Annotated in this window: 423 protein-coding genes, 11 tRNA genes, 1 other RNA gene and 1 riboswitch (2 of these 436 cut by a window edge); of the genes, 201 read left to right on the top strand and 234 right to left on the bottom strand. The window is 54.6% G+C overall.

Annotated elements, in window-relative coordinates:
* A protein-coding gene (locus tag IT893_RS09450; protein ID WP_252724129.1) for a hypothetical protein crosses the window boundary here: on the bottom strand, nucleotides 1–20 show its 5' end (the start). The gene continues 466 nt to the left of window position 1, outside the view; 20 of the gene's 486 nt are visible here — the first part of the coding sequence; its start codon is at nucleotides 18–20; its stop codon lies off the left edge, out of view.
* A 338-nt stretch (nucleotides 21–358) separates the two neighbouring features.
* On the opposite strand from IT893_RS09450, the gene IT893_RS09455 reads away from it, so the two are divergent.
* Entirely contained in the window at nucleotides 359–1,138 is a 780-nt protein-coding gene (locus IT893_RS09455) for a GNAT family N-acetyltransferase (protein ID WP_197147560.1), read from the top strand.
* A 65-nt stretch (nucleotides 1,139–1,203) separates the two neighbouring features.
* Nucleotides 1,204–2,016, top strand: a complete 813-nt coding sequence (locus tag IT893_RS09460; protein ID WP_197147561.1) for a 1-acyl-sn-glycerol-3-phosphate acyltransferase — start codon at nucleotides 1,204–1,206, stop codon at nucleotides 2,014–2,016.
* Between the two features lie 8 nt (nucleotides 2,017–2,024).
* On the opposite strand, the gene IT893_RS09465 is transcribed toward IT893_RS09460, so the two are convergent.
* Nucleotides 2,025–2,885, bottom strand: a complete 861-nt coding sequence (locus tag IT893_RS09465) for a cupin-like domain-containing protein (RefSeq protein WP_040823827.1) — start codon at nucleotides 2,883–2,885, stop codon at nucleotides 2,025–2,027.
* A gap of 286 nt (nucleotides 2,886–3,171) precedes the next feature.
* Nucleotides 3,172–3,264, bottom strand: a tRNA-Ser gene (locus tag IT893_RS09470).
* A 282-nt stretch (nucleotides 3,265–3,546) separates the two neighbouring features.
* Here IT893_RS09470 and IT893_RS09475 point away from each other — a divergent pair.
* The gene (locus IT893_RS09475; protein WP_008890757.1) at nucleotides 3,547–3,768 is read left to right on the top strand and encodes a hypothetical protein; all 222 of its coding nucleotides are present in this window, start codon (nucleotides 3,547–3,549) and stop codon (nucleotides 3,766–3,768) included.
* A gap of 157 nt (nucleotides 3,769–3,925) precedes the next feature.
* On the opposite strand, the gene IT893_RS09480 is transcribed toward IT893_RS09475, so the two are convergent.
* The 7 genes from IT893_RS09480 to IT893_RS09510 form a co-directional block, all read right to left on the bottom strand.
* Entirely contained in the window at nucleotides 3,926–5,104 is a 1,179-nt protein-coding gene (locus tag IT893_RS09480) for an MFS transporter (protein WP_197147562.1), read from the bottom strand.
* Between the two features lie 49 nt (nucleotides 5,105–5,153).
* Nucleotides 5,154–6,188: a GlxA family transcriptional regulator gene (locus IT893_RS09485; RefSeq protein ID WP_252724130.1), complete on the bottom strand. Its 1,035-nt coding sequence runs from the start codon at nucleotides 6,186–6,188 to the stop codon at nucleotides 5,154–5,156.
* A gap of 130 nt (nucleotides 6,189–6,318) precedes the next feature.
* On the bottom strand, nucleotides 6,319–8,007 hold the full coding sequence (locus IT893_RS09490; RefSeq protein ID WP_008890760.1) for a hypothetical protein: 1,689 nt from the start codon (nucleotides 8,005–8,007) through the stop codon (nucleotides 6,319–6,321).
* A 254-nt stretch (nucleotides 8,008–8,261) separates the two neighbouring features.
* Nucleotides 8,262–8,858 carry a membrane integrity-associated transporter subunit PqiC gene (locus IT893_RS09495; protein ID WP_197147563.1) on the bottom strand — a complete coding sequence of 199 codons (597 nt, stop codon included), beginning with the start codon at nucleotides 8,856–8,858 and terminating at the stop codon, nucleotides 8,262–8,264.
* A complete protein-coding gene (locus tag IT893_RS09500) occupies nucleotides 8,855–10,534 on the bottom strand; it encodes an intermembrane transport protein PqiB (protein WP_197147564.1) in 1,680 nt (559 codons plus the stop codon). Before IT893_RS09500 ends, IT893_RS09495 begins: the two co-directional genes overlap by 4 nt.
* Complete coding sequence (locus IT893_RS09505) at nucleotides 10,531–11,856, bottom strand: paraquat-inducible protein A (protein ID WP_197147565.1); 1,326 nt, start codon at nucleotides 11,854–11,856, stop codon at nucleotides 10,531–10,533. Before IT893_RS09505 ends, IT893_RS09500 begins: the two co-directional genes overlap by 4 nt.
* A 146-nt stretch (nucleotides 11,857–12,002) precedes the next feature.
* Entirely contained in the window at nucleotides 12,003–12,902 is a 900-nt protein-coding gene (locus IT893_RS09510; protein ID WP_197147566.1) for a LysR family transcriptional regulator ArgP, read from the bottom strand.
* A gap of 102 nt (nucleotides 12,903–13,004) precedes the next feature.
* Between IT893_RS09510 and IT893_RS09515 the strand changes: the two genes are divergently transcribed.
* A complete protein-coding gene (locus IT893_RS09515; RefSeq protein WP_197147567.1) occupies nucleotides 13,005–13,631 on the top strand; it encodes a LysE/ArgO family amino acid transporter in 627 nt (208 codons plus the stop codon).
* A gap of 20 nt (nucleotides 13,632–13,651) precedes the next feature.
* On the opposite strand, the gene IT893_RS09520 is transcribed toward IT893_RS09515, so the two are convergent.
* The gene (locus IT893_RS09520) at nucleotides 13,652–14,230 is read right to left on the bottom strand and encodes a thymidine kinase (RefSeq protein WP_197147568.1); all 579 of its coding nucleotides are present in this window, start codon (nucleotides 14,228–14,230) and stop codon (nucleotides 13,652–13,654) included.
* Nucleotides 14,231–14,272: 42 nt separating this feature from the next.
* A complete protein-coding gene (locus IT893_RS09525; protein ID WP_197147569.1) occupies nucleotides 14,273–15,214 on the bottom strand; it encodes a LysR family transcriptional regulator in 942 nt (313 codons plus the stop codon).
* Nucleotides 15,215–15,320: 106 nt separating this feature from the next.
* Here IT893_RS09525 and IT893_RS09530 point away from each other — a divergent pair, with 106 nt between their 5' ends.
* The 3 genes from IT893_RS09530 to IT893_RS09540 all read left to right on the top strand — a co-directional run bounded on the left by IT893_RS09530 (nucleotide 15,321) and on the right by IT893_RS09540 (nucleotide 16,955).
* Nucleotides 15,321–16,001, top strand: a complete 681-nt coding sequence (locus IT893_RS09530; protein WP_197147570.1) for a type 1 glutamine amidotransferase domain-containing protein — start codon at nucleotides 15,321–15,323, stop codon at nucleotides 15,999–16,001.
* 71 nt (nucleotides 16,002–16,072) lie between these two features.
* Nucleotides 16,073–16,273 (top strand): heavy-metal-associated domain-containing protein, encoded by a 201-nt coding sequence (locus IT893_RS09535; RefSeq protein ID WP_008890769.1) that lies wholly within the window; start codon nucleotides 16,073–16,075, stop codon nucleotides 16,271–16,273.
* Between the two features lie 130 nt (nucleotides 16,274–16,403).
* Complete coding sequence (locus IT893_RS09540) at nucleotides 16,404–16,955, top strand: NADPH-dependent FMN reductase (RefSeq protein WP_197147571.1); 552 nt, start codon at nucleotides 16,404–16,406, stop codon at nucleotides 16,953–16,955.
* Between the two features lie 56 nt (nucleotides 16,956–17,011).
* On the opposite strand, the gene gatB is transcribed toward IT893_RS09540, so the two are convergent.
* The 7 genes from gatB to IT893_RS09575 all read right to left on the bottom strand — a co-directional run bounded on the left by gatB (nucleotide 17,012) and on the right by IT893_RS09575 (nucleotide 25,835).
* Nucleotides 17,012–18,466, bottom strand: coding sequence for an Asp-tRNA(Asn)/Glu-tRNA(Gln) amidotransferase subunit GatB (gene gatB / locus IT893_RS09545; protein ID WP_197147572.1), 1,455 nt, complete (start codon nucleotides 18,464–18,466; stop codon nucleotides 17,012–17,014).
* Between the two features lie 3 nt (nucleotides 18,467–18,469).
* Nucleotides 18,470–19,948: an Asp-tRNA(Asn)/Glu-tRNA(Gln) amidotransferase subunit GatA gene (gene gatA, locus IT893_RS09550; RefSeq protein ID WP_197147573.1), complete on the bottom strand. Its 1,479-nt coding sequence runs from the start codon at nucleotides 19,946–19,948 to the stop codon at nucleotides 18,470–18,472.
* Nucleotides 19,948–20,238, bottom strand: coding sequence for an Asp-tRNA(Asn)/Glu-tRNA(Gln) amidotransferase subunit GatC (gatC, locus tag IT893_RS09555; RefSeq protein ID WP_008890773.1), 291 nt, complete (start codon nucleotides 20,236–20,238; stop codon nucleotides 19,948–19,950). Before gatC ends, gatA begins: the two co-directional genes overlap by 1 nt.
* 290 nt (nucleotides 20,239–20,528) lie before the next feature.
* Nucleotides 20,529–21,749: an ABC transporter permease gene (locus IT893_RS09560; RefSeq protein ID WP_040823753.1), complete on the bottom strand. Its 1,221-nt coding sequence runs from the start codon at nucleotides 21,747–21,749 to the stop codon at nucleotides 20,529–20,531.
* Nucleotides 21,750–21,753: 4 nt separating this feature from the next.
* Entirely contained in the window at nucleotides 21,754–23,343 is a 1,590-nt protein-coding gene (locus IT893_RS09565) for an ABC transporter permease (RefSeq protein ID WP_197147574.1), read from the bottom strand.
* A gap of 188 nt (nucleotides 23,344–23,531) precedes the next feature.
* The gene (locus IT893_RS09570; protein WP_063089778.1) at nucleotides 23,532–24,647 is read right to left on the bottom strand and encodes an extracellular solute-binding protein; all 1,116 of its coding nucleotides are present in this window, start codon (nucleotides 24,645–24,647) and stop codon (nucleotides 23,532–23,534) included.
* 84 nt (nucleotides 24,648–24,731) lie between these two features.
* Nucleotides 24,732–25,835: an ABC transporter ATP-binding protein gene (locus tag IT893_RS09575; RefSeq protein ID WP_008890777.1), complete on the bottom strand. Its 1,104-nt coding sequence runs from the start codon at nucleotides 25,833–25,835 to the stop codon at nucleotides 24,732–24,734.
* A gap of 446 nt (nucleotides 25,836–26,281) precedes the next feature.
* Here IT893_RS09575 and ruvX point away from each other — a divergent pair, with 446 nt between their 5' ends.
* Nucleotides 26,282–26,806, top strand: coding sequence for a Holliday junction resolvase RuvX (ruvX, locus tag IT893_RS09580; RefSeq protein ID WP_008890778.1), 525 nt, complete (start codon nucleotides 26,282–26,284; stop codon nucleotides 26,804–26,806).
* 59 nt (nucleotides 26,807–26,865) lie between these two features.
* Here the strand turns inward: ruvX and IT893_RS09585 are convergent, their stop codons facing one another.
* Complete coding sequence (locus IT893_RS09585; RefSeq protein ID WP_371810697.1) at nucleotides 26,866–27,702, bottom strand: VOC family protein; 837 nt, start codon at nucleotides 27,700–27,702, stop codon at nucleotides 26,866–26,868.
* Between the two features lie 228 nt (nucleotides 27,703–27,930).
* Between IT893_RS09585 and IT893_RS09590 the strand changes: the two genes are divergently transcribed.
* The 7 genes from IT893_RS09590 (at nucleotide 27,931) to rnr (ending at nucleotide 38,589) form a co-directional block, all read left to right on the top strand.
* Complete coding sequence (locus IT893_RS09590; RefSeq protein WP_197147576.1) at nucleotides 27,931–28,854, top strand: AEC family transporter; 924 nt, start codon at nucleotides 27,931–27,933, stop codon at nucleotides 28,852–28,854.
* Between the two features lie 175 nt (nucleotides 28,855–29,029).
* The gene (locus tag IT893_RS09595) at nucleotides 29,030–29,989 is read left to right on the top strand and encodes an aspartate carbamoyltransferase catalytic subunit (protein ID WP_086013196.1); all 960 of its coding nucleotides are present in this window, start codon (nucleotides 29,030–29,032) and stop codon (nucleotides 29,987–29,989) included.
* Nucleotides 29,986–31,308, top strand: a complete 1,323-nt coding sequence (locus tag IT893_RS09600; protein WP_197147577.1) for a dihydroorotase family protein — start codon at nucleotides 29,986–29,988, stop codon at nucleotides 31,306–31,308. Before IT893_RS09595 ends, IT893_RS09600 begins: the two co-directional genes overlap by 4 nt.
* A 1-nt stretch (nucleotide 31,309) precedes the next feature.
* Complete coding sequence (gene plsY / locus IT893_RS09605) at nucleotides 31,310–31,960, top strand: glycerol-3-phosphate 1-O-acyltransferase PlsY (RefSeq protein WP_197147578.1); 651 nt, start codon at nucleotides 31,310–31,312, stop codon at nucleotides 31,958–31,960.
* A 63-nt stretch (nucleotides 31,961–32,023) separates the two neighbouring features.
* On the top strand, nucleotides 32,024–33,301 hold the full coding sequence (dprA, locus tag IT893_RS09610) for a DNA-processing protein DprA (RefSeq protein ID WP_286792229.1): 1,278 nt from the start codon (nucleotides 32,024–32,026) through the stop codon (nucleotides 33,299–33,301).
* Nucleotides 33,302–33,471: 170 nt separating this feature from the next.
* Entirely contained in the window at nucleotides 33,472–36,120 is a 2,649-nt protein-coding gene (gene topA, locus IT893_RS09615) for a type I DNA topoisomerase (RefSeq protein ID WP_197147580.1), read from the top strand.
* A gap of 48 nt (nucleotides 36,121–36,168) precedes the next feature.
* Complete coding sequence (rnr, locus tag IT893_RS09620; RefSeq protein WP_197147581.1) at nucleotides 36,169–38,589, top strand: ribonuclease R; 2,421 nt, start codon at nucleotides 36,169–36,171, stop codon at nucleotides 38,587–38,589.
* Nucleotides 38,590–38,643: 54 nt separating this feature from the next.
* On the opposite strand, the gene IT893_RS09625 is transcribed toward rnr, so the two are convergent.
* Together IT893_RS09625 and IT893_RS09630 are read right to left on the bottom strand one after the other, a co-directional pair.
* On the bottom strand, nucleotides 38,644–39,063 hold the full coding sequence (locus tag IT893_RS09625; protein ID WP_197147582.1) for a hypothetical protein: 420 nt from the start codon (nucleotides 39,061–39,063) through the stop codon (nucleotides 38,644–38,646).
* 36 nt (nucleotides 39,064–39,099) lie between these two features.
* Nucleotides 39,100–39,882 (bottom strand): Hpt domain-containing protein, encoded by a 783-nt coding sequence (locus IT893_RS09630; RefSeq protein WP_197147583.1) that lies wholly within the window; start codon nucleotides 39,880–39,882, stop codon nucleotides 39,100–39,102.
* 188 nt (nucleotides 39,883–40,070) lie between these two features.
* On the opposite strand from IT893_RS09630, the gene IT893_RS09635 reads away from it, so the two are divergent.
* The 3 genes from IT893_RS09635 to rpmG all read left to right on the top strand — a co-directional run bounded on the left by IT893_RS09635 (nucleotide 40,071) and on the right by rpmG (nucleotide 42,439).
* Nucleotides 40,071–40,475: a DUF983 domain-containing protein gene (locus IT893_RS09635; protein WP_197147584.1), complete on the top strand. Its 405-nt coding sequence runs from the start codon at nucleotides 40,071–40,073 to the stop codon at nucleotides 40,473–40,475.
* A 197-nt stretch (nucleotides 40,476–40,672) separates the two neighbouring features.
* Entirely contained in the window at nucleotides 40,673–42,178 is a 1,506-nt protein-coding gene (locus IT893_RS09640; protein ID WP_197147585.1) for a S41 family peptidase, read from the top strand.
* 93 nt (nucleotides 42,179–42,271) lie between these two features.
* Nucleotides 42,272–42,439: a 50S ribosomal protein L33 gene (gene rpmG, locus IT893_RS09645; protein WP_008890790.1), complete on the top strand. Its 168-nt coding sequence runs from the start codon at nucleotides 42,272–42,274 to the stop codon at nucleotides 42,437–42,439.
* Between the two features lie 110 nt (nucleotides 42,440–42,549).
* Here rpmG and IT893_RS09650 read toward each other — a convergent pair whose 3' ends face one another.
* Both IT893_RS09650 and IT893_RS09655 read right to left on the bottom strand, forming a co-directional pair.
* Entirely contained in the window at nucleotides 42,550–42,924 is a 375-nt protein-coding gene (locus tag IT893_RS09650; RefSeq protein ID WP_197147586.1) for a DUF423 domain-containing protein, read from the bottom strand.
* Nucleotides 42,925–43,161: 237 nt separating this feature from the next.
* Entirely contained in the window at nucleotides 43,162–43,842 is a 681-nt protein-coding gene (locus IT893_RS09655) for a Crp/Fnr family transcriptional regulator (protein WP_008890792.1), read from the bottom strand.
* 245 nt (nucleotides 43,843–44,087) lie between these two features.
* On the opposite strand from IT893_RS09655, the gene IT893_RS09660 reads away from it, so the two are divergent.
* Together IT893_RS09660 and ggt are read left to right on the top strand one after the other, a co-directional pair.
* Nucleotides 44,088–44,924, top strand: a complete 837-nt coding sequence (locus IT893_RS09660; RefSeq protein WP_064789621.1) for an alpha/beta hydrolase — start codon at nucleotides 44,088–44,090, stop codon at nucleotides 44,922–44,924.
* A 118-nt stretch (nucleotides 44,925–45,042) separates the two neighbouring features.
* Nucleotides 45,043–46,848, top strand: a complete 1,806-nt coding sequence (ggt, locus tag IT893_RS09665; protein ID WP_336232626.1) for a gamma-glutamyltransferase — start codon at nucleotides 45,043–45,045, stop codon at nucleotides 46,846–46,848.
* An 81-nt stretch (nucleotides 46,849–46,929) separates the two neighbouring features.
* Here the strand turns inward: ggt and IT893_RS09670 are convergent, their stop codons facing one another.
* Nucleotides 46,930–47,604, bottom strand: coding sequence for an HAD family phosphatase (locus IT893_RS09670; protein WP_197147587.1), 675 nt, complete (start codon nucleotides 47,602–47,604; stop codon nucleotides 46,930–46,932).
* Nucleotides 47,605–47,614: 10 nt separating this feature from the next.
* The gene (locus tag IT893_RS09675; protein ID WP_197147588.1) at nucleotides 47,615–47,968 is read right to left on the bottom strand and encodes an ArsC/Spx/MgsR family protein; all 354 of its coding nucleotides are present in this window, start codon (nucleotides 47,966–47,968) and stop codon (nucleotides 47,615–47,617) included.
* Nucleotides 47,969–48,111: 143 nt separating this feature from the next.
* Between IT893_RS09675 and dusA the strand changes: the two genes are divergently transcribed.
* From dusA to IT893_RS09695, 4 genes are read left to right on the top strand one after another with little or no spacing between them, the layout of a single operon-like run.
* Nucleotides 48,112–49,107, top strand: a complete 996-nt coding sequence (dusA, locus tag IT893_RS09680) for a tRNA dihydrouridine(20/20a) synthase DusA (RefSeq protein WP_197147589.1) — start codon at nucleotides 48,112–48,114, stop codon at nucleotides 49,105–49,107.
* Nucleotides 49,104–51,152 (top strand): bifunctional tRNA (5-methylaminomethyl-2-thiouridine)(34)-methyltransferase MnmD/FAD-dependent 5-carboxymethylaminomethyl-2-thiouridine(34) oxidoreductase MnmC, encoded by a 2,049-nt coding sequence (gene mnmC / locus IT893_RS09685; RefSeq protein WP_197147590.1) that lies wholly within the window; start codon nucleotides 49,104–49,106, stop codon nucleotides 51,150–51,152. The genes dusA and mnmC overlap by 4 nt, the downstream gene beginning before the upstream one ends.
* Nucleotides 51,149–52,363 (top strand): 3-phenylpropionate MFS transporter, encoded by a 1,215-nt coding sequence (locus IT893_RS09690; RefSeq protein WP_008890799.1) that lies wholly within the window; start codon nucleotides 51,149–51,151, stop codon nucleotides 52,361–52,363. The genes mnmC and IT893_RS09690 overlap by 4 nt, the downstream gene beginning before the upstream one ends.
* 58 nt (nucleotides 52,364–52,421) lie before the next feature.
* On the top strand, nucleotides 52,422–53,279 hold the full coding sequence (locus IT893_RS09695; RefSeq protein WP_197147591.1) for a class I SAM-dependent methyltransferase: 858 nt from the start codon (nucleotides 52,422–52,424) through the stop codon (nucleotides 53,277–53,279).
* A 3-nt stretch (nucleotides 53,280–53,282) separates the two neighbouring features.
* Here the strand turns inward: IT893_RS09695 and IT893_RS09700 are convergent, their stop codons facing one another.
* From IT893_RS09700 to IT893_RS09785, 18 genes are all read right to left on the bottom strand, one after another.
* Nucleotides 53,283–53,600: a GNAT family N-acetyltransferase gene (locus IT893_RS09700; protein ID WP_252724131.1), complete on the bottom strand. Its 318-nt coding sequence runs from the start codon at nucleotides 53,598–53,600 to the stop codon at nucleotides 53,283–53,285.
* A 7-nt stretch (nucleotides 53,601–53,607) separates the two neighbouring features.
* Nucleotides 53,608–54,777, bottom strand: coding sequence for an ABC transporter permease (locus IT893_RS09705; RefSeq protein WP_197147593.1), 1,170 nt, complete (start codon nucleotides 54,775–54,777; stop codon nucleotides 53,608–53,610).
* The gene (locus IT893_RS09710) at nucleotides 54,774–55,772 is read right to left on the bottom strand and encodes an ABC transporter permease (RefSeq protein WP_064780909.1); all 999 of its coding nucleotides are present in this window, start codon (nucleotides 55,770–55,772) and stop codon (nucleotides 54,774–54,776) included. Before IT893_RS09710 ends, IT893_RS09705 begins: the two co-directional genes overlap by 4 nt.
* Nucleotides 55,773–55,848: 76 nt before the next feature.
* Nucleotides 55,849–57,780, bottom strand: a complete 1,932-nt coding sequence (locus IT893_RS09715) for an ABC transporter substrate-binding protein (RefSeq protein ID WP_197147594.1) — start codon at nucleotides 57,778–57,780, stop codon at nucleotides 55,849–55,851.
* Entirely contained in the window at nucleotides 57,777–59,705 is a 1,929-nt protein-coding gene (locus IT893_RS09720; protein WP_197147595.1) for an ABC transporter ATP-binding protein, read from the bottom strand. Before IT893_RS09720 ends, IT893_RS09715 begins: the two co-directional genes overlap by 4 nt.
* A 1-nt stretch (nucleotide 59,706) precedes the next feature.
* Nucleotides 59,707–60,336, bottom strand: coding sequence for a hypothetical protein (locus tag IT893_RS09725; protein ID WP_252724132.1), 630 nt, complete (start codon nucleotides 60,334–60,336; stop codon nucleotides 59,707–59,709).
* Nucleotides 60,337–60,350: 14 nt separating this feature from the next.
* Entirely contained in the window at nucleotides 60,351–61,109 is a 759-nt protein-coding gene (locus IT893_RS09730; RefSeq protein WP_197147597.1) for a polysaccharide deacetylase family protein, read from the bottom strand.
* Nucleotides 61,106–62,248 carry a glycosyltransferase family protein gene (locus IT893_RS09735; protein WP_197147598.1) on the bottom strand — a complete coding sequence of 381 codons (1,143 nt, stop codon included), beginning with the start codon at nucleotides 62,246–62,248 and terminating at the stop codon, nucleotides 61,106–61,108. Before IT893_RS09735 ends, IT893_RS09730 begins: the two co-directional genes overlap by 4 nt.
* On the bottom strand, nucleotides 62,248–62,850 hold the full coding sequence (locus IT893_RS09740; RefSeq protein ID WP_197147599.1) for a histidine phosphatase family protein: 603 nt from the start codon (nucleotides 62,848–62,850) through the stop codon (nucleotides 62,248–62,250). The genes IT893_RS09735 and IT893_RS09740 overlap by 1 nt, the downstream gene beginning before the upstream one ends.
* The gene (locus IT893_RS09745) at nucleotides 62,847–64,001 is read right to left on the bottom strand and encodes a glycosyltransferase family 4 protein (protein ID WP_197147600.1); all 1,155 of its coding nucleotides are present in this window, start codon (nucleotides 63,999–64,001) and stop codon (nucleotides 62,847–62,849) included. Before IT893_RS09745 ends, IT893_RS09740 begins: the two co-directional genes overlap by 4 nt.
* Nucleotides 64,002–64,012: 11 nt before the next feature.
* The gene (locus tag IT893_RS09750) at nucleotides 64,013–65,290 is read right to left on the bottom strand and encodes a glycosyltransferase family 4 protein (RefSeq protein ID WP_197147601.1); all 1,278 of its coding nucleotides are present in this window, start codon (nucleotides 65,288–65,290) and stop codon (nucleotides 64,013–64,015) included.
* A gap of 19 nt (nucleotides 65,291–65,309) precedes the next feature.
* Complete coding sequence (locus tag IT893_RS09755; protein WP_063089861.1) at nucleotides 65,310–66,512, bottom strand: glycosyltransferase family protein; 1,203 nt, start codon at nucleotides 66,510–66,512, stop codon at nucleotides 65,310–65,312.
* 133 nt (nucleotides 66,513–66,645) lie between these two features.
* Entirely contained in the window at nucleotides 66,646–68,220 is a 1,575-nt protein-coding gene (locus IT893_RS09760; protein WP_197147602.1) for an MBL fold metallo-hydrolase, read from the bottom strand.
* An 85-nt stretch (nucleotides 68,221–68,305) separates the two neighbouring features.
* Entirely contained in the window at nucleotides 68,306–69,559 is a 1,254-nt protein-coding gene (gene glp, locus IT893_RS09765; protein ID WP_197147603.1) for a gephyrin-like molybdotransferase Glp, read from the bottom strand.
* Nucleotides 69,560–69,639: 80 nt separating this feature from the next.
* On the bottom strand, nucleotides 69,640–71,328 hold the full coding sequence (locus IT893_RS09770) for an ABC transporter permease (RefSeq protein ID WP_371810700.1): 1,689 nt from the start codon (nucleotides 71,326–71,328) through the stop codon (nucleotides 69,640–69,642).
* A gap of 154 nt (nucleotides 71,329–71,482) precedes the next feature.
* The gene (locus IT893_RS09775) at nucleotides 71,483–72,508 is read right to left on the bottom strand and encodes a Fe(3+) ABC transporter substrate-binding protein (protein WP_197147604.1); all 1,026 of its coding nucleotides are present in this window, start codon (nucleotides 72,506–72,508) and stop codon (nucleotides 71,483–71,485) included.
* 236 nt (nucleotides 72,509–72,744) lie between these two features.
* Nucleotides 72,745–73,761, bottom strand: coding sequence for a Fe(3+) ABC transporter substrate-binding protein (locus IT893_RS09780; protein ID WP_197147605.1), 1,017 nt, complete (start codon nucleotides 73,759–73,761; stop codon nucleotides 72,745–72,747).
* Between the two features lie 195 nt (nucleotides 73,762–73,956).
* Entirely contained in the window at nucleotides 73,957–74,790 is an 834-nt protein-coding gene (locus tag IT893_RS09785) for a 3'-5' exonuclease (protein ID WP_197147606.1), read from the bottom strand.
* A 341-nt stretch (nucleotides 74,791–75,131) separates the two neighbouring features.
* Here IT893_RS09785 and IT893_RS09790 point away from each other — a divergent pair, with 341 nt between their 5' ends.
* Nucleotides 75,132–76,163 (top strand): ABC transporter substrate-binding protein, encoded by a 1,032-nt coding sequence (locus IT893_RS09790; protein WP_197147607.1) that lies wholly within the window; start codon nucleotides 75,132–75,134, stop codon nucleotides 76,161–76,163.
* Nucleotides 76,164–76,256: 93 nt separating this feature from the next.
* Here the strand turns inward: IT893_RS09790 and IT893_RS09795 are convergent, their stop codons facing one another.
* Nucleotides 76,257–76,640: a thiol-disulfide oxidoreductase DCC family protein gene (locus IT893_RS09795; RefSeq protein WP_197147608.1), complete on the bottom strand. Its 384-nt coding sequence runs from the start codon at nucleotides 76,638–76,640 to the stop codon at nucleotides 76,257–76,259.
* Nucleotides 76,641–76,835: 195 nt separating this feature from the next.
* Here IT893_RS09795 and IT893_RS09800 point away from each other — a divergent pair, with 195 nt between their 5' ends.
* Nucleotides 76,836–77,699, top strand: a complete 864-nt coding sequence (locus IT893_RS09800; RefSeq protein WP_064780883.1) for a proline/glycine betaine ABC transporter permease — start codon at nucleotides 76,836–76,838, stop codon at nucleotides 77,697–77,699.
* A complete protein-coding gene (locus IT893_RS09805) occupies nucleotides 77,699–78,724 on the top strand; it encodes a glycine betaine/L-proline ABC transporter ATP-binding protein (RefSeq protein ID WP_197147609.1) in 1,026 nt (341 codons plus the stop codon). The genes IT893_RS09800 and IT893_RS09805 overlap by 1 nt, the downstream gene beginning before the upstream one ends.
* 21 nt (nucleotides 78,725–78,745) lie before the next feature.
* Here the strand turns inward: IT893_RS09805 and IT893_RS09810 are convergent, their stop codons facing one another.
* Entirely contained in the window at nucleotides 78,746–79,249 is a 504-nt protein-coding gene (locus IT893_RS09810) for a Mov34/MPN/PAD-1 family protein (RefSeq protein ID WP_197147610.1), read from the bottom strand.
* A gap of 27 nt (nucleotides 79,250–79,276) precedes the next feature.
* Nucleotides 79,277–79,648 (bottom strand): hypothetical protein, encoded by a 372-nt coding sequence (locus IT893_RS09815; protein WP_197147611.1) that lies wholly within the window; start codon nucleotides 79,646–79,648, stop codon nucleotides 79,277–79,279.
* 224 nt (nucleotides 79,649–79,872) lie between these two features.
* On the opposite strand from IT893_RS09815, the gene IT893_RS09820 reads away from it, so the two are divergent.
* Both IT893_RS09820 and rpoH read left to right on the top strand, forming a co-directional pair.
* Complete coding sequence (locus IT893_RS09820) at nucleotides 79,873–80,844, top strand: RluA family pseudouridine synthase (RefSeq protein ID WP_197147612.1); 972 nt, start codon at nucleotides 79,873–79,875, stop codon at nucleotides 80,842–80,844.
* A 119-nt stretch (nucleotides 80,845–80,963) separates the two neighbouring features.
* Nucleotides 80,964–81,830, top strand: coding sequence for an RNA polymerase sigma factor RpoH (gene rpoH / locus IT893_RS09825; protein ID WP_197147613.1), 867 nt, complete (start codon nucleotides 80,964–80,966; stop codon nucleotides 81,828–81,830).
* A gap of 96 nt (nucleotides 81,831–81,926) precedes the next feature.
* Here the strand turns inward: rpoH and IT893_RS09830 are convergent, their stop codons facing one another.
* From IT893_RS09830 to IT893_RS09875, 10 genes are all read right to left on the bottom strand, one after another.
* Nucleotides 81,927–82,412 (bottom strand): hypothetical protein, encoded by a 486-nt coding sequence (locus IT893_RS09830; protein ID WP_197147614.1) that lies wholly within the window; start codon nucleotides 82,410–82,412, stop codon nucleotides 81,927–81,929.
* 9 nt (nucleotides 82,413–82,421) lie between these two features.
* Entirely contained in the window at nucleotides 82,422–84,557 is a 2,136-nt protein-coding gene (locus IT893_RS09835) for a protein kinase family protein (protein WP_197147615.1), read from the bottom strand.
* A gap of 246 nt (nucleotides 84,558–84,803) precedes the next feature.
* Complete coding sequence (locus tag IT893_RS09840; RefSeq protein WP_063089905.1) at nucleotides 84,804–86,099, bottom strand: adenylosuccinate synthase; 1,296 nt, start codon at nucleotides 86,097–86,099, stop codon at nucleotides 84,804–84,806.
* A gap of 35 nt (nucleotides 86,100–86,134) precedes the next feature.
* Nucleotides 86,135–87,301, bottom strand: coding sequence for an ATP phosphoribosyltransferase regulatory subunit (locus IT893_RS09845; RefSeq protein ID WP_197147616.1), 1,167 nt, complete (start codon nucleotides 87,299–87,301; stop codon nucleotides 86,135–86,137).
* A 156-nt stretch (nucleotides 87,302–87,457) separates the two neighbouring features.
* Nucleotides 87,458–88,639, bottom strand: a complete 1,182-nt coding sequence (locus tag IT893_RS09850; protein ID WP_197147617.1) for a phosphoserine transaminase — start codon at nucleotides 88,637–88,639, stop codon at nucleotides 87,458–87,460.
* 173 nt (nucleotides 88,640–88,812) lie between these two features.
* Complete coding sequence (locus IT893_RS09855) at nucleotides 88,813–90,684, bottom strand: SLC13 family permease (protein WP_008890832.1); 1,872 nt, start codon at nucleotides 90,682–90,684, stop codon at nucleotides 88,813–88,815.
* Between the two features lie 266 nt (nucleotides 90,685–90,950).
* Entirely contained in the window at nucleotides 90,951–91,775 is an 825-nt protein-coding gene (locus IT893_RS09860; protein WP_197145050.1) for a PhzF family phenazine biosynthesis protein, read from the bottom strand.
* Nucleotides 91,776–91,853: 78 nt separating this feature from the next.
* Nucleotides 91,854–93,284: a pyridoxal-dependent decarboxylase gene (locus IT893_RS09865; RefSeq protein ID WP_197145051.1), complete on the bottom strand. Its 1,431-nt coding sequence runs from the start codon at nucleotides 93,282–93,284 to the stop codon at nucleotides 91,854–91,856.
* A complete protein-coding gene (locus tag IT893_RS09870; RefSeq protein ID WP_197145052.1) occupies nucleotides 93,281–94,243 on the bottom strand; it encodes a threonine dehydratase in 963 nt (320 codons plus the stop codon). Before IT893_RS09870 ends, IT893_RS09865 begins: the two co-directional genes overlap by 4 nt.
* Nucleotides 94,244–94,373: 130 nt before the next feature.
* The gene (locus IT893_RS09875) at nucleotides 94,374–94,637 is read right to left on the bottom strand and encodes a DUF1127 domain-containing protein (protein WP_197145053.1); all 264 of its coding nucleotides are present in this window, start codon (nucleotides 94,635–94,637) and stop codon (nucleotides 94,374–94,376) included.
* A gap of 79 nt (nucleotides 94,638–94,716) precedes the next feature.
* On the opposite strand from IT893_RS09875, the gene IT893_RS09880 reads away from it, so the two are divergent.
* The 3 genes from IT893_RS09880 to IT893_RS09890 all read left to right on the top strand — a co-directional run bounded on the left by IT893_RS09880 (nucleotide 94,717) and on the right by IT893_RS09890 (nucleotide 99,532).
* A complete protein-coding gene (locus tag IT893_RS09880; RefSeq protein ID WP_197145054.1) occupies nucleotides 94,717–96,183 on the top strand; it encodes a PLP-dependent aminotransferase family protein in 1,467 nt (488 codons plus the stop codon).
* 182 nt (nucleotides 96,184–96,365) lie between these two features.
* Complete coding sequence (locus IT893_RS09885) at nucleotides 96,366–98,750, top strand: ATP-binding protein (RefSeq protein ID WP_120224866.1); 2,385 nt, start codon at nucleotides 96,366–96,368, stop codon at nucleotides 98,748–98,750.
* 2 nt (nucleotides 98,751–98,752) lie between these two features.
* Nucleotides 98,753–99,532, top strand: a complete 780-nt coding sequence (locus IT893_RS09890) for an SPOR domain-containing protein (protein WP_197145055.1) — start codon at nucleotides 98,753–98,755, stop codon at nucleotides 99,530–99,532.
* An 8-nt stretch (nucleotides 99,533–99,540) separates the two neighbouring features.
* Here IT893_RS09890 and IT893_RS09895 read toward each other — a convergent pair whose 3' ends face one another.
* Nucleotides 99,541–99,849, bottom strand: a complete 309-nt coding sequence (locus tag IT893_RS09895; protein WP_008890840.1) for a DUF5818 domain-containing protein — start codon at nucleotides 99,847–99,849, stop codon at nucleotides 99,541–99,543.
* Between the two features lie 146 nt (nucleotides 99,850–99,995).
* Here IT893_RS09895 and IT893_RS09900 point away from each other — a divergent pair, with 146 nt between their 5' ends.
* Nucleotides 99,996–100,700: a GGDEF domain-containing protein gene (locus IT893_RS09900; RefSeq protein ID WP_197145056.1), complete on the top strand. Its 705-nt coding sequence runs from the start codon at nucleotides 99,996–99,998 to the stop codon at nucleotides 100,698–100,700.
* Nucleotides 100,701–100,738: 38 nt separating this feature from the next.
* Here the strand turns inward: IT893_RS09900 and IT893_RS09905 are convergent, their stop codons facing one another.
* Nucleotides 100,739–102,085 (bottom strand): FAD-dependent oxidoreductase, encoded by a 1,347-nt coding sequence (locus IT893_RS09905; RefSeq protein WP_252723914.1) that lies wholly within the window; start codon nucleotides 102,083–102,085, stop codon nucleotides 100,739–100,741.
* A gap of 371 nt (nucleotides 102,086–102,456) precedes the next feature.
* Between IT893_RS09905 and IT893_RS09910 the strand changes: the two genes are divergently transcribed.
* The 3 genes from IT893_RS09910 to IT893_RS09920 are packed head-to-tail and all read left to right on the top strand — an operon-like array spanning nucleotide 102,457 to nucleotide 107,465.
* Entirely contained in the window at nucleotides 102,457–104,325 is a 1,869-nt protein-coding gene (locus tag IT893_RS09910; RefSeq protein WP_197145057.1) for an EAL domain-containing protein, read from the top strand.
* Nucleotides 104,322–106,058, top strand: coding sequence for a diguanylate cyclase domain-containing protein (locus IT893_RS09915; protein ID WP_197145058.1), 1,737 nt, complete (start codon nucleotides 104,322–104,324; stop codon nucleotides 106,056–106,058). Before IT893_RS09910 ends, IT893_RS09915 begins: the two co-directional genes overlap by 4 nt.
* Nucleotides 106,059–106,070: 12 nt before the next feature.
* Nucleotides 106,071–107,465: a DUF2336 domain-containing protein gene (locus IT893_RS09920; protein ID WP_063089931.1), complete on the top strand. Its 1,395-nt coding sequence runs from the start codon at nucleotides 106,071–106,073 to the stop codon at nucleotides 107,463–107,465.
* 31 nt (nucleotides 107,466–107,496) lie between these two features.
* Here the strand turns inward: IT893_RS09920 and IT893_RS09925 are convergent, their stop codons facing one another.
* Together IT893_RS09925 and IT893_RS09930 are read right to left on the bottom strand one after the other, a co-directional pair.
* Nucleotides 107,497–107,988: a GNAT family N-acetyltransferase gene (locus IT893_RS09925; RefSeq protein WP_197145059.1), complete on the bottom strand. Its 492-nt coding sequence runs from the start codon at nucleotides 107,986–107,988 to the stop codon at nucleotides 107,497–107,499.
* A 41-nt stretch (nucleotides 107,989–108,029) separates the two neighbouring features.
* Nucleotides 108,030–108,281: a sulfurtransferase TusA family protein gene (locus tag IT893_RS09930; protein WP_063089936.1), complete on the bottom strand. Its 252-nt coding sequence runs from the start codon at nucleotides 108,279–108,281 to the stop codon at nucleotides 108,030–108,032.
* Nucleotides 108,282–108,401: 120 nt separating this feature from the next.
* On the opposite strand from IT893_RS09930, the gene IT893_RS09935 reads away from it, so the two are divergent.
* From IT893_RS09935 to IT893_RS09945, 3 genes are all read left to right on the top strand, one after another.
* The gene (locus IT893_RS09935; protein WP_008890848.1) at nucleotides 108,402–109,325 is read left to right on the top strand and encodes a sulfite exporter TauE/SafE family protein; all 924 of its coding nucleotides are present in this window, start codon (nucleotides 108,402–108,404) and stop codon (nucleotides 109,323–109,325) included.
* Complete coding sequence (locus IT893_RS09940) at nucleotides 109,325–110,092, top strand: TIGR02186 family protein (RefSeq protein WP_197145060.1); 768 nt, start codon at nucleotides 109,325–109,327, stop codon at nucleotides 110,090–110,092. The genes IT893_RS09935 and IT893_RS09940 overlap by 1 nt, the downstream gene beginning before the upstream one ends.
* Before the next feature lie 229 nt (nucleotides 110,093–110,321).
* Complete coding sequence (locus IT893_RS09945; RefSeq protein ID WP_008890850.1) at nucleotides 110,322–110,825, top strand: universal stress protein; 504 nt, start codon at nucleotides 110,322–110,324, stop codon at nucleotides 110,823–110,825.
* Between the two features lie 21 nt (nucleotides 110,826–110,846).
* Here the strand turns inward: IT893_RS09945 and IT893_RS09950 are convergent, their stop codons facing one another.
* From IT893_RS09950 to IT893_RS09965, 4 genes are all read right to left on the bottom strand, one after another.
* Complete coding sequence (locus IT893_RS09950) at nucleotides 110,847–112,850, bottom strand: glycosyltransferase (RefSeq protein WP_197145061.1); 2,004 nt, start codon at nucleotides 112,848–112,850, stop codon at nucleotides 110,847–110,849.
* Nucleotides 112,850–114,073 carry an HlyD family secretion protein gene (locus IT893_RS09955; RefSeq protein WP_197145062.1) on the bottom strand — a complete coding sequence of 408 codons (1,224 nt, stop codon included), beginning with the start codon at nucleotides 114,071–114,073 and terminating at the stop codon, nucleotides 112,850–112,852. The genes IT893_RS09950 and IT893_RS09955 overlap by 1 nt, the downstream gene beginning before the upstream one ends.
* A gap of 97 nt (nucleotides 114,074–114,170) precedes the next feature.
* Entirely contained in the window at nucleotides 114,171–116,627 is a 2,457-nt protein-coding gene (locus IT893_RS09960) for a tetratricopeptide repeat protein (RefSeq protein ID WP_371810679.1), read from the bottom strand.
* 241 nt (nucleotides 116,628–116,868) lie between these two features.
* Nucleotides 116,869–117,975: a saccharopine dehydrogenase family protein gene (locus IT893_RS09965; RefSeq protein WP_256430863.1), complete on the bottom strand. Its 1,107-nt coding sequence runs from the start codon at nucleotides 117,973–117,975 to the stop codon at nucleotides 116,869–116,871.
* A gap of 142 nt (nucleotides 117,976–118,117) precedes the next feature.
* Between IT893_RS09965 and IT893_RS09970 the strand changes: the two genes are divergently transcribed.
* Together IT893_RS09970 and IT893_RS09975 are read left to right on the top strand one after the other, a co-directional pair.
* Nucleotides 118,118–118,555 (top strand): Lrp/AsnC family transcriptional regulator, encoded by a 438-nt coding sequence (locus IT893_RS09970; protein ID WP_008890855.1) that lies wholly within the window; start codon nucleotides 118,118–118,120, stop codon nucleotides 118,553–118,555.
* Between the two features lie 46 nt (nucleotides 118,556–118,601).
* Nucleotides 118,602–120,446: an adenylate/guanylate cyclase domain-containing protein gene (locus tag IT893_RS09975; RefSeq protein ID WP_252723915.1), complete on the top strand. Its 1,845-nt coding sequence runs from the start codon at nucleotides 118,602–118,604 to the stop codon at nucleotides 120,444–120,446.
* A 113-nt stretch (nucleotides 120,447–120,559) separates the two neighbouring features.
* Here the strand turns inward: IT893_RS09975 and ykgO are convergent, their stop codons facing one another.
* Nucleotides 120,560–120,685: a type B 50S ribosomal protein L36 gene (gene ykgO / locus IT893_RS09980; RefSeq protein ID WP_007090004.1), complete on the bottom strand. Its 126-nt coding sequence runs from the start codon at nucleotides 120,683–120,685 to the stop codon at nucleotides 120,560–120,562.
* A gap of 161 nt (nucleotides 120,686–120,846) precedes the next feature.
* Complete coding sequence (locus IT893_RS09985; protein ID WP_252723916.1) at nucleotides 120,847–121,905, bottom strand: methyltransferase domain-containing protein; 1,059 nt, start codon at nucleotides 121,903–121,905, stop codon at nucleotides 120,847–120,849.
* A 182-nt stretch (nucleotides 121,906–122,087) separates the two neighbouring features.
* Between IT893_RS09985 and IT893_RS09990 the strand changes: the two genes are divergently transcribed.
* Nucleotides 122,088–123,443 (top strand): DnaJ domain-containing protein, encoded by a 1,356-nt coding sequence (locus tag IT893_RS09990; RefSeq protein WP_197145067.1) that lies wholly within the window; start codon nucleotides 122,088–122,090, stop codon nucleotides 123,441–123,443.
* 48 nt (nucleotides 123,444–123,491) lie between these two features.
* On the opposite strand, the gene IT893_RS09995 is transcribed toward IT893_RS09990, so the two are convergent.
* The 3 genes from IT893_RS09995 to IT893_RS10005 all read right to left on the bottom strand — a co-directional run bounded on the left by IT893_RS09995 (nucleotide 123,492) and on the right by IT893_RS10005 (nucleotide 127,382).
* Nucleotides 123,492–124,952, bottom strand: a complete 1,461-nt coding sequence (locus IT893_RS09995; protein WP_197145068.1) for an aminoacyl-histidine dipeptidase — start codon at nucleotides 124,950–124,952, stop codon at nucleotides 123,492–123,494.
* A gap of 188 nt (nucleotides 124,953–125,140) precedes the next feature.
* Nucleotides 125,141–125,650 (bottom strand): GNAT family N-acetyltransferase, encoded by a 510-nt coding sequence (locus IT893_RS10000; protein ID WP_197145069.1) that lies wholly within the window; start codon nucleotides 125,648–125,650, stop codon nucleotides 125,141–125,143.
* A gap of 100 nt (nucleotides 125,651–125,750) precedes the next feature.
* A complete protein-coding gene (locus IT893_RS10005; protein WP_064780825.1) occupies nucleotides 125,751–127,382 on the bottom strand; it encodes a diguanylate cyclase in 1,632 nt (543 codons plus the stop codon).
* Between the two features lie 287 nt (nucleotides 127,383–127,669).
* Between IT893_RS10005 and IT893_RS10010 the strand changes: the two genes are divergently transcribed.
* The gene (locus tag IT893_RS10010) at nucleotides 127,670–128,281 is read left to right on the top strand and encodes an NUDIX domain-containing protein (RefSeq protein ID WP_197147686.1); all 612 of its coding nucleotides are present in this window, start codon (nucleotides 127,670–127,672) and stop codon (nucleotides 128,279–128,281) included.
* A gap of 138 nt (nucleotides 128,282–128,419) precedes the next feature.
* Nucleotides 128,420–129,418: a cysteine synthase A gene (locus IT893_RS10015; RefSeq protein WP_197145070.1), complete on the top strand. Its 999-nt coding sequence runs from the start codon at nucleotides 128,420–128,422 to the stop codon at nucleotides 129,416–129,418.
* A gap of 60 nt (nucleotides 129,419–129,478) precedes the next feature.
* On the opposite strand, the gene IT893_RS10020 is transcribed toward IT893_RS10015, so the two are convergent.
* Nucleotides 129,479–130,837, bottom strand: a complete 1,359-nt coding sequence (locus IT893_RS10020) for an MFS transporter (protein ID WP_197145071.1) — start codon at nucleotides 130,835–130,837, stop codon at nucleotides 129,479–129,481.
* Between the two features lie 111 nt (nucleotides 130,838–130,948).
* On the opposite strand from IT893_RS10020, the gene IT893_RS10025 reads away from it, so the two are divergent.
* On the top strand, nucleotides 130,949–131,854 hold the full coding sequence (locus IT893_RS10025; RefSeq protein ID WP_197145072.1) for a LysR family transcriptional regulator: 906 nt from the start codon (nucleotides 130,949–130,951) through the stop codon (nucleotides 131,852–131,854).
* A 20-nt stretch (nucleotides 131,855–131,874) separates the two neighbouring features.
* On the opposite strand, the gene IT893_RS10030 is transcribed toward IT893_RS10025, so the two are convergent.
* Nucleotides 131,875–132,462, bottom strand: coding sequence for an AAA family ATPase (locus tag IT893_RS10030; protein ID WP_252723917.1), 588 nt, complete (start codon nucleotides 132,460–132,462; stop codon nucleotides 131,875–131,877).
* 82 nt (nucleotides 132,463–132,544) lie between these two features.
* On the opposite strand from IT893_RS10030, the gene IT893_RS10035 reads away from it, so the two are divergent.
* From IT893_RS10035 to IT893_RS10045, 3 genes are all read left to right on the top strand, one after another.
* Nucleotides 132,545–133,564, top strand: coding sequence for an LLM class flavin-dependent oxidoreductase (locus IT893_RS10035; protein WP_197145073.1), 1,020 nt, complete (start codon nucleotides 132,545–132,547; stop codon nucleotides 133,562–133,564).
* A 181-nt stretch (nucleotides 133,565–133,745) separates the two neighbouring features.
* Nucleotides 133,746–135,320: an L-lactate permease gene (locus tag IT893_RS10040; protein ID WP_197145074.1), complete on the top strand. Its 1,575-nt coding sequence runs from the start codon at nucleotides 133,746–133,748 to the stop codon at nucleotides 135,318–135,320.
* Nucleotide 135,321: 1 nt separating this feature from the next.
* Nucleotides 135,322–135,480, top strand: coding sequence for a hypothetical protein (locus tag IT893_RS10045; RefSeq protein WP_156518947.1), 159 nt, complete (start codon nucleotides 135,322–135,324; stop codon nucleotides 135,478–135,480).
* Nucleotides 135,481–135,534: 54 nt separating this feature from the next.
* Here IT893_RS10045 and IT893_RS10050 read toward each other — a convergent pair whose 3' ends face one another.
* A complete protein-coding gene (locus IT893_RS10050; protein ID WP_197145075.1) occupies nucleotides 135,535–136,167 on the bottom strand; it encodes a LysE family translocator in 633 nt (210 codons plus the stop codon).
* A gap of 372 nt (nucleotides 136,168–136,539) precedes the next feature.
* Here IT893_RS10050 and IT893_RS10055 point away from each other — a divergent pair, with 372 nt between their 5' ends.
* Both IT893_RS10055 and IT893_RS10060 read left to right on the top strand, forming a co-directional pair.
* Nucleotides 136,540–138,216, top strand: a complete 1,677-nt coding sequence (locus tag IT893_RS10055; protein WP_197145076.1) for an inverse autotransporter beta domain-containing protein — start codon at nucleotides 136,540–136,542, stop codon at nucleotides 138,214–138,216.
* A gap of 73 nt (nucleotides 138,217–138,289) precedes the next feature.
* On the top strand, nucleotides 138,290–139,453 hold the full coding sequence (locus IT893_RS10060; RefSeq protein WP_197145077.1) for a PA0069 family radical SAM protein: 1,164 nt from the start codon (nucleotides 138,290–138,292) through the stop codon (nucleotides 139,451–139,453).
* 48 nt (nucleotides 139,454–139,501) lie between these two features.
* On the opposite strand, the gene IT893_RS10065 is transcribed toward IT893_RS10060, so the two are convergent.
* The 3 genes from IT893_RS10065 to IT893_RS10075 all read right to left on the bottom strand — a co-directional run bounded on the left by IT893_RS10065 (nucleotide 139,502) and on the right by IT893_RS10075 (nucleotide 141,355).
* Entirely contained in the window at nucleotides 139,502–139,780 is a 279-nt protein-coding gene (locus tag IT893_RS10065; protein WP_197145078.1) for a tyrosyl-tRNA synthetase, read from the bottom strand.
* 300 nt (nucleotides 139,781–140,080) lie between these two features.
* Nucleotides 140,081–140,608, bottom strand: a complete 528-nt coding sequence (locus IT893_RS10070) for a hypothetical protein (protein WP_040823776.1) — start codon at nucleotides 140,606–140,608, stop codon at nucleotides 140,081–140,083.
* 87 nt (nucleotides 140,609–140,695) lie between these two features.
* Nucleotides 140,696–141,355, bottom strand: coding sequence for a hypothetical protein (locus tag IT893_RS10075; RefSeq protein WP_197145079.1), 660 nt, complete (start codon nucleotides 141,353–141,355; stop codon nucleotides 140,696–140,698).
* A 271-nt stretch (nucleotides 141,356–141,626) separates the two neighbouring features.
* Here IT893_RS10075 and IT893_RS10080 point away from each other — a divergent pair, with 271 nt between their 5' ends.
* The 5 genes from IT893_RS10080 to rpmF all read left to right on the top strand — a co-directional run bounded on the left by IT893_RS10080 (nucleotide 141,627) and on the right by rpmF (nucleotide 144,830).
* On the top strand, nucleotides 141,627–142,337 hold the full coding sequence (locus tag IT893_RS10080) for an alanyl-tRNA editing protein (protein WP_197145080.1): 711 nt from the start codon (nucleotides 141,627–141,629) through the stop codon (nucleotides 142,335–142,337).
* A gap of 168 nt (nucleotides 142,338–142,505) precedes the next feature.
* Nucleotides 142,506–143,363, top strand: a complete 858-nt coding sequence (sseA, locus tag IT893_RS10085; protein ID WP_197145081.1) for a 3-mercaptopyruvate sulfurtransferase — start codon at nucleotides 142,506–142,508, stop codon at nucleotides 143,361–143,363.
* 44 nt (nucleotides 143,364–143,407) lie between these two features.
* The gene (locus tag IT893_RS10090; protein WP_197145082.1) at nucleotides 143,408–143,926 is read left to right on the top strand and encodes a GNAT family N-acetyltransferase; all 519 of its coding nucleotides are present in this window, start codon (nucleotides 143,408–143,410) and stop codon (nucleotides 143,924–143,926) included.
* On the top strand, nucleotides 143,923–144,609 hold the full coding sequence (locus IT893_RS10095; RefSeq protein ID WP_197145083.1) for a GNAT family N-acetyltransferase: 687 nt from the start codon (nucleotides 143,923–143,925) through the stop codon (nucleotides 144,607–144,609). The genes IT893_RS10090 and IT893_RS10095 overlap by 4 nt, the downstream gene beginning before the upstream one ends.
* Nucleotides 144,610–144,650: 41 nt before the next feature.
* The gene (gene rpmF / locus IT893_RS10100) at nucleotides 144,651–144,830 is read left to right on the top strand and encodes a 50S ribosomal protein L32 (RefSeq protein ID WP_007090029.1); all 180 of its coding nucleotides are present in this window, start codon (nucleotides 144,651–144,653) and stop codon (nucleotides 144,828–144,830) included.
* A 129-nt stretch (nucleotides 144,831–144,959) separates the two neighbouring features.
* Here rpmF and IT893_RS10105 read toward each other — a convergent pair whose 3' ends face one another.
* Nucleotides 144,960–145,916: a threonine/serine dehydratase gene (locus IT893_RS10105; RefSeq protein WP_197145084.1), complete on the bottom strand. Its 957-nt coding sequence runs from the start codon at nucleotides 145,914–145,916 to the stop codon at nucleotides 144,960–144,962.
* 168 nt (nucleotides 145,917–146,084) lie between these two features.
* On the opposite strand from IT893_RS10105, the gene metC reads away from it, so the two are divergent.
* Complete coding sequence (gene metC / locus IT893_RS10110; protein ID WP_197145085.1) at nucleotides 146,085–147,269, top strand: cystathionine beta-lyase; 1,185 nt, start codon at nucleotides 146,085–146,087, stop codon at nucleotides 147,267–147,269.
* A gap of 70 nt (nucleotides 147,270–147,339) precedes the next feature.
* On the opposite strand, the gene IT893_RS10115 is transcribed toward metC, so the two are convergent.
* The 4 genes from IT893_RS10115 to IT893_RS10130 all read right to left on the bottom strand — a co-directional run bounded on the left by IT893_RS10115 (nucleotide 147,340) and on the right by IT893_RS10130 (nucleotide 150,022).
* Nucleotides 147,340–147,834 carry a DUF3429 domain-containing protein gene (locus IT893_RS10115; RefSeq protein WP_197145086.1) on the bottom strand — a complete coding sequence of 165 codons (495 nt, stop codon included), beginning with the start codon at nucleotides 147,832–147,834 and terminating at the stop codon, nucleotides 147,340–147,342.
* A gap of 82 nt (nucleotides 147,835–147,916) precedes the next feature.
* Complete coding sequence (locus IT893_RS10120; protein ID WP_197145087.1) at nucleotides 147,917–148,723, bottom strand: metal ABC transporter permease; 807 nt, start codon at nucleotides 148,721–148,723, stop codon at nucleotides 147,917–147,919.
* Nucleotides 148,720–149,565, bottom strand: coding sequence for a zinc ABC transporter ATP-binding protein ZnuC (znuC, locus tag IT893_RS10125; protein ID WP_197145088.1), 846 nt, complete (start codon nucleotides 149,563–149,565; stop codon nucleotides 148,720–148,722). Before znuC ends, IT893_RS10120 begins: the two co-directional genes overlap by 4 nt.
* Complete coding sequence (locus IT893_RS10130) at nucleotides 149,546–150,022, bottom strand: Fur family transcriptional regulator (protein WP_008890884.1); 477 nt, start codon at nucleotides 150,020–150,022, stop codon at nucleotides 149,546–149,548. The genes znuC and IT893_RS10130 overlap by 20 nt, the downstream gene beginning before the upstream one ends.
* 151 nt (nucleotides 150,023–150,173) lie before the next feature.
* On the opposite strand from IT893_RS10130, the gene hisI reads away from it, so the two are divergent.
* From hisI to IT893_RS10160, 6 genes are all read left to right on the top strand, one after another.
* Complete coding sequence (gene hisI / locus IT893_RS10135; RefSeq protein ID WP_197145089.1) at nucleotides 150,174–150,572, top strand: phosphoribosyl-AMP cyclohydrolase; 399 nt, start codon at nucleotides 150,174–150,176, stop codon at nucleotides 150,570–150,572.
* A 40-nt stretch (nucleotides 150,573–150,612) separates the two neighbouring features.
* Nucleotides 150,613–151,746 (top strand): GTP-binding protein, encoded by a 1,134-nt coding sequence (locus IT893_RS10140; RefSeq protein WP_197145090.1) that lies wholly within the window; start codon nucleotides 150,613–150,615, stop codon nucleotides 151,744–151,746.
* A 336-nt stretch (nucleotides 151,747–152,082) separates the two neighbouring features.
* The gene (locus IT893_RS10145; protein WP_197145091.1) at nucleotides 152,083–152,913 is read left to right on the top strand and encodes an aldo/keto reductase; all 831 of its coding nucleotides are present in this window, start codon (nucleotides 152,083–152,085) and stop codon (nucleotides 152,911–152,913) included.
* Between the two features lie 196 nt (nucleotides 152,914–153,109).
* Nucleotides 153,110–153,772, top strand: coding sequence for a YitT family protein (locus IT893_RS10150; RefSeq protein ID WP_197145092.1), 663 nt, complete (start codon nucleotides 153,110–153,112; stop codon nucleotides 153,770–153,772).
* A gap of 267 nt (nucleotides 153,773–154,039) precedes the next feature.
* Entirely contained in the window at nucleotides 154,040–154,606 is a 567-nt protein-coding gene (locus tag IT893_RS10155; protein ID WP_197145093.1) for a hypothetical protein, read from the top strand.
* A 66-nt stretch (nucleotides 154,607–154,672) separates the two neighbouring features.
* Nucleotides 154,673–155,233: a hypothetical protein gene (locus tag IT893_RS10160; protein WP_197145094.1), complete on the top strand. Its 561-nt coding sequence runs from the start codon at nucleotides 154,673–154,675 to the stop codon at nucleotides 155,231–155,233.
* Between the two features lie 127 nt (nucleotides 155,234–155,360).
* On the opposite strand, the gene IT893_RS10165 is transcribed toward IT893_RS10160, so the two are convergent.
* The 5 genes from IT893_RS10165 to IT893_RS10185 form a co-directional block, all read right to left on the bottom strand.
* A tRNA-Arg gene (locus IT893_RS10165) sits at nucleotides 155,361–155,437 on the bottom strand.
* Between the two features lie 142 nt (nucleotides 155,438–155,579).
* Complete coding sequence (locus IT893_RS10170) at nucleotides 155,580–155,873, bottom strand: ETC complex I subunit (protein WP_063089999.1); 294 nt, start codon at nucleotides 155,871–155,873, stop codon at nucleotides 155,580–155,582.
* Between the two features lie 144 nt (nucleotides 155,874–156,017).
* A tRNA-Pro gene (locus tag IT893_RS10175) sits at nucleotides 156,018–156,094 on the bottom strand.
* 162 nt (nucleotides 156,095–156,256) lie between these two features.
* On the bottom strand, nucleotides 156,257–156,703 hold the full coding sequence (locus IT893_RS10180; protein WP_008890893.1) for a DUF192 domain-containing protein: 447 nt from the start codon (nucleotides 156,701–156,703) through the stop codon (nucleotides 156,257–156,259).
* Entirely contained in the window at nucleotides 156,700–157,914 is a 1,215-nt protein-coding gene (locus IT893_RS10185) for an acetoin utilization protein AcuC (RefSeq protein WP_197145095.1), read from the bottom strand. Before IT893_RS10185 ends, IT893_RS10180 begins: the two co-directional genes overlap by 4 nt.
* A 187-nt stretch (nucleotides 157,915–158,101) precedes the next feature.
* Between IT893_RS10185 and IT893_RS10190 the strand changes: the two genes are divergently transcribed.
* Nucleotides 158,102–159,190, top strand: a complete 1,089-nt coding sequence (locus IT893_RS10190; RefSeq protein WP_252723919.1) for a S9 family peptidase — start codon at nucleotides 158,102–158,104, stop codon at nucleotides 159,188–159,190.
* 43 nt (nucleotides 159,191–159,233) lie between these two features.
* Here the strand turns inward: IT893_RS10190 and IT893_RS10195 are convergent, their stop codons facing one another.
* The gene (locus IT893_RS10195; RefSeq protein WP_197145096.1) at nucleotides 159,234–160,364 is read right to left on the bottom strand and encodes a citrate synthase; all 1,131 of its coding nucleotides are present in this window, start codon (nucleotides 160,362–160,364) and stop codon (nucleotides 159,234–159,236) included.
* A gap of 93 nt (nucleotides 160,365–160,457) precedes the next feature.
* Here IT893_RS10195 and IT893_RS10200 point away from each other — a divergent pair, with 93 nt between their 5' ends.
* The 6 genes from IT893_RS10200 to IT893_RS10225 all read left to right on the top strand — a co-directional run bounded on the left by IT893_RS10200 (nucleotide 160,458) and on the right by IT893_RS10225 (nucleotide 166,817).
* Nucleotides 160,458–161,813, top strand: coding sequence for a CoA transferase (locus IT893_RS10200; protein WP_197145097.1), 1,356 nt, complete (start codon nucleotides 160,458–160,460; stop codon nucleotides 161,811–161,813).
* Nucleotides 161,814–161,882: 69 nt separating this feature from the next.
* Nucleotides 161,883–161,994: riboswitch (TPP riboswitch) on the top strand.
* Nucleotides 161,985–162,770 (top strand): ABC transporter ATP-binding protein, encoded by a 786-nt coding sequence (locus IT893_RS10205; protein ID WP_197145098.1) that lies wholly within the window; start codon nucleotides 161,985–161,987, stop codon nucleotides 162,768–162,770. It overlaps the preceding riboswitch by 10 nt.
* Nucleotides 162,767–163,579: an ABC transporter permease gene (locus IT893_RS10210; protein WP_197145099.1), complete on the top strand. Its 813-nt coding sequence runs from the start codon at nucleotides 162,767–162,769 to the stop codon at nucleotides 163,577–163,579. Before IT893_RS10205 ends, IT893_RS10210 begins: the two co-directional genes overlap by 4 nt.
* Nucleotides 163,580–163,657: 78 nt before the next feature.
* Nucleotides 163,658–164,611: an ABC transporter substrate-binding protein gene (locus IT893_RS10215; protein ID WP_197145100.1), complete on the top strand. Its 954-nt coding sequence runs from the start codon at nucleotides 163,658–163,660 to the stop codon at nucleotides 164,609–164,611.
* A gap of 210 nt (nucleotides 164,612–164,821) precedes the next feature.
* Nucleotides 164,822–165,874, top strand: a complete 1,053-nt coding sequence (locus tag IT893_RS10220; RefSeq protein ID WP_252723920.1) for an MBL fold metallo-hydrolase — start codon at nucleotides 164,822–164,824, stop codon at nucleotides 165,872–165,874.
* A 91-nt stretch (nucleotides 165,875–165,965) separates the two neighbouring features.
* Complete coding sequence (locus tag IT893_RS10225; RefSeq protein ID WP_252723921.1) at nucleotides 165,966–166,817, top strand: hypothetical protein; 852 nt, start codon at nucleotides 165,966–165,968, stop codon at nucleotides 166,815–166,817.
* A 35-nt stretch (nucleotides 166,818–166,852) separates the two neighbouring features.
* Here the strand turns inward: IT893_RS10225 and IT893_RS10230 are convergent, their stop codons facing one another.
* Nucleotides 166,853–168,166 (bottom strand): FAD-binding oxidoreductase, encoded by a 1,314-nt coding sequence (locus IT893_RS10230; protein WP_197145103.1) that lies wholly within the window; start codon nucleotides 168,164–168,166, stop codon nucleotides 166,853–166,855.
* 102 nt (nucleotides 168,167–168,268) lie between these two features.
* Here IT893_RS10230 and IT893_RS10235 point away from each other — a divergent pair, with 102 nt between their 5' ends.
* Together IT893_RS10235 and IT893_RS10240 are read left to right on the top strand one after the other, a co-directional pair.
* Nucleotides 168,269–169,423 carry a PLP-dependent aspartate aminotransferase family protein gene (locus IT893_RS10235; RefSeq protein WP_252723922.1) on the top strand — a complete coding sequence of 385 codons (1,155 nt, stop codon included), beginning with the start codon at nucleotides 168,269–168,271 and terminating at the stop codon, nucleotides 169,421–169,423.
* Between the two features lie 35 nt (nucleotides 169,424–169,458).
* Nucleotides 169,459–170,508 (top strand): ChaN family lipoprotein, encoded by a 1,050-nt coding sequence (locus IT893_RS10240; protein ID WP_197145104.1) that lies wholly within the window; start codon nucleotides 169,459–169,461, stop codon nucleotides 170,506–170,508.
* A gap of 31 nt (nucleotides 170,509–170,539) precedes the next feature.
* Here the strand turns inward: IT893_RS10240 and IT893_RS10245 are convergent, their stop codons facing one another.
* The 5 genes from IT893_RS10245 to IT893_RS10265 form a co-directional block, all read right to left on the bottom strand.
* Nucleotides 170,540–171,100, bottom strand: a complete 561-nt coding sequence (locus tag IT893_RS10245; RefSeq protein ID WP_197145105.1) for a Panacea domain-containing protein — start codon at nucleotides 171,098–171,100, stop codon at nucleotides 170,540–170,542.
* A gap of 122 nt (nucleotides 171,101–171,222) precedes the next feature.
* Nucleotides 171,223–171,669, bottom strand: a complete 447-nt coding sequence (locus IT893_RS10250) for a hypothetical protein (RefSeq protein WP_008890907.1) — start codon at nucleotides 171,667–171,669, stop codon at nucleotides 171,223–171,225.
* Nucleotides 171,670–171,796: 127 nt separating this feature from the next.
* Entirely contained in the window at nucleotides 171,797–172,324 is a 528-nt protein-coding gene (locus tag IT893_RS10255; RefSeq protein WP_008890908.1) for an adenine phosphoribosyltransferase, read from the bottom strand.
* A gap of 161 nt (nucleotides 172,325–172,485) precedes the next feature.
* The gene (locus IT893_RS10260; protein WP_008890909.1) at nucleotides 172,486–172,719 is read right to left on the bottom strand and encodes a hypothetical protein; all 234 of its coding nucleotides are present in this window, start codon (nucleotides 172,717–172,719) and stop codon (nucleotides 172,486–172,488) included.
* Between the two features lie 330 nt (nucleotides 172,720–173,049).
* The gene (locus IT893_RS10265; RefSeq protein ID WP_008890910.1) at nucleotides 173,050–173,316 is read right to left on the bottom strand and encodes a hypothetical protein; all 267 of its coding nucleotides are present in this window, start codon (nucleotides 173,314–173,316) and stop codon (nucleotides 173,050–173,052) included.
* 248 nt (nucleotides 173,317–173,564) lie between these two features.
* Between IT893_RS10265 and IT893_RS10270 the strand changes: the two genes are divergently transcribed.
* From IT893_RS10270 to IT893_RS10285, 4 genes are all read left to right on the top strand, one after another.
* The gene (locus IT893_RS10270) at nucleotides 173,565–175,277 is read left to right on the top strand and encodes a methyl-accepting chemotaxis protein (RefSeq protein WP_082923532.1); all 1,713 of its coding nucleotides are present in this window, start codon (nucleotides 173,565–173,567) and stop codon (nucleotides 175,275–175,277) included.
* Nucleotides 175,278–175,573: 296 nt separating this feature from the next.
* Nucleotides 175,574–176,368 (top strand): motility protein A, encoded by a 795-nt coding sequence (locus tag IT893_RS10275; RefSeq protein WP_063090019.1) that lies wholly within the window; start codon nucleotides 175,574–175,576, stop codon nucleotides 176,366–176,368.
* An 11-nt stretch (nucleotides 176,369–176,379) separates the two neighbouring features.
* Nucleotides 176,380–177,072 (top strand): flagellar motor protein MotB, encoded by a 693-nt coding sequence (locus tag IT893_RS10280; RefSeq protein WP_064780769.1) that lies wholly within the window; start codon nucleotides 176,380–176,382, stop codon nucleotides 177,070–177,072.
* A gap of 219 nt (nucleotides 177,073–177,291) precedes the next feature.
* Nucleotides 177,292–178,791, top strand: a complete 1,500-nt coding sequence (locus tag IT893_RS10285) for an arylsulfatase (protein WP_256430872.1) — start codon at nucleotides 177,292–177,294, stop codon at nucleotides 178,789–178,791.
* Nucleotides 178,792–178,857: 66 nt separating this feature from the next.
* Here IT893_RS10285 and IT893_RS10290 read toward each other — a convergent pair whose 3' ends face one another.
* The 3 genes from IT893_RS10290 to IT893_RS10300 all read right to left on the bottom strand — a co-directional run bounded on the left by IT893_RS10290 (nucleotide 178,858) and on the right by IT893_RS10300 (nucleotide 182,043).
* Complete coding sequence (locus tag IT893_RS10290) at nucleotides 178,858–179,682, bottom strand: MBL fold metallo-hydrolase (protein ID WP_197145107.1); 825 nt, start codon at nucleotides 179,680–179,682, stop codon at nucleotides 178,858–178,860.
* Nucleotides 179,683–179,792: 110 nt separating this feature from the next.
* Nucleotides 179,793–180,518: an S-adenosyl-l-methionine hydroxide adenosyltransferase family protein gene (locus IT893_RS10295; protein WP_197145108.1), complete on the bottom strand. Its 726-nt coding sequence runs from the start codon at nucleotides 180,516–180,518 to the stop codon at nucleotides 179,793–179,795.
* Nucleotides 180,519–180,633: 115 nt separating this feature from the next.
* Complete coding sequence (locus IT893_RS10300; protein WP_197145109.1) at nucleotides 180,634–182,043, bottom strand: SPOR domain-containing protein; 1,410 nt, start codon at nucleotides 182,041–182,043, stop codon at nucleotides 180,634–180,636.
* Between the two features lie 334 nt (nucleotides 182,044–182,377).
* Here IT893_RS10300 and IT893_RS10305 point away from each other — a divergent pair, with 334 nt between their 5' ends.
* From IT893_RS10305 to IT893_RS10315, 3 genes are all read left to right on the top strand, one after another.
* On the top strand, nucleotides 182,378–183,676 hold the full coding sequence (locus IT893_RS10305) for an EAL domain-containing protein (RefSeq protein WP_197145110.1): 1,299 nt from the start codon (nucleotides 182,378–182,380) through the stop codon (nucleotides 183,674–183,676).
* A 111-nt stretch (nucleotides 183,677–183,787) separates the two neighbouring features.
* Nucleotides 183,788–185,158 carry a DNA polymerase IV gene (locus tag IT893_RS10310; RefSeq protein WP_197145111.1) on the top strand — a complete coding sequence of 457 codons (1,371 nt, stop codon included), beginning with the start codon at nucleotides 183,788–183,790 and terminating at the stop codon, nucleotides 185,156–185,158.
* Nucleotides 185,159–185,167: 9 nt separating this feature from the next.
* A complete protein-coding gene (locus IT893_RS10315; protein WP_197145112.1) occupies nucleotides 185,168–185,734 on the top strand; it encodes a hypothetical protein in 567 nt (188 codons plus the stop codon).
* A gap of 84 nt (nucleotides 185,735–185,818) precedes the next feature.
* Here IT893_RS10315 and IT893_RS10320 read toward each other — a convergent pair.
* From IT893_RS10320 to IT893_RS10345, 6 genes are all read right to left on the bottom strand, one after another.
* Nucleotides 185,819–185,894 (bottom strand) — tRNA-Glu (locus tag IT893_RS10320).
* 44 nt (nucleotides 185,895–185,938) lie between these two features.
* Nucleotides 185,939–186,014, bottom strand: a tRNA-Glu gene (locus tag IT893_RS10325).
* Nucleotides 186,015–186,051: 37 nt separating this feature from the next.
* A tRNA-Glu gene (locus IT893_RS10330) sits at nucleotides 186,052–186,127 on the bottom strand.
* A 154-nt stretch (nucleotides 186,128–186,281) separates the two neighbouring features.
* Entirely contained in the window at nucleotides 186,282–187,544 is a 1,263-nt protein-coding gene (locus IT893_RS10335) for an MFS transporter (RefSeq protein WP_197145113.1), read from the bottom strand.
* Between the two features lie 80 nt (nucleotides 187,545–187,624).
* Nucleotides 187,625–189,385, bottom strand: coding sequence for a single-stranded-DNA-specific exonuclease RecJ (gene recJ / locus IT893_RS10340; RefSeq protein ID WP_197145114.1), 1,761 nt, complete (start codon nucleotides 189,383–189,385; stop codon nucleotides 187,625–187,627).
* Nucleotides 189,386–189,498: 113 nt separating this feature from the next.
* Nucleotides 189,499–190,038: a peroxiredoxin gene (locus IT893_RS10345; protein WP_252723923.1), complete on the bottom strand. Its 540-nt coding sequence runs from the start codon at nucleotides 190,036–190,038 to the stop codon at nucleotides 189,499–189,501.
* A gap of 194 nt (nucleotides 190,039–190,232) precedes the next feature.
* Here IT893_RS10345 and IT893_RS10350 point away from each other — a divergent pair, with 194 nt between their 5' ends.
* Complete coding sequence (locus IT893_RS10350; RefSeq protein ID WP_252723924.1) at nucleotides 190,233–190,550, top strand: hypothetical protein; 318 nt, start codon at nucleotides 190,233–190,235, stop codon at nucleotides 190,548–190,550.
* Here the strand turns inward: IT893_RS10350 and IT893_RS10355 are convergent, their stop codons facing one another.
* The 5 genes from IT893_RS10355 to IT893_RS10375 form a co-directional block, all read right to left on the bottom strand.
* The gene (locus IT893_RS10355; protein ID WP_197145115.1) at nucleotides 190,551–191,843 is read right to left on the bottom strand and encodes an Hsp70 family protein; all 1,293 of its coding nucleotides are present in this window, start codon (nucleotides 191,841–191,843) and stop codon (nucleotides 190,551–190,553) included.
* 145 nt (nucleotides 191,844–191,988) lie between these two features.
* A complete protein-coding gene (gene glpX / locus IT893_RS10360; RefSeq protein WP_008890926.1) occupies nucleotides 191,989–192,948 on the bottom strand; it encodes a class II fructose-bisphosphatase in 960 nt (319 codons plus the stop codon).
* A 146-nt stretch (nucleotides 192,949–193,094) separates the two neighbouring features.
* On the bottom strand, nucleotides 193,095–194,399 hold the full coding sequence (locus IT893_RS10365) for a homoserine dehydrogenase (RefSeq protein ID WP_120225374.1): 1,305 nt from the start codon (nucleotides 194,397–194,399) through the stop codon (nucleotides 193,095–193,097).
* Nucleotides 194,400–194,522: 123 nt separating this feature from the next.
* Nucleotides 194,523–195,764 carry an LL-diaminopimelate aminotransferase gene (locus IT893_RS10370; protein ID WP_064789508.1) on the bottom strand — a complete coding sequence of 414 codons (1,242 nt, stop codon included), beginning with the start codon at nucleotides 195,762–195,764 and terminating at the stop codon, nucleotides 194,523–194,525.
* A 330-nt stretch (nucleotides 195,765–196,094) separates the two neighbouring features.
* On the bottom strand, nucleotides 196,095–197,447 hold the full coding sequence (locus IT893_RS10375) for an OmpA family protein (RefSeq protein WP_197145116.1): 1,353 nt from the start codon (nucleotides 197,445–197,447) through the stop codon (nucleotides 196,095–196,097).
* 261 nt (nucleotides 197,448–197,708) lie between these two features.
* Here IT893_RS10375 and IT893_RS10380 point away from each other — a divergent pair, with 261 nt between their 5' ends.
* Together IT893_RS10380 and IT893_RS10385 are read left to right on the top strand one after the other, a co-directional pair.
* On the top strand, nucleotides 197,709–199,511 hold the full coding sequence (locus IT893_RS10380; RefSeq protein ID WP_063090049.1) for an alpha/beta hydrolase: 1,803 nt from the start codon (nucleotides 197,709–197,711) through the stop codon (nucleotides 199,509–199,511).
* Nucleotides 199,512–199,597: 86 nt separating this feature from the next.
* Nucleotides 199,598–200,473, top strand: coding sequence for an NAD(P)-dependent oxidoreductase (locus IT893_RS10385; protein WP_252723925.1), 876 nt, complete (start codon nucleotides 199,598–199,600; stop codon nucleotides 200,471–200,473).
* On the opposite strand, the gene IT893_RS10390 is transcribed toward IT893_RS10385, so the two are convergent.
* From IT893_RS10390 to IT893_RS10425, 8 genes are all read right to left on the bottom strand, one after another.
* The gene (locus IT893_RS10390) at nucleotides 200,470–201,747 is read right to left on the bottom strand and encodes a cytochrome-c peroxidase (RefSeq protein ID WP_197145117.1); all 1,278 of its coding nucleotides are present in this window, start codon (nucleotides 201,745–201,747) and stop codon (nucleotides 200,470–200,472) included. The two genes, IT893_RS10385 and IT893_RS10390, sit on opposite strands and share 4 nt — an antisense overlap.
* Nucleotides 201,748–201,974: 227 nt before the next feature.
* On the bottom strand, nucleotides 201,975–202,502 hold the full coding sequence (locus tag IT893_RS10395) for a gamma carbonic anhydrase family protein (RefSeq protein ID WP_083952754.1): 528 nt from the start codon (nucleotides 202,500–202,502) through the stop codon (nucleotides 201,975–201,977).
* Nucleotides 202,503–202,677: 175 nt separating this feature from the next.
* A complete protein-coding gene (argC, locus tag IT893_RS10400) occupies nucleotides 202,678–203,724 on the bottom strand; it encodes an N-acetyl-gamma-glutamyl-phosphate reductase (protein ID WP_197145118.1) in 1,047 nt (348 codons plus the stop codon).
* Nucleotides 203,725–203,886: 162 nt separating this feature from the next.
* Nucleotides 203,887–205,233: a hypothetical protein gene (locus tag IT893_RS10405; protein ID WP_197145119.1), complete on the bottom strand. Its 1,347-nt coding sequence runs from the start codon at nucleotides 205,231–205,233 to the stop codon at nucleotides 203,887–203,889.
* An 11-nt stretch (nucleotides 205,234–205,244) separates the two neighbouring features.
* The gene (locus tag IT893_RS10410) at nucleotides 205,245–206,102 is read right to left on the bottom strand and encodes a hypothetical protein (RefSeq protein WP_197145120.1); all 858 of its coding nucleotides are present in this window, start codon (nucleotides 206,100–206,102) and stop codon (nucleotides 205,245–205,247) included.
* Between the two features lie 27 nt (nucleotides 206,103–206,129).
* The gene (locus IT893_RS10415) at nucleotides 206,130–206,843 is read right to left on the bottom strand and encodes a bifunctional 2-polyprenyl-6-hydroxyphenol methylase/3-demethylubiquinol 3-O-methyltransferase UbiG (RefSeq protein ID WP_197145121.1); all 714 of its coding nucleotides are present in this window, start codon (nucleotides 206,841–206,843) and stop codon (nucleotides 206,130–206,132) included.
* Between the two features lie 32 nt (nucleotides 206,844–206,875).
* Nucleotides 206,876–207,511 carry an HAD family hydrolase gene (locus tag IT893_RS10420; protein ID WP_197145122.1) on the bottom strand — a complete coding sequence of 212 codons (636 nt, stop codon included), beginning with the start codon at nucleotides 207,509–207,511 and terminating at the stop codon, nucleotides 206,876–206,878.
* Nucleotides 207,508–208,464: an ATP-grasp domain-containing protein gene (locus tag IT893_RS10425; RefSeq protein WP_197145123.1), complete on the bottom strand. Its 957-nt coding sequence runs from the start codon at nucleotides 208,462–208,464 to the stop codon at nucleotides 207,508–207,510. Before IT893_RS10425 ends, IT893_RS10420 begins: the two co-directional genes overlap by 4 nt.
* Before the next feature lie 189 nt (nucleotides 208,465–208,653).
* Between IT893_RS10425 and IT893_RS10430 the strand changes: the two genes are divergently transcribed.
* The 3 genes from IT893_RS10430 (at nucleotide 208,654) to IT893_RS10440 (ending at nucleotide 211,175) form a co-directional block, all read left to right on the top strand.
* Entirely contained in the window at nucleotides 208,654–209,064 is a 411-nt protein-coding gene (locus tag IT893_RS10430) for an FdtA/QdtA family cupin domain-containing protein (RefSeq protein WP_197145124.1), read from the top strand.
* A gap of 47 nt (nucleotides 209,065–209,111) precedes the next feature.
* Nucleotides 209,112–209,999, top strand: a complete 888-nt coding sequence (locus IT893_RS10435) for a glycosyltransferase family 2 protein (RefSeq protein WP_197145125.1) — start codon at nucleotides 209,112–209,114, stop codon at nucleotides 209,997–209,999.
* Between the two features lie 72 nt (nucleotides 210,000–210,071).
* Nucleotides 210,072–211,175: a DegT/DnrJ/EryC1/StrS aminotransferase family protein gene (locus tag IT893_RS10440; RefSeq protein WP_197145126.1), complete on the top strand. Its 1,104-nt coding sequence runs from the start codon at nucleotides 210,072–210,074 to the stop codon at nucleotides 211,173–211,175.
* A gap of 16 nt (nucleotides 211,176–211,191) precedes the next feature.
* Here IT893_RS10440 and IT893_RS10445 read toward each other — a convergent pair whose 3' ends face one another.
* Both IT893_RS10445 and IT893_RS10450 read right to left on the bottom strand, forming a co-directional pair.
* Nucleotides 211,192–212,064: a hypothetical protein gene (locus IT893_RS10445; RefSeq protein WP_064780744.1), complete on the bottom strand. Its 873-nt coding sequence runs from the start codon at nucleotides 212,062–212,064 to the stop codon at nucleotides 211,192–211,194.
* A 77-nt stretch (nucleotides 212,065–212,141) separates the two neighbouring features.
* A complete protein-coding gene (locus tag IT893_RS10450) occupies nucleotides 212,142–213,038 on the bottom strand; it encodes a GNAT family N-acetyltransferase (protein ID WP_197145127.1) in 897 nt (298 codons plus the stop codon).
* A 381-nt stretch (nucleotides 213,039–213,419) separates the two neighbouring features.
* On the opposite strand from IT893_RS10450, the gene IT893_RS10455 reads away from it, so the two are divergent.
* The gene (locus tag IT893_RS10455; RefSeq protein WP_197145128.1) at nucleotides 213,420–214,583 is read left to right on the top strand and encodes an alpha-hydroxy acid oxidase; all 1,164 of its coding nucleotides are present in this window, start codon (nucleotides 213,420–213,422) and stop codon (nucleotides 214,581–214,583) included.
* A 148-nt stretch (nucleotides 214,584–214,731) separates the two neighbouring features.
* On the opposite strand, the gene rpsI is transcribed toward IT893_RS10455, so the two are convergent.
* From rpsI to IT893_RS10480, 5 genes are all read right to left on the bottom strand, one after another.
* Nucleotides 214,732–215,220, bottom strand: coding sequence for a 30S ribosomal protein S9 (rpsI, locus tag IT893_RS10460; RefSeq protein WP_008890947.1), 489 nt, complete (start codon nucleotides 215,218–215,220; stop codon nucleotides 214,732–214,734).
* On the bottom strand, nucleotides 215,220–215,687 hold the full coding sequence (gene rplM / locus IT893_RS10465; protein ID WP_008890948.1) for a 50S ribosomal protein L13: 468 nt from the start codon (nucleotides 215,685–215,687) through the stop codon (nucleotides 215,220–215,222). The genes rpsI and rplM overlap by 1 nt, the downstream gene beginning before the upstream one ends.
* Before the next feature lie 155 nt (nucleotides 215,688–215,842).
* On the bottom strand, nucleotides 215,843–216,283 hold the full coding sequence (locus IT893_RS10470) for a PaaI family thioesterase (protein WP_063090063.1): 441 nt from the start codon (nucleotides 216,281–216,283) through the stop codon (nucleotides 215,843–215,845).
* A 138-nt stretch (nucleotides 216,284–216,421) separates the two neighbouring features.
* Complete coding sequence (locus IT893_RS10475; RefSeq protein ID WP_197145129.1) at nucleotides 216,422–216,709, bottom strand: hypothetical protein; 288 nt, start codon at nucleotides 216,707–216,709, stop codon at nucleotides 216,422–216,424.
* Between the two features lie 253 nt (nucleotides 216,710–216,962).
* Nucleotides 216,963–217,853 carry a hypothetical protein gene (locus IT893_RS10480; protein WP_197145130.1) on the bottom strand — a complete coding sequence of 297 codons (891 nt, stop codon included), beginning with the start codon at nucleotides 217,851–217,853 and terminating at the stop codon, nucleotides 216,963–216,965.
* Nucleotides 217,854–218,127: 274 nt separating this feature from the next.
* Here IT893_RS10480 and IT893_RS10485 point away from each other — a divergent pair, with 274 nt between their 5' ends.
* The 3 genes from IT893_RS10485 (at nucleotide 218,128) to IT893_RS10495 (ending at nucleotide 221,861) form a co-directional block, all read left to right on the top strand.
* The gene (locus IT893_RS10485) at nucleotides 218,128–218,922 is read left to right on the top strand and encodes an enoyl-CoA hydratase (protein WP_120224944.1); all 795 of its coding nucleotides are present in this window, start codon (nucleotides 218,128–218,130) and stop codon (nucleotides 218,920–218,922) included.
* Between the two features lie 96 nt (nucleotides 218,923–219,018).
* Entirely contained in the window at nucleotides 219,019–219,648 is a 630-nt protein-coding gene (locus IT893_RS10490; protein ID WP_197145131.1) for a LysE family translocator, read from the top strand.
* Nucleotides 219,649–219,890: 242 nt separating this feature from the next.
* Nucleotides 219,891–221,861, top strand: a complete 1,971-nt coding sequence (locus tag IT893_RS10495) for a methyl-accepting chemotaxis protein (RefSeq protein ID WP_197145132.1) — start codon at nucleotides 219,891–219,893, stop codon at nucleotides 221,859–221,861.
* Between the two features lie 81 nt (nucleotides 221,862–221,942).
* Here IT893_RS10495 and IT893_RS10500 read toward each other — a convergent pair whose 3' ends face one another.
* Complete coding sequence (locus IT893_RS10500) at nucleotides 221,943–222,821, bottom strand: sulfite oxidase heme-binding subunit YedZ (RefSeq protein WP_197145133.1); 879 nt, start codon at nucleotides 222,819–222,821, stop codon at nucleotides 221,943–221,945.
* Between the two features lie 201 nt (nucleotides 222,822–223,022).
* Here IT893_RS10500 and IT893_RS10505 point away from each other — a divergent pair, with 201 nt between their 5' ends.
* Nucleotides 223,023–223,445, top strand: a complete 423-nt coding sequence (locus IT893_RS10505) for a CoA-binding protein (protein WP_197145134.1) — start codon at nucleotides 223,023–223,025, stop codon at nucleotides 223,443–223,445.
* 94 nt (nucleotides 223,446–223,539) lie between these two features.
* On the opposite strand, the gene IT893_RS10510 is transcribed toward IT893_RS10505, so the two are convergent.
* Nucleotides 223,540–224,193, bottom strand: coding sequence for a hypothetical protein (locus tag IT893_RS10510; protein ID WP_008890957.1), 654 nt, complete (start codon nucleotides 224,191–224,193; stop codon nucleotides 223,540–223,542).
* Nucleotides 224,194–224,363: 170 nt separating this feature from the next.
* A complete protein-coding gene (locus IT893_RS10515) occupies nucleotides 224,364–225,263 on the bottom strand; it encodes an OmpA family protein (RefSeq protein ID WP_197145135.1) in 900 nt (299 codons plus the stop codon).
* Between the two features lie 226 nt (nucleotides 225,264–225,489).
* Here IT893_RS10515 and IT893_RS10520 point away from each other — a divergent pair, with 226 nt between their 5' ends.
* From IT893_RS10520 to IT893_RS10530, 3 genes are all read left to right on the top strand, one after another.
* A complete protein-coding gene (locus IT893_RS10520) occupies nucleotides 225,490–226,470 on the top strand; it encodes a mechanosensitive ion channel family protein (protein ID WP_197145136.1) in 981 nt (326 codons plus the stop codon).
* Between the two features lie 198 nt (nucleotides 226,471–226,668).
* Nucleotides 226,669–227,250 carry a DJ-1/PfpI family protein gene (locus IT893_RS10525; protein ID WP_197145137.1) on the top strand — a complete coding sequence of 194 codons (582 nt, stop codon included), beginning with the start codon at nucleotides 226,669–226,671 and terminating at the stop codon, nucleotides 227,248–227,250.
* Between the two features lie 118 nt (nucleotides 227,251–227,368).
* Nucleotides 227,369–227,683, top strand: a complete 315-nt coding sequence (locus IT893_RS10530; protein WP_008890961.1) for a ribbon-helix-helix domain-containing protein — start codon at nucleotides 227,369–227,371, stop codon at nucleotides 227,681–227,683.
* A 43-nt stretch (nucleotides 227,684–227,726) separates the two neighbouring features.
* Here the strand turns inward: IT893_RS10530 and IT893_RS10535 are convergent, their stop codons facing one another.
* The 3 genes from IT893_RS10535 to pyk all read right to left on the bottom strand — a co-directional run bounded on the left by IT893_RS10535 (nucleotide 227,727) and on the right by pyk (nucleotide 232,027).
* Complete coding sequence (locus IT893_RS10535) at nucleotides 227,727–228,710, bottom strand: hypothetical protein (protein ID WP_197145138.1); 984 nt, start codon at nucleotides 228,708–228,710, stop codon at nucleotides 227,727–227,729.
* A gap of 5 nt (nucleotides 228,711–228,715) precedes the next feature.
* Nucleotides 228,716–230,242 carry a DUF2336 domain-containing protein gene (locus IT893_RS10540; RefSeq protein WP_197145139.1) on the bottom strand — a complete coding sequence of 509 codons (1,527 nt, stop codon included), beginning with the start codon at nucleotides 230,240–230,242 and terminating at the stop codon, nucleotides 228,716–228,718.
* Nucleotides 230,243–230,605: 363 nt separating this feature from the next.
* On the bottom strand, nucleotides 230,606–232,027 hold the full coding sequence (gene pyk / locus IT893_RS10545) for a pyruvate kinase (RefSeq protein ID WP_197145140.1): 1,422 nt from the start codon (nucleotides 232,025–232,027) through the stop codon (nucleotides 230,606–230,608).
* 285 nt (nucleotides 232,028–232,312) lie between these two features.
* Here pyk and IT893_RS10550 point away from each other — a divergent pair, with 285 nt between their 5' ends.
* The 12 genes from IT893_RS10550 to IT893_RS10605 all read left to right on the top strand — a co-directional run bounded on the left by IT893_RS10550 (nucleotide 232,313) and on the right by IT893_RS10605 (nucleotide 241,743).
* Entirely contained in the window at nucleotides 232,313–232,786 is a 474-nt protein-coding gene (locus IT893_RS10550) for a dCMP deaminase family protein (RefSeq protein WP_008890965.1), read from the top strand.
* Nucleotides 232,787–233,070: 284 nt separating this feature from the next.
* Nucleotides 233,071–233,565 carry a response regulator gene (locus IT893_RS10555; protein ID WP_008890966.1) on the top strand — a complete coding sequence of 165 codons (495 nt, stop codon included), beginning with the start codon at nucleotides 233,071–233,073 and terminating at the stop codon, nucleotides 233,563–233,565.
* Complete coding sequence (locus tag IT893_RS10560) at nucleotides 233,562–234,116, top strand: transcriptional regulator (protein WP_197145141.1); 555 nt, start codon at nucleotides 233,562–233,564, stop codon at nucleotides 234,114–234,116. Before IT893_RS10555 ends, IT893_RS10560 begins: the two co-directional genes overlap by 4 nt.
* A 263-nt stretch (nucleotides 234,117–234,379) precedes the next feature.
* A tRNA-Asp gene (locus IT893_RS10565) sits at nucleotides 234,380–234,456 on the top strand.
* A gap of 244 nt (nucleotides 234,457–234,700) precedes the next feature.
* Nucleotides 234,701–234,777 (top strand) — tRNA-Asp (locus IT893_RS10570).
* Nucleotides 234,778–234,964: 187 nt separating this feature from the next.
* Nucleotides 234,965–235,041, top strand: a tRNA-Asp gene (locus tag IT893_RS10575).
* A gap of 410 nt (nucleotides 235,042–235,451) precedes the next feature.
* On the top strand, nucleotides 235,452–237,041 hold the full coding sequence (locus IT893_RS10580) for an ABC transporter substrate-binding protein (protein WP_008891486.1): 1,590 nt from the start codon (nucleotides 235,452–235,454) through the stop codon (nucleotides 237,039–237,041).
* Nucleotides 237,042–237,067: 26 nt separating this feature from the next.
* Nucleotides 237,068–238,135: an ABC transporter permease gene (locus tag IT893_RS10585; protein WP_083997030.1), complete on the top strand. Its 1,068-nt coding sequence runs from the start codon at nucleotides 237,068–237,070 to the stop codon at nucleotides 238,133–238,135.
* A gap of 2 nt (nucleotides 238,136–238,137) precedes the next feature.
* Entirely contained in the window at nucleotides 238,138–239,061 is a 924-nt protein-coding gene (gene nikC / locus IT893_RS10590; RefSeq protein ID WP_063087267.1) for a nickel transporter permease, read from the top strand.
* 2 nt (nucleotides 239,062–239,063) lie between these two features.
* Nucleotides 239,064–239,906, top strand: coding sequence for an ABC transporter ATP-binding protein (locus IT893_RS10595; RefSeq protein ID WP_064780729.1), 843 nt, complete (start codon nucleotides 239,064–239,066; stop codon nucleotides 239,904–239,906).
* Between the two features lie 11 nt (nucleotides 239,907–239,917).
* On the top strand, nucleotides 239,918–240,682 hold the full coding sequence (locus tag IT893_RS10600) for an ABC transporter ATP-binding protein (protein WP_008891482.1): 765 nt from the start codon (nucleotides 239,918–239,920) through the stop codon (nucleotides 240,680–240,682).
* An 11-nt stretch (nucleotides 240,683–240,693) separates the two neighbouring features.
* Complete coding sequence (locus IT893_RS10605; RefSeq protein ID WP_083997029.1) at nucleotides 240,694–241,743, top strand: dipeptidase; 1,050 nt, start codon at nucleotides 240,694–240,696, stop codon at nucleotides 241,741–241,743.
* A 57-nt stretch (nucleotides 241,744–241,800) separates the two neighbouring features.
* Here the strand turns inward: IT893_RS10605 and IT893_RS10610 are convergent, their stop codons facing one another.
* Nucleotides 241,801–242,220, bottom strand: coding sequence for a hypothetical protein (locus tag IT893_RS10610; protein WP_197145142.1), 420 nt, complete (start codon nucleotides 242,218–242,220; stop codon nucleotides 241,801–241,803).
* 32 nt (nucleotides 242,221–242,252) lie between these two features.
* A complete protein-coding gene (locus IT893_RS10615; RefSeq protein WP_008891479.1) occupies nucleotides 242,253–242,678 on the bottom strand; it encodes an acyl-CoA thioesterase in 426 nt (141 codons plus the stop codon).
* 295 nt (nucleotides 242,679–242,973) lie between these two features.
* Between IT893_RS10615 and parE the strand changes: the two genes are divergently transcribed.
* A complete protein-coding gene (parE, locus tag IT893_RS10620) occupies nucleotides 242,974–244,956 on the top strand; it encodes a DNA topoisomerase IV subunit B (protein WP_008891478.1) in 1,983 nt (660 codons plus the stop codon).
* Nucleotides 244,957–245,110: 154 nt separating this feature from the next.
* Nucleotides 245,111–245,710, top strand: a complete 600-nt coding sequence (locus IT893_RS10625) for a hypothetical protein (RefSeq protein WP_197145143.1) — start codon at nucleotides 245,111–245,113, stop codon at nucleotides 245,708–245,710.
* Here the strand turns inward: IT893_RS10625 and IT893_RS10630 are convergent.
* Nucleotides 245,707–246,468, bottom strand: coding sequence for an alpha/beta fold hydrolase (locus IT893_RS10630; protein ID WP_197145144.1), 762 nt, complete (start codon nucleotides 246,466–246,468; stop codon nucleotides 245,707–245,709). The two genes, IT893_RS10625 and IT893_RS10630, sit on opposite strands and share 4 nt — an antisense overlap.
* Nucleotides 246,465–247,025 carry a hydrolase gene (locus IT893_RS10635; RefSeq protein WP_197147694.1) on the bottom strand — a complete coding sequence of 187 codons (561 nt, stop codon included), beginning with the start codon at nucleotides 247,023–247,025 and terminating at the stop codon, nucleotides 246,465–246,467. The genes IT893_RS10630 and IT893_RS10635 overlap by 4 nt, the downstream gene beginning before the upstream one ends.
* Before the next feature lie 211 nt (nucleotides 247,026–247,236).
* Here IT893_RS10635 and IT893_RS10640 point away from each other — a divergent pair, with 211 nt between their 5' ends.
* The gene (locus IT893_RS10640; protein WP_197145145.1) at nucleotides 247,237–249,102 is read left to right on the top strand and encodes a DEAD/DEAH box helicase; all 1,866 of its coding nucleotides are present in this window, start codon (nucleotides 247,237–247,239) and stop codon (nucleotides 249,100–249,102) included.
* A gap of 90 nt (nucleotides 249,103–249,192) precedes the next feature.
* Here IT893_RS10640 and IT893_RS10645 read toward each other — a convergent pair whose 3' ends face one another.
* A complete protein-coding gene (locus tag IT893_RS10645; RefSeq protein ID WP_008891472.1) occupies nucleotides 249,193–249,639 on the bottom strand; it encodes an Rrf2 family transcriptional regulator in 447 nt (148 codons plus the stop codon).
* Nucleotides 249,640–249,643: 4 nt separating this feature from the next.
* Nucleotides 249,644–250,144, bottom strand: a complete 501-nt coding sequence (locus IT893_RS10650) for a GNAT family N-acetyltransferase (RefSeq protein WP_063087257.1) — start codon at nucleotides 250,142–250,144, stop codon at nucleotides 249,644–249,646.
* A 473-nt stretch (nucleotides 250,145–250,617) separates the two neighbouring features.
* Here IT893_RS10650 and IT893_RS10655 point away from each other — a divergent pair, with 473 nt between their 5' ends.
* The gene (locus IT893_RS10655; RefSeq protein ID WP_008891470.1) at nucleotides 250,618–251,097 is read left to right on the top strand and encodes an Lrp/AsnC family transcriptional regulator; all 480 of its coding nucleotides are present in this window, start codon (nucleotides 250,618–250,620) and stop codon (nucleotides 251,095–251,097) included.
* Between the two features lie 115 nt (nucleotides 251,098–251,212).
* Here IT893_RS10655 and IT893_RS10660 read toward each other — a convergent pair whose 3' ends face one another.
* Nucleotides 251,213–252,550 (bottom strand): MATE family efflux transporter, encoded by a 1,338-nt coding sequence (locus IT893_RS10660; protein WP_197145146.1) that lies wholly within the window; start codon nucleotides 252,548–252,550, stop codon nucleotides 251,213–251,215.
* Between the two features lie 540 nt (nucleotides 252,551–253,090).
* Here IT893_RS10660 and IT893_RS10665 point away from each other — a divergent pair.
* The 3 genes from IT893_RS10665 to IT893_RS10675 all read left to right on the top strand — a co-directional run bounded on the left by IT893_RS10665 (nucleotide 253,091) and on the right by IT893_RS10675 (nucleotide 257,744).
* Nucleotides 253,091–253,789, top strand: a complete 699-nt coding sequence (locus IT893_RS10665; protein WP_197145147.1) for an alpha/beta hydrolase — start codon at nucleotides 253,091–253,093, stop codon at nucleotides 253,787–253,789.
* A 300-nt stretch (nucleotides 253,790–254,089) separates the two neighbouring features.
* Nucleotides 254,090–255,790 (top strand): methyl-accepting chemotaxis protein, encoded by a 1,701-nt coding sequence (locus IT893_RS10670; RefSeq protein WP_197145148.1) that lies wholly within the window; start codon nucleotides 254,090–254,092, stop codon nucleotides 255,788–255,790.
* A gap of 253 nt (nucleotides 255,791–256,043) precedes the next feature.
* Nucleotides 256,044–257,744: a methyl-accepting chemotaxis protein gene (locus tag IT893_RS10675; protein WP_197145149.1), complete on the top strand. Its 1,701-nt coding sequence runs from the start codon at nucleotides 256,044–256,046 to the stop codon at nucleotides 257,742–257,744.
* 95 nt (nucleotides 257,745–257,839) lie between these two features.
* Here the strand turns inward: IT893_RS10675 and IT893_RS10680 are convergent, their stop codons facing one another.
* The 7 genes from IT893_RS10680 to IT893_RS10710 form a co-directional block, all read right to left on the bottom strand.
* Entirely contained in the window at nucleotides 257,840–258,418 is a 579-nt protein-coding gene (locus tag IT893_RS10680; RefSeq protein ID WP_197145150.1) for a YceI family protein, read from the bottom strand.
* Between the two features lies 1 nt (nucleotide 258,419).
* Complete coding sequence (locus IT893_RS10685; RefSeq protein ID WP_197145151.1) at nucleotides 258,420–258,974, bottom strand: cytochrome b; 555 nt, start codon at nucleotides 258,972–258,974, stop codon at nucleotides 258,420–258,422.
* 105 nt (nucleotides 258,975–259,079) lie between these two features.
* Nucleotides 259,080–259,673 carry a YceI family protein gene (locus IT893_RS10690; RefSeq protein ID WP_197145152.1) on the bottom strand — a complete coding sequence of 198 codons (594 nt, stop codon included), beginning with the start codon at nucleotides 259,671–259,673 and terminating at the stop codon, nucleotides 259,080–259,082.
* A 300-nt stretch (nucleotides 259,674–259,973) separates the two neighbouring features.
* Nucleotides 259,974–260,423, bottom strand: a complete 450-nt coding sequence (locus IT893_RS10695) for a DUF2155 domain-containing protein (RefSeq protein ID WP_120224964.1) — start codon at nucleotides 260,421–260,423, stop codon at nucleotides 259,974–259,976.
* Nucleotides 260,424–260,431: 8 nt separating this feature from the next.
* On the bottom strand, nucleotides 260,432–260,674 hold the full coding sequence (locus IT893_RS10700) for a hypothetical protein (RefSeq protein WP_008891461.1): 243 nt from the start codon (nucleotides 260,672–260,674) through the stop codon (nucleotides 260,432–260,434).
* A 132-nt stretch (nucleotides 260,675–260,806) separates the two neighbouring features.
* Nucleotides 260,807–261,259 carry an outer membrane lipid asymmetry maintenance protein MlaD gene (mlaD, locus tag IT893_RS10705; RefSeq protein ID WP_008891460.1) on the bottom strand — a complete coding sequence of 151 codons (453 nt, stop codon included), beginning with the start codon at nucleotides 261,257–261,259 and terminating at the stop codon, nucleotides 260,807–260,809.
* A gap of 187 nt (nucleotides 261,260–261,446) precedes the next feature.
* Nucleotides 261,447–261,809, bottom strand: a complete 363-nt coding sequence (locus IT893_RS10710) for an NADH:ubiquinone oxidoreductase subunit NDUFA12 (protein ID WP_008891459.1) — start codon at nucleotides 261,807–261,809, stop codon at nucleotides 261,447–261,449.
* Between the two features lie 950 nt (nucleotides 261,810–262,759).
* Between IT893_RS10710 and IT893_RS10715 the strand changes: the two genes are divergently transcribed.
* The 3 genes from IT893_RS10715 (at nucleotide 262,760) to IT893_RS10725 (ending at nucleotide 267,472) form a co-directional block, all read left to right on the top strand.
* Nucleotides 262,760–266,464 carry a vitamin B12-dependent ribonucleotide reductase gene (locus tag IT893_RS10715; protein WP_063087250.1) on the top strand — a complete coding sequence of 1,235 codons (3,705 nt, stop codon included), beginning with the start codon at nucleotides 262,760–262,762 and terminating at the stop codon, nucleotides 266,462–266,464.
* A gap of 98 nt (nucleotides 266,465–266,562) precedes the next feature.
* Nucleotides 266,563–267,132 (top strand): isochorismatase family protein, encoded by a 570-nt coding sequence (locus IT893_RS10720; protein WP_197145153.1) that lies wholly within the window; start codon nucleotides 266,563–266,565, stop codon nucleotides 267,130–267,132.
* 130 nt (nucleotides 267,133–267,262) lie between these two features.
* Entirely contained in the window at nucleotides 267,263–267,472 is a 210-nt protein-coding gene (locus IT893_RS10725; protein WP_008891455.1) for a DUF3185 family protein, read from the top strand.
* An 87-nt stretch (nucleotides 267,473–267,559) separates the two neighbouring features.
* On the opposite strand, the gene IT893_RS10730 is transcribed toward IT893_RS10725, so the two are convergent.
* Nucleotides 267,560–268,612, bottom strand: coding sequence for a helix-turn-helix domain-containing protein (locus IT893_RS10730; RefSeq protein WP_197145154.1), 1,053 nt, complete (start codon nucleotides 268,610–268,612; stop codon nucleotides 267,560–267,562).
* Nucleotides 268,613–268,912: 300 nt separating this feature from the next.
* Between IT893_RS10730 and IT893_RS10735 the strand changes: the two genes are divergently transcribed.
* Together IT893_RS10735 and IT893_RS10740 are read left to right on the top strand one after the other, a co-directional pair.
* Nucleotides 268,913–269,740: a class III extradiol ring-cleavage dioxygenase gene (locus IT893_RS10735; RefSeq protein ID WP_197145155.1), complete on the top strand. Its 828-nt coding sequence runs from the start codon at nucleotides 268,913–268,915 to the stop codon at nucleotides 269,738–269,740.
* 47 nt (nucleotides 269,741–269,787) lie between these two features.
* On the top strand, nucleotides 269,788–270,210 hold the full coding sequence (locus tag IT893_RS10740) for a secondary thiamine-phosphate synthase enzyme YjbQ (RefSeq protein WP_197145156.1): 423 nt from the start codon (nucleotides 269,788–269,790) through the stop codon (nucleotides 270,208–270,210).
* An 18-nt stretch (nucleotides 270,211–270,228) separates the two neighbouring features.
* On the opposite strand, the gene IT893_RS10745 is transcribed toward IT893_RS10740, so the two are convergent.
* The 3 genes from IT893_RS10745 to IT893_RS10755 all read right to left on the bottom strand — a co-directional run bounded on the left by IT893_RS10745 (nucleotide 270,229) and on the right by IT893_RS10755 (nucleotide 273,606).
* Nucleotides 270,229–270,849: a TetR/AcrR family transcriptional regulator gene (locus IT893_RS10745; RefSeq protein WP_197145157.1), complete on the bottom strand. Its 621-nt coding sequence runs from the start codon at nucleotides 270,847–270,849 to the stop codon at nucleotides 270,229–270,231.
* A gap of 86 nt (nucleotides 270,850–270,935) precedes the next feature.
* Nucleotides 270,936–272,606 carry a phosphoethanolamine transferase gene (locus tag IT893_RS10750; protein ID WP_197145158.1) on the bottom strand — a complete coding sequence of 557 codons (1,671 nt, stop codon included), beginning with the start codon at nucleotides 272,604–272,606 and terminating at the stop codon, nucleotides 270,936–270,938.
* A gap of 94 nt (nucleotides 272,607–272,700) precedes the next feature.
* Nucleotides 272,701–273,606, bottom strand: a complete 906-nt coding sequence (locus IT893_RS10755; RefSeq protein WP_197145159.1) for a DMT family transporter — start codon at nucleotides 273,604–273,606, stop codon at nucleotides 272,701–272,703.
* Between the two features lie 269 nt (nucleotides 273,607–273,875).
* Between IT893_RS10755 and IT893_RS10760 the strand changes: the two genes are divergently transcribed.
* On the top strand, nucleotides 273,876–274,340 hold the full coding sequence (locus IT893_RS10760) for a RidA family protein (RefSeq protein ID WP_008891448.1): 465 nt from the start codon (nucleotides 273,876–273,878) through the stop codon (nucleotides 274,338–274,340).
* Nucleotides 274,341–274,406: 66 nt separating this feature from the next.
* Here the strand turns inward: IT893_RS10760 and IT893_RS10765 are convergent, their stop codons facing one another.
* Nucleotides 274,407–275,261: a LysR family transcriptional regulator gene (locus tag IT893_RS10765; RefSeq protein WP_197145160.1), complete on the bottom strand. Its 855-nt coding sequence runs from the start codon at nucleotides 275,259–275,261 to the stop codon at nucleotides 274,407–274,409.
* Nucleotides 275,262–275,413: 152 nt separating this feature from the next.
* Between IT893_RS10765 and IT893_RS10770 the strand changes: the two genes are divergently transcribed.
* Both IT893_RS10770 and IT893_RS10775 read left to right on the top strand, forming a co-directional pair.
* Entirely contained in the window at nucleotides 275,414–276,037 is a 624-nt protein-coding gene (locus IT893_RS10770; protein ID WP_197145161.1) for a LysE family translocator, read from the top strand.
* Between the two features lie 68 nt (nucleotides 276,038–276,105).
* Nucleotides 276,106–277,023, top strand: a complete 918-nt coding sequence (locus tag IT893_RS10775; RefSeq protein WP_197145162.1) for an NAD-dependent epimerase/dehydratase family protein — start codon at nucleotides 276,106–276,108, stop codon at nucleotides 277,021–277,023.
* A 5-nt stretch (nucleotides 277,024–277,028) separates the two neighbouring features.
* Here the strand turns inward: IT893_RS10775 and IT893_RS10780 are convergent, their stop codons facing one another.
* Entirely contained in the window at nucleotides 277,029–277,355 is a 327-nt protein-coding gene (locus IT893_RS10780; protein WP_062957772.1) for a multidrug efflux SMR transporter, read from the bottom strand.
* Nucleotides 277,356–277,604: 249 nt separating this feature from the next.
* Here IT893_RS10780 and IT893_RS10785 point away from each other — a divergent pair, with 249 nt between their 5' ends.
* Nucleotides 277,605–278,795, top strand: a complete 1,191-nt coding sequence (locus tag IT893_RS10785; RefSeq protein WP_197145163.1) for an FAD-dependent oxidoreductase — start codon at nucleotides 277,605–277,607, stop codon at nucleotides 278,793–278,795.
* A gap of 1 nt (nucleotide 278,796) precedes the next feature.
* On the opposite strand, the gene IT893_RS10790 is transcribed toward IT893_RS10785, so the two are convergent.
* The 9 genes from IT893_RS10790 to IT893_RS10830 all read right to left on the bottom strand — a co-directional run bounded on the left by IT893_RS10790 (nucleotide 278,797) and on the right by IT893_RS10830 (nucleotide 287,945).
* On the bottom strand, nucleotides 278,797–279,765 hold the full coding sequence (locus IT893_RS10790; RefSeq protein WP_197145164.1) for a DUF6615 family protein: 969 nt from the start codon (nucleotides 279,763–279,765) through the stop codon (nucleotides 278,797–278,799).
* Between the two features lie 113 nt (nucleotides 279,766–279,878).
* Nucleotides 279,879–280,709: a phosphodiesterase gene (locus IT893_RS10795; protein ID WP_197145165.1), complete on the bottom strand. Its 831-nt coding sequence runs from the start codon at nucleotides 280,707–280,709 to the stop codon at nucleotides 279,879–279,881.
* A gap of 50 nt (nucleotides 280,710–280,759) precedes the next feature.
* Nucleotides 280,760–281,854 (bottom strand): ABC transporter ATP-binding protein, encoded by a 1,095-nt coding sequence (locus IT893_RS10800; protein WP_197145166.1) that lies wholly within the window; start codon nucleotides 281,852–281,854, stop codon nucleotides 280,760–280,762.
* Nucleotides 281,854–282,663: an ABC transporter permease gene (locus IT893_RS10805; protein ID WP_197145167.1), complete on the bottom strand. Its 810-nt coding sequence runs from the start codon at nucleotides 282,661–282,663 to the stop codon at nucleotides 281,854–281,856. The genes IT893_RS10800 and IT893_RS10805 overlap by 1 nt, the downstream gene beginning before the upstream one ends.
* A gap of 1 nt (nucleotide 282,664) precedes the next feature.
* The gene (locus IT893_RS10810; RefSeq protein ID WP_197147695.1) at nucleotides 282,665–283,564 is read right to left on the bottom strand and encodes an ABC transporter permease; all 900 of its coding nucleotides are present in this window, start codon (nucleotides 283,562–283,564) and stop codon (nucleotides 282,665–282,667) included.
* 7 nt (nucleotides 283,565–283,571) lie between these two features.
* Entirely contained in the window at nucleotides 283,572–284,582 is a 1,011-nt protein-coding gene (locus IT893_RS10815) for an ABC transporter substrate-binding protein (protein WP_232310744.1), read from the bottom strand.
* Between the two features lie 11 nt (nucleotides 284,583–284,593).
* Complete coding sequence (locus IT893_RS10820; RefSeq protein WP_197145168.1) at nucleotides 284,594–285,640, bottom strand: LacI family DNA-binding transcriptional regulator; 1,047 nt, start codon at nucleotides 285,638–285,640, stop codon at nucleotides 284,594–284,596.
* Between the two features lie 236 nt (nucleotides 285,641–285,876).
* Complete coding sequence (locus IT893_RS10825; RefSeq protein ID WP_197145169.1) at nucleotides 285,877–287,277, bottom strand: ATP-binding protein; 1,401 nt, start codon at nucleotides 287,275–287,277, stop codon at nucleotides 285,877–285,879.
* A gap of 8 nt (nucleotides 287,278–287,285) precedes the next feature.
* Entirely contained in the window at nucleotides 287,286–287,945 is a 660-nt protein-coding gene (locus IT893_RS10830; RefSeq protein WP_197145170.1) for a response regulator transcription factor, read from the bottom strand.
* 162 nt (nucleotides 287,946–288,107) lie between these two features.
* Between IT893_RS10830 and IT893_RS10835 the strand changes: the two genes are divergently transcribed.
* Together IT893_RS10835 and IT893_RS10840 are read left to right on the top strand one after the other, a co-directional pair.
* Nucleotides 288,108–288,410 (top strand): PepSY domain-containing protein, encoded by a 303-nt coding sequence (locus IT893_RS10835; RefSeq protein ID WP_197145171.1) that lies wholly within the window; start codon nucleotides 288,108–288,110, stop codon nucleotides 288,408–288,410.
* 147 nt (nucleotides 288,411–288,557) lie between these two features.
* On the top strand, nucleotides 288,558–289,091 hold the full coding sequence (locus IT893_RS10840; RefSeq protein ID WP_197145172.1) for a cytochrome b/b6 domain-containing protein: 534 nt from the start codon (nucleotides 288,558–288,560) through the stop codon (nucleotides 289,089–289,091).
* A gap of 116 nt (nucleotides 289,092–289,207) precedes the next feature.
* On the opposite strand, the gene IT893_RS10845 is transcribed toward IT893_RS10840, so the two are convergent.
* Both IT893_RS10845 and IT893_RS10850 read right to left on the bottom strand, forming a co-directional pair.
* Entirely contained in the window at nucleotides 289,208–289,762 is a 555-nt protein-coding gene (locus IT893_RS10845; RefSeq protein ID WP_197145173.1) for a sugar O-acetyltransferase, read from the bottom strand.
* 122 nt (nucleotides 289,763–289,884) lie between these two features.
* Nucleotides 289,885–290,853 (bottom strand): chlorophyllase, encoded by a 969-nt coding sequence (locus IT893_RS10850; protein ID WP_197145174.1) that lies wholly within the window; start codon nucleotides 290,851–290,853, stop codon nucleotides 289,885–289,887.
* Here IT893_RS10850 and IT893_RS10855 point away from each other — a divergent pair.
* Together IT893_RS10855 and IT893_RS10860 are read left to right on the top strand one after the other, a co-directional pair.
* Nucleotides 290,852–291,076: a hypothetical protein gene (locus tag IT893_RS10855; protein ID WP_197145175.1), complete on the top strand. Its 225-nt coding sequence runs from the start codon at nucleotides 290,852–290,854 to the stop codon at nucleotides 291,074–291,076. The genes IT893_RS10850 and IT893_RS10855 overlap by 2 nt on opposite strands.
* Nucleotides 291,033–291,665 (top strand): TetR/AcrR family transcriptional regulator, encoded by a 633-nt coding sequence (locus IT893_RS10860; protein ID WP_197145176.1) that lies wholly within the window; start codon nucleotides 291,033–291,035, stop codon nucleotides 291,663–291,665. Before IT893_RS10855 ends, IT893_RS10860 begins: the two co-directional genes overlap by 44 nt.
* Before the next feature lie 18 nt (nucleotides 291,666–291,683).
* Here the strand turns inward: IT893_RS10860 and IT893_RS10865 are convergent, their stop codons facing one another.
* Together IT893_RS10865 and IT893_RS10870 are read right to left on the bottom strand one after the other, a co-directional pair.
* The gene (locus IT893_RS10865) at nucleotides 291,684–292,730 is read right to left on the bottom strand and encodes a patatin-like phospholipase family protein (protein ID WP_197145177.1); all 1,047 of its coding nucleotides are present in this window, start codon (nucleotides 292,728–292,730) and stop codon (nucleotides 291,684–291,686) included.
* Between the two features lie 106 nt (nucleotides 292,731–292,836).
* Entirely contained in the window at nucleotides 292,837–293,967 is a 1,131-nt protein-coding gene (locus IT893_RS10870; protein WP_197145178.1) for a LysR family transcriptional regulator, read from the bottom strand.
* A gap of 165 nt (nucleotides 293,968–294,132) precedes the next feature.
* On the opposite strand from IT893_RS10870, the gene IT893_RS10875 reads away from it, so the two are divergent.
* Nucleotides 294,133–295,356: a hypothetical protein gene (locus IT893_RS10875; protein WP_197145179.1), complete on the top strand. Its 1,224-nt coding sequence runs from the start codon at nucleotides 294,133–294,135 to the stop codon at nucleotides 295,354–295,356.
* 1 nt (nucleotide 295,357) lies between these two features.
* On the opposite strand, the gene IT893_RS10880 is transcribed toward IT893_RS10875, so the two are convergent.
* Nucleotides 295,358–296,311, bottom strand: a complete 954-nt coding sequence (locus IT893_RS10880) for a LysR family transcriptional regulator (RefSeq protein ID WP_197145180.1) — start codon at nucleotides 296,309–296,311, stop codon at nucleotides 295,358–295,360.
* A 200-nt stretch (nucleotides 296,312–296,511) separates the two neighbouring features.
* Between IT893_RS10880 and speB the strand changes: the two genes are divergently transcribed.
* Genes speB through IT893_RS10900 form a run of 4 tightly spaced genes read left to right on the top strand, consistent with a single transcriptional unit; the run spans nucleotide 296,512 to nucleotide 300,215 of the window.
* On the top strand, nucleotides 296,512–297,528 hold the full coding sequence (speB, locus tag IT893_RS10885; RefSeq protein WP_197145181.1) for an agmatinase: 1,017 nt from the start codon (nucleotides 296,512–296,514) through the stop codon (nucleotides 297,526–297,528).
* Between the two features lie 60 nt (nucleotides 297,529–297,588).
* Nucleotides 297,589–298,566: an ABC transporter substrate-binding protein gene (locus tag IT893_RS10890; RefSeq protein WP_008891428.1), complete on the top strand. Its 978-nt coding sequence runs from the start codon at nucleotides 297,589–297,591 to the stop codon at nucleotides 298,564–298,566.
* A 39-nt stretch (nucleotides 298,567–298,605) separates the two neighbouring features.
* Nucleotides 298,606–299,400: an ABC transporter permease gene (locus IT893_RS10895; RefSeq protein WP_064780686.1), complete on the top strand. Its 795-nt coding sequence runs from the start codon at nucleotides 298,606–298,608 to the stop codon at nucleotides 299,398–299,400.
* A 14-nt stretch (nucleotides 299,401–299,414) separates the two neighbouring features.
* Nucleotides 299,415–300,215: an ABC transporter ATP-binding protein gene (locus IT893_RS10900; RefSeq protein ID WP_197145182.1), complete on the top strand. Its 801-nt coding sequence runs from the start codon at nucleotides 299,415–299,417 to the stop codon at nucleotides 300,213–300,215.
* 335 nt (nucleotides 300,216–300,550) lie between these two features.
* On the opposite strand, the gene IT893_RS10905 is transcribed toward IT893_RS10900, so the two are convergent.
* From IT893_RS10905 to IT893_RS10915, 3 genes are read right to left on the bottom strand one after another with little or no spacing between them, the layout of a single operon-like run.
* Nucleotides 300,551–301,018, bottom strand: a complete 468-nt coding sequence (locus IT893_RS10905) for a hypothetical protein (RefSeq protein WP_197145183.1) — start codon at nucleotides 301,016–301,018, stop codon at nucleotides 300,551–300,553.
* Entirely contained in the window at nucleotides 301,011–307,232 is a 6,222-nt protein-coding gene (locus IT893_RS10910) for a DUF637 domain-containing protein (protein WP_197145184.1), read from the bottom strand. Before IT893_RS10910 ends, IT893_RS10905 begins: the two co-directional genes overlap by 8 nt.
* A 15-nt stretch (nucleotides 307,233–307,247) precedes the next feature.
* The gene (locus IT893_RS10915; RefSeq protein ID WP_197145185.1) at nucleotides 307,248–309,047 is read right to left on the bottom strand and encodes a ShlB/FhaC/HecB family hemolysin secretion/activation protein; all 1,800 of its coding nucleotides are present in this window, start codon (nucleotides 309,045–309,047) and stop codon (nucleotides 307,248–307,250) included.
* 650 nt (nucleotides 309,048–309,697) lie between these two features.
* Between IT893_RS10915 and IT893_RS10920 the strand changes: the two genes are divergently transcribed.
* The 5 genes from IT893_RS10920 to IT893_RS10940 all read left to right on the top strand — a co-directional run bounded on the left by IT893_RS10920 (nucleotide 309,698) and on the right by IT893_RS10940 (nucleotide 314,839).
* Entirely contained in the window at nucleotides 309,698–312,805 is a 3,108-nt protein-coding gene (locus IT893_RS10920) for an FAD-binding and (Fe-S)-binding domain-containing protein (RefSeq protein ID WP_197145186.1), read from the top strand.
* An 8-nt stretch (nucleotides 312,806–312,813) separates the two neighbouring features.
* Nucleotides 312,814–313,134, top strand: coding sequence for a Dabb family protein (locus tag IT893_RS10925; RefSeq protein ID WP_197145187.1), 321 nt, complete (start codon nucleotides 312,814–312,816; stop codon nucleotides 313,132–313,134).
* A gap of 98 nt (nucleotides 313,135–313,232) precedes the next feature.
* Nucleotides 313,233–313,463, top strand: coding sequence for a type II toxin-antitoxin system VapB family antitoxin (gene vapB, locus IT893_RS10930; protein WP_033067331.1), 231 nt, complete (start codon nucleotides 313,233–313,235; stop codon nucleotides 313,461–313,463).
* Nucleotides 313,463–313,861: a tRNA(fMet)-specific endonuclease VapC gene (gene vapC / locus IT893_RS10935; RefSeq protein WP_197145188.1), complete on the top strand. Its 399-nt coding sequence runs from the start codon at nucleotides 313,463–313,465 to the stop codon at nucleotides 313,859–313,861. Before vapB ends, vapC begins: the two co-directional genes overlap by 1 nt.
* A gap of 573 nt (nucleotides 313,862–314,434) precedes the next feature.
* Complete coding sequence (locus IT893_RS10940) at nucleotides 314,435–314,839, top strand: hypothetical protein (RefSeq protein ID WP_197145189.1); 405 nt, start codon at nucleotides 314,435–314,437, stop codon at nucleotides 314,837–314,839.
* Between the two features lie 462 nt (nucleotides 314,840–315,301).
* Here IT893_RS10940 and IT893_RS10945 read toward each other — a convergent pair whose 3' ends face one another.
* The 7 genes from IT893_RS10945 to IT893_RS10975 form a co-directional block, all read right to left on the bottom strand.
* Nucleotides 315,302–315,673: a nuclear transport factor 2 family protein gene (locus tag IT893_RS10945; protein WP_197145190.1), complete on the bottom strand. Its 372-nt coding sequence runs from the start codon at nucleotides 315,671–315,673 to the stop codon at nucleotides 315,302–315,304.
* A gap of 97 nt (nucleotides 315,674–315,770) precedes the next feature.
* On the bottom strand, nucleotides 315,771–316,091 hold the full coding sequence (locus IT893_RS10950; RefSeq protein WP_197145191.1) for a hypothetical protein: 321 nt from the start codon (nucleotides 316,089–316,091) through the stop codon (nucleotides 315,771–315,773).
* Between the two features lie 369 nt (nucleotides 316,092–316,460).
* Nucleotides 316,461–317,876 carry a dihydropyrimidinase gene (gene hydA / locus IT893_RS10955; protein WP_197145192.1) on the bottom strand — a complete coding sequence of 472 codons (1,416 nt, stop codon included), beginning with the start codon at nucleotides 317,874–317,876 and terminating at the stop codon, nucleotides 316,461–316,463.
* Between the two features lie 16 nt (nucleotides 317,877–317,892).
* Nucleotides 317,893–319,143 carry a cysteine desulfurase-like protein gene (locus IT893_RS10960; protein WP_197145193.1) on the bottom strand — a complete coding sequence of 417 codons (1,251 nt, stop codon included), beginning with the start codon at nucleotides 319,141–319,143 and terminating at the stop codon, nucleotides 317,893–317,895.
* A 33-nt stretch (nucleotides 319,144–319,176) separates the two neighbouring features.
* Complete coding sequence (locus IT893_RS10965) at nucleotides 319,177–319,917, bottom strand: amino acid ABC transporter ATP-binding protein (RefSeq protein WP_305791399.1); 741 nt, start codon at nucleotides 319,915–319,917, stop codon at nucleotides 319,177–319,179.
* Complete coding sequence (locus IT893_RS10970; RefSeq protein WP_008891419.1) at nucleotides 319,917–320,588, bottom strand: amino acid ABC transporter permease; 672 nt, start codon at nucleotides 320,586–320,588, stop codon at nucleotides 319,917–319,919. Before IT893_RS10970 ends, IT893_RS10965 begins: the two co-directional genes overlap by 1 nt.
* 83 nt (nucleotides 320,589–320,671) lie before the next feature.
* Nucleotides 320,672–321,469 carry an ABC transporter substrate-binding protein gene (locus IT893_RS10975; RefSeq protein WP_064780667.1) on the bottom strand — a complete coding sequence of 266 codons (798 nt, stop codon included), beginning with the start codon at nucleotides 321,467–321,469 and terminating at the stop codon, nucleotides 320,672–320,674.
* A 176-nt stretch (nucleotides 321,470–321,645) separates the two neighbouring features.
* Here IT893_RS10975 and IT893_RS10980 point away from each other — a divergent pair, with 176 nt between their 5' ends.
* On the top strand, nucleotides 321,646–322,335 hold the full coding sequence (locus IT893_RS10980) for a FadR/GntR family transcriptional regulator (protein WP_064780666.1): 690 nt from the start codon (nucleotides 321,646–321,648) through the stop codon (nucleotides 322,333–322,335).
* A gap of 18 nt (nucleotides 322,336–322,353) precedes the next feature.
* Here IT893_RS10980 and IT893_RS10985 read toward each other — a convergent pair whose 3' ends face one another.
* On the bottom strand, nucleotides 322,354–323,229 hold the full coding sequence (locus tag IT893_RS10985) for a LysR family transcriptional regulator (RefSeq protein WP_197145194.1): 876 nt from the start codon (nucleotides 323,227–323,229) through the stop codon (nucleotides 322,354–322,356).
* A gap of 129 nt (nucleotides 323,230–323,358) precedes the next feature.
* Here IT893_RS10985 and IT893_RS10990 point away from each other — a divergent pair, with 129 nt between their 5' ends.
* On the top strand, nucleotides 323,359–324,666 hold the full coding sequence (locus IT893_RS10990; RefSeq protein WP_197145195.1) for an aspartate aminotransferase family protein: 1,308 nt from the start codon (nucleotides 323,359–323,361) through the stop codon (nucleotides 324,664–324,666).
* Between the two features lie 81 nt (nucleotides 324,667–324,747).
* Here the strand turns inward: IT893_RS10990 and IT893_RS10995 are convergent, their stop codons facing one another.
* Nucleotides 324,748–325,872 carry a metallophosphoesterase gene (locus tag IT893_RS10995; protein ID WP_197145196.1) on the bottom strand — a complete coding sequence of 375 codons (1,125 nt, stop codon included), beginning with the start codon at nucleotides 325,870–325,872 and terminating at the stop codon, nucleotides 324,748–324,750.
* 279 nt (nucleotides 325,873–326,151) lie between these two features.
* Between IT893_RS10995 and IT893_RS11000 the strand changes: the two genes are divergently transcribed.
* Genes IT893_RS11000 through IT893_RS11010 form a run of 3 tightly spaced genes read left to right on the top strand, consistent with a single transcriptional unit; the run spans nucleotide 326,152 to nucleotide 331,161 of the window.
* Nucleotides 326,152–327,162, top strand: a complete 1,011-nt coding sequence (locus IT893_RS11000) for an HlyD family secretion protein (RefSeq protein WP_197145197.1) — start codon at nucleotides 326,152–326,154, stop codon at nucleotides 327,160–327,162.
* A gap of 11 nt (nucleotides 327,163–327,173) precedes the next feature.
* Nucleotides 327,174–330,014 carry a ribosome-associated ATPase/putative transporter RbbA gene (gene rbbA, locus IT893_RS11005; protein WP_197145198.1) on the top strand — a complete coding sequence of 947 codons (2,841 nt, stop codon included), beginning with the start codon at nucleotides 327,174–327,176 and terminating at the stop codon, nucleotides 330,012–330,014.
* A gap of 4 nt (nucleotides 330,015–330,018) precedes the next feature.
* The gene (locus IT893_RS11010) at nucleotides 330,019–331,161 is read left to right on the top strand and encodes an ABC transporter permease (RefSeq protein WP_197145199.1); all 1,143 of its coding nucleotides are present in this window, start codon (nucleotides 330,019–330,021) and stop codon (nucleotides 331,159–331,161) included.
* A gap of 51 nt (nucleotides 331,162–331,212) precedes the next feature.
* Here the strand turns inward: IT893_RS11010 and IT893_RS11015 are convergent.
* A tRNA-Val gene (locus tag IT893_RS11015) sits at nucleotides 331,213–331,289 on the bottom strand.
* Nucleotides 331,290–331,305: 16 nt separating this feature from the next.
* Nucleotides 331,306–331,382, bottom strand: a tRNA-Val gene (locus IT893_RS11020).
* A gap of 244 nt (nucleotides 331,383–331,626) precedes the next feature.
* On the opposite strand from IT893_RS11020, the gene IT893_RS11025 reads away from it, so the two are divergent.
* Together IT893_RS11025 and IT893_RS11030 are read left to right on the top strand one after the other, a co-directional pair.
* Nucleotides 331,627–332,493 carry an N-formylglutamate amidohydrolase gene (locus IT893_RS11025; protein ID WP_008891410.1) on the top strand — a complete coding sequence of 289 codons (867 nt, stop codon included), beginning with the start codon at nucleotides 331,627–331,629 and terminating at the stop codon, nucleotides 332,491–332,493.
* Nucleotides 332,493–333,071, top strand: a complete 579-nt coding sequence (locus IT893_RS11030) for a GNAT family N-acetyltransferase (RefSeq protein ID WP_197145200.1) — start codon at nucleotides 332,493–332,495, stop codon at nucleotides 333,069–333,071. Before IT893_RS11025 ends, IT893_RS11030 begins: the two co-directional genes overlap by 1 nt.
* 705 nt (nucleotides 333,072–333,776) lie before the next feature.
* On the opposite strand, the gene IT893_RS11035 is transcribed toward IT893_RS11030, so the two are convergent.
* The 3 genes from IT893_RS11035 to dgcN all read right to left on the bottom strand — a co-directional run bounded on the left by IT893_RS11035 (nucleotide 333,777) and on the right by dgcN (nucleotide 337,326).
* Complete coding sequence (locus IT893_RS11035) at nucleotides 333,777–334,976, bottom strand: diguanylate cyclase (RefSeq protein WP_197145201.1); 1,200 nt, start codon at nucleotides 334,974–334,976, stop codon at nucleotides 333,777–333,779.
* A gap of 363 nt (nucleotides 334,977–335,339) precedes the next feature.
* A complete protein-coding gene (gene dgcA / locus IT893_RS11040; protein WP_008891407.1) occupies nucleotides 335,340–336,320 on the bottom strand; it encodes an N-acetyl-D-Glu racemase DgcA in 981 nt (326 codons plus the stop codon).
* Between the two features lies 1 nt (nucleotide 336,321).
* Entirely contained in the window at nucleotides 336,322–337,326 is a 1,005-nt protein-coding gene (gene dgcN / locus IT893_RS11045) for an N-acetyltransferase DgcN (protein WP_008891406.1), read from the bottom strand.
* Nucleotides 337,327–337,598: 272 nt separating this feature from the next.
* Between dgcN and IT893_RS11050 the strand changes: the two genes are divergently transcribed.
* The 5 genes from IT893_RS11050 (at nucleotide 337,599) to IT893_RS11070 (ending at nucleotide 343,630) form a co-directional block, all read left to right on the top strand.
* Nucleotides 337,599–338,948 (top strand): glutamine synthetase family protein, encoded by a 1,350-nt coding sequence (locus tag IT893_RS11050; protein ID WP_008891405.1) that lies wholly within the window; start codon nucleotides 337,599–337,601, stop codon nucleotides 338,946–338,948.
* A 222-nt stretch (nucleotides 338,949–339,170) separates the two neighbouring features.
* Entirely contained in the window at nucleotides 339,171–340,277 is a 1,107-nt protein-coding gene (locus tag IT893_RS11055; RefSeq protein ID WP_120225011.1) for a polyamine ABC transporter substrate-binding protein, read from the top strand.
* 412 nt (nucleotides 340,278–340,689) lie between these two features.
* Nucleotides 340,690–341,856 carry an ABC transporter ATP-binding protein gene (locus tag IT893_RS11060; RefSeq protein ID WP_008891403.1) on the top strand — a complete coding sequence of 389 codons (1,167 nt, stop codon included), beginning with the start codon at nucleotides 340,690–340,692 and terminating at the stop codon, nucleotides 341,854–341,856.
* Nucleotides 341,853–342,794 carry an ABC transporter permease subunit gene (locus tag IT893_RS11065; RefSeq protein WP_008891402.1) on the top strand — a complete coding sequence of 314 codons (942 nt, stop codon included), beginning with the start codon at nucleotides 341,853–341,855 and terminating at the stop codon, nucleotides 342,792–342,794. The genes IT893_RS11060 and IT893_RS11065 overlap by 4 nt, the downstream gene beginning before the upstream one ends.
* Nucleotides 342,791–343,630 carry an ABC transporter permease subunit gene (locus IT893_RS11070; protein ID WP_008891401.1) on the top strand — a complete coding sequence of 280 codons (840 nt, stop codon included), beginning with the start codon at nucleotides 342,791–342,793 and terminating at the stop codon, nucleotides 343,628–343,630. Before IT893_RS11065 ends, IT893_RS11070 begins: the two co-directional genes overlap by 4 nt.
* Before the next feature lie 103 nt (nucleotides 343,631–343,733).
* Here IT893_RS11070 and IT893_RS11075 read toward each other — a convergent pair whose 3' ends face one another.
* Complete coding sequence (locus tag IT893_RS11075; RefSeq protein ID WP_063087202.1) at nucleotides 343,734–344,444, bottom strand: TetR family transcriptional regulator; 711 nt, start codon at nucleotides 344,442–344,444, stop codon at nucleotides 343,734–343,736.
* 338 nt (nucleotides 344,445–344,782) lie between these two features.
* A complete protein-coding gene (locus IT893_RS11080) occupies nucleotides 344,783–345,241 on the bottom strand; it encodes an Lrp/AsnC family transcriptional regulator (RefSeq protein ID WP_008891399.1) in 459 nt (152 codons plus the stop codon).
* Nucleotides 345,242–345,454: 213 nt separating this feature from the next.
* On the opposite strand from IT893_RS11080, the gene ald reads away from it, so the two are divergent.
* Nucleotides 345,455–346,570: an alanine dehydrogenase gene (gene ald / locus IT893_RS11085; RefSeq protein ID WP_197145202.1), complete on the top strand. Its 1,116-nt coding sequence runs from the start codon at nucleotides 345,455–345,457 to the stop codon at nucleotides 346,568–346,570.
* A 76-nt stretch (nucleotides 346,571–346,646) separates the two neighbouring features.
* On the opposite strand, the gene ilvD is transcribed toward ald, so the two are convergent.
* The gene (ilvD, locus tag IT893_RS11090; RefSeq protein ID WP_197145203.1) at nucleotides 346,647–348,500 is read right to left on the bottom strand and encodes a dihydroxy-acid dehydratase; all 1,854 of its coding nucleotides are present in this window, start codon (nucleotides 348,498–348,500) and stop codon (nucleotides 346,647–346,649) included.
* 589 nt (nucleotides 348,501–349,089) lie between these two features.
* Here ilvD and IT893_RS11095 point away from each other — a divergent pair.
* The gene (locus tag IT893_RS11095) at nucleotides 349,090–351,162 is read left to right on the top strand and encodes a glycosyltransferase family 41 protein (RefSeq protein WP_197145204.1); all 2,073 of its coding nucleotides are present in this window, start codon (nucleotides 349,090–349,092) and stop codon (nucleotides 351,160–351,162) included.
* Between the two features lie 23 nt (nucleotides 351,163–351,185).
* On the opposite strand, the gene IT893_RS11100 is transcribed toward IT893_RS11095, so the two are convergent.
* Nucleotides 351,186–351,821 (bottom strand): HAD-IIIA family hydrolase, encoded by a 636-nt coding sequence (locus IT893_RS11100; RefSeq protein ID WP_197145205.1) that lies wholly within the window; start codon nucleotides 351,819–351,821, stop codon nucleotides 351,186–351,188.
* Between the two features lie 204 nt (nucleotides 351,822–352,025).
* On the opposite strand from IT893_RS11100, the gene IT893_RS11105 reads away from it, so the two are divergent.
* Complete coding sequence (locus IT893_RS11105; protein WP_064790184.1) at nucleotides 352,026–352,901, top strand: AEC family transporter; 876 nt, start codon at nucleotides 352,026–352,028, stop codon at nucleotides 352,899–352,901.
* 24 nt (nucleotides 352,902–352,925) lie between these two features.
* Here IT893_RS11105 and IT893_RS11110 read toward each other — a convergent pair whose 3' ends face one another.
* The 4 genes from IT893_RS11110 to glmM are packed head-to-tail and all read right to left on the bottom strand — an operon-like array spanning nucleotide 352,926 to nucleotide 356,075.
* Entirely contained in the window at nucleotides 352,926–353,276 is a 351-nt protein-coding gene (locus tag IT893_RS11110) for a hypothetical protein (protein ID WP_197145206.1), read from the bottom strand.
* A 9-nt stretch (nucleotides 353,277–353,285) separates the two neighbouring features.
* Nucleotides 353,286–353,828, bottom strand: coding sequence for a DinB family protein (locus tag IT893_RS11115; RefSeq protein WP_197145207.1), 543 nt, complete (start codon nucleotides 353,826–353,828; stop codon nucleotides 353,286–353,288).
* Between the two features lie 50 nt (nucleotides 353,829–353,878).
* Nucleotides 353,879–354,676, bottom strand: a complete 798-nt coding sequence (gene thiD / locus IT893_RS11120) for a bifunctional hydroxymethylpyrimidine kinase/phosphomethylpyrimidine kinase (RefSeq protein WP_063087196.1) — start codon at nucleotides 354,674–354,676, stop codon at nucleotides 353,879–353,881.
* A gap of 49 nt (nucleotides 354,677–354,725) precedes the next feature.
* The gene (gene glmM, locus IT893_RS11125; protein ID WP_063087195.1) at nucleotides 354,726–356,075 is read right to left on the bottom strand and encodes a phosphoglucosamine mutase; all 1,350 of its coding nucleotides are present in this window, start codon (nucleotides 356,073–356,075) and stop codon (nucleotides 354,726–354,728) included.
* Nucleotides 356,076–356,340: 265 nt separating this feature from the next.
* On the opposite strand from glmM, the gene IT893_RS11130 reads away from it, so the two are divergent.
* The 3 genes from IT893_RS11130 to IT893_RS11140 are packed head-to-tail and all read left to right on the top strand — an operon-like array spanning nucleotide 356,341 to nucleotide 360,356.
* Entirely contained in the window at nucleotides 356,341–358,362 is a 2,022-nt protein-coding gene (locus tag IT893_RS11130) for a sensor histidine kinase (RefSeq protein WP_252724138.1), read from the top strand.
* A complete protein-coding gene (locus IT893_RS11135) occupies nucleotides 358,343–358,513 on the top strand; it encodes a hypothetical protein (RefSeq protein WP_197145209.1) in 171 nt (56 codons plus the stop codon). The genes IT893_RS11130 and IT893_RS11135 overlap by 20 nt, the downstream gene beginning before the upstream one ends.
* On the top strand, nucleotides 358,500–360,356 hold the full coding sequence (locus IT893_RS11140) for a 7TM-DISM domain-containing protein (RefSeq protein ID WP_197145210.1): 1,857 nt from the start codon (nucleotides 358,500–358,502) through the stop codon (nucleotides 360,354–360,356). The genes IT893_RS11135 and IT893_RS11140 overlap by 14 nt, the downstream gene beginning before the upstream one ends.
* 35 nt (nucleotides 360,357–360,391) lie before the next feature.
* Here the strand turns inward: IT893_RS11140 and IT893_RS11145 are convergent, their stop codons facing one another.
* The 15 genes from IT893_RS11145 to IT893_RS11215 all read right to left on the bottom strand — a co-directional run bounded on the left by IT893_RS11145 (nucleotide 360,392) and on the right by IT893_RS11215 (nucleotide 375,031).
* The gene (locus tag IT893_RS11145; RefSeq protein ID WP_197145211.1) at nucleotides 360,392–361,180 is read right to left on the bottom strand and encodes a response regulator transcription factor; all 789 of its coding nucleotides are present in this window, start codon (nucleotides 361,178–361,180) and stop codon (nucleotides 360,392–360,394) included.
* Between the two features lie 262 nt (nucleotides 361,181–361,442).
* Nucleotides 361,443–362,558, bottom strand: a complete 1,116-nt coding sequence (folP, locus tag IT893_RS11150) for a dihydropteroate synthase (RefSeq protein WP_197145212.1) — start codon at nucleotides 362,556–362,558, stop codon at nucleotides 361,443–361,445.
* A gap of 13 nt (nucleotides 362,559–362,571) precedes the next feature.
* Nucleotides 362,572–364,515 carry an ATP-dependent zinc metalloprotease FtsH gene (gene ftsH, locus IT893_RS11155; protein ID WP_063087190.1) on the bottom strand — a complete coding sequence of 648 codons (1,944 nt, stop codon included), beginning with the start codon at nucleotides 364,513–364,515 and terminating at the stop codon, nucleotides 362,572–362,574.
* Between the two features lie 85 nt (nucleotides 364,516–364,600).
* Nucleotides 364,601–366,055, bottom strand: coding sequence for a tRNA lysidine(34) synthetase TilS (gene tilS / locus IT893_RS11160; protein WP_197145213.1), 1,455 nt, complete (start codon nucleotides 366,053–366,055; stop codon nucleotides 364,601–364,603).
* 20 nt (nucleotides 366,056–366,075) lie between these two features.
* A complete protein-coding gene (gene ybgF / locus IT893_RS11165; protein ID WP_197145214.1) occupies nucleotides 366,076–367,128 on the bottom strand; it encodes a tol-pal system protein YbgF in 1,053 nt (350 codons plus the stop codon).
* Between the two features lie 153 nt (nucleotides 367,129–367,281).
* Nucleotides 367,282–367,776 carry a peptidoglycan-associated lipoprotein Pal gene (gene pal / locus IT893_RS11170; RefSeq protein ID WP_197145215.1) on the bottom strand — a complete coding sequence of 165 codons (495 nt, stop codon included), beginning with the start codon at nucleotides 367,774–367,776 and terminating at the stop codon, nucleotides 367,282–367,284.
* 129 nt (nucleotides 367,777–367,905) lie between these two features.
* On the bottom strand, nucleotides 367,906–369,276 hold the full coding sequence (gene tolB, locus IT893_RS11175; RefSeq protein WP_008891381.1) for a Tol-Pal system beta propeller repeat protein TolB: 1,371 nt from the start codon (nucleotides 369,274–369,276) through the stop codon (nucleotides 367,906–367,908).
* Between the two features lie 41 nt (nucleotides 369,277–369,317).
* Complete coding sequence (locus IT893_RS11180) at nucleotides 369,318–370,262, bottom strand: hypothetical protein (RefSeq protein WP_064780635.1); 945 nt, start codon at nucleotides 370,260–370,262, stop codon at nucleotides 369,318–369,320.
* A 7-nt stretch (nucleotides 370,263–370,269) separates the two neighbouring features.
* Nucleotides 370,270–370,722 carry a protein TolR gene (gene tolR / locus IT893_RS11185; protein WP_040824151.1) on the bottom strand — a complete coding sequence of 151 codons (453 nt, stop codon included), beginning with the start codon at nucleotides 370,720–370,722 and terminating at the stop codon, nucleotides 370,270–370,272.
* Between the two features lie 2 nt (nucleotides 370,723–370,724).
* Nucleotides 370,725–371,456: a protein TolQ gene (gene tolQ / locus IT893_RS11190; protein WP_008891378.1), complete on the bottom strand. Its 732-nt coding sequence runs from the start codon at nucleotides 371,454–371,456 to the stop codon at nucleotides 370,725–370,727.
* A 7-nt stretch (nucleotides 371,457–371,463) separates the two neighbouring features.
* Entirely contained in the window at nucleotides 371,464–371,925 is a 462-nt protein-coding gene (locus tag IT893_RS11195) for a YbgC/FadM family acyl-CoA thioesterase (RefSeq protein ID WP_252723927.1), read from the bottom strand.
* Entirely contained in the window at nucleotides 371,925–372,986 is a 1,062-nt protein-coding gene (gene ruvB, locus IT893_RS11200) for a Holliday junction branch migration DNA helicase RuvB (RefSeq protein ID WP_197145216.1), read from the bottom strand. The genes IT893_RS11195 and ruvB overlap by 1 nt, the downstream gene beginning before the upstream one ends.
* Nucleotides 372,983–373,678, bottom strand: a complete 696-nt coding sequence (gene ruvA, locus IT893_RS11205) for a Holliday junction branch migration protein RuvA (RefSeq protein WP_197145217.1) — start codon at nucleotides 373,676–373,678, stop codon at nucleotides 372,983–372,985. Before ruvA ends, ruvB begins: the two co-directional genes overlap by 4 nt.
* Entirely contained in the window at nucleotides 373,675–374,250 is a 576-nt protein-coding gene (gene ruvC, locus IT893_RS11210; RefSeq protein ID WP_051007649.1) for a crossover junction endodeoxyribonuclease RuvC, read from the bottom strand. Before ruvC ends, ruvA begins: the two co-directional genes overlap by 4 nt.
* Before the next feature lie 34 nt (nucleotides 374,251–374,284).
* Nucleotides 374,285–375,031: a YebC/PmpR family DNA-binding transcriptional regulator gene (locus IT893_RS11215; protein ID WP_120225029.1), complete on the bottom strand. Its 747-nt coding sequence runs from the start codon at nucleotides 375,029–375,031 to the stop codon at nucleotides 374,285–374,287.
* 482 nt (nucleotides 375,032–375,513) lie between these two features.
* On the opposite strand from IT893_RS11215, the gene IT893_RS11220 reads away from it, so the two are divergent.
* Together IT893_RS11220 and IT893_RS11225 are read left to right on the top strand one after the other, a co-directional pair.
* Nucleotides 375,514–377,688 (top strand): methyl-accepting chemotaxis protein, encoded by a 2,175-nt coding sequence (locus tag IT893_RS11220; RefSeq protein ID WP_197145218.1) that lies wholly within the window; start codon nucleotides 375,514–375,516, stop codon nucleotides 377,686–377,688.
* A gap of 371 nt (nucleotides 377,689–378,059) precedes the next feature.
* Entirely contained in the window at nucleotides 378,060–380,297 is a 2,238-nt protein-coding gene (locus IT893_RS11225) for a methyl-accepting chemotaxis protein (RefSeq protein ID WP_197145219.1), read from the top strand.
* A gap of 80 nt (nucleotides 380,298–380,377) precedes the next feature.
* Here the strand turns inward: IT893_RS11225 and IT893_RS11230 are convergent, their stop codons facing one another.
* The 4 genes from IT893_RS11230 to IT893_RS11245 form a co-directional block, all read right to left on the bottom strand.
* Nucleotides 380,378–381,193: a TIGR00282 family metallophosphoesterase gene (locus IT893_RS11230; RefSeq protein WP_197145220.1), complete on the bottom strand. Its 816-nt coding sequence runs from the start codon at nucleotides 381,191–381,193 to the stop codon at nucleotides 380,378–380,380.
* Between the two features lie 112 nt (nucleotides 381,194–381,305).
* Nucleotides 381,306–381,466: non-coding RNA, 6S RNA (ssrS, locus tag IT893_RS11235), on the bottom strand.
* 144 nt (nucleotides 381,467–381,610) lie between these two features.
* A complete protein-coding gene (locus tag IT893_RS11240; protein WP_008891369.1) occupies nucleotides 381,611–381,952 on the bottom strand; it encodes a cell division protein ZapA in 342 nt (113 codons plus the stop codon).
* Nucleotides 381,953–381,955: 3 nt separating this feature from the next.
* Nucleotides 381,956–382,222: a hypothetical protein gene (locus tag IT893_RS11245; RefSeq protein WP_197145221.1), complete on the bottom strand. Its 267-nt coding sequence runs from the start codon at nucleotides 382,220–382,222 to the stop codon at nucleotides 381,956–381,958.
* 410 nt (nucleotides 382,223–382,632) lie between these two features.
* Here IT893_RS11245 and tkt point away from each other — a divergent pair, with 410 nt between their 5' ends.
* The 11 genes from tkt (at nucleotide 382,633) to IT893_RS11300 (ending at nucleotide 393,892) form a co-directional block, all read left to right on the top strand.
* A complete protein-coding gene (tkt, locus tag IT893_RS11250; RefSeq protein WP_197145222.1) occupies nucleotides 382,633–384,615 on the top strand; it encodes a transketolase in 1,983 nt (660 codons plus the stop codon).
* Nucleotides 384,616–384,728: 113 nt separating this feature from the next.
* Entirely contained in the window at nucleotides 384,729–385,736 is a 1,008-nt protein-coding gene (gap, locus tag IT893_RS11255; RefSeq protein ID WP_197145223.1) for a type I glyceraldehyde-3-phosphate dehydrogenase, read from the top strand.
* Nucleotides 385,737–385,855: 119 nt separating this feature from the next.
* Nucleotides 385,856–386,578: a spermidine synthase gene (locus IT893_RS11260; protein WP_197145224.1), complete on the top strand. Its 723-nt coding sequence runs from the start codon at nucleotides 385,856–385,858 to the stop codon at nucleotides 386,576–386,578.
* Nucleotides 386,579–386,589: 11 nt separating this feature from the next.
* Nucleotides 386,590–387,021 (top strand): hypothetical protein, encoded by a 432-nt coding sequence (locus IT893_RS11265; protein ID WP_197145225.1) that lies wholly within the window; start codon nucleotides 386,590–386,592, stop codon nucleotides 387,019–387,021.
* 68 nt (nucleotides 387,022–387,089) lie between these two features.
* Nucleotides 387,090–387,731, top strand: a complete 642-nt coding sequence (gene thiE, locus IT893_RS11270; protein ID WP_197145226.1) for a thiamine phosphate synthase — start codon at nucleotides 387,090–387,092, stop codon at nucleotides 387,729–387,731.
* Between the two features lie 166 nt (nucleotides 387,732–387,897).
* Nucleotides 387,898–388,464: an elongation factor P gene (gene efp / locus IT893_RS11275; protein WP_008891362.1), complete on the top strand. Its 567-nt coding sequence runs from the start codon at nucleotides 387,898–387,900 to the stop codon at nucleotides 388,462–388,464.
* A gap of 54 nt (nucleotides 388,465–388,518) precedes the next feature.
* Complete coding sequence (locus tag IT893_RS11280) at nucleotides 388,519–389,328, top strand: inositol monophosphatase family protein (protein WP_197145227.1); 810 nt, start codon at nucleotides 388,519–388,521, stop codon at nucleotides 389,326–389,328.
* A gap of 266 nt (nucleotides 389,329–389,594) precedes the next feature.
* Nucleotides 389,595–390,809: an OmpA family protein gene (locus IT893_RS11285; protein WP_197145228.1), complete on the top strand. Its 1,215-nt coding sequence runs from the start codon at nucleotides 389,595–389,597 to the stop codon at nucleotides 390,807–390,809.
* A gap of 12 nt (nucleotides 390,810–390,821) precedes the next feature.
* Nucleotides 390,822–392,006, top strand: a complete 1,185-nt coding sequence (locus tag IT893_RS11290; RefSeq protein WP_008891359.1) for a hypothetical protein — start codon at nucleotides 390,822–390,824, stop codon at nucleotides 392,004–392,006.
* A gap of 4 nt (nucleotides 392,007–392,010) precedes the next feature.
* The gene (locus IT893_RS11295; RefSeq protein ID WP_008891358.1) at nucleotides 392,011–393,174 is read left to right on the top strand and encodes a peptidoglycan -binding protein; all 1,164 of its coding nucleotides are present in this window, start codon (nucleotides 392,011–392,013) and stop codon (nucleotides 393,172–393,174) included.
* 145 nt (nucleotides 393,175–393,319) lie between these two features.
* On the top strand, nucleotides 393,320–393,892 hold the full coding sequence (locus IT893_RS11300; protein WP_008891357.1) for a hypothetical protein: 573 nt from the start codon (nucleotides 393,320–393,322) through the stop codon (nucleotides 393,890–393,892).
* Nucleotides 393,893–394,022: 130 nt separating this feature from the next.
* On the opposite strand, the gene IT893_RS11305 is transcribed toward IT893_RS11300, so the two are convergent.
* Nucleotides 394,023–394,676 (bottom strand): peroxiredoxin, encoded by a 654-nt coding sequence (locus IT893_RS11305; RefSeq protein ID WP_008891356.1) that lies wholly within the window; start codon nucleotides 394,674–394,676, stop codon nucleotides 394,023–394,025.
* A gap of 315 nt (nucleotides 394,677–394,991) precedes the next feature.
* Here IT893_RS11305 and IT893_RS11310 point away from each other — a divergent pair, with 315 nt between their 5' ends.
* Nucleotides 394,992–396,182 (top strand): benzoate/H(+) symporter BenE family transporter, encoded by a 1,191-nt coding sequence (locus IT893_RS11310; RefSeq protein WP_008891355.1) that lies wholly within the window; start codon nucleotides 394,992–394,994, stop codon nucleotides 396,180–396,182.
* A 28-nt stretch (nucleotides 396,183–396,210) separates the two neighbouring features.
* Here the strand turns inward: IT893_RS11310 and IT893_RS11315 are convergent, their stop codons facing one another.
* The 5 genes from IT893_RS11315 to IT893_RS11335 all read right to left on the bottom strand — a co-directional run bounded on the left by IT893_RS11315 (nucleotide 396,211) and on the right by IT893_RS11335 (nucleotide 402,115).
* Nucleotides 396,211–397,977, bottom strand: coding sequence for a SulP family inorganic anion transporter (locus tag IT893_RS11315; RefSeq protein WP_197145229.1), 1,767 nt, complete (start codon nucleotides 397,975–397,977; stop codon nucleotides 396,211–396,213).
* 65 nt (nucleotides 397,978–398,042) lie between these two features.
* The gene (locus tag IT893_RS11320) at nucleotides 398,043–399,716 is read right to left on the bottom strand and encodes a bifunctional protein tyrosine phosphatase family protein/NAD(P)/FAD-dependent oxidoreductase (RefSeq protein ID WP_197145230.1); all 1,674 of its coding nucleotides are present in this window, start codon (nucleotides 399,714–399,716) and stop codon (nucleotides 398,043–398,045) included.
* A gap of 24 nt (nucleotides 399,717–399,740) precedes the next feature.
* Entirely contained in the window at nucleotides 399,741–400,625 is an 885-nt protein-coding gene (locus tag IT893_RS11325) for an MBL fold metallo-hydrolase (RefSeq protein WP_197145231.1), read from the bottom strand.
* 222 nt (nucleotides 400,626–400,847) lie between these two features.
* On the bottom strand, nucleotides 400,848–401,501 hold the full coding sequence (locus IT893_RS11330; protein ID WP_197145232.1) for a Crp/Fnr family transcriptional regulator: 654 nt from the start codon (nucleotides 401,499–401,501) through the stop codon (nucleotides 400,848–400,850).
* A gap of 167 nt (nucleotides 401,502–401,668) precedes the next feature.
* Complete coding sequence (locus IT893_RS11335) at nucleotides 401,669–402,115, bottom strand: VOC family protein (RefSeq protein WP_197145233.1); 447 nt, start codon at nucleotides 402,113–402,115, stop codon at nucleotides 401,669–401,671.
* 392 nt (nucleotides 402,116–402,507) lie between these two features.
* On the opposite strand from IT893_RS11335, the gene IT893_RS11340 reads away from it, so the two are divergent.
* On the top strand, nucleotides 402,508–405,993 hold the full coding sequence (locus tag IT893_RS11340) for an indolepyruvate ferredoxin oxidoreductase family protein (protein WP_197145234.1): 3,486 nt from the start codon (nucleotides 402,508–402,510) through the stop codon (nucleotides 405,991–405,993).
* Between the two features lie 45 nt (nucleotides 405,994–406,038).
* On the opposite strand, the gene IT893_RS11345 is transcribed toward IT893_RS11340, so the two are convergent.
* The 8 genes from IT893_RS11345 to IT893_RS11380 all read right to left on the bottom strand — a co-directional run bounded on the left by IT893_RS11345 (nucleotide 406,039) and on the right by IT893_RS11380 (nucleotide 413,763).
* Complete coding sequence (locus tag IT893_RS11345; RefSeq protein ID WP_197145235.1) at nucleotides 406,039–407,217, bottom strand: patatin-like phospholipase family protein; 1,179 nt, start codon at nucleotides 407,215–407,217, stop codon at nucleotides 406,039–406,041.
* A 404-nt stretch (nucleotides 407,218–407,621) separates the two neighbouring features.
* On the bottom strand, nucleotides 407,622–408,092 hold the full coding sequence (locus IT893_RS11350) for a cache domain-containing protein (protein ID WP_008891347.1): 471 nt from the start codon (nucleotides 408,090–408,092) through the stop codon (nucleotides 407,622–407,624).
* Between the two features lie 79 nt (nucleotides 408,093–408,171).
* Nucleotides 408,172–409,872 carry a methyl-accepting chemotaxis protein gene (locus IT893_RS11355; RefSeq protein ID WP_197145236.1) on the bottom strand — a complete coding sequence of 567 codons (1,701 nt, stop codon included), beginning with the start codon at nucleotides 409,870–409,872 and terminating at the stop codon, nucleotides 408,172–408,174.
* A 36-nt stretch (nucleotides 409,873–409,908) separates the two neighbouring features.
* A complete protein-coding gene (locus IT893_RS11360) occupies nucleotides 409,909–410,346 on the bottom strand; it encodes a hypothetical protein (RefSeq protein WP_197145237.1) in 438 nt (145 codons plus the stop codon).
* 296 nt (nucleotides 410,347–410,642) lie between these two features.
* Entirely contained in the window at nucleotides 410,643–411,089 is a 447-nt protein-coding gene (locus IT893_RS11365; protein ID WP_197145238.1) for an MmcB family DNA repair protein, read from the bottom strand.
* Between the two features lie 78 nt (nucleotides 411,090–411,167).
* Entirely contained in the window at nucleotides 411,168–411,413 is a 246-nt protein-coding gene (locus IT893_RS11370; protein WP_007090950.1) for a DUF2312 domain-containing protein, read from the bottom strand.
* Between the two features lie 378 nt (nucleotides 411,414–411,791).
* Nucleotides 411,792–412,961, bottom strand: a complete 1,170-nt coding sequence (locus IT893_RS11375) for a carboxylate-amine ligase (protein ID WP_008891343.1) — start codon at nucleotides 412,959–412,961, stop codon at nucleotides 411,792–411,794.
* 1 nt (nucleotide 412,962) lies between these two features.
* Nucleotides 412,963–413,763 (bottom strand): N-formylglutamate amidohydrolase, encoded by an 801-nt coding sequence (locus tag IT893_RS11380; RefSeq protein WP_197145239.1) that lies wholly within the window; start codon nucleotides 413,761–413,763, stop codon nucleotides 412,963–412,965.
* A gap of 293 nt (nucleotides 413,764–414,056) precedes the next feature.
* Between IT893_RS11380 and IT893_RS11385 the strand changes: the two genes are divergently transcribed.
* Entirely contained in the window at nucleotides 414,057–414,806 is a 750-nt protein-coding gene (locus tag IT893_RS11385) for a FadR/GntR family transcriptional regulator (protein WP_063087159.1), read from the top strand.
* Between the two features lie 44 nt (nucleotides 414,807–414,850).
* The gene (locus IT893_RS11390; protein ID WP_197145240.1) at nucleotides 414,851–416,113 is read left to right on the top strand and encodes a glycerate kinase; all 1,263 of its coding nucleotides are present in this window, start codon (nucleotides 414,851–414,853) and stop codon (nucleotides 416,111–416,113) included.
* A 9-nt stretch (nucleotides 416,114–416,122) separates the two neighbouring features.
* Here IT893_RS11390 and otnI read toward each other — a convergent pair whose 3' ends face one another.
* Both otnI and gcvA read right to left on the bottom strand, forming a co-directional pair.
* Nucleotides 416,123–416,914: a 2-oxo-tetronate isomerase gene (otnI, locus tag IT893_RS11395; RefSeq protein WP_197145241.1), complete on the bottom strand. Its 792-nt coding sequence runs from the start codon at nucleotides 416,912–416,914 to the stop codon at nucleotides 416,123–416,125.
* 64 nt (nucleotides 416,915–416,978) lie between these two features.
* Nucleotides 416,979–417,887 (bottom strand): transcriptional regulator GcvA, encoded by a 909-nt coding sequence (gene gcvA, locus IT893_RS11400; protein WP_197145242.1) that lies wholly within the window; start codon nucleotides 417,885–417,887, stop codon nucleotides 416,979–416,981.
* A gap of 120 nt (nucleotides 417,888–418,007) precedes the next feature.
* On the opposite strand from gcvA, the gene IT893_RS11405 reads away from it, so the two are divergent.
* The 4 genes from IT893_RS11405 (at nucleotide 418,008) to hemN (ending at nucleotide 421,125) form a co-directional block, all read left to right on the top strand.
* Entirely contained in the window at nucleotides 418,008–418,700 is a 693-nt protein-coding gene (locus IT893_RS11405) for an FMN-dependent NADH-azoreductase (RefSeq protein WP_252723929.1), read from the top strand.
* A 153-nt stretch (nucleotides 418,701–418,853) separates the two neighbouring features.
* Entirely contained in the window at nucleotides 418,854–419,282 is a 429-nt protein-coding gene (locus IT893_RS11410) for an HIT domain-containing protein (protein ID WP_197145243.1), read from the top strand.
* A gap of 61 nt (nucleotides 419,283–419,343) precedes the next feature.
* Entirely contained in the window at nucleotides 419,344–419,700 is a 357-nt protein-coding gene (locus IT893_RS11415) for a DUF3088 domain-containing protein (RefSeq protein WP_197145244.1), read from the top strand.
* A gap of 69 nt (nucleotides 419,701–419,769) precedes the next feature.
* The gene (gene hemN / locus IT893_RS11420) at nucleotides 419,770–421,125 is read left to right on the top strand and encodes an oxygen-independent coproporphyrinogen III oxidase (protein ID WP_197145245.1); all 1,356 of its coding nucleotides are present in this window, start codon (nucleotides 419,770–419,772) and stop codon (nucleotides 421,123–421,125) included.
* Between the two features lie 53 nt (nucleotides 421,126–421,178).
* Here the strand turns inward: hemN and IT893_RS11425 are convergent, their stop codons facing one another.
* Together IT893_RS11425 and IT893_RS11430 are read right to left on the bottom strand one after the other, a co-directional pair.
* Nucleotides 421,179–422,129, bottom strand: coding sequence for an EamA family transporter (locus tag IT893_RS11425; protein WP_197145246.1), 951 nt, complete (start codon nucleotides 422,127–422,129; stop codon nucleotides 421,179–421,181).
* Nucleotides 422,130–422,211: 82 nt separating this feature from the next.
* A complete protein-coding gene (locus IT893_RS11430) occupies nucleotides 422,212–423,201 on the bottom strand; it encodes a mitochondrial fission ELM1 family protein (protein ID WP_197145247.1) in 990 nt (329 codons plus the stop codon).
* Nucleotides 423,202–423,503: 302 nt separating this feature from the next.
* Here IT893_RS11430 and IT893_RS11435 point away from each other — a divergent pair, with 302 nt between their 5' ends.
* The 8 genes from IT893_RS11435 to IT893_RS11470 all read left to right on the top strand — a co-directional run bounded on the left by IT893_RS11435 (nucleotide 423,504) and on the right by IT893_RS11470 (nucleotide 432,867).
* Nucleotides 423,504–425,456: an ATP-binding protein gene (locus tag IT893_RS11435; RefSeq protein WP_252723930.1), complete on the top strand. Its 1,953-nt coding sequence runs from the start codon at nucleotides 423,504–423,506 to the stop codon at nucleotides 425,454–425,456.
* Nucleotides 425,457–425,503: 47 nt separating this feature from the next.
* Complete coding sequence (locus tag IT893_RS11440; RefSeq protein WP_197145249.1) at nucleotides 425,504–426,853, top strand: sigma-54 dependent transcriptional regulator; 1,350 nt, start codon at nucleotides 425,504–425,506, stop codon at nucleotides 426,851–426,853.
* 321 nt (nucleotides 426,854–427,174) lie between these two features.
* A complete protein-coding gene (locus IT893_RS11445; RefSeq protein ID WP_064790094.1) occupies nucleotides 427,175–428,167 on the top strand; it encodes a TRAP transporter substrate-binding protein in 993 nt (330 codons plus the stop codon).
* Nucleotides 428,168–428,270: 103 nt separating this feature from the next.
* The gene (locus IT893_RS11450; RefSeq protein WP_252723931.1) at nucleotides 428,271–428,780 is read left to right on the top strand and encodes a TRAP transporter small permease; all 510 of its coding nucleotides are present in this window, start codon (nucleotides 428,271–428,273) and stop codon (nucleotides 428,778–428,780) included.
* 22 nt (nucleotides 428,781–428,802) lie between these two features.
* A complete protein-coding gene (locus IT893_RS11455) occupies nucleotides 428,803–430,212 on the top strand; it encodes a TRAP transporter large permease (protein ID WP_197145250.1) in 1,410 nt (469 codons plus the stop codon).
* 165 nt (nucleotides 430,213–430,377) lie between these two features.
* Nucleotides 430,378–430,890 carry a DinB family protein gene (locus IT893_RS11460; RefSeq protein WP_197145251.1) on the top strand — a complete coding sequence of 171 codons (513 nt, stop codon included), beginning with the start codon at nucleotides 430,378–430,380 and terminating at the stop codon, nucleotides 430,888–430,890.
* A gap of 197 nt (nucleotides 430,891–431,087) precedes the next feature.
* Complete coding sequence (locus tag IT893_RS11465) at nucleotides 431,088–432,305, top strand: Bcr/CflA family multidrug efflux MFS transporter (protein WP_063087149.1); 1,218 nt, start codon at nucleotides 431,088–431,090, stop codon at nucleotides 432,303–432,305.
* Between the two features lie 52 nt (nucleotides 432,306–432,357).
* The gene (locus IT893_RS11470) at nucleotides 432,358–432,867 is read left to right on the top strand and encodes a DinB family protein (protein ID WP_197145252.1); all 510 of its coding nucleotides are present in this window, start codon (nucleotides 432,358–432,360) and stop codon (nucleotides 432,865–432,867) included.
* A 27-nt stretch (nucleotides 432,868–432,894) separates the two neighbouring features.
* Here IT893_RS11470 and IT893_RS11475 read toward each other — a convergent pair whose 3' ends face one another.
* The 3 genes from IT893_RS11475 to IT893_RS11485 form a co-directional block, all read right to left on the bottom strand.
* Nucleotides 432,895–433,680 (bottom strand): enoyl-CoA hydratase-related protein, encoded by a 786-nt coding sequence (locus IT893_RS11475; protein ID WP_197145253.1) that lies wholly within the window; start codon nucleotides 433,678–433,680, stop codon nucleotides 432,895–432,897.
* 116 nt (nucleotides 433,681–433,796) lie between these two features.
* A complete protein-coding gene (locus IT893_RS11480; RefSeq protein WP_197145254.1) occupies nucleotides 433,797–435,521 on the bottom strand; it encodes a SulP family inorganic anion transporter in 1,725 nt (574 codons plus the stop codon).
* Nucleotides 435,522–435,649: 128 nt separating this feature from the next.
* The gene (locus IT893_RS11485) at nucleotides 435,650–435,922 is read right to left on the bottom strand and encodes a helix-turn-helix transcriptional regulator (protein WP_063087145.1); all 273 of its coding nucleotides are present in this window, start codon (nucleotides 435,920–435,922) and stop codon (nucleotides 435,650–435,652) included.
* A 262-nt stretch (nucleotides 435,923–436,184) separates the two neighbouring features.
* On the opposite strand from IT893_RS11485, the gene IT893_RS11490 reads away from it, so the two are divergent.
* Nucleotides 436,185–436,874 (top strand): orotate phosphoribosyltransferase, encoded by a 690-nt coding sequence (locus IT893_RS11490; protein WP_044828964.1) that lies wholly within the window; start codon nucleotides 436,185–436,187, stop codon nucleotides 436,872–436,874.
* Nucleotides 436,875–436,960: 86 nt separating this feature from the next.
* Here IT893_RS11490 and IT893_RS11495 read toward each other — a convergent pair whose 3' ends face one another.
* Nucleotides 436,961–437,677, bottom strand: a complete 717-nt coding sequence (locus IT893_RS11495; protein WP_197145255.1) for a glutathione S-transferase family protein — start codon at nucleotides 437,675–437,677, stop codon at nucleotides 436,961–436,963.
* 36 nt (nucleotides 437,678–437,713) lie between these two features.
* Nucleotides 437,714–438,085 (bottom strand): VOC family protein, encoded by a 372-nt coding sequence (locus IT893_RS11500; RefSeq protein WP_197145256.1) that lies wholly within the window; start codon nucleotides 438,083–438,085, stop codon nucleotides 437,714–437,716.
* Nucleotides 438,086–438,204: 119 nt separating this feature from the next.
* On the opposite strand from IT893_RS11500, the gene IT893_RS11505 reads away from it, so the two are divergent.
* The 6 genes from IT893_RS11505 to IT893_RS11530 all read left to right on the top strand — a co-directional run bounded on the left by IT893_RS11505 (nucleotide 438,205) and on the right by IT893_RS11530 (nucleotide 444,058).
* Nucleotides 438,205–439,080 carry a LysR family transcriptional regulator gene (locus IT893_RS11505; protein WP_197145257.1) on the top strand — a complete coding sequence of 292 codons (876 nt, stop codon included), beginning with the start codon at nucleotides 438,205–438,207 and terminating at the stop codon, nucleotides 439,078–439,080.
* Nucleotides 439,081–439,272: 192 nt separating this feature from the next.
* Nucleotides 439,273–439,878: a hypothetical protein gene (locus tag IT893_RS11510; protein ID WP_197145258.1), complete on the top strand. Its 606-nt coding sequence runs from the start codon at nucleotides 439,273–439,275 to the stop codon at nucleotides 439,876–439,878.
* Nucleotides 439,879–440,035: 157 nt separating this feature from the next.
* Complete coding sequence (locus IT893_RS11515; protein ID WP_063087139.1) at nucleotides 440,036–440,878, top strand: universal stress protein; 843 nt, start codon at nucleotides 440,036–440,038, stop codon at nucleotides 440,876–440,878.
* Nucleotides 440,879–441,487: 609 nt separating this feature from the next.
* Entirely contained in the window at nucleotides 441,488–442,705 is a 1,218-nt protein-coding gene (gene hemA / locus IT893_RS11520; RefSeq protein ID WP_064780596.1) for a 5-aminolevulinate synthase, read from the top strand.
* 234 nt (nucleotides 442,706–442,939) lie between these two features.
* On the top strand, nucleotides 442,940–443,479 hold the full coding sequence (locus tag IT893_RS11525; protein WP_008891313.1) for a hypothetical protein: 540 nt from the start codon (nucleotides 442,940–442,942) through the stop codon (nucleotides 443,477–443,479).
* 72 nt (nucleotides 443,480–443,551) lie between these two features.
* A complete protein-coding gene (locus IT893_RS11530) occupies nucleotides 443,552–444,058 on the top strand; it encodes a GNAT family N-acetyltransferase (protein ID WP_197145259.1) in 507 nt (168 codons plus the stop codon).
* Between the two features lie 26 nt (nucleotides 444,059–444,084).
* On the opposite strand, the gene IT893_RS11535 is transcribed toward IT893_RS11530, so the two are convergent.
* The gene (locus tag IT893_RS11535; protein ID WP_008891311.1) at nucleotides 444,085–444,828 is read right to left on the bottom strand and encodes an SDR family NAD(P)-dependent oxidoreductase; all 744 of its coding nucleotides are present in this window, start codon (nucleotides 444,826–444,828) and stop codon (nucleotides 444,085–444,087) included.
* Nucleotides 444,829–445,030: 202 nt separating this feature from the next.
* On the opposite strand from IT893_RS11535, the gene IT893_RS11540 reads away from it, so the two are divergent.
* Nucleotides 445,031–445,726 (top strand): SOS response-associated peptidase, encoded by a 696-nt coding sequence (locus IT893_RS11540; protein WP_197145260.1) that lies wholly within the window; start codon nucleotides 445,031–445,033, stop codon nucleotides 445,724–445,726.
* Between the two features lie 61 nt (nucleotides 445,727–445,787).
* On the opposite strand, the gene IT893_RS11545 is transcribed toward IT893_RS11540, so the two are convergent.
* Together IT893_RS11545 and IT893_RS11550 are read right to left on the bottom strand one after the other, a co-directional pair.
* The gene (locus IT893_RS11545; RefSeq protein ID WP_063087136.1) at nucleotides 445,788–445,967 is read right to left on the bottom strand and encodes a hypothetical protein; all 180 of its coding nucleotides are present in this window, start codon (nucleotides 445,965–445,967) and stop codon (nucleotides 445,788–445,790) included.
* Nucleotides 445,968–446,174: 207 nt separating this feature from the next.
* On the bottom strand, nucleotides 446,175–447,032 hold the full coding sequence (locus IT893_RS11550) for a universal stress protein (protein ID WP_197145261.1): 858 nt from the start codon (nucleotides 447,030–447,032) through the stop codon (nucleotides 446,175–446,177).
* A 340-nt stretch (nucleotides 447,033–447,372) separates the two neighbouring features.
* On the opposite strand from IT893_RS11550, the gene IT893_RS11555 reads away from it, so the two are divergent.
* Nucleotides 447,373–447,681, top strand: a complete 309-nt coding sequence (locus IT893_RS11555) for a helix-turn-helix transcriptional regulator (RefSeq protein ID WP_008891308.1) — start codon at nucleotides 447,373–447,375, stop codon at nucleotides 447,679–447,681.
* An 81-nt stretch (nucleotides 447,682–447,762) separates the two neighbouring features.
* Here the strand turns inward: IT893_RS11555 and pdxH are convergent, their stop codons facing one another.
* The gene (pdxH, locus tag IT893_RS11560) at nucleotides 447,763–448,383 is read right to left on the bottom strand and encodes a pyridoxamine 5'-phosphate oxidase (RefSeq protein ID WP_197145262.1); all 621 of its coding nucleotides are present in this window, start codon (nucleotides 448,381–448,383) and stop codon (nucleotides 447,763–447,765) included.
* Nucleotides 448,384–448,529: 146 nt separating this feature from the next.
* Between pdxH and IT893_RS11565 the strand changes: the two genes are divergently transcribed.
* The 7 genes from IT893_RS11565 (at nucleotide 448,530) to IT893_RS11595 (ending at nucleotide 455,955) form a co-directional block, all read left to right on the top strand.
* Complete coding sequence (locus IT893_RS11565) at nucleotides 448,530–449,006, top strand: RT0821/Lpp0805 family surface protein (protein ID WP_008891306.1); 477 nt, start codon at nucleotides 448,530–448,532, stop codon at nucleotides 449,004–449,006.
* A 216-nt stretch (nucleotides 449,007–449,222) separates the two neighbouring features.
* Complete coding sequence (locus IT893_RS11570) at nucleotides 449,223–450,152, top strand: DnaJ C-terminal domain-containing protein (RefSeq protein WP_008891305.1); 930 nt, start codon at nucleotides 449,223–449,225, stop codon at nucleotides 450,150–450,152.
* Nucleotides 450,153–450,323: 171 nt separating this feature from the next.
* Complete coding sequence (locus tag IT893_RS11575) at nucleotides 450,324–451,664, top strand: mechanosensitive ion channel family protein (RefSeq protein ID WP_120225066.1); 1,341 nt, start codon at nucleotides 450,324–450,326, stop codon at nucleotides 451,662–451,664.
* 101 nt (nucleotides 451,665–451,765) lie between these two features.
* Nucleotides 451,766–452,464, top strand: coding sequence for a thermostable hemolysin (locus tag IT893_RS11580; protein WP_197145263.1), 699 nt, complete (start codon nucleotides 451,766–451,768; stop codon nucleotides 452,462–452,464).
* 8 nt (nucleotides 452,465–452,472) lie between these two features.
* Nucleotides 452,473–454,509 carry an AMP-binding protein gene (locus IT893_RS11585; protein WP_197145264.1) on the top strand — a complete coding sequence of 679 codons (2,037 nt, stop codon included), beginning with the start codon at nucleotides 452,473–452,475 and terminating at the stop codon, nucleotides 454,507–454,509.
* Complete coding sequence (locus IT893_RS11590) at nucleotides 454,481–455,290, top strand: SDR family NAD(P)-dependent oxidoreductase (RefSeq protein WP_252723932.1); 810 nt, start codon at nucleotides 454,481–454,483, stop codon at nucleotides 455,288–455,290. Before IT893_RS11585 ends, IT893_RS11590 begins: the two co-directional genes overlap by 29 nt.
* Nucleotides 455,287–455,955 (top strand): tetratricopeptide repeat protein, encoded by a 669-nt coding sequence (locus IT893_RS11595; RefSeq protein WP_197145265.1) that lies wholly within the window; start codon nucleotides 455,287–455,289, stop codon nucleotides 455,953–455,955. The genes IT893_RS11590 and IT893_RS11595 overlap by 4 nt, the downstream gene beginning before the upstream one ends.
* A gap of 81 nt (nucleotides 455,956–456,036) precedes the next feature.
* Here the strand turns inward: IT893_RS11595 and IT893_RS11600 are convergent, their stop codons facing one another.
* Nucleotides 456,037–457,395, bottom strand: coding sequence for a YihY family inner membrane protein (locus IT893_RS11600; RefSeq protein ID WP_197145266.1), 1,359 nt, complete (start codon nucleotides 457,393–457,395; stop codon nucleotides 456,037–456,039).
* A 202-nt stretch (nucleotides 457,396–457,597) separates the two neighbouring features.
* Here IT893_RS11600 and fabI point away from each other — a divergent pair, with 202 nt between their 5' ends.
* The 4 genes from fabI to IT893_RS11620 all read left to right on the top strand — a co-directional run.
* Nucleotides 457,598–458,428, top strand: a complete 831-nt coding sequence (gene fabI, locus IT893_RS11605; RefSeq protein WP_008891298.1) for an enoyl-ACP reductase FabI — start codon at nucleotides 457,598–457,600, stop codon at nucleotides 458,426–458,428.
* Between the two features lie 83 nt (nucleotides 458,429–458,511).
* Complete coding sequence (gene aroC, locus IT893_RS11610; protein ID WP_197145267.1) at nucleotides 458,512–459,615, top strand: chorismate synthase; 1,104 nt, start codon at nucleotides 458,512–458,514, stop codon at nucleotides 459,613–459,615.
* 60 nt (nucleotides 459,616–459,675) lie between these two features.
* Nucleotides 459,676–460,977: a hypothetical protein gene (locus tag IT893_RS11615; protein WP_197145268.1), complete on the top strand. Its 1,302-nt coding sequence runs from the start codon at nucleotides 459,676–459,678 to the stop codon at nucleotides 460,975–460,977.
* A gap of 181 nt (nucleotides 460,978–461,158) precedes the next feature.
* Nucleotides 461,159–461,373, top strand: partial view of an intradiol ring-cleavage dioxygenase gene (locus IT893_RS11620; RefSeq protein ID WP_197145269.1) — the beginning only. The gene runs 400 nt beyond the window's last position; only the first 215 of its 615 coding nucleotides appear in the window; its start codon is at nucleotides 461,159–461,161; its stop codon lies off the right edge, out of view.

Consider the following 461,373-nt stretch of genomic DNA (forward strand, 5'->3'; position numbering starts at 1 on the left):
GGCATGGCGACCTCTGTCATCGTGAAAAACATCCAAACTCATGTGGGGACTTTGCCCAAAATTGCGACAAGCCCAGTAAGGATAACGTTTCACCAGCCACCTTTATGCCATACAGCAGAGAATATTTTTCTGGATTGGTCACCGGGCAGATCACGGCAATACCAGATGACGCATTTGACCTTGTCATCAATACGCCTTGGGCTTTTCAATCCGCGATGATGTTCGACCGAAAACACTGGTCGATTTAACGCTATCATATTGTTTTCATAGACAGTTCATTATGTGATACAAATCACTCTGTCATCGCGAAAAGCGACGGCAACCAAGTTTCATTAGAACAACAGAATTAATTTCCAATATGGCATCCGGTAGATTTTCTGTTCATCTTGCCAAGACCAAACAAGACCTGAAAGCGGCGCAAGAACTTCGCTTTGAGGTCTTCTTTGGCGAATTTCACGCCAAAGCCATGACCGAGCAACACTCGGCCGGCCTTGATAGCGATAAATTCGACGCGTTCTGCGAACACTTGCTGGTCGTGGATAATGAAAATGACAAGAAAGTCATCGCCACCACCAGATTGCTGCTTTCGCAACAAAAACCCGCAGATCTCTCATACATCGCGCAGGAAGAGTTCTCTATTCCCCTGCTTGGCGCTGTGAAAGACAACTGCATGGAAGTCGGCCGATCCTGTGTTCACAAGGACTATCGCGATGGCAAGGCCATTCAGCTTCTGTGGCGCGGTATCACCAAGCTGATTTTCAATCATGACATTCGCTACCTGTTCGGCTGCGCAAGCTTCCATGCGACCGATATCGACAAGATCGCCTACGAACTGTCATACCTGCATCACTACCGATTGGATGATGAACCTCATATTGCACGCGCACTCGATTATCAGTCGATGGAACGCATGGCAAAAGACGACATTGATCCGGACGAGGCCCTTGCGAAATTGCCACCCTTGATCAAAGCCTACTTGTCGCTGGGTGGCGTTGTTGGCGATGGCGTCGCACTTGATCCCGATTTCAAGACGCTTGATGTATTGATTACGGTAGATGTCGCCAAGGTCCCTGACCAATACTACAGATTCTATAAAAAGCAGGCTGATCGCCTTGATCTCACGCCTCTAAACGCGTGAGTGCGATTACTGTTAAAAGAAACATCCGTGACGTCAAACAAGGGTTTTCAAGCGCTTTGGACCAGATGGCAACACCCCACATCACTGCACCGATCACACCAGCACAGCACGTGAAGGCAGGGCTCAAATTCACGACGCTGATGGTCTGGCTGTTTGCGATGCTGATCCCTTTCCTGATCCTTGAAGGTCTCAAGCTCCGGGCCAGTTCCCAGATTGTCCGCATCTGGCACCTTGGTGCCCGCAAGATCACAGGCATCAAGGTCGAAGTCACTGGATCGCCAAGCGAAACCCTTCCTTTGCTGCTGTTGGGGAACCATACGTCTTACCTCGACATTCCGGTGATCAATGCGCTGTTCACCGTAAATTTCATCGCCAAGTCCGAAGTTCGCGGCTGGCCAGGGATCGGGTTCCTTGCGCGCTGTTGCCAAACCATTTTTGTTGAGCGCCGGGCCATCAAATCCCACGAACAGATCAAGATCCTGCGCGACAAGATCCTCCCCGACCGTCGGCTGGTTCTGTTTGCCGAAGGGACAAGTACGGATGGAAGTGTCGTCCTGCCGTTCAAATCGTCGCTGATGGAATTTGTGTTTGACGAAAAGATCGCTGAAGTTTGCCACGTTCAGCCGATAACCGTTTTATGCCTGAAAGACAGCGCGAGTGGATCTTCGCCAGAACCGGAAACGGTTCTTTACCCCTGGTTTGACGACACCACCCTTGCCTTCCATTTCTGGCGCTTCATGGCAACGTCGGGCTGTACCGTCAAAGTCCATTTCAGTCCAAGCCGTCGGGTATCCGAATTTGATAACCGCAAGGAACTGACCCGATGGGCCCATGCGGGGGTTCAAAACGGCTATGACATCATCCTGAAAAAGTCTTGAGGCAAGCCTCAAGCCTTTCGCGCACGGGCGTGTGCCCAGTCTTCCTTCATCTGATACCACTTCTTTTCGCCAATCATCTTGCCGAGATACTGGTCAATGACCTTAAGCTTGAAGATGCTGGCAAGACCCGCCGCACGCGCAGGCCAGGTTTCAGGCAAGGCGCGCAATGTCAGGCTGATGCCAGCCGTGCTGTATTCGATGAAATGCCACCAGCGGCTGGGGATAAAGATGGTATCGCCCGGCTCCAGAATGCATTCATAGCCGTGAATATCTTTAAGCTTCGGATAGCGTTCCAGATCCGGGTTCCGAAAATCAATATTGCACGAAACAGTCAGTGGATGCTGATACAGGTGCCGTCCATTTTCGCTTCCATACAGGATCACACGTTTGGTGCCGGTCATCTGCGTCAGGAAAACATGGCTGTGATCAAGGTCGTAATGGATATCGACATAGGCGTCCTGACCACCAACAAACAGGAATGGATGATTTTTCAGGAACGTAACGCCAAGGTCAGGATATGAAAAATCCTCGCGCAGTTGTGGCATATGCTTGAACACATTGAACAAAAACATGCGAAGCGGTGTCGGCCCCGCCTGAATAAGATCAAGATATTCGCCAAAGGGCATGCTTTGGGTTGAATCGAGATAGTCGTTATCCGAGTTTGCAAATGCCTCGCTGTAAAGCGGCACCTCGACATCGCCACAGCCCTGCTTCAGGTAGTCATAAGACCATTTTTCCAATGCAGGCCAGTTTGCGGCGAAACTGCGCATGATGACGGGACGTTTGGGCTTAAGATATTGGTCAATAAACTCTTCTCGGCTCAGATCATCTCGTCGATCAATGCTCAGATAGCTTAACTGGCTCGTCATTCCGGCCCCGTCTGTTTTCTTGTTTTGCTGCACACCAGAACGCTCAAGCCTTTTTTCTGTTCCACCTTCAGCTTGGAGCTTCTCAGATAGATCATAGGAAACAGACGAAATCAAGCTGGCTGCGCCGGTGGCACTATGGACTAAACAGTTGTAATTTTTGATCTCTTGCGATGAGCCAACGTGATTTGGGAACCGATCTGGCTTCACCATAATCAATCGCGTCGGCCACGGCCCAAATGCGCGGGCTCGAAACGAAAAAAGCACCCTTTTGGGGTGCTTTAATCAATGGCGGGCAAGGAGGGATTCGAACCCTCGATAGGGCTTTTGACCCTATACTCCCTTAGCAGGGGAGCGCCTTCAGCCACTCGGCCACTTGCCCTTTATGTCCTTGGTGTTCCCTGCGGAACGACGCCTTTCTTAAACATCGCCATGGCGCATGTCAATGCCCGAAACCAGCGTTAAGGTCGTTTTCTTTTTAACAGTCCTGCCAAATAAAACCAGCAGCTTTTTGACTGCATTGCTCACTGCATTTCACGGTTGATTGGGAAAAGAGTCTTCAAACCATCACATGGCTGTCATCGGACAGAAAAAAACAGCTGTCATAACGGTGTGGTCGATTGGTTTTTCACCGTCTTTTGACGTAAATGCTGGTTGGAGAAAAATGCGTACGATCTATCAAAGCACGGATGATCTCGGTCATACCCTTCGCGCCCTCAAGATGACCAAGGAAGGTCATAACGATCCTGTTTACATGGGGCTGGTCATTCAGGACCGCGAAGTCCTGTTCCGTACCCGCGAAAATAGTTCACGCGATTTCGTTTTGCAGAAGATCAAGGAATTCGTCGCAGGCAATGCGACAAGTTTGGTATCCCAACCGGCCTGATGGCCGGTTTTTTATTGCCTGTACACACGCACCCTAACCGTTCGCGTCCATCCCGAACGGCTTGGGGTGCAAGCGACTTCAGTCGCGCCGGGGCGGCGATCCCCGTTCGCCCTGCAACTTCACCGCCGGTCGTCTTGACCGGCGGTTTCTTTTGATTTCATACGCCTGCGGTTGCTTGCTTTGCGGCATATCCCCGCCACATCAAAATCAGTGCAACACCCAAAACGGGCAGCACACCAAAGTTGATCAGGCTCCAACCGGCACCCGCGATCAATGCCCCGCTGGCAATTGTGGCGACTGTCGCCGTCCCACTGTTGCCAAGCTCCATCAGGCTTTGAGCATGCCCGCGTTCCGCCGCATCATGCCCCTCGCCCAGCATCGTCGTCGCTGCCAACAGCATCATGTTCCAGCCAATCCCCAGAAGGAACGAACTGATCAGAAAAGCGGCAATCGAAATGCCCGAGACGGCAACGCCAACACTTATTACCAGCGCAAACGCCCCGAATGATGCGACCCGGCGTGGCCCAAACCGGTCGATCATTGGCCCGGCAACGAAGGCCGGCAAGAACATCCCGATCAAATGCCAGCGGATCACGTTGGCCGAAACATCCACATCAAATCCACAATATTTCATCGCAAGTGGTGTCGCTGTCATGACCAGGACCATAATACCCTGCCCGGCGGCACTGATGGCGATTGCCCCGCGAATGACTGGGCGACGCAACAGATCGGACATAACCGCCCTGCTCGACCCGGCACGTTGCGGAATGCCACCATCTGGCAACATGATCATCAAGGATGCACCCAAGGCCGCCAGACCTGCCAGTGCCACGTAGGCCCCGGCAAACGGAACCGGAAACATGCCTTGGCTTGCCACAGCAATCTCCGGGGCAATTAGCGCGGCAACAACACCCCCACCCAGAACAAGGGCGGCAGCACGCCCCTTTTCGGATGGCGCGACAGTTTCCAACGCCGCGTAACGGTAATACATAGCCGACGCCTGATATGTGCCAATCAGTGCGGCGGCAAACGTGACCAGCCAGAACGAACCGATATAGATGCCGTAAGCCACCATCAGGCCACCCAAAACTCCAAAGAGCGCCCCGACAAACAACCCAACGCGTCGTCCACGACGCTGCATCAACATGGCAATCGGATGAACAGATACGAGATTACCGACCATAAGCATTCCAAGTGGCAAAGTTGCCATGGATGGCGCGGGGGCAAGCGACACACCGACAAGCGATGTCAAGGTAATGCCGATCAGTGAACAAGACCAATACAGCGCCTGCGCGAAGAAAAGCAGACGCAATGATCCATTGGTCAGCAACAACATGTTCCCAACTCCTGAAATTCAGACTGTGATGAAAGCCGTCAAACCGTCGCTAGTTTGCGGAGACTAATGATTTGCGGGCAAAGCGATCCGCATATTCCTGGGGACTGACAGAAAGATGTCGCTGAAACGCCTGGCGCAGCGTTTCCGGATGCCGGAAGCCGCACAATTCGGCAACCTGTCCAATCGCAAGGGCTTCGTCCTGCAACAGCGCACGGGCGGCTTCTACCCGGACGCGCTCGACATAACGCGCCGGGCTCATCCCCAGATCACGCGCAAACACCCGTGAAAAAGTGCGCGGTGTCATCCCGGCACGTTCGGCCAGTGTTTCAAGCGATAGATCCTTGGCGATATTGCCGGGCAACCATTCAAGCAGATTTGCAAGCCGTGCTGTGGCGCCGGTTTCAGGGATCAGATAGGCACTGAACTGCGCCTGCCCGCCGGGCCGTTTGAGGAACATTACAAGCCTGCGTGCAACGGACAAGGCCAGGGCACGACCGAAATCCGCTTCGACGATTGCCAGCGCCAGATCAATCCCGGCGGTGACACCAGCTGATGTGAAAACATGTGGATCACCATCCAAGCCCGCGGGATCATAGCTGTGCAGCCGGTCCCCCATCATTTGGATTGCCGGGTAATCCCGTGCCATTTGTTCGCAACGCGACCAGTGGGTTGTGGCCATTTTGCCATCAAGCACCCCCGCCTCGGCCAGAATAAGTGCACCTGAACAAATCGAGCCTAGCCGCGGTACGATGCCTTCGGCCTTTCTGACCCAATCAAGGATTTGCGGTTCTTTGCATTCTGTCAGAACACCGACACCACCTGGCACCAGCAAGGTATCGACCGTTTCCAGATCAAGGTCGCGCCACGCCATATCGGCATATATTCGCACACCACAGGATGTCTGTACCGGCCCACTCGCCCCGGCCACAACGATCCCGTCGTATCCTTGTGGCCGTCCCAGCGCGGAAAGCTCGTCATTTGCCGAGCCAAACACCTGAAGCGGCCCGATGACATCAAGACTCATGACACCATCAAAGGCGTGGCAGGCGACTAATTTCGGGGTATGGGGCGAGTTGGACATCATCGTAGCTCCTTGTCAGAGATACATCATGCCCAATCCCGAATGTGGCAACAATGACAAACACCCCACGAATCTTGCCAACTGGCTTTCGTGGGGTGGTTTGGTCATTCAACGCCAAAAGGATGTCTTCGGCTCAGAACCCGCTTCGTTGCAACAATGCATAGAAATCGCGGATCGTGCCTTCCTTGGTCGTCATGTCCTTGATGTCATCGACCAATTTGTCGGTAAAGTTGGGCTGTTTCAGATACCCGACCACCCTTTTCCGGGCCATGGCAGCCGATTTGCCCTCAATCAGAACACCACTTGAACAGAACTGAACCAGCATATAGGCGCGTTTGCGCAAATGCAGGCTCGGATTATCAATGCGTTCAATCACCTTCTCGCGGACAAGATACTCTGCCAGCCCGTCATCAAGCTTGGCACCGATTTCCGCCTTCTGTTCGTCAGGAACGTTTGATGCCGCAAGCACGTCGTTCATATGTTTGACGGTCGCCATTTTGTCGCGTGGCTTGGCGTCCGGCTCACAGAACGCGCGCAAAGCACGCATATCACCAACAGCGTCGCGCATCATTTCGTAAAGTTCGTCGGCAAAGTCTTCGACGATCCCGCTATTGGCAACCGCAATAAGCCAGGTCAGCTTCCGGAAGTTGGGGATCAGGCGACTGTTGATTTCTGCGACACCTTCGATCAGGGCCCGTGGGCCACCAACATTGCGCAACCGAGCACCACGTTCAGCAATCGCGCTGACCATCGGCGTGCCATAAATCACGCCCTGCTCTGTGATCAGGCGTTCAAGGATACCGTCAAGCGGATCCGGATCGCTTTCGTGGCGTTGCAGGCTATTGGCACTGCGCAGTTCGCGAACGATGTAATCAAACATCGCTTCCTGACTGTTGGCCAAAAGGCCAGACCCAAACAGCGGGTTCAGAAGTTCCAGAATGTCATCGGCAGCACCGCGATTGCCCTTTGCCCGACCAAGTGCGAGGTCAATGTGCAGGGTCACCGCTTCGCCAAAGCTGCGCGAACCGCCAAGCAGTTCCTTGAGTGCGACGGGAGAACCGAGAATATCGGCAATCACGTCATCAATCATCTTGCGGGCAGCTTCGTCCTTTTCATCGCCCTTGACCTTAAGCGCGAGGTCAAGCTTGCCAACCCAGTTACGGGTCGAGGACAGCACACGCGTCAGCGCAACCATGGTCAGGAAGTCGGTATCTTCCGCAAGGTTGAGGCGTCGGATTTCGTCACGCACTTCCGAAATGGTGGCGTCTTCGAATGCCGGCAGATCGACCTTCTCAACTTCGCGGGCGCGCGCAGAAAGCTGCTCAATCGCGCCATGAAGGTTGTTCATCGCCTCAATGTGATCGCCATCCGTCGCCTTGGCATGAAGCCCGGCAACCTTGTCGACCGCGGTCGGCATCAAGGTGTCATGGAACATCAACTTGCGCAGGTTCTGGTAATTGTACATTACCTCGCAAGGCGTCAGAATTTCCTGTTCGAAATATTTGCGCAGCAACCGGTTGATGGTCGCGCGGCTTTCTTTCTGCAAAAGGTCGTTATCCGTCTCGCACAACGGCGCTTCGTCGATCGAAGTTACCCGAACGTCATCGTCCTGGTCATCGCCAGCACCTTGTTTTTCGAGAAGTACCTTTTCAATATGACGACCGTCGCCGCGTTCCCAGTTACGAATAACGCGCACGGCAGAGATCTTGGTTTTCACAAGCTTTTCAGCTTCTGTAACCGCCTCCTGTTCGACATCAAATGTCGAATGGATTATCCAGCGATCCCCACGCTGGACCATAACTTCAAATGTCGTATCCGACATGACGCGCTCTGGCTCCCTAACTTCCTGTTTGGGCGGCATAAGTCTGCCGTTTAACTAGTCAGGCGCGTGTCCCAATTTTTATATTTATTCTTACTTATACTGCTATTCGGGTTCCTAAAACAATAGTTCGATGCAGATGTTTTATATACTTTCGGGTATTTCTTTAGAATTTCCTGAATTCCCCTGCCCTTCAAGCTGGGAAATTCTGACAATCGAACTGCGTATTCGCCCTTCAACCGTCCTTTTGTGACGGATCACGGTATCCGCGCCGCAATTTCGGCTGTCAAATCGGCCAGCAGGCTGCTCATGGCGATAACGGTGTTGTCGAGTGTTTGATCGACTGGTGTGCTGACCTTGTCATATTTGGCTGCTGTGACGATTTCCCCACTTTGGAAACGCACAAGCTTCCAGCGTGCTGTGAGGTTAACATTGCCATCGGCCTGCAGTTCAAAACGGTCAATATCGACAACCACCTGCCATTCCACCATGTCCCGTGAGTTCCACGGAAAGACTTCCAGCCGTGCTGCAACCCCGGTCCTGTCGAGGTTATCCATAAGAACACGATTGATGTTCTCGCCCAGCGGTTCGGCCCAGCGGTAACCGGAATTGACCTCCGGTCGATTGGCGGCACTACGCGTGACGATCGTCGATCGGTCGAGATAGCTCGGAATTGTCACCGGACCCACGCCAATGACTGTCGTTTCACCGGATGCCGGCGACACCGGCTGCACCATTGGTGACAGCAAATAATATTGGTCAGGAACCGAGGGTGACGCGCAAGCGGCCAAAAGCGGTGCAACCAGCAGCCCCCCCCATCTGGAGATCATTTTCCGGACTGTGTGTCGCATCATTTATTCTCCTCCGGGCCGCTCTTGCCAAGGATAAGGGCACTCGGGTTCTGTTCGAGGAAATCGGTCAGTTCACGCAGGGAACGCGCCGTCGCACCGAGTTCTTTCAGGGCCTGTTCAAGGTTGTAACGCACAGGTGACGTTGGCGCCGTGACATCGCGAACACCGCCAAGTGCCTCGCGTGCTGCATCCAGTGCGGTCTGGGTTGCGGGTAACACACTCGCATCCAGATTGGTAACAAGCGTATTTATGCCCGCTGCGGCCTGTTGCAGGCTGATCATCCCGTTATTCAGGGCCGGCGACGTTACGATATTCTCCATGCCCTCCACGGTCCCAAGCAGGCGAATTCCGATTTCTTCAATCGGGAAGGTCTCGACCTTTTCAAGAAGACTGGTTAGCGAATTTGCAATTTCGTCCAACTTTTGCGGCAATGTCGGAAGTTCCGGCAAATTGCCCTCTTGATTGCCAAGATAGCGCGCCGGGGAAACCGGATGCATGGACAGGTCGACAAACAACTGACCCGTAATGAAACTTCCTGTCTTGAGGCGGGCACGCAGGCCATTATCAATCAGGGTTTCAATGGTTTCCTGCGGGTCGACATCCCCCAGGCGCCCACCAACGATACTTACCCGTTCGGGTTCAAGTGTGACTTCAACCGGCACACGGAAGGCATGCTGTGTGACGACATATTCCAGGTCGACACTTTCGACTGTCCCGACACGGATACCGTTAAATTCCACAGGTGCACCGCGCGAAAGCCCGCGAACCGAGGAATCGAAATAAAGCATGTAGCGCTGGCTGTATCCCTCAGCAAGCAACTCGGCCTTCTCAAGGCTTTCATGCAGTCGGAATACCGTATCTGCGGTCGCCATTTCGTCGTTTTCATTTGCGGGCGGCGTATAAAAGTTGATTCCACCCGCCAAAACAGAGCGAACAGACTGCGCACGCACAGAAAAGCCTTCGGCATTCAGATCAAGGGCAATCCCGCTTGAATCCCAAAATCTGGTTTGGCGTTTAACAAGGGCATCGAAAGGTTTGCGGATAAATACGGGGATTGAAACACCATCCGCATTGGCATCCAGTTCGGTATCAAGCACCTCTCCGACCTCGATCCCGCGCAGCAGGACCGGTGTCCCCTCACCCAGGGAGCCAAGCTCTTCTGCTGTCAGGACAAAACGCGTGCCGTTTTCTTCGTCAGGTATAAATTGCGGCTCTTCCTCGCCAATAAATTGGCGTGCCTTTTCCCCCGACTTGTCCGGTATCACTTCAATGTAGGCCCCGGAAACAATCGTTTCCAAGCCGGTAATACCGCGCGCACTCACGCGTGGGCGCACAACCCAAAACCGCGTTTTATCTGTCAGGTAATCGCTGAAATCCGCATTCATCCGGATCGTCAGAACAACATGTTCCATATCGTCGGCAAGATTGATGGCTGTTACCTGACCGACATCGACATCGCGATAACGCACGGCTGTCTTACCGGCAGACAGACCTTCGGCCGCTTCAAACGTAACGGTGATTTCAGGACCCTTTGAGACAATATCACGCCACAACAGCCAACCACCGACGACCAAGGCCACCAGCGGCACCAGCCAGATAATTGAAAAACGGCCCCAGCCTGTTCGGATGTCGGGCTTTTCCGGCTGTTGATCCGGTTCTGAACTTTTCGCGTCACTCATGACGGAATCCCCTGATTTTCAACGCGGTCATGATCTGTCTTCACACTTGCCAATCTTGGTCGCTTGACCGTTTGCATACCGGCGCGATCCCAAATCAAACGCGGATCAAAGGCCATGGCCGACAGCATTGTCAAAATAACCACCCCACAAAATGCCACAGCCCCGAAACCGGGTTGAACTGTTGCGATATTTCCAAGTTTTACCAGTGCTGCAAGGATCGATACCATAAACACATCAACCATCGACCATCGCCCGATCAGCTCTGTGATACGATAAATCAATGTGCGCTCCTTGAGTGGACCAGACAACCCCAAGGCGGTCGCAATATAAACCCACCCCAACAGCAGGATTTTGATGATTGGCACCAGAATGCTTGCGGTAAAGACAACGATGGCAATTGGCCACTCTCCGGCCCGGACCAGCGCGCTGACGCCGGAAAGTATTGTGTCTGCCTCTGCCCGGCCAAGATACGTCACGGTCATGATCGGAAAGACATTTGCCGGCACATACAAAATGACAGCAGCCAGCAATAACGCCCATGAACGCGACAAGCTGCGTGGTTTTCGATGATGCACCATCGCACCGCAGCGCGGACAACGCACATTTTCATGCCCGCCGCCCAGAACAACCATGGAGCATGTGTGACAGGTCAGAAGTGTTCTGTCTTGCTGATCTGAACCTTGTTGGTTGCCAATATCTTCAGATGTCGGATAACGCAGGTTTGCCGGTGCCAACCGCCGCCAAACGTAGCGTGGATCAAGCGTGATATTCATCAGAAGAACCGTCGGGATCAGACAGCAGATCGCAAAAAATGCAGGACCGGCAATGACGTCAGCAAAATCCGTCAGCTTGGTCAAAGCCACCAGCAACCCGATCAGGAAGACATCGAGCATCGACCAGGGCCTGATGATCGCCAGAATGCGCCAGACCTCCTGCATGCCGGGCACTTGCCTGTTCAAACTAATCGGCAGCAATACATAGATGTGCGCCGTAATCAGGACCAGCGGTGCCAGCACAGATGTGACGGCGACCATAATGGCCAAAAACGGAAACCCTTCGCGCCAGAACGTCAGCACACCACTGCTTAGTGTGTTGGTCTCAACCCGGCCTTCCATGGCAAAGGTCAAAACCGGGTAGCTGTTGGCAATCAAGAACAACAGAAAGGCCGTGACAGCCAGCGCCAACGGTTTGTCAAAGCGGACCTGTGCCGCGCGGTACAACGGTGATCCACATCGAACGCAATATGCGACACTGCCCGTCGGGATTTCTTCCTCGACATGGAGATAGTCGCAATTTTCACAGGCGATCAGTCGATGAGACATTGTTTTCCTGTTTTTACAATCCGTTATACGGACTGGTTCGCACATCAAAGTAAGCGACACTTTTGCATGCAAGTCAAATCGGGTCACTTGGCAGCGGTGAATGTCCTTGGCAAATAAGACAAAACAATGTTCAGAGAGACATGATTTTACTGCGAATTTTCCGGCAGATGACGCCGCGCCTCAGACAGGACGATATCGTTGACCTGATCAAGAAGCCGACTGTTGATGGTTTTGTGATGCCAATATAATGGACGATCAATTTCAAACGGACACGGCCGAACCAGCTTTCCCGTGCGAAGCCCCTCTTCCGCCTGATGCTGTTCAACGACGGCATAGGCCACACCCTGTTCGGCAAGGGTCACGAAACCCTGTGAACTTGGAACAGTATGAGCGGGGAATTCCCCGGGGTTTAGTCCGAAATATTGATGAAGGAACTGGTTTTGCAGCTCATCATGTTCGGAAAAATTCACCGCCGGACAGGCGCGCAAGGCATCCGCATTTACGCCATCCTTGAAATAGCGTTCCTGAAACTCTGGTGAAACCACCATAAAGTAACGCATGGAGCCCAGTGGTCGTACCCGACATCCCTGAATGGGTGTATCGCGCAAACTGACCGCACCCAGCACGTTTCCTTCCTGCAAGGATTGATGATTAAGCGATTCATCATCGACGACCAAATGCACCAGAACGCCAAGTTTCTCAAACAGCATCTTGGGCACATCAACAAACCAGGTCGCCAGACTGTCGGCATTAACCGCAAGCGTTACCTGACCAAATTCGCCTTCGGCGCGCACCTCTGGCAGTTCTGAACCCAGATCCTGTTCAAGCAGTCGCACACTTTGATAATGCGCAAGCAACCTTTGGCCTGCAACGGTTGGGACAATCGGCTTGGCGCGCACCAACACTGGCTGGCCAAGTCGCTCCTCCATCAGCTTGATCCGCTGGGATATCGCAGACTGAGTTAGTCCCAGCGCCCGCGCCGCCTTCTCAAAGCTTCCGAAACGGATAACCTCCGCACAGGCCTCAACCAATTTGTAATCGAGCATGACCAACCATCAATTTTACTAATCCATGTTTAGTATAATTCGATTTTCTTAATCCACAAAGGTGCTATCAACGGCGAACCACAGTACAAGGGATGCCAAAGAATGCTTTTAACCTATGCCACCGGATTTGGCCTTGGCGGCGGACTGATCATTGCGATTGGCGCGCAGAATGCCTTTGTTCTCGGTCAGGGATTGCGGCGCAATCATCCGGTGATGGTGGCCTTCGTCTGTGCCCTGTGCGATGCCGTTTTGATTGCAGCGGGCGTCGCAGGGCTTGGAACCTTGATTGCCGCCTACCCACTCCTCACAAAGGTTGCGGCCTGGGGCGGCGGCTTATTCCTGATCTGGTATGGATTTGGTGCTCTGCTGCGGTTGTTTGAAACCGAGACATTGTCGGAAAAGGCGATCTCGAAAACCGGCTGGAAGGCAGTTCTTACGACCACCCTCGCAGTCACGCTTTTAAACCCGCATGTCTATCTTGATACGGTTGTCATGCTGGGTGGTATTGGCGGGCAATATCCAGCGGACGAAAGACTTGGCTTTGCCTTGGGCGCCATGAGTGCCAGTTTTGTCTGGTTCTTTGCCATTGCACTGGGGGCTGCATGGCTTGCCCCCTATGTCGCACGCCCAATCACCTGGAAGATCATTGATGGCGTAACCTGTGGCGTTATGTGGCTGGTGGCCTATAGCCTGCTGGCACCGGAAATACGGGCGCTCATCGGGAACTAGAACGCCAAGTCGAGTGCGCCTTACTCGTCCATCGCTTCCTTGAAATGGCGACGACAGACCGGGACATAACGATCATTCCCGCCGATTTCGACCTGTGCCCCTTCGCGGACAGGTTTGCCATCCGCATCAACCCGCAAAACCATGCCGGCCTTGCGGCCGCAATGGCAGATGGTTTTAAGCTCATTAAGCTTGTCCGCCCACGCCAGCAGCCATTTAGAACCTTCAAACAGCTGCCCCTGGAAATCGGTACGGATGCCATAGCACAACACAGGAATGCCATGGATGTCGGCGATATCGGAAAGTTGCCAGACCTGGTCTTTAGAGAGGAACTGTGCCTCGTCAATCAGGACACAATCGACTTTTCCCTTTTCGACCTGCTCGAGGATCAGGGCCGTCATATCGGTATTGGTATCAAACAGCAGTGCCGGTGCTTCAAGACCAATGCGCGACGCAATCTTGCCTTCGCCAAAGCGGTTATCAAACGCCACTGTCATCAGTAACGTTTCCATGCCGCGTTCACGGTAATTGAAACTCGCCTGAAGCAAGGTGGTCGATTTCCCCGCATTCATGGACGAGTAATAGAAAAACAGATTGGCCATGCGTGTCCCCCGAAAATTCGTCACAGGGGAATAGCCCAACAATCACGAATGATCAATATGGCTGTCGCTTTGAACTTGCCCATTGCGCGAAATGTCGATTTCACGCATTTCTCGCCGCATATAATCCAGAAGCGACTGAACCTTTGCACTTCGGGTCACACCGCCCGGATAAACGGCATAGATCTCAAGATCGGGCAGCTTGCAATCAGGCAAAACCCGGATTAAGTCGCCGGTATCAATTTCCTGCTGAACATCACATAGCGGGACAACCGCCAATCCGTGACCACCCCACAGGAACTGTAATCTGGCTGTCGCGTTATCCACCCGAACACTGCCCGACACACGGATATTTCGGGTACCTTCGGCACATTGAAGCGTCAGCGTCTCAGGAACACGGCTATACATCACCCATTCATGTTCGGACAAATCATCCGGGCTTTCGGGCAATCCGAACTTGCTGACATAGGACTGGCTGGCCGCGATGATCCTGTGGGTCTGATAAAGTTTGAAGTTCTTGAGTTCCGAATTTTTCAGCGGCCCGGAACGCACGGCAATGTCAATGCCGCGACCAATCAGATCGACAACTTCGTCGCTGAGATGCACATCGATCGACACCCCCGGATATGTTTGCCGGAATCGATCAAGGATCGGCACAATTCGAAGTGTGCCGAGATGAACCGAACAGGTCAGCGATATCTTCCCTACAGGGTCGTCACGCAATTCTTCGACACGTTTTCGCGCAGCTTCGGCTTCGAGGGAAATGGTGCGGCAACTGTCGTAATAGCGTGCCCCCGCATCAGTCAGGCTGAAACTGCGTGTGCTTCTGCGCAACAAAGGCACGCCAAGGCGTGTCTCAAGCTGGCGAATTTGATGAGAAATGGCAGCACGGCTGAGCCCCATCTTCCGCGCAGCCGCAGAAAACCCGCCTTCGTCAACAACGCGGGCAAAGATCATCATCGCCCGAACTTCATCAAGTGCCGACATTCAATATGCTCATTAAATTTGACAATGTGTTCACTTCATCAATCTTTCGCAAATTCTGTCAGCCAGTTAAGATAAGTGCAAATGAATTCCACGCATGGAGGAACTGATGCGTATTTTGATGATTGTTACGTCACATGATCAGATGGGTGACACCGGACACAAGACCGGTATCTGGCTCGAAGAGTTTGCAGCCCCTTACTATCGCTTCAAGGACGCCGGGGCAGAGATCACGCTGGCATCCCCCAAAGGCGGCAAGCCGCCCCTTGATCCCAACAGCCAAGTGCCCGACGCCCTGACCGATGCGACCGAGCGGTTTGAAAAGGACGAAGCGGCAAACGCTGTTTTCGCCAACACCGTCACCCTTGAGGGTTTGAAAGCCGATGATTTTGACGCCCTGTTCTATCCGGGTGGGCACGGTCCGCTCTGGGATCTGGCAACTGATCAGAAATCCATTGCCCTGATCGAGGCGTTCGTTGCCCAGAACAAACCGGTTGCTGCCGTCTGCCACGGTCCGGCCGCCTTGGTGAACGCCAAGACGCCAGATGGCAAACCGCTTGTTTCGGGCAAACGTGTTACCAGCTTCACCAATGATGAAGAAAAGGCCGTCGGCCTTGAAAACGTTGTACCGCTGTCGATTGAGGACGAATTCAAGAAGCATGGCGCAACGTTTGAGCGCGGCGATAACTGGGCTTCCTATGCGGTTGTTGATGGCAAACTTGTCACCGGTCAGAACCCGGCATCAAGCGATGCAACGGCCGATGAAGTCATCAAACTTTTGTCTGCATAAAACTGCTTGACCTTCCATCTACTGGAACCTCCATACTGCGTTCATAGACACTGATCATATGGAGAAATCTGATGGTAAAATTGAAGGTCGAAAAAATGAGCTGCGGTCATTGCGCAAGTGCCGTGACCAAAGCAGCAACAAAGGTCAGCGGCGTTGAAGGTGCCGAGGTTGATTTGGCAAATGGCGAAGTCGCCGTTTCCGGAAACCCGGACGTCAATGCCCTGATCGCGGCGATCACCGATGCCGGCTATCCGGCATCTGAAGCCCGCTAGGATCATACACCCACGTTCGCGTCCCCCACCCGAACGTCAGAGCCGCCAGTATTGAAAATATGCTGGCGGCTTTTCTTTACGCTGCGTGCTCGTTTGTGCAACCATCGCCACAAACAGAAAGCGGCACCAAATGACTTTTCATATTACTGCCCTGTGCGGAAGCCTTCGCCAAGCATCGATCAACAGAACGCTCCTTCAAGCGGCACAAAAGGTTGCGAGCCCCCATGGCGCAACCGTTCATCTGTTTGATGGTTTGGGCCACCTTCCGATCTTTAATCCGGACAATGAAGATACTGATGATCGCAATGTTGCGTCATTTCGCAACGCACTTCGCCGCGCGGATGCACTCCTGATCGCCAGTCCCGAATATGCCCATGGTGTCACCGGCGCGATCAAGAATGCCCTTGATTGGGTGGTGGCCAGTGGCGAATTCATGCAAAAGCCGGTCGCCTGCCTGAATGCGTCAGGCCGCGCAACAATCGCACAGGCGGCATTGATTGAAACCATTCGCACCATGGATGCACGCATCGCCACTGACGCGTGCATAACCATCCCGCTGAACGGCAAGAACTTTGACGTTGATGATATCCTACGCGATCCATCCAGCCGGGCATTACTTGAGACCGCGCTTCGGCACCTAACGACTGCTATTTCATGCGAATTTCAAAACCTGGCCAATTAGTCATACAAAAAAAGCCGCCCAAACGGGCGGCTTTTTCTTTGGTCTGATGATTCCAATCAGCCGAGGATTTTATCGCGCAGCAGCTTGTTGACCATGCCCGGGTTAGCCTTGCCACCCGTGGATTTCATAACCTGACCGACAAACCAGCCAAGCATCTTGTCCTTACCAGCACGGATCTCTTCGACCTTGTCCGGGTTCGCGGCAATCACTTCGTCAATTGCCGTTTCAATCGCGCCGGTATCAGTGATCTGCTTAAGACCTTTTTCCTCGACGATCTTTTCCGGATCACCGCCGGTTTCGATCATGATTTCAAAGACATCCTTGGCGATACGGCCAGAAATGGTGTCGTCAGAGATCAGATCGATCAGCTTGCCAAGGTTTTCGGCCGTTACCGGGCTATCAGCAATCCCTACTTCTGCCTTGTTCAGCGCACCGAACAGGTTGGTGATCACCCAGTTCGCCGCCAGTTTGCCATCACGGCCCTTGGCAACGACTTCGTAGTAATCAGCCTTTTCCTTTTCGGCGACAAGAACGCCGGCATCATATGCCGACAGGCCATTTTCACGCATGAAGCGGGCCTTTTTCTCGTCTGGCAGTTCCGGCAGTTCTTTTTCGATTTCCGAAATGAACGCATCATCGAAAACCAGCGGAAGCAGATCCGGATCCGGGAAATAGCGATAATCATGTGCCATTTCCTTGGAACGCATGGAGCGGGTTTCCCCCAGACGCTGATCATAGAGACGGGTTTCCTGCTGGATTTCGCCGCCACTTTCGATCACTTCGATCTGGCGTTTTGCTTCGATCTCGATCGCCTGCATCACGAAACGGATGGAATTGACGTTCTTGATCTCGCAACGGGTGCCAAAACCTTCGCCCGGACGACGAACAGAAACGTTGGCATCACAGCGCATGGAGCCTTCGTTCATGTTGCCATCACACGTGCCAAGATAACGCACAATCGCGCGCAGCTTGGTCAGGTATGCACCGGCTTCTTCCGGCGAACGGATGTCTGGCATGGAAACGATTTCCATCAGCGCCACACCCGAACGGTTCAGGTCGATATGCGAATATTTCGGGTCCTGATCGTGCATCGATTTCCCGGCATCCTGTTCAAGATGCAGGCGCTCAATGCCAACCGACTTGGTCGAACCATCAGGCATATCCAGAATAATCGTGCCTTCGCCGACAATCGGTTTGTCGAACTGCGAAATCTGATAGCCCTGCGGCAGATCGGCATAGAAATAGTTTTTGCGGGCAAAAACGCTTTCCTTGTTGATCTTGGCCTTAAGACCCAGACCGGTTTTAACCGCCTGACGCACGCATTCTGCGTTCACAACCGGGAGCATGCCCGGCATGGCCGCATCAACGAGGCTGACATTGCTGTTGGGCTCGTTACCGAACTTGGTCGAAGCACCTGAAAACAGCTTGGACTTGGAAATCACCTGGCAGTGGACTTCAAGACCAACGACGATTTCCCACGGGCCGGTAGAACCTTCAAGAATATAGCTCATGGATCAGCCCTCCTGCCCGGCAGGTTTTGTGGTAAAGTTGGCAGCACTTTCGAGCACGCCACCAACACGCAGAACGGTTTCTTCATCAAACGGCTTGCCAATCAGCTGAAGACCCAGCGGCAATCCTTCGGCCGAAAGACCGGTCGGCACCGAAATGCCCGGAAGACCGGCAAGGCTTGCCGGAACGGTAAAGACGTCATTGAGATACATCTTGACCGGATCGCCTTCGTTTTCACCAATCGCAAAGGCCGCAGACGGTGCGGTCGGCGTCAGGATCGCATCGACCTGACCGAATGCACCTTCGAAGTCCTGATAGATACGACGACGGACTTTAAGCGCCTTGTTGTAGTAGGCGTCATAATAACCAGCCGACAGCACATAGGTACCGATCATGATACGGCGCTGGACTTCCTTGCCGAAACCAGCAGCACGGGACTTCATGTACATGTCATCAAGGCTGTCGCCGTCATCCATGACACGCTGGCCATAACGCAGGCCGTCATAACGTGCAAGGTTCGAAGACGCCTCTGCCGGGGCGACGATGTAATAGGTGCCCAGCGCATATTTGGTGTGCGGCAGGGTCACATCGACAACTTCGGCACCGGCATCGCGCAGCATGGCAACGCCGTTATCCCACAGCTTGCTGATTTCTTCTGGCATACCATCAACACGATATTCCTTCGGAATACCGATTTTCATGCCACGGATATCACCGGTCAGGGCCGCTTCGAAATCCGGAACGGCAATCGGTGCAGACGTGCTGTCCTTGGCGTCATGACCCGCCATCGAACCCAGCATGATTGCCGCGTCGCGAACGGTTTTGGTCATCGGGCCGGCCTGATCAAGCGAGCTTGCGAAGGCAACAATGCCCCAGCGCGAGCAACGACCATAGGTCGGCTTCAGACCAACAATACCGCAATACGATGCCGGCTGACGGATCGAGCCACCAGTATCAGTACCGGTCGCGGCAAGCGCCATGTTGGCAGCAACGGCCGCAGCCGAACCACCAGATGAGCCACCCGGAACTAGATCCTTGCCGGATTTATCTTTCCACGGGTTGATCACATTGCCGTAATAGGACGAGGTGTTCGATGACCCCATGGCGAACTCATCAAGGTTCGCCTTGCCCAGCATCACCGCACCATTGCCAAACAGGTTGCTGGTGACGGTGGATTCATATTCCGGTTTGAAACCTTCGAGGATGTGCGATGCCGCCGTGGTCTGGACACCTTCGGTGCAGAACAGGTCTTTAACCGCAATCGGCAGGCCTTCCATTTTACCAGCGTCGCCCTTGGCGCGCTTGGCATCGGATGCCTTGGCCATTTCCATGGCCTTTTCCGGGGTTTCGGTGATGTACGCATTCAGATTGCGATGTGCGTCCATCGATTTCAGGTGTGCTTCGGTCAGTTCGACCGAGGTATAATCACCCTTTGCAAGCCCGTCGCGGGCTTCTGCAAGTGTCAGCTTTGTCAGATCAGTCATTATTCAACCACCTTGGGCACAACAAAACAGCCAGCATCGGTCATCGGTGCGTTTGACAGCACTTTTTGCTGGATATTGCCATCGGTGACTTCATCCTTGCGCAGCGGCAGGGTCAGATCGGCAACAGATGTCAGCGGCTCGCAGCCTTCAACATCAACTTCTTGCAGTTCCTCGACAAAATCGAGGATACGGGTCAAATCTCCCGCCAGTTCGGAAAGGCCTTCTTCGGACACGTTGATACGCGAAAGATAGGCAATACGGCGAACTGTTTCCTTATCCAAAGACGACATGGATGAAAGTCTCTCTTAAGGAATGACAAAAAACCCGGCAGAGAGATATCTGCCAGAACGTGAATTACAGCGCGGAAACTAGCACCCCGCCGCCCCTGCCGCAAGGGTTCGAAGCAACGAAGAACGCCTGTTGTCGCGCTGTCTGGCAGATAAAACTCTCACGCGCGAAAATATCGCCTGCCTAGATCGGATCGGGGATATGAAAACAAACAGGCCGGCAACAAGAATGTTGCCGGCCTGTTTCGTGTTTATGTCCTGCCCCGTGTCACGCGACAGAATGCCTGATCGGCTTAGCCCGGGCTCATACCACGCAGACGTTCGGAACGACGACGCAGCAGTTCGACTGTCAGCAGCAGCAGGATCGAGACAGATACAAGGATCGTCGCGGCTGCCAGAATGGTCGGCGAAATCTGTTCGCGAAGACCAGTATACATCTGCCATGGCAGGGTTTGCTGACGGGCAGAACCGACAAACAGCACCACAACCACTTCATCAAACGAGGTGATAAAGGCAAACAGGCCGCCCGAAATCACACCCGGCAGGATCAGAGGCATCTGAACCTTGAAGAAGGTGGTTACCGGGTTTGCCCCCATGTTTGCCGCCGCACGGGTCAGTGACTTGTCAAAGCCAACCAACGTCGCGGTAACCGTGATGATGACAAACGGAATGCCCAGAACAGCGTGGGCCAAAATCACCTTTACATAGCCGACGAATGCCTGATTAAGCCCAAGATTAAGCTCAAGCCAGTTACCCAGCGGCGCATAGAAGAAGAACATGCCAGTCGCCGAAATGATCAGCGGCACGATCATCGGTGAAATAAGCACCGCCATCATCGCCTGGCGCCCCGGCACGTGCGACTGGCTAAGACCAATTGCGGCAAGGGTCCCAAGGGAAACCGAAATCAGCGTCGCAATTGGCGCAATAATCAACGAGTTCTTGAGCGGCACCATCCATTCGTCGGTCCCAAGGAAATCGCGATAATGCTTGAGGCTGTACCCTTCTGCCTTGAAGCTCAGCATTTCAGGCGTAAAGGTAAAGAAGTTCTCGGCATTGAAGCTTAGCCAGATTACCGGCAGAAGCGGCGCGATCAGGAAGAAGAACACAAACGCACAGATGAACAGGAATGCGTTGTGCCAAAGAACCTGACCCGGCGTGTAATAGATCGGAACGCCGGCACGATATCGACCACTTCCAACCCAGTTGGCAAACCAGCCCATCGAAATACCGACAAGGAAGCCACCAAACAGGCCGCCAAGCCCGCCGAAAATCATACCTACACCGCCGAAAAGCACGCCAGTTGCCAGCGTTTTCTGTTTGCTTTTCACCTTGATGATTTTCGAAAACACAAAGGCCAGCGCCGCACCGACCACAGCACCGATGACGAACCCGACCCACGGGCTGCCAAAGATGTTGCCGGTAATGAACCCGAACATCGCGCCCAACAAGGCCACCAGTGGCATCGTGAAGGTCATCAATTCGGGCCGTCTTACGTATGAGATTACTTCATTCATGTTCTTAGCCCCCCAACTTCACGTTATCGATGCCCACAATCTTGTCGTAGCACCAGTACAGGCCAAGAACGACGACGAGAAGGATGGACCCGAGTGCGGCCGCAAGGCCCCAGTTGAGCGAACTCGAAATATGATAGGCAATTCGGTTGGAGATGAAGACACCATCCGTACCACCAACGATTTCCGGCGTGATGTAGTAACCGATCGCAAGAATGAACACGAGGATCGAACCGGCACCAATACCCGGAACCGATTGCGGGAAATAGACACGCCAGAAGGCCGTCCAGTTCGTCGCACCTAGTGACTTGGCCGCACGTTGATAGCTGGGCGGAATGGTTTTCATCACCGAATACAGCGGCAGAATCATGAACGGCAGCAGGATGTGGGTCATCGCAATGACCGTACCTGTTGCGTTATTCATCAGAACAAGGCGATCCGCATCGTTAACGAAGCCAAGCCAGACAAGGATTTCGTTGATCACCCCTTGCTGCTGTAACAAAACCTTCCAGGCCGACGTTCGCACCAAAAGCGACGTCCAGAACGGCAGCAGAACCAAAATCATCAGGATACTTGCCGTACGCATTGGCAGATTGGCAAGCAACCAGGCCACCGGATAGCCAAGAACAATGCAGCTTGCGGTAATGATCAGCGCCATGATCAGTGTGCGCATGAACAGTGTCGTATAAATCTGCTGATTTTCGGGCTTCATCACGATGCCGTCGGGCGTCAGCGTCATATCGACGGAATTCAGGAAGTAGCCCGGCGTCATGCTTGGCGAATAGAGCTTGATGGTTGCCCAGATATCAGCTGAGCCCCAATCTTTGTCTTCTTCGGTGAAAGCTTCGCGGAAACCGAATTGTGGCAGCTGATCAATATTGGCGGCAGCGGCTTGCAAGGTGCTTGCGCCCGCACCGTTATAGCTGTTGATCGCCGAAACCGTATCCGGATTGGTCAGGTCCATACCAAGGGCGCCATAAACGGACTCCCACGGATCTTCCTCGGCAACAGTGTCGCCATCGCGGATCGCGGCCCAAAGGGCAAAGTCGGTATAGGCGCGCGCGGTCCAGGGCAGCAGCTGAATGATTTCTTCTGACGGCACAAAGCCGACATCACCGCTCATGTCTTCATCAGACATCAGCGCCATCAGTTCACGGCGGGTTTCAAGGAAATCTTCGCCGCCTGTGCCCGACATCATTTCGAACCAGAAAGAACCTTCTTCGAAGTTCGGATCAATGTCTTCAAGCGGATCCTGCCAAAGTTCACCGATGTCATCAAGCGACCGCCCCGTGGTCCGGAACAAGGATGACAATCCGGATTGCTCGTAGTTCAGGCGCGAACCAAGGCGGGTATGCTGTTTAGCTTCTTCTGCCTTGAATAAATCAATGTAAAGATTGCGGTATACGTTTTCGTGCGGCGGTTCCCCGCTTGATCCATCCCACTGGGAAAGCGCAATCACGGTTCCCGGAAGCGTATTCGGTACAATGTCGTTTTCAACCGACCGGAAAAGCATCGAGAGAATCGGTACGATAAAAGTCACGACCACAAAGATCAAAAGTGGCGCAACCAGCATGAGCGCGCGCATCTTCTGACGCATCAATGCCCTTCGTAGACTTTGTTTTAGCGGTCTGCCATCAGCAGCTAACACTACTTCTTGAGATGTATCACCCATTACGCCCCCGTAAGCCTGCCCCGGTGTTTTCGGTCTATTGTTTCGACCGGCAATTTATTGTTTAGCGAATTGGTCGGTAAAGGGGGCCGCGAACGGCCCCCTACCCTTAGCTCTTATTGAGCAAGCCAAGCCTGGAATTTGGCATCGATGTCGTCACGGTAGTCAGCCCAGAACTCGTAGTTATAGAGGAACGTGTTCTTGGCATTTGCCGGATCGGTCGGCATGTGCGGAGCCATGTCGATACCGAGTTCGGCGTGCTTACCAACGAGCGGAGCCGAAGAGAAACGAGCCGGACCGTACGAGATGTAAGCAGCCTGGTCAGCAAGACGCTGGGTGTCGGTTGCGAACTTCACGAAGTCAAGAACGCGGTTCAGACGCTCTTCCGGAAGACCGGCCGGAATGATCCAACCGTCAAGGTCAAAGACCTGCGCGTCCCAAAGCATGGCGATCGGCTGATCCTGTTCTTCGATTGCGGAGAACAGACGACCGTTGTAGGTCGAACCCATGAAGACTTCGCCGTCAGCCAGAAGCTGCGGGGTGTCTGCACCAGCACTCCACCAGATAACGCTGTCTTTGATGGTTGCCAGCTTATCAAGAGCACGCTGCTGACCTTCCGGGGTTTCAAGAACGCTGTAAACTTCGTCCTTGGCAACACCGTCGCAGAGCAGCGCCCATTCCATGTTGTTGATCGGGCGTTTTTCAAGCGAACGCATGCCCGGATAGGTTTCGGTGTCAAACAGTGCACAGACGTCGGTCGGTGCCGGAGTTCCAGCCGGAACCATGTCTTCGCGGTAACCAAATGTGGTAGAATAAACGATCTGCGGAATGAAGCAGTCGCTTACGAGGAGATCACCGAAGTCATCTTCTGCCGAGGTACCATCCGGCGCTTCTGCCAGAACTTCGTTCGGGTCGATTTCCATTGCGAGGCCTTCGTCGCAAAGGCGCATTGCATCAGCAGCAACCACGTCAACCAGATCCCAGGTCACGTTGTTGGCTTCGTTCATTGCACGCAGTTTTGCAACGGCTTCGTTCGAGCTTTCATCCCAGGTGATTGAAACCTCTGGATGCATTTCCATGTAAGGCTCTGCATAAGCCTTGGCCTGACTGTTCTGGTACGCACCACCCCAGCTGACCAGCGTCATGTCATTTGCCATCTCCTGGGCAAATGCTGAACCACTTGCAACAACGAGCAAAGCTGTTGATGCAGTAAGGGTTTTAATGAGTTGCATTAATAGACTCCCTGATTGTTTCCCGGACAATTCGTTGAGGACCAGCACCCGGGCGTACCGGTCCTGTATCTGCCTGACTAAAAGTTACGACGCGTCAAGCGCGCGGCAATCTTCTGCAAGCCAGCCAATCTCGATTTCCTGACCCGGCTTCAGACGCACCTGGTCCGGTGCATTCCTCGTCTTGATGATAAACTCATCATTGCCGGCCACACGCAGGCGAGTACGGAAGATGTCACCCATATAGATGAATTCCAGTACCTCGGCCTTGAGCGTATGCGCATCTGCATGCAGGCGATCACGGTTGTATTCAACACGTTCAGGACGGATCGAAACGCGGGTACGTTCACCCACCTGGCTGACATTGACCGGAACGGCATCAATGATTTCGCCACCATCAAGCTGGACAACACAGGTGTTGCCCTTGATTTCCTTGATGACGCCTTCGAGCGTGTTATTTTCGCCAATGAACTGCGCGACAAAGCTGTTTTCGGGCTGTTCGTACAGTTTATCTGGCGGTGCAAGCTGCTGAATGCGACCATCGTCGAACACGGCGACGCGGTCGGACATGGTCAATGCCTCGGTCTGGTCGTGGGTGACGTAAACCGTGGTAATGCCAAGTTGATGGGCCAGATGCGTGATTTCAAACTGCATCTTTTCGCGAAGCTGTTTATCAAGCGCACCGAGCGGCTCATCCATCAGAACCAGTTCAGGTTCGAAAACCAGCGCACGGGCCAACGCGACACGTTGTTGCTGGCCGCCGGAAAGCTGTGCCGGACGACGGCCACCGAAGCTTCCCATTTCGACCATATCGAGTGCGCGTTTGACCTTCTCTTCCTGTTCCGCTTTGCCCAATTTGCGGACCTCAAGCGGGAAAGCCAGATTTTCGGCAATGGTCATATGCGGGAAGAGCGCGTAGTTCTGGAAGACCATGCCGATACCACGCTTGTGCGGCGGGATATCGTTAATCGAAACGCCACCAAGGCGGATATCGCCGTGGGTCGCGGTTTCGAAGCCGGCAAGCATCATAAGACAGGTCGTCTTGCCAGACCCTGACGGACCAAGCATCGTCAGGAACTCGCCTTTAGGCATTGTTAGGTTGAGATCTTTAACGACGAGTGTCTCGCCGTCATAACTTTTCTGTACACGTTCAAACTCAACGAACGCTTCATTTGATGCACCGTCGGCCAAACCCTATACCCCCTGATTTGTCATTGTTTGTTCAGCGTTTTCGCTTTTGGTGATTTTTGTATGCGGAAATCAACTGGAACCTGTCGAGCATGACGGTTCCCGAACCCCGTGGATAGAAGCATTGCGACACTCACGTGTAATAGGTGCGCTGCGTCTTTCTGTTTTTTCTCTCTCAAGATGATCTGCGCATATCGGTCTGCCTGTTTCGCCCTGCATATTTCGATTTCGATCAATTTCGGCAGTGCGATATTAAAACAAACCTGCTGAGGCACTTCAACCCCTCATCATTCAGAAAGATTTTTACGCTAGGAAGTCCGCCATTCTTGGCTGCATTTAGAATAAAATGCGCCCACACACTCAACTCGGCGTCGTTTCTTCCATAAATCGGAAAACGATACATTTGCTTTGCGCTGGCAATTTCGCAAAAAGACTCCTATAAGGTCGCCATGATTTGCAATGACACTCAGGAATTGCTGCGGTTCTTGCCACCTGCAGCACGTGTATTGGGCCTTGATTTGGGCACCAAGACAATTGGCGTAGCCCTATCAGATGTAGGGCTGCAGATTGCCTCACCGTATGAACTGATTTCACGAAAGAAGTTCACACGCGATATTGCCCAGCTTTCGTCGATTATCGACAAACAGAATGTCGGCGGCATTATCATCGGCTTCCCGCGCGAACTTGATGGTTCGATCGGCAAGGCGTGCCATCGCGTCTATGCCTTTATCGACGAAATGGAAAAGTATATCGACCTGCCGGTTTTGATGTGGGACGAGCGCCTGTCAACAAACGCGGTCGAGCGCATTCTGATTGAAGAAGTCGACATGACCCGCAAACGCCGTGCTGAAGTCGTCGACAAGACAGCAGCCGCCTATATCTTGCAAGGCGCGCTGGATCACTTGAACCGCCATACCGATCCCGGCGAGAACGCCGAAGCCGACGATGACGATATCGAGGCAGAAGAAGACTGATAACCGTCAGCCCGCCATGCCCAACAATATCAAAGCTGCCTGCTCATTCAGGCAGCTTTTTATTTGGCTTTGATCACCATCATCACCCCGAAGAACCGTGAAGGCGGGATGATAAGCATGCCGTCTTTTTCAACGGCCCCCATTGCGACGGCTGCATCGGCGATTTTCGCGATATCATCGACAATCAATTCAAAGCCGGCAAATCCGTCTGTCGGGAATGCGGTGTCCTCTACCCCATAGCGCGAAATCAGTTCGTCGCCATGCAAGGCATCGACAATCGCGTCGACTCCGATTTCCTCATAGAAGTCGCGCACCGCTTCCGCCGCCCAGTGATCAACAAGAACCTTGCCAATCGCAACAGCGCCGTTCTGATGGCGTTGATAGTCAGGGAAATAGAAATTCTGCACCGGGTGACGATGTTGACACACAAACGTCACTGCATGCCGCAACAGCGGATGGTTGGCATAGGCCAACGAAAAGGCGACGCCGACTGTTTTGCCATCAGGCGTCTTTGCATCGCGCTCAAAGTGAAATACCGGCGGCACTGCGGCACCGGCAGCGATAAATTTTTGTCTGTCCTGCTCGGCATCGCGTGATTGCAGAGCCAGCATCGACATGCCTTCGCGATGACGCAGATAGTCGCGATTGTAGATCGGAAACGAAAATGGCTGGGCAAGGTCCGTTTCGGCAATCTTGTCCGGATCAATCACGGCAAGAAGTTCGATATACATCCCGTCAAGCTGGATCAGGGCATTTCCGGTACCAAAGGGATGAACTGCACGCGGGGTCATTGTGAATCCGAGCTGCGTATAGACAGCTATCGCGGCATCAAGATCATTCACACATAATACAATGTGATCAATCGCGCGTGACATGGCGTCCCTTTCCTTGAACATTCAGCGAGCTGGACGACTTTGCAGAACAAACAGTCTATCGACGCCAAAACCTGTTGGATGTGCTGACTATCACATCGGAAAACACCGGCAAAGAACAACTCGACACCAACTGAATTTTAGTCATCTATGCCAATTAGATATTCCGAGCGTATTTCACCCTGCTCAGATCAGTGATAACAGTATGGTGACGTTGAAAGTTCTTCTTCATTACGTGATGAAAGCCACCTGATGCTTGCCATTCTCTCAGCACTTCTGCCGACCTTTGCCCTGATCGTTGTCGGGTATGTGCTGCGTGAACGGCGTTTCCTGCCCGACAGCTTTTGGCCAGGTGCAGAGAAACTGACCTATTTCATCACCTTCCCGGCCCTTCTTTTTTCCAACACCGCCAAAGCAGACCTTGGCAGCCTGCCGCTGTTGGGGATTGCAACGGCAATGCTCGGCACGATTGCGATCTGTACCGCCCTGATCCTTGTGGCGCGCCCCGTTTTGAAGGTTTCGGCACCAACATTTTCATCACTGGTGCAAGGCGCCATTCGACCAAACACCTATATCGGGCTTGCCGTTGCCGCGGCCTTGCTTGGCACACACGGACTAACCGTTACTGCCCTTTGCGTCGCGTTGGTCGTACCCACAGTTAACGTTATTTCCGTTTTGGCATGTGCCCATCTGGGTGAAAATGATCGCAAGCCCGGCGTTTTGTCATTGCTGCGTGATGTGGCAAAAAATCCGCTTCTGATGGCATGCGTGCTGGGTAGCCTGTTTAACGTTCTGGGAATTGGCTTGCCGCCAATCATTGGCCCCTTTCTTGAGGTGCTTGGACGCGCGGCCCTACCCATCGGCCTGCTTGCCGTTGGTGCCGGGCTTGATCTTTCGGCTGCACGGCGCGCAGGTTTTCCGGTCGGGGTTTCAAGTGTTGGAAAACTGGTGTTGAGCCCAGCGATTGCAGCCGGTCTGTGCCTGATGCTGGGACTGCCCGATATCGAACTTGCTGCGGTGGTGCTTTATGCGGCACTGCCCTGCTCTGCCAGTGCCTATGTTCTTGCGCGCCTCATGGGGGGCGATGCGCAGATGATGGCCAGCATCATCACCGTTCATACCCTGCTTGCGATTATCACCATGCCGGTGATCGCCATTTTGACCCAGGCCGTCTGATCGCCGATCGTCTGGCCTTCGCCGCCTGAAACCTGACCGATCAGTCAGGAAATTTGAAGCGATTGGATCGGCATTACCGGCAATATTTAACTTTTCGTGACAGGGGCAATTCGTTATGCTCCGCCCGAAATTTTTCAAAGATCATCCAAGGGAAATGTGCAACGCCATGAGCGTCATGGGACCAGCGGCGGATCATTATCCGCACCCACACCTCCTCGGGATCGAGGGTCTTACCCCCGGGGAAATCACCCTTATTCTGGATCGCGCCCAGCACTATGCGGAAAAAAACCGCTCCGCAGACAAGACCAGCAATATTCTGGCCGGCGCGACAGTTGTTAATCTGTTTTACGAAAACTCCACCCGGACGCTGACATCGTTTGAACTGGCTGCCAAACGTCTGGGGGCTGATGTCATCAACATGACGGTCGGCACCAGTTCGGTCAAAAAGGGCGAAACCCTGATTGATACGGCGATGACCCTGAATGCCATGAACCCGGATGCACTGGTTGTCCGCCATGGCGATAGTGGCGCGGTCAAGCTTCTGAGCGAAAAGGTCAATTGTGCGGTTTTGAATGCGGGCGACGGTCGCCACGAACACCCAACCCAGGCACTTCTTGATGCCCTGACCATCCGCCGCCACAAGGGACGCCTGCATCGCCTGAATGTTGCGATCTGTGGCGATATTGCCCATTCGCGTGTTGCACGTTCCAATATCCTGCTTTTGAACACCATGGGATCGCGCGTGCGCCTTGTCGCCCCGCCAACCCTGATCCCGTCCAAGATCGACCGGATGGGTGTCGAGATTTTCCATAACATGGAAGAAGGCCTGAAGGATTGCGACATCGTCATGATGCTGCGTCTGCAGCTGGAACGCATGGAAGGCAGCTTCATCCCGTCGGTGCGCGAGTACTTCCATTTCCACGGGCTTGACCGTGCGAAGCTTGCCAACGCCAAACCCGATGCCCTGATAATGCATCCCGGTCCGATGAACCGCGGTGTCGAGATCGACAGTGAAGTGGCTGACGACGTTGAACGTTCCGTCATCCGCGAACAGGTCGAAATGGGCGTCGCGGTGCGCATGGCAGCGCTTGAGTTGCTTGTGCAGAACCACAGAAAGATCGGAGGTCAGGCATGAGCCCCGCCATTCGCGCCAAAGGAGCCGGCAAAAAAGCCTTCATCAATGCCAGGCTGCTTGATCCGGTCAAACAAACCGATGAAACCGGTGGCCTTCTGATTGAAGATGACACCATTGCCAAAAGTGGCGCGGACATCACCGAAGGTACTGTTCCAGATGGTTTTGAGGTCATTGACCTTGGCGGTGCATGTTTGGCACCGGGTCTGGTTGATATGCGCGCCCAATTGCGTGAACCGGGATTTGAACATCAGGAAACCATCGAAACCGCTGGCAAATCGGCGGCAATCGGTGGCGTCACCACCATTATTGCCCTGCCCAACACCGATCCGGTGATTGATGACGTGGCCGGTGTCGAATTCATTGCCCGTCGCGCCCGCAAGGTTGGCTTGGCCAAGGTATTTGTCTATGGCGCCGTCTCCAAGGGCATCGAGGGGCAGGAAATCACCGAAATGGGTCTGCTTCATCAGGCCGGTGCGGTTGCCTTCTGCGACGGGATCAAGACCATCGCCAGTGCACGTCTGCTCCGCCAGGCCTTGTCCTATTCCACGTTCTTTGATGGCATGATCGTCCAGCACCCGGAAGAGCCCGAGCTTTCCAAGGGGGCGTCGATGAATAGCGGCGAACTGGCAACCCGTCTTGGCCTTTCCGGTGTCTCGCCACTTGCCGAAGTCATTCAGATCGAACGCGACTTGCGACTGGTTGAAATGACTGGTGGGCGTCTGCATTTCGCCCATATTTCGACCGGTGAATCGGTGGAAGTGATCCGCAAGGCGAAGAAACGCGGGCTTAAAGTCACCTGCGATACCGCACCGCCCTATTTCGCACTGAACGAGAATGCGGTTTCGGATTACCGAACCTTTGCCAAGCTGTCTCCGCCGCTTCGCTCCGAGGATGACCGACAGGCGATTGTTGCCGGCCTTGCCGATGGCACGATTGACGCGATTGCGTCGGACCACAACCCGCAAGATGCCGATTCCAAACGCCTGCCCTTTGCGCAGGCCGCTGCCGGTGCCGTCGGGTTTGAAACGCTGCTTCCGATGGCGTTGGAGCTTTATCACAACGGGCATATGTCGCTGCTCGATGTGATTACCAAACTGACCCGCACACCAGCCGAACTGGTGCGCATCAAAGGGGCCGGAACACTGGCAGAGGGAACCGCGGCCGATCTGGTGATCTTTGATCCGGATCGCCCATGGAAAATTGATCCGTACCAGTTCCATTCGAAATCGAAAAATTCACCGTTTGACGGCCGTCTGACACAGGGGCGCGTTCTGCGCACCCTGATCGATGGCCGCGAAGTCTTCTCGGAAGGTGCCTGAAATGGAACTTGATGCCACCTATAAGGCAATGTTGATGTCGCTCCAGGTTGCGACGGTCTGTGGGTACCTGTTGGGCTCTATCCCGTTTGGTCTGGTTCTGACCCGCATGGCAGGGCTTGGCGACATCCGCCAGATTGGTTCCGGCAATATCGGTGCAACCAACGTTCTGCGTACAGGTCGCAAGGGATTGGCCTTCCTGACCCTGATCGGCGATGCAGGCAAAGGCGCCTTTGCCGCCCTGCTGTTCACCCACCTTTATGGTGCGGAGCAAGGCATCTTTGCCGGCGGTGCCGCAGTTATTGGCCACATGTTCCCGATTTGGCTGCGATTCAAGGGCGGCAAAGGGGTCGCGACTACCCTTGGCACGCTTGCGGCCGTCAACTGGATCATGGGCCTTTGCGCTGCGCTGACGTGGTTGGTCATGGCGCTGATTTTCCGGATTTCTTCGCTTTCGGCACTCATCGCCATGATCGCAGCCCCGTTGGCGGCGTTTTTCATCGCCAACGATCCCGGTGCCGTGTGGCTTGGTGTGTTTCTGGCTGTCATTGTCTGGCTTGCTCATCACGCCAATATCAAACGCCTGATCCACGGCGAAGAACCCAAGATCGGCCAGAAGAAAAAGCAGGCTGACGAAGAAACCCCTGTTTCATAGGCGCAAGTCGCCCCTTCGAATAGCTTGACGAAATAACGCCCGGATGACCACAATCCGGGCGTTATGCATTTACCTAACCAACAACCATCGCGATTATCGCAATCGGAACGTCTGGCACGCATGCGACTGGCGCGCAGCACCAATGTCGGACCGGTTACCTTTCGCAAATTGCTGGAACGGTTTGGTTCAGGCCGAAATGCCATGGATGCCCTGCCCGATGTAATTGCCCAAGCAAAGACCACGCGAAAGATCAAGATTGCCAGTCGCGACGAAACGGTTGCGGAAATTGAGGCCGCGAAGGCATCGCGCGCCCGACCGATCATTTTCGGCGACCCGGAATATCCGGCACTTCTGGCGCGAATTGATGATGCCCCGCCCTATTTTTATGCCATCGGACGGATTGAGCTTCTTGGAAAATCCGCCATCGGGATCGTTGGTGCGCGCAATGCTTCGGCAACGGGATGCGGATTTGCCCGTAAAATCAGTCATGAGCTCGTAAACGCGGGCTATGTGGTTGTGTCAGGTATGGCACGCGGCATTGATGGCGCAGCCCATGCGGCGGCCTTGCAAGGCAAACATGATGCAGGCGGTGGAACGATTGCTGTTCTGGGTGGCGGCGTGGATGTCGTTTATCCCCGCGAACATCAGGACCTTTATGCGCAACTCTGTGAACAGGGGTGTGTGGTGTCAGAAATGCCTCCTGGCCTCCAACCACAGGCAAGGCACTTTCCCCGTCGCAACCGCATCATTTCCGGACTGTCTTTGGGAACGGTTGTCATCGAGGCCGGGCGGAATTCCGGATCGCTGATCACCGCCCGCTTTGCCGCCGAACAAGGGCGCGATGTGTTTGCCGTTCCGGGCTCCCCGACCGATCCACGCGCAGCAGGTCCAAACAGCTTGATCCGTGACGGTGCAATCTTGTGCGACTCTGCTGACGTAATTCTGGATGCCCTTCGAACCGCCGAGCAAAACAGTCATCTGTTTGAACAAAATCACACCTTCAACACAGATGCGCGCGACGCAATCTCTGACACCTCAGCCGAGGCATATCACGAGATAACGGCATCACTGGAACAAGACGCGGTCATTCTGGGTGAAAAGAAAACCCGGCAATCAATTGAATTAGAAGAATTTTCTGACGAACCCGACACCAACGAAGACTCCGTCAAAGAGATGGAAAAACTCTTTGATTTGCTATCTGCTAGCCCCCTTCTGATTGATGAGCTCATTCGTACGTCTGACTTGCCCGCCGAGCAGGTTTCGACAATTTTGATTGAGCTCGAACTTGCAGGAAGGGTTGAACGTCACCCCGGAAATAGGGTATCGCGTATCGCCAAATGAGAGTCGCGTCGGATATGGATGTGACAAATATTGTTGTGATTTGCCGCAATTTGCGCAATTTGATCTGAAAAACAGCGACACACTATAATATATGTGTGCAGACTTTCAGGTTACGGACCACACAGCATAATGACCGCCTTCGGGCGCAAGAACCGGACACGAAAAACGTAATGAATCTTGTCATCGTCGAATCCCCGGCCAAAGCCAAGACGATCAATAAATATCTCGGTGACGATTATAAGGTACTGGCCTCGTTTGGTCATATCCGTGATCTGCCGTCCAAGGATGGTTCGGTCGATACCGACAATGATTTTGCAATGGTCTGGGAAACCGATGGCCGTTCCGAAAAGCAGATCAAGGAAATTGCTTCCGCGGCACGTGACTCTGACACCATCTACCTCGCGACTGACCCGGATCGCGAAGGGGAAGCCATTTCCTGGCACATTCTTGAAGTTCTCGAGCAGAAAAAGCTGCTCCGCGGTCGCGATGTTCATCGCGTCGTGTTTCACGAGATCACCAAGAAAGCCGTCACCGAAGCCATCGCCCATCCGCGCGAGCTTAATCAGGAACTGGTGGATGCCTATCTGGCGCGCCGTGCGCTTGATTATCTTGTCGGCTTTAACCTGTCGCCGGTTCTGTGGCGCAAACTGCCCGGTTCGCGTTCGGCTGGCCGCGTGCAATCGGTTGCGCTCCGCCTGATTTGCGAACGCGAGATTGAGATAGAAGCCTTTAAGCCCGATGAATACTGGTCGCTTGAGGCTGGCTTTGCCGTTCCAGAGGGCAAGTTTTCCGCACGTCTGACCCATCTGAACGGCGAAAAGCTTGATAAGCTGGCACTTGGTGATGAAAGTGCCGCCAAGATCGCCAAGGAAAAGGTCGAAAGCCGCAGCTACACCGTTTCAAAGGTTGAGCGCAAAGACGTCAAACGGCGTCCGCAGCCCCCCTTCACCACATCGACACTGCAACAGGAAGCATCGCGTAAGCTTGGCTTTGGCGCGAAACGCACCATGCAGCTTGCCCAGCGCCTTTATGAAGGTGTCGATATCGGTGGCGAAACGGTTGGTCTGATCACTTATATGCGTACCGATGCCGTGGTGCTTTCACAGGAAGCACTCGCCGCCGCACGCCGCCTGATTGGCAAGGATTATGGCGATCAATACCTTCCGGCCAGCGCGCGCAGCTTTGCCAACAAGGCCAAGAACGCACAGGAAGCCCACGAAGCTGTCCGCCCGACCGATCTGTTCCGTCGTCCCGAACAGGTTTCGCGTCACCTTGATAAGGACCAGCTAGCACTTTACACCTTGATCTGGAAACGTACCGTGGCGTGTCAGATGGAAGACGCCCGTTTCGATCAGGTCGCAGTTGATCTGTCATCGAATGACAATCACGTGGTTCTGCGTGCCAATGGTTCCGTTGTGAAGTTTGACGGCTTCCTGAAGCTTTATCAGGAAGGCAAGGATGACGAGGCCGAGGACGAAAATGATCGTCGCCTGCCGCCGCTAAAAGAAGGCCAGAAGCCTGACCTTGGCAAAGTCAGCATTGATCAGCACTTCACCCAGCCCCCGCCCCGCTATACCGAGGCGAGCCTGGTCAAGAAGATGGAAGAACTCGGCATTGGTCGTCCGTCGACCTATGCGTCGATCATTTCGGTTCTTCAGGACCGGAACTATGTGTTGCTGGAACGTCGCCGTTTCGTCGCACAGGACCGCGGTCGCCTCGTGACCGCCTTCCTGTCGAAATTCTTTGAACGCTATGTGCAGTACAACTTCACCGCCGATCTGGAAAACCAGCTTGATGAAGTTTCCATGGGCAAGCTGGAATGGAAAGACGTTCTCAAGGATTTCTGGAAGTCGTTCAAAGGCAATGTCGACGAGGCGAAGGAACTCAAGATCACGGACGTCCTTGATGCCCTTCAGGTGATGCTGGAAAACTACCTGTTCCCGCCCCGCGAAGATGGAACAGACGCGCATAAATGCCCGAAATGCACGGATGGAACGCTGAGCCTCAAGCTCGGCAAGTTTGGCGCCTTTCTTGGTTGTTCGAACTATCCGGAATGCAATTATACCCGGCCGCTCGTTGCCAATGAAAACGGCTCCGAATCCGAACTTGACTCCGGCCCCAAAGTCCTTGGCATTGATAAGGAAACCGGCAAGGAAATCACCCTTCGCAAAGGCCCGTATGGTGTTTACGTGCAGCTTGGCGAGGAAGAGGAAGTCGAAGGCAAGAACGGCAAGCCGAAAAAGGTCAAACCGAAACGCACATCCCTGCCCAAGGGATTGGAGCCATCTGTCGTTGACCTGACCAAGGCCGAAGAACTTCTGACCCTGCCACGTGTTGTCGGGATTTATCCCGATACTGGCGAGGAAATGAAGGCCAATATCGGTCGTTTCGGCCCATACGTTCAGGCGGGTAGCATTTTTGCCTCGCTCAAGGCCGACGATGATGTTCTGACGATTGGTGAAAACCGGGCGATCACCCTGATCGCGGATAAGCGTGAGAAGTCCGGCACGGAAATCGGCAAGCATCCCGATGATGGTGAACCGATCTTTGTCGCCGTTGGTCGCTGGGGACCGTTTGTTAAGCACAAGAAAACCATCGCCAATATCCGCGATGTAGAACGTGATGACATCACCCTTGAAATGGCCATCAAGGCCATCAAGGAAAAGGAAGCCAAGTCGGGCAAAACGACCAAGGCCGCGACCAAGAAAACGGCAACCAAAACCGCAACGGCTAAGAAAAAATCCCCTGCGAAAAAGAAAACGGCTGCAAAGAAGCCCGCAGCGAAGAAGACAACCACGAAAAAGGCGGCGGCGAATTAATCGCCGCCTTCCTTTTCTTTGGAATACCTATGAAAGGACGCCGCAACGTTGGCGAACGATACAGAAGACAAAAAACACTTCCCCACCAAGGAAGAGATTATCGAGTTCATCGATATGAGCCCGACACCGGTTGGGAAGCGCGAAATTGCGCGCGCCTTCAACATTAAGGGTGCAGCCAAGATCGAACTCAAAAAGATCCTGAAAGACCTGAAGATTGGTGGCGATGTCGTCAAGGGCCGCCGGCGTTTTGACAAACCCGACCGCCTGCCCCCGGTTGAAGTTCTGGAAATCACCGGCGTTGATGACGACGGCGAAGTTCTGGCCAAACCGAATGTCTGGAAACATGAATACGAACCGCCGCTGATTGTTGTGAAATCAATTCGTCGTGGCGGCCCAAGTGCGCCAGGCATTGGTGACAAGATTCTGGCCAAGCTTCGCTATACCGGCAAGCATACATACGAAGCCAGCATCATGCGGGTCCTTGGAAGCGGGCCACAGCGCGTCTTGGGGCTTTATCGCCCCAATGAACGCGAAGGCCGCGTTGTGCCCACAGATCGCAAGGATAGCGGCGAGATCGCGGTTCCGCTGGATGATCATCCTGATCTTGAAAGCGGCGCACTGGTTTTGACCGAAATTTTGCCGGGCAAACATTTTGGGCTGCGCAAAGGCCGGATTACCGAGGTTCTTGGCAATATCAATGAACCGAAATCCATCAGCCTTGTATCGATCCATGCGCGCGGCATTCCATTTGAGTTCCCGCCTGAAGTCGAACTTCAGGCACGCGAGTCCAAGGCAACACCTCTGGGCAAACGCACTGATCTGCGCGACATCCCGCTGGTCACCATTGATGGTGCCGATGCGCGTGACTTTGACGATGCCGTCTGGGCCGAAGCCGACCCCGATCCCGCCAATGAAGGCGGCTGGCACATCATGGTCGCGATCGCTGATGTGTCCTGGTATGTGCGTCCGGGCGATGCACTTGATCGCGAAGCGGTCAAACGCGGCAATAGCTGCTATTTCCCGGATCGTGTGGTGCCGATGTTGCCGTTTGAGCTTTCGAACGGCTGGTGTTCGCTTGTCCCGCATGAAGATCGCGGCTGCATGGCGGTTGAAATGTGGCTGGATAAACACGGCCATAAACTGCGTCACAAATTCTGCCGCGGAATGATGAAGTCGGCCGCCCGACTGACCTATGATCAGGTTCAGCGCGCCATGGACGGCCAGCCAGACGACACCACCGGTCCACTGGTTGATACCATCATCAAGCCGCTGTATGGCGCGTTCAATGCGTTTTTGGAAGCACGCAAGAAACGTGGCGTGCTCGAGCTTGATGTGCCCGAACGCAAGATCGAGCTTAATGACAGCGGACAGATCGTTGCCATTGCACCGCGTGCACGGTTTGACAGTCACAAGCTGATCGAAGAATTCATGATCGCAGCCAATGTCTGTGCTGCTGAGGAACTTGAACGTATCAAGCAGCCCTGCATGTATCGTATCCACGATGCACCGAGCGAGGAAAAGCTTGAAGCGCTGCACGAATTCCTTGAAGGCGCTGGCTACAAGCTGAACAAGGCATCGGTCCTGAAACCGCGTGATTTCAACCGCATTCTTGAACTGGCCAAGGACACGCCAGAGTCTGAGCTGATCAACACGGTCGTTCTACGCAGCCAGTCACAGGCCATGTACAGCCCCGACAATATCGGGCACTTCGGCCTTGCACTGAAACGGTATGCGCACTTTACCTCCCCGATCCGGCGCTATGCCGACCTTCTGGTCCATCGTGCTTTGATCGCGGGCCTCAAGCTTGGTGAAGGCGGTTTGACGCCCGAAGAAGGCGAACGGTTCGAACAGATTGGTGAGGACATCTCGGGCACCGAACGACGGGCGGCCATGGCCGAACGCGATGCGGTTGACCGTTATGTCGCTGCCTATATGTCTGACAAGGTCGGGGCGGAATTCCCCGGTAAGATTTCTGGCGTCACCCACTTTGGTCTGTTTGTTTCATTGAACGAAACAGGTGCAGACGGGCTGGTTCCGATATCTACCCTGCCCGATGACTATTACATCCATGACGCAGCAAGCCACGCACTTGTCGGGCAAAATCGCGGCAAGAAGTTCCAACTGGGTGATACGGTTGTCGTCAGGATCGCCGATGCCGATGCGGCCACCGGATCATTGGCATTGCGACTTGCCGAACACGCCGACATTACCGCCCGCGATCTGGTTGAACGGCCGCGCGGACGTCGTGGTGCGGGCAAACGGCGTGGCAGCCCCGGCGACCGCAGCCATCGCCATGGCAGCAAGCCCGGTTTCCGATCCGGGCCGCGGGATGCAAATGGTCCGGCTGGGTCGTCTGCGACCAAGTCCAAAGGCAAGAAAGCAGCGGCAAAGAAAAAGACCACACCGAAAAAGCAGCGCAAGCTGGTGGCATCCAATCGGGTAGCGCGTAAAAACACAAAAACCGATTAATCAAACAGCTTAGTAAAAAAAAGGCGGCGAACGCAGATTTCGCCGCCTTTTTTATCAGCTATTTACTTCCAGATGGGCAATAATATCTGTGTAAAATGCCATGTAAGCATAAACAAAAGTCATAGCCAAAACGGCACAGAACATATAAAAATCGCTATCTTTCCAAATCTGCTGCCAAATACTTATCTCCAACCCAGCATGATTTCTTTTTGCCCGATAATGTGAAAACATATTGAAGCAGGAAACACCACCTAGAAAAATCATAAATAAGCCGGCCAAATTTATCAGATTTTCGGCTTTCTGTGTTTTTTCATTAACAATTAAATACGCAAACCCTCCTCCGATTGCCATAGCGGCTTTCATGAAGAATTCAAAATTCCAGTATATTCTATTGTTATGATACTCTCTTCGCGGCCAATTACCACCATACGGCTCTGTAGATTTTTCTTCTTTCGGATCGCTGTCTTCTGTCATCTCAACACTCTTATTGTGAAACAAAGATGATTTTTCTCACACTATTGTAGAAATGAATCTGTTTAAATGGTCAGCTGTCTGCTTCCCTTTATTGCTTATAATTGCAACCCTCTCAGGCAAACCTTCAAGATCGGGATGTGATGCATCGAAACTCGTCAACAGGCCGAGCTTTTTGTCTGACAGGGTCTTCATCGCAGCCAAGGCACGGATCAGTTCGATCCCGCTGAGCCCATCAAGCACAGCCGCGGTAATGACGGCATCCGGGCGCGATTGAACCACCGTTTCGAACGCCTCGACGGCCGAACGGGCGGTGATGGTGCGAAAACCCTTTTCACGCAGTGCACGCTGCAAAAAATGCCCCTGCACAGCGGTCGCGGTGACAAGAAGGACTTCCTTATCCTGCGCGACCGCAACTTCGGATGCATCGTCTTGCTCATCCGCCTTGGCACTGCGGGTTGGCAGGGAACGCAGAATACGGGTTTCTTCTTCGGCCTGGGGGTTGGTGCCACTTTCGATGATCTCGCGGATCCAGCTGGTGAAATCCACCAGCGATGCCGCTTCGAGATCATCAATTTCGCTTAGTTCGGCAATATAATCTTCAAGCCGATGCGCAATCGCGCCCACCAGCGGGAAGCCGAATGATCCGGCAAGTCCTTTGACGGTGTGTGCCTCGCGCCGCAGTTCGGCAATTCCCGGTCCGGCTTCGTCCATTCCGCCAGCAACGCGATCAATCGTGGTTTCAATACGATCAATGCGTTCGATGGTGTCCTCGATGAAGTCCTGTTTCAGACCGGCAATGACTGCGTCTGCACTTCCCACTGGGCACTCCCTTGGCAACTGTTCGATCAAGCAAATGTGACCATGTATACGCCCCTGAGGTGAATAGGCAGGGCCGATTTTACTTGCTTGCGCAACCGAACATCATGATGATGGCGTACAGTCTCAATGCCTGTTTTCGCCACACGGATCAAGAGGGCGCTGAGATATGACAGGAGTTAATTTTATATATGAATGCCCCACACGATATTTCTCCCGACACAAATGCCACCAACAGCAACCAAAGCAGCGGTCGACTGATGACCGGTTTGCGTCGCGGATTTCGCCGCAAATGCCCGAATTGTGGCCACGGTTTTGCTTTTGGCGGCTATTTGAAGCTTCGTTCCGAGTGTGATGTTTGCAATCACCCAATCGGGGAATATCGTTGTGATGATGCCCCGCCCTACTTCACGATCTTTCTAGTCGGACACATCGTGGTTCCGGGTGCCTTGGCGATGGAACAGAATTTCAGCCCGTCCATGGCACTGCAACTTTCGATCTGGCTTCCGGCCACCGTCGCCTTGTGCCTTGGCTTTCTGCCCTTTATCAAAGGGGCTGTTCTTGGCACTCAATGGGCCATGCGCATCAAAGGATAGTCGTTGGCAGAATGCCAATTTTTCCAGTAGAATGCGTAGGTTATCTCGCCTGAATTAACCGGATTGTTTAATTGGTCGCACTTCGCGTAGCACAGAATGCATATTACAATCCCGACGCAGGAGTGCGACGTTTGCGGCGCACCTGTGTTGCCGTCGGGTTATGTGTATTGCAGGCTGCCTGCGCCACTTCAGACCGGATGGCAGTAACCTCGCCTGATGATCCGCAGACGCGCGAGCTGATTTCTCAAACAATCGAACTTGTCGCAACACGCTATATCGATCCGATCAGCCGTGAACAGATCCTGGTGAGCACCCTTGATGGACTCTCATCGATTGACGAAAACATTCGCGTCGACATCACCCCGAGTGATTTGGTCTTGCAATATGATGACCGAACAGTCGGCAAGATTGCCCTTCCGGCGTCATCCGATGGTATGGTGGATCACGAAAACCTTCAGATCTGGTCCGAAATCACGCTAACCGGATTGGCAAGATACCGGGCGCACTCAGCCAAACTGCGCAGCACGGACACCAAAGACATCGAGTCTGCCCTGATCAGTGGTGCGATCCGCAATCTGGACCGTTACAGCCGCTATGAGGGGCCGGTACGTGCAGAAAATGCGCGCAACCGTCGTGACGGCTATATTGGCATCGGCGTTCGTGTGGTTGGCGGAAGTGGCTACCCTGTTGTCAAACTTGTTCATGCGGAAAGCCCGGCTGCGCGTGCCGGACTGCATCCCGGCGATCAGATCCTGACGGTCAATGGCGAGGACATGTATGGCAAAGCCAGTCGCTATGCTGCCGACTTGCTGCATGGCGAAGAAGGAACATCTGTCCTGCTTGAGGTGAATGCAGCCAAAAGCAATGCCATCACCCCCATGGAGATACTGCGTGAACGGGTGATTGACCGCACAGTGTTCGATGATGTCCGTGACAATATCCTGGTTGCGCGTGTCAGCAGCTTCAACTCAGCAACCGCGTCAACGCTTGCAGACAGCATCATGAAGGCGAAACTTTATGATGGTGGCCTTCAAGGTGTTATTCTCGACCTTCGTGGAAACCGTGGCGGACTTCTGCAACAGGGCGTTGCGGTGGCTGACCTGTTTCTGGCCGATGGTCCGATCGGAAAGACATTTTCGCGTGTCACAGCCGCACGTCACATATTCAAGGCAGAAACCGGCGATTTGACCAATGGCGCGCCGCTGGTTGTCCTGATTGACGGACGCACAGCGTCGTCAGCGGAACTGGTTGCAGCAGCCCTTCAGGATCGCCATCGTGCTGTGCTGATCGGGTCCACAAGCTTTGGCAAGGGGTCCGTTCAGGCAATCAATGATCTGCCCAACCATGGGACATTGACCTTTACCTGGTCGCGCATGACAGCCCCTTCTGGATACACCTTTGATAGAATCGGTCTTTTCCCGGCTATCTGCACGAAATCAGGCACAGGTAGCACCGCTATTCACAAGGTGGCGAACGCCCTGTCACAGCGTGATGAGACCGCCTCGGTGATGATGAAATGGCGCAAGCTGGACTATCAGGACGAAAAGAGCCGCCGTGAACTGCGCAGCGTTTGTCCGGCCAGCACAAATGGTGAAACATTTGATGTCGAAGTTGCACTTGAGCTGCTGAAAAATAACCGTGAATACAAGAATCTGGCCTATGTCGGACAACAGGAAATCGCCGATACTTTTGCCAGCCAATAAAATTACATTCTTTTTTCCAAAATGGCTTGACACTCTGCCGATAACCTTTATGTTCCGCCGCCTGAGATACACCTGAACACAGGATGCAGAGACATGGCGAAGCCCGCTTCGATCCTCGTAAAGTTGGTAAGCACCGCAGACACCGGTTACTTCTATGTTGTTAAGAAGAACCCGCGGAATACCACCGAGAAATTCCAGTTTCGCAAGTACGACCCGGTCGTGCGTAAGCACGTCGTGTTCAAAGAAGCGAAAATGAAGTAATCTGGTTCTTCGGAACTCGATTGCAAAGATTTAAAAAAGACGTGTCCTTCGGGACACGTCTTTTTTGTTTGTACTTGCCTGCTTCAGGTTAAATGCCACGTGCTGCGATATCAGCCAAAGCGTCTGTATCCCGCCGCAGCAAGCAACAACCAGCCCCCAATAAAGGCAAAACCGCCAATCGGCGCCACGGCACCAAACGCAGAAACACCGCCAAAGGCAATGGCGTACAAAGACCCGCAGAAGAAAACGATCCCGACAAGCATTGCATAGGCGGCAATGCGCAGGAACTTCTCATCGGGCACATGATGAACCAGACCAGCAATCGCGGCCAGGGCAACAGCATGTACGAGCTGATAATGCGCGCCCTTCTCGACCAGGCCACGTGCATAATCCATTTCGCTTCCAGCCATGCCATGGGCGGCAAACGCCCCCAACGCAACCGCCATCGCACCATTCAGTCCGGCCATAACCACAGAAATACGCATCAGAGGTTCCCTTAAAAAGAAGTGCTGTTGTTTCGTACAGATTAGACATCAACAAATCTGTCCGCCATGCGAAAACGCAAAAAAATGGCCGTACAACAAGTGTACGGCCAGTAACTCTCTTGGGGGAGATGTGCCGGAACATTTAAATGTCCGCCACACCAATACCTTTACCTGTCGATCACCCTCTTCTCTGTGACAGTCATCACATGAAGACAAAAAAAATCATACAAATACGACCTAATGAATTGACTCACTTAGGAATTCTTCAAGTCGGCGCACATCCGGGACGAAAAGACCGGTCTCAACCTTTGTCACCAGTTGGCGACGCCCAAGCGTGCTCATGACGCGTGCAACGGTTTCACGCGATGTGCTGACACGCCCGGCGACCTCGGAATGAACCGGAACGGGTGACAAAAGTGCCGAGCCGTTATCGTCACAAACATTGTTGGCACGGCGCAAAATTTCCGCCACGACCCGTTCGTTGGCGCCAAGTGTGCTAACATCAACAATTCTTCGGGTCGAGTTCCGCACAATTCTGGCCAGTTCGCTAATCACGTTCCAGGCAACTGACGGGTGATTTTTGACGACCTTTTCAAAGTTGGCCGGGCTCAAAATACCGACACTGGTATCGTCAACCGCAATCACACAGGCCGAACGCGGTTGCCCGTCAATGGCAGAAAGTTGGCCGACACAGCCACCTGCCCCGATTTCCTCAAGGGTGATTTCGCGCCCCGAAAGCGAGTAATTAACGATCCGTACCCGCCCGGACAAAATCAGGTAAACGTCCGAACTATCTGATTCCGGTTCGATAATTTGCGTCCCGGCCGCAAACGTCTTTCGGTTGACGTGGCGTTCGACGTCTGCAATCGCGCTCTCATCGAGATCCGCGAAAATGCCGACCACTGATAATTTAACCATATCCCCCAAGCTTCTCACTACGGTGTTGTTAGTGTCCGGAGCACAGACCCCCTGCGTTCCCTCACATCTTTTACTGTCCCGGACGCAATCATAAGCAAACAACTTCAGACTGACAATCATTGCCAAACCAAAGTCGGACTCCCACATGTGATTGGACAAGATTATGCTGCATGTGCGAACATAATCGAGTTCTTTTTAATCAAGGCATATATTTGCATCGATCCCGCATCGCGAGGAGGCAGGCCATGAGTCCCGAATTGGAGATTTTCCGTCGCAGCCCGACCGGCAAACCCAAAAGTAAACATCCATTGGTGTTTGTACATGGCGCCTATACCGGGGCGTGGTGCTGGAACGAACATTTCCTGACCTGGTTTGCAGATCGCGGCTTTGAGACCGTGGCGTTTTCCTTGCGCGGCCATGGCGGAAGTGGCGGCCGCGAACTGCGCAGCCTCGCATCCATTGACGATTACGTCGAAGACCTTGAAGAGGTTGTCGAGACCCTTGGCAAGAAGCCGGTGCTGATTGGTCATTCGATGGGCGGCTATGTCATTCAGAAATATCTCGAACGCCACAGTGCCGAGGCCGCCGTCCTGATGGCCTCAGTTCCGCCGGAAGGCCTGATTGCCAGCAATGCGATGATGGCAATGGCCCAGCCCGATCTGTTTTTCCATATGTTCTGGCTTCAGGCCATTGGCCCCCATACCCTGCTTCGTGAACGTCTGGGGCGGGCGATGCTGTCGCCTGATATCGCCGAAGATGAAGGCATGATCTATTTCGGTCGGCTCGAAACGGAAAGCCAGCGGGCGATTACGGACATGATGGGCGCAAACCCGATCTTCCTGACAAAGGATGAAGCGCCAGCCATGCTGGTCATGGGCGCACGCGACGATGAAATCATCCAGAGCGAGCTGATCCACCACACAGCCAAGCGCTATGGCGCGGATTATGCTCTGATTGACGATATTCACCACGCGATGATGCTCGATCAAAACTGGGAAAAGGTCGCCGAAACCATACTGGAATGGCTGCAGGTCAAGCTCGTCAGCCAACAGCGCAGCAAAGGCAACAAGACAGCAGCCTAGGCAACCTACACTGGATTTTTACTGCACATTTGCACCCGCATCTGCCACGATGCGGGTGTTTTCTTTTGAGCGCCCCGACAAACAAAATACCCCGCCAAACAAAACAAAGGTCTGGAACATGCCCCTTAACGCTCCTGTATCTTTCGAAACAGTCAAACTTCGCCCACAACTTCTGGCAGCCCTTATCGCTGCGGGCTTATGCGCATGCCTTGGCCAAGGTGCTGTTGCCCAACAAACAACAGACGCCGTTGCGCCTGAGGCAAGCACGGCCGGTTCCTCGTCCGAAATGCGCAAGGCCGCCACTGCCAGCAACTGGATGATCAGTGCTGCAAACACGCTGGCAGTTCAGGCAGGTGCTAATATCTTGCGGTCTGGTGGCAACGCCATTGATGCGATGGTCACCATTCAGACCATGCTTGGCCTTGTCGAACCGCAATCGTCCGGGCTTGGGGGCGGCGCATTTTTGGTTTATTTCGATGCAGCGACTGGAAAGCTGACCACGCTTGATGGCCGCGAAACCGCGCCTCTGAACGCAACGCCGACGCTATTCCAGGATGAAAACGGCGAACCGCTTAATTTTTATGATGCGGTTGTTGGCGGCAGGTCGGTTGGTACGCCCGGAACCCCTGCCCTGATGAAAGCTGCACACGAAAAGTGGGGGCAGCTTCCTTGGAAGAGCCTGTTCGATCCGGCAATTGGTATCGCCACAACGGGCTTTGAAGTTTCTCCACGTCTTGCTGCCTTGATCGCTGATGATCAGGAAAAACTTTCACGCGATCCCGAAGCAAAGGGCTATTTCTTTGACAAGGATGGCGAGCCACTTGCGGCCGGTACGGTTCTTCAAAATCCGAAATATGCCAAGACCCTTCAAGATCTGGCAGCCAACGGGACCGTGAATTTCTATCAGGGTCAGATCGCCCAGGACATTGTCGACAAGGTTAAGGGTGCCAGTTGGAACCCCGGCGTCCTGTCACTTGCGGATTTTGCCAACTATCAGGTCAAGGAACGCCCACCCGTCTGTATCGAGTATCGCGATCATGATGTGTGCGGCATGGGACCACCTTCTTCGGGGGCGCTAACGGTCGGACAGATCCTTGGACTGGTTGAACCCTATGATATCGCCGCGATGGGCCCTGAGTCTGCGCAAAGTTGGCGTTTGATCGGTGATGCATCGCGTTTGGCATTTGCAGATCGCGGACGTTACATGGCAGATATTGATTTTGTCCCGATGCCATTGACGGGCTTGCTCGATAAAACCTATCTGGCGGAACGATCCAAACTGCTTGATCGGGATACCGCACTTGAATCCGTCGAACCCGGCATGCCAAGCTTTAGCCACGCCATGAAATTGGCCGACGACGAAGCGATTGAACTGCCAAGCACCAGCCATTTCTCGATCGTCGATATCTATGGCAATGCGGTTTCGATGACGACCACGATTGAAAACGGCTTTGGTTCACGCCTGATGGTGAACGGCTTTATGCTCAATAACGAGCTGACCGATTTCTCGTTCAAGACCCATTCCGATGGCGTCCCTATTGCCAACGCCTTGGCACCGGGCAAACGCCCGCGTTCATCGATGGCGCCCACCATCGTGATGAAAGACGACAAACCGGTAATTGTCACGGGTTCACCGGGTGGATCGCGTATCATTGGGTATGTGGCCCAATCGCTTATCGGGATGATTGATTGGAACATGTCGCCCAAGGACGCCATCGACATGCCCCACCTGGTCAACCGGTTCGGCACCTTTGACCTTGAAGCCGGATCCGATGCCGAAAACTTGGCCCCGGCACTGGAAGGCATGGGCTTTAAGACCGATATCCGCGATCTTAATTCCGGCATTCACGCCATTATGATCACCGAAGACGGCCTGATTGGCGGGGCTGATTCCCGCCGCGAAGGCATTGTGGTTGGTGAATAAAGACATCCTGCGAAAACAAAAGAACGGGCAGCCCCAACACGGCGCTGCCCGTTCTTTTTTGATGGACACTATGAACGCCAGCTAGGCTGCAGACATCCAATCGGCCAACAGCCGATAAAGGTCGCGATGGTCGGTCGCAATATGATGCGCACCGGCATCAAGAAGGTAGTTGGCCGGCGTAATATCGACAAGACCGATGGTCGTCGCACCGGATGCAACACCTGCGCGCACGCCATTCTGGCTGTCATCGACAACAATGCAGTCCTTGATATCGACACCGATTTTCTGTGCGGCCAGCAAAAAGACATCCGGATGCGGCTTAGGGTTTTCGACATCATGTGCCGAGCAAACCCGCCCTTCAAAACGTTCCTTCAAGCCAACCTTGGCCAGCGACACATCCATCTTGGCATGTGGACCGTTGCTGCCAATCGCAATGGGAATGTTGTTTTCTTCCAGCAGATCAAGCACCGGATCAAGATGTGCGAACGGTGTCAGATCGTTGCGAAAGGCCGTAAACGTACGTTCGTAGCATTCAGACAGCCAGTCTTCTGGCAGCGTAATGCCAAACATCTGTTCCATTTTTGGCGGCACCATCGCCAATGTGCCACCAATGAAAAGATCATGGGTCTTCGCCATATCCATGTCGCAGCCATAATCACAAAGCTGCTCTGTCAACACGCGACAGGCAAGTGTTTCAGTATCGACCAAAACACCATCACAATCAAAGATCACACCCCGAACGACCGGCTTTGCCATTTCCGCCCCCTTACAATCCGGCCAGATCAGACCAGCGTTCCTCATCATAGGCGACCGTCCGGGTCGAACCGAAATCAACAACCGGACGTTTGATCACGGTCGGATTGGCGGCAAGCACCGCGGCCGCAGCGGCACCGCCCTGCTCCAATGTTGCCTTGTCGTCGTTACTCAGGTTGCGATAACTCGGCCCACGCTTGTTGATCAAAACCTTACCCCCGACTTCATCAAGCCAGGCTTCAATGGTCTTGGCGTCAATACCGTCAGCACGGAAATCATGGAGCTTGTTTTCAATACCCTTGGCCTCAAACCATTTAAGGGTTTTGCGGACAGTGTCGCAGTTCTTGATGCCGTAAATCGTAACCATATCAAATCCTGTACTTTAATATCTTCGGGATGCTGCCATGCATCGCGCAATCGGTTTTGACCCTAAATCCCGGAACCTATATAAAGACCGCGCTTGGAATACAGCAACCCTCTTCACCCGGCTTTGACAAAAACGGTAGGCAAATGACTGTTAATCGGCGTATTTCCGTCGCCCCGATGATGGATTGGACGGATCGGCATGATCGCTATTTTCTGCGGCAGATCAGTCGTCATACGTTGCTTTATACCGAAATGGTCACCACGGGCGCCATTCTTCACGGCGGCGTAGACCGTCATTTGCGCTATAACGATGCCGAGCACCCTGTTGCGCTTCAGCTTGGTGGCAGCGACCCGGATGATCTGGCGCGCGCCTGCGAAATCGCCAATGACTATGCCTATGATGAAATCAATCTGAATTGCGGTTGCCCGTCTGATCGTGTGCAGAACGGCGCCTTTGGTGCCTGCCTGATGGCAACGCCCGATGTCGTTGCGAAGTGCGTGAAATCGATGATTTCGGCCAGCAACGCCCCGGTGACAGTCAAAAACCGCATCGGCATTGACGATCAGGAAGACTACCCGTCGCTTAAACGCTTTACCGAAACGGTTGCCGAGGCTGGCTGCAAGACTTTCATCGTTCACGCGCGCAAGGCGTGGCTCAAAGGTCTTTCGCCCAAGGAAAACCGAGAAGTTCCGCCGTTAAAGTACGAATTGGTCTATCAGCTTAAACAGGAATTCCCGGAGCTTGAAATCCTGATCAACGGTGGCATCAAGACGCTTGATGAAACCGCCGAGCATCTGAAACATGTCGATGGTGTCATGATCGGGCGTGAAGCCTATCAGAACCCTTATGTTCTGGCCGATGTCGACCGGCGTTTTTATGGCGATGATGCCAAGCCCCTGACCCGCCATCAGGTGGTTGAGGCAATGCTGCCCTATATCGAAGAACACCTGAAAGAAGCAAACGGCACCATTGGCCATGTCACCCGCCATATGCTGGGCCTGTTCCAGCAAATGCGCGGTGCAAAACAATGGCGCCGTTATCTGAGCGAAAATGCCCATCGCAAAGGGGCTGGTACGGAAGTCGTACGCGAAGCCCTGGCCCTTGTCCCCGAAAAGGATGACGAGGTCCTGTCTGCATGACGGCAAACGATGTCACCATGCCAGCGGAGGGTGATGAACCAAGACCTGCTGGCGAAATAACCTGGCAGGATGGCAATGTGCCGTTCTCTCCGCATTTTGGTGATATCTATTTCAATCCCAAGGATGGGCTTGCTGAAACGCGCTATGTGTTTCTTGAGGGTAACAACCTTCCATCTGCCTGGCAGAACCGCGAAAGCTTTGCTATTGGCGAAACCGGCTTTGGCACCGGACTGAACTTTCTGGCCGCGTGGCAAAGCTGGAACAGTGATCTCAAACGATCCAGACGCCTGCATTTCGTTTCCGTTGAAAAATACCCGCTGTCGCGCGATGACATGATCCGCGCACACCAGAGCTGGCCAGAATTATCGCAATATTCCAAACAGCTTGCCGAAATCTGGCCGCATGAAACCATGTTGCCCGGTGTACACCGCTTTTCCCTTGCCCATGGCAATGTCAGTCTGACGCTTTTGATCGGCGATGCGATTGAATGCTGGTCTGACTATGACGGGAATATTGATTGCTGGTTTCTTGATGGCTTTGCCCCGTCGCGCAATCCCGATATGTGGCATCCTCACTTGTTTGCTGCCCTTGCCGGCGCGTCCAACCCGCGTGGTGCAAGCCTTGCGACTTTTACTGCCGCACGCATTGCACGTGACGGGCTGGAAAGTGCGGGATTTGAAATCAGCAAGCGCAAAGGGTTTGGCTATAAACGCGACATGATCACGGCAACGCTTCCGGCACCGAACGTTGACAACGACAATACGCTGGGCCTTTTCGAAATCGCCGATGATCCTTGGTTTAACCTTCCCCGTCCCAAGAAAACCAAATCTGTCGCCGTCATCGGTGGGGGTCTTGCCGGTGCGGCCTGCGCGGATGCCTTAAACGCACGTGGCCTTGCCGTAACCCTTTTTGAAAAGGCCGATCAACTGGCCAGCGCGGCATCAGGCAACCCGATTGGCATGTTGGAGCCCTATCTGACCGTTGATGATGCCATCATGGGCCGGTTTTATGAGGCTGGTTATCGTTTCAGCCATCGCAAGATCAAAAAACTTTCCAATCAGGGGTTGGTCGAGGCCGATTTCTGCGGTGTGATTGATCTTGCCACCAGTGCACGCAAACGTGAAAGGCTTGATGGCCTGATCGCGCGCCTTGGCGACAAACCCGACCTTGTCGAGGCGCTTGACGGTGATCAGGCCTCAGAACGATTTGGCCTGCCCTTGCCCTATGGCGGTGTTTTTTATCCATCCGCCGGCTGGGTTAATCCGCCGTCGGTGGTACGGGCTTTTTCTGATGGTATAGATATTCGGCTTTCAACAACCATCACGGCCATTAGCGATGCTGAACAAGGCAAAGTCCTGACCGATGAAAACGGGGCTTCCTATGGGCCGTTTGATGCCGTTATCATCGCTGGCGCGCTTGAAATGCAGATGATGGGTCAGACAAGCTGGCTTAGAGATCACCTGAACCCTGTTCGTGGTCAGATCAGCTTTTTGCCAGAAGAAATCTTGGCAAACCTTGGGAATGGTTCCGTCATTAAGTGCGTTCTGAGCCACAAGGGCTACATCACACCAGCGCGCGATGGCCTGCATGTATTTGGGGCCACTTTTGGACGCGACGATGCGCAGACGGACCTACGCGAAGATGACCACGCATTTAACATTTCCCAGCTTGGCAAAGTCCTGCCCGATGTTGCGGAAAAGCTCTCGCCTGACATGCTTCAAGGCCGGGCATCCTTGCGCACGACAACCGCGGATCACCTGCCCCTGATCGGTCCTGCGCCGGATTTTGACGCCTATCTTGCGTCATATGGCGACATCGACAAGGGCAAAAAAGGCGCGCGATATATCGATGCGCCCTACCACAAAGACGTGTATATCTGTACCGGTTTCGGGGCCCGCGGACTGATCGGCGCCCCGCTTGCCGCCGAGATTCTTGCCAGTGAGATTTGCGATATGCCCCTGCCTCTGGAAAAAGTGCTGATGCATGCCATTCATCCGGCGCGTTTCATCATTCGCGGCCTCAAGCGTCGGCAACTCACCGCATGAACACGCCAAACGCCACACCATCATCGAAACCATCACCAGCCACCGACCCGGACCGGATGAAAACGGCGGCAACGCTGGCGTTGTTCTTTTCCGGACTGTTTCTGATTCAGGGTGTTTTTCTGCCTTATTGGCCGGTCTGGCTAAAATCCCAGGGATTATCGGCAGCCGAAATCGGGATCTTGTTATCACTGCCGAACTGGGTGCGTGTCTTTGCCGATCCGTTGATTGCCCAACGCGCTGATCGCACCGGCAATCGCAAGACCCCGATGATGTGGCTTGCCGGGATCTATGTTTTATCCATTCTGGCCTTCCCCATCTCGAGCGATTTCTGGTGGCTTGCCGCCCTTTCCGTCGTGATCGGCTTTACCTTCTCGCCGCTGCTGCCGCTTGGCACGACCATTACGGTGCATGAATGTAAGGCGCGTGAACTTGATTATGGTCGGGTGCGGCTGTGGGGATCGCTTGCCTTCATTCTGGCATCCTATGGGGCGGGCTGGGTTCTGGATGGAACATCAACAGAATGGATCGTCTGGATGCTGTTCGTTGCGGGGATCGTGAATTTTGCGATTACCACCCGCATGCCTGACCCGCAGACAGATCGTCCGCTCAGATCCGGTTCTTCGCTGATGTATCTGCTGCGCAAACCGGTTTTCCTGATTTATCTTGCCTGCATCGGATTTGCCCAGGGTGCTCATGGCACCTATTACGCCTTTGCCTCTGTCCATTGGGAATCAGCCGGTTACTCGCATGAAATGATTGGCGTTTTCTGGTCAATTGGTGTGATTGCCGAGATCGTTCTGTTTGCTGTCGCCGGGCGGTTTGTCCGTGGTCGCCATCCCGGTATCTTGTTTGCGATTGGTGCGGGATCAGGAATTTTACGCTGGATTGTACTGGGCACAACCGACAATCTATGGTTGATTATCTTGGTTCAACCCCTTCATGCTATGACATTCGGGATCACGCATTTGGCCGCTGTCAGTTTTATCGCCCGCGCCATACCCCAACAACTTGCCACCTCGGCACAAAGCCTGATGGCAACACTGTCCATGGGCGTTTTCCTTGGTAGCAGCATCTGGATTTCCGGCCCGCTGTATGAACAGTTCGGATCGCAGGTCTATTACCTGATGGCGGTATTTTCGGCGATTTCGATGGGATTTGCGATTGTGCTGACACGAGCCTGGCGCGGAGAGGATCAGACTTTTTGCAACTGATTAACCTTACCGGCACCGATAGAAACACAATAATTTTGAACTCAAAGGGGCCTTTGATATGACCTCGATGCCGTTCTCTCTCAGAATGCGCCGCTTGAAACTTGGTTTGAAAACACTGATTGGCGCTGAGCCCGCAGGCTATTTCATCCCTTACCGCTATGCCAGCGAGACGGCAAAGGCCGTCGGTCGCCCCAGCTACCCGGCAATCGAAACCATGATGGATACGGCAGCCCCCACCATGAAGGCTTGGCTGACCAAGGCCGCCAATTATCACGAAGCTTTTGCCAGCTTCGGCAATGCCACCCCGCCGGAGCCACGCTGGCAACAAAGCTGGTTTCCGCGCCTTGATGGGATGATGGCCTATGTCTTCACCCGCGAATTTCGCCCGGACCGGATCATTGAAATCGGATCGGGCCATTCGACACGGTTTTATTACCGGGCGATCAAGGACGGCGAACTCGATACGGCATTTCACGCGATTGATCCGGCGCCACGCGCTGATATCGCGAAGCTTCCGATCACAGTCGAACGCACCATCGTGCAAAAGGCCGACCCATCGGTTTTCAAAACCCTGACCGGTGCGGATTTCCTGTCGATCGACTCAAGCCACATCCTGATGCCCGGTACCGATGTTGATCTGCTGTTTTCATCGGTCATTCCGACCCTGCCAAGTGGGGCGATCATTCATATCCACGACATCACCCTGCCCGATGACTATCCGGAAATCTGGCAATGGCGCGGATATAACGAGCAACAAGGGGTCGCAGCGCTTCTGGCTGGCGGCGGGTTTGAAATCATGTGGTCAAGCGCATATGCGAAGACCCGCATGCGCGATGAGGTCGACCAATCCATAGCCAACGGCATTCACCTTCCCGAAGGCGCGCATGAGACCAGTCTGTGGCTGCGCAAAAAGTAATCCTTACTTTGGGTGTGCATGCCTGAAAACAAGGTCATTCGGATCAGGCCGCTGCGCGGTCTGGTCCAAAACGGCACCAATGCGTTCCGCCAGAGTAATAGAACGATCATTTTCCGGTGCGATGTAACTGACAAGCGTTGGCAAGCCGCGCGCGTTAAACGCCCAATCACGCAAGGCCGTTGCTGCCTCAGTGTCATATGGGCCGCCCATGTGTGCTGAGCGCTTTGACGCAAGCATGGACGCGTAATCCGGCCAGTCGCCAAACGACATCCTGCGCAGTATCAGGCGTTCGGTCTCAATCCTAGGGGCCTTAGACGACATAATCCGCTCAGTTCTTGTAGGGGTCGGCTGCATCCCGCAGCCCGTCGCCAAGGAAATTGAACGCAAGAACCACAATCACCACCGGCACCACCGGCAACATCAGCCAAGGATAAACCGCGACCGCATTGATGTTTTGCGCTTCATTGAGCAACACCCCCCAACTGGTCACCGGCGCGCGCAGGCCAAGCCCAAGGAAGCTCAGCGCGGTTTCACCAAGGATCATGTTGGGGATCGATAGCGTCACCGATGCGATCAGGTGGCTGGCAAAGTTCGGCAGCAAGTGACGCGCAATAATCCGCTTTGGCTTCGCCCCCATCAGGCGTGCCGCCAGTGCATAGTCCTCTTCACGAAGCGCCAGAAGTTTCGATCTCACTGCGCGGGCAAGCCCCGTCCAGTCGATCAGACCAAGGATAATCGTGATCCCGAAATAGATTAAAATCGGGCTCCAGGTCACGGGCAATGCGGCTGAAAGCGCCATCCAAAGCGGAATTTCCGGCAACGAACGGATGACTTCAATCGCACGCTGGGCTGTTGAATCCACCCAGCCACCGTAATACCCGGCCGCCCCACCGATCAGGATACCGAGAAGGAAACTGACGGAAATGCCCACCAGACCAATGGTCAGCGAAACCCGCGCGCCATAGATCATCCGTGACAACATGTCCCGACCAAGTCTGTCGGTGCCGAACATGAACAGCGTACCGTCTTCAGACGGGCAGACGAAATGGAAGTCCATATCGATCATGCCCCAGAATTCATACTCATCCCCCGAACAGAAAAAGCGCAATGGCTCTATCCGATCCGTATTGACCGTGTAAGTCGGTTTGAGTGTTTCCATATTGACCGAGAAATCGGTGCCATATGTAAAAGGCCCGACAAATTCGCCCTCATGGAACAGATGAATACCCTGTGGCGGGTGATGGATATATTCCGAATTGCGGGTTTCCTGCGCATAGGGTGCAATGAACTCGACGATAAAGACCGACGCGTACATGATCGCCAGAACAATCAGTGAAAAATACGCCAGCCTGTGCCGTTTCAAACGCCACCACATCAATTGCCACTGGGAGGCCAGGAAATACTTTTCCTGCTCGGGCGTCAGTTCCTCGCGATCCCAGGGATCAAACGGTGCTGAATCAACAAAATGTTCGTTACGCTTTTCGGTTTCCTTGCTCAATTGCCGACCCCTCCCTGCAGACGAATGCGCGGGTCAAGCCAGGCAAGCAACACATCGGAAACAAACATGCCGACAACCGTCAAAAGGGCCAAAAACATCAGGAATGAACCAGCCAGATACATATCCTGACTTTGCAATGCCGTAAGCAACATCGGCCCCGTGGTCGGCAATGACATCACCACCGACACCAGAACCGAGCCCGACACCACTTGCGGCAGGATATTACCGATATCGGCGATAAACGGGTTAAGCGCCATGCGCAAAGGATACTTGAACAGTACCTTGGTCGGTGACAGACCCTTGGCATGGGCTGTAACCACATATTGCTTGCCCAGTTCATCAAGCAGGTTGGCGCGAAGACGGCGGATCATGGCGGCTGTCCCGGACGTCCCGATCACCACGACCGGTGCCCAAAGATGTTCAACGACCGACATCATCTTGGCCAAGGACCAGCCTTGATTGATGTATTCCGGGTCCATCAGACCACCGATTGATGTTCCGAAAACGACATTTGCGTAATAAAGCAGGATCAGGGCAAACAGGAAGTTCGGCATGGCAAGCCCAAGGAAGCCCAGCAACGTGAACCCATAGTCGCCCCAGCTATATTGACGGGTTGCCGAATAGATCCCGATGGGGAAGCTGACGATGTAGATGAAGATGATCGTGCTGAAATTCAGTACCAGCGACAGCCAAAGCCGATCACCGACCACATCGGACACCGGCAGGTTATATTCAAATGAAAAACCGAGATCGCCTTGCAAAAGCCCCCAGGCCCATTCGGCATACTGAATATAGATCGGCTGATCCAGCCCATATTGCCGTTTGAGAAACTCGATCTTGGCCGGGTCAACCGCCTCGCCCTGGGCTTGAAGCTCGTTGAGATACGTGGTCAGAAAGTCGCCGGGCGGCAGCTGAATGATGACAAACACCAGCACGCTGATCATAAACAGAGTGGGTATCATCACGAAAAGCCGTCTTGCCAGATAAGTCAGCATCGGCGCTGTTGCTCCCCCGAGGTTGTTTCACGCCATTCCCTCAACGACGTAAAACAACACGTTTTTAGTTAAAAGATTACCGATCCCACCAGAAGGTATCAGGCCGATAAATCCCAAAGAACGCACCCGGCTCCCAGCTATGGATGCCTTTTTCGGGTACGTTGCGCATGTCCTTGTCGATGACGACCGGTTGCGGCACGTTGCCGATCAAACCGATTGAGAACATGTTTTCCGAATTGATATCGAGAATGGCTTGCCATGCTTGTTTCTGGCCCGCTTCATTGCTGGTTTGCCACTTGCGATACTGTTCCATCAGTTCCCTGGCGGCTGGCATATCGGGTGCTTCACCCGCCTCGCCGTCCGTTTGATAATACTGCCCCCATTTCGGCCATTGCAGGCTGTCTTGCAGGACAGGAACAAATTCGTCAGGGGCAGTGTTGGGCGTCGCCAAGCCGTTATCAATACCGTTGAAAATCGACATGATCGTCTCGCCGGTATAGGCACGGTTGCGCATCACTTCGCGCTGCAACCCCTTGACGAACAGCTTGATGCCAACCTGACGCCAACTGTCGCCAACCAGTTCAAGCATGTCGTCATGTTCGGGGTTTTCCCCAGACGTCTCGACAATGATTTCCATCGGACGTCCATCTGGCAAAAGACGGATACCTTCGCCATTGCGTTCATCCAGCCCCATTGCATCAAGCAGTTGGTTTGCGGCCTTGACGTCGAAATCGGTATAACTTTCGCGATATTCCGGTTTGAACAACGGGCTTTTTGGCAAGATGGTATTGTTGGTTGGTTGCGCCAGACCAAAGAACATGACCCGGTTAATTTCGGTGCGGTTGATCGCCAATGACAGCGCACGACGGAAACGGACATCGCGCAGAACTTCGCGCCAGACCGGATCGCTGCAGGTCAGGTTGGGATACAATGCCGCGTAAGCCCCGGCCCCGACATCCCAAAGACGCACATCATAGTTCTGGTTGGCTTCGGATTGCTTCAGGAACGTGTAGTCCTTAAGCGACAGAATTCTGCTTTGCAGATCGACCTCGCCCGCGCCCACTTTGGCCGGAACCAGCTTTGCGTTCGAGATATTGAAGATCATCCGGTCGATGTAAGGAAGCTGGTTACCTTCCGGATCGACGCGGTGATAATACGGGTTGCGCACGAAGACGAAGCGATCAGACGGCTCCTCTGTCGTGATCAGCCATGGCTCCAGCGATGGGCGATGAATGTTGGAAAGCTTGTAGGGACGATCAATGTCCGTATGCAACACAGCCCAGCTACGCAGACCGCGTTCTTCAACCATCGCTTGAAGTTCGTCCGCATCACGATAATTCTCGTGGAACTGTTTCAGGTAGTGCGCCGGACGATAAATAAATGGCGGGCGGGTTGCTGCCAGTTCGGTCAGGAAAAACGGGTTTGGCTGTGACCAGCTGTAGCGAACGGTATATTCGTCAAGAATTTCAAAGGTTGCCGGTTCATTCCCGACAAACAGGAAACGCGGCGGTCCGACCGGAAACAGTTCATCATTATTGACGATATCTTCCCAGTAATAGCGAAAATCCTCGGCCGTGAACGGCTCGCCATCCGACCATTTGTGACCTTTGCGGATATGCAACGTGAAGACATTGCCTTCTTCGTTCACATCAAGCGCTTCAAGGATGTCTGGACGCAGGTTCAGATCCTGATCATAGCCGATCAAGCGGGCATAGCCATAGACAACCGCCATACGGATATCTTTGGACCGCCCCATGATGGTGACAAACTCCCCACCATACTTACCGATTTCCTTACCCTCACCCGCAAACTCAATCACATGCGGATGTTCTGGCAGGCGGTCGTTCATCGCAGGCAAAGACCCGCTTGCGACCGCATCCTCGAAATAAGGGACTTCTGCATGCGCCGGTGCGACCAAGACACTTGCCGCCAGAAAACCTGTCGTCATCACAAGGCCGGAAAAGGCACGATGAATTCTAGACATCGACGGGTTTAAAACACTGATCATATAGCGATCTCCGTAAAATCGGCACGTTCGGCACGAACAAAGTGATCTTCTGCGACCTGCATCATCTTGGGCTCGCTGGTCTGGTTGATCGTGAACGGGGCTGGCCACCGGGATGGATCAGATGCCTTGCCATCCATTATCTTGTCGAAATCAAGCAGGTGATCCAGATCGGCAAACGGCACGGCATGCAGCAAAGCCTGCGTGTAGGGATGCATCGGGTTTTTAAACAACACTTCACGTGGTGCGGATTCAACAATCCGCCCTGCACACATCACGGCAATCCTGTCTGCAACGTAATCCACGACCGCAAGATTGTGCGAAATGAACAGATAGGTCAAATTAAGATCGCGCTGCAAATCTTTTAAAAGATTAAGTATTTGCGCCTGAACCGACACATCAAGTGCCGATGTCGGCTCATCGAAAATCAACAAATCCGGCTTTAGGCTAAGCGCACGTGCAATCCCGATACGCTGGCGCTGCCCGCCCGAAAAACTATGCGGATAACGGTTCAGAAAGCGCGGATCAAGACCAACCAGGTCCATCAGTTCCAGCACCATTTTCTGTCGATAGTTACTATCCCCGACACCGTGAATAAGCATAGGCTCGGTAATGATATCCTGAACCGTCATTCGCGGATTAAGCGATCCGAACGGGTCCTGAAAAACAAATTGTATCCGCTTTCGGTAGGGATTGAGCTGATCTTCATCAAGCCCTGTCAATTCAGTCATCTGTCCGCTTTCACCGCGAAACAGAATGGAACCTTCATCCGGGCTCATCGCGCGCATGATCAGTTTGGAAAGCGTTGTTTTACCACAACCACTTTCACCCACAAGACCAACGCATTCGCCGCGATTAACCGTCAGCGAGACGTCGGACACTGCGGGTATAAGGCGCTCTTCGGATTTGATCCAGTTACCCTTGCGCGTGGTAAAACTTTTGCTGAGATGGCGAACTGCCAGAACCGGCTCGCTGGCCATGGTCGGGTGCAGGGCCAAAGTTGCCGGAACATCCGATGTATTTTGTTGTGTATCGCCATCACCTGCACGGGCAAGTAGACTGCCGGTTTTCGGCTTGATCTCGCGCAGCGGGCGCAATCTTTCGTCAGGTCCCATATCAAAGTGCGGAACCGCCGCCAGCAATGATCGTGTATAGGTATGGCCGGGATTGATGAACACATCGTCGGTTTTGCCAGCCTCGACCACCCGCCCGTCATAAATCACCACCATCCGGTCTGCCATGTTGGCAACCACACCAAGATCATGGGTGATCAACAGAACCGACATCTGCAGTTCCGCCTGCACTTCCTTGATCAGACGCAGAATTTGCGCCTGAATGGTTACATCAAGCGCGGTTGTCGGTTCATCCGCAATCAGCAAGGCCGGACGACAAACCAGTGCCATCGCAATCATCGCGCGCTGGCGCAGGCCACCGGAAAGTTCGAATGGATAAGTTTTCAGTGAACGCTTGGGCTGCGGAAAGCCGACCAGTGTCAGCATTTCAACGGCAAGCTCACGCGCCTCGGCCGATCCGACCTTGCGATGAAGTTTCACGGCTTCACATATCTGATCGCCGATTGTGTGGAGCGGCGACAGGGAACTCATCGGTTCCTGAAAAATCATCGAAATCCGGCCACCGCGAATGGCGCGCATGTCAGAGCCAGACCGATCCAGCATGGCGATATCCACCCGGGTTCCGGGCTTTTTCGGATCGGCAAAGATGATAGACCCTTTGGTGACTTGGGCCACCTTTGGCAACAAGCCCATGATCGCCTGCGAAATGGTGCTTTTGCCCGATCCGGACTCACCAACCAGTGCCACGGTTTCCTGCGCACCGATGCGAAAGCTTACATTTTCGACAGCCTTGACACGCATGTGCGGCAGTACGAATTCAACTTTCAGATCCTTGATGCGCAGAATATCGGTCATTCTAGTTGGTACCACCGTGTTTGCGTTCGGATGCCGCGGCCTTAACCAGTGTTTCGGCCTCATCCATGCGCATCAAGTTTGTTCTTGTGACGTCATCGACAAGCAGCTGGTTATCTTTCGCCCAATCACGAGAAATTTCAAGGAGATCGTCAAAACCATCCAGTGTTGATTCTGCGACAATTTTCGCATCCCCTGCCTGCAGGGTCAGCTCGAACCATCCCTTGTTGCCATCGCGCTTGGTACTAAAGTAACGCAAACGGAACTTTGAAAGTTCCGGCCAGGCAAAAGCCGTTCCACCGCGCAGACTTGAAAGCCGAATGCCGTATTCCGATACATAAATCTTTGACTGGAAGCGGATAACCGTGCGGGCAAAATAGAAAACGAACAGCAAAGCAAGCCCGGCCGACGTCCATTGAATGATTGCGAGCATCTCGGGAATCAGCGCGATAACCCCGCAAATCAGCAGCCCGACAATTGATTTCGCCAGATCAGGGGCCATCAATTTGGATGGATAGCCCATCGTCTGGACTTCGCTGTCACCAACACCTGCCGGCTTTACCGGGTCCACAGTGCTTGGCACGGTGCTTGGCACACTGGGGGCCTCGGGGGCCGGTGCCTGTTCAGGTTCCACGTGTTGTTTTGGCCTTATTGCCATGGAAATACTCCAGGTATTCTCAACCAGCGCAAGGCTGAATGGTCCATAGAAAACAGATTATCAAGGAACTTCGTGGTGGCCTCGTCATGGACAAGATGATGGGTCAGAATGCCCGTCGGCTCATCCGCGTCGACCTGCCCTGTTCGCCGCGCCGCCAGATGTTCAATCATCGCGCCAAGTGCCGCGTCTTCGCCAACAAAACCGCGTATTCCACGCCAATCAATGACGTCAACATGCGTGTTGACCTGCATGATGCCTTTGTACGGCTCTGCCGCCTTGCGGGCATTGAATGTGCTGATCCCGCAAAAGCCAAGGGAATGCAAAGCCGCCACGACATCTTCGGCCACCCGGTTCCATGGCGGCACCAGGACCGGCAAGAAACGATTGCCAAAACGCGATTGCAGAACCGAAAACCCATGGCGCAGATCGGCAACGACATCGCCAATATCGCGCACGTCATCGAGTTCCTGTTTCTTGCGTCCCTCTGGCATGTGGTTCTGGTGGGACCAGCCATGCTGCAACACACGTGTATCAAGCGTCTCGACAAGACGTTCGACAAGGTCATCCTGCAAAGCCGCCGGAATAACCGCAAGGGCGAGTGGCACTTTATAGTCTTGTTCGAAACGCAGAAGCGTCTCAAGCGCCGGGGTAACAGAAACAGCATCGTCGTCACGCCACCACGCGTTGGCAATCCGGTCTTCCGACTGCCACAGATCAAGCTCTGCGCGTAATTGGTCCCAGCTGCTCATGCCTGCCCTTTGATCTTTTCTGCGATGATTGACGCAGTTCTTTTTGCGCCATCCAGCGCGATTTTAATCCCGCTTGGCTGTCTGGCGTTATCTATTTGTTTTGCTAATGATTGCGCAGACAGGCCATCAAGATCAAGCAGGGAAATAACCCCTTCATTGGCAAGGACTTCTGCACGTTCGGTTTGCTCGCTTTCGCCGCCTTCCGCAAAAGGCACCATGACCGCTGGCGTTCGTGTCGCCAACACATCCATCAGCGTGTTGTATCCGGCCTGTGAAACGGAAACGGCGGCACGCGCCATCCGTTCACGGAAATCGGGCAAGAACCGATGCAGGATCACACCGTCGGGCAACTGGCCGCGCAAAATATCGAACTGATCTGAGGGAAAATGCGGCCCAGAGACAATATCCCAAATAGCGTCGCTATATTTTTGCGAATGCGCGCGGGCAGAAATTGCAAGCCTGATCAGTTCAGCCCCGACGGCACCACCGCCAGCAGAAACGAGAACACCGCTACGATCTGCCTCAACACCATCCGAGACGTCATTGGCAACCTTTGGTGCGACATATCCCGTGTAGGCGATCAGGTCCGATATATCGTCGGCGAACTCAAAGCTGCGATCAAAACCAAACAGTTGCGGATCACCATGCACCAGAACCGCATCAAGATATTTACGCGCGGTATCACGCATCCATCGCGTTTTGCCGATGTCTTTTTTACGCACCAAAAGGTCTCTGACAGAACAAATGATCGGAATGCCTGCCTCAACCGCCGCGTCAAATAGCGGGATCAACTCGAAGCGAAATGCGCGGCGCCCGAATGGGAACATTTCGACCAGAAGCAGTTTCGGCGCGGTTTCCTTAAACGCGGTCAGGAGTTGTCTTTTACGTTCTTCCTGCCAATCGTCCCCCAAGGCGTTCCCTTCCGGATCGACAAGCCCAGAGAAACCAGTATCGGATGTTTTGCACGGGGAAAGCTGAACAACTTCATTGGCCGCGAAATCAAGGCTGTCATCGGGCACACCGCCGCTTACGACCGTGACGCCAAGCCCTTTATCGCGAAGCGCCTGATTGATCAACGCCATACGGCGGACGTGACCAATGCCAAGCAAGTGCTGAACATAAACCATGACGTCACTCATCACGCAGACTCCTGCGCAGGCGCAAGCGGCACATTGAGTGCTTCAACAGAGAGCCCGGCCTCATCAGTATACTGAAACACCTGCAAACAGTGCCAATCGAGTTTGTCTGGAATTTTGCCCATCATGTCCCATCCACGTGCTGCAGCATAGACAGCACGTATCACGCCCTTATGGGTGACCGCACCAAATTCCGGCAGGTCGCAATCCTTTAGAAATGTCGCAACCCGGTTCAAGACATCACGCGGGCTTTCGCCATCATCTGGGAGAAAATCCCATCCACGGTCTTCATTGGCGCGAAGGTCTTCCCCCATCCTTGCACGAAGATCCGACAGTTTTTGGCCCTCCCACGTACCCCAGTCCATTTCAATGAACGCGGGCTCAGTGGCAACGGTTCTGATCCCAAGCGCATCTGCAGTTTCACGTGTCCGGGACAAGGGCGAAGAAAACCACGGAACATTGGCCCACATGGCGGGCAAGCGGTGCTGGCGATACCAAGCAGCTGTCTCGGGCCTGATTGAGATATCTGTCCGTCCCTGAATGCGCTTTTCGGTATTCCAGGCCGTGACACCGTGGCGAAGCAATGCAAAACGGATCTGTTTCATACCAAACCCTGCCCGTTTTGTGACGAAACGTGACCCGGGATGATTTTCTTGAATGTGGTGGATAAAAGATCAGCTGCGGCTTCAAGCGTGTGATGCTGCGCTGCTTTCGATGCGCCAGCGGCACCTATATCGCGCAGTACGGCAATATCCGCCCCAAGGCATTCCGCTAAACGGTCTGAAAAAGCATCGACATCACCAACAGGCACAAGCCACCCGGTCACACCGGATGAAACAATACCCGACACACCGCCAGTATCCCCCGCCAGAACCGGAAGCCCCGCAGACTGGGCCTCAAGCAATGCCATTCCGAAGGCTTCATTGATCGCGGGCCATACGAACAAATCTGACTGCGCGAGAATATCTTTGGTTTGTTCCGGTGTTTTCAGGCCCACTAGTGAAACCTTGTCTTCACCAAGTCCATGTTCTTCAAAAAGGTCCTCGACCTCCTGACGCGCTGGGCCATCACCAATCACTGTCAGGTGCCAGTTATCAACACCATTGCGCCTGAGGCGACCCAGTGCGTCTGCCAAAAGCGCATAGGATTTCAGTTTGTCACCATCGCGCATCATTGCGGTTGTCACCAACCGCACCCATTCTGGATTGATTGCTACCCGCTGTCCGACATGCCATGACGCGACACGTGTAAAGGGCGGCAGGAAGTGCAGACGATCCGGTTGGCAGACCTGTGCAAGGCATTCCATATCGACCCGATTGAGTGAGAAAACTGCATCCGCCTGCCTAATTGTTGTCTCGACTGCCAGATGGCTTTGTCCCCATGGCCCGTTTGCACGCTTTGGGGCAAAGGATGCTTCGGCCACCACATACGGGATACCCAGCGCATCGGCGACAATCGGCCCGATCCAGTCCGGTGCCTTGTAATAAATATGATAGGTAAACCAGATATCCGGTTTGGGACGGAACCCCGATTGGTACTGGCGCACTAAACGGGCAGCAAGTTTGGTACCCAGTTCGGCAAGCCGCGCCTGCTTAAGGACATTGCCATCAGCAACGCGGCTACGAAGGCGGGCAGCAATATCGACCTTCATACCTGCTGACTGAAGGGCTTCACACAGCATGCGGGCAATCAGGCGGTCACCCGACGGAACAGGATGGTCAGTCGGCTTTAGCGGGGCGTAAAAGGCAACCTGCAAGTGCGTGCCTCCTACTCTGCGGCGGGTTGTTCGGCGGGGATTGCAGCCTGTTCGTCGGACTGGGAGTTAACACCGAAACGTTCCGCCAGTTCCTTCATGCCGCGATAGAACGAGAAATCACGACGCACAATCTCATTGCCCTTACGACCCATGGTTTCTCGAAGACGGGGATCAGTGATCAAGGCTTTCAGCGCACTCGCAAGTGCATCCGGATCACGTTCGGGCACAAGTTTGCCGTTTACGCCGTCTTTAATCAGTTCAGGAATGGCCGAAATTGCAGTCGAAACCGCAGCAAGTCCGCAAAGCTGCGCTTCCATCAGAACGTTTGGCAGCCCGTCGCGATCACCATCCTTCTCAATCCGGCTGGCCAGTACGAACAAATCGGACGACTGACATGCCGCGATAACTTCTTTCTGATCACGCGCCCCTTGCCAGTCACAGCGGTCCGCTATGCCGAGCTCCGTTGCAAGTTTTTGATATTTTTCACCATCGCCGCCACCAATATGAACGAACCGCCAATGAAGGTCGGCTGGCAACTTGGCCAAGGCGCGCAGAAGGTCGTCATAGCCCTTCTTGCCCACCAGTCGCCCGACCGACAGGATCCTTACCGGGTTATCGGCATCCGTCCCATCGCGCAGAGGTCTTTCTGGAAGGTCTTCGGGGAAACGCGAAAAATCCAGTCCGTGATAGAGCAGATTAACTTTATCCGGATCCTCAGCAAGTTTACGAAGGTAATCGACATTGGCGCTTGTACAGGTCACCAGCCAATCCATATCGCGCAGCTTTTCGCGCATGTCCCAGTCCTGACTTGTATAGATATCCTTGGCATGCGCCGAACAGGACCACGGCAAACCGCGCATGATCGCGCAATAGCGCGCCACAGATGCCGGGGTATGCAGGAAGTGGGCATAGATGCGGGTCACATCATCGGGCAGCTCGGCGGCCATCACCATGGCCTGGGCAAGTCGTCGCGCGCGATTGGCAGTGCGGTCCCGGCGGTAATCCTGCCACCAGATATTCAGGGCACGACGATATCCCGGCATCTTGCGGGCCTTAAGCCAGCCACGCAAAACCCGCATCGGTTCCTGATAGACATATTCCGGGAGATAATCGACCGCACCTGTAATGCGATCATTGATCGGATGGCGTTTTTTGTCGGTTGGATGGCGCAGCGACACAATCCGATAGGGAATGCCTGCCTGCTGAATACCCAAAATTTCCTGGGCGATAAAGGTCTCCGACAATCGCGGATAACCCTTCACCACGATTGCCAGATTGTCGCGTTCCATCAAATCTATTCCCGATGAATTATTCTGCGGCCATTTGTGGCGGAAGCCAGCGATCAACCAATTCGCCAACGCGATCCAGTCCGCCCATAAGGTTTGGAACAGTCACATGTGACGGTTTTGGCTGATGTATCAGACCACGCAGTGCGTCGGCCATTTCGCGCGGATCGCGACCACCGTCTTCGGTCAGCATTCTGACCAGACCAAGCTTTTCTGCCGCCGCAGCGCGAACATACTGTTCAAGACGCGGCACAGTACGCGGCACGATAACGGCCGGTTTATCAAAGGACAGGATCTCGCAGAAGGTGTTGTAACCGCCCATGCCGATCACGCCGGCCGACTTGTGCATCAACACTTCGACATTGGCATCAAAGGTAATGACCGACAGTTTGTCGATCTTTTCCGCACGCTTCATGAATTCGTTTTGCTGTGTCGGCCCCATAAAGGGTCCGAGAACAACCAGCGACGGCACCGGAATGTCCGGATCGGTTTCATAGGCGCTAATCACCCAATCGACCAGATTGACGCCGTCCCCGCCACCGCCTGTCGTTACCAGATAATACGGTTCTTCAAGACCAAGCGCCCCGTGCTCGGGTGCGGGTCTGCGAGTGGCAGTACGTGGCAGATAGCCGGTATAGGACATCTTTTCTTCAACGCCCGGGGGCAAGTCGATCCCTTCGAGCGGATTACAGATTTCCTTGAGGCCATAGACCCAGATTTCGTCATAGAGATTTGCCAAGGCCGGAACGCATTGCTTGCGGTCCCATTCTTCGCGCAGGTTCACGGGATCATCCATCACATCGCGCAAGCCCATCACCAAACGGGTGCGACGATGGCGCAACATCTGCAAGGTAGACTCGACCTCGCCGCGCAAGCCAAGCGGTTCTTTATCAACGATAAAGATATCCGGGTTAAACACATCGGCTGTATGCTGGATAATCGATTCTCGCATCGCCAGAATCTGGTCGACATCGATATTAAGGTTAAGCGAAGTATATTCGCCATTCGACAGCTTGATCACGCCCGGAATGCGGACAAAGTCCACGCGCGAGCGGAATTCAAAGCTGCCGATAATCGGCGAGCCTGACAAAATCAGTACAGATACATCATCGCGATGCGATACCAGGGCATGCGCAATCGTACGGCAACGGCGCAAATGCCCAAGCCCAAAGGTATCATGGCTGTATATCAGAACCCGATATCCGGAATTCCCTACGATTGACATATCCCCGCCCGTATGCGTAGTGATCTCAGTTCCCCGCACAACCCATAAACAGGGTGACAGGTTCTTTGTTTATGGCAAGTAAATCCGTGAAGTCGGGGTTTGCGCCCTTCTTTCAGCTCCTGGACAATTGCTCTCATACTGAACCGATATCGCGCAAGACTTTTTCGAGCATCTCTTTTCTTTCTTCCGCGGTTTCAAGCGAACGAAGTTTTTCCGAAAGCGCAGTTACTGTACCTGCATAAAGATTATGCCAGTCATCGCGCGAGAGTTCTTCACCCGAAAGACGTGCCTGCGGAATAGCCGGTTGGCCTTTGCCCTTCTTGAGGGTGACCGTATCATCAAGCATCGGCATGGAAATCTGCTTTTCCTCGATGCCGTGCGCCATCAGAACTTCGCGGAATGCCGCACGTGCGCCTTCTTCACCGTGGGTGAGGAAAATCTGACGCGCGACTGGCAAGCGGTTCTTGGTCCATTGCAAAAGCATGTCCTGATCGGCGTGGCCGGAATAAACGTCCAACGTCCGAATACGGGCACGCACTTCGATTTCATCGCCGTGGATCCGCACATGTTTTGCCCCGCCCTGCAAAACACGCCCGAAAGAGCCCGCCGCCTGAAAACCGACCAGAAGCACAGTGCAATTAGGCCGCCACAGGTTGTTCTTCAGATGATAGCGAATGCGACCGGCATCGCACATGCCACTTGCGGAAATAATGATCGCACCGCTGGTGACCTGTGCGAGCTGCTTACTGGCCTGAACATCCGGCACCATATGGAACTTCGGATGCGACAGCGCCTGTGCGTCGCCGCGCTTCAGGTGTTTGGCAAATACATCGGTCGCACGTTGCGCCAAGGGGCTATCGACAAAGACATTTGCCGGTGGCAACTGGCCGCGGTTGAAAAGATGCGCAAGATCAACAAGCAACTCTTGCGTTCTGGCAACGGCAAAACTCGGAATAACCAGATTGCCGCCATTGCCCAGCGCATCCTGAACTTCCTTGCGCAGCATCTCGCGGCGTTCTTCGTCGGTCATCACCGGACGGTTACGATCGCCATAGGTGGTTTCGACAAACAGATAGTCGACCCCCGTCGGGGCCTCGGGCGCTTCGTTGAATACGGCCTCGCCGGTTCCAACATCACCCGAGAACAGCAATCTTGTCGGTTTACCGTCTTTGTCGCCGTTCTCAATCTCCACCTCGATCGACGCGGAACCAAGAAGATGCCCCGCATCCCAGAATCGCGCCCGCACGCCGTCGATCACCGGCAACCATTCGTGATAGTCGACAGTCTTGAGCTGCGAAAGCGTATTTTCCGCGTCTTCACGGGTGTAGATCGGGGTGACTTCCGGACGACCGCGCCGCGCATTGCGACGGTTCAGACGTTCGACTTCGCTTTCCTGAATGTATCCCGAGTCCGGCAACATATAGGTCAGAAGATCACAGGTCGGCTCCGTCGCATAAATCGGCCCGCCAAACCCGGCCTTGACCAGCTTGGGCACCAGGCCGGTATGGTCAATATGCGCATGCGTCAGCAACACAGCCGAAATCCGGTCCGCCTCAAACGGGAACTTGCCATAGTTCAATTCACGGACGGTTTTGCTGCCCTGGAACATACCGCAATCGACAAGAAAATTGCCCTGATCGGTCTGCAAAAAATAGCAAGACCCGGTCACCCCACCAGCAGCACCACAAAACGTCACCGATATCGTCATTCTATTCACTTTCGCGGATTGGAAACGATCCAACAGTCCGGCAAACCATGTTCGTTTGCAATGATGTGGATCATTTTTGATGAAGTCACTGCAGGCCTTGCAGCGGCAAATAAAGAACCTGATCTCCCTTGGAGACCTGTCCGCAATTTTCCGGCAGTTCAATCAGACCTTCGGCCCAGACCATTGATGACAGCATCCCTGAACTGGTCGAAGAAAAAGCAATCGTTTCGAATTCGCCGTCATCATTCTGCACCAGACGCGCACGCAACCATTCCCTGCGTCCGGTGCCACGCCTGAAATCAAACCCGGCACGGACCGGGATACGTGTTGGCGCCAATTTGGAATGATCCGCGCCCATCGCATGGCGCAGCAATGGCAAAACATAGAGCAACCCTGAGACCAGGACTGATACCGGGTTCCCCGGAAGCCCGATCACCAGACAATCACCGATCTTGCCGCGCATCAAAGGCTTGCCGGGCTTGATCGCAAGCTTCCAGGCGGTGATTTCACCAAGGCTGTCGACCACCGGTTTCAGAAGATCGGCCTTGCCGACCGAAACACCGCCAGATGTCATGATCACGTCATGCGACTTTGCCGCGCTCGACAACGCGTTTTGCAACACATCAAAATTATCAGTCAGCAATCCAAGGTCTGTGACCTCGCAACCTATGGACCGCAACATCCCGATCATTGCAAACCGGTTGGAATCATAAATGCCCCCCGGCGGCAACGGATCACCGGGCTTGGCCAGTTCATCTCCGGTGGAGAAGACAGCAACTTTAAGGGGCCGCGCAACCGACAAGCTGCCAAATCCCTGCCCGGCCGCAATCGCAATATCCTGTGGGCGCAGGATTGTGCCTGCCTTCAAAACTGTATCACCGGTTTTGATGTCTTCACCCAGCCAGCGGATATTTTGATGCAAACTTGTGCGTGCGATCACGTCGGCATCAATTTCAATGATGGTTTCATCGGCATTGGCTTTGACATTTTCCTGAATGATCACGCAATCCGCGCCATCGGGGATCGCTGCCCCCGTCGCAATACGGATCGCGCATCCCATTGGCAGGGTTCCGTCATAAGGGTGGCCAGCCAACGATGCACCAACGACCGAAACCGGGCCGTCTATTGCGGCCAGATCGGCATGACGCAGGGCGTAGCCATCCATTGCCGAGTTATCTACCGACGGCACAGAAATCCGCGCAATGACGTCCTTGCGCAAAATCGCACCGTAGCAATCACTGATCGGGCGTTCTTCGGATGGCGTCATCACCGGCACTTCGGCAAAGGCAATGTCGAGCGCATTGGAAAGTGTTGTCAGTCCCGGTTTGATTGTTTGCATTCCGAAAGTTTCCTGCCGCCCTTGATCTTGTTTTGTATTCCCATCCGCAATCAGGATAGCCCGATCATCGGCGGGACGCATCAGGATTGTCCGCTATGCCCCGGACGGGATTTTGAAATTGCACGGCTCAGCATAATCACCGGCACCACACCGACAAGCACAATGGTTAGCGCCCCAAGGGCAGCATGTTCAATCATTTCATCCTTGGCGAACTGATAGACATGGGTGGCCAGTGTATCAAAATTGAACGGACGCAAAATAAGCGTTGCTGGCAGTTCCTTCATGCCATCGACAAAGACCAGCACCGATGCCGCCAAAATGCCACCACGCACCATCGGGAAGTGAATGCGTTTTAGCGTTCCCCAAGGGCTTTCGCCCAAGGTGCGCGCCGCATCATCCATGCTTGGCCGAACCTTGCCAAGGGCAGCTTCGATCGAGCCATAGGATACCGCCATGAACCGCACTGCATAGGCAAAGACCAACGCGAATACCGTCCCGCTTAGCAGCAACCCGGTCGATATGCCGAAGGTATCGCGCATCACCGCGTCCAACGCGTTGTCAAACCGTGCAAACGGGATCAAAACACCGATGGCCAGAACCGCGCCCGGCACGGCATAGCCGACCGATGAAAGACGGACACAGAATTTCAAAAGCGGTTGCGGGAACAGGCGCAGCGCATAGGCCATGAATATCGCGCAGCCAACGGCAACAAGTGTCGCAAGCCCGGATACCAAAAGGCTGTTACCGGCAATTTCAAAGAAATCCGCCGTCCAGCTTTGATCAAAATAGCCAATGGAATAATAAATCAGCACCAGCGACGGCACGACAAAGCCCAGCACAATCGGCAGGATACAAACCGCCAACGCCCCGGCCTTGGCAAGCGGGCTCAGTTCATAGCCCGGGAGTTCCTGAAAACGGCTGGTGGTGTCATGGAAACGCTGGCGGCGACGTGAATAGCGCTCAATCACCATCAATGCGATCACAACAGCCAGCATGGTCAGGGCAATCTGGGCAGCACCACCGGCATTTCCCATACCAAGCCAGACATTAAAAATACCGGCCGTCAGGGTATGCACGGCAAAGAAATCAATCGTGCCAAAGTCATTGAGCGTTTCCATCAACGCAATCACAACGCCAACAACAATTGCCGGTCGCGCCAACGGCAACGCGACCGTAAGAAACGAACTCCAGGCACTCCGTCCCAGAATACGGGCGGCTTCAATCGCGCAGATCGATTGCGACAGGAAGGCTGCACGTGCGAGCATGTAAACATAAGGATACAGCGTCAGGCTAAGCACAATGATCGCACCGCCCTTGGTGCGAATATCGGGGAACCAGTAATCAGCCGCCGATTGCCAGCCAAACATATCGCGCAGCATCCCCTGCACCGGCCCGGCATATTCCAGAAGATCGGTATAGACATAGGCCACGATATAAGCCGGGACCGCCATGGGCAGCAGCATCGCCCATTCAAAGAAACGCTTGCCCGGAAGTCGGCACATGGTCACAACCCACGCCGAGGCAACCCCGATCAAGGTCACCCCGATGCCAACGCCCAGCATCAGAATGCCGGTGTTTTTAAGGTACCTTGGCAACATGGTTGAAGCCAGATGCGGCCAGATATTCTCGGTCGGGAACAACGCAATCCACGCCACGGCTACAATCGGTGCTGCCACCATCGCCGCAACGATAAACGCCCCGATCAACCAGACAGCCGACTGACCACGCGGCAACCAACGCATTGCCGTGCGCCCGGATGGTGCACGCATCGGGTCAAAGGTCTCCGTCACGGCGGCGGGCCGGATATCCTCTTCCTCTGGCGTCTGGCAAGCGTTGTTCAAGGCTGTTTCCGTTTCCTGCGTCGCGGATCATGCCACCCTGTGCGGGTTGGCCGGTCTTGATACCTTGGGATGGGCGTGCGGTCTACTCGTTAAAGCCGACTTCATCAATCAGACGGATCGCCGCCCCACGATTGGCCGCAACCGTATTGAGCGGCAAATCATCATGAACGAACGTGCCCCAGGCCCGAACCCTTTCGGACCAGGCGACCCCCGGTTTGACCGGATATTCGAAATTGATATCGGCATACATGTGCTGGGCTTCGGCACTTGAAAGGAATTCCACCAGCTTGATGGCGTTTTCCTTGTTCGGCGCATATTTCATCAGCGCCACACCGGAAATATTCACATGCGTGCCGCGATCCCCCTGATTGGGGAAGACGATGCGCACCTGCTTGGCGGCATCGGCCTTGTTCGGATCATCCAGCATCTTGCCGTAATAGTATGAATTGCCGATCGCCACATCACAGACGCCCTGTGACACCGCCTCGATCTGGTCGGTATCCCCGCCTTGCGGCTTGCGCGCCAGATTGTCCTTAACCGCACTCAGCCAGGTTTTGGTCTCTTCTTCGCCATGGTGGGCAATCATCGAGGCGATCAGGGCAATGTTATAAACATGCATGGCCGAACGCACACAAATGCGCCCCTTCCATTTCGGATCAGCAAGCTCTTCATAGGTGGTGATGGCGTCCGGCTCCACCCGATCAAGCGAGGTATAAAGCACGCGTGCACGCGTGGTCATCCCGACCCAAAGCTTTTCTTCATCGCGGAACTGATCGGGGATATTGGCGTCCAGAACGGCACTTTCGATCGGCTGGGCGATGTCGGCATCGACTGCATCCTGAATGCGGCCGACATCAACGGTCAACAGCAGATCGGCCGGGGTATTGCGCCCTTCGTGCTTGATGCGCTCCACCAGTCCACTTTGCGAGAAAAGCGTATTGACGCGAATTCCTGTTTCCTCGGTGAAGCGTTTGAACATCGGTTCGATCAGAAAGGGCTGTCGAAGCGAATAGACATTAACTTCCTCTGCGGCATGGGCGGTGGGGAACATGGACAACCCCATCGCGGAAACAACAAGACCAAGAACGGTTTTGCGCAGAGAAATCATAAATGCCTCGTTTGGATCAGCTGCAGGTCGCACAGCAATTAGGAATGATTTGTATTTGCTGTGGCCGAAATTAAAGGGCCCGCCCCGCCTTTTGCAAGCAAGAAAACCACATAAGAGCCATACCCGAAGTCACGAATGCGCGACCGCATCCGGCCGGCGATGGCGTACCCAAACTGAAAAAAGGGGTGGCATTACACCACCCCTTTCAAAAAGCTCATCAAACTCAGTCGGTTTGACTATTCGTTATAACCGATCTCATCGACCATCTTGATCGCATCCGGGCTCAGGCGGGCAATCTCGGCCAGCGATACTTCATCGGCCTTGAAAGTGCCCCAGGACTTCACATTTTCGGCCCACTCGACGCCCGGTTTGACCGGATATTCGTAATTGACCTCAGCATAGATGCCCTGCGCAACATCACCGGCCAGGAATTCCATCAGCTTGATGGCGTTTTCGCGGTTCGGCGCATCGGCAATCAGGCTCATGCCCGAAATGTTCATCGACATGCCACGACCATCCTGATTCGGGAAGACAAGGTTCACGGCCTCGGCCCAAGGACGCTGTTCTTCATTGTCGAGCATCTTGCCGTAGTAATAGGTGTTGCCGATCGAAAGATCGCAAACGCCTTCCTTGATCGCCTTGACCTGTGCGCGGTCATTGCCCTGCGGCTTGCGCGCCAGATTATTCTTAAGACCCTGCAACCATTCCTTGGCTTTTTCCTCGCCATGAACGGCGATCATCGAGGCAAACAGCGCAACGTTATAAACATGCGTGCCGGAACGGGTGCAGATGCGCCCTTCCCATTTCGGGTCGGCAAGGTCTTCGTAAGACGTGATCTCGCCTTCTGCCACGCGCTCCTTGGAGGCATAGATCGCGCGACCACGCTGGGTCAGGGCAAACCAATGGCCTTCCGGATCGCGCAGATGGGCCGGGATATTGGAGGCCAAGGTATCGTTTGAAACCGCTTCGGTCACACCGGCGTCAACGGCCTGCTGGATACGACTGATATCGACGGTCATCAGGATATCGGCCGGGCTGTTCGCGCCTTCCTGCTTGATACGTTCAACCAAACCTTTTTCAGCAAAGATCACATTGACGTCGATGCCGGTTTCAGCGGTGAACTTTTCAAAAAGCGGTTCGACCAGAAATTCCTGACGCAGGGAATAGACATTAACTTCCTGTGCCATCGCGGTTGTCGCAGCCATCGCTGTTGCGCCGAATACCGCACCACCGACGAGTTTCTTGATATCCATTTGAACGATCCCTGTTGAATTTGACCCTGTTGGATTTGGGTACACGTTGAAACGTACTGACGTTGCAACTCACTTGCATATTCAATGCAATTAAGATCAACTCGCATTTAATTCAACACAAATTTGCTAGACAGGGTGTCAAAATGTGACGGACTTCACTTCTGATGTCATGCTTGGGCTCAACGTTGGGCCATATCAAAGCACATTAAACGACCCGCCACTCGATTGCTTCCAGGCATCGAGGAATTCCTGATAGGCGGGAATGTCGCCTGCCCGTTCTTCAAGCCAGCCCACGGTCAGATTGATCGCATGGTTATAGCCATCATGATCGGTCATCCCGGTATGAAGCGCATGGCGCAGATACAGCAAATAGGTATTCAGAACATCCGTCTCGCAATAGCGGCGAATGCCATCAATCTCGCCATTGTCAAACATGTCTGAAACCTTGCTGCCATCCACCCCGGTCTTGCCCGGCAGATCAAGGGCGGCACAGACCTCGTTCATCTTGGTGCGGGCCGAAGCCCCATAATCCGAAAGAACTTCGGCCAGATCACAATGCCAATGCGGCGCATAGCGTGCCGTATAGTTTTCCCACTTGTTTGACGCCTGATGCAGCCAGCGGGCCGACACCCCGTGCTTCATCGCGCGGTATTTCAAAACCGGCAGATCAAACCCGCGCCCATTGAAACTGACCAAGCGCGGATACAGCTTGCCGCAATAGGCAAAGAAGCCATTCACAAGGTCTTTTTCCTCGGATGCGAGCTCCCCGCCCGATCGCAGTTCTTCGATCTCATACATTTCAAGATCGCCGTCGCGCTGAATGGTCGCGCGCAGAAAACTGATCGCCACCACCTTGTGAAACGGCTGACGCGGGAAGCCATTACGCCCATTGGTGATTTCAAGATGATAGTCTTCCAGCATCTTGCGCCCGGTTTCCGGATCGGGTGCGGTTTCACCGGTCAATTGCGGCAAAACATCAATATCGGGCACGGTTTCGATATCAAAGACGAACAGGCTGGAATGCATCATGGCGGCCCTCAATTCAAAATGCCCGGTAATGTGTTTTGCCCAACATAACGACAAAGCCAGACAAATTAAACCAATCCCCGCGACAACCGTAAATCACACCACCTGACATCTCCTGCCATCTCTGTCAGGAGCATTGTGCAATGATTTCAACATCACGTCGACGTGACATCTCATACCGGGGGTTGCGCGCATTTGACAGCCAAGTCTAGAATTGCAGCACCTGTATCAGGGGCACGGTCATATTCAAGTCGGGACCAGAGGGATTCCCGACGATTGCGGACATCCCGCACCGACCATGCATTTGATGCGATTCCGGACCGCAACCACGAAGGGACAGAAGGATGAAAACCCTGCCTACCGGAGCCGCAATGCTTTTGGCCGCTGGCCTTGCATTTACTTCTCATTCAAGCGCAAACGCGCAAGATGCCACATGCGAGATTGATCGACCGGTGATGTTTGCCGGTCTCAATTACGACAGTGCGCTTTTCCATAACGCTGTTGCCCGCTTCATCATTGAAAAGGGCTATGGCTGTCAGACTGATGCCCTGCCCGGCGATGTCATCCCGCTTTTGACAGGCGCCGGCAAAGGGGACGTTGATATCGTCATGGAAATCTGGCGCGACAACGTTGCCGAAGCCTGGACCAAGGCCGAAGAAGCCGGCAATGTCAGCCAGATCGGGGTGAACTTCGATGACGCCGTCGAAGGCTGGTTCGTACCAAGCTATGTCATCGAAGGCGATGCCGAACGCGGCATTGAACCGATGGCGCCGGACCTGAAATCAGTCGATGATCTGGCGAAATACACCGAACTGTTCGAAGACCCGGAAGAACCCGGCAAGGGGCGTTTTTATAACTGCCCGTCGGGCTGGGTCTGTGAAAAGGTCAATTCGGCCAAGCTTGGTGCCTATGACCTTGATGACAGCTTCACCAACTTCCGCCCGGGCACCGGTGCGGCCCTTTCGGCTGCCATCGCATCGGCGCATAAACGCGGTAAACCGGCCCTTTATTACTATTGGGGTCCAACCTGGGTGATGGGTCTTTATGACAGCACGCGTCTTGAAGAACCGGCTTATGACAAGTCGATCTTTGATGCGCTGAAAACAGAAGAAAACCCGACCAAGGCAACCGCCTACCCGCAAAGCACAATCACGATTGGTGTGAACAACGACTTCAAAGCCGCTGCACCAACCCTGATCACCTTCCTGACCAACTACGAAACCAGCAACGCGCTGGTCTCGGAAATGCTGGCCTACATGCAGGAAAATGACGAAAAGCCCGATGGGGCAGCGATGCATTTCCTGAAATCCAAGCCGGACGTCTGGAAAGCTTGGGTGCCAGCGGATGTTGCAGCACGTGTTGAAAGCGCGATGTAAGTAACACCACCAATAAATCACTCGAATACCCCACAGGAGAAATCCTGTGGGGTGTTTTGTTTAGCAAGAAAAATACGACGATAATTGAATAAACTAGGTCGGCCGGGATCCATCCTCAAAAGCCGCCAACTGGCAGTGTGTAAGGCGCTTGAAGCGCCATGCGGCCCATAGGCGATAAACAAGATTTGCGATCTGCCGAATAACAGGCAGAGCAATAACCGCTGCCAAAACACGCCATCTGTCTAGCTGACGCCAGATCAAAATGAACGCATCAGCACCTGCATGCCATCGCCCATCTGAATCTAGGGCACGCATTTGCTTTAGCCCTTCGACAAGTGAGATGCCGTGCTTTTCAAGATCGCCTGCGTGTTCCGTGACGTCGCGCCATTCGAAAACGCCTTTTGGTGCGATATTGCGGTAGTAATTGATTTCGCGCGAACACAAACCGCATTTTCCATCAAAGAACACAGTGATCATCGCAACCTCTCAGGAAAACAATATTGTCTATGATTTACGGCTTTGGCTGGCCTCTGGATTATCAATCACATTAACAGGCTACCAAAAGAAGTCAGGAGATGTCAGTCATAGTTCGATTTACTGTCGCGCGGTCCACGTGATCTTGTTAGGCTCTTACGCTCATTGATTTTTTGAGCAGATCGGGCCAATTGCGCCATGTTTCCAGAACAGTTGAATGTGCCTTTGGGCAAGTGGGTCAATCAGTTTGTTGATTGGCTGGTGGTCAATTACGGCGCGGCGTTTGAGGCCTTTGCCGACAGTTTGCTGACCGTTCTGGTGGCACTCGAGCAGGTCTTGCGTGGTGCACCCTGGTGGGTGGTCTTGATCGCCATTGCCGCGATCACCTGGCATGCCAGCAAGAACTGGAAGCTGGTTGTCGGGCTGGTCATCGCCATGTTTGCCATTGGCATGCTGGGTCTTTGGGACAAGGCAATGCAAACCCTTGCCCTGATGATTGTCGCGACATCGCTATCGGTTCTGATTGGCATTCCGGTCGGCATTGCCATGGCAATGTCCAATCGTTTGCGGGCCGTCATGTTGCCGATCCTTGATACCATGCAGACCATGCCGAGTTTCGTCTATCTGATCCCTGCCCTGATGTTGTTTGGATTGGGCAAGGTTCCGGCCATTCTGGCGACGGTGATCTATGCCGCCCCGCCCGTCATGCGCCTGACCGATCTTGGTATCCGGCTTGTTGATCAGGAAGTGCTTGAAGCGTCGCGATCCTTTGGCGCCAGCCGCAAGCAGATCCTGTTTGGTGTGCAGTTGCCGCTCGCACTTCCCAACATCATGGCCGGGATCAACCAGACGACGATGATGTCAATTTCGATGGTCGTCATTGCCTCGATGATTGGCGCACGCGGATTGGGGGAACAGGTCCTGATGGGTATTCAGCGTCTGGACGTTGGTGCGGGGATGGAAGCCGGGGTTGCGATTGTGCTTCTGGCCGTGGTGTTTGACCGGATCGGTCAGGCCTATGGCAAGCGATCACAACGATCGCACGATGCGGAGGACGCGTGATGAGTTACATCGAGATCCGCAATATTTTCAAAATCTTCGGGCCTGATCCGCAATCCGCACTTGAACTGGTAAAGGGCGGTGCAGACAAGGATGAAATCCTTGCCAAAACCGGTCATACGGTTGGTCTTCACGATGTCTCCCTGTCGATTGAACAAGGGGAAACCTTCGTCGTCATGGGCTTGTCTGGATCGGGGAAATCAACGCTTATTCGCCATCTTAATCGCCTGATTGATCCGACAGCGGGCGAAGTATCATTTGGTGGCGAAGATATCCTTGCGATGGATATTCCGACCCTGAATGCCTTTCGCCGCAAGCGGCTTGGCATGGTGTTTCAGCGCTTTGGCCTGCTTCCCCATCGCAACGTGATGGATAACGTTGCCTATGGGCTCGAAATCCAGGGTACTGCGCGCAAGGAACGCGAAGCCGCCGCATCTAAATGGATCGAACGTGTGGGTCTGGCGGGGTATGAGGCCAAATATCCTGATCAACTATCGGGCGGCATGCAGCAACGTGTCGGCCTTGCCCGGGCACTTGCCACCGATCCGGAAGTCTTGCTGATGGATGAGGCTTTCTCCGCCCTTGATCCATTGATACGGTCTGACATGCAGGATGAGCTGATGAAGCTTCAGGCGGAGCTTCACAAGACCATCGTGTTCATTACCCATGATCTGGACGAGGCGCTTAAGATCGGCGACCGGATCGCGATCCTGAAAGACGGCAAGCTTGTGCAGGCCGGACGGCCGGAAGAGATCGTGCTTAAGCCCGCAGATGACTATGTCCAGGCCTTTACGCGCGATGTGAACAGATCACGCGTCTTGCGCGCAAAGTCGATTATGGAGCCGATCACGTCTGGAGAAAGCCAAGCGGTAAATGAAGACTGGCCGAGCATTGCGGCAAATGCACGTCTTGCCGATATCCTGCCTGTTGCGCTTGCCAATGGCACGTCAATGACGGTGCGTGATGCCAAAGACACTGCGATTGGGACACTGTCGCCAAAGCAGATTGTCGAAGCACTGGAAGGGTAAACCAAGGCGCATTACCAAACCTTAGCCACCAATAATCTGGCAGCGCCGGAAATAGCGCAGTTCAGATTGCTCTGCCGCGTCGGCGGTTGATTGGTGAATGATGCGATAAAGGCCGCTGTCGCCTGCACGATTATGTTCGGTGGCAATGATCAGCCACAAAAAACCATTTTCATCAGCGCGTGCGCGATCTGTCGGCGATGGCAGGGCCTTGCCATTGGGATGGGAATGAAAACATCCCACAACGCGCTCCCGCTTTTGCCGCGCAGTACGATGCGCATCAATCAGGGTTTGCGGATCAATTTCAAACGTGGTTAGCGGATCTTCCGCGACGTTGCGCGCAAACACAACACGATCGATCCGGTTCGGGGTATCGATGGCCGCAATCAGAAGTCCACAGGCTTCCTCCGGCCATCTAACAGCGGCAAAATCGCGTATTTCTTCATGCAGGGCTTTGCCAAGCGCGATGTGGGTCTGATCATCGCCACCTGACGAGTTGTTGTTTGCGATCCCCTGCCCGTTTGCCATCGCTGCACACGCCCTTGTGGTTTCAGACTACTGCGCGTCCTGTTGTAAAAGGATACGGCCAAGGACCTTCTTTTCGCTTAAGGAAACGATAACAAGACGTGCTCTATCCCCGTTCCGACCTTCGATATGGAGCGTTGCCTGCGCACCATCGACAGAATAGCCAACAAGACGTTCACCTTCTTCAAGGTCGATAACGACATCACCGAACGTGCCAAGAGCACCTTGCGCGGCCGCATTATCGCCACCTGCAAATGGCACGGACGGCGTCACCGTTGGTGCATTTTGCTCGACACTTGTGTCTGGGGCGTTCTTTTCAAGCGACAGGCCATAGACGACAAGTCCGATACCCACCACGATCAGAATGCCCATGAACGCGACCAGAGCCTTAACTACACGCATCGTATTTCCAACTGACAAAGTTTGATGAAACCTGCATGCTCGCTACACGCGCGATCATACGTACCCTGTTTCAAGGCCATAGCGACAAGCACGATCAATTGCAAGGCAACAACGCCAAATGAAGCAACTTGTCGCAATTCGTTGCAATCGCCGGACAAAGCGCTAAAAGCGGCGAACACATGCATCATTACAGTCACCCAATCAAACCATGCCAATAGCAAACGATGTCTGAAAACCTGACCTATACTGCGACTAACCAGGACGAAGGTGCCCGCCTTGATAAGGTGTTGGCGACCGCCTGGCCCAATCAGTCGCGTTCGCGGATCAAGGCCTTGATCGAAGACGGTCAGCTTTGCGTCAATGGCACGCCTGCAGCCAAGATGTCCGCCAAGGTCAAGGCTGGTGATGTTTTTGATCTGAGCGTGCCCGAACCGGAAATGGCCGAACCGACACCAGAAAACATCAAACTTGATGTGCTTTTTGAAGATGAAGACCTGCTGGTGATCAACAAGCCCGCCGGCATGGTTGTTCATCCCGCAGCCGGCAATGAAAGCGGAACGCTTGTTAATGCGCTCCTGGCCCACTGCGGGGACAGTCTTTCGGGTATTGGCGGGGTTAAACGCCCGGGGATCGTGCACAGGCTGGACAAGGACACCAGCGGCGCAATGGTGGTCGCCAAGAACGATGCCGCCCATCGCGCCCTTTCAAACCTGTTTGCCGAGGACAAGGAAAACATTGAGCGCGCCTACCTTGCGGTCGTGTGGGGCGTTCCCCGCCCCCGTTCCGGTGATATCGAAGGCAATATTGGCCGCAGCCCGCGCAATCGGAAAAAGATGGCGGTGGTCAAAAAAGGGGGGAAATATGCCCTCACACACTACAAGACTCTGCAAACTCGCGACGACTCGTTGGCGTCCCTTGTTGAATGCCGCCTTGCAACCGGACGGACGCATCAAATTCGTGTTCATATGAACCATATCGGGCACGCACTTGTATGTGATCCGGTTTACAGCCGAAACAGACCAGCTGGCAAACTCAACCTAGAAGCGCAACAGATTTTGAACGCATTCAACAAACAGGCGCTGCATGCCCGAACGTTAGGATTTCTGCACCCTCGCACAGGTGCCTATATATCCACAGAGGCACCTATACCAGGTGACCTTTTGGCGCTGATAAAGGCCCTGGAACTATACCTTTGAATAGTTGATACTAGCCTTACTGTCTAATTTTCCATTGACGGTTTCTAATACTCCCGTATAAGCTCTTAAAAAGTGCAAGGGGTAAGATGCACTTTTAGAAAGCAATACGGGAGGCTTTGATGAAGCAAGGAAACGCTCTTCCAACTATCTCTCAAGATGGTCTCACGGTATACCTTCAACGTATACGCCGCTACCCGATGCTTACCCCGGAACAGGAGACGACCTATGCCTGTAATTTCCGGGACAAGGATTGCGATAAATCTGCTGAAAAACTGATTACCAGCCACTTGCGCCTGGTCGCCAAGATCGCGATGAGTTACCGCGGTTATGGCCTGCCGATCAATGAACTCATTTCCGAGGGCAATGTCGGCCTGCTGCAGTCGGTAAAACGCTTCGACCCGGATAAGGGCTTCCGCCTTGCGACATATGCAATGTGGTGGATCCGCGCCGCCATCCAGGAATACATCCTGCATTCATGGTCGCTTGTGAAAATGGGCACGACTGCCGCACAGAAAAAGCTGTTCTTCAACCTGCGCAAACTCAAAAGCCAGATGCAGGCAATCGATGAAGGCGACCTTCAACCTGAACAGGTCGAGCTGATCGCGACCAAACTCAATGTGTCCGAAGATGACGTTGTGATGATGAACCGCCGCCTGGCCGGTCCGGATCACTCACTGAATGCGCCGGTCCGTATTGAGGGTGACGGTGAATGGGTCGACTGGATCGAAAGCGATGACGAAGACCAGGAAACCCTTTATGGCAAGCGTGAAGAATTCCTGCAGCGCATGAGCATGCTCAAAAACGCGATGTCGCATCTCAATGATCGTGAACGCGATATTCTGACGCAGCGCCGCCTGCTTGAAAGCCCGGTCACGCTTGAAAACCTGAGCCTTGCCTATGGCATCTCGCGCGAACGCATCCGTCAGATCGAAGTACGCGCCTTTGAAAAGGTCCGCAAATCGATCCATACGGACCAGCCTCACTAATACTGCCTGCTTTGCGTCCCTTCTGAAACAACTTGCGGCGGACATTGTCCGCCGCTTTCTTTTTGCATGGTCTTTTTTAATCAGTTCACGCAGTGATCAGTTCCCGGACCGATCCACTTCCTTGATCAGACTATCGCCCCAGGTTTTGATAAGTCCGCGCTGCTTCTTGCGCAGTTCACTGACACGACGCTGGGCTGCCAGGTTCAGGACATTGGCAACAATTGGCGGCATGGCGAGGTATAGAAGCCAACCAAGGCCCGCTGCCCCATACATGATCGACAGCGCCAAGGGCTGGAAAACGGCCTGTGTTGCCCCGCCAACCGTTTGCGATGGCTGCATCCAGACTTCCAGAATATAGGGCGCGACCCCTGAAAAGTTCAGCCCAAAGACACACCGCGCCATCGTCCTGCCCGCACTGCGATCAAAGATAAAGGCCACAAGCGATGGCAACAGCCCGACCGTCAACGTGATAAATGTGGGAAGTGCGACCATGAACAGCAGCACGGCGGATGCAATAACCGACAAGCCGGAAAATGCGCTGCGACCGCCCTTTCTTGTGCCTGCTCGTTTACCCTTTGCCATGGCGATCCCTTAAAAGATATGCATCAAGAACAGAGCGGACACTGTCAGGAGTGCGATCATGGTAGACGCGAAAGCAGCCGCCTGTTGCCCGACCTTTTCGGCCAGCTCCATACGGGCCGGCCCTGAAGATTCAAGATCAAACACTTCGCTTTCCGCTTCGGAATATTCCGCAACGGCCTCGACAAACTCTGACTGGTCCTTGCGACGTTCCTGTTCGTCATTGATCAGGTTATACAGTTCGACAAGATTGCCGCGTTTGGCCAGTTTGGGAATCTCGGTCTCGACCCGTTCACGACGTGCCTTGCTATGGAATACCTTGATCGCCGGTTCCATCAAACGCGCAACCCAATGCGACAGGTTCTGCAAATTGTCCGGCCCATGGCGCCATTGCACAATCGCCAGCATGCTGATGATTGCGCGACTATATTCGACCTCGTCTGACGGGTTTTGCATCGCCAACAACTGCCCTTCGACATCGTCCTCAAGGCGGGCGGCAATGAAGGCAGCGATATGACGATCCACCGGCCAGCTTTCTTCGGATGCGGTTTCGGCTGCCTTTTCAAGGGCTGGCAGTAGATCTGCGATCTCGACGACATATTCCTCTTCGACCAGCGGGCTCAGGCAATGCTGGTTGCGAACGGTCGCATAGAGGCAGCGCTCATATCCGTAACCGGCACTTTGCTGCTGAATGTAATAGCGCAGGTTCTTGTATAGCTGCTGTTGCCTCTGGACCTCGGGGCTGTATCCCATCTGACGGCCAAACCAGAAAGATGGAATATCGCGCACGATCACGTCGGCAAAACGTTGGGGCCCCTTCCCATGTTGGACATCATAGGACAGCATGAAACCAAGCCCGTCGACCATCGACGAAAAGCCCTTGAACCGGATCGGGCCTGCCGGATCCAGAATCAGGATGGACCGCGCAACCAACACGTCCTCTGCCGACCGTTTATCCGTCCCGGCCCACTGCAGTTGTCGCATGGCATCCGATAGCGCCTTGGCGCGATCATTATCGCCAAGGCCACGCCGCAACCAGACTTCGACCGTGCTGTCACGCAACGGGCCAAGCGCGGTTACCCAATTCTTGGCGATCCCCTGCGCCAATGAGCGCACGGTATAATAATCCCGACCTGCCAGGTTTTGAGACCGCGCTGCCCGCTTTTCAGTATTGGCCTGAACCGGCTTGGTGCGTCTTCCGTCCAGCCAGGCGTTCAACTCGGCAAAGCCCCAGCGTTCTTCAGGGTCATCACACAACAGGCCACGAACAGGTTCAATCAGAACAAGCGGCAGCTTTTCGTGTGATGCGATTGCCTGAAACGACCCTTTGGCAAGTTTAAGCTCGATAATTTCCTGGTCATTCAGCTTTTTGAGTGGCTGGCGACCGATGCCAAGCTCGGCCAAAGTCATGCCAAGTGCATAGAAATCGTCGGTCGCATTGCCTGAACCACGACCGGCAGGATCAGCACTCATACGTGCCGTGGTCTCATAAACAGCTGGCTGATCATAACCGGGCGGGCCACTGGCACAATCGCCAAGCACGACCTTTTCACGCATGGGATCGGCAAAGAACAGGTTATCGGCGCGAATATTGCGGTGTGCCAGCCCTTTCTCGCTGAATGCCTGCATGGCATTCATCAACGGCTCGACCACAACCGTGGCGATATCATGCTCATCGATGGCGAGTTTCTTGTGTTCGCGCGCGACGACCTTTCCGCCTGCCGGTTTTTCATAGAAAAGCACCATCGTCTTGCGACCAATTGGCGGCCAGTAGGCGGTTTCATAATCGATAAGGTCAATCTGACCGGCCATATGCATACCGGCCAGGAAGGTCAGATGGTCATGGCGTGTCGGAAGAACCGGATCGGTTACCAGCGCAAAGGCGCTGCCCTCTTCCCTTCGGAGATTGTCAGCCGAATAGGCCTTGCAATGGCCCATATCGAATTCGGGCATCCGCAAATCCAGAAAGACGCGAAAATTGCCGATCTCGACACTTTTGCCGCCTGCATTGATCGCGACACCATCACGTTCTGGGGATTCTTCGGGTTCCTCAGGCGCAGGTGCACCGCCGCACGGTGCATCCATCACCGGCCCTGTCGCAGCACCATTCGAAACGTCCTGTTCCTGATCTTCTGCTTGCTCTGCCATGGTCCCGATATTTCTTTACAGGTTATCATTCCCTCAGTGACGCACTTACTTGGGCCAAAAGTCTTCCTGACCTAACCCTCAGAACGCTATCCTCAAAAGGTTGATAAAACGATACTTGTGATCCCCCCTGTCGGCAAGCTGTTATCCCTTAGGCGCAGTCATGGATGAACAGTAAGACCCGCAACTGCAAACAAAAAAGCCACCAGTCATAAACTGGTGGCTTTCGAAGTTCGTAAATTCAGGCAATCAGGCGCTGAACGGATCGTGCACCAGAATGGTATCATCGCGCTCCGGGCTGGTTGACAGAAGCGCAACCGGCGCTTCAATCAGCTCTTCGATGCGGCGAACATATTTGATCGCTGTTGCCGGAAGGTCGGCCCAGCTACGCGCGCCCATGGTCGTTTCCGACCAGCCGTCGATGGTTTCATAAACCGGCTTGGCTTTTGCCTGCAGACGCTGGTTGGCCGGCAGATGATCATAGATTTTGCCATCAATGTCATAACCGGTGCAGATCTTGATTTCATCAAAGCCATCAAGAACATCCAGCTTGGTAAGCGCAATACCGGTGATGCCGTTGACCTTGACCGACTGACGGACAAGGGCCGCATCAAACCAGCCACAACGACGCTTACGACCGGTGACAACACCGAACTCGTGACCGCGCTGACCAAGACGTTCGCCGTCTTCATCAAACAGTTCGGACGGGAACGGACCTTCACCAACACGGGTGGTGTATGCCTTGGTGATACCCAGAACATAACCAACGCCCGACGGACCCATACCAGAGCCAGCAGCAGCCTGACCGGAAACAGTGTTCGACGAGGTCACAAACGGATACGTGCCGTGATCAACGTCAAGCATCGTGCCCTGTGCGCCTTCGAAAAGGATGCGTTTACCCGCTTCCTTGAACTGATTAAGCGACTTCCAGACAGTGTCGGAGAACGGCAGGATTTTCGGCGCGATTTCCTTAAGCTGCGCAAGCAGTTCCGCACCGTCGACTTCCGGCTGACCCAAGCCACGCAGAAGTGCATTATGATGCGTCAGAAGGTTTTCGACCTTGGCTTCAAGCAGATCAGTGTCTGCCAGATCACCAACGCGGATCGCACGGCGACCAACGCGGTCTTCATATGCCGGGCCAATGCCACGACCGGTGGTGCCGATCTTGTTGTCGCCCGAAGCCGCCGCTTCGCGCGCACGATCAAGATTGCCATGCAGCGGCAGGATCAGGCAGGCATTTTCCGCCAGACGCAGGTTTTCCGGGGTGATGTCCACGCCCTGCTCTTTCAAGCGGCCGATTTCGGCAAGCAGCGCCCACGGATCAACAACAACGCCGTTGCCGATCACCGAAAGTTTGTTTTCACGGACGATACCTGACGGCAGAAGGCTCAGCTTATAGGTGGTTCCGTCGATCACCAAAGTATGACCGGCGTTGTGACCACCCTGGAAACGCACAACAACGTCTGCCCGTTCGGACAGCCAGTCGACGATCTTGCCTTTACCTTCGTCCCCCCACTGGGAACCGATCACGGCAACATTGGTCATCGCAAAACTCCTTGCGCGATAAAAAGTTCGTTCGATTAGGCGTTCAGCGGCACAACCTGACCGCCGATATAAATATGATTGCAGCCCATGCCTTGCGCTTCGATGCGCGCGGCAGCTTCGGTTTTGGCCTCGGCCGCACCTTCAAGCGCGGCAACCGTGTAATGGCCTTCGGCACGCAATTTGCGCGCTTCACGCTGTGGCGTACCAAGCGGCAGATAAACACGATCAACCGGCTCGGCATCTGGAAGACCGCGCAGAATGCTGTCCATATAAAGCGACATACCCGTTGCAGCTTCGCCCGATGCACCACCGGCACGATAACGGCCACCACGGCCGATTTCGCCACGTACGTTGCGCGCAAACAGCGTAAAGCTGACGCCGGTCTGGTAACGGAAACCGGCCATCTCGACCGGATCAATGGTAAGCGCTGCGTCAAGGCCGGACGCCAGAACGCGTTCTGCGACATCGATCAGACGATAAAGTTCCTCAGACGCACCAAGCGGCAGTTCGAGCTTTTTGAGTTTCGGCAAAGCGGACTGTGCCGGGCCAGCGGCCTCAAGCAAGGCAACCAGAACATCGGTAACTTTGCCATCGGCAGCACGAAGAGCCGCGACATCACGACGTTCAAGCGCCTCGGTCAATACTTCACGGTCATCGCGCGACACACCAAAGGCATCAAAAAGACGAACCGGGAGTGTTGGCAAATTAAGGTCAACCGAAACATCTGCCAAACCGATGCTTTCCAAAGCTTCGAGTGCGAGCAGAACAATCTCTGTATCAGCAGCAGCACTCGACACACCGATCAACTCGGCACCGACCTGAGCGAACTGGCGTTCAGGGCGCAGATGCGATCCCTTGATCCGCAGGACATCGCCGGAATAGGAAAGACGAAGAGGACGGGGCGCATCCACCAGACGGGTTGCTGCAATGCGTCCGACCTGGGGTGTCATATCCGAACGAACGCCCATCATGCGGCGGGACTCAGGGTCCATCAAACGGAACGTCTGGGTCGACAATTCCGGTGCAGCACCTTCAAGCAGGCTTTCTTCGAACTCGACCAGTGGCGTTTTCACGCGGTCATAGCCTGCATGCGCCAGACTGGCCATCAGCTTTTCACGGATTTCAGCTTCCCGTGCAGCGGTTCCTGGCAGGACATCCTGCAGGCCGGCGGGCAAAAGAGCTTTCCTGGCAAGTTCGGTCATTTTGTGTGCTTTCCCGGACGAGGCGCGCAGATTTAAATTGATAATATCCCGAGCAACGCTCAGGGCTCACTATCCGGTAGCGGTTACTACCGCGTTGTGCCGGACAGAGCAACGGGGAAAAACCCTGTAACGCAAATAATACGTACGAATTATTTCCTAGTTGGCCGCAAATTCGGCTTTTACCACCGCATATGCCCAATCAAGCCAAGGCAGCAAAGCCTTGATATCGCTGGGCTCAACGGTTGCACCACCCCAAATACGCAGTCCCGGAGGTGCATCACGATACCCGTTGATATCAAGTGCTATATTTTCCGCTTCAAGAAGCTGCGAAATCTTTTTCGGCAGCAAAGCCTGCTGATCTTCAGACAGACCAAGCGCCCATGGATCGACAATCTTGATACACATCGAGGTGTTTGAGCCGGTTGCCGGATCCTCGGCAAGGTCGGCCGCCCAGTCGCTGCTGGCAAGCCACGCATCAAGATGCGCCCGGCTTGCGCGGGTACGTTTCAGAAGCCCTTTAAGGCCACCAATCTCTTCGGCCCATTTCAAGGCATCAATGGCATCTTCGACAACCAACATCGATGGCGTGTTGATGGTTTCGCCGCGGAAAATGCCGTCAATCAGTTTGCCGCCCTTGGTCATGCGGAAGATTTTCGGCATCGGCCATGATGGCGTATAGCTTTCAAGGCGTTCAACGGCACGCGGGCTCAGGATAATGATCCCGTGACCACCCTCGCCGCCCAGAACCTTCTGCCAGCTATAGGTCACGACATCGAGCTTGTCCCACGGAAGTTCCATGGCAAAGATGGCCGAGGTCGCATCGCAAATGGTCAACCCCTTGCGGTCATCAGCAATCCAGTCGCCATTGGGCACACGGACACCGGCCGTCGTGCCGTTCCAGGTAAAGACAACATCGCGATCAAAATCAACCGATGCCAGATCCGGCAGTTTGCCGTAATCGGCTTCAAGGGTGCGCACATCATCAAGCTTGAGCTGCTTGATCACATCGGTGACCCAGGTCGCCCCGAAGCTTTCCCACGCCAGCATATCAACGCCGCGTGCGCCCAGCATCGACCACAGCGCCATTTCAACGGCACCGGTATCGGATGCCGGTACCACACCCAACAGATAATCTTCTGGCAGGTTCAAAATTGCGCGCGAACGGTCAATCACCTCTTCAAGGCGCTGCTTGCCCAGCTTGGATCGATGTGAACGGCCAAGGATCTCCGTCTGCAATGCGTCTGCGGACCAACCCGGGCGTTTTTTGCACGGACCCGACGAAAAATTCGGGCTGGTCGGACGAGTGGTCGGCTTTGCAAGTACGGCAGTCTGGGCCATCTGTAAGTTCCTGAGAAAGAAGGATAACCAATGCAGGTTAGTCTTGAATATTCAAGCGACCCGATCCTATTGCGCCAAAGGCAAAAGTCAAACGCCTTCCACACAGACATGACAGCCATTTTTGCATGGCTGAAACGAACCGCCACCAAAATTCATTCGTTGGTTTATGCGCCTTAGAACGGGATGTCGTAATACCAAGGCGCAAACAGGCTGAACGCAATCCAAAGAATAATGATCAGCGGTGTCCCTGCCTTCAGGAAGTCGATAAACCGATAGTGCCCCGGCCCCATGACAAGAAGGTTGGTTTGATACCCGACGGGCGATGCAAACGAACAGTTGGCCGCCATCACCACCGCAATCGCAAAAACATGTGGCTCCACACCAAGTTGCTGGGCCATGCCAATGCCGATGGGCGTAAAAAGAACCGCACAGGCATTGTTGGACAGAACGTTGGTAAAGCCCGCCACAATCAGGAAGAACAGTGACAGAATAACCGGTGCGGGTGCACCGCGGGTTGCGGCCAACAACTGATCAGCAACGAATTCCGCGCCGCCGGTCAATTGCAACGCATTACCAAGCGCTAGTGCAGCGGCAACGAGCAAAACAATCTTGCGATCAATTGCGCGCGATGCCTGACGCAAATTAAGCGCGCCGGATGCGATCATCAATCCGGCACCAATAAAGCTTGAAACCATGATCGGCACGACACCGGTCGCAGCAAGCGCAATAACGCCCAGGAAAATGGCCGCAGCCCGACGCGCATGGAATGGACGGGGCAAGGTTCTCGTCGACCATTCAAGCAACACAACGTCGCGGATGGTGCGAAGGGCCTCGACATCCTCTGATCGTCCTTGCACCAGCAAAACGTCCCCGGCCTCAAGCCGGATCTCGGTCATCTGGCTTCGGATCATGCGCGAACGACGCTGGATACCAAGCACAAGGCACTTGTACTGATAGCGGAAACCGATCTGTTCAAGGTTGAAACCAATCAGGCGCGACCCCGGCGGCAACATGACTTCGGCCAGCAACTGCGTGGATTTCTGCGGGGTTTCGTCACCGTCTGCACCAACGGCGGCGGCGTCTGAATGCAACAATCCCGGATCCTTTTGCAGGGCTTCGGTCAGTGCCTTGCGGGTGGCGGCAACCACCAGAACGTCGCCCGCCTGGATTTCCATATCATCTTCAAACGGCGGCAGTTCAGCATGTTCGCGCCGAACAATCATCTGAACGGTGATATTTGGCAGGTTCTTGAAGAACCCGGCCACCGGCTTTGTGCCGATCATGTTGGCCGCTGGCCCAACAGTGATCTGTGCAATGAACTGCTTGCCGCTGCTATCGGGATTCGCAAGCTTGCTGCGCATGGATGCCAACGCCGGAAGCAGGCGCGGCGCAATCAACAGGACATAGACGAAGCCGGTCAGGGCAAGCACGCTGCCAATCGTTGTGAACTCAAAGAATTCAAGCCCCGGCATGCCGAGTTCGATCAGGGAACTTGATACCAGAAGGTTGGTAGATGAACCGATCAGGGTCGTCATGCCGCCAAGGATCGCCGCATAGGAAAGCGGGATCATCAATGCCGATGGGGAACGTTCAATACGCTCGGCAAGTGCCTGAATAATCGGGATAAAGATAACAACAACCGGCGTATTATTCAGGAAGGCCGACAATACCATCACAACGAACAACCCGACGAAAATCGCAATCGAGGCATTCTTACCGCCATGTTCGGTAATCAGACCGGCGATGTAACTGACACCCCCGGTCAGAACCATTCCCTGCCCGACAACCAGCAAGGACAACACCGTCAGCAAGGCCGGGTTGGCAAAGCCCGACATGACCGTGGCAGGCCCCATCAGGTTTTCACCATCCGCATCAAGCAGCGGGAAAAAATCAAAGAAAAGCAAAAGCGTTGCGATAAGCGCAATACTGGTCAGTTCGAGCGAGATGCGCTCCAACCCATACAGAACAAGCGATCCGGCAACGAGTGCTAGGACCACCCACATCTGCATCGGCGTTGCAGAACTGGCAACAACACTTTCGAGCACGATAAACTTTCCCCTGTAAAGCCTGCATTCTTGCGGTTATCGCGCACCTTTGCACCGGCGAGATCTGTCCACAATCGTTTCATTTTGCCTTTTACTTAGACGAAAGCCCTATAGCGCGGTCAATAAAAAAACAAAGCAAATCAGTTCGAATGCGGATTAGTCGGTAGAATACCCCAGACAGAATACAGGCCCCTTGAACAAGGAAAGGCGGGCAAATACCAGATTGCCCGCCCTTTTGAATTCATTGCCCGACACCGCCAGGCCAATCATGCCGGAACCGTGATTTCCCCTTTGAGGTACTGAACAGCTTCGCCCTTGAGATGCACACGGTCACCGTCGATTTTGCAGGCAACCACACCACCGCGCGCGGACGCCTGATATCCGACAACATCGACCTGCCCCAGTTTTTCTGCCCAATAAGGCCCAACGACACAGTGCATATAACCGGTGACCGGATCTTCATTGATGCCTAGTGCTGGCAGGAAATAACGTGAAATCATATCAAGTCCGGTTTTATCGCTGGGTGCCGTAACAATCACACCGCGCCCCGCCAATTTGCCCAACGCCGACATATCCGGGCGCATATTTCGCACAATGGCAGCGTCATCATAGACAATCACAATGTCGGTATCACGGCTTACCACGCCAAATGTCTCGGCGGGCTTAACTCCGCCAAGCGCCTCAACCACCTCCTCAGAGACAGTTTCACGCTTGATCGGTTGTTTCGGGAAGTTCAGGACAATCGCATCACCTTCGCGCCGGGCGGTCAAAACGCCGCTTTGGCTTTGCAACTTGATCAGATCGCCCTCAAAACCAAGCCGATTGAAAATCACAAATGCACTTGCAAGCGTCGCGTGGCCACACAGCGGCACCTCGACGGTCGGCGTAAACCAACGAATATGAAAATCGGCCTCGTCACCGGCATTTGGTACGAAAAAGGCCGTTTCCGAGAGATTGTTTTCCATCGCGATTTTTTGCAGCACGTCATCAGGCAACCAGTCCGATAACGGCACAACCGCCGCCGGATTGCCGGCAAACAAAACATCGGTGAAGGCATCTATCTGATAGATCGGCAGGGTTTGGGTCGTCATCGTCTTATCCTGAACTCGGCATATGTTTGATGTACAAGTCGATACATCGCATGGGTTATCGATGATTTGGGTTCGCCTTTACAAGGCCGTTTGAATGGCCTGCTTGACGACCACAAGATCTTCGTCGCGGGTCCGCCAGTTGCTGAATGCCGCGCGGAATCCGAAACGACCGCCATAAACCGTCGGTGTCAGGAAAACCTTGCCGGTTTCTTTGATACGCTGGAGCAATGCCCGATTCTCGTCATCAGTTCCACGCGATGCGAACATTGTCACATTGAGTTTGGGTTCACGCAGTAGTTCGAGCTTCTCATGAATGCGAATCCACGCGGCCAAGTTTGCCGCCTGATCGCAGTTTGCCCGGATGATGGATGCAATTCCGTCGCGACCATAAGCCGTCATCGCCATCCAAAGCGGCAACGCGCGGAAGCGTCTGGAATTTTCGACCCCGCGATTGATATAGCTATTCCCGTCCGCCTTGGTATCGAGATACGGCGCGAAGGCGCGACAGCATGTCTCCAGCACCGAAATATGACGGGTCAGGAAAATCCCGCAATCATACGGGACATTGAGCCACTTATGCCCGTCTGATGTGATGGAGTCCGCGCGCGCTATTCCCCTAGTAAGGTGGGCACGACGATCATCCAGGGCAGCGAAAAAGCCAAACGCGGCATCGATATGAAGCCATGCGCCGAATTCACGACACAAATCGGCAATCGCATCAAGGTTATCGAAATCGGTCGCGTTCACCGTCCCGGCCGACGCAATAACGATCTTGGCGCGCGCGTCACTGGCCACAAGCTTGGCCTTGAGGTCGGCAATATCGGTTTCTTCCGATCCCGGCGTGGTTGCGACCTTGGTAAAGCTGTTACGACCAATGCCGGCAATCGACAAATCCTTGATCATGCTGGCGTGCGGACTCGCGGCAAAAATCTCAAGATCTGGCAGAACGCTTGCACCATCGGCATCGACATTCACACCAATCTGTTCACCACACCACTGGCGGGCCGCAACCAGCCCCAAAAGGTTTGATACCGTTGCACCGGTCGTCAAAACACCATCAAACGTATCTGACGGCACACCACCCAGTTCACACAACCAGTTGATGACCTGTTCTTCAACCGCGGCATTGACCGATCCTTCCGGTCCGGTGGCATTCTGATCAATTGCACTGACAAGCCAATCGCCGACAAGGGCGGCTGGCGTCGTGCCGCCGGTAACAAATCCAAGATAACGAGGACCAATTGATGCGGCGAGCAGCGGCAGAATTTCTTCCTTCGCTGCCCGCAACGCATCAAGCGCACCGCGTCCCTGCCCCGGCATGGGGCGCGAGGGGTCAAAGGCAGAGAAATCGCGGCAGGTTACATCCATGTTATCCGCACCCTGAATAAAGCTGTGCGCGACATCACCTGTTTCCACAAGAATGCGGCCAAGTTTTTCAAGGTCATCAAACATGAGATGACGTTCATCAACAGTGGGGCTGTCATCTGAACGATTTGAAATGCTGTTCATTTGTTTTCTCCTGAAAGGATGCGCGCAAAGTCGGCGCGATCAATGTTCGCCCCGGTCAACACAACGGCGACCTTCTTGCCGATATTGCTTTCGCGCTGTGCAATTGCAGCCGCCAGCGGCACGGCACCTGCCCCCTCGGCAATGGTGTGGCACGAACTGAAATAAAGGCGCATGGCATCCGCGATCTGTTCATCATCGACAGCAACAATGTCCGCAGCACCGCTTTTAATGATCTCAAACGCGCTGGGGTCCGGGCTACGACAGGCAACCCCGTCGGCGAATGTATTGGCCGTTGGTGTCTGGATGATTTCACCGGCCATGAATGACTGACGTATGGCATCCGCACCCGTTGCAACCACACCAATAATTTCGGTCTTAAGGCCCAGCGCATCACGCACCGTGATCATCGAACAAATCCCGGATCCCATGCCAACCGGCACATAGATACGATCCAGACCGGAAATAGCGTCAAAAAGCTCCAACCCATAGGACGCGACACCACGCACAAGTTCCCGATGGAACGGCGGGACCATTACAAGGTCTTCCTTGGTGGCAAGTGCCTTGGCGTATTCCGCTGCCTCCTGGAAGTCATGACCATGTTCAATCACCTCTGCCCCCCAGGCCCGCATGGCGGCGTTCTTTTCAACGGAATTGCCATGCGGGACAATAATGGTCGCAGGCATACCAAAACGGCTGGCCGCATGGGCAAGGCTTTGACCATGGTTGCCCCGTGTCGCCGAGATAATCCCGCGGTTCACATCAACCGACTTTCCGAGATAACGACAAAAGGTCAGTCCACCCCGGATTTTGAACGCACCAAGTCGGGTATGATTTTCGTGTTTCACATACAGGGACAATCCGGTCGCGCGATCAAGCAGCGGCCACTGAATTGTCGGCGTCGGCGCAACATATTGATGCACAAAATCCGCGGCCTCGCGCAACTCACCTGTATTAAACATTGTATTGTATCCCTGATAGATCAAAATCGTGACAATTTGCGTTTACAGCCGCTTCCCGCCGAACGGAGGCACAATGGGAGCAAAGTGCCTCCGTCAAACGCGGCGGTGGCGAGCCGCGCCGGGGGAAACCTTACAGGAACGGCTTTGACAGTTCCTGTTCGATATCTGATCGGGTCAGCCCGACATCCTTAAGCATATGATCATCAAGCCTTTGCAAAGCGTGACGATCGCGCGAATGCGCCTGCAGACGGGCAAGATATTCAGCCGCAGAGATCATCACACCAATGATCGCGGCACGCCAGGTCACAGGCTGCTTGGCCTGTTTAGAGGTGCTTACTGTGCGCTCAGTGACATTGATGCCAGGAATCTGGATTGTATCGTTACAATTTACCATTTCCATCTCCTTTCGGTGAATTGTCTCGATATTGTTTTGTCATTGACATTATTATTGTGTCAATTTAAACATTGTCACCATGACAATATGGTTCCCGAAACTTGATGAGGCTGGCGGTCCTGTTTATCGACAGATCGCGCAAGCCATCCGCAAAGCAGTCAAAGACGGCTCTCTGAAACCCGGAGACCGACTGCCCACCCACCGCGACCTCGCCTATCAACTTGGCGTCACGGTTGGCACAATTACCCGCTCCTACCGCGAGGCGGAAAGATTGGGGCTGGTGGCCGGTGAAGTTGGCCGTGGAACCTATGTGCTCGACAATATCCAGTCGGAACTTGATATGGCGGCCACCGCCCCGATTCCGATGGCATTTACCAACAACCTCACCCAGCTCGCACGATCTACCGGTACTGCGCCATCGACGAATTCCCAGTCAAACGAGACCGAAGATACCGGACCGATCAATTTCAGGATGAACTGCCCTCTCCCGCCAAGGGAAGGGCGCATTCGCGAGACCCTGATTGAGGTTGCGACCACCATGTCGACGGACGATATGGTGTCGTACAAATCGGAATATGGCGTTGCCCATCAGCGTGAAGCATTGGCTTTTTCCGCCGGAAGACTGGGGCTGGATGACAATCCGGAACGCGTTTTACCAACGGCTGGTGTTCAACATGGCATGACAGTCTCGCTGCTGGCGACAGTGCGCCCCGGCGATCTTGTCCTGTGCGAGGAACTCACCTATCCCAACCTGCGCAGCCTTGCCAATTTGTTGCAGTTCCGTCTGCGCGGTGTGGCCATGGACGACGACGGCATCATGCCTGACGCACTGGAAAACATGTGCCGCACACAAAGCCCGCGTGCGATTTATCTGATGCCGACGCTGCACAACCCGCTATGCAGCACCATGAGCCAGAAACGCCGCATCGAAATTGCGGAAATCCTGCGTAAATATGATCTGACATTGATCGAAGACGGCATTTACCACTTCCTTGATCCGGATGCCCCACCCCCGCTGTCTTGCTTTGCACCGGAACGCAGCATTTATCTTGATGGCGTATCAAAAAGCATCGGTGGTGGTTTGCGTGTCGGTTATATCCATGCACCGGGCGAAATGATCGGCAAACTTGCCAGTGCAATCCGGTCCACCTGCTGGATGGTTTCAACCATCAACCTTGAACTTGTCACACGCATGATCATGGATGGCAGCCTTGCCCAGTTCGAGGCATGGCACCGCGAAGAAGCGGCCAAACGTCTGGCGATCGTGCTTGGCACGCTCAAGGGTTATGATATCCGTTTCCACCCGACCAACTATCACATCTGGCTGGAACTTCCCGAACATATCGACACCAGTGAACTGGTGATGGATGCGGCCAACAATGGCGTTCTTCTGACCGCAGCACAGCAATTCGCTGTTGGCCACGTGCCAAGGGGTATGCGCCTGTGCTTCGGCGCAGAACGATCCCCCGAAAGATTGCGCCGCGGCGTGCAAATCGTCGACCGCCTGCTTCAGAGCAGTGATTTTGGCAATTCCGTCGTCATGTAACGCAAGGTTTTTCTTGTACATGATGACCGTGGAATTTTGAGGCGAAGTCACGGTTATTACTGGCATTTCAATTATTTCCGCACGCAACGCTTGACCACGTGATTGCGTTGCTTCCAAGATATGCTGCAGGAGCTTCTTGCCCCTACTTGATACCTTGATCTTGGGCAGCAGAAAGTCAGCAGATGCCAGTTTCCCGCCTTGACGCAGATGATTGCGGTTTCCCGCATTTCCGTATTCGCAGCCCACACAAAGACCAACAGCCGAAAATATTCGATTTTTCATCGCATTACCGCGCGGCAGAGGCTCTTAAATTCGGACTTTCGATGTCCGAACCCGGTTTCAACATATTTGTTCTTGGTCTTGATCGCGCTGGCCGCATGACGGCGACACTCGATTACCTCAACAAGGCCATGGAAGAACGCGAAGCCCCTGATGATTGGGTCTATCTGAACAATTTTTCGCGCACCAATCGGCCGCGCCCCTATGCCCTTCCGGCTGGTCAGGGCCAAAAACTTTTGGCGGCGATGGAAACGCTGATCACGCATCTGCGCGAAGCTTTTGCCTCGGCCTTCAACGCCCCGGCCCACCTGACCGAGACCCAGACCCAGACCGAAGAAGCGCGTGCGCAGCTTCGCGAAAAGTTCGATGCGTTGCGTGAATACGCCCGTGAACGCGGTCTGGATGTTCAGGAAAACGAAAAAGGCGTAATGATCGTCGCGCTGAACGAGGAAGGCGAACCGGTTTCACTCGATGAGATCCCCAAGGATCGCCGCAACGAGGCCGAAGACGCGTTTGAGGAAGTCGCCGAAGAAGCCCGCAAAACGCTGCTTTCCACCCGCGACCTCGAAGAACAGATCGCCGACACCCTTGATAGTTTGCGACGCGGAGCAGCAAAGGTTGTTCTGAAACCGCGCATCAAGAAACTGCGCGACAAATTCACAAGCCCCGGCCTTAAGGCATGGTTCGACGCGCTTGAAAAAGACATTCTCGACAATATCGACGCGTTCGAGGAAGCCAGCGACCAACCCGCCATCGAAAGCGGTGATGGCAAGATCCCCGAAACGGTCGATGATCGCTATGCCGTCAACCTGCTGATCGATCATTCGCGTGATAACCACCCCGATGTCGTGCTTGAACCGAGTCCAAGCTACGATAACCTGTTTGGGCAAATTCAGTACCGCCCGATGGGGGGCGGCATGCATCCGCATTTCAGCCTGATCAAGCCGGGCGCGCTTCATCGCGCCAATGGCGGCGTTCTTGTTTTGCGTGCGGAAAGCCTTCTGGAACACGAAGAATGCTGGGGCTTTTTGAAGGCAGCCCTCCGTGACCGTGAAATCCGTATTGAGGAAACCCACAAGGGCGGCCCGCCGACCGCAGGCGCACCGGAACCGCGCCCGATCCCGCTTGATCTCAAGGTGGTTATCGTCGGCGCACCGAAGTTTTATTACACCTTCTTCTCGCTGGATGTAGATTTCCGAAATCACTTCCGGGTCAAGGCAGATATTGATGCCGACATGCCAGCAGCTGGTCGCAACATTTCGATCTATACCGGGCTTCTGCGGGCATCCGCCCTGTCACGCTCCGGCATCCCGGTCGATAATGGTGCGATCCGTCAATTGCTTGGTCAGGCGGCGCGTTGGGCGGGTGAACGCGACAAGCTGACAGCCCAGATTGAACGGGTCGAAGATGTCGCGATCGAGGCCGGCGCACTCAGCAAGGCCGAAGGCCGCGAAACCATTCGTGCGGCGGATGTACGGCGTGCGATCGAGGAGCGGCGCCATCGCAATTCACGCCTTGAAGACCGATCCCATGAACGGGTCCAAAGGCGCGAAATCCTGATCGACAGCTTTGGCAGCGTGGTTGGTCAGGTCAACGCACTGACGGTTCTCGATTACGGCGATCATGCCTTTGGCCTACCAGCACGCGTGTCGGCACGGTCCTATGTCGGCAGCCTCGGCGTTTTAAACATCGAACGCATGGTCGATATGTCGGGCCCATTGCAGCAAAAGTCTGTGATGATCATCGAAGGCTTCCTGAAATCGCGCTTTGCGCAGGACTTTCCGCTCTCATTCGCCTGTAACGTGACGTTTGAGCAGAACTATGGCGGGATCGAAGGCGATTCGGCTTCGATGGCGGAACTTTGCGCCATCATTTCCGCTGTTTCAAACATCCCGATGCGCCAGAATGTTGGCATTACGGGGTCGATGAACCAGTTTGGCCAGGCACAGCCGGTTGGCGGTATTTCGCACAAGATCGAAGGCTTCTATCGCATTTGCGCCGATCAGGGTTTTACCGGTGATCAGGGCGTGATCATTCCCTCGGCCAATGCGGAAAACGTTGTCCTGCGCGAGGAAGTCGTTCAGGCCATTCGCCAGGGCAAGTTCAACATCTGGACCGTTGAACACATCAATGATGCGATTGAGCTTCTGACCGGAATGGCAACAGGTGACCGGACAGATGGTCAATATGCGCCAGACACCGTCTATGGCAAAGCCATGGAACGCCTGCGCAACAATGATCTGATTTTGCGCGAACGCCATGCCTATGGCCCGCGCACGGAGATGTAGGAATGGCGAAACCACCCCACGCATATCCAACCCCTGCGACACAGTTGTCGCAGGCGTTTGGCTTTGCCGGAATGTGGGGTGGTTTTTCTTTATCGGGCACCTTTGCTGCGGCACTGATGGCCGCCATGATCTTTAATATCAGTGCAGTGGCACAATCGCTTGCGCCTGAAACAGGACCAACCGGGATCGATATCATCCCGACGGATTTGCCTGCCCGCGCATCAAGTGTGCGATCAGGCAATCAGCCCCTAAGCCTCCTGCCCGGAACAATTCCAACTGAAACCCGGCTTGAGGAAGAAATCGAAATCCCCTCTTTGGCAGATCAGTATCAACGGACGATCAACGGTAAAACACCAATCCGTTCGGTCCAACCCGTCCGTCAAAGGACACCAAGCCCCACGGAAACTCGGATTACCCCGGCGCCTTCACCAACTTCGCCTGCGAACCAGACCACACAGCCCGCTGTGACCGTGCAACGCACGACGGGATCTGGTCATGTTGAAACAGCAACGCCTGTGTCGGCAATCAGCGGTGGTGGTTTCCGGATACAGCTTGGCGCCTTTCGCGACACATTTACCGCTGAAACCTATTGGGCAAGCTTTAGTATCCGCTATCCGGAATTGGCTAAATCGCACGACAAAAAAATCGTATCCGCCGATCTCGGCAGTCAGGGCATCTACCATCGCCTGCAGCTTGCAGGATTTGAAGACTCGGAGGCTGCGCAAAAACAATGCCGCCAGCTCAAGGCTGACGGCACGGATTGTTTTGCAACTGCGCGCTAGACAAAGGCTCAGTCAGCGGGTGCAAGCAGGACAATCTTGTCGACGATCAGGGTTGTTGCCTCGGTGCAGGTTGTCATCAGTGCCAGATGGCCGGTGATGCGTACCTTGTCGCCTGGGCGCAGCCTGCTTGCCTTGTTCGCGAGTGCATAAAGCGTCCCGTCTTCGGCACGGAACGTAACGCATTCCTGCCCCTGATCGGTGATTTCACCACCAACCGTAAAGTTCTCTTTTTGCAGGAACGAACACCCTGCCAACGCCAGAGCCACACCCGCAACAGCGATTTTTCGCGCCAATCCGGCCCCAAAAAGGTACTTCATCCGTCGTGCTCCTTTGCGTGATCGACAGTGCTGCGTCACAAATACGCTTCATGTGCGTTAATGTTCTTGTAACGCCATGAAAGATAGAATGGTTCCACCCCTTTTAAGGGTTTCGGTATCCAATGTCATTGAGAACAAGACGCCCAATGGAAAAGTCGCAGATAGATTTGTTGATAGAGCTTGCTGCTGATTTTCAGCATCAGACGGCAATCAACAATCGCGCGACCGAAGAAACAGACGAAAGCGAACAACGTAGTGCGCTTTCGACATTGGTTGATCTTGCCCGTGACATGCAAACCCGCCTTGATCAGCAGCAAAACCGCATCAGACAGCTCGAACTCATGGTCGAAACCGATGAGTTGACCGGGCTTTATAACCGTCGCGGCTTCATGAAGCGCACCCGAGAGGCAATCTCGCGCGCGTCACGAACCGACGAACGCGGCATTTTGGTCATTGCCGATCTTGATGGTTTCAAACAAATCAATGACATGCACGGGCATGCTGCGGGGGACGCCGTCCTTCGGCACTTTGGTCAGAACCTGCGCACGCACACCCGGTCTGATGATTTTGTTGCCCGCTTTGGCGGCGACGAATTTGCCATCCTGATGACCGGAAGCGATCCTGCCGCAGCGGCAAAACGGATTGTGCAGCTTCAGAACGCGACCGAACGATTCCCGCTGATATGGCAGGGTAAGGCATTGTCGATCAGGGCAAGCTTCGGTCACGCATCATTTGGCGCAAAATGCGATATTGCTGATTTGATCCGCGAAGCAGATGAAGCCATGTACGATCAGAAGCACAGCCGCCGCGAGACAAACGAGCCCCGGAAAGCCGATCATAACGCCGCCTGATATCCGATAAGACAGGATAGGCTGTCGACTTTCCTCCCCTAACCTTCCTCGTCGATTATATACTCTGCTGCGCGCAGACCGGTCATGAACGCCCCATGGGTTGTCCCGGCATAGTCAAAGATCGTGTGTTCACCAGCCAAGATCAGTCGATCTGCAATCGGATCTCCGAGATCGTCAAAATCAGATTTTCGGTTACCTGGACGCGGAAAAGCATATGCGCCAAGTGTGAATGGATCGCTGGCCCAGTGGGTTGCCAGAACGTCAATCGGTTCTGTCACGTCATCTTCCCAGACAGTGCGCAGCACATCGAGTGCATCTTCAACCATTTCCGCATCCGTCATACGATCGGCGGTCAGTGCATAATCCCCGACACTTAGCCCCAGCAAGATGTTCTCATCTGAAAACGTTCGGTAGCTCAGCCAATAGTTCCAACGCCCTTTCGGCTCGGTTGTGATGCCGAAATACTGGGTTTCGATATCCCAAAACGGCTCCTCGAACTTCAGTGCGAGTTTGGTCACACTGCCAAAGCCGAGATTTTCGATGGAATCGCGATAGCTGCCGGGAAGTTCAGGCGTAAACTGGATATTGTTGGCTTTCAGAACACCGAGTGGAACCGAACAGATGCAATAGTCGGCATCGAAAGTTCCCTGATCGGTGGTGATCACCACTCCTTCATCGGCACTGTAATCAATTGCCGAAACCACATGAGAAAGCTTGATATCAAGCCCCTCTTTCAGAGGTTTTAAAATCTCGTCATAGCCGGATGTGACGACGACATCCGCACCGTCGAATGCCTCATCCCAGTTAAATAGGGACGCTGACAATTTTTTGATCGCCCCACCCTTCGAAAATTCGGTAAAGGCAGAAAACGCCCACATGATCCCCGGATCATCAAGATACGCCGGACGATAGTCCTTGATCGCTTGCAAAAGACTGCGCGGGTCATTTACCTCATAGGTGCCGTCGATGTGTTCAAGAACCCCTTCCCAGGCATCGACAATTCTCTCGACCTCATCCTCATCATATTCATAGCCGTTGATGTCAAAGAACACTGCGTTCTCATCGTCGGTGACGGCATATTGGGCATTAACCGCATCAGCAAGTTGCTTGGTCGGGTTGTCCGATGACGGACCGTGGATCCATCCGGCACCGACTTCAAACGGTGCGCCCATAGACCAGTCTGTTTGAAGACGACCACCGGTATGGTCCTTTGCCTCAAGCACGGTCACTGTGGCCCCGTGTTTACGCAACAAATTCGCCGCACCGAGCCCGGCAATACCTGCACCGACCACAACCACAGAAACATTTTCCAGCGCATGGGCACTTTTGACGGCAAATTTTGATGCAAAAGCGACAGCCCCGCTTGCCATCAGAACAGACTTCATAAATCGGCGGCGGTTGATGTTTCGGCTTAACACAGCGACCTCACTAAGCTGATGATGCAGTTTCCCGGACAGAAGGTGGAAGGCGCAGAGAACTGCCCAATTCAGAGTTGATAGAACAATCGAAAAAACATCAAGTCTCAATGTCTGCGATGGCATTGAGGTGAAAGTCAGCGTCCCTAAACTATCGCTTAGAATTGATAGACACTCAGCCCCTTGCGACGTGTCAGAAATCGATCTTTTGAAGCCGGAATGTTTTTTTTGCCATATCAAGTGCAAATCCTTCATATCCTTTGTAAGATCGCTATTTATGAGAGACAGGCAAAGCTGCGGCTTAGAAAAACAAACAGGCGGCTTACGATGACGGGTCGAAAATGACAGACAGCACCGGCCACTCGGCGGAAACGAATGACCAAGACCTTCTGGCAGCCATGGCATTCTGCTGGGCTGACATGCTTCTTGAAGTCGATGAGAACGGCTATATTCTGTTTGTCGCAGGCGCGACCGAGAGTCTTCTGGGATGCACGCCAGACCGTCTGATCGGCGAAGCCTTCGAGAAAATTGTTGTTAAGTCCGAACGTCCTTTGCTGCGCGCCTATCTTCACGGCGGCACTGGGCTGAAACGCCTTGAAGAGCTTGATCTTGATTTCCAGCTTTGCGAGTCCGATGGCAAACCGGTGAAGGAAGCTGTGCCGCTGTCACTCAGCGGTTATATGATCGCCGACCCTTCAAGCCGCTATTACATCGCAGCGCGCCACCGCGCCATTCGTCCTCGGGCCAGATCGGGCATTGACCGTATCATTTTGCAGAATGCCGTCATTCGCCAGAACATGAACGCCGAAACCAGCCAGGCCGGTTCGGTTGGTGCTCTTTCAAGCATGAACTACCATAACGAAGCCTTGGTGGTGCTGGAAAACCTGGCTGCTTCGCGCTCCCAGGCGGAAACGGCCGCAACCAATGAATTGGCCCGTCTGATCGGAATTGGCGCCAAGCAATTCAATGCCAGTGTGGTTAAGGATCAGGAACAGTCACGACGACCGCACAAAATTCATCCGGTTGACGAACCGATGATCGAACTCGAACGCCGTATCGTGGCCTATGCCAGTGCGCTGCGCGCCGACCTTGAGGAAATTGATAAAACCACCTCGGCCGAGAATATCAGCGGGTTGATGTCGTTGACCAATACCTCAGGCATTAACGTCAAAAATACCAAAAAGTCCAAAACAGCAGACCTGTTTGGCAACGACTATGAAAGTGCTCGGAACATCCATCATTTCGATACCGAGAATGCCGAAAGTGACCGGGATACCAACCTGACACGGGCAGTTGCCTATGCGCTCAACCGGATGCAGCGCAAGGCACAGAATGACGTCACCGCCGCCCGCCTTTCGGCAAGCCTTCCGCACCTGATCAACGAAACACTGAAGTCCGTGCGTGCTTTCCGCGAAATCGTGGAAAATGGGTCCTTTGCCGTTGCATTGCAGCCGATTGTCCACCTTGGCAATCGGGAAATGCATCATTTCGAAGCGTTGGCGCGCTTTAACATCGGCGACAGCACGTTGGCCGTTGACCAGATCATTCATTTCGCCGAAGGAACCGGTCTGATTACCGAGTTTGATCTGGCAATGTGTAGCAAGGTTCTTGATCACCTGCGCGACAATCCTGACAGCATCCCCTACCCGGTTGCCGTCAATCTTTCCGGCCACTCGCTTGAACAGGCCGGTTTCATGCCGGCCCTGATCGAACTGCTTAGCGACTATGACATCCCTTCGGAACAAGTCCTTTTCGAAGTTACCGAAACGTCGCGTATTCGTGGATTGACCGATGTGAATAACGGGTTGCAGATGCTGCGCGCCCGTGGTCATGCCATCTGTCTTGATGACTTTGGTGCCGGGGCAGCCAACTTCGAATATTTGAGTGCGCTTGATGTCGACATTATCAAGTTTGATGGCGGGGCGATGAGAACTGCGCTTGCCAATCCCAAAGGGCGTGCATTTCTTAAGGCGACCGCCCTGCTTTGTCGCGATCTTGGTATTCATACAATCGCCGAAATGATCCACGATCAGGCCAGTTACGAACTGGTATGTGATCTGGGTATCGACTATGGTCAAGGCTATCATCTTGGGCCGCCAATCACGATTGGTAGCGAAGACGATTATCACAAGACCAATCTCGCCAGCTCAAATAGTAGTGCCGACACCGACGATCAGAACGCGTCGACCACAACAGGAGGACGCGCATGACTTCCCGTCATCCGGTGGATCCGCAAAACCAGAATACAAACTTTGCAGACGATCTGACAAACTACGATGCCGACGTGTTTACCCTTGACCCCAAAGTCATGGCCGAGGCCGAGGCCCCCGTCATCGTGATGGACGCAAAGGGTGTGCCGCTATTTGCCAACAAAAATGCTGTCGGCTTTGCCAATGGCATTCGTGACGGCCTGTTCCCAGAAATCTATCAACTGATCCGACGCGCCCTGACCACACCAGGCGGCGTGGTTGAACTGATGACCTTTGAAGTCCAGCGCGGCACGGCGACATTGGAGCTAACTGCCCTTCCGACCACAAAGAACGAGGTCATGATCCTGCCGCGTGATGTCAGCATGGATCGGAACTTGCGTGAAGCCCTGATCGACTCACGCCAGCGCTATCGCGATATTGTGGAAGTTTCATCCGCCTTTGCCTGGGAAACGGATGAAACGGGCAAATTCATCTTTGTCTCCCCGCGCGGGGCACTTGGATACCGTGCAGATGACATTGTCGGACGGTTCCCGGGGAAATTCCTGCTCGATACTGCCGATCAGGACAGCGAACACGTATTTCGCAGCCAGAAGGCCGTGCGTGATGTCCCGGTTTGGTTCCGGCGTTCGAACGGACGCGATGCGTGTCTTTCGGTTTCATCGACGCCCGTCTATTCGCGCGAAGGGGTCTGGATCGGCACACGTGGTCTTGCCCACGACATTACCGAACAACGCCGCCGCGAAAGCGAAGTCGCAACCGCCCGAAACCGTGACCGCCTGATGACCTATATCGTGCGCACCATGCGTGATGAAATTGATCCGCTTATGGTGCTGAAGGGCGCATCCGAAGCCAGCACGCGTGCATTGGCCTGTTCCCATTGCGTTATCTTCAAACGCAATGATGAAACCGGCGACCTTGAACTGGCGGCCGGCGATGCAGACAAGGCGGCCAACGAGATCGCCCACCAGGCGCTTCATCAGATGCAGAAAACGAATGAAACGTTTGATGCCCATGTCGGGAATTACCGGCTCATTGGTCTTAGCTGCCATTATCATCAGCGCAATAATGGCGCTGTGATCTTTATGTTTGATGCGGATCACCCGGAACCAACCGACGGCGAACGTGCCATCATGACCGAGGTTGCCGATCAGGTCGGTATCGCGATTGAACAGGCCATCCAGCATGAACGTATCCTGACGCTTTCGCGTACCGATGGCATGACCGGGCTTTTGAACCGCCGCGCGTTCTTTGAGGAACTCAAACGTCGCCACAGTCGCCTGCGACGTGAAAATGCACCTGCGGCTTTGATGTATGTCGATATGGACAACTTCAAATTGGTCAATGATATCCATGGCCATCAGGCTGGCGACGACGCCATTCTTACGCTAACGCAAGTGTTACTTGATAATGTGCGCCCATCTGATCTTGTAGCCCGACTTGGTGGCGACGAATTTGTTCTGTGGTTGGAAGGTGCTGATATTGCTGCCGCGTCGGCACGCGCCAAGACCCTGATGAAGGAAAGTGCGGTTCTTGGAAAATATTCCGGGGATGCCGAACATCCATTGGGCATTTCTGTGGGTATTGCGGTTCACGAACCTGATTCAAAAGAAACGCTTGAACAACTTGTGCAACGCGCAGATCAGACCATGTATCAGGTCAAGAAACTTGGCAAAGGCCGTTTTGGTATCGCTGCCGCGCCGGGGTCAAAAGACCCGGCAAAAATCGAAGTTTAGGAGGAATGCCCGATGAAGGGATTTTTGCAGCGGGTATTTACCAAGCGAAGCGAAACGCCGATCACCTATGACGAAGCCAAGGAAATGGCGGCAAGCCCGGATGCAGATGTTCGCGGCAAACTGGCACAACGCCATGATACCCGCCCTGAAATCCTTTATTTCCTCGCCACTGACCACGATTCTTCCGTTCGTCGTCACATTGCAGCCAACCAGGCAACGCCGGTTCAGGCCGATGTCCTTCTGACTGACGACAGCGATGACAGTGTCCGTGGCAGTTTGGCGGAAAAAATCGCGCATCTGTCTGCCGGCCTGACCGCCCACGAAACCGATAAACTGCGCCGCATGACTTACGAGGCGCTCGACAAGCTTGTGCGTGACCAGGCTGTTCACGTCCGCCAAGTGATATCTGAAACCCTCAAAGATATTGCCGACGCCCCGCAGCCAATCATTCAGCAGCTTGCGCGCGACGCCGAAAGTGTCGTTTCTGGCCCAGTCTTGCAATATTCGCCGGTCCTGACCGAGGAAGACCTGCTTGAAATCATTGAAGGTAGCTCTGGTCGTGGTGCGCTCAGTTTTGTCTCGCGTCGCAGAAACGTTGGTGAAAAGCTCGCCGATGCCATTGCTGCAAGCAGTGACAAGGATGCGATTTCCCATCTGCTTGGCAACAAGTCTGCACAGATCCGCGAAGAAACGCTTGATCAACTGATTGATCGCGCACCGGACTACCCGGAATGGCACGAACCGCTTGTCAAACGCCCAACCCTGACACCGACTGCGGCCGGAAAACTGGCGCGCTTTGTCGCCGAAAATCTGATCAGTGTGCTGGAACGTCGTAAAGACCTGAAGAAGGACCAGCTTGATGCGGTCCGCGAAGTCGTTCAGCGCCGTATCGCATCTGGCGAATTCGAAAAGCGCGACGACGTTGCGACCGATGCGAAAAAGATCAAGGCTGACAAGGAAAAAGCCAAACCGTCCGACAAGGCAGAACCGAAGTCTGACAAAAAAGGTGTCGTTGCAGAAGACGGCGACGAAGAGGAAGGCGAACCTGCCTTTGAAAAGGCACTTGCCATGCATGCCAAGAAAAAGCTGACCGATCAGGAAGTGGCAAAGGCGCTGGCCGCAAACGATGTCAAATTCGCCCGTGCATCGCTGGCAGTTCTGGCTGGAATCTCGCCCGACGCCGTGTCAAAGGTGCTCAACACCCATTCGGCAAAGGGTGTTGTATCGCTTGCGTGGAAGGCTGGCCTTCCGGCCGATCTTGCGGTGAAAATTCAGGTCAAGCTCGGCCATGTTCCGCCGAGCCAGACACTTAATCCCCGCAGCGGCAACCAGTATCCGCTGAGCGAGGATGACATGAATTGGCAGCTTGAATTCTTCACCGGCATGGCGACCAGCGGCGCACGCTAAGGTGCACCGCTATTAATCGTCCCTGTCCGACCTATTTCGGGTTCGCCGGGCGTTCCATGCTGATATGAGCGATACCATCTTCGTCATATTCATCCCCGAATTGCACGAAGCCGAGGCTTTCATAAAAACCTCGAAGATATAGCTGCCCGTTCAGATAGATCGGTTTGCCTGCAAACTGCTTTTCACAAACCTCAATCGCACGGCGCATCACTTCGCGGCCAATGCCCTGCCCGCGCAAACGATCGCTGGTGACAACGCGACCAATCGCGGGACGGTCACCCTGTTCTGCATGGTCGGGATCAATACCCGGTGCCACAATCCGTGCGGCAGCCAGAACATCGTCCCCCTCATAGGCGATAATATGCCTGCATCGCGGGTCAAGCCCGTCTATGTCGGGAAATATGCAGGTCTGCTCGATAATAAAAATCTGCTGCCGGAGCTTTAAAAGGCTGTGCACGTGGCGTGCGGACAGATCATCAAAATCACAATCCAGCCAAGTCAGATTAGGTGGGGTTGGCGACATTCAGGGAACTTTCATCGTGTGGGGCACTTTAAAACCCGGTGTCAGGTACCGGATTTTTCAATATGATAGATAAAAACATCTTCGTCCTGTTCAGACGAAATCAGGCGATTGCCGGTCATCTCGCAAAAGGCTTTCATATCGGCGACAGAGCCGGGATCGGTCGCAAGGACTTGTAGAATTCCGCCATCCTTGACGTCGCGCAGTGCTTTTTTTGCCTTCAGAACGGGCATCGGGCACATCAGCCCGCGCGCGTCGAGAATTGCATCATGGGGACCACTTGAAGATGTCGACATAAGAAACCTTATAAAAAATACGAAACCGGTCCGATATAGCGGCAATTGGCGATTGTTGCATTTGCACAATATGTTAGACTGAACCACAACAATCAATCAAACGCTGTTAGCCCGCCCGCGATGCAAATCTATCTCCCGATTGCCGAGATATCGGTAAATATATTTCTGATCTTGGGACTGGGCGGCGGGGTCGGCTTCTTGTCGGGTCTTTTTGGCGTTGGCGGCGGCTTCCTTATTACGCCGCTTTTGATTTTCTATGGTATTCCCCCGGCCGTATCCGTGGCAACTGCTGCAAACCAAATCGTCGCATCTTCTGTATCGGGTGTGTTCGCCCACTGGAAGCGCGGCAATGTCGACCTTAAAATGGGTCTGGTTCTTCTGGCAGGCGGTATTGTCGGGTCGACCGTCGGTGTCTGGGTGTTTGCCTGGTTGCGGTCACTTGGTCAGATCGATCTGGTCATTTCGCTCTGTTACGTGATCTTCCTTGGTATCATTGGCGGCATGATGCTGTTTGAAGCCACGCGCGCCATTTTCCGTACCCGGCGTCGCGGCGGCCAAATCCGCCGATCCAAAAAACATCAACACAGCTTTATCCACGGCCTGCCCTTGAAGATGCGGTTTTATCGCTCCGGGCTTTATATCAGCGCCCTGTTGCCGCTTGCCGTTGGTTTCTTTGTCGGCATGCTGACCGCATTGATGGGTGTTGGTGGTGGCTTTGTGATGGTGCCGGCCATGATCTATCTGTTGGGCATGCCGACCGGCGTTGTCATTGGCACATCGCTGTTTCAGATCATCTTTGTCACGGCCAACGTCACCTTCCTGCAATCAGTGCAAACCCAGACGGTTGATGTCGCCCTTGCCATCCTGTTGCTGATTGGCGGCGTAATCGGCGCACAGTTTGGTGCGCAGTTTGGCTCCCGCCTCAAGGCCGAGCATCTTCGTGCCCTGCTGGGCCTTTTGGTTTTGTCGGTCTGCCTAAAGCTTCTGTTTGATCTGGTGATTACGCCAAGCGACCTTTATTCCGTCATGCCGGGGGATCTGTGATGCCAGTACCCTTAGCCATTCGGGTCGCATTTATGATTACCTTGGCGCTGCCGCTTTTGACCATCGGGGCTGGCCCCAAAAAGGCATCGGCTGATCCGCTGGTTGTCGATTTATCCAACCATCTTGTCGCCATCACCACCGGCTTTACCGGCACCAATGTACTGTTGTTTGGCGCGGTCGAGGAAGAAGGTGACGTCGTTGTTACCGTTCGCGGCCCGGACCAAGACATGGTGGTCCGAAAAAAAGAGCGTAAAGTCGGCATTTGGGTCAACAGCGAAAGCGCGCGCTATAAGAACGTGCCAGCCTATTATGCCAGCGCATCAAACCGCCCGATGGACATCATCGCATCCCCGGAAGTCTTGCTCGATTACCGCATTGGACTTCAAAATCAGCGCTTTATAGGCGAAAGCAAGCTGAGCGATGATGATCAGAAAGTCTATCGCGAGGCGCTGGTGCGCAATATGCAAGGTGCGGGTCTGTTTGGGGAACGTCCGGCCAAAATCAGTTTTCTGTCCAATCAGCTGTTTCGAACTGATATCCATTTTCCGGCCAATACCCCGACGGGAACCTATACCATCAACGTGTATCTGATCCGGGATGGCCGTGTTGCCAGCGTCAAAACCACACCACTGGTTGTTTCAAAAACCGGCATCAGTGCCGAGGTTTATGAGTTCGCCCATCGTTACTCGGCACTTTATGGCATTATTGCCGTGATCATCGCCGTGGTTGCGGGCTGGATTGCCAGTGTCGTATTCCGCAAACGCTAACAGCGTGCGGGCCTGCTCACCATCAAAACGCGCATTAGCAGTCCTTGCGACTTCGCAGTCGCAGCATTACCTCAATCAATAACGCAACGCATAAATCTTTGTCGCTATTACCAAAAATCACTTGGAAACCGGCATTGAGTTGCGGCACAATTTGACTGTCCGCTCGTAACAACAGTCCCACATCTGTTCAGTGCCGCAGCGGTTGAGTGCAACTGTTCAGAGAACCCATATGCCTTCTTTTGATGCCGATCAGGAACTTCGTGCGACTTCGAACAGGACATTTCTTGTTGTCGTTGATGACAGCGATGAAATGACCAAGGCATTGCGTTATGCCTGCCGTCGCGCACAACATACCGGCGGTCGTGTCGCCCTTCTGAGCGTCATTGAACCGGCCGAGTTCCAGCACTGGATGGCGGTTGGCGATCTGATGAAGGAAGAAGCCCGTGACGAGGCAGAATCGCGTGTGAACGAGCTTGCGGCCTATGTGCATGAACAAACCGGCAGCATGCCGCTTTTGTTCATCCGCGAAGGACGTCTCAAGGACGAATTGCTGAACCTTCTTGACGAAGAGGAACAGATTTCCATTCTGGTCCTTGCCGCAGGCACAACAAGTGAAGGCCCCGGCCCGCTGATCACGGCATTGACCAAAAGCGATACCGTCGGTCAGTTGCGCCTGCCATTGACCATTGTGCCAGCGGCCCTTTCCGAAGCCGACATTGACGCGTTGAGCTAACCTCACCCCGTCGTCGACGTCCTAGCTTTTGACAGGACCACGTCCGAAAATCCGGCGCAACAACGCGCCCCAAAGCGCAAAACTGCCTGCCGGTTTTGATGCGTTATCGATCCCGGTTGTGTAAAGCACACGGATCAGCGCATCGCGTACTTCACCGGCGGGTTCCGGCGTGAAGTCGAGTGTCAGAACAAGCTGTTTCTGATCATTCACAAAGACGCGCGCCAGTTTGGCGTCCAGCGGCGGTAGTTCTTCGACATCGAGCTTGATCAATGCCCCCTTCTGGAACCTGTCGCGATCAATGCCCGTTGCGGGGCACATCGCACGCGCGCCGCCCAATGACATATCGGTGATCGTCATATCAAGCGGGTCATCGTCACTGTTGGCCGTAATCTTTGCCCGCAAGCTGGTCGGGAACCGTTCCTGTTGGCGCTGCACCGGACTTTCAAAGCAAATCAGTATCGCAACAAGCAATGTCAGCGAATTGATCGCAGCCCATAATCCCCCAACAAGCAGAAAGTCGGCGTTATCGATGATCCTGATGTCTGTGTTGATGTTGTAAAAGAACCCGCCAATCGTCAAAACGAACAGCACGCCCAGAATGATTGCCTCGGTCCTGGAGTTCCCCACCCCGGACTGGGATCCCTTGGGTGTCACCTTGAACGGGCGCCCGAATGGCCGGATCAAAGATGACACAACAATTGGAAACAGCCTGAGGGATACCAGCACCGCCGGCCCTTCATTGACGATGGGATAGGCTTGCCTGCCATTGTGCCACATCGCCGTTGCCCAGCCGCCGATCAAAACCGGCAATTGCCAATAGAAAATTTCCCAACTTCGCGCATTTTCAAGCGGTTGCAGGCCAAACCAGAAATAAAAAATCGGGATCATGATCACCAGCAAGCGCGCCGGGATATGAAACACCCAATAGATCGGAAACAGCAAAATCCGCTGCCAAAGCGAAAGCCCCGGCCCCAACGGCCCCGCCTTTAAAAACAATGTCTGGATACCGCCTTGACACCAGCGTTCGCGCTGGGTGTGAAACGCAAGAAGGCTTTCAGCCGCAAGACCGATGGACAGTTTTTCATTGAGGTAACGGGTGCGATAGCCTTCGCGCAGCATCTCAAGCGAGGTCAGAATATCTTCAGTAATGGACGCGGTTGGCACACCGCCGATGGCATCCAGCGCCTTGCGCCGCATGACCATGCAGGATCCGCAACAAAACATTGAGTCCCATGCATCGACGGATGGCGCAATATGATCAAAGAACAGCCGTTGCTCATCCGGCCACCGATCGGCAATCCAAAGATTGCGCTGCATCGGGTCCTTGTTGAAGAAGTGCTGTGGCGTCTGGACGATACCAATTGTCGGGTCTTCGAAAAATCCGACCACGCGTTTCAGGAAGTGGCGATAGGCCACGAAATCTGCATCAAAAATACAAACCAGGTCACCACTGGAATGTGCCAGCCCGTTATTAACATTACCGGCCTTGGCATGGGTTCCGTCCTTCCGCGTAAGGTACTTGGCCCCCTTTTCCTCACAGAATTCACGCAACCAGTCCCGCTTACCATCATCAAGCACCCAGACAGTCTTGTTCGGGTAATCAATCGCCAACGCGCCGACAATGCTGCGTTCAAGCACATCAAGCGGTTCGTTGTAACTCGGAATGAAGACATCGACACTTGGCCAACTTTCGACCGGTCGGGCGGACAATCTGGCATAGGCCTGATCGGCTTCGGCACTGCGATTGACAATTTTGCAGTGAATAAGCGACTGACGCAGCATGTCACACAGAAACACGATTTCGATCGCGAACAGGAAAACAATCCACCAGCCCTGAAACGTGGTGAGGTCGGCTGGCAAAACTGTTTCGGTGATCCGCCACGGCAAATACCGCGCAATCAGCGCGCTCAGGAAAAACACAACCAGCCAACGCGCCCATAACCGGTCACGACGCAGAAACGGTGACGCCAGCATCATGATACCGACAACAAGTGCCAGCGGTGCGAATTGCGCCATCGCGTTCATTATGACGGGTCGCTCTCGCCAAACCAGCTATGAAGTCGGCTTGGAATGCTGACTTCGGCGCGACGACCGACATTACAGAAGGTCTCCGGGCGATCTTCAAAGCCGGAATCGGGAATATTGACGACCAGAAGAACTTCATCCTTCTTAAGCAACGGCGGTAAGGCTGCATATTCAAGTTCCGGCGATACCGCACGGGTCCCGATCACGCCGCTGATGACCCCTTCAAACGTTTCGGGTGATCCTTGCAGGCGAACCGAAACAACCGCCCCAATTTCCATCCGATCAGACAAGCTTTCATCGACCGGCACCTCGATGCGAATGTCTGAACAATCCAGAATTTTTGCCAAGTCATTGTTTTTGGTAACCGTCGCAAGTTCGGTTGCCATGCGCCGCCATATCAACCCGTCAATCGGGCTGCGCACCAGCATGGATTCGCGACGCCCCGCGCGCGCGCTTTCATCACGCAACTGCTTTTCAAGTGATGCCATGCGCCCGTTGGTTTCGGTCAGTTGCACATTCAAATCGGCAATCGCAAGAACGACTTCGTCCAGGCGCTGCTGGGAATATGGCACATCATTTTGCCCGTCCCCGACAAAGACACCTTTTTCAAGTGCCCCGGATTCCTTGCGATAACGTTCTTCATCGGCGCGTGCGCGCTCTACCTCTTGCTGAGCCTGTTCAAGCAGGCTTTCGGCTTCTTCCACGCGCGCCTTGGCGACATGGCCATCAGCAAACAGGGTTTTCTGCCGTGCAAGGCTCAGATCACGCTCCTTGACGACCGACATCCAGCCTTTCTGGCGGGCCGCTGCCTCAAGCATTTTGTAATGCAGGCTTTCCATTGAGCCGGTCACCATTTCACGGACGCGCTCGCCCAGTTCGCGGCGCAGGCCATTCAGGGTCGACAGCTTTTCGACCAACGCCGTTTTTCGCGACCGCAGCAGTTGATATTCACCATCAAGCTGGGCAAGCAGCGCCTGGGGTTCGGTGTCATCGGTTATTCTTGTCACAACCGACCCGGCAGAAACGGGCTCTCCGACATCGGGGATTGCGCGAACAAGCTGACCACTGATCGGGGCCTGAATGGTCACCAATTTGGCATTCACAACGCCGTTCGGGCGAATATCAGAAACGGTAAGTGGTGCGAGTTGCCAGATCGCAATAACGACAATAGCCAAGGCGACAGTCAGACGGACGATCTGCCCCTTGGAAAAACGCAAGGCCATAAAACTACCTCAAGCGGGTCTGGCATCACTGCCATATACAAACATCACCTTAGAATTTGTGAGCCGATTGGGTAGTTTCAAGGTTATCTATCGGAAATTAAATCACTTTATCGGCTGGCAGTGCGATTGATCGGTCAAGAAACTGCATATAGGCATCAAAGGATGATTTCTGGCCAAACAGAATGTGTGACCGGCTCTTGATGGCATGCGAAACGACTGAGCGACGACGTTTGTCGGTCGCAAGCGTCAGGGCCGTGTCGACGAAGTCGGCCGAATGATAGGCAACGCAATCAAAGACCGATATCTGGCGATAACAGGTATGGCTGCGCCGGGATCGCGCCGCATTCCCGGGCAAGGTAACAAGCGGCACACCAAGCCCCAGACAATCAAAGGCCAGCATCGCATCATTCCATGCCGGACTTTCAAGCACGACATCCACAGCACATAGAAGCGACAGCAAATCGGACCGGTTGCGCACATTCACAAACCGCATCCGACCGGCAACATCCGCATGATTGATGGCAAAGCGGCGTCCCCATGCCGCATCCCAGCTATCGCGTTCTGGCGCAATCAGCAAAAGCTCTGCGGTTTCATCCAGCCGCAAGATTTCGGCGATCAGTGGATCAAACTCGGCCGTCAGAACATCAAGCGGCTGCGGGCACAAATAGGTATTGCGGTCCTGCGCCAATCGCCAGCGCCGCTGCAACTCTGTTGTCGACATCACGACAGGTTCTGGCGGGGTGGCATTCACAAACAAGCCCGGAAGGCGCACCAGCTTCTCGCTGAACCGCTTTTCACCACCAGCTGTTTCCCAATCCTCGGCGATCAGATGATAATCAATGTTGGAAAGACCGCTGGTCGCGGCAATCCCGCCACCCGAAATCTGAAGTGGCGCCAAACGCCAGCTTGCCAGCAACATCGTATAGGCATCCGCCTGCGGATCGACATAATGCAGAACATCAAGACCAAGCCCTGCAATCACCCGTGCCGAATGCAACGGATCAAGCGGCAATGGCACGACAAGGTCGGCATGTTCGTCAATGCGTGCGGTAATGTCGTCTTCGCCCGTCGGCGGACGGATGATTGTCACATCAAACCGGTCCCGATCAATCGCCTCGGCAAGGCCTTCGATCCAACGCCCGACGCCATTGTCACACATATTGGCCGAAACGATGCCGATCCGGATTTTCCCACCGAGCCGCGTGGAGGATGCACTGACTTCCGGCACATCATAACCGGAAACCAGACGTTCCCAATAATGGCCAACCGCGCGTAACTGCTTGTCCCCCTCCGGGCGCAATGCGGCGCGCCATACCGGCGGAAAGCGGGTCAGAACAATGGGATCAATCCGGTCAGAACCAACAAATTCAAGGTCCGGCTCAAGCGCGTCTTCATCAAGCGTATCATCAAGAAGATCACGCACGACTTCATCATTCTGGGCGGCAAGATCGGTCGGCACGGGGGCAAACAACAAACGGCGTGCTGTGCGGAACAGCGCGGTATTCTCGCCCGCGGCAATTTTGCGATCTATCCCACTTTGCAGGACCGATTGCGCAGAGCCAGTGTCGCCCTCTTCGGCCAGCTCGACGGCAAGACGGAAAACCGCGTCATCACCACCACCGGCCCCGATGGCTGCGCCAAACTGTTCAACGGCCTCACCATGACGGCCAACAAGGCTAAGCGCCTCGCCCATCATCAACAGTAATTGCGGATCTTCCGGACTGTGGGCCAATAGCGGCTCAAGCGCCCCAATCGCCTCAAGCCCCTGCCCGACACGCAAATTAAGCAACGCAAGCGTCCTGCGTGCCTTGGCGTCATCCGGATCAAGGGCCAGAACCTGTCGCAGGCAATGTTGCGCACCAGCAAACTGACCCAGTTGGAAAAGTGCATCGCCATAGGCGGTCAATGCGCGCGGATGTCCGGGTTCAAGAGACAACGCACGGCGCAACGGCTCGCTTGCGGAAACTGTGCGGCCCTGATCCAGGCGAATTTGGCCGATCAGAACCAATGCATTGACGATGTCGTCGCGCATCTTAAGCGCGGTCAAACAAGACGTCTCAGCGCCTTCGATATCGCCCATCGCATATTGGCAGGCGGCATAATTGGCATGAATTTCGGCGACATCCGGGGCCAGTTCGAGCGCGCGTTCATAATTTTCCCGCGCATCTTCAAGTTCATCAAGCTGGCGATAGGTATTGGCGATATTGCAATAAAGCGCCGGCGCATCCGGGCATAGACGAATGGCCCGCTTGAACGCACCAACGGCGTCGCGCAATTTGCCGATGACCTTAAGGGCCTGCGCATGATCATGCTGAATTTCTGCACTATTGGCATCGGCAATGGCGGCGCGGCCCATACGCTCTGCGGCCAGGGACTGATTACCATGGCGCATTGCAACAAGACCGGCCAGATGCATTGCCTCTGCGGCCTGTGGGAATGATCGGATCATTCGCTGACAGGATTCTTCTGCCTCTGCGTATCGACCTGCCTCATACAGGTTCAATGCAGAACGGTAGATATCGGCAAAATCAGACAAGGAATACCTATTACCCAAGAGAAAGCAGATTTCGTCCCACCATAAGGTCCAACCGTTAACAAACCACGTCCTTGATGGAATTTTTCAAAACAATTCATGGCGGCGAAGTCATCGCTTCTCTAACCGATTGTAAGAACACCTTTTTCTAAGAAACCAGGAAAACTTTCCCCTAATACGGCATTGAAAAACAAAGAAACCCTCCGGAATTACCTCCGAAGGGTTTCAGCACAAAATATCAAATGCCGATCGTCGGGCGCACTCAACCAGCGTGGCTGTAATATCGACCAAACCGGTTTGCCAGAAAATCTTCCAGCCTGACTTCTTCTTGTCGGACGCAACCGGTTGCCGGCAATTTACCGGTCAGAACCATATCCATCACGGCACACAATCCGGCTGATGTCGTAATCTGGATTGCCGACCAGTCTATATCGCCAACGCGCGTGCCATGAACCTTGCGAATAAAGCTCTCTTCACAAAGTTCCCCGCGCCGCGTGCCGACAGCATCGGCAAAGATCACGATCACGTCCTGGTTGGTGACTGGAAGGGCATTTTCAAAGATTTCCTTCATCATCTCCGGACGTTCCCCAAGTCGGAGGTCCTCGATCAGGATTTTAAGGATTTCCTGATGCCCCGGATACCGAACGGTCTTGTAATCAAGGTTATCAACCTTGCCTTCAAGCATGTCACACAGCGCGCCCACGCCACCCGATGTATTGAAGGCCTCATACTCCGTACCGTCGATGGTAAAGCGTTCATATCCTTCGAGGGGCAGCACTTCGACCCGCTTGCCATTCAGGATCGCTTCACACGGGTTCAGATACTCGTTGATCAGCCCGTCGGTCGACCAGGTCAGGTTATATTTCAAACGGTTGGTCGGATTTTGTGGCAAAGCCCCGACGCGCAAACGAAGCTTGTTTACATGATCAAATCGCTTGAACAGGTCATGTGCCGCAATGGAAATGAATCCCGGCGCCAGACCACATTGCGGAACAAAGGCGCATTGTGCACCCTTGGAAATTTCCCGAATGGCGCGGGTGGTTTCGACATCTTCGGTAACGTCAAAATAGGATGCCCCAACCGCGCATGCGACACGGGCAATCGCCACGTTCAAGAAGAACGGGCATGTCGACAGGATCGCATCATGCCCTTTGGCAACGTCGGTGAGTGCGGCCTCATCTGTGACATCCACTTTAACCAAAGTGGCTGCATCATCTTCGGCACATATTTCCAGCATTTCGCCACTGGCATCGGCCAGCGTCACCGCATAATCGCCACTTTCATTGAGCATCACCGCAGCAATGCGACCAATTTTCCCGGCCCCGAGGATCAAAATCTTTTTCATTTTCTCTAACTCCCGAACGAGCAGACACCTTCACCGTCGATGTCGTACCTGCCCTGATCATGTTTTTGTTTTTACCCTCATAATGTTCCGCCGCTGGACGAACGCTTTCAACCCGGCAATACTGTCAAAACACAATAAAACCCCGTCATTTTAATGGGTAAAACCGATGAAACGTCAGATTGATGAAGTTGACCGCCAGCTTATCGCACGCCTGCAGGAAAATGCCCGCATTCCTACCGCTGCCTTGGCACGTGAAGTCGGCCTGTCACGCAGTGCCGTTCAGGAAAGGTTGGAGCGCCTTGAAAAGGCTGAAGTTATCAAGGGTTACACCGTTCAGCTTGGTGATGTGGCAAAGCCCGTCTTGCTGGCAGAAGTCCTGATACAGCTTGAGCAAAAACAGTCGGCAGGCGTGGTTGGCGCGCTTCAGAAAGTCCCGCACTGCATTCGGTGCCTTGCGGTTTCAGGCGAATACGACCTGATTGCCGAGGTCGCCGCAAACACGCCCGAGGAACTTGATGGCGTGCTTGACCGGATCGGGGAAATGTCAGGGATAAAACGCACATCAAGCTCAATCATCCTTTCAACAAAGTTCGATCGCCGCTAAGATCGGCGCGGGGTTGGGGAAAACCTCTTTTCTGGAAGAAAACCGATTGAAATCAAAACGCAGATATTCAGTCCTTTCTGTACTGCTTGCCGGTTTTATCGCCACCAGTGTCTTTGGCGTCGGACTATCCCTTTATGTCGGTCTTGGAACGGCCTATGAAAACACCCGCAATCTGTGGGTGATGCTGGCTGATATTGACCTGACATCGGTGCAGCGCACCATGCATGAACGCATGGACGAGGTCGAACAACGTTCTGACTGGGTCGCAGAACAGGTCGCCAGTGGCGCGCTTGATCCAAGTTTTCAGTATGGCTGGACCAGCACGATGCGCGCCCTTGCAGCGGCAGACATGGGCGTCATGGCCTATGGGCTTGTGACCGGGGAACGCGAATTCATCGGCTTTAATCCCGAAGACATGAGCGACATCCGAAGAACCCTGCCCGAAGACGACATGCTGTTTTCCGAGCTTGCGCACATCCGCGGACCTATCAGCAACCGCACGGGCTATCCCCGTTGGGACCCCTATTTTGACCGCACTGTTCTGACAAGCTGGGTACCGCTGTTTTATGACGGGCAGTATCTTGGAACGTTCATTCAGTATCTGTCGCTGTCCAATCTGTCAGAAAGCCTGATCCGCGGGCGCGAAGATTTGCCAGGTACGCCCTTTGTCCTGATTGGTGGCAATCGGGTTATGGCCCATCCGGGATTGCGCAACTGGGGGGAAAAAACGTCAACCGAGCTGGTTAATGGCGACAACATCGCACGCAGCCCGATTCCCCTGCCCACCATTCATGACATTGGCGACCCTGTTCTTGCCAACATCGGAAAATCCGAAAGCATCCGGCTTGATCCCGATGACGAACGCCACAACAGTGGCATTCGCCTTTCAGGGCTTGAGTACAATGATCGCTATCACCTGATCGTCACGCGCCAGGTTCAAACCGCGCCAATTTCACCGGTCGTGATTGGCATGTATTTTGATCAGGAATTGTTTGACGATGAATGGGACAGACTGGTTCTGGCCTCTGTTCTTGGCGGTGCTGTCTTTATCCTATCTGTGATCGTTGCCATTGTCCTGTCGCGACACTTCACCAAGCCGATCCGCCGGTTTGCCAGTGCTGCGCGCGCCTTTGAAGACGAAGACATCGCATCCATCGATGTGCCGCAACTCAAGGGCAGCCGCATTCGCGAATATGACGATGCCGCGCGATCATTCAATCACATGATGATGGCCGTACATGATCGTGAACGCATCACCAGCCTGTTTGGTAAGTTCGTACCGCAATCCATTGCCAAAAAGCTTCTGGCATCGGGCAATGATTCCGGTGTCCTGCCGCCGCAAACCTCCGAAGCCACCGTCCTTTTTGTCGATATCGTCGGCTTTACATCGATGTGCGAAAGTCTTGATCCGAAACAGATCATTGCGATGCTTAATGACTATTTCGACTGTGCGACGCAGATCATCGAACGCCATGGCGGCATCATCACCCAGTTCCAGGGCGATGCGATCCTTGCGGTCTATAACGTATTTGATGACCTAAAGAACCATGCAGATGCCGCTGTCGATAGCGCCATTGCCCTGCAAAGCGAAGTTGAAAAGCGCAAGTTCGAAGGTCTTGAGTTAAAGGTTCGCTGTGGTGTGAATACCGGACCGATGGTTGCCGGGAATGTCGGCGCAAAAGCCCGTCTGTCATTCACTGTACACGGGGATGCCGTCAATACGGCGTCACGCCTTGAACAGGAAAACAAGGTTCTGGGTACACAAATCCTGATCTCGGAGACAACCCGCAACTTGCTGGCCGATCCTGATCGTGTTGCCAAGGCAGGTGACGTGCTTTTGCGCGGACGTCATACCAAGACAGAGCTGTTTACAACCCGGCCCGACAAATAAAGAAAGGGGGCATTTGCTGCCCCCTTCATCATTCAAGGAATACAAATAACAAAACGCCGCATTGGATAAACCGATGCGGCGTTTTGTAAAACCTTAGAACAAGGTACCGGGAATTAACCCTGGCGCGCCTTGAAACGCGGGTTCTTTTTATTGATCACGTATACGCGGCCACGGCGGCGCACGATACGGCAGCCTTTTTCCCGCAGCTTCGCGGATTTCAATGAGTTCCGGATCTTCATAATCTTAAACCTTAGAAACTTGGCCCCTTCGAGGAAGCCGGAAAATAGAAGTACGACATGCCCCTGTCAACACCTAAAACAGGTTGCGGCGACAGAAAGTGGAACGAATCCCCTCTGCGTCGCCAGCAGCAGTCTCGGCTCAGGATCTTAAACCTGAGCACTCAGTTGATCGTTGCGTAGAACCGATAAAAGGCCAGGCTGCCATTTTCAAGCATTTTTACGCGATTCATCCACATTTCCATCTCTGGCTCCAGATAATCCATGATATCGGGGTCCAGACCGGCTTTCTGGATGTCTGAAAGCATCGTCATCCAGGCCAGTTTGATATGCTTCAGATGCGTTTCCGACTCATCCTTGGCAATACGGATATCGAATTTCAGCTGACCAAGACGGGATTTGTACTCCTGCGCTGTCCACGGAAACAGCTCTTCGCCTTCAAGCCTGGCCCAGTTCGCCAACTCATTTTCATCAAGATCACGCGTCAAAACATAATCCGTAACCAAAAGCTGCCCATGATCGCGCAGCGTTTCGGCCAAAGCTTTTAGAAAGGTTTCCTTTTCCGGGATCTTATAAAGCTCGCCATAGGAATAAACGACGTTGAAATAGCCTTTGCGAAGCTCTGGCTGAAGCGGGTCAAGCGTTTGAACCGGGACTCTCTTTTGAACACCGGCCTGAACAGATCGCTCCATGCCCAGAAGCGCAAGCTCGCCGTCCGGCTCAAGTGCCGTAACCCAAACGCCAAGACGATCTGCCAGCAAGCGGGCCACACCGCCAAGCTTTGCACCAATTTCAAGACAACTGAGTGTTTCATCAAGTGCCAGCGGCTTGGCAAGCTCAAGGGCGTATTCATGACCGCCCGGCATCATGATCCCGTGATCAAACAGTTTGTCATAGAGCCGGATACGATCCGGCGGCCAGCGACCGATTTCATCATCAAGCGCAAGCTCACTCAGCTCAGGCTCGACCGGACGGGCAAGCCAGACACGCATCTTGCGCAACCAGTCGGTATAGGCATCGATTTCAAGCTGCAGAAGGTAGTATTCAACAGGATCGTCGTACCCTTCCCATTTCGCGCGCAAACGCGTGCCGAAATCAAGGTGATGTCCCGGCGGCATTTCGAATTCGGGTGCCTCGCCTTGGGCGACGCCAACGGAACCTCCGCCCTTTTTGGGCGCATCACCATCCGCATCAGACTTGCGTTGCCAAAATTTCAGTTTCAAGGCGTTTACCTGTTTGTTCGCATCGCGTGCACTTGCGATTCCTGAAAATATGGCAATTAGCCAAAAGTGACAACGTGTTAAGATTTCCAGCATATGATTGCACCGCGAAATACAATCGATAAAATTGTCGTTTGCTGGATTACTGCGCTGACAAGCATGCCTGACAGGAATTTTCATTCATCATGAACACCGATAACCTCGGCATTTATTATCGCATGCTGAACATTGCGCCGGGGGCGAGCGCAAAGGAAATCAAACTGGCCTATCGTAAGCTGGCCTTTGAATTTCATCCGGACCGCAACACGGACCCGGACTCCGAGGACAGGTTCAAGGACATTACCGAAGCCTATGAAATCCTGATTGGCGAGCGTAAACCGCCCAAGCAATCTGGCAATGCGCCATCGGGAGGCCAAAAGTCCAGTACCGGCAGCAACGGGACATCGACCGCTTATGGCCCGAATGCAGCGGGTCCGCAAAACGCGAACCGCCAGAAACAGGGCTTTGCCGGCGCAGGGCGCAAACAGGAAAAAGCCAAGGAAACTGCCGAGGAAAAGTTTGCCCGCGCCAATCAGGCCTACCGCGAACAGCAGGCCAAGGCAAATGCGCGCAAAAGCAACATTCATCCCGGTGCGCGTCGCCACAAAGGCAAAAAGACCGAACCCAACGCACAAGGCTTCATTCAGTGCGCGGTCACCGGCGTGGTATCGGCCCAACCGCGTCAGGTCGAATTCAAGGTCGTGCGTGGGTTTTTGAATTCCTGCAATATCGAAACCATCACCGCCAACCTCGCCCCAAAGGGCGCAAAGCGCATGGCGCTTAAGGCAAGTTTCAAGACCTGGCTGCGCGGGTTTTGGGGATGGAAAAGTTTTTTGCCGGCCTGGAAGGCGATTGTTGGCAACATGCGCGGCGGCACTTTCCCGCCGGAGGGCAACGCCAAAATGCTGTTTACCCAGGCCAATGCCTTTGAACGGTCTGGCAACAAGCCGCTTGCGCGCGCTGTTCTGATGCAGGCGCTTGATTTTATAGGCTCGAACCGCTCTGCCCTTGCAGAACAGGTGCGCGCAACCCAGCGCCGTCTGGATGATGGACAACCCGCACGGCGTGTTCGCGACGAGTGGAAGCGTGCTGGCATGTTCGATGCCCTGCTCCATCTTAGTCCGCTATTTTTGCTAATCTTTGCTGCCCTGATTGCCTTTGGCCCCGGCCAGGGATTTGTTACCCGTGATATCCCTGAACTGGTTGCCCGCCAAGGCACGGAAATCACCCGTCAGGTCAAGGACCTGATTGGCGAAGAACGCGAACCCTATTATGTCGATCGTGAACTTCTGAACCTGCGCGATGGTCCAAGTGTCAATGACGCCATCATTCGCCGCCTGACGCGCTTTGAAACTGTCTATGTCGCAGGCGACAGTCAGGGATTCTGGATCGAAATCGAAACCAGCATCGGTGAAAACGGCTTTGTGAACCTTGACGCACTGGTTCCGGGAAATGGTTCTGATGCCCGCGATGCTTGGTGTGCTGAAAACAAATGCGACTGACCGGCTTCCCGATCAGTCGCATCAACTTCATCAAATTCGATTAAGACCTTATCCCTTGGCCGGGATCGCCTTTAGTGCAGCCAGAAGATAATCCCAGAAGCGCGCAACGCTTGGCACATGAACACATTCATCCGGGCTGTGCGCGCGTTTGATGGTCGGACCAAACGATATCATGTCCCAGTGCGGGTATTTCGATCCCAGCACGCCGCATTCAAGACCCGCGTGGATAACGCGAATTTCCGGTTCCTTGCCAAACATGTCCTTGTGAACCGCCTTCATCAGGCTGACCACTTCGCTGTTGGCATCGGGCTTCCAGCCCGGATAGGCATCGCCCCAGGCAACAGATGCGCCGATATTCTCAAATACCGCTGTTGCGACCTCGCGCATGGCATCGCGCGCAGAATTGATCGAGCTACGTGCTGACAACGTCACCTTGGCTTTACCTTCGCCAAGCTTGACGATGGCAAGATTGATCGAGGTTTCGACAACACCTTCGACCGAGGTGCTCATGGCCTGAACACCGTTCGGCGCACCTACACAGGCATTGTTAAACGCCTTGGAGTCTTTTGCGCTCATTGCCTTTGCAGGGACATCTGCGTTGGTTGCGGTAATCGCAAATTTCGGCTCAATCGCGCCGATTTCATCTTTGATGTCGCTGGCGAAAGCATTCAATGCCGCGTCAAAATCAGAAACCTTGCCTTCCGGCAGAACGATGGTCGCAAACGACTCACGCGGAATGGCGTTGCGGGCGGTCCCGGCATTGATTTTTACAATACGCGCATCAAAATCACGGATCGCGGAGCGCAGAAAACGCGCCATCAGTTTGTTGGCATTGCCAAGACCAAGGATGATGTCGATGCCAGAATGGCCACCTTTCAAACCGGTCAGCGCGATATCGCGGGCCACCTGCCCTGCGCCAACCGCTTCTTCGGTGTAGTCATAGCTTGCGACCAGATCACCGCCGCCAGCACAGCCAACACAAAGCTCGTACTCGTCTTCGGTATCGAGGTTGAGAAGGATTTCCCCCTTAAGGCGGCCCGGTTCCAGGTTCATCGCACCGGTCAGGCCGCGTTCTTCGTCAACTGTGAACAGAAGTTCAAGCGGACCGTGTTCAAGACCGTCTTCGGTCATGAAGCCCATCATTGCCGCCGCACCGATACCGTTATCGGCACCAAGGGTGGTATTATCGGCAGTAATCCATTCCCCATTCATCACCATCCGGATCGGGTCGGTGTCGAAATTGTGGGTCGATCCGGAATTGGCCTGGGTCACCATGTCGACATGGGACTGCAAGATCACCATTTTGCGGTCTTCAAAGCCGGCTGTTGCCGGAACGGACACAACAAGGTTGCCACCGCTGTCGCGGAAATGCGCAAGCCCCTTGTCATCGGCCATCTTTTCCAGAAGCTTTAAAACAGCTTCTTCTTTATTGGACGGACGCGGTGTATCGCAAAGTTTCTGGAAATTGTCCCAGATTGCGACAGGCGCAATTTTACGGATCTCGTTCACGGTGGCGCTCCTGGCAAATTTTCGTCTACGGGTTCTCACTTACCCAGACCTGTTGATTACCTTATTGCCGCGCGAATTTAAAGCGTGCCAAGGACGTTTTCGACCACGCCACATACAAATTCGAAAAAACCGCATTTCACGCGCAATTTACGCGCGCAAAGCGGAAAAATGCGCAATATGATTTTAAGTTAGTCGACACCAACGACCTGACTGCGGCGCTGCAACAGCATGACATCACGCCATTGTCCGGCCAACGGCCCATAGCCCATGCGCCCCAGCCCGCGCTTACGGCCGACGATCTCGAAACCCAATGCCTTATGCAGGACGAGGCTTGCTTCATTTTCCGGGAAAATACCGGCTTCAAGCGACCAGATACCATTTTCCTCGCTGGCAGCAATCAAGGCTGAAAGCAGCGCTTTGCCAATACCCTTCCCGTGGTGACGGGGGTCAACATAGACCGATATCTCGGCAATCCCGCGATAGACACAGCGATTTGAAACGCCAGATAACCCGGCCCAGCCAATGACGATGTCTTTGTCGTCGCAGGCAACCAGTCGGCATTCCGGCAAATGCCCCTGATCCCAGTCTTCCCAGGTTCCTGGATTTTCCTGAAACGTGGCATGGCCCGATTTGATGGCCTGCCCATAAATTTCAACAACACGATCAGCATCAGAAACGGTCATGGAACGAACACGCATTACGGCCTCGCACAGAAACTGCCACGCAATTACCAAACAGGTGCGGCATCGAATGTCAGGAAAACATTATGGAAAGCGATGATAATCGATGATCCGGTGATCAGCTATCTTGTTCTTGCCCGGCGAAGCGAAAGACAAGTTGATCACGTCCGGCATCCTTTGCTGCGTACATTGCTTCGTCTGCGACCTTCATCGCTTCTGATAGTTCGATGAATTTTTGCCGGCCCTCGCCGCCAACCGTCGCGCCAAAGCTGGCCGTGACATTGACATACTCCGTGCCGGACTTGTCGATTGGCACCCTGATTTCGCGGATCATGTTCGACAAACGCTCGCCAATGCGTTTGGTGACCGCTGCAGTCGCAGATGGCAGCAATACCGCAAATTCCTCGCCCCCCAGACGAACGACAAGGTCGTCGTCACGCAACGCCTGACGCAAGGTATCAGCAACCCTTTCAAGAACCCGGTCGCCCACCGCATGCCCGTGGGTGTCATTCACATCCTTGAAGTAATCAAGATCAAGAACGATCAACCCGAACAGCCAGCTTTTATCCTTGAGATGGCGAATTTCGCGCAATCTGCTGACCGCGCTTTCAAAACCGCGACGGTTGAGCGCACGGGTCAACGCATCGGTTGACGCCAAGGTGTCTAGCATCTGCTCCTTGCGTTTGTGATCGGTAATGTCAGTCGCCGACACCATGACGCCGCCATCATCCATCATGTTCATGCGGATGTCGGCCAGACGGCCCGATGGTGTTTGCATTTCGTCGATATTGGCATGGCCATGCCCGTTTCGCATCATCTCGGCACAACATTCATGCAGTGCCGAAATATCAAATACCGGTTCGGAGCCATCCGTTGTTTCTCCGCCGAAAAGACGGGAAAACTCGTGATTGAAATGAATAACCTCAAGCTTGTCATCAAGCATCGCAACAGCCGACGGCACCATCCGGATGACTTCGGTTACCGCCTGTTCAAGGCTTGCTTTGGCCCGGACAAGTTGCTGATGCATTTCGACTTCGTCGCGAACATCATGGGCAGTCGTCAGGATCGCCGGCTTGCCGTCATACCAAAGAATGCGTTCATCGGTCAGGTCACGCCAGACCGAGCTGCCATCATCGAGAATATCGCGCACACGGTGCCGGTCGCCGCGTCTTTCGCCGCTCAGAATTGCCGCGACATGGCGAATTGCGCGCGGACGATTTTCGTCGGGGATAAAGCGGAGGATATTCGGGTTTTCCATAAAGGCGCTGACGTCCTTTGCCCCCATCAGGCGGGCAAAGCTTTCATTAACGTACAATGCAGTCATGTTGCGATGGACCATGACACCAATAAAAGACCGACCCAGCATATGGTCGACCTGCATCGCAGTCGTACCATTATCAATCATCTGTGCCGTGGTCAGGACCGCATTACCGCCTTCCCATTCGACGGTCTCGTCACTGATTTCCATCCAGACCGGCGTTCCATCCGTCCGGATGTTGTAGACTTTCTTCCAGCCGTGGAAACCGCTGCTTTTCTGGAAACTGTTGGAAAGCTTGTCCGCCTCGTGATGGAAACTTGGCGGAATATACTGGCGCATGTCCGGGTCGCTCATAAAGTCCGAGACATCGCGACGGCCCAGCATTTTCGCATAGGCATCGTTGACATACACAGCTTCGAGATCCTTGTGTACAACAACGCCTACGCGTGACCGCCCATACAGACGTGCGATTTCTGTTGGTTCGAACCGCATCAACGTCCTGTATCCCCCGACACATCTAACCCCTGAATGAAAGCACAGTTATCTAAGACTTGTTTCTCTGCGCACCATATTCAAAAGATTACATCAGTTTTGATGCAATTGAAACCGACGGATGCCACCCTCGCACCAGCAAATATGGTCACGATGAGAAACATCATGGTATCAAATAACAGTAGATCAGCCCGAATATATAAGAACTACAAAATATTAAGAGCAACGATAAATCAACTGAATAGATCGACAATGTCACATTTTCCGGGAGAAACGCCGTGACAGAAATGAAATTTAAAATAATTGCCAAAAATCGAAGCTGGGACGGTTACTGCAAGATTGATGTCTATCAGCTGCAACATGACCGATTTGATGGTTGTCAAAGCCCCGTCCTGCAACGCGAAGTCCTGGAACGTGGCCACGCTGTTGCCGTCCTGCCCTATGATCCGGTCCGCGATGAAGTTGTGCTGATTGAACAATTCCGCCCCGGCGCGATTTCTGTCAACGACAGCGACCCAACAATGCCGGTCTGGCTGACCGAAATCGTTGCAGGCATCATAGAAGACGGCGAAACGGCCGAAGATGTTGCACGCCGTGAAACGTTCGAAGAAGCTGGATGCGAACTTATCGGATCGCCCGAACTGATTTCGCATTATTACGTCACACCGGGCTGTTCGACTGAAACGGTCCACCTGTTTTACGGTCAGGTCGATACCACCAATGTTGGCGGGCTGCATGGTGTCGCCGAGGAAGGTGAAGATATCCGGGTCTTCACAGTATCGGCCGAAGAATGCTTTGCCATGTTGCAGAATGGACAACTCTGCAATGCAATGACGACCATCGCCGTTCAGTGGCTGATGCTAAACCGCGACCGACTTCGGCAGAATTCAGAGGCTTGAGGATGCCGAAGTGATTAATCAGAAAAACAGTAATCACACAAACTTTACGTTATATTTTTTAATCTGCCTTGACTTTTGTGTGCAAAAAGACCAATCAACTATCAAACACATTTGAAATCACCATGTTTGGAGTCTGTCATGGACATTCGCAATGGCACCATCGAAGCCATTGGCCGCACCCCGCTTGTGAAGCTTAAAAAGGTTTCCGAGCTGACGGGCTGCACCATTCTTGGCAAGGCGGAATACGCAAACCCGGGCGGGTCGGTCAAGGACCGCGCAGCCCTTGCCATTATTCGCGACGCTGAGGCGCGCGGTCTTCTGAAACCGGGCGGCGTCATCGTCGAAGGTACGGCTGGCAACACCGGCATCGGTCTTGCTGTTGTCGGCAATGCGCTGGGCTATCGCACCGTGATCGTTATCCCGGAAACCCAAAGCCAGGAAAAGAAAGACCTGCTGCGGCTTCTCGGTGCGGATCTGCGCGAAGTTCCGGCTGTCCCCTATCGCGATCAGAACAACTATGTGCATGTGTCGCGCCGTCTGGCCGAGGAGCTTGCAAAGTCCGAACCGAATGGCGCCATCTGGGCCAACCAGTTTGACAACGTTGCCAACCGTCGGGGTCACATCGACACCACCGCACCCGAAATTTGGGAACAGACCGATGGCAAGGTGGATGGCTTTATCTGTGCGGTTGGTACCGGCGGGACACTTGCCGGTGTTTCGATGGCGCTTAAGGATCGTAACAAAAACATCCAGATTGGCCTCGCCGATCCGATGGGTGCCGCCCTTTACAGCCACTACAAGTTCGGTGAACTGAAATCCGAAGGCAGCTCGATCTCAGAGGGTATCGGTCAGGGTCGTATCACCGCCAACCTTGAAGGCGTTGAGATCGATCACCCGTTCCAGATCTCGGACGAGGAAATGTTGCCGATCGTGTTTGACCTGCTCAAGGAAGAAGGTCTGTGCATGGGGGGCTCTACGGGGATCAACATTGCCGGTGCTGTCCGTCTTGCGCGTGAACTAGGCCCGGGCAAAACCATCGTCACCATCCTGTGTGACCTTGGTACACGCTATCAGAGCAAGCTTTGGAACCCGGCGTTCCTTAAGGAAAAAGGCCTGCCGAGCCCTGATTGGCTCTAGGCAGAATCCACCCTGAAAGATAAAACCCCCGTCCGGTTTCCGGCGGGGGTTTTATTTTGGTCAGGTCGCGCGGGCAACCTCGTTTCGGGATTGGCGGAGATCCTGCGCCGCACGCACCCAAAGATAAAGCCCGCAGAGCAGCGCGCAGAGCAACAACGATCCAGCAAAGCCCGCCACCGCGTTCCATCCGCCCTGATCCCAGAACCAGCCACCAACCGATCCCATGATGCTGGAGCCCAAATAATAGGCCAGAAGATACAGCGATGATGCATGTCCCTTGGCCGTTTCGGCAAGTCGCCCGACCCAGCCACTGGCAATCGAATGGGCAACGAAAAAACCACTGGTCAGGATGATAATCCCGCCAATGATCACCGACAGGCTGTCAGATACGGTCAGTCCGACACCAAGGGCCGCCAACAACAGCCCCACCACCAGCACCGAGCCACGCCCGATCTTGTCAGATAGCGCACCGGCAATCGATGAGGTCACCGACCCGCACAGATAGACCACAAAGATCAACCCGATCTGACTTTGCGACAGGCCATAGGGCGCATCCAAAAGACGGAAACCAACATAGTTAAACACGGTGACAAAGCAGCCCATGGCAAAGGCCCCGATCAGAAACACGAACGGCAAGCCCGCATGTTTCAGATGCCCGCCCCAGGCCCGCAGGTGATACCCCACCTGAAAACCGGGACGCCGGACAAAGTTGCGCGATGCCGGCAACAGAACGGCAAACCCAAGGGCCGCGACAAGGCCCAATGTCCCCATCGCGCCAAGGGCAATGTGCCAGCCGAACAGATCGGTCAGAAAACCGATCACGACACGGCCGCTCAGGCCGCCGATCGCCGTCCCGCTGATATAGATGCCCATCGCCATGCCAAGGCCCTTGGGATCTATTTCCTCGGCCAAATAAGCCATGGCAACGGCCGGAACCCCGCCCAGCATCAGGCCTTCCAGTGCACGCACAACAAGAAAGGCGTGCCAGTCGGACAGAAATGGCGCGATCAGGTTCAAAACAGATGCCACGCAGATAGAAATCAGCATCAGCTGCTTGCGCCCGACGGCCTCGGACACCGCACCGGCCAACAAAATGGCAAAGGCCAGAAACCCGGTGGTCAACGAGAGTGCAAGCGAGCTTTCAGCTGGCCCAACCACAAAGTGGCTTGCAAGTTCCGGCAACAGTGGCTGCACACAGTAAATCAGCGAAAAGGTCGCGTATCCGGCCAAAAACAGTGCAATGCTGATACGGCGAAATGCGGCCGATCCCGGCTTTATCCAAACCGGATCGCCAGACGCATTTGCGTTGGTGGACGCGAGCGGGCTTTGCGAACGTATGGGGGGCGTTGCATCAGATGACGCCGTATCAGCAGCACTATCAGAATGTTGTTCTGGGTCAGTGTCCCGGGAAACAGACATTTGCGACCTCTTTTGGAATGGTTCGTGGGGTGACGCTTATGATTGCACTATCGCGTCTATCCGTCCAATATATGGAACTGTCTTCTTTGATATCTTTTGGATATATCATCAATGGAACTGCGCCATATCCGCTACTTCCTTGCCGTCGCCCGCGAGGGGAATTTTACCCGTGCTGCGGCCCGCATCGGCATCGGGCAGCCACCGCTTAGTCAGCAAATCCGCGATCTGGAAAATGAAATCGGCACCGCCCTTTTTCATCGTGTTCCGCATGGTGCCGAACTGACCGAGGCCGGAACGGCGTTTCTTGAGGTCGTCGCCCAATTTCCCGATCTGGCAGAGCGCGCCATTCGTGCTGCCCAACGCGCCGGACGCGGCGAAGTCGGATCGATCCGGGTGGGATTCACGGCGTCCGCCGCATTCAGCCCGTCTGTCCCACGCGTCTTCCGTGACTTCCGGCGCAGTTACCCCGGCGTTGAGATGACACTCGAAGAAGCCAACTCCGCCCAACTTGTCGCCGGCCTGCGCGATGAACGTCTTGATGCGGTGTTCCTGCGACAAGATACGATTGCGGGCGATGGCATTCGCCTGCATGTGATTTCAAGCGAACCGATGGTGCTTGTCCTACCCTCCGGCCACCCGGCCGCCCAACGTGAAAAAGTCGCCCTGTCAGAACTCCGTGACGAGGCCCTGATCCTGACCCCGCGTGCGGTTGGGCCAACCCATTACGACAAGGTTGTCACCGCCTGCCGTGACGCCGGGTTTGAGCCGCAAATGGGCCAGATCGCGCCACAGCTCGGATCCGTAATCAATTTCGTTGCGGCCGAGCTTGGCTTTTCACTGGTCCCCAAACCAATGACGCAGCTTCAGGCAAAGGGTGTCGCCTATCGCGAAATTGAAGGCGAAGTGCCCATTGCGCAGTTGTCGCTGGCCTATCGCAGCAATGATATCTCGATTGCTCTTCGCAATTTCGTCAGCCGTGCGCTCGCCGCCCATCGGCAACCAAGAATTGATGAATAGACGAATAGCTATGTTTTAATTCAGATACTGGCGATCTTCTTCCGAACAAAACTGACAAGTATGTCAGAAGAAGCACAAAGGGATTGGGCCGCGGTGTCAATCACCAGATCCACATCCGGCCAGGGGTGATATTCACGATCACATACCTTTTGCCAGTCGGGCAGTTTCAGGTTTTCTATGTCACCCTTTCGGGTTTCAACCCGGTAACGATGCTCATCAACATCAGAACAAATCAGTTCAATCTGCACAAAAGGCTTGTCTGCGATTATCGCGGCTTCTCGCCACGCGGCGCGGGATAATTCGATCGGATTTACCGCATCGCCGATCACAAGGTGGCCAAGGCGCAAATTATCTGTCGCGATCCGGTTTGCAGCGACATACCCAACCGGGCCCATTTCATCGGATGGTACGACACCGCAATCAATAACTGCCTGCTCGATTGTATCAATTCGCAGATGGATCGCGCCAAGTTCCTGAGCCACCAATCTGGCAATTGACGTTTTGCCGACACCGGGCAATCCACCAAGAATAATCAACATTTTCAACGTCCCTTGATTGTGCCTGTATATGAACATTCCAGTTAGGGACTGGCAAGATGGTTCATTCACGCTAGATTAATGCCAACTGTGAAATCAGGCGCGCCGCTGAAGTCTATTTCTGTGATGCCCGCGCCAAACCGAAAGTCTGGCTATGCTAAGATATTCCCTTCTTGATCTTTGCCCGGTAAATGCGGGTGAACATCCCTCCGATGCGTTGCGAAATACGCTGGCACTCGCCCAACATGCCGAAAAGCTTGGCTATCATCGTTATTGGCTGGCCGAACATCACAATATGCCCGGCATCGCCAGTGCCGCGACGTCTGTTGTCATGGCCCATGTCGCGGCGGGTACCAAAACCATCCGCGTTGGGTCAGGTGGCGTCATGCTACCCAACCATGCGCCGCTGGTAATTGCCGAACAGTTCGGCACCCTTGATGCACTTCATCCGGGCCGTATTGATCTGGGCATTGGCCGTGCGCCGGGCACGGATCAACGCACCGCAGCCGCCCTTCGCCGTGACATGCATGGGTCCGAGGAACGCTTCATTCAGGATGTCCTGCAGGTACAGGCATTCCTTGCCCCGCTTGAAGGCAATCCACCAATCCGGGCCGTGCCGGGCTATGGCTCGCAGGTCCCGATGTGGCTTTTGGGCAGCAGCCTGTTTTCAGCTGACCTCGCCGCCCGTCTTGGCCTGCCCTTTGCCTTTGCATCGCACTTTGCGCCCGACATGCTGATGGATGCGCTGACCCTTTATCGCAACCGGTTTGAGCCAAGCGAAGCACTTGATAAGCCCTATGCGGTTGCCGCGATGGGCTTCTTTGCCGCCGATACCGACGAGGAAGGCGAATATCTGGCCACCTCGATGCAGCAGCAGTTCCTGAACCTGCGCCGCGGGACGCCAGGCCAATTGCCAAAACCTGTCAAGGATATGAGCGAAATCTGGAACCGCGTCGAAAAGGCTGGCGTTGATCACGCCATGCGCTATGCCGCGATTGGCGGGCGCGATACGGTGCGCAAGAAACTGCGCGAATTTGCCTATATAACCAAGGCAGACGAAATCATGGTCACCGCCAACATCTATGATCAGACGGCACGCCTGAAATCCTTTGAAATCGCTGCCGAGCTGTTTGGCGAAATGAATGCAAAGTCCGAGAACAAAGACTGCGCCTAAGACCAAGCGACACCTTGTTTTTGCAAATGCCGGGTTCCCGAGTGAATCCGGCATTTTGCTTTCATCATACGAAATACCAGAACACACCACTTGCGCTTGCATCATTGGTCGGACAATATGCGCGTCCCGTTGAAGACTTCAACGATAGCCCCTTGTTTCAAAAGGTTATGGTGCGCCCTTCATGACCAACTTCCTGCTGGCAGCCCTGCCAATTGCGACCATTCTGTTTCTGATGATCAAGGTCAACTGGGGCGCTGCGCGTGCTGGTGCGGCTGCCTGGTTTGTTACCGTCATCCTAGCAGTGTTCTTCTTTGGCGCGCCGACCGACATGCTGATCATTGCCCAGGCCAAGGGCGTGATGCTGGCCCTTTACATCCTTTATATCGTCTGGGCCGCACTGATCCTGTATTTCGCGGCCGAAGAAGCCGGCGCGATCAAAACCATCGGGCGTGCCATTCGATCACTCACGGATGATCGGCCACTACAGCTTTTGATCTTGGGCTACGTGTTCGCAAGCTTCCTTCAGGGCGTTGCGGGCTTCGGCGTTCCGATTGCCGTTGTAGCACCGCTTTTGCTTGGCATGGGTTTCTCACCGGTTTTGGCGGTTGCTGCCCCGATGATCGGTCATAGCTGGTCAGTGCTGTTTGGCAATATGGCGACTTCGTTCGAGGCACTGATTGGTGTTACCGGCATTCCGGGTACCGAACTAACCCATTATTCGGCAATCCTTCTTGGCCTGTCGGGCTTTATGTGTGGGGCGGCTGTTTTGTGGCTTGATGGCGGGTTCAGCACCATTCGCCGTCGCATTGTGCCGCTGGTCCTGATTTCCGGCGTCATGGGCGTTGTGCAGTATTTCATGGCCAATTACGGCGTCTGGACATTGGGTGGCTTGACCGCCGGGATCTCCGGGCTTGTCGCCTCCATCATTGTGACCCGGTTCTGGAAACCGCATCCCGATGATGTCGCTGAGCAGGTTGCCGATGATCATCAGCACATGCCCTTGATCGAGGCACTGACCCCCTATCTGGTGTTTATCGTGCTGGTCACCATGGCGACCTTTGTTCCTGCAGTCGAGATGCTGCTTGGCAAGATCCGCTTCACGCTTGAGTTCCCGGAAACGGCCACTGCAACCGGTTGGGTGATCGAAGCCGAAAGTGCCAAGGCCATCGCGATCTTTGGCCATCCGGGCGCGCTTTTGCTTTATACCGCCGCCATCAGCTTCACGTTCTTTAAGCTGCGCGGTCATTACGATGACCGCATTGGTAAACGTATCTGGCAACGCACGCTGAAAAGCGGCCTTCCGACCAGCATCGGCATGGTGCCGGTGATCGGTCTTGCCATCATCATGGACCATGCCGGCATGACCTATGCCCTGGCCGAAGGCGGGGCTGCGGTCTTTTCCGGGGCGTTTGCCATTGCCTATCCGGTGATTGCACCGGCAATTGGCGCGCTGGGTGCCTTCATGACCGGCAGCACGAATAATTCCAACGTTGTCTTTGGCATGTTCCAGCGCCACACCGCCGAACTTTCCGGCCTTTCAACCGCCCTTGTTCTGGCCGCCCAAGCAACGGGCGCATCACTTGGCAGCATGCTGGCACCGTCAAAAATTCTGGTTGGCTGCTCGACTGTCGGGTTGTCGGGCAAGGAAGGACCAGTGCTGTCGGTCGTTCTTAAAACCGGTGTTATCCTGACCGCACTATGCGGCTTAATGGCACTGGGCATACTTCTGATCACGACGATGAACGGGGGCGCGTAACATGAAAAACAAACTGTTTAACCCGGTCTTTCTGGTCCTGACCTCAATCATCCTGCCTATTGCGGCGTTTGAGGCCCTGGTGACAGACAACGTCGCCGCAAGCGACATTCTGTTTGCCCTGTTCTGTGCTGTCATGGCCCTGATTGTCGTGCGCAAATAAAAAGCCCGCCGATCCACCTGACCGACGGGCTTACAAGAATATCTTGGCCAAACCTTAGGGGCGAAGGGCTGCCAGCTTGACGCCAAAGGCAATGAATACTGCCCCGGTGGTTGCCTTGAGCGCACGTTGGAAACGACCACTCCCGGCAAAGCGGGTCAGGCGTGCCAGCAACATGATCATGGCTGCAAACCAGATGGCGTTGATCGCCGCATGCAAGCACACCAGCATGAAGGCCGAGGTCATCGCCCCCTCACCCACCGGGATGAATTGCGGAAACGCTGCCAGATAGAATATCGAGACTTTCGGGTTCAGCGCATTGGTCAGAAATCCCTCGCCATAGGCCTTGATCAGGGTGCGTTTGCGCTTTGCCGGTGATACTTCGGCAACCGTTTTCACCCCGCGCCAGGCATCACGCAATGCCTTGAACCCGACCCAGCACAGATAAGCTGCCCCCAAAAATTTGACGATCATGAAGGCCTGTGCCGATTGCACAAGGATGACCGAAATACCAAGGATCGACAGAGTCCCATGCAGGTAAAAGGCCGTCACAAATCCGGCCACATTGGCCATCCCGGCCATACGTCCTGATGTCGGCACAGTCTTTGCGACCAGCACGCCATTGGGGCCTGGCGACATGACAAGCAGTGACGCAACCAGCGCAAAACTCAAAACCTGTGACCAATCCATGGGGCGATCCTTTGCAAATGATCAAACGGTGCGCATTGACTGATGACGTTTCGCACCTTGCCTTGACTATATCCCGCCTTGATCAACCAACAAGAAAATCATTGTGGCCATACATTTTCCCTGCCCGGTCCGGTCAGCCTGCCGGGATCAGGAAAATGATAACTTCTGGGAAAATGATAACTTCTGGGAAAATGATAAAGAATAGAAGTGGCCGCCAGCATCAGGCGGCACTACGGTCGGTGCAACAAAATCAATATGGCAAAAGCCATGCAACGGCGGGGCACGAAACTCCCCACGAGCAAAATCTTCTGATGTCTTGGCAATGTGCCTGCCCCCGCAGGCGCAATGTGAGCCCTGCTGACTAGGTTAAACATGCACGTTACACGATCCATCCTTTCTATCCTTCTTAGCGCCCCCTTCCTGCTAGCTGCACCAGTTGCCCAAGCCGCCGCAGAACCACCCGGCCCGAAATGGGGACCGCATATTGATCTCGAAGGCAAAGGCGGAACAGATCGTAACCTTGGCGAGACGGACCTGTTCATTCCGCTTTGGCAGGATGAGGACACACTGACCTTCACCAGCCTTCGCGCCCGGATGGATGACAATAACAGCCACGAAGGGAACTTCGGTCTTGGCATCCGGCAGATGCTTGATTCGGGATGGAACATTGGTGGCTATGGTTACTTTGACCGCCGCCACAGCCCCTATGGCAACAAATTCAACCAATTGACCTTCGGTGCAGAGGCCCTATCACTTGATTGGGACTTTCGCGCCAATGCCTATGTCCCGATCGGCACGACACAATACTTCGAGGACAGTCTAAGTACTGTTGATGTGAGTGGCACAACCTTGATGTACAATCAGGGTGAAGAACGTGCATTACGTGGCTTTGACGGGGAAATTGGCTGGCGCATTCCGTTATTTGCGGCTGATGCAGGACAGCAACTCCGTGCCTATGCCGGTGGTTATCGCTTTAAGGAAGACGGCGTTGATACGGTACAGGGTCCGCGTGGGCGACTGGACCTGACCTTTGATGAAGTTCCCTTTTTGTGGGAAGGGTCGCGCTTCTCTCTCGGGGCGGAAATTCAGCATGACAGCCCACGGGGCACGCAGGGCTTTGCCAGCTTCCGCCTTCGTATCCCGTTGCAGGGCTTTGGCGATACTCCGAAACCCCGCCTGAGCGCGATGGAACGGCGCATGACCGATCCCATCATTCGCGACATTGATGTGGTCAGTCAGGCCGGACAGTTTTCAGAAGCAACTGAAATCACCCAGACTGCCGACGGGGAAACGATCACAGTTCTGAACAGCAACTCGACATCGGCGGCGAACTTTGCCACTGACATTGCCAATGCAGGTGCCAATTCAACCGTGATCCTGAGCGGCAATTACACCGCAATCAATTCCGTCACAACGGTTCAGAGTGGACAAACAATTGTCGGGGGTGGCGCACTCGACATCAAAACCCCGACAGGACGGTCGGTTACGGTCACCATTCCGGATGCATCGATCTCGGGCACCGGCAGCAATGGCGGCGCCGGCGGTGGTGCACGTCTCTTTAACATGGCCGATAACAGCAGTCTGGTTGGTGTGACCGCGAACGTTAACACGACCGGGTCAGCATACATCGTCCACATCGAAGGAAAGCAAAATGTTACCATTCGGAACAACAACCTGACAACGCAGAACGGCACCTCAACCGCAGGCGCTATCATAATCAGAGACAGCCAGGATGTTACGATCAAGAATAATGTTTTATCCATTACCTCCGATGGAAATGGTGCCCGATTCCTGGCGATTATCGGCAACAATTCCAACATCAGCATCGATGACAACAAGCTTTCCGTGAGCGGAGCAGGCTTCGACAAGCGATTTGTATTCTTCGCCAATTCATCAACCATAAACAACCTGTCAGGGACAGGTAACACCACCAATAACCTCAACCCATGTGGTGACGGCGGCGGAACCCTTCCCACCGTTACTGGCTCAGTCACGGTAGACGGCACCGCGGTAGACAGCACCGCAGTAAACAACCTCGAATGTCGATAGCTTGATACTGTACAAAATCTGGACATATCGGCTTTGGCTTGAATGTTCTTTTTTTGTTCTTTATTGTGAGCATATGAAGAACAATATCAGCCAACCCCATGCCCACACCGGCGCTGTCATTTTTGATGATGGATGGTCAAACGCGAAATGTGATCTGAACATCTTGCCCGCCCGCGGACAAAAGGGACGCGGCGCGATGTCCAATATTGACGGGCGATTTGAACGTCATATCCATCAGGCGGTTGATGACGGATGGCTGGGCACATTGATGGAAGATCAGGACGCCCCACGCACCAAAACCACCCTTGGCATAGATGGTGCGCGTTCTGTGATCACCCGCAATCAAAGCCCGGATGTCCCGTTTGATCGCTCGATCAACCCCTATCGTGGCTGTGAGCATGGCTGTGTGTATTGCTTTGCGCGCCCGACCCATGCCTATCTGGGTCTGTCGCCCGGTCTTGATTTTGAAACCAGACTTTTCTGGAAACCGGAAGCCGCCGAGCTTTTGCGCAAGCAGCTGTCGTCAAAAGCCTATCAACCCGCCCCGATCGTGATTGGCACAAGTACCGATCCCTATCAGCCAGTTGACCGCGACAAGCGACTGACGCGGTCGATCATCGAAGTTCTGGCCGATTGCCAACATCCCTTTTCGCTGATCACCAAAAGCGCACTGGTCACCCGTGACATTGATCTGATTGCCCCGATGGCCGCCCGAAACCGGGCATCGGTGGCAGTATCCGTCACAAGCCTTGATCACCGGCTGTCAAACCTTCTGGAACCCCGTGCCTCTGCCCCACACCGCAGGCTTGAGGCCATCCGAAAACTGTCAGATGCCGGCATTCCCGTCACCGTCCTTTGTGCGCCGGTTATTCCGGGCCTGAATGATACGGAGATCGAAAAGATCGTTGCAGCCTGCAAGGACGCCGGTGCGCAATCGATTGGTCACATCGTCTTGCGCCTGCCGCTTGAAATCGCCGATCTGTTCGAAGAATGGCTAGAGGCCCATTACCCTGATCGCAAGGCAAAGGTGATGTCGCTGATCCGTCAGATGCGCGATGGCCAAACCTATCAGTCGGAATTTGGCACCCGCATGCGCGGCACCGGCCCGATTGCCGATCTGATCACCAAACGTTTTGAGGCTGCCCGCAAAAAGCATGGCCTGACCAACCGGTCTCTCAACCTTGATTGCGGCGGTTTCAAACGTCCCAGCGCGAACGGGCAAATGTCGCTGTTCTGACATCACCAGCAACATCGCCCATATCCCGCAACAGATACCCCATCCGGTTCAGTCCGCGCGCCGGATCAGCATCGTGCTGTTGCCCCCAACCGTAAGGCGCAGCACTTCGCCATCATCAAAGGCGTAGCTCAGGATATGATGGTCGGGATCAATGATCTGTTTGCCTTCGATGGTGACAGCACCACGTGCAACCAGTTCACTTGCCGCCGTGCTGGTCTCGGCAAAACCGGCCATCAGAATAAGCGGCACCACCCCGATCCCGTCTTTCAGGGCATTGGGCGTGAAATCAAGTGTCGGCATGCGATCAGCAAGAGAGATATGGGTCATTTTCCGGTTTCCTTGTTGGTGAAGCCACCTCGGGCAAACCGGTTTATGGAAAAAACAAAGGCCGCCCTGGGGCAGCCGGTCTTGGTTTAATTTACAAACACATCAACAGGCGCCGCGCTATGTGCACGACGTAAAATAGGCGTTCTGATGTGTAATAATGTTTTCCATGCTTTTATGCATATGGCGCTTTTTTCGTTTGGTCAAGCCGCTTGTTGCCCCCCCCCCACGCCAAAGAAAACACCCGCCAGCAAAACCGGCGGGTGCAACGAAACATTGATGCCTGACCTAAAAGCGAAGATCCTAGCTGACAACCCGATAGCGGGCATGCACTGCCGGTTCGCTGATGATGGCGGGATCGATCATGGCATTCACCGCGTCCTGTGCTTCGCTGGCGGCAACACCTTCGCGGTCCTTGGCGTTTACATTTCCGTCTTCGCAAAGCGCCCTGGCACGTGCACTTTCAAAGAAGCGCAAACCACGTTTTTCCATGACATACAGGGTTTCACCACCCCACTGTCCGGTCCAGACAAGACCAGAAAGACCTTCCATTTCCCGTTCAATCCGGGTCGGCGAAATCGGCATTCCGAGGCAAGTGGTCAAAAGGAAGGAAAGTTCGGCCGCGGTCACCCCGTCTTCACAGCATTCCTCGGCCAGAACCGACATCACCGCCATGGTCACAACCCGAAGCGAAACCTTTTCCGCATCAAGCCCCGGGAACCGGTTTTGCTGAAGTTCGACAATGTCGTTGGCAATACGATCAACATCGCCACGAATGACATAACGGCCCCGCCATACCCGGCAGCTGCTTCTGACTTCCCACGCGCTCATGATTTGGTCCCACCCGTTTTTGTTTGTCCCTGCTAAAAAAGATACAACAAACATACATAACGTCAATATCTTTTTCGACTTTTTGTATTATTTTATACACTCGTCACGAAACCAGCGGAAGCCATCAGCAGCAACGGTGTAACCGTCCTCGCCCTCGACCTCTTCAAGGTAGCCTCTTGCCACGGCCACATGGAAATCCCGGCTAAAATTGCGCGGCATCCGCAGGTGATCCTGGCGGCGCAAAAGCCGGCGGACATCACCGCGCGTTACAAAACTCCTGCTGTCGCGATATTGCAGCCAGATTGCCGCCAGCAAGATTATCTCGGCAAAGCCACGCGGTTGCAGGCGTCCGACCAGATCGGCAAAACTGCCAACAAATCCCGTAATGAACATGCCGGGATCTATTGCGCCGGAAAATGCCGCATCGCCTGTATATCCAATGGCACCATATGTCTCGCCCGCCCCCGGCACGCTACTGGCTGCGGTCACGGCGCGATCATCCACCTTGCCCCCCGCACCTTCCTTGGCGAAGCCATCAACCGCGCCGTTATCGCGCGGGTGACCGCCACCCGAAACACCAGGTACAGAACCACGCACCGCGCCAACAGCCATACCCGGCACTGACGGCGCCTGCCCGAACAAAGCAGCCATAACCACCGGCAAACGCGCAGGCGGGATCGCACATTCGAGATCGACTGGCCCGAAGTCCCCTTCACCGGAAAGCTTGACATGGATAATGGCTGGCACGGCTATATCACTCCTGAAACACAACGCAGCGATATCATACATTACGTATAATTTTCAACATCAATATTACATTTATGTATACTAACTTACATACCAGCCGACGGATTGCCGTAACTTTGGCCTCGACAATTGCCGGTCCGCCACCGCACCATAATCCCGGCAATCAATCCTTTCGCACCAATCCTGTGCGACGAACGGACGCCCCGGCACCAAACGCCGGGCGGTAAAATCAAGAACGCCATCAACCGCCACCAACGGGAGACCAGAAAACATGACACGCCTGATGTTTCGCGAAGACGCCTATGCACAGAATTGCAATGCCACCGTCACCAGCATTTCAGATCGCGGCATTGAACTTGATCAAACGGTGTTTTACGCGACCGCTGGCGGCCAATCGGGTGATATCGGTACACTAACCCTTAGCGATGGCACGACCCTTCCCGTCGTTACCACGGTCAAGGATCGCGAAACCGGGCGTATCTTGCACATCATTGCTGATGATCATCCCCTGCCCGCGGTTGGCGATACGATCACAGCCGAACTTGATTGGGACAACCGCCACAAGCTGATGCGCTTTCACACCTGCCTGCATCTTCTGTGTGCTGTGATCGAAGGCGATGTCACGGGCGGCAATATCGCTGCCCACAAGGCGCGGCTGGACTTCAACCTGCCAGAGCTCACGCTCGATAAGGATGAAATCAGTGAGAAGCTTAACGAACTGATCGCACGCGATGCCGATGTCTATGACGGGGAAATCTCCGTGGCCGAGCTTAAAGCCAACCCGGAACTGGTGCGCACCATGTCGGTACAGCCGCCAATGGACGGACATTCCATCCGGACCGTCACCATCGAAGGGATCGATTTCCAACCCTGTGGCGGTACCCATGTGCGCAAAACCGGCGAGATCGGCAAGGTCATGGTTTCCAAGATCGAAAAGAAAGGCCGCCAGAACCGACGGATCAATATCGTATTTGACGACTGATGCCATTTGCAATTGGCAACCAGCAAACATACGGATCACCACCATCCGGTTTGACTGCCAGTTGCCAGCAAGCGGCAGGACCGTTACAAATTTAAATAGATTCAGGACCAAATTTAAAACAATCCCGGAACCAACCGGAAATCCACCACCGTCAATCGGAGCTTGTCCATGACCAACCCACTTTCCGACGCCCTTGTGTCCACCCAATGGCTTGCGGATCACCTTGATGCACCGGATGTGCGCGTCGTCGATGCCAGCTGGTACATGCCAGCCGAAAACAAGAATGCCCGCGACTTCTATGATGCCGAACACATTCCGGGCGCAGTTTTCTTTGATATCGATGATATTGCCGCCGATGACAGCGCCCCGCTGCCACACATGATGCCCGATGCAATCAAGTTTTCCGCCAAGGTTCGCAAACTTGGCCTCGGCGATGGTGTCCGTGTGGTTGTCTATAGCCAAAAGGGTTCCGCCCTTGCCGCCTGCCGTGCATGGTGGATGCTGCGTCATTTTGGCCACCACGATGTCGTCGTGCTCGATGGCGGCCGGCCAAAATGGATCGCCGAGGGACGCCCGGTCACTGATGCACCGACCCCGCCGCGCGAACGCCACTTTACCGCACGCGCCAACAGCTTTTTGCTGCGTGAATATGATCAGGTTCTATCGAACGTCAAAACCAAACGCGAACAGCTGGTGGATGCGCGCGCAGGCGAGCGGTTCCGTGGTGAAGTTGACGACCCGTGGGGCAAATCTGGCCACGTTCCCGGCTCCTACAACCTGCCCTTTACCGAACTTCTGAATGCTGATGGCACGTTCAAGTCGGCGGATGAAATCAAGGCCGCGTTCGACGCAGCAGGTGTCGATCTCAACAAACCGATTGTTGCAAGCTGTGGTTCGGGCGTTACCGCCTGTGTCCTTGCCATGGGGGCCTATATTTCCGGCCACAAACAGGTCGCGGTCTATGACGGATCCTGGGCGGAATGGGCCACCACGGAAGACAGCCCGGTTGATACCGGCCCGGCCTGACCATCCGGCCCCGTCCGTATCACACATTTAAAAAGAGAAACCCGATGCCCGCCCCATCCCCGTTCGGTCCGGATATGACCAACCATACCGCCGATGGCGCGGGCATCAGACTTGAACAGCTTAAAGCCCCTACTAACGACGATATTGCCGCCATCACCCGCCTTTGGATTGCGACCGGCCTGATCCCGGCGATTCGCGATGCACGGCAGGATATTGAAAACTGTATTGCGGCCGATAACGGCAGCCTGATTGTCGCGCGCATGCCAGATGATCAGCAAATCTTTGCCACCATGATGACCGGCCATGACACTGTCTTTGGCTGGATTCATTATCTGGCAATTGCTGAACACGCCCAAGGAGGCGGCATTGGCCGCGAACTGGTAACTTTGGCCGAGGATATCCTGCGTCTTTCGGGCTTAAGTGAAATCCGGATCACGATTGAAAATGCCGCAGCGGGTGATTTTTACGCCAAACTCGGCTATGACTTTATAGCAAGCGTCACCGATCAGGCTGATCCTGATCCGCACCAAAACAAAATAATGCGCAAGAGTTTAGCCCAATGACCCCATCCAATCCGCGCAAGCTGGAAGTTGTGATCAGCTTCCTTGAAATGCAAAGCCCGCCAGAACGCGCGCCAGCCATCGTCCCGCCCGGCAAGGTCGCGATCATCCGGGCCGAAAACCCGACCCTGTCATTTTATCGCTACCTATATAATACGGTCGGCGAACCATGGCTGTGGTGGTTACGCCGCCTGATGAGCGACGAAGAACTCTCCGCGATCCTCGCCAAGCCGGAAACGCATGTTTATGTGCTTTATGTTGCCGGTGTGCCCGCGGGCTTTGCCGAGCTTGATCTGACGGACTTTGAATCGGATAACGTCATTGATCTGCACTATATGGGCCTGATGCCGGAATTCATCGGCAAGGGCTTTGGCAAATACCTGCTGGATTGGGCGATTGATACCGCCTGGAGCTTCAAGCCCACCCGCATTACGGTCAATACCTGCACACTTGATCATCCAAGTGCACTTGGGGCTTACCAAAAGGCAGGATTTGCTATATATGATCGCCGAACCGATATTGTTGATGATCCGCGCGATACAGGACTGATCCCGCATATCGACCACCATGTCGATCATGATGGTCATCCAGCGAGCGATACACCTGATCGCGAAAGTGATCCGGAAAATGCAAATAATGCAGATTCCGACACTTTGATCGTTGACTTTCCCGACCGCGCACGGTAACAAGCGCGCCTGAGTTTACCCAAGCCAGAGGATGATGACCCATGGCAGTGCCAAAGAAAAAAGTGACCAAGTCCCGTCAGGGCATGCGTCGCTCGCATGACAAGCTCGCCAAGGGCTCGTACCGCGAAGACAAAGAGACCGGCGAACTGCATCGCCCGCACCACATTGACCCGAACACCGGTATGTACCGTGGTCGTCAGGTGGTCGAGCCGAAGATGTAATTCCGCACCGGAGAGCTTTTTGCTCTTTGGCGGTTTGCGACGCTATATATTTCCGCGCCAGTCCTATCGGACTGGCGTCTGGTTTAAAAAGGGATGAAACCGTTTGGTTTCATCCCTTTTTATTTATCCCTACTCAAAACCATCCACACCGGTTCCGCACACGATCACCCCGACCCGCCCCGGATTGGGATCACCCAGGCGATCATTCATGACGGCGGCAATACCGGCGGCGGCGGAAAGCTCGACCGAAATGCCAAACTCTTTCCAAAGCCACTTGGCAGATTTTTGCATTTCCTCGTCACTGACCAACGCGATGCGATCCACATTCCTGCCAATCAGATCGACATTAAGTGCGGATGACTGACGCGGCGCCAGACTGGTGGCGGCGGTGTTCACGCTGGGCAAAGTCACGACCTCGTTGGCCTTAAGGCTTTCGAACAGGGTTGCCGCCCCGGTCGGCTCCACACCGATCACCCGGATCGATGGGCGCAACAAGCGTGCGGCTGTCGCCACACCGGCAATCAGTCCACCACCACCAATTGCCACGACCAGTGTATCAAGGTCGGGTTGCTGTTCTAAAAGCTCAAGCGCGATGGTTCCCTGCCCGGCAATCACCTTGGGATCGGCGAATGGATGGATATAGGCCATACCGCTTTCATGTGCGTGTTCCATCGCGGCACGGTTGGCGTCGTCCCAAACCGCCCCGATCAAAGCCACATCAACCCCCTGCGCGCGCAGTTTTTTGACTTTGGGCTGTGGTGTATTGGTCGGCAGGAAGATTTTCACCGGTACACCCAGTGTGCGGGCCGCATTGATCACACCCATGCCATGGTTGCCACCCGATGCGGTGCACAGCCCGGCTGATCTTTGTTCGGGTTCAAGGGCCAGTGCAGCATTCATGGCCCCGCGTGCCTTGAAGGATCCGCTGACCTGCATGTTTTCAAGTTTCAGGAACATCTCGGGGATGCGATCACGTGCGACAAAGCCCGATATATCGCCAAAATTACTGGCCGCAAACACCGGGGTCAGGCGCATATGGTCTGATATCGCCTTGCGCGCAGTGCGAAAATCCTGAAGTTCAATCACGGGGCCCCCTTGCTGTATTCTGTGTCATTCGCTGCTGTTATTGCCTGTAAAAAATAGCCTGATATCAGGCATTAACAATGGCTTTGACACAAAAAGCCTTGAATGGCCGCCGCCAAGGTGGTTTGTCTTTGAAGCATAAGACGTCGCGCCCAAGGAGAACCGCCTGTTATGTCATCGCAAAGCCCCAAACATACCGCAACCAAACTGGTCCATGCCGGTCGCCGTTCCAGCCAGTATCACGGCGTGGTCAACCCGCCGGTTCTGCATGCCTCGACCATCCTGTTTGACAGCCTGGCAGAACTTGAAAAGGCTGGTGCCTCCGTCCCCGGAAAAACGACCTATGGCCGCCACGGCACCCCGACGCGCTTTCTGCTCGAAGAAGCCGTTGCCGAACTTGAAGGTGGCTATGGCACGCTGTGCGTTTCATCGGGCGTTTCGGCGATTACCAATGCCATCCTCGCCTTTGTAAAGCCCGGCGATCATATCCTGATCACCGACAGCGCTTATTTCCCGACTCGCAACCTGTGCAATACCTTTCTTAAGAAGTTCGGGGTCGAGACGGAATATTATGATCCGGCGATTGGCGGCGACATTGCGGGCCTTATTCGCGATAACACTGCCCTTGTCTGGTGCGAAAGCCCGGGGTCGCTGACCTTTGAAATGCAGGATATTCCAGCCATCGCCAAGGCCGCGCATGCGCGCAATGTAAAGGTAATGCTTGATAACACCTGGGCTTCCCCGATCCTGTGCCGCCCGTTTGAACTGGGTGTTGATGTGTCTGTTCAGGCCGGTACCAAATACATTGTCGGTCACTCGGATGTCATGCTGGGCACCATCACGACCGCGACCGAGGAAGACCTTCTGACCATCAAGAAGCAGGTCCTGATTTCCGGTGACGCGGTTGGTCCGGATGATTGTTACCTCGCCCAGCGTGGCCTTCGCACCCTTGCCGTGCGCCTGAAACAGCACCACGAAAGCGGCCTTAAGGTCGCGAACTGGTTGCAGACCCGCCCGGAAGTCAAACGCGTCCTCCACCCGGGTCTGCCCGATGATCCGGGCCATGCCATCTGGAAGCGCGATTTCTCGGGCGCGTGTGGCCTGTTTTCCTTTGTCATGCAGCCGGTTGAAAAGGCCCAGCTTGCCAATATGGTCGATAACATGGAGCTGTTTGGCATGGGCTTTAGCTGGGGCGGTTTTGAAAGCCTGATCCTGCCCTCAGACCCGGCCAAAATCCGCACCGCCACCAAATGGGACGACGATGGTCAGCTGGTCCGGCTCCATATCGGCCTTGAAGACCCCGATGATCTGATCGCCGATCTTGAAGCCGGGTTCGCGCGGCTCAAAACGGCCTGAACCCGAAAATGACAAAGGGCGCTGAACTTTCAGCGCCCTTTTCTGTTCAAGCCTGTAAACCTTCGTGGTCTTAGAGCCACGCAAACAAAAGCGACGCAATCACAATCACCGACAGGATGACGCGCAAGTTGCCATACCACGTCGGAAACTGACCGCCTTTCACTGTCTGCAAGTCAATCAACAGCATGGCCGCAAAGCTCGCCGCCAAAACGGGCAACCCAATCGCCAGCGGCACAAGCAGTGTCAACCATCCGATAAGCGACGGCACCACACTGATGCCAAGCGAAACCCACAGGAACTTGTCGGCACCACTGCCCTTATCAAAGGCATTTATTGCCCTTCCCCAATGCACGCCGCCCAGAAATGACAAAATCACCGCGCCATAGGCGACAAGGGTGAAATAGGCCAATGACTGATGTGCACCCGACAAGAATGCCCCGCCAATTGACAAGACAACAAACGGGATCGCGCCACTTAGCCCGAACCAACGCGCGGGGACCGGGATGGACGCAAAGAAAGCCGAAGCGGATACTGGATTACGATCTGTTGATGATTGCTGCGGCACGCCGATATCCTTTCACGCGGTTCTATCTGCGCTTTACGGAATCGGGTGCCGGGCTGATCACCGCGTTTGCAGTGATAACGCTTTAGCCACCTGCAAAGTGGCGCTTGGCACTCATCACAATGCCGCTGGCAACAAAGATCGCCGCGGCCGAAATCACGATGCTTGGCCCGGCAGGCGTATCGACATGCCAGGACAGGGAAATCCCCGCCAGAACCGATGCCGCACCAAACAGACCGGCCCCAACCGCCATCTGTTCAGGTGTGCGGGCAAAGAAACGCGCACTGGCGGCCGGGACGATCAGAAGGGCTGTAATCAGCAAGACCCCGACAATCTTGATCGCCATGCCAATCACAAGTGCCATCAGAAGCATGAAGATCAAACGCAGCCGTTCGACCGGAATGCTTTCGGCCGCGGCAATTTCCGGGCTGACTGTCAGCGCAAGCAAAGGCCGCCACATCCATGCAAGGATGCCAAGCGCAAAGGCGCCGCCAACCGCCAAAAGCAAGATATCCCCGGTATTGACCGCCAGAATATCACCAAACAGATAGGCCATCAGATCAACAGCAACCCCTTGCACAAAGGCAAGCGCGACCATCCCCAGTGCCAGCGTGGAGTGCGCCAGCATGCCCAGCACCGTATCGCTGCCAATCCGCGATTGCCGCTGCCCATAAGCCAGAATAAGGGCTGCCGCCAGACAGGTCGCGATCATGCCAATCCGCACATCCACCCCGATCAGAAGACCAAGTGCTACCCCCAAAAGGGCCGTATGTGCCAGCATGTCGCCAAAGAACGCCATGCGTCGCCAGACGATAAAGGCGCCAAACGGTCCACAGACAATGGCCAGCAAAACACCGCCCAAAACGGCACGAAACAGGAAATCGTCCATCATTGGTTTGTTCCCGCCCCTTCTTTGACGGCTTTATTGTGATCATGCGCGTGATCATCTGCATGATGGTGATGCGCATGATGGTCATGGGAATGATCGTGACCACATCCGCCAACAACATGGCCCGACAAATCATGTTCGTGATCATGTTCGTGGTGATAGATGCCAATCGCATCGGCCTCGCGCACGCCAAACAAGGACCGGTATTCCGGATGCTGGCGCACGGTTTCGGGAATACCCGAACAACAGACATGGCGATTGAAGCACACCACCTGATCGGTCTTAGCCATCACCAGATGCAGGTCATGCGAAATCATCAGAACCGCGCAATCAAGTTCACGGCGGATCTCGTCAATCAGGCGATAAAGCTCCGCCTGCCCGGAAACATCCACGCCCTGCGTCGGTTCATCAAGCACCAGTAAATGCGGACGCAGCAAAAGGGTGCGGGCCAGCATCACACGCTGCGTCTCGCCGCCGGAAAGCTGGCTCATCTGCGCGTCAATCACATGGCCTGCCCCGACCTGCGCCAGAACCTGTTCGCAATCCGCCCGGCTCACGGATCGGGTCAGGCTTAGAAACCGCTTCACCGTCATCGGCAAAACCTGATCAATGGCAAGCTTTTGCGGCACATAACCAACCGTAAGGCCGCGTTTGCGCACGACTTCACCGCTATCGGCTTTTTGCAAACCCAGAAGCGTCTTGACCAGTGTTGATTTCCCGGCACCATTCGGCCCGATCAGGGTAATGATCTCGCCCGGATGAATGGCAAGCGATACCTGATCAAGGACGTGCTCATTACCAAAGGACAGAACAAGGTCACGGCCTTCAATGAGTGGCGCAGTCATGGCACAGCCCCTTGATCTCGACCGTGGTCGCCTGAATGGTAAAACCGACACTGCGCGCCGCCTTGCGCACCGCGTTGCTCATATCCTCGTTGACCGCCTCGGCGACGCGGCCGCAATCAGTGCAGATGAAATACTGCCCCAGATGTTCGCAATCAGGCCGGTCACAGCCAAAATAGGCATTAAGCGACTCAATTCTGTGCACCAGACCAAGCTCGGTCAGGAATTCCAGCGCGCGATAAACCGTTGGCGGCTGAACCCGCTGCCCCTCGGCGGTCAGCGCATCCAGCAACTCATAGGCCGTAACCGCCTTGTGCGATTGCCAGATCAGGGTAAAGACCTTGCGGCGCATGTCGGTAAAGCGCGCATTTTCGCTGTCACAGACTTTCTCTGCCTGCGCAAGTGCGCTATGCACACATCTGTCGTGATCATGGCCCTTTTTGGGGAAAAGATCGCTCATAGCTGAATATCTCGTATCGACGGCCATCTGGTTTCGGCGGTTTCGGCCCAACCGATTTCAAAAAGCCGTGGCATCTGATGAAATGTTATAATATATCATTTTCTGACGCGCCGAACGTCAAAAGTCAACCACCATCGACCGGAGCTTCCCCATGACGGGCTCAAATGCACTGATTGCCGACAAACTGAAATTCAACGAAAACGGCCTGATCCCGGCAATCGCCCAGCAACATGACACGGGCGAAGTCCTGATGATGGCCTGGATGAACCGCGATGCCGTGCTTGAAACGCTTGAAACCGGCCGGGTGTGCTATTTCTCACGCTCCCGCGGGAAACTCTGGCGCAAGGGTGAAAGCAGTGGTCAGGTGCAGAAACTTGTCGATTTCCGCTATGACTGCGACATGGACACCGTTCTGGTCGAGGTCGATCAGATTGGCGTGGCCTGCCACACCGGACGGCGCAACTGTTTCTATTTCGCCGCACGTGATGGCAAGGAAGTCGTGATTTCCGAACCGGAAATCTCGGCCGAAGAGCTTTACGGCAAGAAATAAGCCCCAAATCCCACGCCCAGCGCAAAAGACCTGATTGATCATGACCCTTTCCAACGAACAGTTTGACCGCATCGCCACCACCGTCATCACCGGCTTTCTGGGCAGTGGCAAGACCACGCTTTTGAATGCCCTGCTGACGCAGGATGGCATGGATAAGACGGCGGTGCTGATCAACGAGTTCGGCGAAATCGGGCTGGATCATCTTCTGGTCCGCGAAGTGTCCGAAGATGTGGTGCTGCTCAATTCCGGCTGTATTTGCTGTTCGGTGCGCGGTGATCTGATTTCGGGGCTGCGTGATTTGTTTGTCAAACGCACGCGCGGTGAAATCCCGGAATTTGATCGGGTAATCATTGAAACCACCGGCCTTGCCGACCCGGCCCCGATCCTGCACACCCTGATGACCGACCCGCTTCTGACCACCAAGTTCCGCCTTGATAGCGTGGTGACCACGGTCGATGCCATCCATGGCGCAGGCCAGCTTGATAACCATCCCGAAAGTGTCAAACAGGCCGCTGTTGCCGACCGCATCCTGATGACCAAGGCCGATCTGGCTGATGAGGCGACGCGCACCACGCTTGAAACCCGCCTGCGCGCACTCAATCCGGCCGCCCCGATCCATCCGGTGGTCAATGGCGATATTACGGTTTCAAAGCTGTTTAATGCCGGGCTGTATGACCCGACAACCAAAAGCATGGATGTGCAGAAGTGGCTGCGTGATGAAGCCTACGAGCAACACGGCGATGATCATGCACATCATCACGACGATCACGGGGATCATGACCATCATGATCATGACCACTGCCACCATGACCACAGTCACGACGTCAACCGTCATGACGACCACATCCGATCCTTTTGCATCACCTTTGACGAACCGATCCATTGGGATGCCTTTGTCACCTGGGCCGAAATCTTTACCCAGATGCGCGGCGAAAGCCTTTTGCGCGTAAAGGGCATCCTTAATCTGGTCGGCGAAGACGCGCCTGTCGCCATTCATGCCGTGCAGCATGTTTTCCACCCGCCGGCATCCCTGCCCGCATGGCCAAGCGACGATCATCGGTCAAAGATCGTCTTCATCACCAAGGATCTTGGGCCCCAGGTGATCCGTGAATCGCTTTATCACCTGAATGCCGCGGTCAGCGAAACTGCTGATGGCAATACGGTCAAAGAATAATCGACGGCGTTTGAGCCACATCAAGGATCATCGCCGGTGATTGCGGCAATCTCGTCCTTGGCTTGATACAGCCTCACTCTAAGTCCTGAACTTCGGGCGACCCATTAATTTGGTCGCCCTTTTTCTTTGCCTGAAAATCCCCACCCGCACACGGGGCAGCCCCGGGCCTCTCGCCAATTGCACAGCCTGTACCATCCTGATGTACAGGTTGCGATCGGCGACATGCGCACTAAATCTGGCGCAAATCGGGCAAACTGACACCGGATCGTCATTTGCACATGACACCGCGAAGACCCAAAATCACAACAATCAAACGAAACAAGGGGGTACACCAGTATGATTTACCGGAACTGGCAGGACACTAAAATCCCGGCCCTTGGCTTTGGGACGTACGAGCTCAATAACGACGAAGCGGCGAAAATGATCGCTGAGGCCGCCAAGATCGGCTATCGCCATTTCGATACCGCCCAGATGTATCACAACGAACAGGGCGTTGGTCAGGGCCTGAAAAATTCCGGCCTTGCACGCGATGACTACTTCCTGACCACCAAGGTCTGGTACGACAAATTCCAAAGCGGTGATTTGCAGACCTCCGTGGTCGAAAGCCTGCGCAAGCTTGATCTGGACCATGTTGATCTGTTGCTTCTGCACTGGCCCAATGATGACGTGCCGCTTGAAGAAACCATGGCAGCCTTGAACGAGGTCAAGAACCTCGGCATGACGCGCCTGATCGGGATTTCAAACTTCCCGACCGCCCTGATTGATCAGGCCGTGTCGCTGACCGATGCGCCGCTGACGGTCAATCAGGTCGAATATCACCCCTATCTTGACCAGTCCAAGGTGCTCGAAAGCGTGCGCGCACATAACATGCTGCTGACGGCCTATTGCCCGATTGCACGTGGCAATGTCATGAAGGATGCAACCCTTAAGGCCATCGGTGAAAAATACGGCAAGTCACCTGTACAGGTCACCCTGCGCTGGTTGCTGCAACAAGACAGCGTCATGGCAATCCCGAAATCGGGCTCACCGAAAAATGCTGCGGCCAATTTCGATATCTTTGATTTCGAACTTTCGGAAAACGACATGGACGCAATTCATGATCTTGCCAATCCAAATGGACGCCTGATCGATCCGTCCTTCGCCCCGGAATGGGACAAGGCCGCCTGATCATCATCCGGCGTAACCGCGAACAAACATACAAAATTACCAAGACCGGCTTGCTTTAAGCCGGTCTTTTGCGTTTGGCGATGCCGTTACATCAAAAACACGCGATTTACGCCGCGATCTTGCCCACCGCTTGTTTCGCACCTGCGAAAAGCGTATTTTAATTCAATCTAATCAACCAACTGGCAGCACACCGCTTATGAGCACCGCAAACACCACCGATAAAACCGCCCCGGCCACAACCAGCGAAACACCCAAAAAGGACGATATCGCCCATCGCCCGTATGAGGATGTGCTGGCCCTGTTGCTGGGCACCATGGTGGTGTCGCTTGGTGTCACGCTTTATAGCGAAAGCATCCTTGTCACCGGCAGTACCGCCGGCGCCGCCCTTCTGATTGAACATGCCACCGGGCTGTCGTTTGGCGTGATCTTTTTTGTGATCAACCTGCCGTTTTACTGGCTGGCTTTCAAACGCATGGGCAAGGCGTTTACCATCAAGACCTTCATCGCCGTTGGTCTGGTCTCGGCCTTCTCGAAGCTGACCCCGATGCTGGTAGAGTTCAACACGCTCAACCCGATCTATGCCGCGATTGCCGGGGGTGCGTTGATGGGGATTGGCCTGCTCATGCTGTTTCGCCATCGCGCCGGCCTTGGCGGGGTCAATATCCTCGCCCTCTATTTGCAGGAAAACTTCAACATCCGCGCCGGTTATTTCCAGCTCGCCGTTGATATGGTGATCCTCGTCTGCGCCTTCCTGACCCTGCCCTTCGACAAGGTCCTTCTCTCCATCCTCGGCGCCGTAGTGCTCAACCTGATCATCGCCCTCAATCACCGTCCGGGAAGGTATTTGGCAGCTCGATAGCTGTTCACTTTTGGCTGCTCGAGGTTTCCTCTCTCCCAATTGTCAACGCTGATAGGAATTTGAAAGCCGTATCGTTTGATACTTGATCTTGCTGTGACGGTTAAACCATAGAGTTTCTGTACGTCACCAATTTATCTTCCTCAAAAAAATTTAGTGCAGGCCAGCATTTCTTAGGCTTTGACCAAGTGCAAGCAATAAGAGTCATGCAGCACCTACTTTCGCACAACCAAAAGCTGCGCTATGGTCATGTAAAACACGGGGGATTAAATGGACAACAACGTCAAAGCGTTCATCATTGCACTTGGTCTTGTAATTCTATTCTTTGTAGGTGCTATGGCTGGTTATAGCACCGGACACTCCGAATTTTGGAACGTTACTGGCGACACAGGCTGGCGCCTACAATGGGAAGTCTTGCTGACCGGACTTGCTGCGATTTTCGGTGGTTACATGGCGTATCGCGGTGCGACAGAGCCCAGCCGTGTCACCAGCAAACAGATCGCCGAACGCCACCTTAGTGAGTTCAAAGATGCCTTCATTACCTTACGGATGCTCGCCAACAAAAACGGTCCGTATTACAAGTTTCTCAGACTGGACCCGAGCGACCCACGCGTAAAAGCCAGACTGCGCCAAGAAATGCTGTCCACTGCCGCACGCATCCCTATCCTCCCCCTGCAAGTTTTCACTGAAAGAGCAGCTGAACACCGTATGTTTCTTGACGGCATGGAAAAGACTGTTGAGGCAGCCGACCCCGACGATCTTCTGAGCCTTGCGGAACTGGCATGCAACATTGCAGATTCTTACATCGAGGAAATTAAAAAGCATGCCAAACTGTAAATCACAAACACCAGTTTTCGCATAATAGAAAGCCGTGCTGCAACACTGCAAAAACAGAAGGATAGCATGAAAGACAAAGGAATTTTGCTTCTGACGACCTTTGTGGCGCTAACTGCGGGCTGCATCGGATACGGGCTTGGCGATGGGTTAGTGCGATACGAAAACATCACCAAAGCTCTGGTTGGCTCCGACCGCTTGCAATGGGAGGTGATGTTGACCGGACTTGCGGCCATAGCTGGCGGTTATCTGGCCTATCACGGTGCGACTGAACCCGACAAATTAGCACGCAAACAACTTGCCACCAACCACCTCATAGAATTCGAAAAATCCATTTCGCGCCTGAGAATTTTCGAGAACCCGGACAGCCCGTACTACAAATTTACAAAAGAAGACCAGTACAGCGAAGCCGCACTCGAAAAACTCACAGCTGCGCTGATCGAGTTTGCGCAAAACATCCCCATGACCCCACCTGAAATCAACTCGCAGGAAGCATCCAAACTCAAAGAAAATTTTGCAGATATCGAGGACGTCATTCCGAACCTCGCACATGGTGAGGTAGTGGGATTTGCAAACTATATCGTTGCAACCGCTAACGGTTATATTAACGAAATAAAAAAAACTCTCTAACCCTCCCCCAAATTTACAATCCGGCAAACAGTGACAAAACCCACTCCGCAGGCGCGATGAGCAGAGTGACCAACAATAAATCTGTCAAATCACCTAACCAACACAATGCATTGATAATAAAGAAAAATGGCGATCCCTGCAGGACTCGAACCTGCAACCTACAGATTAGAAGTCTGTTGCTCTATCCAGTTGAGCTAAGGGACCGCTGGGTGGGGTGGTTACGAACCCCGGGGCATGGCATTGGACGCCTGCCCGACTGTCTTTACAGGCTTTAACGTCCCCTGTCAGACGAAACGGGGCGGAAATCCGCCCCGAGAATTGGTCAAATACGCTGGCGAGTGCCAGATCAGACGACGCGTTTGAACGCGAAGTTGTCGGCATAGGCCTTGAGCTGAAGTTTGCGCGGTTTCGGCATTTCGATGTCCGCGATCAGCTTGTGCTTGGCGGCAAAGGCCTGCGCCTCTTCGAGGGTTTCGAAATACATGCGGACCTGACCACGGGTGTCGGTCGATCCGATCCAGCCCATCAGCTGATCCGCGACCTTTTTCGCACCCGGTTCAAATTCCATGACCCAGTGCTTGGTCGCAGCCTGACCGGACTGCATGGCGTTCTTGGCAGGTTTGTAAACACGGACCTTCATCGGGACCCTCGTCTTGACCTTCGGGATAAGATGATGATGGCAGTTAAGCGGGTCTCTCTAACCCCTGCTATCAGTTCATCTTTTACACCTTTTATCGTGACTTGGAAATCCCGTTGGGCATCCGAAAAACGATAAAAGGGGAAATGGTCGGGAAGGCGAGATTCGAACTCGCGACCCCCTGCTCCCAAAGCAGGTACGCTACCAGACTGCGCTACTCCCCGACGCGGATGTGGATTTAGCACCATCTTGCTGGGTGGGCAAGACCGCATTGCGTGTTTTTCTCGAAAATATGACACAAAAACCGACGCAAAAACCAAAGGCCGCAGATATCACCTGCGGCCTTGCTATTGCTGATTGATTGTGTGGCGTATCGATGGCGCGGCCTAGCGCGGCAATCCTTCGACCTTTTCACCAACCTCAAACCCCATCCGGTCAGACGACCCACCATTGAGTTCAAGCACAAAGCGCACCGGCCTTGGCGATGGAATGATGGTTTCTGATTGCGGCACGGTGCGCTTTTCAATGCCGACAATCGTGCCGTCGGCCGCGATGAACAGCATATCAAGCGAGATAAAGGTGTTTTTCATCCACATCGAAATGTCGCGTGGTCCGCCGAAATCAAACAGCATTCCGGCGTCTTCAGCCATTTCGGTACGGAACATCAGGCCGCGTGACCTTTCTTCGGGTGTGATGGCCAGTTCAACATTGAACACTTCGCCATCAACAAGAAGACGCGACCGTTCATAACCGGTTGCCTTTGCATTCAGCCCGGCAACAACCGCCGCGCTGACAAAGCACACAACCAAAGCCATCTGAAAGAACGACTTCATACCCCATATCCTCTTAGTCTTTTGACGCGATCCCGGACCTCGTCCCGGATGGCGCCACCCCGCCATGGATCCGCAAGCGTTGTGAACAACTCACTTGCCGGCTGTCTTCCACGACTATGCGCCCATTTTATGACACGCAGGATATTTTCCGCTGTGATGGGTAACACATCAGGTATTTCGATCCCGTTAATGGTTGCCCACACCCCGGACCAACAGCGTGCAACGCCATATGGACTATATCCTCCGCCGCCGAGAACAAGACTTCGGGGCGCCAATCGGGTCATCGCCCCCACGACTTCCCAGATCGACTGATTGCCCAAAAGCTGTCTGGACAGTGGATCCTCTGCTAGAGTATCACATCCACATTGTAAAACAATAGCTTGAGGCGCAAAACTTAATCCAAGAGGAATCAAATATTCAAAAAGTATGAAACGCATCTCGTCATCATGCATGCCGCCCGGCATCGGAAGGTTGCGCGCCATGCCGCCTGCAATGTCATCAATTGCGCCGGTCTTGGGCCACAGGTCTTCCTGATGGATGGAAACAGTCAGTACGCGTTCATCCTCGGCAAAGGCAATCTGCACCCCGTCGCCGTGATGGGCATCGATATCAACATAAAGCACCCGGTCCAACCCGCTATCAAGCAACGCATAAATGCCCAGAACCGGATCGTTGAAGTAACAGAACCCCGATGCCCGGTCGCGCAAACCGTGATGGGTGCCCCCTGCCGGATGATGAATGATCCCGCCATCCTTGATCAGGTTGGCCGCCATCACCGATGATCCGGCGGCAGTCGCCGGACGCCGGAAAATTTCCGGATAGATCGGATTGCCATTCTTGCCGAGCCCGAACCGCTCCATCATCTCGACGGGCAGCGCCTGATCGCGTTCGGCCTGCATGACGGCGGCAATATAATCCGGGTCGTGGAACCGTGCGAGCTGATAGGGTGTTGCCACCGGCCCGGTCAGATAGGAGGTCTCATCCACCCAACCCAGCGCATGCACCATATCGACGACCAGCGACACACGCGGGATCGCCAGCGGATGCTTGGCACCATAGCTTGAGCCACGATAAATCTCGGCCGCAATCATGCGCGGGGCAGGATCGGCAATACGGCGGTCAGGTATCTCGTCAGAAAGGGTCACAATGGCACGCAGGGCAGATTTGGTTGCAGTGCCGAAAGCATTGACCGTTTCGTGATGCTCTTTCAAGTTCTGTTTTGTGCAATTCCAGGCACAGGACCTAGCGCTTTGCACCTATGGCCGGGATGCTTTTGGGCTAAACACCTGATTTCATCGACATAACCGGTTGCAAGGCGATTGACGGGCCCCCTGACTTCTCGCAATCTGCGAATAGTGCCAAATCGTCCTTGCTGCCACCGACCTGAAAGGCTGTGCCGTGCCATCGCCCCGCCGCATTCGTTACCATCGCCTTGTCAGGGGGGCGTTTGTTCTGTTTGTGCTGCTTGTTGCTGTTTCCGGAAGTCTTGCACTTCTCGGATTGTCTGACTTTGATATCAGCAACCGGTCGACTAAACAGATCAGCTTTGCACATGGTGATGCTGTTCTGTCTGGCAGCCTGATCTTGCCGGATGCGCAGCATACAGGCCCGATTGCCCTTCTGGTTCACGGCGATGGTCCGCAGGACCGCTTTGCGGGCGATGGCTATTTACCCCTGATCAATGCCCTGCTGGATCGCGGGATCGGCATTTACAGCTGGGACAAGGCCGGGGTCGGCGAAAGCACGGGAAACTGGCTTTCGCAATCCATGAATGACCGCGCAAACGAAGCCGTTGCAGCGTATGACGCAATCAAGACGGCCTATTCCGACAGCGGACAACAAATCGGCTTTATCGGTTTTTCCCAGGCGGGCTGGGTGATCCCCAAAGCGTCGCGGATGATCCCGGACAATGCCTTCAATGTCATCATAGGCGGGGCCGTAAACTGGCAAGACCAGGGCGCTTACTACACGCGTCAACGCCTGCTGGCAGGTGGCGCAACAAAAGCCGATATCACCCGTCAGCTCGAACGCAATCAGGTTCGCGACAGCGTGTTCTTTGCGCCCGATGCAAGTTACGAAACCCACCTTGCAAACACCAGTGATCCGTCACCGATGGCATCGGACCGGTTCGGATTTGTAAAACGCAACATCACATCTGACGCAAAAGCAGACCTGGCACAGCTTGAAACACCAACACTTGCCATGTGGGGACATGATGATCTGAATGTGGATGCAAAATCCGATGCAGACATCTATCGCGATGTCCTGATTGGCCGACATCCTGAAAATGAGGTGGTTGTCATTCCTGATGCCACACACGGACTGCTTAGAAGCAATCTGTTTAACTACCAGCTCAGTAGCGAGATGCCGACATCCCGCCAGATGCTTTATGTTGCCCTTGGCCGGTATGCCTATGCGCCCGGCACGTTTGACAAGATCGCGGGCTGGATCAAGCAGGTGGTTGAGGCTTCGACCCCGTACAGATGACGCAAGGGTCAGATGTAACTTATGCTGCACAATCTGGATCGCATCAGGACACGCTGGCGCGTGGCCGAATGATCTTGCCACTTTTGCGCTGTTCAAAAAGATGCGCGATCCAGCCTGCCATGCGCCCAACGGCAAAAATACCAAGTCCTGCCCCCTTCGGCAGACAAAGTTCGCGTTCAATCAAGGCCAATCCGAAATCAAGGCTGGGATGCTGCCCGGTATTTTGCACGACCTCATTTGCAATGCGCGCCCAGAAGGCATCGCCAGTCTGACCACTGGCCTGCATGAGTGCACGGGTGCGCGGATCGCCATCGGGGTAAAGCGGATGACCAAACCCCGGCGGCACATGATCGGGATCAATCTTGCCGCCAGCTTTTTCGACCTGATCCATCCACGCCCGACATCTCGGTGTCAGGCCGCCATGGCGCGTACCCGACAGGGTCGACAACCCCGCCATCAGGGATGCCGGTATGGTCGCCCCGGCCGATGCAGCAACACGCACCGCATAGGCCGATGCATTAAGCTCGTGATCGGCACAAAGTACCAGGGCCCGACGCAACAAGTCCGGTGCATTTTCATGATCTGACCATGCGTTTGCCAGGACCAAATGGATCGGGCTTTTCCCGTCGCCTGAGACCCCGGCAGCGGCCAGGGCGCCCAGCCGAACGATCCGTGCGGCGGTCGGGCGACCATCACCACGGGGCGATCCGGTCATCAGCTCTGCCAGCATCGCCACCATGCGCTGAAGCGCCAGGTCACGTTTGGCCGGAACAAAATCCGGTGTGGCATTCAACACAGGATCGCATCGAAGCCCTGCCAAAAGACCGGCCGCGTCCTCAAGCGTCATGGTGCGGGACAGTTCGACGGCGTTTTGACCACGATAGTAAAACTGCCCATCGGCAATGCGGGTGATGCCCGACACCAGGATCGGCTCCCCCCAATCAATGGTCGAGGCCGCAACAGATTGCCGTGACCGTCCACGTCGTTTCCGATCATGCAGTTTGGCGACATCGCGCCGGTCATACAGGCTTTTGCGTGCATCACCCGGATGGGCAACAGCGCGCACAATACCCCGACTGACATAGGCGTAAAGCGTGTCGCGCGATATGCCGACCTGCGCGCACACATCTGCTGCCGACAATGTGCAGAATGATCCGTCATCGATTTTTTTCATATTGATTATCTTGATCAAGATTGACGATTTGTCCAGTCCGGCATGATGCTTTGATCACTACTGGTTCCGCCCCTTGAGAAAGGAAACGCCATCATGCCCAACCGGTTCACACCCCAGATCGCCAATGCCCTTGGTCTATCTGACCAACCTGTAATCACGACCATCGGCACAGATGTCTTGCCGTCCTATTTCGCAGTCACCGAACTCGCCTGCGCGAGTATCGGGATGGCCGCCGCGATGATTTCAAACTGGCGCGCCCTTGAAACCGGATCAGACGCACCGGTAACGGTTGATCAGCGGCTGGCGTCGAAAGGGTTCAGTATGACAATCCGCCCACAAGGCTGGACATTGCCAAACGTCTGGGACCAGCTGGCGGGCGACTATCAAACGCGTGACGGGTGGATCCGGCTACATACCAACGCGCCACATCACCGCGCGGCGGCACTTTCTGTTCTGGGCGATTACGAAACCCGCGATGATCTGGCGATGGCTGTGCTGGATTGGCAAAGTGACATGCTTGAAAACGAAATTGTCGCGGCCAGTGGATGTGCCGCAACCATGCACAGCCTTGAGGAATGGCAGGCACATCCGCAAGGAATATCCATCGCTACCGATCCACTGATCTGCTGGGACCAGCACGCAAACACCAATGTCGCCCCCGCGTCAATTGACCCGGCCCGCCCGCTTCGTGGTATCCGCGTTCTTGATCTGACACGTATCCTGGCCGGCCCCGTCGCCGGTCGTTTTCTGGCGGCTTATGGTGCCGATGTGTTGCGCATCGATCCGAGGGGCTGGGACGAAGGTGCGGCCATTCCCGAAGTCACACTTGGCAAACGCTGTGCGGGACTTGATCTACGGGACCGGGAAGACCGAAAACTGTTTGAAGACCTGATTAGCGGTGCTGACATCTTGCTGCATGGCTATCGTCCTGACGCCCTGTCCGAATTGGGGTATGACGCCAAAACGCTGCGCGCGATTAACCCGGCGCTGATTGATGTGACGTTGTCTGCCTATGGCTGGACCGGGCCGTGGGCCAAACGACGCGGGTTTGACAGCCTCGTGCAAATGAGCTGCGGCATTGCCGATTGGGGGATGGAACAATCAGGGTCGAAAAAGCCCCTACCGCTTCCGGTTCAGGCCCTTGATCACGCGACGGGATATTTGATGGCGGCCAGCGCAGTTCACGCCCTGATCCGCCGCGCCGCCCATGGCGAGGTCACAACCGCCCGCCACTCATTGGCCCGAACGGCACATATGTTAAGCAAGACAGCGACACCTGACTGCCTTGGCATGATCGCCGCGGAAACAGATGCCGATATTGCCCCGCATTTTGAAAACACAGACTGGGGCCCAGCCCGGCGCATCGCCTTTCCGGTCAGTATCGCAGGAACACCGCATCACTGGGATCATCCGGCGGGAAAGCTGCATCGTCATGGCGCGCACTGGTAAGCTGTGATCAGGATCAAGTCCAAGAACTGTTACAAAACTTGACGGCAGCGATTTGTCTGCGCATAGTCCCCTGATCTCCGGGGGGGCCGATCGTAAATCGGCTGAGAGGTTCGGTGTTGCCGAACGACCCTTTGAACCTGAACCGGTTAAGACCGGCGTAGGAAGGATCGAATGCGCAGCACAGAACACGCGCCCCAGATGGCGCAAGACAATCCAACCAGATTTGATATTGCGCTCCGTGCGGCCCGCGTGGCTTTCAACGGCGTCGATATTTTCCATGATCTCGACCTGACCTTACAGGCGGGCAGTTTTACCTGTCTACTCGGCCCAAGTGGTGTCGGCAAAAGCACGCTTTTGCGCTATTTCGCAGGCCTCGTCGAAGGCGATGTTAGCGGTACCATCACCTGTTCGGACAACATCGCGCTTACCGGTCGGGTCGCCTATATGGCGCAACAGGACCTGCTCTTGCCATGGCGCAGTGTTCTCGAGAATGTGGTGCTGGGTGCTGTCCTACGCCACGAAAAACCCGATTATGAGAAAGCCTCACATTTACTGACCGAAGTCGGATTGCATGACGCGGCAAACCTCCGCCCGGCTGAACTGTCCGGTGGCATGAAACAGCGTGCGGCCCTTGCCCGCACATTGATGGAAGATCGCCCGGTCGTTTTGATGGACGAACCGTTTTCGGCCCTTGATCCGCTCAACCGCCTGCGCTTGCAGGAGCTGGCCGCACGGGTGCTGCGGGGCAAAACGGTGTTGCTTGTGACCCACGACCCGCTTGAGGCATTGCGCCTTGGCGATCGCGTGCATGTCCTGACCGGCAGCCCGGCCCGCTTGCAAGACGCCATCACGCCCAAGGGCCAAAGCCCGCGCAACATTGCCGATCCCGAAATCCTGGCACAGCAGGCCGAACTACTCGGCCAACTTGGTGCCGAGCGGTCGGAGGGCGCAGCATGAGCACGCAAAACAATCCTCATACCAATAAAAAAGCACTGTCGGAGCAACGCTGGCTGATCCTTGCGCGGCCGCTGATTATTATCATTGCGCTGATTGCCACTTGGCAAATGTTGGTGATTGTTACCGGTGCGCCGAAATACATGCTGCCACCGCCTGCAGATGTCTGGCATACCCTAATCGCGCGTCATGCCGTCCTGTTCGATCATGCGAAATATACCATCGCTGAAACCGTGATCGGCCTGTTTGCCGGTGCTGCCCTTGGCACGCTGGCCGCGATCCCTATGGCGCTGTTTTCGCCGGTGCGTTTCTGGCTGATGCCGATCCTTTTGGTTTCGCAGGCGATCCCGTTCTTTGCCCTGGCGCCGCTTCTGGTTCTCTGGCTCGGCTTTGGGCTGGCGTCCAAAATCGCCATGGCGGCCCTGATCATTTTCTTCCCGGTCACGGTTGCGTTCTTTGACGGCCTGTCACGGACCGAGACCGGCTGGCTCGATCTGGCGCGCACCATGGGGGCCAGTCGTTGGCGACTTTTGACCCATATTCGACTGCCCGCCGCCCTGCCCGCCTTTGCATCTGGTTTTCGCGTTGCCACCGCCGTTGCCCCGATCGGGGCGGTGATTGGCGAATGGGTCGGGTCCAGTCACGGCCTGGGTTATCTTATGCTGCATGCCAATGCGCGGGTTCAGATCGATATGGTCTTTGCCTGTCTTCTGATCCTGTGCGCGTTTTCTATCACGCAATATTTCATTGTCGATCGCGTGCTGCGCGCGGCCTTGCCATGGCAACCCGACAGCCTGAAACCGGTTCGGTAAGACACCACACGCCGGCCTGTTTGGCAGCGTTTTAAATCCTCATACTATTTATTTGGCGCATCTTACGGAGGTTCATCCATGTCACGCCTTAAATCCATGATCACCGCGACCGCACTGGGCGCACTTGTTCTTGGAACGTCTTCAACCGCCTTTGCCGCGGACAAGCTGGTCATTCTTCTGGACTGGTTTGTGAACCCCGATCACGCACCGCTGATTGTTGCCAAGGAAAAGGGCTTCTTTGCCAATCATGATCTGGATGTCGAACTGATCGAACCATCCGATCCGTCCGCCCCGCCACGCCTTGTTGCCGCCGGTCAGGGCGATGTCGCGGTGAACTATCAGCCGCAGCTTCATGTCCAGGCGGCCGAAGGCCTGCCGCTGACGCGTATCGGCACACTGGTTGCCACCCCGCTTAACAGCCTGATTGTCCTTGAAGACGGCCCGATAAAGGAAATCGCCGATCTGAAAGGCAAGAAGATCGGTTATTCCCTGGCCGGATTTGAGGATGCGCTTCTGGGCACCATGCTCGGCAATCATGGGGTTTCGATTGACGATGTCGAGCTTATCAATGTGAACTTCTCGCTTTCGCCGTCGCTGTATTCCGGCCAGGTCGATGCGATCATTGGCGGCTATCGCAATTTCGAGCTCAATCAGATGGAAATCGAAGGCAAACCGGGCAAGGCATTTTATGTCGAGGAAGAGGGCGTTCCGCCCTATGACGAACTGATCCTGACCGTCCGCAACGACAAGGTCGATGACCCGCGTTATGCCCGCATGCTGGCCGCCCTTGAAGAAGGCGTGCAGTACCTGATCAACCATCCTGATGACAGCTGGCAGGCCTTTATTGCCGCCTATCCGAACCTTGATGATGAACTCAATATCAAGGCATGGGCCGATACCCTGCCGCGCTTTGCGCTGCGTCCGGCAGCCCTTGATAAGGCGCGCTATGCCCGCTTTGCCGATTACATGGTCAAACAGGGTCTGATCACCGAAAGCCCGGCGCTTGAGAGCTATGCGACCGTGATCGAATAAAATTCAGTCCCCCCTGCTTTCGCAAGGCTCGCCCCAGCAACTGCGAAAGCATTGGTCTGCACCCCGCATGGGCAGACCACCAAGAAAGGCCGGAATGTGTGTCCCGCGTTCCGGCCTTTCGCTTGCGCAGGTCAAATTCCCAGTTACCTTATGGTCACCCGCGTAAAATGCAGAATGGCGACCACATTCAAACCGGATCAGGACCCAAAAGTGCAGCAGCAAACAAAACCAGCCCATCACACCGATAACGGCTTTGAAAACCGTCACCCCCTGCCCGATCCGGTCAAACGGTCGTTCTGGCATTTCCTGAAACGGCGCTATTTCGGTGATGATAACTGGCCGAAGGCCAAACATCAGGTCGGTAAAATCCCCACCGAAACACCTGATCATGACGCCATCCACAACCCGGATCCCAAACGCATGCAAGTCACATGGGTCGGCCATGCCACGGTTCTGGTGCAATATGGCGGGCTCAATATCCTGACCGATCCGGTGTTTTCTGACCGCGCATCACCGTTCAAACGCGTTGGACCGAAACGCTATACCCGACCGGGCCTTGCCATCGATCAGTTGCCCAAGCTTGATCTGGTGTTGCTGTCACATAATCACTATGACCATTTTGACCTGGCCAGCCTGACGCAGCTTGGCAATGCGCCGCGCTATGTCCTGCCACTGAAAAATGGTCCACTTCTGGAAAAGGCGGGCATTCGTGCTGATCGCTATGTCGAATTGGATTGGGATGAAAGCCATCATCACGATGATCTGAAAATCACCCATGTGCCATCGAACCACTGGTCAAGCCGCACCACGAAGGACCGCAAGGAAATGCTGTGGGGTGGCTATATCCTTGAGTTCGGCGATGGCTACCGGTTCTATTTTGTTGGCGATACCGGCTGGAACGAAGCCCTGTTTACGGAAATGGGCGCGATCCACGGCGGGATTGATTTTGGCCTGATTCCCATCGGGGCCTATGACCCGCGCGACTTCATGCGCAATGCACATTGCAACCCCGAAGAAGCCATTCAGATCATGCAGAAAATGGGCGTCAAACAGGCGCTTGCCATTCATTGGGGCACGTTTGTCCTGACAGCTGAGCCGGTAGATGAGCCGCCGGTCCGGTTAGCGGCAGCCCGTAAGGATAGCGGAATTGCGGATGGCGATTTCGTTGCCCCACCAATCGGGGCGACCCGGTTCTTTGATGGCAAAGCCGCACCCGCATCGACAACCACGCAAAAGGTCGAGCATACGGCGTCTGGCTCATAGCTGCCCTTTCAAGTTCGGTTTGGTGGTTTTTCAAACTGCATGCTAAGCATCAATGATTGCGTCACAAAACCGTAACATTGGTCGCCCCGCCATGAGTTTGACTGTCTTTCTTGCTGTAATGGGCGCTGCCCTGATGCATGCCGTGTGGAATGCACTGGTCAAGGGTGGCTCGGACAAATTGATGAACATGACGGCGATCGTGCTGGGTCATACGCCGATTGTTCTGATCCTGTTGCCGTTTGTTGACCTTCCTGCCCCCGAAAGCTGGCCTTATCTGCTGACGTCCCTTGGGCTTCATATCGGCTATCAGTTGTTTCTGATCCTGGCTTATCGTTTGGGCGATCTCAGCCAAGTTTATCCGATTGCACGCGGGTCTTCGCCGCTGATTGTTGCGGCGGTGTCCGTGTTGATCATGGGGGTTACCCTGCATGTCAGCGAGTGGCTGGCGATTGTTATCATCGGGGTTGGTATTATCAGCATGTGCATAACGCGACAAGCCGATGGCATGCGTAACCGCAATGCTGCCCTTGCCGCGATCATCACCGGTTGTTTCATCAGCAGCTATTCACTGGTGGATGGTACCGGTGCAAGGCTGGCCGGAACGGCGCTTGGCTATTACAGCTATCAGACGATTGGCAACGTTGTGATCTTTGCCGTGATCGTGACTTTTATGCGCCCGCGCATCCTTGCTGATATCGCGCGATCTGGCAAAAGGGTCTTTGCGATTGGCGGCACGGCGTCCTTTGCGGCCTATGCCACTGTGATGTGGGCCTTTACGCAGGCACCGATCCCGCTTGTGGTCGCCCTGCGCGAAACCGGCATTGTCTTTGCCCTTTTGATCGGGGTGTTCTTCATGGGCGAGAAGCTTAACCTTGTGAAGCTGTCCTCGACCATGATGACGCTGGGCGGGGCGATTATCCTGCGTCTGGCACGCAGCTTGTAACCGCCCCTACCCGATTCCAGTTTCAGGACACGCGATCAGACCCGTGTGCGCGGCACACGGCGGGTACCGTCTTCGAACCGTGAAAGCTCCATCCCCTTTAGCGTGATGGATGGCTGCCCGGTGGTGATCCATTCGGCCAGCACCTTACCAACCACCGGTCCCATGGCAAAGCCATGGCCCGAGAATCCCGATGCGACAAAGAAGTGTTTGGGGTTTTCGAACTGATCAATCACCGGCACCGCATCCGGGGTGACATCAATGTCCCCCGCCCAGGTATCAACGATGCCGACTTTCTTGATCTGCGGCAGGACCTTTTGCAGATTGCGCATGGCGTTTTTAACCCGCACCTCATAGGGCTCCGCCTGATTGGTGCGTCGCCCGATCATGGGTTGCCGTGATGCATCCGATCCCGGCATACGGTCCACCAGATCATCAAAGAACCGCTTGTTAAAGTGGAACTTGAAGGTCGCCCAGTTATCAAACAGTCCCGGCATGAAATCACGGGCATACTTGAACCGGCCCAGTGTCAAATCGATGTCGGTCATGAATTCATCGGCGATGTTCATCGACCCATCTGCGCGTTGACGAAACGCCAGACCAGCCGCCAGCGTGCCCGCCGCCGAGATATCGGGCACGGGTGTGGTGCGGATCACCGTCCCGCGCGTGGTTTGTTGCGGTAAACGCCGCCCGAACTTGGCGACGAATTTATGCGTCGCAGCCCCGGCCGCACAGATGACGTATTTGCATTTGATTTCGCCTTGTTCGGACACCACCGAACTGATTGCGCCGGCCTCTGTTTCAATCGAAAGTGCGCCGCAACCCTCGGCAATCACAGCACCCAATTCACTGGCGCGTTTGGCGATTGCCGGGGCGGCCTTTTTCGGTTCGGCCTGCCCGTCTGAGGGCGTGTAGATCCCGCCAACACCCGGTGCGGTGATCCCCGGTGTCAGTTTTTCGACCCCTTTGGGGTCAAGGACCTGGGTTTCGATGCCAAAGTGCTTGGTGTCGTTAATCCAGCCTTCGAATTCCGACATTTCCTTGTCATCGCGGGCGACGAACAGCACTCCGCCCTGGCGCCATTCCAGATCGGCATTTAGTTCTTTTTCAAGACCTTGCCAGATCTTGTTGCATTCAATCATCAATGGCAACTCTACCGGATCGCGGCCCTGTTGGCGGACAAAGCCCCAGGCACGACCGGACTGGTGTGACGCGATGGTATCCTTTTCCAGAAGCACGACTTTCATGCCGGCCTTGGTCAGGTAATAGGCGCTGGAGGATCCGTGAATGCCGCCGCCGATGACAACGACGTCGCATTCCTTGGGCAGGGTGATTTTGGGATAATTCGTCATGTGGGGACCTAAAGATCAATATTGGTGGCAAATCAATTTGGTGTGTGGCGGGAACCACGTTATGTTGCGCGCCAACAAATCTCAACCAAATCAGGTGCCACCATGTCTGATCATGCAAAAAAACAGTCCCCCGCCACCGTAAGTGCACAGGCGCTTGGCTGGGTCGATGAAGCCACCAAGTCCGTCACGCCGCCGCTTTATCCGTCAACCACGTTCGAACGCAACACGGATCTGAGTTACCATGACGGGCGCTGCTATACGCGCGCAGACAACCCGACCTATGATCAGGCCTGTGCAGTCCTGAATGAACTTGAAGGCGGTTCTGAAACCCGCCTGTTTGCCTCTGGCATGGCGGCCGCCGTTGCGGTTTTGCATGCGCTGAACCCGGGTGATCATGTTGTTGCCCCCAAGGTAATGTATTGGGCGCTGCGCAGCTTCATGCTTGATAGTGGTGTGCGTGCCGGGCTGAGCTTTGATTTTGTTGATAACGCCGATATTGCCGATTGGGACAAGCACATCGTTGCCGGCAAGACCAAGCTGGTGTGGCTTGAAACCCCGGCCAACCCGGATTGGCAAATCACCGATATCGCCGCTGTTGCCAAACTGGCCAAGGCCGCTGGTGCCGTTGTGGTGGTTGACAACACTGTTGCCACGCCGCTTTTGACCCGTCCGATTGATTTTGGTGCCGATATCGTAATGCATTCGGCAACCAAATATCTGAACGGTCACAGCGACGTTTTGGCGGGGTCGCTGACCACTGCCAAGGACAGCGAGTTCTGGCAGCGTGTTTGCATACAGCACGCATCAGGCGGTGCAGTTCTGGGCGTGTTTGAAACGTGGCTTTTGCTGCGCGGGATGCGCACCCTTTCGATCCGTGTGGAACGCGCCAGTGCCAATGCCATGGCGATTGCCAAGCATTTCGAAAACCATCCGGAAATCGAACAGGTCCAGTATCCCGGCCTTGAAAGCCATGTCGGTCATGACATTGCCAAAAAGCAGATGTCAGGTGGCTTTGGAGGGATGTTGTCGCTGCGCGTCAAGGGTGGTGAAAAGCGTGCGGTTGATTTCCACAACCAATGCAAACTGTTTAAACGCGCGACATCGCTTGGCGGGGTTGAAAGCCTGATCGAACATCGATCCTCGGTCGAAGGGCCGACCAGCCCGGTACCGGCAGACCTTCTGCGTCTTTCGGTCGGGATCGAAGATTGTGGTGATCTTGTTAACGACCTTGAAACGGCCTTGCGCTTAAGCAAATAAGACACATCCGTTTTCAATCAGGAATCAACTGATCGATGCCCAAGTCGATGCCGATCCAAATCGCAGTCAGATCATGGACACATGCTGTTAAACGCAGTGTCGGTATCTCTGTGGTTGCGCTGGCATCGACTATCCTTCCCGTCGCCCCGACGGTTGCGCATGATAGCAATACCCCCCGGGGCAGCCTGACCGACGTCAATGCCCTGCCCCCGGCGCCGGGTTTGATTTTTGACGTGGTGGCTGGCGAATACATCATGTTTGATGCGCTGGTCGAACGGCTATCAGGTCGCAAATACATCCTGATCGGTGAAAAGCACGACAATCCCATCCACCATCACCATCAGGCACAGCTGGTCAATGCACTTGGCAAGTCGGATGAGCGTGAACGCGCGATTGTCTGGGAAATGTTTACACGTGATCAACAGGCATCGCTTGAAGACAGCTGGCAGACGCTTCCGGTTTCGGAACTCGGCCCGGCGATGGCGTGGGAAGATCGAGGTTGGCCGTCATGGCATGACTATGCGCCGATTGCGCAGGCAGCACGCGATAACGGTTTGATGATGGTGGCGGGCAATCTGCCCGATGATCTGCTTAAACCCATGATCAGCAACGGCAACGATGCCCTGCCCGATGATCTGGCTGCCAAGCTTGATTTGCCAGATATGCCGACAGAAATACTTGATCGCTTCAATGTCGAAATCGCTGAGGGGCATTGCAATATGCTGCCCAAAAGCATGCTGGGTGGCTTTTCCGCTGTGCAGTTTGCCCGCGATGCGTCGCTAGCCCGTGCGATGAGCGATGCGGCAAATATTGACGGCATTGATGGGGCATTCCTGATTGCGGGTGCCATGCATGTCCGCCACAGCATTGCCACCCCCTGGCATTTGCAGCGCTATGAACCGGATATTGAGCCGCGTGATATTGCCGTGGTCAGCCTGATTGAGGCCGATGATCCCGGCCCGGACGCGTCAAGCATCGAGGATTACGCCATGCGGTTTGGCGCACCCGACGATATCGATTTCATGTGGTTTACCAATGACATCGCGCGTGGCGATCCGTGCCAGAACCTCGGAATGGGGCAATAACCCCAAAACCTGTTTAACCGGAATTTTCGGATTACTTGATCTTGCGCGGCAACCAGTCAGTGGTCGCAACCGGTTTGCCTTTGTGGGAGCGCATGACGCGCGGGCGCACGACTTCCTTGGCCTCGGGCGTGGTCGCGGTTTTGCGGACCGAGGCATAAAATTCAACCAGTTCGTCGAACGGGATGATCGTTCCGATCCCTTCCTTGTAGGCCTTGGTAAAGGGCGGATGATTGCGCACGGTCACGCTGAGATGTTCGACCGTGTGATGACCAAACTGCGCCCAGATGCTTTCAAGAAAATGGATGTTTTTCGGATCAACCGATTTTAGCCGCACATCAGGCCGGGATTCTTCCATCACGGCATAAAGGTTCGGTTCGACCGGGCCGAATTCCTCTGCCACAAAGATGGCGGGCATCAACATGTTGCCGTGATAGTTCGCGCCGTAATAAGCCTGCGCCAGATACAACAAACGATGCAGTTTTTGCGGCTGCAGATATTCGTTGTCATTGAGTGCGAGGTCAATGAACCTGAATGCGGCATCAAATACCGTATTGAGAACCGGCTTGTTCTTCATGCTGTGCCCGATGGTCATGGGATACGATCACGTGTTGCCAAGGATCATAAAACCTATGGCAGATACCAACAAGCATCACCGATCAGATTTTTAAATTTTCGGGGAACGTCGTGGTTTGAAGTACCTATGGGCAGGCCTTTTTAAACGGTCGCATCCAGATGCTTGCCGCGCACGCCCACACCGTGGGCCACCGCATTGACCACCGCATAAAACGATGTACCGCTATTGGCCGACAGATCAAACGGGATCGACGGATCAAGCAGGCTGGCAAAATCGATCTCGCTGGGCATATCGACAGCCCCCTCGCGATCACTTGCGCGACGCGCAGCTGACAGATTGCGCTGTTCGGTACGCTGGTCTTTCTGTTCGCCGGGATTACCCTGCCCCGATTGACGTTTGTTTTTGCCATCGACATAGGCATTAAACAGAATGCCGTCATCATCGGGGTCATAGGTATAGTTCTGAGACGATGCCTCAACCTGATTGTCCCGGTCGGCTGTTGCCACACCGCGCGCACCAGCAGGCGCAAGTCGGCCATACTGGCCAACTTGTGAAACTGTCTGTGCGTTTTGGACCGGTGCGATCATGTTCCTCTGCCTTGGCGAAAGACCAATATGGGCTAAGACCTAATTCAACACATGCATTATACATGAATATATAGTGATACGGCAGGAAATTCGCAATTCCTGCCACTCACCTCGGTTTCGCGTCGTCTTAATCGCCTTCGAATTCGACCAAGTGGAATTCTTCGATACCGCGATCGCGGATTTTCTGCGCCCCGCCAAGATCAGGCAGATCAATGATGAAGGCGCACCCTGCGACCTCTGCCCCGATCTTTTCGACCAGATCAATCGCAGCAAGGGCGGTACCACCGGTGGCAATCAGATCATCCATGATCAGAACACGACTGCCCGGTTTGACGGCGTCCTTGTGGATTTCGATGACGTCGGTGCCATATTCAAGTTCATATTCGACACCGACCGTTTCAGCCGGGAGCTTGCCCTGCTTGCGGATGGTGACAAAGCCGACACCAAGGGCCACGGCAACCGCCGGACCGATGACAAAGCCACGCGCTTCGATTCCGGCGATCATATCGATCTTCTTGTCCTGGAATTCGGCGGCGAAACTGTCGATCACTTCGCTAAGACCATATGGGTCCTCGAACAGCGTCGTGATATCCCGAAACATGATGCCCTTTTTCGGGTAATCGGGAATGGTACGAATCAACGACTTGATCGACATGGGATACTCCGGCCAGATATCAGGAAATACGACTTCGCAGATCAAAAGCCATGACTATCACGGCCAGATCGCATACGGCGTCACTTGATGCCTGAAACAGAGTGAATTGGCAAGGTACATCCCATCACCCGTACCTTGCCAGAGCCAAGCTTTAAAGCGCGTCAAGCCGCGTGCGGTGTGGACAGACGCGGGTTGATATGTGCGACAGACGGTACCGCCGCAACAAAGTCATTGGCGAGCTTCTTGCTGATTTCTGCGCGTGTTCCACGCGGCAAGCCCGTTTGCGCCGCCTGACGATTGCCCCAAACGGCCCGGTAAAGGCGATAATCATGGTCATTGATCTGACCGAATACTTTTTCGACTTCCATCAGAGTCTGGACGTAACTCTTTTTCATGTCAGTCATCCTGTTGCTCGTTGGTTTTCGACGGTTTTGCCCATCGAATTTTGTCGCATCCATTTTTGTGATGCGGCGTTTACAGAAGCCATATAGTCCTAACTTCATGGCCGCTCAACTGCAGCACGGTGACAAGATCAGGAAGAATTTGTGACAGTTTGCCCAATTCTTCCGATGCCGCAAAATCAGCCTTTCCTGAGGTTAGAAGATTTGTGCCAGTTTGCGGCTTACCAGCCATATAAAAACGGCCCGTCTTCAAAACAGAAGACGGGCCGAAAAAAATTTCGATCGATGCGCAAACGACGCACCCAGAACGCTAGGCTCAGAACGCTAGTTCAGTTTTTTGGCGGCTTCGGCCTGCTTGGCCTCTTCGTCGATCTGCTTTTGCAGGGCATCGCCATATTCACCGTATATCCGCCCCTCAAGCGACAGCTCCAGAAAACGGATGTAGTCGTTCTGGTCGGTGATCTTCGCACGCGCGACTTCGATCACGTCAAACGGGCTTGCCGCATCCAGACCGTATTTGCGGATCAGTCCCAGCATTTCTGCGGTGATCTGATCAAGCTTCTTGCGGGTGTCGCTATAGGAAAGCGTCATCAGATTGTCCTGTGTATCGAATGTGTTTTGCTGGGCTGCTTATGCCTGTTTGTCGTTGGGCTTGCAAGCCCCGCAACGTTGTAAACAGCCCGTCTGGCGATACGAACTATACCAATTCAATTCGCCCCGCTTGAGGCATATCAAAGCACTTTTTCCGCGATCATGCATGGTTCACAAGCCCGCGAAACAGAACAAAAAACATCCTGTTCCGTCGGGTTTATTGAAGCCTATGCCATCGGGGAGTTACCATGCGCATCCTGTCTGCCTTCAACGCCATGAGCATTCGCAAACGCTTTATGTGGGCGTCCGCATTTGGCGTCTCTACCACTGTGATTATTGCGCTTTTGATGATGACTGTGGTCGAGGAAAAAGCCATGGATGAAAAGCTTCATCAGCTAAGTGAAAACGAGCTGACGTCGCTGCATGCGCTGATTGTCAATGTGATGGCCGCCCGCCCCGATGATGTCGACGATATCGGCATTCAGGTTTTCAACAACTGGTTTGACAGCCGCAATGGCGACTATCCCGGCGAACTCTGGTCCGCATGGGGACCGACCACCATGGCCTATATGGAAGAATTCGGCGAGAAGCCGCTTAAAACCCCGCGCGACGAGATTGATATCGAGGCCATCGAAACCGGCAAGATGATTGGCCGTTATACTGATAACGGCACCTATCGCCTGTCGATGCCGATTGTGCTGGGTGAAACCAAGGGTGCGGATCGCGAAGTCTGCTTTAGCTGCCATGGCGCGATGGAGGCCGACACCGGCGACGTAATCGCCGTTCTGTCCTCAAGCCTTTCAGTTGCCCCCGAACAGGAAAAAACCAACCGTATCCTGATCGGTATTGTTCTGGGTGGTCTTGCAATCGCGATTGCCACCATCATTGGTATGCGGGTACTGCTGTCACGCATTGTCACCGGCCCGCTTTCTGATCTGGGCAATGACATGAATGCGCTGGCTGATGGCAATACCAACTTTGAAATCAACGCATTGTCGCGCCAGGATGAAATCGGCGAAATGGCGAAATCGGTTGATGTCTTCCGCACCAATGCGATTGCCAAAAAACAGATGGAAGCCGAACAAAAAGAAGAATCCCGCCGCCGCGAAGAACGCATGCAAAGCCTTGAACGCCATATCGGCAGTTTCGAAGGCGTGATTGCGCAAATCGTCGGTGCAGTCTCGGCCTCGGCCGAACGCATGCAGACCACGGCACGCGGTCTTGTCGATTCAGCCGACCGGGCCAGCAAAAGCGCAACCACGGTTGCCGCCGCCTCCGAACAAGCAACCGTCAATGTCCGTACTGTAGCCGATGCCGCCGACCATCTGTCTGAATCAATTTCCCAGATCGGGGAACAGGCACAGCAATCAACCCAAATTGCAGCCGAGGCATCGCGCGAAGCCGCCCAGTCGTCCGAAACCGTTCAGGGCCTGTCGGAAGTTGCCAACCGCATTGGTGAAATTGTTGAGCTGATCAGTGACATTGCAGGTCAGACCAACCTTCTGGCGCTCAATGCCACCATCGAGGCCGCCCGTGCGGGCGAAGCTGGCAAAGGTTTTGCCGTGGTCGCGGCCGAGGTCAAAAACCTTGCCAACCAGACGGCCCGCGCAACCAACGAAATTGCCGAACAGATCACAGCCATTCAGGAAGAAACCGGCAAAACGGTCAGTTCGATCGGGGATATCTCGGATGTGATCAGCCGCATCACCGAAATGGTCAACACCATCTCGGCCGCGGTTGGCGAACAATCCGATGCCACCGACGAGATCGCGCAGAATGTCGAACAGGCTGCCATCGGCACCCAGGAAGTCAGCAGCAATATCGAACGGGTCAGCAACACCGTCGCCGATACCGATCAGGCTGCCCATCTGGTTCTGGATGTTGCCGAAGAACTTGGGACGCTGTCCAACGATCTGCGCGCGCAGGTCGATCAGTTCCTTGCCGACATCCGCAGCAGCTAAGCGCAAACCTGCGCTGAAATCGTTCACCATTGACCGGCGGCAAGACAGTTGTTTTGCCGCCGGTTTTGCTTTTGGCAATCATCGGATAAACCGAACTTATGCCAGAAGTTGCAACGACCACACCCCTTGCATCTGCCCCCGGCCGACGCCGTCTACTTTGAATTGAATAAAATTAACTTCAAAACAACGAAATGCGGGCCTATTCTTACGTAAAATAATAATATTCTTTTTTCTAATGTCTGGTGTCTTTGACACAGAAAAGCGCCATGTCGACGACCCGGGGGATTGTGGGGACAATGTCGTTTACGACGATTTTAGGCATTATGGTCGGCCTTGGCCTGTTTATCGGGTCGATCTTTATTTCGACCGATAACTATCTGGTATTCTTAAGTCTTTCGAGTGCACTGATGGTGGTTGGCGGCACGCTGGCCGCGACATTTATTGCCTATGAGGCGCGCTATGTGTTGCTGGCACTCAGACTGATTTTCAAAATTTTCCGCGCACCGCAAATGGGCCGCGGCCAACTGACCGGCGAAGTCGGCCGTGTGGTCAAATGGGGTTATCTGTTGCAGAAAAAGGGTATCAACGCCCTTGAACAGGAAGCCGAACGTGTCGGCAAGGACGAACCGTTTCTGGGCTGGGCGATGGAAGTTGTCATCACCGGCTATGATGGCGAGGAAACCGCCGAGATGCTTCATAACGCCATCGATAACGCCTTTAGCCGCAACCTGGTACCGGTTGCTATCCTTAAGAGCATGGCGGCCGCCGCCCCGGCCTTTGGCATGATCGGGACACTGGTCGGCCTTGTCATCATGCTTGATAAAATGGCCGATGATCCGACCTCGTTGGGGGCCGGTCTCGCGATTGCGCTGATTACGACATTGTATGGCATTGTTGCCGCCCGGTTCTTTTTCCTGCCAGCGGCCAGCAAAATCCAGCAGCGCGAGGAAATCATGCGGTTTCGCAATTACCTGATCGCTGAAGGCCTGATCATGCTGGCCGATCGCAAAGGCCCGCGCGCCATTCAGGACAGGATGAATTCCTTCCTTGATCCGGCCATTCATTTCAATATCGACAAGTCGTCGAAGTAAGGGGATCGATCATGGCCCGCGGCAAAAGGCGTCTGCAATTCAAGGAAGAAGAACCGGTCAACGAGGATTGGCTTGCGACCTATGCCGATGCCATCACCCTTTTGATGGCGTTTTTCGTCATGCTGGTCAGCTTTTCCAAGGTCGAAATACCTATGTTTGAAAAGGTCCAGGCTGGTATTGCCGAACAGATTGGCAAACGCGAAGTCGTCCGCCCGACACAGGTGCTTGAAACCGATCTGCGCGATGTCGTTTTCAACATGGCGCTGGACAGTGCTGTCAATGTGTCGACCGATGACGAAGGCATCCTGATGGAAATGGGCAGCGCGTCGTTCTTCCAACCGGGGTCCGCCAACCTGACCAATGATGCTGTCCTGTTTCTCAAGGATGTCGGGGATCTTCTGAAAGAACCACGCTACCTCGGTTTTCAGGTCGAAGTTTCCGGTCATACCGACGATAGCCCGATCAACTCACCGCGGTTCCCGACAAACTGGGATCTGGCGGCCGGTCGTGCCATCGCGGTTGTCCGGTTCTTTGCCGCCCTTGGCGTTGATCCCGACAGCAAACGCATGCGCGCGATTTCTTACGGCGATACCAAACCGAAATTGCCAAACCGCAATGATTTCGGCGAACCGATCCCTGAAAACCGCGAAGCCAACCGCCGCATCGAAATCCGTGTCTTCCCGAAATACTCCCGCGTATTCTGAGACGCCCCCTGTCACACCACCATAACTTGACGCCAACCCGACCCGGAAATACAATTCAAGGGCGCGCAGAAGGCACAAAAACTCATCCCCAGGTTATCACCGAGCTCAGCCTTCTTTTCTTTTGGCTTGGTCAGACGACCATCTGGTCTGCGCTGACACGTCAAACAGGAAGGTGGGAAAATGAAACTCTCCGGACTTTTTCATACCCTGACTGCCCTGATGGTCCTCCCGTGTGCGGCTATTGCACAAACCAATCAAGCTTCCGAGCGCCCCAATATCCTCGTTATATGGGGCGATGATGTCGGAATGTGGAACATCAGCGCCTATCACCGTGGCATGATGGGTGGTAGCACCCCTAATATTGATCGCATCGCCAATGACGGCATGCTGTTCATGGATCATTATGCACAGGCATCCTGCACGGCTGGTCGTGCGGCGTTCCTGACCGGCCAGTATCCGATGCGTCTCGGACTTAGCACCGTCGGCATCCCGGGATCGCCCATCGGCCTGCAGGAAGAAGACCCGACACTTGCAGAAATGCTGCGTGAACAGGGCTATGCAAATGGCCAGTTCGGCAAGAACCACCTTGGCGACCTCGATGAACACCTGCCGACCAATCATGGCTTCGATGAGTTCTATGGCATTCTTTATCACCTGAATGCCGGCGAATATGTCGAACAGTACGACTATCCGACCGACAGCAAAGTGGCCGAATACATCGCCCAGCGCGGTATTATTCATTCCCTGCATCAGGAAGACGGCACGCAATCCATCGAGGACCTTGGTAATTTCGGGCGTGAACGGCAACGGACGCTTGATCAGGAAGTCCTCGAAGAGTCCAAACGTTTTATTCGTGATGCTGTGTCAGACGACAAACCATTCTTTGTCTGGCATAACACCACGCGCATGCATTACCGCACCAATCTAAGCCAGGAATATGACGGCGTAACCGGCTACGGCCTTTATGCCGACGGCATGAAAGAGCTTGATGACGATGTCGGCGAGCTCCTCGACCTTCTTGATGAACTTGGTGTGGCAGACAACACCATGGTCATGTTCTCCACGGACAATGGCGCGGCATCGAACAGTTGGCCCGATGGCGGCAACCAGCCGTTTCGTGGTGAAAAGGGTGTTGGCGGTTATGAGGGCGGTTTCAGGGTCCCCATGGCGGTCAAATGGCCCGGTGTTGTGCCCCCCGGCACCACAACCGGCGAATTCATGACCATGGAAGACTGGGCACCAACCATCATGTCGCAGCTGGGTGAGAAGGATCTTAAGGAAAAGCTGCTTGATGGTCACAAGATTGGTGATCGCACATATCGGGTCCATCTGGACGGTTATGATCAAACCGATATCCTGACCCAGGCAGGCCCAACCAAACGCAAGGAATTCTTCTATTTCACGGAAACGAAGTTCCACGGCTTGCGCTATGGCGATTGGAAATTTCTGTTTACCGAGCAGGATCAATGGTTCAACGGTGTGGCCAACAACCTGACCAGCCCATTGATCACCAACCTGAAACTCGACCCGTTCGAGCGGTTCCATGAAGCACGCGGCTTTGATGAATGGCAAGAAAACCGGTCATGGACCCTTGCCCCGGCAATTAGCGTTGTGAACAATTTCTTCAAGTCATTTGAAGAATATCCCCCACGTCAGGCCAGCTTTACGGTCAATGTCGACGAGATTGTCCAGGACATGCAAAGCGGCCATTCACGCTAAGGCTGGCTTAGCGTCCCTGCATGGATCGCAGGGACGCGGCCACGGGCTTTTTTGCGCGAAAACACTCTATTCGATGTGCAACACCATTTCATCGCGGGCAGCAAAGGCGCCTGACCAGGTGGCGCGGGCCTTTTGCTCGATAATGGTCATCGCCGTATCATCGTGTTCCGGATCGTGATGGAACAGTGCTAGTTGCTTGGCATTGGCTGCCCGGCACAGGCGAATGCCTTCCTGCCATGTTGAATGCCCCCACCCGACTTTCTGCGGAAATTCTTCGTCGGTATAGGTGCAATCGTAAATCACCAGATCGGCATCCTCGATGAAATCAAGAATGATCGGGTCCGGGGTTTCCGGATCATGTTCGGTATCGGTCACATAACACACCGCATTACCATCATACTCGACACGAAACGCCGTCGCCCCGTTGGGATGACGCAGGGGGGCCGTCTTGATCACGATGCCGTCAGCAGGATGTAATTCATCACCAACACTGAAATCCTCAAATGTCAGCTTCGATTGCATGGCAGACAGCGGCACGGGAAATGTCGGGTCGGCCATTTGCGCCGAAAACACGCGCTCCACCCCGCCCTGATGGGTCAGATGCCCGGCCATGACCCGGAAGGACGCGTTTGGGTTATAGGCCGGCACAAAGAACGGAAATCCGTTGATATGATCCCAGTGTGTGTGGGTCAGGAAGATGTGGGCATGGGTGACATTGCGCCGGATCAGGTCCTTGCCAAGGTTGCGGATCCCGGTCCCCGCATCAAAGATCAGGACCTCGTCGCCGACACGCATTTCGATGCAACTGGTATTGCCACCATAAACAACATGGTCAGGTGACGGGCATGCAATGCTTCCACGAACGCCCCAGAATTTAACCTCAATCGCCATTCACCAAATCCTGCCCAAGGATTGATTGCTTATCGCAAACACCAGTTTTCAAACCTTCATACGATCACATAACATGCTTACGAACCCATCATTTATTGCGCGTAGCACATTCACTTCACGCCAACTGTGCTGCCGATCACAGCCCCGGTCATTTGATCGGCACGTCCGCAATTGACCGCGACCTCGCACAGCCCGATCGAATTGCGGTAATGGAAAGCCGATCCTTCCGGGACGTCGGAGAATGTCCGCGCCCCGGAAACAATATGCGCATTGATCGTGATTTTTTCATCAAGTGAACGCGCAGAAAATCCCGTCATCAGGTTGCCATAAGGATCGACATAGATCACTTCGGCCAATTCATCGGGCCAATCCTGTGCTGCACCGAACCGCGCATCAGGTGCAATCGGATGCGATGCAAACGCCTGATCGGTTGCAACCCATGCGGCAACGGGGCCAAAGATATCCCGACCATGGAAGCTTGCCGACGCATCATCGGGCATCCAGTCAATGACCTTGATCGATACCTTTTCGGCACGCCTTATAATCATTTCAAACAAACCATTATCCGGCCCAACATATGAAACGCCGTCAGCCGTAACAACAAGCCCCTGACGCGCGCTGCCCACCCCCGGATCAACAACCGCCAACACCACATCACCCGCCTGAAATTCACGGCTCAAGGCCGCCAGAAGATAACTTGCGGCTTTCGGGTTTCGGTCCGGTGCATCACACATCAGATCGCAGACCGGCACATCCGGCACATGGCGCATCACGACCGACCGCATGGTGCCGCTATAAGGGCCGTTTACACCAAAATCGCTAAAGACAAAGATCATGGCATGTTACCGGGACATCTGTTGTTAGCTTGAAGACAACAACGCCGGTGGCAACATTTTGATCCCACCGGCGTTGTCGCTGTTGTTTTAAGATAAGGTCCATGGACCCGAAGTGCTACTTGACCTCACAGAACTGGCCGCGTCGTTTCAGCTCCGCACACAGGGAACTTGCCGCACTATCGCTTAGCCCCGTTGCCATCAGGCGATAATAGGTGCCTTTGCCCGGAATGCTGGCGCGCGTCACGCCATGTTGAAGCGAGGCAAGCTGGCCATAACGGCTGCTCAGGATCTGCCAGCCGCGCTCTGCCTGTGCTTCGTTACGATAGGATGCCAGATGGACGGATTTGGAGCCACTTGCCATTGCGGCAGGTGCACTTGCCATTTCCTCGGCCGCCTGGACCGGGCGGCTTTCACCCGTGGCGACCCGGCGGACCGGTTCCCCGGAATTAAGGGTCATTGCAGTGCCCTGTGCCGGTTCGACAATGGCGGCTTCAATCGCGTCACGTTCGCGCTTGAACTCATCGGGTGTCACCAGCTTCATCTGTTGCAGGTCTTCAATACGGGCAATCTGGCGTGCGGCATCCATCAGACCTTGCGGGGCTGGCGGCGGGGTTGCGCGTTGACGCGGCTGGGCTGGCAACAACGCATCGAGAATGGCGGTGCGTTCTGCAACATGTTCCTGCACCGTAATCGCCCCGATCTGAAGCGCACGGTTCAGCTGATCAAGGCGCTGTTCGACCTGCGCACCTTCTGGCGGCGGGTTATTCAAGAATGCCGATGGTGCAGGTTGGCTCATCGGAAGCAACGCACCGAGGTTTGCGGAACGGCGGGCAGAATATTCCTCGGGCGTGACAAGCCCGGTGGACTGCAGATTACGCAAGATCGCAAACCGTTTGGCGATTGCCTCGTCCCCTGCCGACAGGGCTGCCCCGGCCGGAACATCCATCGCCCTGGATGACGCGCTGGTCATCGACGAAACCGGGTTGCCCGTCATTGGCGCGTTTGCGTCACGACCGGCGGCCACAGCCGCGGCACCATTGCCAAGCCCCGACGGCCCGCTGATGATTTGATCATTGATGCTCAGCGACCCCGGTAGACCACGTTGAAGCCGCGACAGATTGAATTCGGCGGCATCACGCAACGGGCGCGGTTGGGTTCCTGCCGCTGTGGTCATCAAAACTGTTCCAGCCGGATTCATCGCAATAAGCGTATCATACCCATCCCGGGCCCGGTCCGGGCGGTTTGTATTTTGATAAAGAACGGAACGCCACAGCATCGCGTGGCCATCTTGCGGATTTTTGCGCAATGCTTCATCAAAAAGCTTCTCGGCAGAGGCATAGTCCCCCGTCGCCATCTGCTGCAGCCCCAATGCCGTGTAATTGTCATCGGCAAAGGACGTCGCCTCGTCCCAGAAATCCTGATCCAGCAGCGGCGCACAGGCCGACACCCATGAAACCATACCGATCACAGCAATACCCTTGCCGATTTTCAGCCAGTTCCCGGTCCGCTTTGCGGATACCTGCATGGCGCCAATCCCCTATTCCATAAAACCCGTTTTGGAAATCATGCTGTAGTGCCGGTTCATATACCAGCAAAACCCGGCATGGACTTCCCCCATACAGCCTTGATTTTGCACCCTGCTTGCCAACAATTCGTTAAAGCAAATTAATCACTGTTTTTGACGCGACACTTGTCCTGCCATACGTATAGTTTCTATACATGGAATAGTGCTAAGGTGAGTGTCTCAACCATTAACCAGACCTTCAGAACATTATGATTTGATCAGACTTCGGTCTTCGGTGTATTCAACCGGCAAATAAGCACTCAAAAAAAACGTTTTCTCTTTCAGGGGTTTCGGCGTGATTGAACCGCAGCAATATGGCCAACAGGCCCTTCAGGAATACCTGTTGCTGGATTATGTCCAACGGCTGGAGACCCGTAAATACGGGCACCGGGCTGTACATATTCACCTGTCGCGCTTAAAGCCGTTCCATCGCCGCGATTATCATATCCGCGTTGCGACCAATACCTTTGAAAGCTATGTCAAACTTTATGTCGGCCGTATCTTTGTTCTGAGCAACAATGATCTGATCTTTGTCTGGAAAGACAAATCGATTGCCGATGTCGAACCGGCTGTAGATACGCTGCGCTATCTGTTCCGCGATGATCCGCTGTCACAAGACGACAGCGAAGAAACCGGTTTTTGCACCTGGTACAACCTTAATACCGAGTTCCAGGAATTCCTGTTACTGTGTCAGCACCTTGATGAGCGCGCCAAAAAGCTTCAGAAAAGCCTGAACATGCGCAGCGCCATCCAGCGTGAAAAAGACAACAACGTCCTCAACCCCATCACGGCCGAAAACCTCGGCGAACTTGAGGAAACCATTCATACAGCCGATCTGTCGGAACATATTCGCCAGCAACCGGTCTGCGTCTTTGCCCATGGCAGTTCCAAGGAACTGCATCCGGTATTTGACGAGTTCTTTGTCTCGATTACCGATCTGCGCAACGCGCTGATGCCCAATATTGATCTGGCGTCAAACCGCTGGCTGTTCCAGCACATGACCGAGACACTTGACAAACGCATGCTGAACTACCTGTGCAAGCGAACGTTCAAGACGCATGCAAGTTCGTTCTCGATCAACCTTAACCTTGGCACTCTGACGTCCAAGGATTTTGACAAGTTTGATGAAACCGTACGCCGCAACTGGCAGGGCAACGTGATCATTGAACTTAATCAGGTTGATCTGTTTTCAAACCTTGAAACCTATCTCAGGGTGCGTGACGATTTCCATGAACGCGGCTATCGCATCCTGATCGACAACCTGACGGTCGAAGCCCTGTCCTTTGTTGATCGCAAACGCCTTAAGGCAGACTTCATCAAGGTCGCCTGGCGCGAAGAGATGACCGATAATGTCATCCGCAAAAAATACTCGGAAATGGACAGTCTGGTGAAAAACTCCGGCCGGGAACGCGTGATCCTGTGCCGTTGTGATTCGCCCACCGCAATCAAGTTCGGCCAGTCGCTTGGCATTACCCTGTTCCAGGGGCGCTATATCGACAACATGATCGCCCGGCAGCGCCGCGCCAAGCGCGACGCCAAAAAGCCCGTCAGATCTGCCCCGACAAGGCCAACCGACGACAAGCCGACGCGATAAACGACCGCCGCCAGACATCCTCCTGACAAACCGGTCAGAAGCCTTGGTCTACCGGTGACCACCTTCAATTCACCCCTTGGCAACACAGGAACAAAAGCAGTACACATAAGCATGTTGTACGCGCTGTGCCCGGATTGCCATCACAAATGGCGACTGCATCTTGACCGACCGCTTCCCAAAAGCGGTAGCGGGTCTTATGTGCCCTGCCCAGCCTGTTCCTGCAAGCGCGCAATCGCCCACCCGGAACTGCCGGAGCTTTCGATTGGTCATCTCGATTGCGATGCCTTTTATGCCTCGATTGAAAAGCGTGACCGGCCGGAATTGATCGATCAGCCCGTTATTATTGGCGGCGGACATCGTGGTGTTGTTGCGACATGCTGTTATGTTGCGCGCAAATATGGTGTGCGGTCTGCAATGCCGGCCTTCAAGGCACGGGAACTCTGCCCTGACGCGGTGTTTTTGAAATCCGATATGAAAAAGTATCAGCGCGAAGGCTATCGCATTCGCGACATGATGCGCGCACTCACCCCCGATATCGAACCGCTGTCGATTGACGAGGCCTTTATGGACCTTACCAACGCCATGGAAACCCATGGCAAATCAGCGGCAGAATGCCTGATCGACCTTCAGACCACAATTAAGCGCGAAGTCGGCATCACGGTCTCGATCGGGCTTTCCTATAACAAGTTCCTTGCCAAGATCTCATCCGACCTTAACAAGCCGTTTGGCTTTTCCATGATCGGGCAGCGTGAGGCGCTTGATTTCCTGGCCGACAAGCCGGTGCGCATGATGTGGGGGGTTGGCCCCGCGATGGAGCGCAAACTGCACGCAGATGGCGTTACAACCATCGGGCAGCTGCAGGAAATGGACATTCATACCCTTCAGGGCCGATATGGCAGCATCGGCAAGCGTTTTTTTTACTTCTCCCGCGGTGAAGACAACCGGCGTGTGGAGCAAAGCACGGAACGCAAAAGTCTGTCTTCGGAAACCACATTCAACGAAGATATCGCAAGCCTGTCCGAGCTTTCCGAGATCGCCACCCGCCTGACATCGCGGGTTGCCAGCGATCTGGCGCGCAAGGAAATTGCAGGTCACACCGTGATCCTGAAGCTGAAATCATCGGATTTCAAGCTCCGCACGCGCAATATGCGCCTGACGTATCCGACATTGCGTGAAGACGTCATTCTGGATGCTGCGCTGACGTTACTTAAAAAGGAAATCGATGGCACGCGCTATCGGTTGCTTGGCGTCGGGGTCGCCGACCTTTATGACGCAGATATGGCCGATCCGGTTGATTTGTTTGCCGGGGATATTGCCGCCATCACCGATGATGCCGCGCAATCGGACGCAATCACACCTGAAACCCCACGCACGGTCATCGACCTGCCCCGACCGACGGCGGAACAACTCCGCGAAAGCCTGACACGGCGTTATCGGCAGCATAAAAAGAAAGTTGTTCGTCAACATAAGTTTAGATTTTAGAGGCCCAAATTGGACTTACTGTTTATCGCTCGCCAACAGCTACTTACAGCGACTAATTTATTCTTTAAAGATGACGATCCGGTATCTGTTCATACCCTTGCTGGCGCCGCTAGCGAGCTACTTTCCGATTTATGCGAGCGAACTGGAGAGCGACCATTTCACTCCGATGTTCTAGAATCGAACTCAAGCCTAGACCTTGTTGAATACTTTGCAGCACGAAATATATATCGAAATTCTTTTAAACACATCGGACGCAACAAAGATGAAATTGATCGCAATGAAGATGCGAGAAAAAGATTTTCTGATATTCAGAATGATTTTTTACTTTTTAGCTGCGTCGAAGACTACCTGAGGCTAGCTAAAACCGCACCAATCGAATTCCAAGCACTGCAGCTATGGTTCATAGCAGTACATAAAGACCGAGTTTCACAAACGCTTCTAAACAGCCTCTCCCTCGGCAGATGGGAAAACCTGCATAATGCCGAAAGGAAAAAGCAGAAAGAGGCAGGATACGCGATAATTCAGGAACTAAAAAGCAACGAGGATATACTTAATGATCCTAAGACTGAGAAATGAAGTTAAAAATGGACATAAAAAAATGCCCGCCAAAATAGCTTGCGAGAATCCTAACGCAACATATTGATTTATATTTGGAAAAGATGGCGTCCCCTAGGGGATTCGAACCCCTGTTGCCGCCGTGAAAGGGCGGTGTCCTAGGCCTCTAGACGAAGGGGACACAGGCACAAGCATTTATGTGCGAATGTCGTGACTTTCGGTTGGTGGCGTCCCCTAGGGGATTCGAACCCCTGTTGCCGCCGTGAAAGGGCGGTGTCCTAGGCCTCTAGACGAAGGGGACACATACGCACCAATCGAAGTCAGTCTATGTTAACGAGTGGCGTCCCCTAGGGGATTCGAACCCCTGTTGCCGCCGTGAAAGGGCGGTGTCCTAGGCCTCTAGACGAAGGGGACGCAGCGCGTTAACGAGGCCGGTTTTTAGCGATTGGGTGGGGTCAGGTCAAGCGGCTTTTTCGCCCCTGTGACGTTTTTTTTAATCCCTTGGCGTAAATGATGCCATTCCCGACCAAATACTGAAAAACCTTGGCACACTGTTTAACCAGACGGTTTATTGGCCGCGGCGTCGGGTTCCAATCCAGAAACTGATCCCCGCCACAGCAAGACCGCAGCCCAAAAAGACAAACATCGCCTTGTAACCGGTATCCGGGTCGGCCTCATAATGGCCGACAATCAGCCCGGCAATGCCTTGCAGGACAAACAAACCGCCAAAGGTCGCCAGATTGATCGTGGTCAGCGCCCGGCCAATCTGATGTTCGGCCACCGCCTTGCGCGATGCGGCGTAATTAAGCGTCGCACTGCTGCCAAGGAAGCCGTGCAACAACATCAAAACCATGGCGATGCCCGTCCCCATTGGCCCTACAAAGGCCTGCAACAAGCAGGCAACCGCCCCCACCAGCACGGCAAAGACGATCAGGCCACGGGTATTGTCAGGCATCATGCGCGACAGTTGCCCATAGGTCGGCGGACCAATGATCATGCCAATCGTCATCACCAGAAGGATATTGCCGACCTCGACCGCGCCAAGATCAAACACATCATGCAAATAAGGCCCACCCCAAAGGCCCCGCACTGTCAGGATCGTCGGGTAACTGAAAAACGCCACGCCCGAAAGCAACCAGACCTGCCGGTTTGACCAGACCGACACCATGCCGCGCAGGACATCACCGACACTTTCGCCGCGCTGGGCATGGGTTGCATGGCCCGGCGGGTTGTCGCGGACCAGAATGAAGTCAAGCACAACCGCAATCAACGCAATACCGGCAAGGCCGTAATAAACCGCCCGCCAGCCATAGGCCTCGACCAGTGTGGCAAGCGGCGTTGCCGAGGCCAGAACGCCCATCAAACTGAACGAAACGATCAAACCGGATGCGGCGGCGAACTTTTCGGGTGCGGTCCAGCGCGCGGCCAGAACCAGTGCCGACATGAAGGCCGCCGAACAGCCAACACCAATCACCGCCTGGCCTGCCATCAGGCCCAGCACGCTTTGCGCATTGGCAAAGATAAAGACACCGACCACGGTGACCATAGTCAGAAACCCGTTGGTCAGGCGCGGCCCATACCGGTCCAGAAGCACCCCGACCGGGATCTGCATCAGGGCAAAGGCAAAATGGAAACTGCCCGATATCAGGCCAAGCTGTTCGGGTGTCACGGCAAGCTGTTCACGAAGCGGCCCGGCAAGCAGCGCCTGGGCAGAACGGAAAAACTGGCTAAGCGAAAAGGCCAGCATGATGGGCATCAGAACGATCAGAAACGATCCGAGGCCATGCTTGGGCGTCGCAGAGGTGGGTGTGGGGCGCGAATTTTGTGTCATGGTGCCTTCAGGATTAGTCTGATCAAACCATAACGGCAAGCATTTGCAGCATCATAGCTGCCCTGCCCGGGGGCACGTCGTTAGACCGGCAAGGCCACATCATCAATGATCAGCTGCACACCATCCCGCCCCTGCCAGCTATCGCGGCGCAAATGCCCCAGAACATGCAACGGGCGCCCACCATGTTTGATCAGGGTCTGGCCCATATCATTATCAAGGCATCTGAACGCAATCGCCTTAAGCCGCCCCTGCCCGTTTGACCCGGTCAGGATACAGCGCACATGATCCTGCCCAACAACGTCGGCCTTGACCGCGCGGCAATCGACAAAGGCAAATCTGGGCTCGGCATTGCCCGCACCGAACGGGCCAAGCTTTTCAAGTGAGTCGATAAGCTCAAGTGTCGCACCCTTGGCATGAAGAGCCCCATCGACCGTGATCGTCGGGCGAATGTCATTTTCGGCAATAATCTTGGCAAAGCGTTCCTCAAGGAAGGCCTCGAACGCCTCAAGCTTTTCGGGATCAAGGGTAAAGCCCGCCGCCATATGGTGCCCGCCACCATTGATCAGAAGCCCGGCCTGACGCGCCGCAATGATCGCATCGCCCAGATCAATGCCCCGCACGGATCGCGCAGATCCCTTATAAACGCCATCAACCTTGCCCATCACAAGCGACGGCACGTGATAGCGATCCTTAAGCCTGCTTGCGACAATGCCTATCACACCGGGATGCCAGTCATCGCCGCCGACCAGCACCATGGAGCCGACCTTTGACTTGCCCTCGACCGCGCTGATGGCCTGATCAAGGACGATATCCTCGATCGCCTTGCGTTCGCGGTTATATTCATCAAGCCTGCGGGCGATATCCTGCGCCTCTGCGGGGTTCTCGCCCGAAAGCAGGGTGGTGCCCAGAAAACTCTCGCCAACGCGCCCACCGGCATTCACACGCGGCCCAAGGACATAACCTAGGTGATAGGCACTGGGCACTTCGTTGACGCCGGCAATATCGGCAAGTGATGTCATGCCGACATTGGATCGGTGCTTCATCACCTTAAGGCCCTGGGTCACGAACGCCCGGTTCAATCCACGCAACGGCACCACATCACACACCGTACCAAGCGCTACCAGATCAAGCCAGTTGCGCAAATCGGGTGCGCGAATGCCCTTTTTTTCAAGCCAGCCACGATTGCGCAATTCGCGCAACAACGCCACACAGACCAAAAACGCCACACCCGCCGCACAGAGATGCCCAAGCCCGCTTTCATCATCCAGTCGATTGGGGTTCACGACCGCCACGGCAGGCGGCAATTCCGGCTCTGCCGCGTGGTGGTCGACAACAATGATCTCAATCCCGGCATCGCGGGCTTCTTGCAAAGGCGCATAGGCGGTCACCCCGCAATCAACCGTCAGGATCAGCTTGGCACCCTTGCGCTGAAGCTCCAGAAGGGCTGGCGCATTTGGGCCATAGCCCTCTTTCATGCGATCGGGAATATGGACAGGAACATCAACACCAATGGCGCGGAAAAACCGTTTCAACAACGCCGTACTGGTCGCGCCATCAACGTCATAATCGCCAAATACGGCAATCCCCTCGCCCGCCTCAATCGCATCGGCGATGCGCGCGGCCGCTTTGTCCATATCCTGCAAGCTGGATGGATCGGGCATCAAATCGCGCAGTGTCGGCGACAGGAAACTTTCGGCGTCATCAAGGTCAATGCCGCGCGCGGCCATTACCCGGCCAACAATTTCGGGCACGCCAAAACGCTGGGCAATCGTGGTTGCCAGCCGCTCGTCATTTGCGCGTTCACGCCACCATTTGCCGGTGACGGATCGCTCGATGCCCATAAAAGTCTTTTCTTGTGAATGCTCTGTCATGCCCTATGGAATAGCGCAATCTCGGGCGGTCTGAAACCGGATATTTTACCAATCGATCAAACCGCGCCGAGAGTTGGCAATCCCTAGCCGACCGGGTTTTCCCCGCACCATTTCAAAACGTTCTCGGCGTCTGCGGCGGGATCATCGACGGGATAGAACACCTTGGTGATCTTGCCATCATCAATGACCATGGTCAGCCGCTTGAACAGGCGCATGCCATCGGCCTCAAAATCCGGCATCGCCATGGCTTCCTTGAAGCGATGATCAGCGTCCGACAGCAAAGCAAATGGCAGATGAAGGCGCTCGGCTGCTTCTTTTTGATAATCGGTTGTTTGGCTTGAAAGCCCGAAAAGGTTTTTAACCCCGACCGCACGCAATTCCGAGGCGTGATCGCGGAACGAACAGGATTGCGGCGTACAGCCCTTGGCACCGGGAATTTCATTCCAGCCTTCCGGTGACGGCACCCCGGGCTCCGCCGTGCGCGGATAGGCATAGACAACTGTGCGGCCCGCCAATGTCGACAAATCAACGGATGTGTCGTTGGTTGCAGACAACCCCATCGCAGGCAGGATCTGCCCGGTCAGGCGTTCAATCACATGTGCGTCACTTTCTGAACTCATCATGATCCTCCCAGGATACAAGAACGGGCTTTTGTCACGAACAAGGTTCGGCCCTTTGGCTTTCAAGATAAGTCTGAACCCAACGCTTAAAAAGAAGCATCGATTTCGTATTGTGAAAAACATTTTGCTGCATCACACCATTTGCCTGCGCGGCAAAGCTGTGCAAACTGGTGCAATAACAAAAACGGATACGCGCAATGCCCCACAAAAAAGGTCTCAGGATCGGATTAACCATCCTGTCCGTACTTGCTGCCCTGATGTCGATGCCAATGGTGATGTTTTCACCAATGATGTTTGACGCACCGGGATCAGATGAAAATGTCTACACCCAGTTCCTGTTTTTCAGCGTCCTGGCATTTCCGGTGCTCTGCCTGATGGGCGGCATTCTTCCGTGGATATTCAAACGCCACCCGAAATCGATCTGGCTTTATGGGCTAAGCGGCCTTGCCATCGGGCTTTTCATTCTCGCAATCGTGTTGCTTTCGGTTCAATGCGGCGGCGACTTCGCCTGCTGATCAGACGATGCCTTCGTCCGCTGCAATCAACGCCAATCCATGTGCAACAGACAGGAACGGCTGTCCGATCTCGATGCGGTCCTTGCCAAAGCGGTCTTCGAACAGCTTGCGCACGGCCGGGACATAGGATGTGCCGCCGGTCATGAAGACCTTTGAGACATCACGCGCATCGACACCGGCCTGATCAAGGCAGTTTTTGGCGGCCAGTTCGATCTCGGCCATGTCCGGTGCAATCGAGGCTTCGAAATCGGCACGGGTCAGTTTTTCTTCGATCTCTACCCCGCCGTGGGCGAATTGCAAGATGGTGCTGTCTTTTTCAGAAAGCTCTGCCTTGGCCTTTGACACCGACTGATAAAGGTGGAAACCCATTTCATCTTCGATAATGGCAACCAGATCTTCGATATCGTCGGGCTTGGTCGCGGATCTGATCAGACCTTTGATTTCATTGATGGTTTTGGGCTGATTCATCATGGCCAGTTCGTGCCAGCGTGAAAACGCCGTGTAATATTGCCGCGGGACCGGCAGGGTCGCGCCCATCGATTTGTATTCTGATCCAAAACCAAGGCGTGGCCAGACGGCCTTCTGGATGATGCGATAATCAAACCGGTCACCCGCAACACCAAGACCGATGTGCGAGAGCGGCTGCACCCCGCGAATGCCCAATCCCGGCGTAAAGCGGATCAGCGAAAAGTCACTGGTACCACCGCCAAAGTCGGCGACCAGAACGGTTTCGGATTTATCCAGTTCGCGGCCGTAATAGTAAGATGCCGCCAATGGCTCGAACACCATGGCCTCGACATCAAAACCGGCCTGTTCATAGGCCGCACGCAAACGCATTTCGGCAAAGTCATTGTCCGGATTATTGCCAGCAAACGCCACCGGACGCCCGGAAATCACCCGCTGCCCCAGCCAGCCAAGGCTGTGTTGCGCGAAGTGATGGATTTGTGTCAGGAACGTACCAATCAGATCTTCGATAGAATAGTTGGTCCCGAATATATCCGTCCCCTCAAAATCCTTGGCCGCCAGATAGGATTTCATCGACTGGATCAGGCGGCAATCGTGGCTTTCCTTAAGATATTCCTTAATCGCGAACGGGCCGGAACAGCTTTTGGTGTGGGTCGGCGCATTCGGCGCCTTCAGATCCTGATCTTCCCAGAAATACAGAATGGTCCGATAGGTATCGAAGCTTTTGGTACCGACCTCGAACGTAGCGGATTGCACGTTTCCTGCACTGTCTGCCACGGCAAGAACAGAGTTCGTCGTTCCGAAATCAAGGGCAATAATTTCCGACATCAGGCAGGCTCCGGCATTTGGTGTTGGTCACAGGGGGCGGAGGATGTAACGCAGTCCACCTGCCCCTGCAAGCCATTAAACGAAAAAAGGGAGTGCCGAGAATTACATCAAGGCACTCCCTTTTCGAAATTTGAGAACTGGTCGCTTATTTGTACCAGATTTTCCGGCTGAAATCGTGCACGGCGCGGACGTAACGCACGGTACCAGACTGCGAACGCATCACGATGCTTTCGGTTTCGGCCCCATTGGCGAAGCGACGCACGCCGCGCAGCATCGCGCCATCGGTCACACCGGTTGCCGCAAACATGACGTTGCCCTTGGCAAGTTCGGTCAGCTTGTATTTACGGGTCAGGTCTTCGATGCCCCATTTTTTCGCGCGCGCGATTTCATCATCGTTGCGGAAAACAAGACGCCCCTGGAACTGACCACCGATGCAACGAAGGGCTGCTGCGGCCAGGACACCTTCCGGCGCGCCGCCGGTACCCATGTAAAGATCAATGCCCGAGGTTTTCTGCGAAGTCGCGATCACACCGGCAACGTCGCCATCCCCGATGAGCATGATGCGTGCACCGGCTTCGCGGGTCTTGGCAATGATTTCCTGATGGCGCGGACGATCAAGAATACACACAACCAGATCAGCAACGTCACACCCCTTGGCCTTGGCAAGGCTTTTAAGGTTTTCGGCCGGGCTGGCGTCAAGATCAACAACATCATCCGGAAGACCACCGCCAACGGCAATCTTTTCCATATAGGTGTCCGGTGCATTGAGGAACCCGCCCTTTTCGGCCATGGCAACAACGGCCAAAGAGTTCGGGCCACCGGTCGCACAAATGGTCGTACCTTCAAGCGGATCAAGCGCGATATCGATTTCCGGGCCTTCGCCGGAGCCAACTTCTTCGCCGATAAACAGCATCGGGGCTTCGTCGCGTTCGCCTTCGCCAATCACGACCGTGCCTTTGATATCCATGCTGTTAAGTGCATTGCGCATGGCGTCCACGGCGGCCTGATCGGCTGCCTTTTCGTCGCCGCGTCCCATCAGGCCAGAGCACGCAAGTGCTGCCGCCTCGGTTACGCGAACCGTTTCAAGCGCAAGATTTCGATCCATATCTTCTTCCTCGTATTGCTGATGTGGGGTCTGGGGGCCCCATCTCATTGTTGTCTTTTTATTTTTATGCTCGGTTTTCTGTCCAAGCTATACAACATCGCCCCGCATCATGGCAGATACGGGGCGAATATGTGTTGTTCATTTTGTTAAGATGCGAAGCTTTCAATCCGCATCAGAACCGGCGGCTGTGAATTGCTTTCAAAGGCTGCAATATCATTCACCGCACCCGACATGGCGGACTCAGTCGTTTCGTGTGCCACGATAACCACCGGTACAACACCGCCTTCGGTTTCGGCCCGGCCATGCTGGATCATGGACGCCATCGACACCCCATGCTTGGCAAGGGTTGCAGTCACCTCGGCCATAACGCCGGGGCGGTCCCACACCATCAGGCGCAGGTAATAGGCACCAACATGCTTTTCGAGCGACGCACGCACGTTTTTCTTAAGGCGATCTGCCGGCAGGCCAAACACCGGTGCCGCACGACCAGCCGCGATATCGACGATATCGGCAACCACCGCCGATGCGGTCGGACGTTCGCCCGCCCCGCGGCCCTGCAGGACCACTGGCCCGACATAGTCGCCTTCAAGGGCCACCGCGTTAAACACGCCCTCGACCTTGGAAATCTGGGTTGCACGATCGACCATCACCGGGGATACGCGCTGCTCGATGCCTTCGGCCGTCTGTTTGGCGATACCAAGCAGTTTGATGCGATACCCAAGTTCTTCGGCAAGCTGGATATCAAGCGCTGAAACGCTTCGGATGCCTTCGACCGCAACTGCGTCAAAATCGACTTCGACCCCAAAGGCGAGGCTTGCAAGGATCGCAAGCTTGTGCGCGGCATCAATGCCATCGACATCAAAGGTCGGATCAGCTTCGGCATAGCCAAGTTTCTGTGCCTCTGCCAGAACGTCGGCAAAGTCACGGCCCTGTTCACGCATCGTGGTCAGGATATAGTTGCACGTGCCGTTCAAAATGCCGGTCACGCGCGAAATCTCGTTACCAGCCAGACCTTCGCGCAATGCCTTGATCACCGGAATACCGCCAGCGACCGCCGCCTCATAGGCGATGGTGACATTGTTGGCATCGGCAATCCGTGCAAGTTCCGCCCCCTTAAGCGCAATCAGCGCCTTGTTGGCGGTCACAACGTGCTTGCCATTTTCAAGGGCGGCCTTGCAGGTGTCATAGGCAATACCATCTGATCCGCCGATCAGTTCGACAAGGATGTCGATTTCCTTGTCCGCGGCAAGATCACGGGCATCATCATACCAGGTCAGGCCTTCGGTCGAAAAACCACGATCGCGAGTTCGATCACGCGCCGATACCGCTGTGACGACAATCTGGCGACCCGAACGGTCTGTCAGAAGGTCGCGATGTTCACTCAGCAGTTTAACGGTTCCGGCACCGACCGTACCAAGGCCTGCCACACCGATTTTGACGACGTCTTTCACGATAACTCCTTGTCGCGTGGTTACATCTTTGGCTCCGCCCGTGATCAAAAAAAGATCACTGCGCCCTGATAACAGAACGCCCGGGACATGTCCCGGGCGAAACACAGAATGCTTTATGAGATATCAGACGGATTTCTTCAACAGTTCACGTGCAGATTCTGCATCGGGGCATTTGGCAAAGAACTGTTTGATGTTGCGATTGGCCTGACGAATGCGGTGCTTGTTTTCCACAAGCGCGATACGCACATGGCGATCACCATACTCGCCAAAGCCAAGACCCGGTGCCACGGCAACGCCTGCTTCCTGCAAAAGCAGCTTGGAAAAATCAAGCGATCCCAGTTCGGCAAAGGCATCGGGGATCGGTGCCCAGGCAAACATGGTTGCCGCCGGGCTTGGGATTTCCCAACCAGCACTTTGCGCCCCTTCGATGAAGATATCGCGGCGTTCGCGGTACAGATTGCGGAATTCCTCGACACAGTCCTGCGGACCATTGAGGGCCGCGGTTGCGGCGACCTGAACCGGGGTAAAGGCACCATAATCAAGGTATGACTTGATGCGGGTCAGTGCGTTGATCAGCTTTTTATTGCCGGTGGCAAAACCGATACGCCAACCCGCCATCGAATAGGTTTTCGACAACGAATAGAATTCAACGGCGATATCCTTTGCACCCTTGCACTGCAGGATCGAGGGCGGCGGATTGCCATCAAAATAGATCTCTGAATAGGCAATATCCGACAGGACATAGATTTCATGCTTGCGGCAGAAATCGACAACTTCCTGATAGAACGCCAGATCCACCACAAGGGCGGTCGGGTTGGCCGGGAAGTTCAGAACAACCGCACTTGGTTTCGGGACCGAGTGTTTCACCGCGCGATGAAGCTGATCCATAAAGCTTTCGGTATTGAACGTCCCCTGATCATCATGGCCAATCGGGATATGGCGCAATGCCGCGCCTGCGATGATGAATCCGAATGCATGGATCGGATAGGACGGGTTGGGCACCAAAAAGATATCGCCGGGGCTTGTGATCGCCGCAGCCAGGTTTGCCAATCCTTCCTTGGAACCAAGGGTCACAACGGTTTCAGTTTCCGGATCAATATCGACGCCAAAGCGACGACCGTAATAGGCCGCCAATGCCTTGCGCAGGCCGGGAATGCCGCGCGACATCGAATAGCCATGGGTGCGCGGGTTCTGGACCGTTTCAACCAGCTTGTCGACGATATGCTGTGGGGTCGCCGGGTCCGGGTTGCCCATGCCGAAATCGATAATGTCCTCCCCCGCTCGCCGCGCCGCCGCCTTCATCGCATTTACTTCTGCGAATACATAAGGCGGTAGACGTTTTATGCGGTGGAAGTCCTGCGACATTATCCTGTTTCCTCGTCAAATCACTGAAATTCGAATTTTATGCGAAAAGCATATCCTCGATTTCTCGAAAGTTGCGTTTAGGCCCGATATTGAGGCCATTAATAGCGTACAATTCGAAGGATGTACCTTTTCTTGAAATCATACTCAACGAATTAATGCGCGGAAAATACGCATAAATGCGATTTACGGCGGGTAAAGGACCGGGTGACGTCAGGCTGACGGCAAAAACCCGACCATTTCCGGACGTACGATGCCCAAACGCAAAAAACGCGGAAGGATTTCTCCCTCCGCGTTTTGCTGTTTGGTTCTGAACTGTTTTGATCGACGTGATCAGTAATCCAGATAAATCTCGACACGGCGGTTGCCGGCTTCGCCCGCCGGAACGCCTTCGTAGTAGCGCGGATCGGCCGAGCCATCCGCCCCGACAAAGATTGCATTCGGATGGACGCCAAGCTCAATCAGGCGCGACACAACGGCCGCGGCACGGCCTTCGGACACACGGCGGTTTACTGCCAGATGTTGTTCAAGCGACATATTGCCGGTACGCATCGACGCATGACCAATCACGCGGATAAAGCCGCTGGTCTGCTGCCAGGTTGCCGCAACCTGTTCAAGCACGTTGTAATCAGCACCACCAAGGTTGGTCGAACCGTGCGCGAACTGGATCTGTGCGATCTGCACTTCACTGACAGCCGGGCCAGCCTGATCAATCGACTGCACGCCAAGACGCGATGCCAGCGCATCGTTGGTGACCGTCATGTCATAAGATGCGGAGTCGCCATACATCGGCTCCGCCCCGCCCAACTGGCTTTCATCGACGATCACCGAACCATTGTCGGAATACATCGAATAATCAAATTCCTGGGTCTGCACTGGCGCCGGTTCATTGGCAAACACGCCCTGACCTTCGGCCAGACGACGCTGATACTGATCCATGACCGGATCACCAGACGATACTGGAGTACCCGCACTCGTCTGTTGTGCAGACTGTCCACTCTGCGCTGCCTGTGCAGCCTCATAGGCTGCCAGCTGTTGGGCCCGGGCATCGGCCCCCTGTGCCGCAGTCGGTGCTGCAGGCGGGGCTTCCGGTGTCGGGACCGGACCACTGGAAGGTGATTTTGCATTCCATTCGTCAGCAATCTTGGAGCCGCTTGGCGCAGAGGTGACCGCGCTCGTGGTGGCAGTTGCCGCCGCAGAACTGCCGGTATCGGCCATCGAACTGCTGGAAACCGGTGTTGTCGGTGCCGGATTGATCGCGGGTTGCGACGCCGGTGCTGCCGGTGCGGCTTGCAGCGCGTTCACAGGCGGGCTGCTTTGACGGCGGCCACCCTGCTCATACTGGGCATTCTGGCGGTCTGCGGCGAGGCCGGCAACCAGTGCATCACGTTCTGCATCGCCGGTGACAACCGGTTTAGCGGGCGTGTCGGAGAGGTTCGGGTATTCGCCATCTTCACCCGGAATGGCTTCGTCGGATTTGACGGCGCGCTCTTCATCTTCGCCATCAAACATGTCTCCGACGGATTTGCCCCACTCGACCGGATTGATCGCATCGGGAACCGAAGAACAGGCGCCAAGTGTCAGCACCACAGCCAGGGCCGAGCCCGTCTGCAGCAATACCCGCAGCTTCCCCCTTGCAGTCTCCTGCCAAGCCCCCTGCCCGGTGGTCGATTTCAGAACGCCCATTTCTTTTCGCTGCTCCAAATTCAGTTGGACGACGTCTGCATTAAATCAATCCGCAAAAACGTCACCTTATAATTCTTGTACTACCCCTAAACGACGCGCTAGGCTAAGGCCATGATAAGCTTGGGATCAAGCAAAGTTTCAACCCGGAACGTCAATCGGATACCCGGAACATAGAACGTCAAAAGTCTTGCGATATTGCAAAGACGCAAAAATGTTCTGAAGTTACCTTGTATCCGCGGCGGTATCATAAGGGAATGCCCCATGAGCGATCAACAGGCCATCGAAACTGAAAACAAACATCCGGATCCCGAAAAGCTCTCTGCCGCTATGGCAGAGATTGCTGAGAAAAGTCAACGACTTGTGTCTGAATTCCTGGCAAAGCAGGCAGAAGATCCGGAAATATCCGACCCGGACCCACTTAATATCGGCTCTGCCTTTGCCGAATTGACCACGCACATGATGCAAAACCCGGTCAAGCTGGTCGAAGCCCAGATGGAGCTTTGGCAGCAATATTATACCCTGTGGCACAATACCACCCTGCGTATGATGGGCGAAGAAGCCGAACCGGTTGTCTCCCCGCAAAAGGGGGATCGTCGATTCCGTGACGAGGCATGGGAAAACAATGAACTGTTTGATTTCATCAAGCAGTCATACTTGCTGTCATCCCAATGGATGCAAAACGTTGTCCACGACGTGGACGGGCTTGACGATAAAACCGCACAGAAAGTCGAATTTTACACCCGCCAATTCGTCGATGCGATATCGCCGACCAACTTCCTGATGACCAACCCGGAAGTCATACGGACCACAATCGAATCTGGTGGTGAAAACCTGCTTAAGGGGTTGCAAAACCTTTTGGAAGACCTTGAACGCGGCAAGGGCAAACTGCAAATCCGCATGACCGATCTTGATGCCTTCAAGGTTGGCGAAAACGTCGCCACCACCGAAGGATCAGTTGTCGGCAAAACGCCGTTGATGGAACTTCTGCAATACAAGCCAAGCACCGACAAGGTTGCAAAACGCCCACTTGTGATCGTCCCGCCATGGATAAACAAATACTACATTCTTGATTTGCGCCCGGAAAACTCCTTCATCAAATGGGCGGTTGATCAGGGCCACACGGTGTTTGTCCTGTCCTGGGTTAACCCGGACAGCGAACTTGCCGAAAAATCGTTTGAAGACTACGCCAAGGAAGGCGTTCTTGCCGCCCTTGACATGATCGAACAGGCCACCGGCGAGAAAGAAGTCAACGCGATCGGCTATTGCCTTGGCGGCACGCTTCTGGCTTCGACCCTGGCCTATATGGCGAAAACCGGGGATGACCGGGTCAAATCTGCGACCTTCCTGACGACGCTGACCGATTTTGAAAAGTCGGGCGAACTTTCGGTCTTTGTGGATGACGAACAGATCAAAAGCCTTGAACACAAGATGTCCAAAGAGGGCTATCTTGACGGGCGCGATATGTCGATGTCGTTTAACATGCTGCGCGCCAATGATCTGATCTGGTCGTTTGTTGTATCCAACTACATGCTGGGCAAGGATCCGTTCCCGTTTGATCTTCTGTATTGGAACTCCGATTCCACCCGCATGCCCAAGGCAATGCACAGCTTCTATTTGCGCAATATGTATAACAAGAACCTGTTGCGTGAACCGGGCGGCATCAAGATCTTTGGCGAACCGATTGATCTGCGTGACATCAAAATTCCGGTCTATTTCCTGTCAACCCGCGAAGACCATATCGCACCGTGGCAGGCAACCTATGCCGGGACGCAATTAATGTCAGGCCAGGTGAAATTCGTGCTGTCGGCATCGGGGCATATTGCCGGTGTGGTCAACCCGCCTGCGGCCAAGAAATATTGCTATTGGACGTATAATCGCAATCCGGCCAACCCGGAAGACTGGATGGCCAAGGCCGCCCAGCATGAAGGATCCTGGTGGACCGATTGGCAAAACTGGGTCGGCCGTCGTGCCGGTGGCAAGGTCGATGCCCGCAAACCGGGCGATGGCAAGCTTAAGGTCATTGGCCCGGCACCGGGTGAATATGTCAAAGTGAGCTTGTCCTGATCTGATCGCAGACCACCCTGACACATTTTCACGGTCTGCCATCACGGCAGACCGTTTTCTTTTATCCGAATAGATCCAAGGGAATAATGATGGCCCACACAATCGGCTTTCTTGGCGCTGGCCGCATGGCATCGGCGATGATCAAACGCCTGCTTTCAAAGGGATATGACGTCAAGGTCTGGAACAGAAACAAAGCCAAACTTGAACCGCTTGTTACCCTTGGCGCGGTCGCCTGCGACACACCGGCAATGGCCGCCAAAGATGTCGATACCGTAATTTCATTTATGTCTGATGACGCGGCAGCACGATCTGTTTGGCTGGGCGATGATGGTGCGCTTTCCGCCATGCGAAAAGACAGCATTGCGATTGAATGCTCCACCCTGTCACACGGCTTTGTGCTTGAACTTTCAAAAACAATCGAGGCTGCTGGTGTTCAGTATGTTGACAGCCCGGTAACGGGCATTCCCGCCGATGTTGAAGCCGGCAACACCATCTTTTTGATCGGAGCTGCGTCTGAAACCCTTGATCGCGTTACCCCGATCCTCAATGACACCGGCAAAAAGACCATTCATTTCGGTCCAATCGGATCGGGCACGGTTTACAAGCTGATGCACAACTTGCTCGGCGCTGTTCATATCGCCGCCGCTGCCGAACTGGTTGCGGTCGCGCAAAAGGCGGGGCTCGATGGTCAAACCGTTGCCGATACCTTTGCCATCGGCGCAAACGCCAGTGGGTCCGGCCTTATGACCGTTCCCGGCATGGTCAGCGGCAATCATCACGAAAACATCCATTTCACCAATGCCTTGCGCGCCAAGGATGCATCCTATGCCCTTGCCTTGGTCAAGGACCTCGGCATGTCCACACCCGTTGGCCAAAGTGCCTATAACGTCTTTGAAAAGGCAACAAAGTCCGGCCTTGGCGATCTGGCGCAAAGTGCGGTGATTGAAACGCTGAAAGCCTAGTTTGCTTTGGCCGCCTGTTGCTGTTCCAAAAGCGGTTCATAGCGCGCGTCGGTCAATGTCTTGAGGAAGGCGACAATGGCATCGATGCGCTTTTCATCAAGGGCATCGCCCTGCTCAAGCTCTTTAAGCGAAATGGTTTCGGCCACTTCCGGCTCCCCCCACGGCTTGCCGGTTTCCGGGTTGGTCTGATTGATCTCGGCCTTGCTGTTATATTTGTTATAGAAGCGAACCACCGTCTCAAGATCGGCAAAGACCCCGTTATGCATATAGGGCCCCGTCACCGCCACATTGCGCAGTGACGGGGTTTTGTATTTGCCACGATAGGCCCGGTCGTCGATTGCTGCGTTATCGAGCAACCCGTTATCGGTAAAACCGATATCCTTGCGGACAGCATCGCGCGTTGCGACATTGCGCGGCACGCCGATATTGTGGAATTCGTAATTGGTGAAAGTTTCGCCCTCTGAAGTCGGGCTGGTTTTCAGCATGTGGCAGGTATTGCAATTGGTAAATTGCTGCGAAAAGAACAGGACACGACCCAATTCTTCCTCAGGCGTCATTTTGTATTCGCCGCGCAGGAACCGGTCATATTTGCTGTCGAACGGTGCGAACTCATCACCCTCTTCAAAGGCGGCAATTGCCTTGGTCATTGCGCCATATGCTTGATCCGCATCCGACCAGACATTATTGCCAAACAACGCCTTGAAGCCTGCAACATAATCGTCGTCTTCGCGCAGACGCGCAACCACACTGGCCTTGTCCGGCATCCCCATCTCAATCGGGTTCAGCGGCGGACCACCGGCCTGCTCAGCCAGATCCATTGCCCGTCCATCCCAGAACTGGCCACCGACCGCGACACCATCTTCGCGCACATGAAATGGCGGGGAGAATTTGGCATAGCTTGCGGTCGGCGCATTACGATCGCCAAGGCTTTCGCCATCATCGCCCAATGAAAACGCCCCGCTTGCGACATCGACCCGCGGATCACGGAACCCCGTCGATGGATCGTGGCAGGTGGCGCAGGACATGGTGCGATTGGCTGAAAGGTTGGTATCGAAATAAAGTGCCTCGCCCAGGTCCGCTAAGCCTTCAAAGGGTGACTGCGCCTCTGTGGCCGTCGCAACTTCCGACACACTCGCCGTTTTGCGATGTCCCGTATCGGCAAGCCGATGCAGCATCGCCGACGCATCTTCCGCCAAGGCAGGACTACCCGCATAGCAGCCCATAAGGGCGAAAACAGAGGTTAGATGCAGTGACGAACGAAGATTGTGGGGCATCGAAAACACTTTGATTTGGTCGATTGTTGGATGAGGTTGACGCAGTCGCTCAATCGCGAACGCTTTTCATTTACACCCACACAATTGCTCCTTGCCTTGATCAAAGTCAATGGCTGGCTGCCTTTGGCTTCCCTCACATCCGTTTATTCAAGCGCGCAGCGACCAAAACCGGCATCACAGGACATCAGTCCAGATGATCGCTGCCTCGCATGCATTGCTGGTGGATATTATGCCAGATCCTCGGGGATTGATTTGACATATTCCTGCGCCAGATCCGCATAGCGATCAGCCGACACCTTGAAGAACTCGATTTCTTCCTGCGTCAGATCCCGCACCTTACGTGCTGGTACCCCGGCCCAAAGCTCGCCTGCCGGAATGCGTTTTCCCGGTGCCAAAAGCGCATTGGCACCCAGCATCCCGCCCTGCTCAATCACGCAACCATCCATCACGGTCGCGCCCATGCCGACAAAGCTTCGATCTTCAAGCGTGCAGGCATGAATGATTGCTGAATGGCCGATCGTGACGTCATCGCCAATATAGGTGCCGAACTTGCCCTTGGCGACGTGGACCATGGTCAGGTCCTGAATATTGGTGCGCGATCCAATACGGATTTCATGCACATCGCCACGAATAACACAGCCAAACCAGATGCCGGTCTCCGCCCCGATTTCAACATCACCAATGATCGTCGCATTGGGGGCAATGAAGGCGGTTTCATCAATGGTGGGCTTCACCCCGCGATAGGACAAACGCATGCTGTGGGACCTTTCACAAACTGGCATTCAATTAATTGCCGTCACTTTAAAGTTGATCCGGCCAGCATGAAAGCCCGCTTTGGCAAAATTCGACCATTGCCCGATAAGCTTCGCCGATAAAGAAAAAAGGCGGAACCAGATGGCTCCGCCTTTAATTTGTTGTTCGCCGGTTCGCTTACGGGAACAGCGGCTCGATCTCAAGGCCCATGGTTTCGGGCAGGCCCAGCATGACGTTCATGTTCTGAACCGCCTGACCGGATGCGCCTTTGACAAGGTTGTCTTCGACTGCAACGATGATCACGCGGCCCGGCACACGATCCTTGACGACCCCCATCAGGACATAGTTAGACCCACGCACATGGCGGGTCTGCGGTGTGACACCAAATGGCAGAACGCGCACAAACGGCTCGTCGGCAAACCGCTTTTCAAGGGCGGCCTGAATGTCCTCAGCCGTGGTGCCGTTGGTCATTTTGACATAGATGCTTTCAAGAATACCGCGGCTCATCGGCATAAGGTGCGGTGAAAAGTTCACCACAACATCACTGCCGCACGCCCAGGCAAGGCCCTGTTCGATCTCTGGCGCATGGCGGTGCCCACCGGTGCCATAGGCATGAATGCCTTCGGTCACTTCGGCATACAGCGTCATTTCCTTGGGCGCGCGACCAGCCCCGGTCACACCGGACTTGGCATCAATGATGATGTCGTCAGCATGCACCAGCTTGCCTTCCAGAAGCGGCGTCAGTGCAAGCTGCACCGGGGTCGGATAGCAGCCCGGATTGGCAACGACACGTGCCTTTTTGATCTTTTCACGGTGTAGTTCGGTCAGACCATAGACGACTTCCTTCTGCAGATCCTGGGCTGCATGTTCCGCGCCATACCATTCCTTGTAGGTCGCCGGATCAAACAGACGGAAGTCTGCCGAAAGATCGACAACCTTTACATGTTCAGGCAGACCGGCAATGACTTCCTGTGTCGTGCCATGTGGCAACGCACAGAAAATCAGATCGACGGTCGACCAGTCAGCCTCGGCAATCGAGATCATGGTTGGCAGTTTGATATGGGCAAGATGGGGGAAAACCTCCCCGAACGGACGTCCGGCGCGTCGGTCTGCGGTCAACAGTGTAATTTCCGAAGCTTCGTGATGCGCAAGAATGCGAACCAGTTCCGCCCCGGTATAGCCACTGGCACCGAGAATTCCGACTTTGACCTTAACGTCGCTCATTTCTATTCCTACTCCATATTTAGCACCTGCTCGAAAACAGGCATTGATAACGCCCGGATGTTGGCAAACAAGCCCCGCAGATGCAAGCAATTAGGCGGGAAATCCCCCTTACGATTTGCAATATTCCCATGCGCTTTGCTCATGGTTGCAAATCATTGCGCCCTATTTCTTACGCTCACGGCGTACGGTATCGGGACAGGCTCGCGCATCCTCGGGCAAAACGGTATAGAATTTCTCGATCTTCTCGTAGCCCGTGGGGCTTGCAACGGGATAGCTTGCAACATAGCGCGCGTCAGACAGCCCGAAGTCACTGGCCTTTAGCCCGGATCGTTGCAACCACATACGCCGATGGGCATCCGACACCACCACATCCGGGTCATCCACCAGAAAAATCGCATCGCGCGCCAGCCGGTCATTGTATTTGTGATGCGTCGGCAGCCAGGCGGCCAGTTGTTTACGCAGCTCACCCGGGCTTGGCACATTTCGCGTGCGTGTGACGAATTTTGTCATGCGCTCAACAAGATCGCTGATATCGCCGGGCGGGACGGAGCCATGGGTTGCACGGTCGATAAAAAAGGCCAGGTCAATCTCGGTCGGATCGCGATTGATCACCGGTTTCAGGGCGTTATATAATTTGAAAAATCGCGCTATCTTGCCGCCATCGGCATTGGCCGCGTCATATACCCGGTGATAGGCCGCCTGCACCTCATACCGCGCGCCATAGGCGGCAAAGCGTTTTTCGAAGGCAGTACGCTTCCGTTCATCAACCCAGATCGCACAGAGTATATCAAACGCTGCATCATTGTTGCCAAGTGCCAGGCGATGCATATCCTCGGTAAACGGTCCAAAGACGTTTTGCAGCAATCCGGGATTGGCGCGCTCGGCGGCAAACAAAATTTGCTGAATTTCCGCCCCTGCCCCGGCGGTTGCGCCGCGCGGCCCCCATGTCAGATAGGCGCGCGGGTCATTGGTATGGCAATAGGGATCGCCTTCAAGGAAGGTCTTGCCGCTGCGGGGATTTCTCGACTGGCAGAAATTGAACTGGATGACGTCATAGTCCGTGCCCTCCAGCGCAAAAGTCAGGTGATTAGCCCGTGTGATGGCATCAGGTGGCGGCAACTGGCCTGGCATTAATAACTGCCAGAGCCCGATCGTGATCGCCCCATAACTTTCGGCCCCGACCGCGGCCCGAACAGCCGCATTCAAGCACGGCTGCAGATCAATGATCGCCTGCCGTGTTTTCGCCCCGACAACCCCATCCGGCGCGCCATAGCTGCTGGCCGGTTTGCCCGCACATTTCGCCGCCTGCGCAAAAAGCCGTTCCTGAAACACCGCCACCGCGCCATATCGCCCCAAGGTCAGCGCCCGGTTTTCAAACCGGTATAGAACCTGTGACAGGTTCTCAGCTGTTGCCGGAAGCACTGCCCCAAAGGCAATGATGCAGACAAGCGCGAACATGGCACCGGCACGGCACGCTGCAACTTTGATACGCGTGTGTGCTCGGAGCATGTTGATCAGCCTTAGTGCGTGAATTCCAAAAGGGGTTTGGTGAACTCAACCTGCGGATATTTGATGAGGCTGTTTAACGCGCGGCGCTGCAATGCCTTACGTTTGGTCGTGTCGGCAACCAAGTCACATACCGCATCGACCAAACCGGCATAGGGCACATCAATGACCCCTTTGCGGAATCGATCCTCGATCACGGTTTCCGGGTTTACTTCCGCGACAACCGCCTTGGCGTTGGTCAAAAGATACGAAACGCGCACAATCTCGAAGATCTGGCTTTCGTAGAAATGGTGATTCAGAATGACTTTTGACCGCGCGATCCACTGATCACGTTCCTTGCCATAAACGCCCATCAGGACCTTCAGGTTGAGCCCCTTGGCTTCAATCTGGCTTAGGATGTCGCGCCGGCGTTCATTGATCGATCCATAAAACAGAACGTCAATGTCCTGTTCGACGCTAATATCGATCCGCTGGAGCTCTTTCTGGAAGCCAATCGGCAAGTAGCGGACCTTTTCAGCCCCCAGCGCCTTGATGACCTCGATATTGGCCGGGCTGTAATCCCAGATTTCAAGGCCGGACTCAAACCAGCCCGTCAGTTGCTCCCGCCATTTCTCTCCAACACCCGTAAGCTGCTCGGCATTAAGGATAATCGTTCCCTCTCGCACGGCGCGCAGAGCCGAAACATCAAGCAAATGCGCCCCGACAATAATATTGACCGCTCCTTGCATAAACTGATTGGTCTGGATCTGCGCCGGATGCCCCGCCTCGCGGATCGAATACATCAAAAGCTCGGCCAACTCCGCAAACGCCAGCGAATGAATATAACCCGGAGGCTGGACGATGCAGATGTTGTAGCGGGAATTATTGGTCATTCTTGAGTTACCCTTATCGGGGAGTATTTATTTATGCGAGGCGACGACATAAATTTCGCCAGCGATATCGGGGTATCGCTCCCCGAGCTTCATAAAAGCCTCCAGCATCTCGGCAGTCCAATTTGCTTCAATCTGGCTGTTGGAAACAGGCTTCAACCAATACCCACCGAAATAATCAATGTTATATCCGGACTGATAGAATGCCTGGCGGAAGCTTTCGGGATTAAATACTCGACGATGACCGTGGTGCCTATCGAGGTCGTTTAACTCATCCTCAGCCTGCAAGAGCCCCATAATAACCCCAGCCTGCCTATGCAATGAGCGGGCATTTGGTACGGCTGCAAACAAAATACCATTCGGAGCAAGGAACTTCTTCGCGACTTCAAGAATCTGAACCGGATTGTCAACGTGTTCAAGAACATGCCCGAGAACTATGTTGTCAAACTTGCGGTCGGTCTCGAAGTCTTCAAAAAGGCACGTAATGACCTCTATGGACGGATATTTTTCTTTCAAACGCTGGCTGAAAAATTCCGACCCGTCGACACAAACGACTTCTTGCCCGAGATCAACAAGATGGCCTGTCATCAAACCCTCTGCGGGTCCCATTTCAAGAATGCTACCCGGCAAAACAAATCTGCGAAACACCTCAAACTCGTAGTGTATGGTCGCAGCGTTTGCACCTTTGTCATAAAGCGAGTTATTCGCTATGTGCTCAAGCCTGCTTTTTTCCTCGGCATCCATAGTGGATCTCCTTAAATGCGCTCAAATCTGTTTCATTTATCCAAGACGGCGCCAAAGATGGCGTCCCTGACCTCAAGCAGTGAACTGTGCGGACGATCCACTCCCAAACCAGCGAGAAAGGTTGGTGAGCGCTGTCCTGTAGAAATGGCATAGAACGGTGTCCCAGTCCTATTGGCAGCGGCAAAATCGGTTTCACTATCACCAACAAAGCCGGCGAACGAGTGCCGGGACAGTACGTTTGATTTTTCATCGACAGCACAAAACGGGGATACACACTCAACACCTTTGAAATAACCCCTGATCCCAAGACGCGAAAGTTGCTGCAAAAGCAGCCGTCTATTTTGCCGCGCTGTCAGCAAAATCAATGTTTTCCCCGTTTTCCGAAAACTATCAAGTACTGTCACCGTATCGCCAAAAAGTGTATCGAGGCTTAACCAATAGGGTGTCTCTATCTCCTGAATCCAAGCACTGGTAATCTCTTTTGCCTTATCTTCATTCAAACCCATCTCCAACAACGCTGCCAATGTTGAGATGCCTTCGCGCTTCTTTTGCCAAACTGCGTCTTCCACGAGATGCACATCAATGCGTTTTGCAACAGCTCGCAAGAGTGTCATCTGGCGTTGTCGAGCGGTTATAAGGGTACCGTCTAGATCAAAAGCGTAAATCATTGACGATGAGCCATTACGAACTCGGTATATTGCCTGGTCACGATAAACTCTTCATCCACTGCAAGCTGGCGAACAAACTTGCTGTAATTCTGTCCAGTGCGACATGCAAATGCTGCAGCTAAAACATCGAACCCGGCACTACATGTGATCGCGGTCCCAGCCCCGGATCGAACATTCAAATCGGTAATCGCCCACCCGTTCCTGGCCCTCATCGCCTGAAAGCAAATCGTGCCGCGTTGCTGCAAGCCCTTGCCAATTCTTCGCGCAATATCGGCAAGCTCAGGATCGAAAAAAACCCGCGCCTTAGTACACACGCCCGATTTGATTTCAATCCTTTCGCGGCAATAAGCAAACGATACATCCATTTGCGCATCGTAAAAACTGTCAACCGTGACCTCAGGACCTTCACATACTTCCTGAATAATCAGGCTTTCGAGTTCCGATTTTGAGAGATCACTTAACTCTTCGACAGATACTTTACGGGCCCCCTTGCTGCCAAAACCACTGCGAGGTTTGACAAAACACTCTGCCTGCGGTGAAAGTCCAACCGGATCAATGATCTTAGGCGTTGGTACACCGATGCTTTTCAGAAACTGATCGGCAAGTTCTTTGTCTATGCATCGCGCATATAGTTCGGAACTCCAAACATCAAGACCACCAAAATTCGGATCACCGATAATATTTTGCGCAACAAGATGCTCTTCGTTCAAGATTGGAACGTAAACATCAATACCTTCTGAAAGTACGATAGTACGTATCTTGTTCTCGTAGGCAGGATTGTCTGCGAACGGAACCTGTACAAATATATCAGAGAGCAGCGAGGCGGTTACCAACTCCGGCGGATTTATATCCACAGAAACGATACGGACCTCATCGCCCCAAACAGCACGAAGTCTGCTTGCAATGGCAAACGATGTACCGGTCCCGGCCGCACCGAGAAGAATTGCCGTCATGACGTTATCTCCGTCAACCTTCTCCAATCATGTCGATGTCCAGAGCTATACTGAACCTTAAAATTATTCGTTAAGTTTTTGTCTGCGCTATGAAAAGATGTACAAGCATCAGAGATTTTTCTGAAATTAACACGAAAGCAAAGTTCTGGTGGTTAACTTTGGAAGATCGAAACATGGGATTTTGATCATATGAGCATTCATCTGTGCAAGATTGTCGAGCTACCCAAAATCTCAAACAGTCAGGGGAACCTGACCTTTATTGAGGCAAACAATCATATTCCGTTCGACATACAGCGCGTCTATTACCTTTATGACGTTCCTGGTGGTTCTGTAAGAGGTGGCCATGCACACAAGAACTTGCACCAACTGATTGTGGCCATGTCGGGAAGCTTTGATATCGTGCTTGATGATGGCAAAGAAAAAAAACGCTTCCATCTCAACCGCTCTTACAATGGATTGTACATATGCCCCATGATTTGGCGAGAGCTTGACAATTTCTCATCCGGATCGGTCTGCATGGTATTGGCTTCAAACTTTTATGACGAAGAAGATTACCTCAGGGACTATCATACCTTTCTAAATGCAGCCGCGGACAGATAGTTCAGATTAATAAAAAGACATTCGAAAAAGGGAGACAGTGGCAAAAGATGTCTCAAACCCCATTGGTTTCAATTGTAATACCCAGCTACAAGCCTGAGTTTTTTGAACAAACTCTAAGGACGGCGATCGGGCAAACTTATAGTAACATCGAGATTATTGTGTCTGACAACTGCCCGACGGAAAATATTGCGCAGACATGCGCGCTCTTCAATGGAGTTCATTACTACCGAAATGAATTGAAAGGCGGGCAGAACATTTTGGACGCGATATTTTCCGCAAAAGGAGACTACATCAAACCACTTTTCGATGATGACTTACTTCATCCATTCTGCGTTGAGCGAATGGTTGAAGCATTTCAGTCGAGCTCAAATACTAGTATGGTGTTTTCTGCATCAGCCACAATCAATAACCAAAACAAACGTGGGAAAGAGAGACGCCCGGCAAATCAAGCATTCTTGATTGACGGCAGGGAACTTCAAAGGCAGATGATTCTTAGCTTCCAGAACTTCGTCGGGGAGTTTTCAACAATCATGCTCAGAGGAGAAACTCTCAAACAGTATGACAGGACCAGCTCACTGACCTATAGTGACACTATTTACGCAAAAGGTTTAAGTGACGTTGTCTTTTACTGGAATACTACCCTCGGGCATCAGGCGCATTATATTGATGAAGAGTTGAGCTATTTCCGTTTCGATCCGCAGCACAATTCAAACTCCAACCCAGATAGCAACCCCGATTTCGTGTTTGCAATCACAGACTGGATTGACCTGCTAATCGCCTCACACAAGAACGGCGTTATCACTGATAGAGAACTGGCCACTCAAGGTGCAAAGCAAGCAAGGGCGCTTAGTGGTTATTGGTCAAGGAAATTCCCTGACGTTGCAGAATTCGGCACAAAGTTCGAGAATTATCTGAAGAGCATAGCAAATAAGTAGCCGGTTCTGAGTCTCACTCGATGTTAAAATGCCAACTGTATCCGTGAACCATGATGAGCAGGAAAAGCGCCGATGAAAGTTGATTTTCTCGATCCGGGTCATACGTACCGCGCGATCAAGACGGACATAGACGCCGCTTATCAACAGGTTATGGAATCCGGCTTTTACATCCTAGGCGACGCTGTTGAAAGTCTTGAAGATACATATGCAAACTACTGCAATGTCAAACATTGCGTCGGGGTAGCAAGTGGTCTTGATGCACTGGTGCTTTCCCTGCGTGCACTTGATGTTGGCCCCGGCGACGAAGTTATCGTTCCGTCTCATACTTTTATTGCGACCTGGCTTGCCGTTTCGCAGGTTGGTGCAAATCTCGTTCCCGTCGAACCGCGCGCGAACAGTTTCAATATCGATCCCGAACAGATAGAAGCTGCAATCACACCAAAAACACGTGCAATCATTCCGGTTCACCTTTATGGGCAACCCGCTGACCTTGACCCGATCCTTAAGATATCGGAGAAACATGACATCCCAGTGATTGAAGATGCCGCGCAAGCGCATGGGGCCTCTTATAAAGGCCGCAAAATCGGTGGACACGGAACCATCGCAACATGGAGCTTTTACCCGGCCAAAAACCTCGGTGCGTTTGGGGATGGCGGCGCAATCACCACAAACGACGCAGAACTCGCAGAAAAGATAAGAATTCTGCGAAATTATGGCTCCCGGAAGAAGTACTTTAACGAGGTGAAAGGCTTTAATAGCCGCCTAGACCCGCTGCAGGCAGCAATGCTTGAAGTCAAGCTTCGACACCTTGATCAATGGAACAATTTGCGCAAAGAGCAAGCCACAGTTTACTTAGAGGAATTGCAAGACAGCAACGTCATTCTGCCTGCAATCCCGGAATGGGCGGATGCGGTATGGCACCTTTTTGTCATACGTCAGCCTGAACGTGACAAGCTGCAAAGCTATCTTGCCCAGCATAACATTGGTACCGGCATTCACTATCCGGTGCCCTCCCACAGGCAGCAAGCATACGCTGACAGTCTCCCGGCAAACGGCAACTATCCACTTGCAGACCAATTTGCCAAAGACGTGCTTAGCCTGCCAATCGGGCCGCATCTCGGTACTGACCAGTGTCGCTACGTAGCAAAGGCAATTAGAGACTTTTCTGCGAGATAGCCCCGGATCCGCCCATTCACATTTCTATTTTCGGATCGTCGAGATGGAAAAACTCTGTCAATTTCGGCCAATCTGAAACAATCGGATGTCGTACTTGCATCCATTCCTTGAGCAAAAGGCTGTTATTTAGCGACACTCGCTTGAGGTGGTATAACTTGTCCACAATTTCGGCCTTGTCCCCGAATTTGTTGCCCAACCAATTCTCCGTGGGATGCAAATAATGAACGTTATACATTCGTGTATTCAGGAATAGCTGAACCAATCGCTCAATCATAAATGGTCGATGATCAAATTTGCGGTTCCGATGGTAACCAGCACTTGCAAAATAGACCTTCTTGAACTCTTCGTCGGTCTTCGCCAGACGGTCAGCGATATCCAAATACAAGTCAAGGAAGCGCACCAAATCACACCAAAATGCGCGATTAGCGATGATGTACGAAGACATACAGAAGGTGTCTACAGGCAACAGCGATTTGGTTATTTGCCCAAGCTCAAGCTTCGGAAAAACAACCTTGAAACCACCATGCCCGCATGCAATCGCTTGCTCCAAGCCGTTGGCAAACAAAGCGTTATTGGCAATCGCAGGATTAAGGATGATGGCGTCGACTTCCTTACGTCGGGCTTTCGCGATCTCTGCCATAAGATGATCATAAGGAACTCCTGACTTCCTTAGAAACTTCCAGGAAAACACGCCCACAAGATCGTCTTCGGTTTCAAACGGATTTTCTTTAAGAAGCTTTCGGAAAAGATCCAACTCCAACAGATCGCTCTTGGCGTTGAAGCTGACATCCCAAGGCTCGAAAACCTTATCGTCCAACTCGTCCAAGAAGGGCTTCTGACTCTCATCGTACCAGGATACGCGGATTTTCAGGTTACCGTTGGAGCTCATCTTTACCTCAAACCTCTTGAAATTTAGCCCACCATAATCACAAAAGGCTTAACTTACACTTACAGCAAGAAGCCATCTCACAGTGTACAATCCTCCATATGAACGACAGACGGTTTACTTAATATCGCCAACCGATACCGCCCGACCTTCTTAAACCCAAGCGCTTCATAGGCTTTCGCCGCCGCTTCGCTGTCGGTTGACAGAATAGCACGTTTAACGCCCCGCGCCCGCACTGCCAGAAGCGTTTTGGCAACCAGGATACGAGCATAACCGTTGGAGCGTTCCTCGGGCGGAGTCCAGACGGGGCCGACTTGAACCATATCAGGCAAGGTTGCGTTAAAGCCGGATAGCGACACCGCCTTGCCGTCGACAATCAGGCCCCACATCGTCCGGGCATCCAGTGCATGGACAAGGCGTGAAGCGATTTTGCTATCAAGGCTTGGTGTGTCTTCCGCGCCAAGTGCCTCGATCTCATAGGCGCGCAACCAGCGCAGCAATGTATTGCGGTCAATCTTTTCCGCATCAACCATCTGAAAATCATCGGCGCGGGCGTTTTGCGGCACGATCAGGTTGGCAAGATCAAGCTCGTAAAGCACATCCGATGCATTGATCGCATAGGGCGCGTCCTCAAGCCCCAGTTGGCAGAGCATATCCTGCGCCGTATCAGCATCACCAAACACACCTGCAACCGGTTTCAGCGGGTCTGCAACAAACGCCGCCGTCAGTTCCTTTGGGATAGCCTTCTGACCGCCGGCCTCGACAAAGACATTGCCATTGCCAAATTGCGCGACAATCGCGCTGATGCTGCCATCCGGGGTCACTTCCCCAAACCAGTTGCCAGAAAGCGGGTGACGACGTCGTTCGATACCGGCAGTTCGCAGGTTCCCGCGCAGCACCATGCAGGTCGCTGCATGATTGGCAAGAAATGCGTTTGCGGCATCAAAATCGGCATCGTGCAGCTTTCTGTACTGCATATCGGGGGTCCCTTTCTTTGGGCTTCAGGTAAGTGCCAAACTTTCAAATTGGCATAAAAAAAGACCGCTCCATTAGCGGCCCTTCACATATCGCAAGGTTATCCAACAGAGGTTCAAACAGTTATGTTTTGAAAACTCGTCGCATCGTTCCAACCATTGGATCACACCTTAAATTCAAAAAATTATCGCGTCAGAGATTTGTTAATATCACAACCTTCCGAATTTTCGATCCCTCTTTTTAAAATTCTTTGGTGCCAACAACATCGGTCTGAATCCGGCATCCGAAAACAGCAACTCAAAAGCTGATTTTCAATTCGGTTTGCGACAACCTCGGAAAGTGGTATTACCAATACAAGGCACATTTTATTCGGAGTTGACCTCATGCCAGTGATTACCTGCGTCGAAGACCTGAAACGCATCTATAAACGGCGCACACCGCGCATGTTTTACGATTACGCAGAATCCGGAAGCTGGACCGAGCAGACATTCCGTGAAAACACTACCGATTTTCAGGAAATTCACCTGCGTCAGCGGGTCGCAATCGACATGGCCGGTCGTTCCACCAAAAGCCAGATGATCGGTCAGGATGTTTCCATGCCCGTCGCCCTTGCCCCGGTCGGACTGACTGGCATGCAAAGTGCGGATGGCGAGATCAAGGCTGCGCGTGCGGCAGAGAAATTCGGCGTCCCCTACACGCTATCGACCATGTCGATCTGCTCGATCGAGGATGTCGCCGAAAACACATCCAAGCCGTTCTGGCTACAGGTTTACACACTGAAAGACGACGACTTCATGAAGCGCCTGTTTGACCGCGCCAAAGCCGCCAAATGTTCGGCCGCGGTCATCACAGTCGATCTTCAGATGCTGGGACAGCGCCACAAGGATCTGAAAAACGGCCTGTCCGCCCCGCCGAAGCTGACTTTCAAATCGGTTACAAACATGATGACCAAGGTGCAATGGGGCCTTGGCATGCTCGGCACCAAGCGGCGGTTCTTTGGCAACATTGTCGGCCATGCCAAGGGTGTTGCCGACGCGTCATCGCTGAGCACCTGGACCGCCGAAGCATTCGATGTATCCCTTGATTGGGATCGCATTCGCGAATTCCGCAAGATGTGGGATGGGCCGCTGATCATCAAGGGGATCATTGATCCGCGCGATGCGTTGGAGGCGCTGAATGTCGGCGCAGACGCCATCATCGTTTCCAACCACGGCGGACGCCAGCTTGATGGCGCCCTGTCCTCAATCCGGGCCCTGCCGGCGATCATGGATGCCGTTGGTGACAAGATCGAAGTCCACCTTGATAGCGGGATCCGCTCTGGCCAGGACGTGCTGAAAGCCTTGGCACTTGGCGCAAAGGGCACCTATATCGGGCGCGCTTATGTTTATGGTCTGGGTGCGATGGGCGAAGCCGGTGTGACCAAGACGCTTGAGCTCATCCAAAAGGAGCTTGAAGTGTCCATGGCGCTGTGTGGGCATACGGATGTGACCAAAGTGGATCGTGACATCCTGATGATCCCGCGCGATTTCTCGGACCGCTGGCAATAAGCAACAGGTACGCCTTGATACGAAAGAGAAAGCGGCGCTCTCCTATGTGAGAACGCCGCTTTCTTATTGGCTTTCGCAAAAAGAAAAAGCGCCACCCGAGGGTGACGCTTTTCCAAACAGTATCGCGAGCCTGTTGCCCGAAAACGACTTAACGTTTCGAGAACTGGAAGCTACGACGAGCTTTGGCGCGACCGTATTTTTTACGTTCAACAGCACGCGAGTCACGGGTGAGGAACCCACCAGCTTTGAGTGACGGACGCAGTGCCGGCTCGAACATGGTCAGTGCACGGGAAATACCGTGACGAACGGCACCGGCCTGACCGGAAAGACCGCCACCGGAAACGGTGCAAACAACGTCGAACTGATCTTTGCGATTGGTTACGCCGAACGGCTGGTTGATCACCATGCGCAGAACCGGACGTGCGAAGTAGTCTTCGAACTCACGGCCATTGACGGTGACTTTACCCGAGCCCGGTTTGATCCAGACGCGTGCAATTGCGTTCTTACGACGGCCGGTTGCATAGGAACGGCCCTGTGCGTCGATCTTCGGCTCCGGCAGGGTGCCTTCTGCAGCAGCAGCAACTTCGCCGCCCTGTGCCAGATCCTTGAGATCTTCAAGAGTTTTGGTGTCGGCCATTATTTGCCACTCCGCTTATTCTTTTCGTTCATAGCCGCTACGTCGAGGACTTCCGGCTTCTGAGCTTCATGCGGATGCTCGGTACCAGCATAGACGTGCAGTTTGGAAAGAACCTGGCTGCGCAGCGGGCCACGGCTCATCATACGCTCAACAGCTTTGATGATGACGCGTTCCGGATGCTCACCGTTCAGGAGCTTGTCCATGGTGCGTTCTTTGATGCCGCCCGGGTAACCGGTGTGCCAGTAGAACTTCTTGTTCTGAAGCTTACGGCCAGTCAGTTTGACTTTTTCGGCATTGACGATGACGATGTGATCGCCACAATCCATGTGCGGGGTAAACATCGCTTTGTGTTTACCACGAAGACGGTTGGCAACAACGGCTGCAAGGCGGCCAAGGACGACGTCTTCTGCGTCGACCACGAACCATTTGCGCTCGATGTCGCTCGGTGTCGCAGTGAAGGTTTTCATTATTTCTATACTCGAAAACTGGGTTCCACGGAGGGAATGTTCCCTCGTTGAAAGTCGGCGCATTATGCCAGCATCCAACAGGAAAACAACAGGAATATTTCACATTAAATCAATGACTTAATGGTTGAGGTATTATTTTACCACACAAATTTAGCCTATTTTTCGGCCGGCGGCATCGCATAAGTCCCGATCACATGCGCACAAAGGCTGTCATCAACGGCAGATCGAATATGGCATTCGGCAATCAAAAGCCGCCTGCCCGCCTTCAGGATTTTGGCCTCTGCAATCAGATCTCCGGGCTTTGCCCCGGACAGGAAATGAACCGTCGCCTCGGTCGTTACCGCCAGATCCGCCTTGGGGACCACAAGCCACGCCACGGCATACAGTGCAATATCGGCCAGCGCAAAGATCGCAGGCCCGGTCACCACATTGCCCGGACGCAGATAGCGTTCCTTGAATGGCAGACGCAGGATTGCGGTATCGTCTGAAAGGCTTTCGGTCCTGACATCCATATCGCCGACAAACGGGACCTTCTCGCGCATGATGGCATCAAAGTCGGCTGGCGTTACACCGGTCCGGGTCACGGAACTGTTCATGGCTTGGATGGCCTCCCTCTGGAGCTGCTTTGACGCAGCATTTTTGTTTCAGGGAGATAGCCTGACATAACGTTTACGTTAACGTCAACAATTTGCGCATACACAGACCGCTTTTAGGGGACATCAGATCCCCAACCACTAGCGGGTCAAAATCCCGGCCACGTCGGTATAGATCGCCACCACAACACACAAGATCACGATTGCCACAATCGCCGTTGCGCCGAGCCCGGGCAAATTTTCACGCATCCACTCACCGGGCGACATACCCGGCCCTTGATCGGATTTTTGCCTGAACCGGGTGTGAACAGGCCCACGCGAAAGATCACGCAGCGGTTTGTCGACTTCGTCGTTGGATGCCCAGTGAAAACGGTTCTCAGGCAAGTAAACAGGCTGACGGTCTTCCTGACCGGTTTCGTCATACATCATGGCGACTTCACAGCATCAGTTGCTGCCTCCTGCAACAGGGTGAACTGTTATCTCGCCCTGATCCCGGCATCTTTTCCATCATGCCATGATCACGGCGGCCCCCGCCTCGGATGATTTCGCTCTATCTTCCCCGTACCTTGTTCTTATCGTTGCGCAACGCGCAAGGCCTAGACAGCCCTGACGTCAAACCACCGAATTCCTCACTAATATATGGAGATTAAGGCAATCGTTCGGCAATAGTTTTTTATCTGTGTTATCTGCCGAGAATTGCCGAAAATTCGTTGACCGTCAGAACCAGAACATAGCCCACAGCCACCGCTGCAATCATGTAGGCTGCCAACCGCGCGATCATCTTGTTAAAGCCCAAGGGTTCACCTGGCTGTTTAGGCCCCTTCGATGACTGCCCTTTTGCAGATCCCGACGACTTTCCCTGCTTTTGCAAAATCGCCTGACGTTTGGCATCAAGGTCTTCATGCAGGGCCCAGTTGTCTTCGCTATCTGGCAGATTGATGCGGGACTTTCGAACCTCGGTCTCTTTCAGGTCGTCTACCCGGCCTGCAATGTCATTGCCGACATCGCCGCCCTGGCTGTCCTTTTCCCGAGTCCGATCAAGCAATGTCTTACCGCCATTCAGGCTGTCGACATAGTCGTCATAGGCGCTACGTTCCTTGTCGATGGCAGCCCTTTGGGCAGCTTCATGGGCTGCAAGATCCTGCGGTCGCACCAATTGTCCGCCCCCTGCGCCGGCCGCGTCTGATGCGCCAGATTTCAGCTGGCTATCGTCTGGCAGGAACATCGAAACAAGCCCGCTTGCCTTGTCCGGGACATAGACATGGCGATTAGGTTTGACCTTTGCCGCGGCAACCGCAGCCGGATTTTTCACATCAGCGCGCTTTTCACTCTTAACCGGCATGGTTGGCTTTGGCCCGATCATGGCTGGAGGACGCAGATCTTCCTCGATGACAGGATCGGGGGCATCACCGGCGTCTTCGTCTTCAGGATTGATCTTGGGTTTGGGCATCAGAAAGGCTGGAATATCAAAGCCGTTCTGTAAAAGACGTGCACGGGCCTCTGCGCGATATCTTTCAAGATCGCGTTCCATCATGTCCTTGCTGTCAAACCGCTTGATGGGCGTTTCACGCACGGGTTTCGTCAGCCGCACAGACTCACGGACTGTCCGGGTCGGAACAAAGCGCCCCGGTGCCCGCCCCCGCCGATTTGGGAAATCTTTACTCATGCACAACCACTTGCCGAATTAATTTTTATTGATCGGGCAAAGACAGAATAACATTCGGCACATCCCCAGGGTTTTATTATTGGCACAGGCCGCTAACCCTTTGCGTGTAATTCTACTACGGTATACCGTGTTTTAAAAATCAAAAAACGTCAAACACATACAGCCATCCGGGAGGCCCGCCATGACCGTTTCCACAACCGAGCCAGAGCTTGTCACACGCACAGACAATGACGGCTTTGTCACCCTGACGATGAACAACCCCAAACGCCGCAATGCCCTGTCGGGGGCGATGATGACGGCCCTTAAGGACGCCTTTGACAAGATCGCCAAGGAGACCACCGTCAGATGTGTCATTCTGGCAGCCGAGGGGCCTGTCTTTTGTGCCGGGCACGACCTTAAGGAAATGAATGGCATCACTGAGTGTGATCAGCATGCCAGCCTGTTTACACAATGCAGCGACCTGATGATGACGATTGTCAGTCTGCCGCAACCCGTCATCGCGCGTGTGCGCGGCATGGCAACAGCAGCCGGTTGCCAGCTTGTCGCCAGTTGCGATCTGGCTGTCGCCGCCAACAGCGCCAAGTTCGCCACCCCGGGGGTCAATATCGGCTTGTTCTGCTCTACCCCGATGGTCGCACTTAGCCGCAACATTGCCCGCAAGCATGCCATGCGGATGCTTCTGACCGGCGATCCGATCAATGCCGAAACCGCCTTTGCCATGGGACTGGTGTCAGACGTGGTCGGTGATGATGAACTTGAAGAACACACCAATGCCTTGGCCGCCGGGATTGCCGCCCGGTCGGGCATGACGGTTCGGCTTGGCAAACAGGCATTTTACAAACAGCTCGAAATGCCGCTGTCGCAGGCCTATTCCTATGCATCCGACGTCATGACGGCGAATATGCAAAAACATGATGCCCGCGAAGGGATCGGCGCCTTTATCGAAAAGCGCCATCCGAGCTGGCGCCACGAGTAGACTGCCCTATATCCGGCAGATTACCTTATGATGGTATTTGCAAACCCTTCGGAATGACGCATTCTGTCAACAGATACCTTTTTCGGAGTACGCCCCATGTCGTTTGAAATCTGGCTTGCCTTTGCTTTTGCCTGTGCTGTGGTTCTGGCCATCCCCGGCCCGACCATCATGCTTGTCGTGAGCTATGCCTTGGGCAAGGGTAAACAAACTGCATGGGCAACGGTTCCGGGGGTTGCACTGGGCGATCTCACCGCAATGACGATCTCGCTGGCCGGGGCTGGTGCGTTACTCGCGGCCTCCGCCGAGGCGTTTACCGTGCTCAAACTCGTTGGGGCGGTCTATCTGATCTATCTTGGTATCAAGATGTGGCGTGAAAAGCCCGAAGCCCTGCATGACAACCCGGATGCCAAACGCAACCGTCCGTCGCGCATGTTCCTGCAGGCCTATATCGTTACCGCCCTGAACCCCAAAGGCATCGTTTTCTTCATCGCCTTTGTGCCGCAGTTCGTGACTGCTGGCGATCCGCTTTTGCCACAGTTTACGATTATGACCGCGACCTTTGTCATATTGGCCGCCATCAACGTTGCGATCTGGGCGGTAATGGCAAGTGCGCTGCGTGAACGGTTCCGCCACCCATCCACCCTGCGTCGCCTGACACGCATCGGAGGCGGGGTGATGATTGGTGCTGGATTGCTGACCGCCCTCACCCGCCGCGCAGCGGGCTAAGCAGCCCACCCCGCCCAAAAGACCGTCGCCTCCTCCAATCGTCAAAAATTTGCTTCAGGCGATTGGTTGGAGGTTTTCCTATATTTACCGCAATATTATAACCTTTAGATATATAAATACCCGTATTATTTGGTATTCACATAAACTCAAAGTTGAGTTTAGATGATCTCCGCAAGTCTTCAGAAGAATGAATATTTATAATTCTTCTAAGAAAAACAATAGATAGGCGGGGAAGTGTGGACATGCTGAAATCTTTGAAAATAGGTCCGCGACTAAGTATCGCGATGATCTTTATAACCTTTGCGACGGCATTGGTGATCGGGCTTATCAATCTTTCCATTGAACGTGACATTGTCGCAGGTGCTGAACAACGCGAACTGCGCGTCAATTTCGAAAAGTTGCGAAGTGCGCTGGACATGGAAGCCGCTCGTGCGCTTGCGATGGCGGATTTTGCCGCAACCATCCCCGCCGCCCAGAAAGCCATGGCGGAAGATGACCGCGATACGCTGGCCGATATTTTCGGCCCTGGCTTCGCTGAACTCAAAGAAAACCATGGCGTGCGTCAGTTCCAGTTCCATAAGGCCCCGGCGATCTCGTTCCTTAGGGTTCATAAGCTCGATAAATTCGGTGACGATTTGTCTTCGTTCCGCAAAACAGTGGTTGAAACCAACACAAAACAACAACCCATCAGCGGCCTGGAAGTCGGTGTTGCCGGTCTTGGCATGCGCGGTGTCACGCCTGTTTTCAACGATGGGACGCATGTCGGCTCGGTTGAATTCGGATTATCCTTTGGTCCGGCCTTCTTTGAAAACTTCAAGGCACACTCCAACACCGATGCCGCCCTTCTGATTGACCGTGACGGCACCTTTGAAGTCTTTGCCTCCACCTTCCCCGAAGGTTTCCTTGATATTGCATCGCCCACACTTGCCGCGGCTCGTGACGGCGAACAGATCCTTGCCCCGCAGGATGCCGAGGGCACCGAACTGGCCCTGATGGCGCGCCCGATCACGGATTTTAGCGGCCAGAACCTTGGCATTGTCGTCATGGGCATTGATCGCAGTTTCTTTGCAAGCGCGATCAACGACGCCACCACCCTGTCACTGGGTGTAAGTATTGTAACCCTGCTGGTCGCACTACTGATCGCCTTTAGCGTCAACCGGTCGATCTCTCATCCGATCCGGGCCATGACCGTGGCCATGAACAAGATCGCTGGCGGCGAACTCGACACCGAAGTCCCGGCAAAGGATCAAAAGGACGAAATCGGCGAAATGGCCAGCGCGGTCACAATTTTCCAGACCAACGCACAGCGCATGAAAAGCCTTGAGGCCGAACAACAAGAACTGCGTCGGAAAAACGAGGAAGAGAAAAAGACTCTCGGTCGCAAGCTTGCCGATGAATTCGAAAATACAGTCGGGGCCATCATCGACGGCCTTGAAAACGCGGCACGCGAAATGGACGACGCATCCCGCGTCATGTCCGGCACGGCTGATGAAACGACCCAACAGGCAAAGATCGGCATGGATGCCGCGCAAAATGCATCGAACAACGTTGCGACCGTTGCCGCCTCGTCCGAGGAACTGTCTGCCTCCATCACGGAGATCAGCCGTCAGGCCAACCATTCAAGCGAGGTAGCCGCCAATGTCTCGAACAAGGCAACCAGCACGCGCGAAACGGTGGATGGCCTTGTCGAGGCCTCAGCACGTATTGGCGATGTCATCGCCCTGATCAACGACATCGCGGCCCAGACCAACCTTCTGGCCCTGAATGCCACGATCGAGGCCGCCCGTGCTGGCGAAGCTGGCAAGGGCTTTGCGGTTGTCGCCAACGAGGTCAAAAACCTCGCATCCCAAACCAGTCGCGCGACACAGGAAATTTCCGAGCAGATCGAAAGTATCCAGAACGCGACCAAGCTGTCCTCAACCGCAATCAACGAGATCACCGATATTGTCGGTGAACTTAACGAAAGCGCATCCGCCATCGCGGCGGCAGTCGAAGAACAGGGCGCTGCGACTCAGGAGATTTCCGGCAGTGTTGAAAATGCTTCTGTCGGGACCAGCGGTGTGACCGAAAGCATCAGCTTGGTCAGCGCGGCTGCTGTCCGGTCGACCGAAAGTGCCGATACGGTTCTGAAATCGGCCCATGAACTGATGGAGTACTCGGTCAATCTGCGCCGCGAAACCAACAACTTCCTAAGCAAGATTCGCTCGGAATAATCACACCAACCCGGTCCACTGTCAGTCAGCCGACGGTGGACCGGAATTTCACGAAACCACAGACATTGCGGGTTATGCCACTTAACGCGATGATGCCTCGGCGGTGACGCTGCTATTCCCAACGAGCCGGGCAATCCAGCTCCGTGCCGGTTTATCTCGCCCGAACAAAGAAATCACACTGATCGCGACACCGGCCAACACCACATTCCATGCCGGGCGTAACGGCCACATCCATTCAAGATTGGCTGCAACCACGCGATCGGCCGGAATACCGGTCGCCAAGGCATACCAGGCATATTCAATGCCGGCTGTTGCCAACCCGGCAATCACCGCAATGACAGACAAAGTCACAGTAGATCTAAGCGACCATCCCCGCCAATGGGCAAAGCGATATAGCATCAGGCCAACAAACATCCCGGCCATCAGCGTTGCTTCACTGACATCGACCTTGGACTGCAAAAAGAAATGCACCACGCCAAGCACGGCAATCGGATAAACCAGTTTATGCAGGCGCCCCCACTTGGCCCCCAGTCTGCGCATCGCTGATTTGGTGGACGTCGCGGTCAAAACCGCCAACCCGATCAGGGCAACAAACCCGATTGTCAGATAAATCCGCAAAACGATCTCGCTGGCAATGCGGCCAACATCAAGATTCTGGCTGATCGCATACAGGCCAAAATGGATCACCACATAGCAAAAGGCAGCCACACCAACTTGGCGGCGCACCTGTACCAGTTTAGAAAATCGGGTTATGCGGCGAAGCGGTGTCACCAGAAGCGTGATCAGTAATATCCGGATGGTCCATTCACCACTTTGCAGAATGGCTTCCTTGACCGGGATGGTTGCCCCGCCCTCGGCAATGACCGGCCACAACAACACGATGCCGGGCACAAGAAGTGCAACAAAGACAGCCAGTTTGAAAAAGGAAAACCGCCCGGATGGATCAAGCCATGGATACATACAAAATAACCCTGTCAGGTTTCGCCGATCCCCCAGTCAAAAAGCATTTGGTGGTCGCCGTCACTTAAATTGCCATCAACTTTCCGCGAGGGCAGCCATTTGCACGCCCATGATAAGCTTACTGACGCATATCAAAGTTGCAGGAAGCCACCACTCATATAACAATCATATACAGTGATCACCCGAAGTGGATGAACCCAAATGGCCGAATTTCAAAATCCCACCGATCCGGAAATCAAAGCGCTTCTGGAAACGACAAAGACCATCGCGCTTGTGGGCGCCAGCCCCAAGCCGGAACGCCCGTCAAACCGGGTGATGAAGTTCCTGCTTGATCAGGGATACAGAGTTATTCCGGTCAATCCAGGTCAGGCTGGTGGCACCATTCACGGTCAGACTGTTGTGGCAAAGCTTTCCGATATCGCCGATCCGGTCGATATGGTCGATATTTTCCGTAACAGCGAAGACGCGGCTGGCGTCGTCGATGATGCCATCGCAATCGGCGCAAAGTCGGTCTGGATGCAGCTTGGCGTGATCAATCCAGAGGCCTTCGCAAAGGCCAAGGCAAACGGCATGACCGCGGTCATGGATCGCTGCCCGGCAATTGAACTGCCGCGCCTGGCCTAAAGCACCGGTCCAACAGGACGCCATCGCATCACGACAACAAAAAAGGCACCGGATGATCCGGTGCCTTTGTCGTTTCAAAATATCTTTGAAAAGCTTAGCTGAGCCCGCACTGCGCAATCAGATCCGGGACAAGGCCCTGGTTGCCGATAAATACCGGCTGCACGGCACTGGTCACGGTGTATGCCGTGGTTTGCTCATCAACAATCGTGTCGAAGTGACCGGCTGTTTCAAGTACCAGCGACATTACGCCATCCGGCTTGATGCGAAGGGCAGCAAATCCGTTGGCATATTCGGTGCGCGCGCATTCGCGACCCAAAATAACATCGAAACGATTGATCAGGGCATAACGCGGATTTTCAACCAGATCGTCACGACCAGAAACCTCACTCGGCTTCACGCCGTATTTCGGCACATATTTCGCAAAGTTCGTTTGCGACTGGACGATGTAACCATCCGGGAAATAAACCGCGACATCCTCTGCCAGCAGGATACGATCCCCAATGACCTGGCCAGAACGCAGAAGTTCCTTGATTCGCGTGCCCGGAATTTCACCGGAGAACGCATTGAAACGCAGGGTCTTTCCGTCGCCGCGCAAGTCAGCGAAATAACGTTCAAACGGAACGACCGGTGTTTTGTCTGCCGCGCGCGCAGTCGGCAAGACCGACATGGTTGCAACTGCCAGTGTAGCAACTGCAAGAGCAACGCCCCCCGAGCGCCGCGAAAAGACCGTCTTGATGGCCTTCAGCATTTGTCCCCGCCTCTCACTTAAATCAGGAATACAATCCAGAGATTATTCACATTAATCCCAAATTCAACACCTGTTTCCGCGAAAAATCGCCAGATCGTCAAAACCACATAGAAAAACAACGAGGTGGCATTATACCACCTCGTTGCCGAAGATTTGGTAAATGTCGGTGATTAGTCGACAGAAATCGTCACACGACGGTTACGCGGCTCACGAACACCATCCGGAGTCGGGATCAGAAGATCGCCTTCACCAACAGCATCCTGCGAAACCATGTCGCCTTTCACACCGCGACCGGTCAGCTCGCCAAGGGCTGCTGCGGCACGACGTTCGGACAGACGCAGGTTGTATGCTGCCGGACCGGCGGCATCAGCGTGACCAACGACGGTGATATCACCCATCGAGGATGCCCACTGCTCAGCAGCTGCATCAAGAACACGCTCGGAAACCGGGGTGATCGCAACGCTGTCAAAATCGAAGAAGATGGTGAACAGACGCGGCTCAGCAGCGGCAACCGGGGCTACAACAACGGCCGGCTGTTCTGCACGCAGCTCAGACATTGCAGCTTCGAAATCTTTCCAGCACTGGCTGATCAGCTCGGTCTGCCAGCCTTCTTCGCTTTCCTCGACCCAGCAGTCAAAGCGAGACTGTGCGATCGCTGCGGTTGCCGGCATTGCTTCGCGCTTGCCGTCATCAAGAAGGGCCAGAAGTTCGTCACGGACGGCGCGTTTCTGTGCAATTTCCTCATCAGAGAAGCGCCAGTTTGCCGGATCTTCCGGAAGAACGATGGTGTCACCGCTTACGCGACCGGCTTTCTTCGCAAAGAAGTCGGCATCGAAGAAGTCATACCATTCGTCAGCTTCGCGCTGTGCGTATGCAAGATATTCGGCCTTAAGCGCTTTACCGAAGTCAGTGGTCGGCTCTTCGGACGAGAGCGCAGACGAGACCGAGCTGCTGTAGGTGAACGGGTTACCGCCGTAAGGTACCGCGGTGCCGCTGTTGTCCACACTGCTACATGCACTCAGAAGCGCAACGCCACCAAGAGCACAAAGAATTTTCGGATTGATCTGCATGTCTTACCCCTGTCATTAAGGTTGTTCTTCAGCTAATAACTTAACACCAATGATGGTGGAATTATGGTCTTAAACGAACAGAATTCTGGTTTGTTCCAGCCATCTAAAAAAAAATGGTGTTGGCGTCCTACTTTTCAAGCGCACTCAAACCTGTAATGCTAATCCTCTCATACAGAAGTATGGTTGGCAATCAACACAATTATGACACGGAGCGGACGAGGTTCAAATGATCGAAACCGATGTAGCGACCATCACAGAAATGCTTAAAGGATTTGCACTGGGCTTTGGCCTCGATTTGCTCGGCGCTGTGCTGATACTCATTGTTGGCTGGTGGGTCGCCGGCCGGGCGGCTGCATTGGTCCGCCATTCCCTAAAGAGTACAAAGTTTGTTGATGCGACGTTAAAGCCGCTTGCATCAAGCATTGTACGTTACGTGATTTTGATTTTCGTAATCGTCGCCGTTCTGTCGAACTTCGGCGTTGAAACAACCAGCATCATCGCCGTTCTCGGTGCCGCTGGTCTGGCAATCGGTCTTGCCCTGCAGGGGACACTATCAAATATTGCCGCCGGTGTCATGATTCTTATCCTGCGTCCGCTCAAAATCGATGAATTTATCGAAGCTGGTTCGATTTCAGGCACCGTTGTTGAAATAACATTGTTTACCACCTTGCTCAAAACGCCGGATGGTGTGTTTATTTCTGCGCCGAACTCGCAAATCTGGAATAGCGCGATCAAAAACTATTCGCGCAACCCAACCCGCCGCCTCGATATCAAGGTTGGCATTTCCTACGATGACGATGTTGATGCGGCCCTCGAATTTCTTAAAAACCTTGTCGCATCCGATGAACGCGTACTGAAGGATCCGGAACCGATGAGCTTTGTCGCCACCCTTGGCGAAAGCTCGGTCGATCTGACCGCACGCGGCTGGGTTGCAACCAGTGAATTCTGGCCGACCTTCTTCGATCTGACCCGTAAATCGAAAACGGAACTCGAAGCGGCTGGTTTCTCTATTCCCTTCCCACAACGCGACCTGCACGTTATCGAAAGTGCAGAAACCGCAAGCACCGCAAAATCCATTGCAAAGCCGGCCGCCAAACCTGCGGCAAAAACTGCAGCCAAGAAACCGGCAACCCGTTCACGGTCGACCGCATCGAAAACGGCGACCAAAACCACGGCTGCGAAAAAGCCGACAGCACCCAAAAGCTGATCTTCTTTTTCACAGAACCGCATTTCGAAAGAGGCCCAGACGGGCCTCTTTTTTATTTGGGTGACAGACGCTACAACGTACACCACGTCAACTTCCTCGCACGTAGTACCCCGCTGTTACCCGCCCAGCTTGTATCAGGCGTATAGTTCCCTGCCCTTGCCCAAAGGCGGCAAATGAAAACAAGCGGGAGGATAAAACATGTCTGCGAAAAAAATTCTGATGATCACCGGCGACTATGCCGAAGATTACGAAACCATGGTGCCGTTTCAGACGTTGCTTGCGGTTGGACATCATGTCGACGCCGTTTGCCCGGACAAGAATGCCGGCGATACGGTTGCAACGGCTATCCATGATTTCGAAGGTGATCAGACCTATAGCGAAAAGCGCGGCCACAACTTTGCCCTGAATGCCGATTTTGCGGCGGCGCGAGCCGAAAACTATGACGCGCTAGTCATCCCCGGCGGTCGTGCACCGGAATATCTGCGTCTGAACGAAGATGTCATTCGTCTGGTGCGTGATTTCCATGCTGCCAACAAACCGATCGCTGCTGTCTGCCATGGTGCGCAACTTCTTGCAGCAGCCGATATCATCAAGGGTCGCAAGGTTTCCGCCTATCCGGCCTGCGCACCTGAAGTCAAACTTGGTGGCGGGACCTATGCCGACATTGCCATTGATGATGCCTGCATCGACGGCAATCTGGTAACCGCACCGGCTTGGCCGGCACATCCGAAATGGATGGCGGCTTTCCTCAAGGTTCTTGGCACTGAAATCAATTTGTAATGTATCGGCGCCCAAACGGTGATTGCGTTTGGGCGCCATTTGATCGACCATTGCGCCAAACAAAAAGAAAACCGCTGCACATCTCGTAACAGCGGCACAAACAGGAAAGGGCGTTCAAATGTGTCAGATTTATTCTGGAACTGACCCGGAACTTTATCAGTCTGTCAGCCGGTCTGTGCGGATCAATGGTGTTGTTACAAGCCTGCGCCTGGAGCTGCGTTTCTGGCAGATTCTTGATGAAATCGCCGCGGGTGAAGGTTTCAGCACCCCGCAGTTTCTCGGCAAAATCCACGACGAGGTCGTCGCCCAACGTGGTGACATCCCGAATTTCGCATCGCTTGTGCGCGTGATTTGTACCGTATATCTGGAAAAACAGGCTGGCCTGCATGTTCATGTCCCGGCAAATACCGCGACATCACAGATGCTGAGCTAACCACACGCCAAGCGCATCGGCAGCAAAGCTCAGGGCCTGAACCCTAGTTAAGCCAGGAAGAAAGTTCGCGCGTGCTGAAGCCGCCGCTGGTCATGATGCTGGGCGTCGCGTTGCGTTTCAAGGTCGGCTCGGCCGGTTTGATGATGCTGTTGCGGCGATGCATGCCCGTAGCCGCCCCGAAATCGATCTGTGACCGCCCAACAAGATCAGCCGCCGTAATACGCGGCCCGGATGCATCAGCATTGCCCGATGCATTGATCGGCGTTTGCTTGGCATGTGGCAGCTGCTGTTTCTGTTTTGCCTCGTAGATCCAGCGCAATTCCTGCTTCAGGGTCTGGTATTCCGGGGTATCGGGTGCCGAATTGACTTCATTGACGATCTGAAGCTTTACCATCTGCGGGAAACGATCAAGGCGTTCCAGCAGCATGAATTTCACACTTGGACGCACTGCGTCTGAGCGCATCAGTTTCATCACCAGACGGCGATAGATATCAATCCTAAGGTTGCCATTTGATGCCAGTTCGATGAATTCCTCGACAAACTCGCGCGCGGCCATCTTGCCATCCAGCAACGCGCGCAGGTTATCCCCCATCGCCCGGCGATAGGCTTCGCGGATCTCCACGACGTGATTGGAGGCGCGTGTGCGCACAAGATGGAATGCTTCTGGGCTGAATGCGTTCTTGGTCAGAAGCTTGGCGCAATCGGCAACCAGTTCATGCTTGGTTGCCTCGGAAACGACTTCAAAGACCCCGGTAATCAGTTCCTTGCATTTGGCATGCGGTCCCATACGGATCGCAGCAGCCAAGGCCATCGGGCTTTCTGGATCCCTGGTTGCGATCACGGCAAGGGCCAGTGGATCGTCATATTGCATCAGGGCAAGGTCGTTGCTCAGCAAATGTTCCGGCATCAACAGACGCTGCTGCTTGGCCGCCCCGGTCACGGTAAGCGGCTCGCCAGACAGATAGCTTTCCTTGATGGTAAGGGCATGTTTCAGCCCGTCATAAGAGATGCCGTGATTGCTGCTCATGGCACTCAGTCCTCTTTGAGACCTTTGGACCGCCTGTCAGAGACGAGCCCCTCGAGCCCGCCACTGTTGCGCCCGCTGCGCGGTCGAAGTCCCTGACCGCGCGACATGGTCCTGCCGCTTGGCTTTGCCGTCTGTGCAGATGCCGGCGCAGGTTCGTTTTCTTTTTCGACCTTCATGCGCGAAGCTACAGGCTTCATGTCGCTAAAGAAATCGATGTACCAATCCATATCGGCAGCTGCCATCGCAAAGCGACCACCGGCCGCCGGGCTTTCGATTGCCGATTCAGGGATACCGTTACTGATCTGCAAGACGACTGCTGCAGGTGCAGTCATCCCTGCCCGCCATGCAAGGGCTGTGATCGCCCGGGCACTGCCGGAATCAAGAATTTTGGAAACGGCGTTGGCGCGGATTTGCGCGTAATGGGCAAGTGCCTGCACCACCAGCGCATCATCATTGCGCGACAGGGCATCAAGCACATACTGGTCAATCGTCATCTTGGCATCTGTTGCCTCAATGACATCGTTGTCGACCATTTCATTGTCTGCGATCTCGACAACCATGTCTCTATCACGCGACGGCATCAGCACCCGGTTTTCAAAACGGGCCTTTTCAATCCTCTGACGGACCGACTGGCGCAACGCACGGGCAACCTCGGTCCGCATCCGGCCCTGCTCGACCAGCGTGTCAAACAGGGACGCCATGATGAAATGGGCAATGCGGCGCTGGGCCTGACGCGAAATTCGGTTCTGACCACCGAGGATATCGTTCTCCGGCGCCTTTGACTTTGTTGTCTTTTCAACGAAATGCGGCGTCATCGGCACAACGTTCCGCGGCGCGTCATCAGATGACAGCAACCGGTTCAACAAACCGCCCTTTTCCTTTTCCGCCTGCTGCTCGATCAGGCGGGCCTTGGCGGCGGCCTCAAGCTCGGCGCGTTCACGTTCGGCTGCGGTTTGAATGAATTCACCGCGCCCGCGCATGATATCAAGGAAGTCGGAATCGCTCAGAAGCTCGATATAATCGGCAATCGACACCCGGCCAATCGCCTGAATATCCTGACGTAAACGGTTGGCCGCCTGACGGGTCATGTACGGGGTATGACCCAGTTCCTGTTCGATCAGCGCAATCACCTGCGGGCGATAACAGTCGCCCATATTGGCAATCGCCGAAACGAACTCGTCAACCATTTCCAGTCTTTCGGACGGGCTCAAATCTGTCAGATGCCGACGCAGACGGCGCGCCACATCCATGCGCACGTCGCTGTCAAAATCAGGTACATCCTCGGCATCGTCCAGCGCGTCCAATTCAGACGAAAGACGGGCTGCGTGTTCAAGGGCCGATGCATCGGCGTTATTTTCGGAAACATGTCTGCGGGGAATCGCGCGACCCTGAACGCGACCTGTATCAGATCCAAACGTTTCAGGTGCGATGGTGCGAACAGTGTCGGCCAGATCACGCAGCTTGGCAGAGGCTTTATCATCAAGCCCCCCATCGCCCGCATTTTTCTGCCGATTGAACATCCAACTCAGCATTATCGCAGTAATTCCCCTGGTCCCGTGCCTGGCGGCGTATCGGCATCGACGTTGCGATGCCTTATTTTTGTGTTTTGTCAGAACAGCTTAACCCAAACTGACAGTGATACACAACCAGACAAGGCGTCTAATTTTCATAACCCAATCTCAAGGGCACATATCAACAGACAGAGCCTTGATTACAGAATGACTATCGGCGCAAAGACTCAAAAAAACATTAACGATACAGGGGTCTATGCCCCCTCCTGCCCATTGCCATCGAAAAACCTGCGCGCCGACGGACTTCTGGCAATCTGCGCAAATGAAAACGGGCGCCCCAAAAGGACGCCCGTCATCGAAAATCGTTACACGCACTCACTTGCGTTAATTATTGCCGACCCATGCAATGCGCAGAATATTGGTCGCACCCGGCGTTCCGAACGGCACACCGGCGGTGATAACAAGCGAATCACCCGGTCCTGCAAATTCCTCACGCTTTGCCACTTCGGTGGCGATTCCGACCATTTCGGCAAAGTTGGTCGCATCGCGGGTAAAGACCGGATGCACGCCCCAACACAAGGCCAGACGACGTGCGGTCTGAATCCTTGGGGTCAGGCCAAGAATTGGCACTTCCGGACGTTCACGTGCAGCACGGAATGCCGTCGACCCGGAAGATGTATAGTTAACAACTGCCTTCGCCCCGATGGTGGTCGCCACCTGACGGGCGGCTGCACTGATTGCATCCGGGGCGTTATGTTCCGGATCCGGGCGGTTGGCGTCACGCATCCGGTAATAAAGCTCATCCTGCTCCACACGGCGTAGGATACGGTCCATGATCGAAACGGTTTCAAGCGGATATTTGCCGACCGCACTTTCGGCTGACAGCATCACCGCATCGGCACCGTCATAGATCGCGGTCGCAACGTCGGATGCTTCGGCACGGGTCGGGGCCGGGTTGGACACCATCGAGTCAAGCATCTGGGTCGCAACGATCACCGGCTTGCCGGCTTCGCGGCACGCTTTGATGATACGTTTCTGCAGGATCGGCACATCTTCCGGCGGGCATTCGACACCAAGGTCACCACGGGCAACCATGATCATGTCCGACAGATCGACAATCTCATCAAGGTGATCAATCGCCTGCGGCTTTTCCAGTTTGGAAACGATGGCTGCACGGCCCTGAATGATCTTGCGGGCCTCGGCAACGTCTTCGGGACGTTGCACAAAGGACAGCGCCACGAAATCAACGCCCATCTCAAGACCGTAATCCAGATCGGCACGGTCCTTTTCGGTCAGCGGTGAGAGCGGCAACATCACATCCGGAAGGTTGACACCCTTGCGGTTGGAAAGCGGCCCACCGGTAATGACGGTACATTCGGCCGACTTGTCGTCGCATTTCTCGACACGCATGCGCAGCTTACCATCATCAAGCAGCAGGTTCGCACCCGGCTTGATAGCTGCATAGACTTCCGGATGCGGAAGCGACACACGCTTGTTGTCGCCCGGCTTCTTGTCCATATCGAATTTGAACGTATCACCGGCGGTGAGTTCAACTTCACCGTCGGCAAAGGTACCAACACGAATTTTCGGACCTTGAAGATCCATCAAAATACCGATCGGCCGGCCGAGTTTTTCTTCGACGACACGGATCGCTTCAAAACGGGCCAGATGTTCTGAGTGTTCCCCATGCGAGAAGTTCAGGCGGAACACATCCACACCTGTCTGCACAATTTTCTCGAGGATTTCTGGCTTTGAACTTGCCGGCCCCAGGGTCGCGATGATCTTCGCCTTACGTTGACGGCGCATCGGCTGCTACCTCTTGTTATTCGGTTTACACGTGATCCTTCCCGCTTCGGCCTGCATCTGCGGCGAGACGAAAAGGCGTCCTGATCTTTTCTGGGGGTAACCCCTTAATAATCAATCAGCCCCTATTTGAACAGGGACTTTTCATTAAATGCCTTTACAAAAATGTGATTTTTCGCTGGACAATTACAAGAAGCACCTTCTTTAAAGAACCCGTACCGGTGAAACGTGCCGGTCAAAAACGAATACCCAACAGACCAATTTTACGGCGCAGACAGGACCCTTTTCATGAGCAAATGGCACCATCGCTTTCTTGGACTTGCAGCCCATATTGCAGACTGGTCAAAAGACCGTAGCACCCAGGTCGGTGCGGTTGTCATCGGCCCGAAAAAAGAAATTCGTGCTGTCGGCTATAACGGGTTTCCGCGCGGGGTCGATGACGAAGTCGAAAGCCGCCATCAGCGTCCGGAAAAATACGCCTATACCGAACATGCCGAACGCAATGCTATTTATAATGCCAGTTACACCGGCACATCGCTTGATGGCTGCGCCCTGTATGTGACGCACTTTCCGTGCTGCGATTGCGCGCGCGCAATCATCCAGGCAGGCATCGCCGAGGTCTATGTCGACAAGTCAAAACTGACCCCGGACTTTCTTGAACGCTGGGAACAAGATATGAAGATATCGACCGAAATGTTCGAGGAGTCCGGTGTTGCCGTTAAGGTGATTGATGACGACGGCGTCACCAAGCCCATGAAATAAAAAAGATCTTCCTCTTTACTATTGAAAAAAAGGCCCAATATTGGGTGTGTTCAAACCGGACACGAGCATCAAAAACAAAAAGACGTAAACGTCGTTTGTTCTAATTTTTCAGCTGGCTTGGGGTCAGTATTTGTCAGATTTTCGGGCTGAACACAGAGTGGTTTGGCCTTGCTGGAAACCAGACAAAGGTATAAGGGTTTATATATCAGCAACTGTTTAGATTTGCTGCTGTATCCCCCTGAACAGCGACGCATTTCGTGATGATGCTCAGGAACCGAGGCCGGATGAACGCGAAAATAGACTTTAGTAAGATTAGTTTTCTGATCGTTGACGGGGACAAGATTTCAGCTCAGGTGGTCTATGACACGCTCGCCTATCTCGGAGCCAGTCATATACAGCGTGTAAAATCGCCGAATAATGCCTTTGACGTACTACGCACCGAAAAAATTGATATCGTGATTTGTGAATGGCGCTTGCGCGGCATGGATGGCCTTGAATTCCTCGATGTCATGCGCAATTCGACCAATTCGCCAAACCGGTTCATTCCGGTGATTATGCTGACCGCACATTCCGAGATGCGTTATGTGACGACGGCACGTGACCTTGGGATTACTGAATTTCTTGCCAAACCCTTTAACGCCAAGGCACTTTACAGCCGTCTGGTTTCGGTCATCGCCCGACCAAGACGTTTCATTAACACTGGAACGTATTTTGGCCCGGACCGACGTCGCAGACAGGTCCAGTTTGATGGTCCTGATCGTAGGAGCCTTGACGAATGACCCATTATGACTGGGGAAGCGGAGCCATCGTGAAGCCGGAAGAACCTAAGAAAAAGAAGAATGTGCAGATCATCCCTGCGCAGACCGATCTGAAACGCAAAGCTGTCAACTTCATCAAGGGATTTGACATCAACCTGTCACCTGAACAGCTTGAAGAGCTCGAACAGGTTGTACAGCGCAGCTCCGAGACCTTTGTCCGTGACATCGGCAAGGACCTGATGGAATGCCGCAAACTGGTAATCAACGCCCTGCACGACAAGCCCAAGCGGCCAGAAGCCATCATCGCGGCAAATGACCTTGCATATTCGGTCAAGGCCCTGGGCGGCACTTTCCAGTATCCCCTGATGACGCAGATCGCAAAATCGATGGAAATCTTCGTTGCCGACCGCACCACGGCCAACGAAAAACAGCTGCTGGTGATCCAGCTTCACATCGACTCGCTTTATGTCATTCTGGCCGGCCGCGTGACTGGTTTTGGCTCAACCGTCGAACAGGCAACTGTCGCGGCTCTGACCAAACTGACCGAACGCTACGCAGAACCGCGCGAGTAGCCCCACACCTCTTGACCGCAGACGATCTCGCTCACTGGGCAGCATTTCACAATGCAGTCTCAGGTGGTGCTTATGTGCGCCTTGCAATCCCAAACATCCCCCTCACCTGCCCGCCTTACCAAAGCCTGACAGGTGAACTTTAACGTGCCCGATGCAGGGTCGGTTTCTACCGCCGGAAGAACGCGGCTAAAAATTGAAAAATCTTGGCAAAAAAGCGCTTGCACCACCTTTGACCGGCTGCTAAAAACCGCGCCACGCACCATGCGGGTGTAGCTCAGTTGGTTAGAGCGCCGGCCTGTCACGCCGGAGGCCGCGAGTTCAAGTCTCGTCACTCGCGCCATTCCCTCCCTGATTGGGAATGACGTACAAAATAAGCGCCGCGATTTTTTCGCTGGCGCTTTTTTGTTTTCCACTCGCTTTTTACACATTTACGCCACCCCGGATCGAGCGCTTTTCGCTGCGAAACAGGCGTCGCATCGAGGCTGCCAAGGACGATCAGACTGGTAAATTTCCGGTCCGTCTTTTTTTTGCAAAAAAGCCCTTGCCAGACCGAACCACCCCTTATATAAACCGCGCCACGCCATGCGGGTGTAGCTCAGTTGGTTAGAGCGCCGGCCTGTCACGCCGGAGGCCGCGAGTTCAAGTCTCGTCACTCGCGCCATTCCCTCCCTGATTGGGAATGATGCACAAAATAAGCGCCGCGATTTTTCGCTGGCGCTTTTTTGTTTTTGCGCCGCTTTCTTGGCGACTAAACCGGCAAAACACGTCCGCGCATTTTTCTTTGAAAATCGGTCAAAAAACACTTGCCTCAATTGGGTGGTCTTTATATAAACCGCGCCACGCACCATGCGGGTGTAGCTCAGTTGGTTAGAGCGCCGGCCTGTCACGCCGGAGGCCGCGAGTTCAAGTCTCGTCACTCGCGCCATTCCCTCCCTGATTGGGAATGACGTACAAAATAAGCGCCGCGATTTTTCGCTGGCGCTTTTTTGTTTCTAAGGCCAAACCCCGGCGTAAAAACACCGCGCCACCCGCGTGGGTAAATTCACCAATACGTCACACAACCTTAAGAAATCCATTTTCGGGAAAGTTGTGCCATTTGCTGATTTAGACAGCATTGCTGACCGACTGGTCATTGATTAATCGTATAAATTATGCTCAGCTCCACATGCACTAAGCGAACCTGCAGGCCGCCCCGCAATTATAAGGGCCTGAAGGCGTCGATAGAACTCCGGATGGTTATAAAGCTGAGCCCGTCTCGTTTTGGCCCTCCCTTTCGATAGCCGATCAGTCCACGCATTGGCCTGCAGTCCCACAACAACAATCGGGAGGCGCATCATGCGCAAATTTATTGCAGGGCTGGTCATGGGGACCGCGCTCGCGACCGCACCTATGATGGCACAGGCCGAAACGCCGAAAAATGCTTTGGTCATGGCTTTTGCCATTGATGACATCATCACGCTCGACCCGGCTCAGATTTTCGAATTCTCGGGCGCTGAATATGCCGGTAACACCTATGATCGCCTGATCGGTTTCGACAATGACGATGTGTCGAAGATCTATGGCGTCGTTGCCGAAAGCTGGGATGTCTCCGAAGACGGCAAGACCTTTACCTTCAAAATTCGTGACGGCATCACCTTTGCCTCTGGCAACGAGCTGACCGCCGAAGACGCGGCCTTCTCCTTGCAGCGCGTGATCCTGCTGGATCAGTCGCCGGCCTTCATTCTGGGCCAGTTCGGTTTCACCGCCGACAACGTCAAGGAAAAGATCTACGCCACCGACGATTCCACGCTGGTCATGGAAGTCGACAAGCCTTACGCACCAAGCTTCGTGCTGTACTGCCTGACCGCTGGCGTTGGCTCGGTTGTCGACAAGGAAGAAGTCCTTGCCCATGAAGTGGACGGCGACCTTGGCCATGAGTGGCTCAAAACCAACTATGCCGGTTCCGGCCCGTTCAAACTGAACAAGTGGACTGCGGGCGAAAGCCTTAGCCTAACCGGCAACGAAGATTACTGGGATGGCGCGCCAGAAATGAAGCGCGTGATTATCCAGAGCGTCAAGGAAGCCGCAGCTCAGCAGCTCCTCCTTGAAAAAGGCGATATCGATATTGCCCGTAACCTCGAAGCCGATCAGCTGGCTGCCATTTCTGACAATGACGACATCAAGATGATGTCCAAGGGCAAAGGTGCGCTGTGGTATCTCGGTCTGTCGCAGAAAAACGAATATCTGTCGAATCCGAAAGTCCGCGAAGCTCTGAAATACCTTGTCGATTACAAAGGCATTTCCGAAACCATCCTGGCTGGTCGTTCGCAGATCCATCAGGCCTTCCTGCCTGAAGGTTTCCTGGGCGCATATAACGAGAACCCCTATTCCTTGGATGTCGAAAAAGCCAAGGCCCTTCTGGCCGAGGCCGGCTATCCGGACGGGTTCAGCGTAACCATGGACACCCGTAACACCACCGCGATCATGGCGATGGCTCAGTCGATCCAGGCGACCTGGTCACAGGCTGGCATCAATCTGGAAATCATTCCGGGTGATGGCAAACAGACCCTGACCAAATACCGCGCCCGTCAGCACGATATCTATATCGGTCGCTGGGGTCCGGACTATCAGGATCCGCACACCAACGCATCGACCTTTGCATGGAACCCGGACAACTCCGACGATGCCGCTGCCAAGCCGCTCGCTTGGCGCAACTCGTGGGATGCCGGTGACTTGACGGCAAAAACCGATGCCGCCACGCTGGAACGCGACGATGCGAAACGTGCTGCGATGTATGTCGATCTTCAGAAAGCAGTTCTGGAAAATGGTCCGTTCGTGATCATGTTCCAGGAAACCGAGATCGCATCCATGCGCGGCAACGTGAACAACTTCGTCCTCGGTCCGTCATTCGATAACAACTATTATCGTTATGTCACCAAAGACTAATCTCGACGAAGGAGACAACGGTCGTAATGTCCGCTGTTAAACGCAAAAAACGGGACGGGCGCAACCGCGCCCGTTTCGCTTCCGGCCCGACGGGAACTGTCCTGCGGCTGGTATTCTCGCTTGCCATTACATTTTTTGGCCTGCTGTTTGTCACATTCCTGATCGGTCGCGTCTTGCCGATTGATCCGGTGCTGGCCGCTGTTGGCGATCATGCATCGCAAAGCACGTACAACCGCGTGCGCGAAGAAATGGGGCTTAACCTGCCGCTTTGGCAGCAGTTCTTTATCTATATTTCCAACGTACTGCAGGGTAACTTCGGCCAATCGGTGCTGACATCCAACACCGTGCTCGATGACATCAAGCGTGTCTTCCCGGCCACCCTTGAACTGGCAACCATTGCAACCATTATCGGTGTTGTTCTGGGCATTCCCGCTGGCGTTTTTGCCGCCATCAACAAGGGCAAATGGCCCGACCATATGGTTCGCGTGATCGGCCTTGCTGGCTATTCCATGCCGATCTTCTGGCTGGGTCTGATGGGGCTTCTGGTATTTTACATGAAGCTCGACTGGGTCGCGGGTCCAGGACGCCTTGATTCGTTCTATCTCGACTATATCGAACCTACCACCGGTCTTATGCTGGTTGATACTCTGATCGAAGGCGACATGGACCTGTTCTGGAACGCTGTCTCGCACATTGTTCTGCCTGCATCGATCCTGGCTTATTTCTCGTTGGCCTATATCGCCCGCATGACGCGTTCCTTCATGCTCGAACAGCTGAGTCAGGAATACATCCTGACCGCTCGGGTCAAAGGCATTTCCGAACATCGCATCATCTGGCGCCACGCCCTTGGCAACGTCATGGTGCCACTGGTGACCGTGATTGCGCTGTCATACGCTAACCTGCTTGAAGGTTCGGTTTTGACCGAAATCATCTTCGCATGGCCGGGACTTGGTCTTTACATCACCAACTCGTTGCTCAATGCCGACATGAATGCGGTTCTCGGTGGCACGATTGTGGTCGGTGCGGTCTTTATCGGTGTGAATATGCTTTCTGACGTGCTTTACCGCCTGCTCGACCCCAGAGCGCGGAGATAATCATGACAACACAAACACAAGTTTCGCAAACCGGCCTGAAACAATGGCTGACATCCGATACGCCAAAATCGCGCTGGCAGGCAAAATGCGGACGTGCCTGGCTTGGCTGGGTCAAGTTCACCGAAAACAAACTTGCCATGATCGGCCTTTCGATCGTGATTGGCCTTATTCTGGTAACGATCTTTGCCCCGCTTCTGGCCCCTTATGATCCGCTGGCAGCTGACCTTGCCAATCGTATCCAACCACCCGGTGCCGAACACTGGTTTGGCACGGATCAGCTGGGCCGCGATATTCTGTCGCGTCTGATCTATGGTGCGCAATACACCCTTTTGATCGTCGCCCTTGTTGTCATCACTGCAGCCCCGGTCGGCCTGCTGGTTGGCACAGCTGCCGGATTCTTTGGCGGCTGGATCGATGCCACCCTGATGCGCATCACCGATATCTTTCTGGCTTTCCCGAAACTGATCCTGGCACTGGCCTTTGTGTCCGCTCTTGGACCGGGCTTGGAGAACGCCATTCTTGCCATTGCGATTACCGCATGGCCGCCTTATGCCCGTATCGCACGGGCTGAAACCATCACGGTGCGCAAATCCGACTTCATCGAAGCCGCCCGTCTTCAGGGCACATCGAACCTGGGCCTGATTACCGGTCACATCATGCCAATGTGCATGAGCTCGCTTGTTGTCCGTGTGACCCTTGATATGGCGGGCATGATCCTGATTGCAGCCGGTCTTGGCTTCCTTGGTCTTGGTGCACAGCCACCGATGCCGGAATGGGGGGCAATGGTTTCTGAGGGTCGTCAGTTCCTGCTTGAACAATGGTGGGTTGCCACAGTCCCGGGTATCGCCATTTTCATCGTCAGCCTTGGCTTTAACCTTCTGGGTGATGGCCTGCGTGATGTACTTGACCCGCGTGGAGGCGATTGATCATGTCCAATGAAACCCTTCTGTCGGTCAAAAACCTCGAAGTTACCTTCAACACGCCCAAGGGGGATGTGCATGCAGTGCGTGGTGTGTCGTTTGATCTCGGTCGCGAACGGCTTGGAATTGTGGGCGAATCCGGGTCTGGTAAATCCCAGACCGGGCGCGCCATACTTGGTCTGACGGCGGCCAACGGTAAAATTACCGCTGATCAAATGACCTTCCATGATGTCGATCTGGCAAACCTGACGCCCAAACAATGGCGCAAGGTACGCGGTGCGCGCATTTCCATGATCATGCAGGACCCAAAATATTCACTGAACCCTGTCATGACCATTGGCGATCAAATCATCGAAGCCTACCGCGAACACCATAAGGTCAACGCCAAGGAAGCCCGCCACCGCGCGATTGATATGCTTGATGCGGTTAAAATCCGCGATCCAGAGCGCGTGTTTAACTCCTACCCGCATGAAGTATCCGGTGGTATGGGACAGCGCGTCATGATCGCCATGATGCTGATCCCTGATCCTGAATTGATCATTGCCGATGAACCGACTTCGGCCCTTGATGTCACTGTGCAGCTTCAGGTGATGGCGATCCTTGATGATCTGGTACGGGATCGTGGCATGGCGCTGATTTTCATCAGTCACGACCTGCAACTGGTTTCAAGCTTCTGCGACCGTGTGCTGGTAATGTATCAGGGCCACGTGGTCGAAGAAATCAAGGCCTCTGCCCTGCACGAAGCCAAACACCCCTACACCAAGGGACTTTTGAACTGCTTGCCGAAAATGGATGGCGATCATTCTGATCTGCCGATCCTTGAACGCGAAGCAAGCTGGGCCGAAGGTTAAGGGGTAGACACATGATTGAAATCAACAAACTCAATGCCTGGTTTGACGACAACCACGTTCTCAAGGATGTCGACATCAAGGTTCCGAAAAACGGGTCCTTCGGCCTTGTTGGTGAATCGGGATCAGGCAAATCAACCGTTCTTCGTACCATCACCGGCCTTGTCGATGACTGGGAAGGTGAAATTCTGGTCAACAACAAGGAACTTGGCCCCACACGCGACAAGACATTCTATCGCCTTGTGCAGATGGTGTTTCAGGACCCGTTCGGATCGCTTCATCCGCGCCATACCATTGACCGCATCCTGACCGAACCGGTCAATATTCACGGGCTTGGCAATTCCGATGCCCGCGTGGTGCAGGCCCTTGAACAGGTCGGGCTCGATAACTCGTTCCGCTTCCGCTATCCGCACCAGCTTTCCGGTGGGCAGCGCCAGCGTGTTGCGATTGCCCGCGCCCTGATCCTTGAACCCAAGATTTTGCTGCTTGATGAGCCGACCTCGGCCCTTGATGTATCTATTCAGGCCGAAGTGCTTAATCTTCTGTCACGCTTGCGCCGGGAACTTGGCCTGACTTACATCATGGTCAGTCACGACCTCGCCGTGGTGGCCCATATGTGCGACGATATTGCCATTATGAACCATGGCCGTATTGTTGAACGCGCCACTGCAAGTCAACTGGCAGATGGCAGACTTGAACATCCCTATTCGCAACAGCTTTACAAGGCTGCCGGCGGCTATGACCGCGCCGTTGTCGACAGCTTTGTCGACTGGGACTGAACGGAGACACCATGACTTCCGCCACCACACTGAGCTTCGCAACACCCTTCGCCCCGGCCGACAGCAAACTTGCCAATTACCAACGTCGGCATATCCCGTCTTTCACGTGGGATGCGCATGCCTGCCTGCCGCTTGATGAAAAGACGCCGATAGACCTGCTTGATACCTATGTTGCCGGTCACATCGACTATGTCTGTGTCAATGTCGGCATGGATATGAACAGCGTTGCCCATATCCTGCGCGTGATCGCCGCCTTCCGCGCCAAGATCGCCGCCAACCCCGACAAATACATGCAGATCGAAAGCTTTGATGATCTGGCGATTGCCAAATCCAAGGGCCTGCTGGGCGTCGGGTTTGATCTTGAAGGCTCGGTCATGCTCCAGGACATGCCCGAAATGGTGCCGGTCTTTGCCAAGCTGGGTGTGAAGCAGATCCACTTTGCCTATAACCGCAACAACTCGGTCTCCGGCGGCTGTCACGATGTCGATATCCCGTTGACCGATCTGGGTGTTGAAATGGTCAAGGCCGTGAACACCAGCGGCATGATCATGGATTGCTCCCACACCGGGCGGCAAAGCTCGCTTGATATCATGCGGGTCTCATCCAAGCCGGTCGTGTTCAGCCACGCCAACCCCAAGGAATTGGGCGGTCATGAACGCTGCATCGACGATGAACAGATCAAGGCCTGTGCCGATACCGGTGGCGTGATCGGCATCTGCGGATTCCAGCGCTTCATTAAATCCAAAAACGCGCCCGAAGTCCCTGACATGATCCGCCACATCAAATATGCGGTTGATCTGGTCGGGGTTGATCATGTCGGCATCGGGCTTGATACCATGCCATCGGTCGCCGGCACCAACGACTTCCCGGATGGCGTCGACAAGGACTTCTATTGGCCCGCCGCCAGTGGCTACGGCCCCGGCGCAGGTGGTGCTGCGGTGTTCGATCCGCGCAAGCTCCCTGCCCTTGCAGATGCCCTGATTTCGATTGGTTATTCGCCCGATGACGTCAATAAAATCATGGGTGAAAACTTCATGCGTGTTGCCAAGGCAAGCTGGTAACAACGTGCTACACTCTGCCCCGGGCTTCGGCCCGGGGACTTGGGCAGAGGTTTCGATCTAATTTGAAACCGTCACAGATTGCCCAGCCTCAACAGGCAGTTCGATCCTTAACTCTGCACCGCCAAATGCGTGCACCAGATCACCGGCCCTGAGTGTAACACCTGTGATATCGGGTGGGATCGTCACACCGGATAGAGAACGGGTAAAGGGCTGCTCATTGACATGTGGATGGGCCAGAACCCGTTCCCCAATGATCACGCCATCCGGCCCGATCACCTGCCAGACATTGGCATAATGATCCCAACCGGTATCCTCATGCGCCACGGTCACATCAAACCGATAGGTATCTGCGCCGGTCTTGGTCACCTTGGCGGCAACCAAATCGGCCTCGCCCGCGTCGGCTAGCATGGGAAACAACAAAGCCCCGCAGACAAGAACCAGACGGGTCAACAGCGTGGACACAGTGCGGCTCTGCATGGCGGGGCTCCTGAATTTGATCTCGCGAGGGCTTAGGCGTCTGCCTCATCCTTGCGTACCGGGCGCGGCCGACCTTCGGCGTCAATCGCGACAAAGGTAAATGTCGCCTCGGTCACCTTGATGCGTGGCGGTTGATTGCGGCGGAGCACCCAGGATTCGAGATGCAGCACAATCGATGTATTGCCGATCTTCTCGATGTCGCCATAAACGCAAACTGTATCGCCGACATAAACCGGGCGATGGAACGTCATGCCGTCCACTGCGATGGTCGCAACACGCCCTTCGGCGACCTGACTTGCCATCACGCCACCGGCGATATCCATCTGCGACATCAGCCAACCACCGAAAATATCGCCACTCGGGTTGGTATCGGCGGGCATGGCAAGGGTTCGGGTGCAAAGTTCACCGCGCGGCATCGTGCTTTCCGCAAGAAGGGATTGATCTTTCTCAGTCGCCATCAGGCTCACTCCAGTTGGCGGCACGCCTGTTACGGCACGCCATTTTTTTATTGGACCTCCCGGTCGCGGTTTTCTGCGTCCAAGCCCGGCAAAATTATGATCAGAAGTCGCGACCATCACTTGCATTGGATTCAAAAACACATTTTTATGGTCGGTGCGCACCGATCATCTGGTACGAACCGATAAAGATATGGTACTCGTTTAGCGCCGAGGCTTCCAAGACCATAATATCGAAGAACAGATATACGGTATTGGACCTTGTTTTAACACAATAAAAGAAGTTGCGTTCCGGGGCATGACCGACCTTTTTGAAGATTCAAACCAGTCCACCGATAAAGCCTATTCCGCCAAGGATATTGAAGTTCTCGAGGGCCTTGAGCCCGTCCGTCGACGCCCCGGTATGTATATCGGCGGCACCGATGATGCCGCATTGCATCATCTGGTCGCGGAAATTCTCGACAACTCGATGGACGAAGCGGTTGCTGGCCACGCCGACTGGATCGAACTGGAATTGCAGCCAGACAATACTGTGCTGGTGCGCGATAACGGGCGTGGTATTCCGACCGACCCGCATCCGAAATTTCCCGACAAATCTGCACTTGAGGTGATCCTGACCACCCTGCACTCGGGCGGCAAGTTCTCTGGCAAGGCCTATGAGACCTCGGGCGGTTTGCACGGTGTCGGTATGTCGGTGGTGAACGCGTTGACCGACAAGTTCCGCGTTGAAGTCTGCCGTGATCGCAAGATGGTGTTTCAGGAATATTCCAAGGGCACCCCGCTGGGGCCACTTCAGGATGGCGGTCCGATCAACAATCGTCGTGGCACCACGGTTATTTTCAGACCCGACCCCGAGATTTTCGGCACCCGCGCCAAGCTCAAGGCAGCGACCATCTTCCGTATGGCGCGCTCCAAGGCGTATCTCTACAAGGGTGTTGAAATCCGCTGGTCGGTTGACCCGTCGCTTCTGACCAGTGACGACCCGACCCCGCAGCAGGAAGTCCTGAAGTTCCCGAACGGCATTCTTGATTACCTCGAAATGACGCTTGAGGGCCGCGAGATGGTCACAGACCGTCCTTTCGCAGGCGAAGCAAAGTTTTCTGAAAGTGCCGGGCGTGTTGAATGGGCGATTGGCTGGCCGGAAAGCGGCGAAGGCTACTTCCATTCCTACTGTAACACCGTCCCGACCCCGCTTGGCGGCACGCACGAGGCCGGTTTCCGCTACGCCATCACCAAGGCGATCAAGGCCTATGGCGATATGCTGGGGCAGAAAAAGGCCGCTGCCATCACCGCTGAGGACGTCTTTGGCGGCGGCTGTATCATGCTGTCGGTATTTATTCCCGATCCGCAGTTCCAGGGCCAGACCAAGGAAAAGCTGGGTACCCAGGGTGCAACCAAACTGGTTGAAACCGCGGTGCGTGACCACTTTGACCACTGGCTGACCGGGGATACCGAAAACGCCAAGCGTCTGCTTGAACGCATCATCCTGCGCGCCGAGGAACGTCAGCGCCGCAAGGAGAAAAAGGAAACCAAGCGTCAGTCGGCGACCCGTCGTCTGCGCTTGCCGGGCAAGCTTGCCGACTGTTCGCGTTCAATCGCGGCTGGCACTGAAATCTTCCTGGTGGAGGGTGACTCTGCAGGTGGTTCTGCCAAACAGGCCCGAGACCGCGAAACGCAGGCCGTCCTGCCGCTGCGCGGTAAGATCCTGAACGTTGCGTCGGCGACCTATGAAAAGATGATGGCCAACCAGGAAATCAAGGACATGATCGAAGCCTTTGGCTGCGGTTCGGGATCCGATTTCCGGCTGGGTGATCTGCGCTATGAACGCATCATCATCATGACCGATGCTGACGTCGATGGCGCACATATCGCATCCCTTCTGATGACCTTCTTCTATCAGGAAATGCCTGGCCTGATCGAAAACGGCCATCTGTATCTGGCGATGCCGCCACTTTACCGCCTGACCCAAGGTGGCAAGTCGATCTACGCCATGGATGACGCCGAAAAGGAAGTCATCCTCGAAACCGAGTTCAAGAACCCGAACAAGGTCGAGATTTCCCGATTTAAGGGTCTGGGTGAAATGCCGCCGCAACAGCTGCGCGAAACCACCATGGCACACAAGAAACGTACACTTCTGCGTGTTACCCTGCCCGATGCAGCCGAACCGGATGCCCGCGGACAGACCAAGGATCTTGTGACCCGCCTTATGGGCAAAAAGCCGGAGCTGCGCTTCCAGTTCATTCAGGAACACGCCCGCTTCGTCGAGGATATCGACGTCTGATCGGCATCTCGAAATACCAACAAAACCCGGCCTTTGTGCCGGGTTTTTTGTTTTCTACCCTTAAAAATCGGCGCAACCGCGTGACTTTGGCAATTTCCCGACAATATCTAGGGATAGGTTCTTTGGTCTCAGCAAGCCTGAAAGGATGAAAGTCATGTCCGCGCCCGCATCGCGACTGTCAAAATTGACACGCCCGTTTTCAATCGCTGTTGCTGCAAGTGGTCTGCTTGCGCTTGCCGGTTGCAACATCGCCGTGATCGAACGTGCCCATTATGAGGTCACCGAAGTCGACAGCTTCCGGACAGCCGGCGCGCCAAGCCGTGTGATGATGCTTGAAATCGTTGATGCCAATAACACCTTCACCGATGATTTCTGGAGTGCGGCCATGTCAAACCATGGCTACCCGCCGCGTCTGCGCTTTGTCACTGATCCGGCCGACATTGCAGATGGGGAAACCATCAAGCAGGAAAACCGTATGGTTGCCGTCGTCAATCCGGAACAATCCACCATGCGGGGCAAGCTCTGCACTGACCCAAAATCTCTTCCCATGGATGATACAAGTGATCGCGTTACGGTCCGTTTCGGCTTCTGTGTCGGGGATAAAATCATTTCGGAAACCCGCGCACACTTCAATACGGCCCAGTTTGCCGAACAGGTCGAAAACAACGCTGACACGGTCAACTATCAGCTCTTCCCGCGTCATATGCGCAACAATGACGATCGTTATTGCAGCCCGTTCTTGCCAAGCTGCTAACGCACCAAAAGCCCTGCTAGTGACCGGGCAAACTCGACGGGCTGCTCAAGTGGCACATAATGCCCCGCACCTGCAAATTCCTGGTAGGTCGCACCAGGGATGGCATCGGCCATTTCCCGCTGGCTTTCAGGGCTTATAATCCGGTCATGCGTACCGACAACAACGCTGCATGGCACGGCAATATTGCCAAGATCCGTCATGCTGTCCGGACGGGTCGCAACCGCATGATTCTGTCGTTCAAACACACCTACCCCGCATGCGTCGCCCATTGCAGTCAACAGGGAAACCAACCCGGCATTATTGCGGTTATCGGGGTGAAGCATCTCATCAAGCATGCCGTCATTGACCGCAACAAACGGCGTCTTGCCCGCGACAATGCGCGACAGCAACAAACGACGACGTCGCACCGCCTCACTGTCGGCCGTTGCCCTTGTATTGACCAGCATCAGGTGACTGACGCGTTCCGGGGCCTGACGCAGGATTTCAAAGGCGGCATAGCCACCCATCGACATAGCGACCAGCGCAAAGCGATCCGGAGTGGTTTCCAGGACCGCACGCGCCATATCCGCAACCGTATCCTGATCAAACAATTCACAGAATACCGGCATAAGTGCGGGCTTGGTCGGATCGTCAATATCGCCATATGCGGTAATCGCAGGATGCCACATACGCTGATCGGCCAGCATGCCTGACAAAAACACAACGGGCACGCCATCGCCTTCGGCGTGCCCGGTAGCCTTCTTTGAGGTCGAGCTCATTTAATCAGCGCGCTCAGTTCCTTGAACTCCGGCGTGCCTGCCACCCGAAGCCATTCAAACATCACGCTTTCGCGGGTCACGATTTTGGCGCCAGCATCGCGCATGCGCTCAAGACCGAAAATCTTGTCATGCTGGCTGCGCGATGTCACCGCATCAGAGACGACATAAACTTCCCGACCGCGTTCGATCAGGTCCATCACCGTTTGCAGCACACAGACATGGGTTTCCATGCCGGCAACCACCACCTGATCACGCCCCTGATTTTCTTCCATTTTTTCGATGAATCCGTCGGCCGGAACGGCGGAAAATGCCACCTTGGAAACGACATTGCCGCCATCAGCAGCATCACCCGGCTTTTCCAGAAGGTCGACAATCGGCTTGGCCGTATGACCAAGCCCCTTGGGATACTGTTCGGTGACGATCACCGGCACCTCAAGGCGATTGGCGCATTTGACCAGAAAACAGCAATTGGCGATGATCTGATCCGGTTCCAGACAGGCCGGATAGAGTTTTTCCTGAACGTCGATTATCAGCAAACTTGAACGGGTTGCGTCCATCAGCACTGTTTTTCTCCCCGAGTATGAGCTGTTGTGGCAGATTACGCTGTCAAATTGTTGCAAACAAGCCTCTCAAAGCCCGCCGAATGGGTTTTCCAAGGCAATTAAGCGGCGTTTTTCTTGACTTAATTAAGGGTTGGCTTTACGACGCAATCAGATTTCTAGCGATCCGCTTAACCTTAACGCATTTCTTTGCGGGAAAACGAACCATATGAATTTCGCCGATCTCGGTCTGAGCGAAGATATCCTCAAAGCCGTCGCAGACGCCGGCTACGACACCCCAACCCCGATCCAGGCCCAAGCTATTCCGTCGGTGCTGATGGCACGCGACATTCTGGGCTGTGCGCAAACGGGTACGGGCAAAACGGCCAGCTTCACCCTGCCGATGCTTGATATTCTCCATCATGGTCGGGCCCGCATGCGGATGCCGCGTTCCATCATTCTGGAGCCGACCCGCGAACTGGCCACCCAGGTTGCTGCAAACTTTGACACCTATGGCAAATATATCTCGCTGTCCAAGGCGTTGATTATTGGCGGCGAATCTGCTGCCGAGCAAGGCAAGGTCCTTGAAAAAGGTGCCGATGTCATCATCGCGACCCCGGGCCGCCTGATTGATACGTTTGAGCGCGGAAAGCTGCTACTGTCTGATTGCAAACTGCTTGTGATTGACGAAGCCGACCGCATGCTCGACATGGGCTTCATTCCCGACATCGAAAAGATCGTCAACATGCTGCCCAAGCAGCGCCAGACGCTTTTCTTCTCGGCGACCATGCCCAAGGAAATCAAACGCCTTGCCGACAAGTTCCTGTCCAATCCCAAGGAAATCACCGTATCGCCGCCTTCAACGATGGCAACAACGGTCGAACACAAGCTCCTTGTCCTGGACGACTTCGACAAGCGCGAAGCCCTGCGCCGCCTGATCCGCGCCGAAGATGTTCGCAACGCTTTTGTGTTCTGTAACCGCAAAAAAGACGTCGACATTCTCTATAAATCGCTGACCAAGCACGGCTTCAATGCCGGTCGCATGCATGGCGATCTGGCGCAAAGCGAACGTACTGAAACGCTGGCAAAGTTCAAAACCGGCGAGATCACCCTTCTGGTCTGCTCGGACGTGGCCGCACGCGGCATTGACGTCGCCGATGTTTCGCACGTCTTTAACTTTGACGTACCGTTCAACGCCGAAGATTACGTCCACCGTACCGGTCGTACCGGTCGCGCAGGCCGCGATGGCAAGGCCTTTACCCTGGCCGTGCCAGAGGATGGCAAACTTGTTGCTGCGATCAACAAGTCCATCAACATGGACATCCCGCTGACCGAACTTGAAGGCATCGAGACGCTGGAGCTGGACTTTACCGGCAAGAAGCGTCGCAACAAGAAAAGCCGCAAGCCCACCAATACGCGTGACGACAAACCCGCCCGTCCGGCAAGATCGGATAAAAAGGAAGCGGCTACTGACGCTCCGTCACCGGCCAAATCCGAGGCGCAACCGCAAAAAGACGCCGATGCCCCAAAGGCACCAGCACGCGACGCGCGTAATAACGCGGGCAACACTGATCGCAACCGCACCGAGCGTCCGGATCGGACCGAGCGTAATGATCGCAACGATCGGAATGACCGTAACAACCGCAACAATCGCCGTGATCGTGACGACCGCGATGACAAAACAGTCATCGGCTTTGGCGATCACGTTCCAAGCTTCCTTCTGACCGAAGTGCCGGCCTCAAGCCTTGGCAAAAAGCCTTCTGACGACGAAGAAGAAGCACCGAAAAAGACCACCACAGCCAAGCGCAAGCCTGCTGCTGAAAAGTCGAAATCAACGTCGGCCAGAAAGCCGCGCCGTTCGACCAAAAAGGCCAGCGACGAAGCACCGGCAGAGGATGCTGCACCAGTAGCAACCGAGGCACCGGCTGAGACCGCAAGCGACGCAAAGTCTGACGCAGCACCGGCCAAGGAAGTCAAAAAACGCGCACCGCGCCGTCCGCGTAAGAAAGCTGCCCCAAAGGCAGAAACGGCTGACAAGGCTGCGGATACCGCCCAGACATCAGCAGAACCGGCCCCGGCAGAAAGCGAGAGCTAAGCCCGCCGCGCGTTCGCAAATCAAAAAGGCCGTCAGAGTAATCTGGCGGCCTTTTGTCTATCTGGTGGGTATCTGTGCTTGGTTTAGGCGTTAAACCGCGCGGAACAATCCGGTGGATGTCGGTTTTTCCGGGCGACGTTTGCGCATCAGTTTCAGCATCGTCTCGATCGTGATCGACAGCAATGTGGCATGGGTGATCTCTTCGATCTCGTCCATCACCATCGAAAGCGCCGCACCGGCATTGGTGTTCTGCACGATGCTGTTGGACGGGCTTGTGCCGACCTCTTCAAACAACTGCACAACATCCAAAAGTGTGGTGCGCTTGGCATTGCCACAGAAACGATAACCGCCACCGGCCCCACGAACCGATTCAACCAGCCCCGCCCGACCCAGATCACGCAGGACCTTTGCCAGATGGTTGGTCGAAATATTGTAACGCTCGGCAATTTCCGATGCCGAAAGCTGGCGGTCGGTATCTTCGGCCAGTTCCAGCACGGCATAGAGGGCAAACAGCGTCGCCTTTTGCAAGGACATCATCGGCTTATTCCCCCTCTTCCATATCTGTTTCCAGCTGGATGAACGGCCCCGCCATCATGCCCTGCGCGCGGAAGAACGACATCAAATCGGTCGCATCGCGCGGGATCATGGTGCGGATTTTGGTCACCCCGGCCTTGCGGAAACAGCGGCAGATTTCGTTATAAAGGATGGTACCGATCCCGCCCATGCGCAGGTCCGGTTCGACACTAACGGTGCCAACCCAGCCACACGGCACGGAATTGAATTCCCACGACCGGACTTCACCGAAAATGCAGCCCAGAAGCGTTCCGTTTTCTTCGGCAATCAGGAAGAAACGGGAATCCTTGCGGTTGCCATAACGGGTAAACAGATCGTCCCAGTAATCCGGCTTGCGCAGTCCCGTGGTCCGGTCATCAAGATCGACAACATTGGCGAGATCTGCCTGAACCGCCGGACGAATATTGATTTTATGCTCGCCAATTGTAACCAGGTTATATCCCGGCGTGTTTTGCGCAGCGTCCACCATACGTGCCTTTCAGTATATCGGCTGCCAATGTCAGACCAGTGTCAGACAGTGCCAACCTCCCCCGGGCTCCCGGCAGGAGAATAATCACAATCGAAATAAGTAAATTGGTACGATTATACTACACTGCCCGGATGGCACACGGCAACGATAACTTCCGCTGCAGATGCTCACAACTGCAGGCATTCCAAGGAATTGAAGGTCATACTTGCATTGCTTGCCTGTTGCAAGTCTTAGGCATGCACGATGCGGCTATGATCTGTTGCACCGCATTGCGATCATATACAGGATTTCGACGTAAAAATTGCACCGTTTGGCGACGCAAAGATTGACAGAAACGCGAAGTCATGGCTTATCGCGCAGCAGAAATTATGTACGCCCGGTCGGGAATTTGGCAAAATCCACCCTTCCGAAAATACGGTTCTCCGGGCGAATTTCGGCCCGTTATCTTATCGTCCAAAGGAGTGTGGCACGCTATGGCGCGCAACGGTTTCGACGCAATTGATCGCAAAATTCTTCGTGAAATTCAGGAAGACGGTCGAATCTCCATGGTCGAACTGGCTGATAAGGTCGGCCTGTCCGTTTCCCCCTGCCTGCGGCGTCTGCGCAAGCTTGAGGAAAGTGGCGTCATCCGCAAATATGTCGCCCTGCTGGACCCGGCCCACCTTCGTCTTGGCGTGAATGTCTTCGTTACCGTATCGCTGACCCAGCATGACGAACCGTCGCTCCGCCGCTTTGAAACGGCCGTGCAGGAACACCCGGAAATCGTTGATTGCTATGCCATGGTCGGCAATCAGGACTACATGATGCGCATCGTGGTGCCGGACCCGGCCGCCTATCAGCGCTTCCTGTCCGAAGTCATGATGAAGCTGCCCGGTGTCGCCAATATGAAATCAAGCTTCACCCTGCACGAAGTCAAAAATAGCACCACCCTGCCGGTTGCTGACGCCGACTGATATCAGTTGGATGCCCGCCTTCGCGGGCATGACGGCAGGTACCACATGGTCTGCCACCGTCATCCCCGCGAAGGCGGGGACCTTGATCAGCACGTTCCCGAACCTGACAATCGCTCTATGCCAAAGCCTGACGCTGCTTGGGAATGATCGTCGGGAACAGCACCGCCAGTGTCAGCCCGCGTAGCAGGAAGAAGCCGTTAAACGCGGCCCATAGAAAATGGTTGCTGCCCATCACCACGGCCCACCAGGCAAAACCGGCATAGATCGCGACTGACAGCAACATCATGTTGCGCCAATGCTTGGTCTGCATCGCGCCCAGAAACACCCCGTCAAACTGAAAGCCCAACACCCCGGTAATCGGCAATACCACCGCCCACATCAGATATTCATAGGATGCTGCGCGGACTTCCGGAATGCTTGTAAGGGCATCAATGATCCAAGGCCCTGATGCGGCAAACAGGGCAGCCATTACCACGGCTGAAACAATCCCCCAAACAGTTGTCTTGCGCACCGCCCACAGGAACTGCTTGCGCTTTTCCGCGCCATAGGCCTGCCCGACAAGGGTTTCTGCCGCATGGGCAAAACCATCAAGCGCAAATGACCCGAACATCAGGAAGTTTTGCAAAACCGCATTGGCAGCAAGCGTCACCTCGCCAAACCGGGCGGAGAAACTGGTAAACAGTGCGAAGGCCGATGTAAGCGCCATGGTGCGGATAAAGATATCGCCATTAATCTTCATCAGCCGGGCCAGTTGCGCGCGATCAAAAAGACCAATACCGCGCCATGTCCCTCCCAGTCTTTTCAGATGCGGCTGCATCAAAAACCAGCCCAGCACCACCCCCGAATAATCGGCAATCACCGTGGCGCCGGCCACCCCGCGCACATCCCAGCCGAACCCTTGTACAAACAGGATATCAAGGATGATGTTCAGCGAATTGAGGACCACCTGAAAAATAAACACTGCCCGGCTGTCACGCATCGCCAGCAACCAGCCCAGCATGCAATATTGCATCAGCGTCGCAGGCGACGCCCATATCCGGACATGGAAATAATCGCGTGCGGCGGCCTCGACCGCCGGTGTCGGCGCAATCAGGCTCATCGCCAGTTCAATGATCGGCCATTGCAACACCATCACCGCCAGACCGGCAACCACGGCAATCAGGGCCGCGCGGGCAAATACTGCACGCACGCCATTTGGGTCACGCCGCCCATAAGCTTGGGCCGCAAGGCCCGTGGTGGCCATGCGCAAAAAGCCAAAGCTCCAGAACACATAGGAAAAGATAAGCGCGCCAACCGCAACCGCCCCGATATAATGCGGGCTATCGAGATGCCCGACCACAGCCGTATCGACCGCGCCAAGCAACGGAACAGTCGCATTGGAAAGAATAATCGGCAGGGTCAGCGCCAGAACGCGTCGATCACCCTTGCCGAACCAGCGGCGCGTGCGGTTCATTTGGACCTCGGTCTATGGATCATGCTGTGGGGCATCCGGGCGAACCGGAAGAATTCTTGTGGCACAGATTATCAGACGGCAAAAGGTACCTTTTAATGACCGGCTGTCCAAAAAATCCACATCGTTAACTTTTTGTCCCGCCTCATGCAGCTTGTGCGCGAATTGCCGTCGAAAATCTGCCCCCATAATCGGGTGCCTGCCACAGGCTGTCCAAACACCAAGAACAGGAAAATCAAATAACTATTTGTTTTTATTTACTAAAATTAACTACAGAACATCTGCATCTTTTAAATTAGAAAACTCAAAAAATCTATACTGAGGAATAAGCACCCAAGACCAAAACTGATGTTTTTGACATTTTACAGGATAATTTTCCCCAAACCTGCTTTTCCATCCACAAAGTTATCCACAGGTCATGACGGTTTATGGGTTTCCTGCAATCACGGCCGTCCGGGAACCTTTGGTTTTGTGACAAAAAATGCTGGTGGTCAGTCGACTGCATTGCTAAGCAGGTGCAAAGGGAAATTCAGGAAAGCACGCATGAGCACCGACACATTGTTATCTGGTCCGGTCAAACCGGCTGCCTCGGGCACCACCAAAAGCGTTGTCATCTTTCTGCATGGCTATGGCGCGGATGGAAATGACCTGATCGGTCTGGCGCCGCATCTGGCGCGCGCCCTGCCCGACACCACCTTTTATTCACCAAACGCGCCCTTCCCGTGCGAAATGTCGCCGTTCGGACGCCAGTGGTTCAGTCTGGCCGAATATGATCCCGAATTCCTGCGTCGTGCGCCGGAAACCATGTCTGGCGCCCTTGCTGCCATGGCCGAAGGTGCACGCAAAAGTGCTGCCTATGTCGATGATTTCATTGATCACGTCATGGAAACCCATGGCGTGTCTGCGGACAAGGTCGCACTGGTTGGCTTTTCGCAAGGAACCATGATGTCACTGCAAACTGCCCCCCGACGTGATAATGAAATTGCCGGCGTTGTCGGCTTTTCCGGTGCATTGCTTGGCGAACAGACTTTTGGTGCTGAAATCAAGTCCCGTCCGCCCATTGTGCTGGTCCATGGTACCGCCGATCCGGTCGTACCGATTGAGGCATCGCGTCTTGCCAAGGAAACGCTTTCTGCCAATGGCATTGAAGTCAGCCTTCATGAAAGGCCCGGCCTGCAACATGGCATTAACGAAGAAGGCCTTCGCATTGCCGCAGGATTTTTGACAAAGGTGCTTGCCTGACCCCACGGGTTTGATCCGTCGCAAGACATTTAAAAAGGACATCTGCAATGATCGCAGATGTCCTTTTTTGATTCCTGACCGAACCCTGTGTAATGCCGCTTGACTGCGTCTGCATGGGCCTATGTTGTCGCACCGCAACAGGCACAACTTTTGATTAGTTAATTTCCTCAACAGGGCTAAATATTACTATACTTTTTGACAGGTAACTGTTTTAAAATATACGCGCATCAAGGGGTAAGGAAAGGGTGCCATCCCCCTGACATCGCTGCTGAAATGGCAACATACACGGGTACAGATCACATGTTACAAAACATCAAGATCAGCAAGAAGGTCGCGAGCCTGACCTTGCTGTCACTGGTTGCACTGCTTGTAATCTCGGCATTGGAACTTTTTGCATTGCGGGAAGCCCTGCTCGAGGACCGCAAGGACAAGGTTAAGGCCACAACCACAATGCTTGTGACGGCCGCACAGTCCTATCAGGACCTGGTCGATAGCGGCGAGCTCAGTCAGGAAGAAGCCGTAACCGAATTTTACCGGGTTGCTGCGGCCTCCAAGTTCGACGATGGCACGGGTTACTTCTTTGCCTACGACAGCAAGGGCGTCAACATGATGCATGCGGCCAACCCCGCCCTTGTCGGCAAGGACCTTAGCAAACTTCAGGACCCGAGTGGCTCCTTCATCATTCAGAACATGCTGGACGTCGCCAAGGCACCGGCGGGTGGGTACTTCACCTATCTCTGGCCAAAGCCCGGCCATCCCGAAGAAGACCTTTTTGAAAAACAGTCCTTTGCCGCAACCCTGCCCTGGGGCGACGTCATCGGTACCGGCATCTATATTGATGATGTCGATGCAGCTTTCTGGGAACAGGCGATTTTCGTTCTGGTCGTCATTGCGATTGTCATTGCGATCATGCTGGCCGTTTCCTTTGCAATTGGCCGCAACATCACAGTCGGACTAAGCAAGCTTTCAAGCCGCATGACCGAAATCGCCAGTGGCAAACTTGAAGGCGAAATCGAAGGTCAGGACCGGGGCGACGAAGTTGGTGACATGGCCCGCACGGTGGTCGCCTTCCGCCAGCAGGCGCTTGAAAACCAGAAACTACAGACCCGCCAGCAAGAGCTTGAGGCACAGGCCGACAAGCAACGCCGTCAGGACATCACCGATATGGCCGACAGCCTTGAATCGCGTGTCAAAGGCTTGATCCGTTCGATCTCGGGCTCGATCACCGAGATGAAAAAAGCCACATCCTCGATGGAAGAAGCCAGCAACACCAACAGTTCTCTCTCTGCGGCTGTGGCATCTGCAACAACCCAGACCTCGACCAACGTTCAGACGGTGTCTGCCGCGACCGAGGAACTGACCGCATCCTCCGATGAAATCGCCCAGCAGATTTCCCATTCCGCCGAGATCGCCAATCAGGCCAACGAACAGGCCACCCGCACCAACCAGACCGTTACTGGTTTGGCCGATGCGGCGCAGAAGATCGGCGATGTTGCCAAGCTGATCGGTGATATTGCCGAACAGACCAACCTGCTGGCCCTGAACGCCACCATCGAGGCGGCACGTGCCGGTGATGCAGGCAAAGGCTTTGCCGTGGTCGCAAGCGAGGTCAAAAACCTTGCCAACCAGACCGCCAAGGCGACCGAGGAAATCAACCAGCAGATCCTCTCGGTTCAGAATGAAACCGGCGAAGCGGTTGAGGCGATCCGCCTGATTTCAGAAACCATCGCGCAGGTCGCCGATAGCTCAACCGCAATTGCGGCTGCTGTCGAAGAACAGCACGCCGCGATTGGCGAGATTTCGCGTAACGTTCAGCAAGCCGCTGATGGCACCAGCGAAGTCTCCCAGCGGATCGAGACCGTCAACCAAAATGCCGGTCGCGTATCGTCTGGTACCAGCCAGTTGGCCCAGTCGGCCGAAAAACTGGTCGACGAAGCAAAGTCGCTTGATGAGGCGGTTGAACACTTCCTTGCCGATCTGCGCAAACGCGCAACCGACTGATCCGCATCAACACGCAAACCATCCGAAAGGCTAGGGCAGAAATGCCCTAGCCTTTTTTGATGGCTCCGAAACTTATAAAGGACATTCAGTCAAAAACTTAAACCAATATTACCCGCCCATCAGTAAGTGCCATTTCGACGTTTCACTATCCGCACAACTACACTTTTGGCTAATCTCTCTTGCATGCAGATCAAAAGCACACCAATATATTCGTATATTTTGATCAACAAGCCGCGTCTGGCGGAGGAAACACATGCTTGGCAATCTAAAGATTGGTTACAAAATCGTCATCTTGTCTGTCATCGCGCTTGTGGGCGTCATCGTCGTTGGCGGGCTTCAGCTCTCCACTCTGCGCGATGCACTCCTTGAAGATCGCAAGGACAAGATCCGGTCCACCACCAACTACATCACTTCAATCGCGCAGTCCTATCAGGACAAGGTTGATGCTGGTCTTCTTAATCAGGAAGACGCGATCAGCCAATTCTACGAGTTGGCCGGTGCTGGCAAATATGACGGCAAGATCGGATATTTCTTTGTCTTTGCGACCAACGGCATAACCGAGATGCACGGCGCCAATCCAGCACTTGTCGGCAAAAGCCTGAACGACGCACAGGATTCCCAAGGCAATTATTTCATCCGCAATCTGATCGCGTCCGGTAACAAGGCAGGCGGCGGTTTCTCGTCCTACTACTGGCCCAAACCCGGTGAAGATGAAAAACTGACCTTCGAAAAGCTGTCCTTTGCCGAACCCCTGCCATGGGGCTCAATCATCGGTACGGGTATCTATATTGATGACGTCGATGCGGCTTTCCGTGAACAGGCAACATTTGTTGTCATCATTGGCGGTGGCATTCTGTTGATCCTGACCCTGGCCGGGCTGGCCATTGGTCGCGATATCACCGGCGGACTTAAAACCCTTTCCGCCCGGATGCGGATTATCTCGTCAGGCGATCTCGAAGGCGAAATCGAAGGCCAGGGCCGCAAGGACGAAGTCGGCGACATGGCACGCACCGTGGTCTCCTTCCGCGAGCAGGCGCTTGAAAACCGCAAGCTTCAGGAAAATCAGCGTGCGCTTGAAGAACAAGCCGAAGAAAATCAGCGTAAAGCCGTGATGGAAATGGCCGATTCTCTTGACGTCAAGGTCAAGGGTCTGATCAGTTCGATCTCCAGATCGATCAAGGACATGCAATCGGCCACCGATGAAATGCGCAGCGCAACCAACATGAACAGCGAATTGTCGGCTGCTGTTGCCTCGGCAACCACCCAGACATCAAGCAATGTTCAAACAGTCTCCGCCGCGACCGAGGAACTGTCCGCATCCTCCGATGAAATCGCCCAACAGATTGCAACCTCGGCAAATATCGCCAATCAGGCCAATGAACAGGCGACCCGCACCAACCAGACCGTCACCGGCCTGTCCGAGGCCGCCCAGCGGATCGGCGACGTCGCAAGTCTGATTGGTGACATTGCCGAACAAACCAACCTGCTGGCCCTGAACGCTACCATCGAGGCCGCCCGTGCGGGTGATGCAGGCAAGGGCTTTGCGGTTGTGGCAAGCGAAGTCAAAAACCTTGCCAACCAGACCGCCAAGGCGACCGAGGAAATCAACCAGCAGATCCTGGCTGTTCAGAACGAAACCACCGAGGCGGTTGATGCCATCCGTCTGATTTCTGAAACCATCGCCCAGGTCGCTGACAGCTCAACGGCGATTGCGGCTGCGGTCGAAGAACAGCACGCCGCCATCGGCGAGATTTCACGCAGCGTTCAGCAGGCAGCTGACGGCACGCGCGAAGTATCCGAACGCATCGAGACGGTTAACAGCAACGCTGGCAAGGTATCTTCGGGCACCAACCAGCTTGCCAGTACGGCCGAAAAACTGGTCTCCGAGGCAGTCGCCCTTGATGACGCTGTTGAGGCCTTCCTTGATAACTTGCGCAAAAGCGCAACCAAATAAACGCACACACCAAGTAATTCAGGACACGTGCAAAAAAGCCGCCCCGGAGCATCTCCGGGGCGGATTTCTTTTCGGATGGTCAAGCGTGTGCCCAGTTACGGACGCGTGGCCTCGATCTCGATTTTGATGGTCACAGCGTCACCAACCTGTGACGTGTCCTGCCATTGGCCCTGCCCGACACCAAAGTCCGTGCGGTTAATCGTCACTGTCCCTTCGGCTTCGGCTTTGTTGCCTTCGATCTCAAGATCAAACGGCAAGGTCACTTCGCGGGTGACATCACGGATCGTCAAATCAGCAACCGCTTCGTACTTGCCCGGCGCAATTTCGCTAAAGGACTTGGTGGCAAACCTCGCAGTCGGCCATTGTGCCGCATCAAACCAGTCTGGCGAGACGATTTGACTGTCACGGTCGCCATTGCTGGTATTGACCGATGCAATATCAATCAGAACCTCGACCGAGGACCCGGCAAGGTCATCGGTTGAAAAAACGATATCGGCTTCAAAGGATTCGAACTTGCCTTCAAACTCCGCACCAAGCTGGGTTCCGGTAAATTCAATTTCGCTTTCGTTGGCGTTCACCACCCATTGGTCGGCGGCCAGTGCTGCCCCGGAAAAACCGGCGATGGTCGTGGCAAGTGCCAATGCAGGCAGCATTTTGCGTTTCATCTGAAACATGTCAGTTTTCCTCGAGTTTGCCGGGCAACATACGCCGCAGTGTCGCGTCGCGATCCCAAAAATGATGTTTGAGTGCCGCCAGAAAATGAACACCGACCAGTCCGGCAACCGCCCAGGACAACAACCAGTGCACTGTGCGCAAGGTTTCAAACAGTTCCTGATTGGGCGACACAAGATTGGGCAAGGTAAACAGGCCAAAGACGCTGACAGGGAAGTTCGCGGCCGACGACATGGTCCAGCCGGTCAACGGCATGGCAAACATCAACAAATACAATCCCAGATGTCCGGCCTTTGCCGCCAGACGTTCGATCTGAAGTTTGCCAAGCTCATGCGGGCTTGGTTCACTTACGCGCCAGATAACGCGCAGGATCACCAACGCCAGAACCGTTATGCCAAGTGACTTGTGGCGCGATATCCATTCCAGCTTTTCCATCCCCAGCGGCAGGAAATCCATGTACCAGCCAATCGAAAAAACGCTGATGACAAGAAGCGCCATCACCCAGTGAAAGGTCTTGGTCACCGCGCCAAAGGCTTGCTTCGTACTGCGAATTGTCATAACCGGCTTTCCTTGCTGCCTGCCCATGTCTTGCCCGGGTCTGAAATGTGATGTGCGCCGCAGCAAATTTGCCACAGCGCACACCCGAAATCCAATAAAGCCGGATTACTTCTGCTTCAGGAATTCCGAAGAAATCTGAAGCGTTACTTCGTCACCAACGCCCGGCACGAGGAAGTCCATGCCGTAATCCGTACGGGTCACAACACCGTCTGCCGAGAAACCGACAACTTCATCACCGGTCATCGGATGGGTGCCTTCACCGCTAAGGCTAACGTCAAGAACCAGCGGCTTGGTTTCGCCAAGAAGGGTCAGGTCGCCCGTGACGGTTGCCGCATTGTCACCAACCAGCTCAACCGAGGTGCTGGTAAAGGTCGCGGTCGGGAACTCTTCAACATTGAAGAAATCGGCAGTTTTCATATGGTTATCAAGCGCCTCGACACCGCTGTCGATCTGGTTGAGATCAATCGTGATGGTAGCAGATGATGCCGACGGATTTTCGCGATCAAGGGTCAGCTCGCCGGTAACACCGTTAAAACGGCCCTGATAATCGGAGAAACCAAGATGGTTCACGATGAACAGAACACTGGTGTGGGTCGGATCCAGTTTATAGGTGTCGGCCGCCTGGGCCGAGAAAGCCGCACCGGAAAGACCGGCAACGACTGCCAGCGTTGCGCCAGCTTTTTTAATCGAGTTAAACATTTTGAATTCCCTCATGTTCACAAGGTGCAAAGGCTCATTGCACCGCAATAAATCGTGATGTGAGGATGACAGGCCTACCCTGCGCTCTCAAGCCAACGAAACCGCAACACATATTTTCGGTTTTGGAAACAATGGCAAAAACATTCGCCATATTCTTGACAATATAGTCCCAATCTCACCGAAACGGCTGGCCGCGATACCGTTGGTTTTTCGCCAATCCTGCAAAATCATGCAGCCGCACCACAAAAAAAGCTGACCACATTTGCGGTCAGCTTGTTGCCAATCTGGATATGATCGGATTTATGGCTGCTCCGGGGCGGCCTGGCCTTGCGGGGCGGATTCGCCACCGTTGGCATCGCCCTCGGCCGGATCAAGACATTCTTTCAGCCATACATCATAGACCGGATGTTCAAGGGCCGACAAACCGGGACTTGATGCGAACATCCAACCGGAAAACAGATCTTTGCGGGGTGTATTGCCATCTTCGCGAATGTCGGCAATATCAAGGAAAGTAGCACTTTCCGGCAGTTCTTCCGGGGGTGTTCGATAACACGCATCCACCCGGATTTCGAGTGTACCGAAACGCGCAACCTGCCCGACTGGCACCTCAAAGGTCGAAATGCGGGCAGTAATTTTATCCAAGCCCTGCAACTGGGCAACCGGGGCCGGGCGATAATCAAGCGCCGAAGACGCCGTTCCGATCATTGCACATGTCGAACAAATCGCGGCAATCGCAAAGGATCGTTTCATTGTGGTCTTCAGTCCTGTTCGTCGCTTTTGTTATAGGGATTATGCAGTTCGGCAACCAGATCGCGCATCACATTACGGAACTGTTCTTCGTCACAGCCCATCAGAAGCGCATCTTCAAGCGCGTCCTGCATGATCTCGCGCAGTTCGCCGAAATTGTCATTGAGAACCTTGATCTTTTCCACGCATGAAAGCGGCGAGCCATCGCTGGCCTGCCAGGTGGGAAAGTGATCAACATTTCCGGTCTTTTTCATCAACCGCTCCGACATTTGAGGCAAGGCAGGTCTCTGTTTGACTTTGACCGACGCCTTGCTGCGTTCTCTGCGTCGCACCTTGCTGTGCAATCCCGGCAAAATCATGGCCGCTTATCGCCGGCCTCTGATCAATCAATTATCGCTGTTGGTCGAAGAATAGATAACCTGACCAATAAGATCTTCAAGGTTTACCGACCCTTGGGTGAACTCAATTTCGCCACCGGCCTCGATCATGTCGATATCCCCGCCCGGCTCAAGCGAAACAAATTTGCCCCCCAGCAATCCGTCAGACGCAATCTTGGCAGAACTGTCCATCGGCAAGGCCAGATCGGACCGCACCGACATTTTGACGACTGCCATATATGTATCAGGATCAAGTTCCTGGGCGGTCACCGTTCCGACGGTAACACCTGAAACACGAACGTCATTGCCAACAACAAGACCATCTATGCGATTGAAGCTGGCCATGATTTCATAGCCTTCCACCGTACTGATCCCGGCGCGTGAATAGGAATAGGCCGCAAATCCGACCGCAACAGCGATCACGGCAGCACCGGCAATGGTTTCAATCAGTCTGTTGCTCATCGACCTTATCCGTTCTGTATCTCTTTGAGACGTATATTGTATTGCCCCGCCTCGAAAAACAACCACCCAAAAGACAACCGCCGCAAACGGGCCATCGGGAAACAGAATTCAGGCAAAACATATCGAAAACACAAACGGGCGCGAGTTGCCCCGCGCCCGCCTGTTAATGGGTATTCTTTCGGATCAATCAGCCTTCCGGCGACCAAGCCTGATAGTCACCAGTCGCCGGTGCACGCTTGCCGCCACTATATTCATGGCCCTTCGGGCGATAGGCATGCTTGGTGCCCGTCAGGTTCGGCTGGTGTTCTTTCTGCCAGTCATAACGGTCTTCGGCCTTTTCAGACAGCGGCGCATCAAGGGTGTAATGCAGCCAGGCATGCCATTCAGCCGGAACCTTGGATCCTTCGACGACACCTTTGTAAACAACCCAACGCTTGGTGCGACGACCCTTTGCCGGAGTCTTTTCGGTGTAATAGGTATTGCCGAAACGGTCTTCGCCAACGCGCTTGCCAAACAGCGCAGTATAAATACGGGTGCCGACGGTGGCCATGTTGGGTCTCTCTCCAGATCTGGTTTGTCCGCCTGCTTTACGCGATGGCGGCAAAAGGCAGTACAGCGTGTTTGGTGATACACCCTGTCAATCAAGTGACTTATATGTCGTGATGTTCGTGGAAAGTCAATGTTTCAGGGCCCCCGGCCTCAACAATCCCAAGACAATTTATATCTGTTGGCAAACCGGCTCCTCGCCCTGCCCCGCCCACGAATAAATCAGCGCCGGCCTTTGATGGAAATTTCCGTCTAAAAACAACCCACAACTGCTTGTAGGGCGACGACTCTTTGATCCATCTACATCTGGGGGCTTTGTCCACCTCCTTATCCACAATGCGCCCCATATATGTAGTAGGCTGGAAGGCTTGCTACCCCTGCCTTTTCACACAGATCCGAAACAAGAATTTCATATAAATATCAAACTGTTATCATTGGTTTTCATGCTACGAAAAACCATGTGGTGCCTAATTTTCAGCTTGGCACTGGAAATGGAATGAAAACGGCGTTAGCTTGATCAAACGTTGGGTGGGTTTAACGCGTTCCCACACAATATGTAGTCCGAGTCTTAGGACCGACACACAATCGCGCTGCGAAACAAATCGCAGTTTTCCGGGCCTTCCGGACCGATTCAGAGATTGTTAACGAGAATCCCACCAGCATCGAATCAACAAGACAGCAATTGACCCACTACATGTTGTGGTAAAAATTACTGTCAACCACAAAGATTAGTGGACTGTGGCGAAATTTTGCCATTATAGTCTTTCCCACGGACCGGATGGTTCCAAGGGGGGACCAAACCACCGAATACCCATATCTGCGGGCTCTGGAAATGCTGGAAAATATCGGCATCAGGGGCAGCGCAAGAGCATTGAGCAAACTATATAAAGTCAGGCGATGTTGGCGCATCACCAGATAGCGCCCTGTTACGTCTGATCAGAACCGGAGCAGACCATGCGGATTACCAGAAAATTCACTCAGGAAGGTGTCAGCCCTTACGCCGACATCGAATTTCGTAAGTTATCATCTGTCATCAAAAACCCGGATGGTTCCGTTGTTTTTGAGATGAATGACATCGACATGCCCGCCTCCTGGTCACAGGTCGCGAGTGACGTTCTGGCACAGAAATATTTCCGCAAGGCCGGTGTTCCGGTTGCCCTTAAACCGGTCAAGGAAAAGGACGTCCCGTCCTGGCTGTGGCGTCAGACCGCTGACACCGCCAAGCTTGACAAAATGCCGGCTGAAAAACGCTACATCAGCGAAACCAGCTCGACCCAGGTCTTTGACCGTCTGGCAGGCACCTGGACCTATTGGGGCTGGAAAGGCGGCTATTTTGACGCCGAATCCGATGCGCAGGCTTTCTTTGATGAAATGCGCTATCAGCTCTCCCACCAGATGGGTGCGCCGAACTCGCCGCAGTGGTTCAACACTGGTCTGCACTGGGCGTACGGCATTGATGGCCCGGCACAGGGTCACTCCTATGTTGATTTCAAAACCGGCGAACTGACCAAATCGGCAAGCTCGTATGAGCATCCGCAGCCGCATGCCTGCTTCATCCAGTCTGTTGCCGATGATCTCGTCAACGAAGGCGGCATCATGGACCTGTGGTCACGTGAAGCCCGTCTGTTCAAATTCGGCTCAGGTACCGGCTCTAACTTCTCCAACGTACGTGGTGGCGGTGAAAGCTTGTCTGGCGGCGGTCGTTCTTCCGGCCTGATGAGCTTCCTGAAAATTGGTGACCGTGCTGCTGGCGCCATCAAATCGGGTGGCACCACCCGTCGTGCTGCCAAAATGGTTGTCGTTGATATCGACCACCCGGACATTGAAGAATATATTGATTGGAAAGTCGTCGAAGAGCAGAAAGTTGCTGCCCTCGTCGCCGGTTCCAAACTGGCTGAAAAGCACCTGACAGCTGTTCTTGCTGCTTGCACCAACTGGGACGGTGCCGCTGACTCCGAAGATCGCTTTGTACCGCGCGCCAACCCGCAGCTCAAAGAAGCTGTCTTGGCTGCCCGCGCTGTGATGATCCCGGATTCCTATATCAACAAGATCATCGAATTCGCCCGTCAGGGCTTCACCGAAATCAGCTTCAAGACCTATGACACTGATTGGGACTCCGAGGCATACCTGACCGTTTCTGGTCAGAACTCGAACAACTCTGTTCGTGTGTCGAACGACTTCCTTCAGGCTGTTCTTGATAACGGTGACTGGGAACTGATCCGCCGTACCGATGGCAAAGTTGCCAAAACCATCTCTGCCCGCGATTTGTGGGACAAGGTCGGTGAAGCTGCCTGGGCGTGCGCAGATCCGGGCATCCAGTACGACACCACGATCAACGAATGGCACACCTGCCCGAACTCGGGTCGCATCAATGCGTCCAACCCGTGCTCGGAATACATGTTCCTTGATGACACCGCATGTAACCTTGCATCGCTGAACCTGATGAACTTCCGTTCTGATGATGGCGGCGTGGATATCGAGGCCTACGAACATGCTGTCCGTCTGTGGACGGTTGTTCTCGAAATCTCGGTTCTGATGGCACAGTTCCCGTCTGACCGTATCGCAGAACTCTCCTATCGTTACCGTACCCTTGGTCTTGGCTATGCCAACATCGGCGGCCTTTTGATGAGCATGGGCATCCCGTATGACAGCGACGAAGGCCGTGCGATTGGCGCATCCCTCACCGCGATCATGTGTGGTGTTTCCTATGCAACTTCGGCTGAAATGGCCAGCGAACAGGGTGCGTTCCCGGGTTATGCCGACAACGCGGCTGAAATGCTGCGTGTCATGCGCAACCACCGCCGTGCCGCTTATGGCGAACAGGAAGGCTACGAAGGCCTGTCGATCAATCCGGTTCCGCTGGTTGCTGCTGACAGCCCCTATGCCGATCTTCCGGTTGCCGCCCGTGCAGCCTGGGACAAGGCGGTCGAGCTTGGCGAAAAGCATGGCTATCGTAACGCCCAGACCACCGTTATCGCGCCGACCGGCACCATTGGTCTGGTCATGGATTGCGACACCACCGGTATCGAGCCTGACTTTGCCCTCGTGAAGTTCAAAAAGCTTGCTGGCGGCGGTTACTTCAAAATCATCAACCGCACCGTTCCGGTTGCGCTTGCAACGCTCGGCTATACCGAAAACCAGATCCGCGACATTGAAAAATACGCGGTTGGTCATGGCACCCTGGTTGGCTCGCCGTCCATCACCCATGATGACCTGAAAGCCAAGGGCTTTGACGACGACGCCATTGCCAAGGTTGAAGGTGCGCTGAAGAACGCATTTGATGTCAAATTCGTCTTCAACAAATACACCTTTGGCGATGATTTCTGCGTCAACCAGCTCGGTCTGGATGCCAAGGCAATCAACAGCATGGACTTTGACATGCTGGCCGCCCTCGGTTTCGATAAAAAACAGATCGAACAGGCAAACACCTATGTTTGCGGTGCGATGACCCTTGAAGGTGCCCCGCATCTGCGTGACGAAGACCTTGCTGTCTTTGATTGTGCAAACCCGTGCGGCCGTATCGGCAAGCGTTACCTGTCGGCTGAAAGCCACATCCGCATGATGGCCGCGGCTCAGCCGTTCATCTCGGGTGCGATTTCCAAAACCATCAACATGCCAAGTAGCGCAAACATCCAGGATTGCAAAGATGCTTACATGCTGTCCTGGCGTCTCGGCCTTAAGGCCAACGCGCTGTACCGTGATGGTTCGAAACTCAGCCAGCCGCTGAACTCTGCCCTGGTTGAAGAAGACGATTACGCAGATCAGCCGACCGCTGCCAAGGCAGCCCAGGCGTCAGAGCAGATCGTTGAAAAAATCATCGAACGCGTCATTCGTGGCGACCGTCGTTCCCTTCCGGGCCGCCGCAAAGGCTACACCCAGAAGGCGACCGTTGGCGGACACAAGGTTTACCTGCGCACCGGTGAATACGAAGACGGCAAGCTTGGTGAAATCTTCATCGACATGCACAAGGAAGGCGCTGCTTTCCGCTCGCTGATGAACAACTTCGCAATCGCGGTGTCCATCGGCCTGCAGTATGGCGTACCGCTCGAAGAATATGTCGAAGCCTTCACCTTCACCCGCTTCGAGCCGTCCGGCATGGTTTCTGGTAACGATGCGATCAAGATGGCAACTTCCATCCTTGATTACATGTTCCGCGAACTGGCGATCTCCTATCTTGGCCGTAACGACCTCGCCCACGTTCAGCCGTCCGACATCCTTCCGGATGCCGTTGGCGAAGGTGTCAGCGAAGGTGACCTTGGTGAAGAAGCCAAGAAAACCGGCGATCAGGCGATTGAAACCATCCGCAAGGTGGCATCAAGTGGCTTCGTGCGTCGCAACCTCTATGTGGTTGATGGTGGTGTTCAGACCGAAGAACGCGTCGTGGAAGTCAAATCCACCGGCACCGACGGTCATGGCCACAGCCACGAAACCACTGCAAGCGCGACCACCGCTGCACCGTCAGCACCGCAGAACAATGCGATCCTGACCACCAGCGAAGAAGTCATCGCCAAAACCGATGCCAAGATGGAACAGATCCGCGAAGCCCGCATGAAAGGCTACGAAGGTGATGGTTGCCCGGATTGCGGTAACTTCACTCTGGTGCGCAACGGCACCTGCCTGAAATGCGACTCTTGTGGCGCGACCACCGGTTGCTCCTAAGGGGTCTGTCCCTTCCGAACATCTGATGTGATCAGCAGACCGGCCGGGGATTTCCCCGGCCGGTTTTGTTTTGGCCCATTTATTGACGGAGTATTCCCATGTCCCTGCCCGTCCTCGACAACGACACCGCCCTCATCGTCCTTGATGTGCAAAAGGCCATTGATGATCCGCGCTGGAATTCCAAAAACAATCCCGGCTATGCCGATGTGATTGCAAAACTGCTGGCAGAATTTCGTGCAAGAAACCTGCCCGTCATTCACGTGCGCCACGAAGAAGCCAACCCGGCCTCAAGCTTCTATGTCGATGGCCCCGGCCAGCCGTTCAAGGACGAAGCCCTGCCCATCGACGGCGAAACCGTCATTGCCAAACAGCAAAACTGTGCCTTTGTCGGCACATCACTTGAAAAACATCTGCATGACCGCGGCATCAAACGCCTGATCTTTACCGGTGTGGTTATCCATAATTCCATGGATGTCACCATCCGCATGGCCCATTGCCTTGGCTTTGAAAACTGGCTGGTTCTGGATGGCACCACGGCGATTGATGTGACAGACGCCAACGGCAAGACCTTCGCGGCACAGGACGTGTTTGATCTTTATGCCGCTGTGCTGGCCTCGGAATATTGTTCGCTGACCCAGAGTTCTGATGTGATTTCCGAATTGTCCTGATCGAACGTGCCCCGTCGGGAACAAGCATGGGGATCGTGCGTTATCTTTTCTGTTCAATATGTTGGCGCCTGCCATGCCCCCTTATACAGGGCGGTGCCAACCAAAACAGATAAAGACAGGAGCAAACATCATGTCCCTTGGCCGTATTCTGGGCGTTGTCGCCCTTGTAGTCGGTGTTGCCCTTTTGGTGACGGGCTATAACGCATCCGAAAGTGCTGTGGATCAGCTTTCGGAAACTTTCCTTGGCCGCTATACCGACGAAACGGTCTGGTATCTGATTGGCGGTATTGCCAGCGCGATCGGTGGCTTGCTGTTGCTCATCATGGGTGGCAAACGATAAGATTTCCGCCACTGTCCACCGGCACAGGCCCGTGGGCAGTGGCATCCATTCCCCGACTATCCTTTCTATCCTCCTCAGACCGCCGCATTACGCCAGCGTATGCAGCCAGGTTTCATAACGCTTATCAACACCATCATCAGCATGGTGCGCATGCGGTCGATGTCCGGCCCTGATATCACCTGGCGTAACACCGTATTTCGCGCGGAACGCCCGGATAAACCCGGCATCGGTTTCATAACCACATTCCAGCGCAATGTCATACAGTGACCGCCGCCGTTCTTTGGGATCGCCCAGCAGTTTCAGGGCATGGCGCAGCCGCATCTCACGCAGATAGTTTTTAACCCCGCCATGTTTTTCAAACAGCTGATAAAGGCTTGATCGTGACAGGCCAAGATCATCGGCGGCCTTGTCCGCGGTCAATTCCGCCGCGAACAGATTTTGCCGAAAATATCGCCGGATCATCACACCTTTTTCGATATCACGGCGCATTGCATCGGTGGAACGGGTCCCTCCGTCTGCGGCATTCAGGCAGGCCGACAGCATCATGACGATCGTTTTCTGCAACACCGATATTTCATGATCGGCAAGCTCGTTGATATAGCGATTAAGCGCCAAAATTTGCTGAAACAGGATGCTGACCAGCGGGTCACGCTCTGACAGGAAACGCAGATTGTGGTCATCAGGATGGGTCAAATGATCCTCGACCAGATGCCGTGGCAAAAACAGATGCATCGACTTGAAGCCATCGCTGGTCTGCGCCTCGGTTCGCTGCGAAAGATCAAGCAGCAGCAACCCACCGGGTTGAAGAACATCTCCGCCAATGCCGATCTCGGATTTTACCCCGCCATCGGTGTAAAGCTGGATGTTGTAATGATCCATGCCGTCGGCGGCGATCATTTGCGATGTGCGTGAGAAGCTTTGTGAACAGCTTTGCGCCTCGATCATCAGAAGGTCGCGATGCCGCCATGAATTAAGGTTCGCCACAAAACCTGCCTCGCGGGTTTTGCGATCCATTTCGACACTGTAAATACAGTTGATGCTTTCTTTCCAGATCTCGAACTGTTTTGCTCTTGGCAGCTCGCCAAGCGAAAAACGCGACCTTTCAAGCAGCGCAGACTTGGGGTTTGTTTGATGCGTCATACCTTGACAGCCATATGTGGAAAACTCTTCCTGTTTTCACCCTGCGCCTATTTCTCCCGCTTTTCAATGGGCTTCTTATGCCAACGCATAGGGTCACCCTACTTTGCACCCCACCCAGAACTTCCCATTTTTGCGACGCAAACCCGCAGAAAATATGGCTTTAAGGCCCCTATCAGTGTTTCCCTGAAACAAACAAAACCGGAAAATGGCAACAGACTGTTGACGAACGGTGACTGGTCAAGGCCAGATGCGACACGCATATTCAATTCAAATGGTTGAATAGCCCGATGAGGTATTCCAATGACTGATCCATCAGCAAACACCGACAGCACTGCACAAAGCCTGGCGCCAATGTTTATTTCCCATGGCTCGCCAATGCTGGTGGCGCGTCAAAGCACCCCGGCTTTCCATTTCTTTGTCGATGAGCTGTCGAAACTGACCGATGGCGTGCGTGCCATTGTCATGATCTCGGCCCACTGGCAGACCGAACGCCCGACGATCTCCACCGCGCAACGCCAGGAAACCATTCATGACTTCTATGGTTTCCCGCAACCGCTTTATCAGTTGCACTATGACGTGGCGGGTGACCCGGAACTGGCAGCACAAATCGCCGCACAAACCGGCAGTGAGACCGATGCCAAACGCGGCCTTGATCACGGGGCCTGGATGCCAATGATCCTTGCCCGCCCGAATGCAGACATTCCGGTCTTTCAGCTTTCCATGCTCGGTCACGGTGGCCCGCGCGAACATTTCGAGCTTGGCAAAAAGCTGCGCGGTTTGCGCGATCTGGGTGTTCTGGTGGTGGCAAGCGGTGCGATGACGCATAATCTGCGTGCGCTTGATCGCAACGAAGGCGCGATTGAGCCGTGGGCAAAGGAATTCACCAACTGGATGGTGGAAAAGATCAAGGCACGCGATATCAATGCATTGCTTGATTACAGAAGCCTTGCCCCCCATGCCGCCATGGCCCATCCGGACGATGATCACCTGATGCCGCTTTATGTCGCCCTTGGTGCCGCGCCAGCGCAGTTTGCGCCCAAGGTGCTTCACGACAGTTACGAGTTCGGCAACCTTGCCATGACCGCCCTTCGCTTCTACGATCCGGGTGAGCTCAAAACTGCGGCCTGACGGAATTCGATATTGATCCCGTCCGGCTGCCAAGCCGGACGGATGTCATGCTTTCGCAAGATCAGATCACTCTTGAAATCACCACCAGCGGTCAGGGATTGTACGAAGTCACCGAACCGATCCAGTCATGGGTGGCCGGGACCGGTCTGGCGCGCGGGCAGCTGACCATCTTTGTGCGCCACACCTCGGCCAGCCTGACCATTCAGGAAAATGCCGATCCGGATGTGCGCTTTGATCTTGAAACCTTCTTTGGCCAGTTGGTGCAGGAAAATCCCAGCCTTTATCGCCATACCTGCGAGGGTCCCGATGACATGCCCGCCCACATCAAGTCGTCCCTGACCGATGTGTCGCTGACCATCCCGGTATCCAATGGCCGGGCCGTGCTTGGAACGTGGCAGGGGATCTATCTGTTCGAACATCGCCGTGCGCCCCATCATCGCAAGGTCACCCTGCATCTGATCGGCGAATAGGCTTACGCGCTTATGTCGTTATGCCGCCAAGTGCGGCTCGGACGCCCAAAGCCCTCTGACCTGCACTTCAAGCAATTCACGCAAGGTTCCGCACATATCCTCGCAGTCAAAGTTCTGCGTACTGAAATGTTCGTGGATGGTGAATAAAAACAGCGACATCAGGGTTTTCTGGATCAAAACCGGCGGCAAATCACGGTTGAGCTCGCCTGAAAGCTGCGCTTCCTCGATCAGGGCCTGAATGGCTGCAATCAATCCGCTGCTTTCCATAACGGCATGCACCGCCCCCTTTCTTGGTGAAAAGACAATCTGCTGCATGATCACCTGCCACAAGCCGGGATTAAGCCCCACCTGCGTGAAGCGATAGGATGCAACATGCATCATCTTGTCCACAAAGCACCATTCCGGGTCCATCGTATACAGACCCTTTTCAATCGCCTCTGCCATCTGTTGCCCAACGCAGCAGATCAGAAGATCTTCCTTGGTCGGGAAGTGATTGAATATCGTGCCTTCGGCAACGCCGGCACGTTTTGCAATCTCTCGCGTGCTGACAGCGTCAAATTCCCCGGCACAGAAACAGTCGCGCGCGGCGTCAAGGATCTTCTGGCGCGTTTCTTCACGTCGCGCAGCTCGAATATTCATCAACGCCTCCGATTTAAATGAGTGTACTCACTGAGTACACTCATTTAAATTACCGGATCACGCATGTCAATTCCGGCTAAACGCCCTTACCGGCGTGCGGCGTGTATTACCGGCGCCCGACAGGCGGCAAAGATGTCTGTTTCCGGGCGATAAAGTCCGGTTGCAACATGCATCGCGCCCAGCACGGTCGAAAACAGATTGTCATGCGAAAAGCGGCCCGTTTGCGCCTGCGCTGCCAAGCAATCCCGCTCGATCCGGTTAGCATCGGCATAGCCATCCGACATCCAGATCATCATCGGCACCTTGGTTTGCTCCGAGGGGGCGAGCATGTAGGGCGCGCCATGCAGATACAACCCGCCCTCGCCCAGGGACTCTCCGTGGTCCGAAACATAAAGCAACACCACGTTGTAATCATCCTGATAGGCTTTCAGGTGTTCGGTCAGCTCGGCGACAACATAGTCGGTATAACGGATCGTATTGTCATAGGTATTGATCAGCTCTTCGGCGCTGCAATTTTCAATGTCACTGCGCGGGCAATCGGGGACAAAGGCCCGATGCTCGTCAGGATAACGCTTGTAATAGGTCGGCCCGTGGCTGCCCATCAGGTGAAAGGCAATCAGTTGATCATGCGGTTCACCGGATGCGACTTCCCCCTCAAGGCCGCGCAGCATCACCGCATCAAAGCACGTCCCCAATGCACAATCTTCGGGGAAATCATCGGGTGATATGTCGATATGGCGCACCCGGTCACACACCCCTTTGCAGCCCTCGTCATTTTCCTTCCACAGAACGTCAACACCGGCATGTGCCAGCACATCCATCAGGCTTTCACTATGGCGTGCAACGTCGCCGTCATAACCGGCATGATCCATCGGCGAAAACATGCACGGCACCGAAACTGCGGTTGCCGTGCCGCACGATGAGACATCCTGAAACGCCAGCATGCCGTCAATCTGGCTGGTAAAGGGCGATGTCGGGCGCGTGTACCCATTAGCCGCAACACTTTGGGCGCGTGCGGTTTCACCGATCACCAGAAACATCAAAGTCGGCTTGTTATCGCCGTCTGGCGCGACCTTGCGGGCATCCTGCCCGATGGTTTGAAACGGCATGTCGGCATAAAGATAGCGCCGCTTTACCAATTGGATCGTGCCGGCAATGTAGTTCGACGGCACGATCTCCTTACCCAGCACCTTGTGATTGCGCCCGACCGATGCGTAATCCTTGAAATAAAGCGATCCGATCCCGCCCAACACCAAAAGCGGCAAGATCATCAAAACCACCCGCTGCCCGATCCCGCGCAAAACCGTTTTCGGGAATTTAAGCGGCACAAGGATCAGCATCGCGGCCGGCAGAAGTCCGGTCACGGTAAACCACAATCCAGCCTGCAAATTGAAATATGAAAGCGCCTCGCCCTGATTGGTCTCGACCACGTTTTCGATCATGCCGCGATCAAACACGATGCCGTATTTCAACATCGCATAATGCGCCAGCGCACCCGTGATTATCAGGAAAACAAAGAACGGCTTGAACAGATAGCGCCAGGAAAACGGCGTGAAAACAACAAGTGACGCACAGATCAGAACAAACGGCGCACTGATCGCAAAGCCCGCGTCATAATCGCCAAGGCCTGCCAGAATGCCGTAAAAGTGGCTTAGCACCTTCCAGTTCAGAACCAGCGTGAAATAGACCGCGAGTGTTAAAAGGCCAAATCGATAATCAATCGGTGAAAGGTGCAAAAAGGAACGAAGTCGACGCATCCGGGCATCCTTGGGGCAATGAACCATGCCCCTCGCATACCGTGCGAAGCTGACAACAAGCTGAAGTCACCCGGATTGCTTGCAGATCCGTCCGTCAGGCCGCCGCCCTTGCTTGTTTGTTGGCCCTCTTGCTGGCGCGCAGCCCCAAAAGGCTGTGAATGACAAGCGTGGTGATCACCACCGTCCCGCTGATCAGTGTCATTTCGTCGGGCACTTCATTGACAAACACCCAGACCAGAAACGATCCAAGGATCGCTTCATTAAGCATGATCAGGCTGACCTCGGCGGCCGGAATTTTCCGCGATGCATAGGCAATCAGCAGGAAGGACACCGGCAACACCCAAAAGCCCAGCATCAAAAGCCACACCCAGTCCAGACCAACTGGCGATAACGGTTCGGCACCGGGCAGAAGGATCAGGGTGACGACAAACGCGCCAAACAACATGCCCTTAAGCGCATCAACTTCGGGCTTGGCACCCAGCACATTGAAATAACCCGCCATACAGATCGCCGCCCCAAGGGCCAGCATGTCCCCCAGCGCGTTTTTCCCGCCAAACCCGGCACTGAACAGGCCAAGCAAGGCCACAAACACCACGACCGAGGCCACCCATGTCCGGATCGGCTGGGAACGCTTAAAGATAAACACGCCAATCAACCCGGCCAGAAGCGGTGTCGCGGCAATAATGATCAGGGTATTGGCGGCATCGGTATTGCGGACCGAAAACATGAAAAGCGTACAGGTCCCGCCGTAAAACAGACCGGTCAGCATCTCGAACCCGTTGGGCCGGATCGATTGCACGATGCCTTCACCCCGCTTGGCCCCGTTCCAAAGGGCCACCAGCAAAAGCGCCACGGTCAAGAAGCCCAGCCGCCAGAAAGCGGTTGTAAAATCATCGGCCGCAATCAGACGCAGCAAAAGCGCATCGGGCGACAGGATCACAACCCCCAAAAGGGCAATCCAGCCACCATGAACACTTCCGAACCGATCCCGCAACGTCATCTCACCCAACCCCTACGCGGTTTGCACCGCTTCAAAATCCCAAAAACAAGGCAGCAGGTTTTCGCCGTGCTGCCAATAGCCCATTGTTACGGGCCTTTCCCCTTATGGCAATTTGATTTTATGCGACTGTTTGAAAGGATCGCGCAAACACTTGCAGCAACGCCCCTGCGCCCGATTGCATCGATACAAAGAAACTGTTTTGTTTGCCCCGCAACCCCGATAAGTTGGGGGCAAATTTGAACATCTGCCAAGCAAAAGGATGGATCATCATGGCTGGTAAAATTGACGCTCATCTTGCCGATCTCGGCATCACCCTGCCGACTGCGACCGCACCGGTTGCGAACTATGTGCCCTATGTCATCTCGGGCAAACTGGTTCATATTTCCGGTCAGATCACCATGGAAAATGGCGAGTTGAAATTTATCGGCAAACTCGGTGCCGACTATGACGTCGAAACCGGTCAGAAGGCCGCCCGTCTTTGCGCGCTTAACCTTGTTGCGCAACTGAAAGCCGCCATCGGCGATCTTGATAAGGTCACCCGCGTTGTCAAACTGAATGCGTTTGTTAATTCCGCCCCCGACTTCACCGATCAGCCAAAAGTCGTCAATGGCGCGTCTGACACCATGGTGGAAATCTTTGGCGATGCTGGCAAACACGCCCGCTCGGCTGTTGGCGTTGCCGCCCTGCCGCTCGGTGTTGCGGTTGAAATTGATGGCATCTTCGAAATCGCCTGATCTTTAAATCAGCCGCCTGAATGCAACACCGATCAGCATCGCTGGTCGGTGTTTTCTTTTGCGCGATTACAACTGATGGAAATGGGTGCGCACCATCTCGGCAAACACGTCGCGCACTTCGTTATGTGCACCGGCCTTTTCCATCAGGCTGATCGCGAACTTTGGCAATTCCGGCAATGCATCATCGCGGCCCAGTGCTTCAAGATCATCGGGGATCGTGCCGACCAGAAACGCCGTGATCGACAAATCCGATCGCACCGTTGCCGCCGTTGCTTCGATATTGCCGCTTTCAAATACGCTGCGCCAGGCAATCCCCGCCTGATCAAGCGCATCAATCACCGCCGGTCGAAACGCACATTCACGACTGACGAGCGACACCGGCAGCGGGCGCTTTGTTTGGGCCTTGCCTGATTTCGCCCCGACCCAGACCAGCGGCGCAATTTTCAGGAAATCACCCGTCATCTGCCCGACCGGCTCCTCAACGAGCGCAATATCAATCTCGCCACTATTGACCATGCTCCGCAATTCTTGGGAGCTATGACACCGCAGCGAAAGCTCGATCCCCGGATAGTGGTCGCAAAATTTGCGAAGTGGCGTGCGCATAAACGTGCCGACAAGATCATAAGGGATACCGACGGTAAGCTTGCCGACATGCCCTGCCCCGGTCATGTCCTGCCAAATCTCGTCATTGAGCAAAAGCATCCTTTGCGCCTTGCGCAGCAATTGCTCCCCATTCTGGGTCAGGCGCAATCCCTTGCGCGCGCGTTCAAACAACCCGCACCCGAATGCGGTTTCAAGCCGCTTGATCTGCTGGCTGACCGCCCCTTGCGTCAGGTTAAGCACTTCTGCCGCACCGGTCATGCTGCCGGTTTCCGCCACGGTCACAAAGGCGCGCAACACCGCCACATCAAGGTTTCGCATGATATCCCCACCGATCCGGCCACAACATGATCAACACCAACAGCATTATCAAATGTAATGCCATCCATAATGAACATTCGCTTTTCTGATGCAAAGAATTGTTTTCTGATGTCCTCTGCCGCCTGGGCAAAGCGCCACCACAGGACGATAGAATGATCGAAACACTGCTGCCCGTTTTATCCTTTACCCTGGCCGCGGCTCTGTCGCCCGGCGGGGCAACGACGCTTGCCACCGCATCAGGTGCGCAGTTCGGCTTTCGCCGTTCGGTGCCGTTCATCATGGGTATTTCAATCGGCATGCTGACACTCGCAGCCGCGGGCGCGCTTGGGCTGGCGAATTTGCTGCGCGCCTTTCCGGCAATTGAGCTCATCACCAAACTGATCGGCACCAGCTATCTGGTGTGGCTGGCTTTCAAAATTGCCATGGCCCCGCCACCACCCACCTCGACGATTGCGCGCAACATTGATCAGGACACCCCGACAGACAGCAAACCGATCCCGTTTCTTGGCGCCTTTGGCCTGCTGTGGCTGAACCCTAAAGGCTGGGCTGTCACCATCGGCGCGGCGGCATCCTTTTCTGCCATCGCACAGGACCCGACCGAACTTGCGATTATTCTGGGCAGTGCCTTTGCCTTTTCCGGTCTTTTGTCGATGGCGCTTTGGTGCGCACTGGGCTTAAGCCTGTCGCTGTTACTCACATCGGATTGGCAATGGCGCACAGTCAATGTCGCGCTTGGCGCGCTTCTGATCGCCTCGATCATTCCAATGTGGCTCTAAAATCGCCTTGACCTCAACCCCGGTTGAGGTCGGACAAGGATCGCATCACATCCATTTGGGGAAATAGAATGCGCGTCTTTGTCACCGGCGGAACCGGCCTGATCGGATCGGCCATCGTTGAAAAACTGATCCGTCATCAACATGATGTCCTGGCACTTGCCCGATCACGCACCAGCCACAAAATGCTGGCCGACCTCGGTGCAACGCCAATCCGGGGCGATATCACCAACCCGGTCGCGTGGGTCAACGACCTGCCCGATGTTGATGCCGTCATCCATACGGCCTGCGATTTTTCCGATCAAATGCCACGCATTGATGCCAATCTGCTCGATCACCTGATCCCGGCCCTCCATCGCATGCCAGGCATGGTGCGCTTCCTCTATACCGGTGGCGTTTGGAGCTACCCGCAAACCAAACCGGGACAGATCGGTGACGAAACACTGCCCTTTGCCACTTTACCGGCATTTGACTGGATGATTGCCGGATTGAACCGCATTCTTGGCGATAAAAAACTGCACGGCATCATCATTCATCCGGGATGTGTCTATGCCACCGGCCGCCATGGGCATACCGGTCTGTTTGAACGCGCCATCACATCTGCCCAAAGCAACAAGGTGATTACCATTGTTGGCGGCGACCATATTGATCAACCGATGGTCCACACCGATGATCTGGCCGATCTTTATTACCGTGCACTGACCAATGCCAAACCCGGTTCCAGCTATATCGGGGTTGCGATCAACGGTGTTTCAAACGCTGCTGTTGCCAAGCTGATCGCCAGACATTTCGCCATTGAAAACTGCCAGTTTGAAACGATCAGCACACAAACCGCGATGGCCCGTTATGGGGATTGGGCAGACGGGCTTGCTCATCATCAACATCTCGGCAGCACCAAGGCCATGCGTGAATTGGGCTGGGCCCCGAAACACCTTGATATCGAACAGGACATCAAGGCGTGTGCCACTGCACTGACGGCCCAAAGTTAACGATATTAACTTTCCGTGCTGATGGTCTTGAGGCCAACCACCCCGCCAATGATCATCAGCAACAATACCGCCTTAACCGCGGTCATCGGTTCCTTCAGGAACAACCAGCCAATCAGGGCGACCGATGCCGTGCCAAGCCCGGCCCACACAGCATAGGCGGTTCCGACCGGAATGATGCGAAGCGTCATCGACAAAAACCAGAAGCTCAGGCCATAGACGCCAAGGCTGAGAACCGTAAAACGCCAATCGGTAAATCCATCCGAGAATTTAAGCGATATCGTCCCGATCACTTCAAGACTGATCGCAATAAACAGATATACCCAGGCGAGCATGATCTTATTCCTTGTTTTTGGGGTGGCGGCGGAAGGCGCTCCCAAAATGGCCCAATTTTCCTTATGGGGCAATCCCCGCGCCCGCCTTATCGTCCCCCGCCAAAATCGCCTTGCCGTAATCTGGATCAAAACGGATGGCAAAATCGTTGCGTATAGTGACCCAACAGGGCACATTGCCCGCAACGATTTGCCGGTCTTGGCCGCACAGATGTGCGCACTATGTCCGGCCAGAGAATGGGATAAACAGTCATGATCGAAACCGATATTCTGATTGCAGGCGGCGGGATCGCCGGAATGAGTGCCGCAGCGCGTTTTGCCGCCGATGGCCATCAGATCGTGATTGTCGACCCGGCCCCCTCTGACATCGGCGAAGGCACGGATTTGCGCACCACCGCCTTCCTTGAGCCGGGTATTGAGACGCTTAAAAAAGCTGGCGTCTGGGATGCCATCAAACCGACCGGGGCGGAACTGCGCGTGATGCGGATTGTTGATGCCGGGGGTACTGAACGCACCCCGCGCGAAACCGCCGACTTTGATGGCGCTGAAACCAAAAACGGCTTCTTTGGCTGGAACGTCTCGAACAAGGCCGCCCGTGTCGCCCTGATGGCGCGCTTGGCGGAACTTGATAATGTCGATTTCCGCTTTTCCACCACCGTGGCGGCGTTTAAAGGCACCTCGCGCTTTGGCGAAGTAACCCTTTCGGATGGCCAGACCGTGCGGGCCAAAGTCGTCATTGCCGCTGATGGTCGCAACTCGTCTTTGCGGGACATGGCCGGGATCAAACACAAACGCTGGGCCTATGATCAAAGTGCTTTGGTGTTTGTCGTCACCCATAACAAACCGCATGACAACATCTCGACCGAAATTCACCGCACCGGCGGTCCGCTGACACTCGTCCCCATGCCCGACCTTGAAGGCAAGCCCTGCTCGTCCGTCGTCTGGATGGTCCCGGCGGCCCGTGCCGATGAACTCAACGCCATGAGTGACGAGGCTTTGTCAGCCGAAATCACCCACGACACCATGAACCTGTTTGGCCCGCTGACCGTCGCAAGCCCGCGCGCCGTCTGGCCAATGATCTCGCAAGTGCCCTCGCGCCTGATTGCCGCCCGCCTTGCCTTGATAGCAGAATCCGCCCATGTCGTCCCACCAATCGGCGCACAGGGGCTTAACATGAGCCTGCATGACATCGAAACCTTGGCCGAACTGATGGCCAAGGCCAAACTCCATGGGGAGGATATCGGCGCGACCCCGCTTCTGAAATCCTATGAACGTCGCCAGCTGCCAAAAACCGTCATGCGGGTCGGCGGCATTGATCTGCTTAACCGTGCGTCAATGTTCGAACCCAAAACACTCCGCGACCTGCGCTATGCCGGCCTCACCGCGATTAACCGCATCGGCCCGCTTCGCAAACTCGCCATAAAGGTTGGAGTTGGTAAATAACTTAGCCTGTCGGATTAGAAACAAAAACTATGCTGCGGCGAGCATCTCGCGAATTGTAAGCATCTCCCTTTATCAGGGAGTGGATGTCGTCTGGAATAGGACCAACTGCGGGAGTAAAGTAATCTTTTCCCAAATTTTCCAATGCAATCTGATCTGCAAATTCGGGAAATATATTACTTAAATTCGTATAGCTGTTGTCTTGAAATATTGAGGCGCTAAGTTGACTAACAACCTCTTCAGGTGTGGGAACTTCTGGAACAAACATCCGTTTACCTCGCAAGTAAAACGGGCCAGACGCTAGCTCTCCGGGAAACAAGGAGAACGGCCCAACATGACGTAACTTTCCCAAGCAAAGTATGTCTGGCAGCTTATAGAATAACTTATGTAGTTTGCCCAAGCGCTTCAACTTCACTTTTGGGCTAACACTGTGTGACAACCGCTCTAAGATATAAGCAGCAACGCCGTTCATCGCGTTCACGCCAGAGACAGAATCAACTCCAGAGTTCCGAGCACCTTGGCAAGCAGTAAGATGATTATAAAACAAATACATTGGGTATGCTGATGAGTTATATTTCAGTGCACTCTTGTACAGAGTAACGGCCTGTGCTTCCCCGGTTTTCCGCGGGACATAAAACAACTCGCGATAGTAGGAATCACGCCAACTCTTATCTGGAAGAAGGTATAGCTTCTTTGCTTGAATTAAAATCGTAAAACAATTGCCAGATCCAAGATTCGCAAAAACCCATTTCATATCCGCGCCAGTGGCTGTCTCATTTGGGAAGTCTACTAAAATCTGACCAACAGAATGTGATGCGATGATCCCTCCCATCAACAGGTCTGTTATGGTCTCTTCACGAAATTGTCTACTTAAGCCCCTTGCTCTGTCTAGTAGCTGAGCGGTTTGGCTTGGAAAGTTGTGAGAAAAACCACAAAGCATTGAACAACCTAAAATATAACTAAAATTCCGCATTCAACATATAGTATCATTCCTCAAGTACTTCAGACAAATCTATTGTCAAGCTAGCGACAAAAATTGATTACCGAATAGCGGTTGAGGTCAGCAAGCAGGCCAACCCGGCATCCTCAAACAATCAGCTTGCCATTCTCATCAAAGAACGGATGTGGCCCGTCATATCGGTCGACATAGGCCAGATGGGTCAGAAGGCATTGCTGCTTTTCGTCCCAACGGTGCAAATGCATCGCGGGCGGTTCCATCGTAAAGGCCGACGGTCCGTCATCGCGCAAATCCAGCGCGACCTGATGGGCAATGGATGGCGCAACAATCAACGGCACGCCTGCCCACCGTGTATGGATCGGACGGTGCAAATGGCCACACATGATAGCCTGAATGCGGTCTTTATGCGCCAGCACGATCTGGGCAAATGTCTCTGCCCCGCTTAACAGTCGCTGATCATCCATGTGCTTGATCCCGACCGCGACCGGCGGGTGATGGACAAACAAGACACAAGGCCTGTCATCACCGTCATGCAGCGTGCGCTCTAGCCAGTCCAATCGGGCTGAACACAATTTGCCCTCCGGCCGACCTTCATCAAGGCTATCAAGCGCGATCAGCCTGACCGGTCCGGCATCAATCACATAATTGATGAACGCCACCCCTTCCTCGATGGGCATGGCATCCGCAAAGGCCGCGCGCAATGGCGCACGCTGATCATGGTTGCCCGGGATCATGTAAAACGGCACGTCAAGGTCGCGCAGGATGTCTTGCACCAGCGCGTATTCTTCGGGTGTTCCCAGATCACCAATATCTCCGGTAAACAAAACCATGTCAGGTCTTGGCACCATGGTGTTGACGCGTTTCACCGCCCGTTCAAGGGCCGTTGCTGTATCCACCTTGCGATAGGCCAGACGACGTCCGGCACAGATATGCAAATCGGTTAGTTGCGCAATAAGCATGCTCTTAATTCTCTCGTATCTCGATTTTATTCTTCTTGGAATTTGGGAACTCAGTTCGCCGCAAACACGGTCAAACGTTCGGGCACCAACCGGCAATGCACCTTTTCGCCCAACGTCACCACGCTGTCCGGGTCGGTATCTACCATCACCGCATCATCGCCGATCCCGGCCACCGTCACGCGCATCTTTTCCCCAAGATACGATAACGCCTCGACGGTTGCCGTGAAATGCGCATCATCGGGCGTACACAGCATAAGCCCATCTGCCCGGAAATAGATCTCCGACAGGCCATCTGTGGCGGGGTTGGCGTTCCATGCACGCGACACATCAACATCAACACGGCCCAACAACGCCCGCCCGTTTTCGATATCAACCTTCAGGCAATTACTCGCCCCGACGAAGTCGGCCACAAACGGGGTTTTCGGCGCACGATAGATTTCCTGAGGTGTCCCAATCTGCGCGATTTCACCCTTTTGCATCACAACAATCCGGTCGCCCAGTGCCATGGCTTCTTCCTGATCATGGGTGACGTAAATCGCCGTAATGCCAAGCTTGCGTAAAAGCGCGTTGATCTCGGTCCTTAACCGCACGCGCAGCTTGGCATCAAGGGCGGTCAACGGCTCGTCGAGCAGCAAAACACGCGGGCGCGGCGCAATGGCGCGTGCAAGTGCCACACGCTGGCGCTGCCCACCGGAAAGCTGATCAACCCGGCGATCGGCCAGCATGTCGATATGCATCATTTCAAGCATCTCGCGCACGCGCTGATCGCGTTCGGCCTTGCCAACCTTTTGCACCTTAAGGCCATAGGCCACGTTTTCCGCAACTGTCATGTTCGGGAACAGCGCATAGGACTGAAACACCATGCCGACCCGACGTTGCTCAATAGACTGGCGGGTCACATCGTCGTCGCCGAAATGAATTGAACCACCCGCATCGGGGAATTCCAGCCCGGCGATCATGCGCAGGATCGTGGTTTTGCCACAGCCCGATGGACCAAGCAAAACCAGCGTCTCGCCCGCCGTGATCGACAGATCAAATGGCATCAGCGCGCGCGTGCCATCGGCAAAAGTCTTGGCACAGTTTGTCAGCGTAATCGCAGTACCGGCGTCTTGCGCCTGCGCTGCCTGTTTTTGGGAAGTGGTCATTATTTATCCTCCGCCGTCGCGCGTGCGGGCTTGCTGCCCCGGTTTGCCAGTATTTGCATGGCAATCAGCAACGGCATGATCAGTACAAAGAAAATCAGGGTATAGGCACTGCCGATCTCAAGGCGCATGGAGGCATAAGCATCCGCAAGCCCGACCGGCAGCGTTTTGGTCAGCGGCGTATGCAACATCCAGGTCAGGTTGAACTCCCCGACCGAAAGCGTGACCACCATCAATGCACCGGCCAGAATGCCCGGCTTGGCATTGGGCACGATGACCGTGAAAAACCGCCGCCAGAACCCGGCACCAAGGCTTGCCGCCCCTTCTTCAAGGGTTTTCATATCCATCGCCGACATCACGGCTGCGACAGATCGCACCATGAATGGCAGGGTAAACAACACATGCCCGGTCAGGATGAAAAGCCAACTGGATCGATATCCACTGACCCCGCCATAGGTAATCAAAAGTGCGAGCGCCAAGGCCAGACCCGGGATCGACACCGGCAGTGTCAGCAATTCTTCAAACAACCGGGTGGCACGGCCGGGCTTGCGCACCAGAACATAAGCCAACGGCACACCGGCAATCAGGGTGACGAACAGACACGCAATCGCCAGCCACAATGACAAAAAGATGCTTGATGCATAAAGGTCCCAGACCTCGAATATCCAGCGCAGCGTCAGGCCCGAAGACAATCCCTGAAACACATTGACCGTCACCCCGGCAAGCGCCGACATCACGATCGGCACCACGATAAAAAGACACAGCAAAATGGTCAGGCCAAGCTGCGCGTAAAAGATACCTGTGCGTCGCATATCATGCCCCTCCACGCACCGGCAGGCTTTTACCCTCGCCGGTAAAGCTGCGCACCGCAGCCAGGCACGCCCAGGTGATCAGGCCCAAAACAATGCTGAGCGCCGCGGCTACCGGAATATTGGCGTTCCGGGTAAACTCGGTATAGATCACCATTGGCAACACATCGATATCGGTCGCCAGCGTAAAGGCCGTGCCAAACGCGCCCATCGCCGTTGCAAAGCAAATGGCCCCTGATGAAATCAGGCCGGGCATGAGGCCGGGTAAAATCACGTCGCAAATCACACGAAACCGCGACGCACCAAGCGACCGCGCCGCTTCTTCAAGCTGCAGGTCAAGCTTCTCGGCAGATGCCATCACCGCCAAGATCACGCGCGGGATCGAAAAATACAGATAGCCGATAAAAAGACCGGCAATGTCATAGGCAAAGACCAGTTTGGACCCAAAGGCCGCATCCGTCAGCCCGCCAATCACACCTTGGCGTCCGGCCAGCATGATCACCATGAAGCCAACCACCGTGCCCGGAAAGGACAGCGGCAAGGTCAACGTCCCGATCAAAATGCTGCGCCCGGCAAATCTGTTGCGCACCAAGAACAGCCCGACAACCGCACACAGGACCAACGCCATCATCGTAACGCCTGCCGACATCGCAAGCGTCTGGATCAGACTTTCCAGATAGCGCGTATTGGTCAGGATCAGAAGATACGTCCCCCAGCCCTCCGGCCCGTTGCCGACTTCGACCGCAACACGCGCAAGCGGGATCAAAAAGAACGCCGCAACAATCACAAGCCCCGGGATCAGCAAGACCGTCAGGATCGCCGGGCTTGCAGCCGCTGCGCGCGGGGTTAAAAAGGATGAAAGCAAGGAAGGGCGCGAACGCCCCTCCTTCAAATCAAGGTCCATCGACACCTTAACGTACCTCGGCCAGATAACGGTCAGAGAACCCGGTCTGTACGGTTGCCATCTTGGCGTAATCAACCGGCTGGGAACGGGCATAGTCGGCTTCCGGCAGGAACTTGGATGCCGCTTCTGGCGACATTGCACTCGGGATCACCGGACGCAGGAAGGCATTTGCCCAATGGGACTGGCCTTTGTCCGACATCACGTAATCCAGAACCTTCTTGCCGTTCTCGCCATGCGGGTTGTTGGCAACCAGGCTCATGACATACGGCACCGTAACCGTGCCCTCGGACGGGATAACGAATTCAACATTCGCACTGTCCTTGTATTTCGCGCGATAGGCGTTGAAATCATAATCAAGCAGGATCGGAATTTCGCCCGACAGAACTCGTGCATAGGCGGTCTGTTTCGGCACGATCGGATCATTTTCCTTCAGCTTCTTGAAGAACTCGATACCCGGCGTGAAATCATCAAGTGATCCACCCATCGCACGGTTGATCGCAACCGCACCGGCATAGCCGACAAAGGCGCTTGATGGGTCAAGATACCCGACCATGCCCGCATATTCCGGCTTCAAAAGGTCATTCCAGCTTTGCGGGACCGGCGCGCCGTCAAGCGCGTCAACATTGACAAACAGGCCAATCGTGCCGGAATGGATCGCAAACCATGCGCCGTTCGGGTCTTTCAGACCATCCGGGATCGCATCGAAATTGGTCGGCTTGTAGTTCTGAACAACACCGGCTTCGTTGGCCTTGATGCCAAACGACACACCGTAATAGGCAACATCGGCAACCGGGTTTTCTTTTTCCGCCAAAAGCTGCGACAGGGTCTGGCCCGAGTTTTTGTTATCCTGCGGGACATCAATGCCCAGATCTTTCGAAATATTCTTGAGCTGTCCGCCCCAGTCAGCCCATTCCGGCGGGCAGTTATAGCAAATCGCTGCTTCATCAGCGAAGGCAGGCTGTGCCGCCGTGGCAGCAACCGCAAGGCTCACACCCATGACAAGTTGTTTGAAACGCACTTTTGATCTCCCTATAATCGGGGTGATGACTGATGCCGGGCGGGTCCGATCGACTCACCCGTGCTAAGTTGATGGGGCAAAAGCAAACTTTGCGGTTCTGTCTGCCCCCGTATCAGGCCCAGCAGGAATGCAAGCGCCTGCTGGCCCATCTTCTGGGTGGGTTGAACGGCCGAACACAGTTTCGGTGTGATCAGCCCACCCACCGCAATTCCGTCAATGCCCCCGACTGACACATCCCCCGGGACCGAAAGCCCATAGGTGCGGCATGCGCTGATTGCCGCAATCGCCAGCATGTCAGTCGAACAGACAAGACCCGTGACCGCATCCGGCCCGGTCAGAAAACTTTCAAGGATGCCCTCAAGATCGGTCTCGCCAAACCCGACCTGACACAGGCGCGGGGCCGCCATCGCCGCTCCGTCCTGTTGGTTTGCGTCGCTAATGGCCTGACAGAACCCGTCATAACGCTGGCGCGAACGGTCCGAACTTTCAAAATGGCCGGCCACCATCGCAAGCTTGCGATGCCCCTTTGCAATCATCGCCTGCGTGATGTCATAGGCCGACTTGGCGTTATCGACACTGATGGACGCCACATCGGTTCGGCTTGGCTGGTTAAACAGCAACACGAACGGGATGTTTTCACTGATCAAAAGATCGATTACGCGATTATCATCGGCATTGGCCAGTGTCAGGATCAACCCGTCCACCCGGTTATTGAGCAATGTCGAAACAGCACCCAATTCGCGTTCGGGGTCGTATTCCGATGACGTCAAAAGAACGGTCAGGCCATCTTCATGGGCGGCCTGCTCGATCCCCTGGACCGATGTTGCAAAAACCGGGTTGGCCATGGTTGGCACCAAAACCCCGACAGACCGCGTCTGCGCCATTTTAAGGCGTCGGCCATTCATGTTTGGCCGATATTTCAGATACGCCATGGCCGCACGCACGCGCTCAACCGTCTCAGTCGGAACCTCATCAGGGCAATTGATCACCCGTGATACGGTTGCGATTGAAACGCCGGCCTTGGCGGCGACTGTGCGCATGGTGGGTTTGGGTGTCATCTGCAACAAAACTCCTTCGACGGGCCAAACCATACCCAACGAAGAAGTCACTTCGATAACACTTGTGTTTCCGTTTTATGAACATTTGAAACGTTTACAATGGCGGAAAACTGCCATTTATGACGTTTCGATTTCAAAACATAAAACGGTAACCCCGTGACATAATCGCAAATCTTCAACCCGGTTTTCCGGGGCTGAATTGCTGGTCAGACGTTTTATGGGGGCTGTTTGTCCGCTTAGCTCTGATGCAAACGAAGCTCGGCCATAAACCCGTCCGTATAATCCGGGCGCGGGGAATAAAGCTTGAGCTCCGCCTTGGTATTGCGCGCAATCGCCTCGACAATCGCCAACCCAAGGCCCGAACCATCGGCCTTGTTGCTCGATCTTTTGAACCGGGTGGTCAGTTGATCAAGTTCATCCGGGCTGACCGGCGCGCCACCATTTGCGACCTGCACGATGTGCCCCTCGATCACGCGGATATCGACGGGTTCTTCATCGCCACCATATTTCAGGGCATTTTCAATCAGGTTGCGCATGCAAATCGCAAAGGCATCAAGGTCAATATTGGCCGATAATGTCGCCAGATTGTCAGGTTCAAAGCGGATATGCGCGCCTTCCATCCCGGCCCGCCTGAGGTCTTCGATGACAAGTTGCAAGGTCGGGCCAAGATCCTGATTATGCCCCGTCGGGCTAAAGCCGCCGCTTGATTCCGCGCGTGCCAACTGCAAAAGCTTTTCTGAAAGCCGCGACAGGCGTTTAAGCGCCTCTTCCGTCTGGACCGCACGTTTGCGGGCCGCGTGACCTTCGGGCAGTTCCGCCAAAAGCCTTTGCGTTTGCGCCAGCGCCACGGCAATCGGGGTGCGCAATTCATGCGCACTATTGGCGGTAAAGCTGCGCTCGACACTGAGTGCCGCCTCAAGCTTCGCCATCAGTCGGTTGACCGCCGTTACAATGGTGCTGATTTCTTCAGGGGCTTCGTCCTGCTCAAGCGGTTGCAGATTGCCTTCGCCACGTTCCTCGATTTCGTCACGCACGCGTTTAATCGGTTTCAACCCGCCGCGCAGCACGACAATCAATTGAATGATCACCACCGGAATCAAAAGCGCAATCGGCAGGAACTGGGCGAGAACACTTTCCATCAGTGCCTCGCGGCGGTGCTCAAGCGGCTCTGCCACCTGGATCACCCGCTGCCCGCCCATCAGGACCGCACTGTAAATGCGGAAATCTTCCTCGTTATAAAACCCCTCAACCAGCGGGGCTTCAAACGGTTCTTCCTCGGCGTTGAACGACCGCAGCAAAAGCCGCCCGGCGCCATCGCGCACATGATACATCAGGTAGTCTTCGCCAAGCTCCTCGTCCCCGTCACCATCGCCGTGATCATCGGTCAGGATCTCCCCCATGGCCGGGCTAGGCAGGACTTCTTGCGGGCTGCCACCCTTATGATCCTTAAGGTACTCATCAATCAGCGGGGCATAGCGATAGGCCGTGGTGACAAGGCTGTTATCAAACGCTTCCTGCATTTCATGATACATCGTCATCGCCGCTAGGACCGAGCCCGCCAGCCAGAACACCCCAACCGTAAGCGTCAATCGCCGGGTCAGGATCGCTTGTAAACTTCTGTTGGGATTTTTGCCCATGGCGTTGCTTATCCCTCTACCCGATAGCCGACACCGCGCACGGTCTTGATCACGTCTTTGCCAAGCTTGCGGCGCAACCGGCTGACATATACCTCGACCGTGTTGCTTTCGATCTCGGCCCCAAATTCATAAAGCGCTTCTTCAAGCTGACGTTTCGATAATGTCTGCCCCGGCCGTTTGACCATCTGATCAAACAGCGCCCATTCGCGCGATGTCAGATCGATATGTTCGCCATCGCGCAAAACCGACCGCCCGGCAAGGTCGACCTCGACCCCGCCCTCCAGTTCCACAAACGGATTGGGATTGCCGCTATAGCGCCGCGACACGGCGGCCAAACGCGCCGATAACTCATTGAGATCAAACGGCTTGACCAGATAGTCATCCGCCCCGGCATTAAGCCCCTCGATCCGGTCTGAAATCTGATCCTGGGCGGTCAGGATAATGCACGGTGTGGCCGATCCTTGGCGGCGAAGACCCCGCAGCAGATCAAGCCCCTTGCCATCGGGCAGGTTCAGATCCAGCAGCAACACATCATAGTTGGTCCCGCGTAGCATGATCTCGGCATCGACCACACTTGCGCTGTGATCAACCGCCTCGCCGCTTGCCAGCAAATGATCGCGCACCGCGTCTGCCAACATCAATTCGTCTTCGACCAGAAGAATACGCACCCCAACCTCACAGCAAAGCTCCGCACAATCGCCCTTGGTTAAGGGCGTTTCCTGACAATGTGCTGAACGTCGAAAAATATCGGGTTCAGGTTGTTGTCAGGGAAGCACGCCATACTCCGCACCGATCATGACATATCCCCTATCTTATGAAGGAACCGAGCCATGAAAAACACTGTTTTGAAGAAAGCCGCCTTTGGCCTGTTTGCGACCACGCTTCTTGCCACCGCCTCCCTTGGCCTGAGTGCGAATGTCGCACAGGCCAGTGACGATTATTGCAACGTGCCGAAATCCGAATGGCAGAGCATGGATGCGCTCAAGGAAAAACTGACCGCCGAGGGCTGGGACGTCCGCAAGATCAAGGAAGATGAAGGCTGCTACGAAGTTTACGCCGTCAAGGCCGATGGCAAAAAGATCGAAGCCTATTTCAACCCGGCAACTTTTGAGCTCGTCAAGGAAGACGACTGATTTTAATCGCGCCTCCCTCGGCTGAGTGCGGCTTTGACCGAAAGTCTGTCCCCCGGCCCCGTGCCTGCCTGCACGGATGTCATCGGTCAAAGCCACCTCTCCGAACCGGCCATCTGAAAACGCATTCAACAGTCAGGAGCACGCGTCATGTCTGTCAAAGTATGGGACCCGTTTGTCCGCCTGTTCCACTGGGGCCTGGCGGCAAGTTTCATCATCGCCTGGATCACGGCCGATGAATGGGACAGCCTGCATCACTGGGCGGGCTATGCCGCGGGCGGCCTGATTGCGCTGCGCCTGATCTGGGGCCTGATCGGCACAAGATATGCCCGCTTCACCCAATTCATCAAAAGCCCCACCGCAACGCTTAAATATCTTGGCGATATCCTGCGTGGCACGGAACCCCGTTATCTCGGCCATAACCCGGCCGGGGCGGCGATGATCATCGCCCTGATGCTCGCCATGGCCGGTTGCGCGCTGACGGGCTGGATGTACACCACCACCATGTTCTGGGGATCGGAATGGGTGGAAGAAACCCACGAGGCGCTTGCAAACGGCCTTCTGTTCCTGGTGCTGCTGCATGTTGGCGGCGTATTGCTCGCCAGCATCCGCCATCACGAAAATCTGGTCCGCGCCATGATCACGGGCCGCAAACGCCACCCGGCAACGGATGATATTTCCTGACCGGACTTTACGACCTTTAGCTTCCCTGTGACATCCTGAATTAAGGTTTGTCCCAACTCAAGGCAACCGCGTCCACCCCTGGCCGGTTGCCTCTTTTTTTACTGGGGATACAGTCCTTAGCGTGCAGTCGGCTTGGCAGGGTTTCCGACAACGGTGGCCCCCGCCGCCACATCGCGCGTCACCACGGCGCCGGCGCCAATGATCGCATCATCACCGATGCTGATCCCCGGCAGGATAATCGCCCCGCCACCGATCCAGACATTGTCGCCAATCGTCACCGGCAGGGCGATTTCAAGATGCTGTTTGCGAAGCTCCGGATCGCGATGATGATCGGCACAGTAAATCTGCACATTCGGGCCCAGCATCGAATGCCGCCCGATCTTGACCGGTGCTGTATCCAGGATCACGCAGCCAACATTTAAAAACACGTCGGAGGCCAAGTGGATATTCACCCCATAGGCACAATGAAACCGCGCCTCGATCCGCACGTCTTCTGCGCATGATGCGAACAACGCGCGCAGTTTCGGCCCGATATTGCCGCGCTCTGCGGGATAGAGCACGCTGTGCTCATGACACGCCTCAAGGGCGCGATGGCGCATCACGGTGAGTTCCGGATCAAGGCAGGAATACCAGTCACCGGCCTGCATTTTTTCAAGTTCGCTTTGGGCCATGATGTTCAGGGACGTTGTTCAGGACGGTCATCACGTTACGCCCGATTGCGGGCAACTGCAATCTGCACAGCACCCCACTGCTGACGCCGCCGACCACCATGGCCCGCAAAGCATGTCGAACTTTACTTGCCCGTCACATGGGCCAGTTCCGCGCCATGGGTTGCCAGCGCATCGCACGCTTTGGCCCATGCCGGGTCATTTTCATCAAATGCGCTGCGCAGATAGGCCGCACTCATCCGCTGGGTCACGGCAAGGCGATCGGGATCTTCGTCATCGGCTTCCTTGGCATCGTAGCCTGCAATACCACCCAGCCCGTGCTTGCCGCCTTTAAGGGTCAGCAAATAATCACCGCCCGGGCTGCAATGGAACGGGTCGGTGTGCCATGCCGCCCCGCGCGTGGTCAGGTGCGGGTTGTCGTCTTCATCCCCCGCCACGACAAGGGTGCGTGTCGTCATATGGGAAAAGTCGGGGTTAAGGGCGGTATAGTTCGCGCGCGCATGCTCGCTAAGGCTATCCCCGCCATTGCCCGGGGCTGCCAGCAACACACCGACCTTGATGCGCGGCTCCAGAAGGTTGACGTCCTGCGCGTCCGGATCGGCGGTATCGGTCAACCGCGCGCCAAGTAACATTCCCACCGTTTGTCCGCCAAGCGAATGCCCGACTGCCGCAATCCGGTCATGGTCAAGTCGCCCGTCAAGGATCGGGTGGATGGCTTCGATGTCGGATAAATGGTCAATGATATGCTTGAAGTCGTCGACCCGCGACCGCCAGAAAAACGGTGCGCCCGGTGCATCCGGTCCAAACCCGGCAACTTTCGAATTGCCGTGGGTCGGCTGGATCACGGCAAAGCCCTGCTCGGCATAAAACTGTACCAGCGGGCCATAGCCATTCATCGACGGAATATAAAGCGATGGCCCATGCCCGTGCGACAGCAGGATGATCGGAAAATGATCGCCCTCCGCAGGCAGGGTAATCCGCATTTCAATCGGCTGCGGCCGATCAGCAACCGGCAAAGTTACCGGACAGATCGAAAGGGTCGGCACCGCATCCCGAACCGGAATATGGCGGGCACTGGTGATCAGATTGTTCATGAAAAGCATCCTTGTTTTGCTTGGCGAAACCGTCGATTTCACCTATAAACCAACAAACGGAACGACGTTCCTGTTGCTAATTCAAATACGGAACAATGTTCCGTTTATCAAGCATGAATTTCAACACCCGGACTCTGTCCGCGTGCGATCACGCTGGCTTATTGTGGAAAAACAAGGCAATGCAGGAAGAAAACACCAGCAAAAAAAAACGCATCCGCGCTGACGCCGCCCGCAATGAAGACGCGGTGCTTGAAGCCGCCAAGACGGTTTTTGCCACTTCGGGCGTTGATGCGCCGGTGCGCGAAATTGCCAAAACCGCCGGGGTTGGGGTCGGCACGCTCTATCGCCGTTTTCCCAAACGAAGCGACCTTGTCGTTGCCGTCTTCAAGCGCGAAGTTGACGCCTGTGCGGCCGATGCCAAAACACTGGCCAAGGACCACCCGCCGGGCGAGGCCCTGTCGCGCTGGCTCAGGCGCTATTGCCGGTTTATCGTCACGAAAAAGGGATTGGCCTCGGCCCTTCATTCGGGCGATCCGGCCTTTGATGCCCTGCCCGATTACTTCCGCAGCAACTTTGAACCGGCCCTGCAAAACCTGCTTTCTGCGGCGGCCAAGGCTGGCGAAGCCCGATCGGATATTGATGCCTATGATCTGCTGCGCGCCATTGGCAACCTTGCCAGTGCCGGAAGCACATCAGGGGGCACAGCAGGCGGCAATGCGGGTGACGATCCCGAACATCATGAAGGCATGCAGCACACCTATCGCATGTTGGATCTGATGATTGATGGCCTGCGCTACGGAAAATCGGGCTGACGGGCCGACGACAACGCCCTAGACGTAATCCGGCGCAAACTGTTCAAGATCAAGCGTCGGGCTTTTGCCGATATCGCCGCGATGTTTTTCAAGAAACACGCCCGCTGCCTCACGCCCCTTGTCGCGCAGCATGGTCATGAAATCCCATTCAGCATTCATCTTGGATGTATGATCAAGTTCAAGCATCACGTCACTTGCAATCAGATGCATGCGCATGGTGCCCCAACTGCTGGCTTCGCATTGATGGGGCGGCATGTCCTTGCGGATCACCGACATCATACGCAGTTCCTTGACTAGGCTGCTGTTAAACGAAATCTCGTTCAAACGGCTTGAAATCTCGTGCGAGGTTTTCGGGATTCCCGGCCGTTTGACCGGATTGATCTGCACCAGAACCGTGTCATTGGCCGAACATTCCCGCACCAAGGGGCCAAGGCTGGGATTACCGGAATATCCCCCGTCCCAATAGGGCACGCCATCAATCTCGACAGTCTTGTAGATATTGGGCAAACAGGCAGAGGCCAGCAAAACATCAAGGCTGATATCGGGGTTGCGAAACACCCGTGCCTGCCCGGTTTCGACATTGGTCGCGGTGATGAAAAGCTTGGTCGGGCTTTTGTTTAGCAACTCAAAATCGACCACATCGGCCAAAAGAGCCGCCAGCGGATTATCCCCCGCCGGATTAAGGTCATAAGGCGAAAACAGTTTCGCACTCATATCCAGCCACTGATACATCGGCGAATTGCCAAGCGACCAGTTGCCAAACAAAACATCCATCGGGGAACGTTGCAGCGGGCTGAACCGCGCAGCCTCCGATACCGCTGACCAGAACCGCTCAAGATCCTCGCGCGCGCCGTCATATTTTCCCTTGCAAAAGCCCGACGTCACCACGGCGGCATTCATCGCCCCCGCCGATGTGCCCGAAATCGCCTCAAGCTCGATCTCTTCATCTTCAAGCAACCGGTCCAGAACGCCCCAGGTAAACGCCCCGTGCGATCCCCCGCCCTGCAGGGCAAGGTTGATCTGTTTGCGGTTGGTCGCCGTCGATTGCTTCGCACGCTCGCTCATGCCATCTCCTGCACCTGGGTCATAATGTTCGGATCACTGGTTATGATATGTCGCAAACCGCATCATCTGCCAGCAATGATATCAAATGGCCGAAAACGACCCCGGCTCAATACCACGTCAAACTGGCCGGAAGGTCCTGCTTGGGGGCGAGTGCGATCACCTGATCAAGGAACAATCGCGCAATCGGCGACAGGCTTTTGCTTTTGCGCGTGATCACGCCGATATGGCGATGGCGTTCCGGGGTGGTCAGTGGCACAAACACCAGCTTTTCCGGTGCTGCCATATCCGACACCTTTGCTGCCAGTTCCGGCAGGACCGTGATCCCCACCCCTTCGGCGACCATGGCCGCCAGCGTGATGGTGTTCGATGTCTCAACAATCGGACGCGGCAGGATCGGGCCGGTTGCGCCCAGCGCGATATCGCTGCCTTCCTCTGCATTGCTGGCGTTCGGATCGAGTGATCGCAGCACCTTTTCCTCGGCCCGCATCGCCTTTTGCGCGCGGGCCAGAACCGTCTTCGCCGCCGGAATGCCCGCCGCCACCGCATCGCGTATAGCAGGGCTCAGGACCGGCATGGTGTCAGATGACAGATCGCTGGTGACACCGGGCTGCGCCATCAGCGCACCGGTCCCGGATTCCGGGCCCAACCCGACAAGCTTCTCGCCGGTCAAATCCGACCAGCGCAAAACCGACTTTCGGGCAAAGGCATGATCGGCCCGGCACAGCACGCCAAACCGGTCGGAAAATAACGGGCGAAAGGCAATATCGGGAAGTGCCTGCCATTCCCCGGCAATGCCGAAATCGGCGGCATTATTTGCCACCGCCTCATGCACCTCACCGGCATTGCGTTCATCCAAACGAATGCGCGCATCAGGATGGGCGGCAACAAATTCGGAAATCACCGTGGGCAAAATACGCGTCAAAACAGATGGCGCGGCCGCAATCGTAATCTTGCCGCCAACACCTTTGGACAGTGCATCCAGGTCACCAAGCGCCTCTTCAAAATCGGCCAGCAATCGCCTGGCAATCGGCAGGAACCGCTCCCCGGTCTGGGTCAGCGCCACCTGCCGTGTCGTCCGATCAAAAAGGGCGGCCCCCGTCACATCCTCGAACTGGCGAATGGTGGCGGTAACCGCAGGCACCCCAAGGCCCAAAACCCCGGCCGCAGCCGTAAAATTCCCCTGATCAGCAACTGCGACAAACACACGCATATGACGGATATTCAGCGATGACAGCATGGTCTTGATCGTCCGTTCCGGTTAACTCCCCTGCCCCGACAAACCATAACGCCCAATCAGCAGACGAGCAAAAGGCTAATAGGCTTTTACATCGCCAAATGCTACTTTTAAGAGTATAATATTCAAAATTTGCGCGCAAAATTGGAAGCTGGGCGAGTCATACCAATGAGCAACAAGAGCCAAACGGATCAATCCCTCACCCTTAAAGGAGACGACGCTCTTCAACTTTGGCGGAAAGGCAGAGCGGCATGGAACGAGTGGATTGCGAAGAACTCCGGCGCATATATCAATTTTGGAAACACCAATTTTAGCCATGAACGAGACAATGATGGAGACCTTTCTTTTTCCGGATATGATTTCGGAACTGGAGGGACCTCTTTCGTTCGAGCCGAGTTTGGCGATGGTGATGTTGACTTCTCAGAAGCTACTTTTGGTGGAACGGAAGTAGATTTCTCTTTCGCAAAACTTAATAGCGGAGACCTGTTCTTTACGAAAACTAGGTTTCTGGCCAGCTCCTCGTTCGCCAGAACAGACTTTGGTATTGGCGGACTTTATTTTGAGGATACATTTTTTTCAGGTGATGAGCTCGAAATGAGCCTGGCAAAAATTGGAGAGCTTTTCTTTCGGCCCGCGTCAATTGAATTAAAGGAAATTAATGCTCAAGGACTTCATGTCAAACGACTAGGACTTTTTGACCTTTCCGAATCCTCTTCTAAATTAGAACTATTAGATTTGTTAGGCTCATCATTCGAAGGACCGCTTTTCTTAAAAGGAAATTTGAAAAGTGTGCCAGATCTTCTAGCAACGAGATCTTCAAATCAAGTTGAACTCAGCGAACTAAAAGTGATGTTACGTCGCAAATCTCCGTTTCATAATTGGCTTAGACATATATACAAGGTAGCAGTTGATCCGGAGGATTCAGTTCGGCTGCGACGCTTAAAAGAAATTGCTGAAACCAACAAAGACCATCAGACCGCATTAAGATTTTCAGCAGACGAAAATAGGGCTAGGAGGTGGCAAGAAACATCATTTCTTGGTTCATTTTTGGATGCGATCTTTAGCGCTTCTAGCAACTATGGGCAGAATATCCTTAGACCCTTTGTCGCCCTCATACTGCTGACACTTGCGAGCATCTGTCTATACAAAACGTTTGCAAGCGAATTATCACTCACTTTGGAAAAGAGTTGGGGCCATGCAATCACCTTAGCAGCTAGCAACAGCCTCCCATTTCTACCACAGTCTCGCAGCCTGCGAGACGACGCGATAAAAGTGCTTTATAGCGACGCCCCAAACTTACTTGTCGACGCTATAATGATCGGACAAGGTATCCTAAGCTTCATCTTCCTGTTCCTGATCGGCTTGGGTCTGCGCAACCGCTTCCGGCTCTAACTCATTTCTTGTCCAGCGTCGGCGGCACGGTTTTGATTGCGGTCACCGTCGGATGGACCTCGATCAGGCATTCGCGGAACACGCGCGCCATGCGTGACATCACCGATTGCGGGAAATTGGCGACACACATGCCGATCTTGAAGCTGAGCAGATCGGGACGAAGGGCGCGCATTTCGCCGCGCTCCACCCATTGCCGCGCAAAGTGGGTTGGCAGGAAGCTGACGAACTTGCCGCTTCGGATCAGATAGGCCAAGCCTTCCATGTCATAGGCCGTCGCACTGGGCGGATGTTTGAACAACGACTGAAACGCCAGCGCCACCGAATAGCCGCGCCGTGCATATTTCTGTTCGGCCAGTTGTTCGATTGGCATTTTTTCATGGGCCTTTTCAAACAGCGGATGCTCCTTGCCGCAATACATCGTCTGTTCTTCGTGAAAAAGCTGCTGCATCTGCACCGCCGCATTCATCGGCTGGTTGGGCATGACGGCGATTTCCATCTGCCGACTAAGCAACGCGTTTTCAATCTGGTTGGGGGATACGACAACAAAGGTCGGATGCACGCCCGGCGCGCGTTCATGAAACAGCGCAATCGCCCGATCGAGCTTGCAATTGGGGTTTTCGACCATGGCATCGACAACACCAATACGAAGCTCGCCGACCATATTGCCGCGAATGGCCCCGACCTCGGCCCGAAATGAGTCGGCCGCAGCAAACAGCTTGATCACCTCACTATAGATCTTTTGCCCATGTTCGGTCAGCGAAAAGCCCGACCGACCGCGCCGACAAAGCTTGACCCCCAAACGGGTTTCAAGGGCGGACATCTGGGTGCTGATGGTCGATCTTGAAATGCCCAGCTCGTCCTGGGCGGCGGTGAAACCGTTGCTTTCGACGATGGTCCTGAAAATCCGCAATTGGCGGAAATCGACATCACTGAGCGGCGGAAGTGTTACTGACATCGGCGCTTGACCTTCGTGAAAGCATTACGTTGAAAAAATCAGACGTTTAGTTTGAAAGTTTCATATTATTGAACACGTCCCCGCGTGGCAATCTTCGTCCAAGCTTTTGAGATAATTGCCGTGTCCGCGCTCACCCCGCCCGACCGCAACGGCATGCCGCCACCATCGCCACCATCGCCACCGCGCTAGGACCTGCCTTCATGCCCAACACTGCTGACAAAACCGATACTGCGTCCGCCATTTCGTTTGTTCCGCCCTCGGCGATGACCCTGCCGCGTTATGCCGGGGTGGCAAGCTTCATGCGCGCGCCGCATTTGTCGATTGATGACCCGGTCTTAAGCGAGGTCGATATCGCCATGGTCGGCGTACCATGGGATGGCGGCACCACCAACCGTCCGGGTGCACGCCACGGCCCGCGCCAGTTGCGCGATCTATCGACCATGATCCGCCCCAAACATCCGGTCACCAGCCAGAACCCGTTTGAAGACCGCAACATCGCCGATCTGGGCGACGCGCCGGTCAATCCGGCTGACATCATGGATACGCTGGAAAGTGTGACGGGCTTTATCGCCAAGCTGAAATCAAAGGGCATCACGCCACTCAGTGCCGGTGGTGATCATCTGCTGTCCTATCCGATCCTGAAGGCACTGGCATCTGATGGGCCGCTTGGCATGGTGCATTTCGATGCTCATACCGATCTTTTTGACAGCTATTTCAACGGCTTCAAATATACCCACGGCACGCCGTTCCGCCGCGCGATCGAGGACGGTTACCTTGATCCCAAGCGCGTGGTTCAGATCGGCATTCGCGGCACGATGTATGACGGCGAAGATGTTGAATGGGGCCTGGCCCAAGGCGTTCGCATCATCCGCATGGAAGAAGTCATTGATCGCGGCATCGACGATGTCATGGCCGAGGCGCGCGACATTGTCGGCCACGATAAGACCTATGTCAGCTTTGACATTGATTCTGTCGACCCGGCCTTTGCACCGGGCACCGGCACGCCGGAAATCGGCGGCTTCACCAGCCGCGAGGCGCAAAAAATGATCCGGCTGTTGGCCGGTCTAAACCTTGTGGGTGCAGACCTTGTCGAGGTCTCGCCCCCCTTCGATCCCTCGGGAGGAACAGCCTGGCTTGGCATTTCGCTGATGTATGAATTGCTGTGCGTGCTGGCCGGGTCAAACGCCACCAGAAACCCGAACCGAAAATCGGGCTAAGGCCAAATCAAAGAAACCAAAGTCTAAATCAGAGAGCATCTCACACCGGAGACACCATCCATGAAACGCATTCTTTCGAAAATCTGCCTGTCGGGTGCGGCCCTCGCAACCGCCTTCTCGCTTTCCACCGCCGCCTCGGCCGAGGAACTGACCATAGCCCACTCGACCTGGGTGGGCTATGGCCCGCTTTATATCGCGCAGGACGAGGGCTTCTTTGAAGAAGAAGGCCTTGATGTCAAACTCGTCGTGATGGAAGACGTCAAAACCCGCATGCCGGCCCTTGCTGCTGGCCGGATTGATGTCGCCGTCACCACGATTGATACCGTGCTTGGTTTTTACACCGACGACCATCCCCTGACCTATCTGTTTGCACTTGATGATTCACGCGGCGGTGATGGCATTGTTGCCAATGCCGACATCAAAACCATCGAGGACCTCAAGGGCAAAAACGTCGCCTATACCGAGGGGTCTGTTTCGCAGTTCTTCCTGAGCGTCCTTCTCAAGGAAGCCGGCATGAGCCTTTCTGACGTCAATTCGATGAACATGTCGGCCGGTGATGCCGGTGCGGCCTTTGTCGCAAAGCGCGTTGACGCCGCTGTTACGTGGGAGCCGTGGCTGACGCGTGGCAAGGACACCGAACATGGTCACCTTCTGATCGATAGTTCCAAGGCACCGGGCCTGATCACCGATATCGCGGTGACGACCGAGGAAACCCTTGAAGCCCGCCGCCCGGAAATGGAAGCGCTTTATCGTGCCTGGGCCAAGGCCATCGCCTGGCAGAAAGCCAACGAGGAAGCCGCCGACGTGATCATGGCAAAGGGTGTGGGCGGCTGGCTTGAAGATCCGGCGGTCTTTGCTGAAACCCGTGCGGGCATTGCGTTTTATGATGACGCAATGAACAAGACCTTCATGGATCCGGCCAACGAAGACGGCATTGTCGGCACCATTGCCAATGCCATGACCCTTGGCAAGGAAAGCGGCCTGATCACGCTCGAAGCTGATCCCAAAAGCCTGCTGGCTGCGGACATCGTGAAATAACAAACGTCACCACGTTCAAGACTTAAAAGAGCAAGCATCATGTGGACCAGATCCCTCTTCTCGCCCAAGACCGATATCGACAAGGGAACCTATGTCACCCTGTCGCTGATTTCGGTTGCTGTTATCCTGGCCCTGTGGTGCTTGCTCACCTATGGCGGGATCACGCCCCGGGACTTCCTTGCCGCCCCGCATGAAGTGGTGGCCGCTGGCATCAAGCGCATGGCCAATATGTCTTTGTTTGAACATATGTGGGCAAGCCTTGTTGTTATCCTGTCGGGCTTTATCCTCGCTTCCATCTTTGCCGTGCCGATCGGCATTCTGATGGGCAGTTTCCGGGCGGTGCAGGCGCTGATTGAACCGATTACGGGTTTCATGCGCTATATCCCGGTTTCGGCCCTGATCCCGCTTTTGATCCTGTGGATCGGCATCGGGATCGAACAGAAAATCATGGTGATTTTCCTCGGCACCTTCTTCCAGCAGCTTATTCTGATTTCCGATGTTTCGGCCCGGATTTCCAAGGATCTGATTGATTGCGCCTATACGCTGGGTGCTGATCGCAGGCGGGTTGTCACCCGTGTGCTGGTGCCTGCCTGCATGCCCGGTGTGATGGATAACCTCCGCGTCACCATGGGCTGGGCCTGGACCTATCTGGTGGTGGCCGAACTGGTCGCGGCCGATACCGGCCTTGGCTATATGATCCTCAATGCCATGCGCGGGCTGTTTACCGATGTGATTTTGCTTGGTGTCTTTACCATCGGCATCTTGGGCCTGATCACCGACTTCTTCTTTAAATGGGCACGCCGGCGTTTGCTGCCCTGGTCTGCCGATTTTTAAGGGGCGATACAGTCATGAGCATGCTTTCCCTTCGTGACATCACGGTACGGTTCGAACCCAAGGGCAAACCACCGGTTCTGGCCTTGGATGACGTCTCGCTTGATGTTGCCAACGATACCTTTTCCGTCATTGTCGGTCCGTCGGGCTGTGGTAAATCCACGTTGCTGCGCCTTGTCGCCGGGCTTGAAACCCCGACATCCGGGCGGCTTGAACTCGATGGCCAACCGATCAACGGCCCGTCGGCCGATCGCGGCATGGTGTTTCAAAGCTACACCCTGTTTCCCTGGTTGACCGTGCGTGAAAACGTCATGTTTGGCCCAAAGCTCAAGGGCCTTTCAAAATCGGAATGCGAAGACATCGCCGATGATCTGATCAAGGCGGTCCATCTTGACGGGTTTGAAAAATCCTATCCCAAGGAACTTTCGGGCGGCATGCGCCAACGTGTGGCCCTTGCCCGCGCATTGGCCAACGACCCGCGCATTCTGTTGATGGATGAACCGTTTGGCGCGCTTGATAGCCAGACCCGTCAAATGATGCAGGAACTCCTGCTTGATGTCTGGCAAAGCCGCCGCAAGACGGTTTTGTTCATCACCCATGACATTGACGAGGCCATCTTCCTCGGTGACGAGGTCCATGTCATGTCCGCGCGCCCCGGCCTGATCAAGCAATCGCTTGATATCAGCATTCCGCGCCCGCGCCACATCGATGCGCTGACCAGCCCGGAATTCATGGATTACAAACGCACCATTCTGTCGCTAATGCATGACGAGGCGATCAAAGCCGAAGACGCCGCCAACCAGCGCAAATCGGCCTAAAGCCTCGCAAACAAAGCGACAAAAACAAACACCTGCCTGACTTGCCACCACCCGACAGGCTCAGGCACAGGGAATGTGCGGCTCACAGCAAATCCCGCACATTCCCGACTTTTGTATAAAAATGGAACTAATTGAAATAAGGGATGAAACCCTTTTTATGCGCTGCACGATGGTAATGAGTAAGATTGGGCAAGCGAGGCATCTGACAGCGGACATGTCTAACCGGCTTGTCTTGATTTGCAGCTAATATACATAACCTGCTAAAAAATTAAATCTGCCCCCTTCTCTCGAAAGTTCGCGTCTACCCTTTTTTTCTCATTTCTCATCTTTGACTATCACCCTATCAGGGTAACTTTTTTTGCTTTTTCCAAGTCTTTCGTTCGATAATGCTCTCTAATTCTACTTGGGACATTTGATAGATCAATTTGCAATTCTTCTTCGGAAAGAATTTTGAACTGCCTACTTTTCTCATGCGCCATAGCAATACTAAATGCCATAGGCCCTCGCAAAAAAACTTTTAAGTAGTTTTTTGTGTCTTGATTAAATTTTTCTACCTGCTCAAGCTTTTCCAGTGATATTTCAAATTCTTGAATTGCTTCACTATATTTTTTGGCCTTGTACTTTATGTAACCTCTCATTATGTGGTGCTCAGGAAAGGGATTCCTGTAAATCAAAAACAACTCATCTATTTCCAACTCAGATCTACACACGTCCCCTTTCGACAAATACGCCCATGACTTATTAAGCCTGAAAGTAAACGATAATGATTTTATTAATTTTGATATTAATTTCATTTTATTCATTCATGTTCTTAATGAAATCAGATATTTGAGCAATATTATAAACCATTTTATTCCATTTTCCTTTCAGAATTGGGTCTTCAACGTTTTTACTGAATTCCTCAGCGGCTTTTAATTGATCGTAGAACTGCTGCTCGTTCCATTTTGTATCAAGAGTACTTGATGATGTTCCGTCAATAGGACTCTTGCCAAACACATACAATTCTCCATCTACATCTGCTGTGATGATAAAGTTTCCAAAGTCTGATTTTACTTCGAAAATTTCACCTGATGTGTTGTCAGCGATGGAACCTGAGTTCGATCTCGACCATGCCCCCTTGATATTCGGCGTTGCAGACTTCAACAAAATTGCAAGATCGGGGCTTTGGACGAGTTTTCCTATTGCTTGTACTGTTTTTGCCGAAAGGCCAACTGTCGCGCCGAACGCACCACTTGCGTAACTTGCAATCTCTGCCTGCGCCTCTCCAAAGGCTATAGAACCACCACGAACATCACCCTCTGCGTAGAGCGAATTGGCCTGCTGGAACTTCTCCTGCAAGCCGTTTGCGATGGTTTCGGGCAGCTCATCTAGATTAGCCATCAACTCAATGAAGCCTTCGACACGTTCCTGGTTGCGCAATTGCGCTGCGCCGTCACCAAGAAGTGGCCCTGTCACTGCATCACTGAGGAACTGGTTAAGAGCTTGCGCCCCCTCAACAATGAATTTAGCCCGCCCCGTATTTGCTCCCGAAAGGGCGATCCGACTAATCCCCGATGCAATTGAGTTTGATGTTGATTCAAGGCCCAGCTGCAGTTTGAGCAGTTGGGTTTGTTGGATGATAAGGGTGTCGCGCTGCGCATCAGTAAGGGTCGGATCCGCAAGCTGGGTTTCGACATCAGACAGGTTGTCGCGGATGTCGGCATAAACTGTACCGGCTTGCTGCGTTGTTGCCGTCAGTTCCAGAATACGAGCAATTTCCTGCTCGCGCGGGATGACCGCACCACCACCACCAATAAGTTCATATTGGGTGTATTGAAGAGCATCGGCCAGCGCCAGCGTCGATGGACGCAAAACACCTTTTAGGGCTTCGGCGCCAGCCGGCGCATAGTCCGCCAAAACCGTGTCATAGAAGTCACGGTTTTGGGTGATTTCTCGGGCATATAGTGCCGAGTTGTTGAATTGATCATCTTTCTGAAGAAAATTGATCTGATTACCAAGATTATCGACGAACGATGCACCGTGCTGGGCAATCATTCCATCAAAGACGTCAGCAATGGTCTGGGCAATTGCTGCATCCGACGGCAATCCCGGAAGCTCGTAGCTTTTGTCAGCATCGACACGACGCAAAGCTTCTGTCCCGAGCACTTCGAGCCATTGCGCTTCGGTCATACCGTTTTGACCGGCAAGCTCTTTGGCTTTCTGTTGGATGGCTATGATTTCATCAGTATGAAGCTGACGGTTATAGGTTGCGGCCTGTTGAGCCGTGAAGGCTGCGGCATTTACCGCATCGGCATCTCCACCCGTTAGGGCTACCGCAATCGCACCAGCCAAACCGGCCAATTGAATACGGGTATCAATGTCATCACTGATGTTTTGAAGACTATCCCCCAGCACCTCCTGCAACCCGGCACCAATCGCGCCCGCGGCACAGCTCTGACTTGAAAGCTGCCCAACGCCACACCCGGCAACCGCATGCATGACGACTTTACGGATGTCACCGTCTTCAAGGTTCCACTGATCGACACCTGCCAGATCGCCGATCTTGGTTGCCAATTGGGCGGAAGCGATGCTGGCAACCGCACTGATCAGATTGGATTTTAAAGTATCGCCAATATCCGTACCGTTGATCGCAGCATTGGCGACGGTATTTGTCAGTGCCCGGATCGATTGATAGGCAATCTGGTCGCTAATTTCAGCCGTTTTTCCAATATCAATTACTGTGCCGTCAGCGTTGATCGTGCCAAGAATTCCGGCTGTAACGCCCGCGGTCACCATGCTGGTGGCAAGGGAGCGCAGGGTGGCAGAGGAACCAAGCTCTTTCAGAACAGCACCAAGATCGCCTTTGTTGTTAATCATTGAAATGGCCGCCGTGCTAGCCAGTGCTGTAAAGCCCGCGGAGACGGCGGCGGTAACAACGCCGGAGGCAACAGCCCCGGCACCCATGCCCTGGGCTGCCATTGCGCCCAAGGCGGCTCCTGCGCCTGTACCCATGCTAATCGCTGTAACTGCAATCGCAATGACTGCTGCACCTGCACCACTCAGGCCTTCAGCCTTGTAATCCCAGCTTCGATGAACTTCTTGAACCGCGTGCCATGTGGCGTCATCACGCGCCATCATCTCGCCCATCCATTCAAGGCCAGGCGTTGCTGCAAGGGCTGTGACGGATTCCTCAAGATTTCCGGTGTCACGATATTCAATCACAACGCCGTTTCCAGCATTGACGATCAAGCCGCCATCGGCGGTGATTTCCGTCATGACAACGGTTTCATCGATATGACCGGTGTCGCGATTACTGAACCATGCGAAGTTTGATGATTCGCGGATTTTATGTTCGTAAAGGGAATCCGTGTTCGAGAGCAGCGCAACCTGGCCTTCTTCTGCCGAAAGCGTGGTTTGCTCCCCACTGGACAGCTTTGATGCCTTGATCAGAACATCGCCATTTTCTGAAACGACGTTCAGAGCTCCACCAGCCTGCAGGGACGAGATGACAGATGTCAGGGCCTCGCGCGTGCCGGAGTTGAAGGAACTACTTTTGCGTCGTTCGCTGTGCTGGTATTCGTAATCCTGAAGAGCAACGACCTGTATGTTGCCATCTGCTTCAAGATCAAGGTTCCCGCCTGCTGAAATCTGGCTTCCGGCAACCGTAATGTTATCGCCAGATTTGATTGCAAGGTTTCCACTAATATCAACATTGGAGCCCTGATTATGCGTGCTGCGTTGCTCAAGGCTGAAACCCGGAACCTCATAGTCAACATTGCGCGAAATCTCGGTCGCCGTGAAGGCAACATCCCCACCCGCGTCAAAGGTAGCATCCCCACCAGCGGAAATATCCGCTCCTTCGTTCAGAATATCCCGGCCGGCCTCAATGGACAGTGAATTGCCCGCTGAGATCTTGCCTCTGGACAGCAACATGTCCTGATATCCAAGGCTGCCGGTTAGGCGATCAGTGGCCGACATATTGACGACATCACCTGTCGCCGCGACAAGACGCAGTTCGTTCCCTGCGTTGATCGTCCCGCCTGCATTGATGATCGATCCTAATGCAGTAAGCGACGTGTCATCGGTCGCCGTTATTTTCCCGGAATTGGCAATTGAATCAGCGAGAATATTGACGTCGGCGGCCGCAATAAGTGCGCCTTCCGCTGTTATATCTGCCTTGTCGCCTCCCGCCAGATAAAGCTTGGGCACAAGGACTGTCTGTCCGTTCACCTCTTCTTCAACATACCAGACGATGCTCTCGGTCAGGGCCGCAATCTGATCGGCAGACAGCGCCGTGCCAACGCTCAGGCCAAGCCCCTGTTTCTGGGCTGCCGCGGCCTCGATAAGTTGACGCATTTGGGCGGCATCATTTTCTGTACTATTGAGGAAACGCTGACCGGTTTGCGCAATAACTTGCTCGCGGACCAGGCGTGTGTCGAAGAACGCGTCACCAAGACGTTTTGGAAGATCCTCAACGACTGATTGGTCAAAGCCAATCTGATCAAAGAAATAGTCAGACCCATAGAACGTACCGAAATCGGTATGTTCAAATCGCGTTTCATACACATAGTTTCGGTCTTCGGGCGCTTCTGTAAAAAGACCCGGTGTCGGGGGCACATAAACACCACCGTTCGGTACAGTCGTAACAGGAATATTTGCCGGGTCGGGTATTGAATTGACCAATTCATCGACATAGGAAATGCCGTCCGATGGCAGGCTGACCGCCCCCTGAACGATTGTGGTGTTATTTACCTGTCCGGTAAACGAGCCACTGAACGTTCCGCCCGCAACGATTTGAGCGTCATGACTGTCGATGATGTCTGATTCAACAAGTTTACGCGCATTGGTAAACTCGAACCACTTGCACGGACCGCCATAGCATCTAGTGAAGCCATTTGATGCCGAAGCTGTATGGTAAAGCCTTCTTGTAATTTGCGCGCCAACATTAGCAAGAGACGTGCCTGTAAGCTCAATATCCCGACCTGCTTGGATCTGGCTCTTGTCGTTGCTTATCGTTCCGCCCGTGACGAATAGATCGCGGCCAGATGAAATAACAGACTCCGGAGAATCCTGACTAACAACGTCCTGATAAACCTCTACCAAAATACCGTTTGAACTACTTTCAGTAGAGTAGTAGCTGGTATAATTGCTTTTCCACGGATGAGGGACATGAGCAACACCGCTTCCAGGGAAATAGGCGCATCCTTCGGGGCTTATTCCAGCACCAGGAACTGTATTACAACCCGGATGCGTCGTTTGATTGGCGGCATAACGCTGTTGAAACGTTCGCTGGCTCGATGTTGAAAAAGCAACTTTACGATTAAGCAACTCATCGGTCTTGATCCGAATATCGCCTTCAAGGCTTTCAATCGTGGCAGAGGCATTGTCAAGCAACGCCATGTTTCCATCATCAAGGCCAACCAGCTCGATATCGCCACCGGCAATCAGGGTTCCTTGGTTATTAAACAGCGTGTCACCGACCAAAAATGACAAATCACCTGCTGCAAAAACGATATCTCGGTTTTCGAAGTCTGAGGTGACGCTCAGGGCCAGATTTTCAGAAACCTGAATCTCGCCATTATTGACCAGGGTTTTAATTGTTCCACCAAGATCACCGGCAATAGAAAGCTTGCCATTATTTATTAACTGACCACCAACAGTCAGCTCCGCAAGTCCGGCTGAGTAAACCTCTTCACTATCGACCGTCAGATCATTTGCCGCACTTAACCGCAGCCCGCCACCGCCAACAAGTCTCCCCCCAACGACAAGATTGTTCGTGCTGGCAACATCGAGTTTTCCCTCGGCTTCAAGCCCCCCCTCATTCGTCAAATCAGTTTGAATAATGATGTCGGCATCAGACTTGATAAGACCGGAACCAAGATTATTGAGTGTGTCCGAAACAACAGAGACACCACCATTTCCGATGATTGTCCCGGTATTTTCGATATGGCTGGTCTCAATATTAGTTTGCTGACCGCCCTTGATCTTGCCCTGATTTTCAAGCCGCGCCGCTTCGATCTGCAAGTGATCTCCACTTACAGAAGCTTCGCTCTGCACTTCAATTGCGTTATCGGCCTTGATCTGGGTAGTTTGCGATGCCTGAACGGTTCCTGTTACCGTAACGCTTTCCGCAGCGGACGCGACCGAGATATTTTGTGCCGAAGTCAAGTTATTGACGCTGATCTTGCCATCAGCGGATATCGTCAATTCGCCGCTTGACGCAGCAAGATCACCCGCAACCTTAACCCCCACGCCCTGTTCCGTACCGACCAGCCGAATACGATTGGCATACATGCCGCCAAGTAAACTTGAATCGATCGAAATACTTGGCTTTTCAGGGATATCTGATTTCGCAACGGCCTCACGAGAAGCATAATTTACCGTATTCCGTCCTGTGATTACGGACAGATCTCTCGCATGCAGATCTGCATTGATTTTGGCGGTACGGCTGATGATGTCGAAATAAGGAACGTTTGCGGCGTTGAGACCCGCCCCGTCGATCAGAATATCGCCAGTATCAACATCCACCCCCAGAAAGTCACCACTGCTATCGAACTGCGGAAGACCTGTGCTGAATGTTGCCCGCGGAGTATTGATGAACCCGCACCCGTTACAGGTTATGCCATTGGGGTTGGCCAGAACATATTCAGCACTTTGTCCAAAAATCTCCTGATAGCCAAGCAGATTGGACCGGCTTGCACCCGTGACCTCGTTCAGGATCAGTCGCGCAGAACCTGACGTCAGATTTGCATTCCCCGCGATCACGCCACCCAGTTGGGATTGTCCGACACTCCTGCTGTTATTCAGGATAAGACCTTCAACGCCAACGTTGAAATCCTTAAACTTGTTATGCGAAACGCCAGCGCCATTCGGATTGGCAATGTTTACAATCGGCACACCATTACGTGCCGCATCAAGGGAGGCCTGATTGTTTGCTGCAGCCTGATTATCCACAACAACCTGCGCCATTACCGGCTGGACAACAATGACAGCACTAAGTGTTACGCTGAGAATTTGTGTAGCAAACGACTTGAGCATGTTCCCAGCCCCCCCTTAAAACGCCACAGTGGCGGAAAAATAAACTTCGGAATTGCGATGATTGACGAATGAAGGTGCATCAATCGCTTGGGCATATGTCAGGGAGAGATTGAGGTTGGGTCCACGAATTTTAAAACCTGTCGACCAGCCCGACAGCCGGCCACCTTCGAGGGGTTCCGAAACATCCTGGGAAATCACACCATAATCAAACCCGACAAAAGGCTGGATTTCGCTAGCCACTCGGGAGACTTCGGGCTGGGTAACCGGAATACGAACCGCGATCTCATTGCGAATAAAACCGCCGATATCTCCGCTGATTGAACTTTCCTTGAAACCTCGAACCGTACTGAGACTTCCGACAGAGATGCGTTCCGTGCCATAAAGGGTATCCGGGCTCCACTGACCGCGGGCACCGGTTGTCACGCTCAAGGGCGTATCCAGAACGTCAAAATTCTGAATGACAGTGAGGTCAGCGGTGTATTTCTCGAACTGGGCTTCAGGTTCGTCAATACCCCTGTGATCATCTTCCTTTGCGCCAAGAACCTTGAGCCCCGCCTCATAACCAACCGACGCAGAAACCAAACCTTTCCCAAAACGGCGACTATGATTGACGTTGAGTCCAAGAATGGTCAGACGACGACTACTAACTTCGAGCAGCACATCCTCAATATAGTTTTTCGTTTTTTTGTAAGTGAAAGAGGAAGAAAGCGTGGTTTTACTTGTTTGGTCTCGATGCAGCACGCGATCAACATCCGCGCGCCATGTGGTTGACCTGCCTGAGCTCTTAAAATCCTGAACCGATCCTTCTATCTGGTTTCGGTAGTCAAATTGATTGGCAGACAACGACAACAACCAATATCCATACGGAACGGACAAAGATACGCTCTTGCTTCTGCTGGCTTTAAGGGTGGATGCGGGTTCGGTATCCTGACCGTAAGACAGGCTGATCAGATCATTTATTCCAAACCAGTTATAGGTTTCCCCACCGTAGGATTGCTGTAATTCACCAGTAGCTTCGCTGCCGGAGTTATTAAGCCCTGCGCTGGCTCGCCAGCTTTTACCGACCTGATTACTGATAACAGCGACGGATTTCCCCTGCTCTGAACCAGGCTCAAATTCTACCGTTGCATTAGAATTCGGCAGTCGGTTGATCTGGTCCAGTCCCTGTTCAAAGTCCCGAAGATTAAGACGCTTTCCCTGCAAACCTGGGAAAGCAGAAAGCATTTGTCCGCGTGTTAAGGCCTCGCTTGCGGATGGAGATATATCCTCAACCGTTCCCTCAATCACGATCAGCTTAAGAATACCAGAACCAAGATCCTGCGCCGGAACATAAGCTCTTGTCGTCACAAAACCATGTTCAACAAAATAATCCGTCAGAATTTCAATTATTTTGTCGATGTCGGATTTACGAATACATGTTTTTTCAAATCTAGATACCAATGGTCGAAGGTCTGTGTCCCAACCTTCAATTTCGATATGTTGTAAATCGAAACACGGTGCATTCTCTTCGCTATCAGGGATATCGGGAAGAACCGGCTTTTCATATCCGGGAGGTAACTGACGGGGAATCAACGGATCCTCAGACCGGAACTGTTCCTGTTGCTGCCGCAAAATCTGGTCTTGCTGGCGAATGATTTCATCACGCTGAGATGGTGTTTGGGCCTGCGCCGTAGTAAAAGACATGCAAGCAAAGAGCAGCCCCCCTCCCCATATGCAGCGGCGAACAAAATTTCGACGCACGGAAGGGCTAATCCGACTAAACTTGCGGATTGGGTATTCGGTCTGCCGACCACTTGTAATGGCGTTCGAATTCATCGTACTTAGCGATTGCACTCAGATCAAAAAATGAACGGCAACATCAGATTTTTCTGATTTAAATGACTGTGCGTCATTTTTTTCTTCGCTAAGACAAAATTCAGAAATCGAAAGTGACGAGCGTCACAGAAAGTTGAAATCGATTGATAAAGAAGACGCCAACAATAACCATAGGTTTCTGTTGGCTATACTCCACGGCTAGGACCTACTCCAACGAGGTAACCCCAAAGAACGTTGTATGACCACTGTTCGTCAACTGGCGCCACCCCAAACGTGAGGATTTGAGAGGCAAAAAGAAACAACCGGAGAAAGGAGACAGCGGTGAAAAAACAACAAAACGGCCCCTCTTTCCACTCGCCCGAACTACCTTGCCTCTTGCTAGGAAATCTGAGTTGGATTTCAGATCGGAAAGCAATTGTATGAGGATTAAAAACGCCGCTTCACGCGACTTTTTTACGGGTGGCTTTCGGCGCCCTGCCCGGCGTTTTGATTATTCACTTATTTTGAATAATCTTTCGGAATTTTCGATTTGTCTATTCAATCGCGATCAGGTCAAATGGGTTTGCATGCCAGATCGGGGGGCCGGCCCGCACCGGAAAAAACCCGATAAAAGGCATATGATATTATCATACGAGTATTGAGAGAGCCTGATGTCCGTCCCTGCCCCGGCTGCCACCCCGGTTACCAATCCGGCCACCAATCCGGTTACCAACGCTTCGAACAAAAGCGTGATCAAAAAGCTGCCGGCGCTGACCCCGGATCGGTCGCTGGACAGTTTGACGCTGGGGTTCCTCAAAACGCTGGAGGCCGAGGGCAAATTTGCCGGTGAAATCCATGCCGATTTCCCGACCCGCCTGATCAATGCGACTGACAACAGTGTTTATCAGGTGATGCCGAGCGCCGTGCTGCAGCCCAAGACGCGGGATGACATCAATGTGGTGATGGAGCTTGCGGGGCGGGAGAAATTTTCCGAGGTCAAAATCACCCCGCGCGGAGGCGGGACCGGCACCAATGGCCAGTCGCTGAACAACACCATCATTCTTGATACCTCCAAGCACCTGAACAATATCCTTGGCTTTGATGCGGAGCGCGGGCTTGTGCATGTCGAGCCGGGTGTGGTGCTTGATCAGCTTAATGCCTGGCTAAAGCCATACGGCTATTTCTTCCCGCCGGCGGTGTCGACCGCGAGCCGCGCCACGGTGGGCGGCATGATCGGATCGGACAGTTCGGGCAAGGGATCACGGATTTATGGCAAGACCAGCCATTACATCCATGACATGACCACGGTCCTGATCGATGGCACGGATTTCAACACCCGCGCGATGAGCTCAGCCGAGGCCAAAGACACCATGACCCGCGCGGATCGTGTGGGGCAGCTTTATAAAAAGGTCCATGACGAAATCGCCCCGCGTCGCGATCAGATCAAATCAACCTTCCCGGAAATGAACCGGGGGCTTACCGGCTATAACCTTAAGGAAGCGGTATCTGACACCGGGGACATGAACCTGTCCTTCCTGATCGCCGGGGCCGAGGGCAGCCTTGGCATGGTCAAGGAAATTACCTTCCGCGTCATTCCGCTGCCCAAGCACAAGGCCGTCACGGTGGTGCGCTATGACAGCTTTGATAGTGCGCTGCGTCACGTCAAAACGCTGGTGCAGTTTGACCCGGTCGCGATTGAAAGCATCGATGACAAGGTCATGAAACTGGCTGAGCAGGATGAAAGCTGGCACATGCTGGGCAAGCTTCTTGGCACGGAAAACAGCACGACGCCGACACGCGGCTTTAACGTGGTCGAGTTCGTCGGCGAGACGGAGGCCGAGGTGGCGGCCAAGCAGGCCGAGCTCAAATCCTACCTTGAGGCCAACCCGACGGAAGACTTTGCCCCCATCGGCTTTGTGCAGGCGACCGACCCGACGCAGATCGCCGCCATCTGGTCAATCCGGGCGAAATCGGTGGGACTTCTGGGCAACCTTGAAGGCAAACGTCGCGCCACCCCGTTTGTCGAAGATACGGCTGTTCCGCCAGAAAACCTGGCTGATTTCATTGCCGAGTTTCGCGCACTTCTGGATGCCGAGGGCCTTGATTACGGCATGTTTGGCCATGTCGACGTCGGCTGCCTGCATGTCCGCCCGCTGCTTGACATGATGGATGAGGAGGACGAGGCCCGCATCCGGCGCGTTTCCGACGCGGTGGCCGCGCTTACCAAACGCTATAACGGCCTGATCTGGGGCGAGCATGGCAAGGGGTTCCGGGGCGAATACTCCCCCGTCTATTTCGGGCCGGAGCTTTATGATGTTCTGCGTCGCATCAAGGAGGCATTTGATCCCGAAGGGCAGCTTAACACCGGCAAGATCGCCTCGCCATACAGCAAAAACACGCCGATCACCGCCATCGACGAAGCCCCGATGCGCGGCCAGTTTGACCGCCAGATCGAGGATGCTTTGCGTGATGAATACCTGAACGCGACGCGGTGTAACGGCAACGGGGCGTGCTTTAACTGGGATCTGATGGATGCCATGTGCCCGTCCTATAAGGTCACGCGATCGCGCGTGCATTCGCCCAAGGGCCGGGCCGGAATGATCCGCGAATGGATCCGCCAGCTTTCCGTTGGCACCGATCCGATGAACAAGGACCTTGCCGTCATCAATGGCCGGGACTTTTCCCATGATGTCTATGAGGCGATGGCCGGTTGCCTGTCGTGCAAGGCGTGCGCTGGGCAATGCCCGGTCAAGGTCGATATCCCGGAAATGAAATCCCGTTTTTTGGAGACCTATCACACCCGCTATAAACGCCCGATCAAGGACCATGTGATTGCCTCACTTGAAAGCATGGCGCCCGTTTTGGCAAAGGCACCGGGGCTGTTTAACGCGTTGCAATCCATCCCGCCGATGCCATGGATCTTCAAACGCTTCATCGGCCTGACCGATTTGCCGAAACTGCACCGCCAGAGCCTTAAATCGGCCTTGCGCGCACGCGGCATTGGCAAGTTCAAGCAGGCGGAGCTGGATAGCCTAAGCTCTGATGAAAAGGCCAAGTCGGTGATCCTTGTGCAGGATTGCTTTACCACGCATTACGATACCCATGTGGTGCTGGCCCATGTCGACCTTTTGCAGCGCCTTGGATATCGCGTTTTCGTGTCGCCCTACCGCCCCAATGGCAAGGCAATGCATGTGAAGGGATTCCTGAAACGCTTTGACTATCAGGCCAAGCAAAATGACATCGTGCTGGGCAAAATAGCCAAATCCGGCGTGCCGATGATCGGGATCGAGGCCAGCGTGACCCTGACCTACCGGCAGGAATACGCCCAGCGCCTTTCAAACCGCCCGGATTATCGCGTGCATCTGTTCCATGAATGGCTGGCGGGAGAGATCGAGCACGGCCGCCTGACCCCGCCGAAAATTGATAACGGCGTTAACATGAGCGCCACGGACATCCCGGCAAGCCTGTTCCCCCATTGCACGGAAAAGACGTCGCTTCCCGATGTCGGTGTCAAATGGCAGAAGATCTTTGATGCGTTCGGGCTTAAACTTACCACGGAAAAAACCGGGTGTTGTGGCATGGCCGGTGTCTATGGCCACGAAACCCGCCACCAGGAAACCTCGCGCGAATTGTATGACCTGAGCTGGAAAAAGAAGGTCGACGCGACCGGACCGCAAAACATGCTGGTCACCGGCTATTCGTGTCGTTGTCAGGTGGATCGCTATGAAGGTGTCAAGCCACAGCATCCGGTCGAATACCTCGCCAAACTTATTGCATAGGAAACCCCATGATCCGTCACATCGTTCTGACCAAATTCAAGGCCGAGGTCCTCGATCCCGAAATCGACAGCCTGTTTGCCAAGCTGGCAGACCTTCAAAGCCAGATCCCCGGCATGCGCGGCTTTGATGGCGGCGTTTCGGTCAGCCCGGAGGGCCTGGAACAAGGCTTCCGCCACGGATTTTCAATTGATTTCGACGATGCGGCGGCCCGTGATGCCTATCTGGAACATCCAGAGCATAAAGCCTTGGGTGGTCAGTTGGTTGGGCTGCTTGAGGGTGGTGTCGCCGGGTTGGTGGTGTTTGATCTGGATATACAAACGTCTTCCTAACCGCGTTCCAACAATACGGAACAAAGTATATACATTTGACATATACCCCCCCTCAAGCGCACAATGCCCCTAGAGCTTTTCTGCGCAAGGAGGCATTCATGACTCAGGCATCCGTATTTCTGAACAACAAGACGCAGGCCGTTCGCCTGCCCAAGGATGTTGCCTTTCCTGAGGGCACGAAAACGGTTGAGGTGATTTCGGTCGGGGTGACGCGCGTGATTGTGCCAAGCGATCACTTGTGGGACACGTTTTTTGACGGACATGCAGTCAGTGATGACTTCATGGAAGACCGCAATCAGCCTGCCATGCAGGAACGGGAAGCGCTGTAATGCTGCGCTTTATGCTGGACACCAATATCTGCATCTATGTGATCAAGAACCGGCCGCCGTCCTGCCGGGAGAAATTCACCACCCATAGTGGGGCTTTGGCAATTTCATCGGTCACCATGGCCGAACTGATCTATGGCGCGATGAAATCCGCCAAGCCCGAGAGCAACCTGCGCACTATCGAAGAATTCGCCGCCCGCCTGACCGTGCTTGATTTCGACACCAATGCAGCAGGCCATTACGGCGACATCCGCAGCAATCTTGAGGCCAAAGGCACCGTCATCGGCCCCTATGACATGATGATAGCTGGGCACGCACGCAGTCACGGCCTGATCCTTGTCACCAACAACACCCGCGAGTTCGAGCGCGTGGAGGGGTTGCGTTTGGAGAATTGGGTTTAGGTCACGACGATGCAACAGAAACCTTCGCGCGCGGCTTTTGAACCTTCACTAAAAGGGGACTGTCCCCTTTTTTGCATAACCAATTTTTTAGGCATGTTTCACAAAATTGGGCTTCTTCATTCGTGTAAAGGGGTCAAATGGAAACCACATGCTTGACGTTTAAGGAATCAGTCGAATTTCTCGATTATTGCAGCAATAACGGAATAATAGTATTCGGAGTTGAAAGGGTAATATTGCATAACGAAAATATAACACCTGACCTAGAAGGAATTATTGACCTATCAATGAAAAATACACCCAAAACATCATCCAACCACACCGCAATATTCAACACGAAGAAACATTTGATAGATAAGTACGGGAAAGACAATCGAGAACGATTTTATATCGTATACGAAAAAAGTTAACTCATAGAACACTAAGGCGTTGTTTTTTTTCGGAAAATAATAAAAAACCAACATTTGTGCTTTTTATTCATCACGAATTTAGCGTTGGAAGTGGACTGTGCATTTTTCAATGAACCACAAATCTATTTTGTGGTTCTGAAATCAAAAACATGACGGTAAATAGACCATGACAATGCTACTTGAAGTCGAGAATAAAAAGCCTGAGCAAGTTCAAGACTTTCCAAAAATCGAGGAAGCGCTACGCGGATTGAAAAGCTATGGCCCTCAATCGTACGCGAGCTTGACGAAACCGGATGGCTCATACCTGCAAGTAGCTGGCGGTGGAGTTACTTGCATAGTGGAAATGCGTGACAAACCAAGCGATAGGCATTGGCGAGCACACCTTGACGCAGCAAAGGTCCCATTCAAAGAACAACAGACTCTTATGTTCGGTGGAGGCCACATGGCTATGGAACCTGATGAGATACTGTTCATTGAAGATGTTGTTACGATTTTCAAAGCATTTTTTGAGTCTAAGTCGTTCCCCAGAGACATAAAGTGGCGAGATATGTCTCGGATATTCCGAGATTAATGTTCACCACATTTAATGACTGAAAAATGAAACGTTACAGTGCCATTTTAGTCATGTTCCGAACTTGGATTTTTTCAATGAAAAGTAAGCATAAGCAAGCAGGATGTCCGGTATGTGGATATGCGGATTTTGTGCCATTCGACAACTGTGGATTTACCACATTCGAAATATGCTGTGCTTGTGGATCTCAATCTGGATACGATTACTCAGAGAAAAGCAATCAAGCTGATTTCTTAAGATTGAGACGATCATGGGTAATTGACCGCAGAGCGGAATGGTGGAGCCCATCGCCAGCTCCAGATGGTTGGGATCCTCAAGAGCAGATGAATAAAGCTGACTTTTCAATTTAGTCAAACGGTTGAAAGTTTGCTCTTATTGCACCCAATGCAAAAAGGCATCTGACCACAAAGATGGGAAAAGGGGACAGTCCCGCCTTTTTTTTTCACAGTCCCCTTTTTTCTCTTAAACAAGTCTCATTTGCCCCATTTTGAACCAAGCCCTCACGATCAAGGCATCTTCAACTTCGTATAGTCCGATGACATCGACTTCCCCCTTTCCTTCTGGAAAATTCCTTGTGACAGTTTCGTAATCAACCACAAGATTTCCAACAACACTCCTTGAGTGCAAATGTCCGTGAAGGTCTGGTTCGCGAAACCGTTCCTCATGTCTTAAACGGATTTCATCTTGCCCTCGCGCGAGAAGTGTCGATGGGAAAGAATAGTATTCGCAATCTGGAGCCCACCATTTCAAAAACGCATCGATATCCTTGGCATTGTAAGCTTCCAATTGGCTTCTGACTGGCAAGATCACTCTGGCTGTATCACTGTTCGGCATGGCAGATCCCACTCTCTAACATTTTAGGAAACAAGTTTTCCCTCAATCAGGCTCGGGCAGCCCCCTTTTTTATTGCAAGCTGATCAGGCCATGCGCCCTATGCCTTGAACTTTTTCTTTTTGAAGATGATCACCAGCAATACAACGCAGATGAGCATCACCAGTATTTCGATGAGGCCGCGTGTGGCACGTCCATCGATAAGTTCAAGTGAGATGTTGCTATCTCCAATTGAACCCGGCTCGCGTTCGCGTGCGATAAAATACAGCCTGATAAACATGCCGGTCACGATAGAAGTGGCGATGATATCGATGCCAACCAACACCGAGAGAACAATCACACCAGCCTTTTTATAGATCGGTTTGAAGAACTGCCATACGACCAAAACCAACAAAACAATTGCGGATATTGATGTGATCATCGTCACCCTGTCCCGTGTTAACATGTTCGAATAACAAGACAATATCGGAAACCGAACATGACGACTATTCGATCTTTTGGGTGGTAACGTACCCCACTCAAGGGCATGTCAGATCAGCCTTTTGATCAGCCTTTACCAAGCCCTTTCGGAGCGTAATCACAGCGGACCACAAAGGGGACTGTCCCCTTTTATACTTTTATAGTCATGTGATGCTTGAACGTGTGACGAGAAAACGAAAGGCAGCGCTGATTATTGCGCTGCCTTTCTTTTTTGGGCCTTGCCCTGCCCCCAATGTTGCGTTGTGCGGTTCGAGATTCCCGCCTTCACGGGAATGACGGCGTGGGGTGTTGGCAGGTTTCGCCGGTCTGATCAGACCGGCTTTGAGGTCACCAGATTCGACTTATGCCGTGGCAAATATTTGCCATCGCCCTTTTGGCCGGTGACTTCGCCGTCCTTGACCACGGTTTTGCCGCGGACGATGGTGTGGACGGGCCAGCCTTTGACCTCCAAGCCTTCATAGGGGCTGTAGTCGCAGCCCTGTTGCAGGATGTCATTGGTGATGGTGACGTTTTTGTTGGGATCCCAAAGGGCCAGGTCGGCGTCCGAGCCAATGGCGATTGTGCCCTTTTGCGGGTACATGCCGTACAGTTTGGCGTGGTTGGTGGCGGTGAGTGCGACAAAGCGATTGAGGTCGATGCGGCCCTTTTGCACGCCTTCGGAAAACAGGATCGGTAAACGCGTTGCCACACCGGGGATGCCATTGGGGATCCAGCGGAAGCTTTTCTTGCCCTTTTCATTGAGCTTGCCTTCCGGGTCGTTGAAGCGGAACGGGCAATGATCAGATGAGAACAGGTCAAACACGCCGCGTTCCAGACCATCCCAACAGGCGTCCTGACTTTCCTTGTCACGTGGCGGCGGGGAGCAGACGAATTTGGCACCCTCGAGTTCATCCTGATCAAGGTCATCTGCCGTCAGCATGAGATATTGCGGGCAGGTTTCGCCAACGACCTTGGAGCCGCGCACACGTGCGCGTTCGATTTCTTCCATCGCCTGCTGGTTCGACACATGGACAATCACAATCGGAGTATCGACGATTTCGGCCAGTGACAGCGCACGATGGGTGGCTTCGCGTTCTGCCGCGATGGGCCGCGTCGTGGCGTGGGATTTGGCGGAGAATTCGCCAGCGGCCTCGTGCTGGCCGATCAGGAAGCGAATGGCGTCCTCGTTCTCGCAATGGACCAACACGAGTGCACCGGTATTGCGCGCGGCATCAAGCGTATCGAGGATTTCATCATCGCGCAGACGCAGGTTTTCATAGGTCATGAAGACCTTGAACGAGGTATAGCCGTCCTCGACCAGGGCCGGGAGTTCCTGCCCCAGAACCGAGGGCGTCGGATCAGTGACGATCAGGTGGAAGGCCACATCAATATGGCAATTGCCATCCGCCTTGGCATGATAGACATCGAGCGAATGACGCAGGCTGTCGCCCTTTTCCTGCATGCAGAATGCGAGGATCGAGGTATTGCCGCCGATGGCGGCTGATCGGGTGCCGCTTTCGAAATCATCGGCCATGACGATGCCATCGCCGGATGGCTGATCAATATGCACATGGCTGTCGATCCCGCCCGGCATAACGTAAAGCCCGGTGGCATCAACGATGTCGTCCGCGCCGGTCAGGGCATCGGCGATGGCGGCAATTTTGCCATCCTTGATGCCAAGATCGGCAACATAGGTGTCGCTGGCGGTAACGATGGTGCCGTTTTTGATGATGCGGTCAAACTGCATGATGTGGCCTGCCCCCTTATTGATCGGTCGCGTCAAGCAGGCGGTCAAACGCCGCAGTCAGACGGTCCACCTGTTCAATCGTGTTGTAGTGCACCATCGACACACGCAAAACGCCAGCATTATCAGACAGGCCCATATATTCGACCAGACGGCGCGAATGGAAATCACCAAAACGAATGGCGATCTTTTCGCGGTCAATGATCTTGCAGACGTCCTCGGCATTGCGGCCATCAAAGCGGAACGCAATGGTCGGGATGCGCGTGCCGTCGCGATTGTCATCCTGCCCGACGATGACGCAATCATTGCGACCCCGCAGATAGGTCAGAAGACGTTCGGTCAGGGCATTTTCCTGTGCGGCGATGGCATCATAGGCGGCGACGATTTTATCGCGCACGGTGCCGGTGCCGCCTGCCCTCTCACCCAGCTCCGTCAGGTAATCGACGATACCGCAGACCGAATAGGCCATTTCATAGCTGGGGTTGCCGGCCTCAAGCTTTCCGGGGACTTTGTCCTTGCCGTAGAAGTAGTGATAGAGCGTATCAAGTTCGAGCAGCAGGTCATACTTGCCATACATCATGGCCCCATGCGGGCCGTATGTTTTATAGAGGCTAAAGACGTAATAGTCGGCGTCAAAACCCTTAACATCCACCGCGCGGTGCGGGGCATAGGCCACGGCATCGATACAGATTTTGGCACCGTTTTTATGGGCGTAATCGGCGAATTCGCGGATCGGGTTGATTTCGCCAATGATGTTGGACACGTGCGTGACGCAGACCAGTTTGGTCTTGTCGCTCATCGCGGCCTTGAGGCCATCAAGGCTGAGACGGCCGGTTTTCACATCCGGTTCCCAGAAACGGATGTTCACACCGAATTCCTCAAGCGCGACCCACGGGCCGATATTGCTTTCATGATCGCCGATGGTAACGACAATCTCGTCGCCCGGTTTGAACTGGCTGCGCATGGCGCGCGCGAGGTTTTGCAGCAATACCGTGGTCGAGGCGCCGAAAATGATTTCTTCGGGGCGGTTGGCGTTGACCAGCTGGGCGGCGGATTTACGGGCATCCAGAAGGGCTTCGGCCGCCTTTTGCGAGACTTCGTAGGAGCCGCCGATCTGCACATTGCGCTCGATCAGAAACGCATTGATGCGGTCCAGCGCCTTGGACAGGATTTGCGATCCGCCGGCATTGTCAAAGAAGGTCCAGCCATTGGCGAGGGCTGGAAACTGGCTGTGGACATAGTCCATATCAAGGGTACGTTGATCTGCCATTGAAGGCATCCTCCGGTTGATTTGTCTTTTATTCTAATGGTCGAGAACGGCGTGGAGGAAGTTCCTTGTGCGTTCTTCTTTGGGCGCATCGAAAATTTCGCTGGGCGTTCCGGCCTCGATAATCGCGCCGCCATCCATGAACAGGACGCGGTCCGCGACCTGACGGGCAAAGCCCATTTCATGGGTGACCACGACCATGGTAACCCCGGTCCCGGCGAGCTTTTTCATGACATCGAGAACCTCGCCGACCATTTCGGGATCAAGGGCGGAGGTTGGCTCATCAAACAGAAGCACGCGCGGTTCCATGGCAAGGGCACGGGCAATCGCCACACGCTGTTGCTGCCCGCCTGAAAGTTGGGCCGGGTATTTATCGGCCTGAACGGAAATGCCGACACGTTCCAGCAGATCGCGCGCACGTTTTTCGGCGTCGGCTTCGGACATTTTGCGGACCCGGATCGGGGCCAGCATGACATTGCGCAGCACGGTCATGTGCGGGAACAGGTTGAATGACTGAAACACCATGCCGACTTCGGCCCGGACCTGATCCAGATCTGGACCGGGACGCACCGGAATGCCATCAACGGTGATTTCGCTGCCGTCCTCGAACGGTTCGAGATGGTTGATGCAACGAATAAGCGTTGATTTGCCAGAGCCCGAGGGGCCGACAACGCACAGCACTTCGCCTTGCGCGATATCAAGATTGATGCCGTGCAGGGCGACGAACTGGCCATAGGTCTTGCGCAGGTTGGAAATTTTGATCAATGGCGCTTTCATCAGCTTCTCCCGCGGCTAAAACGTTTTTCAAGATGCGCGACATAGCGCACCATCGGCAGAAGCAGGATCAGATAGATCACGGCAGCGCCAATCAGCGGCGTCGGGTTGGCGGAAAGAGCCTGTGCCTGGGTCGCCTGTTTGAGCAGGTCGGGCATGGCAACAACCGATGCCAGGGCGGTGTCTTTGAGCACATTGATGCAGTTATTGGTCAGCGGCGGAATGACGATGCGGATCGCCTGCGGCAAGATGACATCGGTCATGATATAGCGGTTGGAAAGGCCCAACGCGGCGGATGCTTCAAACTGGCCCTTGGGGATGGCTTCGATCCCGGCACGGAAGATTTCGGCGGTGTAGGCCGCGGACACCAGTGTCAACGCGGTGACGGCCGAGAAGAAGGGTGACAGCCTGATGCCGACAAAGGGCAGCGCGTAATACACAATAATCAGCAACACCAGAAGCGGGATCGAGCGGAACACATCGATATAGGCCCGCACAAGCCCGGTCACTACCGGCCCGGCATAGAGCCGCAAAACGGCCAGAAACAGGCCACCGATCAGACCGGCAATGATGCTGGTTGCGCCAATCCCGATGGTGACAAGCAGGCCGTTCATAAGCTGCGGCAGGCTTTGCATCAGGACGGGAATGTTAAAGAAAGTCGAAAATAAATCCATTTTACCACCAGGTCAGGTTGCCCCGCCGACGACACCGAAAAAGGATTGGCATCGTCGGCAGGGATGATCAGCGATATGCGCGATTATTTAAGGGTCGGCATATCCAGGACCTGAACGGTCGAGGTGGTGTCTTCTGGCGTTGCGCCAAACCAGGTTTCATGCAGACCGGCGATGAAGCCTTCTTTTTTCAGTTCGGTGATAACGTCGTTAACTTCGGTTGCGAGGGCTGCATCCTTGTTAAACATGATCGAATATTTTTCACCGGTGGTGATGCGCTCGACTACTTTAAGGGCCGGCTTGTCCTTGACGTAATAGAGCAATGCCGGAATGTCGCTTACGTAACCGTCGATACGACCGGCCTGCAGATCAAGCATGGCTGGCGACAGGCCCTCGTAACGGCGGACATCGGCAATGCCGTATTCGCCGCCATTTGCGGTGACCCACATATCACCGGTGGAGCCGGTATCAACACCGACAACCTTGCCATCCATGGTAGCCAGGCCGGTGACGCCGCCTTCTGCGGTGGCGGTCAGGGACTGGTCACTGTCGTAATAGGGCTGTGCGAAGGTCACAGACTCAAGGCGCTTGTCGGTGATGGTGATCGAGGAAACCGCCATGTCGATGCGGCCCGACTGGACAGCCGGGAACAGGCCGTTGAACGGGATGTTGACGAACTCGACCGATTTGCCGAGGCGGTTGGCGATTTCATTGACGAGATCGACTTCGAAACCGACCACGGTGCCGTCAGCTTCTTCGAATTCCCACGGCACGTTGCCGATATTGGCACCAACGGTCAGGTCTGCTGCGTTTGCGGATGCCAGTGAGGACACGGCAAGAACGCCGCCAACGACGCTGGATGTCAGAAAGTTGAGAAACTTCATTATGATTTCCTTGTGTTTTTAGCCTACCCTGAGATACTTCTGGTCTAACTGGTCAGACCAGTCAGGCCAGACAAACATATTTGGATGATACGTGCAAGATTGTTTGTGCAAAAATGAGTCAGATTTGCTTTGATACCGACAACTGAGCAAAAAATACGCAAGAAGGACACGAGGGAATGTTCAACCGCACGCCGCTGCCGCAAACGGTCGCACGCCAAATTCAGGACATGATCCAGAACGGGGAACTCACCCCGGGCGACAAAATTCCATCCCAGCGCGAATTCGCGCAGAAATTCGGCATTTCCCGGGCTTCTTTGCGCGAGGCACTTCTGACACTTGAAACACTTGGCCTGATCAAGACCGAAGCCGGGCGCGGCACCTTTGTCACCGACCCCGCCAGCCGCGCCAAGGCCGACATGGCACCGTGGCGCTATTCGGAAAGCCACAGTGTTTTTGACGTGTTCCAGACGCGCATGATCCTGGAAAGTGAAATCGCCGCCCTTGCCTGCGGGCGCCTGACAGCGACCCAGCTTGAGGCGATGGAAGACGCGACCAACCGCATGGAAAAATGCTGGGCCGAGCAGGACCTGATCGCCAATGTCGAGGCTGATCTGGAATTCCACGCAACGATTGTTGAGGCATGCTCCAACAGCATGATGCGCGAACTTTATCAGGCAGTGCGCGACAAGATCACCGAAACCCAGCGCCAGCCAATCCCGATCACCGACCCGGAACGCATGCGCGCATCCATCGGCGAACACCGCAAGATCATCGCCGCCCTGCGCGACAATGACGCCGAACGCGCCCGGCGCGAAATGCAGGCCCATGTCCGCAACACCGCACGCTGTGCCGGTTTGCAAACCTGACCTCCTCCACCGCCTCTATTAAAGAAACGGCAGCATCTTGGTGATGTGATCGGCAAACGCGTCCGTGGCCGGGCTTGGATTAATCTCGGATTTCAGGACGCGCAGGCCCAATTTCGGCAAGGGTGGTAGCGGCGACTTCAGGATGAAGAGGTCACTCGGTACCGCCTTTTGCATCATCACACTGATCGCCAAGCCCGACCGGGTCACCGCAATCAGACCCGCCAGGCTGTTGCTGGCATAGGCGATTTGATAGAGCAGCTTGGCCGCGTCCATCGCATCACGGGCGGATCGATGATCAAGGGCGTTGGCGGCGGCCAGTGCAAGGGGGATCGGGCTTTGCGGGCCGGTATTCTGGTTGAAATCATGCAATTCCAGCGTCGGTTTGCTGCCGACCCAGGCGAGTTGTTCGGTCCGGATAAAGTCACCGCCGGGCGCGATGTCCGGGGTGGAGACCAGTGCCATGTCGATCTGGCGGGCATGCAGGAGTTTTTGTAATTCCGGCGTCGGGGCCGACACCACCCTGATTTCGATATCGCGGTGGATCGCGCCAAAACTTTTGAGCAAGGCCGGGAAAAAGGCGATCAGGTAATCTTCGGGGCAGCCAAAGGTGATCGCACCGCGCAATCCCTGATCGGAAAAGCTTGAGACCGCATCATCATGCAGACGCAGGATGCGTTCGGCATAACCAAGAAACCGTTCACCCGCCCCGGTCAGCCGCACCCCACTGCCCGAACGATGAAACAGGCTTTGGCCCAGCGCATCTTCAAGGCGCTGGATCTGCATGGTGACAGTCGACTGGGTGCGGCCGACCTGAATGGCGGCGGCACTCAGCGTCCCGGCATGGGCAGCCCGAACAAAGGTTGTCAGCAGTTTGAGATCAAGCAGCGCCTGCATGCGGAGCTCCGTCCATTACAGCCATCAATATTTTTGATATCGGAGTGCAAGCATTATCAATTTTACCGCTTTCGCGCCACAAGATAGGCTTTTCCCATCAAATGTTTGGACCAGCACAGGGAAAAGACCATGTCACGCAACGACGATGCCGCCTTTTGGCAAAGCGCCAACAACCACCTGATCCGCTATGGCAGCCCGTTTGATCCGGCGATCATTGAGCGCGCCAAGGGATCATACGTTTATGACGCCGATGGCCGCGCGATCCTTGATTTTACATCCGGCCAGATGTCGGCGGTTCTGGGCCATGGCCATCCGCGCATTGTCGAGACCGTACAGCGGCAGGTCGAAACCGTCGCACACCTGTTTAGCAGCATGCTGACCCGGCCTGTGGTGGATCTGGCCGAGCGGCTGGCCGCCCTTGCACCGGGATTGGAAAAGGTTTTGTTCCTGTCGACCGGGGCCGAAAGCAATGAGGCCGCCATTCGCATGGCGAAGCTTGTCACCGGCAAGCATGAGATCGTGGCGTTTTCCAAAAGCTGGCACGGCATGACCGGGGTGGCGGCATCGGCGACCTATAGTGCCGGGCGCAAGGGATATGGCCCGGCGGCCGTCGGATCCTTTGCCATTCCGGCACCCAATGCGTTTCGCCCGCGCTTCAAGCATCCGGACGGGTCGCTTGACTGGCAGACGGAGCTTGATGATGCGTTCGAGCTTCTGGATGCGCAATCGACCGGCAATCTGGCGGCGTTCGTCGCCGAGCCGATCTTATCGAGCGGCGGGATCCTTGAACTGCCGAAAGGTTACCTCGCAGCACTCAAGAAGAAATGTGAAGAGCGCGGGATGCTGCTGATCCTCGACGAGGCGCAAACCGGCATCGGGCGCACAGGCGACATGTTTGCGTTTCAGCGTGACGGCGTCACCCCCGATATCCTGACATTATCCAAAACCATCGGGGCGGGATTGCCGCTTTCGGCCGTCATGACCACGCCGGAAATCGAGCAGGCCGCCTATGAAAAGGGCTTCCTGTTTTACACCACCCACGTGTCCGACCCCCTGCCCGCCGCGGTTGGCTTGACGGTGCTTGATGTGGTGCGTGACGAGAAGCTGGTCGCACGCGCAAGCCAGATGGGCGCGCAGCTTTTTGAGGGGCTGTCCGCGATCAAGGATCAGTACCCTTGCGTCGGGGATGTGCGCGGGCGCGGGTTGCTTTTGGGGATGGAGATCATCAAGGAGACCGGTAATCGCGAACCCGATCACGACATGGGTGCTGCCATCATGGCCGAGGCGTTCAAGCGCGGGCTGAGCATGAACATCGTCAAGATGCCCGGCATGGGCGGCGTGTTCCGCATTGCCCCGCCACTGACCATCAGTTCCGAGGAACTCGATCAGGGCATTTCGATCATTGGCGATGCCGTGAAGGCGTGCGTTGCGCGCTAGCAGCTATCAGCCTCTCGCCCCTCCCCTTGTGCCACCGCACGGAAAACGGCCTCCTGATGCCTCGGGACGCCGTTCTTTATTCTAGTCCTTGCGAAGCGTGATCACGGTGAGTTCTGCGGGCACACCGACCCGGATGGCGAAGCCCGGCCATTGGGCGGTGCCGTTATTGACGTAAAGCTGCATGCCCTCAATGTCATACATGCCCGATACAAAGCCGCCATTGAGCATGGCAACGATATTGTCAAAGCCCCATACCATGCCGCCGTGGGTATGGCCGGAAAGTTGCAGATCGACACCCAGCGGTGCGGCATCGCGGGCCATTTTCGGTTGATGATCAAGCAGGATCACCGGGGCATTTTGCGGGCGACCTTCCAGCGCCTTGGCGACATCTGGTTCAGGGCGATCCGTGTTGCCGGCGCGAAGGTCGGTAACACCGGCGATGGTCAATTGCCCCCCATCGCGATCGAGAACGATATGGTCGTTTTCAAGCGTGAGCATATTGAGCCCGCCATAATGGCGCATCCAGTTTTCATAGCCGAAATAATATTCGTGATTGCCCGGAATGGTGATGATCCCGTCGCGCGCGCTCAGATCAACAAGCGGTTGCACATCATCGTAGCGCAGCGGCAATTCACCATCGATCAGATCACCGGTGATCACGATCAGGTCCGGCTCAAGCGCATTGGTTTTTTCAACCACCTCTGCCACCCACGGGCGTTCATAGAGCTTGCTGATATGAAGGTCGGTCAGCTGAACAATGCGATAGCCATCAAAACTGTCAGGCAGGTCGCGGATGGTGACATCCATTTCCTTGACGTCGGGTACGCGCATGCCCTCTGCCACGCCAAAGCAGGCCAGTGCGATGGCGGCAAAGGACATGACGGTGCGCAGGATTTTGGGCGGGTGCTGCTTGCGGCGCAGGATCACCCAGCGCAGCAAAAGACCGATCAGGTCATAGGCCAGCTGGAACCACACCAGGAAGAAAATCACGCCGAATGCCACGTTGATCGCGACAACAATCGGCTGCGGGAATTCCGGCAAGAACATGCTGCCAAAGGCAATGCGGGAATACAGATGATGCTGGGAGCCGATCAGCAAAAGCACGCCAAAACTGATCTTTGCCCAGCGCGGCCATGCCAGATAGCGCACGTGACGCACAAGAACATACAAACAGGCAAGAGCGACATTGATGTGAAAAAACAGCACCGGACAGATAATCCTATGAAAACAAATGAGGCGTCGCGCAATATAGCCGAAACGAGCGGAACAATCGCAACCATTCACTTAAACGTCTGAAACAGGTGATTGGTTTTCAAAAAAGATTGCGCAACATCAAAGCCCGGCCAATCTCGATCATCTAGGATCATTCCAGAGAGTGTTGCGTTGCACAATTGCAAGAGCAATACTCGTTGAAATTGTTGACCAAGTCGTGCTGTGCCCTGTCCCTGCGCCCTGCCTTGGTCCGCCCCGTTGTCGGAGAATGGAATGAAAAGCTTGCGTGCCGTGTTGATCGTTCTTGTGGGGGTTGCCGCAGCCGCCGGGGGTGGATATGCCTATTGGCAGTCACAGCAATCAGATCTGCCTGACTATATCGCATCGGGCAATGGCCGGATCGAGGCCGAGGAAATCCGGGTGGCGACCAAATATGCCGGCCGGGTCGAGGAAGTTCTGGTCGAGGAAGGTGATCAAGTCACCGCAGGTCAGGTCATGGCCCGGATGGACACCGCCGAACTGGTTGCCAACCGTGCGCGTGCCCGCGCCGAGCTTGCCAGTGCCGAACAAGGCATTGCCGAGGCAGAAGCCCTGATTGTTCAGCGCGAAAGCGAGTTATCTTTTGCCGAGCAACAGCTTTCGCGCGCCGAGGAACTGGTCAAGAACAACAACATTTCACGCGAACAACTGGATCAGAGACGTGCGGATCGCAATGTCGCAAAAGCAGCCCTTACCGCAGCCCAGGCGCGTCTTGTCAGTGCACGCATGAATGTCTCGGCGGCATCGGCCGCCCTTGAGGGCATTCAGGTGCAGATTGATGATTCGGTCCTGAAAGCCCCGCGCGATGGCCGCGTGCAATATCGCCTTGCCGAACCGGGCGAGGTTCTGGCCGGTGGCGGCCCGGTCATCACCCTGATTGATCTGACCGATGTCTATATGAATGTGTTCCTGCCGACCCGTCAGGCGGGGTTGGCCTTTGTTGGCAATGAAGCGCGGATTGTTCTGGATGCCGCCCCCAGCTTTGTCATTCCGGCCAAGGTATCGTTTGTCGCCGATGACGCGCAATTCACCCCGCGCGAGGTCGAAACACGGGCCGAGCGCGATAAATTGATGTTTCGCGTCAAGGTGCGGATCGACCCGGAATTGCTGGCCGAGCATATCAAACGGGTGAAAACCGGCCTGCCGGGTGAGGCCTATATCATGTTGGCTGATCATACCGACTGGCCGGAGGCGTTCACCCCGAATGTGCCTGATGACGCCACCCTGCGTCAGAAAACGCAATAGAGCGCACCCAGATGGTGGACGTCACCGAGAACAGCAATAACACCGGCACTTCCCGCAAGACATCTGAAGTCGCCGTGCGGCTTGAGGATGTCACGCTGCGATATGGCAAGGTGGCCGCCCTTGACGGGATCAGTCTTGAAATCCCGGCCGGACAGACCGTGGGCTTTATCGGCCCGGACGGGGTTGGGAAATCAAGTGCGCTTGCCCTGATTTCGGGTGCGCGCAAGGTGCAGGACGGCACGGTCGAGACGCTTGGTGGATCGATGAAAGACGCCAAGCACCGCAACGCGATCCTGCCGCGTATTGCCTATATGCCCCAGGGGCTTGGCAAGAACCTTTATATGGACCTGACGGTGCGCGAGAACCTTGAATTTTTCGGCCGCCTGTTTGGCCAGGGCAAGCGCGAGCGTGATGAACGCATTGCAAGGCTTGTCGCCGCGACCGGACTTGATCCGTTTACCGAGCGCCCGGCGGGCAAGCTCTCGGGGGGCATGAAACAAAAACTTGGGCTTTGTTGTGCTCTGATCCATGATCCCGATATTCTTATTCTCGATGAGCCGACCACCGGGGTTGATCCGTTGTCGCGGCAGCAATTCTGGCAATTGATCGATGCCATCCGCCAAACCCAAAGCGAGATGACGGTTCTGGTCGCCACCGCCTATATGGATGAGGCGGCGCGCTTTGACCGGTTGATTGCGATGAATGATGGCAAGGTGCTGGCGACCGGCACAGCGGACGAGATTTTGAAGCGCACCGGGACGGATACGCTTGAGGCCGCGTTTATCGCGCTGTTGCCCGAGGAAGAACGCCAAGGCCATCATGAGCTGAACATTCCAGAACGCACCATTCATGGCGACACGCCAGCGATTGTTGCCGAACATCTGACCAAGAAGTTTGGTGATTTTACTGCCGTGGATGATGTCAGCTTCCGGATTGAAAAAGGCGAGATTTTCGGGTTTCTCGGCTCCAACGGCTGTGGCAAGACCACGACCATGAAGATGCTGACCGGGCTTTTGAATGCATCTGAGGGCACGGCTGAGCTGTTTGGCAAGCCGGTCGATGGGCAGGATATCGCGCTTCGCAATCGGGTTGGCTATATGAGCCAGGCCTTTTCGCTTTATTCCGAACTGACGGTGATGCAGAACCTTGAGCTGCATGCGCATCTGTTTCATTTGCCCAAGGACAGGATCAAACCGCGGATCGAGGAACTCTCAAAACGGTTCGGATTGGGACCCTATCTTCATGATCTGAGTGAACGTTTGCCGCTTGGTGTACGTCAGCGATTGTCGCTGGCGGTTGCGATCATTCACAGCCCGGAAATTCTGATTTTGGATGAGCCGACATCGGGTGTTGATCCGGTCGCCCGTGACGGGTTCTGGGAATCGCTGGTCGAGCTTTCGCGCGATCAGGGAGTGACGATTTTCATTTCCACCCACTTCATGAACGAGGCGGAGCGGTGCGATCGCATATCGCTGATGCATGCCGGCAAGGTTTTGATCAGTGATACGCCGAGCGCCATCACCAAGGGACGCGGCTGCGACACCCTTGAGGACGCGTTTATCAGCCATCTGGAAGAAGCGGAAGGTCCGGATGGAGCGGAGGGCCCGGATGGAGCGGAGGGCTCGGATGGCGCGAATGCAGGCGCGCCAGACGCCCCTGCCCCCGCAGATGCGCTTGCCACAGATGACGATGCCAAGGCCAACTGGAAACCGGCGCGGGCATCGCTGTTCAGCTTCCGGCGCTTATGGGCCTATTCCCTGCGCGAAACGATGGAGCTGGTGCGCGATCCGATCCGGTTGATGTTTGCCTTGATTGGCACCGCGATCCTGATGCCGGTATTTGGCTGGGGCATTACATTTGATGTTGAGAACCTGACCTATGCGGTGCTTGATCGTGACCAAAGCGCTGAAAGCCGCACCTATATCGAAAACCTTTCGGGATCGCGGTATTTCGAGGCACAGGAACCGTTGCTGAGCAATGACGAGCTTGAGGCACGGTTGCTTTCGGGGGACATTGCGTTGGCGATTGAAATCCCGCCCGGTTTCGGGCGCGATGTTGCGCGCGGTGACAGCCCGGAAATCGGCGCGTTTATTGATGGATCGATGCCATTTCGCGCCGAAACCATTCATGGCTATGTCGAAGGTATCCATAACCAATATCTGGCAGAGCATCGCAAACGCGACGTTGGCAGTGCCGATTCAGGGCAGCCGATGCGCATTGAAACGCGATACCGCTATAATCAGGATTTCAAAAGCATCTATGCCATGGTGCCATCGGTTATTGCGTTGCTTTTGATGTTTATTCCCGCCGTCCTGATGGCGGTTGGCGTGGTGCGCGAGAAGGAACTGGGATCGATCACCAACCTTTATGTCACCCCGGTTTCCAAGCTTGAGTTTTTGTGGGGCAAACAGTTGCCTTATATCGGGTTGGGCCTGATCAACTTTGTTCTGATGACGGCGATGGCGCTGTTCTGGTTTGAGGTGCCGTTACGCGGTAATGGCCTGACGCTTCTGGTCGGTGCGATCCTGTTTGTCACCGCCACCACCGGATTGGGGCTTTTGATTTCGTCCTTTACCAGTACGCAGATCGCAGCCCTTTTTGGCACCGCGATTGCGACCATGGTGCCGTCGGTGATGTTTTCAGGGATGATGCAGCCGGTCTCTTCGCTTGAAGGCGCGCCGGTGGTGCTTTCGACCATCATCCCGACATCGCATTTCATGTCGATCAGTGTCGGCACCTTTACCAAGGCGCTTGGCTTTGCAGAGCTTTATCCCGAACTGATCAGCCTTCTGATCTTTTTCCCGGCATTGACCGTGCTTTCGATGCTGCTTCTCAAAAAGCAGGAGGTGTAAGGATATGCTTGGCAGACGAATCAGCAATATCTATCGCCTTGGCATCAAGGAGCTTTTCAGCCTCAGACGTGACATGGTGCTTATGGCGCTGATTGTCTGGGCGTTTTCCTTTGCGATTTACAACGCCGCCACCGGCTTTTCGCATGATTTGCGCCGTGGATCGATTGCCATTGCCGATCAGGATGGATCAGCCCTTTCGCTGCGCATTTCGGATGCGTTTCTGGCCCCGTATTTTCAGGAACCGGTCCGCATTGCCGAACGCGACATTGACGCGGCGATGAACAGTGGTGAATTTACCTTTGTGCTGGTGATCCCGCCGCGCTTTGAGGCCGATGTGGTTTCGGGCCGCGATCCGGAAGTGCAGCTTAACATCGATGCCACAGCCATGATGCAGGCCGGGATCGGCCAAGGCTATGTCAGCAACATCATCGCACAGGAAGTCTCGACCTGGTTGGGCGGCAAATCGGCCTGGGCCGGGCAGAACCGGTCTGATGCCGCCCGCATCGTCACCCGCTATGCCTATAACCAGAATGTGCAAAGCGAATGGTTCACCAGCACGATGGAGATCATCAATGCGATCACCATGCTGTCGATCATTTTATCGGGTGCCGCCCTTATCCGCGAACGCGAACATGGCACGATCGAGCATCTTCTGGTAATGCCGGTGGATCCCTATGAAATCATGCTGGCAAAGGTCTGGGCCAATGGGCTTGTGATTTTGATCGCCTGCATGCTGTCGCTGATTTTCGTGGTCGAGCTGGTGCTGGGCGTGCCGATTGCCGGATCAAAGCTTTTGTTCATGGGCGGTGTGGTGATTTATCTGTTCTTTGCCACGGCGCTTGGCATTTTTTTGGCCACCATGACGCGATCCATGCCGCAATTTGGCCTGTTGTTCATTCTGGTGGTGCTGCCCTTGCGATTGCTTTCAGGGGGCAGCACGCCGCTTGAAAGCATGCCGGAAACGCTTCAGAACATCATGCAATTCTCCCCCGCCACACATTTCGTCAAATACGCGCAGGCGATCCTGTTTCGGGGTGCCGGTATTGAGGTGGTTTGGCCGGAATTCCTGCTGGTGTTTGCAATCGGGGTTGGCTTTTTTGCCTTTAGTGCGCTTCGGTTCAGAAAGAGTATCGCGCAGATGCGATAAACTTTGGTCCGGACACACAAAACCCCGCACGGGAACCCGGCGGGGTGGGAATGGTGGGCCTAACAAGACTCGAACTTGTGACCTCTCGCATGTCAAGCGAACGCTCTAACCAACTGAGCTATAGGCCCCTATGGGTTTGAAAGATGGTGGGCCTAACAAGACTCGAACTTGTGACCTCTCGCATGTCAAGCGAACGCTCTAACCAACTGAGCTATAGGCCCGCAAATCCATCTTTCGAAAGACCGAGGCTTTGTAACCAAAACACCGGTCTGTGCCGTTTGCGTCGGCGAGGCGGTATTTAGCCCAAGGCGGACCTTGGCGCAACCCCAGAAATGGTTTTTTGACAAAAAATGTTCATCAAATCCGTGGCAATTCCCATATGCTAGAAGATAGTATGATAATGGATCGCAAGACGCACGACGAAGCCCAAATCCGTGTCATAAGGGATGGACATTACGAAAGACAATGAACCAGTTGCCTTCGGAACTCGCCTCAACTGGCCCCGCCACCGTTATCCTGCCACCACGGCAAACCCTGCCGGTGGTGTTTGCATCCCCGCATTCAGGCCGCCATTACCCGCAGGATCTGATTGAACGGGCGCGCATTGGCGCGTTTGAGCTGCGCGCATCTGAAGATGCCTTTGTCGATCAGTTGTTCACGGCCGCCCCGAAACTGGGTGCACCGTTGCTGTGTGCGACATTTCCGCGCGCCTATGTCGATGTGAACCGGGCCGCCATGGAACTTGATCCGCGGATGTTTGATGGCGATCTGCCCGATGATAACGAAATCAATTCGATGCGCGCCCTTTCGGGGCTGGGTTCCATCCCGCGCGTGGTCAGCGGCGGGGTCGAGATATACAAGACCCGCCTGCCCGCCGAAGAAGCGCTTTCGCGGATCGATACCTATTACCGGCCCTATCACACGGCGTTGCAGAAGCTGATTGATCTGACGCGGGCGACATTTGGTTATTGCATCCTGATTGATTGCCATTCGATGCCCGGGGATTCGTGCGACAGCGCAAAAAACCGCGTTGATCTGGTGCTTGGCGATTGCTATGGAAGTTCCTGCCACCCGTCATTGACGCGGTTTGTGGACGATTGTTTTCGCGATATGGGCTTTGCGCCCGCGCACAATGATCCATATGCCGGGGGTTATTGCACACGCCATTACGGTCGCCCGCAAGAACATGTGCACAGCCTTCAGATCGAGCTTTCTCGAGCGCTTTATATGGATGAAACGACAATCAGCCCGCATCGCGGATTTGACACCCTGCGCGATCAGATGACCGATCTGATATCGCGCTTTCATGATCTCGACGGGAACCCGTTCTAATGAGCAATACCATCGATACCAGTGACGTTTTAAGCGATCTGGTCATCCGCGATGCAGAACCCGAAGATTTTGAACGGATCACCGAGATTTACGGCCATCACGTGCTGCATGGCCTGGCATCCTTCGAGGAACGCGCCCCTGAAATCGCCGAACTGACATCGCGCTGGCAACATGTGCGCGAACGCGGCCTGCCCTATCTGGTGGCGGATGTCGATGGACGGGTTGAGGGATTTGCCTATGCCGGGGCCTACCGTACCCGCCCGGCCTATCGTTTCACGGTCGAGGATACGATTTACATCGCGCCCGAAGTCGTCGGCAAGGGGGCTGGCAGTGCGTTGCTTGCGGAGCTGATCAAACGTGTCACCGCCCTTGGCTATCGCCAGATGATTGCTGTGATCGGCGATAGCGCCAATGTCGCATCGATCGGGCTGCATGCGCGGTTGGGATTCCGGGTGGCCGGCACGCTTCAGTCGGCGGGCTTTAAAATGGGCCGCTGGGTCGATAGCGTGATCATGCAGCGCGGATTGGGCGACGGGGATGGCAACATCCCCGATAGCAATCCAACGCGCGAAAAATAGCCGAAAAGAGGTCCAAAGGGATTTTAAAGGGCGCTTCCTGATTTTGCCGGGCAGCGCCCTTGGCGTATCTGCGCGCCGCGATTACCCAAAGTTGATTTGCACCGCACCATTATAACAATTCCAAAACACATGAGATGTTCAGGCGCTGAGCAGATGCTTTAAATTGGGCTAACCGGCTGAATTCAGGCAAAAAAGAAGGCCGCCTGTGACAGCGGCCCAAGTCTAGGGAGGAAACGTCCAAGAAACGAGCGACAAGTCGCTCGCCGGAATGCACTGCGTCCTACCGCAGCGCACAAATGAACATTACCCATTCACCGGACAGGACGCAACAGCTTTTTGACTATTTTTTTGTCAGAAATATTACTGCTTCTTTTTTGTGCATTGTTTTGAGGCATTGCACCCCAAACGCCCGCAAATTTCACATCTCGCGGCTATTTTTTGATCACCGAAGAAAATGAAATTTTCGAAAAAGCTGAGAGAATCGACGCGAATCCGAACTGACCTGGCGTGAGCTCATGCCGATTCCACGCCTTTCCCCGGCCCGATTCTGCCTGCACAGGACAGGCCTCAACAGTGATCGAGGCTGGCATGCGCCGCCATGATGTCCGTCAGACAGCGTTTTATGGATCAGGAGAGATAACGTCGCGCCGGATGCATTGCGTTGGGCAGCAGAGCCCAATCCGAGGCGAGCTCAAAAGCAGGCAGCTAGTTTACGCTGCGATCAACCGAGGGGGCATTGGTGGTCGACGGGGACGCCAGAGCACTTACCGTATTGCGCCGCCCGGAATAGCCTTGTGCGACGAGATCATCGCGGTCCTGGCGTTTTTTGGCCTCGTACATGCGCTGATCAGCCAAGTCGATCAGGTTTTGCGGCAAGGCAATGGCATCTTCGATGCGTTCGGAAAGACCGACACTGGCGCGCTGCACCTGCCCGTTTTCAAGCTTTGCCAACCCCGGGGCCATGACACGTTCAAGCACCTCGACAGCGCGGGCACGGCCCAGTTCGGGCAACAGGACCAGGAATTCCTCCCCGCCCCAGCGCACAACCATGTCAGAACGGCGGAAACGATGGATCAGGTTATTGCCGACCTCGCCCAGAATGCGGTCGCCGTAATCATGGCCATAGCGATCATTGATCTGCTTGAAATCATCAAGGTCAATGAAGGCAACGGTATAGGGCACTTTCTTGCGCAGTGCGCCTTCGAAGCTGACCCGGATCATTTCCATGCCAAAGGCACGGGTATAACAGTTGGTCAGCGGATCAATGGCGATTTCATGGGCGGCGGTGACGGTGCGATAAAGCTGCACAAGGGCCGATACCAGCGCCAGCGGCAACAGGAATGCCAGCAGCATTTCAAACGGCACAAATCCGGTCGCAAGCCCGCTTTGCGCCACGATGACAAGCAACACAGCAAATGGCACTGAAAGAACGGCCGCCTCGACCAGGGTGACGGGCATGATGGCAATCATCATCACCAGACCGATCAGAAGGAAGCTGTGCGAACTGTGCATATAATCGGTTGCAAGCGGATCATTGCCAGCAAAGACACATAGCAAACTTGCCGCAACAATCAGCATCAGCATCGGCAGGTACGGAAAACGCCGACGCAAGCGCGCACTTACCGCGCGATTGGTGAGAACCACAAGCGCAACCCCCGCCACCAGAAGGCGCAGGATAAAGGTCTGCGACGACCACATTTCAGCGGCAAAGGCCCCGTCCCAGAACGGAACGGCAAGCGTCAGGACCAGAACGAAAAGGGCTGCGAAACGGGCGGTGAGCTGGATCGATTCCTTGCGGCGCAGATGCAGGAGCTCTGCATGCCGTGGCGTGTAGAGAAAATCCCGATAGCAGCATCGAAACGTCTTTTTTGACGGACTGCTATTTTCCTGAGGGCCTGAATCCACGCGAACCGCTCCAACCAGATTTAAGCGGGCCACACAGGCCCTTTATATAGATGTCTCATCGTTCCTTTATTTGGTCCAAGACACAACTATACATTAGGGTGGCGTCATGCAGCAGATGGGCCGAAATGGAGCTTTAAAACGGTCAAGACCGACCGCAAGATGTTGATTCGTAAACAAAAAGTTAACCTGGAACCCGCCATATCTGGCAGTGAAAAAATTTTGCCTTGTCTTTTCTACCTCAGGTCGAAAATTTGAGGGCCGGATTTTTACATTGAAATAAAAACGGCGCACCGGATTCCCGGTGCACCGTCTTATATCGCCCCGAAAACAGGCGACTATGCCGTTGTATAGCGTTTAGCCGAATCAGCCCCAGAGTTCGCGATCCGGCAGCCCCATCACACCGTTTTTAAACGTCAGAGCGTGATCGCGATCCTTGGCCATCCAGATCGGGCCATCCAGATCGACAATGCGCGACATCGCACCGGTGATCATGGCGGGCGCCATGGCAAGCGATGTTCCGACCATGCAGCCAGTCATCAGTTGCATGCCAGCCTTGGATGCGGCCTCGGCCAACTCAAGCGCGCCGGTAAGACCACCGGTCTTGTCGAGCTTGATGTTGATCATGTCATAGAGATTGGCCAGACGCGGAATGTCGGCCATCGTATGAACAGACTCGTCCGCACACAGAAGTACCGGGCAATCGATATCGATCAGACCATCATCCTGCCCGGCAGGCAGTGGCTGTTCGATCATCTCGACACCCAGACCATCAAGTTCGGCACCGATATCTTCGAGCAGATCAAGTGACCAGGCTTCGTTGGCATCGACAATGATGCGGGCCTTGGGCGAACCTTCACGCACAGCACGGACCGACTCAAGGACGTTTTCGCCATTGAGCTTGACCTTAAGCAACGGGGCATGGGCGATCTTGCGGGCGGCTTCGCGCATATTATCCGGGGTATCGATCGACAGCGTTTCGGCTGTGATCAATCCTTCGGGCGCCTTGTGGCCGATCAATTCCCAAACACGACGTCCCATACGCTTGGCTTCCAGATCCCAATAGGCGCAGTCGACTGCGTTACGCGCAGCACCGGCCTTCATGGCATCCTGGAGTTCCTTGCGGGTCATGCCACGGTCAAGGGCGTCTGCCTGTGCTTCGATGTCGGCAATGACACCTTCGACCGTTTCATTATACCGGGCATAGGGAACGCATTCCCCCTGCCCGGTATGGGTGCCGTCGCTGAGCGTCACCTTGACCACATGTGCCTCGGTCCGGGCCCCGCGCGAGATCTTGAAGACCTGTGCGAGGGGGAAGACTTCGGAAATCACAGTGAGTTTTGGCAACTTAGATCTCCTGCAGCTTGTCGACCAGCGACGCAACACCGGTACGGACCGGGTCAACAGCCGGAAGGCCGAATTCGGCTTCGATGTCAGCCAGAAGTTTCTTGGCTGCTGCGTCGTCAAGCGCCTTGGTGTTGATGGCAAAACCGACAACCTTGCAATCCGGGTTGGTCAGTTTGGCGTGCAACAGGTTGACGTCGAGGCAGGTTTTCAGATCCGGAAGCTTGTAACCCGGCAGACCACGCATGTGGGCACGGGTCGGCTCGTGGCAGACGACAAGGGCGTCCGGCTGGGAGCCGTGGATCAGGCCCATGGAAACACCGGCGAACGATGCGTGGAACAGGCTGCCCTGCCCTTCCATGACGTCCCAGTGATCAGGGTCATTGGCCGGTGCAATGGTTTCAACAGCGCCCGAGATAAAGTCGGAAATCACCGCATCAACCGAGATGCCTTCGCCGGCGATGAAGATACCGGTCTGGCCGGTTGCACGGAAGTCGGACTTGATACCGCGTTTTTTGAATTCGGCGTCGATTGCAAGGGCGGTGTACATCTTACCGACCGAACAGTCGGTACCGACGGCCAGAACGCGCTTGCCGGAACGTTTTTCACCGTTGCCGACCGGGACTTTGCCGTCGAAGTGACGCACGTCAAACAGGCTAACACCCTTGGCCTTGGCCGCATCGACCAGTTCGGGAATCGACGAAAGACGGGTGTGCAGACCATTGGCGATGTCCATGCCGGCATCAATGGCCGCCAGCAGGGTTTCCATCCATGCCGGACCAATGATCCCGCCACGGTTGGCAACGCCCAGCACGAGGGTTTTAACGCCGGCGGCCTTTGCCTCGGCGATCGACATTTCCGGCAGACCAAGGTCCGCCTGACAGCCCGGCAGGCTCATCTGACCGACGCACCATTCCGGGCGCCACTGCTTGATGCCGATTGCGGTTTTTGCAGCCAGTTCGTCCGGCGCGTCACCAAGAAACATAAGATACGGATGTGCGATTTTCATAATACCTCCTTGACCAGCATCCAAACGCTGCTCTTAAATATTGTGGCGCGACTATAGCGCAATCTGGTAGGATCGTTCCAGAGATATGAAACGATATCTTCGACGATCCAACCGAAAATTCGTCTATAATTCTAATAAACACGACAATAACGAAATTAAATACAATAGTCTTCGAAGACAAACATCCTTTCTTGTGAATTTGTTCGGGAATGGCCCGAAAAACGCAAGAAAATGCAATTTTGAAGGACTGGCGTGAAAGCGCCCGACTACACATGAGCACCGATCTCAAGACGTGGCTATCCGAGCGAAAAATCGAAGAAGTCGAATGCATTGTTCCGGACATGTCCGGCGTTGCGCGGGGCAAGGTTCTTCCGACACAGAAGTTTCTTAAGGGGCTGGAGGCCAAAAGCCTTGCCATCCCCGAAGCAATTTTCTGCCTGACGGTAACCGGCGGCTACCCGGAGGAAACCGATGCCTTCCTTGACCCGGCCGAAAAGGACGTGGCCATGGTTCCCGACCCGGAAACCGTGCGCGTTGTGCCGTGGTACGAGGAGCCGACGGCCCAGATCATCTGCGACTGTTTCCATTTTTCCGGCGAAGAAGTTTCGACGTCGCCGCGCGGCGTACTTAAACGTGTTCTCAAGGCATTTGAAGAACGCGGCATGCGCCCGATCATCGCGCCAGAACTTGAATTTTATCTGGTGGCAAAGAACACCGATCCGGACAACCCGCTGGAGCCGCCGATTGGCCGTTCCGGCCGTCCGGAACGCGCATCAAACGCGTTTGGCATTGATGCCATCAACGAGTTCGATCCGCTGATTGAAGACCTGTATGACTATTGCGAGGCCATGAATATCGACGCCGATACCATGAGCCACGAGTCGGGTCCGGCCCAGCTTGAAATGAACTTTAACCATGGTGATCCGCTTGAACTGGCCGATCAGGCCTTTTTGTTCAAACGTACGCTGCGTGAAACGGCACTGAAACACGGTGTCTATGGCACGTTCATGGCCAAGCCGATGGGCAACCTGCCGGGAAGCTCGATGCATATTCACCAGAGTCTTCTTGATATCAACACCGGCAAGAACCTGTTTGCCGATGATGACGGGGAAAACTCGAAACTGTTCCTGAACTATATTGGTGGCCTGCAGCGTTACCTGCCGGCAGCCATGCCGCTTCTGGCGCCGAACATGAACAGTTATCGCCGTCTGCAGCCCTGGTCGGATGCCCCGATCAACATGCACTGGTCACTTGATAACCGTACGGTCGGCCTGCGCCAGCCGAATGGCCCGCCCGCCGCACGCCGTATTGAAAACCGTCTTCCGGGGGCAGATGCCAACCCGTATCTGGCGGTTGCGGCATCGCTTGCCTGTGGCCTGCTTGGCATTATCGAGGAAGTCGATGCGACGGCCCCGATCGAAGGTTCGGGCTATGACCGTGCGCATTCCCTGCCGCGTCACATCCACGAAGCACTTGCGAAATTCCATCGTTGCAAGCCGCTTAAGGAACTGCTGGGTGAAGAGTTTGCTGCCGCCGTTATTGCGGTCAAGGAAGCGGAATGGGATGCCTATCAGACCGTGATCAGCGCCTGGGAGCGTGAGCACCTGTTGCTGAACGTTTAAAAGACGCCTGTCGAATTTTGCGCCGGGACTTGCTGCCCGGCGCAAGATTGTTGCATGTTAAATGCACAATTTTTTACATGATGCGAAATATGCACATTTTTCCATCTTGTATTTGACAATATCCTGAAGCATTCGAAGGATATTACGATAAGCCCCGGGTTCTGGGGGAGCAAAACAGAACCGGTAAACTTTCAAACGCTGCCACATGGGAGGCTCAGCGAAATGAAATCTCTTCTTAAAACATCAAGCCTGGTTGTGCTTGCGGCTGCCGTATCTGGCTTTGCCACTGGTGCATCGGCACAGGAAGTTCTCAACGTTTATAACTGGTCGGATTATATCGGCGAAGAAACCGTTGCGAATTTCGAAAAGGAATACGGCGTCAAGGTCAACTATGACGTTTATGACAGCAACCAGTTGGTTGAAGCCAAGCTGCTGGCTGGTAATTCCGGCTATGACATCGTGGTTCCGACCCTTGCCGATGCCGAACGCCTGATCAAAGCCAAGCTGTTCCAGCCGATCGACAAATCCAAACTGTCGAACTATGGCAACCTGGATCCGGTGATCCTTGAACAGCAGGCAAAATACGATCCGGACAACACCTATGCTGTGCCGTACTTCTGGGGCACCAACGGCTTTGGCTATAATGTTGCCAAAGTTCAGGAAGTTCTGGGTGACGATGCCCCGCTTGATAGCTGGGCGATGATCTTTGATCCGAAATATGCCGAAAAGCTGTCGTCATGCGGCCTGTCGCTTCTGGATGATCCGGGCGAGATCGTACCGCTGGTGAACTTCTATCTTGGCAATGTGCCGGAAGGCGAACCGACCACGGAATCGATCGAAAGCGCCTTTGAGCAGCTTGAGAAAATCCGTCCGCATGTGACCTATTTCCATAGCTCCCAGTACATCAACGACCTTGCAAACGGTAACGTTTGTATTTCTGTTGGCTGGTCGGGCGATGTCGGCATGGCCGCCCTTCGCGCAGAAGAAGCCGGCAACGGCAACGAGATCAAGTATGTCATTCCGAAGGAAGGCACCCTGATCTGGTTTGACGCGATGATGATCCCGGAAGATGCACCGAACCCGGATCTGGCGCACAAGTTCATCGACTATGTGCTACGTGCCGATGTCGAAGCTGAAATCGCGAACTATGTTGCCTATGCAACCCCGAACCTTGCCGCGATGGAACTGGTTGACCCGTCCCTTCTGGAAGATCAGGGCATCTATCCGCCGCAGGAAGTAAAAGAACGTCTGCGTTCGAAAGTCGAGCCGGGTTCACGCCTGCTGCGTACCCGTACCCGCCTGTGGACGAAGCTTAAAACCGGTCAGTAAGTGATCGAAAGCGATCCAGACGGATTGCGATCGCTGATCCTTGCGAAGGGCGCGACTTTGGTCGCGCCCTTTTGCTTTTCAGTCGTGCGAAACGATGCGGCCAGAGCGCCTGTGACTCGTGATCACGGCGCTTTATTGGTTGCAGTCAGCCTGTTTCTGACAACCGGACCCTTTCTCAGAAATGCACATTTTCTGAACACCACATGCCGATTCCCTGCCAATTTAGGTATCAAATGGCGATTGTTGTTCAAAATATCGCACACCCCTCTTTACAGATTGCAGAATTGCTTCATCCTGTTATCAGGAAGAACCGACCAATGGGCAGTGCAGCAACATGAAACGATTGCGCACCAGGTCATCAGGGACTGACGTCTGATTGAAGCGGTTCATCTTGACATTGAAACAGGGGAGAATGCTGGTGTCAGAGGCGGTTTTGGAGCGCGTGCACGAGGATGTGCACAAGACGCAACCTTGGAACAATCCGGACGCGGTTCCCTATATCCGCTTTGAGAATGTGACCAAGAAATTCGGCGACTTCTATGCCGTCGATGATGTTTCCCTGGATATCTATCGCCACGAGCTTTTCGCCCTTCTGGGCGGGTCCGGTTGCGGGAAAACAACGCTGTTGCGCATGCTGGCCGGGTTCGAGGAACCCACATCAGGCAAGATTTACATCGATGGTGTCGATATGGCCGGTGTTCCGGCCTATGAGCGCCCGACGAACATGATGTTTCAGTCCTATGCCCTGTTCCCGCATATGAGCGTGGAACAGAATGTCGCGTTCGGGCTGGTGCAGGATGGTGTTTCGCGTAGCGAGATTAAGGAACTGGTCGCCGAGATGCTGGGCCTTGTGCAAATGAGCAAATTTGCCAAACGCAAACCCCATCAACTTTCGGGTGGTCAGCGCCAGCGCGTTGCATTGGCACGGTCACTTATCAAACGGCCAAAGGTGCTGTTGCTCGACGAACCGCTGGGCGCGCTTGACAAGAAACTGCGCGAACAGACCCAGTTCGAGTTGGTCAACATTCAGGAAAAGGTCGGCACCACCTTTGTCATGGTGACCCATGACCAGGAAGAAGCCATGACCATGGCATCGCGCATTGCCGTGATGAATGAAGGGGTCATCAACCAGACAGGCACCCCGTTCGAACTTTATGAATATCCCAACAGCCGCTATACTGCGAACTTCCTCGGCCAGGTCAACCTGATCGAAGGTGTACTGGTCGATGACGATGAAAAATATGCCGTCATCAAATCGGATGAGGCCGGGTGCGAGATTTATATCGATCACGCCGTTCAGGGCCATGAAGGCATGACCTTCTGGGTGGCGTTGCGCCCCGAGCGGCTTCGCATCACCAAGGAAGCGCCCAAAGAAACCAAATACAATTGCGTATCGGGTAAGGTCGAAGAAATCGGCTATCTTGGCGGTATTTCGACCTATCACGTGCGCCTTGAAAGCGGCAAACGCATCAAGGTGACCGAGCCGAATTCCACCCGCCAGATCGAACCGCGCTATACGTGGGAAGATACTGTCTGGGTATCGTGGGAGGCCGGGGCTGCTTCGGTACTGAACAAATGAGCAGTGACAAGCAAGAGGGCAGCTTGACCCTCAAACAACGTTTTGATCGCTGGATGATCAAACATGGCCGGGTGCTGGTGGTTGGTATCCCTTATTTTTGGCTGTTTTTGTTCTTCCTTGTGCCATTCCTGATCGTTCTCAAGATCAGCTTTTCCGTCGCCGAATACGCACAGCCGCCCTATACGCCGCTGTTTGAATGGATCGACGAAGGCATCACGGTCACGCTCAATTTCGGGAACTACCTGTTCCTTCTATCTGACAGCCTGTATGTCACGGCATACCTCAATTCGATCCGGATTGCGGCGATATCAACCGTCATCACGCTTCTGATCGGTTATCCGATGGCCTATGGGATTGCGCGCGCGCAGGGATCGATGCGCAGTGTGTTGCTGATGCTGGTCATACTGCCGTTCTGGACCAGTTTCCTGATCCGTGTATATGCCTGGATCGGGATCCTTGACCGCGAAGGGTTGATCAACGCGTTCCTTATGTGGACGGGCATTATCTCCGAACCGCTGATCATGCGTCAGACGGAATTCGCGGTCTATGTCGGGATTGTCTATACCTACCTGCCCTTCATGATCCTGCCGCTCTATTCCACACTTGAAAAAATGGATGTCAGTCTGGTGGAAGCCGCCCTTGATCTGGGCTGCAAGCCCTGGCAGGCCTTTGCCAAGATTACGCTGCCGCTTTCCATGCCGGGGATTTTGGCAGGCTCACTTCTGGTGTTTATTCCGGCTGTGGGTGAATTCGTTATTCCGGAACTTCTGGGGGGCCCGAACACCTTGATGATCGGCCGAACCCTTTGGAACGAATTCTTTGCCAACCGTGACTGGCCGATTGCGTCAAGCGTTGCGATTGCGATGCTGCTGTTCCTTGTCGTGCCGATCATGTGGTTCCAGCATATCCAGACCAAGCAGGAGGAAGGCCAGCAATGAGCAGCAAACGTTCAACCTTCCTGATTTCGGCATTGGTGTTTGGCTTTGCCTTTCTGTATGTGCCGATCCTGCTTGTCATGATCTATTCCTTTAACGAAGGGAAGCTTGTGACCGTCTGGGCGGGCTTTTCGACCAAGTGGTATGTGTCGCTGTTTTCCAATGACGGCATGATTGATGCCGCCTGGAACAGCCTGCGTATCGGGGTGATGTCAGCGACCCTCGCCCTGGCACTCGGCACCCCGGCAGGACTTGTGATGTCACGCTTTGGCCGGTTCAAGGGACGCACGCTGTTTTCAGGCATGATTGCCGCCCCGCTGGTGATGCCAGAGGTTATTACCGGTCTGTCGCTTTTGCTGTTGTTTGTAACGCTTGAGCAAATGATTGGCTGGCCAGCCGGGCGTGGTCTTTCGACGATCACGATTGCACATACGACCTTCTGTGCGGCCTATGTCGCGGTTGTCGTGCAGTCGCGCCTGTCGGGGATGGATACCTCGGTCGAGGAAGCGGCAATGGATCTGGGTGCTAAGCCAGCCAAGATCTTCTTTGTCATCACGCTTCCGATGATCCTGCCAGCATTGCTGGCCGGGTGGCTGCTGTCCTTTACCCTGTCGCTGGATGATCTGGTGATTGCAAGCTTTGTTGCCGGTCCGGGATCGACCACGCTTCCGATGAAGGTGTTTTCATCGGTCCGTCTGGGGGTCTCGCCGGAAATCAACGCACTGGCAACCCTGATTATTCTGGCGGTGTCGGTGATGATCGTGATTGCCAGTCTGATGATCCTGCGGTCCGAGCGGATGCGCAGCCGCGCCTCTGCCGGGGCGGACGCGCAACACTAAGGCGCTACTTGGGCCGCCTGATACCTTTAGGCAGACAACAAAAAAAACAGCGCCGGAAAATCATCCGGCGCTGTTTTGTATTTGGGCTTGTCGAGCCGTCGGCTCAGCAGTTGCCTTCGGCAGCCTTGCGCATCATTTCACGGCATTTCATGCCGGGTGCCGAAACCTGCCAGTAAGAGACAACGGCCTCTTCGGCGGCTTCTTCGAAATCAATGATCAGGTTGTTGAGCGCGTTCTGTTCCATCAGCTTGATGACGCGGTCAGGCAACTGCGACATTTGCCACAGCCCCAGAACCAGCGCATAGGAAGAACGCATCAGCTTGCTGGCGGCATCAGGTGTGATTTCATAGAGCTCTGCCAGGGCATCGGCGGTACGCTTGACCATCGATGCCAGGAAGCGGCGCTGGTTGACGACCATTTCATCGTCGGAGCCAGATTCCAAAACACCTTGCGACAGTGATGCGAGATGCAGGAACTTGTCGTTCTTGACCAGATATTGCACGAACTGGCGGGCCACACGGGTCGAATCCCGTTCTTCGGGCCGACGCAGCGCTTCCTGATCAATCACATCAAGATTGTTTTCAAACCACTCTTTCTGGAAGTGACGCAACACTTCAAGAAACAATGCTTCCTTGCTTGAAAAATAAAGGTAAAGCGTGCCCTTGGCCAAGTTCGCCTTGCGTGCGACTTCCGCCGCCGACGGCAGGGTTCCATCACCTTCGAGATAGAGCTTGCGGGCAGCTTCGAGAATATCAGCACGGCGTTTTAGTTTCTGCTCATGGCTACGAGCGCGAACAAGATTGTCTTGTTCCATTTGATTAATTTCCCCCAACGTATTTTCCCCGGGCATATTATTGCATTTTAATTCACCTAAAAGTCAAACTGCAGGATTGGAATAACTGGACAAAATTCATGAAGCATTGAAAACGCATACATTTTTCTGACCAAATATAGACCAATTTAGATGAATTCCGGTCACATACAATCAATCACCATAACGCATTCTGAACAAAACCACAAATATCGTACAGTTTTTTGTTCGAGTCGCATTCCGCCCCACCAGCCGGGTTGATGACCAGGCGCCACCGGCCCGGCTTCACTTCATGACATTCCATATCGTGAAATAACCGGGATCCGACGTAAGATCACAGCTCAGACCGGCAGTTCGGTGGTGCGTTTGACTTCGCGGAGCGTGATGACGGTCTGCACACGTTCGACACCGGGAAGCTGGGTCAGGACTTCACTGTGGATGCGTTCATAGTCGGCGGTGTCGCTATAGACGACATGCACAAGATAGTCGCTTTGCCCGGCCAGCAAATAACATTCGACAACTTCGGGCACCTTTTGAATTTCGAGTTCGAAGGTTTCAAGGGCCTCGCGGGTTTGGCGGGTGATCGCGATATTGACAAAGGCATTGCCCGGCTTGCCGATCCGCGCGGGATTAAGAAGCATGGTGTAGTGATCAATGAAGCCTGCCTCTTCAAGAAGCCGCACACGGCGCAGGCAGGCAGAGGCCGACAGGTTCACCTTTTCAGCAAGTTCAGCATTGCTGATGCGACCGTCTTTCTGCAGCAAACGCAGAATCATCCGATCCCGTTCGTCCATCTCCATTCGCATAATCCTCCGACGTCATGGTGTTTCTGTTGAATTATATAGCAATGATATCATCAATAACCCCTTGAAATGAAGATTAATTGCCCAATTTTTAGGGTATCATTCAAGAATAATAACAAAAGAGGCGGCATCGTATTCCAGCCGCCCGGGAAACTCCGGAAACGCCGGGGAGTTCCCCCGATTACCACGATTTTGTCGGGAGGAAACGACATGCTGATTGGTGTTCCAAAGGAAATCAAAAACCACGAATACCGTGTCGGACTGACGCCAAGTTCGGTCCGTGAACTGGTCGCGCATGGCCACAAGGTACAAGTCGAAACCATGGCCGGTGCTGGCATCGGCTTTACTGATAATGATTATGTCGCTGCCGGTGCGACGATTGCGGCCAGCGCATCCGATATCTTTGCCAGTGCCGAGATGATCATCAAGGTCAAGGAACCGCAGAAGGTCGAGTATGAGCAACTCCGCGAAGGCCAGTTGCTGTTTACCTATCTGCATCTCGCACCGGACCCCGATCAAACCGCCGGTCTGGTCAAATCCGGTGTCACCGCAATTGCCTATGAAACCGTCACCGACCGCGCAGGTGGCTTGCCATTGCTGGCACCGATGTCGGAAGTTGCCGGTCGCATGGCCCCGCAGGTCGGGGCGGCCGCCCTTCAGAAAGCCAATGGCGGACGGGGCATGTTACTTGGCGGTGTGCCGGGTGTGGCGCCGGCCAAGGTCGTTGTGATTGGTGGCGGTGTCGTTGGTACCAATGCCGCGCGCATTGCAGCGGGCATGGGCGCGGATGTGATCATCCTTGATAAGAACGTCAAACGCCTGACCTATCTTGATGATCTGTATGGCCCGCGCATCAAAACCCAATACGCCACCATTGATGATACCGAGGCGCTTGTGCTTGAGGCTGACATGGTCGTGGGTGCAGTGCTTGTCCCGGGTGCGGCGGCACCAAAACTGATCAAGAAAGAACAACTGTCACGCATGAAGCCGGGTTCGGTGATTGTTGATGTGGCGATTGATCAGGGCGGATGTTTTGAAACATCCAAGGCAACCACCCATGCCGATCCGACCTATATCGTCGATGATGTCGTGCATTATTGCGTGGCAAACATGCCCGGTGCGGTCGCCCGGACATCGACCTTTGCGTTGAACAACGCCACCCTGCCCTTTGCCCTGGCCCTGGCCGACAAGGGATGGAAGAGAGCCTGTCAGGACGATCCGCATCTGGCGGCCGGGCTTAACGTCCATGCGGGCAAGATCACCTATAAGGCCGTGGCAGATGCACTTGGCTATGAGTACCTGCCACTGGAAAGCGCATTGGCCTGAACCACCAAATCCGATCATGAAAAAAGGGCGCCAAACGGCGCCCTTTTTGTTTGGTCATCTTGCGACTGTGCGCAGATCAGAATTCGACCTGGGTGACGTCACGGACCGCACCCTGATCGGCACTGGTTGCCATGGCGGCATAGGCACGAAGGGCGGTTGAGACCTTGCGTTTGCGCGGCTTGGCCGGACGCCATGCTTCGGGGCCCTTGGCTTCCATCGCCTGACGGCGGGCGGCCAGAACCGCATCATCGACCGCAATGCGGATAGAACGGTTCGGAATGTCGATTTCGATCATGTCACCCGGTTCGACCAGCGCGATGTCACCACCAGCGGCGGCTTCGGGGGATACGTGACCGATCGACAGGCCCGACGTCCCGCCCGAGAAGCGACCATCGGTAACCAGTGCGCAGGCCTTGCCCAGCCCCATCGATTTCAGATAGCTGGTCGGATACAGCATTTCCTGCATGCCCGGACCACCTTTGGGGCCTTCGTAGCGGATGACGACAACGTCGCCATCCTTGACCTCGCCACCGAGAACCTTGGCAACAGCTTCGTCCTGGCTTTCGCAGATCACAGCCGGGCCGGTGAATTTCAGGATGCTTTCGTCAACACCACCGGTTTTGACCACGCAGCCATTGGCGGCCAGGTTGCCAAACAGGACGGCAAGACCGCCATCCTGACTATAGGCATGGGCGACATCACGAATGCAGCCTTCTTTTTCATCGAGATCAAGGTCGTCCCAATAACGTTCCTGACTGAACGCGGTTTGGGTCGGGATGCCACCCGGCATGGCGCGGAAGAATTTGTGCACGGCCTCGTTGGTGGTGCGTTTGATGTCCCACTTTTCAAGGGCGTCGGCCATGGTCTTGGAATGCACGGTCGAGACATCGGTATGCAGCAGCCCTGCACGATCGAGTTCGCCAAGAATACGCATGATGCCACCGGCACGATGGACGTCTTCCATGTGGAACATCGGATGGTTTGGCGCGACCTTGGACAGATACGGGATCTTGCGCGACAGGCGGTCCATATCGGTCATGGTGAAGTCGACTTCGGCTTCCTTGGCAATCGCCAGCAGGTGCAGAACCGTGTTGGTCGACCCACCCATGGCGATATCAAGCGCCATGGCGTTTTCAAATGCCTTGAAGGTTGCGATACCGCGCGGGGTCGCGCCCTCGTCTTCTTCTTCGTAGTAACGACGCGCCAACTTGACCGAGGTACGCGCCGCCTCAAGGAAAAGCTCCTGACGCGCGGCGTGGGTTGCCAGCACCGAACCGTTGCCCGGAAGTGCCAGACCAAGCGCCTCGGCCAGACAGTTCATCGAGTTGGCGGTAAACATGCCAGAACACGACCCGCAAGTCGGGCATGCCGAACGCTCAACAACTTTGACCTGTTCGTCGGAGATGTTCGGGTCAGCGGCCTGCACCATGGCATCGACCAGATCAAGGTGATGTTCCTTGCCTTCGATGGTGACCTTGCCGGCCTCCATCGGGCCGCCGGAGACGAACACGCACGGGACATTGAGGCGCATCGCAGCCATCAACATGCCCGGGGTAATTTTATCGCAATTGGAAATGCAGACCATCGCATCGGCGCAATGGGCATTGACCATATATTCGACGGAATCAGCAATGATTTCGCGCGACGGCAGGCTATAGAGCATGCCGTCATGGCCCATCGCGATGCCATCATCAACGGCAATGGTGTTGAATTCCTTGGCGACACCGCCGGATGCCTCAATCTCGCGTGCGACCATCTGACCAAGGTCTTTGAGGTGCACGTGACCGGGCACGAACTGGGTGAAGCTGTTGACGACCGCAATGATCGGCTTGTCGAAGTCTTCGTCTTTCATGCCAGTGGCGCGCCAAAGGCCGCGCGCACCAGCCATGTTGCGGCCATGTGTTGTTGTACGGGACCGATATTCCGGCATGGAAGGAACCTCTCTTTAAATCACTGGTGGCGTTTCTTTCGGGTACGGGGTCAGCATCCCCGATGCCCTTTGTATATAGGTGCGTTCTAGCACAGTATTCGCGCGCTTTGACAGTTTTTTGCCCGAAAATTTCGCCAAAATCCGTCATTCGGTACGATTGCTACACGCCCATCACTTTGCCCGCGAACTGCGAACGCGTTTTTGGCAGCGCTTTCTATCCTCAGAGTTTGCCTGAAAACGCCCATTCACCAGTGTCAGCGTACAATTTTGTGAGCCAGTTCACAGGTTTTGCGACGATTGACCATGCGACCTATCCCAAATACCCGGAAAACTATTCCATTGAATAGGCGACCTCTAACCAAACAACACATATCGTATGGGGGATTATCGCCGCCAGGCGATTCTCCCACTCCCATTCTGACCCCGGACCCTCATACAGGTTCGGGGTTCTTTTTTACCTGCATTTCAGGCGGTAATCCGCGATCTGGTAACTGCATGCTTTAAAGGACGGGCTGAACCCTTTAATGTCAGGCAAGACTGCTTGGGCCAAGGCCCTTATCCAGACCATCAGGTGGAGATCCGCAACCCCATGTCCGACCAACTCAAGACACTGTTGCGTCGCGGACTGACTGCGCATGAGGGCAATCGCCCCGAAGAAGCCGAGAAAATCTATCGCGCGGCATTGGCCATGTCACCGGGCAATGCGGAGGCAGAGCATCTTCTTGCCACCCTTCTGACCGGCCTTGGCCGCCATGGCGAGGCGATTGAGCTTTTTGAAAACTGCCTGACGAGCTTTGCTGCCAACCCGGCGGTCCGGTGCAACTACGCGATCGCGCTGGAAAGTTCCGGGCAAATCGACAAGGCGATTGACCAGTTCAAGCAGGCATTGAGTTACCATGGGGATTTCCCCACCGCCCTTTATCATCTGGCACGGCTTGAAATTCCGCGCGGCCATTTGGGTCAGGCGATGGATCTTTTGGGCCGGTTGCTTGGCCTGAAGCCAAATCATTATGAAGGATTGCTGCTGTTCGGGCAGACCTTGCATGATCTGGGGCAGGAAGAAGCCGCCCTTAAATCACTTGAACATGCCGCCGAGGCCGCAGGCATTTCCCCGGAACTGATTTGCCGGGTGGGATCGGCCTTTCTGCGTCTTGGCTATCCGGAACTGGCACAGAACCTGTATCAGCGAGCACTAAGCATCGATGCCAAATACGTTCCGGGTTTGCGCGGGTTGGGCCAGTCACTGGCGCATCAAGGGCAATATGCCAAGGCGATTGCGATTTTAAAGACCGCGCGCCGCCTGACCAAGGACACCGTTGAGATTGATCTGGTTCTGGCCGACATCACGCTGCGCTGTGGCGACCTTGATAGCACAATAAAGACACTTGATACCCTGATAGAGACATCGCCGGATAATGCCACGGCCGATGCGCTTTTGATCCGGGCGCGTGCGAAGCTTGGCACAACCGATGGGGCCACCCATAGCAAGGCAGCCAAGGCATGGGCCAAGCATCATATGCCGATTGCCGCCAAGCCGGCCTTTGCCAACACCCGACAGTCTGACAAGCGGCTGCGCATCGGATGGTTATCGCCGTTCTTTTGCAAGCATGCATCATCCAGCCTTTTGAGTGCACTTGCGCGCCATCTGAACCGGCATGAGATCGAGCTGTTCCTGTATTCCGCGACACCGCGCCCGGACGACGTCACACGGCAATGGCAAGTCATGGCCGATGGCTGGCGCGAGGTTTGCGGTCAGGATCCGATGCAGATTGCCGATCGCATTCGCAAGGACAAGGTCGATATCCTGATCGATGTCTGTGGCGTTCATCCGACCCAACCGATTGAGGTCTTTGCCCTTAAGGCCGCCCCGGTGCAAGCCAGCCTGTCTGCGATCACCACCGGCATGGCCGAGATGGATTACCTGATCGGGCACAAGGATGTGTTTGGCGGCAGCCTGTCTGACAACAAGAAGTTTTCCGAGCGTCCCTATCCGCTGGCACTTGGCCCATACCTTCCGGCAGAGCTTGATGATGCCTTGCCATTGGCCCCCCTTCCGGCAGCCGTCGGCGAAGAGATCATCCGGTTTGGCTGCATTGATCGGCTGGCCAATATCAGCAATGAAACACTGAACTGCTTTGCGCGGATATTAAACAAGGTCAGCAACAGCCGCATCGTCATTCAGGATGACGTGCTTGAAGATTCCTATGCCGCCAAAACGTTCCTTGATCGCACCCGGCAGGCCGGAATCAAGCGCGACCGGCTTGATCTGGCGGGCAAGGTAAAGCCCCAGGATCGACCGGCCCTTTATGCCCAGATTGATATCGGGCTTGCGCCGTTTCCTGCCATCAGCCTTGAAAACTATTACGAGATGCTGTGGTTTGGCATTCCGTTCGTGTCGCTGGCCGATGATCGTCCGGGATCGCGGCTTGGCCTTGCGGTTTTAAGCGATATCGGGCTTGGCGCGCTGTGTGCCGAAACCGAAAAGGGATATGTCGATAAATGCATCATGCTGGCATCCGACCTTAAGGCGCTGGCCAGCATTCGCGAAAACATGCGCGATCGCATCCGGGGCAGCCGCGCCTTCCATGCACCTGCTGTCGCAGCCGAGTTCGAAGAAGCCTGTCGGGAGATGTGGCAGAACTTTTGTCTTGGTAACGGTTAGACACGGACGGCTTGAAACGCGCCCTATTGCCGCGTGGTCAGGATGTGATCAACCGCCATTGCCAGATCATCGGCAATAAAATCGGCTTCCCGGGCTTCGGGCAGGATGGCTTCCTTTGCGCCGTGGCCGGTTCTGACCATGATGGCCTTTGTGCCCGCCGCATGTCCGGCACGGATATCGTTGATGCGATCACCAATCAGGACGCTTTCCGAGAGGTTGATGGCAAACTCGTCACTTGCGGCCAGAAGCATGCCGGGTTCTGGTTTGCGACACGTGCTTTGGCGGCGGTAATCACCCTGCCCGCTTGGATGATAGGGGGAATAATAGATGCCCTGCACCGATGCCTTGCGATCGGCAAGCATGGAAACCAATGCCTTGTGGATTTCAAAAAGCTGGTCTTCGGTGAGATAGCCCCGCGCGACACCGGACTGGTTGGTGACGACAATCACCAGGATGCCCGCATCATTGAGGCGTTTGATCGCCTTTGCCGTGCCGTTAATCAATTTAAGATCGGCAACGTCTGACAGGTAGTGGACTTCCTCGTTAATCACTCCGTCCCGATCCAGAAAGACAGCCGGAACCGGGTTGCGTTGATCGCGAAAGCGCGGCGCCGGATCAATCAGGTGACGTTTGACAGTGTCGTGGATGGAGCCGTTCATCACAGGCCTTCTACATGGTCAAATTTGGCCAACAATGGCGCAAAGGCCTTTGCAAAAGCAAGTCTTCACAAGCCACAACCGACTTTTGCACAGTGCGGAAAAGAAATTGGTATTACCATTATTCACTTGCAGAGCAACCGGGGGACGTGCAATTTCGGTTCAAGTTCACGCCCCATAGAAGAACCTATCAAGGAAAAGCGTCTGATGTTTGCCGATATTTTTGCGATTTTGGCCCCGGTTTTCATCACCACCGGACTGGGATATTTCTGGGCCCGTGCTGGCAAACATTTTGACACCAACCTTGTCACATCCATTGTCACATATTTCGCGACACCCTGTCTGACCTTTGCCGCCCTTGCGACGGTCGAGCTTGGCGGTGATACGCTGGTTCTGATGGGAACAGCCGCCCTTGCGGCCAATGTGATCTTTGCCTTGATCGGCTGGCCGGTGCTTAAGGTCTTTAACCTGTCTCCGCGCACTTATCTGCAATCGCTGACCTGGCCAAATGTCGGCAATGTTGGCTTGCCGCTTTGTATGCTGGCTTATGGGCAGGAAGGCTTGGCGCTTTCGGTGGCGTTCTTTGCCGCCTATGTCGTGATCCAGCTGACCATCGGGGTTGCGTTCGTATCGGGCAGCTTTTCAATCAAGTCGCTGGCCAAGATGCCGATCATTCCGGCAACCCTGATTGCCACGGGGTTCCTTGCCACCGAAACACCGGTGCCCGAATGGCTTTACAACACTACCAACCTGATCGGGCAACTGACTATTCCGTTAATGCTGTTTACGCTTGGTGTGTCGCTTGCCAAGCTGCGCCCGGTCAGCCTTGCACGCAGCACGGCATTGAGTGTGCTGCGCCTTGGCATGGGGTTCGGGGTTGGCTTGGGCCTGTCGGAAGTCATGGGACTGACCGGCATGGAACGCGGGGTTGTGATCCTGCAATGTTCGATGCCGGTTGCGGTGTTCTGTTACCTGTTTGCGCAGCTTTATAACCGCGAACCGGAAGAAGTGGCTGGTGTGGTCATCAGTTCAAGTTTCCTTGCCGCCATCGCCCTGCCCGCATTGCTTTGGTACGTGCTGTAGCCTTCGAGCGCACAGGATAATTGATTACTTGACGATCAGGCGGTATTCGCCGCCGGTGCCATCATCCTTGTCGGCATAAAATCCGATGGCGCATTCAAAGCGACCCTTTTCAAGATTTGGATCGCCCTGCGCGGCCGCCTGTTCCATTACGTGATCGCGGCAGGCCGCAAGATCGTCATAGGTCGCCTCGGATATCTTGACCCGGGTCGGCTGACTGATATCGGGGACATAAACCGCAGTGACATGTTCCCAGGGTGCGGCATCAGCGGGCCAGAAAAGATCGGCAACATGACGGTGCGGGTTGCCGAAACTGACGACGGCCAGAACGGCGATCCCGCCAGCCAGAATCGCACGGCGCAGCATTCTTGTATTCATCGGTATCCTTTATGCGCCTTTGCGGCCAAGCGCCGAAAAATCGAAGCTTGGCATCGGCGCATCATATTCAAGATGGTAGTCATCAAGGATTGGTGGTGCCTGACCGGTGACGGCCAGAAGCGCATGCACCTGCCCGCGTTGATGGGTTTGATAGACAAACAGATGTGACAAAATATCGGCCACGGTTTCAAGCGTCTTGCTGCCGTCTTCGCGGACCAGTTCGACCGCCCGGATGGCATCCTTGTCATTGAGCTGTTCACAATACGCCATTAAGCGCATATCCGCATCACGCTGGGCTGCGGCCAGTTTATCGATGGCACCAAACGGCATTTCATTATCAAGACACGCACGACCCCGCCTGCCATCGACCAGCGCATCAAGATAATACCAGTCATTGGTCAGGATATGGTTCAGCGTTTCAAGAATAGAGGTGGAAAAAGGCGTTCGTTTGGAGGCGAGTTCGCCATCTGTCAATTTCTGACAGACCCCATACAAACGGTGATTTGACCAGGCGTTGTTACGCGCCTGATGGAAAAACGATGTGCCCGGCATAGCTTAAGTGTCCCAACTTTCAGCGCCCTGTCACATTCGTGTTGAATTATTCAACCGGTCACAGGATGCGCATGGTTTAGCGGACCGTTTCCTTTGCCAAAGTCCGGTGCGGTTCGGATGGCTTCACGGACATATGCCCGCGCACGGGCAACGGAATCACTTAATCCCATGCCCTGAGCCAGCCCGGTTGCAATGGCACTTGCAAGCGAGCAGCCCGTACCATGATTATTCTCAGACGGAATGCGCGTATCTTCGAAACCTTCGATATCGCGATCCCGGCGCCACAAGATATCGACGATTTTGTCCCCGTCGGCGTGACCACCTTTTATCAGGACGGCCTCGCAACCGAGATCACCAATTTTGTGCGCTGCAGCAATCATATCAGCTTCGCTGGTGATTTTCATACCTGATAATACTTCGGCCTCTGGAATATTTGGTGTCAGCACGGTCGCAAGCGGGACCATATGGGTCATAAGTGCTTCTACCGCGTCTTCCTGAAGCAGGCGTGAACCGCTTTGCGATACCATCACCGGGTCTACAACGACCGGAATACCTGCGGCCTTTGATTTGATGAATTCCGCCACAGCGGTAATCACCGGCACCGAATGCAGCATCCCGGTTTTAAGCGCATCTGCGCCAATATCATCAATCGTCACCGTCGCCTGATGGACGATCATGTCCGGATCGATGCCAAGAACGTCGAAGACTCCGGTGGTGTTTTGCACCGTGAGCGCCGTTATCGCAGTTGCAGCATAGCCGCCAAGGGCCGTCACCGATTTGATATCGGCCTGAATTCCGGCCCCACCGGAACAATCCGACCCGGCGATAATCAAGACACGACCCTTCATACGACCCTTCCTTATCCTGCAGATATCAGGTTTTCGTCACAATGACCGGTTAACCGGCAACGGCGGTGATTTCGGCAACGATGCCATCAACGATCTGTTCGACCTTAATCGCGTCATCGCCTTCGGCCATGACACGGATCAGCGGTTCGGTGCCAGATTTACGGATCAGGATACGACCATCACCGTTAAAGGCCCGTTCTGCCAAGGAAATGGCTTCGATGACGCTGCTTTGCGCCAACGGATCAGAACCGGCACTGTAGCGCACGTTTTTAAGGATCTGCGGCAACGGTTCGAACACACGGCTGAGCTCAGAAACCGGGCCTTCGCGGCTGGCAAGAACCGCCAGCACCTGAAGGGCTGCCAACAGGCCATCACCGGTCGATGCGAAGTCCGACAGCACGATATGGCCCGACTGTTCACCGCCGACATTGCAATCAAGGGCGCGCATCTGTTCGACAACATAGCGGTCCCCGACCTTGGTGCGGATCAGACGGACATCGTTGCTTTCAAGATAACGTTCAAGACCAAGGTTCGACATCACGGTCGCAACCAGCGCGTTGCCGCGCAGCTGACCGGTGCGTTTCCAGTGGGTTACAACAAGGCCCATCAACTGGTCGCCGTCGATCAGATGTCCCTTTTCATCACACATCTGGACGCGGTCGGCATCGCCATCAAGGGCAATCCCGACATCGGCCTTTTCGGCCAGAACCCGGTCACACATGGTTTTGGTGTAGGTCGAACCACACTGATCATTGATGTTCAGACCATTCGGGCTGGTGCCGATTTCAATTACGTCAGCACCCAGTTCACGCAGAACCTTGGGCGCGACGGAGTAACCGGCCCCATGGGCGCAATCAAGCACGATGCGCAGACCTTCAAGCGTGACGGTGCCCGGCAGGGATGATTTGACGGCCTCGATATAGCGGCCCGGCGCATCATCGATGCGTTTGGCACGACCCAGCGCGTTGGCAGGTACCAGTTTGCCCGAAAGATCGCTTTCCATCAGGGCTTCGATTTCAAGTTCGACCTCGTCTGACAGCTTGAAGCCATCCGGGCCAAACAGCTTGATGCCGTTATCCTGGAACGGGTTGTGGGAGGCCGAGATCATCACACCGATATCAGCGCGCATCGATTTGGTCAGCATGGCCACCGCCGGGGTCGGCATCGGGCCGACCAGCATGACATCCATCCCCATCGAGGTGAAACCGGCAACAAGGGCCGGTTCAAGCATATAGCCCGACAGTCGGGTATCCTTGCCAATCACGACCTTGTGGCGGTGATCACCACGGGTGAAATAATGGCCGGCAGCCATCCCGACTTTCAGGGCGACTTCTGCGGTCATCGGCGCTGTATTGGCAGTTCCGCGAATGCCATCGGTGCCAAAATACTTGCGGCTCATATTCTGTGTCTCTGCTTGCTTTGCGGGCATTATGCCCTGTCAATTCATTCTGACTGCCGGTTATATCAAAGTGGCGGCGCAATGCCACCGGCAATCGGCATATTTCAGCGCCTATTCTAGTGCCAAACTGGCAATCAATCCGTTAACAGGCAAACAGGGCGATATTCGGATAAAAGCGATGACCTTCGGTCAAAAACCCGCTATCACAAGATGAAGGGGCTAAGGGGCTGAAACCGGGGGAATTTTGCGCAGCATCCGCTTGAATATGTTTCTTTTTGCGATGTTGATTGTGACCGCGTCCGGCATTTTTGCCGTTTACGGACCCAAAATCGCTGCGCATGAGGTTGCCAAAACACTCGTCCTGCCGCCCAGCGGACCTGCGGAAGTTATCAATCTGAACCGCTATCTGACGCGGTTGGTGACAGACCGCAAAGTGGAAAGCGCATTTAAAATCCCGTCGATTGCCGAATCTGAATTCGCCTCTGTCCTTGAGGCACGCGGTCCGGGCTATACGGATCGCACCATCTGGTATCGCGCGCCGGTCAAAATCGTTGATCAACCCGGACGAACGGGAAGAAGCGCCTTTATCGATATCGGACATGTGTATCTGAATGATATCGAGATCAGCATCCTGTCAAATGACGCGCGCCAGATCATCTGGCAGGAACATCTCGGCGACCGAATTCCAAGAGCCAAGGGTGGCTTGCAAAATCTTTCGCACGTTGCCGAATGGCCGAAACTGTCACTTGGCGAATATTGGCTGGTTATCGCGGTCCATACCAACAGCGCGCACGTCCTTGAGGCCGAACTCCTGCCTGATACGGCGCTGATTACCAAATCGGGCAGCAACAGTTTCATCAAGGGCGCAACCCTTGGTGTTCTGCTTCTTGCATTCGGGATTTATTTCGCGTTTGGCGTGATGTCGGGGGATCGGTCTGTTCTCTGGTATTCGGGCTATATCTTTTCGCTGTTCCTGATTTCGTTCGGGGTGACGGGCTATGCCCAACTGATTTTCAAACCGTTCTGGTCGCTGGCCTCGGACTTCGTGACGGGAACCGGAACCGCGTTTGCGCTTGGTACAAGCATCATGATGTGGAGCTATATGACCCGTCTTGATCGCGAGAACCGGCCGCTGTTTCGGATCATGGCAGGGTATTCGGTTCTGGCGATGGCAGGTTTTCTGACCGCCACATCGGACTGGTATATCCTGTATGCCAAAGTGTTTTTCGGCCCTCAGATATTCCTGCTTGCGGTTTTGCTGATCAATCTGATGTATCGCGGATATCGCCAGAAGCACACATTCCAGATGAGTTATTTGATGGTCGCGCTTGGGATTCCGACCATCGGGGCGATGGCGCATTTGCTGTTGCTGATCGGGTGGTTGCCGGTCAACGGATTTACCACGAGCATCTTTGCGCTCAGTTCGTTTATTCAGCTTGTGCTGGTGGCCATCGCCATGGCCTATCGCACCTATGGCGTGATCAACCGGCGTGTTGATGCCCTTGCCTCCGGCCAGCGGGCCGACCAGCTTGCCAGTGAGCAGCGCACCTTTATCACCATGCTGTCACATGAATTCCGAACCCCGCTTGCGATCATTCAGCGGTCTGCTGAAATCCTCGGACTACATTTGCAAAAAGAGCCTGAAAGCGTTCTGAACCGGCTGTCGACGATCCAGTCCAATGCCCGGCAGCTTTCGGGCCTTGTCGATGCGTTCCTGACCAAGGAAACCCTTGATAGCGCGACATTCACCACCACGCGCGAAGCGGTTGCCATCGATGCGTTTCTGCGCGATTTGATTGCGCAGCGCCAACGCGAGGTCCCCGGCCAGAATATCAGCCTGATCCAAAGCGATGTTGTGATCGTCGAGATTGACCGGATCCTGATGGAACGTGCGCTGATCAACCTGATCGAGAATGCGCGCAAATATGCGCCGGGGGCCGCCGTCTGGATTTCAGCCGAACGGGCTGCCAACGGTTATGTCTATATCCGGGTTGTCGACGAGGGCCCGGGCATCGCCGCCGACGATCTGCAGAATGTTTTGAACGCCTTTTACCGCGGACGGGATTCGGTCAAAATCCAGGGTGTCGGGCTTGGGTTGCATCTGACCAAACGCATCATCGAGGCCCATGACGGATCCCTGTCGGTCAGTGTCGGCGAAGAAGGCGGAACAACAATCCTGATCAAATTGCCTTATGACCGCGACATGACGGTGCTCAGGAACAATGAAAACAGGGCTGGCTTCCCGCTTGGTTATACCGAGACGTCACATGACGGGGAGCGGCCATGAGGATCAGATCGCCGCTGTTCACTGCACCAAAGACACATCCTCAGTCCGCCATGGCTTTGGCGGCGGAATTGTTGTTGCTCATAATCACAACCATGGTTTTGATGCCATGGCACGGTGCAAACGCGCAATCAGCCTTGATGCCGAGCAATGATCAGGATCATCTGGTCCTGCCGGGCAATGTCACAGAACCGATTGAGATCACCCGGTTTGTTGCGTCCTTTGCCGACACCACACGCAGGCTTGGCTTTGAAGAGATCCAGGCCCTTCCGGATGCGGCCTTTCAGCAGTCATCTGCCATACCGTCCTTTGGGTATACCCGCGATGTGATCTGGCATCAGCTTGATCTCACCATCACCAATGACATGACGAAACGCGCCCTGCTTGAAGTCGGGCCGAACTATCTGAATTTCATTGATGTGTTTCTGGTGCCCGATGGGCTGGGGGATCCGGTCTGGCACACCCGTCTTGGCGATCATGTCCCCGCCAGCGCCCGCCAATATGGCGGACGAGCACATATTGCCGCCCTGCCCCTGATGGAGCCGGGCGATTATCGCCTTTATGTCCGGTCGCAAAGCAATAGCGCCAATCTGATCTGGATGACACTTTGGCCGGCAACCGACCTGGTGTCTTCGCTGTCCTTCCGTGATCTGGCGTCGAATGTTTTCTTTGGCTTCATTCTGGCTTTGGGGTTGGCCTATCTGGCGCTTGGTCTGATTGCGCGGGATCGGATTGTGGTTTTGTACAGCGTCTGGGTCCTGGCAATCGGTGTCACGGCGGCCGTCGTCAATGGCGTGGTCTTAAGCGAGCTACGACCGGAAATACCGTGGCTGAATGACTTTTTGTTGGGAACAGCCAACATCATTACCTATGGCGTGACGGTGTTTCTGTGGCTCTACATCATCGATGCCAAAAAGAAGCATCCTTTGGCCTACAAGATATGTTGCGCGTACGGGTTTTTCATTCTGGCCTTTGCGGCCGGGGCCACGACGGATCTCTACACCGTCTTTGGCACCTATATCGTGCCAAGCCATTCGGTCTTTATGGCCACGATGTGCGCAATCCTGATCAAACGGGCGTTTGAAGACATCCACAACCCGCGCTACTGGGCGTTCCTTGTGGTTCTGGCCGTCCCGACCGGGGCCGCGATCATGATCCAGCTTGCCCTTTCGGGGGTGATCGATGCGACCAGATTGCGTCTGGAACTGCACAGCTACACCTTGATGTTCCACCTTGTCGGGATGGGCATCATCATGACGATGCGGTTGTCGCGCATGGACAAGGAACGGGTCACTGTCGTGCGCAAGGCAGAAGAAACCACCTCGCTGGTCGAAGAACAGCGCAAACTGATTTCGATGCTGTCGCATGAATTCCGAACGCCGCTTGCGGTGATCCAGCGATCATCGGAAATGCTGATGCTGCGCCTTACAAACCATAAGGATGACGTTCTTGAACGTTTGCAACGCATCCAGCTTCAGGCCCAGAAACTGGCGCGTCTTGTCGATATTTTCCTGACCAAGGACGGTATCGATACCCAGGAACTGTCACTTGCGCGCAAGACAGTTCCGATCAACCGTTTTCTTCAGGAATTTGTCGCCCAGACAACACGCGAAGGTGCGGAAGTTCAAGCCGTATTGAGCCGAACCACAGGTATCGAGGTCTTTATCGACGAAACCCTGATGGGCCTTGCGATCACGAACCTGGTTGAAACGTCACGCCGCTTTGCGCACGGGGCACCAATCCACATCAGTACTCACCGACATTCGGAGATGCGGGTCGAAATCAGCATCCCCTGCCGCGGTGAAGAACTTGATGAAGACGAGACCGCCATGATTTCCGATGCGCTGTTCCGACGCGACATGGAAAGCCAGTCATTGCAGCGCGCACTCGGACTGCATATTTCGCAACGTATTGTCGTTGCCCACGGCGGATCGATCACGCTGCGCCAGAAGGGCGCACGCAGCATCGAGCTTTGCCTGTTGTTACCGTGCGAGTAGCTGGCCGCACGTTATTCGGTTGGGAAACAGGTGGATCAGGAAGCCTCGGCCTCGCCGGCAATGGCGGCGGGCGACGTAAAGGCATAGCCACGACCGTAAGCCGTTCGCACAGGCAGTTCTTCGCCGATTTCCTTGATGATTTTTTGACGCACGCGCCGGATTGCCGTATCCAGATTGCGGCAGTTTTCCGCCGTGTCGGCCTTGCCGAGCGCCTCGACGATTTCAGGACGCGTCAGCCACGCCCCATTGGCGTCAATCAGGATCTTGACGATGGTGCGTTCGGTCGCTGTCAGTTTGGCTTCGTTACCTTGAGGATTGCGCAGGGTCCAGTTAAGCATATCGAGAACCCAGCTATCCTCGGCAATTGTCGTTTCAGCCGTCGCTTCGCTATCCGAGCGTGACGCACGGCGCAGAAGCGGTTTAAGCGCGGCCTCGATCACCGATAGCGGACTGTCTTTCGTCAGGTAGACGTCAGCACCAGATTTATAGCCGGTCAGGTGATTGTCCATTCCCGAAAGCGAGGTCAGCATCATGATGCCGCAATCAACGGTTTTGCGGACATGCTGGGCCAGCTCATAGCCATCCGCGTCGGGCAGCATAATATCAAGAATGACCGCATCAGGTTTGCGCGCAGCAAGTGCCCGGTAAAATGCAGCCCCGGTTTCACACCCGACGACATCGAAACCGCACATCTCAAGATACTCACACAGATCCTTGTTCAGATCGGTGTTGTCTTCCACGACATAAACACAGTGCGTCATAGCATTCCAGCCAGACCTGACATCAGCAGGAAACGGCTGCGTCAGACCGCCAATCTCGTTCATCTAAAGACCTTCGCGTTCGCTTGTTGTCCAACCATCAACTGTGACTTTGGTGTCACTTTTGTTTGATACTTATTGGTATGTGGTCAAAGGACCGATTCTGCAAGTATCAACCGTAAATGGTCAGAAAATGCCAGAATCGAACTTGCCACAAAAAAGCTCGCAACCGATCAGAAGCCAAGCCTCCTTGCGATTGCGAGCCATGTTTTAAACGATGCCGATAAAATGACAAGTTATACGTGCAGAGAATGGATCAAATACATCTTCAGACAATAGATGTGGAACTGGCGACGGAAATCGCCTGCACCGTTTCGGGCACATCATGCACGCGGATCATCTGAACCCCGTGACGCCATCCATTGACCGCAGACGCGATTGAACCACCCAGACGCTGCTTGGGGTCGGCCTTGGGATCAATCTTGCCGATGAATGACTTGCGCGACGTCCCCAGCAGGATCGGGCAGCCCAGACCATGGAAAATGGCCAGACGCGACAGCAGTTCAAGATTGTGCGACAGCGTTTTGCCAAAGCCGATGCCCGGGTCAATGCAAATGCGATCACGTGAAATACCAGCCCGCTCGCAGCTTTCGATGCGATCGAGCAGATAGTCATAGATATCAAGCACCGCACAATCATATTTCGGGTCGGCCTGCATGGTGCCCGGTTCGCCCTGCATATGCATCAGCATCACCGGTTTGCCAGACGCGGCTGCAACCTCCATCGAGCGTTCATCGCCCTCAAGCCCTGTGACGTCATTGATGATGGCTGCACCGGCCTCAATCGCGGCCTCCATCACACCAGCATGGCGGGTATCGATCGAAACGACGTGCCCCTTGGATGCCAGTTCGCGGATCACCGGGACCACACGACTGATTTCCTCGTCCTCGGAAACGGTATCGGCCCCCGGACGGGTTGATTCGCCGCCGACATCAATGATTGATGCGCCCTGCTCTATCATCGCCGTGGCGCGTGCCACAGACTGTTCGGTGGTGTTGTAATCGCCGCCATCGGAAAAGCTGTCGGGTGTGACATTGATGATGCCCATCACATGGCAGGACGCCATATCAAGCCCGGCATAGTCCGGGCGTTTGGCCATCAGGCGGTCCAGAACGGCATTGATTTCATCAACCCGGCCACTGTTTTGCACCCAGCCTTCAAGGGCGAGCAGCGGCAAGATCATGCTTTCGGCACCGCCACCTTCGCGGCGGCGGATGATTTCAAGCGCTGAAAAACCCCGGCGTGATCCGGCAAGTGGCAAGGTATTGGGATCATCGGCATGGTCGATGAAACCGGTCGGTGCGTAGTAAAGCGGTCCTTCAAAATCGGCAAAGCCCCGCACATCGGCGGGGCTTCGCAGGACCGATCGTTTGATCTCGTCCATCAGTCTCTTTCTGTTAGCTTCCCGGTTGCGGTTCCGGGGAAAGGTCCCCGCCGCCGTCACCAGGGTTATCCTTGCGGGCACCGCCGGTGCTTGGCACCGTGGAGCGACGTCCGCCACCTGCGTCCTTGCCGCCACCCGAAGTATGGCCCGGACGGTTAATTTCCTCGCCACGCAGCAGCGCGTCGATTTCCTTGCCCGACAGGGTTTCATATTCCAGCAGACCTTTTGCAAGCTTGTGCAGGTCATCAAGATGTTCGGTCAGAACGCGCTTGGCGAATTCATAAGCCTCGTCAGAGTAACGACGGACTTCCTCGTCAATCAGCTGTGCTGTTTTTTCCGAAACGTTTTTGTGCTGGGCAACGCTGTGACCAAGGAACACTTCTTCCTGATTATCAACGTATTTGACATTCCCAAGCTTGTCTGAGAAGCCCCACTCGGTTACCATCTTGCGCGCATATTGCGTCACCATGTTGATGTCCGAAGACGCCCCCGTGGTAACCTTGTCCTTGCCAAAGATGATTTCCTCGGCAACGCGGCCACCCATGGCAACCGCAAGGTCGGAAATCAACTGTTCGTAGGATTTGGACACCTGATCACGTTCCGGCAGACGCATCACCATACCCAGTGCGCGACCGCGCGGGATGATGGTGGCCTTGTGGATCGGATCAGACGCAGGCGTATGGAGTGCGACCAGTGCGTGACCACCTTCGTGATAGGCGGTCAGCTTTTTCTCGTCATCGGTCATGATCATGGAGCGACGTTCAGCCCCCATCATGACCTTGTCCTTGGCGTTTTCAAAATCAGCCATGGTGACAACACGCTTGCCAAGACGCGCAGCAAGAAGGGCTGCTTCGTTGACGAGGTTTGCCAGATCCGCACCCGAGAAGCCCGGGGTACCACGTGCAACCGTGCGCAGATCGACATCCGGGCCCAGCGGAACTTTACGCGCATGAACACCAAGAATGCGTTCACGGCCTTCCAGATCCGGGTTCGGTACGACGACCTGACGGTCGAAACGACCCGGACGCAGCAATGCCGGATCCAGAACGTCCGGACGGTTGGTTGCAGCCACCAGGATCACGCCTTCGTTGGCTTCGAAACCATCCATCTCAACGAGGAGCTGGTTGAGCGTCTGTTCGCGTTCATCGTTACCGCCGCCAAGACCGGCACCACGATGGCGGCCCACAGCGTCGATTTCATCGATGAAGATGATGCAAGGTGCGTTTTTCTTGCCCTGTTCGAACATGTCACGCACACGCGATGCACCGACACCAACGAACATTTCGACGAAGTCAGAACCCGAGATGGTGAAGAACGGTACATTTGCTTCGCCGGCAATCGCACGTGCCAGCAGCGTTTTACCGGTACCCGGAGGGCCGACAAGCAGCATGCCTTTGGGGATTTTACCGCCAAGGCGCTGGAACTTCTGCGGATCGCGCAGGAAGTCGACGACTTCTTCAAGCTCGCTTTTGGCTTCTTCAATACCGGCGACATCTTCGAAGGTCACGCGGCCGGACTTCTCGGTCAGCATCTTGGCCTTGGATTTGCCAAAGCCCATGGCCTTACCGCCGCCGCCCTGCATCTGGCGCATGAAGAAGATCCAGACACCGATGATCAGAAGCATCGGGAACCAGCTGATCAAAGCGCTCATCAACGGAGACAGGCTTTCTTCAGGCTGTGCGATGATGCGCACGCCCTTGTCGTTCAGCTTTTCAACGAGGTTCGGATAATCCGGGGTGTAAACATTAACAGAGCGACCGTCGCGCGTTTCTGCAGTCAGGTTGTTGCCCTGGATGGTGACTTCGGAAATCTGACCTGAATCCACTTCGGCCAGGAAGTCCGAAAATGCCAGCGACGACTGACCGGACCGTCCGGAGGGCGACTGAAACAGGTTAAACAGCGCCACCAAAAGGATGGCGATAATAACCCACAGTGCGAGATTTTTTCCCATATTCATTCCAAGCTACTGGTCGCAATTTGTGTGTGCCGTGACGCAAAACTTCCTGCGCAGGGTCTGACAATCAAATAGTCATAAGCCCCGCTTACGCAAGTAGGTTGTCGGGTTTCGGTGACGATTTGAAACCACTTTCCCACAAAGGTACTTGCGGCGCAAACTGCCAACTGCCACCAGACGCGATGAGGCCCCTGCCCAGAGGCCGTCCGCAACCGGCGGCGGATAGTACGTCGGAAAGCTCCGAAACCTCAAGCCCGCCAACAGATAACAAGCCTTCTTTATCGTAGAGTGCAGGCACGGATGCAAGGGCCGCGCGCGGTAAATTACCAATAAATGGTGCAATTTCGCCCAATGCGGCGCGAAAAGACTTCGTGTGAAACACATCACAAAGGCCAAGTGGTGCGATCCAACGTCCAGTTTGCCCCGACAGATCAGCGTCATCTGCCTGCCATTCAAAGCGATTATCAAACCGCACAACCAAAGATCGTGTGAGTGATTCGGCATCCAACGCAGTCGGATCCTGCGCCATTCGGCCAACTTCGCGATAAACGCAAATCGCGCCTTTCCGACCGTGCAAGACGCAGCCGCCCAGACTGATGCGGGCTGTTTTATCCGCACCAAGGCGATCAAGTGCACCGCGCAGTTTATCCAGCGCAGGCATATATCCTGCACCTCCTACCGTACGCACCACCTGCCCCAGCGCATGGATCGCGGCGTTGCGATCCGTTTTCGGATCCAGCAGCACATCCGGGTTAAGGATCGCAACTCCGTTCGCGTGCAGGGTGACCGCCCCGGCAAGCAATCGGCCAATGCCCGTTTCAAGGTCGCGACGCGCCGACGCGTCGGTGGTTATATCGGGCGGGCGTGCTGCCCCCGCCTCAAACGCCTTGCGCACGCGTACACGCTCGAACTTTTCGTCGATGTTAGAAGGATCTTCGATCCACGCCTGCCCGCGTGCCGTCAGGGTCGCCACCAAGTCGGCCTTGGCAACGGCCAAAAACGGACGCAGCACCCGGCCATATCGCAGATAGCGGCGCGCAGACATTCCCGCCTGCCCAATCGGGGTCGTGCCGCGATCGCGGCGCATGGCAATGGTTTCGCGTTGGTCGCCGGCATGATGGGCAACCAATAGATGGAAAATGCCGGTATCACGCATCAGGTCATCAAAAATCTGATAGCGGGCCTGGCGCGCCTTTTCCTGCACGGCACCGGTTGGCTTTTCGCCCTGCCAGTGTTTGGTGATGTGTTCGATGTTATGGCGGGCAAGTTCGGCTGCGACCCAGCGGGCCTCGTCAGCGGCGGCCTTGCGCAGACCATGGTCAACCGTAACGGCGACCACGCGCCCGCCTTGTGCCTGACACCAGTCATGGGCCAGCAGTACAAGCGCCATGCTGTCGGCCCCGCCCGAGACACCAACAAGGATTTCAGGGGTAGTTTCAAACGGGGCGAACGCCATCATCAGTCTATCAAAGGCAACGGCGTCCAGTGGAGATCCACCGGACGCCGTATTTTGATTTTCTGATGTCGTAAGGTTGCCGATCATCGGTCTGTCATACGCAGGGTTTACTGCGGACATCCACGGTTCTGGCGTTCCTGACGGGCGCGATCCAGAACGACGTTCGAGGCGTTCGGGAAATTGTCAATCAGGTGACCAAAGGCCGTGCAGGCATCTTCGTTCTTGCCAAGATTGGCCAGCGACATGCCAAGTTTCAGAAGGTTGTCTGGTGCCTTGGTGCTGTCGGGGTAGGTCTGGAAACCTTCGGTAAAGGCGATGGCAGCATTCTCATACTGGCCACGCACATAATAAGTTTCACCCAGCCAGTATTGCGCGTTACCCGCCAGCGGATCGTTGGGATGGTTGCTGACGAAATTGCCCAGCGCCTGTTCGGCGGCCTGGAAATCCTGTTTGCGCAGAAGGCCAAAGGCTTCGCGATACTGTTCTTCAGGCGTGCCGGTGGTTGCCGCAGCACTCTGAGTTGGTGCGGATGCGTTGGATGCGGCAGCGCCGCTTGGAATTTGCGGCGGCTGGCCTTCGCTTTCAATCACTCCAAACAGCTGGGTACCACGTTCATTCAGGGGCTCACCCGAACCGGCAGCCCCCGGTGCGCTGTTGGCGGCAGAGTTATTGGCACCTTGTACAGCCGTGCCCCCAGCAAGCGGTGCATTTGCCCCACCGGCACTTGCGCCACTGGTCGCAACGCCACCGCTTTCAAGCTGGTTAAGGCGGAAATCAATATCGGCCACCAGACGTTCCAGACGGTCTTCCATCTTGCGAATGCGGTAGTCGAATTCTTCAAGCTGACCGGTCAATTGGGTGGTGGTGCGTTCCAGTGCGCTGATCTGGACCTGTTGGCGTGCGGCAGCCGGGGTCGCAGCCCCGCCGCCATCACCAGACGAGACAGCGGCCTGTGCGGCGTCACCGGTGCCTTCGCGATAGACATAACGCTGCAAAAGATCGAGGTCCTTGCGCAATTGTTCTAACTGACGCGACATGTTGGCGTCTTGCGCGTGAACCGGCAGGGACCCGAGTGATGTCATGCCAAACACAGCTCCGACGGCAAGGGCCATCAGGATGTTGCGGTTCTTTGGCGAAATGGCGGATCGAACGCGGATCATTTTCGGGTCCTTTTTCGTCAATTCAGTCTTTGAAGGTTCACTATGGAAATACCTGTCGTGACTTTCAAACATTTTCAGGCGGCAAAAATAAGGCGCCTGCCCCAAACGGGACAGGCGCCTTGATCTTCAAGTCAGGCTTTCACCTGCACGCGCTTAACGGATAACCGATACAGAGCGGCGGTTTTTACCCCAGCTTTCTTCGTCATGGCCAAGAGCAACCGGGCGCTCTTTACCATAAGAAATGGTCTCGATGCGCGACGGGTCGATGCCCAGAGCGATCAGGTAATCTTTCACCGAGTTCGCGCGGCGTTCGCCGAGTGCAAGGTTGTATTCACGGGTGCCGCGCTCGTCGGCATGACCTTCAACAACAACTTTGTACTGCGGATATTTCTTCAGCCAAGCAGCCTGCAGTTCGAGGGTGCGACGTGCTTCACCGGCAAGATCGTATTTGTCGAAACCAAAGAAGACGCGGTCACCAACGTTGACAGCGAACCACTCAGGGCTGCTTTCAGCCAAAGAAGTCGAAGTCGAGGCGCTGGAAGAAGTGCTTGCACCGTCGCCACCAGTGGTTGCCGTGCTATCAGGTGCAGTTTCACAAGCAGCCAGAAGAGCGGCAGCAGCAAAAACGCTCAGAATACGAAGTTTCATTTAAGTTTTCCCCTTAACACCGGACGCATTCGCCCGAGGTTGGTGTTTTCCATGTCTCGCGACACCGAAAATGCCCGCGATTAAAGCGAATCGCATTCAGTGCTTCGCGATGACTATACTCTTGAGATATCAGGGAATCAAGGGCGACCATGCAGGATCCGACCCATCCGCCGGTGTAACGATCTCTCGCTCGTTATAACCGGTAAGATCAATCGAATACAAACGATAGCGATCCTTGGTCCCGTCCCTGGACGGGTGCTGGCGGTAGTACATCAAAACTCGACCGTTCGGTGCCCATGTTGGTCCCTCAACGAGGTAACCCTCGGCCAGCAGCCTTTCTCCACTGCCGTCTGGCCGCATGACGCCGATATAATAACGACCTCCTTCGGATTTGGTGAATGCGATCAGGTCTCCGCGCGGCGACCAGACCGGTGTGGCATAACGTCCACCACCGAAGCTGATGCGCTGTACGCCCCCACCATCGGCATTCATCACATAAAGTTGTTGTGCCCCACTGCGGTCGGAGTTGAACGCAATGCGAGACCCGTCCGGAGAATAGGAAGGCGAGGTATCCACGGCCGGATGGCGCGTCAGTTGACGCTTTTCACGCGTGCGCAGGTCCAGTCCATAGATTTCACTGTTCCCGTCAAGCGCTTGTGACATCACAACCGAGTTCCCGTCTGGCGCGAATCGGGGAGCAAAGGTCATCCCCGGAAAATCACCCAGCAATTCCAACTCGCCGGTATCAATATCCAAAACGTAAACGCGCGGCTTGTCGTTAAAGTACGACATATAAACCACTTCCTGTGCCGTCGGCGAGAAGCGCGGGTTCAGCACGAGGAACCGTCCATCCGACAGGAACCGGTGGTTTGCACCATCCTGATCCATGATGGCCAGTCGTTTGGTCCGGTTATCGGCCGGACCGGATTCCGAGACGTAGACAACGCGCGTATCGAAATAGCCGGTTTCACCGGTGATACGTTTGTAAATCTCGTCCGCAATCTTGTGAGCAATCCGACGCCAGTTGTTTGGCTGCGTACGATACGCAACGCCAGACATCTGGGTTTCAGCCAAAACATCCCACAGGCGGAATTCGACACGCAGAAGACCATTTGGTTCGGTCACAACACGACCGTTCACCAGGGCCTGCGCATTGATGGCCCGCCATTCGGCAAAGTTCGGGTTCACCGCCAATGATGCGGCACTCTGAATGAATGCCTTTTCATCAATCGGTGAAAACAGGCCCGAACGTTCGAGATCTGCGGCAATCACCTGGGTCATGTTCTGACCGATCTCGGTTTCGGCAACGCCTTCGCCCGGGAAGCGGGTGACGGCAATTGGCATCGGTTTCAATTCGCCCCGGGTAATATCAATCCGGAGTTCCGCCTTTGCCGGCGACATGAACCCGACATTCAGGCCAGCGACAACGGCAAGGGCGCACAGTGCCGCGACACTGCCTTTAGCCCAAAATCGTTTTATTGCGTTGGTCTTGATCGTCATCCTGCCTCGCTATTTTCCACGCGTGTTCAAGAACTTGGTCGTTAAAGGCCCAGCATTTCACGCATGTCAAAATTGAACGTGAATGTGCGCCACATTTCGTATTTATCCAGCGGCAGTTTTAGAGGACTGCATTGCGGATTTAGCACTGCTCGAAGCGCGCTTTCTGCAATCGTACGGCGGGAAGTGTCACCCTGGATTTCGTTCAGATTGCTAATCCGCGCCAAACGGACGGTTCCGTCCGGGTTTGCGCTGACATGAATTTCAACCGCAAAGTTGCCCGCCTCCTTGGCCCCGGCCGGGGGGCTCCAGCATTTTTCGATCTGACGTTTTACGGCATCAAGCTCGCTCATGGTCAGATTGGCATCAAGCCTGGTCGCGACAACCTCGCTGGCATTTTCTTCCGGCGTTTCGTCTGGCTGCTGCTCCGGTGTGGCTTCTGCTGTTTCCTTAAGCTTGCTGACATCCTTAAGAACGCTCATGAGATCGCGTTTCTTCGGCTCTTCCTTTTTCGGCTCCGGCTTTTTGACCGGTTCCGGTTTCGGCGGCGTCGGCTTGGATTCCGGCTTTACAGCGGCAAGCTCCGTCGGCTCCGGTTTCGGCTCCGGCTCTTTTTTAACGTCTGGCGTCGGAACCGGTTCCGGCTTTGGTGTCGGTTTTGGCTCAGGCTTCGGCTCTGGCTTGGGCTCCGGTTTTGGTTCGGGCTTCGGCTCAGGCTTGGGTTCCGGCTTTGGTTCCGGTTTTGGCTCAGGCTTCGGCTCTGGCTTGGGTTCCGGCTTCGGGGTTGGCTTTGGTTTCGGTTCCTCTTTGGGTTCCGGTTTTGGCAAAGCCTTGGTCGGGGCTGCGGAAAATTCGTCCACTGTCACGACTTCAACCGAAATGGACTGCAATTCCAACGGTGTTTCATCAAACAGATCGGGCAGCCCAAGCCACGCCACCAGAAACAGGACAGCGTGCAGACCAAGCGATATGAGAGCGTAACGCAGCATGATTCGTTTACGAACCCTTTGCCGGCAATTCGGCGATCAGGGCGACTTTGGTGAAACCGGCATCCTTGATCAGGCCCATGACTTCCATCACACGGCCATAATCAATCGTCTTGTCCCCGCGAACAAAGATGCGGGTATCGGCCTTGTTGTCGGTAATGGCGGCAAGCTTTTCGGTCAGGGTGTCCTGCGCGATTTCGCTATCCATGATGTAGATCGTACCTTCGGCAGAGACCGACACCACCAGCGGCTCATCCTGGCCGGTCATCGGTGCGGCACTGGTTTCCGGCAGATCAACCTCGACCCCGACCGTCATCAGCGGCGCTGCGACCATGAAGATCACCAGCAACACCAGCATAACGTCCACCATCGGGGTGACGTTGATGTCACTCATCGCTGCCCGCCGGTTACTCCGGCGACCGCGACGGCGTCCTCCGCCTGATTTGGCAAGCTGTGCGCCCATAATCAGTCTCTCGTGTCGTCAAGTTGGCGCGAAAGGATCGAGGAGAACTCGTCCACGAAAGCTTCGAGGCGGTTGCTGTAACGGTTCAGGTCGCTGGAAATCTTGTTATAGGCAACCACAGCCGGGATCGCAGCAACAAGGCCCATGGCGGTTGCAAAAAGCGCCTCGGCAATACCCGGCGCGACAACCGCAAGCGAGGTATTCTTTGATGCCGCGATCGACTGGAACGAAACCATGATGCCCCAGACCGTGCCGAACAGACCAACAAACGGTGCGGTCGAGCCAACGGATGCCAGGAAGGTCATATACCGTTCCACCCGGTCCATTTCACGACCAAGGGTAATTTCCATGGATTTTTCAAGGCGCTGCTGAAGGCGGGCACGCATTGTGTCGCCATGGACACCCTTTGCGTTCGAACGACGCCATTCACGCATGGCCGAAACAAAGATGGCTGACATCGGATCGCGCGGCTTGTCGGCGATGCGATCATACAGATCTTCAAGTGATCCACCCGACCAGAAGGCTTCTTCGAAGGTGTTTGCCTGGGCGCGCAATTTGCGCAGTCGCAGGATTTTCTCGAAGACAATCGCCCAAACCCAGACAGAAGCCAGCAAAAGACCGATCATCACTGTTTTGACGACCAGTCCAGCCTGCATGAAAAGTCCCCACAGAGACATATCATGTGCCATGACCGACTGCCCCAGCGTTACCGCGTCGACCACTTGATTTTCCATATTCCCGTCAGTCCTTTGTCACATCAAGACAACTATTAAATACTGTTCTTAGTTCGTCGGGCAGACGTTGTGCCCGAAATTCTTCCAACGACATGCAGGCGAGATAAATCTCGATCACCACCAGTTCGTCGTCGCCCCGCATAATCTTTTGTTCAAAACCAAGCGATGCGCCCCCAACCTTGATCACCCGGCTTTCGACCGTAATACGGTCTTCCAAAAGCGCTGGACGTCGAAAGTCGAGCGTACACTGTCGAACGGCTATGGCAACTTTGTGGCGTTCTGCAATATTTCGATTGGTAAAGCCCAACAGGTTAAGCATCGCTGAACGTGCCCGTTCGGCGAACGCTAAATAGTTGGCGTGATAGACAACGCCACCGGCATCTGTGTTCTCGTAATAGACAATCAGCGGATAGATATGCCGCTTGCCTTCGAAGCGGCCAAGAATGGCGTCGTGATCTTGTTGGGCCATCAGGATTCTTCCCCCGCCTGCCCGTCAAACAGATCGGAAAGCGGTATCCCGCCCGCCTGGCGTGGCGGGGTCAGGCCAAGGTGCTTGAAGCCCTTAACACCCAGCATGCGCCCGCGCGGGGTACGCTGGATCAGGCCCTGTTGCAGCAGATAAGGTTCGATCACGTCTTCGATGGTATCGCGTTCTTCGGACAGGGCGGCGGCCAATGTATCGACCCCGACCGGACCACCGCCATAGTTGCTGGCGATACAATTAAGGTATCGGCGGTCCTGGCTATCGAGGCCAAGGTTATCGACCTCAAGCCGGGTCAGGGCCGCGTCGGCAATGAATTTATCGACCGGCGATTTTTCAGCCACGGCCGCAAAATCACGTACGCGACGCAACAAACGACCGGCGATACGCGGGGTGCCGCGTGAACGCCGGGCGATTTCCATCGCGCCTTCTTCGGTCATGTCGAAATTCAAAAGCCGCGCACCACGGGCAACGATGCTGACCAGTTCTTCGGGCTCATAGAACCGAAGGCGCAGCGGAATACCAAAACGATCACGGAGCGGCGTGGTCAGAAGACCCGAACGCGTGGTGGCACCCACCAGGGTAAAGGGCGGCAAATCAATCCGCACAGAGCGCGCAGCCGGCCCTTCGCCGATGATCAGATCAAGCTGGAAGTCTTCCATCGCCGGATAAAGGATTTCCTCCACCGCCGGGTTCAGACGGTGAATTTCATCAATGAACAAAACATCGCGCGGCTGCAGGTTGGTCAAAAGGGCTGCAAGGTCACCGGCCTTGGCAATCACCGGGCCGGATGTTGCGCGAAAGCCGACACCGAGTTCACTGGCAACAATTTGCGAAAGCGTGGTTTTGCCAAGTCCCGGCGGACCAAAGAACAGGACATGGTCCATGGCTTCTTCGCGCGCACTGGCAGCCTTGATGAAGACATCAAGGTTTTCACGGACTTCTTTCTGGCCGGTAAAATCGTCAAGCCGACGGGGACGCAGCGATCCATCCTGATGATCTTCTTCGCGGCGCTCACCACTGAGCAGACGGTCTTCTTCTTCGCTCACGCGCTAAGCTCCTTTAGTCCCAGACGGATCAGGGTATCGATCGACTTGTCGTCGCCCGCCTGTTGGGCGGCCTTGCCCACCGCACCAAATGCTTCGGACCGGCCATAACCAAGATTGACCAATGCCGATACCGCGTCTGCCAAAACGACGCTATCATCTACAGCCGGTTCGGTTGGCGCTGTGTCGATGCTCACATCTGTGGTGACCTTGGCTGATTTCTTGGATTTCGCGGCTGGCTTTGCATCTTCGACGGCGAGGGCCGCCGGGGCAGCAACCGGGCCAAGGTTCAGTTTTGCGGCCTTGTCTTTCAGTTCGCCAACAATGCGGGTTGCGACCTTGGGGCCGATTCCCGGTGCGCGGCAGAGGGCCGTGGTATCCTGGGCGGCCAGTGCGCGCAAAAGATCGGTGGGCGTCAGAACCGACAACAGGGCGAGTGCAACCTTCGCACCGACACCCTGAACGGTGGTGAGCAAGGCAAACCATTGCTTTTCGGCGTTATCGGCAAAGCCATAAAGATGAATGTGATCTTCGCGAACGTGGGTTTCGATCATCAGGCCAGCATCCCCGCCCTTGGGCGGCAGCATCGAAAGCGTGCGGCGGGATGCAAAAACCAGATAGCCCACGCCGTTGACATCGATAATGACGCTGTCTTCGCCGATGAAATCCACAATTCCGCGCAGTTTGGCGATCACCTGTATTTTCTCCCGTTTCGTGTTGGGTGTGCTGCCATCGAATTGGCCAGCGACCGGTTCCCGGCATGTTGCGCGTGGCATATGGCAACCGCAAGAGCATCTGCGGCGTCCGGCCCGGCAATGTCACATCCCGGCAGAAGGGTTGAAACCATCATTTCGACCTGCTGTTTGGCAGCATGACCGGCACCAACCACAGTCTTTTTGACGGCATTGGGTGTATATTCCGTTACCGGAATGCCACTGCGCGCAGGCGCAAGCAGTGCAACACCACGCGCCTGCCCCAGTTTCAGGGTCGAAACCGGGTTTTTATTCACGAACGTTTCTTCAACCGCGGCCTCGTCGGGTGTCCAGATCCGGATCACTTCGATCAGGCCGGTGTGCAGTTGATCAAGGCGTTCGGCAAGGGTCAATGACTGGGTGGACGTCACCACGCCATTGGCAACATGGCGCATACGATTGTTATCGAGGTCAATGACGCCCCAACCGGTTCGTTGCAGACCGGGATCAATCCCGAGCACTCTGACCACTACATCCCCCAAAAAAGCGGGTTCCAGATACAAAACACCCGCCATTCAAAAGCGAAAGGCGGGTGTTGGCAAATATTAATTAGTTATCGAGACCAGCGACGATTTCGTCGGTCCAGTTAACGTTGGTCCAGACATTCTGGACGTCGTCGTTATCTTCAAGCACATCGACCAGTTTCATGATGCTTTGCGCCTGTTCGACCGAAATGTCGGCTTCGGTGGTGGCGCGGAAGACCAGCTTTGCGCTTTCCGGATCGCCGAATTTTTCGGTCAGGGCTTCGCGCACAGCGTTAAGGTCTTCGATCTCGGTGTCGATGACGTGGTTCTGATCATCGGACTCCGCATTGGCAGCACCGGCTTCAAGGGCCGCTTCGAAGATTTCGTCAGCATCGGCCTTGTCGATCGGATAGACGATTTCGCCCACACGGTTGAACATGAAGCCGACCGAACCGGTTTCACCCAGGTTGCCGCCATGCTTGGTAAAGGCTGCACGTACTTCAGATGCGGTACGGTTACGGTTGTCGGTCAGTGCTTCGACGATGACGGCAACGCCAGCGGTGCCATAACCCTCGTAGCGGACTTCTTCATAGTTATCACCCTCGCCTGCACCGGTCGCCTTTTTGATGGCACGATCGATGTTGTCTTTGGGCATGTTCTGGGCACGGGCCGCAGAAATCGCCGCACGCAAACGCGGGTTGCTATCGATATCTTCGCTGATTTTCGCGGCAACAGTGATTTCACGCGCGAGTTTGGTGAAGATCTTGGCGCGCTTTTTATCCTGCGCACCTTTGCGGTGCATGATGTTCTTAAATTGGGAATGGCCGGCCATAACCTGTAACCTGTCGTCAATGAATTCGAAGTGGAACGGTATCGGGTGATACCACGCCGGTCATACGGGCGTTCCCTGACAGACCAGCCCGTCCGGGCATGTGCAGGATGACACATTCATATCTGCGACATACGCGAACGAAAATTTCGACCGCTCCTATATCCTGTTTACCCAGCAAGGTCCAGCCATGCTTGGCGAGATCGCCAAATATCGGGCGTAAGGGGCAGGTTTTTGGGGCTGGATGCATCGAAATCATAACCAACCTATCCCGGGATAGTCGCGCACTATACGCGGATAGATGTTGCAGACGTCTTGATATTCTTTCATTAATGTTCTCTGGTGTAGATATTAAACTAAAGCAGAATACTCTCTAGGGCCAAGCTGTCGCCTAACGCAGGACTGCATATGATCCTGCGGTGCCATAAACAACCGGAATGGACAAAGAAGCCATACGGAAACAGCCAGGAAAAAGGTTAGATAGAATGGGAACTAAATTCGGGGTCCAAAGCAAACTTTTGATATCGTTTGCTGTGGTCGGATTGATGGCAGTGATTTCTGCCATTGTCGGTGCTATTTCCTTCAATCAGTTCGGTAATGCGCTTAATACCATTACCGAAGAGAAGCTTCCGCCGATTGCCGCGGCTCAGTCACTGGCAACCGGAAGTGCAGAAATTGTCGCCATTGCGCCGCGCATCGTGGCCGCTGCCAATCCGGAAGAAGAAACCGCGATTAACGAAGAACTTGCGGTTCGTCTTGAAGAGCTTAATGTCCGCATCGCCGAAATTGAAGCGACCGGCTTTATGCCCGCGGTTATTGCAAGCATCAACGACAATCGCGCCCTGCTTGAGGATAACCTCAAACAGCTGCACGAAGTGACCCAGGAACGTTTCCAGATCAGCGACGAAAAAGCCGCGAAACTCGAAGAGTTCCAGAATCTGGCGAAACGGTATGGTGACACCTTAAAGCCAGTGCTGTCCTATACCCAGAACGACATCGCCCAAGGCAGCGAATACGCCGCGTCGTTTGAAGAAGACCCTTCAAAGAAATACAGCGCGGACAAAGAAGAAATCCTTGAGTCCTTCCGGAAGTTCGCATCAGCGATCGAGACGCGTACACCGATCCTTGATATCGAGCGTCTGGGTTCTGCCGCATCAAACATGATCATTTCCAGCACCACGGAAACCCAGGCGGTGCGCCTGTCGATCATTCCGGTGCGTATTCGTGGCACGTACACCGATGCGCTGAGCAAGCTTGATGAGCTTGATAACGATCGCCTCAAGGCATTCTATGTCGATCTGATCGACAAGATGCAGAAGCTGTCGGTTGGTGAAGGCAGCCTGCCTGAACTGCGCAAACGTGAACTTGAGGCCACCGAACAAAGCCAGGCGCTTGTAGTGCAGAGTGGCGAATATGCCAACGCAATGCGTAACAGCGTTGCCGAACTGGTTGCCGGTCTGAATGCAGAAGTCAACGATGCCGCCGCCCAGGCGAAGGTCGTCGAGAAACAGAGCCTGACCGCCCTGTTTGTTGTTGCCGTCGCAGCCATCATTATCTCGCTTGCGATTTATGTGCTGTATGTGCGTGGCAACGTTCTGCGCCGCCTTGGTGGTTTGCAGAAAACCATGGTTCAGCTTGCTGATGGCAACCTTGATGTCGTCGTGCCGTCCAAGGGCAATGACGAAATCAGCGCCATGGGCCGTGCGGTTGATGTCTTTAAGGACAACGCCCTTAAGGTCCAGGCCATGCAGGCCGAGGAAGAACGCCTTAACCATGAACGCAACGAAGCACTTCGTGATGAGTTGCTGGCACTGGCCGACACCCTGCAGAACGAAGTTGAAAGTGCCGTGAACGAAATCGCGGCCCTTGGTGATCAGCTTCAGGGCGTTTCCGGTCAGATGACGTCAAGTGCGGAACTGGTTTCGGGTCAGACCGAAGAAGTTGCAAGCTCTGCACAGGAAGCAACCGGCAACGTTGAAACGGTTGCGGCTGCGACCGAACAGCTGTCGGCATCGAATGCGGAAATCAACCGTCAGATGGCGGAATCGACCCGTATCTCGAACGAAGCATCCAACCGCGCACAGGAAACCAACGAACTGGTGGTCAGCCTGTCACAGTCTGCAGACCGCATTGGCGAGGTGATCGCACTGATCACCGACATTGCCGAGCAGACCAACCTTCTGGCACTTAACGCCACCATCGAGGCGGCACGTGCCGGGGATGCAGGTAAGGGCTTTGCGGTTGTCGCGGCAGAGGTCAAAAACCTTGCCAACCAGACCGAAAAAGCGACCGAGGAAATCTCGGGTCAGATTTCGGGCATTCAGAAAGCCACCGGTGAGTCCGTCAATGCCATCGGCGATATCGGCCGTATCATTGAAAACATCAATGAGATCGCGACCACCATCTCGGCTGCGGTCGAGGAACAGGGTGCCGCCACCGACGAGATCACGCGCAACGTGCGCGGGGCTGCGGATCGCACGCGTTCTGTATCGGCCTCGATCAACGAGGTTGCCAATGAAACCAGCAAGACAGGCGAACTGTCCAGTCAGGTTTTGGCAACCGCACAGGATGCATCGCAGAAGGTCGAAAACCTGCGTTCGCGGATCAACGGCATTCTGGATGATCTGCGCAAACAGGCACATGATCGCGCAGCGTCCTGATCACAGGCAAAACTTGATGACAAAAGGCCCGCCATTGGCGGGCCTTTTTGTTTGACGATCACATTGAAAGCAGCGTCTTTCGATCCGAAATAAAGTGCAGTCGCTGCGAAAAGCCACTTTGCGCAATCCTGAATTTTATACAGCCGTACAGGTTTGGCCGAAAATTCATGATCCCGATGCGATTCCTGTGCTATATCGGACAACAATAATAATAGATCAGGCCCCAAATTTCCCGAGATCCTGTCAGGGTCGGATATCGGGTATTCCCCAAAGTGGCTTGGCTGGGAACAAACGTTCAGACGACGTACATACATGCGTCGGCACCATATGTGGCGACGCTTGTCTCTTTGGTCTACGGGGTAGGTTTAATTATGGGTTTAAGTTTCAAGCGCGGCGCAAAGCCGTCATCGTCAAAAAAGAAGAACTCAACAAAGACGAACAAAGCAGGGCTTGGCGTACGTGAAAAGTTGGCGGGTGCCTTCTTTCTTGTCGGTCTGATTGCAATCTTGGCTGCGGCTGTATCGGTCTTCTCTTTTACCAAATTCGGCAACCAGCTTGACACGATTGCCTACGAGCAACTTCCGCCAATGTTTGCTGCCCAGCAGCTTGCAACAACCAGTGCGAAAATTGTGGCCTCCGCACCACGCATTATCGCGGCATCCACCGTTGAAGAAGAACAGGCGGTCAAGGCGGACCTTGACGTGATGCTTGCAAACTTGCAGGAAAATCTTGCGGTGCTGAGCCAGTCCGGGCTTCCGGAAGAAACGCTGTCGGTGATCGAGACCAATGGCCAAAGCCTTGCTGAGTCGCTTCAGGAACTTCATGACACGACGATTGAACGTTTCGAGGTCGCAGGCCAACTTTCGGATTCTCTTGCGAAGTTCCAGCAACTGACCGGCAAATACAACTCGATGATCCAGCCGATCCTGTCGGCATCCCAAACCAAAATCACCGAAGTCACCAGTCAGGTTCATGATCTGCGTCAGGCCGGCGCTTTCTTGACCGATGAACAGGAAGCCTCAACCAAGGGACTTCTGTTCAAACTTGATGAATTGATGGCCGCCCAGGCCCCTATCCTGCAGCTTGCCAACAGTGGTGCTGAAATCAGCAATACCGTTCTGTCCGCTGCATCATCGGATGATCGCATGCAGCTTCGCATCATGGGCGTTCAGGTCCGTGGGGCGGTTGGTGTCGTTGCCAATACCATTGGCGAACTTGAGAACGAGAAGCTCAAGAAATTCTATGAAGGCCTGCTTGGCGATATCAAAAAGCTGTCAATGGGCCGCAAAAGCATTTCTTCGCTTCGCAGCGAAGAACTTAAGCTGGCCGACGACCAGATCGACATCGTTGAAGACAGCGCCGAATTTGCCGCCGCGATGGAAGATGGTGTGAACGCGCTTGTCGCCGATCTTCAATCGGGTGTCGACAAATCTGCCGACACCGCAAGCACCCTGACCCAGCAAAGCTCGCTGGTGATGTATGGCGTTGGTGCCGCGGCGATCATTATTCCGCTTTTGATCTATCTGGTTTATGTGCGTGGCAACCTGTTGCGTCGCCTCGCCGGTCTACAGAAATCGATGATTTCGCTGGCTGATGGCGATCTTGACGCGGCCGTTCCATCAGGTGGCAATGACGAGATTTCTGCCATGGGCCGTGCGGTTGATGTGTTCAAGGCAAACGCGATCAAGGTCCGCGACATGCAGGCCGAGGAAGAGCGCCTGAACCGCGAACGCAACGAGGCACTGCGCGATGAATTGCTGTCACTTGCCGATACCCTGCAGGGTGAGGTCGAAAGTGCGGTGACTGAAATCGCCACCCTTGCCGAACAGCTGCAAGGCGTATCAGGTCAGATGACCGACAGTGCCGAACTGGTTTCGGGTCAGAGTGACGAGGTGTCGAAATCGGCCGATGAAGCCACCGGCAATGTTGAAACCGTTGCCTCCGCCACCGAGCAGCTTTCAAGCTCGAACGCGGAGATTAACCGTCAGATGGCGGAAACCACGCGTATTTCGAACGAAGCCGCGCAACGCGCACAACACACCAACGAACTGGTCAACAGCCTGTCGCAGTCGGCAAGCCGCATTGGCGAGGTGATCGCGCTGATCACCGACATTGCCGAGCAGACCAACCTTCTGGCTCTGAACGCCACCATCGAGGCGGCACGTGCCGGTGATGCGGGCAAGGGCTTTGCGGTTGTCGCGGCAGAGGTCAAAAACCTTGCCAACCAGACCGAAAAGGCGACCGAGGAAATCTCGGGCCAGATTTCCGGCATTCAGAAAGCAACCGGTGAGTCTGTCACCGCCATTGGCGAAATCGGCTCGATCATTGATAGCCTCAATGAGATTGCAACGACGATTTCGGCCGCAGTCGAGCAGCAAGGGGCCGCAACTGACGAAATCACGCGCAACGTGCGTGGTGCGGCGGACCGAACGCGCGCTGTGTCGGCATCGATTGCCGAGGTTGCCAACGAAACCGGCCGCACCGGCCAGTTGTCTGGCGAAGTCCTGAACACGTCGCGTTCGGCATCCGAGAAAGTCAGTGAACTGCGCACGCGCATTACTGTCATCCTTGATGATCTGCGTCAGCAGGCCCGTGATCGCGCAGCCTGATCAAAACCGCACACCTGAAACGACAAAGGCCCGTCATCTGGCGGGCCTTTTTCTTTGATCGGTTGAAAGTCACCTTGGCGTCAGGCGCTGGGCCAGCTGCCCTTGAGGCGGCCACCGATGCGCACCGCTTCAATCCGCTTTGCCAACCCGGTCTTGTCGTCTGTCTCAACGTAAACGCCACAGACCGTTGCCGGCCCCTCTGCCGGTTCGAACCGGCCGGACGGCATCTTGGTGATGAATTTGCGAACCGAGTTTTCCTTTTTCATGCCAATGACGGAATCAAAATCGCCGCACATGCCAACATCGGTCTGATAGCCGGTACCATTTGGCAGAATCTGGGCATCGGCCGTCGGCACGTGGGTGTGAGTTCCCAGCACAAGCGACGCACGCCCGTCACAATGATGGCCAAACGCCATTTTTTCCGACGTGGTTTCGGCGTGGAAATCGACGATCAAGGCATCGACATTCTTGCCAAGCTTATGCTTGTTAAACAGCTTGTCTGCGCCTTGGAACGGGCAGGATAACGGATCCATGAACAGACGGCCCATCATGTTAATCACGCAGACCTTCTTGCCCGACTTGGTCTTGAAGACATAATCACCGTTGCCGGGCGTACCATCGGGGAAGTTCCAAGGACGCAGCAGTTTTTCATCTTCGTCGATATAGGCGATGATTTCGCGCTGATCCCAGACATGATTGCCCGTGGTCAGGACATCGGCACCAGCGTCATAGAATTCCTTGCAGATTTTTGCCGTGACGCCAAAGCCGTGCGCTGCGTTTTCGACATTCACCACCGCGATATCAACCGACAACCGATCACGTAGCATCGGGAGCGCTTCAAGCGCTGCCTTGCGACCGGACTGCCCCAGAACGTCGCCAAGATGAAGTAAACGCATTGTGCTTCCTGTATTGCGTCAGCCAGCAGGCAGACATGTTTCGTTTAATGCACCCTGCCCCGGGACGCATGACCGGCATCACGAAATGGAAAAGGGATTATTAGCAGAATAAGCGGGAGCCACCACTGCCGTTGGCCATTTGGTAATTCCTCGTGACCTGCGAGTGCAGGTGGGCGCCGTATAACGAGACCACGGCCTCGACAGGGACAGCTCCCTAGAGAAATGAGCATCGGCCCCGGGAATTAGCGAACCTGACGAACAGGGCAGCTCCCTTGTGCTGGGTTCTTGATCGCCGCGAACGACGCATCGCAAACTGTCAGCGACCGGAACTTAGTCCTCGACCAGCTGAATTTCAAGTAGATTGCATGAATTCAGCCCGTGATCACACCAGCCATGCAGCAGAAAACAGTCGCCTGATCAGCCTTTGCCAAGACGATCGGCAAGCACCTCGACCCGTTCGGCCATGCTTTCGATATTTTCTGCCAGTGCGTCACCTTCGGCGGCAGACAGGCTGCCGACCTCTGCAACCGCCGGGCTTTGGCCGGTATTGAGTTTTTCCTGTGCCATGCTGAGCTCGTCGGCAATGAGAAGGCTTGTCATGACAAGCAGACGCTGTTCACCGATCTGGCCCACCGCATCGGAGATTTCCTTGACCCGCTCGTCGACATAGCTGGCAAGCGCGTGAATGCGTTCTTCCTGGCCGTCGTCACATGCGATGTCGTAGCTGCGACCGTTAATACGAATGGAAACCTGTGCCATGAATTATGCCTGTTTCTTTGCGGGTTCTTCGTCAAGGACGAGTTTGAGCTGATCAACAGCGCCATCAAGGCGGTTTGAAACCGTTTCGGTGGTGCGGCAAAGCCGGTCGTAATCTTCGCGCAGTGCCGAAAGTTGCCCGCGCAGGGTTTCGACCTCTGCCGTGTCAGCGTCTGTAGTCTGGCTTTTGGCTTCGATTGCCGACTCCGCAACCGTTTCCAGACGTTCCAATGCTGCTTTCAGCCGATCACTTGCCTGTTGCAACCGCGACATAACCCTACCCGAATGTTTGCTGTTTACCCAAAGAACGCAGACATTGATTGTCTGCGGCGACTCATCGAAAACCGATCTGACCTGTCGAAGATGTCATGATCATGGCTGATTTAACATCACAGATTCCGATCAACAACCGTTTTGCCCCGGCGAAGTCAAACCGCGTCAACGATGCCCGATCCCCTGCCCGTGTTCAAAACATAGAACTGGCGCGCTAAACTGGTCAACAGTACGGCCAATCTGCGATGGCGAAGAGCGGCGTGGTTAATCTGAATCAAGATAACATGGCAGATTTTCGATAGAAGCGGTTGACGTATGCCCCCTGTAAGGGCATCTTCCGCGCGAATTCCGTTAATAAATGGAAAAGTGTTTTCATCGCCCGACCGCGAAACCCCCAGGAACCGCATCACATGACGACGCAAGTAGAACACAACCGCATGGCCAATGCCATCCGCTTCCTCTCGGCAGACGCTGTTGAGAAGGCCAAATCCGGTCACCCGGGCATGCCGATGGGCATGGCAGACGTTGCGACTGTTCTTTATACCAAATTCTTGAAATTCGATCCGAAGCACCCGAACTGGCCGGACCGCGACCGTTTCATCCTGTCCGCAGGTCACGGTTCGATGCTTCTTTATTCGCTTCTGCACCTGACCGGGTACGAAGACTTCGATCTTGATCAGATCAAGAATTTCCGTCAGATGGGCTACCGCACCGCGGGCCACCCGGAATACGGCCACGGCGAAGGCATTGAAACCACCACCGGCCCGCTCGGCCAGGGTATTGCGACCTCGGTCGGTTTCGCCCTTGGCGAGCGCATCATGAATGCCCGCTTCGGTGACAGCGTTGTTGACCACTACACCTATGTGATTGCCGGTGACGGTTGCCTGATGGAAGGTATTTCGCAGGAAGCCATTTCGATGGCCGGTCACATGAAACTGTCGAAACTCATCGTTCTGTTCGATGACAACGGCATTTCGATTGATGGCCCGACCTCGCTTTCGACCTCCGAAGATCACAAGAAGCGCTTTGAAGCTGCTGGCTGGGACGTTCAGCAGATCGACGGCCACGATCCGGCCGCGATCGAAGCCGCGATTGCCAAAGCCAAAACCACCAACACGCCGTCGATGATTGCCTGCAAAACCGAAATCGGTTTTGGCGCACCGACCAAGGGTGGCACCTCGGCAACGCACGGCTCCCCGCTTGGTGCTGAAGAACTTGCTGGTGCACGCAAGAAACTCGGCTGGGATTCCGAGCCGTTTGAAATCCCGGCAGACGTCCGTGACGCATGGCTTTCAGCAGGCGCGCGCGGTGCCGAGGACTTCAATGCATGGGGTTCGCGTTTCGAAGGTCTGGAAGCAGCCCTGAAAGACGAGTTCGAGCGCCGCATCGAAGGCAAGCTTCCGGAAAACTGGATCGAAGCCTTCAACGACTACAAAAAGCAGATCACCGAAGACAAGCCGAAGGTCGCAACCCGTAAGGCATCCGAGAATGTTCTCGAAGTGCTGACCAAGGCGATCCCGGAAATGATCGGCGGTTCTGCCGACCTGACCGGTTCGAACAACACCAAGACCAGTGTTCAGGCGCCGATCACCGCGGATGGCGGCTATGAAGGTGGTTACATCTATTACGGTATCCGTGAACACGGCATGGCAGCAGCCATGAACGGTCTGGCACTGCATGGTGGCGTTCTGCCTTATGGCGGCACCTTCCTGGTGTTCACCGACTATTGCCGCCCGGCGATCCGTCTTTCGGCGCTGATGAACCAGCGCGTTGTTTACGTCATGACCCATGATTCCATCGGTCTTGGCGAAGACGGCCCGACCCACCAGCCGGTCGAACATGTTGCGTCGCTTCGCGCCATGCCGAACGTGACCGTGATCCGCCCGGCCGATGCGGTTGAAACCGCCGAAGCATGGGCAATGTCGATCACCAACGAAACCGGCCCGACCGTTCTGGCGCTCACCCGTCAGAACCTGCCGGTTCTGCGCACCGAATACCGCGAAGACAACCTTGTCGCGCGCGGCGGTTATGTGATTTCCGATTGCGATGGCGACCGTCAGGTCACCCTGATCGCGACCGGTTCGGAAGTCGAGATCGCGATGGACGCGCAGGCGAAACTCAAAGCAGACGGCATCAATGCTGCTGTTGTTTCGCTGCCGAGCTGGGAACTGTTTGACGCCCAGTCGCCGGAATACCGCAAGGACGTTCTGGGCAGCGCACCGCGCGTTGCCATCGAAGCCCTTTCGGTGTTTGGCTGGGAAAAATATGTTGGCGATAACGGCAAGGTTATCGGCATGAACGGATTTGGTGCCTCGGCACCGGCCCCGGTCCTTTACGAGCATTTCGGCATCACCGCCGATGCGCTGGTCAAAGCGGCCAAGGAACTGGTTTAATTTACAGGGCCGGATCGGTAACATGCCGATCCGGCCTTTTTTCTATGGGTTCTTTACCCTAAGCCGTGATTGATACTCCCCAGGTACCAATCATTATAATTTTGGAGGGATGAATGGCTATTCGCGTAGCGATTAATGGTTTTGGCCGTATCGGCCGTCTGGTTCTGCGTTCTATCGTTGAAAGCGGCCGCACCGACGTTGAAGTTGTTGCCATCAACGACCTGGGTGACGTCAACACCAACGCACATCTTCTGAAATATGATTCCGTTCATGGCGTTCTGGCCAATGACGTCAAAGCCGAAGACGAAAACCTCGTCATCGACGGCAAGACGATCAAGGTTTGCTCCGAACGTGACCCGGCGAACCTGCCGTGGGCTGACCTCAAAGTTGACATCGCGTTTGAGTGCACCGGTATCTTCCTTGACGAAGCTGGTGCTGGCAAACACCTGACCGCAGGTGCCAAGCGCGTTCTGATTTCCGCCCCGGCGAAGGGCGACATCAAGACCGTTGTTTACGGTGTTAACTCAGACACCCTGACCGCTGATGACGTGATTGTTTCGAACGCATCCTGCACCACCAACTGCCTTGCACCGGTTGCAGATGTTCTGAACAAAACCGTTGGCATCACCAAGGGCTTCATGACCACTGTTCACGCCTTCACCGGCGACCAGAACACCGTGGACAGCCTGCATAAAGACCTGCGTCGTGCGCGTGCGGCATCGCTGTCGATGATCCCGACCTCCACCGGTGCAGCAAAGGCTGTTGGCCTTGTTCTTCCGGAACTTAAAGGCAAGCTTGACGGCACCGCGATCCGCGTCCCGACCCCGAACGTTTCCATGGTTGACCTGACCTTCGTTGCTGGCCGTGACACCACGGTTGACGAAGTCAACGCAGCCATCAAGGAAGCAGCAAACGGCCCGCTCAAAGGCGTTCTTGGCGTTTGCGAAGCACCGCTGGTTTCGGTTGACTTCAACCACAACCCGAACAGCTCTACCTTTGATGCGACCCAGACCCAGGTCATGGACGGCAACTTCGTTCGTATCCTGTCCTGGTATGACAACGAGTGGGGCTTCTCCAACCGTATGAGCGACACCGCTGTCGCCATGGCGAAGTTCCTCTAAGCATCGCTTAGGTCCAGATTTTCGAAGTGCCCGAAGTTCCGCTTCGGGCACTTTTCTTTTGCCCGTCTTTCCGTCACTGTTGAGCCAACGAACAGAAAAGACAAACAGGAGCCCGGCCCGTGAGCCTTCTTTTCAAGGAACTTGATTACCGCCCGACACCGATGGGGGTTTTAAGCCTGCGTCGCCGACGTGAGCTCAGCCTTGATATCGATGTCTATGAAATCAAGCTTGATGAAGAATATCTGATGTCGAGCCTGTTTACCGATGCCGAGATTGCGCTGGCAGACCTTGGTCTGGCGGAGCTTGATCGCGACAACCTTGATGTCGTGGTTGGCGGGCTTGGCCTTGGTTATACCGCCAAGGCCGCGCTCGATAATCCAAAGACCGGCAAGCTGACCGTGCTTGATACCCTGCCCGAAGTGATCGAATGGCATCAGGAAGGGTTGCTGCCGCTGGGTGAGCAGCTTTCAAATGATCCGCGCTGCGCGCTGGTGCATGGCGATTTCTTCGGTGCGTCGCTTTCCGATACGCCGGGCATGAACCCGGATGCGCCCGAGAAACGGCATGACGCGATACTTTTGGATGTTGATCATTCGCCGGGCAATGTCCTGCACGAAGATCACAAGCGCCTTTACACCAAGGATGGTCTGGCAAAGCTTGCCGCCCATCTGGTGCCCGGCGGGATTTTTGCCCTGTGGTCGACCGAGATGCCCGAACCGTGGTTTGAAGAAAACCTGAAATCCGCGTTCGAGACCATCCGGGCTGATGTGATTAAATTCAAACACCCGCTGATTGACCGTGAAGATATCAACACGGTCTATGTCGCGCGCACCAAAGCATAAGAACCATCGAAATGAGCCCCCTGCCCGATCCTGTCATTCGCATTCATGGCATCACCGGCGCCAGATCGGCTTGCCGGGTGATGGGGGATCGTGCCTTTGGGTTGCTGTCGCCAGAACATGCCGCACAAACGTACGGGGCACAGTGGTTTGCCGATCTGGTCACGCTGGTGCGTGAAGACTTCCCGGCATGTGACATCACAGCGATCCTTGATTGCCGTGGGCGGGTTTCTGGCGCGTTGGCCGCGATTGAGCTTGGCCTTGATGCGGTGATCGTCGATCCGATGCCCGAACCGCAGTTGGAAAACCTTCGGGATATGGCAGCCCAGACAAACTGTCTGGTCATGACAGAGTTCCCGGCCAAAGATGTGATTTATCAGATGGCCGATGACCTGTTGCCCGATCATGAACTCGACAAGCGGTTGCTTGCACATCTTGCCGCGTAGCCTTGGCAATTGCCAAAACCGGCGTCAAAGGTTACATAACACGCAGGAAATCATCAGGAATTATCATCGTGAATTCAGACGAACTTGCCGGTCTTTATCTTCTGACCCCGCCGAAAATCGACCTTGCACCCTTTGGCGAGAAGCTGAAATCCGTGCTGGATACCGGTGCGGTTGATTGCCTGCAATTGCGCCTGAAGGAAGTCAGCGATGATGAAATCCGCAAGGCGGTTGATACCATCCTTCCGATGTGTGCAGATCGTGACATTCCGCTGATCCTCAATGACCGTCCTGACATTGCCAAGAAATCGGGCTGTGACGGTGTGCATGTCGGCGAAGAAGACGCAAGTTACGACGAAGCACGCGCCATCATGGGCGAAGAACATATCGTCGGAGTGTCGTGCTATGACAGTCGCCACAAGGCGATGATCGTTGGTGACAAAGGGGCCGATTACGTCGCATTCGGCGCGTTTTATCCGACCGAAACCAAAGAAGCCAAAACCAGCGTCACCCCGGAAATCCTCGAAATCTGGACGACCTTTACCACGGTGCCCTGTGTGGCGATTGGTGGCATCACGGCCGATAATGTTGCGCCGCTTGTTCTGGCAGGTGCCGACTTCATTGCCGTCACCGGTGGCGTCTGGAACCATCCGGACGGGCCAGAAGCCGGTGCGAAGGCCATCAAGGCTGCGATTGCAGCAACCGACATCTGATTTCATTCATTGGCCCAGCCATGCGCGAATGATGGGGCGTTATGCGCGCAAACCCGGATCAATCTGCTTGCAGCAAAACAGCCAAACTGGTAGGTAGAGCGCCTGAAATGGGGCGCTTGCCCCTTATTGCATTGTGAATCTGTGATCTGAAAGAACGGTTTGTGCCATGAAAATCAACGGCAACGAAATCCGTCCGGGTAACCTTATCGAACATAAAGGTGCCCTGTGGCGTGCAGTAAAATGCCAGGCTGTGAAGCCGGGTAAAGGCGGTGCTTTTAACCAGGTTGAACTCAAAGACATTCGTACCGGCACCAAGCTGAACGAGCGTTTCCGCGCTTCGGAAACCGTCGAAAAGGTTCGTCTTGAGCAGAAAGAATACACCTATCTGTTCGCCGATGGTGACATGATCACCTTCATGGACAGCGAAACCTATGAACAGATCACAGTAAATGCTGACCTTGTCGGTGAAGCGGCTGTCTATCTTCAGGATGGTATGGTTGTGACCATCGAATCCTTCGAAGGTGAGCCGCTTGGTGTGACCCTTCCCGAGCATGTCGTCTTCCAGATTGTCGAAGCCGATGCGGTTGTCAAAGGTCAAACCCAGTCTTCTTCTTTCAAACCGGCTGTTCTTGAGAACGGTGTTCGTGTGATGGTGCCCCCGCATATTGAATCGGGTACGCGCATTGTCGTGAACACTGTTGAAGGCACCTATATAGAGCGTGCCAAGGACTAAGGGCGAAACCCGCCCTCTGGTTTTCATTTTAATTCAAACACCGGGAGATATGCCGTGCGAGGCGCCGCCCGTCGTTCTGCGAACATCAATGTGATGTACAAGGCTGTCGAAAAGGCAGCCTACGGACTGAAACGCGACTTCGGTGAAGTCGAGAACCTTCAGGTGTCGATGAAAGGCCCGGCAGATTTCGTATCTGCGGCTGATCACCGTGCCGAAAAACGCCTGCGTGAAGAGCTTGAGCGTTCCCGCCCCGGTTATGGCTTCCTTATGGAAGAAGGTGGCGAGATCAAGGGCACCGATCCTGAGCACCGCTGGATCATTGATCCGCTTGATGGCACCACCAACTTCCTGCATGGCATCCCGCATTTTGCGATTTCGGTTGCCCTGCAGAAGGGTGACGAAATCATAGCTGGCATGATCTATGACGTCGCCAAGGACGAATGCTTCTGGGCAGAAAAGGGCGTCGGTGCGTTTCTTGATAACCGCCGCCTGCGCGTTTCGGGCCGTCGTCGTCTGAACGAATGCGTTCTGGCGTGCGGTGTTCCGCATCTTGGTCATGGTGATCACGCGGTGTTTGAAAAGCAGCTGCACTCGGTCATGGATCGTTGTGCCGGCGTGCGTCGTATGGGGGCTGCGGCCCTTGATATGGCCTATGTCGCAGCTGGTCGTTATGACGGTTATTGGGAATCCCACCTCAATGCGTGGGATATTGCAGCCGGGATCATCCTGATCTCCGAAGCTGGCGGTTATATCCGCGATGACAAAGGCGGCACCAACATGCTTGGTACCGGCAGCGTCGTTGCAGCCAATGACTATATCCAACCGGTGCTGGCCAAAACGCTTAAAAAGGCAATCACGGGCTAACACCCGGCTTTTGTTACTGTTTTTTGAAGGGGGCGCTTCGCAATTTGCCGAAGCGCCCCTTTTGCGTTTTCGGTCAAAGCGGTTGTCCATCATCTGTCTCTAAGCTATGGTGCTTGGGACTGTGCGGTCTGATTGCGGGCCCACGGACACCAAAGGGGGGCATTCGGAAAGTTGTCGGGTGCCTAATGATCGACACAAAACTGTGTGAAATAGAACAACGTTACCAAACGATTTCAAACACAGGGTATTAAGGGGCCTGCGATTTGATGATGGGGTATTCCAAGATTTCGGTGCTTGCGATGACGGCTGCACTGGGCACAACCGTGTTCTTTGCGCCAGATGCATCGGCGCAACAATACTCCCCCGTTTCGAATGACAGCAGCGTTCAGGTAAACTGGGACGTTGCAGATGGCTATGGCGGACAGCCGACCGTTCCGCAATATCTGTCTCCCACCGTTTCACGTGATCATATCGTCGTGCCGGGCGGTGATCTGATTTTCCCGGAAACCCGACCGAAATCGACCTTCCTTGCCGCTGAACAGTTTGCCAGTGCCACAGGCAACGCTGGCTATGACGGCGGGTTTGAAACCGTTGTGATCGACGGATCAAGTGGCGGCGGCAATGCCTTCCCGACCCAATCAGAATTTTATGGCGTTCCCGGCGTCGTCCCAAATGCAACCCAGCGTGTCGCGGACATGGACGATGGCGCAAACCAGACCATTGCGCTGACCCAGCCCGAACCGACCGCCGCACCGCGCAGCAAACCGGTTGCACCACCTGTGACCGAAAGCAGCGCATCGAGCGCACCGACGCCGCTGACCAAGCCTACTCCGGCACCGGAGCCTGCGCAGACTGTTGCACCAGCGGCACCGGAACCAACCCCGGCCCCGACATCTTCCCCGGCGACAGAAACGGCAGAAGTATCTGATGCCCCTGTAGCACCGCCTGCCCCGGTCGAGGAAAACAACGCAGCACCCGCACCGGCAGCACCGGAAGTCGCGCCGATTTCCGAAACACCTGCGCCCCTGGCGGCACCTGCACCAGACACCACCCAGCCTGCGACCGAGATGGCAGAACCGGCCCCCGCGCCAACGGTGCCACCGGCACCGGCTGAAGAAGCATCCATCCCGCCAGAAACCTCTGCACCGGCTGCAATGCCGGCCACCGGTGGCGATGAATACAGCCTTGGCTTTGCCGCCGACAGCTTCGAGCTGAGCGCGGCCGCCAGAAGCCAGCTCGACAGCGTGATCGCAACGATGGGGCAGGATGAAGATCTTCGAATTCAGTTGCAGGCCTATGCGCAGGGTGACGGGGCAAATGCCTCCAAGGCGCGTCGTCTGTCGCTGTCACGCGCGCTTCAGGTGCGTTCCTATCTGATTGACAGGGGTGTGCGCTCCACGCGCATTGATGTTCGTGCCCTGGGTGCGAATGTTCCGTCCGGCCCCGCAGATCGCGTCGATATCAAAACCGTTCAACGCTAGGATTAATCCGCTATGAGCAGCAATTCGGCCAGTGGTACGGGATCCCTCCCGCCTATTACCAAACCCGGTAGTTATCTGACACGCATGGCAATCTTTGTTGCCATCATCGCCGGGGTTGGCGCCCTGCTGTTCCCGGCGCTGTCTGATGCCTTTATGGCCAATGCTGTTCTTAATGGCCTGATCCTTGGCGTGTTTGTTGTGGGTGTGATCTACACCTTCCGCATGGCCGCGAGCCTATCGCCCGAAGTTACGTGGATCGAGGATTTTCGTCGCTCCCGCCCGGGGCTGACATCGCAGGTGCCGCCGAAACTTCTGGCCCCGATGGCCAGCATGATGGCCGAACAGCGCCGTGATCGTCCGCAGCTTTCGACGACGTCCACCCGGACGATCCTTGATTCGATCCGCTCCCGCCTTGATGAAAGCCGCGAATTGTCGCGCTATGTCGTTGGCCTTTTGGTGTTCCTTGGTCTGCTCGGCACCTTCTGGGGCCTGCTTCAGACCGTGAACTCGGTTGCTGGTGTGATCAGTAACGTCAATGTCGGCAGTGGCTCGAACATGGACCTTTGGTTCTCCGAGCTTAAAGACGGCCTGTCCGAACCACTGAGCGGCATGGGCACGGCGTTTTCGTCCTCGCTGTTTGGTCTTGCGGGATCGCTGGCCCTTGGTCTTCTGGACATGCAGGCCGGTCAGGCGCAGAACCGTTTCTTCAACGACCTCGAAGAATGGCTTTCAAGCTTTACTCGCCTTGGTTCGGGTGGCGGCATTTCCGATGGGGAACAGTCTGTTCCGGCCTATCTTTCAGCCCTGATCGAACAGATGGCCGATAATATGGAAGGGTTGCAAAACTCCATCCAGCGGTCGGAAAGTTCACAGATCAAATCGCATAACACGTTGATTGATCTGGCGGATAAGCTGTCGACCCTGACTGATCAGATGAAGGCTGAGCAGCAATTGATGGTCAAGCTGGCGGAAAACCAGATGCACCTCAAACCGGTCCTCGATCAGCTGGCGGATTCGATGAAAATGGGCAGCTTCGGGATTGATGATAATACCCGCGCCCACATCCGTTCCCTTGATAATACGCTTGGCCGTATTGGCGAAGAACTGACCATGGGCCGCCAGCAATCCACACAGGAAATCAGAAGCGAGATCAAGCTCCTCGCCCGTACCATCGCCGCCATCGCCGAGGAGGGCTGATCGAATGATCGGGCTTTCGCGCCGTCGTAACCGCGATGTAAATACCTGGCCGGGCTTTGTTGATGCGCTTGCCACACTTTTGATGGTGATCATCTTTCTTCTGATGATCTTTGTCATTGCGCAAGTGTATCTGGGTGCGGCCCTTTCCGGGCGTGACGAGGCGCTAAGCGATCTGACCGCCCAGGTTAACGAGCTGACCAACTTGCTGTCACTTGAACGTGGCAACAATCAACGTATGGAACTCGAACTCACCCAGCTGACGACCGAGCTTTCCAATACCGCTGATCAGCGTGATGATCTGCGCGCGCGCGCGGCCACCCTTGCCGATCAGTTGGCGGCAGCCGAACTTTCAACGGACGAAATCGAACAGAAACTTCTGGCCGCCCTTGCGTCGCTTGAAGACAAGGAAGCCGAACTGACCGAGCTTCGCGAAACCACGGGCGAAAAGATCACCGATCAGGAAACCCGGATTGACGAGCTGTCGGCCCTTCTGGCATCGCGCGCGGCTGAACTGGAAGAACAGAAGAACCTAAGTGACGAAGCCAAGGCACAGGTCGCAGCCCTTAATCAGCAGATGTTGGCTCTCCGCCAACAACTGGCACGGATCGAAGCCGCGCTTGAAACGTCCGAACGCGAGAACGAGGAAAAAGACGCCCAGATTGTCAATCTTGGCAATCGCCTGAATGCGGCCCTTGCCACCAAGGTTGCCGAGTTGCAGCGGTATCGTTCTGAATTCTTTGGCCGCCTGCGTGAAGTTCTGGGCGATCGTCAGGATATCCGCGTTGTCGGGGACCGGTTTGTCTTCCAGTCCGAAGTTTTGTTTGGATCGGGTGAGGCAGAGCTTGGCGAAGAAGGCAAGGATCAGTTGGCCAAACTGGGCGAAACGCTGACCACGATTGCCGCCGACATTCCCGATGATATCGACTGGGTGATGCGCGTTGATGGCCATACTGACAAGGTGCCGATCCGAAACCTTCAGTTCGCCTCGAACTGGGAGCTTTCGGCAGCGCGTGCGATTTCGGTGGTCAAGTTCCTGATTGATCAGGGGGTACCGCCCAACCGCTTGGTTGCTGCGGGCTTTGGCGAATATCAGCCGCTTGATAACCGGGATGACGAAATCGCCTATCGCCGCAACCGCCGCATCGAGTTCAAGATTACCGAGCGGTAATCGGATTTAGGAGAACATAGCTTTTAACGGCACCCTTTATGGGTGCCGTTTTCGTTTGGGCGCATTGAAAATCAACAAAAATGGAACCAATCCGCGTTGTGTTACGTTCAATACAGATGAGCCTTTCAACAAACAGGAGGCCCAAATGACCAAAACACATCGCGAGACCGTTGGCGTTTTTGACGATATCAAAATACTCCAACAGGCGGCTGATGATCTGGCGCAAGTCGGGTTTGATCAGCAAAAGGAGCTTAGCCTTCTTGCGAGCGAGAAAACCGTCGACGACAAGCTTGGCCATATTTATCGCAAGGCCGAGGATGTCGACAGCGATCCTGACATGCCACCACTGGCCTACACAACACCGACACCGATTGGTAATGCCGAAGGCGCACTGATCGGTGCCCCGATGTATGCGGCAGCCTTTGGTGCAGCCGGTGCAGTAATCGCGGCTGGTGGCCCCATTGCCCTGACCATTTCGGCAATCCTCGGTGCGGGCGGTGTTGGTGCCGCCGCAGGCGGCGTGATTGCCGCAATGATCGGCAAGAAGTACTCCAGCAGACTGCAAGAAGAGCTTGATCAAGGCGGCTTGTTGCTTTGGATCAGAACACCCGATCCGCAGACCGAGGAACGCGCCAAGGATGTGCTTGGTCGTCACGACGCGCGCCTGATTGAAACCCATGACGTATCAAACGCCACAACCAAACGTGACGTGGTCTGATACGCATTTACCACCAACAGTTTGAATTGCGTGATGCCTGACAAACGGAACAAAACCCCGCCAGATTGCTCTGGCGGGGTTTTGCCTTTGTGCGGTCCCTTGCCCCGGGAACCGCACATCGGGGTTTTGATCAGAGGGACTTGGTGCAGAAGTAGAAGTCCACGTAATCATAATCCGGATTGGATGCCCGTTCTGCGGCGGCCTTGGCGGTATGGGCCGGTGGGACAATGACCTTGTCACCCGGCTGCCAGCCTTCTGGCGTTGCCACACCGTGCTTGTCGCTGGTCTGCATCGCATCAATCATGCGCAGGAATTCCGGGATCGAACGCCCGTTGCTCATCGGGTAGTAGACCATGGCACGCAGTACGCCTTCCGGATCGATGATAAAGGTCGCGCGCACGGCCGACGTATCACCTGCACCCGGATGGATCATGCCATAGGCTTGGGCGACCTCCATTTTAAGGTCGGCAATGATCGGGAACGGGATTTCCACACCAAAGTTCTGTTCGATGTTGCGCATCCACGCAATGTGCGAATGCGTGCTGTCAATCGACAGGCCCAGCAATTCACAATCGCGTTTGGCAAATTCATCGGCGTGTTTGGCAAAGGCGATAAACTCGGTCGTGCAGACCGGTGTGAAATCAGCGGGATGGGAAAACAGCACAAGCCATTTACCACGATAGTCGGACAGGGATTTGACACCATCGGTGGTCGGCGCAGTGAAATCCGGCGCCGGTTCATTAATGCGCGGCAAACCGACACTAATCTTCGGAGATTCAGTCATAGTCAGACTCCTACGTCAGGAATTTGGATCCGCTCCAATTCATTACATTATAATTATTTAACTTATCAAACGAGTACGATGATATTTGTCAATGTAGGATCCGCTCAGTGCGAAAAAAATTCGTGTGAAAACAGTGCCGTGTTTCCTATTTGTCAGTGCTGCATTGTTATTTGATCGACTCTCACCGTCGCGGTTGTTCTGACACGTTTACGGCATTGCAGATGGTGGTTTTCGCTGGCTTGACTTGCGGCTTATGGTTAGGGTCTTTGCGCTCGCCACCAGATTTTGAAACACCTTTCTTGCGTCGGAGCCCCCATGCTGCGTGATATTTCGCCCCAAAGTATATTCATGGGCCTGCTGGCAGGTTTTGTCGGGACGGCCAGTTCGTTTGCGGTTGTCTTGCAAGGTCTTGCCGGGGTCGGTGCCAGCCCCGAACAAGCTGCATCCGGGCTGATGGCGTTGTCCATTTCCATGGGGCTTTGCGCAATTGTCCTGTCGCTTAAAACCCGACTTCCGATCAGCATAGCCTGGTCAACACCCGGAGCTGCGCTTCTGGCGACATCCGGTGCGGTTGAGGGGGGCTTTGCCGTTGCCGTTGGTGCCTTTATCGTTTGTGCCATCCTGATCATTATCAGTGGCATCTGGAAACCGTTGGGCCGTGCGGTTGCAGGGATCCCGGCCCCACTTGCCAATGCAATGCTGGCCGGTGTCTTGCTGGGTCTGTGTCTGGCACCGGTCAAGGCGGTTGCCTTTGACCCGTTGCTTGGTCTTCCGATTGTGATTGCGTGGATCGTGATGGGGCGGTTTAACCGGTTGCTTGCCATCCCTGCCGCCCTTCTCGCATTCGTTGCAGTGATGGTGTTTGGCGTCGAGTTTCCTGAAAATGCCATCGCCGATCTGGGCAGTGCAATTGCGCCCCCCGTCGAATTTGTCATGCCTGAATTTACCCTGACCGGATTGATCGGCATTGCCTTGCCGCTTTTCATCGTCACCATGGCATCCCAAAACATTCCGGGCACAGCCGTTTTGCGTGCCAATGATTACGATACCCCACCGGGACCGCTGTTTACGGTGACTGGCATCTTCTCGTTACTTTCTGCACCGTTTGGTGGTCACGCGGTTAACCTTGCGGCCATCACCGCAGCCCTTTGTGCGGGCAAGGATGCGCATCCCGATCCGTCCAAACGTTATTGGGCGGCGGTATCAGGCGGTGTTTTTTATGTCGTGTTTGGGTTGCTCGCCGGGCTGGTTACAGCCTTTATCAGTCTGGCACCGGGTGTTTTGATCGAAGCGGTTGCCGGCCTTGCCCTGATTGGCGCCTTTGCCGGATCAGCGGTCGCCGCATTCAAGGAAGAAGACGGGCGCGAAGCCGCGGCTGTAACCTTTATCGTCACCGCAGCAGGTCTGACATTCTACGGGATTTCTGGTGCGTTCTGGGGTTTGCTTGCTGGTGGACTGATTTACTTCCTGATGCATCTGCGCAATGGCAAAAAGAAACCGGACTGAAAACTCAATCCGGTTTCGATCTTCGGTCTTAGACCAGTTTGACTTTGGGTTCGGTGCTTGGTGGTGTTTCTGCCACCTGCCCGTCTGTCAGTTTCGAAACAGCTTCGAACTGGGACAGGAAAACCTCGCCGGTCAGTTCATCAAGGAAGTGGGTCTTTTTCAGACGATCCATGACCGGGCCTTTGACCTCGGACATGTGAAGGGAAATACCCATTTCCTCAAGCCGGTGATTGATCGCCTCAAGCGATTCAAGCGCGCTTAGATCGATCTCGTTCACGGCCGAGCACATCAGAACCACATGTTTGAGGTTCTTGCACCCAACCACCCGGTCATAGAGGTAATCCTCCAGATACCGCGCATTGGCGAAATAAAGGCTTTCATCAATCCGGATCGTCAGGACAGACGGATGGGTGATGACCTTGTGGCGCAGGATGTTGCGGAAATGCTGGGTGTCGGGCACAAGGCCGACCTCGGCAATATGCGGGCGCGATGTTTTATACAAAAACAGCCCGATCGACAGAACCACACCGGCGGTCACCCCGACCTCGACGCCAAGACCAAGGGTCAGAAGGATGGTTGCCAGAACCGCAATGAAATCCGCCTTGGAATATTGCCAGCTGGTTTTCAGGATCGAGAAATCGACCAGTGACAGCACCGCAACAATGATGGTCGCAGCAAGGGTTGCCTTTGGCAGGAAGTAAACAAGCGGGGTCAGCGCCACGGCAGCAATCGCCAGACCAACAGCGGTAAAGGCCCCGGCCGCAGGTGTTTGCGCCCCGGCATCAAAGTTCACGACCGAGCGGGCAAAACCACCCGTCACCGGATAACCGCCCGTAAAGGCCGCCCCGATATTGGCCGCCCCAAGCCCGATCAATTCCTGATCCGGGTTGATGCGTTGACGGCGTTTGGCGGCCAGCGTCTGCGCGACCGAGATCGATTCAACAAATCCGATCACGGAAATCAGGATTGCCGGCACCAGAAGGTCCGTCATCAACCCCGGGCTGAAGTCCGGCATGGTCAGCGGCGGCAGGCTTTGCGGTACCTCGCCCACGATCTTGACCCCTTTATCAGCCAGTCCAAGATACCAGGTCGCCGCTGTGGTGGCGAAAACGGCAAAGACTGGGCCGGCTTTGGTCAGGACATCGGCGGTACGCGCACCAAGACCCAGTTTGCGCAAGGCAGGTTTAAGGCCCTTGCGCACCCAGAACAAGAAACCCGTGGCACAAATGCCAATGATCAGGGTCGTCTGATTGGTTTCGGGAATATGGGCAATCAGGGAGGTGACAATCTCCCAAAGGTTATGACCACCGGCATCTACACCAAGGATGTGTTTGAGCTGACTGGCGGCAATGATCATGCCCGATGCCGTAATAAAACCGGCAATCACCGGGTGTGAAAGGAAGTTCGCCAAGAAGCCCAGCTTGAACACCCCCATCGCAAGCAGGATCGCCCCGGAAAGGGCCGCAAGCGTCAGGGCAGCAAGGGCATAGCCCATGGTGCCGGTTTCGGCAATATTGCCCACGGCTGCCGCCGTCATCAGGGAAACAACCGCAACCGGACCGACCGCAAGCGCGCGGCTGGTGCCAAAGATGGCATAAAGAATGATCGGCGCGATGGAGGCATAAAGCCCCGCCTCGGGCGGCAGACCGGCCAGCAACGCATAGGCAAGCGATTGCGGGATCAGCATGATCGTCACGATCACGGCTGCAATCATGTCATTGCCAAAGGCCGTCCTGTCATAGGTCTGTCCCCAATCAAAAATCGGGACATATTTCCGAAGCATTTTGAAACGCATTGATCGATCTCTTAGATCAAGGTTGATCCAAGGCAGCGTGATCACTGCCTTGGACGAAGGGTGTTTTAGGCGCCGGTGACTTTTTCAGGCTTGGCCAGCCATTCCTTGCCGCGCAGCATTGCCTTCCAATAGATCGGCGGCAGCAGCTTTTCCTTAAGCAACCAGGCAAGGTGGGACGGCTTGGTGCCATCGATCAGCCATTTCGGGAAGGACGGCAAAAGCGTTCCGCCATACCCGAATTCGGCCAGAACGATGCGGCCACGTTCCACGGTGAGCGGACAGGATCCATAACCGTCATATTGCGCAACCGGGGATTTGCCATCGATATCGGCAACCACGTTCTCGGCAACCACCGGGGCTTGTTTGCGGGCCGCAGCAGCCGTTTTGGCATTAGGCGCATTCATCACATCGCCCAGTGACCAGATGTTGCTAAACGACTTGTGACGCAGGGTTGCCTGATCGACATCCACCCATCCGGCGGCATCGGCCAGAGGGGACACACGAATGAAGTCTGGTGCCACCTGCGGCGGGCAGACATGGATCATGTCAAAGGACTTCTCAACGCGTTCGACCTTGGTGTCGGGCTTGGCAATATCGAACCAGGCCTTTTTCGCCTGCCAGTCAATCGCCACCAGATTGTGGAAGAAGTCGAGATGTGCGTCGTATTTCTTCACATAGCTTTCAAGCGCCGGGACATAGTCCTTTACCCCGAACAGCACGCCACCGGCATTGCAGAAATCGATATCAATGTTCTTGAGAACACCATTGCGGTTCCAGTGATCGGCAGAAAGATACATCGCCTTTTGCGGGGCACCGGCGCATTTGATCGGCATTGGCGGCTGGGTAAAGATCGCCTTGCCTTCGCGCATCGAGGAAACCAGTTCCCAGGTGTACGGTGCCAAATCATAGCGATAGTTGGAAGTAACGCCATTGCGGCCCAGCGTTTCGACCAAACCATCAACGCGGTTCCAATCGAGCTTAAGCCCCGGGCAGACGATGAGACGGTCATATTTGACCACCCGGCAGCCATCAAGAATGACGGCATCGTCTTGCGGCTCAAACGCGGCCACAGCCGCCTTGATCCAATGCACGCCCTTGGGGATCAGCGATCCCATGGTCTGGGCCGTGGTGCTGGCTTCGAACACGCCACCACCAACCATGGTCCAGCCCGGCTGGTAATAGTGGATGTCGGCCGGATCGATCACCGCGATCTCAAGCCCTGAACGCCGAGCGATCAGGCTGGATGCCACCGAAATACCGGCAGCACCGCCACCGATGATCACGACGTCATATTTGGCATCGCCCTGATCGGTCGGCGTTTTGCCGCCATTGACAATCCGGCGGACAACACCGCCCATGTCATAACCGGCCGCCTTGGTGGCGCGAAGGATTTCGCTGGTATCAAGATGCGCAGCCTGGCTTAGCGACCAAAGCGTGGTCGAACGCGTGCCGGTGCGGCAATAGGCAAAGACCGGCTTGGGCAATTCATCATAAAGGCGGCCAAAATCACGGGCGTCGTCATCGCTGACCTTGCCCGAAACAATCGGCTGATAGCGCACCTCAAGCCCGGCTTCCTTGGCCGCGTTTGAAATCTCTTCAAAGGTTGGCTGATCGGCGCCCTCGCCGTCCGGACGGTTACAGACGATGGACCGGAAGCCGCGCTTCGCGATTTCCTTGACATCGTCTGCAACGATCTGCGGACTTACGGAGAACCCGTTGCTTATTGTTTTGATTTCCATGGCTTTTCCTCACCTGAGTGTTGATCAGAGCCCGTTTACCGGGACTTTCAGCATTTTTTTGCCGCTGCTATCCGTCGGCACCTGACCGGCGCGCATATTGACCTGAAGCGACGGAATGATCAGACGCGGCATATCAAGCTGGGCATCACGCTCGGTGCGGAACTTGATGAAGTCTTCGCGGGTCTTGCCTTCGCCAACGTGGATGTTGTGCTTTTTCTCTTCGCCAACGGTGGTCTCCCACTTGATCTCGCGACCATTGGGGCCGTAGTCGTGGCACATGAACAGACGCATATCGTCCGGCAGGGCGAGGAGCTTTTGGATGCTGTCATAAAGCGTCCCGGCATCACCGCCCGGGAAGTCGGCACGGGCCGAGCCGCCATCAGGCATGAACAGGGTATCACCGACAAAGGCGGCATCGCCCATGACATGGACCATGCAGGCCGGGGTATGACCCGGGGTATAGATGGCAAAGCAGGTCATGGAGCCAACCTGATAGGTATCGCCATCTTCAAACAGGCGATCAAACTGGCTGCCATCGCGCTGGAATTCGGTGCCTTCGTTAAACACCTTGCCGAACGTGTCCTGCACAACTGTGATCTTGCTGCCGATACCAAGCTTGCCGCCGAGCCTTTGCTGAATATAGGGTGCTGCCGACAAATGGTCGGCATGGACATGGGTCTCGATGATCCATTCCAGTTTCAGGCCGTTATCCTTGATGAAGGCAATGATGTTATCGGCGTGGGTAAAGGTGATCCGACCCGCCGCATAATCGATATCCATCACGGAATCGACAACTGCACAGGCATTGCTTTCCGGGTCCTTGACCACATAGCTGATCGTGTTGGTGTCTTCGTCGAAAAAGGCCGTAACTTCGGGTTTTACGGACATATTGACCGGATATGCAGACATGGAGTCCTCCTAAACAACTGCCTCCGTGCCGCCTTATGACTGGCGCGCGCCGGATGGATTTGCGATGTCCCTTGCCCGCCTTGTTTGCGGACAAAACATCTGGCTATGGTCTTTATTTTAGGAGTTCGCGATGTGCACTTCAGTGATGAAGTCACCAAACATCGAAACATTAACACCTAATAATTCTAAAGTCGCAGGGCCGCTGTGCTTGCGGCTGAAATTCTAGCTCTGGGCCAGTTTTTCCAACGCCGCACGATCAATCAGCCGGATGGTGCCGCGCGATTGTTCAATCCAGCCCCGACGCTGAAATTCCTGAAGCTGGCGCGAAATCACTTCACGGGCAGAACCCAGTTCGACCGCCAGTTTCTGATGGGTTGCTGACACCGTATCATTGTTCCCTGCCAATTCGATCAGCTTGTGGGCCAGACGGATATCAAGCTTCTGGAACGCGATTTCTTCGATCACCATGAACAGATCGGTGATGCGTTTGGAATAGGCGGTAAAGACAAACTGGCGGAACTCGATTGAGTCCGAGACAAGCTTGTCAAACACCTTGCGCGGGATCGCCACCGCACGGGTTTCGGTTTCGGCAATCCCCTCGGCCGAGTAATCCTCGTAAGCCAGAAGGCAGGCCGTCGTCAGAACGCAGCTTTCGCCCGCATGAACCCGATAAAGAACGATTTCACGACCGGTATCGGATGTCTGCTGCACACGCACAGTGCCATCAAGTAGCAGCAACAGGTGTTCCGGCGATTTGCCCGGTCCGAAAATGACCGTGTTGGCCGGAACGGTGACGATCTTGCTTTCTTCGACAAGGTAGGATCGGATGGCATCGGGCAAACGTGACAGACCCGGAAACTGGTCGATCCAACTCAAAACCTTATCCCCCTTGGAAGCGTGGATTAAAACTACATCCCGTTCGATGTAAAAGTAAATTATCCCCGATGCAACTGTACTTTGGAATATCTACGAAAACGGGCAGCCAATTGCTGCCCGTGCTGTGTAAGTATGCAGCGATGCCGTGATGGCGTGATGGATGCGCCCTACTCGGTTTTCTGTGGCGGGATGTGCAGATTGCCCTTGTCATCAATTTCCCAGAACGGATTAAACGCCACTTCCCACGCATGGCCATCCGGATCACGGAAATAACCGGAATACCCACCCCAAAAGACCTTCTCGGCAGGCTTCTGGATTTTGGCCCCGGCCTTCTCAGCCTCTGCCATCACCTGATCGACTTCTTCTTCGCTGCGCGCGTTATAAGCCAGCGTCAATCCGGCAAAGCTGGCACCTGTGTCGTCATCAAAGTGCCCGTCTTCCTTAAGCGCTTCGCGCCCGAACAGACCAAGGGCCAAACCGTTGGAGAGCTGGTAAAACACCACCTGCCCTTCAACCATTTCGGTCATCTGCCAGCCGAGGCCACCTTCGTAAAAACGCCGCGATCGATCCAGATCCGCAACACCCAGAGTAATCAGCGAAACACGCTGTTCCATTTCACGCTCCTTGCTCTGCGCACCCGAAACCCGACTAAACTTAACACGCCAGATTTTTACCGCCGAGCATAGACTCGGCCCTATTCGCAATTTCGCAGCGCAACAGTGCCGCAATTTTATTGCGCGTAAATCGGTACCGGAATAAGTAAATAATAAGTTGACCTTACGTCAACAGATGCAATCAGGCGTTTTGCATAGTGCGATGCGACTTCGCTTTGAAAAAAGGTCAGTCTTTATTACCATTTCAAGGTCAGGCACAGGTCCCGCACACCCGACCTGACAGATAAATTAAAGGTCATACCGAAACACTGCACCAACACCCATATCAATAAAAGCAGTGCATTGGGCCCGAAATGACCCCGCATATCAGAGAGATCCCAGGGAGACCGGTCATGGCACAACAATTGGCGGCAGTCCAACTCGACGACAAATACACGCTTGAGGAAGGCCGGGTTTACCTTACAGGTATTCAGGCACTGGTCCGTTTGCCCCTGATGCAGCGCCAGCTTGATGCGCGCGCGGGGCTAAATACCGCCGGCTGCATTTCGGGATATCGCGGATCGCCGCTGGGTGGACTTGATCAGCAGCTTTGGCGCGCCCAAAAATTCCTGACCAAACAACAGATCGAATTTCAGCCGGGCGTGAACGAAGACCTTGCCGCCACCGTCGTCTGGGGCAGCCAGCAGGTCAATATGTACAAGGATGCCAAATATGATGGCGTCTTTGGCATGTGGTATGGCAAAGGCCCCGGCGTGGATCGGTCCGGCGATGTTTTCAAACACGCCAACCATGCTGGCACCTCGCAACATGGTGGGGTGCTCGTGCTGGCGGGCGACGACCACTCCTGCAAATCATCCACCCTGCCCCATCAGACCGAATATGCCTTTATTGATGCGCAAATCCCGGTTTTAAACCCGTCAGGCGTTCAGGATATCCTTGATTACGGCATTCATGGCTGGGCCATGAGCCGCTATTCCGGTTGTTGGGTGGCGATGAAAACCATCGCCGAAACAGTGGAAAGTTCGGCTGCAGTTGATGTTGCCCCGGACCGCATCACGCCGGTCATTCCCACCGATTTTGCCATGCCCGAGGGCGGCCTGCACATCCGCTGGCCCGATACCCCCAAGGAGCAGGAACATCGCCTGATGAAATACAAGCTGTATGCCGCACTGGCATATGCGCGGGCGAACAAGCTTAATAAAACCGTTATCGACAGCCCGAATGCGCGACTTGGTATCATCACAACGGGCAAGGCATACCTTGATGTCATGCAGGCCTTTGACGACCTTGGCATTTCCGAAGAGGACGCCGCACAAATTGGCATTCGCGTGCTTAAGGTTGGTATGAGCTGGCCACTGAACCGTGATGATGTGCGCGAATTCGCCATGGGGCTGGAAGAAATCATCGTTGTCGAGGAAAAGCGCGCGGTGATGGAAAACCAGGTCAAGGAGCAACTTTATAACTGGCGCGAAGACGTGCGCCCGCAAGTCATCGGCAAGTTCGATGAAAAAGGCGAATGGATTTTGCCGTCCATGGATGAACTGACCCCGGCACGCATTGCCGTGGTGCTGGCCGAGCGCATCAAACGGTTCTATGACAGCCCGGCCATTCATGACCGCATCGACTGGCTGGCGGAAAAGGAACGCGAAATTGCCGAACCGCGCCCGGATGTCGCGCGCATTCCCTGGTTCTGCCCGGGGTGCCCGCATAACAGTTCGACCAAGGTCCCCGAAGGCAGCCGTGCCATGGCCGGGATCGGTTGCCATTACATGGTCAACTGGATGGATCGATCCACCGAAACCTTTACCCATATGGGCGGCGAAGGTGCGACATGGATCGGACAGGCACCGTTCACCCATACCAAGCACGTTTTCCAGAACCTGGGCGATGGTACCTATTACCATTCAGGCTCCCTTGCCGTGCGGGCCGCGGTCGCATCGGGTGTGAACATCACCTATAAAATCCTGTTTAACGACGCAGTCGCCATGACTGGCGGACAGCCGGTTGACGGCCCGCTAACCGTGCCGCAGATCACGCGCCAGATGTTTGACGAAGGTGCCAAACGCATCATCGTTTTGTCAGATGAGCCCGAAAAGTATCCAATGGGTGCGGACTTTGCACCGGGTGTCGATATCCGCCATCGTGATACGCTGGAAGACACCCAGAAAGAATTGCGTGAAATCGAAGGCGTTTCGATCCTGATCTTTGATCAGACCTGTGCGGCCGAAAAACGCCGTCGTCGAAAACGCAAACTGATGGTTGATCCGCCCAAGCGCGTGTTTATCAATGATCTGGTCTGCGAAGGCTGCGGTGATTGTGGCGAACAGTCCAACTGCCTTGCCGTCGTTCCGGTCGAGACCGAGTTTGGCCGCAAACGCGCGATTGACCAGTCGGCATGCAACAAGGATTTCTCCTGCCTCAAGGGCTTCTGCCCAAGCTTTGTCACCATCGAAGGCGGCGAGCTTCGCAAACCCGATGCCGCCGCCAAGGGCGATACCGGTACCGACGCAGTCTTTGCCAGCCTGCCGCGCCCGACCCTGCCCGAAATTGACGAACCATGGTCGGTTCTGGTCACGGGCGTTGGCGGCACCGGTGTTGTCACCATCGGCGCACTTCTTGGTATGGCGGCCCACATCGAGGGCAAGGGTATTGTCGGCCTTGATATGGCGGGCTTGGCACAAAAAGGCGGGGCGGTTGTCAGCCATATCCGCTTTGCCAACGACCAAAACAAGCTGCATGCTGCGCGCATTCCGGCCGGTGAAGCCAATGTGGTTCTGGGTTGTGACCTTCTGGTTGCGGCAAGCTATGAGGGGCTTGCCAAAATGCGCCGGAACTTTACCCAGGCGGTGATCAACACCCATGAAACCGTTACCGGCGCCTTTACCCATAACCCGGATTTTGAGCTTAAGACCAACGAGCACATGAAGGTCATCAGTGATGCCTGTGGATCTGATGCGGTTCATTTCGTGGAAGGCAGCGACATTGCGACCCGCCTGATGGGCAATTCGATTGCAACCAACCTGTTCATGCTGGGCGTTGCCTGGCAGCGCGGTCTGATCCCGATTAGTGAAGAGGCGCTTATGCAGGCGATTGAGCTTAATGGCGTGTCGATTGACATGAACAAGCAATCCTTCCATTGGGGACGCCTGTATGCCCATGACCGTGATCGCGTGATCGAGATCGTCGGCCCGAACGAGGCCGAAGCCCACCCGATTGCGACCGAGCTTTCCGATATCATCGCCAAGCGCCGCGCCTTCCTGACCGATTATCAGAACGCGGCCTATGCTGATCGTTTCACCGACCTTGTTGATAAGGTTGCAGCGGCCGAGAAACGCCTTGGCGATGAAGATGATCTGGCCCGGACAGTTGCGAAATACTACTTCAAACTGCTGGCCTATAAGGACGAGTACGAGGTTGCCCGTCTTTACACCGATCCGGCGTTCCTGAAAAAGGTCACCCAGACCTTTACGGGGGATTACAAGATCAACTTCCATCTTGCCCCGCCGTCACTTGCCAATGCCGATCCGGAGAGTGGCAAGCCGCAAAAGTCGGTTTACGGTCCATGGATGATGTCGGCGTTCCGCATGCTGGCGAAACTGAAGTTCCTGCGCGGCACCAAACTTGATCCGTTTGGCCGCAACCCGGAACGCAAGATCGAACGCCAGTTGATCACAGATTACGAGAAACTGGTAACCGAGGTCCTTGATGGCCTTAACCACGAAAATGCCCGCATCGCCAAGGCGTTGCTGGCCCTGCCCGAACACATTCGCGGTTACGGCCACGTCAAGGAAGAACACATCGCCAAGGTCAAGGTGCGCGAAGCTGAACTGCTTGAACAGTTCCGCAACCCGCCCGAACATCTCAAGGCGGCGGAATAAGCCAAAAATCAAAAGGGCCGCATGATGCGGCCCTTTTTTTGTTGCTCAGACAAAGCGCGGAAAGCGGCTTTGGAATTCAGGCAGAATGCGCATCGCCCCTTCTCGCAAACTTTTAACAGACTTTTCCTGACGTTTGCGTTGGCGGTAATCCGCAATCATGTGATCGGTTGACTCAAAGCCATCCTCGATCCCGCGATCAAGGTTTTCCCACGTCCAGTCATAGTTGATGTGCGGGGAAACCGGGATTTCAACGATATCGATCTTGCGGCCACTTTCGGCGACTTCACGTTTGAAGGCTGCAACAGCGTCTTCGCTGGCGGATGCGGCAAACAGCATGATCAGGTTATTCAGTGCGTCATAAAGGTTTTCAGGCTGACGCACCTGCTTAAGATCAAGAATACGGCTGACCCAGACCTCATCGACATCCGGATGCAGGCGCAGGAAATCAAAGAAGTTGACCGTATCAACAGTCGCCCCCTCGCAATAGGTATCGCCGTTGATTTCGACCGGCTCTTCGATAAACGGCAAGGCAGAACAGGCACACAGCGTCTGCGCGTTCATCTGTGGCAGGTCGTAGTGATCAGGTTTGTTGGTGAAAAGTTCAAGCCGCTGCTTGGAAAGGTTATAGGCGTTGTGGAACATGGCCGGCTTGCCGGGCTGATAAAGCCGATCAAAGTTCAGCCGGTCCAAGAACATGCTGTCTGGTGAATAGATCTTGGCCAGTCCCTTGGTCTGGGTCTGATAGATCGATCCGACCAGAAGACGCGACAGGGGATTTGCCGCCAGAAAACCGTTTAGCAAAACATCGTTGAAATTGTGCGGCGTCCAATATTTCGGATTGCCCATGAAATGCTGCACATGTTCAACGGCCTCGCCAATGGCGTCTGGCACGATCAGCCCCTGATAGCTGCTAGGGTTAAAGAAGTAATTGAGTTTGTTGGTGAAATCAGAAAAGAAGTCCGGTGCAAAGGCCGATGCAATCGGGAACCGTTCATAGACACTTGCGGGTCGGAAAATTTTACGAAAGAAGGCGATGGTCTGGTCAAGTTCCTGACCCTCGTCGGCCTGATGCCAGGCAACCGAGAGCCAAGCGCCGATACAGGCAGACGACCAGATATCAAATTTTATATCCGGTTCCTGCTGCAGACGCTTAAGCACCCCGATGCTTAAGCCAACAGCAGGCCCGCCGCCTGACAGAAAGATAGCTCGTTTGATCTTTTCCACGTCGCGATCTCCTTGTTGAAAACCGAATAGTTCGGTCCAAACAACATGGCGCAAACGATAAGAATGCCATCGCGTGCACCACCGCTCACCCCCAGGAGATACCAGTCCGTCTTTGCGGACCTGTAGATACAGCCATCATTATAATGATTTTAAGCCGCTACATTTGAGACAATTCTTCAATAGTGATGTGACAAAACACGCGATTACATATACGTAGATATATTAAATCTGGTGACTCATATACTAAATCGCAATTTTGATCAGAGTCATGTTAAGTATTTTCTAAACTATGCACCCGAAATCCAACTCGTTTAACTTAACAAATATTTTACAAATCGACCCATTTTACTTGAAACACAAAAACCGCCCGGAGGCGGTTTTTGCTTTCTGGATGTGATTACTTTTTAGTCGTAATAACCCACCATGAAAATCTTGCCGTCATGGGCTTTCACCCAGGTTTTCTTTTCGGCAAGTTTTTTGGTCTGCGGATGTGTCCAGGTGTAGTTGGACCAACCACCATCCGGCGATGCCTTTCCGGTTTCGACCATGTCACGAATGATGAACTTGCTGTTCACATCCTGAAGGTCCCAAAGGCCCGGGTTGTTAACAAGCTTCGGGTTGATCGCGTGTGTCAGGAACGTGCCTTTTTCGCCATCAGCAACAATGACGTAAAACTCGTCAAAGACGAATTCACCGGACTTGTCGTTGAACATATCAAAGGATTTCTCCTGCCCGACGTCGTCATAAAGGGCGATTGCCTTATCCACCAGATCCTTGGCGGTTGCTTCCTTATCTTGGGCCATGGCCGACGATACACTCAAAACCATCAGCAACGACGCCAGAGCCGCACCGAAAGAACGCAAAACCTTATTCATCCTGAATTTCCCTTGTTGATCATAGATAGATGTCGTGATTGACGATTGGTTGGTTGAAACAAATGAACACAAAGGTCCGTCAGACGGCGCGCAGCCGTGCAACAAGACCGTCAACCGAACTGCTTAGCCCTGCCATTTCGCGGCTAAGCTCTGCGGTTGCCTCGCCCACACTTCCCGCAGAATCACGGGTCGCCCGGGCAATGTCGCGCACATCACCAATGCCGCCTGACACGGTTTCCGCATAACCGGCAGCCTCGGTGATACTGGTGCTGATCTGGCCTGTCGCATTGCCTTGCTCCATGACAGATTCAGCCGTCAGTCTCAGAATTTCGTTGATGCCCTGAACGCTTTCGACAATCGTTCGGATCGCCTCAACCGCCTGTCCGGTTTCGGCACGGACATTGGCAATTTCAGATGCAATTTCCTCGGTCGATTTCGCCGTCTGGCTGGCAAGGTTTTTGACCTCGTTGGCAACAACGGCGAACCCTTTGCCGGCCTCACCGGCACGGGCCGATTCAATCGTGGCGTTAAGTGCCAGAAGGTTGGTCTGCTCAGCAATATTGCCGATCAGGGCAGCGACATCCTCGATACGGATGCTGGCTTCTTCAAGACGGCGGATTTTCTCATCGGCGTCGCGGGCCTGTTCGCTGGCTTCCTGTGCCTGACGGCTACTTTTCTGGATTTCCTCGCTGATATTGGCAATCGCCGAGGCCAGGCCGGATGCCGCCTGGGCGATCTCGCCCATGTTGTGGCTGGACTTGCCGGATGCATCAAAGGCGTTTTCGCTCTGATGGTCGGTGCGCTCGGCATTGTCGAGAAGCGCTGATGCAGATGCGCCGATCTCCTCGATCGCGGCACTGACTGCCGTTGCTGTGCCCTGTACCGACGTTTCAATATCGCGCGCCAGTTCCTGCATGATCAGGCGTTTTTCCTCGACCGCACGGGCTTCATCCTGCAGGCGCTGTTCTTCCGCGGCTTCAAGGCTTTCGGCGTTCTGGCGGAACACCTCAACCGCATCGGCCATCTTGCCCATCTCATCCTTGCGCGCGGTATAGGGAACCGATATGTCGGTTTTGCCTTCGGCAATTTCGCGCATGACATGGGTCAGCTTTTTGACCGGCGCACCGATCAGGCTTGCGATGACAAAACTGATCACCGCCATGGCGATAGATGCCGACACAGCCGCGATAATTGTCTGATCCTGTGCCGAACTGCCAACTTCCATGGCCGCACCGCTCGCACTGTCCATTCTGAGTTCTGCGGTTCCGCGCAGCTTGGAAAGAATGTCCATCAGTGCTTCATAGTCGGACTGTGCAGACCAGGAAAAGCTGAGCGCCCCGGTATAATCAATGTCGAGCATGCCAAGGACCTGATTGACCTTGCCAAGATAGCCATCAAAGCGTTCCTGCGCATCAACCGACATCTGGCGGCCGGATTCCGGGAGACTTTCGTTTTCAAGCAACGTTACGAAGGACTGACGCGCTTCTTCGATCTGGGTTTCAAGATCCTGGGAAACGGCTTCCATCCGATCCCCTTCAACACCGGCGGCAGACCAGGAAAGCATGCGATAAAGGGTCTGGTGCACCCGGGTCACATTGCGATCAATCTCGCCAATATCCTTGACCTCGGGATATGCCTTGCTGACAGCGAATTCCAGACCATCAGAAAGTGACATGATGGCCCGCCCGCCAATCAGGCTGACAGCGATGATCGCAATAACCGCAATTACCGGCAAAATGGAAAGTTTGGTCCCGATATTCAGATTCGCAAAAGTCTTCATTCTTTGGATATCCAAAATTGACATTCACAGATGACATCAGGCGGCGTCGTTACTTGCCGCCAGAAGTTTGGCAACAGTCACGTCGCCGGTGGTATTTCGATATGCAGAAAGAACATCGTTGGTCGCGCGATAGCCGTCCCCGATGCTTCGATCGAGGTTTTCCCACGTCCAGTCGCAGCTGATATTGGCTTCAACCGGGATTTCGGTGACCCGGATATCGCGCCCGCTTTCGGCGACCTTGCAAGTGAAGAGCTTGACGTCATCTTCACTGGTGGTTGCCGCATACAGCATCACCAGATTGTTCAGCGCGTCATAAAGATTTTCGGGTTGGCGGATCTGTTTGATGTCAAGGATGCGACTGACCCACACCTCGTCGAGATCGGGGTTCAAGCGCTCCCTTTTTAGGGCGCCGATGCTCAAACCAACTGCTGGTCCACCACCAGCCAAAGCGATCGCACGTTTCTTTTCCGCCATGTCATCGTCCCCCGACGAAGGAACCGGGCGTTACACCCAACACGGGCCAGTCGACACAAAGGTCAAAGACAGAAATCGAAAACTGCTCAGTCTGGCCCAAACGTTCTCGCAATGCTTATATTGCATCGCACAAACACAACCCTTAGACCAGTGCGCTTCGTCACACCTAAACCTATACGTTTTGATACTACTCAGATGTATATCAAAAGTTGAAATCCACATTATTACCTAAATATCAACAACTTAATGCCATTCATAAATATGAAATAATAACAGGAAACTATCCTTTCGAGAGCCTATCCCAATACATTTTCCTTTGAAGAAAACTTGTTTACTCGCGCTGCTGCGGCCTGTCCGAAGGAGATCAGGAGCTTTTTTCGACGCGCTGCGGAAAGCTTTTTTTCCGCACTTGCACGGATGATCGCGGCCTCAAAGCGGTCGGCAACGATCAGTCCGACATCATCAGGAATCAGATCCTTGGGAAAGTGCATTGGAACAGCAAAAAAGAACCGGTCACAGTAATCCAGATAGCTATGCCATTTTTGGTCGACACGGAAATCCTCGACCGATGATTTAACCTCGACCGCCCACAGCTCCCCTTTGGGGCCAAGCGCCAGCACATCAAGCCTGCGACCATTGCCCAGACGAAGCTCCGTCAGGCAGGCCATTTCGTGATGATATAACAGCCGACAGACACCTTCGGTGACCTCGGCGGTGATTTCGGGGCGGGATGCGGTTGTCATGTACCAAGATTACAAACGCAAAAGCCCGCTTGAAAGCGGGCTTTTGGTATTCTCGGCAGGTCTGCTGACAGGATGGTGTCAGCTCATACCCAGCGCACGTTTGTACACTTCCAGGATTTCTTCCTGTTCGGTGCGCTCGTGGTCTTCCATTTTGCGCAGACGAATGATCTGGCGCAGGATTTTCACGTCATAGCCAAGCGCCTTGGCTTCGCCATAGACTTCCTTGATGTCAGCCATCAGGTTGGCTTTTTCTTCTTCAAGGCGTTCGATACGCTCGACATAACTCGCAAGCTGATCGGCTGCGATACCACCGACTTCGGTCATCAATTCTTCTCCGATGATGGATTGCACAGCGGATATCCGATGCGCGGAATTCAAAGGGCCCAAACCCGTTTCGGCGCGACGATACTCAATGCACCGGTCGCTGACAAGCCGTTAGAGTCTGCTCCGATTAGCTTGCATCGCTTTTGTTAGTGTTTGGCGAATCTATTTGGCAAGGCACAGCGCGAAGGGCGATGTGGAGCATCGTTCAAGCGGTGTAACGCAGCGAAACATCGCCAAACCGAACCCTTCGGGCCGGGACATCCATCCGCCCTGCAGCGTCACGGATCTTGACCGTAGCACCGCTACGCCCTGCGATCCATTCCTTGCCGGACACAAGAATGTCCTCGGCAAAACGATGTAAGATAATCGGAGCAGACTCTAGGTATCCGATCTTGCGTTGGGATCTGTCCGTTCAATCAGCACGTCGGCAACCGCGATCAATGCGTCCTTTGACGAGGCGCCGAGTTCGATTGCTGCGTCATAGATTTCGCGCTGTCTGCGCGCACTGGTGCCGCGTTTTATGATGGTGCGTGCATGTTCGACTTCATCAACACAACCAAAGAATTCAGCATCGGGCCGGATCAGCTCCAAGATCTCCTCAAGCAGATCTGCATAGGGCACGATTTCACCCCGGCCAAAATCGATCAGACCGGCCTTCTCGCCCGGATCACTGCCATAACGGCATGCCCGCCAGCGGTTTTCACGCACAAGCATGTTGGCATAAATCCGCCAGCGTTGATTGTTGCGCCGCAAACGATACAGCATGCGCATCAAACATCGCGTAATCGATGCAACACAGACCGCGTCCTCAAGGTCGGTACAAACATCGGCGATCCGCATTTCAAGGGTCGGCCAGCGATCACTTGGCCGCAAATCCCACCAAAGCTTTGTGCCATCCTCGATCACGCCGGCATTGATCAGCATATCGACATGGCGGCGATATTCCGCCCAGGATCCAAACACTTCCGGAAGGCCGGTGCGCGGCAGGTTATCAAACACCGACAAGCGAAATGTCTGAAGCCCGGTTTCCTTGCCGCGCCAGAAAGGCGAGCTTGTGGTGAGTGCGAGAAGATGGGGCAAAAAATAGCTCGCCTGCGCCATCAGTTCGATACGCAGGTCGTCATCTTCGATCCCGACATGAACATGCATCCCGCAAATCAGCAAACGGTCGACCACGGTGCGCAGATCGCGCGCGATGGTGTTGTACCGTTCGCCATCGGTATGTTTCTGATCGTCCCATTGTGCAAAGGGATGGGTCGATGCCGCCAGCAGCGCCATATCGTATTTCGCCGCCACCTCGGAAAGCGTGCTGCGCATTTCAATAAGCTGCTCACGCGCCTCAAGTGCGCTGTTGCAAACCTTGCTGCCAGTTTCGACCTGACAGCGCATAAATTCGCTTGAAACCTGATCGCCAAGCTTTGCCTTGGCGTCCTTGAGGAATTCGGCAGGCGGGTCTTTGGCAAGATCGCGCGTTTCACGATCCACGAGCCAGAATTCTTCTTCTATGCCGATGGAAAATCCCGGCTCGCGCGCGTTGGCCCCTGCCAAATCAGTCTCTCCTGATCTTGTAAAGGTTCGGATCCGCAAGGATGTCGGCAAAGGCATCGCCAAGGATTTTTGCCCATTTTTCACATCCCGCGTCAGTATCGATCAGATCCTGACGGATTTCAATCGACACACAGGGAAGACCAGCCGCTTCGCCGTGATGGTCAATCGTGTAATCGGCCAAATGACGCCCGGAATAAGGTTCGTTATCGCCGATGGTCAAATCCGGGTTTTGCGCCCGCAGCGTTTCAAGCAGTGGCACCGGAATGCGATCATCCTGATCCCACAAAACACCGATTTCCCATGGGCGTTCAAAGCCCTGAAACACGGGTGTAAAGCTGTGAATGGCAATCAGAGCCGGGGCGATTTTATGGGCGTGGAAATTGGCAATCTGTTCTTCGATCGCCCAATGATAGGGCAGGAAAATCTCGCGGATGCGCTGCATATGTTCGCTGGGCGAGACATTCTTGTTGCCCGGCACCACGGTCTGATCGGCGATTTCCGGCATCCCCGTCGGATCCCAAAGCTGGCGGTTGCAATCAATAACCAGCCGCGAATATCCGCCAAGAACTGCGCGGCAATCAAACCGTTCGACCAGAATTTCGGTCACCTTGCGCGCACCGATATCCCAACCGATATGGCGTTTGCGCTCTTCCTCGGGCAGGCCGAGCGTGCCAAGGCTTTTGGGGATCTCCCGGGACGCGTGGTCACAGACAAAAAGCGAATGACCCTTGCCGTTTTCGTTCAATATCTCAAACGGGGCTGGATCATCATGGCCCAAAAGGGTCCCGGCTTGGTTCGGCACGCGAGTTCTCCTGAAATCTGGTGGTCTTTGGGTATCTGCTGGTTTGATGGCGGTATCCCTCGGTACCACTGCCACCAAAGCGCCAGTGAAAGTGGGGCGGATACGCCGATCATCCCCTGTTGAACTATCAATTTATCCCTACCGAAACAAGATTGCACTGCAATAAGCGCGAGTGGTGCATATCGACACTTTGCGTCGCCGCCAAACATCCCGTAAACTGGTATGACCATTGCGCGAACCAATATCGATATCGCTGCACTGGCAGAGAAAAACACGATTGGAGACAACCCAACATGCCGTCTGCCAAGACGCTTCAGGCACAAGACGACGCGGAAACCAAGCGCCCCAAAAGGATTGCCGATCAGGTTGCCGATCAAATTCTTGAAAAGATCTCAGATGGCATTTTTCTGCCCGGTGATCGCCTGCCCGGCGAACGACAGCTTGCCGAAAGCATGTCGGTCAGCCGCGTGTCGGTGCGCGCCGCCTTGCAAAAGCTCAAGACACGTGGGTACTTGCGTGCGGTTCAGGGTGGCGGCACGGAAATCCTGTCATCCACCGGGATCGACATGGACACCGCGATGACCGATCTGGTGCGCGATTCGATCAGTAATCTGCGCGATCTTCAGGAAATTCGCTGCACACTTGAAACCTGGGCTGCACGGCGGGCTGCGATCAACGCCAGTGACGAGGATATCAAACTTCTGCGCATGGCCTATCGTCAGGCGCATGACCCACGGCGGGCCGCCAAATACCGCGCGGATGATGACCACCGACTGCACATGATGATCGGCCGGGCGACAGGCTCGATCATTTACTATCACGTGATGAAAATGCTGCATGATGTGTTGCAGGCAGCGCTCAATGAAATCCGCTTCAATGGCATGGTCGGCCCGACCTTTGACCGCATGGTGCAGGAACATCACCGCGACATTATCGAAGCCATCGCGGCCCACGACCCGGACGCCGCCGAAAAGGCGATGTCAAACCATCTGCAGGCCGTGATTGATTTCTTCAAGACCGCATCTGACAAGCAGGCAACCTAAAAACCCGGACCAAACCGGCCACAATCCAATCAGGGAAACCCGATATGACGACTTCGCGCGAAAAACTTCTGGCTTTGATGGATGCGGCACTGAAGGCCGCCGACCCCGGGGTTCAGATCCCGCGCAACCTGCCCGAACCGCCAAAGGGCAAAACCATCGTCATTGGTGCGGGCAAGGCATCGGCCAATATGGCGCGTGCATTCGAAAAGGCTTGGAAAGGCGATGTCGAAGGTCTGGTCGTCACCCGCTATGGCCATGCGGTTGAGTGTGACCAAATCGAAATTGTCGAGGCATCCCACCCGGTCCCCGATGCTGCGGGCGAAAAGGCCGCCAAACGCATCCTTGATATCGTTTCTGATGCCGGCCCCGATGATCTGGTTGTCTGCATGATTTCCGGTGGTGGATCGGCGCTTCTTGCCCTGCCCGGACCGGGTTTGACCCTTGAAGACAAACAGGCCATCAGCAAGGCGCTTTTGCGCAGTGGCGCAACGATTTCGGAAATGAACTGCGTGCGCAAACACCTCTCCGCAATCAAGGGGGGCCGCCTGGCCAAGGCATCGGCACCGGCGCGCATGGTGACCTATCTTGTATCTGATGTGCCCGGTGATGATCCGGCGATCATTGCATCCGGGCCGACCGTATCCGATCCGACGACCGGGCAGGATGCGCTTGATATCATCCGCCATTATCAGATCGACATTCCGCAGGCCGCCAAGGACCTTTTGCAAAGTGCAGAGGACGAGACAATAAAGCCCGATGATCCCTGCTTTGACGGCCATGAAACCATCATGCTAGCCCGCCCGCAGGATAGCCTTGAGGCCGCAGCATCGGTTGCGCGTGACATGGGGCTGAATGCCGTCATCCTTGGTGACGCCATCGAGGGTGAGGCACGCGAAGTCGCCATCGTCCATGCCGGAATTGCCCATCAGGTTGCCAACCATGGCCAACCGGCGGCAAAGCCCTGTGTCCTGCTGTCGGGCGGCGAAACAACCGTCACCGTGCGCGGCAAGGGTGGCCGAGGTGGCCGCAATAGCGAGTTCTTGCTGTCACTTTTGCTGCAACTTCGCGATCAGCCGGGTTTCACAGCACTGGCGATTGACACCGATGGCATTGATGGCAGCGAAGATAATGCCGGGGCAATCATTGACGCCAAAAGTTGGCAAACCGCCCAGAAGACCGGTATCGACCTTCGCGAATACCTTGCCAACAACGATGCGTACAGCGCGTTTGCCAAGATCGATGATCTTCTGGTGACCGGCCCGACCCTGACCAACGTCAACGATTTTCGGGCCATTCTGATCGAATAGATTCGGGAATCAGGCACCGGGTTTTGGCATCCAAGGACGGACCCAGCCAAGCCCGTCTTCGGTCTTGCCGTGCGGCTTGTATTCACAGCCGATCCAGCCTTCATAGCCAATGCGATCCAGCATATAGAACAGGAAGGGGTAATTAAGTTCGCCGCTGTCAGGCTCATGCCGACCCGGTGCACCGGCGACCTGAACATGGGCGATGCTGTCGATATGTTTATCCAGCCGCGCGGCGATGTTCCCGCCAACAATCTGGGCGTGATAGATATCGAACTGCAGTTTCAGCCGCGGGTGATCAAGCTGTTCAAGGATCACGGCCGCCTGTTCAACGGAATTAAGCAAGTAACCCGGCATATCAAGCGGATTGATCGGCTCGATCAGGATATCGACCCCGGCCTGATCGGCAAGGTCCGCAGCATAAAGCAGATTGTCGCAATAAAGCCGGGCAAGTTCGCCGGGATCTTCGCCCTTGCCCATCAGCCCGGCCATGCAATGAAGCATCTTGCAATCGGTTGCCGCCGCGTAATCAAGCGCCTTTACGACAGAATCGCGAAAAGCTTCCTCGCGCCCTGGGCGACATGCAAGACCGCGGTCACCCGCCTCCCAGTTACCGGCGGGCAGGTTAAATAAAACCTGTTCCAGACCGTTGTCATTCAAAAGCGATTTGACCGTGGAAAGCGGCATGTCATAGGCGCCGATATATTCCACCCCGACAAAGCCGGCATCTGCCGCCGCGGCGAACCGTTTTTCAAACGGCAAGTCGGCAAACAGAAACGAAAGGTTGGCAGCAAAGCGGGGCATGATCCATCCACACGAGTGATTAACAATCGCATATGGTTTCCGATGCAGCCCGCAAGGTCAATCGTCAATCGTCGGATTGCTCGGGAATTGGCACCGAAGATGCCACTTCGCTTCTGATCCACTCCCCGAATGCTTCAACTTCGCGAAGGTTATCGCCCCGGCCCGTATGCACATAGTGATAGCAATGCCCTTTGATTTCCGGGCCAAATGGCATCATCAGCAATCCTGCATCAATTTCTGCGCGCACCATCACCGGACTGGCCAAAACAACACCTTGGCCTGCAATCGCCGCCTGAATGGCGTGACTGTCATCGGAAAAACTGATCCCGGCGGATGGCAAGTGATCTGCAGCGCCTGCCACCTGCCCCCATCTTTGCCATGTCGGGGTCGCATCATCGGGGCGTAGCCAGTCAAAATGCAGCAAAGTCGCATTGCGCAAGTCTTCCGGTTTTTTCAGGCCCAATGCCGGACTGCAAAGTGGTACGAACTGTTCGCGAAACATCTTGTGCGCAACCAATCCCGGATAGGGTCCGACACCATATCGAATGGCTGCATCCGCCACACCACCGGCCAGATCGACGGCCTCTGGCGAGGTATGAAGTCGCAAATTGATATCGGGGTATTCTGCCTGAAACCGGGGCAGGCGTGGCAACAGCCATTTTGCCGCAAAGGATGGAATGACTGAAACCGTCATGCTGCGCGATACGGGGCGGTTCCGCACCCGATCAACCGCCTTGGCAAAGGCGGCAAAGCCATCACGCAAAACCGGATACAACTCCTGCCCGACATCGGTCAGAACAACCTGCCGTGGCTTGCGGTCAAACAACCGGACACCCAGCGTTTCTTCAAGAAGGCGAACCTGATGGCTGATCGCAGTCGGCGTGACGCCAAGCTCGGATGCGGCATTCTTGAAACTTTGATGGCGTGCTGCGGCTTCAAAGGCGCGCAGCGTCGCAAGTGGCGGCAACGACATATGAATGAATTCAACTCATCTGTTTGCTGAGGAATTCGATTTTGCCGTGGGAATAAAATTCCGTCAATCCTTGGTTATCAAACCAAAATACAGATGAACCATTTTCATCACATGGAGAACATGATGACCAGAATTCTTCATATCGACAGCAGCGCCCGGCCCGGCAGATCCGATCAGAAACAACATGGTTCGCACAGCCGCCGCTTGACGGCCAAATTCATCGAACACTGGCTGGCCAGGCGACCGGAAACCGAAGTCATCTACCGCGATGTCGGCGCAAATCCGCCAAGCCCGGTGACCGGGGATTGGGTCCATGCTGCATTCACCAAACCCGAAGAGCGCGAAGAATGGATGCGCCACACCTTGAGTGAAAGCGATCAATTGGTCGACGAACTGCTTGCGGCCGACATCATCGTTGCCGGGGTGCCAATGTATAATTTTGGCATGCCGTCACAGATGAAGGCCTGGGTGGATAACATTGTCCGCGTTGGCCGGACATTCGGCTTTGACCGAACGCGTGGCGACGTTCCCTATTGGCCAATGGTGACCGGCAACAAATCGATTGTCGCCCTGTCATCACGTGGCGACTATGGCTATGGGCCGGATGGTCGTATTGCGCACCTGAACTTTGTCGAAGGCGGGCTGTTTACCCCGCTGCAATATATCGGCATCACCGATCAGTTTGGTGCGGCCATTGAATATGACGAATTTGCCGACGAACGAACCGAGGCCTCCATTCACGCAGCCGAACAAGAAGTCATCGGTCTTGTTGATCTGCTTCTTGCCAAACACCGCGATGTAAAGGTCGCATGATTTACCGGGCGGGAGGGCCTGACCTTCCCGCCAATTTTCGCACATATCCGCACAGCCATCTGACGGATTTCACACCACAGACCAAGACAGAGAAAGAACGGCAGGTTATAAGCAGGGACATTGATCGGGCTATCACGATAACAAGGACTGACCATGAATAACGCATTCACACTTCATCCCCAGCTTGCCGCCGATACCACCCTTGTCACCGACGGGCCGCTATCGCATGTGCTTTTGATGAATGATGCACGTTATCCTTGGCTCATTCTGGTGCCCAGACGCCCCGACCTTGTCGATTATGACGATCTGAGTGCGGTAGACCGCAAAACCCTTGGTGATGAGGTCGCGGCGGTTTCAAGCGTCATCAAACGTCGCTTTGATGCCTTCAAAACCAATGTCGCGATGCTGGGCAATATGGTTCCGCAGCTTCATTGCCACGTCATCGGCCGCTTTAAGGATGATGCCGCATGGCCAGGCCCAGTTTGGGGCGTTGGCACCGCCGAACCCTACGACGAAGACGAAGGCCGTGACCGTCTGGCCGCCCTTCGTGCCGATCTGATATCGGCCTTCAAGCATCTTTGAAGGCCGTCCCTGACATCGCCAAGGCGCAAACCGAGTGCCACCACCAAAAAGGCCAAACCCCATGCCGGATCTGGAACGCGATACGATATTCCTGCTCAAACCCGACTTTGAAGATCCTGCTTGGCCAAACCAACGCTTTTACTGCTGGCATTGTGCGTTGATTGACGGGGTTTTGGGATCTTTCCCGGACTTGCTTGCCGGACTTGATATTCGCCATATCAATTGGCCTCGCCCACGGCACGATGTGATTGCGCTTCTGGGCGAAGATCATCAGTCACTTCCGGTAATGATCCTGAAATCTGGCGATACATCATCGCTTCAAACCGGCACAGCAAATGGTCATACCTTCATTGATGGCAAGGACAACATTTTGCTGGCGTTAAGCGAACGACACGGTTTCCCTGTTCCCCACCCTTGACGCATATCAAGGCAGGCAAGTTTGGAATAATGCAAAAGACGGACAGAACGAATTTTCGGGATGTCCGTCATGCAGCTTGCCCTTTACGAAAAATACGACCTGCGACTGCCGCGCTATACCAGCTATCCGACCGCGCCGCATTTCCATGCCGATGTGAATGGCGAGGTGTTTGAAGGCTGGCTGGGTGATCTTGATCCCGCGCAACCGTTATCGCTTTATCTGCATGTCCCCTATTGCGAGGAAATGTGCTGGTTCTGCGGCTGCAACACCAAGATCACCAAAACTTACAAGCCGGTGAATGGCTATGTCACAGCCCTTCTGACCGAGATCGAAGGTACGCTTGGCAAACTGCCTGCCGACCAGAAATTCACAGTGTCGCACATTCACTTTGGCGGCGGCAGCCCGACCATCCTCAAGGCCGACGACCTGCGCGCCATCATGGCCGCAATCCGTTCTCGCCTTGATATCCTTGATGATGCCGAAATCGCCATTGAAATGGATCCGCGCACTGCGACCGATGATTTCATGGAAGCCATGGTCGAGTGCGGCTTTAACCGTGCCAGCATCGGCATTCAGGATTTCAACCAACAGGTCCAGACGGCGGTCAACCGTATTCAAAGCATGCAGCTTGTCCGTGATGTGATTGCCAAACTGCGCTCGCACGGGATTGCCGGCATCAATGTCGATCTGATGTATGGCCTGCCGTTCCAGACCGTGGACTCACTGCGCGAAACGGTTGATCAGACGGTGGAGCTGTGCCCTGATCGCCTGTCGGTCTTTGGCTATGCCCATGTGCCATGGATGAAAAAGCATCAACAGCTTATCCCGACCGAGGCCCTGCCAAATACCGGGGAACGCTGGGCACAGTATGAGGAAATCCAGAACCGCCTTGCCAAACATGGCTTTGTCGCCATCGGCCTTGATCACTTCGCCCATCAGGCCGACAGCATGGCGCGCGCCCTGTCTGATGGCCTGCTGCACCGGAACTTCCAAGGTTACACCACCGACCGGGCAGAAGCCCTGATCGGGTTTGGCCCGTCTGCAATTTCGTCCCTGCCGCAGGGCTATGCGCAAAATGACCCGGCACTGGCCCGCTGGCAGCGCGCAGTCGAAGGTGGCAAATGCGCCATTGAAAAGGGTGTTGCCCTCACCAGCGAAGACAAATTGCGCCGCGACATCATTAATGAGTTGATGTGCAATCTTGCCGTCGACCTTGACCCGGTTTGCGCCAGCCACGGCATTTCGGCCGATCGCTTCGCGCCAGAGCTTGAGCGCATCAAGGCAATGACCCGGGATGGCATTGTCGAAGTTCAGGGAAATTACATTAAACTGAGCGAGTTGGGCCGTCCGCTGGTGCGCGCGGTTTGCGCAGCATTTGATACCTATCTGAACCACGCGCACGGGCGTCATTCACAAGCCGTTTGATAAACAAACACGCTGCATGAAGGGAGCCAAATGGCTCCCTTTTTTTATTCGACTCAGGCCCCTTTGCGCAGGGTCAGAATGACAATACCGCTGACGACGACCAGACCGCCCAGCATCTGGATCGGGCTGATCATCTGCCCCAGAATGACCCAGCCAAACAGCAATGTAGCGATTGGCTCCATATTCATCACCGGCGCATTGCGCGCCATATCAAGGCGCGGCACATTGATGAACAGAACCGCGAACGCCCCGCCGTACAGCAGCATCAAGGCCATAAGCCCCATCCATCCCGGCATGGCATTCGGAAGCCCCATACCACCCGGCACAACATCGCCGATCCCGGCAATGATCATCGAAACAAAAACAACCAGCATGGTGAACATCGAGCGTACCGGCCCGCTGATCCCGGCAAGCTTGTGATCGGTTACCCAGAAGGCCACCGAAAGAACGGTCGCTGCCATCAGCGCAAAGCCGATGCCCATCCACCAACTTGATGTCACCTCAGCCCCGCCGCCGAGAATACCCGGCAGATCAAGCGCAAGCACAAGACCCGACAGGATAAACAACATCAAACCTGCCGCACGCAATGTCGGGCGCGGACCGCCGAGCCCCCATGTCAGCAAGGCAAGAATGATCGGAAAGGTATTGGCCGTCAGCAGCGCCAGGGCGACCGGCACACGGGCCACAGCGGAATAAAGACACAGGCTCTGGATCGTGATCATCAGGCCAAGCACCAATTGCCAGCGCACCAGAACCCGCGGCAAACGAATGGAATGACGTTTGAAATAGACGATCGCAATCAGGATCGAAAGCGCAACAGCCGAGCGGCATAAAACAGCCAGAAGCAGCCCTGTCCCGTTTTCAAAAGTCAGGCGTGCGGCAACATGGTTTGCCGCAAAAAAGCAGGCAACAGCGGCCAAAATCGCAACTGCAATGTGGCGTGGAAACAATTGCGGTGCATTTAACACACGCACAGCTGTGGGATCGGTCGGGGACGAAGACATCGGGGCGATATTCCTTGGTGGTGGTGCCCGGTGAATAGACCCGATACACCACAACAAAACAAGGTGTTATCGACCTTTCAGGTCAGGGAGCCCCCAAAAGCTCCAGACAGCGCTGCGCAACCATGCGGGCCGGCTGCAAGGACGGATGCTTGAATGGCACCAGTTCGGTGTCGGGCAAAAGCGGTCTGGCATAGCCGCCTTCATAAAGGCTTTGATGCAGGCGTTTATGCCGCTTGTTGGCCAGACCATCGGGATCAAAGATATAGACACCACCCGGTGCCGCGGCCGCCTCACAACACATCGAAACGGAATCACTGGTCACGATCTTCACATCGGCAAGCGCGAGATAGCCGAAATACGGGTTTTCGGCCTGGGATGTCCAGTCATGCAGGTGATAAGGCACGCCGGACGCTGCCAACCGCTCGGCGATCAGGGCTTCGTTTTCCACACCCGTACGGCGGCTGGTGGTGACAAGCAAAGACCCGTTGACCGCACTTGCGGCTTCAACCGCCTTGTCGATCAGTTGTTCTGCCATGTCTTTGGTAAAGGTCGTGCGCTTGGTACTTCCGCCAATGATCAGGGCGAACTTTGGCTCGGGCAGACCTTTGAAATGCGGGCGCCATTTGTCGGCCTCGATCAAAAGCCTGCTTTCGGTCACACGGTGCGGCGCACCCGGGATTTCGACGATATTTTCACGAATGACAGAACGGTCATGTGCCGGGACGGCAATAAGATCAAAGGCACTTTCGAAGCCATCCGGGCGCATGATGATGCAAATGCGGGTATGGCCGCGACTTTGCTTTTTGATCCAGCGCGCCACGGGCGCGGAACGCCGCCCGCAACAGATGACAAGATCCGGCCATGGCGCCACCAGTCGCCTGCGCGATGCCTCATCAATCCCGATCAGACTGGTTCGGCGGATAAAGTTCGGAAGACGCACAAATTTTGTAAACCCGATATCAATGCGCTTGAAAGGCTGTGCCAGAGCCTCGGCAACCCCCAAACACTGATTGACATTGCCGGTCCGGTCATCGGCCAGAACCCAGATCAGGTGTGTGTCTTCGTCGCTCATGCAGGGAACTTTCCTGACAGGTTTGTTCGGGCTTGATCAACCGTGCATAAATGTGGTCTGAAAATCCCGCGGATGCTTTCCTGATAGGTACAGCCTGATCCAACGATTATCAAGCACGAGAAGAATCGGTAAAATTTGCGCTGGGCTTTGAAATCTTTTTGTAATCTAATCCCGACGCCCCACCTTTAAGGGAAGACTTCCCACCCTTAAGAAGGGGTAGATCAAAGCCCAACGCCAACGTGGACAGAATGCTGAACTCTTCGGTTTCAATCAAAAGAATATCCCGGATCGTATTATGCGGTTTGCTTGCACTGCTGCCGGTAACAGTATGGTTGGTCACGACGTTCTGGCATGAGGCAAAGCTGATCGACATCACCGAAGATGGCCGCAACAAGCTTGAGCTGTATCGATCCAACCTTCAGGGCGCGATCAAGGAACACGAATATCTGCCGATTACGCTGGCATCGGATAAACGCATCATCGATCTTGCAATCCATGCCGATCCGGTGATTGCAAAGGCCGTCAACATTTACCTTGAAAAACTGGCAGCCGACAGCGGCGCCTCAGACATCTATTTCATGGATCAAAATGGCGACACCCTGGCTGCCAGCAACTGGAACAGCGATGCGTCCTTTATCGGACGCAACTTTTCATTCCGCCCCTATTTCCAGCAGGCCAAAAGCGGCCTGACCGGTCATTACTTTGCCTTCGGGATTACCTCGAACGTACCGGGCTATTATATCTCCCACCCGGTGCGCCCGGACGGGACGAGTTTTGCCGGTGCCGTGGTGGTCAAGACCCACCTTGAAACCCTTGTGCAGCGTTGGGCACGCGGCAGCGAAAGCGTTCTGGTCACCGATCAGAACGGCGTCGTTATCATTTCATCCAATCTCGATTGGCGGTTTCGCGACCTTGCCGGGCTCGGCAACAATGATCGCCCCCGCCTGATCGCGTCGCGCAAATATGGTGACTACCCGCTTGAACCCATGCCGTTGCTGGATGGGGCATGGCCTGTTGATGATAGCCCGGCAATCCTCAGCCTCGGCCCGGTTGCCAGCGAAGACGAAGCAAGATCTGCCAACGAACAAGCAACCGGTAAAGTGCAAACGCGCCAGACCACGCCAAACAAGACAACTTATCTCGTGACGGCAAGCACACTTCCCAAACAGGGCTGGCGAATGTTTCTTTTGACCGATAAATCCGTGCTGGATCGATCCGTGATCAGTGCCGGTGCAATGGGCGGCGCTGCGCATATCATTCTGACCGGTCTGATTTTCATCATCCTGCAACGCCGGCGCGCGATGCTTGAACAGCTTGAAATCCGCGACTGGTCGCAACGCGAACTTGAACGACAGGTTCGCCTGCGCACGACCGACCTTATGAACACCAACCAGCGACTTGCAGAAGAAATTACCGAACGGTCACGCACCGAAGACGCGCTTCGCACGGCCCAGGCCGAGCTGGTCCAAACCAGCAAGCTTGCCGCCCTTGGTCAGATGTCCGCCGGGATCGCCCATGAAATCAACCAGCCCCTGACCGCCATCCGGAACTATGCGGAAAACGCGATGAAGTTCATCGCACGCGACAATAAGGAAACGGCAAACCGCAACCTGCAACGGATTTCAGAACTGACCGATCGCATGGGGCGCATTACCGGCAATCTCAAAACATTTTCGCGCCGCCCGGAACAGGATAATCATCCGGTCGATGTCCCGGCCCAGATGCAAATGGCAATTGATCTTGCGATTGAAAGCGGGCGCGCAGGTGTCGAAAACATCACCCTGCACCAGCACGGCGATGTCAAACACGTCATTGCCGAAGCCAATCAGCTGACCCAGGTCTTTACCAATCTGATCAATAACGCGGCGGATGCCTGCCAGAATATGGCAAACCCCGAAATTGATATCGCGATCACCGGCGGCGAAGACCGGGTGATTGTGAAGGTCAATGACAACGGGCATGGCATTTTGCCAGATAACCTGCCCAAGCTTTTTGACCCCTTCTTTACCACCAAACCGTTTGGTGATGGTCTGGGGCTTGGGCTTTCGATCTGTTATGGCATCATTCGAAGCTTTGGCGGAACGCTCCGTGCGGAAAACCGCCCGCAAGGCGGCGCATCCTTCATTGTCGAGCTCCGCTATGATGGCCCCGGCGATGCGGAGCCGAAAAACAGCATCTCGACGCCCGCCTTCACGGCTGCTAAAACACCTTCAGAAACCCGCACACACCTTGCAAACCATCACGATCAGGGCTGACACGCAAATTGTCCTCTGATCCAGTTATCAGGTCAAAGGATAAGCCAGTGCCAACCAGTGCCGAATGCGTTCTGTTTGTTGACGACGACGAAGATGTGCGTGAAGCCGCACAGCAAACGCTGGAACTTGCCGACATCCCAGTCGAAGTCTTCTCGGACGCCGCGTCTGCGGTTGAACGCCTGAAAAAAGGTTGGCCGGGCATTGTGATTTCCGACATTCGCATGCCGAAGATGGACGGCCTTGATCTGCTGACAGAGGTCAAAAAGATCGATCCGGAAATGCCGGTTATTCTGGTCACCGGGCATGGTGATGTCGCAACCGCCGTTCAGGCCATGCATGACGGGGCTTTTGACTTTATCGAAAAGCCCTATGCCCCGGATCTGTTCATCGACATTACCCGCCGCGCAATGAGCCACCGCGCCCTTGTGCTTGAGAACCGCACGCTCAAGATCGAACTGGCGCGCCATTCCAAAAACGCATCGGACTTTATCGGCCGCAATCCGGCGATGGAAAAGCTCCGCACCCTCATCGGGAATGTCGCGGCCACCAACGCCCATGTCCTGATCAACGGCGAAACCGGATCGGGCAAGGAAGTGATCGCGCGCAACCTGCATGAAATGTCGGGTCGTCCCGGCCCGTTTGTGGCTGTGAATTGCGGCGGCATGCCAGAACATCTGATTGAATCAGAACTGTTTGGCCACGAAGCCGGCGCCTTCACCGGGGCCGATCACAAACGTATCGGCAAGTTCGAGTTTGCCCACAAGGGCACGCTGTTCCTTGATGAAATCGAAAGCATGCCGCTGGCGCTGCAAATCAAGCTTCTTCGTGTTTTGCAAGAACGCGCGGTTGAACGGCTTGGATCAAACCGGGTTCTGCCGATCGACTTGCGGGTTATTGCTGCCACCAAGGTCGATCTGCGGTCCGCATCGGCACGCGGTGAGTTTCGCGAAGACCTTTATTATCGCCTGAATGTCGTGCAACTGCATATCCCCCCGCTTCGTGATCGCAAGGATGACATCGCGCTGTTGTTTGAATATTTCACCCGTGACGCTGCCAAGCGGTTTGAGCGTACCGTCACCGCCTTGAGTGCGGCGGAACTGGCACGGTTCAATGCCTATGACTGGCCGGGCAATGTGCGCGAACTCCGCAATGCCGCCGAACGGCGGGTGCTTGGTCTTGATCCCCTGACAAACAGCGAGGATGGCGAAGACAATTATGCCGTTCCCCTGCCCCAGCAAGTCGAGGCATTTGAAAAAAGCCTGATTACCGAAGCCCTGCGCGAACATGGCGGCAATGTTACGGCCACGGTCAGTGCACTTGGCGTGCCACGCAAGACATTTTACGACAAGCTGACCAAATACAACATTGTCCCGGCCGAATTCCGACGCCCGCGCTAATCAACCGATCAGGAGCCCGTCAGTTAGACGGGCTTTTTTATTGTCTCGCCCCGTCAAATCCGCGCCCGGCATCGTGTGCGGCAGTCCGCACACTGGCATGAAATTCGTGTGCGCCTTCACACACGAAACAGCCCAAATTTGCTGCATCGCAGCAACATGAAATTCACCTTACTTCATTGATATAATTACATAAATCCAACTGATTTCGAACTGGCCCAGAGCTTGCTGATTACGGCACAGCGCCAAACGGCGTTTTAGAACGACGCCAAAAATGGCGCGCTAACGGGAAAACAGATTTAATTCATCAAGGGAGACGTTTTGATGCGTCCTATCAGCAAAAGCATTCTTGCTGCTGGCGTTGCTGCCGCAGCACTTCTGGGGTCCAACTTTGCCGCGTCGGCACAGGAAGTGATCAAGTTCGCGCACGTTGTTGCGCCGAACACCCCGAAAGGCCAGGGTGCCGACTTCTTTAAAAAACGCGCTGAAGAAATTCTTGGCGACAAGGTCCAGATCGAAATCTATCCGAACTCGCAGCTGTTTGATGACGACAAGGTTCTTGCTGCCATCTTGCGTGGTGACGTTCAGTTCGGCGCACCGTCTCTTGCGAAATTCGGCAAATGGACCAAAAAACTTCAGGTCTATGATCTTCCGTTCCTGTTCAAGGACATGGATGCGGTTTCCTGCTTCCAGAACGGCGAAAAAGGTCAGGAACTGCTGAACGCGATGTCGTCCAAAGGCCTGACCGGCGTTGGTTACTGGCACAATGGCCTGAAACAGCTTTCGGCCAACAAGCCGCTGCGCGCACCGGAAGATGCTGCTGGTCAGAAATTCCGTATTCAGTCGTCTGACGTGATCGCCGCCCAGTTCGAAGCTGTTGATGCGGTTCCGCAGAAAATGGCCTTCTCGGAAACCTATTCGGCCCTTCAGACCGGCGTTGTCGACGGTCAGGAAAACACCTGGTCGAACATCTATTCCAAGAAGTTCTTCGAAGTTCAGGATTACATCACCGAATCCAACCACGGTCTGCTTGACTACATGGTCGTCACCTCGACCAAGTGGTGGGAAGGTCTGGATCCGGAAATCCGCGACGGCCTCGCCCAGGCGATGAAAGAAGCCAGCGATTACGCAAACGGCCTGTCGGCGGAACTGACCGCTGAACAGCGTCAGGCAGTGATTGACTCCGGCGAAACCGAAATCCTGCAGCTTTCCGGCGAAGAATTCGCCAAATGGCAGACTGCAATGAAACCGGTTTGGGATGAGTTCTCTGGCGATATCGGCCAGGACATCATCGACGCCGCTGCTGCGTGCAACTGATCCGTACTTTTTTTCCAACATCATCGGAAAAGGGCCGTTCAAGATGATCTCAACGGTCGTTAACCGGCTGGAGGAGGGCATTATTGCCCTCCTGCTCGCCGCTATGACGTCGCTTACCTTTGTAAACGTCGTCATGCGTTACGTGTTCAATTCCGGCCTGACCTGGGCCTTGGAAACCACGGAATTTCTTTTTGCCTGGCTGATCCTGTTTGGCATGTCCTATGGGGTCAAGGTTGGGTCGCATATCGGGGTGGACGCCCTCGTTCGCCTGTTCCCCAAGAATGCCCAGCGCGTCATCGGTCTGATCGTCGTCGCGGCCGGCATTCTGTATTCGAGCTGGCTGATTATTGGCGGCTGGGAGCTGGTCAGCTTCAACCACATGCTTGAAATGGAAGCCGAAGACAGCCCGATCATGCTGTGGATCGTCTATCTGATCATGCCGGTGGGTGCCGCTTTGCTGGCGTTCCGTCTGGCACAGGTTGGCTGGCGCATCATTACCGGCCAACAGGTCGGCTTCAATCTGGCTGACGAAGCACGCGAAGCGATTGACCAGCTTGGCGCAAGCACTGTGGAGGACGACAAGTCCGCCACGGCTTCGACGCCAAAATCGTAAGCCGGACAGGGGGAACATTCAAATGACTATCGCATTCCTGTTTATCCTGCTGTTTGGCTTGATGGCGCTTGGCGCACCGATTGCCATTTCGCTGGGTGTTGCGTCGCTTTCGACCATCCTTCTTTTTGGCGACGACAGCCTTGCCACCCTGGCAGAAAAGCTTTTTGGCGGGATGGAGCACTACACCCTTCTTGCCATTCCCTACTTCATTCTGGCATCGGCCTTCCTGTCGACCGGGGGTGTTGCCCGCCGCCTGATCCGCTTTGCCATTGATACCGTGGGCTGGTTCCCCGGTGGTCTTGCCATGGCATCGGTTCTGGCCTGCATGCTGTTTGCGGCTGTTTCGGGCTCAAGCCCGGCAACCGTCGTTGCCATCGGCTCCATCGTGATTGCCGGCATGGTGCGCGCAGGTTACCCGCAAAGCTTTGCGGCTGGTGTCATCTGTAATGCCGGTACGCTTGGCATTCTGATCCCGCCATCCATCGTGATGGTTGTTTACGCCGCCGCGACCGAGGTTTCGGTTGGGCGCATGTTCCTTGCTGGCGTTATTCCGGGGATCATGGTCGGCCTGATGTTGATGATTGCGATCTATATCGTCGCACGCATCAAGAAACTGCCAAGCCAGCCCCGCCCGACCCTTGGTGAATGGGGCGGCGCGCTGTTTTCGGCATCGGGTGGCCTGTTGCTGGTTCTGCTGATCATGGGTGGTATTTATGGCGGGGTCTTCACCCCGACCGAGGCCGCGGCGGTTGCCGCGTTCTATGCCATGTTTGTTGCCGTGCTGTTTTACCGCGACATGGGCCCGATCAAGGAACTTTCGTGGGTGCCGGAAAACGGCAATACCGGCATTGGCAGCCTGATGGCGCACAACATTCCGAAAATGGGCAAGGCACTGGTCCTGATCCCGTTTGACAAGGAAGTCCGTCACGTCCTGCTCGATGCAGGCAAGGTCACGATCATGCTGATGTTCATCATCGCCAACGCGATGCTGTTTGCCCATGTTCTGACCTCTGAACGCATTCCGCACACCATTGCCGAAACCATCATTGGATGGGGTCTTCCGGCTTGGGGCTTCCTGATTGTCGTCAACATTGTTCTGCTGATTGCTGGCAACTTCATGGAACCATCAGCGATCCTTCTGATCATGGCGCCGATCCTGTTCCCGATTGCCATGCAGCTGGGCATTGATCCGATCCATCTGGGCATCATCATGGTGGTCAATATGGAGATCGGCATGATTACGCCGCCGGTCGGATTGAACCTGTTTGTGACATCCGGGATTACCGGCATGCCGTTGCTTAAGGTCGTGAAGGCCGCCTTCCCGTGGCTTCTGATCCTGCTGGGCTTCCTGGTCCTGATCACCTATGTCCCGGTGATATCGACCTGGCTTCCGACCACCCTCATGGGGCCGGAACGGATCATGACCCACTAACCAGGTTTGATCGGATACATACAAAAATCAAGGGCGGCATTCAATCGGATGCCGCCCTTGCTGTATTTCAGTGCCTCGGCCCGCGACATGCGGTAGTATTGGTTAAACCCATGACAACCAAGAAAAACCAGGCCTGCTTGCGCCTCTGGAAGGAGCGGTTTCAAAATGTCCAAGATGAATTTCAACGACTATGGCCGCTGCATGGCGACCTATAACAGTTGGCAGAACGGCGTGCTGTTTGACCTCTGCGATCAGATCGGCGATGTCGAACGGCGGTTGGATCGCAATATGTTCTTTGGCTCCATCCACAACACGCTAAACCATATCCTGTATGTTGATCTGCGCATTCTGACCATCCTGCGCACCGGTGAAGCTGGTCCGTTCGAACCAACCACCATCGTTGCCGACGATTTCGAAACGCTTAAGGCCATGCGGGCCGAAGTCGATGCCGACATCACCGAATTCGTCGAAGGCACCGATCACAGCTGGCAGGATGAAATCCGCGAACTTCCCTTCCCTGATGGCGTCACCCGCAAAATCCCCCGACAGCTGTTTCTGGTACAACTGTTCAATCATCAAACCCATCATCGTTCTCAGATCACAAGCGAACTGCACAAGATGGGCCTTGATTACGGCAACACGGACGTGCCCTACACGCCCGATCTGCCAATAAGCTAAGACGCAATCCAAGCAACCGCTGGCAGAAGCCTGAATTTTATGGATAATACAGGGCTCGGGATTATCACACCCGACGCCCCACATTGCTGCGCCTTGGTCACCTTGCTTACCTGCGCGTGCTTGCATACTCCGCGCAACGCGTGCCCTCTGATCGGGGCTCTGACCCGCCGCCAAACACTGAACGGAATTGATTGCGCATGTCCACGCCCCTGCCCAGCGCATCGCTTGACCCGAAAAAGCTTGCCATCTTGCTTGCCGCACTGGTTGCGACAGCACCATTTGCCATTGATACCTACCTGCCGGCGATCCCGGCAATGGCACGCGACTTCGGCGAAGCCACCCATGCTGTCGAAGTTTCCGTCAGTACCTTCTTGATCGGATTTGCCTTGGGGCAACTGATCGGAGGACCGCTGTCTGACCGGATTGGTCGACGTCCCATCGCCTTGGTCGGGTTGGTAATCTATATCGTCACCAGCGCGATCATCACCACCGTCGACAGCGCCTTTTCGCTTAATGTCATGCGCTTTTTCCAGGCCATTGGCGGCGGGTTTTCGATTGTGATTGTCGGCGCGTCGGTGCGCGATCTGTTTGAAGGCAAGGAAGCCGCGCGCATGTTTGCGCTGATTGCGGTGATCATGATGATTGCACCGCTTGTCGCACCAACCATCGGCTCGTTACTGCTGGTCTGGTCAACATGGCAGTCGATCTTTGTGCTGCTGATTGTCTATGGCAGCCTGATGCTTGCCATCGTTTACCTGAAACTGCCCGAAACAAGCTTGATGCGCCGACGCCATCCCGGCCCGGTTCGCCGGGTCTGGTGGACTTATCTGGAAGTCCTGCGCACGCGCAAGGCGGTTGGCTTTATGCTAACCCATGCCGGGGCCAGTGCGGTGATGTTCAGTTTCGTCACCGACAGCCCGTTTATGTATATCGATTTCTTTGGCGTACCGCAGGCTTACTTCCCCTATCTGTTCGGGGCCAATGTTGCGGTGATTATCATCTGTAACCGGCTCAACAATCCGTTGCTCAAACGCCTCGAATGTCATCAGATTCTAAAAATCGGCACCGGCATTCAACTTGTCGCGACCATCGGCTTGTTCATTGCGACAAATGTCTTTGAGCCAAGCTTGTGGACAGTGGTGCCGTTCATCATGTTCTCGGTCGGCCTGATCGGTCTGACGGCCCCGAATGCCACGGCATCCTTCATGCAGTATTTCCCGTATATCGGCGGTACGGCGACGGCCCTTTTGGGAACGATCCAGTTCGCCACCGGCGCGGTTGCAGGCATCGTCATCGGTCATTTTCATGACAACACTTTGTTGCCACTGACCGTATCGATGCTGGGCTTTGCAATTTTTGCCAATCTGATGGTCCATTTTATGGCCGACGCAAAACAGACAGAATCCCCCACCTGATCAAGCTGCTGATCACACCGACCCCGCCACCACTCATTTCAGGATATCTTCAATGGCCCGGATGACATTTGACGACTATGGCTGCGCAATGGCCAAATACAACACGTGGCAGAACAGCGTGCTTTATGATCTTTGCGATCAGATTGGCGACGAAGAACGCCGTCGTGATCGCGGCATGTTCTTTAAGTCGATCAATGCCACCCTTAATCATCTGGTGCATATAGACCGTCGTATTCTCAGCATCATGAAAACCGGAAACGCCCCGGCCTATGACGCCCACACCCAGGTCGCCGGTGATTTTGATGAGTTGCGCCAAATCCGCCGCGATCTTGATGCCGAGATCGAGGCTTTTGTCGCCTCGGACGATCGTGACTGGCAGGATGGATATCGCGAATTCACCGGTGTCGACGGCATTACCCGCAACCTGCCCCGCCCGCTATTTTTGGTGCAATTCTTCAATCACCAAACCCATCACCGCTCCCAGATCACCAGCGAATTGCACAAGATGGGTATTGATTACGGCATCACCGACGTGCCGTTGACACCGGATTTGGGACTTTAACAGGCCGACTGTTAAAGCCCTCCCTGCCTATTTCCCGGTGAAGACCGGTTTGCGTTTTTCAAGAAACGCGGTGTAGCCTTCCTTGAAATCGGCACTTTCAAAGGCGCGGTAGCCTTCATCAAATTCATGCATATCAATTGAACCACCCTGGCGCAGGCGGTTCAGCATGCTTTTGTGCGCCCGCTGCGTCAGTGGCGCACCACCGGCAATGCGTTTGCCGGTCCTGGCAACTTCTTCGTCAAACACTTCAAGCGCGACATGACGGGCGATAAAGCCGATCTCGCGTGCACGGACGACATCAAACACCTGCCCTTCAAGCAGGATTTCAAACAACGCCGCCTCGCCCAGCAGATCAAGCATGATTTCAAGCTCGGGATAGCCAAGTGTTGCGCCCAGTTTCATCGGCGGCACAGCGAACTTTGCGTTATCGGCGGCAATGCGCATGTCGCACGCCGCTGCCAGCACGAAAGACGCCCCCATGCACGGGCCGTCAATTGCGGCAATCACCGGATGCGTGCAGTTCTGGATGGTCTGAAGCGCCTCGGCATGCAGCATGCCGTAATCGCGTGCTTTCTCGAACCCGGACCGTTCACGCACGAACTCATGGATATCTGCCCCGGCACCAAAACCAGCCCCTTCGCCACCGCGAATAATCACGCTGCGCAGATCAAGATCATCCGACAATTCGTGAACAATCGTCGCCAACGCGCCCCACATCGGTTTGGTCAGGGCATTTTTGCGTTCCGGCTGACAGATCGTGATGGTGGCAACGCGATCATCAATGGTGACATTCAGTCCGGTCTGATCAGTCATGGCATTTCCTTTTGGGGCTTGCTGTTTGGGCACAGCTTAAATCGGCATAACGATACCGAATAAACCCAAAATGCTGTTTTGCCAACAAAAGACCAATTGGCTGCGCCCGACTGCGGTTAATCCCGCAACGTGCCAAGCTTATCGCCCAGCCATTTGACAGCCTGCTCAACATCCGCCTCGTAATGGATTGCCGGCGGCTTCATCCCGTGGACAAACAAATCGCGCCGGATATCGTGTTTCGTGCCGCTAAAGACAATCAGCCCGCCCCGGCTGCGTACTTTTTGAACCAAACTTGCCAGCGTATTGGCGGCTGTGGAATCAAGAAAAGGCACGGCTGAAAAATCAACAACCAGTGCGCGGCGCGTATCACCGATACGATCCAGCACCGATCCGAAGGCCGCCGTCGCCCCAAAGAAAAAGACGCCGGAAATTCGGTAAACAACGATGTCGGGATCACCGGCCGATACAGGATCCGATGCCATCAAGACGACCTGATTATCCGCCCGGTCCTCGGCAACAAAGGGGGTAGCGCTTTCGATATCGGCCATGCGTGACATACGCCGGATAAACAGAACCGATCCCAACGCAAACCCGACAACAATCGCCTCAAGCAGATCGCGAAACACGGTCAGAAGCAACGTTGTCAGCAAAACCGCCGCATCACCACGCGATGATCGCAGCAAAGTAACGATGGCGTGCTTTTCGATCATGTTCCAGGCAACGGTTGCCAACAGACCGGCAAGGCATGCCAGGGGAATGAACCCCGCCAAGGGGGCCGCAATCAGAATGAACAGTAACAGAAATACGCCGTGCAAAATTCCGGCGATCGGACCGTGCGCCTTGGATCGCACATTGGTTGCTGTGCGCGCGATTGTGCCGGTAACGCAAATGCCCCCGAACAGGCCCGATGCAACGTTTGCAACACCCTGTGCTACCAGTTCGCAATTTGATCTGTGCCGACGTCCCGTCATGCCATCGGCCACCACAGCAGACAGCAGTGACTCAATCGCCCCCAAAAGCGCAAAGGCAATGGCGTTTGGAAGCACCGCCTGCGCCTTGGCAAAATCAATATCGGGCAAGGATGGCAGTGGAAAACTGCTTGGAATGCCGCCGTAAATACTGCCGATCGTCGCAACCGGAAGATCAAACACAGCCGTTATAAACGCGGCACCGACCACGGCAATCAGCATGCCCGGCCAATGCGGGCGAACATATTTAAGCCCGACAATCACCAGAATAGTCGACCCTGACAACATCACGGTCGCAAGATCCACACTCGGCAAAGCGGCCCAGATAACCGGCAGCTTTTCAAGAAACGGTCCCGGCTCCGGACCACCAAGATCAAGTCCAAGCAGATCCTTGATCTGACTGGCAAAGATGATGAAGGCAATTCCGGCGGTAAAACCAACCGTCACAGGATAGGGGATAAACTTGATATAGGTGCCCAGCCTGAACAGGCCGATCAAAACCAGAAGCACGCCCGCCATGATCGTTGCCAGCAACAGGCCATCCATGCCGTGCGCCTGAACAGTGGCTGCGACCAGTACAATGAAGGCACCTGCCGGCCCCCCGATCTGAAACCGGCTCCCGCCCAGAAGCGAGACCAGTATCCCGCCAATAATCGCTGTATAAAGGCCTTGTGCCGGTGTCGCCCCGGATGCAATTGCAATCGCCATCGACAATGGCAAGGCAACGATGGCAACGGTCAGCCCGGCAATCGCGTCTGCACGCAATTGCGCAAGACCATACCCTTCACGCAGAACGGTGATCAGCTTCGGTGTAAACAGTTCGACAAAATCCGGCTTGGGATACCGGCTTTTCTCTGGATTTTCTGGCTTCATTTTGCTTGGCACCCTCGTTGGGTGATTGCACACATCAATTCCCCGGCGCGTCCGGGATGATACAGGCCCTTACCGATCAGCAGTCATCCTGTGCGGCAACTACACGAACCGGCACTTTTGAATGCACGCTAATCGTTTCTCGATTGTCGGGTTTCCGCTTCCTTCAGCCGAACCCCCCGACCTGCCCCCATACTCGGAACCTGTTCGCCAATAAGCTCGATACCTGCACGGTCAAGCGCCTCAACCACCTTTGAAAGGGTATCTACGACTCCTCGCACATTGCCCTGACTGGCTTCCATGCGCTGAATGGTCGGAACCGAGACGCCTGACATTTCTGCCAGCATTTTCTGGTCAATCCCCAAAAGGGCCCGCGCGGCCCGCATCTGTCCGGCTGTAATCATCAAGTCACCCTTCCAACAGGCAGATCATCAAACTCCAGATGTAACAAATTCATCTTATAACTTCAATTATGATATCTCAGATATCACTACTGGCGTATTATGTATCATCATAATGACAACAGAACCCCACTTGCATCCCCTTGCTCGGGCAACCGAAACCACAAAGGAACCTGACCAGATGGTCAGCGGCTTTTCTTTGCGCTTTTCGGCCAAAAGCGCTAAGAGGTCGGCAAATAGTCGATCCGGAGAAGGTATAGCCGCCATGACCACTGAGAAACCGACCGCGCATTGCACCTATGCTGCCAAAACTGTCGCCAAGATTTTGCTGGATATCGGGGCTGTGAATTTCCGCCCAGAAGAGGCCTATATCCTGACATCCGGCTGGGCCAGCCCGGTTTACATCGATTGCCGCAAACTGATTTCCTTCCCGCGCGCACGTCGCAAGGTCATTGAACTCGCCGCCCGTCAGGTATCCGATGCGGCTGGCTACGAGGCCTTTGACGCGGTTGCTGGTGGTGAAACAGCTGGTATTCCCTATTCCGCATGGCTCGCCGATGCGCTTGACCTGCCGATGCAGTATGTCCGCAAAAAGCCCAAGGGCTTTGGCCGCAAGGCCCGCATCGAAGGTGACATCCACGAAGGACAGCGCGTTCTTCTGGTCGAAGACCTTGCCACCGACGGCGCATCGAAGGTCAATTTCGTCAACGCCATCCGCGAAGCCGGTGCCGAGTGCAAACATGCGTTTGTCGTCTTCTTCTATGACATTTTCGAAGGTGCGCTTGATGAACTGCGCAAGGACGACATCGAAATGCATTACCTTGCAACCTGGGCCGATGTTCTCGCCGTTGCCGAAGAAGGCGAATATTTCAGCAAGGATGCCATCGAAGGTGTGCGTTCCTTCCTGAACGACCCGATCGGCTGGTCAAAGGCCAATGGCGGCAAACACGACTAATCCAGCGCGATCACAAACACGAAAAACGCCCGCACGATAAATTCGGCGGGCGTTTTTTTTTGCCTTTATGGCGGCTCACAGCGTAATCACATGACCGACTTGGCGGTCGTAAGGACGATGTTGTCTTGCGGTATCATGCGTAAACGGTTTGCCAGATATCCGTCCTTGCACGCGATGAATTCGTGCAGTTCCCGATAATAGGTGGCGGGCACTGCGTTTCGGACCGTCTCGTGCTTGGCCAAATCGCTTGCCCAGCCACGCAACCCGGGAAAGCCGGCAAACAGATCCCGGTTCAACCCGACTGCGATCAGGGCAAACGGCCGAAAAACCGTCGCAAAAACGATATCGAGCATCGAAAGGTCTTTGTCCGTGTCCACGACCTGTGCCGACATCAGATCCGACACAATCGACATCTGTTTGTGGATCTGATGCATCGTCGCATCGACGCTGCTTTCAGACAGATCGCGATAAATCAGATCCGCGGTAAGCGATAATAACTTATCGCCAATCGCAACCACCGCCTGCGCCAACGCATGGTCATAGGCATCCGCCCCACACGGTTTTTTACCCGTAATTGTCTCAAGGTACTGGCAGATGGCGGCGGCCTCAAACAAGGTCCGCTCATCATCAACCACCAGAACAGGAACGTTTCCGGTCGGGCTTAGTGCCAGAAACCAGTCAGGCTTGGCATCAAGGGCAATGTCGGTGCGTTTATGGGCTATGCCATTTTGCGCCAGAACCATCGCGACACGCTGGACATAGGGGCAAAGCCGGTGACCGATCAAATGATATGATGATATCAACTCCACTCCCCCGCCGCATCACAACCAATCATCGCCTTAGCCCATATGATGGATGTTGAGCTTGTTACCATCGAGATCGCGGAAGTAGGCCGCGTAAAACCCGTTCTCATGGCGCTGTCCCGGTTCACCTTCCGACGTCGCACCAAGCAAGATCGCCTTTTTATAAAGCGCATCGACTTGGTCACGTGACGCGGCTGAAAGGGCGATCATCGTGCCATTTCCAACCGTTGCCGCATTCCCGTCAAACGGAACATGCACCGAAAATGCCGGGCTGTTTTCGCCAGCACTCCAGACGATAAAGTCCGGCTGTTCAAAGACGCGCTGTGCACCAAAATCGGCAAGCAATGCGTCATAGAACGCGCCCGAACGGGATAGATCATTGGTGCCGAGTGATGTGTATCCGATCATGTTTTCTTTCCTGACATATGAATATGAATTCCTTGATACCGACACCGTAAGGAATTTCAATTTTGCAATACATAGGCAATTTTGTAGTATCTGATTGCAAATTTGAAACGGAGCACCGATTGGACTGGAACTATATCAAGTCGTTTCTGGCCATCGCAGAAACAGGGTCGCTTGAACTGGCCGCGCAGAAAATCCGGGTAAGCAACACCACGGTGTTTCGCCATATTCATGCGCTTGAAGAACAGGCAGGCACCCGGCTTTTTGATCGCATTCGCGGCCAATACAGCCTGACCGATGCCGGGACAGAAATGCTTGTCCCCGCCCGTCAAATCATGAACAGCTTTGATGTCATCAACACCACCATTTCGGGCGCTGATGCTACATCGGCCGGTTTGGTGCGCATCACCGCACCGACCAGTTTTTCCTATTTCTTTTTGCCAGACCATCTTGCCCGGTTTCAGGACCAATGGCCTGATATTCAAATCGAACTGCTTGCCAGCAACCTCGAATTCAACATGACACAGCGATATGCCGATATTGCCGTGCGGGTTGCGGCCAACCCGCCCGAGCATCTTGTTGGCAAGGAAATCCGCACACTGGAATGGGGCATCTATGGTGCCGCAGACCGATATCAGCCCGCAAAGCTTGATGACCTGCTGGCGGAGCCCTTCATCGGCGCATCCGGAACACTGGCAAGCTACGCACCTTATAAATGGCTCGATGCGAACCGCCGCACTCCGCATAAACAGCAAACCGATGATCTGATCGCGATGGCGCATCTCGCGCACGCCGGATGCGGTCTGGCCTGTTTGCCATCCGACCTTGCCCTTCCCGGTTTGCGGTTGCTTGCGCCTTTGCCGGAAATACCGGCAAACAAGCTTTGGGTTTTAACCCATCCTGATCTGCGCAACATATCGCGGATCCGCGAAACCATGCGATGGATCGCCAAATCATTAAAGGACGATCCGCGGCTTTCACCGGGCAAAGAACTTTGAACGTGACGGAAGCTCCATATTACCGTCTGATTGCATTCCTTGGCCACGCACTTGCCCGGACTGGACAGACTCCGTAACGACGTTCAATATGTTCGCAAGCAAAAGCAAAGTCATAGCAGCGACTGTGGCAGAGTTCGGGACAACAAACTGACGTGACCAAGGCGCGCCCGCCACCGGTCGGAGGAACAACGCATGTCGATGCGCAAGATTGCCAAATGCCTGCCCGCAATCGGACTGGGCCTTGCCCTGTCGGGGTGCATGGCCCCGGTCGAAGAACCGGTTACGATGTCCAACAGTTCCGACACCATCGTTACCCCGTGGGGCGCGCCGGCCCAGAATACCCGTCCGGCATCACCGGCCACCATGACGGGATCTACGTCTGCGGGGGAAAATGACAATCTGGTCATGATGGACGATCCCAACCGCAAGGCGATGGATGAAATGCGCCAAAAGCAGATCGACGAAGCCCGTATTGCACTGGGCATTCTTGATCGGATGGCGCAGCGCTGCGTTCAATCCGGCGATGCCGCGGCCTGCACAACGCTTCAAACAAATTGGAGCACCCTGTCACAGCAACTGCACAAGACGCTTTCGATGATGTCAGGCGACACGATGCAAATGCCAAACAGTGTTCCGACCGATGATCCGGCGATGCCAACGATGCCCGCCGTGAACAACAGCGCACCGATGTCACCTTCCCCCGTCACGCCCCCTGCCACCACAGGCGTTCCGGCTGGCAGTGACATTCCGACCATGGAAAAAACCATCCCGATGACCGAACCGGGTGCGGACGGGTGATACTTGGCCCGAAATTACAACTTGGAATAATTTAATTTGAGATAGAGCAAAGAAACCATCCCGAGACGACGATAGGGTAGCCGCAGACATTAAGGCCAAGGGCAATTTGACAGATTTCGGGTCAGCCCCACGCCACCTACCGAATGGAGATCGGATCATGTATCGGGATATTCTTGTTCATATCGACACCTCAGCTGCCTGCAAGGAACGCCTTTCTGTTGCGTTGAAAGTTGCCAAGGCGCAGGACGCGCACCTTACCGGCCTTTTCCTGCTGCCCTATCCTGAAATTCCGCGCTTCATGGAAGTCCAGATCACCGAGGAAATCATCAATCAGCAGCGATCTGCGATGGCTGAAACCGCAAAGGCCGCACGCACCCAGTTCGAAGAAACCTGCAATGCGGCCGGTGTTGCTTTCAGCTGGCAGGAGACCTCCTGCCCGGCGTCCGAAATTGCCGATACCACCGCGATGTATGCCCGCCATCATGATCTGACGGTTCTGGGCCAGCACGACCCGGAAAGCTCCGATCCGTGCTCTGTCTCGGAAATGCCGGACAAAGTCATCCTGACCGCCGGTGCGCCGGTTCTGCTTGTGCCCTATGTCGGCAAGTTTGATACCATCGGTGATCGCGTCATGGTCGCCTGGAAGCCCTATCGCGAGGCGGTGCGTGCGATGAATGACAGCATGCCGTTCCTGGAAGCCGCAAAATCCGTTCTGGTTCTCTGTGCCGACCCGAACAAGGGCGCCCGCGATACAATGCCGGTTCCGGGTGTCGATATTGGCGAACGCCTGAAATGCCATGGCGTGAATGCCAAGAAGGAAAGCATGAATGCATCCGGCATCAGTGTTGGCGACCTTATTTTGTCGCGCGCAGCCGACGAAAGCATCGATCTGATGGTGTGCGGCGCCTATGGCCGTCCGCGCCTGCGTGAACTGATGCTTGGTGGCGTCACCCAGCACCTTCTGCGTCACATGACCGTTCCGGTCCTGATGTCACACTAGGCAACAACATTCCGAATTCCCAAAAACCGGCCGGAACTTTCGGCCGGTTTTTTTATTAGCTATGCCGATTGCGAGCTTGCAGACAGGCAATCGTACACGGACTAATCCTTTGTCTAGCAACAGAAAAATCAAACAATCCGTTTTTAGCTCCGTCACCAAATCCAAAGTTTATCTGCAAATTTATCTGATCATCAACATTAATACATATTGAAAATCATATGTAATTTCTGTCATGATTGATTTTTCCGATGGATGAAAACGATTTAATTGTGGCGCAAAAGCTGTTCGAATCCTTGCCAAATGACGCCAACGAGGCCAAATTGGGTCTTAAGACAAAACGGAGCTTGCTCCGAAAAGAGATCGACACAAGAGAGATGGATCGCCTTCTCTGATCTGATGGTTCCAAACAAGACTGGAATCGCTTTAATTTTTGACAAGGGTCAATGCCGTATCGGCCTTCATGGTTGATAAGGGAACCATAAAGACCCGGTCGAACCGGAGGATATGTCCAGAATCAGGTCGCTGATCTGGACGAGACCAGAGCTTTGTGATGCCACGACCAGATACAAAGTCCGTGACACTGCAAAGAGACAGGCGAAAGAAACAAGTATGAATTACAACACCTTCTTCAAAGATGCGCTGTCCGGCCTCAAGGCTGAGGGCCGCTATCGTGTATTCGCCAATCTCGAACGTATTGTCGGAAAATTCCCCAAGGCGCTTTATCACCCCGATAACGGCGAAGCCCCGCGTGAAATCACCGTGTGGTGCTCGAACGATTATCTTGGCATGGGCCAACATCCCAAGGTGCTTGAAGCCATGCAAAACGCCATCACCGGTCAAGGTGGCGGTGCGGGTGGCACGCGCAATATTTCCGGTTCCAACCATCTGCATGTCGCGCTTGAGCGGGAGCTCGCCGATCTGCATGGCAAGGAAGCTGCCCTTCTGATGACCTCGGGCTATGTCGCGAACTGGACCACGCTGTCAACGCTGGGATCGAAGCTCCCGGATTGCGTGATCATTTCCGACTCCGAAAACCACAATTCCATGATCGAAGGCATGCGCCACTCCAAGGCAGAGCGCCGCATCTGGAAACATAACGACGTCGCCCATCTGGAGGAAATCCTCAAGGATCTCGGGCCGCAGCGCGCCAAGATCGTCGCGTTCGAGTCTGTCTATTCGATGGATGGCGATATCGCACCGATCAGTCAGATCCTTGATCTTTGCGAAAAATACAACGCGCTTTCCTATCTGGACGAGGTTCATGCGGTTGGCATGTATGGCCCGCGCGGCGGTGGCGTTGCCGAACGTGATGGCGTCATGCACCGCGTCGACATCATCCAGGGCACGCTTGCCAAGGCCTTTGGCGTGATTGGTGGCTATATCGCGGCCAAACCTGAAATCGTCGATTTCGTGCGCAGCTTCGGCAATGGCTTTATCTTTACCAGTTCCCATCCGCCAAGCATTGCAGCGGGTGCGCTGGCAGCCGTGCGCCACCTGAAAGAAAGCAATGTCGAACGCCTTGCCCAAAAGGAACGCGCCGATACCCTGCGTGCACGCATGCGCGCAGTCGACCTTCCGGTCATGGACGCGCCAAGCCATATCGTTCCCCTGATGGTGGGCGATCCTTCCATGTGCAAGGAAGCCAGCGACCGTCTGCTGTTCGAACATGACATCTATGTCCAGCCGATCAACTATCCGACCGTCCCGCGCGGCACCGAACGCCTGCGCTTTACGCCGGGCCCGCTGCATAATGACGAATTGGTCGATCATCTGATCGACTCGCTCCTGTCGGTCTGGAGCAAACTGGGCATTTCCAAGGTCGCCTAACGCGCTTGGCAATCAGAAAATCAAAAAAGGCCGGTGGCAATTGCCCCGGCCTTTTTGATGATCCGCCCCATGTAAAGGCCTGCAGCCGGCATCAATGATGTTCGGCCATTTGCTTTCACCGGGCGGCGTCCTATATTGAGGCTGTCTTGCCGGTTTCGCGTCGGTAAAGATAATACTTTGCAATTAAGAACCGTTCGCGTTAATGTCGGACCTGTCATCAAACAGGGACCGCCCATGTATTCGGATAAAACCTTGCTCCCCAAAGAATGTCTCCGCCTGTGCGCACTTGGCACCCTTGCCCTTTCCGAAAAGCCGATCAGCTATGGCGATCTGGCCAACGAGGTGCGCCATTTCATGTCGCACATCATGGGGCCGTCCCTGGATATGATGGGAAGTTCGCTTCAGCTGCTCAAGCTTGAAGGGCTGGTCAAGGAAGATACCTCAAGCGGCGGGTTATCTGATGCGCAACTGAGCCTGACCGATGCCGGGCACAAGAAGTTCATCGAACTGATGCAGGGCAATGTGCGCGATACATCTGGCGAGCTTTCGCGCCTGATCATGGCGCTCAAGATGCGGTTCTTGCATCTGCTTGATCATGACATCCGCACCGAACAGATCGAAATCCTGCAAGACGTCTGCGAACTTGATCTCGAACGCGTGCTGGCCCTGCGAGATGAACACGCAAACGAGGCCGAAAACTTCACCAGTTGGCTCGAAATGGAAGTCAAACGCCTGGAGCAAAAACGCGACTGGCTTAAAAGCCTTTCAGCGTAAACCGTTTTCCCGTTATAGTCGTGACGGATGGCCCGCAGGAAGCAGGTCCAACGTCACAGGCAGGGACGGAAAATGTTGATACGTGAAGAAACCGAAAAAGATATCGCGGCGATTCACGCGTTGCTGGATGGTGCCTTCGCAACTGCACCCCACAGTCAGCAGACCGAACATTTGATCGTCGATGCGCTCCGAAAAAGTGGTCAACTCACCCTTTCCCTGATCGCGGAACAGGACGATGAAATTGTTGGCTGCATCGCGTTTTCACCGGTGAAAATCGATGGCAAAGCCTGCGGTTGGTTTGGCCTGGGCCCCGTTGCGGTCACGCCGGATCGCCAAGGCTTGGGTATTGGCTCCGAGCTGATCCAAAGCGGTATCCGCCATCTGCGCGCTGATGATGCCCACGGCTGTGTCGTGCTGGGCGAGCCGGATTATTATGGCCGGTTCGGCTTTGCACCCCTGCCCGACCTGAAGCTTGAAGGAGTGCCCGATGAATATTTCATGGCACGCCCATTGGTTGATGAAATCCCGGCGGGTTTGGTCGAATACGATCCGGCCTTTTACATCAAGGCTGACCGCTAAGAAGTCGTCCTATCCCGATCTGCCGATCAGTACAGATGCTGCCCACCGGTGACAAAAATCTCTGTGCCGGTCACATAGGTACTGTCATCCCCGACCAGATAATGCACCGCGGCCGCCACGTCTTCGGGCGTGCCCATCCGGTTCATCGGAATGCGTGGCACAAGCGCCTCATATTCCGGGGAAATCATATCAGTCTTGATTTCGCCCGGGGCAACCGCATTGACCCGAACCCCAAGCTCGGCAAACTCAACGGCCATTTCACGTGTTAGCCCCGAAAGCGCTGCCTTTGACGTCGAATAGGCCGATCCGGCAAACGGATGGACATAATGCCCCGCGATCGAGGTAATGTTGCAAATTGCCCCCTTGCCCCGGTGTAGTGCCGATGCAAACCCGCGCGAGAGTGTAAGCGGCGTAAAGAAGTTCAGCTCAAACACATCGCGCCAGGCGGCAATATCACCATTCAGACAGCCAAGCCGTTCCTTATAGGGCGTCTTGGGCGACACACCGGCATTGTTGATCAGGGCATGCAACGGATCATCGCCCAGAACTTCGTTCGCCTCGGCAATAAAGGCTTCGACCTCTGCCGGTTTGGAAAGATCGGCACGGATATGGATGCCCAATGCCGGATCGCGCGGGCAGCTCGGCGGCGGGGCTTCACGTGAACAGCAAATCACCCGCCAGCCGCGCTTGGCAAAATATCCAACCGTAACATGGCCGATGCCACGACTGGCACCTGTCAGAACGACTGTTTTCGGGGCATTGCTGCTCATTGGTGTACTCACTTCACAAGATATGCAGGCAAACAGAATTTTGCTGGTTTTCTTATAGCACCACAGGCCCCGCCATCGAAGGAAAAGCCTTGTACTGTAAGATTTTTCTACAGTTACCGTCGCGATATAGGCTGCCCTACAGGCATTTGGCAAGGGATGCGAAACAGGGTATGTTTTCGCCATTGTAAAGATGGGCAAGACCATGTGCAGCCGCTTTGATCTTAACAGCGATATCCGCGCCTTTCAGGTTCAGCTTGGCCTGGAAATGGAAGATATCATTCGCATGCCATTACCCGACGGGTTCAATCGCAACGGATCAGATGACGAGGACGAAGACGCCGCCTTCGACAGCCTGACCGGTACGCGTCGGCCGACCGATCCAATTGCCGTCATTTTGCCACATCAAAAGGCCGCCATTCGATACTGGGGGCTGAGCATCCCGGGCATGAACAGCCCGATGATCAATGCACGCGCCGAAACCCTGACCGAAAAGCCAACCTTCCGACCACTTTTGAACCGCCGCTGCCTGATCCCGGCAAACGGCTGGTATGAATGGCGCAAGGACGGCACGGCAAAGCACAAGAACCGCATCACTTTGCCCGATCATCAACCGTTTCTGTTTGCGGGCCTCGAAAACGGCCGCGAAGCCACGATCATCACCTGCGCCCCATCGGGCTCGATTGCCCATATTCACAATCGGATGCCGGTCGTGATCGGCCCGAACCATCTGGCGGCCTGGCTTGATCCGCACATGGCGTTCGATGATCTGGGATATATGCTGGGCCCGCTTCCTGATCATGTTCTGTCATGGCAGGAACAAAGTTCGGATCACCCCAAAACAGATCCGAATACGGATGCGGATGAGAAAACAAACCAGATTGATCTGTTTTCAAAATAGGCTGCTTGGGCAGGCACGCGGCCTGTCTGGCCCAATCAGTCCAAAATTGGGAATAAGATGATCAGTCGCTGTCAACGTCGTTGGCCGCACATGGTGCCGCATTGCATGACTGCAACGCACCACCAGCTTGACCAGACAGCAACGCAGCAAGATCAGGCACACCAACATTCGGATTGTTAAGTTCCTGTGCCAGGTCTTCGGACATCGAAGCGAAATCGATGATATCGCGCAATGACAACATGGGTTTTCCCCTGTCAGACGTTGATTTCCCACAATGCGAAACACCTCGTTTATCGGGGTTTCGTCACGTTCTTATTTTTGTAACCCTGTTCCTATTTATCCCGCAACGCAACAAAAAAAGGCGCATCAAAAATGCGCCTTTTCAGTCATATACCATCGGTTAGGTAATATAATTTCGCGATATCAGGCGCTTAAGCAGCCCCTCGGCTTAGTGCATTATCCAAAGCGGCAAGCCACATTTTGCCAACATATCCTGCGTCACACCGCCAAGGATCATCTCCTTGAAGCGTGAATGGCTGTATGCCCCCAGAACAATGGTATCGGCACCGCATTTTTCTGCCTCGGAAATCAAGGTATTAGCAACCTGTCCGGTTTCCGTGCTCTCAACCACGGCCGCATCGACTCCGTGCCAACTGAACTGTTCGGCCAGCGCCTTGGCGCACGCACGGCCATAGGGCACCTCGCCGACACTGACAATCGTGACTTCCTTGGCATTGCGCAACATCGGCATGGCGGATGTAACCGCGCGCGCGGCCTCAATCCCGCCATTCCAGGCGATCATGACTTTTTCACCGATGGTCGCCGGGGTTACTTCAGGTGCTACCAGGATCGGACGTCCGGTTTCCATCAGGGCCGCATCAAAGGTCAGCGATGCGGAGGCTTCCTTCGGATCCCGGCCAATCACCACCAGATCGAAAAGACGCCCGCGGCGGGCCACTGTTTCGTCTTCGCGCCCGCTATCCTTGCGCCAGGCGCAGGTTGGCTTGGCGTCTGCGGAAGGTGTGTTGGACTCCTCAATGCCGGCCTCTTTAACGGCGGCGGCAAAGGATGCCTTGCCGCTGGCTTCGCGTTTTTCGGTTTCGGTGGTGGCGGCCTGGATCATTTCTTCGATGATCAGACCGGACATGCCTTCGCCAACAATCGGAATGGCGTCTTGTGGTTCGGCCGCAACAAAAAGCGCCTCAAGATGCGCGTTGAACGACTTGGCCAGCTTAAAGGCCGTCGCCATCACACGTTTGTCGATTGCCGTGCCTGCTACCGGTGCCAGAATGGTGCGAATTGCCATGTTAACTACTCCCGCCTGTCGAACAGGTCATTGAACCTGCCTGAAATACCGACTGATGATGCCTTTACTGCCAAGCAGTCTGAGGTCTTTTGCCCCAGCTTTCTTTGTTCAAGATCAAAAATTTGCGAAAGTTATTATTATTCTTATACTTTGTTGGTGTCGGTGGTTGGTGCCAGATCGGTTTTTCTCAATCGACCATGCACAAAATGATTGTAACATGAATGCCAACGATTACGATGACGCTTTAAAGATCGAGATATTATTCTCTTGGGTAGGATACCGGGCATTCAAAGCAAAAATGCGACCTGGTGTGCAGAGTTAAGAACGGGGTTACTCGCGGATGGACTATACGGCACTGCACGAGAATGCACGTGAAGCTGCAGAATTTCTCAAAACGCTCGGCAATGAGTGGCGTCTGCTTATTTTGTGCTCTCTCGGCGACACGGAAAAATCCGTTGGCACGCTGGAAAATGAACTGGGCATCAAACAATCAGCCCTGTCACAGCACCTTGCACGTCTGCGCCGCGAAGGGCTTGTAAAAACCCGCCGCGATGCGCAAACGATTTATTATTCGCTGGCCAATCCAGACATTATGAAGATCATCGCTGTGCTCCAGGACACCTTCTGCCCGCCAGAACCCGCGGTCTAAGGCGCACCGATCCAGAATACAAAAACGCACAAGGCTTGTATCCCTTGTGCGTTTTTTGCGTTTTGGAGTCTCATGGCTTCCTTACGGAAACAGCTTTTGCGTATCCCAGCCGCTATCGGCGTCATCGCGGGTAAACAGCTTGCGGTCATGCAGGCGGAATTTGCCCTCTGCCCAGAACTCGATCCGATCCGGTACAAGGCGATAACCGCCCCAATGTTCCGGACGCGGCACTTTGCCAAGACCGAATTTGGCGGTGAATTCCGCAACCCGTTTTTCCAGATCAAAACGGCCACTCATCGGGCGCGACTGAATGGATGCCCAGGCCCCCAACTGGCTGCCACGCGGGCGGGACGCAAAATATTCGTCTGACTCGGCCGCATCGACCTTGGCAACCTTGCCCTCGATGCGCACGCACTTTTCAAGCGTCTTCCAGTGGAAACAAAGTGCGGCAAAACCGTTCTCGGCCAACTGGTCGCCCTTGCGGCTTTCATAGTTGGTATAGAAAACAAATCCGCGTGGATCAAAACCCTTAAGCAGTACAATCCGCGCCGACGGGCGACCTTGCGCATCGGCAGTCGCAAGCGTCATCGCATCCGGATAGGCAGTCTCGACCTTTTTTGCCTCCGCAAACCAGGTTTCGAACATGTCGAACGGTGCATCGTGGGGTTCATGCCCAATTTTTGGCGCATTTTTCTCGTTCATTGCGAAAGGATTTCCTTTGGCTGATTAAATTTGTTGCCGTCAGGACGACATATTTCGGAACTACGGTGGCAGCAACAACGTTGGATCAATATATATACCCAAAGAATATCGGTTGGGACTGTAAAGACAAGATGGGCAAATTAAACATGAAATTCCGTCAGATCGTTATCCCGGTGGTCATGACCGCCTTTATCGCTGGCTGCGCCCAGGATCAGGGTCAGAAGCAAACGGCCGGCACACTTCTTGGTGCCGTCGGTGGTGCCGTCGCAGGCGCACAGTTCGGCAAGGGCAGTGGCCAGCTTGTCGGTGTTGCGCTTGGTACGCTTGCTGGTGCCTTCATCGGCAGCGAAGTCGGCAAGTCGCTTGACAATGCCGACCGCGCCATCATGGCAAAAAGCACCCAGCGCACGCTGGAAGCCACCCCGACAGGTCAAACCACCACTTGGAACAACCCCGATACCGGTGTTCAGGGTACGGTGACCCCTACCCGCACCTATCAGGAACCGAAAACCCAGGAATATTGCCGCGAATACCAGCAGACGGTGATGATCGGTGGTCAGGAAGAAACGGCTTATGGCACCGCCTGCCGCCAGCCGGATGGCAGCTGGAAAGTCGTAAACTAAGTCTTGCCAAAAATCTGAAATGACAGGCGGTGCGGTCCTTGCGATCTGCGCCGCCTTTTCATATCTGGTCATCGGTTCGGGCGACAAACCCGTCTTAATGTCATTGTTTCGGATCAGATGCGGCAAAATGGTTCATCTTTTGCGGCGCATGATCTAATAATGAACACAACGTGCAAATCACATAACGTGCTTTTAGTTTCTGGAACCGGTCAGTAAATGCAGGATCCCTACAAGACACTTGGCGTCGCCAAAAACGCCAGTCAGGAAGAAATCAAAAAGGCCTATCGCAAACTGGCGCGTGAACTTCACCCCGATGTCAATCCGGGCGATGCCAAAATCGAAGAACGCTTCAAAAAGGTATCGAGCGCCTATCACCTTCTCGGTGATGCGGAGCGCCGCAAGAAATTCGACAATGGTGAAATCGACGCCGATGGTCGCGAAACCAGCCCGTTTGCCCGTGGCGGCGGACATGCCGGTGGCGGCTTTGGTGGTGGTGATCCGTTCGGCGGCTTTTCCGGTGCCAATGCCGAGGACATCTTTGACGAAATTTTCGGCAAGGGACGCGCACGATCTGGCGGCGGCGGCTTCGGTGGTTTTGGCGGGGAACGCAAACCCAGAAAGGTCAAAGGCCCGAACATCTCCTATGAGCTGAGCCTTGATTTCGCCGAGGCCATCCTTGGCACGACCAAGCGGATCAATCTCGCCAGCGGCAAAAGCCTTGAGGTCCGCATTCCCCCCGGAAGCGAAAACGAACAGACGCTCCGTCTTAAAGGCCAGGGGATGGCTGGCATGAATGGTGGCGAGGCGGGTGACGCGCTGATCAAGCTGCATGTCCATCCGGATAAAACCTTCCGGCGCGAAGGTAATGACCTGCATTGTGATCTTGCAATCAGCCTGCCCGAAGCCATTCTGGGGGGCTCGATAGAAGTGCCGATTGTCGATGGCAAGGTCAATATGAAGCTGCCCGCCAACGCCAATAGCGGCACCAAACTGCGCCTGCGCGGCAAGGGTGCCCCCTATGACCGGGGCAACAAACGTGGTGATCAATATGTTCACCTGACGGTCAAGCTGCCCGAAGAACGCGATGATGAATTGGTCGAGTTCATCAAGGACTGGTCTGAAAAGCACCCCTACAAGGCCCGTTGACCCATCCATCCAAAGCCGGCATTCGCCGGCTTCTTTCTTGGCCCGTTGGCAACCGGGGTCAGGCCGCACAAAAGACCCTGCGTTGAAAGGTGCCTGTTAATCCCGTTCCGTGTTACCATATTGTTTTAACGGGCTTTGTCGCAAAGAACGAAACCGATCATCAGGGACAATATGGAACAGCTCAGCAACCCGGACATCTATTTGCAATGGCTTGAACAGGCAATCGCCTGGATCTCTGCAAATGTCCTGCTGGTCCCGATCCTGATCCAGATTGCTGCCTGCCTGCTTGCCACCATTCCGGCCTTTTTGCTGCGTGGTCGTCTGGCGTCGCTTCTCGCACGCTTGCAGGACTGGAAGCCGCTTTTACCCTATGCCGGGTTTCGACGCTTTGCGCTGGTGCTGCCCAGTCTTGCCTTCCCGCTGATTTTTGTCATTGCCATCTGGCTGCTTGATGCCATCGCCATTCAGGCTGGCTATCGCCATAACATCATCCGGTTGGTTGCAAGCCTTCTGAATGCATGGATTGTCATTCGTCTGGCGGCCGCCGTTGTCAATGATCCTGTCTGGTCACGCACCATTGCCACCGTCGCCTGGACGTTGGCAGCACTCAACATTGTCGGATGGCTGGAACCAAGTATCGCAATCCTTGACGGGCATGCGATTGAATTCGGCGAGTTCCGCATTTCGATCTATGGCATCATCAAAGCCGTTCTCTCGCTTGCGGTTTTGCTGTGGGTGGCATCCTTTGCCTCGCGCCTTTTTGAACAACGCATCCGCAAGGTCCATCACCTGACCCCGTCGGTTCAGGTCCTGATGGCAAAGCTTCTTAAGCTTGTCTTGCTGTCTATCGCCGTTTTGTTTGCGCTGTCGACCATGGGTGTCGATCTGACCGCACTTGCCGTATTTGGTGGTGCGGTTGGTGTCGGGATCGGGTTTGGTCTGCAACGCATTTTCGCCAACCTGATCAGCGGCGTGATCCTGTTACTTGACCGGTCGATCAAGCCGGGCGATGTCATTGCGATTGGCGATACCTTTGGCTGGATTCAGTCACTGGGCGCGCGTTACACCGCCGTTCGAACCCGCGATGGAACGGAATTCCTGATCCCGAACGAAGACCTGATTACCAATCAGGTCGAAAACTGGAGCCACTCGGACGTCAAGCTACGCCTGAAAGTCCCGGTCGGCATTTCCTATAACTGCGATCCCCACCTTGCGATCAAGCTGTGTAACGAGGCGGCGGCAAAATGCGCACGCGTGCAGGACAATCCGGGGCCCAATACCCTGATGCGCGGTTTTGGTGACAACTCGGTCGATCTCGAAATCCGTTTCTGGATCAACGACCCGCAAAACGGACGCGGCAATATCATCAGCGAAGTTTTGCTCAATGTCTGGGATGCCTTCATAGAACACAATATCGAAATCCCGTTCCCGCAACGCGATTTGCACCTGCGCAGTAGCGATGAACCAATCCGCGTAGAAATGACACAAAGCCCCTCCTCCAAACGATCCTGACCCTGCCCGATACCTCGATTTAAGTTGATTTCAGCTCTTCAGCTTGCTGTCAGGTTGCGACGCCAGAATGCGTTATTCACGTATCAAAAGGCGTCCACTGAATGCTGCAGCTTAATTACAACGAAAACGGCAATCCCTCGGCCAGACTTCGTTTGCAGAAGAACGGTTTTCTGTCCCGCGTGCCGACGCATGCTTGTGCCATTTCAATCCTGACCAATACGGCGCGCGAACGCGCCGAGGTCGAAGACTTTATCTCTGGCATCTATGCCCGCACCTATGAGGCAGAAATTTCGGTTCATTACGACACACTGATGAGTGTGCGTGATGATCACGGCGATATCGTCGCTGCCCTTGGTTTTCGCTCCGCCGGGCATGGCCCGCTGTTTCTCGAACAATATCTCCGCCGGCCGATCAATTCGATTCTGGGCATTCCGCGCCACGAGATTGCTGAAATCGGCAATTTGGCATCAAACGGATCAGGCGCGTCATCCTTCCTGTTCACCGCCCTTTCGGCTTATTTGCATCATAGCGGCTTCAAACAGGCGGTCGTAACCGGTACCGCAAGTATTGAAAAACGGTTCCAGAAAATAGGGTTGGCGCCGGTGCGTCATGCACTCGCGGACCCGGCCCTGCTTGAATGCCGCAACACCGATTGGGGCCGGTATTACGATACGCGCCCGCATGTTCTCTCGGGCTCGGTCACGTTGGGATATCTGCGCCTGCAATCACTTTTTGGCGCTGAGTACAGCCACATGCGCCCGCGCCTTTATCCCCGTCTCCAACATAATGGCGAGGTCTGAGTCTGATCATGCTGTTTTCACGCATTGGCCAACACCCGGCCGACAAAATCGCCCTTAGAAGCCAAACCGATCAGATCACCTATGGCGACCTGATCCGGCGCATTGATGACCACGCCAAAGACCTTGCCGATGTCGATGTTCTTGGCATCGCGCTTGATAACGGTATCGACTGGGTACTTTGGGACTTGGCGGCACTGAAATCGGAAACCGTCTGTGTTCCGATCCCGCCATTCTTTACCAAAGCACAGATCGATCACGCCGCCGCAACCGCTGGCATCACTCACATGATCACACCAGATGGCATGGTGCGAACCGGGTTTGCCAAGTCCGCGACCATCCCGGCAAAAACTGCAAAAATCACCTTCACATCCGGCACCACCGGCACCCCCAAAGGTGTTTGCCTGCCTGCAACCGCCATGATGAATGTCGCAAGCTCGATCTATCAGATGCTTGGCGACGGGTTTGCCGGCACGCATTTTTCCGCCCTGCCTCTGGCCGTCTTGCTGGAAAATGTTGCTGGCGTCTATGCAGGACTTCTCGCCGGTTGCACCGTGCATCTGACGTCCTTGCGGAACTTTGAGGCGCACTACGAAAACCTGCATGGCTTGCTCAAGGGGGCTGATGCCACCTCGGTCATTCTGGTGCCGGAACTGCTGCGCGCCCTGATGATGCAGGTCATGCAATATGGCCCGCTGACCAAACTTGATTTCATTGCCGTTGGCGGCGCGCGGATTGATCCCGCCCTGATTGCCAAGGCCCGTCAGATCGGCCTTCCGGTCTATGAAGGGTACGGCCTGTCTGAATGCGCATCGGTTCTGTCGTTGAACGTTCCGGGCAAGGACAAACCGGGCACGACGGGCACGCTTTTGCCACATGTCAGTGCTGAAATCGCCGATGATGAAATCGTCATTCGCAATCCGGGATTCCTTGGCTATGTCGGCGATCCGTCGGCGGCAAACGCATCCCTCTCGGAACGCTTCGCCACCGGTGACCTTGGCCAGATTTCAGACGACGGCTTTGTGTCCGTTACCGGACGGCGCAAAAACGTCCTGATTACCTCAAACGGGCGCAACATATCACCCGAATGGCCAGAGGCCGCCTTGCTGGCCCAACCCGCCATTTATCAGGCAATCGTTTTTGGCGACGGCCAAGCCCATCTTGAAGCGCTGATCGTGCCAAGTCGTGCAGATGCAGACATCAACGCCGCCATTCAGGCCGCAAATGCCAGCCTGCCCGACTATGCCCAAATCAAACACTTCACGCTTTGTGCGCCCTTCACCGCGCAAAACGGCTGCCTGACCGGAAATGGTCGGCCCAAGCGTGATGTGATCGTCAAACGATATATCTCCTCACAAAACACTTCGGAGCTCCCCATGAATTTCTATGATCGTCTTGTTGCCCAAACTGCTGATGCCCGCGCAGCCCTTTATCACGTCCCGCAGCTTGTCGACGGACTTTCGGGCAATATTTCCCGCTCCACCTATGTCGCCTACCTGACCGAGGCCTATCACCACGTCAAACATACCGTGCCCTTCTTGATGGCGATGGGGTCGCGCCTGCCCGATGGAAAACGCTGGCTGCACAAGGCGGTGATTGAATATCTCGAAGAGGAAGAAGGCCACGAAGAATGGATCCTCAATGATATCGAGGCCGCCGGTGGTGACCGCGAAGCTGCACGCAACGCAACGCCCAACCTCGAAACCCAGGTGATGGTCGCCTATAACTACGACTATATCGCGCGCAAGAATCCGGTCGGGTTCCTTGGCATGGTCTTCATGCTTGAAAGCACATCAACCCAGATCGCAAGTCAGGGCGCAGATGCCGTCATGTCGGGCCTTGATCTTCCAAAATCGGCGTTCAGCTATCTGTTCTCGCACGGCTCGCTTGATATCGAACACATGAAATTCTTCGAAAAAACCGTCAACCAAATCACCGATCCGAACGATCAGGCTGCAATCATCGAAGTCGCCAACAACACCTTCCGCCTGTTTGCCAACCTGTTCGCAGCGATCCCGCATGAAGGACAACGGAAAAATGTTGCTTGAGGGAAAAGACGTCTTTCTCACCGGGGCAACCGGCGGGATTGGAAAACCCCTTGTGGAAATCCTGAAAGAACGCGGTGCGAATGTCCGGTCTTATGACCGGGCATCCGAAGGCGATCTGATGGAACGCATTGATACCACCTGCAAGGCGCTTCGCGAAAATACGCCTGACATCCTGATCAACCTTGCCGGGATCAATGATTTCGGCCATGCCGAAGATCAGGATTACGATGCCCTTCTGACACTCAACCTTTTGGTGCCGATGCGGCTTTGTCAGGCGGTCCTGCCAGCCATGCGTGCCCGCAATAATGGCCAGATCGTCAATATCGGCTCGATGGTCGGGTTGATCCCGTTGCCCCATATGACCGGCTACGTGGCGGCCAAATCCGGGCTTAAGGGATATAGCGATGCCCTTCGTCGGGAATTGTGCAACACGGCTATTACCGTCACCCACATCGCACCGCGTGCGGTCAATACCGGCATGAATAGCGGCAAGATCGGCATGCTTAATCGCAAGACCAAAGCCACCGAAGATCGCCCGCGGGACGTCGCGCTTCGCATTGCCAGCGCGATTGAACTTAACGCCAGAGATTTTCGCCTTGGCTGGCCTGAACGGCTGTTTGCCACCCTCAATGCGCTTGTTCCCGCGATGATCGACAAGGGCCTGCGCAAAAACACCCAAATTGGCGAAGAGATACTGGCAACTGACAAGGCCAACGCCAAACCGGCCCTGATCATCAATGGCACCGGATCAGAAAGTGACGCACAGAGGAACATCGCATGAAACGCAAAAACATGATCACCTTATCGGCCCTTGCGGTTGGTCTTCTTCTGGCTTTAACGGCAACGTCGCAGGCGCAAACCGCAAACCCGGCTGTGATGAAGGCTGTCAGCCACCTGCAACATGAATGGGCGCACATCAAATACGAAATCACCGATGAAGATGCCCAACTTGATGCCATTCACAAGCTCGAAGCCGATGGCGAAAAGCTGCGTGCAGATTTCCCCGACAGCCCGGAACTGCAAATCTGGCAGGGCATCATTCTGTCAACCGATGCCGGAATTGTGCGCGGTATCTCGGCCCTTGGCAAAGTGCGCGACGCCCGCGAACTTTTTGAAAATGTGATTGCCACCGCACCGACCGCGATGGATGGCTCGGCCTATACTTCGCTCGGCTCGCTTTACTATCAGGTGCCGCCATGGCCGCTGGCCTTTGGCAGCGACGCCAAGGCCGAGGAAAACCTCAAAAAGGCGCTTGCGCTCAACCCGAACGGCATTGATCCGAACTTCTTCTATGGCAATTTCCTGCGCCAACAGGAACGCTATGACGAAGCGCGGATCTATTTCCAAAAGGCGCTTGATGCCCCGGACCGCCCGGATCGTCCGCTTGCCGATGCTGGCCGTCGGGCCGAAATTTCTCTTGCGCTCAACCAAATGGCCTCCCGATAAACCGTACCGATCATCAACACATCAAAAAGGCCGGGAAGATTATCCTTCCCGGCCTTTTTTCTGTATCCCGCGAAACAGCCATCAGTTCATGATGTCGGTCATGTCTTTTTGATTGATATCGTCTGGCTTGTCCTGATCCGGTTCTTTCTTTTTCTGCTCGGGGATTTTGTCTTCGGGCCGCGGGGTATCGAGGAGATCACCCACCTTCACATCCAGAACCGTTTTGCGTTTTTCTTCCAGTGCGATCAGGCGTTCGCGCATGGCAATCGGCCAGCCGCTATCGGTCTGCACAACCAGCAACCGGTCGTAGTCCAGAAACAGGCCAAGGCGGCTCATCAGATCCATCAACGAAACCCGCGACAGATCCCCCGAAAGCAGCCAGCGATGATTTTCGGAACGATCAATCAGCTTTTCGCGTCGCAATGCTGCCAACGCCCAGTTCAGATCACGCCCACCCAGTTTGACGTCGCGCATCATCCTGCGGTAGGTCGGCGGCTTGGCGGCCTCGTGGAAACGATTTTGCAGATATTCCAGAACGCGCAGCACCGCGATAATCCGTTCCATATGCCCGGGCACCGCACCGCGCGGATCGGGAATGATGCCCGCCGCCCGTGCCGCACGCCATTCGGACCGACCCGCTGCCACCTGTGCCCCCAAAAGGATCACGATCCAGGTCAGATACATCCACAACAAAAAGATCGGCACAATCGCAACCGCACCATAGATCGTCTGATAGGTCGGAAACGTCGTGACATAATACGCAAACCCCTTTTTCAGGGTTTCGAACAAAACGGCGGCCACAACGCCACCAACCACACCATCAATAATCACGACCGAGCGGTTCGGCATGCCGATAAACAGCAATGAAAACGCCACCGCCGAAAGAACAAACGGTGCAATAAACGTCAGTTGTCCGATCTGCTCGCCAAGCGCGTCCCCACCAACCAGATGGCGCATGGCAAAGAAATAAGACGCCAGCGAAAGGCTAAGCCCCAGCAACATTGGCCCAACCGTCAAAAGCGTCCAGAACACCACCAGCCGCGCCAGAAGTTTCCGAGGGCTGGTAACGCGGAAAACATCGTTCATCGCCCCTTCGATGGCGCTCAGCAACATCACCGCCGTCAGGCCGAGCACGATTGTGCCAATCGCCGTCATCTGTCCGGTATTTTGCAGGAAACTGCCAAGATAGTCTGTAACCTGCGCGCCGGTTTCCGGCAGGAAATTGTTCAGGACCACGGTCATGATCGTGTCCTTGAACTCATCAAAAACCGGAAAGGCCGACAAAACCGTCAGTGCGATGGCCAGAAACGGCACCATCGCCAAAAGTGTCGTATAGGACAAACCGGCGGCACGTTGTATGGATTTGTCATAAACAAAACGCATAGCGGCATAGCGCCAGAACGCAGTTCGATCAGCGAGCAATTTCTGAATTTCGGCCATTAAACGCTTATCCCCACGCATTTTCCGGTTATACTGCACCTGATCAACAAGATAGCGTGCCTGCACACGTTATGACAGGTCAGATTGACCTTGGCCGCGCTTTGTGTAGGATGCGCCGAATGTCTAATGCCTTCTGGGCCGGTCGCGGCTTTTCTTGAATGCCTCTACCTGCCAGAGAGAGATCGTGGGAACGAGAGGAAATATGAGCCTGTCCACCGACAATATTTCGGGCCTTATGGCCGGTAAACGCGGCCTGATTATGGGTGTCGCCAACGATAAATCGATTGCCTGGGGTATTGCACGTGCGGCTGCTGCGGCCGGTGCCGAAGTGGCCTTTACCTTCCAGGGTGAAGCCCTTGAAAAACGTGTGCGCCCGCTCGCAGAGTCTGTTGGCAGCAACATCGTTCTGCCATGTGACGTGACCGATGCGGCCAGCATGGATGCCGTGTTCGAGACGCTTAAGGAAAAATGGGGCAAGCTTGACTTTGTCGTGCATGCCATCGGTTTCTCCGACAAGAACGAACTGCGTGGTCGCTATGTCGACACCTCGCCGGAAAACTTTGCGCTTTCAATGAACATCTCGGTCTATTCCTTTACCGCGATCGCACAGCGCGCGGAAAAACTGATGACCGATGGCGGTTCGCTTCTAACGCTCTCCTATTACGGCGCGGAAAAGGTCATGCCGCATTACAACGTCATGGGCGTTGCCAAGGCGGCCCTTGAAGCCAGCGTCAAATACCTTGCCAATGACCTTGGCCCGGATCGCATTCGCGTTAACGCCATTTCGGCGGGCCCGATGAAGACCCTTGCTGCATCAGGGATTGGCGATTTCCGCTATATCCTGAAATGGAACGAATACAACTCGCCGATGCGCCGTAACGTCACGCTTGATGATGTTGGCGGATCTGGTCTGTACTTCCTATCGGATCTTTCGACCGGTGTTACGGGCGAAACCCATCATGTCGATTGCGGTTACCACACCGTGGGCATGAAACAGGCAGACGCACCTGACATCACTGTCCAGAAATCCTGATCTGGGCCTGATACGATTTTGCGGGCTGCCCTGATGGGCGGCCCGTTTTGTCTCTAACATATTTGAATTCTGGATAATCGGTTATGGCTGGCAACAGTTTTGGAACACTTTTCCGCTTCACCACCTTTGGCGAAAGCCACGGCCCGGCCATTGGCTGTGTCGTTGATGGTGTGCCGCCCCTGCTTGAACTTACCGAGTCCGATATTCAGAATCACCTCGAAAAACGCAAACCCGGTCAGTCGCGCTTTACCACCCAGCGCCGCGAACCTGATCAGGTCAAAATCCTTTCGGGCGTGTTCGAAGGCAAAACCACCGGCACCCCGATTGGTCTTCTGATCGAAAACGTCGATCAGCGTTCCAAGGATTATGGCGAGATTAAAAACCAGTTCCGCCCGGGCCATGCCGATTACACCTATTGGGAAAAATACGGCACCCGCGATTACCGCGGCGGCGGCCGTTCGTCGGCCCGCGAAACCGCCATGCGGGTCGCCGCCGGTGCAATTGCCCGCAAGGTGCTGGGTGATGACATCAAAATCCGTGCGGCCCTGGTCAAAATGGGCACCAAGGAAATCAATCGTGCGAACTGGGACTGGGCCGAGGTTGATAACAACCCGTTCTTCTGCCCCGACCCCGAAGCCGTTCCGGTGTTCGAGGAATATCTTGATGGCCTGCGCAAGGATGGATCATCTGTTGGTGCAGTGATCGAAGTCGTCTGTTCCGGTGTTCCGGTTGGTCTTGGTGATCCGGTTTATGACAAGCTTGATGCCGATCTGGCCAAGGCGATGATGACGATCAATGCCGTCAAGGGCGTTGAAATCGGCAACGGCTTTGAAGCCGCCGAACTGACCGGTATCGAAAATGCCGATGAAATGCGTCTGGGCGAAGATGGCAAGCCCGTCTTTGGCTCCAACCATGCCGGGGGGATTCTCGGCGGAATTTCATCAGGTCAGGACGTTGTCGTGCGCTTTGCCGTCAAACCGACCAGCTCGATCCTGACCCCGCGCAAAAGCCTTGATATCTATGGCAAGGAAGTCGATGTCGTCACCAAGGGTCGCCATGATCCGTGTGTTGGTATCCGCGGCGTTCCGGTGGGCGAAGCGATGGCTGCAATCACCCTTGCCGACCACCTTTTGCGCCACCGCGCACAGTGCGAAGGCTGGAACAGCAACAAGCATTTTCCAAGCTAGTTTTCGGGCCAGTTTTCCGACGCAATCGGAACGGGCGAATATCGCATCACAACTGGTTTCATGCCGCGTCTAAGTGGCATGAACCCGATATTGCTCAAAACCCTGATCCAACTTGCTGCGTCCAACAAAAAACCGGCTCCCAGCGGAACGGTTGGCAGTGACGCGCAGCTCAAAAATCGCATCGTCCTATTTGCGGACGAAGCCGTCGCCCTGCCCGACTGGGGGATTTCAGGGCTGCCGTCCATGATCCTCGGCGCGGCACCGCAAACCTGCCTGTTCGTCAGCGACCTCACTGTCGATGATGACGGCGATGACAAGGACGATACCGGCGGTTCCGATAGCAACAGCGATGACGCGTCCGATGCAACGGCCAGCGGATCGGTATCTTTCTCCCTGACCATCAAGGCCCCGCCTGCCGCCGACAGCAGCCTTAAGTCGCGCACCATTGTCTGGAAGCTGACATTGCCCGTTGCGGGCTTTCGCGATGTTCAAACAGGTGCCAGCACCCCGCCCGTGCACGCCCCTGTGATCAAAACCCGCATCAAGCTGGGTGGCGTTATCCGTGATGTCGAAATCGGCCTTCTGGAAATGGGTCCTCTGGATCAACCACTTCTGATCGGCAAGGACACGCTATCAAACAAATTCCTGATCCGCCCCGACCGGCCCGAAGATCAGAAGATGCCAGCCGCCCCAACGGTTGACCTGACACCGGCACCCGCCGAGACGCCAAAGCCTGACGGCAGCCAGCCCGACCCAACGTCGGAAAAGGATCAACCGGCAAGCACAGGCGATACAGATCCCAAGGCAAAATCCGGGGACCAGACCGACGACAAGGACAAAGCCGCTTCTCCATCGGACTCGGGCGCGGGGACGAAGCCTCCGGCAACGGATACCACGGACACCAAGGCAACCAACGATACCAAAACTGATCCGGACAACAAGGCCCCCGACGAAACCGCCAAAGCCGCACCAACCGAGACCACGACGCCAGACGCCCCTGCGGCGTCTGATACGTCAAATGCGGCACAGGTAAACGATCAGCCTCAGGATCAAGAACAGCCAAAGTCCGAGGCAGGCGATGCCGCCACCGCCCCGGTGCCACAACCCTCTTCCGACGGCACGCAAGCGTCGGACGCGCCCCAAACAACCGCATCGCCGGAAAGCCAAGCGGCGTCAACCGATGCCACCTCCGCCGAAACGACGGACAAATCAGAAAACGCAACTCAATCCGACACAACACAAGCTGAGCCTGCAAGTTCGCAGTCAGACTCAGATGAAGACAAGACACCAACCCAACCTGCAGATACTCCGTCCACGACCGATACGGCTCACCCAGCGGCCCCGGAAAAAGAACAATCCTGATAAGCCTTTAAACCATAAGCGCCAGACTCCCCTCGCGCCATCCGATAACGGGTGGCGCATTTTTTTTTGCTGATCGAAGTAATTTTTGCTGCACGCCATCTTGTAGTTCTGCTGGGTGACCACATCTAACTTTCATAACAAAAAAACGAACCCCAAACGCGGTTGGGAAAAGGCAAAACCAATGACCATCGATCTGGACTTATCCCGTCTGTCGCGCAGGTCTGCGCTTAAGGGCTGGTTTGCCGCAGGCTCGGCACTTATCGGCAATTCCATTCTGTCACCGGTCTCCGCTGCCAGTGAAAAGACCCTGCTTGCGACCCCTACCTGTGGGGAGGATATCGGACCGACACGCGCCATGACCGAAGGCCCGTTCTATAGCAAAAATCCACCGGAGAA

It is taken from the genome of Thalassospira sp. A40-3, assembly GCF_015871485.1.
GTDB lineage: Bacteria > Pseudomonadota > Alphaproteobacteria > Rhodospirillales > Thalassospiraceae > Thalassospira > Thalassospira tepidiphila.

Coding starts and splice junctions, on each gene's coding strand:
- IT893_RS09475 (WP_008890757.1), top strand. CDS start 3,547: ATGCGTACGATCTATCAAAGCACGGATGATCTCGGTCATACCCTTCGC.
- IT893_RS09820 (WP_197147612.1), top strand. CDS start 79,873: ATGTCTGAAAACCTGACCTATACTGCGACTAACCAGGACGAAGGTGCC.
- IT893_RS10070 (WP_040823776.1), bottom strand. CDS start 140,608: ATGAGCGCGTGGGAAGTCAGAAGCAGCTGCCGGGTATGGCGGGGCCGT.
- IT893_RS09570 (WP_063089778.1), bottom strand. CDS start 24,647: ATGCAACTCATTAAAACCCTTACTGCATCAACAGCTTTGCTCGTTGTT.
- IT893_RS09880 (WP_197145054.1), top strand. CDS start 94,717: ATGACAATATGGTTCCCGAAACTTGATGAGGCTGGCGGTCCTGTTTAT.
- IT893_RS10780 (WP_062957772.1), bottom strand. CDS start 277,355: ATGCTCGCCTGGGTATATCTGTTTATTGCGATCAGTCTTGAAGTGATC.
- IT893_RS10010 (WP_197147686.1), top strand. CDS start 127,670: ATGAAATTTAAAATAATTGCCAAAAATCGAAGCTGGGACGGTTACTGC.
- IT893_RS11600 (WP_197145266.1), bottom strand. CDS start 457,395: ATGGCCGAAATTCAGAAATTGCTCGCTGATCGAACTGCGTTCTGGCGC.
- IT893_RS09990 (WP_197145067.1), top strand. CDS start 122,088: ATGAACACCGATAACCTCGGCATTTATTATCGCATGCTGAACATTGCG.
- IT893_RS10840 (WP_197145172.1), top strand. CDS start 288,558: ATGTCTGTCAAAGTATGGGACCCGTTTGTCCGCCTGTTCCACTGGGGC.
- IT893_RS09565 (WP_197147574.1), bottom strand. CDS start 23,343: ATGCGTCAGAAGATGCGCGCGCTCATGCTGGTTGCGCCACTTTTGATC.
- IT893_RS10560 (WP_197145141.1), top strand. CDS start 233,562: ATGACCCATTATGACTGGGGAAGCGGAGCCATCGTGAAGCCGGAAGAA.
- IT893_RS09905 (WP_252723914.1), bottom strand. CDS start 102,085: ATGAAGTCTGTTCTGATGGCAAGCGGGGCTGTCGCTTTTGCATCAAAA.
- glpX (WP_008890926.1), bottom strand. CDS start 192,948: ATGGATCGAAATCTTGCGCTTGAAACGGTTCGCGTAACCGAGGCGGCA.
- IT893_RS10550 (WP_008890965.1), top strand. CDS start 232,313: ATGAGCAAATGGCACCATCGCTTTCTTGGACTTGCAGCCCATATTGCA.
- IT893_RS09930 (WP_063089936.1), bottom strand. CDS start 108,281: ATGTCGACATCTTCAAGTGGTCCCCATGATGCAATTCTCGACGCGCGC.
- IT893_RS09750 (WP_197147601.1), bottom strand. CDS start 65,290: ATGGAACGCGACAATCTGGCAATCGTGGTGAAGGGTTATCCGCGATTG.
- IT893_RS11355 (WP_197145236.1), bottom strand. CDS start 409,872: ATGAAGACTTTTGCGAATCTGAATATCGGGACCAAACTTTCCATTTTG.
- IT893_RS10310 (WP_197145111.1), top strand. CDS start 183,788: ATGTTGTACGCGCTGTGCCCGGATTGCCATCACAAATGGCGACTGCAT.
- IT893_RS11285 (WP_197145228.1), top strand. CDS start 389,595: ATGATGGGGTATTCCAAGATTTCGGTGCTTGCGATGACGGCTGCACTG.
- IT893_RS10425 (WP_197145123.1), bottom strand. CDS start 208,464: ATGACGGCAATTCTTCTCGGTGCGGCCGGGACCGGTACATCGTTTGCC.
- IT893_RS11390 (WP_197145240.1), top strand. CDS start 414,851: ATGACGACTTCGCGCGAAAAACTTCTGGCTTTGATGGATGCGGCACTG.
- IT893_RS11570 (WP_008891305.1), top strand. CDS start 449,223: ATGCAGGATCCCTACAAGACACTTGGCGTCGCCAAAAACGCCAGTCAG.
- IT893_RS11215 (WP_120225029.1), bottom strand. CDS start 375,031: ATGGCCGGCCATTCCCAATTTAAGAACATCATGCACCGCAAAGGTGCG.
- vapC (WP_197145188.1), top strand. CDS start 313,463: ATGCTGCGCTTTATGCTGGACACCAATATCTGCATCTATGTGATCAAG.
- IT893_RS09635 (WP_197147584.1), top strand. CDS start 40,071: ATGAATGCCCCACACGATATTTCTCCCGACACAAATGCCACCAACAGC.
- IT893_RS09800 (WP_064780883.1), top strand. CDS start 76,836: ATGTTTCCAGAACAGTTGAATGTGCCTTTGGGCAAGTGGGTCAATCAG.
- IT893_RS10390 (WP_197145117.1), bottom strand. CDS start 201,747: ATGCCCCACAATCTTCGTTCGTCACTGCATCTAACCTCTGTTTTCGCC.
- IT893_RS11110 (WP_197145206.1), bottom strand. CDS start 353,276: ATGAATACAAGAATGCTGCGCCGTGCGATTCTGGCTGGCGGGATCGCC.
- IT893_RS10500 (WP_197145133.1), bottom strand. CDS start 222,821: ATGTATCCATGGCTTGATCCATCCGGGCGGTTTTCCTTTTTCAAACTG.
- IT893_RS11265 (WP_197145225.1), top strand. CDS start 386,590: ATGAGCCCCCTGCCCGATCCTGTCATTCGCATTCATGGCATCACCGGC.
- IT893_RS10530 (WP_008890961.1), top strand. CDS start 227,369: ATGTGTCAGATTTATTCTGGAACTGACCCGGAACTTTATCAGTCTGTC.
- IT893_RS10715 (WP_063087250.1), top strand. CDS start 262,760: ATGCGGATTACCAGAAAATTCACTCAGGAAGGTGTCAGCCCTTACGCC.
- IT893_RS10235 (WP_252723922.1), top strand. CDS start 168,269: ATGTCTGATCATGCAAAAAAACAGTCCCCCGCCACCGTAAGTGCACAG.
- IT893_RS11300 (WP_008891357.1), top strand. CDS start 393,320: ATGACCAAAACACATCGCGAGACCGTTGGCGTTTTTGACGATATCAAA.
- IT893_RS10525 (WP_197145137.1), top strand. CDS start 226,669: ATGTCTGCGAAAAAAATTCTGATGATCACCGGCGACTATGCCGAAGAT.
- IT893_RS10985 (WP_197145194.1), bottom strand. CDS start 323,229: ATGCAGGCGCTGCTTGATCTCAAACTGCTGACAACCTTTGTTCGGGCT.
- IT893_RS09660 (WP_064789621.1), top strand. CDS start 44,088: ATGAGTCCCGAATTGGAGATTTTCCGTCGCAGCCCGACCGGCAAACCC.
- IT893_RS11295 (WP_008891358.1), top strand. CDS start 392,011: ATGATCGGGCTTTCGCGCCGTCGTAACCGCGATGTAAATACCTGGCCG.
- IT893_RS11350 (WP_008891347.1), bottom strand. CDS start 408,092: ATGAATAAGGTTTTGCGTTCTTTCGGTGCGGCTCTGGCGTCGTTGCTG.
- IT893_RS11365 (WP_197145238.1), bottom strand. CDS start 411,089: ATGACAACCGCATCCCGCCCCGAAATCACCGCCGAGGTCACCGAAGGT.
- IT893_RS11335 (WP_197145233.1), bottom strand. CDS start 402,115: ATGGAACAGCGTGTTTCGCTGATTACTCTGGGTGTTGCGGATCTGGAT.
- IT893_RS11305 (WP_008891356.1), bottom strand. CDS start 394,676: ATGACTGAATCTCCGAAGATTAGTGTCGGTTTGCCGCGCATTAATGAA.
- IT893_RS11290 (WP_008891359.1), top strand. CDS start 390,822: ATGAGCAGCAATTCGGCCAGTGGTACGGGATCCCTCCCGCCTATTACC.
- IT893_RS09690 (WP_008890799.1), top strand. CDS start 51,149: ATGAACACGCCAAACGCCACACCATCATCGAAACCATCACCAGCCACC.
- hisI (WP_197145089.1), top strand. CDS start 150,174: ATGACGGGCTCAAATGCACTGATTGCCGACAAACTGAAATTCAACGAA.
- IT893_RS11180 (WP_064780635.1), bottom strand. CDS start 370,262: ATGCTGCGTTACGCTCTCATATCGCTTGGTCTGCACGCTGTCCTGTTT.
- gatA (WP_197147573.1), bottom strand. CDS start 19,948: ATGACTGATCTGACAAAGCTGACACTTGCAGAAGCCCGCGACGGGCTT.
- IT893_RS10555 (WP_008890966.1), top strand. CDS start 233,071: ATGAACGCGAAAATAGACTTTAGTAAGATTAGTTTTCTGATCGTTGAC.
- IT893_RS11575 (WP_120225066.1), top strand. CDS start 450,324: ATGGAACAGCTCAGCAACCCGGACATCTATTTGCAATGGCTTGAACAG.
- recJ (WP_197145114.1), bottom strand. CDS start 189,385: ATGGGCATCGAGCGATCCGTCACCGGCAAATGGTGGCGTGAACGCGCA.
- aroC (WP_197145267.1), top strand. CDS start 458,512: ATGGCTGGCAACAGTTTTGGAACACTTTTCCGCTTCACCACCTTTGGC.
- IT893_RS10845 (WP_197145173.1), bottom strand. CDS start 289,762: ATGGCCCAAAGCGAACTTGAAAAAATGCAGGCCGGTGACTGGTATTCC.
- tilS (WP_197145213.1), bottom strand. CDS start 366,055: ATGATCGGCAACCTTACGACATCAGAAAATCAAAATACGGCGTCCGGT.
- IT893_RS10785 (WP_197145163.1), top strand. CDS start 277,605: ATGATCGAAACCGATATTCTGATTGCAGGCGGCGGGATCGCCGGAATG.
- IT893_RS10750 (WP_197145158.1), bottom strand. CDS start 272,606: ATGCGTCGACTTCGTTCCTTTTTGCACCTTTCACCGATTGATTATCGA.
- IT893_RS10450 (WP_197145127.1), bottom strand. CDS start 213,038: ATGCAGTACAGAAAGCTGCACGATGCCGATTTTGATGCCGCAAACGCA.
- IT893_RS09850 (WP_197147617.1), bottom strand. CDS start 88,639: ATGGCCCAGACTGCCGTACTTGCAAAGCCGACCACTCGTCCGACCAGC.
- IT893_RS09695 (WP_197147591.1), top strand. CDS start 52,422: ATGACCTCGATGCCGTTCTCTCTCAGAATGCGCCGCTTGAAACTTGGT.
- IT893_RS09910 (WP_197145057.1), top strand. CDS start 102,457: ATGACAGACAGCACCGGCCACTCGGCGGAAACGAATGACCAAGACCTT.
- ggt (WP_336232626.1), top strand. CDS start 45,043: ATGCCCCTTAACGCTCCTGTATCTTTCGAAACAGTCAAACTTCGCCCA.
- IT893_RS11230 (WP_197145220.1), bottom strand. CDS start 381,193: ATGCGTTTACTTCATCTTGGCGACGTTCTGGGGCAGTCCGGTCGCAAG.
- IT893_RS10710 (WP_008891459.1), bottom strand. CDS start 261,809: ATGGCCACCGTCGGCACCCGTATTTATACTGCGCTGTTTGGCAAGCGC.
- IT893_RS11470 (WP_197145252.1), top strand. CDS start 432,358: ATGGCCCGGATGACATTTGACGACTATGGCTGCGCAATGGCCAAATAC.
- IT893_RS09715 (WP_197147594.1), bottom strand. CDS start 57,780: ATGATCAGTGTTTTAAACCCGTCGATGTCTAGAATTCATCGTGCCTTT.
- IT893_RS10160 (WP_197145094.1), top strand. CDS start 154,673: ATGAAAGACAAAGGAATTTTGCTTCTGACGACCTTTGTGGCGCTAACT.
- IT893_RS11480 (WP_197145254.1), bottom strand. CDS start 435,521: ATGAAGCCAGAAAATCCAGAGAAAAGCCGGTATCCCAAGCCGGATTTT.
- IT893_RS10900 (WP_197145182.1), top strand. CDS start 299,415: ATGAGCATGCTTTCCCTTCGTGACATCACGGTACGGTTCGAACCCAAG.
- IT893_RS11315 (WP_197145229.1), bottom strand. CDS start 397,977: ATGCGTTTCAAAATGCTTCGGAAATATGTCCCGATTTTTGATTGGGGA.
- IT893_RS10835 (WP_197145171.1), top strand. CDS start 288,108: ATGAAAAACACTGTTTTGAAGAAAGCCGCCTTTGGCCTGTTTGCGACC.
- IT893_RS11455 (WP_197145250.1), top strand. CDS start 428,803: ATGACTATCGCATTCCTGTTTATCCTGCTGTTTGGCTTGATGGCGCTT.
- IT893_RS10925 (WP_197145187.1), top strand. CDS start 312,814: ATGATCCGTCACATCGTTCTGACCAAATTCAAGGCCGAGGTCCTCGAT.
- IT893_RS10540 (WP_197145139.1), bottom strand. CDS start 230,242: ATGCTGAGTTGGATGTTCAATCGGCAGAAAAATGCGGGCGATGGGGGG.
- IT893_RS10205 (WP_197145098.1), top strand. CDS start 161,985: ATGCGCAGCACAGAACACGCGCCCCAGATGGCGCAAGACAATCCAACC.
- IT893_RS09585 (WP_371810697.1), bottom strand. CDS start 27,702: ATGTTCAAGGAAAGGGACGCCATGTCACGCGCGATTGATCACATTGTA.
- IT893_RS11425 (WP_197145246.1), bottom strand. CDS start 422,129: ATGTCTTCGTCCCCGACCGATCCCACAGCTGTGCGTGTGTTAAATGCA.
- IT893_RS10025 (WP_197145072.1), top strand. CDS start 130,949: ATGGAACTGCGCCATATCCGCTACTTCCTTGCCGTCGCCCGCGAGGGG.
- IT893_RS11240 (WP_008891369.1), bottom strand. CDS start 381,952: ATGGCACAGGTTTCCATTCGTATTAACGGTCGCAGCTACGACATCGCA.
- IT893_RS10880 (WP_197145180.1), bottom strand. CDS start 296,311: ATGTCAGTAACACTTCCGCCGCTCAGTGATGTCGATTTCCGCCAATTG.
- rbbA (WP_197145198.1), top strand. CDS start 327,174: ATGGTGGACGTCACCGAGAACAGCAATAACACCGGCACTTCCCGCAAG.
- IT893_RS09945 (WP_008890850.1), top strand. CDS start 110,322: ATGCCTTCTTTTGATGCCGATCAGGAACTTCGTGCGACTTCGAACAGG.
- IT893_RS10825 (WP_197145169.1), bottom strand. CDS start 287,277: ATGGGCAAAAATCCCAACAGAAGTTTACAAGCGATCCTGACCCGGCGA.
- IT893_RS09505 (WP_197147565.1), bottom strand. CDS start 11,856: ATGTCTCATCGACTGATCGCCTGTGAAAATTGCGACTATCTCCATGTC.
- IT893_RS10350 (WP_252723924.1), top strand. CDS start 190,233: ATGCCCCACAAAAAAGGTCTCAGGATCGGATTAACCATCCTGTCCGTA.
- IT893_RS11595 (WP_197145265.1), top strand. CDS start 455,287: ATGAAACGCAAAAACATGATCACCTTATCGGCCCTTGCGGTTGGTCTT.
- IT893_RS10210 (WP_197145099.1), top strand. CDS start 162,767: ATGAGCACGCAAAACAATCCTCATACCAATAAAAAAGCACTGTCGGAG.
- IT893_RS11545 (WP_063087136.1), bottom strand. CDS start 445,967: ATGTTGTCATTGCGCGATATCATCGATTTCGCTTCGATGTCCGAAGAC.
- IT893_RS10920 (WP_197145186.1), top strand. CDS start 309,698: ATGTCCGTCCCTGCCCCGGCTGCCACCCCGGTTACCAATCCGGCCACC.
- IT893_RS10645 (WP_008891472.1), bottom strand. CDS start 249,639: ATGATGTCCTTGCAAAAGGCGACGCTGTTTGCCCTCTATGCCGTGCTG.
- IT893_RS10280 (WP_064780769.1), top strand. CDS start 176,380: ATGGCCCGCGGCAAAAGGCGTCTGCAATTCAAGGAAGAAGAACCGGTC.
- IT893_RS10655 (WP_008891470.1), top strand. CDS start 250,618: ATGGCGCGCAACGGTTTCGACGCAATTGATCGCAAAATTCTTCGTGAA.
- IT893_RS10635 (WP_197147694.1), bottom strand. CDS start 247,025: ATGGACGCAACCCGTTCAAGTTTGCTGATAATCGACGTTCAGGAAAAA.
- IT893_RS09670 (WP_197147587.1), bottom strand. CDS start 47,604: ATGGCAAAGCCGGTCGTTCGGGGTGTGATCTTTGATTGTGATGGTGTT.
- IT893_RS10050 (WP_197145075.1), bottom strand. CDS start 136,167: ATGGATTGGTCACAGGTTTTGAGTTTTGCGCTGGTTGCGTCACTGCTT.
- IT893_RS11615 (WP_197145268.1), top strand. CDS start 459,676: ATGCCGCGTCTAAGTGGCATGAACCCGATATTGCTCAAAACCCTGATC.
- IT893_RS09485 (WP_252724130.1), bottom strand. CDS start 6,188: ATGATGTCCAACTCGCCCCATACCCCGAAATTAGTCGCCTGCCACGCC.
- IT893_RS10275 (WP_063090019.1), top strand. CDS start 175,574: ATGTCGTTTACGACGATTTTAGGCATTATGGTCGGCCTTGGCCTGTTT.
- IT893_RS09815 (WP_197147611.1), bottom strand. CDS start 79,648: ATGCGTGTAGTTAAGGCTCTGGTCGCGTTCATGGGCATTCTGATCGTG.
- fabI (WP_008891298.1), top strand. CDS start 457,598: ATGAGCCTGTCCACCGACAATATTTCGGGCCTTATGGCCGGTAAACGC.
- IT893_RS11130 (WP_252724138.1), top strand. CDS start 356,341: ATGTTTCTTTTTGCGATGTTGATTGTGACCGCGTCCGGCATTTTTGCC.
- IT893_RS11105 (WP_064790184.1), top strand. CDS start 352,026: ATGTTTGCCGATATTTTTGCGATTTTGGCCCCGGTTTTCATCACCACC.
- IT893_RS11465 (WP_063087149.1), top strand. CDS start 431,088: ATGTCCACGCCCCTGCCCAGCGCATCGCTTGACCCGAAAAAGCTTGCC.
- IT893_RS10035 (WP_197145073.1), top strand. CDS start 132,545: ATGCTAAGATATTCCCTTCTTGATCTTTGCCCGGTAAATGCGGGTGAA.
- IT893_RS10520 (WP_197145136.1), top strand. CDS start 225,490: ATGATCGAAACCGATGTAGCGACCATCACAGAAATGCTTAAAGGATTT.
- IT893_RS10980 (WP_064780666.1), top strand. CDS start 321,646: ATGTTCAACCGCACGCCGCTGCCGCAAACGGTCGCACGCCAAATTCAG.
- IT893_RS10940 (WP_197145189.1), top strand. CDS start 314,435: ATGACAATGCTACTTGAAGTCGAGAATAAAAAGCCTGAGCAAGTTCAA.
- IT893_RS09735 (WP_197147598.1), bottom strand. CDS start 62,248: ATGAGTGACGTCATGGTTTATGTTCAGCACTTGCTTGGCATTGGTCAC.
- IT893_RS10765 (WP_197145160.1), bottom strand. CDS start 275,261: ATGCGAAACCTTGATGTGGCGGTGTTGCGCGCCTTTGTGACCGTGGCG.
- ftsH (WP_063087190.1), bottom strand. CDS start 364,515: ATGAATATGGGAAAAAATCTCGCACTGTGGGTTATTATCGCCATCCTT.
- tolB (WP_008891381.1), bottom strand. CDS start 369,276: ATGACGATCAAGACCAACGCAATAAAACGATTTTGGGCTAAAGGCAGT.
- IT893_RS10095 (WP_197145083.1), top strand. CDS start 143,923: ATGACCCCATCCAATCCGCGCAAGCTGGAAGTTGTGATCAGCTTCCTT.
- IT893_RS11080 (WP_008891399.1), bottom strand. CDS start 345,241: ATGGAGATGGACGAACGGGATCGGATGATTCTGCGTTTGCTGCAGAAA.
- IT893_RS10640 (WP_197145145.1), top strand. CDS start 247,237: ATGAATTTCGCCGATCTCGGTCTGAGCGAAGATATCCTCAAAGCCGTC.
- IT893_RS10180 (WP_008890893.1), bottom strand. CDS start 156,703: ATGAAGTCGTTCTTTCAGATGGCTTTGGTTGTGTGCTTTGTCAGCGCG.
- IT893_RS09720 (WP_197147595.1), bottom strand. CDS start 59,705: ATGACCGATATTCTGCGCATCAAGGATCTGAAAGTTGAATTCGTACTG.
- dusA (WP_197147589.1), top strand. CDS start 48,112: ATGACTGTTAATCGGCGTATTTCCGTCGCCCCGATGATGGATTGGACG.
- pyk (WP_197145140.1), bottom strand. CDS start 232,027: ATGCGCCGTCAACGTAAGGCGAAGATCATCGCGACCCTGGGGCCGGCA.
- IT893_RS10660 (WP_197145146.1), bottom strand. CDS start 252,550: ATGAACCGCACGCGCCGCTGGTTCGGCAAGGGTGATCGACGCGTTCTG.
- IT893_RS10630 (WP_197145144.1), bottom strand. CDS start 246,468: ATGAGCTCGACCTCAAAGAAGGCTACCGGGCACGCCGAAGGCGATGGC.
- dgcN (WP_008891406.1), bottom strand. CDS start 337,326: ATGAAAATCGCACATCCGTATCTTATGTTTCTTGGTGACGCGCCGGAC.
- IT893_RS10945 (WP_197145190.1), bottom strand. CDS start 315,673: ATGCCGAACAGTGATACAGCCAGAGTGATCTTGCCAGTCAGAAGCCAA.
- IT893_RS10625 (WP_197145143.1), top strand. CDS start 245,111: ATGTCCGCGCCCGCATCGCGACTGTCAAAATTGACACGCCCGTTTTCA.
- rpmG (WP_008890790.1), top strand. CDS start 42,272: ATGGCGAAGCCCGCTTCGATCCTCGTAAAGTTGGTAAGCACCGCAGAC.
- IT893_RS10295 (WP_197145108.1), bottom strand. CDS start 180,518: ATGATCTTTGTCTTTAGCGATTTTGGTGTAAACGGCCCTTATAGCGGC.
- IT893_RS09970 (WP_008890855.1), top strand. CDS start 118,118: ATGAAACGTCAGATTGATGAAGTTGACCGCCAGCTTATCGCACGCCTG.
- IT893_RS09640 (WP_197147585.1), top strand. CDS start 40,673: ATGGCAGTAACCTCGCCTGATGATCCGCAGACGCGCGAGCTGATTTCT.
- IT893_RS09875 (WP_197145053.1), bottom strand. CDS start 94,637: ATGGTAAATTGTAACGATACAATCCAGATTCCTGGCATCAATGTCACT.
- IT893_RS10795 (WP_197145165.1), bottom strand. CDS start 280,709: ATGCTTATTGCGCAACTAACCGATTTGCATATCTGTGCCGGACGTCGT.
- IT893_RS10730 (WP_197145154.1), bottom strand. CDS start 268,612: ATGACGCATCAAACAAACCCCAAGTCTGCGCTGCTTGAAAGGTCGCGT.
- folP (WP_197145212.1), bottom strand. CDS start 362,558: ATGGACGAGATCAAACGATCGGTCCTGCGAAGCCCCGCCGATGTGCGG.
- IT893_RS10610 (WP_197145142.1), bottom strand. CDS start 242,220: ATGCAGAGCCGCACTGTGTCCACGCTGTTGACCCGTCTGGTTCTTGTC.
- IT893_RS11095 (WP_197145204.1), top strand. CDS start 349,090: ATGTCCGACCAACTCAAGACACTGTTGCGTCGCGGACTGACTGCGCAT.
- IT893_RS10605 (WP_083997029.1), top strand. CDS start 240,694: ATGACTTCCGCCACCACACTGAGCTTCGCAACACCCTTCGCCCCGGCC.
- IT893_RS11535 (WP_008891311.1), bottom strand. CDS start 444,828: ATGAGCAGCAATGCCCCGAAAACAGTCGTTCTGACAGGTGCCAGTCGT.
- gcvA (WP_197145242.1), bottom strand. CDS start 417,887: ATGTCGTTGCCGCCACTTGCGACGCTGCGCGCCTTTGAAGCCGCAGCA.
- IT893_RS10960 (WP_197145193.1), bottom strand. CDS start 319,143: ATGGCAGATCAACGTACCCTTGATATGGACTATGTCCACAGCCAGTTT.
- IT893_RS11490 (WP_044828964.1), top strand. CDS start 436,185: ATGACCACTGAGAAACCGACCGCGCATTGCACCTATGCTGCCAAAACT.
- IT893_RS10200 (WP_197145097.1), top strand. CDS start 160,458: ATGCCCAACCGGTTCACACCCCAGATCGCCAATGCCCTTGGTCTATCT.
- IT893_RS11220 (WP_197145218.1), top strand. CDS start 375,514: ATGGGAACTAAATTCGGGGTCCAAAGCAAACTTTTGATATCGTTTGCT.
- IT893_RS11445 (WP_064790094.1), top strand. CDS start 427,175: ATGCGTCCTATCAGCAAAAGCATTCTTGCTGCTGGCGTTGCTGCCGCA.
- gatB (WP_197147572.1), bottom strand. CDS start 18,466: ATGAGCTATATTCTTGAAGGTTCTACCGGCCCGTGGGAAATCGTCGTT.
- ald (WP_197145202.1), top strand. CDS start 345,455: ATGCTGATTGGTGTTCCAAAGGAAATCAAAAACCACGAATACCGTGTC.
- IT893_RS09525 (WP_197147569.1), bottom strand. CDS start 15,214: ATGTCGGCACTTGATGAAGTTCGGGCGATGATGATCTTTGCCCGCGTT.
- IT893_RS09490 (WP_008890760.1), bottom strand. CDS start 8,007: ATGTCGGATACGACATTTGAAGTTATGGTCCAGCGTGGGGATCGCTGG.
- IT893_RS10675 (WP_197145149.1), top strand. CDS start 256,044: ATGCTTGGCAATCTAAAGATTGGTTACAAAATCGTCATCTTGTCTGTC.
- IT893_RS10045 (WP_156518947.1), top strand. CDS start 135,322: ATGAAAAACAAACTGTTTAACCCGGTCTTTCTGGTCCTGACCTCAATC.
- gatC (WP_008890773.1), bottom strand. CDS start 20,238: ATGTCGTCTTTGGATAAGGAAACAGTTCGCCGTATTGCCTATCTTTCG.
- IT893_RS11010 (WP_197145199.1), top strand. CDS start 330,019: ATGCTTGGCAGACGAATCAGCAATATCTATCGCCTTGGCATCAAGGAG.
- IT893_RS10440 (WP_197145126.1), top strand. CDS start 210,072: ATGAAAGTTGATTTTCTCGATCCGGGTCATACGTACCGCGCGATCAAG.
- IT893_RS11050 (WP_008891405.1), top strand. CDS start 337,599: ATGAGCACCGATCTCAAGACGTGGCTATCCGAGCGAAAAATCGAAGAA.
- IT893_RS10735 (WP_197145155.1), top strand. CDS start 268,913: ATGACTGATCCATCAGCAAACACCGACAGCACTGCACAAAGCCTGGCG.
- IT893_RS10775 (WP_197145162.1), top strand. CDS start 276,106: ATGCGCGTCTTTGTCACCGGCGGAACCGGCCTGATCGGATCGGCCATC.
- IT893_RS10270 (WP_082923532.1), top strand. CDS start 173,565: ATGCGCATCCTGTCTGCCTTCAACGCCATGAGCATTCGCAAACGCTTT.
- IT893_RS09560 (WP_040823753.1), bottom strand. CDS start 21,749: ATGAATGAAGTAATCTCATACGTAAGACGGCCCGAATTGATGACCTTC.
- IT893_RS10695 (WP_120224964.1), bottom strand. CDS start 260,423: ATGAAACGATCCTTTGCGATTGCCGCGATTTGTTCGACATGTGCAATG.
- IT893_RS09840 (WP_063089905.1), bottom strand. CDS start 86,099: ATGACCAATGTTGCCGTGATCGGTTCCCAGTGGGGGGACGAAGGTAAA.
- ruvC (WP_051007649.1), bottom strand. CDS start 374,250: ATGGCGGGTGTTTTGTATCTGGAACCCGCTTTTTTGGGGGATGTAGTG.
- IT893_RS10700 (WP_008891461.1), bottom strand. CDS start 260,674: ATGAAAAAGACCGGAAATGTTGATCACTTTCCCACCTGGCAGGCCAGC.
- IT893_RS10445 (WP_064780744.1), bottom strand. CDS start 212,064: ATGAGCTCCAACGGTAACCTGAAAATCCGCGTATCCTGGTACGATGAG.
- rpsI (WP_008890947.1), bottom strand. CDS start 215,220: ATGGCCGACACCAAAACTCTTGAAGATCTCAAGGATCTGGCACAGGGC.
- IT893_RS10155 (WP_197145093.1), top strand. CDS start 154,040: ATGGACAACAACGTCAAAGCGTTCATCATTGCACTTGGTCTTGTAATT.
- IT893_RS11540 (WP_197145260.1), top strand. CDS start 445,031: ATGTGCAGCCGCTTTGATCTTAACAGCGATATCCGCGCCTTTCAGGTT.
- IT893_RS10420 (WP_197145122.1), bottom strand. CDS start 207,511: ATGATTTACGCTTTTGATCTAGACGGTACCCTTATAACCGCTCGACAA.
- IT893_RS10130 (WP_008890884.1), bottom strand. CDS start 150,022: ATGAGCGATCTTTTCCCCAAAAAGGGCCATGATCACGACAGATGTGTG.
- IT893_RS11025 (WP_008891410.1), top strand. CDS start 331,627: ATGAACCAGTTGCCTTCGGAACTCGCCTCAACTGGCCCCGCCACCGTT.
- IT893_RS09730 (WP_197147597.1), bottom strand. CDS start 61,109: ATGAGCAGCTGGGACCAATTACGCGCAGAGCTTGATCTGTGGCAGTCG.
- IT893_RS10410 (WP_197145120.1), bottom strand. CDS start 206,102: ATGACCAATAATTCCCGCTACAACATCTGCATCGTCCAGCCTCCGGGT.
- IT893_RS10725 (WP_008891455.1), top strand. CDS start 267,263: ATGTCCCTTGGCCGTATTCTGGGCGTTGTCGCCCTTGTAGTCGGTGTT.
- IT893_RS10850 (WP_197145174.1), bottom strand. CDS start 290,853: ATGAACAATCTGATCACCAGTGCCCGCCATATTCCGGTTCGGGATGCG.
- IT893_RS09790 (WP_197147607.1), top strand. CDS start 75,132: ATGAAAACCCTGCCTACCGGAGCCGCAATGCTTTTGGCCGCTGGCCTT.
- IT893_RS10915 (WP_197145185.1), bottom strand. CDS start 309,047: ATGAATTCGAACGCCATTACAAGTGGTCGGCAGACCGAATACCCAATC.
- IT893_RS10170 (WP_063089999.1), bottom strand. CDS start 155,873: ATGAAGGTCCGTGTTTACAAACCTGCCAAGAACGCCATGCAGTCCGGT.
- IT893_RS11070 (WP_008891401.1), top strand. CDS start 342,791: ATGAGCAGCAAACGTTCAACCTTCCTGATTTCGGCATTGGTGTTTGGC.
- glmM (WP_063087195.1), bottom strand. CDS start 356,075: ATGAGCCGCAAGTATTTTGGCACCGATGGCATTCGCGGAACTGCCAAT.
- IT893_RS11525 (WP_008891313.1), top strand. CDS start 442,940: ATGTATTCGGATAAAACCTTGCTCCCCAAAGAATGTCTCCGCCTGTGC.
- IT893_RS11555 (WP_008891308.1), top strand. CDS start 447,373: ATGGACTATACGGCACTGCACGAGAATGCACGTGAAGCTGCAGAATTT.
- ruvX (WP_008890778.1), top strand. CDS start 26,282: ATGATTTGCAATGACACTCAGGAATTGCTGCGGTTCTTGCCACCTGCA.
- nikC (WP_063087267.1), top strand. CDS start 238,138: ATGACAACACAAACACAAGTTTCGCAAACCGGCCTGAAACAATGGCTG.
- IT893_RS09535 (WP_008890769.1), top strand. CDS start 16,073: ATGGTAAAATTGAAGGTCGAAAAAATGAGCTGCGGTCATTGCGCAAGT.
- IT893_RS11550 (WP_197145261.1), bottom strand. CDS start 447,032: ATGGCAATTCGCACCATTCTGGCACCGGTAGCAGGCACGGCAATCGAC.
- glp (WP_197147603.1), bottom strand. CDS start 69,559: ATGCAAACAATCAAACCGGGACTGACAACACTTTCCAATGCGCTCGAC.
- IT893_RS11590 (WP_252723932.1), top strand. CDS start 454,481: ATGAAGGACAACGGAAAAATGTTGCTTGAGGGAAAAGACGTCTTTCTC.
- IT893_RS10505 (WP_197145134.1), top strand. CDS start 223,023: ATGGCCGAATTTCAAAATCCCACCGATCCGGAAATCAAAGCGCTTCTG.
- speB (WP_197145181.1), top strand. CDS start 296,512: ATGCCCAACACTGCTGACAAAACCGATACTGCGTCCGCCATTTCGTTT.
- IT893_RS10475 (WP_197145129.1), bottom strand. CDS start 216,709: ATGATGTATGACGAAACCGGTCAGGAAGACCGTCAGCCTGTTTACTTG.
- IT893_RS10405 (WP_197145119.1), bottom strand. CDS start 205,233: ATGCTCCGAGCACACACGCGTATCAAAGTTGCAGCGTGCCGTGCCGGT.
- IT893_RS10855 (WP_197145175.1), top strand. CDS start 290,852: ATGAAAAGCATCCTTGTTTTGCTTGGCGAAACCGTCGATTTCACCTAT.
- IT893_RS09895 (WP_008890840.1), bottom strand. CDS start 99,849: ATGAAGTACCTTTTTGGGGCCGGATTGGCGCGAAAAATCGCTGTTGCG.
- IT893_RS10600 (WP_008891482.1), top strand. CDS start 239,918: ATGATTGAAATCAACAAACTCAATGCCTGGTTTGACGACAACCACGTT.
- IT893_RS11140 (WP_197145210.1), top strand. CDS start 358,500: ATGCCGAGCAATGATCAGGATCATCTGGTCCTGCCGGGCAATGTCACA.
- IT893_RS10650 (WP_063087257.1), bottom strand. CDS start 250,144: ATGGTGGACGCTGCGCAAAACACGCCGGGATATAACCTGGTTACAATT.
- IT893_RS09925 (WP_197145059.1), bottom strand. CDS start 107,988: ATGTCGCCAACCCCACCTAATCTGACTTGGCTGGATTGTGATTTTGAT.
- IT893_RS11515 (WP_063087139.1), top strand. CDS start 440,036: ATGTATCGGGATATTCTTGTTCATATCGACACCTCAGCTGCCTGCAAG.
- IT893_RS10485 (WP_120224944.1), top strand. CDS start 218,128: ATGACCGTTTCCACAACCGAGCCAGAGCTTGTCACACGCACAGACAAT.
- IT893_RS10495 (WP_197145132.1), top strand. CDS start 219,891: ATGCTGAAATCTTTGAAAATAGGTCCGCGACTAAGTATCGCGATGATC.
- IT893_RS10140 (WP_197145090.1), top strand. CDS start 150,613: ATGACCCTTTCCAACGAACAGTTTGACCGCATCGCCACCACCGTCATC.
- IT893_RS11585 (WP_197145264.1), top strand. CDS start 452,473: ATGCTGTTTTCACGCATTGGCCAACACCCGGCCGACAAAATCGCCCTT.
- tkt (WP_197145222.1), top strand. CDS start 382,633: ATGACGACGCAAGTAGAACACAACCGCATGGCCAATGCCATCCGCTTC.
- IT893_RS09955 (WP_197145062.1), bottom strand. CDS start 114,073: ATGGCCTTGCGTTTTTCCAAGGGGCAGATCGTCCGTCTGACTGTCGCC.
- IT893_RS10415 (WP_197145121.1), bottom strand. CDS start 206,843: ATGGATGCCGAGGAAAAAAGCAGGCTTGAGCACATAGCGAATAACTCG.
- IT893_RS10615 (WP_008891479.1), bottom strand. CDS start 242,678: ATGGCGACTGAGAAAGATCAATCCCTTCTTGCGGAAAGCACGATGCCG.
- IT893_RS10470 (WP_063090063.1), bottom strand. CDS start 216,283: ATGAACAGTTCCGTGACCCGGACCGGTGTAACGCCAGCCGACTTTGAT.
- hydA (WP_197145192.1), bottom strand. CDS start 317,876: ATGCAGTTTGACCGCATCATCAAAAACGGCACCATCGTTACCGCCAGC.
- IT893_RS09625 (WP_197147582.1), bottom strand. CDS start 39,063: ATGACAGAAGACAGCGATCCGAAAGAAGAAAAATCTACAGAGCCGTAT.
- IT893_RS09795 (WP_197147608.1), bottom strand. CDS start 76,640: ATGATCACTGTGTTCTTTGATGGAAAATGCGGTTTGTGTTCGCGCGAA.
- IT893_RS11485 (WP_063087145.1), bottom strand. CDS start 435,922: ATGATTACAGCCGGACAGATGCGGGCCGCGCGGGCCCTTTTGGGGATT.
- IT893_RS09780 (WP_197147605.1), bottom strand. CDS start 73,761: ATGGATATCAAGAAACTCGTCGGTGGTGCGGTATTCGGCGCAACAGCG.
- IT893_RS11410 (WP_197145243.1), top strand. CDS start 418,854: ATGAATAACGCATTCACACTTCATCCCCAGCTTGCCGCCGATACCACC.
- IT893_RS09650 (WP_197147586.1), bottom strand. CDS start 42,924: ATGCGTATTTCTGTGGTTATGGCCGGACTGAATGGTGCGATGGCGGTT.
- IT893_RS10230 (WP_197145103.1), bottom strand. CDS start 168,166: ATGACGAATTATCCCAAAATCACCCTGCCCAAGGAATGCGACGTCGTT.
- argC (WP_197145118.1), bottom strand. CDS start 203,724: ATGAGCGACGTTAAGGTCAAAGTCGGAATTCTCGGTGCCAGTGGCTAT.
- rpmF (WP_007090029.1), top strand. CDS start 144,651: ATGGCAGTGCCAAAGAAAAAAGTGACCAAGTCCCGTCAGGGCATGCGT.
- IT893_RS11370 (WP_007090950.1), bottom strand. CDS start 411,413: ATGACCGAAGTCGGTGGTATCGCAGCCGATCAGCTTGCGAGTTATGTC.
- hemN (WP_197145245.1), top strand. CDS start 419,770: ATGCAGCTTGCCCTTTACGAAAAATACGACCTGCGACTGCCGCGCTAT.
- IT893_RS11310 (WP_008891355.1), top strand. CDS start 394,992: ATGCTGCGTGATATTTCGCCCCAAAGTATATTCATGGGCCTGCTGGCA.
- IT893_RS10240 (WP_197145104.1), top strand. CDS start 169,459: ATGCCCAAGTCGATGCCGATCCAAATCGCAGTCAGATCATGGACACAT.
- IT893_RS11135 (WP_197145209.1), top strand. CDS start 358,343: ATGACGGGGAGCGGCCATGAGGATCAGATCGCCGCTGTTCACTGCACC.
- IT893_RS09515 (WP_197147567.1), top strand. CDS start 13,005: ATGCTTTTAACCTATGCCACCGGATTTGGCCTTGGCGGCGGACTGATC.
- IT893_RS09520 (WP_197147568.1), bottom strand. CDS start 14,230: ATGGCCAATCTGTTTTTCTATTACTCGTCCATGAATGCGGGGAAATCG.
- metC (WP_197145085.1), top strand. CDS start 146,085: ATGTCATCGCAAAGCCCCAAACATACCGCAACCAAACTGGTCCATGCC.
- IT893_RS10585 (WP_083997030.1), top strand. CDS start 237,068: ATGTCCGCTGTTAAACGCAAAAAACGGGACGGGCGCAACCGCGCCCGT.
- IT893_RS09830 (WP_197147614.1), bottom strand. CDS start 82,412: ATGGCAAAGGGTAAACGAGCAGGCACAAGAAAGGGCGGTCGCAGCGCA.
- IT893_RS10290 (WP_197145107.1), bottom strand. CDS start 179,682: ATGGCGATTGAGGTTAAATTCTGGGGCGTTCGTGGAAGCATTGCATGC.
- IT893_RS10965 (WP_305791399.1), bottom strand. CDS start 319,917: ATGAAAGCGCCATTGATCAAAATTTCCAACCTGCGCAAGACCTATGGC.
- IT893_RS11115 (WP_197145207.1), bottom strand. CDS start 353,828: ATGCCGGGCACATCGTTTTTCCATCAGGCGCGTAACAACGCCTGGTCA.
- IT893_RS11510 (WP_197145258.1), top strand. CDS start 439,273: ATGTCGATGCGCAAGATTGCCAAATGCCTGCCCGCAATCGGACTGGGC.
- IT893_RS10065 (WP_197145078.1), bottom strand. CDS start 139,780: ATGACCCATATCTCTCTTGCTGATCGCATGCCGACACTTGATTTCACG.
- IT893_RS11430 (WP_197145247.1), bottom strand. CDS start 423,201: ATGAGCGACGAAGACACACACCTGATCTGGGTTCTGGCCGATGACCGG.
- IT893_RS09890 (WP_197145055.1), top strand. CDS start 98,753: ATGGCGAAACCACCCCACGCATATCCAACCCCTGCGACACAGTTGTCG.
- IT893_RS11100 (WP_197145205.1), bottom strand. CDS start 351,821: ATGAACGGCTCCATCCACGACACTGTCAAACGTCACCTGATTGATCCG.
- IT893_RS10685 (WP_197145151.1), bottom strand. CDS start 258,974: ATGACAATTCGCAGTACGAAGCAAGCCTTTGGCGCGGTGACCAAGACC.
- IT893_RS10990 (WP_197145195.1), top strand. CDS start 323,359: ATGTCACGCAACGACGATGCCGCCTTTTGGCAAAGCGCCAACAACCAC.
- IT893_RS10145 (WP_197145091.1), top strand. CDS start 152,083: ATGATTTACCGGAACTGGCAGGACACTAAAATCCCGGCCCTTGGCTTT.
- IT893_RS09785 (WP_197147606.1), bottom strand. CDS start 74,790: ATGATGCATTCCAGCCTGTTCGTCTTTGATATCGAAACCGTGCCCGAT.
- IT893_RS10490 (WP_197145131.1), top strand. CDS start 219,019: ATGTCGTTTGAAATCTGGCTTGCCTTTGCTTTTGCCTGTGCTGTGGTT.
- parE (WP_008891478.1), top strand. CDS start 242,974: ATGACCGACCTTTTTGAAGATTCAAACCAGTCCACCGATAAAGCCTAT.
- IT893_RS09590 (WP_197147576.1), top strand. CDS start 27,931: ATGCTTGCCATTCTCTCAGCACTTCTGCCGACCTTTGCCCTGATCGTT.
- IT893_RS09755 (WP_063089861.1), bottom strand. CDS start 66,512: ATGTCAATCGTAGGGAATTCCGGATATCGGGTTCTGATATACAGCCAT.
- IT893_RS11415 (WP_197145244.1), top strand. CDS start 419,344: ATGCCGGATCTGGAACGCGATACGATATTCCTGCTCAAACCCGACTTT.
- IT893_RS10385 (WP_252723925.1), top strand. CDS start 199,598: ATGATGGCCCACACAATCGGCTTTCTTGGCGCTGGCCGCATGGCATCG.
- IT893_RS10970 (WP_008891419.1), bottom strand. CDS start 320,588: ATGGATTTATTTTCGACTTTCTTTAACATTCCCGTCCTGATGCAAAGC.
- IT893_RS11075 (WP_063087202.1), bottom strand. CDS start 344,444: ATGGAACAAGACAATCTTGTTCGCGCTCGTAGCCATGAGCAGAAACTA.
- IT893_RS10395 (WP_083952754.1), bottom strand. CDS start 202,502: ATGCGTTTGTCCTATCGCGGGGTGAAGCCCACCATTGATGAAACCGCC.
- IT893_RS11340 (WP_197145234.1), top strand. CDS start 402,508: ATGGCACAACAATTGGCGGCAGTCCAACTCGACGACAAATACACGCTT.
- IT893_RS09710 (WP_064780909.1), bottom strand. CDS start 55,772: ATGCTGACTTATCTGGCAAGACGGCTTTTCGTGATGATACCCACTCTG.
- IT893_RS09900 (WP_197145056.1), top strand. CDS start 99,996: ATGGAAAAGTCGCAGATAGATTTGTTGATAGAGCTTGCTGCTGATTTT.
- pal (WP_197145215.1), bottom strand. CDS start 367,776: ATGAAACTTCGTATTCTGAGCGTTTTTGCTGCTGCCGCTCTTCTGGCT.
- IT893_RS10005 (WP_064780825.1), bottom strand. CDS start 127,382: ATGCGGTTCGAACCAACAGAAATCGCACGTCTGTATGGGCGGTCACGC.
- ykgO (WP_007090004.1), bottom strand. CDS start 120,685: ATGAAGATCCGGAACTCATTGAAATCCGCGAAGCTGCGGGAAAAAGGC.
- IT893_RS11325 (WP_197145231.1), bottom strand. CDS start 400,625: ATGTCTGCATATCCGGTCAATATGTCCGTAAAACCCGAAGTTACGGCC.
- IT893_RS10150 (WP_197145092.1), top strand. CDS start 153,110: ATGAGCACCGCAAACACCACCGATAAAACCGCCCCGGCCACAACCAGC.
- IT893_RS11030 (WP_197145200.1), top strand. CDS start 332,493: ATGAGCAATACCATCGATACCAGTGACGTTTTAAGCGATCTGGTCATC.
- IT893_RS11405 (WP_252723929.1), top strand. CDS start 418,008: ATGATGACCAGAATTCTTCATATCGACAGCAGCGCCCGGCCCGGCAGA.
- IT893_RS10895 (WP_064780686.1), top strand. CDS start 298,606: ATGTGGACCAGATCCCTCTTCTCGCCCAAGACCGATATCGACAAGGGA.
- efp (WP_008891362.1), top strand. CDS start 387,898: ATGAAAATCAACGGCAACGAAATCCGTCCGGGTAACCTTATCGAACAT.
- IT893_RS10015 (WP_197145070.1), top strand. CDS start 128,420: ATGGACATTCGCAATGGCACCATCGAAGCCATTGGCCGCACCCCGCTT.
- topA (WP_197147580.1), top strand. CDS start 33,472: ATGAATCTTGTCATCGTCGAATCCCCGGCCAAAGCCAAGACGATCAAT.
- IT893_RS09870 (WP_197145052.1), bottom strand. CDS start 94,243: ATGTTTAATACAGGTGAGTTGCGCGAGGCCGCGGATTTTGTGCATCAA.
- mnmC (WP_197147590.1), top strand. CDS start 49,104: ATGACGGCAAACGATGTCACCATGCCAGCGGAGGGTGATGAACCAAGA.
- IT893_RS09915 (WP_197145058.1), top strand. CDS start 104,322: ATGACTTCCCGTCATCCGGTGGATCCGCAAAACCAGAATACAAACTTT.
- IT893_RS09655 (WP_008890792.1), bottom strand. CDS start 43,842: ATGGTTAAATTATCAGTGGTCGGCATTTTCGCGGATCTCGATGAGAGC.
- IT893_RS09480 (WP_197147562.1), bottom strand. CDS start 5,104: ATGTTGTTGCTGACCAATGGATCATTGCGTCTGCTTTTCTTCGCGCAG.
- IT893_RS10535 (WP_197145138.1), bottom strand. CDS start 228,710: ATGAGCAGCAATCACGGCATCTCTTATGACGGGCTGAAACATGCCCTT.
- IT893_RS09595 (WP_086013196.1), top strand. CDS start 29,030: ATGGGACCAGCGGCGGATCATTATCCGCACCCACACCTCCTCGGGATC.
- IT893_RS10910 (WP_197145184.1), bottom strand. CDS start 307,232: ATGCTCAAGTCGTTTGCTACACAAATTCTCAGCGTAACACTTAGTGCT.
- IT893_RS10255 (WP_008890908.1), bottom strand. CDS start 172,324: ATGTCGATCAAGTCGTTGATTCGTACCATTCCCGATTACCCGAAAAAG.
- IT893_RS09675 (WP_197147588.1), bottom strand. CDS start 47,968: ATGGTTACGATTTACGGCATCAAGAACTGCGACACTGTCCGCAAAACC.
- IT893_RS10860 (WP_197145176.1), top strand. CDS start 291,033: ATGCAGGAAGAAAACACCAGCAAAAAAAAACGCATCCGCGCTGACGCC.
- IT893_RS10375 (WP_197145116.1), bottom strand. CDS start 197,447: ATGGGCGTTCTGAAATCGACCACCGGGCAGGGGGCTTGGCAGGAGACT.
- IT893_RS10265 (WP_008890910.1), bottom strand. CDS start 173,316: ATGACGCTTTCCTATAGCGACACCCGCAAGAAGCTTGATCAGATCACC.
- IT893_RS10195 (WP_197145096.1), bottom strand. CDS start 160,364: ATGAAAAAAATCGATGACGGATCATTCTGCACATTGTCGGCAGCAGAT.
- IT893_RS11000 (WP_197145197.1), top strand. CDS start 326,152: ATGAAAAGCTTGCGTGCCGTGTTGATCGTTCTTGTGGGGGTTGCCGCA.
- IT893_RS10260 (WP_008890909.1), bottom strand. CDS start 172,719: ATGAAAAAGAGTTACGTCCAGACTCTGATGGAAGTCGAAAAAGTATTC.
- IT893_RS09950 (WP_197145061.1), bottom strand. CDS start 112,850: ATGAACGCGATGGCGCAATTCGCACCGCTGGCACTTGTTGTCGGTATC.
- IT893_RS11385 (WP_063087159.1), top strand. CDS start 414,057: ATGCCGTCTGCCAAGACGCTTCAGGCACAAGACGACGCGGAAACCAAG.
- ilvD (WP_197145203.1), bottom strand. CDS start 348,500: ATGCCGGAATATCGGTCCCGTACAACAACACATGGCCGCAACATGGCT.
- vapB (WP_033067331.1), top strand. CDS start 313,233: ATGACTCAGGCATCCGTATTTCTGAACAACAAGACGCAGGCCGTTCGC.
- IT893_RS09700 (WP_252724131.1), bottom strand. CDS start 53,600: ATGTCGTCTAAGGCCCCTAGGATTGAGACCGAACGCCTGATACTGCGC.
- rplM (WP_008890948.1), bottom strand. CDS start 215,687: ATGAAAACCTTCACTGCGACACCGAGCGACATCGAGCGCAAATGGTTC.
- IT893_RS11060 (WP_008891403.1), top strand. CDS start 340,690: ATGCTGGTGTCAGAGGCGGTTTTGGAGCGCGTGCACGAGGATGTGCAC.
- IT893_RS09760 (WP_197147602.1), bottom strand. CDS start 68,220: ATGACGATATCGGTGACGTTTTGTGGTGCTGCTGGTGGGGTGACCGGG.
- IT893_RS10875 (WP_197145179.1), top strand. CDS start 294,133: ATGAGCAACAAGAGCCAAACGGATCAATCCCTCACCCTTAAAGGAGAC.
- IT893_RS11565 (WP_008891306.1), top strand. CDS start 448,530: ATGAAATTCCGTCAGATCGTTATCCCGGTGGTCATGACCGCCTTTATC.
- IT893_RS11475 (WP_197145253.1), bottom strand. CDS start 433,680: ATGACTGATCAGACCGGACTGAATGTCACCATTGATGATCGCGTTGCC.
- IT893_RS10060 (WP_197145077.1), top strand. CDS start 138,290: ATGAAGAACAATATCAGCCAACCCCATGCCCACACCGGCGCTGTCATT.
- IT893_RS10215 (WP_197145100.1), top strand. CDS start 163,658: ATGTCACGCCTTAAATCCATGATCACCGCGACCGCACTGGGCGCACTT.
- IT893_RS10380 (WP_063090049.1), top strand. CDS start 197,709: ATGAGCGATCAACAGGCCATCGAAACTGAAAACAAACATCCGGATCCC.
- IT893_RS10870 (WP_197145178.1), bottom strand. CDS start 293,967: ATGCTGTCATCGCTGAATATCCGTCATATGCGTGTGTTTGTCGCAGTT.
- IT893_RS09860 (WP_197145050.1), bottom strand. CDS start 91,775: ATGACGACCCAAACCCTGCCGATCTATCAGATAGATGCCTTCACCGAT.
- plsY (WP_197147578.1), top strand. CDS start 31,310: ATGGAACTTGATGCCACCTATAAGGCAATGTTGATGTCGCTCCAGGTT.
- ybgF (WP_197145214.1), bottom strand. CDS start 367,128: ATGATCCGCGTTCGATCCGCCATTTCGCCAAAGAACCGCAACATCCTG.
- IT893_RS10905 (WP_197145183.1), bottom strand. CDS start 301,018: ATGAATAAAATGAAATTAATATCAAAATTAATAAAATCATTATCGTTT.
- gap (WP_197145223.1), top strand. CDS start 384,729: ATGGCTATTCGCGTAGCGATTAATGGTTTTGGCCGTATCGGCCGTCTG.
- thiD (WP_063087196.1), bottom strand. CDS start 354,676: ATGAAGGGTCGTGTCTTGATTATCGCCGGGTCGGATTGTTCCGGTGGG.
- IT893_RS11320 (WP_197145230.1), bottom strand. CDS start 399,716: ATGGAAATCAAAACAATAAGCAACGGGTTCTCCGTAAGTCCGCAGATC.
- IT893_RS11500 (WP_197145256.1), bottom strand. CDS start 438,085: ATGATCGGATACACATCACTCGGCACCAATGATCTATCCCGTTCGGGC.
- IT893_RS10285 (WP_256430872.1), top strand. CDS start 177,292: ATGGTCCTCCCGTGTGCGGCTATTGCACAAACCAATCAAGCTTCCGAG.
- IT893_RS10245 (WP_197145105.1), bottom strand. CDS start 171,100: ATGACCATCGGGCACAGCATGAAGAACAAGCCGGTTCTCAATACGGTA.
- tolR (WP_040824151.1), bottom strand. CDS start 370,722: ATGGGCGCACAGCTTGCCAAATCAGGCGGAGGACGCCGTCGCGGTCGC.
- IT893_RS11055 (WP_120225011.1), top strand. CDS start 339,171: ATGAAATCTCTTCTTAAAACATCAAGCCTGGTTGTGCTTGCGGCTGCC.
- IT893_RS10435 (WP_197145125.1), top strand. CDS start 209,112: ATGTCTCAAACCCCATTGGTTTCAATTGTAATACCCAGCTACAAGCCT.
- IT893_RS10090 (WP_197145082.1), top strand. CDS start 143,408: ATGCCCGCCCCATCCCCGTTCGGTCCGGATATGACCAACCATACCGCC.
- IT893_RS10865 (WP_197145177.1), bottom strand. CDS start 292,730: ATGAGCGAGCGTGCGAAGCAATCGACGGCGACCAACCGCAAACAGATC.
- IT893_RS11530 (WP_197145259.1), top strand. CDS start 443,552: ATGTTGATACGTGAAGAAACCGAAAAAGATATCGCGGCGATTCACGCG.
- IT893_RS09600 (WP_197147577.1), top strand. CDS start 29,986: ATGAGCCCCGCCATTCGCGCCAAAGGAGCCGGCAAAAAAGCCTTCATC.
- IT893_RS10580 (WP_008891486.1), top strand. CDS start 235,452: ATGCGCAAATTTATTGCAGGGCTGGTCATGGGGACCGCGCTCGCGACC.
- IT893_RS10510 (WP_008890957.1), bottom strand. CDS start 224,193: ATGCTGAAGGCCATCAAGACGGTCTTTTCGCGGCGCTCGGGGGGCGTT.
- IT893_RS11360 (WP_197145237.1), bottom strand. CDS start 410,346: ATGGCGGAAAAGAAACGTGCGATCGCTTTGGCTGGTGGTGGACCAGCA.
- dprA (WP_286792229.1), top strand. CDS start 32,024: ATGCATTTACCTAACCAACAACCATCGCGATTATCGCAATCGGAACGT.
- IT893_RS10820 (WP_197145168.1), bottom strand. CDS start 285,640: ATGACACCCAAACCCACCATGCGCACAGTCGCCGCCAAGGCCGGCGTT.
- IT893_RS09770 (WP_371810700.1), bottom strand. CDS start 71,328: ATGCGTGCACCATCCGGGCGCACGGCAATGCGTTGGTTGCCGCGTGGT.
- IT893_RS09500 (WP_197147564.1), bottom strand. CDS start 10,534: ATGAGTGACGCGAAAAGTTCAGAACCGGATCAACAGCCGGAAAAGCCC.
- IT893_RS09935 (WP_008890848.1), top strand. CDS start 108,402: ATGCAAATCTATCTCCCGATTGCCGAGATATCGGTAAATATATTTCTG.
- IT893_RS11225 (WP_197145219.1), top strand. CDS start 378,060: ATGGGTTTAAGTTTCAAGCGCGGCGCAAAGCCGTCATCGTCAAAAAAG.
- IT893_RS10455 (WP_197145128.1), top strand. CDS start 213,420: ATGCCAGTGATTACCTGCGTCGAAGACCTGAAACGCATCTATAAACGG.
- IT893_RS10665 (WP_197145147.1), top strand. CDS start 253,091: ATGAGCACCGACACATTGTTATCTGGTCCGGTCAAACCGGCTGCCTCG.
- IT893_RS09510 (WP_197147566.1), bottom strand. CDS start 12,902: ATGCTCGATTACAAATTGGTTGAGGCCTGTGCGGAGGTTATCCGTTTC.
- IT893_RS09810 (WP_197147610.1), bottom strand. CDS start 79,249: ATGGCAAACGGGCAGGGGATCGCAAACAACAACTCGTCAGGTGGCGAT.
- IT893_RS10300 (WP_197145109.1), bottom strand. CDS start 182,043: ATGCAGGTATCCGCAAAGCGGACCGGGAACTGGCTGAAAATCGGCAAG.
- IT893_RS10370 (WP_064789508.1), bottom strand. CDS start 195,764: ATGTCGCAGGACTTCCACCGCATAAAACGTCTACCGCCTTATGTATTC.
- IT893_RS11450 (WP_252723931.1), top strand. CDS start 428,271: ATGACGTCGCTTACCTTTGTAAACGTCGTCATGCGTTACGTGTTCAAT.
- IT893_RS10335 (WP_197145113.1), bottom strand. CDS start 187,544: ATGACACAAAATTCGCGCCCCACACCCACCTCTGCGACGCCCAAGCAT.
- hemA (WP_064780596.1), top strand. CDS start 441,488: ATGAATTACAACACCTTCTTCAAAGATGCGCTGTCCGGCCTCAAGGCT.
- IT893_RS09495 (WP_197147563.1), bottom strand. CDS start 8,858: ATGATGCGACACACAGTCCGGAAAATGATCTCCAGATGGGGGGGGCTG.
- IT893_RS11460 (WP_197145251.1), top strand. CDS start 430,378: ATGTCCAAGATGAATTTCAACGACTATGGCCGCTGCATGGCGACCTAT.
- IT893_RS10080 (WP_197145080.1), top strand. CDS start 141,627: ATGACACGCCTGATGTTTCGCGAAGACGCCTATGCACAGAATTGCAAT.
- znuC (WP_197145088.1), bottom strand. CDS start 149,565: ATGACTGCGCCACTCATTGAAGGCCGTGACCTTGTTCTGTCCTTTGGT.
- IT893_RS11195 (WP_252723927.1), bottom strand. CDS start 371,925: ATGGCCCAACAAGATCACGACGCCATTCTTGGCCGCTTCGAAGGCAAG.
- IT893_RS10690 (WP_197145152.1), bottom strand. CDS start 259,673: ATGTTTAACTCGATTAAAAAAGCTGGCGCAACGCTGGCAGTCGTTGCC.
- IT893_RS09940 (WP_197145060.1), top strand. CDS start 109,325: ATGCCAGTACCCTTAGCCATTCGGGTCGCATTTATGATTACCTTGGCG.
- IT893_RS10810 (WP_197147695.1), bottom strand. CDS start 283,564: ATGGACCTTGATTTGAAGGAGGGGCGTTCGCGCCCTTCCTTGCTTTCA.
- IT893_RS10805 (WP_197145167.1), bottom strand. CDS start 282,663: ATGCGACGCACAGGTATCTTTTACGCGCAGCTTGGCCTGACCATTTTG.
- tolQ (WP_008891378.1), bottom strand. CDS start 371,456: ATGGAAAATCAAGTGGTCGACGCGGTAACGCTGGGGCAGTCGGTCATG.
- IT893_RS10890 (WP_008891428.1), top strand. CDS start 297,589: ATGAAACGCATTCTTTCGAAAATCTGCCTGTCGGGTGCGGCCCTCGCA.
- IT893_RS10020 (WP_197145071.1), bottom strand. CDS start 130,837: ATGTCTGTTTCCCGGGACACTGACCCAGAACAACATTCTGATAGTGCT.
- IT893_RS10745 (WP_197145157.1), bottom strand. CDS start 270,849: ATGAATATTCGAGCTGCGCGACGTGAAGAAACGCGCCAGAAGATCCTT.
- IT893_RS09540 (WP_197147571.1), top strand. CDS start 16,404: ATGACTTTTCATATTACTGCCCTGTGCGGAAGCCTTCGCCAAGCATCG.
- IT893_RS10515 (WP_197145135.1), bottom strand. CDS start 225,263: ATGCAGATCAATCCGAAAATTCTTTGTGCTCTTGGTGGCGTTGCGCTT.
- IT893_RS09455 (WP_197147560.1), top strand. CDS start 359: ATGGCATCCGGTAGATTTTCTGTTCATCTTGCCAAGACCAAACAAGAC.
- IT893_RS11580 (WP_197145263.1), top strand. CDS start 451,766: ATGCTGCAGCTTAATTACAACGAAAACGGCAATCCCTCGGCCAGACTT.
- IT893_RS10000 (WP_197145069.1), bottom strand. CDS start 125,650: ATGCGTGTTCGTTCCATGACCGTTTCTGATGCTGATCGTGTTGTTGAA.
- IT893_RS10680 (WP_197145150.1), bottom strand. CDS start 258,418: ATGTTTCAGATGAAACGCAAAATGCTGCCTGCATTGGCACTTGCCACG.
- IT893_RS11245 (WP_197145221.1), bottom strand. CDS start 382,222: ATGTCGCGGTTGCAACAGGCAAGTGATCGGCTGAAAGCAGCATTGGAA.
- IT893_RS09460 (WP_197147561.1), top strand. CDS start 1,204: ATGGCAACACCCCACATCACTGCACCGATCACACCAGCACAGCACGTG.
- IT893_RS09865 (WP_197145051.1), bottom strand. CDS start 93,284: ATGAACAGCATTTCAAATCGTTCAGATGACAGCCCCACTGTTGATGAA.
- IT893_RS09775 (WP_197147604.1), bottom strand. CDS start 72,508: ATGATTTCTCTGCGCAAAACCGTTCTTGGTCTTGTTGTTTCCGCGATG.
- IT893_RS11145 (WP_197145211.1), bottom strand. CDS start 361,180: ATGAACGAGATTGGCGGTCTGACGCAGCCGTTTCCTGCTGATGTCAGG.
- IT893_RS09920 (WP_063089931.1), top strand. CDS start 106,071: ATGAAGGGATTTTTGCAGCGGGTATTTACCAAGCGAAGCGAAACGCCG.
- IT893_RS10740 (WP_197145156.1), top strand. CDS start 269,788: ATGCTTTCGCAAGATCAGATCACTCTTGAAATCACCACCAGCGGTCAG.
- IT893_RS09740 (WP_197147599.1), bottom strand. CDS start 62,850: ATGAAACAGATCCGTTTTGCATTGCTTCGCCACGGTGTCACGGCCTGG.
- IT893_RS10250 (WP_008890907.1), bottom strand. CDS start 171,669: ATGATCGCACCGGTCCAAAACGCACAGACAGTTTCACAAGTTGGCCAG.
- IT893_RS10040 (WP_197145074.1), top strand. CDS start 133,746: ATGACCAACTTCCTGCTGGCAGCCCTGCCAATTGCGACCATTCTGTTT.
- IT893_RS10760 (WP_008891448.1), top strand. CDS start 273,876: ATGGCTGGTAAAATTGACGCTCATCTTGCCGATCTCGGCATCACCCTG.
- IT893_RS10595 (WP_064780729.1), top strand. CDS start 239,064: ATGTCCAATGAAACCCTTCTGTCGGTCAAAAACCTCGAAGTTACCTTC.
- IT893_RS10800 (WP_197145166.1), bottom strand. CDS start 281,854: ATGACCACTTCCCAAAAACAGGCAGCGCAGGCGCAAGACGCCGGTACT.
- IT893_RS10975 (WP_064780667.1), bottom strand. CDS start 321,469: ATGAAGTTTCTCAACTTTCTGACATCCAGCGTCGTTGGCGGCGTTCTT.
- IT893_RS09885 (WP_120224866.1), top strand. CDS start 96,366: ATGCCAGTTTCCCGCCTTGACGCAGATGATTGCGGTTTCCCGCATTTC.
- IT893_RS10120 (WP_197145087.1), bottom strand. CDS start 148,723: ATGATGGACGATTTCCTGTTTCGTGCCGTTTTGGGCGGTGTTTTGCTG.
- IT893_RS09530 (WP_197147570.1), top strand. CDS start 15,321: ATGCGTATTTTGATGATTGTTACGTCACATGATCAGATGGGTGACACC.
- IT893_RS09465 (WP_040823827.1), bottom strand. CDS start 2,885: ATGACGAGCCAGTTAAGCTATCTGAGCATTGATCGACGAGATGATCTG.
- IT893_RS09805 (WP_197147609.1), top strand. CDS start 77,699: ATGAGTTACATCGAGATCCGCAATATTTTCAAAATCTTCGGGCCTGAT.
- otnI (WP_197145241.1), bottom strand. CDS start 416,914: ATGCCCCGCTTTGCTGCCAACCTTTCGTTTCTGTTTGCCGACTTGCCG.
- IT893_RS09835 (WP_197147615.1), bottom strand. CDS start 84,557: ATGGCAGAGCAAGCAGAAGATCAGGAACAGGACGTTTCGAATGGTGCT.
- IT893_RS10770 (WP_197145161.1), top strand. CDS start 275,414: ATGATCGAAACACTGCTGCCCGTTTTATCCTTTACCCTGGCCGCGGCT.
- IT893_RS09845 (WP_197147616.1), bottom strand. CDS start 87,301: ATGACCGAACTTGCCAGGAAAGCTCTTTTGCCCGCCGGCCTGCAGGAT.
- sseA (WP_197145081.1), top strand. CDS start 142,506: ATGACCAACCCACTTTCCGACGCCCTTGTGTCCACCCAATGGCTTGCG.
- rpoH (WP_197147613.1), top strand. CDS start 80,964: ATGAAGCAAGGAAACGCTCTTCCAACTATCTCTCAAGATGGTCTCACG.
- IT893_RS11065 (WP_008891402.1), top strand. CDS start 341,853: ATGAGCAGTGACAAGCAAGAGGGCAGCTTGACCCTCAAACAACGTTTT.
- pdxH (WP_197145262.1), bottom strand. CDS start 448,383: ATGAACGAGAAAAATGCGCCAAAAATTGGGCATGAACCCCACGATGCA.
- mlaD (WP_008891460.1), bottom strand. CDS start 261,259: ATGAGCAACAGACTGATTGAAACCATTGCCGGTGCTGCCGTGATCGCT.
- IT893_RS10790 (WP_197145164.1), bottom strand. CDS start 279,765: ATGCGGAATTTTAGTTATATTTTAGGTTGTTCAATGCTTTGTGGTTTT.
- IT893_RS10950 (WP_197145191.1), bottom strand. CDS start 316,091: ATGATCACATCAATATCCGCAATTGTTTTGTTGGTTTTGGTCGTATGG.
- IT893_RS10055 (WP_197145076.1), top strand. CDS start 136,540: ATGCACGTTACACGATCCATCCTTTCTATCCTTCTTAGCGCCCCCTTC.
- IT893_RS10670 (WP_197145148.1), top strand. CDS start 254,090: ATGTTACAAAACATCAAGATCAGCAAGAAGGTCGCGAGCCTGACCTTG.
- IT893_RS10755 (WP_197145159.1), bottom strand. CDS start 273,606: ATGACGTTGCGGGATCGGTTCGGAAGTGTTCATGGTGGCTGGATTGCC.
- IT893_RS10720 (WP_197145153.1), top strand. CDS start 266,563: ATGTCCCTGCCCGTCCTCGACAACGACACCGCCCTCATCGTCCTTGAT.
- IT893_RS10430 (WP_197145124.1), top strand. CDS start 208,654: ATGAGCATTCATCTGTGCAAGATTGTCGAGCTACCCAAAATCTCAAAC.
- IT893_RS10345 (WP_252723923.1), bottom strand. CDS start 190,038: ATGATGAGTTCAGAAAGTGACGCACATGTGATTGAACGCCTGACCGGG.
- IT893_RS10225 (WP_252723921.1), top strand. CDS start 165,966: ATGAGTTTGACTGTCTTTCTTGCTGTAATGGGCGCTGCCCTGATGCAT.
- IT893_RS10355 (WP_197145115.1), bottom strand. CDS start 191,843: ATGTCGGAAATTATTGCCCTTGATTTCGGAACGACGAACTCTGTTCTT.